This window comes from Psychrobacter sp. WY6 (assembly GCF_018448495.1).
Lineage (GTDB): Bacteria > Pseudomonadota > Gammaproteobacteria > Pseudomonadales > Moraxellaceae > Psychrobacter.
On the sequence record NZ_CP049902.1, the window covers coordinates 57,672 to 519,044 of the forward strand.

Below are 461,373 nucleotides of genomic sequence, written 5' to 3' on the forward strand. Positions count from 1 at the left end.
GTGATGCAATCGCACTTGGCGCCACTCTGATGGCATTTAAAATTGGAGAAAAAGCAGCCACTCATCAAAGACGTTTGGTTATAAACGCTTTGAGATTTTAGTCGCAACAGTCAATGGTGCGACGCTGGTCATTATTGCGCTAATGATTTTTTATGAGGCGATTAAGCGCTTCAATTCACCGCCTGAAATTGCTACCCAAGGCATGCTTATCGTTGCTACTATCGGTTGGTCAATATTTTGGTCGCTTGGCTGATGCATCGAGGCAGTCGTGGTGGAGATGCACATGGACACAGTCATGCTGGTAGTCATAAAGGCAGTCTTGAAGACACTCAAGGAAAAAATGCGAGTAAAGCACCGGTCAATCTTAATATGCAAAGTGCTACCTGCATGTATTGAGTGACTTAATGGGTTCGGTTGCCGCTATTGTTGCCGCGCTTTTGATGATGAGCTTCGGCTGGGTTTGGGCGGATGCAGCGGCCTCGGTGATTGTCGCGATACTGATATTATTTAGTGGTTATCGCGTTGTGCGTGATTCCGTACATATTTTGATGGAAGGCACGCCAGAAGGCATATCCTTAGTGGATGTCGAAAAAAAACTGCTTACCCATCCACAAGTACAAGAAGTCCATGATTTGCATGTTTGGAGTATTACCAGTGGTCTAAATGCCTTATCTTGTCACGTCGTTGTCGATGGTGAGATGAGTATTCATGAATCCAGCATATTGATTGCCAATTTAGAACAAAGCTTGCTTGAACTCGGCATCCATCATGCGACCATTCAGGTAGAAAGCGCATCACATCCGCAAACTGAGACACATAGCGATGCGCTGGTCTGCGATCTCAGAACAACAAACAGAGGGTAATAATCATATTGGTCACAATCATTAAGCATGAGGCATTGAAAATCAGACTTTGAAAGTCAGACATTAAACATTGAAAAGACCATTTTTCATTCAAGTATCAATTTAAACGTCGCCTATGATTGGTGACATTTTATCAAGTGACGGCAATCATAACGCCATATGCACCACATTAGCCAAAGCGCTGTTATTAACTAAATACCTAACCCCAACGATAAGAATATGATTCGAATCCAAAAATCTCATACGTCAGTCCTGATGTGCGTTACATAATCAGATGTCAAATAACCAGCTGCCATATATGACGTAAGCGGCGACCAAGATCCAAATAACCGCGCCAGTCCTGCCCGAAAATCCTTAAAATTATTTTGCTAAAAGTCTTCAATAATCCGCGCAACTTACTATCAGTGGACGAATCATCATGCATGAATATAACTTCTTACGCGCCAACATAAACAGGCTTTATTTTAAATAAGTATATCACGCCGATTTTTAGCATTGTAATGGCACGTTAAAAATGATGGGAAATTTAGCCTCACCGCCATATTTTTCATATAAATTCTGTATACTTAAAGCTGAAACACCCAATTTACCACTAATGGATGATTTTCTGCCATGTCGAGACGCTCAGCTCCTTTTGTTGCTCCAAGCCACATTGATGACCCTATCTCAGCAGAGGGTAAAAAGCATGCCAAAGCATTGTTATCGACGCTGCAAGAAGACATTGCTAGCTTTCGAGATGAGCAGTTTCCGCCTGATATTTTGCGTCAAGTTCGTGACATGCCAATTTATGAAGGCAATATCGCCGAAGTCCAAGCCTATCAGCAGCGTTGGCATAATCTGCTTGAGCGCGCCATAGCGTTTTATCCTGCTGCCAATCTACCGCCCGATCATCTGCCGCTACCAGCCAGCCTTGGGATACCGCAATTTATCTATCATGTGCAAAGGCTACATTTGACCAAGACCCGTGCAAAGAATCCAAAAGCTTCGGTTCGGTCGGTGCGCTTACTTAAGTGTGGTGATTATAGTGCTGATGAAATTGCGCGTATGAGTGCCGTATTTGATAATGATGATGAGGCGCGTTTGGTGGCGCATCGTGAATTTATTGATTTGCGCGCCTATGTATTTTGCCGTGATAGCAATGGCGAGATGCTGGAGCCTGAACGCGTGCGTTTTTATCGAACGGGGCTTATCGTCCATGCGCTGCCCGATTTCAAAATCGTAGACAGTCGCCAGACCCCGCGTAAGCGTCGTAACGATGCTTATAACAATCCACTTGCCGATAATGGTGTGTGGAAGATTTATCGTAAAAAATAACGTATGCTAAGATTTTTTATTTTTGCCATGCCCGTATTGTACCGCTTATTTTATCATGACTGCTAAGGATTCCAGATGTTCGCTGCCGCCACCGGCTCACCAAATTTAATGTTACAAGCTACAATCTTCTTAGGAGCAGCCCTGCTCTTTGTACCCCTTGGTAAACGTTTTGGCATTGCGACGGTCTTAGGTTATCTCATTACAGGATTGATATTGGGGCCCAGTGGTCTAGACGTCGCAGGCGATGCTGAGAGCTTGTTGCACTTCTCTGAGTTTGGCGTGGTCATGCTGCTATTCATTATCGGACTTGAGCTGCAACCCTCACGATTATGGGCACTGCGGCGTTCGATATTTGTCCTCGGTGGTTTACAAGTCGGTCTGACTGGCACATTATTAATGGGGCTGTTACATCAAATTTTTGGCTTACAGCTCGATACTGCTTTTATCGTCGGTTTTGGCCTTGCCTTGTCGTCCACAGCTTTTGTACTACAAATACTGACTGAAAAACAGCAGCTTTCTAGCACCCACGGTCGTGAAGCGTTCACGATTTTATTATTCCAAGATATTGCAGTTATCCCTTTGTTAGCCGTCATTCCTTTCCTATCAGGGGTGCGCGAACAAAGTTATGATTTGATTTATTTTGGCAAAGTTTTTGCGGTTTTTGCTGGACTGATTTTTGCTAGTCGTTATGTCGTTTCCCTTCTTTAAGTTTGTAGCCTCTAGTGGTGCATCAGAACTGCTGACCGCCGTTGCGCTATTTATCGTGATGGGTGTGTCTATTTTGATGGGTCAAATTGGTTTATCCATGGCATTGGGTGCTTTTTTGACAGGGGTACTGCTCGCAGATTCTGAGTATCGCCATGAGCTAGAAGCCAGTATTGAGCCATTTAAAGGATTGCTACTTGGCTTGTTTTTTATGTCGGTCGGTATGCTGACTGATGTCAAACTTATCTTGGCAAAACCTATCTTTATCATCGGCTGTGCAATGGCATTGATGGCTATCAAATTTGGTGTCATTACCGCCATTGCAAAGATATCAGGCAATCGCTGGCCAACCAGTATAAGACTGGGTGTGACGCTCGCTCAAGGTGGTGAATTTGCTTTTGTTTTATTCAGTGTTGCTACTGCTCAAAATGTGTTGCGACCTGAGCTTGCCAACACTCTGAACCTTATCGTCACTATCTCCATGGCACTCACACCGTTGGCATTTTTGTTACTTGAGAAAATCGGTGAGCCGTTATTTGCCAAAAGCAAACCCAGCCGCGAATACGATGCCATCCCCGATCATGAACATCAAGTCATTATTGCTGGCTTTGGGCGCGTTGGTCAGATTATCGGTCGTGTACTACGCATGCACAACATCGAATTTACCGCCATTGAACGCTCAGCGAATCGCGTCGATTTCGTTCGTAAATTTGGTAACCAAGTCTATTACGGCGACCCAAAAAACCCTGAGATATTGCGCGCGGCTGGTATTAAAAAAGCCCGTGTGTTATTTTAGCCATCGATGATTTAGAGCGCTCTATCACCACGGCTCAATACTTACGTAAAAACTATCCAGACTTGGTCTTGGCACGGGCACGTGACCGTCAGCATTATTATCGATTGCGTGAGGTCGGTGTGCGTCATATTTGGCGTGAGACTTACCTATCCTTGGATATGTCGCGTGAGTCGCTACAACTGCTTGGCATCTCACCAGAAAAAGCGCGCGAGACGGTGCAAACCTTCCGCGATTACGACGCGACTTGATTGAACGTCAGCAAGCGATCTACTGATGAAGCCAGCATGATTGAATCCGCACAATCAGCGATGGCAGAGCTAGAAAGCTTGTTTGATGAAGACATTGATAAAGCCCGAAAAATGGACTTAACAGATTTTTATGACGCGCTAAAAGTAAAGCAACACCCGTTGATAAAAAGGACGATGTTGCAACTGACTCTAACACCTAAATATTTATATATTTTAAAGCGTGTTTGATGATTCACAAATAGTCGTGTCATGGTTAAATCATCAACATGCCTAATCGGCATACAGCTTGCTGGTGCCAGTTTCTTATTTAGTGAACTTGTACAGTTCCAACTATCGCTGTCTGGCACATGGTAAAAAACCAGTGTCTGCTGATTTAGATAGCGGATAGGGAACTGAACTTTGTATGGTCGCAATGACTGCACAATCCGTTTCTACTACGCCAGCGGCCTCTTTATCGATATCAATTCGTATCTGCTGAGTGCCTGTATCGATAGGAAATCCATTGGACTTGCCCTGTCTGTTGATAAATCAGTGCCACACGATTTTGTGCCGTTTTGGCTATATCATACGCATCGAACAGCACTTCATTGGCTTTTGGCTTGGCAATAATTGGCAGAAACTGTATCTTAATGACCATTAAAGCAAAAGCAAAAATACCAAACCCCAATCCTAACCCAAATAAACTGACCCCACCTTCTCGGCGCAGATGCACCTTTTGCGCTGCTTCATCACGCGGATAATCATAGCATCTGCAATCTCACGTCGCGCCATGCGGTAATTAATACGCATCCGTCCAACGCGCCACCATGAACGACCAAAATAACCAAATGATCGCGGCTATACCTATGCGTGTCGCCATCTGGTAAGCATCAGGATGAAGGACATTGCCAAAAATTCAAACGCAACCAATACCAGTGCCACTGAGCTGAATAAACGACCAGCCAGCCACGCTATAGACATCGCATCCATATAGCGTTTGCGATAGAGGAGCCAAGGAAACGTCACAAAAATGCTGCCCATGCCATTTTGGCGAAAGATAACCTTGTGCATCGAACTGCTCCAAAGCGTTTTAGATAATACTGGGCTACGGTGACCGATGAACCATTTATCAAGTTGTGTACGCTTAGCAGGAGTCAGCTGTTCTTGGTAAAAAGGGGGCGGCGAATCCGTCTCGATAAATAGCATAGATGACCCCTATTAACGATGAAGAAAAATTTAAATCCATTACTCACTTTATATGATAACGCCAAAACCGATGTGCAGAACAGTAAAACGACAGATAAATACCGCTAATTCAATGTAAAAGAGCGTCAAGGCAGCCGAATGGCAATCTATATGTGATACGTCAAACAAGGTCAACGCTTTCACTCTTTTATGCTGGATCAGCGATAACAATATTAAAAAAGGATTGTGCGTTCACAGCTGTATAGATTTAACTTATAATAAGCATACATCACCCATTTTATTAAGCCTTGTCAATCCTATGAGTCAACATCCTGATATTAATGATAACATCGATAGTACGAATACTACTGATGAGCAAAAAGTCCTCAGCACTAACACCGAAAGCAATACTGATATTGACATTGAAGCCAGTATTAGTAATGAGAGTAAGACTGAAGAAAGCAAACATCTACGTATCGTCAATACTTTTATGAAACGACGTACGCACATGAATAAAAATGCCGAACTGGCACTAACCGCGCCAGAATTTTCTGAGTACCTGGTCAATAACAGTTTCGGTGATGGCAATCTTGATGGTATTGACAATCTACGAACGCTATTCGCTGATAGCCCTAACGGTAGTGAAGCACCGCTTACTTTAGAGATCGGTTTTGGACTGGGTGATTCGTTCATTGAGATGGCGGCAGCAGAACCTAGCCGCAATTTCGTTGGTGTCGAAGTGCACGAGCCAGGCATCGGTAAATGCGCCTATATAGCAGGTACGCAAAATTTAAATAACGTCAAAATCATTAACGGTGACGCTATTCAACTGCTCAAGCAACTACCAGAAAACCATATTGATCGTATCCAGCTTTACTTCCCTGACCCATGGCAAAAAAAGCGCCATCACAAGCGCCGCTTCGTCAGCCCTGAACGTATGGCGATTGTGACTCGTAGTCTAAAGCAAGGCGGCTGGTTCCATACCGCAACCGACTGGGAGCATTATGCCTTTTGGATGGTTGAAGTTTTAGACGGTTTTACTGGTTTAACCAATCAAGCAGGCGCAGGTAACTTCACCGACCGCCCTGACTTTCGTCCAATGACCAAATTTGAGCGCCGCGGTATAAATAGTGGACATGGCGTTTGGGATTTAATCTATATCAAAGATTAGATTCGGCTCACTTATCTTCGGTGACTTCTGTATAGCGGCTAAATTATTTAGCCGCTTTTTTGTGCTTGCAAATTATCTAATGACAATATTATTTGATTTTTTTCAGCTACAACCCTTAATGGACAAGCTATAAGTATTTTTATTAAAAATAAAAAATTTTTTTAATACGTGAAACATAGTCTATTTTCATAGAATTTTTAAATTGATAATGCTACATATAGGGGTAAAAAATATATTCCAGCGCCACACTCACAGGTTACCTATCTACTCAAACATTGATAGTATAAGGGATTCATGAGTTCTCCCCATAAGCTGTGGATAACCCTGTGCATAAGTACGCACTTGACAACAATTTCCCTAGATAGCTCAAAGGATGAGGTAAAATCGTTCATTTTTTATACAATTTAAAAAACCTTTTAAATCAGTAAGTTAAATGGCATTTCATAATACTGTAATTTTTTTTAATATATTTTTAAATTAAATTAATCCTCACTGATGTTTCACAAAAGCTAAATTTAGACGCTTTATTTCTTGTGGACAACTTTTAATGCTATTGACAAAGGGCGACATTATCCTATCCAAAAATAGGATGTATTCAGCAACTAGATTACACAAGTTATCACTTATATACAATGCGACAGTTAGTGTCGTTTAGCATCATTGAATCCTCTATATGCTCCTTGGTTTTTGTTATAATCATCTTATCTAATCAACCGCACTTTAGAAAACAGTTAAGGCTTAACGAGCATAATTTTACCTACAAATTACATCTGTTGGCACTGATTATGAACTTAATTTTACTTTTATCGTTATTTGATTTTACTGTATAGTAGAGTGATATATCCTATATTACTGTCTACACCATCGGCACCCTAACCCATTCATCCTAGATAGACATTGAACGAACGCTGCCTATTATTTAGATAGCCATCAGCACTATTGAGCCGTTAACCTTCGTAGTTACAAACATTTTATTTATCATACCAAATTTATAGTTTTAACCAATGATTGAAGACAAGGAATCCAGTATGGACGACAATAAAGCCAAAGCCCTTAAAGCAGCACTCGGTCAAATCGAAAAGCAGTTTGGTAAGAATACCATCATGCATTTAGGTGACGACTCAGCTATTATGGATGTCGATGTAGTATCAACAGGTTCGTTGGGTCTGGATATTGCACTTGGCATTGGTGGTCTACCAAAAGGCCGTATCGTAGAGATTTATGGCCCAGAAAGCTCAGGTAAAACGACCATGACGCTACAAGCGATTGCAGAGTGTCAAAAACAGGGCGGTGTCTGTGCCTTTATTGATGCTGAGCATGCACTAGATCCAGTTTATGCGCGTAAGCTTGGCGTGAATACTGACGAGCTATTGCTTTCTCAGCCTGATAATGGTGAGCAAGCGCTTGAAATTACCGACATGCTTGTGCGTTCTGGGGCGGTTGATATGATTGTTATTGACTCAGTTGCTGCCTTGACGCCGCGCGCAGAGATTGAAGGCGAGATGGGCGACTCACATATGGGTTTGCAAGCACGGCTTATGAGCCAAGCCCTACGTAAAATCACTGGTAACGCCAAACGCTCTAACTGTATGGTGGTATTTATCAACCAGATTCGTATGAAGATTGGTGTTATGTTTGGTAGCCCTGAGACTACGACTGGTGGTAACGCGCTTAAGTTTTACGCCTCAGTTCGTATGGACATTCGCCGCATCGGTGCGGTCAAAAATGGTGATGAAATCATCGGTAACCAAACCCGTGTCAAAGTCATCAAAAACAAATGGCACCGCCTTTCCGCCAAGCAGAGTTTGAAATTACTTATGGTGAAGGTACCAACCACTTAGCCGAAGTGATTGACTTGGGTGTTGAAATTGGTGCAGTTGGCAAAGCAGGCTCTTGGTATAGCTATGGCGACGAAAAAATCGGTCAAGGTAAAGCCAATTCTGTACTGTTCTTAAAAGAAAACCCTGCGATTGCGCAAGAAATCGAAGCTAAAATTCGCGAGGAAAAGCTTGGATCAAAGAAAGAAGCCAAAGCCGAAGATAAAGCCAATGAAGCGTTGGTTTCTGAACCTGTACAATAACGGCGCAATTATTCACCGCTATTAATAATCATGACTTGTTATGAAAATTAAATTGTTATGAACATTAAAACCTTAGCTGAAATACTCGCTGAATCCGATGCCGATTCAGCGAGTAGTCCGACTATCAAATCAAAAAAACCGTCCAAATCTTCCAAACACTCTGAATCCTCCAAATTTTCTCAGCATTCCTATCAAGGCAATCCTAAAAAAAACAACTAAGACGCGCAAGCATTCAACTTACTATCATGAAGACCATTCATTATCTGACGATGCTGACTTTTCAGTAGAATCCGTTGAGGCTCACTCTTCTACCAATAAAAATCCTGCTAAAACTAAGAAACGTAAAAAGCGTTTTCACCCAGCGGCTAACTTTAGCCCTGAGCCTAGTGACGTGCCTGCTTATCAGCAACCAGAAGCGCAAAGTATCAAAGAGATGCTGGCTGAAGTTAAACAAAATATTCATGATGAACCAGACGATAGCACGGCTACTGATGATGAATTTAACAAAGAATCACAGTATACAACCGATGCTGCCATTACCAACACTTCTGCGCACAGCACAGTCGACAGTCAGATGGATAACCTACCTGCTGCTCTTAAAGCCTATTTGCGCACGCCTGAACAACGACAAGCAGAAATAGATGAGATCAAAGCCGAAAGCCGCTTGCGTTGGTTAGCTTTTTATTATTTATCGCGCCGTGAGTACGGCAAGGCTGAGCTTAAGCAAAAGCTTATTGATAAAGAGCAAGCCTTAGATAAAATTGATGCGCTACTCGATGAGTTTGAAGAAAAAGGCTACCAAAGTGATTATCGCACGACGCTCATGCTCATTCGTGAAAATATCCGTAAAGGTCGGGGACGCGGACGTATCAAGCAGGAGTTTTATCGTAAAAAAATTACCATGCCCAGTAATATCGATGAGTTAATCGATATGGCAAATGCAGAGTCAGAAGAGTTTAGGGAGTTTGTAGATGATAGTGCAGATAATCTGGTAGATGGTGTCGATTGGCTCAAACTGGCGGTCACAGCCCGCACTAAGAAGTACGGCGATGACATACCCACTGAACAAAAAGACAAAGCAAAGCAGCTACGGTTTTTGCAATATCGAGGCTTTCAGAGCGATATCTGTTTTGCCGCGCTCAATTATACATTAGACACATTAGATGAGCGCTTTTAACCCACCCTCACCTTTTTTTAAATACATCCATCTGTACATAAAACAATATGACTTGAGCGATCTATTAATAATAGCCGAGCACTTTCCACCAAATCAAACCAGCACCGATCCAAATAACTAAATTGACCACACTCATTATTGCGCCAATACTCCACCTCTCTTAACGTCACATAGCCAGAGTTAAAAATGACTGGCGCAGTACCAGTTGCATAATGCGTAAGCGTCATCATGATATTGCCCGCTGCGGCTAAGATAAGCGCATATAACATCGGCGGTGCGCCCAAGCTTAAACCCACCGCATAAAATGCTGCAAATAGTGCAGTAATGTGAGCCGTGGTACTAGCAAAGAAGTAATGGATATATAAGTATACTAGGGTCAAAATAGTCACAGCCCCTATCCAGCCAAGCCCAGTCGTGCCAATCATCGATTCGATATTGCCAGAGAACCAGCTTATCAGTCCAAGCTTATTAAGATAAGCGGCCATCATAATAAGGGCGCCAAACCAAATAATGGTATCCCATGCTGACTTCTCTTTTAAAATATCGTCCCAAGTCAGTACCCCAGTCAATATTAAGGTCGTCAAACCAATAAATGCTGTGGTGGTAGCATCAACGCTATATTGCTCACCTAACATCAATGCGGGAATATTCGCCCACAATAACAGCATCAGAGCAAATACCCCGAGCATGATTTTTTCTTGGCTACTTATTTTCCCATTTCTGCCAAATTTTCCTTGGCAAAACCTTTTGCATCGGGCGTGATTTTAACATCAGGTGGATAAATTATATAAATGACTAATGGCATCATAAGCAGACATAGCATGCCAGGTACAAACATCGCCACTGCCCATGTGGTCCATGACAGCTGAATATCACCGCCTGTGGCTTTATTCACCAAATCTACAACCAAAGGATTGGGCGCAGTAGCCGTGATAAACATCCCAGAAGTAATCGGGTTGGCATGATAGTTCACCATCGCCAAATAACGACCAATCTTATTTTGAGTGCCTTCTTCTGGCGTCGAATGAAAGCTTTGCGCGATAGACTTCATAATAGGATGAATAATACCGCCGCCACGCGCCGTATTGGAGGGCGTAATGGGTGCTATCATCAATTCAGCCGCAGTCAAAGAATAAGCCACGCCGATGGTTTTTTACCAAAAATAGAAATAAAATAATAGGCAATACGTCGACCCAAACCCGTTTTTATCAAGCCACGCGATATCATAACTGCAATACCAATTAGCCAAATCAACGGACTTGAGTAGCTTGATAATGCATCACTAATGGCTTGTGCTGGGCTATCACTAGTCACGCCTGTAAGTGCGACTAGGGTGACGGCAACGATAGCAATGGCACCAATGGGTAATACTTTGCCGATGATGGCGACAATAGTGGCGATGAATAACGCCAGCATGTGCCATGCTTCAGGGGTGACGCCAGTAGGCACAGGTATCACAAACCAAATGATCAAGCCGACCAAAATGGCAACCGCTGCTTGAATAGGCTTAAATGGCATGATTAACTATCCTTATAAATGCTTATACCATCACGCAGTCATATTATATAAAGGATCATCAAAGTAGCCACTGCGACAAAAGACTCAATGAATCATATGACCATCTTATAAGATTTATAGAATTATTTTTCTATTATTCACCATTTTTAACATATCTATTTAGAATAAAGAGTAAATATTCAGTAATAGAGTACCAATAGTAGGGTTAAACTAACAGCCATAAAAAAGAGCACGTTGGATAACGTACTCTTTTTTATAGATTAACTTTATGGCATTAACCGTTGCGACTTTCTTTAAAAATAAATTTATTTTAACGCACTAATCGCCTAGATAGCTGATTGATGATTTGATCAATCTCTTCATTGGCTTCAGATTCATTATCTAAATTGCCACTTGGTGTCAGCTGATTCATTACTTCTGGCAGCAACTCAGCAAGACCTTGACGGACTTCTACGTCATTAGCACCAGTATGTACTGCAACCTGCTGAATTTCACTTTCATCGAATAACTGACTGATCATTTGGATCAAGGTTGTCATTGTCTTGTTGGTTACTCATCCAAGAACGCGCTTGGTTTTATAACCCAACCTGTGATTTTTGATAATGCACCACTCAAGCCGCCATTGCGTTTGATCCAGCTTAGTACCATTGGCATAAGTGCAGCGATTAGCATACCTTTACCACCGAATCCAGATTTTCTCGTTTGACCACCCATGGCTTGACCACCCAATACGCTGCCTAATATGTCTCCAAGACCGCCGGCATTAGAATTGACGCCGCCACGTTGATTGCCACCAGTGAGTCCACCGCCTGTTAACCCACCGAGAATATCATCTAAGCCAAAACCATTGTCTGGCTGACGATCATACTGGCGTGGATTGTAGCCTCCAGTTTGACTACCACCGCCGAGCACGCTACCCAATATATCCCCAAGACCACCTGTACGACGTGGATCAATGCGTTGATTTACAGGATTACGCTGCGCATCTTCAGGATCCATCGCACGACGGGCCACCTGACTAACCAAATTCCCTAATAAGCTCATTCTCGATTCCTTTTTGTCATATTATTTATTATCTATAAACCGCTAAAAACTTCGCTGCTAATTTATATTAAGCAACAGCTTGATTTACTTATGCGATTCATAATTCTCTTGCAATATAACAAATCTCTTTCGCTATCCAGATAGGTGTTTTGTTATGACATGTAGGCGTTCGTAAATTCGTGGAAAAAACCGCTCATTGGGCGCTATAAAAAATACTACCTCAACTCGTATTTTCGGCGTTTATGTTAGGCATATTGAACATTCAACCATGGTACTAATAAGTACTATTTATAAGTATTCAATACAATCTAGCCAAAATATTCAACTCTCGCCATTGTTCAGGGCTCACTTGATCTCGAAAGATGGTCACTGATAAAGAGCGCTGATAAGGCTCTATAACATTGAATTCAAAGCTTATCGCCCATCGATATCCAGAGACAGCGATTAATTGTGCCTGCCATAGCTCATCACCGCGACCCGTACGGAGCAGTAGCTGCCAATGCTGCTCAACACGATGACTAAGTGGTGGTTGGCTAAGGTGCAGCAGTATGGGTCGTGATAATGTCAAATAAATAATCACCGCGGCCGAGCGGGTTTCGGGTGGTAACGATTAAAATAAGCACATATTGCCATAACAATAAAGAAGCGAGCATGCCAGTACAACCATGACGACGGTCAACCCACTATAAAGCAGCAAACGCAAAATAGCTGGCAGGCCAAATAGCCGTATCAATACGCAACGAATTTGCAAGGTCATATTTTATCACCAAAAAAAAACGGCAGACCATTATGTTACTTAGGCCTAGCTATACCAGCTCTAGACAAACATTTTTTATATCTAAATCAGTTTTTAAGTCAAATCTTTGGTTATGACGCCATGTCTTAATTTTATTGACTAACGCCCATATTTCTTCATTTTCTGGACGATTTTGATTGGTGAAATAATCCAACAAATCAGGGTCTTCATGAGTCAGCATTTCTGCAAACGTCTCTTGTTCAGCAGGCTCTGCCGTTAAGTAAATCTCTTTGACATAAAGGTCAATATAAAAGTCTAACTCTTTTAATCCGCGGCGTGCTTGATAGATAATGCGGCGCTGTTCATTGGTTGGTTCTGGCTGAATCGGGGTGGTCATAAAAGTACTCTCATTATTTTAAATTGGGATTAAGGATAATTATGCGCAGATAATTGACGCCATAAGGCGACTGCTTGCTGCATCATCGCCACATTATGCGTATAATGCCAGCGCCTTGCTGTAGGGCAAAGATACCAGCTGCCGTACCTACCACATCACGATCTACCGCGTTGGTAGTAGCAACGACTTCGAAGCCACTCTTGCTCAATACTTCCGCTAAAAAACGTTTGCGCGAAATGCCAAACATCATCGGTAAACCAAGCGCTTGTAGCCTGCCAAGCTGGCTTAATAGTGCACAATGATGCTCATAATTTTTAGCAAAACCAAAGCCTGGATCGATAATAATTTTCTCACGCTTAACACCGATTCCTGTTACTTCGTCATACGCGATAATAGCTCAGCCCTTACGTCACTAATGATGTCGTCATATTGTGCCAAATTATTCATCGTTGTTGGCTCACCGCGCATATGCATGAGCATGATGGGTATATCAAGCTCAGCCGCTAGTACTGCTGCACCCTCGCGTTTGAGTGCGCGTACATCATTCCAAATATCAGCACCAGCGTCAAAAGCCGCTTTCATAACCTCTGGATTACTGGTATCGGATAGCCAAATATCCTCCCCGCAATGCCGGCGGATGGCTCGAACCACTGGCGCAACACGCTGCAGCTCTTCAGACGTGCCCACAGCATTCGCATTGGGGCGAGTAGACTCACCGCCAATGTCGATAATAGTCGCGCCCTCTTCTATCTGCTGACAATGCGCAACAGCCTTATCTACCGCATTGAACTGTCCACCGTCTGAAAACGAATCGGGTGTGACATTAAGAATACCCATAATATGAGGCTGCGATAGATCTAGTGTTTTATCACGACTTGATATGCTGGTAAGGGCTGAAATAAGGACATAACCAAATTATCTCTCATTAAAACATTCTAATTATTGCAGACTGCTTGTTATGCGTTGTGCTTATGATACCAGTAAACTCTATTCTGTACTAAACCCTTCACGAAATATGGACAAAAAAAAAGCCCTTTATGATAAAGGGCTTTTTTGAATATGAATCAATTAATAACTACATCGCTGGTAACGGTGGCGGTGTTGAGTTGGTTGTTTTAATATCATTCTTCGATAAGTTGACTTCGTTGTGCTGATAGACTCTAGGTGGACGTGGGTCTTCACCTGCTAAGATATCTTGCAACTGATCTCGGTCAATCGTTTCCCACTTCATTAGGGCATCTACCATCGCATGCATTTTTTCTTGATTACCTTCAATCAATTCACGCGCGATATCATTGCTCCTCTAACATACGGCGAACTTCTTCATCGACCTTTTGTGCTGGCTTCTGAAATCGTACGACTGCTAGAGCCAAAATAGCCTTGCGAGCTGTCCTCATCTTCATAAACCATAATACCAAGCGCATCAGACATACCGTACTTCGTTACCATGGCGCGGGCCATCTTGGTTGCACGTTCGAAGTCGTTAGAAGCACCCGTCGACATTTGATTGATAAAGACTTCTTCAGCGATACGACCGCCGAATAAGATAGCAATATCGCTCAGCATTTTTGATTTATACATGCTGGTTTGGTCATGCTCTGGCAACTGCCAAGTAACCCCAAGCGCAAAACCACGCGGCATGATCGTTACTTTATGCACAGGATCGGTACCTGGTAGTAGCTCAGCGACTAAGGCGTGACCTGCTTCATGATAAGCGGTCGCACGGCGCTCCTCTTCACGAATGACCATTGATTTACGCTCAGGACCCATATAACTTGTCTTTTGCATCTTCAAAGTCATTCATATCAACGCTGGTCTTGTTGCGACGTGCTGCAAACAATGCCGCTTCGTTGACAAGGTTGGCCAGCTGCGCACCACTAAATCCAGGCGTACCGCGAGCCAGTGCATTGGCATCCACACCGATAGTATTCGGCAGCTTTCTCAAATGCACTTTAAGAATTTGCTCACGGCCTTTAATATCTGGCAATCCTACTTGTACCTGACGGTCAAAACGACCTGGACGCAATAGCGCTTTATCAAGCACATCCGCACGGTTGGTCGCGGCAATGACGATCACGCCTTCATTGCCTTCAAAACCATCCATTTCGACCAATAATTGGTTCAGTGTCTGCTCACGCTCATCATTACCGCCGCCCATACCAGAGCCACGATGACGACCGACCGCATCAATTTCATCAATAAAAATGATACAAGGCGCGCTCTTTTTAGCCTGTTCGAACATGTCACGTACACGTGATGCACCGACACCAACGAACATCTCAACGAAATCGGAACCTGAGATAGAGAAGAACGGTACTTTAGCTTCACCAGCAATGGCTCTTGCTAACAAGGTTTTACCGGTACCTGGAGGGCCAACCATTAAGATACCACGTGGAATCGTCGCACCAAGCTTGGTAAATTTATCAGGGTCGCGTAAAAACTCGACCACTTCGACCACTTCTTCTTTGGCCTCTTCACAACCAGCCACATCTTCAAAGTTCACCTTGATTTGGTCTTCAGTCAACATTTTGGCTTTGGATTTACCAAAGCTCATAGGGCCACCGCCTTTACCGCCAGCGCCACCTTGCATGTTACGCATGAAGAATAAAAACAGACCAATAATCAATAGAATTGGGAAACTGGCTATCAGTAATTGCATCAAGACGCTTTGGCGTTTTGGGGCAGTCCCTTGGACTTCGACTTGGTTCTCACGCAGCAATGGCATGAGCTCATCATCTGACACAGCTGGTCTAATGGTCTCAAATGATGAACCATTTTTCTTTTCGCCGGTGATTTGCTCGCCATCGATTTCAACGCTGGCTACTTGGTTTTCTGACACGGCGGTCACAAACTCAGAGTAGTTAAGGCTATCCGGCTCGGATGATTGGTCAAAGCCGCTAAACACCAGCACCAAAACGCCGATTACCACCAGCCACAATAAGGTATTTTTTACCATGTCGCTCACTAGTTATTCCCATCCCTTACTTATTGGTGTGTTTATTAAACACGTGACGTCTATAAACGTACCGCTCATTTTTTAGTAAATATATTCATAGCCAAAATTTATAAGTCAGACTCATACAACTCAAATGCTGCATGGGGACTGTTTTCACAAGTTATAAATATCAATGACCTATATATCTATCGTAGATGAGCACATCAGGCGCTTATTGTCAGACGACTTTGCCTAAAACATATGCTTGAAACAAAGTTAATATACCATGATATGTGGTGCTAACCTGCATAATTCAAGCAGGTTTCGCTATTATTCAGTTAACGATTGTAGCGAGTTCAATACGCTCATGAGACTATGTTATGGTGACACATTATCTCGCTTACAATGGCTGTGAATAACGACGTTATGATTATTTAATCGCTATCCAAAACATCTCTTTTGACCGTGGTCGTGACGCACCTGGTTTAATACTACGGATTTTACTAAAATCCTGCTGCATCTGCTTGCGTAATTCTTGTGCCTTCACCTTGAAACACTTTCATAATAAGTGCGCCACCTTCTGGTAAGGTTGCAAGCGCGAAGTCCACTGCCAGCTCGCATAAATACATCATACGTGGCTGATCGATTGCGCTGTTTCCTGCCGTATTTGGTGCCATATCGGACAGCACTACATCGACCTGCCTATCACCAACCTCTGCCATGATCGCATCAAACACTTCTGCTTCGCGAAAGTCGCCTTGAATAAAGGTCACATCAGGCAATGTATCCATCGGCAGAATATCAGAGGCAATCAAAATGCCTTTTTCGCCTACTAGCTGACCTGCCACTTGAGACCAACTGCCTGGAGCACTGCCCAAATCTACAACCGTCATGCCTTTTTTAATAATATTGGTCTTTTCATTAATTTCTAATAGTTTATAGGCGGCACGGGCACGATAGCCATCTTTTTGCGCTTTTTGCACATAATGATCGTCAATATGCTCTTTCATCCAAGCGCTACTACTCTTTGACAGTTTTTTATTTTCGATACGCGTGGCCAAAATACCTGCTCCTATTGCTTTGCAAAACATTCATACATATTACTGAAGTAGCTAAAAGATTTATGAAGCACTTTCGATATGGTTTAAATTCATTCGAATATGCTATCAATCAAGATTTTTATACATTTGCAGTCTTAAACTGACTAAATTCTATTGGTTAAAACACTGATTTATCAGACAGTAGCGTTTATAATGTGCCCAAACATTCAGTTTAACATTTTCATCACGTAAAATCGTGCAAAATCCTGCTGATCTCATGCAAGATGACCACAGATTATCTATAATGGTCGTCAACTGCTCTTAATAGCACTGTCTTTTATTTTTACCAACACCTAGGAATTCTATGCAACTCGATAACGCTACCATCAAACGCCTAAGAGGCATTGGTCACGACCTCAAACCTATCGTCATGATTGGCAACAAAGGTATTACCCCAACCATTACTGAAGAGATTGATCGCGCGCTATCAGATCATGAGCTCATCAAAGTAAAGCTGCCTGCTGGCACAAAAGAAGAGCGCGATGTCATCGGTGCGGAACTTGCCAAAGCGGCTAACGCGTCTTTGGTTCATTCTATTGGTCGTATGGCATTGTTACTACGTAAAAATCCAAACGCCAACCCAAAATTGTCTAATTTAGCACGTCATGCATAATAATATGTGATGACCAGCTGGTTTGAGTGATGGTATGGTATGCCATATCAACTCAAATCATAGCCACATGGCGACGATAAATGTAAAAGCCGCGATGCATCTTGCTCGCGGCTTTTATGTTGTCTGCTCGTTTTAGATTTACTTAGCGTGTAATATTAGCTCGCTTAGTCGGTACAATTTTTCTTATAGTTACTTCTATATTTTCATTGTCGGGTCTTAACTTATGAATCAATCATTCAATCTCTATGTGGCCACCGAAACCATAGTAAACGATGCGCAGCAACTGGGTGTAACAGTGGATGAGTTGCAGCGCATCTGTATAAAGGTGCGTGCTCAGATTATTCGACAGCCATCACTATACTTACAGCTAACCTATCAACTCACCCTGCCCAACCAACTGCTAGCAAAGCAGCTAAACTGGTCAGTGTGGCAGCAAGCGCAAGTAAGATTCGATGATTACTTGTGGGAAGAGACTTGCCTTGAGTGTTTTATCGCTGGTCGTCTGATAAATGATGAAAATCTAACAGATGCTCAAAAGGCAACGCCCTATATCGAGATTAATGCCAATCCAGACGTCGTTCGCGCTATATCAATTTGAAAGCTATCGTAATCCTGCGACCTTACCACCAACACCCTTACATGCAGCTGATGGACAAGCGCGCGCGTCTATTAATTGGATAAATAATGTAAAGCCAACATTAAGGTACGTGGAGAATTCTTCATTTAATGATCCATCACTAGCAAATAAACCTAATCATTATGAGCGCAGCTTTAATGTACCAGTAATCCAACGATCCAATAAGCAATACACCATCGCAAATACTGTGATTGAGCAAATACATCCTTGTGTTATTTTATGGTTTGGTGAGATTGCTTTATATTTTGCCCCAAACCACGCCTCCCCGCCTGACTTTCACAATCGTAGCCACTGGTCGAAATTTGAGCTTTAACTCTACTTTTAACTTAAGCATCACAACTCAAAGCGCAAAAAAAACCAGCAACGCTATAAAGGCATTACTGGATTTGGAGAAAACTTTTAACATAGGTTACATCTAGCTGGCTATTATTTGTCAGCCATCGCGAGGTAAATACCACGGTCTGATGCATCATCGACATATTGCGAATCACGCCATGTCGTATAGCTGTAAGTGCCACTGTATGGGCTAATGCTGTTTTGGCGGAAATCAGATACCCAATCGTTACCATCAAAGATCTGGATATGACCATGTGGACGGTTTGACGTACGATTATAGACAACGACGTCACCCACTTGTGGCTGCATATCATTACTGATCTTGGTAAAACCTGCTTGAGCAAGTGTGCCGCGAGAAGCATACTGATAAGCTGAAGGGTTAGGCGTAAATTCGTAACCTGCTGATTGTAGCGCTTTACGTACATAGCGAGCACAGTAGCCAGAGCTTCTAGATAACGCTACTCGCGATGCACTTGCCGCTGCGATAGCAGGAGCAGAATTGCGATCAGGAGCGCGGCTTGATTGCTGCTGACGCTGCTCATAAGACAAACGGCTGGTAAGCGAAGCAAGCTGGTATTCTTTTTGCTTGGCATGCGCACTTAAATTATCAATGGCTTGACTGATCTCATCATTGCTATATACATGAGCACCACTGTTAGTGCTATAGATATTGCGGCTAGAACCGTAGTTCGCAGAAGCAGAGATGTTAGTGATGGTATGACTCAAGGTATTATTTGGTTGAAAGGTTGTTTCGACAGCACCACTTGTCTGTGCTATACCCATTCCCAATACTGACAAAATTAATAAAGCTTGTTTCATAAATTTACTACCTATTGTTAATACAAGACCGCTCGTCATCCGTGACAAAGCATCAATTAGTTTAGAGGAGATGATCATTACAAAACATGATAAAATCCTTGTTAAAACAGCCCGCTATTTCTTCTGTAGTGACTAATGCTGGTATTATCTGTTAATACCCTATTCCGCTTAGTTCACTGTCTCGCAAATCGTTCAGTATCAATTGCCTTTAGCATGTCAATTATGAATATCGATTTTGTCACCTATTAGATGAGTCATCACGATGTCAAAAAAAACAGCCAATGGCTTGCCCAACTTATCGACCATCAAGCTTTTGCTGGTAGCGCACTACCCCGAACGCTTGCTGACAATATGCGGCTATACATAGAAGCGACCAACGAGGTAAAAGAGCTATTGGTAGATTGTCTACCTGAAGAAATTCTTAATACCTGTTGGGTCGTAGGCCTCACCTCCGAGCAATTAATACTCAGTGTGGGCTCAATGACTGCTGCCAATCATATTCGCTATTTGCAGAGCGCTTATTTGCAAGTCTTAACAGAGCAGTCAATTACATTTAAACAACTCAAGCAAATTCGCGTCGTCGTCGCTAAAAATTCAGCTGATAATCATTCATCTAAACAACTATCAGCAGCAGCATCAACTTTGTCAAAGTCTAGTAAAGCCAATGAAAATCAGGCTCTTAGCCAAAACACAAAGCGGACTATATCACAGGCCGCAGAGCATGTCACCACTGATGAAAATCTCAAAAAAGCACTTTTGCGTCTGGCAAATCATTGAAATTATTAATATTGCTATGTAAAGTTGTGTAAACAAAACCGTAAAAATCAGCTGATAACGCTGCGATTTTGTAATGACGCAAACAAAAAAAATCACCTGCTAGCTCCGTTCACATTATGAACGTCACCAACAGATGATTGAAAAACTATCCACAGCTTTGATATTCTCTACTCTAGAGCAGAATTGTTAAAATAATCTAAACAATACATTCAAAAAAACGAATATTATTAGAATGTAATTACTGCTGGATTATGTAATATTGCGTAAATGTTTCGATACTTCGTGTATATTCCTGTATTCATCCTTCAACAGTCAAACCTTCGAGAGGTAAATACTGAATTGGGCACGTTACATTGTCATCAAAAGTTACAATTTCAAAATTATTATGGTCAGATAGTATCTCACGTACCAATAAATTGTTTAACGCGTGACCAGATTTATAAGCATTAAAGCGACCCAAAATCGGATAGCCAATCAAATACAAATCACCTAAAGCATCCAAAATTTTATGGCGAACGAACTCATCATTAAAACGCAGACCTTCTTCGTTAAGAATATTTACCTCATCAATAACAATAGCATTATCCATACTGCCTCCTAACGCCAAATTATTCTGACGTAAGGCTTCTATATCTCGTAAAAACCCAAAAGTACGGGCTGAGCTCAATTGCTCAATGAAGTTTTGCGTCGAAAACTGCAACTGTGCATGCTGAAAATCTTTGTCGATAGCAGGATGATCAAAATCAATCTCAAAATTTAGCTCAAACCCTTCATAAGGACGCAGTTCTGCCCATTTATCCACTTTTACTCTTACAGGTCTGACGATTTTTATAAACTTCTTTAAAGCGTCTTGCTCGCAGAATCCTGCGTCAAGCAGCAACGCTACAAAAGGAGCGGCACTACCATCCATAATCGGTATCTCTGAGGCCGATACACGAATTAAAAGGTTATCCACGCCAAGTCCTGCAATGGCACTAAGCAAATGCTCGACCGTCCCCACACGTGTGCCACCAAACACTAGGTTTGACGACATCATAGTATCTTGTACTAAAAAAGCACTGGCTGGAATCGGCTGACTGCCTTCGATATCAGAACGCTCGAAAACAATACCCGTATCAATAGGTTGCGGATGAAACTCTAAGTCAACAGGCTGACCACTATGGAGACCAATACCTGTAACAGCAATCGCAGTTTTTATGGTTCTTTGGTTCATGGCTGTCTTCTCACATATTTTGTTACAATTGCCATAGTGTATCATTACCCGCCCCTAGTTCGCCATAGTTAAAACTCGCTAATTTCCTTATCTCCTTGATTGATAACACTTATCGTCAATAAATTTTGATGGTTCTCATGTCTTATTGATCACATTGCCTCTGTTAACACAGGGAAATAACAGCCAAATGTTACAATCATAAATTGTTTTATACGCCTATTTATTAATGATTATTTTCGCATTGAGAGGCGATTTTTATAAATAGAGCGCGCTCATAGCTGAATCAGTTTGCTAATATATCGACATTTTCTATACGCACAAAAAAGCCAGCAACTTAGTACTGGCTTTTTTTATTCCAAACATCTGAAAATATTATTTATTTTGTTGACGTTTTAGATAGTCTTGAATGCTATTAGTTTTGGTTTTCGCTTGCTCTTGAGGCGCGCTTGAGCGAGTAGCACTAGCCGTTTCTTGATACATCTGAGCTTGCGATTGCTTCTGGCTGTTTAAAGCACTGGTATGCACGTTGGGGTCAACAGGCTGAGTGCTATTGACAGAAGGAACTGGTGTCTCGACTACTTCTGGCTCTTGCCCAGCGTTTTCATCTAAAGTCAGACCCGTTGCAATAACAGTGACATGTAAGTCATCACCCATTTTTTCATCAATCACTGAACCATAGAAAATATGTGCATCGTCAATATCTGTAATTTCTTCGACAATAACACTGATTTTGCTCATCTCATCCAATGAGAGTGATTCAGAAGAAATTACGTTAACCAATAGACCTTTTGCATTTTCTAAACGCAAGTCATCAAGTAATGGTGATCTGATGGCTTTCTCAGTTGCTTGACGCGCACGATCATCGCCGCTAGCACGGCCGATACCCATCATCGCATGACCTTTGGCAGTCATAGCAGTGCGGATATCGTTAAAGTCGATATTGATCATACCTTCACTAGCGATAGTTTCAGCAATACCTTGAACCGCATGCAATAACACATCGTCCGCTTTTTTAAAGGCATCTTGCATAGAGATATTGCCATAGACACTCATCAACTTATCATTCGGAATCGTAATGATAGAATCAACAAAGTTAGTCAATTGCTCAATACCAGCTTTAGCAGCCTTGATACGTTTGCCACCTTCAAACTTAAATGGCGTAGTCACGACGGCAACTGTCAACACTTCCATTTCTTTAGCAATACGAGCAACCACAGGCGCTGCACCTGTGCCCGTACCACCGCCCATACCAGCAGTGATGAACACCATGTCTGAATGTTCGAGTAATGCACGGATGGCTTCTTCTTCGCTTTCTGCTGCTTCACGCCCAACTTCTGGGTTCGCCCCTGCGCCCAAACCGCGATTCGTTTTTGCGCCAAGTTGCAATTTATGCGGTGCAGTTAAACGATCAAGCGCTTGTTTATCCGTATTAGCACAGACGAACGTTACACCTCTAATCCCTTGTTGTACCATATGTTCAACCGCATTACCGCCACCACCACCAACACCGAATACAGTGAAGCTGCTTGGCCGTTATTTTGAGGCTGGTTATCATCTGGCATGGTGTATTTTGACATAAAAAGGTTTCTCCAGTTGCAGATAGCGTGATGGTCGATACTTGGTAACACACTTATATGGCGCGCTATCGACTTACTATATATAATTGTATTTAAATAAAACAGGGCAATGGCTTAGATAATTGTGCTAGCCAAAATATGCCAGTATGGTATAGGGTGTTGCTTTTCGTATTCTTGCCTATTATATAGCTGCATACTCTTATACTGCTTAATATAAGTATGTTTTGCTAACAGATTATAATATCTTTTTGAGTACACTAGCAAAACGCTGCCCTGCACTTTGAAAAACACCAGTGACTCGATTTTTTTGAATCGCTTCAGGCTCGCTTTTTTCACTACGGCGAAACTGCTCGCTTTGACTATATAATAGTGTACCAAATGCCGTTTGATAAGCACGATCATTTACTTGACTGTTTAGCTGCTTAAATGACTCATCATTATCAAAATGATTATGAGCACTAATAGCAGGATGAGTGTTGGTTAATACTACGGGCATTTTGAGCAATTTTTTGGTAAAGGGTATCATACCTTTAATCGCCGTACCGCCACCTGTGAGTACGATACCTTTGTCGATATAGCCGATGAGATCAGCCTCATGTAATTGACGAGCAACTTCCGTAAATATCTGCACATAGCGCGCTTCAATAATACGGGCTAGATTATAGATACCAATATTAATCTCGTCACCTGTTCCTTGTGGTTTAAAGATAAAGAATGAGCTAGGATCGACACTATTGACATCGACAGTACCATGGGTCTTTTTCAGCTTTTCAGCTTCAATCATGGAGATACCAAAATCAGCTGAGATATCCATCGTTACTTCGTGGCTACCTGTCGCGATACAATGGGTAAATATCAGCTTGTTTTCTTTATAAACGCAAATACTGGTCGTACTAGCACCAATATCTACCAAACAAACCCCTTGCTGGCGCTCGTCACTCATCAAACTATATTCAGCACTCGTCACTGCATCAAATACAATGTGATCAATACCAACATCACAGCTTTGCAGTAATTTTTGGATATTCTGACGACTAGCAACGGGCATCATCATCATGTGATACATCACAGTAATATTATGCGCCATCATTTCGATCGCATCATCCACCATGAAATCTTGATCATCAACATAGATGCCCTGCTGACAGCAATGCATTAAATAATAGTCTGATGATAGATCGCGTGACTTGGCATTAGACAACGCCTGCACCATATCTTTGGCACGTACCGCCTCATCTTCTACACGTACCTCGCCTGCACTATTTTTGCTCGATAATTCCGGTGTTGCTAGGGTCAACCACACACTGTGCACGCGGCAATTGGCAGTATCTTCTGCTTCTTGAATGGCTTGCTTAATAGCACCTTGTAGACGTTCACGGTGTTTTATTTGACCTTGGTAAAAATCGCTATTTTTGACTTGTCCCACGCCCAGAATACGGATGTCTTTTGCAGAGACAACGTTACCAATGACGACATAGACTGCCGTGGCACTTAGATGGACAACAACCAGATTTTCAGTATTTTTCATGGTACCAGACAAATTATCGCTAAACAGGAGACCAAATGACGTCTCCATTAGATCATTAAAAAAAGCGTTATCAACACGCTATGATGTTGTATATCCTGTGCTACAAACTATCAAAATAGCTCAAACTAAAATGCTAACCAGTTTTTGTTTATGCTATCTATCTATCGTTATTCTGCTTCATCGATTTTTGGCTGTGCCATATCCCAAGCAATGGTAAAACCATTTTTATAGCGCAAATCTACAGACTGTATTTCGCCTCGACGCTCACTTAACTGATTGCCGAGCAGCTGACTTAAACTCAGCAGCTTTTGCGCAGTATTCTCGTTATCAACAATCACACGCAGTCCATTGTCAAAACGAATCAGCCAAGTCATTCTTGGTGACAGGATAATATCTTCGACTTGCATACCAAGTGGCGTATACCAGTCGTTAACTTGCTGCATCTGCTGCATGATAACTGGGGCTTGCGTTATCTCACCTTGTAAGGTGGCGAAGCGTTCTTGCGTCAGATCTTTACTATCAGCAGGGACAAAAACTGCACCTTTTGCATCCACTAAACGCTCTGTACCAAAATTAGCAACCGCCTGCTTAGGTAATGCGGTAACGACTATGCCCCGTTGCCAATCACGAGAAATACTGACCTGATCAACCCAAGCCAGACCCGTCGTAATATCTCTTAATGCTTGCAAATCAGAGGTAAAAAAGCTGCTTACCTTTTGTTGATTCATAACCTGTTGCAATGCGCGATACTGGGTAACTGTCAAACCCTGATTATTCACATGGATAGAAGCTGGCGGTGCATCACGCAACGCTTTTCCACCCATTATCAATATCAGTACGAGCAACCCTAGTACCAATACCATAAAAAAATATTTGAGCGAAGTCGGTACTTGGAACTTAGAGTTTGGGCGACGGGTTTTATCACTCATCAAGTCAGTTACCTCGTTGACAGTTTGAGCCATAACGACCTTTGTCCCTATATTTGCATAAAACTGATCATGCTATTTATAAATGTAACTCTGCATATTTTTGCAGAAGCCTATTAAGTTGACATATTATCAAAATATTTTACTAAAACGATTTATAGGATGACATTATGCTCATTTAAACGTAACATTTTTCTTAATTTATGAATAACTTATGGGCTAAATTCATAGAAAACAGAAATATCACTAAAACAGACCTATAATTACAATATTAACGTATTTTATGGTTAAACAATAGCTTAACCCCTACTAGTGACAACGAATTTACACAAGTTTACATGACGCTGTGGTATAGCAGCTCTAGTGATACATTAACCCGTTCTAGTCTAGTAGTATTCTCAGGCTATCTAGTCTAGTAGTATTCTCAGGCTATAAGAAAAATTTAACTCTAATGATTCATAAGTTTTATCACTGGTTTATTAAGACAGCTTATTAATGACAACTGCCTTAATAAATATCAATAGCATTATGAACAATACTAAAAATGAGCAATGTTAAAAAGTAGCATTGCTAAATCACTGTTTAAGCAATAACTGCTATACCAGTCACTCTAATGTCTGCGCTAAAATATGCCAGCACAATGCATCAAAGTCCATGCCTCGAGCCTTGGCTGCCATCGGAACCAAGCTATGGCTGGTCATGCCTGGCACTGTATTGATTTCAAGCAACCAGAAGTTGCCTGCTTCATCTTGCATAGCATCGATGCGTCCCCAGCCTTTAGCATCAACGGCACGGAACGCTGCAAGGCTCAGATCTTGTAAATGCTTTTCGTCAGCAGCGCTCAGACCACAGGGAATGTAGTAGCTGGTATCATTACGATTGTACTTGGCTTCAAAATCGTAGAAGTTGGTAATATCAGCAGGTTCAAGACGAATGACTGGATAAGCTTCATCGTCGATAATGACGATTGTAAACTCGCGACCAGTAATCCAGCGCTCAGCCATAACTGCATCACCGCACTGTACCGCCGTTGCATAAGCCGCTGGCAACTCGTCAAGATTGTTGACCTTAGTCATACCAATACTCGAGCCTTCATGAACGGGCTTAATAATAAGTGGTAGACCTAGCATGTTGACCACTTGCTGCCAGTCAGTCTCAGCTGTTAACAATGAAAATGGCGCGGTTGCTAACCCACAACCCTGCCACAATTGCTTGGTACGAACCTTATCCATACCCAGCGCTGATGCCAGAATGCCTGAACCCGTCTGCGGAATATCAAACCATTGCAGCACACCTTGCAACAAACCATCCTCGCCGCCGCGACCATGCAACACATTGAACACGCGGTCATACTGGCGTAGCTCTGTGATATCTTGATGCTTAGGGTCGAAATGAGTGGCATCAACGCCTTGGTTTTGTAGCGCCTGCAATACGGCAGCACCACTGTCTAATGACACGCTGCGTTCATTGCTACTGCCGCCGTAGACAACCGCCACTTTACCAAACTGTCTGGCATCTTTTGCATCACTGGTCGTCGTGTTTAGAGTGGCATCATTGCTCTCTAAATTATCTGCATTTTGAGTGCTGGTATTTTCTTTAGTATCAGTCGTCATGAAGATCGTTCCTAGAATTTTTTAGCTTACTTAATGTAAAGGTTATTGGCAGCCAAGTCGACAGCGATCTGCCCTACATTACCTGCACCTTGAGTAATGAGCATGTCATTGGCTTTTAATAAACGCTGCATGACAGGAGCTAAATTGTCCTTGTCAATAATCGTCGGTTCAACTTCACCGCGCAACCGAATACTACGTGCCAATGACTTGGTATCAGCGCCAGTAATTGGGCTTTCACCTGCTGAATATACGTCTAATAATAATAATTCATCAACGCTGGAGAGTACTTCAACAAAATCATCAAAGCAATCTCGGGTACGACTATAACGGTGCGGCTGAAACATCATTACCAAACGACGTTCAGGGAAACTTTGACGCGCCGCTTTAATGGTGGCATCGACTTCTTTTGGGTGATGGCCATAATCGTCAATCAATAAAACATTACCCTCATCAAGGCTGACAGAAGCATGCTCAAAACGGCGACCAACGCCTTCAAATTTTTGCAGAGCGCGTTTGATCGCTTCGTCATCGACCCCTTCATCAGTCGCCATGGTAATAGCAGCAAGTGCGTTATAAACGTTGTGAGTACCAGGAATGTTGAGGGTCAAACGTAAAGGTTCACGGTCACGGCGCAGTACCGTGAAGTGAGTTTTCGTGCCTTCCGTAACCAAATCAACACCTTGCACATCATTAAAAGGCTCAAGTCCAAAGGTCAGTACGGGACGACCAATATCATCAATCATGGCATACAATTCTGGATCATCACCGCAGACCACCGCCAAACCGTAGAATGGCATGTTTTGTAAAAACTGAATATAAGCGGCTTTTAATTTATCAAAACTATTCTCATACGTTTCCATATGGTCTTGATCGATATTGGTGACAATCGCGGCCATCGGATGTAACGATAAAAACGACGCATCAGACTCATCGGCTTCTGCCACCAAGAAACGACTGCTACCCAGCGCAGCATTTTTACCAGATGCATTCAGCTTACCGCCGATCACGTAGGTAGGATCGAGTTGCCCTTCTGCCATCATGGTCAACAAACTGGTCGTGGTGGTTTTGCCATGAGCGCCAGCAACAGCGATACCGTGACGATAACGCATCAACTCGCCCAGCATATCGGCACGGCGTACCACTGGCAAACGTGCTTCTAATGCCGCTTACTTCAGGGTTTCTGCGATCAATCGCTGACGATACAACGATGACATCAGCATTAGCGATGTTCTTAGAATCATGACCGATCGCAATATCAATACCAATCTGTGCCAAACGTTTGGTTACTAAGCTCTCAGCAATATCAGAACCACTTACTTGATATCCTTGATTGTTCATCACCTCCGCGATGCCGCACATCCCCGAGCCACCAATACCGACAAAATGCAAATGCTGAATACGACGCATTTCTGGTATTTCAATCAAACGCTTAGGTAGAGCTTTCGCAGGGTTAGACATAGGGCTTCTCTTTATTAAAGGCTAATACAATTTGTATCAAAATAATGGCAATAAAAACAGTCAGTTATAATAATATAGGCTTCAGCGTTTGCCAAATAATATCAGCAACTTGCTTGCTCGCACTTCGATTGGCAAGGGCATGGCCTTTTTTGGCCATCGCTAGGCACTTCTCTCGATTAAGGGCAGCAAGCTCATTGCTCAAACGCTGCGCTGTCAACTCAGACTGCGGTAACAAAATCGCCGCATCGTGTGAGGTTAAAGTGCGGGCATTAGCAGTCTGATGGTCATCTACCGCATGCGGCAGCGGTACAAAAATTGCGGCAATACCAACGTTCTGGATTTCCGTAACCGTCAATGCGCCTGCTCGGCAAACAATAACATCTGCCCAATTATAAGCGGCAGCCATATCGTCGATAAAAGGCTGTACCACAAATTTGTGCATACTCAAGTCCTGCTCATCGTAAGCCGCTTGTGTGGCAGCCTCATTGTTACGCCCGCATTGGTGACGCACTTCAAAAGGCTGATTGAGCAATGCCAGCGCTTTTGGCACAGTGTCGTTTAAGGCTTGTGCACCAAGTGAGCCACCCACCACCAACAATTTGAGCGGTGAGTTGTCATTAACATCATAACGCACCGTCGGTTCAGAGACACCAGTGATGGCATTGCGTACTGGGTTACCCACCGTTTCAAGCTTAGCATCCTGTGCACTATTGGCAAAGGTATCCTCAAATGCTTGCAGCACCTTGGTTGCAATCTTGGATAGGTAGCGATTACTCATGCCTGCAATGGCATTTTGTTCATGGATAATCAGAGGCGTATTGGTCAGACGTGCGGCGATGCCGCCAGGTGCAGTCACATAACCACCGAAACCGACAACTATGTCAATTTGATTACTACGAATCACCTTTATAACTGCCATCGTCGCTGACAATAAAGTCACTGGCAACTTCAATAAACGCCCGATTCCTTTACCGCGTAAACCCTGCATCTCAATCGCATGAAAAGGATAACCAGTCGGTGCAACCAAGCCGTTTTCCATACCATTTGGCGTTCCTAGCCAATGAATAACCGCACCACGCTGAGTCAATTCCTCAGCCACTGCCAGCGCTGGGAACACATGCCCACCAGTACCCGCGGCCATCATTAATATATGCGGTGCTTTCATGAACGCCTGCCTATCTTTTCTTTATTTATATGAAGGACTTATTATCCTATGATCATCTTAGTCATCAGCCAATAATGACCCTATAAAATCTCGCATAGTATAGTGTAAATCGTTGGCTGATATATAGCACTTTATGCACTGTCAATAACAAAAATCCAAGCCGCGAGCAATCACGACTTGGCTTTTATAAATACTATCGAAAAATCATAAAAGCATCGTTTATAAATGACGTTTTATCGTCTTTTTATGCGCTATGAAAAGATGCTGTTTATCAATCTATCTTAGCACAGTGTTTTTTAAGTATTGTGCGCATAGCTTAGTGATAAATCACTCTATCCTTACAGCGTTGCGCAAACTGCTACTTTATTCTCAATGGCGATGATAAAATCGGTCGCAATATCTGTACCGCATTGATCATCAATCTCACGTACACACGTTGGGCTGGTGACATTAATCTCGGTAATACGACCGCCGATTAAATCGAGCCCGACGAACATGAGACCTTTTTCTTTAACAATCGGGGCGACGACTTCTGCCACTTGACGTTCGACATCGGTGAGCGGCATCGCAACACCGCTACCACCCGCCGCAAGATTACCACGGGTTTCGCCTTTGGTGGGAATACGCGCCAAGCTATAATCGACCACTTCTCCATCGACGATCAACACGCGCTTATCACCTTCCTTAATCTCTGGCAAATAGCGCTGCGCCATAATCGGCAAGGTTTCAAGCTCGGTTAAAATCTCAAGCGTGACGCCGATATTTGGACTAGCTGCTGTCAAACGGAAAATCCCCGTACCGCCCATACCATCTAATGGCTTAACAATGACGTCTTGCTGCTCAGCGATAAACTTGCGAATATGCGCCTGTTTACTGGTCACAATCGTTGGGCTCATATAATCGCTAAACCACGTGGCAAAGAGCTTTTCATTACAATCACGTATCGCTTGTGGGTCATTGACCACTAGTACACCTGCCGCTTTGGCATGATCAAGCATATAAGTGGCATAAATAAAACGCATGTCAAACGGCGGATCTTTACGCATCAACACCACGTCATAGTCGCTGATTGGCACTGTCACTTTATCCTCTAGTGTATAAAAATTTTCAGGATCGCGCTTGACCGTCACTGGCTGCGTATCAACCATCAGCTGACCACGATCCAACCATAAATCATGAATCTGACAGTAACCAAGGCTGTGACCACGGTCTTGCGCTGACCACATCATCGCAAGGCTAGTGTCTTTTTTATAATTAACTTGCTCGATAGGATCCATAATAACGAGTATGTTTAACGATTTTTTTTGATTTTCTTGGCTCATGATAAGGCTCACTTACGTTATATTATTAATATAGAACAGCTTCGAACTCAGTGCCCAACTATACGCCGTACTGCGCACGATAATGTTGCATCTTGGCAAGTTGGGTCGCGTCTTTATGCTGACCGCTTTGTACGCCATGGTCATCTGCCAAATAACTGATTAAATCATCGATATCGACGAGCGCGCGCACTGGTACATCTAATGTCGACGCCAACTCTTGAATAGCAGAATGCTCAGCCTGACCTTTTTCTTTACGGTCAAGGGCAACGATAATACCAGCAACGCTAGCGCCCGCTTGCTCTAAAATCTCAACCACTTCGCGCATCGCCGTACCAGCGGTAATGACATCATCGAGTACCCAGACTGCTTTACCACTAACGTCAGCGCCTACTAAGTTGCCACCTTCGCCATGGGTTTTGGCTTCTTTACGGTTATAGCCCCACTTAGCATTAATACCATGATGAATCCATAAGGCTTGCGCGGTTGCTGCCACAAAAGGAATACCTTTATACGCTGCCCCAAATATCACCAGCTCCTGCTCATCTGTACCGTTATGACTAGCAGTCATTTGCTCAGCCAAGGCATCAGCATAACCACACGCGAGCAACGACAACATCTCACCCGATGCCAGCAAGCCTGCATTAAAAAAATACGGACTGATGCGACCAGACTTGAGGACAAACTCGCCAAATTTGAGAACTTGATTGTCTAAAGCCAGTTGGATAAATTGGTGTGAGGAGAAAGAAGGGTGTTGCGCATTAGGCATTGAGGCATTAAGCATGGAAGCGTTCCTATTGACAAAAAGAAGAGCAAAAAATTGGCGTTATTGTACGCATTATTGATCAGCTTGACCAACCATTGATGTCGTAATCCTGCATGTTAGGATAACGAATCAATAGGCCACTGCGCGATGAGAGATTAAAATAACACTGACCGTCATCGCTCACTTGTATCTCCCAACCTAAATGATACGCGGCAACAATAACATGTCCTGTGAAAATGCGTATTTGACGGTAGGCATGACGCTGCGATGGCTCACAAATGATTTGACTCAGCAGATAACTGCGTATGTGCTGACAGATTTGCGCGGCGCTATAGCGGTGATTGATACTTTTGCGTGTCTCGCACTGCCTCAATGCATGAACAGCAACGCTACACGCCATAATGTCAGTAGCCAAACTGCCCTCACCTGTCTCAAATTGTTGCGGCTGCAACACCACCTGCCAATCTTCGGCGTAAACACTGTTGAGCAACTCATCTGGGTTATAACGTTTGGTCAATGCACGGAAAGAAGCCTGTTTGTTTTTAGCATTACTACTAACGCTCGTATCGGTACTTACAGAAGAGCCATTCAGTGCAAAACCGTAACGATGCAGTTTTGGATAAGCACGAAGCGCCTGCTGAATATCAGCCATGTCGAGCAAAGTCATACCATTTAATGATGATAATAATGGTTGCGCGTGTGATTGTGATAAAAGCTGTCTGGAAACTCGACAAGCTCTGCTGCTCGCATTAATGACAGATGCTCGCCCAATACTTCTGAAGCAATCAGCGACCATTTTGACAAGCTGTGTTCTTTAGGCTGATAAAAACGCGCAGAGCGACCATAAAGTCGTTGCAATTGACCATTTAAGCGCCTAGCAGGCTCTGGAATATCGCTCAAGGGTCTGGCAGGATCAAGTGCCAAGCGACTCGGGTCAAAATTAGGATGTACAATCGCAGGTTGGGTACTATCTGGCAAAATAGACGACTGCTCAGCATTGCCTTCTGAAATTGTACCGCCTGCTGCTGTAAGATCAGCACTGGGTAAATGAGTGTCAGAAGTAGAAGGCTGGGTCATGAAATCTCCATAAGCTATAAAATATAAAAATAATTCTAATTAAATCAAACTGGCATATTACTCTTAATGTTGTTCTTGATGGCGCAAAATATCACGGTAACCGACTTGCCAATCAGGATATGCCAACCAAGCTAATGGAATATTACTGTGCAAGCGTTTTCCCGTAACCGCTACTTTTTTATCGTCAAGAGCAGGAGGCGTTTCATTTATCTGCTGACTTAACCAAACGCCCAACTCAAAAGTCGTGACTGGCGCATAATCAGTAGCAATATAAAGGGGCTTGGGCGCATCGATAGTCAGTACGTTAGCGATGATAGCGACCAAATCGCGATCCATAATCCGATTGCTCCAATGCGCGGCTGCCACTGCTTTTTTGTGGTTCGCGGGCTTTGCGCAGACGCATGAGACGCACGCGTCCATAAATACCGCTTGGACGAATAATAATGGCTTTATCATCAAAGCCTTGTTGCAGGACTTGTTCTGCTTGCAATATCACCTGCGATGCTTCACGCTCTGGCGTCACAGGTGCAGTATTGTCATCAATCCATTCGCCATTATCTTGCCCATAAACACCCGTTGATGAAATAAAAACAATGCGTGAAAGGTTGGTGAGTTTGTCCGCAAGCGTTGCCAAATGTTGGCTAATTGCTAAGTAGCTATTATGATAGCCACTGGTCGAATAATCATCGGGGGTAACGATAATTGCTATCGCCGTAAAATCTTGCAGCTGCTCAGCCGTCAGAGTCAATGCATCGGCTTGCATAAATTCAGCGTTATCATCCAAAGAGTAATGATGGCGCTCACCACGAGCCAAACCTGTGACATTTAAGCCGTCCTGTGCCAGCTGGTTGCTGACTGGCAAACCAATATCACCTTGACCAATAATCAATAAATTTTGCGTACTCATCATTTATCCTTTATTCGAACGACATTTCTAATGACTGCCCATACATCTTTTCAATAATCTATACATCTTTTCAATAATCTATACATCTTTTCAGTAATAAGTGTTAAAAATAGCGTCTGTACGACAGCTGTACGTCTTCATTGGCATCAACACGATCTTGCCATTCGTAGTTGGCATTAATGCGTAATGCTTGTTTTTTATCGATATCATACTGCAGCCCTAATGTCGATATCGGCTGCCAATAATGACCACGGGCATTAGACTCATCGCTGCTGCCATGATACCAATATGGCAGTTGCAATTCAGCCTGAGCACGTAACTGATTGTTAATCTGATAACGACAGCCTGCATTGACGCCAGCACCAACGCGAAAGCCTTTATTGATACCGCGCCCTGCTTGCGCTGTGCCGGACAAAAAGGTATAACATAGCTGCGGCGGCATCTCGCCTGCACCTGTGCGAGGCGTACCAAATGCCCATGACCAACCTGATTCATAGCCCAAGCTCCCAACTAAATGATCGCGACCGTCTTGCTGGGAGCCATCATTCACACGCGTCGCCTCGATGCTAGCGCCCCACGTTTTGCCTTTTTTGGCAGAATTGACCGGATTAAATGAGCGCCCACGAATCAATGTCACATTTTGCAAAACCACACTGTTTGTCTGATTGGCTGTGTCATTATCGGTGTCGTACAGGCGCAAAGTCGCAGATGCGCCTTCTAAGTCGAAAAACTGTGGGAATCCTGAGGGACGATCGAGAATATCATGATAGCCCGCTCGTAAGCCCAAATCGATATAGTTATTATCACCGCGCTGCCCTAGTCCCATATGAGCCAGTTGCAGCGGATGTCTGTCTATTGGATTGTTATCTGATACCGCTATAGTAGGCTGCAATAACGTCTGTCCATCAGCTGACATGCTCGACACCGCATTGAGTTGGGCAGATTTAATCTCATTGATCGTCTGCTTGGCGCTGTTGTGATAGCCGAATTGCTCGCGCTGCTCTTTGACCTTATTCAACTGCGCTTGGCGTAAAGTACTATCAGCAGGGGTATAGTTGGTGCTGGCAAGTAAGCCCTCATCATCAAGCAACTGCACGACATCTGAGGGAATAACCGCATAAGGCAGCTGACTCAATAAATGCTGCTGCGGGCGTACCACGTCAATTAAGCGTAAAATCTCAGACGCACAGTTATCTGTGGTGAAGTAATACGGCAATTTTAAATCTTTGGTTTCCCAAACGTGCAACATAATCTGCTGCACTTCCGCTGGAGTCAAATCCAATTGATACGTCCATGCATCACGCTCGTCTTCTTGCAGATATTTCGCCAGCTTCTCTGGATAAGGGTCAATTTCAATGAGATTGTCATAACCGCCAGTCATTGATTTGATGGCATACACCACAAAATTGTCTTTTGGATTACCACCAACCGTATAATTCAGCGCAACCGCGTGATGAATCTGGCTCGGATCAGCCACGCTCGCTTTTGAGTCGATACGTAATAAAGTATGAGCAAAGGCTGAAATAGGATTGTCCAAATACTCTTGGGCAAACATGATGGATAGCTGCTCAGGGGCAATCTTCTGCATCCATTCATTCAATTTGGGACAGTCAACTTGTAGCGCCGTTTTATCAATGTTTAATGTATCGGTCAACCATTGTGAACGCGCTGGAAAACGACATAATACCGAACTATTGGCAGTATTTTTTTTGACAATACGATTATTCGTTGTCGCTACCTCATTAGCGAGGGCGACGAGTAACACATCAAGCTCGGCAGCTGAATCATGCTGTCCATTCTCACTTAAAAAAAGTCAGCCTCATCAACCATGCTGGTGTCTTTTTTCTTACCAATCAAATCTTTTGATCATCAAAAAATATAATAAACGTCGCCATGTCGTATCTTGGGCTAAATTTTGTGTTGCTGCTTGCTCACGCCACTTGGCTAATAATTGCTCAGCGTTGCTTTTTCTAGCCCTTGGGTATTTTCTGGAGCGTCATTATCTGGCGTATTATTAGCAATTGCAGTAGCTTGCGGCGTAGACGCTAATACCCCTGTCGTACTAATGATGCTGGTGTTGGCAAAAAAGCTTGCGTTTGTGCAGAGAGTAGCAATCCTGCAATAGCAAGTGGTAAACGCGCTCGTTGACTCATAGTAGTTAGGGTACAATCTACAGATAAAAAATTAGGCTTTAGAGACATAGGGTAAACCTCGCACGTTATTATTCATACGCCGATAGCGTGATTGATGGCTGGTTGATAATGCCGATTGGACCGTCCACTAAAATAACCTCAAAAGCCATATACGAGCTAGATCATTGAAATATCTTAGTCAAAGTGGCTGTTATCAAAGTTGTTACTATCAAAACTACTGTTATCAAGGTAGCTACTGTCAGAATGGCTATTAATTGATAGAAATGGCTAGCAACCAGCGGTCAATGCCCACTTATTAATATCATGATAAAAGAGAATATTATGTCCATAACACCAATAACGATTAACGATGGCAGATTATCTGCAGCCACATACCTTGCATCACCAAACTGCAATCTGCGACCAACAGATATGGGTATTGATACTATTGTTATTCATAATATCAGCCTACCGCCGAACGAGTTCGGAGCATCTGATGCTGACGGCATCCATTACGTTAAAGCATTATTTACCAATCAGCTAGACTGGGCGGCGCATCCCTATTTTCAAACGATTAAAGGCGCGGAGGTTTCGGCTCACTTATTCATCGAGCGTGATGGCACGATTACTCAGTTTGTCAATTTTAATGAGCGCGCGTGGCATGCTGGACGCTCTAGCTATTTGGGTCGCCCTGAATGTAATGATTATAGCATCGGTATTGAGCTTGAAGGGTCTGATTTTGTGTCCTTCACCGCCGCACAATATGAGGTACTTGCAAAAGTGGTCTGTGCCATTTATGCCGCCTATCCCAAAACTCGTCGTCATCTAACAGGTCATAGCGATATTGCCCCTGGTCGCAAAACGGATCCCGGTGATTATTTTGAATGGGCAAGATTGCGTGAGATGGTCGCCGCTCTATTAAAATAAAAAGACTCACTCAACTTTAATAATTATTGACCATTGACTGGAGATATTATGACTTGGATTGAAGTGGTCGATTCAGCAGTGAAAATAGGTTTGGGCGCATTGATAGCAGGCGTTATTGCTTTTCTATTATCTTCAACACAACATCGTAATGAGCTTAAAAAAGCTAAAATAGAACGCGAGTTTGAGATGTTAAAAGAAGTTGCAGAAAAAGTAGAGAATTTTAATAATATTGCTTTAAGGTATTGGTCACTTTCTTCTGATTGGCGTAGAAGATTACTACTAGATAGTACGATCTTACCATCTAGCAACCTATTAGATTCTCAAATGATTTATACGATAGCTTTAGCGAACTGACCAAAGCAGAATCATTACTACTACTATTCGGTTATGACGAAGCTTCCGTCTCATTGAGATCATATGGTGAAACAGTTATATCCTTTAGAAAGAGAGTATCGTCTTTAGATATATTTTTGATGAAAGTGATGCAGCTAGCTACAGAGAATCTATGATTGATAAGCGGGCTGAGCTATTTAAGATATTAAACAAAATTTATAAAATGATTTAATGTAAGAAACCTCAGTTTTCCAAATGTCATATTCCACATCCAATCCATTTATCTCGATTATGAAAATGCTATAATTCGTCAGCTTTTTGATAGCAGCAACTTAGTAGACAACCATCAGTAAACAACCTTCATTAAACAAATTAGCACAATAGGTTCTCATGGCAAAAAGTCGGTTATTTCGTTCAACCATGGTGGTCAGTAGTATGACCATGCTATCTCGTATCTTAGGTCTGGTACGCGATGTCGTATTGTTAGGCGTCTTTGGCGCTGGTGGTCTGATGGATGCCTTTTTGGTCGCCTTCAAAATTCCAAACTTTTTGCGGCGTCTGTTTGCAGAAGTGCTTTAGTCAAGCCTTCGTCCCTGTGCTATCTGAATACAAAGAAAAATATAGTTTGCAGCAGGTACAAATCTTAGTCAGTCGTACTTCAGGCGCTCTGTTGTTAATTTTGTCTATGCTTACCGTTGTTGTTATTTTAATGGCACCTTGGGTCGTGACTTTATTCGCGCCTGGTTTTGCGGATCAACCAGGTAAGTTTGCTATTACCGCTGAATTGCTGCGTCTGACCTTTCCTTATTTGCTATTTATTTCTATGACCGCCTTTGCCAGTGGCATTTTACAAAGCTACGGACGCTTTGCTGCGCCTGCTTTTGCACCCGTGTTATTGAACTTATGTATGATTGGTGGCGCGCTAATTTTTGCCCCTATGTTCGATGTTCCTATCATGGCGCTAGGCTATGCGGTCGCTATCGCAGGATTGTTGCAATTCTTACTACAGCTGCCTCAGCTATGGCAACAAAAGCTGCTGGTCGCACCCAAGGTCGACTTTCAGCATGAAGGCGTTCGCCGTATTTTAAAACTCATGCTGCCTGCCATCTTTGGCGTCTCTGTCACTCAGATTAATCTGCTGCTCAATACCATTTTTGCGTCATTGATGATTGGCGGCTCGGTTTCTTGGCTGTATGCCGCAGAGCGTATGAGTGAGCTACCATTAGGCTTGATTGGCGTGGCAATCGGTACAGTCATTTTGCCAAGCTTATCAAAAAGTGAGGCGCAAAAAGACGATGTTAGCTTTAAAAAGACCATCGATTGGGCGGCACGCTTAATCATTTTAGTCGGTGTTCCGGCATCAGCAGCGTTGTTTATACTTGCCGATGTACTGATGCAAGCGCTGTTTTTGCGCGGTGAGTTTACCTTACGCGATGCGCAGATGAGTTCGCTCGCATTACGTAGTATGGCTGGTGGTATTTTAGGCTTTATGCTTATTAAAATCTTTGCCCCTGCTTTTTTTGCCCGTCAAGATACCAGAACACCTGTAAAAATCGGTATCATTTCTGTCTTTGCCAACATGGTTTTTAGTGTCATTTTCATCGGTATATTTTATTTCTTAGAGATTCCGCTACATGGCGGCTTGGCATTAGCAACCACGGGCGCGGCCTTTGTGAACGCCGGCTTATTATATTACTTCTTACATAAACGTGATATTTTCCGCTTTGGCAGCCATTGGAAGAAACTATTCACCCAGTTTGCGATTGCGACCAGCGCTATGATTGGCGTACTTTATGTCATGCTGTCTTACTTCCCTAGCGATGATGCTCAATGGCGACGTATCGCCGCTTTGCTCATTATGTGTGCCGTGGGAGCACTGGTTTATGGCGTGGTATTACTAGCCACTGGTTTCCGTCCGCGCCAGCTAAAGCATGGTTAAGCAGCTTCACTTACGAAACCAAAACAAGCTTAGTAAGAGAATGGATAGTGAATGATGCGGATAGTTGCCATAATTAACCATTAACGAATAAATGAAATCTGAGGGCTAATAATGATAACCGAACGAGTAACCTTGCTACGCTTACCAACTATCCTGACTGCTGGTGTCCTTAGCACTGGACTGCTTTTAAGTGCTTGTAGCGATAACGATAAGACAGCTAATAGTGCCGAAGATACGGCAGCCATCGCTGAAGGCAGTGCTGATGAAAGCATTGATGCTGAAAATAGCGCTGCTAATCAAACGTCAGCAGTGGATGCGAATAGCACAGTTGACAGCAAGCAGATGGCTGACAGCGGTAAAGCTGAAACGGCGATTGATAGTGATAATATCAACCCAGTCACCTCTGCAACCAAGCAAAAAAGCCTCGTAACCAATCCCACCCAAGCTGGTACGCCGGAAGATACTGTAAAGCAAGCACTAGATAGCTTGTATTATGGCGAGGTAAAAGAAGCCGCTAAATATTATAAAGTAGATATGGCAAACTTCGAAGAAGAGCTGGCTAAAACCCAGTATGCCTTTCAGCAAACGGTTGATGGCGTCACTATTACCGATACTAAATACAGTGATGATAAAACCCGTGCCACCATCATTGGGGAGCTGATGTTAAAAGGACAAAGTGCGCCTGCACCGTTGACTTATGAGCTGCAAAAAATTGAAGGTCAATGGAAGATCTTGGGTTAAGCTATTTTAGCTTACTTATCTGAAGCATCATCCGATGTCACCGCTTTACCCAGCATCACAACATCAGCGATAAAGCCTTGCATATCACACACTTTTGGCATATATCCCATTGCTCAAAACCAAGCTTACGGAACAATCCTAAGCTTGGCTGATTGTGCGCAAAAATAAGCGCGATTACATTATGAATGCCTAGGCTTGGCGCTTGTGTCAACATCCAGCATGTCAATAAACTGCCCAATCCTTGACCGTGAAAATCCTGATGCAAGTAGATACTAATCTCAGTGCTGATATGATAAGCCGGTCGTGCATATAAATCGCTAAAGCTACCCCATGCAACGATTGTTGCTGTCTCTGTTTTCGCTGAATTTTGCGTGGTCTTATGCATCGCTTTTACGACATAAATAGGACGCGTCGGACTAGTTATATGCTCATCAAACCAATCTGCACGCTCTTCACAAGTCACTGGGGTGAGATTGGCAGTGGCTTGTTTACCTGCAATAGTCTGATTGTAAATCGCCAAAATCTCTGACAAGTCGTCTCTACTTGCACGCTGCACGACAAACTCATCAGTGAGATAGTGTTCTAACAAAACAGCTGGTACAGCATTTAAGGCAGCAGCGGACATAAGTTCTCCGTAGTTATTAATTAATAGTCTATGAGTGATAATTGTTGCAAGATGATCCATCTATACAGAGGGTCATTACAAAAGCATGTGGACAAACATCACGGTATTTTAAGATGACAGAGCGGATAGCGCCATACTTTTATTGTCAGTAGACTATAGGATGTTAGTGTGCTCATTTTACTTTATAATGGCTGATTTTAAACACATTGATTTTGGTACGGGTGTGTTTTTTATCTGGTTTTATCTATCATAGCTGAAAATTTATGAACACCTATTTTCTTGAGCAACTGATTGCCTCGCCAAGTAATTTGACTGCAAATACTAGTCCAGTAGATTTAGCGCCCTGTGTGCTCACTATCGGTAACTTCGATGGTGTCCATCTTGGTCATCAAGCGATGCTTGAACAAGTCCGTGATATTGCCCATGCACAAAATCTTGGTTGCTGTCATGATATTTGAGCCACAGCCTCGTGAATTTTTTGCGCCAGCCACTGCGCCTGCTCGCCTCACCAATCTCGCTGAAAAACAAGCTTTGTTAGCAGAATATGGCGTTGAGACCTTGATTGTGGCAGGATTTGATGCAGAGTTTCGCTCGCTATCCGCCCAAGCATTTGCGGATCTCTTAGCCCTGCGCTTAAATGTCAAAGCGTTGGTGTTGGGTGATGATTTCAAATTTGGTCATGACCGTACTGGCGACAGTCAGTTTTTGCGGAATTATGGCTTAGATGTAACCAACCTACATACCGTCATCGATGATAGTGGTAAAGCGGCACGTATCAGCTCTACTCGCGTTCGAGACTTACTATTGGCTGGTGATATTGACGCTGCTAATGCGCTACTTGGTCGCGATTATGCGATTACAGGAATGGTCGTTGGTGGCGATAAAATAGGTCGCACCATGGACTTTCCTACTGCGAATATTGACCTACAGCGTTTAAAACCTGCCCTGCATGGTATCTTTGCTGTTGATGTCGTCAGCCTCGACGAGGATGGGCAAGTGATTGCTGATGGCTTATCGGCACTTGCTATAGATGGCAAATCAGGTATCTCAGGATTACGTTCCAATAGCCTCTTTGGGACAGCCAATATCGGCACTAGACCCTCTGTCGATAAACAACATGATTGGCGTTTGGAAGTTCATTTTCCAGAATTAAATGCCGATTTATATGGATTAACTTTACAGGTCCGATTTTTGCATTATTTACATGGTGAACGACATTATGATGGCTTAGAAGCATTAAAAACAGGCATCCATAATGATGTCAAAGCATTAATTGAGTGGCGAGAGCAGCAGCCCAGTTAGATAGCTAATATGCTTAAATGCGGGCATCGATATTTATAATTTATAAAAAAAACCCACAGCGTTTATAACGTTTGTGGGTTTCTATTTAATAATTCGTTTTTTAATAGTTCTTTTTTCTAAGCATCTGGATGCATACGTACGTTTAAGTCATCGATGACCTCTACCCATTCCGCATCTTTTTCCCACTCTTCTTGTAGAAAAGCACGCTGATTGTCTGTCCAAATGCTCGCTTCTATCAACTTCTCTTCTTTATCCAACTGATTATTTTCAATAAAACTATCAATCGCTGCATCAGAGCTATCAAGTCCCAACTGTGCAAATAATTCATTCATATTGTATTCTGGTTCACCCAACATACTTTTCTCCTTAAATGATACGAGTGTCATTGTGTATTATCTAAATTGACATATTTATTGTAGCAAGCTTTATTTTAATAGCTGTTAATCAACGTGTATCTAACGTTATCAATTGTATTAATAGGCATGCAAGACACACAAAAAAGCCCTCTACATTAGAGGGCTTTTTTAGAACAATTTCTATATAACAGCTTTATGACATTATCACATTGGCTGCTTATGGTAGTAAATGAGCTACCGCATCACGTTCTTCGCTAAGCTCTTGCTCAGTCGCTGCCATTTTCTCTTTAGAGAAATCTGATGACACATCAACGCCATCTACGATAGACCAGTCGCCGTTAGTGCATGTGCATGGGAATGAGTAGATTAAGCCTTTTGCGATACCGTATTCGCCGTTTGAATAAACGCCCATTGATACCCAATCATTCTCATCAGTACCCAATGCCCACGTACGTACGTGTGCAATGGCCGCGTTGGCAGCAGAAGCGGCAGATGATGCACCGCGTGCTTTAATGATTGCAGCGCCACGTTGTTGTACTTCTGGGATATAAGTCGCTTCGTACCATTCGCGATCAACCAAATCTAACGCAGGCTTACCGTTGACAGTAGCAGCAGTCAGATCAGGATACTGCGTTGATGAATGGTTGCCCCAGATGATCATTTTTTTCACGTCATTTACTGTGCTGTCAGTTTTGCCAGCCAACTGTGCCATGGCACGGTTATGATCTAGACGAGTCATCGCAGTGAAGTTACGTGGATCAAGATCTGGTGCATTACGCTGAGCGATAAGGGCGTTGGTGGGCAGGGTTACCGACAACCAATACTTTTACGTCACGGCTTGCAACGTCATTCAATGCTTTACCTTGTGCTGAGAAAATCGCAGCGTTGGCTTCTAGCAAATCTTTACGTTCCATACCTGGACCACGAGGACGTGAACCGACTAGCAGAGCATAGTCAACATCTTTGAATGCAACCGTCGCATCATCAGTCTGCACAATACCTGCTAATAAAGGGAATGCACAATCTTCTAATTCCATGACCACACCCTTTAGGGCGTCAAGTGCTGGAGCGATTTCAAGCAATTGCAAAATAACTGGCTGATCTTTACCTAGCATCTCGCCAGATGCAATACGAAATAACATAGCATAGCTGATATTACCAGCGGCACCAGTGACGGCAACACGTAAAGGCTGTTTCATTGACATTGAATACTCCCTAATTATAGATTAGATAATTCATGATTCTGATTGATGGTTCTAATGGATGACTATCGTTGTAAATAGCGACTTGCCTACTGAATATAGCAGTCATAAACCGAGAGCTAGTGTAGCACTTCGTTCAGCAAATCGTCTAGAGACAATAAGACGCCGACCACCGATTATATTGTTACATTTTATACGGGAGGATTTTTATACCTACTGTAAACCTATATGGATACAGCGCTAGAAAGTAATAAAAGGCAGCTGATAACAGCATTGAGAAGCGTTACATACAGTGATATAACACTTAAGATAAGCGAATATTATTAGGGCGTGTCCTCAATTCAAACAATAAGCATTTAAATAGGCTAAAAAAACTATTTTCCACCCGAAATGACGAACTTACTGCCACAATTATTCACAACATTATGACATGTGCCAAATTCGCTCCCTTCATAACAAATATGGATATCCGTCAATGTTGATTGACGACGACTGCCCGCTTGGCAAATCAAATCAATACTGTTTGAGGACATACCACTATTAAGCTGGGTCATTTGACTGATAAATCGAGATTTAGAAACTGTATAGCTATTACCCGTATTAAGCTCGTTAGGCAGCTTTAATGCGCCAGCATAATTGGTAATCTGGCGGAAATAACTACTGGCACTAAGCGGACTACACGCCCCATAACGCTGCCAAGCTTGGCTACGCACTGTCGTATCAGGCATGATACGGTTGACGACTTTTAACTGTAACGGTGTCAGACGTGGCTCACTACCACGTCCGCAGCGCTCACCATATCCCATATCTAAACCTGATACTGTCAACGAATAACCTTCCAAGCATTGACGCATACGGGCACGCGTCGGCTGTATGCTACACAGTGCTGGCGTCATCTCAATCATCAACACACGCTGTCCGCTCTTAACAGCGCTCGCGGCATGTACCGGCATCATCATAATGCCTTGCAACATCACTAATGCACCGATACTTAGCGTCGTATTTAGTTTATCCATAGATGTATTGGTTATCGAGCTTGATTGGTTTAAATCTGGCGTCAGAGTAGATAGCGAGAGCATCTGCTGAATAGATGACTGATGCCTAACTTTTAATAACAGGGGCAGATTAAAAATTTTTTGATCATAGGGGCTGAAGGCATCTAGCAATGATAAAAACATGGGCTATCGTTTAGCTCATAGCGTTCGACGTATGAACACTGATAAAACTAAGAATAGAGCTAACAAAAATGTGTGCGTCGATTGATAAGCACTTATTATAAGCATGTATAAAAGACACTAATTGATGCAATGGTAGCAAAACGTTTTTTTTAATCTATAGCAGAAACGTAAACATAAGCTAATGATAGCATCAATAGTACAAAAATATCGCAACGTTAGCATGTCATCATCAGCGAGGTTGGGCGTCGAATTAGGCATCGCGTCAAGACAAAACTAGTTTTGATTGCACGATCAAAAGTGACATAAAAAAACCATTAATGATTGCTCACGAATGGTTTTTTTGGTTTATACATTAGCATTTTAGAACGCGGCAGGTATCGTGCCCATGCGCTGGCTAATAGGCTGACTACGACCTAATAGACTGCTATAAATGGTGGCATTTTCCATCACGTGCTTGACGTAATTACGGGTTTCAGGAAAGGCAATCGACTCGACGTACTGGTCGGCTGCGAGCGAACCATATACTGGTTGCCAACGCTTGGCATTGTTCGGACCCGCATTATAACCAGCCGTTGCCAACACAGGTTGACGGTTTAGCTTACCGAAAATATCACCCATATACCACGTGCCATAACGAATATTGGTATCGCCACTATTGGCACGGCTGGCGCTATAGGTCTCACCTAAATTTCGAGCAATATATTTTGCTGTGTCAGGCATCACCTGCATCAAACCACTGGCACCAACGTTTGAGCGTGCTGATGCAACAAAGCGACTTTCTTGACGCATGATGCCATAAGCCCAAGCAGGATCGATACCAGCAGACTGACTATAACGTACGACTGCATCTTGATGCGGCATCGGATGTGATAACGCTAAGCTGTCTACTCTATCAGTATTATCGACGGCATAAATTGCTCGGTCGAGCCAGCCCATATCATAGGCTTGACGAGCAGCGGCAATAATCAAGTTATCATCACGCTTGTCGCGCGCCTGCTTTACCGCCCAGTTCCATTCACGATTGGCATAGGCACGGCTGGCGTCAGCATTATATAGAGCAAAAGCACGCGCAAAGTTGGCATCTTGCATAACCCGTGCGCGATCAGCAGTACTGACATTTGGTAAGTTATTACCACCCAAACGACTGGCATCAAAACGCTGACCCACTTTATCCTTTGCCATTAAGCCATAATAGTCATTATTTTTTGCCAAGTTTTGATACATTTTTTTAGCAGTATTACGCTTGTTAGCATCGCTTGATTGCTCGTAAGCGCGAGCCAGCCAATATTGCCACTGATCACTTTTTTGGGTTTCAGCCTCCATTTTTGAGATGGCTTCGACCACATCATCCCAGCGGCTAAAGCGAATCGCTGCCATGGCATAATCTTCGGCTTCTTCAAAATTAAAATCTTCGTCTAGGCTATTGCGGAACCAATCAACCGCCTCAGCATTAAAACCATCATCCGTATTATGATTCATACGTTGCACCCCAAGGATGCGATACGCATAGCGACGAGTCTCCGCATTCAACAATTTAACTGAACGCTGATTGTCTTGCTTAACATCAAAATCTAACTGTAATGCAGCTTCACGGTAAGACTTGTCAGCAACGCGTCCCATGGCATATAGATATAAGTATTGATTGTTTTGACTGGCAGGTTCTCGACTAAAACGGCTAAAAAAAGCAGACGGATTCAGTTGAATCTCACTCAATGCTGAATAAGCAATGGGCGTTCCTAAACGTGATGACAATGCCATAATGTCACCCGTTTTGCCTTTGCGTAACATACGCTTGAGACGCGCCGCGCGATCCTGATTGCTAATCAGCGCGTTATTATTCATCTCCATCGCGAGCTGGTCACACAAGGCGGGCTGCTTTTTGGTCGTCAACCAAACTTCAGATTTGGCTGCCATAGCCCGCATAGTATCGCCGCCATTATTGAACCCAAGCGCAACCGCACAGCGCTCACTGGCATCCGCATTGGTAATCAAATTCGCAACTTGGCGTACTGAGGCGTAATCATTGGAGCCTGCTTTAGTCTCAGCAAAATCCGCCACCAGCTTTTCTGCCATCACCGTATTTGGATATTGACGCACAAACTGTGACACTGCCGCCGAACTTTGCGAATTAAGATCCAAATTCATCCGCCAATAAGTGGGATACATAGCAAACAAACCGCCGCTCATTGCTTGCTCATTGTATAAAGCACTGACATCACCGCGTTCTGCCGCAATTGCCGCTGCTGTAAATGAGCTCGCACCATTGTCCGACTGATAGCCACTGTTTTGTTGATAGCTGCCTTCTTGCTGATAACTGTCCTCTTCGCCCCACGTCAGCTCAGCACAAGCCACCTGTGACAATCCTAGCGCACTCATTGCTGTCGCCAAACTTAACGCACTGACTCGTAGCGTCCTTGCTTTCATTCGTTTTGCATCTTCATTTTGCTTAATAGATTCTCTATCCTTGATGCTATGAGCAACCTGCGGCTTTGTCATACTGACTCTCTTTGTAATGTGTCCAAATGATTTGGCTAAATAATATATTTAGCATAACAATGCCAAAACGGCGTAAATCGCGATTTAATCAATCGCGCTAATATGGTCGCATTCATCATACTATACTCGTTGCACTTTCAACCATCACCTTTACCTTTTGTTAATAAATACGATAGCACGGTGTAACATAGAAGTGATAGCAAGCCATAATTTTTGCCAAACGCGTTACTAGTAGCAGTAAATAATTGATACTGTTATAAATAATTTATCATAACGACCAACAATTGACGCTGCTAATTTTTCACATTGTCATAGGGTTGTGATAAAATACGCCACCTGCTAATCACCTATCACGCTATATTTTTAGTCAATCATGGACTTATCCTTATGAGTGTTACTGTATTTAATCCCCGCATCGATGACACTGCTGTCGCTGAAACAACCGCTACTGCGCCTGCTGTCACTGCACTCAAAGAATCAAGTTCAGCCCAAGCACCTGTCAAATCAGCGACTAAGAAAGTCTTTGTCACCACACAGGGCTGTCAGATGAACGTCTATGATTCTGGCAAAATGCTGGATGTGCTCGGTGATTCCCACGGTATGGAAGTCACACACGATATCGATGAAGCTGATGTATTACTCATGAATACCTGCTCTATCCGCGAAAAAGCGCAAGAAAAGGTGTTTTCAGAATTGGGTCGCTGGCGCAAATTAAAAGAAAAGCGCCCTGATCTTGTGATCGGTGTTGGCGGCTGTGTTGCCTCACAAGAAGGCGATAACATTCAAAAGCGCGCGCCTTACGTCGATATGGTATTTGGCCCGCAAACATTGCATCGTCTGCCAGAGCTATATGATCAATCAAATGAACAACGTGAAATCGCGCCTAAAAACCGTATCGGTACGATTGATGTGTCATTCCCGAGTATCGAAAAGTTTGATTTTTTACCTGAGCCAAGAGTAGAAGGATTTAAAGCCTTTGTCTCTATCATGGAAGGTTGCTCAAAATATTGCTCATTTTGCGTGGTTCCTTATACCCGCGGTGAAGAATTGTCTCGCCCACTCGATGACGTATTGGCTGAGATTGATAGCTTAGCAGCGCAAGGTGTGCGTGAAATCAATCTATTGGGGCAAAACGTCAACGGCTATCGCGGTGAAAAAGACGACGGCAGCATTTGCCGTTTCGCTGAGCTGTTACATTATGTCTCGCATGTTGATGGTGTCGAGCGTATTCGCTATACGACCAGCCATCCGCTAGAGTTCACTGATGACATCATTGATGCCTATGCACAATTGCCAGAGCTGGTTTCTCACTTGCATCTGCCTGTTCAAAGTGGCTCAAACGCTATCTTGGCAGCGATGAAGCGCAATCACACAATTGATGTCTATATCAATCAGATTAATAAGCTTAAAGCCGTTCGTCCTGATATTCACTTATCTAGCGACTTTATCATTGGCTTCCCTGGCGAGACGGATCAAGATTTCCAAGATACTTTAAATCTAGCCAAAGAATTGAACTTCGATCACTCTTACAGCTTTATCTACTCTAAACGTCCAGGCACGCCAGCGGCTGAGTTACCAGATGATGTGAGTTTCAAAACTAAAAAAGAGCGCTTGGCAGAATTCCAAAAAGTCATCATTGATTCAACGCTAGCGAAAACGCATGAGATGGTCGGCACCACGACACGTGTGTTGGTGGAACAAGTTGCAAACCGTCATCCTGATTGCTTAATCGGTACGGCAGATAACACCCGTACGGTTATGTTCCCTCATGATGTCGAAAAAATGGATGAGATGTTGGGTAAACTCGTGAGCGTACGTATTACTGATTTCGTCAGTCCGCACATGGTAAAAGGCGAGCTAATCGAAGTGCTTGCTTAACACTTTATAAAATATACTCGTAGTGTGCTTTCTAAGCCCTCTTTACCCAATAGTTTAAAACAAGAAAAGCCGTTCACTATCATAGCGAACGGCTTTTTTTGTTTAAATTTAAAATTAAGATGAACGATTGCTATTCCGATAACCAGTCCGTTTGACGCAATTGCTGCTTGGTCTCACGGCGACGTTTTTTTCGGACGATATCGATATCCTCCTTTTCGTGAATACCACCTTTTCTTAATAGTGGGTCCAATGCCAAATAGTTGCGCGGCTTGATTGTGCCTAGTGAGTGCTGGGCACCTGTCAAATTTTGACGTTCTAACTGCGCTTGCTGTTCTAACTGCCGCTCAATCTGTTTGGCCTTTTTTAAGGTTTGTTTTAAGCTCATATTGTTGCCTATATTTTAATACTTTTGATATACCAATGCCGAAAATTATCTTAGCGAGGAAAATGAGCGAAAATTGTACATTCAGTACATTAAGCAAATTTGACGACGCTAAGATGATTTTCAGGCTTGGTATTAGCCTTTAATACACATGACTTGCTTAAGCGTATGCACCACTTCTACCAAATCAGCTTGATTCGCCATTACTTCATCAATGTCTTTATAAGCACCGGGTATTTCATCGATGACGCCTTTATCTTTGCGACATTCGACACCATCTGTCTGCGCTTTTAACTCATCAATAGTGAACGCTCGCATGGCTTTACCACGGCTCATCTGTCGTCCTGCCCCGTGCGAGCAAGAGCAAAACGATTCCTCTGCGCCTAGACCGCGCACAATAAAAGACTTTGCGCCCATAGAGCCTGGGATAATGCCGAGCTCACCTGCATAAGCACTGATCGCACCTTTACGAGTGACATAGACTTGCTCACCGAAATGCACCTCTTCATTGACATAATTATGATGGCAATTGATGGCTTCTTTGGTGAGCTGAAATCTTGGTAAGCCTGCTTGTGGTGACTGCAATGACTTAATCACCAAACGCATCATCTCACGACGATTTTCTAACGCGTAATCCTGTGCCCAGCCTACCGCTTCGACATAATCGGTAAAACTATCAGACCCTTGGGCAAAATAAGACAAATCTCGATCTGGTACATGACCAAAGCGTGACTGGCGCTCTTTTTTGGCAAGGTTAATAAAATACTGTCCGATACAATTACCAATACCTCGACTGCCCGAATGCAGCATTACCCAAACATCGTTGTTTTCATCCAAACACAGTTCAATGAAATGATTGCCACCGCCCAACGTACCAAGCTGTTTTGCCCACGTACGCTCAAACCCTTTGAGCATTTTTAGCAAACCCGGATGCTTGTCCGTGATTGGTTTTAGGCGTTTACCCAATGGGTCAAGGGTCGAGTTTTTGGCTTGAATTTGCTTATGCATATTGAAACCGACTGGCACTTGCTGCTCTACTATCAAGCGTAATGATTTTAGACTATCAGGCAAATCACTTGCAGTAATAGACAAACGCACCGCATTCATACCGCAACCAATATCGACACCGACCGTAGCAGGAATAATAGCGGACTTGGTCGGAATCACACTACCAACGGTCGCGCCTTTGCCGACATGGACATCAGGCATGACAGCAATATGTGAGTGTACAAACTCTAGCTGCGCCATATTTCGTAACTGTTGTATCGCACCTTGTTCAACATCGGTGGTGTATATTTTGACAGGGACACCATGTTTACTATTTTTATTTAATACTAATTGAACGCTCATTATTTATTTTTCCATTTTTTATTTTTAAGACTATAGTCAGTTCAAAACAAAAGTGTTATGTCTAGGACAAACATCATAAAATAATTTGGATAAGTCATTTTCCATCCACCCTTGGCGTAGAAACTTCACTTGAGCCCATTTTTCTCAATAGGGTTCAAGTCTGGGCTGTACGGCGGCAGCCATAGGATACGATGACCATGCCTGTTCAGTAATTTTTGGATACGTCTACTTTTATGAAACCGAGCGTTATCCATGACAATCACGCATTTGGTTTTAAGGCTTGGGATTAGGGTGTGTTTGCACCAATCGTAGAATATGCCGCTGTTAATGTTGTGTTCAAAGTAATCCAGTGCAAATAGCATCTTTTCATATAGAGCCCCAATGACGTTGGTTCGCTTTTTACCTTGCCAGTTGTAGCTGTCGATACAGGGTTTGCCTATCGGTGCATAACCATGAGGACGAATGGTCTGGCTTTCAAAACCGCTTTCGTCCATATACACAATGGGATAACCTTGCTGTTTAAAGTTATCAAGCTTACTCTGATACGCCGCTCTTTTTATTGGACATGCTTTTGGATGCTCTAAGGTCTTTTTTTGACTGATGCCTAGGCGTTTTAAAGCCTCACAAATGGCTGGGGCAGTACAGTTGAACCGTCTTGCTCTCTCATAGTGATAGTCATCAGGGTAACGCTCAACGTCTTTGCGTAGTGCATCATCCGGTATTTTTGATGGCGTAACATTGCGAGTGCTCTTACTATGCAGCCGTTTCTTCCACTTTTGAATAGTGGTTGGACTAATGTCATAAAAAGAGGCTGCCTCGGCAAAGGTCATGCCATCTGCTAAGCTTTTAAGAACTTGTTTGCGATAATCTAGTGAGTAAGTCATGATAATTGAGTATATCTGTTGAGATGTTTTATCTTATAACATTTTTATACTTAATGCACTATACATAGATATTTTTATCTTGTCAATTTTTAGGCATTACTCTCTTATCTCGATTAAACATAATTTTTAATAAGAAATTATTAATAACCAAAATTTACAGACAATAAAATACCGTATCTTTATTAATTAAAAATCAATAAAAATTCATAGCTATTTTATTATGGACGTTTTAAAAAATTGTATCGCAAAAAAATGACCGTATAAAGATTATGCATACAGACAGTAGCTAAGTATCAAGCTTGTCTTGCTGGTCATTCATAACGGTAAAAAGGAATGTTAGATAAAACAATAAGCAGCACAATGCTAGGTATAGTCAAGTAACCATACAGCATAGACAACTCAAAAGAAGGGAAGCAAGAGTAGATACAGTAGGCTGTTTATAAATACCAAATCTTCAGGTATTTATAAATAACTGTTCTATAGGCTTAGCCAAACCTTTTCGAGGTTATCATTGCACTCATGTTCGTGATACATTCAATCTTTAAAAACGTCTTGATAGTTTTATGGGACACGATGATTCCTCCGTAGGTTATGGCGATTGTCATGGTGACAACAGCAAATTAATGATGATGATTTATATTTTATAAAATACCTATAAATCAGTGCGTTTATAATAATGGTTTAAAAATAAATGTCAACAACTTATTCAAACTTATATAAATATTTTTATAATGAATAATTTTATAAAAACCATTCATTAAACTCATACTTTAAAATATCGACCATTTTTTACATCATAAGATCTTTAATAACATCAGCCAGTAAAGCAGCAGCAATTAGTATAAAGATAATACCACAACCACGATTGAGCCATGCTAAGCGATTGCCCACATCGAGCCAACTTGCCAGCTTTGTACCACCTAAGGTATAAACAATTTGCCAAATCGTCTCGCTCATAAACAGCCCTATCGTTAATAAGACATATTGTGGCCATAGGGGTGCGCTAAAATTGATAAATTTGGGGAAGAAAGCGGCAAAAAATAAAATGGCTTTAGGATTAGACAACGATACCCAAACACCTGTACGAAACAAGGTCGCGTTACTTGGCGAGACTCTAACTGCCGCACTAGAGAGCGAGCGCGGCTTGGGTGCCCCATCCAGCGCTGACGGCATCGTACTAGGATAGTCAGCTGCTACCTCCTCGCTCATCTCGCGGGCATCTTGCATTAAGCTACCTTTACCTGCTTCACGCCATGAGCTGATACCCAAATAGATTAAATACACCGCTCCAACTGCTTTGATAATCGTTAGCAACCAAGGAGACTGGCGGCTAATCACGTCGAGTCCAAGCAGTGTCGATAGCAAGAGAAACAAACCAAGGCTTAGTCCTGCCAGCGTCCACAACGTCCGCTTAACGCCATAATTCATGCCATACTGAAACGCAAGCAGCATGTTCGGCCCTGGAGTTGCTGAAACAAAAAATGTACTTGCAAAGAATACTGCAAACAGATGCCAAGACATCGACCAACCCCTACTTTATCGTTTATAAAAAATTTATCTTAACAGTGCTAAACTGCTAAAAAATAAACACCGCCATAAGGACGGTGAATTTTATACTGATTCGTCACTTGCCGCTAACGGGAAGAAACCGTTACTGATGTAATCCATTAATTAACCATACAGCTGTCTAATAGCTTCTGTAAAAAACCATCACAGCGCGTAATTTCACTCAGCTTAACGTATTCATCAGCTTTATGTGCCTGCTCAATACTGCCAGGACCGCAGATGATCGTTGGGATACCACTATTAGTAAACTGACCGCCCTCAGTTGCATAAGCCACTTTATGACGCTCGTTATCTCCAGTCAGTGCGGCTATTAACGATTGCAATTCAGCGCTGTCGCTATCAGTCATTGCCGGTACACTTTCTTCTTGCATCAACTCAATACCAGTTTTGGCGCACGTGCTTGCATTTGAGCATTCAATTCTGCCACTTTTGCTTGAATCGGCGCAACAATATCCTCTTGCGTCATATGCGGCAGATTGCGATAGTCAAAGGTAAACTCGCATAAATTAGGCACAATATTGGTCGCGGTACCACCTTGAATCGTGCCTACAGACAATGTGGAATAAGGCACATCGAACAGAGGGTCATTATCGTCGCGATGGCTGATTTCTTCCGCTAAAGTATCGACATAACCAATCAAACGACTGGCATAGCTGATGGCATTAACACCTTGGGCAGTCAATGATGAATGCGCAGACTTACCATGAACGCGGCAACGATAAACGGCAATGCCCTTATGTGCCACAACCATTGTCATATTGGTTGGCTCACCGACGATACAATAATCAGGAGTAATACCACGCGATTTTAGGTCTGCCAAAATTAATGGCGCACCCAAGCAGCCCACCTCTTCATCGAATGACAGTGCCAAGTGCAGCGGGCGACGCAATTGACCTGCATTGGACAACTGCACAGCGCGTGGTAATAACGTCAATGCACAAGCGATAAAACCTTTCATATCACACGCACCGCGTCCGTATAGCTTATCGCCACGTATCGTCGCAGTGAATGGATCTGACGCCCAGTCTTGCCCATCAACTGGCACCACATCGGTATGACCAGACAGTACCAGACCGTGATTTACGTCATCAGAGTTTTTGCCTGCTGGCACAGTGACAAATAGATTGGCTTTGTTTTTGGCTTCATTAAAAGTCAAATCCACTGTTAGACCTAAGTGCTCACAGTATGCTTTCACATCTTCAATCAATACTAAGTTTGAATGGCGACTAACCGTATCAAAGCCAATCAAGCGCGTTAGCCAATCGATGCTGTCTTTAGGATAATTGCTATCCAGTACAACTTGGTCAATGTCGTCAATATGAGTTGATACAGTCATAACACATCCTTATTACGATATAATACCGATTTTAGAAATACGGTTAGCGATGTTAAATTTTCCAAGCCTACTAGATGTAGTACTCGCACTCATTTTTCGCTACTGTAATTTCTGGAATGGTAAAAATAGAAAGCGTTAGCGCCTTTGAAATGCGCGCTGTTGCAGCGCCTTTACTTCTGCATCTAATCCAGCAATCGGACCTTGTACTGATACATTTGGTGCTACTTCTTGAATACTTAATGAATTAATTGGTGATGTTGATGTCACGCCCATCTCCTCCATCCATTCATCCAACTGTTTTGATGAGCTGACATAAACGATACGACCAAGCCCTGCCCACGCATGCGCGGCCGAACACATGGCACAATGCTCGCCTGAGGTATAAACCACCGCTTTTGTACGTGCGTCAGTAGTCATATTCTCTGCGGCCCATTTTGCAACGGCAATTTCAGGATGATAAGTAGCATCGACCGTATTGGCACGATTGCGATCTTCATGCAGCACATGACCGTCGCCGTCGACCAATACGCTACCAAATGGCTCATCGCCCGCCTCTAAAGCTTCAGTAGCCAGCTCAATAGAGCGGCGTAAATGAATCATATCATTGTCAGTTATCATCTCCATCTCCTTTTATCACTTCATACTAGGACGTGTTGAATATCAACTCATATCAAAGCATTTACGATAGCGTCTTTATTATGAAGGACGGTTTTGATTCATCGCATCAACGACTGGCGGCATTGGCTTTGGTAACTTGCCTTCTGCCTGCAGCTCTTTGGTGGTTTTGGCATCGATAGCCAGTCCAGCAATCAGGGCAATATCTTTAACAGGTTTACGCGTGCGGGTGGCAAAGCTCACTGGCACCATGCGCGCAAACTCATAAATATGCAGATAAGACTCTTCGCCACCTTCAAAGTTTTCATCATCTTCTAAGCGAATACCACCGATTTTAGCCAAATCAGACAGCATCTCATTTTCGTCACCACTGAGACCACAGTCGGTAATCCCAAAACCCGTCATAAAACCATTTGCCCACTGTTTCAATGCCATCACGCGCTCGTACAAATCATGTTCATCATCTGGTACTAATGGCGTGTAAGAATAAGCATCGTCTTTGTCTTTAAGCTGAAAAACAGTGTCTTCCGCTTCTTCTGTTAACAGTGTCAATGCCTCATCAGGTAACGGCGCAAAACTGAGCTCCTCAAATACCTTAGCCCATACTTGCTCATCAGGCGCATTACAGGCAGTCATAAGCCCTGTCATCAAGCCATGCACTTCGCTGATAGACACGTCAGTCCAGTCATCAAAAGCAGTCAGCCATGTATTCCAGCCAGATATATTGTCATTCATAATAGAGGTCCTAGTGATTGATTATTGCTTAAAAAATATTGCTTAAAAAATAAAACAGACGGATAAAATAGGTGTGAGACATCGCTTGATATTATCAATCAAACCATGGCTAATAAAAATAAACAAACAACGTCTAATATAGGTAATTACTTTGTTGATATAGATATTATGCGGTCACCTATGGCATTATTAAACGCAGAGAACAAAATTCATTCACGCTTACTTGTTAAGGATAAAAACTGACTATGTATGATCAACTTAGAATATTAGAAAAAATGATACTCGATATAAAAAAACAGTATCAGCTTGTCAGTGCTGAACTTAGCAGCCTCAAACAGCATCCTGTTAGCGACCCTCAAGAGCTTGCAGCATTAACGACCAAGCTCAACACTAGCCATAGCGAACGCGATAGTGCCAAAAAACAATTGAACGATCTCGACAAGCGCTACCAAAGCCTAGCTGAAGCGCATCATATGATAGGCGAAGAGCAAGATAAATTGCAAAAACAGGTTAGCCAATTGCAACAACAAAAGCCAGTTACAGCAACAAAATAATGAATTAAAGCAGCAATATAGCGATATTAAACAGCAAAACAGTGAGCTGCAGAAAAAGAATCAATTGGCAGCTGAGCGTACACAAGTTGTATTAAAACGCTTAACCCACATTGATCAAGTAGAAGGCTGATCAGTGATGGCAATGAGCGATCATTACTACTTGCTAATGAAACCGACAAAATCAAAACGGTAATATCTTATATTACTCATTTTACTGACCAAACATTGTAGGATTTATCATGACCGATGACCACAAAAACTCTGTAGAAAAACAGCCGCAAAATGGCCAACAGCAAAATATTTCTTCTAAACCACAACCAGTCGCTGCAACTGGTTCAAGTACGTCGAGTGCTACTGTGAAAACCACTATCCCTGAACCACAAATCAAAAAGGTTGATATTGCAATTGCGGGTGTCACTTATCCTATATATTGCCCAGTACACGAACAAGAAGAGCTGCTCTCAGCTGTCTCGTATATCAATAACCATGCGCTAGATCTCAAACGAGATGCGCCAAGCCTCAGTCAAGAAAGCATCTTGGTACTGTGCTGCTTGAATTTGTATGAAAAAATACACACCAATCAAAGAAGCGATGAAGATCGACTACAGCAAGACAAACAATCTGAAGCGCTATTAAATAAAATTATGAAAGACGCACAGTCTGTTTTATAAGCGCATATTACGCGACGAAACGATAAGCGCTTCGCTCTGATGAGCCAAGCGCTTTTTTATGCCCAAGCCATAATCTAATTATTTATACGTCAGGGTTATAAACCTTACCTGCATGAAAATCTGCTTGATGCTCATAATTGCAAAAAAACAATGCTTGGTTTTCGCCAATAGCACTCTCACTATTTGCAGCCAAGTTGGGCTTGGTTTCAAGGACGCCGCGGTATTCAGCCAAGCTGTTGCCACAAAAATTGCACTGACGCGGTGTAATCACATCCCCTTTTTTTGGCATCATGCTTTTGGGCGCACGCGGGTACATAAATTTATAAAACCCCCACATTACTATCCAAATAACGATGATGATAATGATAACAGCAAACACGGCAGTGCTCCTTTAAATATGAGTAAGCGCTATGAATGATAAAAGCCGTTTGGCGGATTATTCAATACGTCTAGACAGTATAACTTAACCAGCAATACTGACAATAGTGCTATGCTTTAGCGAGTTAATTGTCCATCCATTTATCATGATAATTTATCAATAAATGCCATGATATGGCGTAAAAAACTGGCCATAGCGGGCCAGTTTTTTATTAAATAGAAAATAAAGTGAGCGATCTATATTAGTGAAACTATAGCTGCAACTCACTGATATCAGCGACGGTTAAAAACAATGCACGTACTTGCTTAAGCAGCGCTAAGCGGTTGTTTTTAAGGGCGGCGTCTTCACTGTTGACCATCACATTATCAAAGAATTGCGTCAGCGGCTCATCTAAGCTAGCAAGTGTTTGCAATACTTGCGTGTAACCCGCTTGCTCTAGCAGCGGTTTAACCGCCGTCTGCGCTTGTATTACACTTGCGTATAAACCTTGCTCGGCAGGCTCAGATAATAACGCTTCATCGACAGTATCAGCGACACTCACTTCTGACTTGGCTAATATATTGGCGACACGCTTGTTTGAATCAGCAAGCATCGAGGCTTGTGACAATTCGCTAAAGGCTTGTACCGCGCGAATACGCTGATCAAAATCAAGCGGCATATGCGGGTTAATCGCTTGCACTGCCTGAATGGTATCGACGCTCACTCCCTGCTCGGTATACATCGCACGATAGCGCGAGTTTAAGAATGCCATGACCTGAGTAAACGTATCACCCATTTTTTCAATCTTGCTGCCTTCAGCGTCACTATAGCCTTTGATTGCTTGTTCAACGAGCGCAACCAGATTAATTGGCAATTGCTTTTCAATCAAAATACGCAAGATACCGATGGCTGAGCGACGTAAGCTGAACGGATCTTTTGACCCTGTCGGCGCTTGGTCAATGGCAAAAATACCAACAAGCGTATCTAAACGGTCAGCTAATGCTAAGCAAATGCCAATTGGCGTCTGTGGTAATACGTCACCGCTGAACTTTGGCAAATACTGCTCTTCTAAACTTGCCGCGACTGCTTCAGGCTCATTATTCAGACGCGCATAATAAGTGCCTGCAATACCTTGTAATTCAGGATATTCACCGACCAATGAGCTTGCCAAATCAGCTTTTGACAAAATACCCGCACGCACCGTTTCATCGATATCAATCTGCTGACCCTGCTGTTGCATCAAGGCGGCAATAAAGGCGGCAAGCTTGGCAATACGCTCAGATTTTTCCCAAATCGTACCCAGCTTATCTTGGAAGACGCGAGTTTTCAAGCTTTCTGTCAACGCAAATAATGGCTGTTTTTGATCTTGTAAGAAGAAAAACTCGGCATCGGCCAAACGCGGACGCACGACTTTCTCATTACCTTCGATAATTTGATTGGGGTCTTTTGACTCAATGTTGGTAATAAAAATAAAGTAAGGCTGCAACTTGCCTGCTTTATCAGTTAAGCAAAAATACTTTTGATCCGCTTGCATGGTCGAGATAAGCGCTTCTTGCGGCACTTGTAAAAAACGCGGCTCAAAGCTTGCTCGCAGTGCAATCGGGAAATCAACCAATGCGGTGACTTCATCCAACAAATCTTGCGGCACGATAGCATCAGCATTGACTTCATCAGCCAATGCTTTGACTTGGTTTTTGATCAGCATTTGACGCTTATCAAAATCAGCCACGACTTTTAAACCGCCTAGTAATTCTTCGTAGTCATTGGCGTGCGCAATCTCATGATAATTAGGACTATGGAAGCGATGACCACGAGTTTGTGTTCCCGTCTGATAGCCTTGGATAGTAGCGTCAATGACAGTACTATCTTGCATCAATACCACCCATTGTACTGGACGCACAAATTCATTGCGACTGGCCCCTGAACGCATACGCTTAGCAATCGGTAGATTGTCGAGTGCAGTCTGAAAAATGGCAGCTAACAGTTCAGTAGTTGCTTGACCATGAATGACTTGCTCATAACCGACATAATCACCTTTGTCGGTGTTAATCGTTATCAACTCGCTGGCCTCAATACCTAAGCCCTTGGCAAAACCCATTGCCGCGCGTGTTGGATTACCTTCCGCATCAAACGCGGCTTTAATCGCAGGGCCGCGTTTTTGCTCACTGCGATCCGGCTGCTTATCGCTAATACCCTGAATCTGAAGTGCCAAACGACGCGGGGCAGCAAAGGCTTTGATACTATCGAAGCTGATTTCTGCTTCATTTAATTGTTCGGTGACACTCGCTTGTAGCGCATCACGTAGAGGTTTTAGGCTTTTTGGAGGTAGCTCTTCACACCCCAGTTCAAATAGAATAGTACTCATGGGATGCTCCTATTTATTGTTATTAGTAGATTGGTTGTTATCAATAGCTTGATTACTTTCTGTATTCTCAGCGGCTTCTTCTTTTGGCAAATACTTATCGAGCGCCGCTTGACGATGCACCTCATCTGCCAATGGAAAACCCAATTTTGCGCGTGCTTCAACGTAACCAATGGCAACCTTACGGGCAAGCGTACGCACACGTAGGATAAAACGCTGACGTTCGGTCACTGAAATCGCACCACGAGCGTCGAGTAAATTAAAAGCATGTGAGGCTTTTAGTACCATCTCATAAGCAGGTAATGACAAACTTTCGGCAACCAATTTATCTGCTTGCTGCTCATAAAAATCAAACATCTGACCCATCATTGGCACATCAGCGTGCTCAAAGTTGTAAGTCGACTGCTCAACTTCGTTTTGATGGAAGACATCGCCATAAGTGACGCGGCCAAACTCACCATCTGCCCAAACCAAATCATAAACGCTATCGACGCCTTGCACATACATTGCCAAGCGCTCAAGTCCATAAGTGATTTCACCAGTCACCGGAAAGCACTCAAGACCGCCTACTTGCTGGAAATACGTAAACTGGGTCACTTCCATACCGTTGAGCCAAATCTCCCAGCCTAATCCCCACGCACCCAGCGTTGGCGACTCCCAGTTATCTTCAACAAAACGCACATCGTGCACCAATGGATCAATACCAATGGCTCTTAGCGAGTCCAAATACAGCTCTTGGATATTGGGTGGATTTGGCTTAAGCACCACTTGAAACTGATAATAATGCTGCAAGCGGTTGGGGTTGTCACCGTAGCGACCATCAGTTGGACGACGTGATGGCTGCACATAAGCAGCATTCCAACGCTCAGGACCTAACGAGCGTAAAAATGTCGCGGTGTGAAAAGTACCCGCGCCGACTTCCATATCATAAGGCTGCAAGATAACACAGCCCTTATCTGCCCAATAATTCTGTAGGGTTAGGATTAAATCCTGAAACGTCATCGGTTGAGGGTCTGTATTTTCTATCATCGGAGTTGTCGCTTGGGATGTCATAGTTTGGGTTTTCATAGTAAAGCCACTGTGGAATGGATATTTATAAATAAAGTTTTGATAGCACTCGTATAGCCTATTCGGCAACGACTCTATTTGCCTGCTCACCTTACTAAAAATTGACTATTTTATCTATATTTACATCAATTAAATTTATGCTGCAGACCTAAACCAGTCGTTATAAGGCTCATTTATAATCAAACTGCTGCAATATAGGAGGCTCAAAAGTAGCAGATAAAAAAATACCCAAATGCGCGAGCATCTGGGCAGGAGGAAAGGTATGTCTTTGGTATCCTGATGAGTCAGGCTTTTTGTTTTTTAGTCGAACTGCTATTCTCTTTTTTTGGTAAAAATCTATCTGAGACAATCTCGATAGTGATGCTATTAAAACGGTACTACTATTAAGCTATTAAAAAGATAAGAGCAAATATAAAAAAATCTTATTGGTAAGACGCACTAGTCGCTTTTGGCATGATTATCCATAAAATTATATAAATTAAGATGCCAGGTACTGCTGCACTTAAAGATGAGATAATCACGAATAATACTCTCACCCAATTTGGTGACCAACCAACGTATTCGGCAATGCCGCCCATCACACCTGCTATCATGCGATTGTTCTGTGAGCGATGTAGTTTTGCTAGTTTAGCCAAATCAAATACCTCTCTATCATTTCTATTGTTATTTAAAACTCTGCTTTTTACTTTTTTTCTTCTATTTTTATGCTTTTTTCCGAGTCTAGTTAGGAAGTTGCTTAGCCTTCTTAACTTATGAATAAGTATAGCAACTATTTAATATTCATCTGTTGAACGTATAGACGTACTTTGTGAGTTTATGCTAACCAAGCTTGCCCTAATCTGTCATAAAACCTCATAAACTGCTGATTTTAAATAGTTATTTCAAAATGTTTCACGATTAGCTTTATTACTGCCATATTACACATGTTGTTACAAATCCAATATTTAGCCATTTTCAGCACATAGATATTGTGTAGATGGAACTTCAGAAATGGTGAGATAGTCAAACAATCACAGTTAAATTAATAACTTGGTCATATTTTTATCAGAAAAAAGTCATATAAAAAAACACCCTTTTACAATAACCTACCTGTAAATCGCCTTAAACCTTTATAACATGCTGGTAAATAACAGATATTCCAGCAGTCTATCGATAAAATTAGTGCGATGAAGCATGACTAAAAATTAAGGAAAGCTATGTACGAGTCAGGATTGATGATTGGACATTTTGAGCCACTACATTTAGGTCAAATGCGCAGTATATTGGCTGCGGCAGGACAAGCGAAAACCTTGCATATTATCATTATGGCGCATCCAGCACCGCATCCAGATTTTGACATTACTTTGCAAGACAAAGCACGTTGGCTACAGATGGCGTGTGCTGATTTACCATTTATCCAAATTCATACCACTCATGAGATTGAGCTACCGCTACATGATAGCTTCGTTGATGTGACAATCGACATTCCTGCCAGCAATGCCAAACTACAACGTTTGACGACAGCGCTCGACTTACCAGCAGATACAGCCTTGTTTGTCGCAGAAAACCACCCATTGGCGCAGAGTGATGTCTATGAGCGATTATCGATACCAGTCGTCACGACCCCGTTACAGCCTGAGTTTGATTCTTATGCCATCGCTCGTAATCCAGTCGCGCATTGGTCAGCTATTCATCCCCAAGCGCGCGGCGACTATACCAAAACGGTGGCGATTGTTGGCGGCGAAAGTTCGGGTAAGACCACATTGGTGCATAAACTGGCCAATTATTATGGCGCCAGCTTTGCTTTAGAGATGGGACGCTTATATGTCGGTACAGATTTGGGTGGTAGTGAAGTCGGTCTACAATACAATGACTATGGTCCGATTGCCCTTCAGCATGCTCAAGCTATAAGAGATGCGGCGGCTAATGCGACCGCTTCTGTCACCATCGTTGATACCGATTTTGTGACCACTCAAGCATTTGTGAAGAATATGAAGGTCGCAGCCATACTTTTGTGGCGGCTTGTATCGATGAGTTTCGCTTAGATCATACCATTATGCTGGATAACAATACGCCGTGGATTGATGATGGCATGCGCTCATTGGGCACGCCTGAGGCGCGTGGACGCTTTGAGCAACGTCTCGTCGATATTTTTGCTCGTCATGATATCACCACACATGGTTGATCAGCCAGATTACGATGCGCGCTATCAGCAAGCGCTGCTACTTATCGATCAGTATGTTTATGGCAGATAGAGGAGATGGTAAAAATAGCGATGGCAAGAATAGCGATAATACAAAAATAATATGATACTAAAAATAAAATAAGAACTCATTGTAGTTTTAATACTTTAAGGAAAAAGGCTTTATGCGTATTCAGCTATTAGATAATATTACTGGAAAGTGGGCGATGCAATGGATTGTCACTTGGTTCATTTGCGGGGTGATAGCATTATCCGCAGGTTTTGGCTCACGACAGAACACACCACACTTGATATGTTTTATTTGGGCGTGTCTTTCGTTGGTTTGGTCTGTGTGGTTTCGCTATCATTTCGCAAAAACGTCATGGGCAACGGGTTGGGAATGGCAGCGACTGCGGGAGAAGTCGTCGTGCAGGCGACGTCTGGTGCAGTCGGTTTGATGCTCGCGCCGCTCTTTAATTTTTTCACCCATGTCTACGGTATTTTTTATTGGTCAAAACATACCGATCCTGATGGCGACATGATACCAAAGGCGGCGAGCAAAGCGGTTTGGTTGATTACCGCTGCCTTTATTATTATTGGTCTCGCACTTTTTCCCACGGTAAATGATTTACTCGCCAGCTATGGCTATGCAGTGGTTGAAGATGATATAGTAAATTCCTAGGATTTATCTCCTTCTTTTGGATCAACGTCATTGCTTTTGTCCTCTCCATTACTGCACAAGCCGCGATGATTTTGCGCTATTCATTTAACTGGTGGTTATGGATTATCGTTAACTTTGTCTGGCTCATCGTCAATCTAATGTCGGGCAATTACATTTTTGCCATTCAAACCATGATATATCAAATAAACGCCTTTATTGGTTTGTATGAATGGCAGCGCAGTGAACAAGGTTAACGGTTATCTTGTGTGACGCATAAGCGCTGATATCTCAAAAGAATAAAACCAAAGATCTCGCAGATATTGGCAAACATGTTGATAGCGCTATAGGTTTTGACTGTGGCGTCTATCAGATAATGTGGTGGACTGGCTCAATTAGTGCTACAACTGATAGGAGAGATTTTTCAATTCATCTAACACGGAGGTTAGTATGTCTCGTACTCAGCAAAAACGCCTATCTAAACGCACACTTGAGCAATGGCTTAGTGAATATTCTGTCAGTCATCAAAACCTAGTCAATAAAAAATCCATTGGCTATGCGTTCCTACTATATTTGTCAGCCTGTTAGGCATGGGCATGTCGCTATCAGTTTGGTTTACCTTGGTACTCAGCGCGTTGGTATTGTTATTTTATATGCGTCTGTCCACGCCGTTGTTCTTGGCGATGGGAATGTTTATTCTTATTTGTTTGTCAGTAATGGCATTATTACCATGGGGCTTTAAGGTTTGGGCAGCTATTTTTGTGGTTGCTTGGATTGGACAGTTCATCGGTCATAAAATTGAAGGCAAAAAACCCTCATTTTTTGAAGACTTACAATTTTTATTAATTGGTCCAGCATGGGTAGCTAATAGCTTGATGGGTCGTAAAAAAAGCCAAGCCTAACTATTTATCCTTGATAGTATCTTTAAGATTAGTATCTTTAAGCTCGGTATCGTTAGAATTAGTACCTAAAAAACCACTATCTAAAACTGATATCTTGACTCAAAAAAGCACCGCTCAACAATCCGTTAAGTGGTGCTTTGTATGTTAAGCTATCAAAGAACAAATTATGAAAAATAAGCTATCAAAAAAATTTATTGACTGTAATTAATTACTCTAACTTTCAGAACAATAACACTGTAAATATAGCGTCAAATAGCCACAGCAGAACCTTTTACTTCAAAATAGAGCCATTCATTTTAGAATAGAACCAACAGCACAAATTCAGCCTATTCGCCCGATAGTTAATACGCGACAAGCTTTTACGCAATATACTGTAGAAATTCTTCATTACGCGCCATCACCGACAGATACAGCACTGGCTGTCCCGTCCTAAACGTTGAGTTGGATTTTTCTGATCGACACATTGACTTGATCGAAGAAGGATATGAGTTGGTCGAGTATTAAGAGCTGCAAGATTCCAGCGACCAAGCAAAACGGCTGGCGCTGACTCGTTATTCGCTCTGTGCCAATCCCGATTATCTGAGCAGAATGGGATTACTTGAGACGCTAGCAGATTTGAGAAATCATGAGTTTTTACAATATGGTCTGGGCAAAAGAAGCAACCTATAGCTGACCGATAAATAAGGCAGAAGGCACAACCACACGACTCATGCCAAAATTAATGCCGCTAATGCTGAGTTTTTGGTAGATATGGCCGTCAAAGGTCAGGGCATTACCTTTATACAAGGTCAATATCTGAATACAGTGTCGATATTTGCTCACGCAAATAATATCACATGTCTATCACAGTCGAATTATCGCTTATAGCCTTACCGAATCCAGCAATCTTAGTTACTTATGCGCCTTACTCAGTGATAGCAGAAATGACACCAATCAGTTTTTTGGTCTTATATCTTGCTTCTGCTAGTACCATCTTATTCTGCGCTACCACGGTCAATACACACGGCTTACCGATATAGTCAGTTTTGACAAATAGCATATTCCCAGCAGTGGCTTCGACAATAGTGATGTCGCACTTGCCCTGCTTCATTTGACTCGCGGATGAATCGCTCAGCGCTGATAGCGTGCTACTCATCGCCGCAAACTTGTCCGTTTGATTGCTCAATTCACTGATCGAAAAGCAACTAATGGGAAAGCCATCTGTGGTGCATAAGCTAACCAATATGACTTCTCTATTGGCATCACACAATGCTTTCATGTGGCTTAACAACGCTATTTTTGCTGGTGATTTTTCGTCTAATTTTTCTTTTAACATAGTCATATCTGGCATTAGTCTTGATTATTAAGGGTATTAAATAATGACAACAGAGACACGGCGGACTCTCTGTTTCTAGGATCTGTATGGAGCACAGGTGCCACCACGTTATGCTGCATCAACATCACTCTTATTTCTTGTCCCAGTGCTGAAAGGCTATCTTTGTCAGCATCCTCGCAATGAGTGATACCAATGATACACGTGGTCTGATTTTTTTCTGGCGCAAAAAAGTGTAACAGCTTATCTAAATTGGCATAATCGGGTGTCTCGCCATATCTAATCAAAATGAGCAATCCCCATAGCGACTGATTGACGAACTCCCATAAAAAAGAAAAACGCTCTTGACCTGGCACACCGTAAATACCTAGCGCCATATCGTCAGACAGAGTGATGCGCCCATAATCGATGCCGACCGTCGTGTACTCTTTACCGATATCGATACTAGATTTTGCTTCTGTTTCGATGGGGCTTATCTCGCTTAGGGTTTTGACCAACCGAGTTTTTCCAGCACCTACTTCACCAATGATTGCTAGCTTCTGATAATTCAATTTTTTACCTCATTCCTAAGAATTTTTTGATCGCACCATAAAATTTGTTAGGCTTTTTCTCATTTACGGTTTGCTCATGTATCGGTGCTGCCTCTGTGACACTCAATAAACCTAAACGATCAAACTCTCTGATAATCTGTGTGACTTGATGATGGCTGCCAAAATCACCACTGTCCGCTAGTGCATTAAACGAATAAGGCTTTTTAGTCAATTTGATACACAGGTTCATAATCATTTGCGGCTGGCTTTCATTGTTGAGATCAGGCCATGCCAGCAATCTTAAATCCTTACCTTCATAATACTTTTCAAGCACCGTATCAGATTTTTTTATATCAATAAACGGTTGAATACGTCTTTGTTGAGACTCATTAAAGCTGTTTAACACAGCGCTATTATTCTCAATGAACGCATTAAAAAAGTTATCTTGATCCACAAAGTCAAACACGCTCACAGCCCAATTATTAAAGCTGCGTTTGATCACGCGCACATCCAAAAACACCCAAAGATCTTCATGTCTAGGATCAGAAGCTATCTTACTCATTAACTTGTCTACTTCCAGATAAGGGCCTTCTAGCACTTGCAGATACTGACCTTCACGGTAAGAGATGATACCCGTAATTTGCGATTTTGGATTGTGCTTACGAGAGACGCTAACGATGTCTGATAATCCAGTAGGCATTCGAATAGTGCGATCACTGATAGGCACTCTACTGACGTCTACATACCGTAGCGGTGGTCATTATATTCCATATATTAGACTCGATGACGCTTACCCCTAACCACTCATGAACAAAAAACGACCGTTGGGTAGGAAAAAATAAAAACATCGAATAGTCATGCGGATTTAAAGTTTAAAACCCCAACTCTTGACACTAAAATGCCATTGATCGTTGAATCACTCCAAGCAAAAAAACAAGGAAAAACGATGCCCGATTTACTTATAAAAAATGCCCAATTACCCAATCATAAAAACTTGGTCAATATCAGTATAAGCGGCGCTTATATTGAGAGCATTGACGATATTTCGGAAAAAACTGAACATGATGATGCGCCAAGAGCAATTTACGATGCTAAAGGTTACTTTGTCTGTGCAGGATTCTATGAGAGCCACATTCACCTTGATAAAGCCTGCATCCTTGATCGCTGTACTATAGAGCAAGGTGATTTAAACGAGGCTGTTGAAGAAACAGGTAAGGCTAAAAAGGATTTTACGGAAGTAGATGTGTTTAATCGTGCTTCACGAGTGATTGAGATGGCGATTAAAAAAGGCACCGTTGGTCTGCGCACCTTTGTTGAAACAGATTCAAAAACAGAGATGCGTGCCTTTAATGCCATCAAAAAAGCCCGCGATACCTATGCATTTGCCATCGATATAGAGATTTGCGCCTTTGCGCAATCAGGATTGACCAATGACCTGCATACTTATGAGCTACTAAAACTGGCATTGTCGCAAGGCGCTGATTTGGTTGGCGGATGTCCATACAAAGATGAGAATCCTCACAAGCATATTGAAATGGTATTTGACTTGGCTGAGCAGTTTGACGTCGATGTTGATTTTCATCTGGATTTTGATCTGGATCCACAAGGCTCGAGCATTCCAAAATTGGTTGAAGAAACCATCAAGCGCCATTATCAAGGTCGCGTGTCTATTGGTCATGTGACTAAATTATCGGCGATGGACAAAGACAAACGTATGGAAATGGCTGCGTTACTGAAATTCGCTGACATTACCTTGACGGTGTTACCAGCCACCGACATATTTTTGAATGGGCGTGATTATGATGCGCTCATTCCTAGAGGTATGGTCAACGCCAATGAGCTATTAGCAATGGGCATCAATACGACTATTTCTAGTAATAATATTTTAAATGCTTTCACGCCTTACGGTGATGCCTCACTGATTAGAATGGCAAATATGTATGCCAATATCACTCAATTAGCAAAAGATGAGCAGATAGCGGAGGTATTCGATATGATTAGCAAAAATGCAGCGAAACTTTTGTCACAGCAAACGGAGATTAAAGTAGGAGCACTGGCTACCCTAGTCATATTAGAAGCGAAAGACGCGGTAGAAGCGATTAGAATCAATTCGCAAGCCATCGCAGGCTTTAAGCATGGCAAGCAAAATTTTTGCAATGAGGTCGCTCATATTTGCTTTGAATAACTTGAGTTACTTGAATACTCTTTAATTGAGCACATTCAGTCAATTGAAAGATATATCCTATCAATGCGCCAGCATCTTTATCATAAAACATAGGCTTAAAATGATAAAAGCGTCACCCAACTATACGTTGAATGACGCTTTTCATAACGGTTTTTTTACTATTTACTATAGCTTTAACATCATGGTTTAAATACTTTCATATGCAGATAAGCTTAGTCTAAGGTTTGCACACCGCCGCCATTCACAAATATGGTTTGACCACTGACCCACTCAGATAGCGGTGCGGCAAAATACAGCATAGCACCAGCGATATCATCAGCTTCACCCAAACGTTGAATCGGCGTATGCTCTAGCATTTTCTTTTCGATTTCTGGTGTTAGTACGGTTTTTAACGCATCAGTACGCGTGGCACCAGGGCCAACCGCATTGACGCGTACCTCAGGGCCAAAATCATGTGCCAAGTTCGCCACCATATGATTGACAGCCGCTTTTGATCCCGCATAACCACTCATGTTCGGGCTTTTATTGATACTCGACATCGAAGTGGTAAATACAATCGAGCCATAACCCGACGCTTTCATATGTGACACACATAATTGCGACAAGCGCCAGCCACTAAAAACATTCAACTCAAAATCACGGCGAATATCATCGACCGATGCTGTGGCTGGGTTTTCACGACCGCCGCCACCGCCACCCGCATTATTGATTAAAATATTGACAGTGCCAAATTCAGCGACTACCTTGTCTACCATAGCGACCAAATCTTCATCTTTCAAGATATTACATTCGACTGCCAAGCCTTTGACACCATACACTTCGATATCCTTGACCGCAGCCTTTGCATCTTCTAGTTTTAAATCAGCGATAGCGATATTTGCCCCAGCTTGTGCTAGACGTAACGCCGTTGCTTTACCAATACCATTTGCACCACCCGTCACAATTGCGGTTTTTCCTGACAGATCAAACAATTCATTAAATGCTCTATGTTTGAATTCTTGCATAATTATTCCTTATTATCATCATGTTTATAGATGGATTATTTGTTGTTATATTCGTTTAAACGATCTATATAATTATGCATGATTGAACTGAGCCTAATGTGTCAAATTGACCACCTTTTGTAACTTAGTTTTGACGCTACAACTTTTAGTAATCTATGTCGTGAATTCCGTCGATAGTAACTTAGAATGTCATCGAAATATTCTCAAGAAACAATGACAACCCTTAAAATTAGGACAAAAAAAAGCCTCACGATAAAGTGAGGCTTTGATGCTTTTTCAAGCCATATTTGGAGCGGGAAAAGAGATTCGAACTCTCGACCCCAACCTTGGCAAGGTTATGCTCTACCACTGAGCTATTCCCGCTGATTATCGAATTGTAGTGTTGTTAACAACAACTCCGTCTCGATAGGCTGGCTATTCTATCAGATATTCTAACCCTGTCAACCTCATTTTTAACGTTTATTTCCAATATTATGTCTTTAACTCGCTATTTATTGATGTAATTATCATAAATAATTGATTTAGCGATAATTATTTATTTAAAATAATATCAGTTATTTTTCAGAATAATGTTAGAAATCTAAAGCTCTGTCCTTGTAGGTAGTATCTCATTGCCTATGAGACTATTTTTTGACTGAGATTTATGCCGCCTATCAAGTTAATAGCGAAAAATAGATTTGTTGGTGTCAACGTCCCTCTCACTTACAATCCTACGTTGTATTGTTACTTTTCCTGCATTGGTTTTGCCTTAGTAACATTATTATACTTATGCCTAATGACAGTTCGGGTAAAATTTTACTGTTGAGGTCACGTAGCAAGCATAGGTAGAACATCAATAAAAAATTGCCTTATTTGCTGCTTTAACTCTTTATTCCACAAAAAATTTAATACGAGTCATTTGAACGATAATCACTTTAACGACAACCGCTTTATTATTAATAGCCGCTTTGTTTTATTTTATTTTTTATCATTTACAGCGAGGATGTTTATTATGAAAAAATTACTGACCAGCACCGTAATGGCCGCTTCATTGTCGGCACTAGCCCTGACAGGCTGTACCAGCACCACCAGTACTGGGGCCGTTGGCGTTGACCGTCAGCAGCTATTACTGGTTTCTAGTGAGCAGGTTTTGCAGCTGTCTGCACAGAGTTATGCCAAAACGTTGCAAGAAGCAAAAGCGCGCGGCGTGTTAGATACCAATAAGGCTCAGCTTAATCGCTTAAAGAACATTGCTAATCGTTTGGTCGGTCAGGTCGGCGTCTACCGTCCAGATGCGGCGAAATGGCAATGGGAAGTGCATACGATTAAATCTAATGAGCTGAATGCCTTTGTGGTGCCGGGTGGCAAAATCATGTTTTACTCGGGTATCATTGACCGCCTGAATCTCACCGATGACGAGATTGCGGCTATTATGGGTCATGAGATGTCACATGCGCTGCGTGAGCACTCACGTGAACGCCTCTCACGCCAATATGCTACACAGACTGGTATCGGCGTGGCTGCTAGCATCTTTGGACTGTCACAAGGTCAAGCTGAGCTTGCCAACGTCGCTGGTGATTTGGGACTGAGCCGTCCGCATAGTCGCACACAAGAAGCTGAAGCCGATCAAATTGGTTTAGAGTTAATGGCACGTGCTGGCTATAATCCGCAAGCAGCGGTTACCTTATGGCAAAAAATGCAAAGCGCTAGCCAAGGTGAGCCACCGCAGTTCTTAAGCACTCATCCGACCAGCAGCAATCGTATTGCTCAATTGCAATCATTGATGCCTAAAGTGATGCCGCTTTATCAAAAAGCGCGTCGCTAACGAGATTGTTAGATTTCATGCTTTGAGTAAATGGCTGTTACTTATAAAAGCAGAGTACACATTATAGATTGTGCTCTGCTTTTTTATGCTGGTAGCTAACAGGTACCGCTACTTGCCATGACTGGCTATTATTTATCGTCATTAAGACAGTATGTTAAAAACAATATCTTTCATTGCTATATTTTTTAGAAACAGAATAGCTCAAAAGTGTAATCACTTACAGGCACACGCCACTTAATAGCAGGCTTTACCGCTAATAGCGTCTGCTATAATGGGTATTATTTGCAATTCACAAATTGCTAAGTATGATACCGCCAAGTACTATTAGGCAAAATATATGGAAAGATCATTATGAGTAAAACACCGACCGCTGATGCCCTCAATGCTGAGCTACAAGCGTTGCAGCTGCAACATATAGAATTGTTGAATGAGTCAATGAATCATTCTGGTTATTTTGATGGTAAAGAAAGCCATTTTAAGCTTACGATTGTTAGTGATGCTTTTGAAGGCAAAAGATTGGTCGCACGGCATCAGCTTGTATATGGACTGGCAAACTCCTTATTAACCTCGCAAGGCGGTCAAATCCATGCTTTAGCGATTCATGCTTACACCCCAATAGAATGGCAAGGTCAAAGCCCTGATAGTCCGTTATGTGCTGGACAAAACAAGGGCTAATAAGGAACTATTGCGAAGGTAGTATTTTCCATACCATAATTACATGTAACCAGTAAGCGCTGAAACTGCACCTTTAAAGGAAATAATATCTCATGAAACATCTACATATGCTCATGGCTGTATTGCTCATTGCCCTGTTTTTATATCAGAGCTATTTGGTATTAAGCTCAAACAAGCAAGCGCCACGCGTGGTCAAAATCTCTTCGCACATTCTCTATGCCCTCATTATTGTGTCAGGGGCAGTCATGCTAATGCAGCTGATGAGTGCCAATGCACCCATACAATGGGTATTTGCAAAAGTAATCTTACTCGTTGCAGCTATCAGTGCCAGTATCAAAGCGTTTAATAATAACGCCACATCTAGCCAAGGAAAGACCGGTATTCTTATTGCTGGAGCGGCATATGTGGGCATTGTGGTACTTGCCTTTGCTAAACCCGGCAACTTATTTTAATAAACATATAACATTTTGATTGCACAAATACTTATATTACTAGCATTGAAAATATTTAATAATTGCTATATTTTCAATATCTTAATCCCATTATTTTTGCTATCTTACATAAATACAATCGCCTTAACCTAGCCTAATGGAGCCACTATGAAAACTCTTACTGCAGCGACACTACTGGCGACAGCTGGCATTTTTGGTCTCTCAGGCTGTGCCTCGACGGGTAATGTCACGCCACAATATGTGCCGCCAAGCACGTATCAAAGTTACGATTGCCAAGCCCTTAGTCAAGAATATACCCGCGTCAATCGCTATGTCGACGCGGCGCGCAACGAGCAATCAACTTTATCCGCCTCAGGTGTCGGGGTTGGGGTTTCTGCAGGGCGTTGGGGCATCTCCCCTAATATTAGCTTTGGCGTGGGCAAAAGCAACAATACCAAGGCGCGCGATGCAAAATTATCACGGCTCTATGGCGAGCGTGATGCCATCATTCAATCCGCCCGCATTCAGCGTTGTAGCTTTGCCAATGGTGTTAAGATTTATGGCGAGTAATGTGTGATAGGTTATGTTTGATAGATTATATTTAATAAGTTAAGTTTGATAAGTGAGGTTTAACCGCTCAACTCTTTGATGACTTTAGATAGTGTTTGTTATAAAAAAGCCAGCATGCAATAAGCACACTGGCTTTTTTATAATCATAATTCGTTAAAACTCAAGAATGTAAGCTTTGTACCCACTGAACAATTTGATCGCTAGGTAACGCACCTGACTGCCGTGCTATCTCTCTACCATTTTTAAAAGCCACCATGGTTGGCAAACTGCGAATATTATAAGGTGCCGCCGCTTGCTCATATTTATCGGTTTGTATTTTGGCAAACACTACTTGTGGCAGTTGAGCCGCTGCGGCTTTGAACTGCGGTGCCATCATTAGACACGGCTGACACCAACTCACCCAAAAATCAACGATGGTCAAAACCTCATTTTTTGAATGACTTTACGAACCGTTTGGGCGTTTAGTTCATGAGGGCTACCCGTTAATAACGGCTGACCACATTTGCCACAATTTGGCGCAGCACTAAGTTTGGCCGCTGGTATGCGGTTGGTTGCCTGACAATGTGGGCAGACCAGATGAGAGTTTTGCTCACTCATTATAAGACTCCTATACAAGTAGCATGGGTGTTGGTCGATCAAAGTATCCAATACCCATGCTTGATTATGTATTTATGACAATAAATCTAGCGATTTTTTAACGCTTGCAGGTATTCATCCCAAGCATTTTATACAAAGGACAAAATCGGAAGAGTCCTGTGAGTAAAGGCACTAAGCCAATCACGCCCCACCAGCTTTGAAAATACAAACCCAAGCCGATAATCACAACACCCGCGATGATACGTAGTAAACGCTCTGTACTGCCGATATTAATTTCCATGGTTCAATCCTTAAGTGTGAAGGCTTAATGGTAAAGGAGTAATATAGCCATGTGTTTACGGTAAAGACTAGCATTATGATGGCTTATACTCGTATTGTGCTTACGTAACGTTAGGCATGTTTATAATATTTGCTTATTCTGATGTCTGCTTATCCTGATATCTGTCTTATTGTCCAAGTACATTAATCGGTACTTTGAGATAACGGGTACCATTGTCTTCTGGCTCTGGGAAATGACCTGCATCGATGTTTACTTGTACCGATGGAATAATTAGACGCGGCATGTCAAGAGTGGCATCGCGGCGCTCACGCATTTGCACAAACTCTGCTTCATTGATGCCATCTTTGACATGGATATTGCCCAGTTTTTGTGCAGCGACAGTCGTGGTTGGACAGTGCTGGCGACCCTTGCTTGGATAATCATGGCACAGATATATTATCGTATCTTCAGGGAGCGCAAGGAGCTTCTTGACTGAGTGGTACAGCGTCTTGGCATCCCCACCTGGAAAGTCACAGCGAGCCGTCCCGACATCAGGAGCAAATAAAGTATCACCAACAAAGACTACGGTCTTTTCATCATCAGTAGCAATATAGGCCATATCTGCGGGCGTATGACCTGGTACATACATGACCGTAATAGTAATATTGCCAAGCGCCAAAGTATCGCCCTCATCCGTTAGAATATCGAACTGGCTGGCATCGGTGCGAAAACTGGTATCAAAGTTGAATATTTGCTTAAATATTTTTTGCACTTCGGTGATATGTTGACCGATTACCAACTGCCCACCGAGTGTATCTTTGACATGTATCGCGGCGGATATATGGTCAGCATGCGCATGAGTCTCTATGATGTAAACCAGCTCCCAACCATGCTCGCGGACGAACCCAATCACCTCATCGACGCTAGTAGTACTCGTGCGCCCTGACTTAGCATCAAAATCCAACACAGGATCGATGATGGCACAGACTTGTTGTTGAACGTCCGCGAGTACGTGAGTATAAGTTTCTGTGTCGCTATGTAAGAATGAATGAACTTGCATGGCTACCTCTTTGCTTTTAGATGAATATTTTATTTTTTGATAAATTGTTCAGTATAATATGCACCAGCTTCTACTTATCGTATTGACCGCCACATATTTATCAACGATGCATACCAATATAGCAACGATTTAACATTTTATCAATTTATATAATGTAAATAATGATAACTTGCTATCCGTGGCAATATCATTGATAATTAATCTTATCTTAGCTATTAATCCTAAATTTTTTATTATGTCTTATATAAGGAGCTTGCTCTGACTACTTCTACTTCAGCATTGAGCACCTCGACTACCAGCATTGATGATGCGTCATCTAGCGTAGCAGACTTTGCCCCTAAAGACCTTGCTGAGCAAATGCAGCAAGCGTCCATGCAAGCCAGCCAACTATTAAAGTCGCTTTCACATCCGGATCGCTTATTACTCTTATGTCAGTTGACTCAAGGAGAATATTGCGTCAGCGAGCTCGAAAGCTTAGTCGGTGTTGGTCAGCCAAGCTTGTCACAGCAGCTTGGTATTCTACGCAAAGATGCGCTGGTGACGACCCGCCGCGAGGGTAAGCAAATCTATTATAGTATTGCCAGTGACGATGCCTTGGCGGTGTTACATTTATTGTATGAACGCTTTTGTGCCAAAACTGACAGCTAGCTTATTGGCTTGAGTTTTGAGCATCACTTGTCAACCTAATTTTTCAGCATTACCTTGTGAATTTAGCGCTTAGCTGTAATTAAATTTTCTTCTATTAAATTTTTTCTACTATAGTCGGTTCACTATAGTTTAGATACAAGGAAGGCAAGCGAAAGTACTACAAATAGTAGACTAAGCGAGCCTGACACCGTATCTGATTTATATAGCATTGACTATATATTGTGATGACATATTGCTATGCCTTCTATCGCCGCTCGTCTGATTCCTGCTTGGTTGCGTCAATACCAGCTGTCTGCCTTGCCAACTGACGTTGTTGCTGGGTTGGTGGTTGGGGTGCTCGTCATTCCACAAAGCTTAGGTTATGCGGTATTGGCAGGATTGCCACCCGTCTATGGACTCTACGCGGCCATCGTTCCCGTGTTGGTCTATGCATGGATAGGCTCGAGTAATGTGCAAGCAGTAGGGCCTGTCGCTATTACTGCGATTATGACAGCCAGCAGCCTGCATCCTTATGCTACAGAGGGCTCTCAGCAGTATATATTGATGGCAAGTTTGCTGTCATTGATGGTTGGTACGATGTTATGGCTAGCAGGGCGGCTCAAGCTTGGCTGGATTATGCAGTTTATCAGTCGCGGCGTTTCAGCAGGCTTTATCAGTGGTGCAGCCGTATTGATTTTTGTCAGTCAGCTTAAATATCTGACTGCGATTCCTATTGCGGGAAATAACTTAATCGGTTATCTATCAAGCATGCAAATGTATGCACGCCAGCTACATCCACTAACCTTAGTTATTGGCGTCATTGCCTTTGCACTGTTGGTGGCCAATCGCTACGGTAGCAAATGGCTATGGAAATCCTGGTTATCAGTGTCTTATGCCAAATGGGCTGAGCGACTATTTCCGCTTATTTTGCTCGGTATTGCGATTGTTTTGAGCATCAGCTTACACTGGACCACGAACGGCGTGGCCACGATTGGTAGTATTCCACAAGGCTTACCAACCTTTACCCTGCCCTATGTACCAGACTTCGGTGAAGCGCTTAATTTATTGCCTAGCGCAGGTTTGATGGCATTGATTATCTTTGTCTCTAGCAGCTCCGTCGCCAGCAACTATGCACGCCTGCGCGGTGAGACTTTTAACGCCAATAGTGAGCTGACTGGACTGGGGCTTGCTAATATGGCGGGCGGTTTCTTTCAAAGCTTTACCGTCGCTGGCGGCTTTTCGCGCACCGCTATCAATGCCGACTCAGGGGCCAAAACACCAGTTGCAAGTTTAGTAACTGTGCTGGTCATGATTGCTGCTTTAATCGCTTTTGGCAATGTACTCGCACCACTGCCCTACGCTTTATTGGGTGCAACCATCATGGCATCGATCATCGGTCTCATTGATATAGCAACCTTGAAATCGGCATGGCAACGCGACCGCCTAGATGCGGCCAGCTTTTTGGCGGCATTCATCGGCGTATTGATATTTGGATTAAATACTGGCTTGGTGATTGGTTTGATGGTGTCGTTTGCTAGCCTCATTTGGCAATCGAGTAAACCGCACGTCGCCGTTGTTGGTCAGCTAGCTGGCACAGGGCATTTTCGCAATAAAACCGTCACGATGTGGTGACCTTTAGCAATTTATTGATGCTGCGTATCGATGAGAGCTTATTTTTTGGCAATAGTGAATCTGTCCATCGCAGGGTCATACAAGCCACTCAGCAATATCCAGAAGCGCATGAGATTATTCTTATTATGTCAGCGGTCAATCACATTGACTTGACCGGACAAGAGATGCTTATCAGTCTTAATCAAGAGCTGTTGAACCAAAATAAACATTTAAACTTTAGCTTTATTAAAGGGCCAGTAATGGACATCATCGAGCATACTCCGGTCATTACCACCCTCTCAGGTCAAGTTTATTTAAGCACGATGGATGCGGTAAATGCGCTAAAAGATATCTAATCGGTCTGTGAGACATATGTTGCTCAATCAAGCATAATTATTATTATGCTGTGACAAAATATATAGATAAAAGCTGTGTTATGCTAAATTGGTATAAGCCCTTAAAAAATACAGCCTTTAGAAGAGATACCTAAAGTACAGCCTTTATAAAATGGCGCTTAGCTACAATACGATACCTCCAAACGTCTTTTAATATACGCGACCGAAGCTACTTATGACCGATAATTTAACTATTTATAAGCAAATTTATCCAAGCCAATGCACCAAGATTGCTGAGCTTGGCTACCGCTCCGTGCTCAATATTCGTCCTGATGCCGAGACAGAAACGCAGCCCAATAGCGGCGACTTTACCAGTGCCACGGCAAAAGCCAACCTTACTTATCATCATTTACCGTTTGATGATGAGCGCTTGAGCATGGCGACTGTCGAGCAGTTTGCGGCGTTTTATCGCTCGATGCCTAAACCAATATTGATGTTTTGCGGGACAGGTGCACGTGCTAAATTGTTGTATCAAAGCGCATTGATGCAAGGTTTGTTATAACCGTTACTATAAAAAATCGATAACGCTTACATACGGTCTCTTTAGAAAGTTGCCTATTAAGATTAGTCTAAGATTCTGTATTTTACGCCACACACTTTATTTAATATGAAAAATAAAAAGGAGCTCTTATGAGCCATCAAATTAGTATTACCGGACAAATCACCCCTGATCAAGTACCTATGATTGCTGAAAATGGTTTTAAAACCATTATTAACAACCGTCCAGACGGTGAAGAGCCGAACCAACCGACCAGCGCTGAGATTGAAGCTGCTGCTAAAAAAGCAGGTCTTGCTTATAAAGAAGTGTCTTTCGCTGGTAGTGAGCTTAATCAAAACCATGTCGAAGAATTTGCTGATTTCTTTAATCAAGCTGAACAGCCAATGCTGATCTTTTGCCGTACTGGCAACCGCTCAACAGGTATCTACGAAGCAGCCAAGCGTATGGATTTATTAGACGATTGATAGTGATTTAAATATAATCGCTACTGCTGAAAAAACGCCCGTCCAAATTTTGAATGGGCGTTTTTTATTGGAATTACTAAACTATAGACTGGTTAATTTTTAATATTGAGCACATAATAAAATACTACTTATACAGCTCAATAGGACTTTTTATGCAAAAACCGCTACTCATCATCGGCAATAAAAACTATTCGTCATGGTCATTGCGAGCTTGGCTACTACTCAAAGCTTTTAATATTGACTTCGACGAGCAACTGATTGAGCTGTTTCATCCATCCGCGACAGCCATTCTCAATGAGCATGCGCCAACAGGCAAAGTGCCAGTTCTGGTTTATGGTCAAGGTGATGAAAAAGTCACGGTATGGGATACTTTAGCGATTGCCATTCATGCCAATGACTATCTGACAGAATTAGATCTTTGGACAGGATTGAGTAAGTCTGATACTGATGTTAAGAGTGATACTAGCACCAGAATAAATAGCGCTTATTGCCAAAGCATCATCGCTGAGATGCACTCAGGCTTAACAGGCATTCGTAGTGAGATGCCAATGAATATTCGAGCGACGGCGAAGATACAACCAAGTAATGCATGCTTAAATGATATCTCTCGGATAGAAGAGATTTTTGCGGATTGTTTAAAAAATCGCTCAACAGACAGTTATCTATTTGGTCATTTCACTGCCGCTGATGCTTTTTTCGCACCAGTTATTCTACGTTTGCAAACGTATGCCGATGCCTCTGATATAGTGTTGAAATCAACGACCCAACAGTATTGTGAGACGATGTTAAACAATCCTCATCTACAGGCTTGGCGAGAGGCAGCACTTGAAGAAACTCGCGTAATTAAAGAAGATGAAGCAGGTGAGATACTTTCGGTGGTTGGGGTGTTGGCTGACCAAAAGTGAATCATTGAAAACGAGCTTAATAATTATCTTTTAAAGGATATTCATTAGGCTCTATATAGCCTTTGTTTTTTTGATAATTAATACGATAAGTAGCGTTATGATATTTCTTGCCTTTCACAAATCCATTGAGTGTTATTTCTAAAGGATAAAACCCATTAACGGTTTTATGACTATCGATAGTAAAGGTAGTTTTGGTATTATCGCACTCTGACATATCGTCTTCGCATTTCCCAGCATTTTCGTTATTAAAATTAATACCTATCCAACTCTGTGTAATACCGCTGCCACTAGGTGTCAATATGACAAGACTATCACTGTAATAACCTTGATGCGTATCACCATGCTCATTTATAAAGCCCCACGTATTTGTCGCAAACTGTTCTAAATCCCAACCACTTAAACCAAGACCATTACTGCCTGCATTCATATAAGGATTGGCCGACTCAACTTGCCAGCCTTCACCTTTAGGCTTTAAAACAAACATACCGACTAAACCACTGTCAAAGCGAGTGTCGGTATACTCCAACGCTTCACCATCCTCGTTAAAACTAGCGTTACCTTTCATCACTATATATAAACGTTTACCTTTATCCGTCTCTATGACCTTTTGCCTATCAATATCGATGCAATAGCCCGTCATATAAGCCTCTCTAGTTAAACCATTGACGGAACCAGAAGGAGCAATCGCGCCATGACACCCTAATGCTTCATTATAAAGCGGATAGTACGGCTTGAGGATATCCATCACACTATCAGCAGCAGAGGTATTGGTGGCAAATCCTAATAGTCCAAAACTAAGATATAACCTTAACATGAGTATTGATCCATATAATTTGGCGTGCATCATACCTACCTCAATTGGCTCATTAAATGACTCTGATGATATCACTATAGGGGATAATCTTTGGGCTTTTGATACCCTTTTTTCGGCTCGTATTTTATTTTATAGACCTGATTGTTATAGGTCTTTTTTTCTGAACCGTTATAGTTATACTTATGACCACTGATTGTAATCTCTAGCGGGTAAAAACCATTTATCAGCGTCGTTTTATCGATATTGAGCTTGGCTTTCAATAATGTGCAATATTCTACCTTTCTATCTTTACTACAGCCAGATGGTGCTATAGGATTGTTTTCTGTAGTTGCTTTCGCAGCTATATGACTATATATCACTTTTTTTGACTTAGGGTCTGGTGTCATTAATACGTATTCAGAAAAAGATTGAATGTAGTGCGAATCACTATGAATATTAATAAATCCCCAAATATCAGGGGCAACTTGTATCAGCTTCCAGTCTTTTAGTCCTGCACCAGAAGCGCCTGCATTCATCACTGGATTAACGTATTCCACCTCCCAACCGGAACCTTGTGGCTTTAAAACGAACATACCCACTAGACCAGTATCAGCGTGAGAACTATATGCCGCAGCACCATTTTCATGAAAAGCGACGTCACCAATGACTGATATGTATAACCGTTTACCTTGCTTGGTTCGTACCTCCAGTTGTCTATCAATCTCAATGCAATATCCGCTTTGATGCGGTGTTTCTTCGCCAGATGATGAACCATTATTAGCAATGATACCTCGACACTGCTTAGCCTCATTATAGATAGGAGTATTCATTGAGAATCTCATTGACGCTTTTTGCTGATGCAACATTTGATAAGCTCATAAGCGTAATCGCACCAACAGCGCTTAAAGTTATTTTTGCTACTTTAGATTTTGCCATGCTTTATCTTTCCCTAAACGCTTAACAGTTATTTTTTGCGACAGCTACAGCGTGATGTACATTACGATATAAACAATAAAGTCGACACTTAAAAACTGACATCTTTCATTGGATAATCATTAGGTACTTGATACCCTAATCGGGGCTGATACTTAATAAGATAGACTTGATTTTATATACCTTATCATCTTCAAAACCGTTTAGCGTAATCTCTAATGGATAAAAACCATTAATTATCGTCTTCTTATCAACGCCTAGCTTAGCCTTTAAAAGTGTACAAGTACTGGCATCAGGGTTGCTACAGCCTCCTGCTGACCCAGATCCTCCATTAGAATGTTCATACTTGGCTTCTACCCAGCTTCTTCTAATATTACTCTTGTCTGGCGTAAGTAACACAAAAGCCGAGCCTGAATGAACCCAATGCGAGTCACTATGAATATTAATAAATCCCCACTTATCAGGGGCAACTTGTATCAGCTTCCAGTCTTTTAGAGCTTTACCAGAGCTGCCTGCATTCATCGCTGGATTGGCAGATTCTACTTCCCAGCCTGAACCTTGTGGCTTTAGAACAAACATGCCTACTAGACCAGAAAAGACGTGTGCTCCATACGCTTCGCTACCATCTTCATTAAAACCGATGTCGCCAGTTACCGATACATACAATCTTGTACCCTGCTTGGCTTGTACCTTTAATTGTCTATCAACTTTAATACAGTAACCGTTTTGATAAAGTGTGCCTTCGCCATCTGATGAACCGTTATTAGCTATAATACCTCGACACTGCTTTGTCTCATTATAGATAGGATATTCATTCAGAATCTCATTGACCGTTTGACCTGAATAAGCATTGGTTACACTAAATATAAACGATATAAAAACCAGACATTTAACCCAATGATTATTTTGCGAACTGCATATTTATTTTTCACTATTAAGGTTCTCATAAAATATTAACGAACATAAGTTAATTTATAAATTTTTACAAGTAGTATATCAGCACCCATAAAAAAACCACCTCAAAAGAGGTAGCTTGTTAGACTAAATTTAGCGTGAAATAACTTACTGCATAACCAAGTACTCGAACGCTGACAGTGCAGCTTTACTACCCTCACCCATCGCAATATTAATCTGCTTAAATGGCACAGTCGTGACGTCACCACAAGCAAAGATACCTTTGCGATCAGTACGGCAGCGCTCATCAATCTCAATCTCGCCAAAACGGTTCAAATCGACAAAGCCTTTAACAAACGCAGAGTTCGGTACTAGACCAATCTGTACAAACACCCCTGCCAAGTCACGCTCATGAGTATCACCTGTGCTGCGATCTTGATAAACGATCGAAGTCACTTTGCCATCAGTCGCTTTAATTTCTTGCGTCGCTGCGCCAGTGATAAATTCGATATTGGCTTTCTCTTTGGCTTTGTTAATCAATACCTGATCCGCTTTTAAATCATCCGCGAACTCAAGCACGGTTACATGCTTCACGATACCAGCAAGATCTAATGCCGCTTCGATACCAGAGTTACCACCACCGACGACAGCAATGTCTTTACCCTTAAAGAATGGGCCGTCACAGTGAGCACAGAAAGCCACGCCTTTACCGATGTTTTCTTCTTCACCTGGAACACCAAGCTTACGCCACTGAGCACCCGTCGCTAAGATAATACTGCGTGTCTCAAACGTCTCACCCGTGTTTAGATGAATGCGATAGTTTTCATCTTCTGTCTCACTGATTTCTTTGACGCTGACGTGCTCTTTTAAAGTAATATCGTATTCGCACAAATGCTTTTCAAAGTTCGCTGATAGCTCAGTACCCGTGGTTAAAGGCACAGAAATCAAGTTTTCGATATCCTGCGTGTCTTTCACCTGTCCGCCGATACGATCAGCAACCATCGTCACTTTTAAGCCTTTACGAGCGGTATAAATCGCAGCGGCAACACCAGCTGGACCTGCACCAATAATCGTCACATCTTGCTGCTCTAACTGCTCAGCATCGTCATCAGCTTCTGCTAACAAGTCAGGAAACTGCTCTTGCAACTTTCCAATCAATTTGGCCGTGTCGATGAGACCATTGGCAAACGGTTTACCATTTAAGAATACTGCTGGTACACCTTGGATGTTATTGGCATCAACCTGCTCTTGGAATAGAGCACCATCAATCATCTCGTTGCTAATGCCATCGTTCAATAGTGCAAACTGGTTGAGCGCTTGTACCACTTCTGGGCAACTGTGGCAAGATAGCGACACGTAAGTTTGAAACTGTAGTGGCTTATTAAAACGCTTAATCAGCTTTTGAATACTTTCATCCAATTTTAGCGTATGACCACCCGCTTGCAAAATAGCCAAAATCAGCGAGGTAAACTCATGACCACCGGGGATGCCACTAAAAACAATACCCGTATCAGTCAATTCACCATCGACATGACTGACCACTTTAAAGCTAATTGGACTTGGTAAGCTATCATCAGCTGCTGTTGCATCAAAATTGATTTTATCTGTGGTGCCAGCGATTTTAGTCAAAAAATCAATTAACTCAGCACGCTTACTATGTTCGCCACTACCCAATACGAAGGTAATTGGACGAGTCATTTTTTCACTGTAACTTTTGATGGCATCTAATAAACTTTTATCTATCATGTTTGTTCCTCATCATTACTGGATATGTAACGGCAACTGTCATGTTGCTCGTTCAAATATAGACTATTTGGTATTAATAATTTTATCTAAAATATTATAGGCCATAAGTTTATGCCCTTTGATGTCTCTATTATCATAGGTTCTGAGGGTCTCGGCAAGCTGAGAAACTCAAACCTTATGTTTTATAAAACCAATCATTAATTATAATTAATAATTAAATATTAATCTATATGTGGATTATTCTCATGGTAACAGTGCTGTTTTTTCGCTACAATCAAATGAGGCTAATAGGAAAAACTCTTATTTCCCTCGTTGCAGATTGTCTTTTATGCAAGTTTATCAAAGAAGCTTTCTGCTACTATTAGGTCTTATCCATATTGAGCTAAATAGTGTTTTGGCTTAATAAAATCAAGTCTCAGAATCATAGCAATTCATCAAAACAATCTTACGACCATGCGCGGATGCTTACTGCAAACTTGCGCTTCATAACAAGGATGACAACATGAGAAAGACTGATACATGGCAAGATAACAAAGACATTATTGCTGAGCTTAAGCTAAAAGACAGTCATTTTGCGACGATCTTTGATGAGCATACCCAGCTAGATCAGCAGATTAATCAGTTGGATAAAAACTTGGTGACACACACCAGTCGCGATGAAGAAATTGAACTGATGAAACGACGAAAACTGCATTTAAAAGATGAGATTTATAAGATAATTGATAAAAATAAACTACAATCTCATGCTTAGCGCTTCACTTATTATCACGATGCATGAATAAAAACACTTATTGATAAATAACATAAAAGACCCCATCAACTTATGCTGATGGGGTCTTTATTTATAATGCTGATTTAACTCAAAGTAGGATATACAGCACTACAAATATCTAAAGTATTGAGCCAGTTCGTTAAATCAAGAGTTAGATTTTACCAACAAGATCAAGACTTGGTTTTAATGTTTCTTGACCAGCTTCCCAAGCGGCAGGGCAAACTTCGCCATCGTTTTCACGAACATATTGAGCTGCTTTCACTTTACGTAGCATGTCTTTTGCACTACGGCCAATACCACCAGCATGAATCTCAGCAACTTGAATCAAGCCGTCTGGATCAACTAGGAATGTACCGCGTTCAGCCAAACCTGCTTCTTCGATCATGACGTTAAAGCCACGAGTGATACGGCCAGTAGGATCGCCGATCATTGGGTATTGTACTTTACCGATAGCTTCTGAAGAATCATGCCATGCTTTATGCGTGAAATGAGTATCAGTAGATACTGAGTATACTTCTACGCCCAAACCTTTAAGCTCGTCGTAATGAGCCGCCATGTCTTCAAGTTCAGTTGGGCAAACGAAGGTAAAGTCAGCTGGGTAGAATAAAAAGATTGCCCAGTTGCCTTTTACATCTTCTGAAGTGATGGTTTTGAATTCACCATTAACGTACGCATCAGCTGAAAATTCTGGGATTTCTTGATTGATAATAGACGCCATGATTGGCTCCTTTATAGTTGATTGATAGTTAAGTTAATTGAAATTTCTTGGTATGATTGTTTCTATTAAGCCTTTACTGCTTTGGGCTACCTGACAAACTATACGCGAATTCTATCGTTAATCCAGTTAAAAGTTTTTAATGTGATGTTTTTTTTATTAAACTTGTTAAACTATTCTCTCTAATTTTTCATCAGTGCATTATGCGTAAGCCACTATAAAGCATGCGTCAGTCACTATACAGCCGTTAGGTTACGTTAAGATGACATCGAGTTTGGATATCGAATTGGTACACCAAATGAATCAGCCTAATATATCACGTTAAAAACCCATTAATAGAGAGGTTTTATGATTACTTTACGTCAACTTGAGTTTGCTTTAGCAGTGGCCAAGCACCGTCACTTCAAACGTGCAGCAGAAGACTGTAATATCTCACAATCGGCACTGAGTTTGGGGATTGCCGAGTTAGAAAAGCAACTGGATACGCAGATTTTTGAGCGTAACAATAAGCAAGTATTGATTACCCCTATTGGTGAAGACATTTTAACGCGGGCGCAACGAGTTTTTTCTGAAGTCAATGATTTGACCACACGCGCCCATAGCCATCAATCGCCGCTGGCGTATCCGATGACTGTCGGTATCATTCCAACGATTGCGCCTTATCTGCTGCCAAAAGTCTTACCTGCCCTGCGAGCCAATTATCCAGAATTTCGTATGACCATCGTTGAGCAACAAACGGAGCGTTTACTAGAGCAAGTGCGTTACGGTCATATTGATACGGCTATTATTGCGCTGCCTTATGCAGTCGATGGTTTGCACAGCTTTGAGTTTTGGAGCGAGGATTTCTTTGCCGTATTCCCAAAAGATGATGTGCATGCCAAGCTTGAAACCATCAACGCTGATGAGCTGGCTACCGCCAATCTTATGCTGCTCGGCGAAGGGCATTGCTTGACCGATCAAACCCTGTCTGTCTGTCATTTTGATCGTGCACAGATGAAATCAAGCTTTTCAGATGCCAGTCTAAACACCCTTATACAGATGGCACTTGCCAATATGGGGACGACATTGGTGCCAGAAATGGCGCTCGACCAGCTGCATCTGCAGAACCAAAATGCCGTCGCGATACCACTCGCTGAGAAAGGACCGCATCGTCATATTGCCTTTGTCACCCGTTTGAACTACGCCCGCGTTGATGATGTCAATTTATTGGGTAAAGTGTTTAAGCAAGCCTTTGAAGATGCTGCTAATAAAGAATAATCCGTTGATTGTAAATTGCCAACAGTCATCAAGCGAAGGTTAACGATGGACGGTTTGTCAAAAATAGATACGGCGCTTGAAGAGATTTTCACGCGCCATTTATCCGCTATAAGTAGCTATATTACGCCAGAAAACGCAAGCATACTTTGGCAAGATATCGCCATGCGTTATAACGAGCCACAGCGTGCTTATCATAGCTTGCAGCATATTCAGCAGTTGTTTGGACAGTTCGATCAGGTTAAGAATAACTTGCATGAGCCGCATATCATTGCGTTAGCACTGTTGTATGATGATATATGAACCGACGCGTTCAGATAACGAGCTAAAGTGCAGAATATGCAGTAGAGTCATTAACTGGTTATTTAAGTGGGAGCAATGCCAACATATCTATACGCTGATTATGATGACGGCTAGTCATCAAATTGACAAATGGTCAAACAAAGTTAAAGAGAGAGAAGAATACAGCGATGCCGCTTATTTACTAGATATGGACTTAAGTATTTTAGGGTCATCTTGGTCGGTGTATGAACACTATTCTCACGCTGTACGCCAAGAGTATGCGCATGTCTCAGATGACGATTATCGCGTCGGACGCATGGCAGTGTTAAAAGAATTACTGGCACATCCAACGCTTTATCTGACAGATTATTACTATGAACGTTTAGAGAAGCAGGCTAGAAAAAATATTGAGCACGAAATTACGCTTTTACACGCATCTTAATAAACAGCTCACTGCCCTGCCGTGCAGGATGTGAATTATAGCTTGGCTCCATGATTTCAATATCAAAACGCTGCTCAAAACGCCGCTGATATTCAGCTATTGTACCGCCGAACGGTGGCTCTTCTCGTCCAAAGTCTTTATCAAAGAGCAAACCAATCAGCTTACCATTCGGTTTCAGTAACGCTGCCATCTGCTGCACATACTCATCACGGCGTGATGGATTTATCGCACAAAAAAAACGTCTGCTCAAGCACCCAATCAAACTGATACTGCTCAGGCGATAACTCAAAAAAGTCGGCACAGATTAAATGCTCAACTGGAAAGTTAGGATAACGCTCAGCAAATGCTGCAATCGGCGCGGAGGCAAAATCTACCAAGGTGACATTGGTAAACCCTTGCTCATGTAGATAACCTACCTCGTAAGCATTGCCCGCACCCGGCACCAGAATCGCTTGCTCTTTGGCAGATTCGGGCAGTTGGTCAATATAGGCTTTGAGCGGTGGCGATACCTGTCCCATATCCCAACCGATACTGTCTTGCTCATAACGCTGCTGCCAAAATTCCGCTTGATTGACGTTTTCCATATGACATCCCTGTAGACAAACTTATTATTTAAACGACACGATTTATATCGTTATGTCTTATCATATCAGGCTTATTAGAGCGTGTCTCATTTTAAAGATGGTTATGAAAATGAGGACATGCCTTACGATTATGGATATTATTTAAATGAATCGTTTAATCTAATTTTCCCGTCTTCCCTGCCAGCATATCGTGCCAATGCTGATAATCAGGCATTGCAGTTGCCACCATTTGCCAAAAGGCACGGCTATGATTGGCATGGTGCAAATGACACAGCTCATGGACGATGACGTATTCGGTGCACGCAATAGGATAAGCAGGCAGATACACAGACAACCAAATTCGGCGCGCACGCGTGTTACAACTGCCCCAGCGCGTATGCATTTTTTTTAGGCGTATCTCATTGGCTGTCGCACCGACAATCGGTTGCCACTTTGCAAATAATGCAGGTATCGCTTCAGAAAGATGTTGCCGATAATAGGCAAGTTTTTCATCATGGTTTAAAGTGAACGGTTGCTCTTTACCCCACAATAGCAAAGTACTATCAGCAGTTAAAGCTTGCGCTAAAGGAAGTTGTTCGTTTATACTGCTCTAATACTTGTGGGTGGTTTGCTATCGCCCATGACACGCGCTTCATCACAGCCTGCGCAGCTTGGGCTGGGCTAATAAATAGTGGTACAGATACTAGTAACTGATGTGGCTTTAAGCGGAAATTGATATTTTTAACCCGCTTTTTGCTGATATGTAGCTCAATACCTGCTTGCGCCAAACAATGTTTAGCGCTGTCTAATAAAAACGAATGATTTGCTGGCGGTACATTCATGCTCAGAGCGCTTGCAAGTGATTATCAAACGACATCATATGATATTTACTGTTGATAAAAATACGCTCACCTTGATCTATAGTAGCAAGTTCAGCAGCTGCCAAGCTATTAACAGTTAAAGCCGCTAACTGACCTTGACCATCACTAACGATAAAACCTGATTGCTCATTATTATCTTCTGCTTTTTCAGTATTATTATTAGACAATACTGCTGCACCTGCACAATCTGGCAGGCTAACATCATCAATCAATGTACGAGTATTTAAATCGTAAATCGCTGCACAACCGCCAATTGGTGTTGTCACGCAGAGTAGGTTACGCGCACTATCGACCGCTACACTGGCGATATACTGATGAAAGCGCTGCCATTGATCATTGGGCATAATAAGCGCTTTAAAATCAGTATCACCGCGCTTATGGGTCAATAATAACGGTACATTAATATGCTTTTCGCCTTGGAATTGAATGCCTATCATCACCGTCCCATCGTCATGCATGGCTAGGTGACGCACGCTCATTTGATTGTGCTCAGGCATAATCTGCTCAAGTAAAGCGCCAGTATGACGATTAACGTAAACCAATGAAGGACGCATGCTGTCTAAATTGAGCTCTTCACGCGACGCTTGCTCGGTTTTGATACCGCCGTTAGCGATGACTAATGTCTCGCTATCAGGATGCATAATCAGCTCATGCGGACCGATACCATGCGAGTCATACTCTGCTATTTTTTTATAATTATCGTAAGCATCGTAGATACCGATTTTACCATCCAAACTTATGGTGTCATTCTCGGTCACATACAGCAATTCACCGTCTAGGCTATAACAAGCGTGTCCGTAAAAATGACGGTTGTTTGCAGCGTTAATGGCGAATTTTACTTGTCCTGTCGCATTATCAAGCACCCAGAATTTTTCGCTCGGACGGCGCCCCATCACCACGACGTCACGACTGCTATGATTCTTCATCGTACTATCTTGATCACTAAGCACAGGCTGAACGACAATATCATGGACACGTTCAGGCATGGTCGTTTGCCAAACGATTTGTCGATCAGCATCAATACCGACCACACCAAAATCATTGTCAGCACGCTGATCATCATTTGCTAAGGCGCTATTTTTTGGCATAGACGCCACGCCGCTAACCCAACAAATGGGTCGCGTCAATACGGTGGTGGTATGTGCCGCGCTAAAGTCAGCGACACTATGATGGTTGGTATTATTCTTATCATCTAGCGATAAATGATAAGCGTGTTGCCATGCAGTAGCGGCTTGCTGACAAGCGTAACTAAACCGTGCTAGCTGGGGTGTTGGTGTAGAGGTTAACGACTGCAACTGCGAACGTATGCCTACGACATAATCCTGCAAGCGGGCATCAGCCTGACGCTGCTTGCGATAACGATGATGAATACCGACAAGCGCTACGGTACCCATTATAGTAGAAAGCATCGTCAATGCTGATGTTGCCAACAGCTCATTATTAGACTTCTTATCTTCTGGCTGCGGCTGTGATTTTTTTGCTGTCTTAGTATCGATAGAGTGCATTTTTTAATCGCCATCAGTACTGTTAAAGCCCACACGGATACCCAGCGTCGGAATCAATTGGCGCTTAATAATACGTGTAATAGTCGTGAGGTGATCAAACAGCTCTTGTTGAGTGGCTTTATCGGCGGTCCCTAAGTCTTCTGGCATTTGCGCTAATAATGTAGTGGCATCAGCAAGCGCGGTCGATAAGTTATCCGCGACTTCATTTTCATTATTGCTGCCCAAAATAGCGGTCAAAACGGGATCCGTCAGTACTTCATTCAATGTCGCCAATTTAGCATTGATAATGGCACGGCTTTGCTCTGCGGTAGCGGCTGGCAAATGACCTTTTACCTTTCCTGTTAAGCCTAACGGTTGATCGATGGCATTAGACTTCATGGTCTCAACCAACGAGAGTAAAGAATTAAACCATTGATTCAATCCTTGATCGCTGTCAGCCGTTTTATCAATAGCTAATAGATTAGTGGCATTTTGCTGCCAGTTTTTCTCAATATCTTTTAGGCGCGTGCTCAAAGCACTGCTTGCACTAATCACATAAGCACATTGAGCAGCATCCAGACTGTCATTGGCATATAACGCTTCTTCTAGTCCTGGCACCCCTTGCACGATGGCGCTCTCGTTAGCCAATTGCTCGGCGGTGAGCTTAGGATTGGCAGCGATTAGCGATCGGCAACGCCACTGTGTACCAGACCGCGCTCATCAGGATAGTAATTGATATATAAATTACTCATGCTGGCGGTCGCTGGGCCAAAGTTAATCATCTCAGCGCCTGCCCATGCTTGTGCGAGCACTAGCCATTGATCGCGCAGTGCTTGCAGCTCATCACCGCTGACTGGTGCTTGCTGACAATGCTTTTGTGCCAAATCATGCAATAAATCACTCTGTTTTGCGGCATCCGCATAGGCTGGAATGACAATGTCATTTGCCACATGGGTCAAATAGGTCTTTTCAGTCTCAGCACTAATATCAACAGCGGTAATTTTATCTCCACTACTATCTTTTTCTGCTGCGCTGGTAGATGCCGCACTGTCTTGCGCAACTTTTTGGCTATCTACTTCTGGCGATTTATTGTCATCAGCCGGTTTAACACAGCTGATCAGCAAGCCTGCGCTTAAGGCCGATAAGGCCATCGCTAAAGCATGGTTTATTTTCATAAATTTCTCAATATTATTATCAATAATGGTTTAAATTCTACTCTTTACAAGCTCTAGTCTCTAGTCTCTAGTGTTTGATTGGGCGGATAACCTTATCAACACTTACTTATTTTCTCAGTTATTACTCAGTCATTTAGCATAGGTAAATGACATTATCTCTATAATGACTGTAAGAACGCATTCAATTCAGAACGACCTTGTTTGTCGAGTTTGAGTACTTTTTGCTGTTGCTTTTGGGCTTCACCGCCGTGCCATAGCACCGCTTCCATCAACGTACGGGCGCGACCATCATGCAAAAATGTCGCTTGTGGATCGACCGTTTGTGCCAGACCAATGCCCCATAAAGCAGGCGTACGCCATTCATAAGAATTGGCTAAAAACTCGACTTGGATATTTTTTGCGGGCAATTTCCCAGCAATCGTGCGATCGGCAAGATCATTACCCATATCATGTAATAGCAAATCCGTATAAGGATAAATCACTTGTCCATGCTGCTCAAGATGGTCATCGTCGGTTTTTGGCAACTGATATCTTGGCGTATGGCAACTTTGACAACCCATATCATAAAAGCGTTTTTTACCTGCTAATACTAGCGTATCGTCAGCATCACGCCGATGCGGTACTGCCAAATTGCGCGTATAAAACTCCACAAACTTAGCCACTTCATCGTTGACTTCGACGGGCGGCTTACCATTGCCTTGCTCATCAGCCCCAGTCGTCGCATTCATACAAGCCGTCTGTGTCGGCATACAGGATTCATGAGGACGTATATTTGAGGTCAAGCCCATGTCTTCATTAAAAGCACTTTGGTTTTGAGTAATCAGCTTGGTTTGCCCTGCTTTCCAGCCAAAGCGTCCAAGAGCATGCTTGCCAGTCTGTGGATCCATGACCCAATTGAACTTGCCACTGATATCGCCATTCGTACTGTTTTTATTATCAACCGCTTGTTTTTTAATCGCTTCATCCGGTATTTGCTCAAGTAATCCAAGCCCAATCATCGGTAAAGCCACTCGCGGCGACACCATCAAATCATCATCAAATGCCCCATAACCCGGTTTGGTTAAATTAAAGGTGGGCGCACGCAATGTTTCGATATGACCATCTGCAAAAGTAACGGGCTTGTCTGTCCATTGCACCGCGATTCTGGCTTCAGCAGGCACACCTTGGATACCTCGATCTTGTAACTGACCACCATACATAGGGTGAACGACTTTTTCGATAAGTGAGTTTTGCAGTTGCTGACGCTGCTCATCGGTGGTCGCTGGCATCGCAAGGCGAATAAGCAAACTATCGGCATCGTCATCACTGGTCATAGGTGCATGACCGCGACCGTCCTTGACATGGCACGACTGACAGGCAGCAACATTGAACAATGCGCCCAAACCATCGCGGCTGTCGGTACTGGCAGGGGCAATCACCCACGGTTGCCGAAAGAATGCATTACCAATAAAAAAATGCCCTTTTCGTGATGCCGTCAAGTTTGATGAAGGTTTAGAGTAACTCTCAGCGCTGCTAATACTGATTCCTGTATCACCACCTTGCTTGACCTCTTGCGGATCAAAGCTTGCCAATTGCTGCATTGATAAGCCAGCGAGCGTTTCGATGGTTTGGAGGCGTTCAGGTGTTAGCGTTGGGTTGTCACCATTATTAATGGCAGATTTTTCGTTTTCAGAAATATCATCAGACACACTGTCCGTCGGCTGACAAGCACTAAGGGATAGCACACACAGAATACCAAGCGTTGGCTTTAACAGGGTGGTTTTGCTGACAAAAGACGCATAAAAAGAGGTAGGGGTTTTGGCTTTAAAGATATTTGTGGCGTTCATCGTGGTGTTCATAAAGAGTACCTTAGTTCTAATCTAGAACCATTAAAATCGCATGCTATAAAGTGTTTCACTTCTAGTCGTCGATAAGGTACAGCAATGTAATGACGTACTGACCTATCAGGCTATTTTAATATGGTAAAAAAAACACGCCGCCAACGGTAGTCGACAACGTGTGTATTATACCTAAATTATTTTTCCATGAAAATAATTCTCATTAGCTTATAACGACTTGTCAGGCATTATCGATCAATGCTATGTCGGTCAATACTATGTCAATCACTGCTATGTCAATCACTGCTATGCTTGCTGTTAAGCCAGTAAATTCGTGATCGGTTAAAACTGCGAACCTGCGTCAGCATCTAAATTGTCAATACCGACCGCTTTTGCCGCATTTTCGATACCAGCTGTCAGCTCTTGTAAGCTAGTGATACTATTTTCAATCCAGCTACGACGGGTATTTTGCTCTTCAGCTGAAATACCTTGTTTGCTTACTTGACCAGCGGTGGCAATCATTTGATCAACTTTGATGCCTTCTTTTTCACCTTTTTCAACAATCACATTAAAGGCGGCTTCTACCTTGGCAAAGTCAGTCGCCAATTTATCAGCCGCTTCTTTGTTGTTCGTATCGACTAGATAGTTTTTAACACCATAACCACCAACGCTCTTACCAGCGACTGTCTTATAGTTGCCGTTAAAGACATTTTGAATACCACGGGCATTATTGGCATAGCTTAGATGGGTCAAATCACTGAAGCATTCGTGCTCATCTTCGGTAGAGCCCGTTACAAACGCAACCTGTATACGCTCAGAAGCAAGCTCACCCAATGCTAGGCTGCCCATCTGATACATGATCTGGCGTAGACCATTATCGTATTTGCGAGCCATCAGGTCGCTACGTAAGGTATTCTCACTCTCAGGCTGCCACTCGGCTTCCATTGCAGTCAAATCATCAACCAGTAATTGAGTCGCTGCTTTTAAGAACGCGCCACGACGCTCACATATACCAGCATCTGCATTGACCGTCTCACCGCTGGTACATTGACCTGCTTCAGTTACATAATCAGTCACTGGACGATTGCCTGCACCCTCGCCAACGCCGTTGGTATCTTGTCCCCACAGCATAAACTCAATCGCATGGTAGCCGGTCGTCACATTGGCTTCACTGCCACCTATCTCATTCATTTCTGCTAATAGCTCAGGAGTGATAGTACTGGTATCTTGTTTGATACTACCGACCGTAATGCTATCGCTATTGATGATTGTCTTGGCTATTGTATTCACCTTCATAGCCATCACTAACGTAATCAATCAGCGCCTCATCAAGTGGCCAAGCATTTACCTGCCCTTCCCAACCATCGATACTACCGAGTGCTCGTTTGTCATTGGCTGTCACAAAGCCTTCATCAAAACGGAAAATCTCAGTTTGCGAATACGGCTGGCGCGCGGCTTTATACGCCGCTTTTGCCGCATCAAGGTTTGCTTGGGTTGGTGTTGTCACATATGTCTCTACTGCCGTTTGCAGGGCTTTAGCAGTATCTAGCGAATCTTTATACGCCGCATGCGCCATGTTGGCATAGCTGATCATAAGTCTATCGGTATAAGCTTGATCAACCGCTGATAGTTTCGTCGTATCTGCAGCGGTTGTGTCTTGCACTGCTGTTTGCGTATTGGCGGTAGAGTCCGTGTCTTCCTTGGCTTGCTTGGTACAACCCGACACCATTAACAACCCTGCAAGCGCAGCAGCTAAAGTAGTTGGTAAAATCTTACGGCTCGTTACTGTGGTAATCGTCATACATATCCTCAAAAAGTATCGCAAAAGAAAAATGGGCTTTGAATAAAGAGCATTAGGGCATATCCTCATTTTAAATAATGCTGATAAAAATGACAGTCAAATGAGAAAACAGCGCCCATAATATCAAGATATTGACCAGAAATTTGACAATATTAGACAAAATTTAGCTATTTTTAGTCCATCTATAAGGCCATCAAATGAACTGACAACCTACCCTAGTATCGCCACAATAACAAAGCTTTATAAATTATAGTGTTATTGATAATCATTATCAATATTTAATTAATATTAATATAACCATTTAGCTAACGATTGTTTTACAAATAAAAGCATCAAAAATATTTTAATATTGATTTAAAACTAACGGAATCCTGATACCTAAAATCATTTTGAATTTAAAATCTAAATATCAGGCATAAAAAAGGCCAGTTTATCACTGACCTTTTTCAACACTATAGTGACAGCTAGACCATCGTATGAATTAACGTACGTTGTTTGGCGCATTGATGGTTAATTCAACACGGCGGTTTTGCTGACGACCATACTCGGTGCTGTTATCAGCAACTGGACGAGACTCACCATAAGCGACGACATTGATACGGCTAGAAGCCACACCGCGTGCGCTTAAATAGTTCGCTACTGCGTAAGCACGATCGCGTGATAGTTTCATGTTATAAGCATCAGAACCTTTGCTATCAGTATGACCAGCAACCGTTATCGTGTTTTGGTTATACTCATTTAGCGTTGATGCAAGCTTATCAAGCGTTGGTCTAAATGATGGGTTTAAAGACGCATCATCAAATGAGAACGTGATGTTGCCTGGCATTACTAGGTCAATATTACCGTTCGCATTTGGCGTAACGGTTACACCTGTACCAGCCATTTGCTGCTCAAGCTGCTTGGCTTGACGCTCCATGTAGTAACCAACACCAGCACCCAAAGCTGCGCCAATCGCGGCATCACGACCTGTGTTATCACCACCTGTTGCTTTTGAAATTGCGCCGCCGCCTAAAGCACCTGCCAATGTACCAATGGCAGTTTTGTTCAAGCGTTGTTGTCCAGTGTTTGGATCAGTAGCACAACCGCTAAGAGCTAGACCTGACGCTACTGCTGCAATCATTAATGTATTACGCATATTTCCTCTTAAGTTTAAAAAATTATAGACAAACAAAGTGTGCTTTTTATAAATATTTTCTGTTAATTCCATCTACATGCTTAATATACACTCGTCATTATTATGGCAATTACAATCTAATCATGTGTAATATTTTGTCACACCTGTGTATGAGAAGTGCAGAATGATTTAATGAGACTTTCACAGTGATTGGATACGTTTGTGTTCTCACTGTTAACTACCCATTAGCGCAAGGTGTTATCACAAGTCACGTTTACACTCGTACACTCTGAACCGTTTCTGCTAAAATTGTGCAATAAGCTGGCAATGAATCTTCAATAACTAATAAGACTGATGACCGAAAAGGATTTAGCATGCGATTGACATCTACTATTCGAAAAATACACGAACGCACCCTAAATTAGGCAAAGCGTTTCACTTGCGACAGCGACTGGGGTTATTGCAGCCAACAGCTTCGGTGGTAGTATTCCCTTATGGTTAATGGGTGTCGGCAAAGTCATCACTGGTGCTCCTATCGCAGACAAAGCGGTCATCAAAATCGCGACTTATTGGATCAGTAGCAACAGTGCCTTGATCGATGACATGTTGCCACGTAAAGATTGGCGCATCAGCTTACCCGATGACGTTCACATTAATGGCAAATATTTGCTGGTCAGCAACCATCAGTCTTGGGTCGATACCAGTATCGTGCAGTACATTAGTGAAAAACGCTTGCCATTGACACGGTTTTTCACCAAATTTGAACTGATTTACATTCCGATTGTGGGTCAAGCCTTTTACTTTTTAGACTTCCCAATGATGCGTCGGCATTCTAAAGAAGCCGTCGCTAAAAATCCTGCTCTACAAGGCAAAGACATCGAAGAAGCCAAACGCGCCTGTGCCCTGTTAAAAGACAAACCTTTTACTTTGTTAAATTACTTAGAAGGCACGCGTTTCACCAAAGCCAAACATGCAAAGCAACAGTCTCCTATATGCATTTATTGAAGCCACGGGCAGGCGGCCTATCTTTAGCCATTAACGCGCTAGGCGAAGACATCGATGGCATGCTAGATATGACCATCGTTTATCCTGATGGTGTGCCAAGTTATAGTGATTTGTGGAAAGGCAACATCAAGCGTTTGGGCGTCGATGTGCGTTATATTGAGATGCCTGATGCATTTAACGATATTAAAAATGGTGGTTACGAAAATGATGACGCGGTAAAATCTCAAATGTTTGATTGGGTAGAGCAAATTTGGCAGCAAAAAGATCAGCGTATTACCGATATGTTGGCTGAGTTTGAAACAAACCCTAAAGCTCCGAGCGCTTAGAGACATCGTTAACAGAGCAACGGCATACAACAGTAAATTACTTTAAGTCGTTTTAAAACTACGATTGAGCGCTGTTGTTTAAAATGCCGATTCGTAAATGCTGACTGTAAACCCCAACTCATAAATGATAATGCGTAATTATAATGAAAGATGGGTTGTTTTTTGGCTCTATTCATTGATAATGTGAATAGTCATGAGCCCATGACTTTTTGACCGTTAGTGACTTGATAGCCCTGTACTATTTGAGCCGCTTATTTTTCGTGCTATTTATCATTTATAAGGTTTGACTGTGCCCGCTTCCTCTTCTACTAGCCTGCCTCTAGACTCAGCGCCTGTATCCAATCAGCCGCCTAATAATACGCTGCCACCGCCAAACCGACCAACGCCAAATCGCTTAAAACTCACTTACGATATCGTGATGATTATTGCCATCAGTATCGATCTATTATTGATTAGTATTGATGCTATCTTGATGAGTAGCTTTAGTAGCAATGCCGCAGGATGGCTCAGTATTAGCGATGCTCTCAACTGGTATCAAAATACCTTACATGAGCCTTTACGTACCGCTGGTGGATTTTTTACCCTATTTTTGATCTTTGAGCTACTGCTACGTTGGGCGATTGCGATTAAACAAAACGTCTACTATCGCTGGTTTTTTTTCCTTTTGTACATTGGTATGAAGTATTGGGGTGCTTTCCGCAGCTGCGTGCCTTACGTTTATTCCGAGCGGTCATCATTGGGCGACGCTTATACCAACTTGGTTACCAAGTGCTGCCGCAGCCATGGATTAATCGGATTAGGTTTTATATCGACTTACTGTTAGAAGAGCTGTCCGACCGCGTCATATTGACGACTATCCAAAACTTTCGGCAGCAACTGACCGATCCTAAAACGCATAAATCCTTTATTGAATCAACGATAGCTCGTAATCGTAACGAGATTGAGGCAGCAGTGCTGTCGATACTGCGCACAGAGCTAGCACCAAAACTACAGGAGTTGACGGCAGCATCAGGTGGCGGCAGTATATTAGCCAGCGAGATGGGCAATGCTATTGAAGAGGGTTTAGCTAATACGCCTGAGCTGCGTCGCTACCTACGCATGATACCGATTGCCGGTAGCTTGATTGAATCACAGTTGCAACACGTCGGGCACAATATAGGCGAAAACGTCGTTTACGCACTCAATAAACGCCTTCTAGACCCTGAACGCCTCGATTCATTGATGGTAGCGATTGCCAACGGCATTGCCAGTATCGATACGGATAATACTGCGTTAGATACCTTGATTTCGAGTATCATCGATGACAGTTTGACAGAATTTGAAGCGCAGGTAAAAGTGCAGCAGTGGAAGCATCAAGAGATGCTTCATCTATAATTCATACTGCTAATAGCACGCCCTGCCTACAAAACATTAGGCTTGGCAAGCAAATGAATGGTATGACTCGATAATAAAAACAACACCGTGGATACAGCGACAGAATTATCTCTTGAGGATTTATATATGACAGTTTCAGATAATGACAGCCAAGGCTCGAGCGCCGCACCAGCATTGGCATTTTATGGCAAGATGCTGACTTTTTCACGTTTGCAATTTAGCACAGATGATTTAAGTGCGATAGACGCCCAGCTTGCCGCAACGCTTAGTAATAAATCTAGCAATATCCCTATCCTTATCGATAGCGAGGTTGAACAAGATCTCTCAGCATTGGTAGAGCTTTTATGGTTGGGGCTTACAACCTATTGGCGTCGTGACTGGCACACTAGATGCGCAAGCCCGTGAACAGCGATTGGCCATCTTCCCTGCTGATGGCAAACGTATTGAGCGTATACCTAGCAAGAAAGCTGCAGCTCAAGTAAGCAAAGCTCCCGATGATAAGCATACAGAATCAGCCAGCATCAATTCAACCAGTAACAATTCAGACAGCACCAATGATACTGCAGCCATCAGCGAGTCAAACACAAAACAACGATAGCAACCACCACAGCAGAGACATTGGTGAGCGCTGAGCATATTACCAGCCTAATTTACGATCAAATGCTACGTTCAGGACAAAGCCTGAATCACGTGGGCGGTGATTTGATTTTGACCAATAGTGTCAATAGCGGGGCGGAAGCGATTACCGATAACAGCTTGCACGTTTACGGTCGTGCCCAAGGACGCTTGGTTGCTGGTGCTACCGGTGACAAAGATGCTCGTATTTTTTGTCAAGTTTTTAATCCTTCTTTGGTGTCAGTGGCGGGAACTTATTGCTTACGAGACAACTTACCTGAGCACGTGATTGACAAATCTGTACAAGTAAGATTTGTAGAAGGTGAAGGCTTAGTATTTACGGTAATGGATGACGCTTAAATTCTTTTACCGTTAAGAACGATAAATTCATTCATGATTTTTATAAATGTAGACAGGCTAAGCCGATTTTCATCATACATGACGCTTATTAAAAAACGTTTATTAGAAAATCTCAACAGTAGACGTTTAGACAGCGCACTTAATATTATAGTAAGTTATTTAACAAAAGTGTTCTATGATGAATCGCTAGCTCTGCCACTATCTACACTACTCGTCAGCGTCTATTTATTATTCACAATAGGCAATATTGACCAGAAAATTCTAGGTAGCACCGCTTTGTGATCCATATATAAGCTGTTTTTCTGCTTTACTATGGACGTGCTATAAATTTTTGTTTATTTATGCTAGGCTACCTTCGCAGGTAGTGTATATATAGCATGTGAATAATGTGCAATTGCGCTATTTTTTTATATAAAAGATATCCCATTGATTCATAGGAGTGTGCCATTGTGGCGAAGATAGTTGTAATCACTTCAGGTAAAGGCGGTGTGGGCAAAACCACGACAAGTGCCTCTTTTGCCGCAGGTTTAGCATTGCGTGGCTATAAGACAGTCGTTATCGATTTTGATGTGGGTCTACGTAATCTAGACTTAATCATGGGTTGTGAAAACCGAATTGTTTATGATTTTGTTGATGTCATCACTGGTAGCGCACGCTTGTCGCAAGCACTGGTCAAAGACAAACAGCTTGAAAACTTGTATATCCTACCCGCCAGTCAAACGCGTGATAAAGACGCCCTGACAGACGAAGGGGTGGCAGAGGTTATGTCTGAGCTGTCTAAACAGTTCGACTATATTATCTGTGATTCACCAGCTGGTATTGAGCGCGGTGCACAACTCGCCATGTATCATGCTGATGAAGCGATCATCGTCACCAACCCTGAGATTTCTTCAGTGCGTGACTCAGACCGTATTATCGGTATCTTGCAAAGCCAGACCAAAAAGGTTGAAGAAAACCAAGGCTCTGTACGTGAGCATTTGATTATTACTCGTTATAATGCTGAGCGTGCAGCAGCCAACGAGATGATGGACATTGATACCATTTCAAATGATATCCTAAAAGTTCCGTTACTTGGGGTTGTTCCTGAAAGTCACTCAGTGCTTGAAGCATCTAACCATGGTGAGCCAGTTATTCATTATACCGATTCAGTTGCTGGTCAATGTTATGATGACATCGTCGCCCGCTTCTTAGGTGAAGAACGCCCACTACGTCATATTGACGTGAAGAAAAAGAGTCTATTACAGCGCTGGTTTGGAGGTCAATGATGACGAAGAAAAAAGGATTTTGGAGTAGCCTATTTGGTACTGACGACAGTGGTAGCGCAGGTAGCGCTAATATGGCTACTGAGCGTCTTAAGGTTATCGTTGCGAGCGAAAATCGCTTAAAAACCGCTTAACAGCTGATCGTATCGAAAAAATGAAACGTGAGATTTTAGAAGTGGTCAACAAATATGTCAATGGCGTACAGATTGATGATGTGAATATCAATCATCGTTCTGAGGACAGCCTAGACGTATTAGAGATGAATATCAGTCTACCTGAACACAAAAAATAAGCGCTGTCTTAGAAAAACAAAAAAGCCCTAAGTATCATCACTTAGGGCTTTTTTATATTGCATGAAATAGTAGGTTTACCTATAGCAGCCTACGATTATTTTGATACCATTATTTTATACGCGCTATCAAATTGTCTTTTTTGACAAACTGATGATATAGAGCAGCACCGATATGAATAAGTGTAAAGGCAATAATGGTCGGCCAAATAATATCAGTATGCAGGTCATTATAAAAGCGTGCCAACCCTCTATCTGGTGTGACAAATACAGGGATTTGAAACAAGCCAAAAAATCGACGGGGCGTCCACCATAAACGGACATCAGCAAACCAGCTATTGGCATTGCAATTAATAAAGCATATAAGCCAAAATGCGACAGTTTAGAGGCTAATAACTGCCACTTTGGCATCGGTACAGGTGGCGGCGCCTTAATAAATACACGATTAAGCACCCGTGCTATCATCCAACATAACAAACTAATACCAAACGCTTTATGCAACCCAATATAAAGATTGTTATCCAAATTATCGTACAACAGAATCATTATCCACGTAACCAACAGTAAAACTGCACTGATCCAGTGAAATATCCGGCTGCTGACTGGCCACTTTGACACATTTGAATTGGTACTATTCATGAGCTGTCCTATTACCCTCATCACTAATTATCTATCATCAATGTTATAGACAAAACAACCACTCATTCAACGATTAGCAATCATCAAAGTAATTGGATAACCCTATTTCTCTGATAGTAGAAATAAACCCCGATATAAGCGAGATGCTATCTGTCTAAATCGACCAATTGATGCGCAATTTTGTCTAAGTCGGGCACCAAATAAGCCTTATCATCAATCATAACCGTTTGGAAAAGATAGGATAGCATAACGTTTTCATCAAAAGGTAGGGCTGTTTTGTCGCTGTCTATATTATCGGCATGCTTAGGGCTGTTAAATTGCTCAGGAACGTCAATATCTTTGACCTCAGAAATACGCACTTGTCGCTGGTGCAGCTCGCCTGCCGTTTGTAAAGCTAAACGATGATCGGTAGTATTGCCCTCTAATACAATCATGGTATCTGGCATTTGATCCTGTGGTAGCAGATGACATACCACTACCTTTTGCTGCTGCCATTCATAGGTTGCCGTGCGCTCATTATAATCATCCACACTCAAAATCAGGCTGCTTGGAATAAGCCAGTCAGGTTGGTCAAATGCTGGCACAATAGTGACATCAAGCATACCGTTATTCGTGGTCAGTAAACTCACTGCCTCAAACGAATGTTTCAAAATTTGTTTCATACATCGCTCACAATCAGTTAATGCAAAGAGGCTACTACTAATCTTTCATCAATATAATCTGTTAGTTTTTGTGCTAAATCCGCTGGACTGCCAATAAAACCACAATACCCTGAATCAATAATCGCCTGAGGTTGACTTGGGCAAGCGCTTAAGCTGGGATCTTGTACCCACAATTGACTGTTATTCTCTTGAATAAGATCCAGATACTGCGAACCATCATTACCCATGCCAGAAAATATAATATTGATAAGCTCGCTACCATAAACGTCGCTGGTGTTTTTGAGAATCTGACCAATCGCGGGCTTATACTCACCCTCCCAAGCTTGCTCTAGCAATATGACTCGACCGGTAGAGTCACAAACAATTTGTTTATCAATAGGAGCTATAAGACACTGTCCTGCTCTTAAACGCTGCGAAGAAGTAATCACCTGACAATGCCAGTCATTATGGCGATTCAGGATGCGTGGCAGTGTGCCAATCATCGTTTTATTAAAATGGTGCGCCAGCAAAATACACACCGGTAGCGTCGCCGACAAGTTATCCAAAAATTCTTTTATAGCACTAGGCCCACCCATAGAAGCACCCAAAAATACTACGTAGCGCCAGTCTGCATCAGCATTATCAGGTTTGTGCACGGGTGCATCCATTAAAACGGGTAATGCCAACATATGTGCCAGCTTACGCTTTAATTTGCGCTGCCATTTGGCATATTGCGGCGCTTCATTTAAGTAAGGTGCTTGACTAAAACCCACCAACACCGCAGCAGGCTTAGATGCCGTGGTCGCGGCTACCACACTGTCGTCGTAATCACTATCTATTAGCCAGATGTCAATCGAGGTATCAGAGCGCCCCTGTTTTTCTTGCAGTTGCGCCCGTGACATACAGCCAACAAGGCTAAAACCACAACTGCGTATAGTCAGTTCAAAACAAAAGTGTTATGTCTAGGACAAACATCATAAAATAATTTGGATAAGTCATTTTCCATCCACCCTTGGCGTAGAAACTTCACTTGAGCCCATTTTTTCTCAATAGGGTTCAAGTCTGGGCTGTACGGCGGCAGCCATAGGATACGATGACCATGCCTGTTCAGTAATTTTTGGATACGTCTACTTTTATGAAACCGAGCGTTATCCATGACAATCACGCATTTGGTTTTAAGGCTTGGGATTAGGGTGTGTTTGCACCAATCGTAGAATATGCCGCTGTTAATGTTGTGTTCAAAGTAATCCAGTGCAAATAGCATCTTTTCATATAGAGCCCCAATGACGTTGGTTCGCTTTTTACCTTGCCAGTTGTAGCTGTCGATACAGGGTTTGCCTATCGGTGCATAACCATGAGGACGAATGGTCTGGCTTTCAAAACCGCTTTCGTCCATATACACAATGGGATAACCTTGCTGTTTAAAGTTATCAAGCTTACTCTGATACGCCGCTCTTTTTATTGGACATGCTTTTGGATGCTCTAAGGTCTTTTTTTTGACTGATGCCTAGGCGTTTTAAAGCCTCACAAATGGCTGGGGCAGTACAGTTGAACCGTCTTGCTCTCTCATAGTGATAGTCATCAGGGTAACGCTCAACGTCTTTGCGTAGTGCATCATCCGGTATTTTTGATGGCGTAACATTGCGAGTGCTCTTACTATGCAGCCGTTTCTTCCACTTTTGAATAGTGGTTGGACTAATGTCATAAAAAGAGGCTGCCTCGGCAAAGGTCATGCCATCTGCTAAGCTTTTAAGAACTTGTTTGCGATAATCTAGTGAGTAAGTCATGATAATTGAGTATATCTGTTGAGATGTTTTATCTTATAACATTTTTATACTTAATGCACTATACAGTATCTGAAAAGGCCATACGCTGATGATGGTCTTCTGCCACTACCATCACCTTAATATCGTCCTTGTTTTTTCCTCTTAGCGCCAAGACACGTGCATTATCCTTCATAAGTTACGCTGACCTTTTGACCCAGTATGTGCTGGATTTTATTAAGTAGCTCTTGTTCTTGGAATGGCTTACCCATGTAATCGTTCACGCCAATCTCTAGTGCACGCTCACGATGCTTTTCACCTGTACGTGATGTGATCATGATGATTGGGATATGTTGTAAGCGCTTGCTGTGTCTCACTTGAGTAGCCACCTCGAAACCATCCATGCGTGGCATCTCAATGTCGAGCAATATCATGTCTGGTATCATGTCTTGTAATATCTCAATTGCATCGATACCATCTTTTGCCACGGCCACAGTAAACCCTTGGCGCTCTAAGAAACGTGACGTCACTTTACGTACGGTAACAGAGTCATCAACCACTAAAATAGTAGACTTAAACTCTAAACGACTCCGTTTAGCATCAGCAGATTGCGAGATATTTTTGACCAACTGCGCATTACGCATCAAAGCAATCAGGTCTAAGATAAGCATTACTGAACCATCGCCCATGATAGTCGCTGCTGAAATACCTGGTAGATTCGATAACTGTTGTCCTAGAGGTTTGACCACGACTTCAATACGTGACCCTGCAATCTGATCAACCTGTAATGCAATATTTTGTCCGCTACGATTCTTAATGATAATAAGTGGCAAACTGGTATTGGTATTAACGACCAGCTCATTCAGCTCATTGCCTGACAAAATCTCATTTAAATAACGCACTCGATAATCAACATCTTCAAAGTTCAACGTTGCATCGCCTGACTGATAATAGTCATAAAGCTTTTCTGGATTAATTCGTACCACACGCTCAATCTGTACTAAAGGTATCGCATAATAGCGATCCGCGGCACGCACAACCAATGCATCAGATACCGCAACCGTCAGTGGTAAGCGCATCGTAAAGCGTGAGCCTTTACCCAGCTCTGAGACAACCGATACAGCACCACCTAATTGACGAATCTCGCTGATGACCACATCCATGCCCACGCCACGTCCAGAAATCTGCGTCACTTGCTTACTGGTACTCAATCCAGCATGGAAAATATACTGCATGATATCAAGATCTGTTAGGCTGTTATCATTGGCATCAATCAAGCCTTGAGAAATGGCTTTGTTACGAACGGCTTCTACATCGATGCCGCGACCGTCATCTATTAACTGAATGACAATCTCACTACCTTCTCGATTTACCTCAAGAGTAATGCGACCACTACGCTCTTTACCTGCTTTTAAACGCGTTGAGGTATTTTCGATACCATGATCGACGGCGTTACGGAGCATATGTTCAAGCGGTGAAGTGATGCGCTCTAGAATGGTTCTATCCATCTCATCATCGGCATTGATGATCGTTAATTCGACAGATTTATTCAGCTCATTGGCAGTTTGTCGTACGATACGCTCAAGACGTGGCGTTAAGCGCGTAAACGGCACCATACGTGAATTCATAAGCCCATCTTGCAACTCGGTCTGTGTACGAGACAGCTGTAATAAAAGGCTTTCACTGTCTCGTGTTTTTTCTAATAAAGTATGATTAATATCAATCAAATCTGAGGCTGACTCTGTCAAAGATTTGGATAACTGATTTAAAGAAGAATATTGATCCATCTCTAGAGGGTCAAACCCTTCATGATTAATCAGCTCATCGTCTATCTGCGACAAGATCTGCGCCTCAAGCTCGATTTCCATTCGACGTAACTGATCAGCCAAGCGCTGTACCGTAATACCCATATCTTCGATACTATTGGTCAAGCTACTCATGCCCATATCGATACGAGCACGGTTGATGGCTGACTCACCAGACAGGTTAATCATATGCTCGATCAAACCACCTGAGATACGAATCATCTCATTATTATTGGCACTCTGATCTTCCTCACCCGTACTGCTGAGCATAGAGGGCATCTCGCTAATATCTTTTGCCAGATACTGTGAGTCTTGCTGTTCTCTAGCAATAAAGAGCGCTTCATGCTGCGATTGTAGGGATTCTTTAGGAATTTGCTTTAAGCTGTCAGGATTTTTACTAAATTGCTGCAATGCCTCAATCAATAGCGCAGGCGTCGGTGGATTGACATGTTGTATAAGGATAGATATTGCATCAGCAAGCCAGTCATGACTGGCAACCAGCAACTCCAATACTTTTTTGGTAGCAGGACGACGATTATCTACAAAATCTGTATAAACCGATTCCATTTCATGTGCCAGATCAGCGATACCAGCTGCGGTGACCATTCGTGCGCCACCTTTGATGGTATGCAAATCACGCTGCAATGCCTGTAATGCTGTCGTATTATTGGTATCTGTTAAGAACAGTTGCAGATACTTATTACGATTGGTAAGCTCTTCAGCTTCTTCTAAAAACACCGACAATATATCAGGATCTGGCAAACCATTCGCCCATGACTGTTTAATCATCATGTCTAGGCTCAAGGTATCAGATACGTCAGCGCTGAGGTGAGCGTTGTTAGCCACCCTATTTTGTGCTTCAGGTTCGAAGTGGGTTTTCGGTATAGGTATGATTAGCTCTACCGTTTCTGGCAAGGCTTGGGCTTTTACAAACTGTTGTATGACTGCTCTATCAGCGCTGAAGCAAAAAATGATTTTTTATGATTTACGATATGCAGTACTTGCAACGACATTGTGTCTTGCACTATTTGCATTATTTCAAGCCATTGTGGTGTCGGTATTCTTCTATTCTCTACAAATGCTTCATAGACACTTTCAGCTTCATGGGTCAGATCACCAATACTACGAATACCTGCCATTCGCGCACCACCTTTGATAGTGTGCAGATGGCGCTGTAAAACTTTTAGCGCATTTATATTGCTGATATCAGCACGCCACTTATTAAAACTCTCATCCAGCGCGGCATCGAGCTCTTGAGCTTCTTCTAAAAATATCTCTAATAGCTCAGCATCAGTATCAATAGATTCAAGCTGTAGCTCAGGTGCTGCAACGGCTCTCACGACAAAGACACTCTCATCACCATTGCTATCATCGTCTTGGTAAATACGTTGTAGATCTTCAATAACTTGTTGGTCAATCTTCAATGACGTGCTACCAGCCAATGCGTCGAACAAACCAACCAATTGAGCATGACCAGCGTGTAAAACCGACTGGGTATCGATATTTCTTACCGTATCAATATTATCACTCAAATAGGCATAAGCGTGACCCAACTCATTGAGAATAGAGGTGAATTTTGGAAACGCTTCTGCTTTATTGGCTAAGTAAGCTATTTGCGATATTTGCTGCGATATATAGCCCTGAACATGTGCTGTCTCAGAGTGATTAAGTGCGTCATCTAATTCCCACTCAGCATCCAATAGTTCATCAATATTTATCTAACAACTGCTCTATCGTTGGTTTGTTATCAGCCGTGACCTTATCATCGCTAATGACGTATTGATCACCAAGCATGGCTTGCAATGAGGCTATGTCTTGCTGACTTTGTGCATCTTCGATCGATATATTTTGCGGCTGAACGTTTTGCTTGTAGTTGTTCAAATAACCGTCCATTAGCGTAGCAGACTTCGCCAATGCTTCTAGATGTTGAGCATTCATCGCAGTATCTTGCTGCTGTAGTAGCTCTAAGCTATGCTCTATCGTTGCGCTAACCTCGCTGATCGCTGCTAAAGCGCTAGAACCTGAAGCCCCTCGCAAGGTATGGAATGCGCGTACAATCTCATCCGTCACTTCAATATAAGACTGATCTTGATGCTCATCAACGAATTGGTCAATATCTTGCAACAGTCCTTCTGCTTCGTCGATAAAAATCTCACAAAACATTTTTTCTTCTTCGCTTTGCGGTGCTAAATAAATAGGCGCTTCTGCTATCATTTCATTGACAGAATTAATCGTCTGCAGCGTGGTATCTATCTCTGTATTAAGATTATCTTGGGTCGGGCTATGCTCATCAATAGCAGGCGACAGTACTGACGCTTGGATGGTCTCATCCTCAGAACTATTTGATGCTTGCTCATACAAGGCAGAATAGCTAAATTCGTCCCCTTGCTGTTTGCTATAAGCATTGGCGCATGCGATCCATAAAGGCACCATCGCTGGATAATTTTGGCTGTCATTTTCAAATACTGTTAGCATCGTAGGATAGGCAGCTAGCACATCAGCAATAAGCTGACGCATATCTGCTGAGACAGTCACACTATGATCCAAAATGCGATTAAGCATATTTTCTATAGCCCAAGCCAGCTCAGCCGTATAATTTGCACCGACCATACGACCGGAACCTTTTAAGGTATGGAACCCACGACGAATATCCACCAATCCGCTTAAGTCAGCTGGCAATAATCGCCAATCTTCATATAAAGGTACAATCTCAGCCAATACTTCATCAGCTTCTTCTAAGAATATCTCTTTAATATCAGGATCGGCATCATGAGCATCTGCCGCTAGCTGCTCAGTTTCTTGCATAAAGGGTTTGAGTATCGCTGGAATATCAATAGCAGATAAGGAAGCAACAGCAGTGCTCTTTGTACTATCAGCAGTTGTCTCGTTTGACTCATTGCTCATGTCGAGAGCACTTAGCAATTCAGCATCATCATCAAATGGTTGAGATAGTGCTGAGTCTGAATCAGCAGTGACAGCATCTAATATGGTCAGCCCAGCATTGATAGGTTGCTGTGTCATGAGGTTATGGCTTTGTAGAATAGTGACAGCAGGATCAAAGCTTGGAGATTGTTGTGCTTCAAAATCTACCACTAATGCTGGTAGCCGTTTTGCCGTATCCATCACCAGATTTACGACGTCATCTGTGACAGGCAGCGTCTTATCTAACAGACGATTGAGCAGATTTTCGATTGACCATGCCATTTCGCTGATGCTAAAAGCCCCAACCATACGTCCTGAGCCTTTTAAGGTATGGAACCCTCTACGCACCTCAGTGAGTGGGGTTAAATCCTTTGAATCTTGCTGCCAAATAGGTAAAAAGTCTTCTAAATCAGCAATGACTTCCGTCACCTCTTCGATAAAGATGTCACGAATCTCTGCGTCCATCTCAAAATTATCAGGCTTAACTTGCTCACGAGCACGCGTTAATGCGTCACTCTCCGTACTATCACCATCAGCCGTATCTTGCCCTACCACACGCTCATGATCTACATCAGTCAAAGCTTGGTTAGCAACATCATTTTGACTATTAGCAGGAGCAATCTCGCCACTATCATCGTAACGCAATACGTTGGTCGCTACGGATTTTTGGGTAAGGAAAGTGTCGCTAATCGTCTCTGGCGATGCAATATAATGAGTAAGAAGTTGGGCGGCCGTCGCAGTATACTCATTTGCCCGCATTAATAGCTGCTGGTCAAAAACCTGCTGTGCAAGGTAGTCAAGCAACAATTCAATAGACGTTAGCCCTTCAGCCAATGCCTGAGTCACATCCCAACTGAGTACGTCAATCTCATGAATGGTCAATTGTGTAAATATGCTTGCCATATCATTCATGGTTTGACGAATTGATGGCAATCCCATGTCGGCAAAAGCATCACCAATATCGGTAAAATCAGCAGCAATGGGCAGTAAGTCAATGTCTTGACGCTGTACATATTCATGGAAGCTTTGTTTGACATCTTCTACCGCGATGCGCAGCTCACGTAAACTTCCACCAACAGAAGCTGTCGCAGGACTTGTTTCCGACTGCGTTTCAATACCTTCAAACGTTGCAGACAATGTCGTAAAAGAAGCAGCATCCCCTATCTTGAGAGATATCGTCTGTTCAGTATGATAGATAGCGTTATATAGCTCTTGAAGCTGACGCTCAATCTGCCATTGTTCTTGCGCAAATCCTGTTTCTGATGATAGAGCCTGCTCTATGTCTGTAGCAATTGCATGTATTTGCGACACGTAATAAGTCCAACCTCGACCTTCGAGTTGACTTTGTATTTTCTGTAAAGGAATGAGAAGCGTGTCTGGCTTATCCAAAGTAAAGATAAGTGTCTCAAGCTCACTGAGTATACGTGGTAAAAAACGTGATCCCGTTGACGACGTTTGCGACAAATCATTTAGGAGTGACTGAGTGCGCTTGCTACTTTGAGCAAGGCATTTAGTTCGACATACCCTTATGATTAAGCTTCGAATAACGCTTGATGACAACTGAGCTTGCTGAGTGCGAGACTCTATTACTTGATCCAGCTGACTTAGCAATGACGCATAATGCTCAGGTAATGGGGTATCATTATGAGCAAGGTCATTTAGCCACAGTTCCGTTAAGTACCAAAGGCGTTGTAAGTCATCATGTTGAGTGGTCTGCCATAAGTATTGGCTAACTCTTTCTAGTGTAGTCAATAAGGACGGCTGATTGGTATTGGCACTCAATAACGCTTGTACTTGCTGTCGCCAAACCAGTAATAATTGTTGATAGTGATAATCAGCTAAATGCGTCGCCGTTCTATTCGCCGGCATCATCACTTCGATGCTATTAATACCATCGATAATATGATCATCGATAGCATGATTATTTAGATTCTTATGCTGAGTATTCGCCAAGCTGACCGAGATATCTGGCGCTACCCCCAGTTTCGATAGTGCTTGAGTAAGCTCGTCAGCAGCATTATCAATTAAAATGGTGTTTTGATTACCCATACCTGCGTATTGATTCAACTCACGCTGTAGTAAGCGATGAGAAAACTGACCAATGCGGCGGTCGTTAGCAGAAATACTATCGCGACTGCTAACGTCTGCCAGCAAGCTCAGTTTATTGGCAAGACCTGCTAATAAATTAAGGCGAATCATCGTTAGCGCGCCGCCAACCTGATGATAATGTTGCACCATCTGATCGTAATCAGTGCTATCAGCGTCTAACTGCCAGCCATCAGATATCTGTGATAATTGCTGATTAAACAGTGGTAATAACCACTCAAGCGTCACTATGTCATTGGGCTGGTTTTTCATAGGGTTATCCTAACTTGTCTAGGCACTAATTTAGACATTAATTTTTTGCCACACATTAACCTGTGGGTGCGCAATACGGCGCATATTTGAAGGACGCCAAAACAACGCCTCACCTGGAGCCAATATAATATATCCACCTAACGCACACTGCTCTGATAGCCTTGCCAAAATATCACGCTGATCAAACTTGCGAAAATATAGCAGCATATTTTGACAGATAATGACATGCTGAAGGTGCGAAGTGGGTGGTTTTTGCTCAATAATATTGTGTAAAGCGAAGCTAACATAGCGTCGTAACGTTGGCGCAATCTGCCAGTCGGTCTGAGTGCCAGTCATCGCCTTTTTTGCGGTAGACACCTTATAAAAATGCGATTGGCTGATATCACACTTAGCTCGCAATGGCTGAACGAACTGCTGGCACAGGTCTGGAATTAACGACTGCTGCCGCTTATCATACTGCCCTAGTCGTGCTTTCGTAATGGCTTGTTGGCTAACATCTGTACCCAATATCGTATAATTAATCAATTGTTCAGAAGCCAAGCTCATTGCCAATGACCATGTTTCTTGTCCACTGGCACAACCAACACTCCAAATGCGAAATAAATCATTAGCATCATTGTTGTGACCACGATCAGTACTATTGGCAGTAAGCTGCTGGCGCTGATGCTGTAATGCACACTTTGTGACAAAATCGATAGAAGGCATATGACGAAAAAAACGACTTTCGTGAATCAGTACTTTATCCAATAACTGTTGGCGTACTTCATCGTTTTTTGGTAGTTGACACCACAGCTTTTCAACTGTCAATCCATGTGATAATGCCGTATGTTCAATCGCATTTATCAACCATTGCAGCTGGACATTGGGTAGAACGAAACCAATCTCTTGTTCTATATATCGCTGCCACTGCTGCACATCAAAACTGTCTGCCTGCAGCAAACCCTTAATCAACGAGGGCTTGACTGCTTTGATAGAGTTGCTATCTGGTTGAGTAAAATTATTCACGTCACCTGCTATAGTCACTGCTGCAAATCATCGTATCTGCACAGTATATTATTAACACATTAATTTAAAAACGGTCAGTGGTCTAACACCTACTTGACGTTAACACTTGTCATTACACACTTGCTGATAACGCTTCTTCGGTATCCAACATCTCGTTTTCTAGTAGCTCATCATCGTTCGATACTTTAAAACCAGTGACTGACTCTTGCAATGCTGCAGCCATTTCGCTCAGCTCACCAATAGAGCGCGCGGTTGCCATTGTGCCAGAAGAGGTCTGTGAGGTAATATCTTGAATAATATTCATCGTATGAGAGATGTGACCAGCAGATTCTGCCTGCTGCAAAGCGGCGTTTGAGATGTTTTGAATCAAGTCAGCCAAGGTATTAGAAACGCTCTGCACTTCTTCTAGCGCTTCACCAGCATCTTTTGCCAAACGTGCACCGCGCACAACTTCAGAGGTCGTCGATTCCATTGACATAACTGCTTCGTTGGTATCTGCCTGAATGGTTTTTACCAAGGTTTCAATCTGCTTGGTAGCGTTAGCTGAACGCTCAGCAAGACGTTGGACTTCATCAGCAACGACCGCAAAGCCTCGACCAGCCTCACCTGCCATCGATGCCTGAATAGCAGCATTCAATGCCAAAACGTTGGTCTGGTCAGCAATATCATTAATCAAACCAACGATATCACCAATTTCTTGCGAAGACTCACCCAGACGTTTAATACGTTTTGAGGTCTCTTGAATCTGATCACGAATCACGTTCATACCTTCAATAGAGCGCTGTACAACTTCCGCTCCATTATGAGAGATGGCTACTGAGCGCTGAGCAACAGTCGCTGATTCTGAAGCGTTGTTCGAAACTTGGTCAATCGATACTGTCATCTCATTAATAGCCGCTGATACACCAGCAATTTCTTGTGCTTGGTGCTCAGATGCTTCAGCAAGTTCGACTGCATTCATCTGTGTTTGGTCTGAAGACTGCGAAACGCGGTCAGCCGTGTTGTTAATAACCAAAACCAATTGACGTAATTGGTCAATCGCAAAGTTCACTGAGTCAGCAATTGCCCCAGTAAAATCTTCTGATACGGTGGCATTAACCGTCAAATCACCTTCTGCTAAATCACCCAATTCATCAAGTAGACGTAGAATAGCAATCTGGTTACGTTCGTTTTCTTCTTGAATTTGACGCGCTCGCTCAGATTCCGCTTCTGCTTCCTGACGACGACGCAAGGTTTCTTTTTCAATGAGTAGACGCTCTGATCCCCCACGCTGCTTCAGTAACTGATACAGAGCAAAGAGGATGCCTAATACCCCTACGACAAATATAATCGCTGGTAAAGTAACGGATTGATTAAAATCAGCCAAGTACTGACTTACTGACGATAACGAATTGACCAGCCAAATCAGGCAGGCCACACTTATTAGCACAAAAAACCCTAACAATAACTTCCACTTGCTATTAGCGTCCTTGCCATCTGTTGTATTGGTCGTACCAGCTACAGGTTTCTTTATAACATCACTCATCGTACGTATTCCTTTCAAACAATCATCAAAGTCTCATCGTGACTGACTTTGACAATCTTATTGCTATAAAACAACAGTGATTAGCAAAGCCTGTATGAATACTGACACCCAACTGTATCATGTCATTCGCTATTATTTCGTCATCGTTATAGCAGCCAGATAGCTGTTATCGACTGCTATATTGCAGCATCGGTATACTGCAGGTCTTGTGCGAGCAGGCTTGGCATAAAAACATACCAATCTTGCTCATTTTTAAAGAACTTACCGTGATTATAAGGAGCAAAGGGCGAATTAGGCTCTATAGCTTCTGCACGGTATTGATCATGCGTAAATTGTTCAATCCCAATAACTTGATCCACTAACAGTCCTGAAAAGAGATTGTCATGTTCAATGACAATGACTTTGCGTTGGCTCATTTGCGTTAAACGACTAGGAACCTGTAGAAACTGAGACAAATCAGTGATTGGCAATAGGCGTCCGCGAATATTGGCGATGCCTAGCATCCAAGGCTTCACTAGAGGCAAGCTGGTATACTCTGGCATGGCCAATACTTCTGATACTTGACCCATCGGTGCAACTAACCGCTGTCCGCCAATCTCGAATACCACACCTTGCCAGTCATACTCTTGTCCACCGCGGCGTCCACTTTTGCGCGCGCGTGCCAAGTCTGCTAAACGCAGAAGCTCAATAAACCCTCTGGAAGCCACAATCTACTCCATTACTTTACGAATGATATTAACCAATCCATTTTCGTCAACGGGCTTAGCCATATACTCTTTAGCGCCTTGGCGTTTTCCCCAAACTCGATCGGTTTCCTGATTTTTGGTACTGATCATAATCACTGGAATATGCGCGGTGGTTTTACCTCGAGTAATTTTACGAGTGGCCTGAAAACCGTTCATCTCAGGCATAACCACGTCCATTAAAATGACATCTGGTAAGTGATCAATCGCCATCTGGCAACCTTGCTCACCATTTATGGCCTCTAATACTTTAAAATTATGTCTGGCAAGCATGTCGCGAAATTTCGCCATCTCAGATGGTGAGTCGTCAATGACTAAAACTGTAGTCATAGGAATTTCCTTTATTTTCGAAAGTATCCATAAGGATATGTTGTTATATTATTGAGACAATCCGACTGAAAGTAGCACGCCAACCATGAATGGCAGGGCCACTCTCTTAACAGTTTCGATTAAATATTAAGCAATTATTAGTAATATTTTATCAATACTAAATCTCTTAACCGTAATGCCTAGCCTAATTTATCTGATTCTATAAAGCATAGCAATGCATAAATGATACCAACTTGTAAGACGATATTTAACGATATATCTACAAGCGGACTTATTTATATTAGCGGTACTGATTAATTGCCTCGAACAGCTCATCTTTACTAAATGGCTTGGTCAGATACTCATCTGAACCCACGATACGACCACGCGCTTTGTCAAATAAGCCATCTTTAGACGACAACATAATCACAGGTTTGCTGGCATAATCAGGGTTATTTTTTATTAGCGCACAAGTCTGATAGCCATCCAAACGCGGCATCATGATGTCGACAAAAATAATATCTGGATTGTTATCGACAATTTTTGCTAAAGCATCAAAACCATCAATGGCGGTCACAACTTCGCAACCCGCTTTTTGTAATAAAGTCTCTGCGGTACGGCGAATGGTTTTTGAATCATCAATTACCATTACTTTTAAACCATCAAAATTATTTTCCATTATCAGTGTCCTATAAACGACTATTTATTCTTAATACCATCCATCAATGCAAAAATTTAACGGTTATTTCAACTTGTCATATCATCCATTATTGGACTGATATGAGACGCTAAATTTGCATTACCATATGTTATGACAGTCGACATATCATCTGCCAGTATCTGCCTGTCAAACAGAGCGTCAACATGGGCTACTATACGCACTTTCTAATTAATAAGCTTACTAAATTGCGCCAAATCTATGGCTTTTTAGACAACTTATTTTGCTTTTATTATCGTCCACTGCAACCGTATTTGGCTTCAAACAAGGTAAAGTACCTTTTATTACTGATGACCATGACCATGACGATGACGATAAAAGAGGTAAGCCCGAAGCAGAAGAACCATCAACCTTATGATATTTCTGCATTATATAGAAACGCTTGGCACATTGCTGAATAATTTTCTTTTGTGATAAAAATGTATCATTGTATTTTGTTATGTTGTTTTAGCACAGTTATCGACTAATTTCCAGTTATGAGTGAGCCAATATCCGAACTGGTCAGTAATATAAAAATATGTTCAGACTTACCATCCCTCCTACCTTAGCTAATGACTGGATTTAGTAGCCTTAATGTCAGTGGTTTATTAAGTTTTCCGCACTTATTTCACCCAGTGGCAATTCACTATATAATAAAACGATGACTACTATGGTGACTGCTATGACGGCTTCTAAATTTTTAAAAAATAGCACCTATCTACTGAGTGCTTTTCTTCTTGCTGCCTGTCAGCCATCACCGCCTACCAATGAGCCTGTGACTGCAGAAAATAGTGAGACTGTAGATACCCCTATTGTCATTACCGACGATAGTGTGACCATGACGCCAGATCATATATTGAGCATAAAACCTTCACGTTATCAGCCCAGTCTTGGTTTACAAGGTAAGATCGAACCTATCAAACAGACTAAGCTTGTCGCTGCATACCCCATTAACGTCGAAGAAATACTGGTTACTGAGGGTCAATGGGTAGAAAAAGATATGCCGCTGCTTATTGTTCGACGCGTGCAATCAGAAAGCAAAACAGCAGATGCATCTAACCCGGTCAAGAAACAATCTTCGGCATCGAACAGCGTTGCCCCAAATTCTGAAATGACGAACGATGCGGTTGATGTAAAGCAAACACACTCAAAAAAACGGACGCTAGCTCAAAACCCAATCAACCTACAGCAGAAAATGGTGCAACAACCACTAAAAACGACCCAATTGCTAATAAAGAAGAGGCAGCAGCAAACGCCACAGTGGGCGCTCCTAAAAACGCAGTCGGCAATCCTAAAAACAATGAAAACCAGCGCTAATAGCACGGCGAGCTCAAAACCGCAGCAGAATCAGTATAACTTGATCACTGTGCGTGCCAGTTTTTCTGGTCGTGTAAAAAACTTATATGCCAAAGCAGGTCAAAAACTAGAGGCGCGCACGCCTTTATTACAGATTAGCGATGAAACTAAATTACACTTTATCGCGACCCTACCTATTCAAGCAGAACCGCAACTTTCAGTTGGTCAGACTGTCAATTTTACAGCTGAAGGTATGTCGGAACAGTTCACAGGACAAGTCAGTAAACTGACCGCGACCAGCCAGCCGAAAAAGCTGTTGGTCTATGTTAACGTCATTGACAATGAAGCAAGTCGAGACAAGTTGTTGCCAGATATGAAAGTCACGGGGCGGGTTAATTATGGTCAAATAGATGTGGGCACCATCGTACCTAAGCGCGCGTTGCACGATGTTGACTTGACAGAATTGCAAACGTCACCATATAAGCCTCTGTCACCGTTAACTGCTAACGTGTGGATTATTGGACAAGATCAGCGCCTGACACGCCAGCCTATTGAAGTAGTCGAATATGACCCTATCACAAAGCAGTATTTAATTGCTGGTATTAGCAACGATAGTTTGATTTGTTTGGCTGATTTACCGGCTGATGCTAAAGGTAAAAAGTCAATGTCTCATAGCTATGCATGCCGACAGTTACATTGTGTAGAAACATTAACAAAGCCTCTCTTGTTTTGTAACTGCTTAATTAGGCAATATGGCCGTACGATATATAGCATTAAGCGAGTATTCTGAATCATTGGTATTAAATGACTCAATATCTTGAAAGTTTGAGAAATCTTAGAAAGTTTGAGAACCTAGAGGCTTAATCGTTTAAATGTTTAAGATCCTAAAATCAGCGATGTATTTATCGTGATACAAAATATCAAAACAGATGAAACGTTTGGCCAACCATAACAACAACTAGAGGATAACCCATGAGCAAGCAGATTTTATTAATCGAAGATGATCCTGATCTAGCTGAGTTAATCAGCGATTACCTGACCATGAATTATTATGACGTCCATCATGCAGGACTTGGTCAAGAAGGGCTTGATTTATTGGATGCCAAAGAGCGTGACATTGATTTGGTCGTGCTTGACTTAATGCTACCTGATATGGATGGTATGCAAGTTTGTCAAAAAATTCGCGGCAATAAAAACAACATGACCAATAAAGTGCCCATTATCATGTTGACAGCGAAAGGCGATACCACCGATCGCGTGCTAGGTCTTGAGATGGGTGCTGACGATTATATATCTAAGCCTTTTGAGCCACGTGAGCTTCTCGCTCGAATCCGAGCTGTTATTCGCCGTCATGAGCAGCCCAATCAAGCAGATAGCCAGTCTGATAGCTTGACCTTTGGTCGTTTGAGTGTCTTTCCTGACAGCCATGAAGTGACCATCGATGACGAGCCTGTCCGTTTAACGACGCATCAGTTTCAATTATTGCATTACTTTGCCACCCATTCTGGTAAAGTATTGAATCGCGAGCAACTGTGGCAAGCCATGCCCAATGATGACAGCTCAGATAATATCGATCGCGCCATTGATGTTCATATCTCGCGCCTGCGTGCTTTAATTGAAGACAACCCACGCCAGCCAAAACGTATTATTACGGTACGCGGTGTTGGTTATCAATTTGCCACTGATCAGGTTTGATCGCAAAAGTGGCAAATTAATCGATAAAAACCATACTTTTGATTTGTTTATGCAAATTAGAAGTATGAGTCGATATAAACGGCTGATAGTAGAGATGGTTTAATGCAGCAGTTGGGATTTCGTTCGGTATTTGCCAAATTATTTGCCAGTGTCATGCTGGCACTTATTTTATTTGCAGTGGCGATGGTGCTGTTGACGCAACTTGTACACGATAAAGATGCAAGTATTCGATCAGAAGTATTAGCCACCCAGATTTTAGGACAAATAGACCCCTTCTTGCATGAGCTGAATATCTCTGTTAGCGAGGACAATCGCTTGCAAGCGCGCTTTATGCTAGCAGTGGTCAAAAAGAGCTTTGATATCTTTGATGAGTCATTGCAGGCAAAGATGGGCTTGTATGACAGCGAAGGTCGATTGCTAATGCAAACGGATAACAGCGATTTGCCGTTGGAGTTGCCCGCACCGCCCTCTTTATTTTCACGCGTTTTTCCCTCTCTCGCAGACACCTCCCCTACCAAGCAAGCTCAGGTTTATAGCAGCACCGGCTATACGTTTTGTATGAATCACGCTTACCGCCTAAAAAACCAGTACTCTCCTCTGCGCTGAATTTATTTACTGGCACACTACTACTGTTACTGATTATGGCAGGTGTCCTATGGTGGATTGCTCGTACCATCACTTGGCGCATCAATCAGATGAGCCAGCAGATGGCGCAACTGGTGATGGTGATTTTTACCGTACGAGTGAATGCTCGTGGTAACGATGAGATCGCCTCACTAGCGCGTGGATTTAACCAAGCAGCACAAAAAATCGAACACCTTATCGATGCCAATAACCTGCTCTTAGCACATGCTTCTCATGAGCTACGTACCCCCATTACTCGTATCCGCTTACAGATTGAGATGATGGATATGCTCGCAGGGGCGCTACCATCTGATACCAAAGCAAAGTTTGATAAACGTGCGCAAGCGATTAACCGCGATTTGTCAGGACTCAATGATTTGGTAGAGAGTATCTTATTGGTGAGTCGTTTAGACGCCGGTCATGCCTTGCAGCAAGTTGAAAGTTTAGATTTATACGATCTGGTGAATCAAGAACGGCAACATTATCCTGAAGCGACGCTCATTGGTGAACATATTGTGATCGATGGTCAATCATCGATGTTGACCCATTTGATTCGCAACTTGTTAACCAATGCCATGTTACACGGCAAGCCGCCCGTGACGGTACTATTGTATGGCGTGCAAACTATTGATGAAGCAGATACCATACCTGATTATCTGCTACAAACGATACTCTACAGTAGCTTTGCCGATTATAATAGCTCTGATTTTGACTCTTATCACCAACCAATCGAGGTTAATGAAGACGATACGCACAATCATATTGCGCATAGTCATACACATTCAAACGATTCTTCTCATATTACTGGTAAAGTTAAACCCGAAGCAACAGATGCTATTATCCTGTTGCCAGCACCACCGATATATAGAAACGGAGAAAATATTGCGGTTGAGCATGACCTCAATTCCGATGCCGATGCTGATGCCGATGTAAATATAGAGACCAAAATCGATAAGGCTGATATTAATAATATCAACGGAGACATTGACTCTATTGAAACCTGTGCAACCTTAACAGAGTCTACTGATGCGAATAGTGTTCAAACTGACTCAAGCACTTCAACAAACTCAGTCAACAGTAACGATACCGTTGGAAGCACCAGTGCATCCTCATTGATTGCTAATTATCATAACTTTACCAATGATTTGACTGACAAAATTAAAAAGATGGTTTGGAAAGCAGTTCCTGACACTGAAGAGTCGTCTGCAGTTATCAATGACGCTAAGAGTACTGCCTTGAATGATACAGTTCCTAAATCCAAAGGTGCCGTAATAAATAAAGGTGGCACTACGCGCGACAAGGGTGATGCTCAAAATAACACTCAAAATCCTACAGAAGTACTCAGTACACCGCGCAAAGAAGGCTTATTTGCCAAACATCTAAAAAAAGCCAAGACCGATCCTGTACGCCCATTACCGAAATATGCAGTATTGGCAGTGATTGATGAAGGCACGGGTATTCCAGAAGACAAACGTGAAGAAGTATTTAGCCCATTTGTGCGGTTGCAACAAAAAAATAAAGGCTCTGGACTAGGCTTATCACTAGTATCACAAATCGTTACCGCACATCAAGGGCGCATCATTACTGATACGTTGAATGGACATACCAGGTTTTTAGTTGTCATACCAGTCAAGCGACCCACATTATCACCAGCATGACTAAGACGTGCCTTCAGTCCAATCTATTAACCTTTAAATGGCTAAAAATGCTAAATTTTGCCAGACATCGTCAAATAGCGTATCAATATCTCGATATTATTTGCGCTACTTTCCCTGTTTGACGGCAATTTATCTCATTTTATCACCATTTTTAAAATAAGGACACGACCTAGTCAGCGATACTATAGTCGATTCAATTTAAAAGTAGTACAAGGCAACCGAGTATAGATGTATATTTAATACTTCAAGCGAGGTTAACGCAGTAATATTTTTATGGTGGAATGACTATATAATGTGCTATGAACAGACACTTCATTTTACTCGATCGTCGCGACTCACATTCTACAACCCCCCTCTTACTAATAGCTATTAATCATAAGCCTGTCACGGATGTTCATATCCAAAGTGCTCGATAATATGCTATATTAGCGCCCCTTATTATAGGGTTATTAACGGTTGTTTCTTAATTGGCTTCTTACATTGTTAAAGAGGCCCGACAGCGCGTTTGTGACTATTAAAAAAATTATTGAATTTTGAGCCCTCCATGAATGACATGATTGTCTTAAACAATGTGACCAAGAGTTTTTTAAGCGACCGATCAATCAAAGACAAAGATGGCAAACCACATTGGTTTACTGCCGTTGAACCGACCTCGTTATCTGTCCAGCAAGGCGAAATCTTTGGCCTAATGGGATACTCGGGTGCAGGTAAGTCTACTCTGCTACGCCTAATCAAATGCTTGAGCGTCCAGATGCTGGTCAAGTCATCGTCGATGGCACTGACTTGACCACTTTGTCTGCCAGTGAATTGCGTATCGCTCGGCATAATATTGGTATGATTTTTCAGCAATTTAATCTGATGTCGAATCGTACTGTTTTTGACAACGTGGCCTTTAATTTAACTGTTTCAGGATATCCGAGCCGCGACATTCATAAACGAGTGATGGATTGCCTAGAGATTGTTGATCTCACAGACCGCGCTGGTCACTACCCTGCGCAGCTGTCAGGCGGACAAAAACAGCGTGTCGGTATTGCCCGAGCGATTGCCCCCAGTCCTAAAGTATTATTGGCTGATGAACCAACCAGTGCGCTTGATCCTGCGACGACCCGCAGCTTGTTGACTTGTCTACGTGATATCAACGAACAACTTGGCGTCACCATTGTGATTGTGACTCATGAGATGAGTGTCATCCGTAGGCTGTGTGATCGCGCCGCATTACTGCATCAAGGTCAACTCTTGGAAGTTGCAGATGTGAGAGACGGTCTGATTCAGGCGACCACCCCGATTGGCAAAGGCTTAGTGCACGAAGACTAATGAGGCAGGAGAAATAAATATGTTAACTGGTAGTGAATTGTCCGCCTCGATAGACAAGCTGTTTGCCCTGCGCAAAGAGATTGTGAACGCGTTTATTGATACATTTATTATGCTTGGCATCTCAACGACGGTGGCCATTGTCATAGGTGGGTTGTTTGGCGTATTTTTGTTTTTATCCAGTGATCGACAGTTTTTGCAAAACAAAACATTGTATGGTCTGCTTGGTGGTATCACCAACTTTATGCGCGCTTTCCCATTTGTCATTTTGATGATTGCCATGAGCCCATTTACTAAGGCTATCGTTGGCACGGGTATTGGACCGATTGCGGCCTCATTGGTACTCGCCATTGCAGGTTCGTTTTATTTTGCCCGTTTGGTCGAGCAAAACTTACGTGAAGTGCCACGCGGTATCATTGAGGCGACCGAGTCTATGGGCGCACGTCCTTTGACCATTATTAAAGTCTTACTCAATGAAGCACGCTCAGGACTGGTATTGTCCGTGACGATTCTCTGTATCAGCCTGCTCTCTTATTCAGCAGCGGCAGGTATGATTGGCGGCGGTGGTCTGGGGGATTTAGCCATTCGTTATGGCTACTATCGTTATCAAACGGAGGTGATGATTTTTATCGTTATTGTCCTATCAATAATGGTCGTCTCCATTCAAGCATCGGGTAATTGGTTGGCTAACCGGTTGGATAAACGATAGAAAAAAGACTTAGACAAAGTCAGTTAACGCTAATATGAAATAATACTGGGTTTAATGCCGATTCATCCTAAGCAAAATGCTTGACTTTGTTACTGAGACCCTTTAATTTTGATACTAACTTAACAGTCGTTAACTTAGCAGCATTACTATCCCTAATGTTGCTTTTTTAATGGCCAGCGTTTGCCCTCCATCCCATCCCTCTTATTAAGGAAGTTCCATGAAATTAACAGATATCAGCCGTCAGTTAGCGACTGCATTTGCTGCCGTTGGCGTATCAAGCCTAGTCTTGGTTGGTTGCAACAACTCATCAGCACCGGAAGCGACTAAAGAGCCTGTTACGGAAGGCTCAACAGCAGAAACTGCCGCTAGCGATATCGATCCTGAGCATACCAAAATCGTCATCGGTACCACCGAAGGTGACTTCGCCGATATGGTGCGCAACCAAGTGAAAAGCTCACTGGAAGCGCAAGGTTACGAAGTTGAGCTGATTGCTTTTACTGACTATGTACGCCCAAACCTTGCCTTGGCTGAAGGTGATTTGGACATCAACATCTTCCAGCATAAGCCTTATCTTGATACCTTCAAAAAAGAAAACAATCTTGATCTGGTAGAAGTTTTCCAAGTACCTACTGCCCCACTTGGCATTTACTCAGGTAAAAAGACCACGCTTGATGATGTCTATAAAGGCATGAGAGTCTCTGCACCAAATGATCCAAGTAACTTTGCTCGTGCGCTGGTAATGATGGATGATCTTGGCTGGATCACGCTAAAAGACAATATTGATCCGCTAACGGCATCAAAAACTGACATCGCTGATAACAGCAAATACGACATTGAAATCATTGAGTTAGAAGCCGCTCAATTGCCACGTGCTCGTGATGAAGTCGACTTTGCCGTCATCAATGGCAACTATGCCACGGATGCTGGTATCAAGCTGACTGAAGCGCTATTTCAAGAGCCTAGCTTTGCTTATGTCAACTGGTCAGCCATTAAATCAGCAGATGCTGGCAAAAAATGGGTCGAAGATGTGACCAATGCATATAACTCAGAAGCCTTTAAAAAGTATGCTCATGAAACTTTCCCTGGTTATAAGTACCCAAAAATCTGGGGCTCTGATCACAGTGCGCACACGGATACCGCAACAAAACCTGCACCTGTAGAAGCTGCTACTCAATAAGCTCTTAAACCAAAAGCACTTAAATCCAAAACACTTAAATATCGTCTTCGTCCCGCTTGTAAACGCCCATTGCTAGATAGTGATGGGCGTTTTTTATGGGCTCGATTTTACGATTTTTATTTTTTAACCGCGCGCTGCTGTCTATCAGTTACTAAAAATGACGTTACAGCCTGTTTGTCCTTTGTAGGAAAGCGTCACGTGCCCTTTTACTTGCTGACAATTTTTTCTATAGTGGGTAAGTTAAATAGAGAGGGTGATCAGAATATTGATGATTTGATGCTCTATCAATAAATACATAAATAACAAGGATAATAAGATGCGTGCTAAAACTTATAATATTCGTACCGCTGGACAAGCAAATATTCCTGTACTAGGGCTTGGAACATGGCAATCGACTGGTCAAGATTGTGTTGATGTCATCAGTCAAGCGTTGAAAATGGGTTACGAGCACATCGATACCGCTCAAGCTTATGGCAATGAAAAAGAAGTGGGTCAAGGTATCAAACAATCAGGGGTATCTCGGGATAAGTTCTTTTTGACCACAAAGATTTTTCCTGATGACATGAAGTTTGAGCCTGAGAAATTGATTGCAGCCGCCAAACGCTCTTTAGCAGACTTAGATACTGATTATGTTGATTTGCTACTATTGCACTGGCCGGATGACCGTGTTCCTTTATCTGAAACCATTCCTGCCTTGTGTGAGCTACAGAAACAAGGTTTGACGCGCCATATCGGCGTCTCTAACTTTAATATTGCTAGTATCATTGAAGCTGAGAAATATGCTGATGTACCGATTGTGGTCAATCAGGTTGAGTTTCATCCTTTCATCAAGCAAAAAACCTTGCAGACTTTTTTGAACAATCACCACATTCTACTCGAAGCTTATTCACCACTTGCACGCGGTGATGTATTCGATAATGAGATTATTAAAGAAATCGCTGACAAACATAATGTCACGCCAGCACAGATATCATTGGCTTGGATTCTGTCAGACAAGCATCGTATCGCTATTCCGAAAACGTCTAACCCTGATCATTTGCAAGGCAACTTAGACGCTATAAAAGTACAATTAAGTGCGGGTGATATTGAGAAAATCAGCAGCTTAGCGCGTGCTGATGGGCGCAAAATTAAGCATCCAGATTACTCGCCTGAATGGGACGACTAAGTTCTTATAAGAAACTATCGAAACTTATTAGTACCAAATTCATGTAAAAAAAGAGCCGCTAATATATTATTAGCGGCTCTTTTACTATGATATGGACTATATAATTACTGCTGTAAGGTATCCGTCTCATGCACCTTTTCAGCAGGATTATATTGCTCAGAAGGAGGCACTACACCGCTACGGTTGTTTTCTTTCATCGATTTGGCCACTTCTGGCGGCATGTAATTTTCATCATGCTTAGCCAAGACTTCTCCAGCGACAAAGTATCACCCTGCATCTTACCTGTCGCGACGACACCTGAGTTTTCAGCAAATAAATCTGGCAAAATACCTTGATAAGTCACAGGTACGGTCGATTGAAAGTCCGTAATGGCAAACTCAACGTTTAGTGGATTGTCTTCTGCGCGCTGGACACTACCCGCAACGACCATACCGCCTGCTCGAATACGCTTATCTTGTGGTGCTTCACCTTGTGCAATCGCGGTAGCATCAAAGTATAATCGGTCTGTTGCCCAATGGCATAAAGAACCAATACCACGGCTATCGCCGCCCCTGCAAGCGTAAACATAACCCACATCAGTTTTTTGCGACGAACTGCGTTCATACCACTACCTCATTGATGAGTCACTGTTTTATAAACTATAGTCAATGCCATAAATATATAAAACAGAAAAATTTGAAGAAACTACCATTAGAAAAACGTTCTAAAAATGTCTTTCTAATCGTACTCTTCTAATGGCTATATGGTAGCATTTTTCGGACAAATCAATAAGCCCTATAACTTCTGTGGCAGTCACCTCTTTATCAAGTGCTAAGTTACAGATTGAGTGGCTAAAAATTAACGGCTAACGCTAGATAGGACGAGCCTACTAGCTAATGGGACTGCTTAGTGACAGGCATGGTTGTTTTAGCCGTACGCTGTGCTTGCCGCGCTTGCTGAATGGTCAACTGTTTGATTAAAGCCTGTCGTTGTCTACGACTATAAATAACAAACGCCAGCATCATGCCAACGGTAATTGCCCAGCACGACCAAACGAACACGCCATGCTTACCCATGGCAAGAAACTCAGATACGCTATAAAAGTAAGGCTGCATAATATTTTCCTAGCCGTGATTTTTTTGGCGACAGTCATTACCGTCATTTAGCTTGCCCGCGAATGTATTCTTTGACCCATGCTTTGCCTTGATCACGATACAAGATAAGCGTATTGGTACGATAAATCGCTAATGTTGCCACTAATAAATAACTACCAATAATCATCAGTAATAATGGCATCCACATATCTGCTGACATCTTAGGCGCGGCGGTCAAAGTAAAGGTCGAGCCTTGATGCAAGGTGTTCCACCACTGTACCGAGTACTTGATAATGGGTAGATTTACTGCGCCAACAATAGACAAAATGGCGGCGGCTTTACCACGATTGGCAGTATGCTCAAACGCGGCAAATAACGCCATCACGCCCGCATACAGAAACGCCAAGATGAGCATAGAGGTCAAACGTGCATCCCAAACCCAGTAAGTACCCCAAGTGGGTTTCGCCCAAATAGAGCCCGTGATTAAGCTAATCACACAGAGCAAGAATCCTAGCGGAGCAAGCGCCTGTGCCACTAAGCTAGCCGTTTTTATTTTCCAAACCAAAAAAATGACCCCGAGCACTGCTAAGGCAAAATAAATGGAAATAGCGATACTGGCAGCGGGTACGTGGATAAAGATAATGCGGTAGCTATTACCTTGTAGGTAATCAGGCGGCGCAAAAGCGAGACCCCAGACACTACCGATCAATAGGCAAATACTGGCTAATATCGCCAGCCACTTGACCCAAGGCGAAAAAATGCGAAAAAACTGCTTGGTACCCACAGTGGTCAAAAAGCCCTGCCAGATGCGCTGCCACAGGCTAGGAGATGAGACGTTATTCAGGTTGGGCATGGGAATAAACCTATTGGCACAGCGTATTGGTTGTAACCGATATAGCGCATCATAGGCGCGACTACCTGCTAACCTGCTGGCGTTAAACACTGGATAGAATCTACAAGTGATTGTTTGCTTAGTTAACTGACTATTATAGCAAAATTGCCAGTTTTCAACATGCTGTTAATACAAAGGTTTTTTATAGCGTTTTTTATTACAAACTCTCAATACAGAGAGTTGTACACAACTTATGTCGTTTTTAATTCAGCCACGCTATTTTTAACGTCATGGCAATCACCCATGGCATCACCAAAACCGAGATAATACTACCTGCTAATAATAAAGCCAGTATCGGTAAGCCATTGAGACCAGTGGCAAATAAATCAACCGCTCCTGTGGCAAAAATCAACACTGGTAACTGCATCGGTAAGGCAATTAAAGGCACTAGCCCGCACCATTCTTTAATGACAGCGTCAAACTACTCGCGACCGCTGACAGCATCAAGAGCATCGGACTGCCCGTCACAATAGAAGCCATCAATATCCACGCCTCAAACCAACTAAGCTGAAACAAAGGCACGGCAAGTAAACTAAGCGCTGCCACAATACCACTACTAAAAATCCAATGGATAACCAAACGAATCAACACCCATAAAGGCAATGACGCTTTGGCAACGACCAATTGCGCCAGCGTGCCATTATCAAGGGCAGGCTTAAACAAACCATCGACACCATCACCAGTGACAACAGAGCGGCAATCCACACCGCCGACACGCCAAGGCGTTGCAATAGCGCAGGCTCGCTACCCACTGCTAGCGGAAATAAGGTGATAATAACCAAGAACAGCACTAGCGGATAAAGCCACTGCACGGCGCCTTGCTGTTTGACTTGCCACTCGCGCCGCCATAACTGCATAAAGCTAATACCGCGCACCGCAGCTAAGTCAGTATTTGAGCTTTATTCACTGTGTACTGAACCGTCTATTTCTATCATTTATTTGCTCTTCTACGGATGCTTGGAACACTTATACTGAGAGTATGCAAACTAGTATTCAAACCATATAATCGGACAAATCGAGTACTTGATTGGCAACACCAACGGCCTGATGACTGGTCATTAATATAGCGCCGCCAGTATTGGCAAAATCGCGCAATCTGTCTTCCATTCGCGCTACCATATCGACATCAAGGGCAGTAAAAGGCTCATCAAGTAGCCATAATGGTGTCACCTCAGGGGTCAATAAATATAACCGTGCAAGGGTAATGCGGCGGGTTTGCCCAGCAGATAAATGGCTTGAGCTAATCGTCTCAAAGCCTTGTAATCCTACCCAAGTGAGGGCATCATCAATATCAGTAACGCTTGGGCTAATCCCATATAAATTTAGCAGAAAGGTCAGGTTTTGCGCGACCGTTAGATTTGGATGTATACCCAACTGGTGCGACACATACAAAGGCTGAATAGGTAAATTCGCTACTCCTTGATAATAAACCTCACCGCTTAACACTGGCAATAACCCAGCCAGCTGCATCAGTAAAGTGGTCTTACCAGTACCGTTAGCACCAATTAAATGGCAAATGCTACCAGCTGCCAGATTGAGTACAACCCCTTCGCATAGAGGGATTTCGCCGCGCTGAACGGTCAGTTCATCAAGCGCAAGTAAGGCGGTATTCAGAGCTGTCATCAAAACCTCTCATTATTTATTAAGCGGCAATCAATATTCATCACAAACACAGATGACGTTCATGGCATAATACTTTATGCTTACCCCAACCACACAGTATAACAAATTGTCGATTATTATGACCTCAAAACCTATGCAGACTTCAAAAGATAACCAAAATTTAGATATGCCAGCGCTAACCATAGATGGCTTAATCGAGGCACAAGTTGCCTTTATGCAGCAATGGTTACGCATGCAAGCTGAACCGCTGTCTATGCAGGCATGGCAATGGTTTGCTGCACAGCCATTGAATAAATATGTCAGCGCCGATGATTTGCAACAGCTGATTAATGACTGGCTACTCAATCAACCGATGACGGATGTGATACGTAAAGATATTCGCGATATCCTGCATACGATTATTTATCATCCAGTCAATGATAACGTGCCGTTGTCTGAGCTGGTGGATGATACTCAAGTTGAAACCCTTGCCAACTATCTCGGTAGCCACGATCAGCAACGCAATATCTTGATTCATACATTGGTCGGCAACGAGACTTTTGCCGATTTGCTAACCCAAACGCTATATCATGCCATTAATGACTTTATGGAAACCACGCTGGATAAAGCAGGTGCTGCTGGTAAACTGATGAAATTTGGGCGCAGCTCTTTTGAAAAGGCAACCAATAGAAACCTTGACGAAAAACTGCAGGCGTATTTGCATCGTAATATTAAAGATTTAGCACGCCGCGCAGAAGCCAATGCGCAAGAGCATTTATCAAATGACGAAGTCGCGCGATTATTAATTACTGGTTGGGCGCGAATCAAAGACCAGCCTGTCAGTCATCTACAGACTTATCTGCGTGATGAACCTGACAACAGCAGCATCGATCATATCGAAGCCAGCATTCAGCAAAGCTATAACCGCCTGCGCCAGTCGCCTTACTTACACAGCCTTGTGGCAGCGAGCATCGATACTTGGTATGGCAATCATCAGTCAGATACTATTGCGACGGTAGTTTCGAGTCTTCATATTGATGAGCAGGCCATGACTCAATTAAGTACAGCGCTATTACCTGTGGTGCACGATGCCATTGAAAGCGAGTGGTTAACGGCACATACTCGTGAAATGTTACAAGCGTTTTATGAGCAACCGAATATCAAAAAGGCTTAGCATTTAATGCCTAGTCGTTTACTGTCTTGATGTATTTGTCTCAATTTTCCATCTCATTCATTTATTTGACAGCACCATACTTATGAGTCAACGTAACACACTCAGCTTGTGGCAAAAACTCAAACAGTTACTGACTGGTTCAGCAGCGCAGGCTAATGAAGTTGAAATTGATGTGACGCAAACAGAGCCTCATGACGCTCATGATAATACCGAAATCAATTCCGAATCTGATGTCAAAAACACAAGCGAATATTCAGAAACTGACGCCTTTAACTCGAGTGCCAGTCAACACGAAGCTAGCGACACGCCCATTATCGATTTTCTGAAACAGTACTTTAATGATAAGCAGTGGCACTATACTCACTATCGACCCAAAAGCAGTGGCAACAAAAACAATGACCGTCAGCAATCACATCACTTATCGCTTAGAATGCGCAATAAAAGTCTCGATTGCGGCTATTTGTTTCGCGTGCAAGAAAACAACAAGCTGCTGGCAGTCTATGGAATTTTGCCATTTTTAATACCAGAGAGTCATCAAAGTGCGGCGATGCTACTGATTACTCAAATAAATTATGACTTGTTAATCGGCAATCTAGAAATGGATGTCAATGATGGCGAGATACGCTACAAACACGCTATCGATGTCGAAGCGGTAGGCATCGGTAATGATGTTATTGAGCATTTATTACAAAGTGTCATCGCGATGACCACGGTCGCGAATGAGATATTTAGTGATTTGATCGATAATCAAAACCCTGCGGAAGACTTACCGACATTGCTGACCGAGCTACGTCAACAATCAGATTCTAGAACCTTCTTTTTGCCAACGCAATTTGTGCAGTAATGAACTGACTATCATAGCTATCCGTAGCTTTTACAATGTCTCATCAGCACACTGTTAAAGCGCTTAAACCTATTTATTCTTAACATACTTTTCAAAAAAGACATCCTCTAACACTATGCTAAAAATTGCTTACTCTGATATTTTTCGATATTCTGTGCCGGAAAAACACCGCTTTCCCATGCAAAAATACACCATGATTCCTGAGCGGCTATTGGCTGAAGGCACTATCAGTACCGACAACTTTTTTGCTCCTGCACGTTTGAGCGAAGATGAGATTTTGACCACGCATACTGCGGACTACTGGTATCAGCTGAAAACCCAAACGCTACCACGAAAGGAAGCGCGAGCCATTGGTTTTGAAATGACACCTGAGCTGGTAAAGCGTGGGCGTTATATTGCTCATGCCACTTATGAATGTGCATTATATGCGCAGCAATATGGCGCGGCGATGAATGTCGCAGGTGGCACGCATCATGCGTTTGCTGATCATGGCGAAGGGTTTTGCGTGTTTAATGATGTTTGTATCGCGAGTAATTTACTATTAAATCGTGGACAGGCGCAAAAGATTTTGGTGGTCGATTTAGACGTCCATCAGGGCAATGGCAATGCCAGTATTATGGCAGGTGAGCCGCGCGTTTTTGTGTTTAGCATGCATGGCGCAAAGAACTATCCATTTCGAAAGCAAGTATCAGATTTGGATATTGAGCTAGACAATGATACTGGCGATGTGGAATATTTGCAGTTACTAGAGGCGACATTACCACGTTTGATTAGCGACGTTGCGCCCGATATGATATTTTATCAATCCGCTGTCGATGTGCTGGCAACTGATAAATTAGGAAAGTTAGGGCTGACGATAGAGGGTTGTAAAGCGCGTGATGAATATGTGTTACGCCAATCAAAAGCCGCTAAAATTCCTATCGCTATCGTGATGGGTGGTGGCTATTCAGAAGATATCGACGATGTGGTTGAGGCGCACTGTAATACCTTTCGTTTGGCGCAACAGATATTTTTTAATGAAATAACAAAATAACGCGCGCATAAAATAGCATCTAAACAGCCAAATGCCTCGCGAGCTATCTTATAAAAATGCCATAACTCCCTGCCAGCCGACACGAATACCAAGCACGGTAAGTATCAATAAAATAAGCTGACGAAAGCGTGCTTGTGGTAAATAACGACGTAAGCGGATACCAACTAAAAGCGCAGCAATCGATAGTACACTAAGCAGAATAATCAGCTGCCACTCAACACTGCTGAGCGCCATAATAGGCTCGCGTAATACAATTATTTGAGCAATTTTACCCAGAAAATAGCACATATTTCCGACTTTAGCGATGGTATTTTTATCATCGCTGGCAGACAGTAGATACATCATCAATATGGTCGACATGGCATTGGTCGAGCCACCAATCACCCCCGCACTAAAACCAACGATGATTAACACAGGCTTGGTAGCAGGTAGACGGAGTTGCTTACCAAGCAAGCTGCTTATGACGTAAAAACCAATAACCGCTGCCAATAGTAATAAAATATATGCGCTATCGACCCATAGTAAGAGCTTCGCGCCTAGAATACTACCGAGTAAGCTGGTCAATGCCAGTAACCAATAGCGCCTGCCGTAATAGATGAAATTTTGCCAGATTGTGCGCCCGCCACCCGCGAGCCAAGTCATGGCATTAAGCAATAATGACGGAAAAATAACCAACACAATAGCATGTGGTAACGGGTAGATACTAGCAAGCGCAGTGGTCGTCACCAACGTCACACCCAGCCCACTGATACCGTGTAGCAACGATGCCAGTGCAAAGATTACCATCAATAACAACGTCTGGGTGCTATCACCATCCATCATATTAGCCATAAACATTAAGACCTAATGTCTGGATTAATGGTGACATAACTAGGCATTGTGACCATTGTGGCGTTGCCATATTGTCTCACCAATGATGCCAGCCAACTGCTCGGCAATTTTATTTTTGCTCGCCTTCTCAAGTGTGACGCTATCGTGCTCATAACGCTCTGAGAAAAATACCTGCATGGCATTGTCATCGCTGGCAAAACCAATGTCTGCTCGTGAAACATCATTACACGCGATCAAATCTAAATCTTTAGACACCAGTTTGCCACGAGCATAGCGCTCGATATCTTGCGTTTCTGCTGCAAAACCAACGACAAACAGCACTGGATGCGCAAGCGAAATCGTCGCTAGAATATCAGGGTTTTTGACTAAACTCAGCGTCATCGCATCTTGGGTTTTTTTAATTTTTTGCGGGGCAGCTTCTTCAGTACGATAATCAGCGACAGCAGCCGTGGCGATAAAGATATCCGCCATTACATTTTGATTCTCGCTATGAGCATGCTCCTTATCATCAATCTCATGGCTGTGGTTATGACTGTGGCTATGATCATCGCCGCAATCACACTCGCCATGATGTTCATGTTGATGGCTATGGTCGTGTTCGTGATCGTGAGAATGGTCGTGCTCATCTTCAGGCACATACTGTAGCGCACTGTGCGTACCATCCACGCACTGCTGCGCCGCCATCAGCATCTCTTTAGCCGACAACACATCAATGCGCGTGACATTCAGCGGTGTCGGCAGTGCCACTTTGCCACCCGCAATCAAAATAACGTCTGCACCAGCAGCCACGCAAGCACGTGCTAATGCAAATCCCATCTTGCCAGTAGAGTGATTGGACAAGTAGCGCACCGGATCGATAGCTTCTACCGTCGGTCCTGCAGTAATCACCACTCGTTTACCTGCCAATAATTGCGGCGTGGTTTGCATGGCGTTAAATAATAACACTTCTGCCAATAGCTGCTCAGGTTCAGGCAAACGCCCTGCTCCTACATCACCGCAGGCTTGCTCACCGCTAGCAGGTTGAATAATCTGATAATTCATATCGCGCAGGGTTTGGACATTGAGATTGACCGCAGGATGCGCCCACATCTGCTGATTCATGGCTGGTGCAATGATGACTGGTGCCGCCGTTGCAAGGCATACAGTTGTCAATAAATCATCAGCCATGCCCATCGCGAGACGCGCAAGCGTATTGGCAGAGGCTGGCGCAATGATGATTAAATCTGCCCATTTCGCCAATTCGATATGCCCCATCCCCGCTTCTGCTTTTTCATCGAGTAATGAGATATGTACCTCATTACCAGTCAAAGCTTGCAGGGTCAGTGGCGTAATAAAAGCTTGTGCCCCTGTGGTCATAATGACACGCACATCAAAGCCTGCCTTGATTAATAGGCGGGCAAAGATAGCAGATTTATAAGCGGCGATACCGCCAGTGATAGCAAGCACAATATTGGACATAAGCATGGCATCAATAAAAAGTTGAAAGATAAAATTGCGCTTATAGTAACAATTATGAGATAAGTTGGGTAAGAATTTCCGTATTTACTCAATATATCTGGCAGCAATCCATTCTCAAGGAGTGACAATGGCGATTAAAGACTGGCATGAAGATGATAGACCACGTGAAAAACTACTAAAATTTGGGGCAGCGCATTTATCTGATGCCGAGATATTAGCGATATTTCTGCGCACAGGTACGCAGTCACAGTCAGCTATCGAGCTGGCGCGTCATTTGATCGAACAATTTGGTAGCTTGGCAGAATTATTGGCAGCGCCGCAAGAGACTGTACTGGCTTGTCATGGTATTGGTCCTGCCAAATACGCGCAGATATTGGCCTCACTTGAGATGGGCACGCGTTATTTGGACAGTCAGCTTAAAACTGGTCACGCACTTGGGCGCTCGCAAATGGTCAAAGACTATATCAGCACTCAGCTGCGCGGGGAGCATCGCGAAGTCTTTGCGGTACTTTGCTTAGACAATGCGTTAAATCTCATTAATTTTGAGATACTGTTTACTGGCGGCATCTCCTCTTGCTCCGTCTGTATCAAACACGTTCTGCGTCATGCCTTGAGTCACGCCGCCAGCCAACTCATCGTCGCGCACAATCATCCACATACCGATGCGACCCCTTCAACGTCAGACAACTTATTAACTTACGAGCTAAAGAAAGCCTGCGATTTAATCGATTTATCCTTGGTAGACCACATCATTGTTGGACGCAATGAGACACTATCTTATGCCGAAAGCGGCTTAGCGCCTTTTGGATAATTAATTACGACTGTTATTTTTACCTATATGAGAAAATCTTGATACATATAATCGACACAGCGTAGCATTTTAGCTATTGATAGTTATCGGCAACTGTTTCATATTGATGGCTAAATTTGTCTTTTATTTGTCTGTCACTGGTTAGACAGTTATCAAAGCCACTTTTGTAAAATGCTCGACAAATTAAAATTTATCATAAAACATGCTACAAAATCCATAACGGCTCATTGGTTTAATTTGATCACCAGACCCTTAAACATCAGAAAAAATAACAACAAGATTTATTCAAATACTTTAATACACACACATTTTTTGCGCTTTTGGTTTAGCGTTATAAAAGGAGACAGTCATGGCAATTGGCTTATTTATTTTGGCAATCATTATTCAATTAGCCATGGTTTTGGCCATCTTTTTATTGTCCCTATCACGAGTCACAGGCAGTATCGTTGCCCTAGTTGCCGTCCTTGTCACCGCCTTTATCAGTCCTTGGTCGCTCATTTTGGGCATACCAATCGCTTTACTTTGCATCGTTTTGCTCGTCGCCCCTATTCGTCAGTCACTGATTACCAGACCTGTTTACAAGACTTTGGGCGGGGCAATGCCGAGCATGAGCGATACCGAGCGAGAAGCGCTTGATGCGGGTACCAGCTGGTGGGAAAAAGAGCTGTTTATGGGCAATCCCGACTGGGACACTTTTGCTCAATATCCCTATCCAGAGCTGTCGGCAGAAGAGCAAAGCTTTATTGATAATGAAGTAGAAGTACTATGCGCCATGCTTGATGAATGGAAAATTCAGCATGAAGACAAAGAGCTGTCGCCTGAAGCGTGGCAATTTATCAAAGCCAATGGATTTTTAGGCTTAATCATTCCAAAAGAGTTTGGCGGTTTAGATTTTAGCTCTTATGCACAAAGCCGTATCATGAGTAAAATCGCTTCACGCTCGCCGACCGCTGCGGTTACCTGTATGGTGCCAAACTCGCTCGGCCCTGGTGAGCTGTTGATGCATTATGGTACGGACGAACAAAAACAGCGTTGGCTACCCGGTCTTGCCAAAGGTGACGAGGTGCCTTGCTTTGGTTTGACGGGCCCAGAAGCGGGTTCCGATGCTGGTGCGATTCCAGATACAGGGGTGGTTTGTTATGGTACGCATGAGGGCGAGCAAGTGCTCGGTTTGCGTATGAACTTTTCTAAGCGCTGGATTACCCTTGCACCTATCGCCACGGTCGTGGGTTTAGCATTCAAGATGCACGATCCTGAAGGTTTGCTTGGCAATCCTGATAAGACCGATTACGGTATCACTTGTGCGCTCGTTCCTGCCAGCCATGAAGGCGTTATCATAGGACCACGCCATAATCCAATTGGCTCGCCATTTATGAATGGTACAGTCGATGGTAAAGACGTCTTTATTCCACTAGATTACATCATTGGCGGCGTCGAAAATGCGGGTCGCGGTTGGCGTATGCTGATGGAGTGCTTGGGCGTTGGTCGCGGCATCTCTTTACCAGCTTTATCAACCTCAGCCAGTGAAATGACGTATCTGTCTGTCGGTGCTTTTGCCAAAGTACGCGAACAGTTTAAAATCTCTGTGGGTAAATTTGAAGGGGTGCAGGACGCGACCAGCCGTATGGCCAGCAACACTTATATGTTAGAGGCGTTCCGTCATCTGGTTACTTGTGGCCTAAATCAAGGCGGCACACCCTCGGTTATGACGGCAATGGCAAAATACTATGCGACTGAAACCATGCGCAGTGTGGTCAATGACGGTATGGATGTGGTTGGTGGTCGCGCGGTACAGATGGGTCCACGTAACTTTTTGGCCACACCTTATCAGGCAATTCCAGTATCTATCACGGTTGAAGGCGCAAATATCTTGACGCGCTCACTCATGATATTTGGTCAAGGCGCGATGCGTTGCCATCCTTATCTATTTGATGAGCTGCAATTGCTGCAAAGCGAAAATAAAGAAAGCGCACTCAAACAGTTCGACACACTGTTTTTTAAACATTTGGGTTATACCTTTAATCGCGGCGCAAAGGCATTTGTCGCAGGTTATGTCGGTGGCAGTAATCATGCCCAAGCTTTGCGGACAGCTTTACTCGTCCCTACTACAAACACATCAACCGCCTGAGCGCAAGCTTTGCCTTAACGGCTGACATGGCATTAGGGTTGCTCGCTGGTGACTTAAAACGTAAAGAGATGCTGTCTGGACGCTTAGCTGATATTCATAGCCATTTATTCATTAGCACTGCTATTTTGCAGTTTTATGAGCATGGTACTAAATCAGCTTCCGAACGCTTGCATGCTGAGGTTGCCTTACAAAATAGCTTATATACCATTCAAGAAGCTTTTGAAGCCTTTTTTGCAAACTTCCCTAATCGTATGGCGGCCAGTTTGGTCAGTTTTGTGACTTTTCCCAGCGGCTCTATCTTTACACCGCCAAGCGATGAGCTCAAACGCAAGCTGGGCGATGCTTTTATGGATGACTTTGAAGCCAATCCGTTCCGTGATTATCTTAAAACCATGGTCTATTATAATACTGAAGCCGATGATGTCACTGGACGTATGGAACACGCTTATCAAACGTTACTTAGCATCGAGCCATTATGGCAGAGGTTTAAAAAGGCTGAACACAAGGACAGTTTTGAAGGGCTTACTTTTGAGGATCATGTGGTATATGCCAGCCAAAACGGCGATATTACCGAAGAAGAAGCTGAAGTTCTTATTCAGTATAACGCCATACGCTTTGACTCATTATTGACCGATGTGTTCGATAAACATTTATTGCATGCCCAAGAGCGCACCAATCCACACAGCCTTGATAATGCCGTACAGCAATTAACGGACTATGCACAATTGAAAAATGACGCGCAAGCCAGAAATGGCATTGCGACAAACATGACAGCTGAAAATGATGTCGACTCTAATGATTTGGGTACGCCCGTCAGTACAGACAAACCAACTGGCGATGCCAACCCCAATCATGGTTATGAGAATAACGGTGATGTAGAAATGGTCAAAGAGCAAGATACCATTGAGGAGGTACGTGCACAGACCGACTTTGATGAGTCTGAGCCTGAGGTAGAAGCACTAGATCATCGCCACCGTGATGCAGAGTCACACTTAAGTGAACGCATGAGTAACAACCATCGTCTAAATCAACATAATGCTGACGACCTAGAGCGTTCTGAAATATCTGAAGATGCAGAAAATGTGAAGGATAATATAGACAAACCTGCCGCTACTGATCCTAAATGGCAGGATGGTCTACGCCGTGATGAAAGTGACAAAGTCTAAAATCAAAAGCTTTGATAATTCTTGAAATGACAAGCTTTGAAACAATAGGCTTTGAAATAGCAAGCTTTGAAATAGCAAGGCACAAAAGAATCAGGCTTAAAATATTTAAAAAACAATAGGTGTTAAGGCTGCTAGAAGCCTTGCACGATACATTCTGATCATTCACTTAGAAAAGACTGCCCCATTTGAGCAGTCTTTTTTTAGTTATAAATCGCCATTTTTAACCATTAAGGCGTATTTGATGATTCAACCATGGCAATGACAGAGACTGCTTTTTAGGCAGCTCAACATTAAAAATAGTCAGTTTAGTCATTCTAAGCGTCTACTGTTAACAATGAAATGGTAAAAAAAAGCCCTGTCTCCCTCTATTAATATTGGAAATAATACTAAATTCTCCCAGCTCCATATAAAAATATGTTATAAAACTAATTAAGGCATGAGCATTACCGTCATTTTATGCTTTGTCTGAAACAGTTTTGGCGATCAGCAGTATCTATTTTTGAATGTTCAACACGCGCTAATATTGGTCAATATGCCTTGTCATTTACCTACTTTACTCGCGAAAAATTCGGCGCAGACAACTTAACTATTGATTTATATTACCTTAGTCATAAAAAAACGTTGCAGTATCCTTAACAATTATTTTATATTGTGCCCCGAAAACGTGACACTAAGTGGAAGTTGAAAGAATTTAATAGACGTAGCAAGAGCGGTGATAATAATGGCAACAATCACATTGATGTGAGCAGCCTATCTATTCGCTCTGGGGCACGTACACAAGGTATAAGTTATGTGGAAAAATATGGGATGACCGGCAAGATTATTGTCGCTTGGTACTCGGTATCATACTGGGATTGTTTATAAACTATTCAGGACTGAACGCTGAAGGCGGTTTCATTCATACGTACATTACCAATGGCTTCCTCGCCATTGTCGGCAAGCTATTTGTCAACTCGTTAAAAATGCTAGTCGTGCCTTTGGTGTTGATCTCACTGATTTGCGGTGTTTGCGGTATTGGGGATATTCGTTTGCTTGGTCGCATCGGCACCAAGACATTTCTTATTTATATGATGACAACAGCTCTGGCTATCGCAACAGCGATTGGGCTTGGCGTGCTATTTGGTATCGGTAAAGGCATGAATATCGAAACCGAAGCGGCATTTGAAGCAGCTTCAGCACCACCACTGCTAGATGTGTTCTCTAATATTATCCCATCAAACCCATCAGCGCGATGGCAAATGGTGATATGTTATCGATTATTTTTGCTATTTTGATCGGTGTTAGTATCTTGATGGTGGGTAAACCTGCCAAAGGCTTAGTGCAGAGCTTAGAATTAATCAATGAAGTCATCTTAAAAATGGTGACCATCATTATGAATCTTGCACCTTATGGTGTATTTGCGCTATTGACCAAAGCAATGGCAGCTGGGTTTAGACTTGATTTGGTCACTGCTCGGTTATGTGGCGGTATGGTCGGCTCATTGGCATTCCATTTCTTTGTCACTATGATGATTGTACTCAAAGTCTCTTCAGGCTTATCCAAAAACCTTTTTGGCAAAAATGCGCGAAGTTCAGATTTTTGCTTTTAGTACGTCAAGCTCGAACGCGACGATTCCTATTACCTTGCGTACGGTAACCAAGCGCATGGGTGTCAATAACTCAGTTGCTTCATTTACTGTTCCATTTGGTGCGACCATCAACATGGATGGTACCGCCATCATGCAGGGCACGGCGACCATTTTCATTGCCAATATTTATGGTATTGACTTGGGCGTGACTGAGTATCTAACTGTCATTCTAATGTCCGTTTTGGCTTCCGTCGGTACCGCTGGTGTACCGGGTGTTGGTCTGATTATGCTATCAATGGTATTTGCCCAAGTCGGTCTACCTATCGAAGGCATCGGTCTTATCTTAGGTGTGGATCGTATCCTTGATATGTTACGTACCGCAGTGAACGTCGGTGGCGATGCTGCTGTGACGGCTATTGTGGCAAAATCAGAAGGCAAAATGGATTTGGCTATTTATAACGATCCTAACGCTGGCGCAAAAGACGTGTTTGATGGTCACATTGATGAAGACAATGAGCGTGAATTCTCTGAAGTCTTTAGTGATGGGATCATGGGCAGTGAGTACGATGATATCGATCGTCGCCGCTAGGCACTCGCATTGAATAGATTTTGATAATTTATTCACGATACAAAAAACCTCAGTCATATTGGCTGAGGTTTTTTTCTTTGCTAAATACATTTACTTGATGAACAACAATCAACCAAAAACGTATTTGGTTACCATCGCCAAGCATACCACTACAATCATCGGACGAATCAGCTTACTACCGCCCTTGACCACCATATGAGAGCCAAAATACGCGCCTATCGTTTGTCCCACCATCATGGCAAGCCCTACTTTCCACAAGACATTACCGCCCAAAATAAAGAATATTAACGAGCCAATATTGGTCGATAGATTCAATACCTTTGCTGCACCTGTTGCTTCGATAATTTGCCGACCGCGCAACGCCACGTTGCCGAGCGCAAAAAACATCCCTGTGCCTGGTCCAATATAACCATCATAAAAACCAATTAATGGTGCAACCACTTTTTGCCATTTGCCTTCTGAGATACGCGGCGCAGCTTCTACTTCGCCAAGTCGAGGCGCAAACAAGGTATAAATCCCGATAGCCGCAATCAAAAACGGAATCAGTGTCTCAAGCAGATCTGGCGGCGACATCTGTACAGCGATAGTGCCAAGAACAGAACCGATAAAAGCGCCAACAATAGCTACTTTGATACGTTGCGGTTTGACCACCCCTTTTCTAATCATCGTAATAGAGGCTGCTAGCGCACCTGAAGCGGCTTGTAGCTTATTGGTACCGAGCGTTAGCACTGGTGGGATATTGGCGAGTAACATGGCGGGGATGGTCAATAAACCGCCACCACCAGCGATAGCATCAATAAAGCCTGCCAACGCTGCCACAGCGGTAAGCATTAATATAACCTCTAACGAAAGCGATAAGTCCATGACGCTGACCTGTAAATTTTATGATGGAAAATGAGGAAGTCCTAAAAACTGGCTTTAAGAACAGGAAATAAAATATTAGTAGCAATGTTGCTATCAACTTTGCTATTCATTAGCTGATAGTACTGCTGATATGTATTAAAGCTGTGACAGAACATCACAAAATGCCAATCATTATAAAGATAAAACGCTAAAAAAAGCCAAAAACGTAAAAAAGTCTGCTAGATTTGTCTAACGGCTTAATAAGTATCTAAAATAAGCAGCGATTGATTAAAAGTATGTAACGACTTATAAGGCTTTTGTCTGCTCTATCGACTTTATAATATCGCTATTATTAATGTGACAGGCGGCACTTATAACTTTTGGTTGACGTATTTTGTTGTCTATATCAATAAGAGTATGAGAAACTGTTGCTGTCTATCATGTCTTTATGAGTCGTGTCATAGATATTTGAGGTTATTGGATTAATTTGTAATTCGTGTTTAGCAAATGAGGATGATATGGCAATACGCAGGATTAAAGCATTTTTTGAATTTGAGGCAGCGGGCGGTATCGTCCTAGCATTGGCTGCCATTGCTGCAATGATTATTGCCAACTCCCCTCTTAATGTGTGGTATGAGGGCTTTATTCACGCACCCGTTGCCATTCAAATCGGTGAGTTCGCTATCGCTAAAGACGCTCATCACTGGATCAATGACGGTTTAATGGCGATTTCTTTTTTTTAGTGGGACTTGAGCTAAAGCGTGAAGTGTTGATCGGTGAGCTGTCTAATGTTAAGCAAATCATCTTGCCAGCTGGTGCGGCGCTCGGTGGCATGATTATGCCAGCGATTGTCTATCTACTTTTTAACTATAACGAGCCTGAGTTTTGGAAAGGATGGGCGATTCCAGCCGCGACTGATATTGCTTTTGCCCTAGGTATTTTGAGCTTATTAGGCAACCGCGTCCCCAACTCTTTAAAAGTATTTTTAGTATCAATTGCTATTTTTGATGATATTGGCGCCATTTTAATCATCGCTTTATTTTATACCAGTGATTTGTCATTAGAGTCATTGGCAGTGGCAGGTCTATGTCTACCTTTCTTATACCTTCTTAATCGTCGCAACGTCACCAGCATCACGCCTTATCTGCTGATCGGTGTGATCATGTGGATTGCGGTACTCAAGTCCGGCATCCATGCCACCTTGGCTGGCGTGGTCTTAGCACTATTTATTCCTATGTTTGACCGTACTGATCCTGAGCACTCACCACTAGAAGAGCTAGAGCACGATTTACATAACACCGTTGCCTTCGGTATCTTGCCATTATTCGCATTTGCTAACTCAGGCATATCTCTCAAAGGTGCAGGCTTCGCTGAGCTGTTCCATTCAGTACCGCTTGGTATTGCGGCCGGTCTATTCATCGGTAAGCAACTGGGTGTGATGATCATGTGCTGGTTAATCTTTAAGCTTGGTATCTCAACCATGCCAAGAGGCATGAACTATAAGCAGATTTACGGTGCAGCCTTACTCTGTGGTGTTGGTTTTACCATGAGTCTGTTCATTGGCGGTCTGGCATTTGCTGGTGAAACAGCCTTATTTGATGAGCGCTTAGGTATTATTATGGGCTCAATCGTCTCTGGTATCGCAGGTTACCTCATGCTCAAAGTCAGCTTGAAAGACAATGTAAGCGGCACCTCAGTCGATCTGACTCGCCCTCATTAATAAGAAGATAAGCCACCTAAAGGCGATTTAGCTTATCGGTGGCTTATGATTTTATAGTTCACGTACTTTGGCAGCCGAGCATGGTTCATTAAAAGTATTTTTCATTAGCCATATCAGCACTTGCATCAATAGCCATAGAAGAGAGAATCATGCGACAGTTTGTACTGCGGCCTTCGTTAAGCTTGGCGCTCCTTGGTAGCATTGTTTTACTATCAAGCTGTGCCACGCTCTCTAAGCAGGAGTGCCTCGTTGGTGACTGGCAGGCTATTGGCTACAATGATGGCGTGGCAGGTTACCCATCAGACCGCCTTGCATCACATGCCAAAGCCTGTGCCAAGGCCAGTGTTGCCCCCAACTATCTGGCATGGGAGCGCGGTCGCCAGCTGGGTCTTAAGCAATACTGCACGACCAGTAATGCTTACAATGTCGGTCGGCGCGGACGTCAGCTCAATAATGTTTGCCCCTTAACCTTGGCGAACACACTGCAAACTGCTAATCAAAAAGGCTTAGACTATTATGCATTAGACAGTCAGTTAGACAAAGACAAGCGCCTCATAGAAACCTACCAAGAAGAGTTTGATAAGCTAGAAAGTGGGGCGATGTTAAACTTTGCTAATGAAAAAGAAGCACGCGCGCGTCTACTATCATTAGCCGACGAGCTGCGTAAAGCCAAGCACCGTATGAACACCACGCAAAGACAATTAGAAGCTCTAAACCAGTCAAATAGCTATTAATACTATTGGCCTTGTGAAATAATCTAATAGGAAAATATTTGGTAAGAAGGCATTTGGTAAGAAGGCATTTGATAAATATGGATTCAATCAACATAACTGATAAACAGACGGCTGCTACTTTGAATCACCAACAACCCTTAATAAAACCTTATCAGCGTCACGGACGGACGACCGCGATTGATGACCATAGCGACTTGCAAGTATTAAAGCGCATCAAGCGTTATTTATTGCCAAAAGACTTCGTTATCTCGCAAGATTTATTAAATGAAATAGTCGCGGGCTACGATATTGGCGATTCACTGGCAGATACGTTGGCCGCTGACGGCATTCGTTTTGCAAAGCCCCTACAGCAATTTATTATCAGCGACAGCAGCAATAGCAATAAATTCGATGCTAATCTCACAAACAACTCTGCATTTAACGCCTTGGCTGAACAATTTAGCCACCATCCCGATTGGTTCGATCCCAAGCTTGCCCAAATCGGTGCGGTTGCCTATCGACGCTATCCGCTGATGCTGATTTGGCTACTACGTAATGTCGCCCTGATGGCAGGCTACAGCATTCCCGCCCTCTCCCTGCCGCTCATTCAGACAGGCGCATTGATGCACGATGCCCTGCCGCGCCTGATGCGTACGTATGCCTATATCCTAGCCGTCTCTGAACATCCCCCATTACATAAGTCGAATACAAACGCCCATAATCAACGTCAGTCTATCGAGCAAGTATTGGCGATTGGCTCAGAAGGTTGGCGGCAATCAATCAAGGTGCGGCAAATTCATACCCTAGTACGGCAAAACTTGCTCAAAGGTAAAGGCAATGCTGCTAAAGGCGTCATACCAAATGCCGACCAACATCACAAGCCAGATGGCAGCTGGAATACTGATTATTGGGGTCTTCCTATCAATCAAACCGATATGATTGCTACTCATTTGCAGTTTTCATTGTTGATTATGCGCGGGTTACGGCTACTTGGCGCACGCATCAGCACTGAAGAAGCGGCAGGTATTCTGCATCTATGGAATCTTGCCAGTTATTGGATGGGGGTTGACTTAGAGCGCCTGCCAAAAGATGAAACCGCCTGTTGGGAATGGCTTTATACCTATTTATCAATTCAGCAACTTGATTTTAAAATGGGGCAACCATTAGCCAAAGCCTTGCATGATTTGCCGCGTCAGCTGATGGGCGAAGACAATCGACGGGGGCGTTTCGTTGAGATGGTCAATGCTAGCGTGACTCGTACTTTGGTCGGCGATGATATCGGCGATGGGCTGGATTTGCCAAAATCAAAAATCCGCTTTGGTGTCTTATCATCGGTGCCGATTCTCTTTGCGCTCGATACGGCACGCCAACACAATCAAAGTGTGGCTGAAAAATTAGAAGCCTTCCGCGCCAAACGCCAAGATAATATGAACTGGTGGCTTAAAAAAAACGACGATTATTATAAGTAAGCAATTATAAATAAAGCATAGTAGCTAAAATAAAACGAATAACGTTTAGACGTCAGCCGTTAGCCGTTAGCCGCCTTACGGATTAATTACGCGTATTTTGGATACGATAATACCACTCAAGCTGCCGATCAAAGCCTGTTTCTAGCAGACTGGCAATGACTCGTCCTGTCAGACCCCAAACCGTTTCACCATCCACTTGCCAGCTAGGCGTGAGAATAGTCGCGATCTTATCTTGCATTGCATATTCTACCGCATACTCGACAGTAGGCTGAGTCAGCAAGGTTTCAAAATCTGCCCAAAAAATGCGCGAGATTTCGCCAAGCTCAGGTACCAATAGTAAATCTGGCGCAATCAGCGCCACAATAGGACGCACACTCATACCACTTTTAGAGGTTTGAATGGGCAATTGACCAATTAGCTGGACTTTATTAGGTGGTAGTGCCGTCTCTTCACAGGCTTCACGCAAAGCGGTGACGACATTATTACCGTCGCCTGCGTCATGTTTACCACCAACGCAAGAGACCTCGCCAGCATGGCTGTTCATGTGCGCAGCGCGGCGTGTCAGTAGCAGCTTTGGATGGCGTTCATGGGTAATGGCAACCAATACCGAGGCATCGGCAATGGGTGTTTGATACAAGCTATCTAGAATGCGAGTGCTACGAGAAGTGCTAGCATCATACAGCGCAGGACTGGTAACGGCATTTAAGGTCTCATGCTGCACCCGTTCCGCCAGCGTTCTAATAGTGGGATAACGAATAAAGTCCGGCACAGCGACTGAAAACTCATCAAAACGTAGCGACTGCGGGGGAAGTAACATGATTATTGCCCTATATTTTTATTAGAATTAAGCATCGGATGGTGGAGCTTATCTCTCGCAATGTGTACAACGCTTGCGCCAGAGTTATTGCTACGCGTATCGCATCTACTACATGTTGGTTTCCATTCATTCATCGTTATGCTTGGCGACGTAAAGTGGCATTTTTTAATATCCCCTACTCTGATAGATGCGCGCGCTTTGCTGGTTACCCTTACTTAGAGCAACACCAGTCGCGGAAGCCATTACTCTTGTTGTTGGTAAAGCTATCATTCAATAGTTAGCGTGAGTCTAGCCTAGCGCAATCTTATCGTGACTGCATATACTTTATGTGACTGTCCTGCTTTGCCTGCTGATGCATTCATTAATAGCAACCGTAGCCGTAAGCAGTTGCGCAAACCTGTGTGCTTGTTATTATCACTGCCAGTGTGATGAGAATTTGTGTTATCTTAGGATTAACAGCTATGATCACATAACATCTGATAAGCTAAAGTCATACTATTTTAAAATAAGAATCATAATTTTTCAAAGAACGACAATCCTTTTTCTCATTTCTATTTATCATGTAGATTTATCATTAAATAAGGCAGTTGATATGCGCTATTGTTTACAATGCGGTCATGAAGCGGAACGCAAAATACCAGCCACGGATAATATCCCACGCTTGGTATGCCCCAATTGCCACTATATTCACTATGAAAATCCAAAAGTGATTTGTGGCTCACTCGTTGTGCATAAGCATCGGGTACTGCTATGTCGCCGCGCGATCGAGCCACAGTATGGCTTATGGACACTGCCAGCTGGCTTTATGGAAAATGGCGAAACCATGGCAGAAGGGGCCGCTCGTGAAAGTTTTGAAGAAGCAGAAGCGGTCGTCATCAATCCGCATTTATATTGCTTATATGATATTCCTGATATCGGGCAAATCTATAGCATCTATATCACTGAGCTAAAAGACGGTGCTTATGGCATCGGCTCTGAAAGTCTTGATTGTGCGTTATTTACTGAAGAAGATATTCCATGGGACAAACTTGCCTTTGAAGCGGTACGTCGTACCCTAAAAAGTTACTTTGCTGACCGCAAGCAATACGATAACCATGAAAATTTCCCTATTCATCAGGATATCATCGGTAAAGACCAAGCGATCAAGCGCTACTAACCCTAAGCATATAAAGAATAGAGTTATAAACATAACGTTAAAAAATAACCTTATAAAAAAATCAATTGCTTTACAAAAGTGGTTGGTAAAAACCATTGATAAGTCTTATGCTAAGTTTTGAATATAGCCACTTATCAATGGTTTTTTATTGTCTGAAGTTAATCGTTTAAGCCGACTTGCGAGAATATTATGCTGACTTTATTGCAACGCTCTTTACCTCTATTACCGCTGACCATCGCCATGACTCTAACCAGTATAAGTATCACCAGCCATGCGGAAGATGCACGGTTAACCGCCAAACAATCCGACCCACAAACGCTTGGCTGGATGCAAGGTTTTCCGCCGCCTGCCGATAAACTGATTACTCAACCTTCCTCTAATTTTTTTAGTTTTCCCAAGCTGCGTTGGACGGTCTGTCATATCCGTGAGTTGATGCCTACCACTGACGTCAGTCGCGGTATCGGCGCGCCTTCCAAGCTCAGCTATGAGTTAGATAAAAATATCGATGCCATCACCTTTATGCCTACTAACAGTAAGCGCCTAATGACGTGGAAGCAATCACTGGATGCCAATTATACTGACGGCATTATGGTCATGCATCATGGCAAGGTGGTATACGAGCGCCAAAACGGCTGCCTCAATGAGCTGGGCAATCATGCGGCGATGTCGATGACCAAATCAATGACTGGGCTGTTAGCAGAGATCCTCGTGACCGAAGGTAAGCTTGACGATAAAGCTTTGGTGGCGTCTATCATTCCAGAGCTCAAAAACAGTGGTTTTGGTGATGCAACCGTACGCCAAGTCATGGACATGACCACAGCGCTCGATTATAGCGAAGACTATGCCGATCCTAATGCCGATATCTGGAAGTATTCAGAAGCGGCAAGCCCATTACCAAAACCGAAAGATTATAACGGACCCAATGGTTACTTTGAGTACCTGCAAACAGTTAAGAAGAACGGCGAACATGGGGAAGCTTTCAACTATCGAACCATTAATAGCGATGCCCTAGGCTGGATTATTTCGCGTACGACTGGTAAAGCGGTGAATGAATTACTCTCGGAACGCATATGGCAAAAAATCGGTGCTGAACAAAGCGCCTATATGACGGTCGATGCTAAAGGTACGCCGTTTGCTGGCGGCGGTCTTAGTGCAGGCTTGCATGATATGGCACGCATTGGTAGCTTGATGCTCAATAAAGGCGAAATTAATGGTGAGCGCTTATTCCCAGCTGCGGTCGTTGATAATATCGAAGCGGGTGGCGATAAAGAGGCTTTTGCGAAAGCCGATTATAAGCAGCTGACTAACGGCAGCTACACAAGCATGTGGTGGTTATTTAATAACCCCACGCCCATCTATGCAGCACGCGGCGTCCACGGTCAAACTGTCTATGTGGATCCAGCAGCTGATATGGTCATCGTTCGTTTTGCGTCATATCCGGATGCCAGTAACGGCAAAATAGACCCGACTTCTTTACCTGCCTATAAAGCAGTCGCCAATTACTTAATCAAAAAGTAAGCCTGTAAAAAACACTATCAAGCAATAAAACCGCCGCTTCCATTTTTAGTGAAAGCGGCGGTTTTTTATATAACGATTAAATCAGCAGACTTGAAGAAGATTAGCTTTTAATTTTATAAATGCTAAAGCCTAACTCTTGCACTGCCGCTTCTTTATCATAAGGCGCGAGTACTGCACGTACGTGCTTTTGTCCTTGTAGGTATTGCTTAGCAACGCGCTGTAAGTCAGCCACGGTCACAGCCAATATTGACGCGCGCATTTTACGCTGCCACTCTACACCGCGATGATGTAAGTCAGCAAAGCAGGCTTTAACCGCCTCCCCTGCTGGAGAGCCTGGCTTATCCATTCCTGAGATAATACCTAAGATGGCCTCTTCTAACTGCTCGTCTGTTTGCGGCTCATTCAATAGCCATTCGATACTGGCATCAAAATGGGCAAAAGTTTCAGCACACTGCGGGTCACGGTAGCTAAAGAACTTAAAGGCACAGGCATTGGCATCGTAGCCCGCACCGCCGCCATAAGCACCGCCGCGCTCACGAATAGCGCTATGCAGATAACCATTGCGTAGATAAGGCGCGAGTACCATGAGAGCTGCTGTATCAGGATGATCAGCCGCTGGTACGGTATAAGCGCTGGCATTATGATAGACGTTGGTTGGGACTAGCCACGCTAAGTCTTCAACATCGAGCGCCACATCACTTTCTAGCGCTTCGACCGCGTCTTTATCACCATTTAACGCCGTATCAAGTTGCAATTCAGCAAACTCGCTTGGGATATTGTCTTCAATACTCGCATCAGTATTTTTTAACTGCGCTGCAATCTTTGGCGCTTGACTGTCTTTCCAGCTATCAACAATTAAATTGCTTAAGCGTTCAGTTTGCTCGGCTTCGCAAATAATAACCGCGTGCTTAGGCAAACTAATTAGACGTTGATGTAAGTCCATCAAGCTGTTTGCTAATTTATCCCACTGTGCGTCGTCGGTACTGGCATGAGTTAAGAAGTCTTTTAGCGCGTTCAATGCTGGCAGACCACTGCGCACGTACTCTAACTGCGCTTGACGACTCATACCACGGCTGGCGGTTTGCATGGCATAGGAATGCCCTGAACCAGCAAGGTTTGATTGCCAGCCTGCTTGACGCTGCTGCAAGATTTCTTTGATACGATCATGCTCACTAAAGATACTGTGTTCCATCACTTCTTTGAGCAAATCAATCGCTTCAGGTTTACGATTCAGCGCGCGCGTTGCCACCACAAAGTAGCTGCTAATCGCTTGGCTGTCATCGACATTGGTACGCTGACTAATACGCGCCGTCACCCCTGATGAATGCGCCGCTTGCTTGGCCTGCATTTCGTGAGCGCTGAGCGAATCTGTACCTAGCTCTGATAATAAGCTTAAATAGATAGGCAACAGCGGATGATTAATGACTTCATTAACGGGTAGCTCGCTTGTATCCTCATTACCAATCGCATCAGTCAACGGTACAATTATTTGATAATAATATAAGCCGTTAGTGCCCGCTTCATATTCAAATAAGGTGCTGTCTTTGCCACTTAAATTAATCTGCTTTTGCGTGTTGTTTAAAGCTGATATCGGTCGGTACGTCTTCTAAACCCACTTTTGGCAATAAGCTTAAATCATCAGGCGCGGCTTGGCGCGCTGCCAAATCTAACGCTTGTTGTTTTAAGATAGCTTTATCATCAGCGGTCAAATCCATTTCGATGGTATCAAGACGAGTCTGCTCAGCTGCCGCCAAACGGGCGGATTTTTCACTATCAGGCGTCATGGTCACACGCACACGATGCTGATTATCAAGCAAATGCTGCTTGATTAAATTCGGTAACCATTGCGCATCTTTTACTTGCTCACGTAGCCACTGCAAATGCTCATCAACTTCCCAGACATCAATAGGATTACCATCATGAATGGCAGTGCTAAAACCTTCTAGCATGAGATTTAGACCATAAGGCATGCTATCGCCGCCGATATGGCGCTGATCAATCTCGATTTGGTGCAGAATCGTCTCAATGGTTTCATCATCAATTGGTTGGCTCGCGACCTCTTTAAGCAAATCAATAATGCCCTGCTCTACCGCTTCGGCGTGTTCAGGGTTAGAACCACGTAGTCCCGTATAAAAGACCATTTCATAATGACTGTCATCCAAACCTAGTAGCGGACTTGGCGCTTTACCAAGTGGATGGCTGTCCAAAAAGCACGTAGCGGCGAACCAGCATGCTCAACCAGCACGCCTTCTAATAAACGCAATGCCAAACGCTGCTTTGGATCAGTAATCGATGGTAATAACCATGCAATCACGTGATGAGTTTGGTCAGGACCTGCTTCGTCAGCGGTATAAGTATCAACGGCGCTAATCGGTGCAGACAGGCGTTTTTCAGGACGCGAGACATGTTTTTTGCCCGCTTCAAACTGAATCAAGGCATCTTCATGGATTTTAGCTTGGGTTTCAGCGACTGGAATATTACCAAAGCTCATAATCACACTGTTTGACGGATGATAATGGCTCTGATGAAATTCAACTAGCTCAGTATGCGTCAAGTCTGGGATATCGGCTGGATCGCCACCCGAATTATAGTGATACGTCGTCGTTGGGAATAAATGATGGGCGACCGTATGATACAACTGGTCAATCTCGCCACCATTGCGCCTTTCATTTCATTAAAGACGATGCCTTTAAATTGCGGCTTATCATTTTCGTCTAATTCTACACGAATACCTTCTTGAGCAAAATCCAGCGGATGAATATTGGGGAAAATGAGGCATCCAGATAAACGGCTAGCAAATTAAAGTAGTCGTTTTTATTTTGCGTCGCATACGGATACGCCGTCCAATCGGCAGCGGTCATCGCATTCATAAAGGTATTAAGCGAACGCTTAATCATTGAGAAAAAATGGGTCACGAACGGGGAACTTTCAGAGCCACATAAAGCCACGCTCTATGCGCCTCACCTTTTGATCCATTGGCTGAGTTCGAAAGCCAACCAAAAAGGCATTTTCGTCACTCGGAGTGCCAAGTGGTAATGCATCGCGCCTGTTTTAACGTGTTGGCTTATCAATACGTCCATCGACAATGCATCGATATGGCGGTGCTCAATCAGCTCAAAGGCAGGATGCAAAGTTAGATCAGTAGTAGATAATGTGTCGGTCATAATTTTCCTTATGGATTGCTCTAATTTTATTTAGAATAATATGCGATTAATGACTAAATATAGCCAGTGGCGATAAAATAAAATCGGAGTAAACAATAGATAAATAGTGTATTTAGTACTTATCGTAGGGTGTTTTTTATATGATATTTATATAAAATATTGTGCGTATTATTGTGATTAACCTATGAGTAATATTCAAATTTAATGGCATGTACCCGTGCATCATTTTAAATGACAGCAATGCGCCGGTATAAATTAAAGAATTTGCCTAACGGAATTAGATGGGGTTCGCACCTCCATAAGTCAAGATACCGTAGTAATAAAGATGACCAATATGGCAGAATGTCGGATTTTCACAAAGCGAACTCAAAGCGTACTTAACAGCAGCCATCAGTAGTGCTATAGTTAAAATCATCTGTCACAAGGAGCCGCTCATGAGTTACGAACATATTTTATTGGTCACCGACTTAATGTCCGATGCTGATGTGGTCGCCCAAAAGGCCAAACGTATCGTCGAGAATCGTCCTAATGCTAAGTTATCGGTATTACATATCGTCAAAGATACTATGGTTGGCTTTGGCTATGAGCTGGTGCCAGCCTCCAGCTTATACGATGAAATTGACGATGAACGCTGTCAAGAAGCGCGCGCTAAATTGGCACAGTTTTTAGACCGTAATGACCTACATGCGGTGAATTCTGAAGTGACCACTGCCATCTCTAACAGTGAAGGTATCGTCAACTATTGTCACAAGCATGATGTTGATTTGTTGGTCATCGGTCGTCATGAACGCCATGGTATCGCCGCTTGGCTCAGTGGCGCGACGGCAGATAATATCTTGCCTAACGTCCCATGCGATAGCTTGGTCGTAAGACTGGATAAACCCGTTAATAAGTAGTTTAAGAAAAGACTTAACGTCGTTTCCAAGTTAGTTAAAACTATTAAAAAAGCTCATTAAAAAAAGCGCATTGTATAACTTTGCGCTTTTTTATTATTTATTAAAATATTAGATATTCTCGCTAATACCTCTATATTTATCACTAAAATTAATCTGCTGTCAAAATATCAATAAAACTTTGCCAAATCGGGCTTTGATGGCGGGCTTTATGCCACACTAGCCACCAAGTCCGCGACAAATCGATGCCTGCGACTTTCACCTGTACCAGCGCTCCTGCTGTCAGCTCTGCCTGAATGACATGCTGTGATAAACAGCCAAGACCAATATCTGCACTCACCATATGCTTAATAGCTTCCGACTGCTGAATCGCCATCACAATTTCCGCATCAGGCAAATGCTTGAGTAGCTGCTCATCGATAATTTGCCGTGTACCTGACCCTGCCTCTCGTACCAATAGCGGCAGTTTTGCCAGTTGTGCAATGCTAAGCTCGTAGCAATTATCCGCATCGTTATACGCGGCCATGCCTGTCAACCATTTGCTATCGCGCTTGGTAAAGATCATCAAGGTATCTGTCCGCCACGCACGCTGCTCGATCGCCTTCATATCTGTGGGGCGCGGCATACCCTCTACGAGCGCAATATCAATATTTAACTGCTCAACTTCGCTGACCACTTCTTGAGTATTGGCGATATACATATCGATATGGGCATCGGGTAGCGTCGCATATAGCTTGGCAAGCAGCGGCGGCAGCACATAATTGCCGATCGTGGTACTGGCACCGATATGAATCTGCCCTGCTTGATGCTTATGATAATGCTCTAGAGTTAAGGCCTGCCCCAAAATGGCTTGTGCCTGTATATAAATAGGATGGGCGTTGGGGTGCTGATTGAGCCTACGTCCGACGCGCTCAAACAGTGGCATTTGCAGCCTTGCTTCTAATTCTGTCAGCGCACTACTGACCGCCGACTGCGATAAATGCAGCGCTTCACTGGCACGGCTAGTACTACCCGTTTGATAAATACTGACAAACACCGATAATTGCTTGAGGGTAATCTTTGGTAATACCTGCATGGCTTTTTTCATAATTTCTCTGATACCCCATCTTATTGATACAATCTAAAAAGCACCTGTTACTTTAAAAGCCCTTTATTATCTAAAAAACCATCTTTTTAGCCCAAAGACTTTTATTAACCTAAAAAATCGATAGTTTTTATCTAATTAATCTGTTTTTATAGATTGGTCTGCCTTATAATGTCTATTCATAAGCTTATGCTTATTTCGATTAGATAATACATAATAGGACAGTCAGTCATGTACGCCTTGACCCAATCAGTAAATAACTATTTCCCGCGCCGCCATTTAGCAGGGCTTATCGTCGTGCTGATTGGCAGCTTATTTTGTTTATGGCTCAATACTAGTGTCAACACATGGACCAATGGACGTATCGTTGGCTTGTCTTCTCTCACTTTAGCCATTCTCATTGGTATGGTATTGGGCAATACGGTCTATCCTAACCTTGCTGAGCGCTTAAGTGTCGGCGTGGCATTTGCCAAAGGTCAAATATTGCGCCTCGCCATCATGTTTTATGGCTTTAAGCTGACCTTAACGCAAGTATCAAGTGTCGGACTGTCTGCGGTGATGAGCGATGCGTTGGTATTGACATCGACCTTTTTACTCACCTATTGGATAGGTACCCGATGGTTAAAAGTCGATAAACAAACGACGCTATTAATTGGGTCAGGCGCAAGTATTTGCGGTGCCGCCGCAGTGATTGCCGCAGAGCCAGTGGTCAAAGCGGAAGCACACAAAGTCACTATCGCCGTGGCGACAGTGGTGGTCTTTGGTACGGTTGCGATGTTGCTCTATCCGTTTTTATACCATCTTGGTTGGTTGCAACCTTGGCTAAATGCTCAGCAGTACGGGATTTATACGGGTTCCACCATTCATGAAGTGGCGCAAGTCGTCGTCGCTGGTAACGCCGTCAGTCCCGAAGTGGGTGACACAGCGGTTGTCACCAAGATGATACGCGTCATGATGCTTGCTCCTTTTTTACTTATTTTATCGTTTGCCTTAACCAAAGGTAGCAGCGACAATGGCAAAAAACCATCGTTTATGAATCGCGTTCAACAAGTCAAAGTGCCTTGGTTTGCCTTCATATTCATTGCCATCGTCTTACTGCACACTTGGGTGCTGATGAGCGCAAGCTTTGAGCGTAGTATGGTGATGCTAGACGACGTGCTGCTTACCATGGCGATGTTTGCGCTTGGTCTAACCACGCATTTGGGCGCTATTAAACAAGCTGGCGTTAAACCTCTTATCTTGGGGGCGATTATGTTTGCTTGGCTGATCGTTGGCGGTGGATTGATTAATATTGGCATAAGCTTACTTGGCTAAAGTAAACTACCAAACATCCTTGCCGTTCGTTATCATTCTTGCCATGAGTTATATAGATCAAAAAAGCCGATGACTATGCTAGTCATCGGCTTTTTTGGTTTATCGTCTGATTTAAAAGCCACTCAACATAAAGCGCACGTTACGTTATAGATATTAAGCTTTTAATTGCAAATAGCTTATCTTAAATCGTAGACGAAAAAAACGAACCCGAAGGTTCGCTTTTTTTTCATCTTGCTCTAAGTGTCTATAAAGACAAATTAGATAGCAACGATGTTATGGGCTTGTGGGCCTTTTTGACCTTGAGTTACAGTGAACTCAACTTCTTGGCCTTCAGCTAAAGTTTTGAAGCCTGAACCAGTGATTTCGCTGTAATGAGCAAAAACGTCTGCGCCAGTTTCTGGAGCGATAAAACCAAAGCCTTTAGCTTCGTTGAACCACTTAACTGTACCTTTTTGAACGTCTGACATAATATAATCCTACTTTTAAATTTATTAATGGCCTAGTGACCGATAACGCTTGCAAATAGCTACTGAACGATAAATATTAAAACGAAGGATTATAACTAATACTACGAGGTAATGATTTGGTGCAGAACTGCTCTTAAGCTTGGACGTATTATAGGGGGAACATCCTGATTTCGCAAGTCTTATCTTAGCTTTCATGTAACCAAAGCCCATTTATTACGATTTTTGACCTGAAAATCAATGTATTTTAGGCATTTGGCAAACGGAACAAATAGACCGCTACCCCAGTACAGACCGGCTACCAGCCATGCCATCCATATCATATCGGCGGGAATATTAAAAAATAACATCGTTGTTGAAATAGTCATCATTATTGTCGCTAACCACTTGGCATAGAGTGGCACGGCATGATTATTTTCCCAATCGCGGACAAATTTCCCAAAGTATTTATGATTAATCAACCAAAAATGAAAGCGTCGCGAACTACGTGCCCAGCAACCTGCTGCCAGTAATATAAAAGGCGCAGTCGGCATGACTGGCAGCAATACACCGATAATCCCTAATACAAAAAATAGCCAGCCCAGTATGACAAACGTCCAACGCACCGTTGGGCTGTTATGCTGATTGGTTTTGGGTCGATAGTAAAAGGCTTTTTGTGTTGGCTCATAAAAATACTGTCATTGAATGATATGGAGTGGCTAATATTCGATAAAGGTTAGACAGCTAGATTTTTAAACCAGATAATCATTTATAGAACTGCCTACCTATATAGGTAGCTAAGCATGCAATATCACTCAAAACGGTACAAGGCTATTTTTACGAGGTTTTTGCTATCAATAGGTATGTTTGGTTAGTGGTTGGGTAAGTGAGCTCACCACCTTTGACTGAATTTTTAGCAATAAAAAACCGCTCATAGCTGGATTATGAACGGTTTTATCGTTAAAGATACTATCCTGATTTAGTTATTTCGCTATCAATCCTATCTGGCGTGCCTCTTTTAGCCAGCTTGGAAACTCTTCTAGCATGTTTTCATACAAGGCTTCTTCGCTAATGTCATCCAAATCATCGAGTTCAAAAAAGTCGCAATTATCAATCACGCGCCCTTCCATGTCGTCTAGTTTTTTTAGGATGCCATAACCACGACCACCTAAGCCCAAGAACTGCCAAAATATCGGTAGTTTCGCGGCTTCCGTCATGACTCTGGTGATACCGCGATTGTCATTCACCCCGCCATCACTGATAAATAAAACATAGACAGGTACATCCAACCCATCATTTTGATAAAACTCCGTCACGGCTTTCATGACTTCTGCTTCGTTATTGATGCGCGGGCCAAGTGCCCATTTGCGCCAGCCGCCATGAGCGTTGTCAATGAAGCCGTCATAGTTGCTCAGTCCAATCTCACCCAAATACTGCGGATCTCGGGCAAACGCCCAGCAGTCTAGCGCTTGGTCGTCATCGAAGCTGACTGCCAATGGTAATAGACGATTGACCACCTCTTGCACGCGGCCTTGTTTATATTGTCTGTTCATTGAGCCTGAGGCATCTAACACCAACGCTACTTTTGCGGTTAATTGCTGCAATTGACGTTTCTCAAGCGATATCGTGGCTTTTTTGGCCAGATTGACGAGCTTTGGGGCTTTGTCTAGCATGACCTTTTCTAGCGATGGTTTTGCTTGCACTGGCGTGGCGGTCGGCTCGAGTACTTGCGGACTACTCTCTTCTACATCGCCACCGAAATGCTGCACGATGGCGGCAAGTCCACCATTAAAGCCTTGCGCGACGTTAGATACTCGCCAAACGCCACTCTTACGGTAAAGCTGCATCAGCATACTGGCTTGCTGCTGGGCAAAGTCTACTGCTTGATACGCTGCCTGCGCTTTTTGTAATTGCTGCCAAATGCCAATCTCTAACGATTGAATTTGATTGAGCGGCGTGTCGGCTGATAATACAAAAAACAAGCTGTCTATATTAGTCGCCAGTTTGGATAAATTAACTTCAAACTCGGCTTGGATGCCTTTATTCGCCGTTGGCTGCGACTCATAATGGGTGAGCTTGATTTGCCCACAAGGTGAGGTTGGCTGATTGTAAAACACCATGTAATCATCATTGATCAGCTTGCCCGCTGCGTCTAAGGCAAAGCAGCTGATGTCCATCTCTATCGGACTTTGACGAGTGAACTTAGCGTGATTGGTGCGGTGTCATTAATAGCAAGATTGCTTAAAGGCGCGCGTTGTCCGACGGTGAGATGGTTCATGGTGTTCCTTCGATCTATTTGAAAATTTAGCTCAAGTTGGATGCATAATCATTCAATCTATTGAAGTATCTTTTTAGAATAATTATGAATTCAGATACATCTATATAGAAATTCGGAAAAGCCTTTCTCAAGTTAGTTAAATTTGTAATTTCAACGAATAAGACTTGGATTTGATCTGTATAATTCAGCTCTTCTTCTAACCTGATATAAAGATTATTAACAGTTTTAGATGCTGCTTTGGGATAAGTTCTCACACACTTTCTTTCTTAATGTAGTCAATAAATATAATTGCATAATCATTCTTAGAAGTTTCATTTAGCTTATAGCTAATGTCTGAAGTCATATTATTAAGAAGCACTAGTAGTTCTGTTATTTTTAACTCCAACATTATTTCTTTGAGCCGTATAGAACCTCTGATTACCTCTTCTGCATCACCTATAGTAAGGTGTTTACGGCCACTTTCAAATTTCTCAAACCATGAAAATATATAAGAAGACTCTTTAAAAAAACTCTTCCAGTCTTTTTCGCCATCGCCGCCTTTGAAGTTTACTCCCATATAAGTTCCTATAGTCTCTACCACAGTAGACCATGCATGCTGTGACTTCGTCCTAACTTGTAACTCAAATAACCTTTTGTACTCTATGCCCCTATGTTTATTTTTTATCTCGAAAGTTATATGGTAGCTTCTATACCCATCTTCTTTTGGTTTTTTTATATAATTAAACTCTCTAACGATAGAAATATTTCTACCTAATATTTTACCGTCTTGTAATAACTTAACTACCTTTGCTAATTCTTTCAGATCATTGACTACAAGCCTTACACCTACAATATCCTGCATTTTGGTGAGTCTCATACCTTCACTTTTGACTAATTTTTGTTTTATTGACACTAGCCTTTTTAGTCGTTGCCCTGTGTAGCAATTCTTAAGATCAAGGTTTTTGACGATTCTTTCTAGTAGTTTTGAAGCTATATCTAATGCATAAATGTTGTGCGAGCGCCATTCTCTTATTACTTCGTGAGCCTGTCCGCTATTAAAATCTTCAGATATAAGCTGATATACGTTTTGTAGTATGTGTTTGACTTCATTCGAAGGTACTCACTATCTAATATAAATCTTGTTATATGAAAAAAATATAGAAGAATATATTTGTCATTAATTTTGGAAAACATTTTATATCAACTTTGTTTTAAATGACAAAGTAGTAGAGACATACAGTGTGACAAATCATAGCACACAGATATTTATTAATGGTATAGATATGAACTCTTAAGTAACTAACTAACCAGTAGATAATAAAAAACGCCATCACAATTGTGATGGCGTTTTTTATTCATACAGATATGACTATGCCAATTACAACGCTTTCAACTGCTCCATCTGCGCCGTCATCGCGGTCAACTGCCCTTCTAGCTCAGCCAGTTTCGCCTTCTCTCTTCTAACACTTCCGCAGGTGCTTTGCTAACAAAACCTTCATTACCTAGCTTACGCAAGATACTTTCAGCTTGCTTAAAAAAACCACTTAAACCCAACTAAAACTATCACAGTTACAACCAGTCCCAACCAACCAAATCCCTTTGTTCCTTGTACTGGTATCGTCGCATTTATTTCAGGAAATAGAATAGCGCCATACGATACTAGAGGTAATATCATCAGCAAGGTATCAATATGACGATTCGGTGAAAAGTATGGAGGATTTAAAAATAGATAAACAAGCACATATACCACCATAAATATAGTGGCGAAAATGGCATGCTTATCTAATGACTCATGACGATTCCAATAGAAAAATAGAATCGCCATGATCAAGAATGCAAGTATTAAAGTTATGGCCATTATAATGATTGCTTAGACTACAACGCTTTCAACTGCTCCATCTGCGCCGTCATTGCGGTCAACTGCCCTTCTAGCTCAGCCAGTTTTGCTTTCTCAGCATCGACCACTTCCGCAGGTGCTTTACTGACGAAGCCTTCATTGCCTAGCTTGCGTGCGATGCCTTCGGCTTGACCTTTCAACTTATCATATGACTTACCTAAACGTGCTAGCTCAGCCGTTGGATCAATCAGCCCTTTCATCGGTACAAGTACCCGTAGCTGCCCGACCATACTTGATGATGATAGTGGCACCTCATCGCCTTCTTTGACGATCTCTAGGCTCTCAACTTTAGCAAGCGCTTTGAACTGGTTTTTGATACGTGACAGACGCGCGTCTTCATCGCTAGAGATATTTTGTAGTAGCACTGGCAGACGTACGGCATTACCCAATTTCATCTCACCACGGATGTTACGGACGCTAGCGATGAGCTCTTGTAGCCACGCCATATCCGCCTCGACCTGCTCACTGATTTGTGCATCATCCGTTTTTGGATAGTCAGCGACTACGATGCTGTCAGTGTTTTTGCGATTCAGTAGCGGTGCAACCGTCTGCCAAATTTGCTCGGTCAGATACGGCATGATTGGATGGCTAAAGCGTAACGCCGTCTCTAGCACATGCAGCAATATAACGGATTTGCGCTTTGCGTTCGTCAGACACCGAGTCATCATTTAGACTGGCTTTGGCAAGCTCAACATACCAATCACAGTACTCATTCCAGATAAACTCATAGATATCTTGGCTGACCATATCGAGACGATACTGAGCGAAATGCTGATGGATATCGGCAACGGTAGAGTTCAGACGACTCATGATCCATTTTTCTGGTAATTCCCAAACGTCAGGGTTTGCCGCTTGGTCGATAGGCTTGGCAGAACCTTCGCTATCGACACAGTTCATGAGTACAAAACGGCTGGCGTTCCAGATTTTATTACAGAAGTTACGATAGCCTTCGACACGCTTTAGATCAAAGTTGATATCGCGACCGGTACTGGCAAGCGAGGTAAAGGTAAAACGTAGCGCATCCGTACCAAAGGCTGGGATGCCTTCTGGGAATTCTTTACGCGTTTGCTTTTCGATTTTAGCCGCGTCTTTCGGATTCATCATATTGCTGGTGCGTTTTTCTACCAGCGCTTCCAGATCAATACCGTCGATGAGGTCAATCGGATCTAAGACGTTACCTTTCGATTTTGACATTTTTTGACCATTGCCATCACGTACCAGACCATGCACATAGACGGTCTTAAACGGTACTTGCGGCGTGCCGTCTTCGTTTTTCACGAAGTGCATGGTCATCATGATCATGCGCGCCACCCAAAAGAAAATAATGTCAAAACCTGTCACCAACACGCTGGTCGGGTGGAAGGTGTCCATCACGCGTGGGTCGGCGTTGACGTCTGCCCAGTCAAGCGTACTGAACGTCCATAGACCAGAGCTGAACCACGTATCGAGTACGTCATCATCTTGGCGCAAGATCACGTCATCGCTGAGACTGTATTTACTACGCACTTCCGCTTCGTCACGGGCAACATAAACTTCACCAGTCTCATCGTCATACCATGCAGGGATACGATGTCCCCACCAGAGCTGACGGCTGATGCACCAGTCTTGTAGATCGGTCATCCACGACATATACATGTTTTTGTACTGTGCAGGGACAAACTCGATGCTGCCGTCTTCTACCGCATCAATCGCAGGCTTAGCCAATTCTTTAACCGCGACATACCACTGATCGGTCAACCACGGCTCAACGATCGTACCACCACGCTCAGCACGCGGCGCTTTGAGTGCGTAGTCCTCGATGTCTTCTAGCCAGCCTTGATCACCTGCTTGCTCAACAAGGAACTTACGTGCGGCAAAACGCTCAAGTCCTGCATACTCACTTGGCGTGGTTTCCAACTCTGGCTCACGTGTTTGCAGATCAGGATACACTTCCATCGCTGCTAAGATATTGGCGCGCTCATCAAGGATATTAATCAATGGTAAGCTATGACGACGACCCAATTCATAATCGTTGAAATCGTGCGCTGGGGTGATTTTTACACAGCCCGTACCGAAGTCTTTTTCGACATAATCATCAGCGACGATAGGCACGACACGACCCGTAATTGGCAAGGTAATGGTTTTGCCAACCAAATGCGCATAACGCTCATCGCTAGGATTGACTGCAACAGCGGTATCACCCAGCAAAGTCTCAGGACGCGTAGTCGCTACCACCAGATAGTTTTTACCATCTTGAGTGGTCAGATCTTTATCCGTGAAATAATAGCGGAAATGCCACAAGCTGCCTTTTTCGTCATGGTTTTCTACTTCTAAATCAGACAATGCAGTTTGGAACTTTGGATCCCAGTTGACCAAACGCTTACCACGATATATCAAACCATCATCGAATAGGCGTACGAACACTTCTTTTACCGCGTTAGACAGACCATCATCCATGGTAAAACGCTCACGCGACCAATCGACCGAGCTGCCCAAACGGCGAATTTGGCTGGTGATATTGCCGCCCGACTCTTCTTTCCATTCCCATACTTTATCGATGAAGTCTTCGCGCGTCATGTCACGACGTTTGATGCCTTGTGCTTCCAAACGACGTTCAACAACCATTTGGGTCGCGATACCTGCATGGTCCGTACCTGGTTGCCAAAGCGTATTATCACCATCCATACGGTGATAACGCGTGAGCGCATCCATAATGGCATTGTTAAAGCCATGACCCATGTGCAGCGAGCCAGTGACATTCGGTGGTGGCAAGGCGATAGAGAACGACTCTTCTTTATCAAAGGTCGGCTTAAAATAGCCGCTTTCTTCCCAGCCTTGATACATGCCTGCTTCGACTTCCGCAGGATTATAGGCATTCTCTAACTGGCTTAAGGCCGCTTGAATAGATGTGGTAAGGTTGTGGTTACTCATAATGGCATTATCTTTTATTGATTGAATGTGATTAAAGCGAATATAAAATCATGAAAATAATGAATAGAGTGATTTTAACGCAGATGGCCAGATTTTGTTAGATGCTAAGGCAATTTATCAGACTTGCAGAGTGGCATTGCCCCATTAATAAGCGCAAAAGCCCATAAACGTCACCAATCGAATGAGATTCCAACAAAATAAGTGCTAGTGATGTTATAAAATATGGGTCATGCTATGAGGTATATTCTATAACATCACTAGCATATAAATGGCGTCTTTATCCTAAAATCATGATCTTATAAACAGCGAGCCGACCGTGTCCAAAGATACCGAGCACACCTATAACAATAGCAGCCACTCTCAAGCTGATGAAATAGACGCTAATGAAAGAGACGATAAGCGCTTGATTGATGATAAGCGCTTGATTGATGATAGCGTTTATCAACCATCTCTTACTGAAGATAAAGACATTAGCAAGACTGCGATTCCAGATGATACCGAGGCGACAGAAAGTTTAGAAGACGAAGATTTCTCTGAAGATATGAGCGAAGCAGATAAGGAAACCATCAAAAAAGTCGCCAATGATGACAACTTGAGTCAAGCAAAGAGCTATGCCAGTATCTTGGTTGAGCAAGTGATGGATGCCAAAGAAACCTTTGAGCGCTCACTTGGCTCGCTATTTACCAGTGCCTTTACCGCTGGGCTTGAGATTGGCATTAGCTTCTTTATGATTTTATCGGCTTTTGCGCTGTTGAGTGGTGTGCTACCAAGCCAATACGCAATCGTGCTCGCCTCCCTACTTTACCCAATTGGCTTTATCATCGTCGTCATTGGTCAGTCGCTATTATTCACCGAACAAACCTCATTATTAAGCCTACCTGTGCTTAACAAGATTGAACCGCTACACAAATTGCTACGCCTTTGGGGTATTGTCATCGCTGGCAACATCGTTGGCGGCTGTCTGTTTGCCGCATTGATGATAGGTTTGGGTTTAAATATGCAGCTGTTTAGCGTGAGCGACATCGACACTTATGCCGAACACATTTTAGGATTTAGGTGGTGGGTCATATTTGGTAGCGCCATCTTAGCAGGTTGGATGATGGGCGTCACTGCGTGGCTTGTGACCTCAGCACGCGACACCCTTAGCCGCATCGTTTTGGTAGCGCTTATTACTGGCAGTATTGGTTTTTTAGGACTGCACCACAGTATCGTGGGCAACATTGAGATTTTTTCTGCCTTGCTATACGGCAATACCGTCAGCTTGGGGCGTTATTTACTGTTTTTAGTAGTGATATTGGTGGGCAATACCGTCGGCGGCGTGGTGTTTGTGGCAGTACTCAAAAACCGTACGTTCTTATTTCAAATTGAAAAAGTGAAAGAACAAACGGCTAGTGAACAAGCGGAAGCTAGAAGCAGTATAAATACCCACCGACCTTGATTGGTATTGGTTAATGCTAAATGCTATAAATAGATAATTCGCCTATTACCCATAACAAGGTTCAATATTTAAACCTGTTATGGGTTTTCAGCATCTACAGCATACGCGCTGCCAACACGCTATTTTCTATTTCAGATTTTCTCAGCTTATCGTGTTGAGCGCTAAATATACGCACCAAAATCCCCGCGCTTAAGAACATCACCAAGGTATAAATGGCTGGCATCATCGACATGTCGTAGTTAGATAATAACGTCAATGCCATAAATATCGACAAGGTACTGTTTTGTAGACCGACTTCTAGCGTCACCGAGGTTCTTTGCGCCCAGTTGAGACCGAACCATTTACTACTATAATAACCGAGCGCCATGGTTGAGAGATTTAATAATACCGATACGGGACCCGTAGCGATAAAGGCGTCGACAATGATATCGCGTTGCACATAGCCCAAAAATAGCACTAAAAACGTTAAAAATATCACCCCAAATCGAGACACATAAACTTGTGAGCGATCGGCAACGGTTGGTGCATAGCGTTTAATCAGCATACCGACACTAATAGGCACTATCGTCAGCACCACCAAAGTCAGCATCGTTTTTACTACTGGTAACTCAAACTCACTACCGCTGCCCATAAAATAAATCAATGAAAAGCTCAGCACAATGGGAATGGTAAAGACGGTAATCACGCTCGCAATCGCGGTCATCGTCACCGACAGCGCCACATCGCCTTTGGCTAAATAGGTAAATAAGTTTGAGGTAGTGCCACCCGGACACAGTACGAGGAGCATAACCCCGACGGCATACTCTGGGCGTAATGGCATGATATTGGCTAACGCAAAGCCAATGATAGGTAACAGTATCAACTGATTGGTCAAGCCAATGCCGACTGCTTTTGGATATTTTAAAACCCGTTTAAAATCGTTGGTGACGAGGGTCAGCCCCATGCCCATCATGATTAAAAACAGACAAATAGGAATGATAACTGAATTGACTAACGTGACTATGGCAAGACCTTCCATAACTACATCCTTGTAGATAAGAGCTGTTTATAGGTTCATTTTATAGATGAATTTTATAGACCGAGTATGCTGATTAAATGACGCTTGATTAGCAATCCTTGCTAAGGCGTATCCTCATAATCAATAGCCGTTAAACACCGACAATCAATTAAAAAAACAGCAAAAAATAAGACAGGGTAAAAGCAAGTATATAGGGGTAAAGCCAGCCTTATTTGCTTTATTCAACGACTCATCAGTCAAATATGGTGTTTGGGTTTACAGAACGATGAAATATCATTGAACAACAACCTTCAATCACCACCACCTGAATCACCGCTACTTGAGTCGCTGCTGCTTGAATCACTACCATCGCTATCGTCAAGATTATCCTGATCCCAAGAAGAATCCAAAGAAACTGGCGAATTGTCGCGGCTTCCAAACCAACTAGCGACTTTTATGACAATATAAAGGATTATAAATCCAGCGATAATCTGTAGAAGAAGCATGGTTTATTCTTTATAAATAACAGGTGAGGTAAGTAAGAGACGGTATAGATGAGGGACAATCAAAACGCATGACTGACATTCAATCGTAGATATTGATTACATTAATTCTGAGTGATTCATTGCGCTTTAGAGTTACTCACGGCTGTTCACTGCAGTGCCATAAGCGATGGCTTCAACCATGCTGCCCAATTGATTGATATTGCTAACTTCTAGACGTAAGCCATAGATATGGTTATAGCCTTTGGCTTGTGCTTCGGTACGCATACGTACAAGAGCCTCGCGGCGGGCACGGTCGAGTAAGGTCTCGTAAGTGGTCAAGTTTTTACCAAAAATGCTCAATACCCGAGCGATAATCATTTTGAAATAATCTTGGGCAATAACCACACTACCAAGTACCAGCTCGCCCTCAGTATGGGCAACAAGTTTTGGCACATAAAAGCGCTCGCTTGAGACCATAATATGGCTTAATTCCTGCTCTGCAATGCTTAACTGCGCGAGATGTTGGCGCTCATGACGCGACCCAAAAAACCAACCAGCAGCGAATAGTAAAATAAACGGTGCGTAATTGATAAGCATTTGGGTAAGGGAATTATTCATGGCACGCTCTTGTCATAAACTTATCATAAAAAAACATCGATGCTTTAAGATTTGGTTAGCTAACCAAAAGGTTTGAAACGTGGCAAGTCATCGGTCGCTGTCGGTGCAGAATTTTGTAGATTTGGCTGTTGACCAGACTGATGATGAGAGTCACTTGGTGGGGTTTGATAGACTTGCTGCGGCATCGGTATGGCTTTGACAGCGGTGCCATAGACAAACAATTCAGAAGCTCCCTGCGCGATGCTAGAGGTCGAAAAACGCAACCCCACAACCGCATCTGCACCCAAAGCTTCTGCTTTGACAATCATCCGATCGATCGCCTCTTGGCGTGACTCTTCTAACAGCTCGGTATAAGCCGTTAACTCACCACCAACGATATTTTTTAGTCCAGCAAACAAGTCTTTGCCGACATGTTTTGAGCGCACGGTACTGCCGTACACCACATCTAAACGCTCGGTGATTTGGTAGTTGGGCAAATGCTCAAGATTGGAGAGTTGCACAGTCATAATACGACCTTATCGGTGACGTTATATAGACAGCGTCAACTTGGATATAGACCAAACCACGCTGTCCCTATATTGATAAAAAAAAGCTAATCGTTGGTATGGAACAACAAAAATAACTCGGTCAAATTGCCTTCGATGCTATTGGCCATTTGTGCCAGCTTGTCTTCATCTTTACGCATCTCTGCAAGCTCCGGATCTTCATCATCGATACCGCTTAGCAAAATCATTGGTAAAGTCAAGACAGCCACATCTTCAGCCGTCTCTTCATCTTCAAACCAATCGCTGGCTTCATCGCCATACATCGCATCGACAAAGCCAATTGACCAAGCAACGATATCTGATTCATCTGAAAAATCAACAGCCACTTCTTCATCACCCGCATCTTCGCCAAACGGTAGCTCAATAGGCGTCTCGTTTTTTAGCTCAGCGATAATAGAATCGCGCCAGCGCTGGATACCGTCGATGACGTTTTCTGGGATTTCACTAACATGGCCTTCAAACAGTGCATCCAGCCAATTCGGTAATGGACGCCCAATAACTGTCGCTGTCAAAAAACCATGCGCGGCGACACTATCAAGCACAAATGGGCTCTCTTGATTGTCCAAATAGTCTAATAATTCATCGAAGCTTAGTTGGTTACTCATGATGTAATTGTCCTTGAAAGATAGAGTGCGGCTGTCGCCATAAACGATCGGTTAAGTGCAGAATAGTGGATAATGTGAAGGTAAAAATGGTTTCGGTAAAGCACCCAAACCATCTTTATAAAATAAGAATAACTGCATAGAGCGGGTGGCTAGCAACCGTCAAAAAATAACGATCGCGATATCATTAGCATTACACTGTCAGCTAATATGCCGTTATTAAAGGCTTTAGTCGGCTTAAATGACTGAGCACTTTCACATTAGGCTATGACTTAAGTTTAAAAACTAAAGATCGTCATCATCCCAATCATCGCCATCTTCATCGAAATTGTCTATATCGTCTAGATCATCCTTTAGCTCTTTGGCCAAACGCTTTTCTTCTAGCAGATTATCGATCAGTCGACGCTTCTCAAGACTACTTAAGCGCGTACGCACGCTCGTCTCGGCCTCTTCCACCATCTTTGCATCATCATCGTCGACAAAATCATCATCAAAATCGTCGTCAATATCAGCATCACTCATGACAAGCTCCTATCATTTTAGCAAGGGTATTAAGAATACATTAATATATATATGCCTTATAAAGTCTCTACTTCACGTTGTCAATGCTTTTTATTATTACTGCCTTATTTTTAGGCTGTTTAAAGATAACGACAGAGACAATATCTCAGACAATTGTATAGTAATAAGCGAATATAAGCAGCATTAAATAGCCGACTCATCTGCGCTTTCAATCATCAATACCGCATTGCGCACATCTGCTAAGCGTTGAATCATCGAATCGTTGCCACCATCGAACACCGCACATTCACGCTCATAAACCGTGGTTGGCCGCATGATACTCTGCACCTGCACATGGTGGCTGATTTGCTTGAGACCTGCATTGGGTAACAAAATCAGCATTTGCTCTTTTTTGCCGACGCTGTGTAATAATTGCGTCATTGCTTGCGCCTGTGCATCATCGCTGACCCCTGCTTTAGCAGGTAGTGCAAAGCGACTTAGCTCAATGTGCTTGTCATGGATGATTTTGTTGAGCATTAAATATAGCTTGCCAAGCATCACACCTGCTAACGCCACTTTGGCATGGCTATTGTCCGCCTTTAACAACACGCTAGCACCCGTGTCATCGAAACGTGGCTCGTTCATCGCGCTGACACCCAACAACAATGGCTGCTTGAGTAACTCGGTCACCGCTTGATTCAATAGCTGCGTACATAATGCCAAATAAGGTAAACGCTGAGCCGGTGCCAGACGCTCAAGCATATTGAACTCGTCATGGAATACAATCTGCACTCTCACACTGTCAAATGAGCGGGTGGCAGACAACCGAGAGGCGCTACCAGATTTAGGAGCACGGCTTATCTCATCTTGGGCAGCACCATTTGCTGCATCATGCTCCGCTCGCTCTTCAGTCGTACTATCGATAGGCTGACTATCAGAGCCAGTGGTATCAGTCGCCGCTTGATTCTGTTGCGCTCTTAAATACTGGTTTACTTCACTATGTACATCCAATTTATGTGCATTGGCTGGCTGACCGTCCGTCGCAATCTCTACAGAATGCTCCGATGTTTCTTTATCCATATCCGTGGCACGGCGTTCAAACTCCCGATCATAACTGCGCTGATCGATTTGCATATACTGCTCACGATGCAAATCTTGAATATCGCGGCTAAGCGCGTTAATTTGCTCTTTGGTTGGACGGGCAAGGTAACCATAAACCAGCCAAAGCAACAAATGCAGCAGCATCGTACCGATGACGAACGGCCATTGCATAGCGATAATCTCGCCTTTGCTAATATCTTTTAACGTCAACGACACACTGCCAATCACCGAATCGCCATTGGTGGCAATCTGCCGAATGGTATCACCTTGCTGCATGGGCGCATTGCCAACAGGCACCAAGATGTCGTCGTTATTGTCTTTAATCAATATGCGCGTCACGTCTTGCTCGCTGGTATAGCGATTGGCAATGACACTCAAGCTGACACGGTCTTTATTTTCTAAAGACAACCTTGCTTCATCAATCAGCTGGGCGACCATCTGCTCGCCTTTTAACGCACGACTTTTGCTCAGCTGTTGATCGGTACTGATGACCAATAACAACGTCTGCAAACAAAAACTAACCAGAAGAATAATGGCAAACAACCCTTGCCGCGGCGCTAAATACGTCATGATATGGTAAACTTTTTTGGATAAGAGAAATTAAAAAACAAGGCTATCCCTCATTTTTTGGCGAATTTAAAAAAACTATAATAGTGCGCATCTTAATAAGTATGTATTGAACTTAAGTACCATAACCCGACACGTCTGTTGTTGCCTAAAATAACATTTACAACAAGATTTGGTTACTTAAAAACTGCTGTCTCAAATACGAATACTCAGGATAATCTACGGCACATTTGGTAAGCGGCGACTGAGAGTCATTGTTGTGGATATCATCATGAATACAGTCCGCTTATCTTATCTACTATATCACCATAATAAGTCTTATAGCGTTAGTTGATTTATAAATTTATCATAATAATCACATTCAATTTCAAATGATTTTTCAACGATTGCTGCCATCTTTAATCGACGGTGATACTTTGCGCGTCATCTATAGGCGCTGCCGAGTAAAGCTGCTATTATTCCCAATCTTATATGAGCATACAAGGGACCATTGAGCCATGCCACACAATACATCTTACTCGTTACCAAAAGACAGCAAAGCATGGCAACAAGCCGTTGACTCTATTGCGTCACTGTTACCCGATAACACGAACTTACAAGATTTTGATGCGCTACAGTCCCTGCCAGTTTTTGCTCTTATTGTTGTGCTACCGACCAAAATATCGACGCTTGATATCCACCAGTATGTGCAATCGTGGGTCGACGAACAGCCAAGCTGGCATTTGGTCACCGTCGCTGAAGATACTGATGCCAGTTTTGTCAATATTACCGTTTCTGATACAGAGCCAACAGCAGCAAATGCACAGCGCTTGCCTTTTACCCAAGCACAAGTATTCCGCTATTTGTTGGTTCCAGTCACTGATACGCTCATGCATCCTGGCAAAAAGACCGCAGCAGCTCACATCATTGATGATCAGCTGACCACGCGCTTGCGTCATGACTTGACCGAAGGTTATAACGATAGCCATCAAGCGAGCAGTACTGAACGCTTGGATATTGTCGATTGCCATATTTTATCAGTCGGTCATATGCTACGTACCCACAAGCTTGCCTGCTTTGATATGGATTCCACCTTAATCGAGCAAGAAGTCATCGTTGAGTTGGCAAAAACAGCGGGCATCGGTGAAGAAGTCGAAGCCATTACGGAAGCGGCAATGCGCGGTGAGATGGATTTTGATGAGTCTTTTGCTCAGCGTGTGGCGTTACTAAAAGGCATCTCGACCGATGTATTAGATGATATCTGCAGCCGCCTAACGCTATCAATGGGCGCTCGCACTACCATCAGTGCACTAAAGGCTTTGGGCTACCATACCGTACTGGTATCAGGCGGCTTTACCTACTTTGCCCGCTACATCGCTGAGCAATTGGGCGTTGACGAAGTTCACGCCAACGCCCTAGATATCGACGAAGGGGAAGTCACTGGTCACGTACAGCTGCCCATCGTCAATGGTGCCAAAAAAGCGGCTATCGTTGAGCATACTGCTGAACGTTTAGGCATCGAGATGTCACAAGTGGTCTGTATCGGTGACGGTGCCAATGATTTACCGATGATGGCCATTGCAGACCTAGGCGTCGCCTATCACGCCAAGCCCATTGTGCAAGCACGTGCTGATGCCGCCATCAATGTCACAGGGCTTGAAGGCATATTTTATGCCCTTGGTTATCCAGCACTTGCGCCCACGGAGTAACAACTACACTCGCAACACCATACCATGGAGCTAGGTTAGTGTTTTTAACATTAATCTGGCTTTTATGTCTTATTACATTGCGACATTGCAACAGTCAATTTTCGTATCACTGTCCTAGCATACTTAGCGGCATCGCATTAACTTTCACTGTGTTTTCAAAAAAAAAGGATTGTCCATGACGGCATCACCATCACCGCGGCAAAATGAGCCGTCAGCGCCACAACCACTGGATAAGAGCAGCACTGCTGCATCCTCCGATAGTCCAAAGCAACTATTTGGGGTTTATATCCGAGGAATGGCCATGGGGGCAGCGGATATCGTACCGGGTGTCTCTGGCGGCACCATTGCGCTGATTGCTGGTATTTATGAGCGCTTGATTAACGCCCTGAGTAGCATCGGCCCCAATCTCTGGCAGATATTCCGACAGGAAGGCGGAATCAAAGGTTTGGTTGCGGTGTGGCGACAAGTTGATGCCACTTTTTTGTTATTTTTGTTATTGGGAATCGCCACCAGTTTTGCTACTTTAGCCGGTATTATTAAACACCTATTAGATAATCAACCGTTATTTATTTGGTCGTTCTTTTTTGGACTGGTTGTCGCAACAGTATTTATATTATTGAGTGAGATTCAGCGTTGGAATATAGGGCGGGCAGCACTATTCGTGACTGGTCTTGTTGCCGCTGTGGTCATTAGCAGCTTACCATTGCTCACGACCACACCAAGCTTGCCTTATTTGTTTTTTGCAGGGGCAGTCGCTATTTGTGCCATGATACTGCCAGGTATATCTGGGTCTTTTATCTTATTACTATTAGGTGCTTATGACGCAGTATTAGAAGCCGTACATAGCCTTAACTTTACGATAATCTTCACGGTCATTGCGGGTATGGCAACGGGATTGTTATTATTTACTCGCGCACTTAAATGGTTATTGTCTCGCTACTATCAGGCAACTTTGGCCTTGCTCACAGGTTTTATCGCAGGCTCGCTTGTGAAAGTATGGCCATGGAAAGTAGATGCGTTAGGCGCGCTTGATAGTGACGCGATCAACAACGTGATGCCATGGCAATATCCTACTGGTCCACATTGGCTAACCACTGTAGGACTGATGCTGCTAGGCGCGATTTTAGTCTCACTATTGTCTTGGTGGGGCACTCGTAGCAATCGCGCTTAACCTTACCTTAAACCTGCATCAGTCTCTTTTTAAAACCCAAAAACCCTCCTATCACTCTTAATAATAAGCGCCCATCCTTGCGGCGCTTATGCTTAAACCTTGCCATACAAAACCATCAAAATGTGCTAAAAAACCAAACGTCAACGGTTGTCGCAAAGTCGCTTGTCCCCTCTTTAGCTTTGTTCCCCAAACTTTCATAATGACCCTATTGGAATTCACCTTATGAATAGCGAGATGAATGATGTTACTGACTATATTTTCGGTTATTGGTATAGAAACGTGGAGCACGGCGGCACTGCTTGGTTATAGCTTGCTGGCAGGCTTGATTTTGGCGCTTGCCTTATCCTCACAGCGCTGGCTGCTCTGGTATCTATTTGGTGGTATGGCATATTGGCTAGCGGTTGAGGCGATTCAAAGCATTGTGGCGGGTCGTCCTATGCTATCAGAGCTGTCAGAATGGCACAGCTATATCATCGCCATGGGTATCAGTTGGTTGCCTTTAGCGGGCTGGGTGCTGTATCGGGCACTACGTTACGAGGATGTCAGTCAATCCGTTCAGCAGCAGCGTCAATTGCAAGCGGCACGCTATATCGAGCACACGCCTGTTTATGATGACGACTACCAACCGCGCTTCCACTGATAGAGTCGCGCTTATATCAACGAGCGACGCTATTAGATTGGCTCATTATCTACTTACGGTACTTTTATTTGCCTTTTATATAGCCTGTATTACATTATCTTTATTCGACTGTATCTCGTCCAGAAATTACGATTAACCTGCCGTCAAATTCGCTCAATCTAGCATAGGTAGTGCGAGCATTCATTTTCGTTGCTATTCTGTTTTCTACTGTCATTTTTATAAATATTAACAACTTGTTTTAATCAAGATGACGTCATTGGATGTTACAAGATACTTAACGCTCTCTACGTAACTCCTAAAGAATAGCAACCTCTCTATCGTTTATAATCTAGTTATATATTTGTCACAAAAATTGTTATAAAGTACGCATTATTTTGCGTCTCATTCTTTAGGAGTTCGATTATGTTTACTGTTCCTGTATTAGATATTAAATCTGATCCGTTAGATGTGCTATTGGCTGTGATTGGCTATCGTTTGTCCATGCTTGCTGATAGTGATAACGAAGATGTGAAAGCAATATTTGCTGATCGCAATGTTACGATTGAGCTTGCCAGCACTGAAGCGGATATCGCCCGTTATTTTGTCTTTGATAATGGTAGCTTCAGCCAATACAGTGGTCATGCTAAAAAAGCAGACCTCACCATCAATTTCAAAGATTCGATGACAGGTGTTAAGCTTTTGACCAAAGGCAATCTTCCTGCCTTTATGACTGCTGTACAAGAAGGTAACCTCAGCATCGAAGGCGATTACAGCCTAATGATGTGGTTCAATAAACTTGCTAAGCATATCGTGCCAGCTATTCCAGAAGAATGTAAACCTTATATCCAAAAAGCCAAGCCTTATGCTTATAAAGCACAAAAACTTGCCAACCATTGGATTGGGGTTGCTAAGCACAAACTTGGTAAATCATAACGTAAATAGATCGACGTAAATAAAGAAAACAGATCACGATTATTTAGCGCTCAGTTACTTTACTCTTTCGCAGTGTTCTGATTTTCTAAAAAGGTTGCGGTATACTATATCGCAGCCTTTTTTATTATCTAAAATTTCATGGCTTTACAAACAACTCTTTTAACCACTATTCTCTTCAAAATGATTGTTTCAAAAACTATTATAAAAGGAATTATATGATGGCAGGATTACTTAACATCTCAGAGCCTAATGCCAGTAGCCCCACTGACATATTCAATAATAAAAATAACAGCCACAGCGGCTTGGACAATGACTTTTTAAACAACTTAACAACGGATGCCACCGCCAGCCAAAAAATGACCCGTAAGCATAGCCGCGAAGAAATCGCCGAACTGTTTGATTTGCCATTGATGGATTTGTTGTTGCAAGCGCAAACGATACATCGGGCGCACTTCACTGCCAATGAAGTACAAATTAGTACTTTGTTGTCGATCAAAACAGGTAACTGCCCCGAAGATTGTGGCTATTGCTCACAATCCGGTCACCACCGCGACACGACTAAATTACAAGCAGAGAAACGCATAGAAGTCGATAAAGTCATTGCTGCGGCCAAACGTGCCAAAGCCAGTGGCTCGTCACGCTTTTGTATGGGTGCGGCATGGAAACATCCAAGCGCCAAAGACATGCCCTATGTGGTTGAGCTGATCAAAGAAGTGAAGGCCTTAGGGCTTGAGACCTGTATGACCCTTGGTATGCTAGATACCAATCAAGCGACGCAACTGGCGGATGCTGGACTCGATTATTACAATCATAACCTAGATACCTCACGTCGTTATTATGAGCAAGTCGTCAGCACGCGAAGCTATGACGAGCGCTTAGATACCATAGACAACGTGCGTAACTCAGGCATCAATGTCTGTAGTGGCAATATCGTCGGTATGGGTGAAAGCCGTGACGACCGTATCGATTGGGTACATGAGCTGCTAAAAATGCCCAAAGCGCCAGAGTCAATTCCCGTCAACTTGCTTGTGCCCATTAAAGGCACACCAATTGGCGACAAAGTATTGGCAGAAGGTCAACTGTCAGTGATTGAATGGATTCGTACTATTGCCGTGGCACGTATCTGCTGCCCGACCAGCTATGTGCGTCTGTCTGCTGGCCGCGAAAGCCTATCCGACTCTGAACAAGCCTTGGCCTTTATGGCAGGTGCCAACTCATTCTTTTATGGCGATAAACTGCTGACTACTGGCAATGCAAGCCAATCAGGCGATGACAGACTCATGCGTGAGCTTGGTCTAACAAAGCAATTTGCCGCGCCAAGAGCGCCCAAAGTATTGCCTGTGATGGATGCGATGAGTGGTCATCAATCGCAAGTGATGATGGCAGAGTAGCGTTTTTTATCGCTACCATTATTGGATAATCTGCGCTAAGCTTGCCGACATTATTGATGATAAAATATTAAATCGTAAGAGAGAATGTGATGGCAGATTATTTCAATTGGATTAAAGCGGCGCATATTATATCGATGGTCTGCTGGTTTGCGGCGATATTTTATTTGCCACGCTTGTTTGTCTATCATGCGATGAGTGACGACAGCATCAGCCATGAACGCTTTGCTATTATGGAGCGCAAGCTCTATCGCGGTATTATGACGCCATCGATGATAGCCACATGGGTCTTCGGTCTATGGATGTTGGGGCTAGGCTGGGAGGTGTATAAAACCCAAGGCTGGTTACACGTCAAGCTCTTATTAGTGGTGCTACTCTCTGGCTATCACGGTGCTTGTGACTTTTATCGTAAAAAGCTAATGGATAATCCGCATTATAAGACGCATAAATTTTGGCGCTGGTTTAACGAAGTACCAGTGTTTGCATTGGTCATTATCGTCATCTTAGTAGTAGTAAAGCCCTTCTAAAATCCAGTAAATATGCTCATAACTGATTTTTAAATCTGAATACCTCTAAACTCAAAGCGTCCGTTACTTATTAAAGTAACGGGCGCTTTTTTTAGGACATCATAAATATGACACCTTAAACACTAGGGCGCATGATTTGATAGACATTACTCAAATCATAAACACGGTAACGCGCAGGTTCGCGGCGGTTTTCGCCCGCATAGCTGAGGATCAGTGCTTGCTTTGCACGCTCATCAACCCAGCCGACAAACAGTCCACTATGCTCGACGCCATTATAGCCATGATTGATATAATAGAGCCAATCCCCAACTTCAATCTCGCCACTATTGGCATACGGACCTTGACCATAAGTACCTTTATGAATGGTATCGCGTGTCACCCCGGCGCGTTTAAACACGGCATTGAGATAGTCCCAGCAGCCACCTTGAATGATCGCGCGCTCATTCAGCGCCATCTTGCGTGCTGTACTAACTACTTCACGTGCGGCCAAACTACTCTGCATCTCCGCACTGCTCAGTAACGGTAAATACTCGCTATCGACATTATCATAATTACCCGATAAAAAAGCGGGCATCACTGCTGGTGCTTGACGCGCTACTTCAGGATAACGATAGGATGTCTGAATCACTGGTGGAGCACTGGCAGAATTTGAGCGATAAGTTCCTGCACGTTGAATGGTAGAACGCGTGCTGACTTTCGCAGAGGGCACGGCTGAGTATGAAGGTGTATAGCGAGCACTAAAATCAGATTGCACAGATTTTTGGGCGATCAGCGCACTCATACTATCGGCATGGGCCTGACCTACTAAGCCAACGGTAAACAATAAAAGACTGCACGACGCGGTAACCGACGGCGATATAGATAATGACACAGGCAAACGCGACATGACCAACTCCTTGTCAATAAAATATAAATGACAACATAAACCATAATAATAGGATGTTCTAATCTTACTTATAAACCATTTAGACATGAAGCTGCAAGCATTATTCGGCTTAAATAGCCGATAAAAGGTATAAAAATGCCGACTAATGGTTAGATAAGAAGAGCACGTAGAAAAACGATGGAGAGCTGGCGCTAAATAAAAAGGAAATAGAATAAGCAGTGTTTAGATTAAATACTGCGTAGATAGAGTACTGAGCAGATAAAATATTATCTGAGATAGAAGATTGCTGAAATAAAATACTGCTCAGAGAAAGCCACTTAGGTTTTTTATAGCCCAATCCAGTAGATAATCGGCTAAGAAATAAGCTCGTTACTCATTTTGATATTCACATGGCGCTTGCCCAATGCTTGACCTTGCAAAATAGCTTTGGCAGCGGTTGCCTCTTGGATACTATCAAAGCCGCTAATATGGTATTTGCGTATATCATCACAATCAACAATCTGTAATTGCTCACCAATAAGCATGATTTTATCACCGTCGGTTAACTGAATATGCTGACGCTTACCTTGATTGTCATGCACCAGCTCACCCGCACGCAGCCACAAGATGCCGCTACTGATAACGCCAGCCATGGCTTTTTTATGTTGTTGGCGTTTTCGATTAAAGATAAAGCTACCAATAATCAGTAGCGCCAATGCCCCTATAGCCAAGCGCTCAGGCAGCAGACTCATTGCCAAAGCAACCGCCACTGCTCCTATTAATAATGCTGAGCCAAACCAAAACATGCCATCATCAGTCGTTTTTGGCTGATCTTGTAGCGTGATTTTGGCACCATCGTCGGTCAGCTTGAGCATGCATGACTACCTGTTACAGAGTAATAAGAAAGTAAAAGTTTACTGAAAATACGATGAGCAAGTAGTCATCAATAGGACTACCAACCCAAGGCTGTTTTTTGCATGGCAATCAGCTCAGCGATGCCTTTTTCGGCAAGGATCAGCATATCATCGGCTTGAGCGCGGGTAAATGGCTTTTCTTCCGCCGTTCCTTGTAGCTCAATAAATTCGCCTTTTTGGGTCATAACCACATTCAAATCAGTATCACAGCTGGCATCTTCTTCGTAGTTTAAATCTAGATACGCTTTGCCGTCTTTCATACCAACAGAGACCGCAGCGACCAAACCAATCAGTGGATCTGCCTTGAGTTTTTTGCTTTTTTGGATACTCTCTAATGCATCGATAAGCGCAATAGCAGCCCCTGTCACACTAGCAGTACGAGTACCGCCATCGGCTTGCAAAACATCACAATCAAGATAAATGGTATTTTCACCCAGCTTACTCAAGTCAATCATCGCTCGTAAGCTACGACCAATCAAACGCTGGATTTCTTGGGTACGACCTGATTGTTTACCACGTGCCGCTTCACGTTGGTTACGAGTATTCGTCGCGCGTGGCAACATACCATATTCAGCAGTGATCCAGCCTTTGCCTTTACCTTTAAGCCAACGCGGTACGCCAGATTCAACACTAGCGGTACACAATACTTTGGTATCACCAAAGCTGACTAACACTGACCCTTCGGCATGCTTAGTATAATGGCGCTCAAAGCTGATCGAGCGAAGTTGGTCAAGCTCACGATTGTCAATACGCATAAAAATCCCTAGTACAATGTTTTAAAGGCGGTGTCATAAAATGAGGTGTCTGTCATTACGTGGCCAACCTTCATTTATCTAGCAAACTATTAACAAGCTAAAATAAATAATAATTGGATGCCATAGCAGACGTAAATATTGAGATATCCTAACGTGGCAGCGGCGCAATAGCAAGATTCGTTCGAGCTATTGCGCCGCTACTTGAGCCAGTCATTGGCTTAACAAAGAAATAGCACCAACTTTATTCTAACCCTTCCATCTTACGCAATTCTTTACGCAGGATTTTACCCACGTTTGATTTTGGTAATTCATCGACGAACTGTATGTGACGCGGACGCTTGTAGCCAGTCAGTTGCTTTTTGCCAAAATCAAGCAACTCTTGCTCGGTCACATCGCCTTTTTTGACCACAAACAACTTGGGCTCTTCACCGCGGTCATCGTTTGGAATACCGATAGCGCCGCATTCTACCACAGCTGGATGCTCGCTCATGGCTTCTTCAATTTCGTTCGGATAAACGTTAAAACCAGAGACTAAAATCATGTCTTTTTTGCGATCAACGATTTTGATAAAGCCTTTTTCGTCCATGATGCCGATATCGCCAGTTTTCAGAAAGCCATTGGCAGTAAACGTTTCAGCCGTTTCTTCTGGACGATTTTGATAACCTATCATTACCTGCGGGCCTTTGACACAAATCTCGCCGCGATCACCCAATGCGACTTCATTTTCATCATCATCGATTAGTATTATATCGGTGCTAGAGGCAGGAATACCAATTTTACCCGTGAATTCAGCAATGGTCATCGGGTTAAAAGCAGCCACTGGTGAGGTTTCTGACAAACCATAACCTTCCACGATAGGCAGACCAGTGATTTTATGCCACTCTTTTGCCACGCTTGGCAAGACAGACATACCGCCACCGATAGACGCTTTTAGGTTAGAGAAATCTAAGTCTGCAAAGCCGTCTTTGTGTACTAGACCGTTGAACAAAGTATTCACCGCAGGGATAAAGGCGGGTTTGTATTTGGCCATCTCTTTAATCAGACCATCAAGATCACGAGGGTTTGGGATAAGCAAGCCTGCATAACCTCGGTACATGCCATACATGCCGCAGACCATAAATGAGAATACATGATATAGCGGCAGTGCCGTCAGGATGACATCACTAGCATCAACATCATCATCAAAGGCACTGTCCATCAATGCACTAATCTGTAGCATGTTGGCAACTAAGTTACCGTGCGACAGCATTGCACCTTTGGCAACCCCTGTCGTACCGCCAGTATATTGCAATAATGCCACGTCGCTTAAATTCAAATCAGGGCGTTTATATTTGCTGGCTGATACTGCATTTAAAGCGTGCTTAAAACTCACGCTGTTTGGCAGACTATAAGCCGGAATCATTTTTTTGACATGGCGCGCAACGAGGTTAACGACGGCTCCTTTCACTGTTCCTAGCATATCGCCAATCTTACAAACGATGACATGCTCAACCTGACCTTTGTCTTCTGCCTCTTGATAGGTGTTCGCAAAGTTCTCTACAATGAATAGGGCTTTGGTGCCACTATCATGCAGCTGATGCGATAACTCTCGGCTGGTATATAAAGGGTTGACGTTGACCAACACCATACCGGCACGGATGATCCCCAAAGCAACCACTGGATATTGCAGGAGGTTGGGCATCATCACCCCAACTTTATCACCTGTTACCAATCCTAATGATTGTAAGTAACTGGCAATTTGGCGACTGTATAAATCCAATTCCTTAAAGCTAATCGATGCACCCATACAAATATAAGCCGTTTTTTTCCCATAACGGCTAAAGTTACGCTCAAACACATCAAGTAAAGAGGTATTGTCATCAGGCATATCGATAGTCGCATCAATGCCATAACGCTCATAAGTTTTCAACCATGGGCTGTCACTATCTATCGTCGGCATAGTAGGAAATACGCTGTCTTTATTGTTCATTGCAGCGTTATCGTTTGTGGTCTCTTTATTGATACTGTCGGTCATAATTTTCCCTAAATGTTACCGTTAAAAACGTAGAATAATCTAATGAAAACACCATTATTTTTTGTGATTGATCAATGACAGCAGAAGCTTGTGAATAAAAAACGTGGTAACAAAAAAGGTTTGTCATTCACAAGCTTTGTCAATCAAAGCGCAACGTTAAGTCCTTGATAAATAGCATAATAACTCAGCACTACCGAATTAAAAACCCCTTTATCCCTGATAGTTTTATCAGAGATATAGCGCAAAACTAACGTCATCTCGTCGATAAATAGACAAATATGTCGGTAAGCACTATAGCAGTTTTGCTAAAAATTCTCTATCTCTACCTGACTGGGTCATAGCGACAAAAAAAGCAATAAATACAAAAAATGATAAGGCAGCATACCAGCAACCTTACCATTTTTGGATCACGACACCCAGTATCACAACCACCACTATCACGACAACTTAGCATCCTGATAGTTTCTTTCAGATTTAGTTCGTAGCGTTAGTTGGTAGCTTTAGTTTTTATCATTAGTATCGTGGTGACTTATCATGATGACTTTACGAGTGCCTAACAAACAGTAGCAGACACTCATAAAAATACTCTGGCACTGAAGGCTAGCTTATTAACCGTGGTTCTGTTCTTCCAGCACGCGCAAATCTTTGTGCAAAATCTTACCGACATTTGACTTTGGTAGCTCATCGATGAACTCAACATAACGAGGACGCTTATAACCAGTTAAATTCTCTTTGCTATAAGCAAGCACTTCTTCTTTAGTCAAACTGTCATCACTACGCACGACATAAATCTTTGGCACTTCGCCGCTCTTTTCATCTTCGATACCGATGACACCGCACTCTAAAATCTTTGGATGACCTGACATCACATCTTCGACTTCGTTTGGATAGACGTTAAAGCCTGATACCAAAATCATATTCTTTTTACGATCAACGATTTTAAAGTAGCCTTCTTCATCCATCACGCCGATATCACCCGTACGGAAATAACCGTCAGACGTCATGACTTCAGCAGTAGCATCATCACGTTTCCAGTAGCCTTTCATAACCTGTGGACCACGAACACAAATCTCGCCACGCTCACCCAGTGCGACCTCATTGCCTTCTTCATCCAAGATAGCCATGTCTGTCGCTGGCATCGGCAGACCAATATTGCCTGAGAATTCGCCCGTACCTTCTGGGTTTGCTGACGCCACAGGAGACGTCTCTGACAGACCATAGCCTTGTACGATCACATTACCAGTAATTTTTTGCCATTTGTCAGCGGTGTCTTTTAATACTGCCATGCCACCGCCCATCGACATCTCAAGTTTGCTATGATCTAAGGCTTTAAATGGATCGCTATTTGCTAAAGCATTAAACAGCGTATTGACCGCTGGGAAAAACGCTGGTGGATAATCTTTGTAAGCTTTGATTAAGCTTGCGCCGTCACGTGGGTTTGGTACCAGTAGCCCGATACAGCCGCGATATAAGCCAAACATACCGCAAACGGTAAACGAGAAGATATGATATAGCGGCAAGGCGGTCATGATAACTGGCTGCTCATCCATACCTTCAAACTTATCAAAAGCATCGCCAAGATAGGTATCACATTGAATCAGGTTGGCGACTAAATTACCATGCGTGAGCATTGCACCTTTAGCAACACCGGTCGTACCACCGGTATATTGCAAAACGGCAATGTCATCAAGGCAGATATTATCTGGACGTTTGTAATTTTTGGCTGAGAAGCGATTCAGTGCTGTTTTAAAGTTGGTGCTGGTTTTAAGGTTATAGTCAGGTACAAGCTTCTTCACGTGACGCACGACCATATTAACGATAAAGCCTTTCAATGGACTCATCAAATCACCCATTGACGTCACGATGACATGGTCAACCAAGTCCTTACCAATGTCTTCATACGTTTTGGCGAAGTTTTCTAAAATAAATAATGCTTTGGTATCAGAGTCTGTTAGTTGATGCTCAAGCTCTTTTGAGGTGTAAAGCGGGTTAACGTTAACCAAGGTCATGCCAGCACGCAGCACACCCAATACGGCAACCGGTAGCTGCAAAATATTGGCATCATGACGCCGACTTTATCGCCTTTTTTTAACCCAAGTGATTGCAAGTAGGCAGCAATTTGTTTGCTATAACGATCTAAATCTTCGTAGGAGAGTTTTGCATCCATACAGACAAACGCTGTCTTGCCAGCGTGCTTCGTAAAATTCTGCTCAAATATATCGATTAAAGAAGTATTAGCGGCTGGCATATCAATGTCGTATTGAATACCAAGCTTTTCGTAAGTTTTGACCCATACTTTATCGTTACGACGAATTAGGTTACTGTGATTTTCCATAATCTTTTCTCTCCTAGTAATAGTACGCTACCGTCAACCCATACGAATCACAGTGTGATAAAAATATAAAAACTCAGAGCGCAGGCTTGTCATCGTAATAGCAAGCTTGGCTGTGAGGCAATCATATGGTGATGAGCAAACAATATAGCGGTAAATAGCCCTCTGTTCATTAACATACACACTTTATACAGACTACTCAATATAAAAGATTGCTACTTGAGTTCGCAAACTGTCTTGACGGTCAATAATGTCATAGTTATCAAAACCTTAATAACAATAAGCGATAATTTTTCAGCGATTTATTAGCGAACATTTATTCATTAATACTCTTTATAGTGTTTTATCGTTAACTATTTTTTACCTTTACTATCAAGGGCAGTAGCAAGCTCTGCTAAGGTCACAAAGTTACGCTGTGTAATCTCTTTATCGTTATTTAGCACGTCACGACCTGTCGTCTATTCTGACTTATGCCTTTTTAATTTTGCCAATATCCTTTACGATAGCGCTATCCTATTTGTACGCTTGCACCGATTATTTATACCTATTAAAACTGATAAGTGAACCCTATTTTATGTCCGATGTTATTGATCATACGATTGACCCTATTATTCCCAATGAACCGATGGATACTCGCTCAGTCGCAGAGTTCACTGAGCAGGCCTATCTCAACTATGCGATGTACGTCATCATGGATCGGGCGCTGCCAAATATCGCCGATGGCCTAAAGCCTGTCCAGCGCCGCATTGTTTACGCCATGAGTGAGCTGGGGCTAAAATCTACTGCCAAAGCTAAAAAGTCTGCGCGTACCGTCGGTGACGTCTTAGGTAAATACCATCCGCATGGCGATAGTGCTTGTTATGAGGCCATGGTGCTCATGGCGCAGCCGTTCAGCTATCGCTATCCGCTCATTACGGGTCAAGGTAACTGGGGTAGTCCTGATGATCCCAAATCCTTTGCCGCCATGCGTTATACCGAAGCCAAAATGTCGGCTTATGCCAATACGTTGCTGGCAGAACTCGGACAAGGTACAGTCGATTGGCAGGATAACTTTGATGGCACGATGCAAGAGCCAACTACCCTACCTGCCCCCGCCTACCTAACATACTATTAAACGGCACAACAGGTATCGCGGTCGGTATGGCAACCGATATTCCACCGCATAATCTTAATGAGGTGGTGCGTGCAGCGATTCGCTTGCTTAAAAATCCAGAGTTGTCCGTTAAGCAGCTCACGCAATCAATACCAGCGCCTGATTTGCCAACTCCAGCTGAAATCATCACCAGCAAAAAAGATTTGCAAGCGATGTATGAGACTGGACGCGGTAGCTATAAAATGCGTGCAACCTTCCATGTTGACCCTAAAGAGAAAAATCTCGTCATCATTGACGCGCTGCCTTACCAAGTCTCAGGCAACAAGATTCAAGAGCAAATCGCCAAGTTAATGACGGACAAAAAGCTGCCTTGGATTACCGATATCCATGATGAGTCAGATCACGAAAATGCCTGCCGTATCGTGCTTGAGCTCAAATCAACCCGGGTCGATGTCGCTCGCGTCATGAGCCATCTGTTTGCCAGTACGGATCTAGAAAGCAATTATCGCGTCAATATGAATATGATTGGCCTAAATGGTAAACCACAGGTCAAAAATCTAAAAGAAATCCTTGATGAATGGCTAATCTGTCGCCGTTCAGTGGTCACCCGTCGCTTACAATATCGCCTCGATAAAATCGATAAACGCTTACATATCTTGGCGGGCTTGTTGATTGCTTATCTCAATATTGATGAAGTCATTCGCATCATTCGTGAAGAGGACGATCCAAAATTATCGTTAATGCAAGATTACGACCTCACTGAGATTCAAGCCAATGCTATTTTGGATATTCGTCTGCGTCAGCTAGCAAAGTTAGAGGAAATTGAGCTGCGCCGCGAGCAAGATGAGCTGGCTGCCGAACGCGCGATCATTCAAGAGTATTTGGACAATCCAGACAGTCTGACCAATCTGATGATTGAAGAACTCACAGCTGATATGAAAGAACATGGCAATGAGCGCGTATCACCACTAGCAGAGCGCGAAGAAGCGCAAGCATTAAAAGAATCTGACCTTGTACCGAGCGAACCAATCACTGCCATCCTATCAAAGGCAGGTTGGATTCGTGCTGCCAAAGGTCATGACGTCGATGCCGCTGGCATGAGTTATCGTTCAGGTGACAGCTATCAAGCGCACGTCCGTGGCAAATCCAATGAGAAAATCTACGTGCTCGATAGCACTGGACGCAGCTATAGTATTGACGCGCACAATCTCGCATCGGCTCGTGGTCAAGGCGATCCTCTGACCAGTGTGTTAAAACCACCAGCAGGTGCTAGCTTTGAGCAGCTATTAACCGGTGCTGACAACCAGCCACATCCTCGCTAGCTCCGCAGGTTATGGCTTTATCAACACCATCGGTAATCTCGATAGTAATCAAAAAGCAGGTAAGAACATCATTAACTTAGCGGCTGATAGTCGCTTGCTCCCTGTTGCGCGTATCGATGCGCCAGTAGAAACGACCGCTAATGCTGACGGTGAGAATAGCAATACACGTGTAGCACCTGACCATATCGCCGTCGTGACCAATGCTGGATATTTACTGATATTTGCCCTCGATGATTTGCCTGAACAGGCACGCGGTAAAGGCAATAAACTTATCAAGTTAAAAGAAGGCGAAGAAGTGCTTACAATCACGCCACTCAGTCAGCAAGACAGCCTAATCATTACTGCTGGCAAACGTCATGTGACGCTAAAACCAAATGATTTGGCTAACTATACGGGTGTGCGCGGCAATCGTGGTGGTCAGTTGCCAAGGGGCTTTCAGAACGTGACTAGTGTTGAGGTTGGTAAGTAATGAAAAAATCAACTTCACTATTGCTTATATTGCTGCTCTCACAACCAAGCTTCGCTGAATGGCAATTGATAAATGAAAATGATCCAACTGACCCTGTTGAAATCTATATCAATCCGCATCAGACTGAGCATTTAGGCGATTCGCAACATGAAATACCTATGAAGACAAGTACTTGGCCTCAAAGTCATTTCTCTGATTACCCCATTGCGCTTTATGAGCCTTACATAACTGCTTCATATATTATTGACTGTAGAGAACAAACTATCACTACGCACTCTCAAAGGCTGTTTGCAAAGACAGAGCCTTTAGGGTCTTTTGTAGATATATTTGACATGTTTGAGCTGGGGGCAGATGATCGTTCTACTCGCCCTCTTGAGTTTACTGATGCAGTAGATAAGCGTTTATATGAGCGACTTTGTCAAAGTAATTAAGAAACAACAGTGATTGACGTAGGGTGCGTTCCACGCATTAATGAGATTAGTAACGCTAAAAATCGCACACTAGGCGCGACCTACGACTTTAATTATTAGTGATTTTATGAAAATTTTAGCGATAGCAACATCATTTTTATTTTTATTCTGCGCAATAGTAGTAATTTTGGTGACTCCAACTTTTGGAGAATTGTATAAAAGTTTTGGTGTTGATATACCAGTCTTCACTAAGGTCGTGTTAAGTACTCATAAATACTGGTTAGGGTTAGCCTTGATCCCAATACCCTTGGTTTATTTGTTGGAACCGTCAAAAAGATGGCAAGCTACCACTCAATATTTTCTCTTAGCTTTGGCTATTCTTCTTATTCCTTTGACCATTATTGCTCTTTATCTACCTATTTTTGAAATGGGTAGCGTCGTTGGTTAAATTGCATTAGTAAATATAAATGATGCCTTTATCATATAGAGTTGACGGCCTGGCGTAGGCTGAACTTCAGGTTTCCATTACATAAATAAAACCCGAAAGGTGCATGGAAGGCACGCTTTAACTTTCGAAAGCCGACACGCTATATACAGCTACGACTACCACCGCATTGACCATATGCTGCTGCGAAAGCTGCATATGTAAGACCAACACCTAAAGCTTGAATAGGTAGAGTGACGATATCTACTGCCATGGCAACTGGTAGTAGAACCGCGCTAAACTTATTAGCGTTACTGCCTGTCTCCCACTTATAATTCAACTGGATATTTAAGGGCTGCTTGAGCTTATAATTGACGTCATTAATGTTTTGTACTGCAGAAGCTACCGTCAGCTCAACGTTTACTGCACGCTGACAAATTAAATTTTGTTGCTCAGTAACAATGGCTGTCTTACATTCAAATCCAAAACTTTCTAACTTTGATTGCTCGCTAATCTTTAGGGCACTAATCGGCTTAGCATATAGCAAGCCAACAGTTGTAGGTACGTTTTTAATTTGATTTGATTCATCATTTTCTACATCTAGAATAAGCTCATTGGAACCAGCTTGAGTTTTTTGTTGAATATTACGATTGGTATATGAAGATTGAGTGTCGATGTATAACGAGCCTAAATCCACTTGAGCGAAAATTCTTTTAAACAGATCAGATTGTGTATTAGCAGAGACTACAGGCTCTACCAAAAAACTATAATTTTTACCAGCTAGAATCATAGCATCTTCGTATCCTTGTATAGGTTTATTAGGATATCCCACTGCAATGACGCTCTCAGATAAAACGTTTTTTGTGTGCTCCGTTGTATTATCGTTTTTGGCATAATCTGTAAGACCGATAGTCGCACAACTATTTAATACGATTGATGAACCTAAAAGCGTTACTAGCAATAAAGACAATTTTTTCATATGTATAATCCGTTTAAGTTATTCAAATAGCGAACGCCTCAGATGATAATACACAACATATGTAGAATTACAACGCTCAACCTTTACGATCTATAAATATAAGATATGAAAACAACTAAAAAGCCGCCTACACACTGTATAGACGGCTTTTTTACGCTAGTTATAGAGAACTTATCTAAAAATTGCTGGATTTGGTATCTTTAAAAACTGCTGTCAAAAAGCTTTTAATCTGAGCACTTGTCATTAGATAGGGATTATAGTCAAAACCTGCTGAGAAGCTTTTTAGGGCATATTCTTCGTCTTCAGCGCTTGATGTTAGATGTTTCACTAAAAACCCATTCCATTGACGCGACTCTATTTCCTCTATATTAACAATATTGGGAAAAATGGTTGAATGCTCGTCAAGTATTTTTTCTAAGGCAATATTGATAGCGGGCCTTGTTCCTTGAAAACTTTGAACGAAATAACCTTCACTAATGACTAAAGCTGAAGCTATATTGTTTTCTTCAAAATACCTTCGCCAATACTCAAGTGCGCGAGTTAGCTCGATTCCTGAATCTAGGTCGACATTTTTGGCGATATATATCATGTTGATAAGAATATGCTCGCCATTTATTTTTTTGCTTTCTGGAGTATGGCTTGTCGCTATAGTCATGAGAAACCTTATTTATAAAAACCTGATCTAATTTAAGATAAAGTATAATCAATAAAATTTTTTTCTTAGTGGTTTTTTGTCATCTAGCATCATTGTATTTCTAGAAATAACCATTGGAATTTTAATGAAATAGGATGCTGACATTTCTCGGAGTACAATTGTACTATAAAACTTGGCACAATGACTGCGATATCATTAGTCTAATAATTAACAAGCCTAATCTATATTTTCCTATAGCACGGTCTCAACCCTAACATACGACTGACCCACGCTTACTCATGTCTCAGTCGTTGCAAACATCACTTACTCTTACTAAAAATCCGTCTATACACACGGTATAGACGGATTTTTTATGCTCATTAAAACGACTAAGGCATCAATACCGACCCATCTCAACCGTTGTCTCAGCAAGCACACTATCGCCTTGCCATGCCTGCACATCTACCGTATACAGATGGTTTTTGCCACCTGAACAAGGTGGTTTATATGCCCCTCCCGCTTCCCCTGCACGGCTACGATATTCCGCGACCATCTCAATCCCAACTGGCACTTCATAAGTATGCCCAAACACACGTGGAATCTCAGCACTCGTAGCACCTTCTGGTCGGTTAAACTCTACAATGCCATGTCCACCATGTTGCATACGTTTATTGCTCACATCGTTATAAACGAAGACCAAGCTCTCCGCGCCCATCGGTATGTTTGAGACCGTCATGCTCGGCGTGGCTGGATTTTTGCCATCATAGTTTAGACACTGCTGCCCTTCAGGTATTTTTTTGCCATTCCAAGCAGCATCGTTAAACTTAACATCCATTGCAAAGGCATTGGCAGATAGTGCCAATGTTGCTAAAGCCGTCAAAGTGGTGACTGATTTTAAGGTAAAAATTTTCATACTAGCTCCTTTAGGTAGCGGATACACTGATAAAAATCGTTCATCATTTTGTTAACTGATATTGATCGTTAATCTTAACCTTATAATAAATAGCCACTCTTAAGTTAATTATATCGTTTAGAGTTTTTGTTAACCTTTCCAATAAGCGCAAATCAATCACAATGCCAGCAAAGCTAATACCGCAGCAGTAGCCAAATTTGCATCATCGCAGGTTACTTTATAGGTATTTATCTCTTTGGGTGTGTTGTAGTAGTATCTAAATCATTGGTATTGAAACGACTAAAAAACAATAGGATCATCATGTTTATCGAAGACAAAATCGCCACAGAAAGTATGACTATCAAGACTCCGACACCCAAGATCATCTTTTTGACATCGATGATATAGTCAGTTCAAAACAAAAGTGTTATGTCTAGGACAAACATCATAAAATAATTTGGATAAGTCATTTTCCATCCACCCTTGGCGTAGAAACTTCACTTGAGCCCATTTTTTCTCAATAGGGTTCAAGTCTGGGCTGTACGGCGGCAGCCATAGGATACGATGACCATGCCTGTTCAGTAATTTTTGGATACGTCTACTTTTATGAAACCGAGCGTTATCCATGACAATCACGCATTTGGTTTTAAGGCTTGGGATTAGGGTGTGTTTGCACCAATCGTAGAATATGCCGCTGTTAATGTTGTGTTCAAAGTAATCCAGTGCAAATAGCATCTTTTCATATAGAGCCCCAATGACGTTGGTTCGCTTTTTACCTTGCCAGTTGTAGCTGTCGATACAGGGTTTGCCTATCGGTGCATAACCATGAGGACGAATGGTCTGGCTTTCAAAACCGCTTTCGTCCATATACACAATGGGATAACCTTGCTGTTTAAAGTTATCAAGCTTACTCTGATACGCCGCTCTTTTTATTGGACATGCTTTTGGATGCTCTAAGGTCTTTTTTTTGACTGATGCCTAGGCGTTTTAAAGCCTCACAAATGGCTGGGGCAGTACAGTTGAACCGTCTTGCTCTCTCATAGTGATAGTCATCAGGGTAACGCTCAACGTCTTTGCGTAGTGCATCATCCGGTATTTTTGATGGCGTAACATTGCGAGTGCTCTTACTATGCAGCCGTTTCTTCCACTTTTGAATAGTGGTTGGACTAATGTCATAAAAAGAGGCTGCCTCGGCAAAGGTCATGCCATCTGCTAAGCTTTTAAGAACTTGTTTGCGATAATCTAGTGAGTAAGTCATGATAATTGAGTATATCTGTTGAGATGTTTTATCTTATAACATTTTTATACTTAATGCACTATACCTTGAGCCGCAATGGCATCATTGCCGAACACAACAAAACAACACTTGAGGAGCTTGCAGGTACTGATATTAAGCTGGTGATTTCAACGGGACGCTCCAAAGCCATATTGCCAGCAGATATTTTAGCCTTGCTCGAAGCTGATGTCTTAGATGCGATTATTTGTATGAATGGACAGTATAGTTTTGATAAAAAGGGTCGGATTAGCCACTATCCGTTGTCCGCTGAGCAAACGGATACCATCGTGCGTCTGTGCCAACAGAGCGAGTTGATTCATAAGTTTGACTCTGCCACCCATATCGCTTGGTCAGGTGAAAATGAGCGCTTGCGCGAGTTTAATGCCATCACGCCAAACTCTATCGTTGACCCTGAATACCATAAAGGGAATACCGTCTATCAATGCTCAGTATTTTTTAACAATCAACAAGAGAAAATGCAGGACGTCGATTTTGCCCAGTACGATTTAAAGCTCGTCCATTGGCATCATATCGGCGCAGATATCTTACCGATAGAGGCATCCAAGGCGCGAGGCATTAAAGACGTCTGTCAATATTATGGGGTAGATGCCAGTGAGTGTATGGCGTTTGGTGATGGAATGAATGATTTAGAGATGTTTGACTTGGTCGGCTATGCAGTAGCAATGGGCGATGCAAAGCAAGAATTGATTGCACGTGCAGACTTTGTTACGGGTACGATTGAGGAGCGCGGTATTCAGTCGGTGCTTGAGCAGTTTCATATTGCGTCTTAGTAATCAGACTTTGCAAATTGCTATTTATCTAGGACGTGTTCTCACTTTTAAAATAAGGACACGTCCTAGCAAAATCTAACCACGCTTCGTCATTAAACTATAAATCCAACTACCGATTTTATAAAATCCAACAACAATCAAAATAAGCACCACCGCTGCCAGCACATAGGCCAACCAAACAGGCACATTACTCAACCAGCCAATCGTAAATGCCAAACCCATGTACGTCTCAACCGGCCAATTAACGATAGGTGTCGGCGAGCCAGCGTTAAACATGGTCATAAAGGCAATGATGCCAAGCACAGCAGTAATCAGTCCAGCGCGTTTACGATTATTCATCTTTTGCCTCTTTTAATTCGAACCATTTAATTAACATTCGATTGTTTTTATTTTATCGGTAACCTTTGTATCTTATAAAAACCACGTTGTAAACTCATGGCTTAAGGGTAAAGCAGCTCTCATCATAGCATGATTATTTACGCTTATTATCTTACTCAAAGACAGCAGTAAACCTCATATTTGTGATTTTATAGATTCTTCAGCCATTCATCAGCGCCACTTTTAACAATATTATGAATAACGAACTTCTTTCTTGCCCTTTAAATTCTTAACAATCATAGCCATAATAGTTTCACAACTGGCTCGATACCTTATATTCAGCACTTAGTATTTAGCCCTTAGCTTCCATTATCTATCATTTAACTTTTTACTCATTTGCATCATTCTTATTTAGGAGAGATATTTTGACTCATTTATCATCGCCCCACAACATTACTCGTAGCGCTCGTATACTACCAAAAGTACTATTAGCCGTGGCTGTTGGGCTAGCACTTGCTAGCTGTAGTAAGTCAGACAATACGGCGGCTGATGGTACAGCGGCGAGTGCTGAAACGCTCAATCTGTATAACTGGTCAGAGTATATGCCGCAAGAGATTCTCGATGGCTTTACTGAGGAGACAGGCATTCGGGTCAATTACACTACCTTTGATTCTAACGAAGCTATGTATGCCAAGCTCAAACTACTCGACGATTCTAGCCAATATGACTTAGCGATTCCGTCGACCTATTATGTCGAAAAAATGGCCAAAGAAGGGCTGCTGCAAGAGCTCGATAAATCCAAATTAAGCAATTTTAAGAATCTTGATACGTCTTTTACCAATACCAAGGTTGATCCAGAAAACAAATATTCGATTCCTTATATGTGGGGCAGCACCGGTCTTGCCATTAATGGTGACAAGGTCGATCCTGCAACCGTAAATAGCTGGAACGATTTATGGCGTCCTGAGTATAAAGGGCAAGTGATGCTGATGAACGATATGCGCGAAGTGTTTGGCATGGCGCTATTGACCCTTGGGCATTCAGGTAATAGTAAAAATCCTGACGAAATCAAAGCCGCTTATGAGAAGCTCACGACCTTGATGCCAAATGTGAAGACCTTTAACTCGGATGCCTCGCGCATGCCTTATATGGAAGGCGAAACCACGGTTGGTATGAGCTGGAATGGCGAGGCAATTATCGCCAACAACGAAGGCTTGACCAGCTTGGTTTATAAATATCCAACTGAAGGCGCTATCTTGTGGATGGATAATTTTGTCATTCCGAAAAATGCCAAACAAGTCGATGCAGCCCACAAGTTTATTGATTACTTACTGCGTCCTGAGAACTCTAAAATCGTCAGCGAAGAGATTGGTTATGCGTCGCCTAATATGGCTGCGCGTGAGATGATGCCAGAAGAAGTGAGAAACAATCCAACCATCTATCCGAGCAAAGACGTACTGGCAAAAGCGGAATTCCAAGAAGATGTGGGCGATGAAGCATTGCAAGTCTATCAGCAGTATTGGGATAAGCTAAAAACTGGTCGTTAATATAGAAGGCTAGAAGAACACACCCTAAAATATTGTTTAAATAAAAACGCTGACTTGGGAGAGTCAGCGTTTTTTATTTATTCTTTATTGGCTGTTATTTAGCTTTTATAGTCGGTTCAATATAATTTGGATACAAGGAAGGCGAGCGAAAGTACTACCAATAGTAGACTAAGCGAGCCTGACACCGTATCTGATTTATATAGGATTGACTATATTTATAAGTGCAAATCAGTTTCACTGCCTTTGTGCTCGATACGGCGCTGCTCGCGGCGCTGATAGCGCAGACCAGAGGCGGCAAACCATTTTGGCTTAGTCGTTTGCAATAAATCACTGAGCCGCTGCAATTGCACTTGCAGCGTTTGGGTCAGCCAAAAATAGCCCTGCCACTTAAAGCCTAAATTTTCTACACTTGGATATTCTGATACGGCGATGCGTGTAATGGGTTGGAATACTTCGTCATTTGGGCTACGTAATACCGCCGCCATATGCTGCATCGCTTGCGTCAATTCATGCTGATAATGAATAAGCAAAATATGGTTTTCATCATCAATCTCAATATTAGCCAAACGCGGTGCGGCACTTAACAGTAAATCAATCGTACCAATAATATTACGATGGGTACGCTGAATAGTCTCTAGTGTTTCCTTTTCAATACCCGATTCGCTAGCTGTCGCTGCGATATGCGGACGCACGGCAAGCAAACGCTTATTAATCTTTTGTAATGCTTTCACCAAGGACTTATTGACCGGTGTATCTGGTATAGAACTGTTCGATGGATAAATAATACTGGCCGAACTAGTCGCCTTACTATATTTAAACGGCTTGGGCACTAAGACATCCGCATCAATATGATTGCCAACCCCTGCATACAAATTGCTGCACGTCTCAAGATTACTGGCCAATAAAAATCGCCACATCAACGTCGATTTAAGCGGTAAAATTAACGTCGCGGCCACCGCTACTCCTGCACCAAGCAAAATATTGAACGCGCGATATAAGCCATCTTGGGCAATATTGCTGTGGTCAGGACTCGACACAATCATCAGCATGGTAATACCTGTCAGCAGACCGATATAGCCCAATTGCTTGACCGCCACATAACCGATGATGCCACTGATAATGCCAATCAGCCCATAATATAACCACAGCCAGCCACCGATATCTTTAATCAGCCATAAGAAGCTAAGCCCGACCACCACCCCAAGCAAAGTACCCAATATCCGCTCTTTAGCCTTGGTATAAATCGCCCCTTGATATTGCAACAAACCCAGAATCACAAACACGGTAATGGTCGTCCACTCACCATGCGGCAAGTGCGTAAACTCATTTAACAAGAGCGCAATAAGTACAGCCAGACCCAAACGTATGGCATGCAAAACATCTGCATGCTGATAACGGGCATAAGGCTCTACAAACGGGGCGGTAAATCGTTGCCAAAAAGTCGGTTTCACGCAGGATATCTCTTATAAGTGAAGGAAGAAAAAATCGGTTAAATTCTAGCTACTGGCTTAACCACTGATAAAGCGCTGATAAAGTCATGACCAAAAAATAACGCCTTTTACCTATTAAAAGATAAAAGACGCTGAAGGTCAAAACATGCTAGCACATAACGACAAAAAAACACCCTAACAACATCGCATTTGGCTATTGGTAATGCTGAAAGGTGCTGACAAATACTTGCCAGCATCTCCTATATTTACAAGTGTAAATCGGACTCGCCCCCCTGCTCTTTCATTCTACGCTGCTCACGCCTTTGATAGCGCAGACCAGAAGCAGCATACCACTGCGGTTTGGTCGTTTGTAGCAGATCACTTAACTGTTGCAGTTGTGCTTGCAACGTTTGCGTCAACCAAAAATATCCTTGCCACTCAAACGTTGCATACTGTACGCTAGGATATTCTGATAGCGCAATACGCGTAATAGGTCGAAAAGTCTGATCGCTTGGACTGCGTAGTACTGCCGCGATATGCTGCATGGCTTGGGTGAGCTCGTGTTGATAGTGAATCAGTAGCGTATGATTATCATCGTCGATATCGATATTCGCTAAACGCGGTGCTGCACTGAGCAATAAATCGATGGTACCGATGATATTGCGATGGGTACGCTGAATGGTTTCTATCGTCTCTTTATGAATGCCGGACTCGCTTGCTGTTGCAGCGATATGTGGACGTACTGCGAGTAGTCGCTTGTTTATTTGCTGCAGCGATTTTATCAACGCTTTATTAACAGGCATATCTGCAGTAGCGCTACTTTGAGGATAAGACAGGCTAGCTGAGCTTGTCGCTCTAGTATAGACAAGCGACTTGGGAGCCTCTAATTCAGCCTCGATATGATGTCCGACACCAGCATAAAGAGTACTACAGGCTTCTAAATTATTTGCCAATAAAAATCGCCACATCAACGTCGACTTTAGAGGTAAGACCACTGTCACCATGACCGCAATACCCGTACCGATTAAGATATTGAGTGCACGATAGACACCATCTTGCGCCATATTAACTTGATTCAAATTAGAGACGATCATCAGCATAGTAATGCCAGTGAGTAATCCAGTATACCCTAGCCGCCTGACCGAAAAATAACCAATAATCCCACTGACGATACCAATAAGCAGGTATTCTATCCCTAACCAAGCACCCGTCCCTTTATTGAACCATAAGATTGCAAATGCCACCACAATACCCAAAACCGTCCCTAGTACTCGCTCTTTGGCTTTGGTATAAATAGCGCCTTGATACTGTAGCAATCCCAAAATGATAAAGACGGTGATCGTCGTCCATTCCCCATGTGGAAAACGGCTTATTTGATTGGCTAACAGCGCAAGCACGATGGCTGCACCGATACGTATGGCGTGCAAGATATCAGCGTGCTGATAGCGCGCATAAGGTTCAATGAATGGTGCAGTAAATCGTTGCCAAATTTTTGGTTTCACGCACAGGTACTCTTATTAATTGAAGAATATATAGTCAATGAAAAGTAATATCGAACCATCATGTACTGATATCAAAAAAACGTCTCTTACCTGTTAAAAGGCAAAAGACGTTTGAGATCTAAATAGAGCTATCAATAATTGGATGTAAACCAAACCCATTATACCTCTAAGAAGTCCAAAATACCTTCAGCAGCTTCACGACCTTCCCAAATCGCGGTCACGACCAAATCAGAACCGCGTACCATATCACCACCAGCAAATATCTTGGGGTTTTTGGTTTGGAATTTAAAGGTTTGCTTTTCCGCTGCCAGCACGCGACCAGAGCTGTCCATTGCCACTTGCTGAGACTCAAACCAGTCAGCAGGGCTAGGACGGAAGCCAAAGGCCATAATCACAGCATCACATGGGATAATTTCTTCTGAATTAGGAATCGGCTCAGGACGCTGACGACCACGGTTGTCTGGCGCACCCAAGTGAGTCGTGACGACTTTCACGCCACTTTACCATTCAAACCAATGATTTCTGTCGGTTGACGATTGAATAGAAACTCAACGCCTTCCTCGCGAGCATTGACCACTTCGCGGCGCGAACCTGGCATGTTCTCTTCGTCACGGCGATAGGCACAAACTACTTGCTCAGCCCCTTGGCGAATACTGGTACGGTTACAATCCATCGCAGTATCGCCACCACCTAGCACCACCACTCTTTTGCCTTTAAAGTCGATATATTCTTCAGGATTTTTTTCCCAATCGTTGCAGCGATTGACGTTGGCAATCAGGTAATCTAGCGCATCATGAACACCGACAAGCTCTTCACCAGCAAAGCCGCCACGCATATAAGTGTAGGTACCCATGCCCATAAATACCGCATCGTACTCGCTTAACAGTTCATCAATACTAATATCAGTACCGATTTCTGTCTCAAGACGAAATTCCATGCCCATGCCTTCAAAGATGACACGGCGGTTACGCATGACGTCCTTTTCCATTTTAAATTCTGGAATACCAAAGGTCAGTAAACCACCAATTTCAGGACGCTTATCAAACACAACTGGTTTCACGCCGTTTCTAACCAGTATATCCGCACAGCCCAAACCTGCTGGCCCCGCACCGATGATCGCGACTTTTTTATCTGTCCAAACCACATCAGACATATCCGGACGCCAGCCAAGTGCAAAGGCGGTATCGTTGATGTACTTTTCGACATTACCAATGGTTACAGCGCCAAAGCCATCATTTAAGGTACAAGCGCCTTCACATAAGCGATCTTGTGGACAGACGCGGCCGCAGACCTCAGGCAACGTATTGGTGCGGTGACACAATTCAGCCGCTTGAAATATCTGCCCTTCGGTGGCCAATTTGAGCCAGTTAGGAATGTAGTTATGTACAGGGCACTTCCATTCACAATAAGGGTTACCACACTCCAGACATCGGTGCGACTGCTGCGCAACGGCTTCACTCTCAAACGGTTTATAAATTTCAACAAATTCCGTTGAGCGCGTGGCGATGTCTTTTTTGGTCGGCTCAAGCCTTGGTACATCTAAAAACTGAAAACTATTTTCTAAGCGTTTTGCCATGGTATTGTCTCTTTAATATGAGGCTTTTTATATCAAGCTTTTTTAAAGTGGGCGGTGACAGTCAACGATGTCTCATTTATCGCAAAATTAAGAGATTTATATCGTGACCGTCACTTACCTGCTGAAAACCTCTGAGTTAAAAGGTTTTTAAAAGCGGAACATTGGATAATCCAAGCAAAGCTACTGTGGGTCAGCCATGGTGGTCTTGAGAAGGCTCGCAATGTTTGCCGCTTTAGGCTTCACCAAATAAAACTTACGAACATAGTGCTCAAAGTCAGCCAATATCGTCTGACCCCACGCGCTGCCTGTTTTATTAACATGCGCTTCAATCACTTGCTGCAAATGGATACGATGCTCTTCGGTTTGCTCACTTGAGATACGGTTAAGATCGATCAGCTCATGGTTACAACGGTCAAAGAAGTCCCCTTCCATATCAAGCACATAAGCGAAGCCACCTGTCATACCTGCCCCAAAGTTGAGACCCGTACGCCCAAGAATAGTGACAATACCGCCTGTCATATATTCACAGCAATGATCGCCTGTGCCTTCGATGACTGCGTGCGCGCCAGAGTTACGCACCCCAAAGCGTTCGCCAGCAGTACCAGCTGCATATAGTTTGCCGCCCGTTGCGCCATATAAGCAGGTATTACCAATGATGGCGGTCTCTTGCGCCGTAAAGCTTGAGTCTTTTGGTGGATAAATAACAATCTCACCGCCAGCCATGCCTTTGCCGACATAATCATTGGCATCGCCTTCTAGCTCAATATTTAGACCACCTGCATTCCAGACGCCTAAACTCTGCCCAGCAGTGCCAGTCAGATGCAGTTTAATTGGCATATCACTCATGCCAAGGTTGCCCCATACTTGCGCAATCTCACCAGAGATACGCGCGCCAATAGAGCGATCACAGTTACCGACATAATAGCTATAATCGCCGCCATTACCTTGACGAATATTGAGCAGCATATCACTAATCATCTGTTCAGCGAGTAAGCCTTTATCAAACGGCTCATTACGCTCAACCTGACAGGTTTGGGCTTTACCACTACTGGCCGGATGGCTAAATAATAATGGCGTTAAATCCAAATGACGCTGTTTATCCGTGTTGCCTTCTAATACTTCAAGCAAGTACGTACGACCAACTCTTCCATACTACGCACACCAAGGCGGCAAGCCATTCACGCGTTTCAGTTGCTACAAATTTAAAGAAGTTAATCAACATCTCCGCTTCGCCAATGAAATGCTCATCACGTAGCTTAGCTTTTTGCGTCGCAACCCCAGTCGGGCAATTATTCAGATGGCAAATGCGTAGGTATTTACAACCAACAGCAATCATCGGCGTGGTACCAAGCCAAAGCTTTCTGCCCCAAGGATAGCGGCTTTTACCACATCAAGTCCTGTCTTTAGACCACCATCAGTTTGAATACGAACTTTATGACGCAAGCCATTTACTCGTAGTGATTGGTGGGTCTCAGCCAGTCCTAGCTCCCATGGTGAGCCTGCATGATGGATAGACGATAGCGGAGAGGCTGCGGTGCCGCCATCATAGCCTGAAATCGTAATCAAATCGGCATAAGCTTTTGCCACGCCAGTCGCGATAGTACCAACGCCTGGACGTGAGACTAACTTGACCGATACTAGCGCATCTGGATTGACTTGCTTTAAATCAAAAATCAGCTGCGCCAAATCTTCGATAGAATAGATATCATGATGCGGTGGCGGTGAAATCAACGTCACACGGTACAGAATAACGTAAGCGTGCAATCAAAGCATTGACCTTGCCACCCGGCAACTGACCTCCCTCACCCGGCTTGGCACCCTGTGCAACCTTGATTTGCATCACTTCTGCTGAACGCAAATACGCTGGGGTGACGCCAAAACGACCCGAGGCAATTTGCTTAATTTTCGAGTTACGCAGCGTGCCATAACGTACTGGATCTTCGCCGCCCTCACCAGAGTTTGAACGTCCACCGATGGTATTCATCGCCATGGCAATCGCTTCATGGGCTTCGGGTGACAATGCCCCCAACGACATGCCCGCCGAGTCAAAGCGCGTCAGAATGGATGAGATATCCTCTACGTCATTCACATCTATAGAGTTATCTGTTTTTAATTGCAATAAATCACGCAAGGTCGCCACAGGACGGCTATTAACCAAATCAGCATAATTACGATAATTGTCGTAATCACCCGTGCGTACAGCTGTATGCAGGCTATTAATCACGTCTGGGTTAAAGGCATGATATTCTTTGTTGAAGACAAACTTCAGTAAGCCACCTTGATCGAGTGGCGCGCGGCGCTTGAAAGCATTCGCCGCTAGCTGTGCTTGATCGGCAGCTAAGTCAGCAAAGGTCGCACCTTTAATACGACTCTGTACGCCTTTGAAACACAGGCTTACCACCTCTTCAGAGAGACCCACTGCTTCAAATAACTGCGCGCCGCGATAAGAGACAATGGTCGAGATGCCCATTTTTGATAAGATTTTTAGCAAGCCTTTATCCAAGCCTTTACGGAAATTAACCCGCGCTTGAATCGGATCACCAAGCAGCTCACCAGTCGCTACTAAGTCATCAATAACATCATAAGCCAAGTAAGGATAAACGCAGGTCGCACCAAAACCAATCAATACTGCCACTTGATGCGAATCACGTGCCAGACCAGTCTCAATGATTAAATTAGCATCAGTACGAATACCTTGACCAATCAAATAATGATGCACCGCACCCGTTACCATGATGGCGTTGGCTGGTACTTTATCAGCATCGATGTCTTTATCAGACAACACAATCAAAGTGTGACCAGCTCGGATGCTGTTAGCCACTTGCTCGCAGATAGCCGTGATGGCTTCTGATAGCTCAAGGATGCGATCATAGTTTAAATCAATACGCGCCATTTTAAAGGCTGGATCGCCCAAGGTCTCGAGCTGCTGCATCTTGCTGGCTGACAGTACAGGCGACGATAAGATAATACGGTGTGCATCTCGCGCTGATGGCGCAAACACGTTAGTTTCAGCACCGAGGCAGGTCTGCAATGACATCACGATAGATTCACGCAATGGATCAATCGGTGGATTGGTCACCTGTGCGAACTGCTGGCGGAAAAAGTCACCGACATGGCGGATTTGCTGCGACAGCACTGCCATAGGCGTATCATCACCCATTGAACCGACAGGTTCTTGACCATTTTCGGCGTTGGGGCGGATAATTTCAGTACGCTCTTCATTGGTGATGTGATACATTTTTTGCAGTGTTTTTAGCTCATTACCACGGCATGTTTGCGCTGCTAACTCTTCTTCTAAACGCTCATCATCACGGATACGGGTTGCTTCTTCACGCAGCCATTTACGGTACGGATGGGCTTTTTTCAGTAACGTCGCAATCGCTTTAGTATCTAAAATTTGACCCGTTAAAGTATCAATAACGAGCATTTGACCAGGGCCAACGCGTCCTTTTGCCAATACATCTTTTGGCGAGTAATCCCACACACCAACTTCAGAGGCAACGGTGATATAGCCGTTCTTGGTCGTCACCCAGCGCGATGGGCGTAGACCATTACGATCAAGCATACAGACCGCATAGCGTCCATCTTGAATCACCAAACCTGCTGGACCATCCCACGCTTCCATGTGCTGCGAATAGAACTCATAAAAGGCGCGCAAATCCATATCCATGCTATCGACATTCTGCCAAGCAGGTGGCACGAGAATCGACATTGCATGGAATAGATTCATACCACCTGACATGAGGACTTCAAGCATATTATCTAAGCTTGATGAGTCAGAGCCCGTACTGTTCACTAGTGGCGTCAACTCATTCAAATTGGGCAGTTTGTCTGATTTTAGTTTTGGTGTCCGTGCCTCAGACCAGTTGCGATTGCCTGTGATGGTGTTCAACTCGCCATTGTGGGCAAGATAACGAAACGGCTGCGCCAAGGGCCAACGCGGTAAGGTATTGGTGGAGAACGTTGATGAAATACCACGATATGCGATGCCAAACGCGCATCTTGTAAATCCAAGAAAAATGCTGGCAAGTCTGATGGCATCACCAAACCTTTATAGATAATCGTCTGACAGCTCAATGAGCACACATAAAACAGCTCATCATCAGCCAAGCGCTGCTCTGCTTTTTTGCGTGCGACAAACAGTTTACGGTTAAAGTCATCCGCTGCCAAATCATCGGGTGCGTTGACAAACACTTGCTAAAATCAGGTAAAGTCTCACGGCCAATGTCACCGACGATGCTCAAGTCAAGCGGCACATCACGCCAGCCAGCAACCTCTAATCCTTGGGCGACAATCTCATCGCTAAGCACTTGCTGGCTATCACGAGCTTTTGTCTCATCTAAATTGACAAAGATCATACCAACGGCAAAGTTGTCAGTAATCGCGAACCCTTGCTCAGCAGCAATACCTCTAAAAAACTCAACAGGCGTCGCCAGTAGTAGACCACAACCATCACCCGTTCTACCATCAGCAGCAACACCGCCGCGATGGGTCATACAGCTTAGACTATGAATAGCAGTTTTTACCAAATCATGGCTGGCTTGTCCCTCAATATGAGCGATCAAACCAAAACCACAGTTATCAGAAAAGTCATCTGGCGTGGCCAGGTGGGTTTGCGAGGAAATCATTGACATGGCTAGTCCTTTTAGGTGAACGGGCAATTTATGCATCCAATGCAGATCATAAACTGAAGACCGTAAGCAGAACGGGCTAATAATTAATATTCGTATATCCGAATTAATAAATGGTGTGACGCTCATAGACATCATACTTTGCGACTAAGGTAAAAGCTCTGGCACTCCCAGTCCTTGAATGATGTTTCAATAGATCATTAACATATTAAAGATAGTAAACGGTCGCCCTTGGCAATGACATACAGCCCTGTATACCCGTTACCTAATCATCAATAACGCAATGTCGCTATCTTGTGTGTCACTTGTTATCACACCATGCCTAGCAATCCAGACTGATTGACTACGCATGTAATAACCGTGCATTTGATTAATTTTGAATATCTGACGCTCTGTAATCAAGCGCTTCATTCACTCTAAAGAGAGCGATAATAAGAGAGGTTGCGCCACTTGCGATAGCTTAATTATAGATAGCAAGTGACAACGCTTGAGACAAAAAAATTTAGTAACGTATCTTTTAAATGATAGAAGTTTACCAATTCATTGTTAAAAAACAATTTTTACGATAACTATACAGAACGTCGCCCACAGTTATATTAGTTAATGACGGACAAAAAATCTAGTCTTTTCTATCGATTCACCCACCATATTTTGTAAGAGAACTTATTACTATTGGTTATAGGATGATTAAATGTTCTATGCAAATTTTGATACATAGTATCTGTGACAAGGCTTAGTTGAGAGACTTAATTAAGATCAACTTCTTTTGGAAATGTATTTTTAGCACTAATTATATGCTTTGTGATGCCCCACAAAAAAACCCACTAACCAGCTTGTCAGTGGGTTTTTGTCAATCATAGTAGTAACGAGGTTATCATAACTATCAACGATATGGTCACAGGACAAACATACTCTAATTGCTTTTGTCTTCTATCAATGTTTTTATGCTGTCGTTATTGGTCTTAGGAGGATTGGTATTCTTGCTAGTAGCGTTTGCGCCAGAATTTGTACTACTGGTACTACTTGGCGGCTTCGGTGTTGCGACTACTGGGGGTTTTTTAGTGGTATTTTCAGTGCCTGATGTCGCTGGTTTTTATTTTTCTCTGGTTCAGACTTAGTTCCACTACCTTCGTTTTTGGGCGTAGTGACAGAGGAGACTTCCTCTTCATTGCCAACAATACGCTCTTCAGTGACCGATAAAGTATCGGAGGTATCCGCTGACTGACGGATACTTTCATTGTCGCTGTTACTGGCAGTTTCTTGACTGCTACGACCAGCATTGTCCCCATTATCCGTTTCTGGCAGTGGCTGGCGCACTGGCACTTCGCGCTTAGTCGGCTTTAGATCAACAGAACGTGTGCGTCTGGTGCTCAAATCTTTAACTGGATCAGGGCGTTCATAATTATCGATGATACCGACATAACGATTGATCTCTTCTGGCAACACACGCACATTGGCTGGCAACTTAAAGTCTATCAGTTTTGCCGCGCCAACCGCTTCTTGTGGACTACTCATGAGCCCATAAGTTAACATATAGCGAACTTGATTTTCATCATCAAGATAACGGAAATAAGCAAATTTATTACGGTCTGCGCGGCCTTCTAAATAACTGACAATCACATCGTTTTCGGCGACATTCATCACCTGCACTGTCCATTTGCCTTTATTCGCCAACAAATAACGTTTGTCTTTAAACTCAGCAGGATAATTGCGCAAATCACGTACCGTCGTATCAAAACTAATGGGCTGCACGTCGGTATCAAGCTCGTGTAACGACTCGATTTTTAAGGGCTGCTCAAGCTCAGCACTCAATGGTTGCGGTGCTGATATGGGGGCATTTTCAATTTTGGCACCCATCGCTGGCGTTTGACTAAACATCCAAATCAGAGCCGTAACCACACCCAGCAGCAAGGTCATTATCAGCCAAATCAACGCTTGACGGCGATATGACTGGCTAGCGGTACGCGGCGTCGATCTTGAAGCTGCCATGGGAGTATCCTTGGTGAAAATAAAGTTGACCGCATTCAAGAGATGCGCAGTAAGTAGAATGGCGGCGAGCCAGTCTGCTTTAAACCGTTGCGTTCAGTGAGTATTCACGAGCACTAAAGCTTTAAGACATTATACGCGGTGTTGTGATAATACCTCGTACAAAAGCTCTTCATCGAAATCACTGGTCAATACGGCCTGACCTAGTGATTTTAACAAAATCAGGCGGATTTGTCCGTGTTTCACTTTTTATCATGTCCCATCAAACTTAGCGCCGTTTGTGTATCAATGCGTGGCGGGGTGATAGGCAAATTTGCTAAGTTTAAAATACGCTTAATACGAGCAATGTCTTCGACCGTTAACCAACCCATTCTCTGTGATAACTCTGCGGCTTGTACCATGCCAGCAGCGACTGCCTCACCGTGTAGCCAATTACCATAGCCTTCATGTGTTTCAATGACATGACCAAAAGTATGACCGAAATTTAACAATGCTCGCACGCCTGACTCTCTTTCATCTTGCGCGACGATATCGGCTTTATACTGACAGCAGCGTTTTACGGCATCACCAAGTACCGCTAAATTCAAATCCATCATCGCTGGCAGATTGACTTCCAGCCAATCTAAGAACGTGACATCCATAATGAGTGCATATTTAATGACTCTCAGCCAACCCGGCTGACAACTCGCGCGCTGGCAAAGTCTTGAGCGTACTCATATCAGCAAGTACCATTGTGGCTGCCAAAAAGCGCCCAATATTTTTGCCTTGAGGATGATGATGCCGTCTTACCACCAACGCTCGAATCCACTTGTGACAGTAGCGTGGTTGGAATTGGATAAATTTACACCACGCATAAAGCTTGCTGCAGCAAAGCCCGTCATATCACCAATAACGCCACCACCTAGAGCAATAAGCGTAACGTCACGATTAAAATGCTCGGCCATCAATACATCGTAAATTTGATTGATACTGCTCTGATGCTTATATTGCTCACCATCTGGCAATACGCAAACACGCACAGTGAACTGCTCTGTTAACTCTTTTTCTAAAGCGTTTAGGTATAAAGGCGCAACAGTATCATTAGTGACAATCAATACTTGGCGACCACGAATATAAGGTGTGATCAGCTTTGCCATACTGTTGTGATTTATCGCTGTTTTCTCAGTAATGACGATTGGATAGTCATGGCTTTGCGTATGAACCGTTAAACCGTCATGAAACAGTGGCGTTGCCATTAAGCACTCCCTAAACATTTTGAATGAGATAAAAGTAGCTGAGCTTAACTAGGGCGCGTCCTGATTTTTATCACCATTTTTAAATGAGGACACGCCTTGATAAAGTTTATCATTATGGTTAATTTTCTTTATCTTCTGGTGCTATAGCAGTCGAGTCAGTAAATGACTCTAGTTGCTGTAAGAGCTGATTGACCATATGACGGGGATAAGTATGACCAGTTGGCATAATAATATGAGCGACTTGGCGATATAAGGGATCACGAGTGCTATATAAATCTTGCAAGATTTTTCTAGGATTTGGCTGCTGTAACAGTGGTCGTGATTTGTCTTTAGCCGTGCGAGCCATTTGCACATCAACTGGCGCATTCAAATAAACCACGATGCCGCGCTGATGCAAAAACGCTCTGTTTTCAGCACACATCACAGCGCCACCACCAGTCGCTAAGACGATTTGGTCTTTTTGAGTCAACTCATCGATGGCGCGCGTTTCACGCTCACGGAAGCCCGCCTCGCCTTCTTTAGCGAATATCCAAGCTATGTCAGCCCCTGTCTGCGATTCAATGTACCAATCGCTGTCTACAAAGGTGCGCCCCAACTGCTTAGCCAGCAATTTACCGATGGTTGTCTTCCCTGCTCCCATCGGCCCTACTAAAAATACCGACGGCAATTCCTCCACCATAATACTTACTCAGCTAAATTAGCTATGATACAACGTCATTGATATTCTGGCTAGTAATGAGCGTTGATTATTGTTAGTAAAATTCAATCAATATGAAAATTTTCCCATAAAAAAAGCAAGCGTTGATGCTTGCTTCTTTTGAGCGAAAACCAATCAATAAATGATTAATCTATGCGGCTAATACCATCATTGATCAATTTTGGCGTGATAAATATCAATAACTCTTCTTTCGAATTACTACGCACGTCTTTACGGAAAGCGCGACCAATATAAGGCAGATCTCCTAAGAAAGGTACTTTATCGACACCATTGCTGGTACGATTCTTAAAGACACCACCCAACACAACCGTTTGACCATCTTCAACAATAACATTGGTCGAAATAGAGTCTTCAGCAATAGCAACCTGATTGTTAATAATGGTCGGCGTACCGTTAGTGATTAACAATTGCAAGCCGATTTTACCATCTGGGGTGATATTTGGTGTGGCCTCTAAACTCAATGCTGCTTCTTTAAAGCTAGTGTAGTTGCTCCACTGGCAGACGCTTCTTGATAAGGAATCTGCGTCCCTGAAGAGACTTTCGCCGTTTGCTTGTCTGCTGTCAGAATCTTCGGCGTAGAAATCACTTCACCGCGATTATCCGCTTGCAGTGCTGACAATTCAAGATCAAGCATCACATCTGACATGCTCAGCAAGCCAAAGGCAATACTACCAGCAGGGTTGGCAACCCCTAAATCGACGTTTAAGTTATCAGGACGAGTAATATCGTATGAAGGATAAGAAACTGTTTGACCATTTACCGTCGTCGTTTCTACATCAAAGTCTTTTAAATCCCATAGCGTTTGATTACTACCACCGACCAATAAATTACGGTTGTTAGCAGCACCATTTGACAAGATACCCCAACGAACCCCAATCTCTTTACTAAAGCTATCAGTGGCACTCACAATACGCGCTTCAATCATGACCTGACGGACTGGAATATCAATTTTACCAATCAATTTATGGATATTTTCGATACTGTCAGCCACATCTTTAATAATTAAAGTATTGGTACGTTCATCTACCGTTACCGTTCCACGATTAGACAATAAGGTATTGTTATCAGCAGCATTTGCATTGCTGCCACCTGATGAGCCACTGCCTTGAGAAATAAGTGTCAAAACATCTGGCGCTTTTGCATAGCTAAGACGAATATATTCTGTGCGTAATGGCGCAAAAGACTCAACTGCTTGCTGTGCTTCAAGCTCACGTGCTTCTTGCTCAGCAAGCTCGGTGGAAGGCGCAACCAAAATGACATTGCCATTCTCACGCTTACCAAGATTCTTACTCTTTAGAATAATATCTAGCGCTTGATCCCATGGGACATTAATCAGGCGTAAGGTGATTGCCCGCGACTGAATCACTAGCCACAATATTCATTTCTGTGAACTGCGCTAGGATATCTAAGACACTACGAATCTCAACGTCTTGAAACTCCATAGATAGCGCTTCACCGCTATAGACTTTTTCTTCAAGTGTTGGCTCACGTAGTAGCTCAGGTTTTCTGATATTAATATTCAGCTGATTGCCTGATTGATAAGCCTGATACTCATAATCTTCTTTGACATTAATAGTAATTACACCATTTTGACCTTGGTTTTTAGTATCAATACTATCAACCAGACCACTATTAATATTCAAACGGCGCAATAAATTTCTTGGCACGGTGCTACCCGTTAAGCGTACCACTAACTTGTTGCCTTGACGTTGCACATCAACGGGAATGGCTTCATTGGTAAGTGCGATGCTAACGTTGCCACCACCATCATTTCCTGCGGCAAAATTGACGGCACTCAACCATCATAGCTATATTGCTTACTCACTTGCGATGCAGCAAGTTGTGGGCTTAATAACGGGTTAACTCTGACCACCATGGTATCAGCAGGTACTTGGTTTTTAACCACAGTTTTACTGGCTATATTGACTGCCGGTGCACTACTGGTTTCTACAATCGGTGTAACGACTGCTGTCGTCGTGATCGCATTATTGTCATTGAGTACGTCTTGGATAGGATCATTGGTCATTACTGGACGGTTAGGATCGGTAATGGTTAATAGTAAATCGTTACCCTCAATCGATGTCGTATAGTTACCTGCCTGTTTTAGCTCAACAATCAGGCGCGTGGTACTGTCACTATTTAAAGTCGTGACCTTATCAATCATACCAATATTGTATTCATTAAAGCGACTAGCAAGTCCATTCTGCACTTTTTCAAAATCTAGTACCAAACGGCTAGGGTTATCAAGCTGATAGGCGGCAGGTAACACTGGTAAACCGTCAAATCCCAAACGCATTTGTGTCACCGCTGGCGCAGTTTGTACCACAGAAACTTCGTTAATGCGCTGTGCGGCATGGGCACTATTACTCACTGCTACCATGCTGATTGCCAATGCTGAAATGGCAAAAGCAGAAGATACGCGGTTACTCATCATCGTTACCTTGTTATTGCGTACTGTCATTATTTATTCCTCAAAAAATCTGCCGACTTAGCTTATGGGTGAAACCAACGACTGGGGTTTTTCAACAAACCCAGCGCGGCTGTCTGGCACAATTTCAATCAAGTTAATCTGGGTCGGCGTGATTTCAACAATACGGCCGTCATTTAGTCCAAGATAATCACCTACTTTCACACTCGCGACTGAACCATCAGGGCGTTGTACCAACGCATATCGCTGACCTTCAGGTGAAATTACGACACCACGAAAAATCAGTTGCGATAGCTCATATTGCTCAAGAGGTTCTTTCACTCTGGTAATGTCAGGACGCACACCATCGATGGAAGTGATAGGACCTTGGACATTGACTAAACTCGGTGGTAAGAATGGACTGCGCTGTGCGCTGGCACTATAAACAAAGTCTTCTACTAGCTCAGCTTTGGGCGGTGGTTCAATAGGTTGAGCTGGCTGATTACGGATATCGGTCATTGATTGCTCTGCCATACCAATGCGATCCGCACACCCTGTCATGGACAATACAGCCATGCTTAAAACCAATAGCGTAGGCAGTTTTTGAATATTCATTAGTTGCCTCCTGCATTATCAGTGGTCGCAGCGTCAGTGACAGCAACCGTTTCATCACCCTCAGGGTCAGCTTCTTTTGAACGATAGGTTTTGGTTTGTAATACCAAATTAAGCTCCGGTAAAACATCCAATGTCGGCTGCGGATTGCTGACCTCAAAATCATGCATAGTAATGATTCGTGGTAAGGCGGCAAGACCACTAATAAAGCTACCAAACTGATGATATTCGCCCAAAGCAGCAATGCGGATAGGTTGCTCAATAAAAAATTCGTTTTCAATCTCAGGCTCTACTGAAATGTCTTGAAAACGTATATTGCTGCCGACACCCGTCATGTTAATGCCCTCAACCAGCTCTGATACACGCGTATCTTTTGGTAACTGATCGAGTAAGGTATTGAACTCAGCTTCCATTTGGACAACTTGCTCTTGGTAAGCTTTTAAATGACGCGCGCGTGATTCTTTTTCACGATAGCTATCAAGTAACGTTTGTTGCTGGCTCTCAGCAGCATTGATCTCATCGATTTTACTACTAATCGGTAAAGCCCACGCCAACGCTGCGATGAGCGTGATGATAAGCCCTATTACCGTTACCTTTACAGGTAATGGCCAGCTGCCGTAGTTTTCAGAGTCTAACGACTCAAAACTGCGGCGAAACTCCTGTAAATCAAACTGTTGCTTTGGTTTCAGGGCTGTTTTTTTGGTTTTAATCAGGCTTTTTTTACGGTTAAGCTTCATAACTCACCTCCAGGTACAGTGGTACCGTCAGCACCTTCTACAGGAACGGCTGTTTCCGACTGTACTTTGGTCGTGATCACAAACTGTACATAACTGTCTTCAGGATAAATAGGACGCGGCTGTTCGCCAGCGGTGACCGTATTATTAAGCACTGGTGCAGATTCATAAGCACTGATATTTTGTTGGATATTACTAACGGCTGAATCACCCATCCATTTACTATCATCAAGATTACGAATCAAACTTGATACAATATTTGGATTATCAGCTCGACCTGTCAGCGTCAAAACATCGCCTTCACGTTTGAGGTTATTCAAATAGAGTGCCGGCGGGATAGCTTTAGCAAGATCATCCCATAAACGAACGGGCACAGGACGTCGACCCTGCAAGTCTTGAATGACTTGCATACGTGAAATAATATCCTCACGGCGCTGCTCCAGACTATCAATTTCAGTCAAAGCCGTATCTAAAAGAGCATTTTCTTTTTCAATCAATGCGTTTGCATCAAGTTGTTCATCAAGCTCGTTGTTAAAGTAGCTCCATGAAGCAAATGCAGCCAATAAAGTGAGCAAAGTCACTGCCACTACTAACGTGAGAAATTCTTTATTGCGACGCTCGCGCTCTTCTTGGCGCCAAGGTAATAGGTTAATACGAGCCATTAGTCGAAGCTCCTTAACGCAAGACCGCATGCAGCCATTAAACTTGGTGCATCAATGGCCAGTTGCTCATTATCGATATTTGGTGCAATAGTCATATTGGTAAAAGGGTTGGCAATGAGCTATGCTGAAGAAACCGTATAAGTAAACTTGGTAAACTAAGCACAATAACAGGAGTTTACCATGACCAAGAAATTAAGAACTTACAGTAACGAATTTAAAGCTGAAGCCGTCAAGAAGATAGCGGATAACAACGGCAATATTTCAGCGACCGCAAAGCAACTTGGCATCGCCATGCAAACGCTATCCAACTGGCAGAACAAAGCTAATCAAGGCAAGCTTGTAGGAACAAAGCAGTATGACCCTGAACTTATGAGTGCGCTTGAAGAGGTAAAACGCCTAAAGCGACAGCTTAAAGTTGCCGAAGAGGAGCGCGAGATCTTAAAAAAGGCGACGGCGTACTTCGCGAAAAACAGTCAGTAAAGTACGCCTTTATCAAAGACAACCAGCAAATCTTTAGCATCAGTAGGATGTGCCGCGTACTTAGCGTTAAACCATCGAGCTACTACGACTGGCTGAGTCGTGATATCAGCTGTCAGCAGGTACACCGTAATCAGTGCGAGCTACTAGTTAAAGCCGCTCATAGTGAAACTCATGAGCGCTATGGTGTTGAGCGTCTGCATGCAACGCTCACCGAGCAAGGGTATGATATTAGTCTATACATGGTCAGAAGCATCAAAGAAGAACATGGCATCAAATGCCGTCGTCACAGGCGCTTCAAGGTCACCACTGACTCAAATCACAAAAAACTGGTCTATGACAACGTATTAAATCAGCATTTTGATATGCAAAGACCGAATCAAGCGTGGGTCAGCGACATTACCTATATCTGGACAAATGAGGGCTGGTTGTATTTAGCGGGAGTCAAAGACTTATACACCAAAGAGCTGGTCGGCTATGCTATCAATAAGCGAATGACCGCAGATCTAGTATGCAAAGCATTGAACATGGCCATCAGGAATAAACGTCCAAGCAAAGGGCTAATCGTTCACTCTGACAGAGGCAGTCAGTACTGTAGCCACGCGTACCATAAGATCATCAAGCAGCATCAATTTACAGGCTCAATGAGCGCTAAAGGTAATTGCTTCGACAATGCTCCAATAGAAAGCTTCTGGGGCACTTTAAAGAACGAGCTGGTATATCATCAGGATTATAAGACTAGGTTTGCAGCGATCAACGATATTATTAGATACATCGAGCTGTACTACAACCAAACGAGAATTCAAAAGGGTTTGGGCTATAAATCACCAAGACAGATGTGGTTTGATTATTATCGTCAGGCTGCGTAACTAAAATCTCCCAAGTTTATGTATACGGATTTGACGGCAGGGGTCAGCAATACTGACAGTCACCCCAAGTTTTTGCTGTGCCATGCCAGCAAGACCAGAAATAGAGCTACTACCACCAGCAAGGACCACATGATCGATACTACTGTATTGGCTTGAAGAAAAATAAAATTGCAATGAGCGAGTAATTTGTTGAATAGCATTTTCGATAAAAGGCGTCAGCACATCAAGATAGTAGTCATCTGGTAAGGTACGCTCACGCTTACTAACAGCCGCTTCTTCAGCAGATAGTCCATAACGGTTTTGTATCGCTTCTGTTAACTGAACACCACCAAATAATTGTTCACGGCTATAGATAAACTCACCGTTCTTAGCAACATATAAAGTCGTTTGATTGTGACCAATATCTATCAAAGCAACTAACTCAGGGGCATTTGGTAAGTTATTTACCATGAGTCCAAAAGCACGCTCTATCGCATGGGATTCAATATCCATGACCTTCGTTTGAAGACCACCAAAGGTTAAGGCATCAACTCTTTGGTCAACATTCTCCGAGCGTGATGCGGCAAGTAAGACTTGCACCATGTCATCACTTGCTAAAGAAGGCCCTAAAACTTCAAAGTCTAGGTTGACGTCTTCTAATGGATAAGGTATGTATTGATCAGCATCTAAACGTATCTGCGCTTCACGCTCAACGTCGCTTAGCGCAGCATCCATATCAATAATTTTAGTGATTACTGCTGACCCTGACACGGCAGTTGCAGCACTACTACCAGCGACATGACAACGTTTAGCTAAGTTAGCAATAATATGACCAACCGCTTCAGTATCTACAAGAAGTTTATCGACGACTATACCTTCTGGCAGTCTTTCAATACCATAAGATTTTAGATGAAACATGCCCTGTTGGCGCTGTATGTCAACCAACTTTACTGAAGTGGCACAGATATCCACACCAATTAAATTCTGACTTTTGGAAGTAAATAGCCTCACAAACTCTATACCTTATATTAAGTGTACAATCTGATAGTTATTTGTAATAATTCAGTACAATACTTTACTTAACAGATAGATTCAAGCATTTAAACAGGTTATTAAGGTCAACTTACACATTTATTATGACCTGCTGATTTTGTTCAAGGTATAATGTTTTATCTGTTGCAAATTTTAATTGATAAGTCTTCTTATGACCAAAAAAAATGCTACCGCCCGTCTCATTCACTTTTTGGTGGGGCTTGTTATTGCCTGCTTGGCATTGGCAGTTATCTTAGCACTTGCTGTGCCCATTGGTTTTTATGGGATGGCAATGTATTTATCGCCTACCCTACCTAGCATTCAAGAGATTAAAACAGCAAATTTAGAGATGCCATTACAGATATATAGTAGTGATGACAAACTCATTGGCCAATATGGTAACCGTTTATCTTTACCCGTTACTTTTGAAGATATTCCTGAAAATTTGACTCATGCTTTTTTAGCAGCAGAAGATGCGTCCTTTTTTCAGCACAGCGGTATTAGTATTAAAGGTCTTGGTCGCGCAGTGACAAGAGTGACTGACGACGACAGCCAAACGGGCGGCTCTACCATTACTATGCAGGTTGCCAAAAACTACTTCTTAAGTCCAGAGCGCACCTTAAATCGCAAATTGGTCGAGCTATTTTTAGCACGTAAAATAGAAGATGAGCTCAGTAAAAATGATATCTTGACGCTTTATGTCAACAAAATCTATCTAGGTGAAGGCGCTTATGGTATCCGCGCCGCGGCCAAAAAATACTATAGTAAATCCTTAGAAAACCTCACTATTGCTGAAACAGCAATGTTGGCAGGTCTGCCCAAAGCCCCTTCTAAATACAATCCTGTTGCCAATCCCAGTCGCGCGCTGACTCGCCGCAACTGGATCATTGGACGCATGCACGAGTTAGGCTATATCAGCAAAGCACAACGCGACGAAGCGATCAGCTCACCAGTAGGCATTAACCTCTATAAAGAGAAGCTCGACGTCAATATGCCGTATTTGGCAGAAATGACACGCTCTACATTGGTCAATCGCTATGGTGAGCAAGTGATGCATAGTGGATGGCGGGTACGCCTTACGGTTGATAGCAAAGCACAGACAGATGCGGAAGCGGCGGTACTGACCGGTTTGGTGGCTTACGAACATCGTCATGGTTGGCGCGGGGCTGAAGCAAATGATGAACCGCTAGAAAATTTCCGCCGCTATAGTAATATGACTCCCGCCAAAGTCACCAAGGTTAATGCTCGCAGTTTTGAGGCGACAATGCCCTCTGGTGAAAATGTGACCGTTGGTTGGTCTGGGATGAGCTGGGCACGCAAGTATATTTCTGCCAATCGTATCGGTTACTTTCCTGACAACGCCCGCCAAATTGTCAATAAAAACGATATCATTCGTTTGATACCGACCGCGAATGGTAATTGGCAGCTGGGACAAATTCCCAAACTACAAGGAAGTCTGGTCTCCTTGAATCCAGAAACTGGCGCTGTTAAGGCATTGGTCGGTGGCTTTGACTTTAATCACAGTAAATTCAATCGTGCTCTACAAGGCTGGCGTCAACCAGGCTCAACCATTAAACCGCTTGTCTATACCGCTGCTCTAGAAAAAGGCTATCGCCCAGATAGCATTGTTTCGGATCGACCGATTCAAGTGGGTGACTGGAAACCGAAAAATTCTGATCAACGTTTTTTAGGCGAAATCACTTTACGCCGTGGACTGTATTTATCTCGTAACTTAGTCTCTATTCGTCTCTTACAAGCCATTGGTATCTCTGATACGCGCGACCTATTAGATGAATTCGGACTTGATAAAGAAAAGCTACCGACGACTTTGTCGTTAGCGTTAGGTGCAGGACAAGCAACACCGTTACAAATGGCAACAGCCTATGCTACGTTCGCGAATGGTGGTCACCGTGTACAGCCGTATTTTATCGAACAAATTTATAATTATAATAATAACCTCCTCTTTCAGGCAAACCCACGCCAAGCGTGTGCCACCTGCTTCAATGAAAAACTTGAAGACCTCAATAGAAATCTCCTCGAAGATTATAAGAAGTCAATTGAAAATGAAGACAGTGCTATCGATGATGAAGTGACGGTTAAAGAACAAAATTTAGAGAACAATGATGATATTGATAACATTGAACAAAGCGGTAAAGCGCTAAATCTAAAGGTTTATGATGCTAGTCCACAGGCCGATCGCTTAAAAGCACCAGCGGTTCAATATGCAGTGGCTAAGCAAGCACCTAGAATCTTACAACCCAGAGTCGCTTTTGAGATGGCAGATATCTTACGTGACGTCGTACAGCGTGGTACGGCAGTACGAGCCAAGGCTTTAGGTCGTGATGATATTGGTGGCAAGACCGGTACCACCAATGAAGCAAAAGACGCTTGGTTTGCAGGTTTTCATCCTACCAATGCAACTGTCGTGTGGATGGGTTTTGATCAACCATCAACCATGGGTCGTCGCGAATATGGTGGTGTGGCAGCTCTACCCGTTTGGATGGATTTTATGAAAGCCCAACTTAAAGACACGCCTCATCAATGGGTGTCTATCAATAACCGCGCCAAATCGAAAAAACAAAAGCAAAAAATTATAGAAATGACTGATGATGGTATTCTGGCCGATGATGAAGATACGGATAGCAGCGAATCAGAAAAACCAGTTAAGACGCAGACTCAACAGCGTAAATCACCACCAGCTGAACCTGTTGAAGCACAAACTAGCTCTCAAGCAGCCAAACCTAGTAACAGCCGTAGTAATGATAGTGTGCCGCAAAACCCTTTATCGGTAACACCCGTTGAGCGTATGCCACCGATACCAGAGTAGACAACCATTAATAATATAAACTTATGACTTAAAAAAGGCTTATTTAGCACTCGCTAAATAAGCCTTTTTTATACTTAATATTTTGATCAATACCACTCTATTAAAGGACAGTCATCAGTCAACTAGGACATGTCTTCATTTTAAAAATGGTGATAAAAATGAGATAAAATTTTAATAACTATTTTTAGAACTCAACCATACCAGCACGTAGTTGCTCAATCAGCTCTAAAAACTGCTGACGCCACTCTCGTATCGTCGCCTCATCTGGCAGCCATTGATTCGACAAGGTCACAACGTTAACAATAAGATCAGGTGAGGCAGTATTGCTTGGTGTTTGATCTACGATAGCATCTGGCGGTACGGCGTACAGACAACGCTGATACGCACGCTCTATATTGGCCAAAAAACCCTGCTGCTGTAACTGCTGTAATCGCTGAATCTCAGGCGATACTTGGGTACGCTCGCTCAATGCTTGCTCAATATCTGACAATGTTGGTGCGCTCATGTTTAAACTATAAAAATAACCTAGCTCTTGGGTAAATGCGAGAAAGGCACCGTACAGATGAAAAATAGCAGTTTCACAATGGGCTTGATAGTGCTGTTTATCATCGGTACTTCCCGCCGCTTGGCAGGATAAACGACAGAAATACAGTTTTTGATTGGTTCGATCTGCTTGATATTTGGCAACGCGGGTTTTACCTGCCATTTGCGACTTATCCTTATATGAAATGTAAATTAGGGCATATTTTCCAGTGTACTATTTTTTTAGATAACAGTACCATGCATTTCTCACTTTATTGCACACACAAAAAAGCCAGCAACTTAGGCTGGCTTTTTATCAAATTAACAATAAATCAAAGACGCTTAATACTATTAATTATCCTGATTAAGCTCTTGTGCAAAGGCTTCATCAAAGCTTGCAAAGTCTTTACTATCCGTGCTCGCTGACATATCAAATGCTGCATTGTCAAACCCTGCTTTAAGATCTTTATCTAGCAGTTTTTGCTCCGCTTTCTCTTTGCGTGCTTTATGATAAGCAAGACCAGTACCAGCAGGAATCAAGCGACCAACAACGACGTTTTCTTTCAGACCACGTAGCTCATCCACTTTACCAGTCACGGCAGCCGCAGTTAGTACACGGTCGTCTCCTGGAACGATGCTGCTGAGATAAAGCTTTCTGTTGCCAGACTTGCTTTGGTGATACCTAGTAATTGACGCTCGAACTGTACTGGGAATTTATCTTCCGCTTCCAGCTTCGCATTCAATGCTTTGATATCAGAGTACTCTGCTTGATCGCCTTTGAAGTGGTTTGAATCGCCGCCATCGGTAATCTCAACTTTACGCAGCATCTGACGAATAATCACTTCGATGTGCTTATCGTTGATTTTTACACCCTGCAAGCGATAAACGTCCTGTACTTCGTTAACGATGTAATCAGCAAGTGCAGTCTGACCTTTCAAACGTAAGATATCATGTGGATTCTGTGGACCATCAGCGATCACTTCACCACGTGCTACCGTTTCGTTTTCAAAGACGTTAATTTGACGCCATTTCGGGATCAGCTCTTCATGAATCTCACCATCTTCATTGGTGATAATGAAGCGATTTTTACCTTTGGTCTCTTTACCAAAGCTAACCACACCTGTCATTTCTGCCATGATGGCGTGATCTTTTGGACGACGTGCTTCGAACAAGTCAGCAACACGTGGTAGACCACCGGTAATATCTTTAGTACCTGAAGAGGCTTGTGGTACACGACCCAAAATCGAACCGGCTGCTACTTTTTCACCATCGCTGACGCGAATGATGGTTTCAGCTGGTAAGAAGTAAACCACTTCTTTACCTTCGTCAGTGTTCAAGATAATCGCAGGACGTAAGTCTTTTGCTGAACTTGAACGGTCACGAGTAGCAAGAATCTCAAATGAGCTCATACCCGTCGCATCATCAACTTTTACGGTAGCAGTTAAGCCATCAGTAATCTCACTGAAGCGTGCAGTACCAGCAAATTCTGTGATAATAGGATGCGTGTGCGGATCCCATTTAGCGATGGTTTGACCAGCATCAACCTGATCTTCGTGTTTCACAAGCACGCTAGAACCATAAGGCACTTTATAGCGCTCACGCTCACGACCAAGCTCATCGGTCAAGGCGATTTCAGCTGAACGCGATACGATGACTAAGTGACCATCGGTATGTTGAACCGTTTTCATGTTTTCGAAATGCGCTTGACCAGCACTACGAACTGAGATGCTGTTATCCACTGATGCTGAGCTTGCTGCCCCGCCCACGTGGAATGTACGCATCGTTAACTGAGTACCTGGTTCACCGATAGACTGTGCCGCCATAACACCGACTGACTCGCCAATGTTCACTTTATGACCACGAGCCAAATCACGACCATAACACTGTGAACAAACACCATGCTCAACATTACAAGTAATAACTGAGCGTACCCAGATATCATCAATCGCATTGTTATCAAGCACGTTTACCCAATGCTCATCGATCAAAGTACCTGCTGGAATCAATACCTTATCAGCATCATCGTTATAAGTCACATCACGAGCCGTCACACGACCTAGCACTAGCTCACCTAACTTCTCAATGATTTCACCACCTTGAATATGTGGTTTCATGAGCAAGCCTTGCTCAGTACCACAGTCATCACTGGTAATAACCAAATCTTGTGCCACATCAACCAAACGACGCGTCAAGTAACCTGAGTTAGCGGTTTTCAGTGCCGTATCCGCAAGACCTTTACGTGCACCATGCGTTGAAATAAAGTACTGAAGTACTGTCAAGCCTTCACGGAAGTTTGCTTTAATTGGCGTTTCGATGATTGAACCATCTGGCTTAGCCATCAAACCACGCATACCAGCCAACTGACGAATCTGAGCCGCACTACCACGAGCACCAGAATCTGACATGATAAAGATAGAGTTAAATGACTTCTGCTCTTCTTCCTCACCTTTGGCGTTCATGATTTTATCAGTGGCTAAGTTGTCCATCATCGCTTTAGCGACTTTGTCATTGGTACGTGACCAGATATCAACCACTTTGTTATAGCGCTCACCAGCGGTCACAAAACCTTGCTCGAATTGATCTTCGATTTCGCGAACTTCGCCTTCTGCTACTTCGATAATTTGCTTTTTCAGTGGTGGAATGACCATGTCATCAATACCGATAGACACACCAGACAATGTCGCTTGGGCAAAACCAAGATACATCAATTGGTCAGCAAACATGACACTTTCTTTAACGCCAACTTTACGGTAGCAAGAGTTAATCAAACGAGAAATATTTTTCTTCGTCATCTCTTGGTTACATTCATCAAAAGACATACCTTTAGGCATGATGTTCCAGATCAATAAACGACCTGCAACCGTTTCTTTTAAGCTGATTTCTTTAGTCTCATTGCCATCTTCATCAATATGCGTCTCGGTGACACGCACTTTGATCTTAGCGTTTACATGCAAATCGTTTGAACCAATCGCACGCAATGCTTCATTAACGGTGGCAAAAATCATGCCCTCGCCTTTGGCATTGATAGACGAGCGACTGATGTAGTACAAGCCCAATACAACATCTTGCGACGGTACGATGATTGGATCACCGTTGGCAGGCGACAAGATGTTATTGGTAGACATCATTAGCGCACGTGATTCAAGCTGTGCTTCTAGCGTCAATGGCACGTGAACGGCCATTTGGTCACCATCAAAATCGGCGTTAAACGCGGTACAAACGAGCGGATGCAATTGGATTGCTTTACCTTCGATTAGTACTGGCTCAAATGCTTGCAAGCCCAAACGGTGAAGCGTTGGTGCACGGTTAAGAAGCACTGGATGCTCACGGATAACCATGGCCAGCATATCCCACACTTGCGGCTCTTCACGCTCTACCATCTTTTTGGCAGCTTTAATCGTGGTCGCTAAACCATGAGACAATAATTTGTTATACGTAAATGGTTTGAATAATTCAAGTGCCATTTTCTTTGGTAAACCGCACTGATGTAGACGTAGCGTTGGACCAACAACGATCACCGAACGACCAGAGTAATCGACACGTTTACCAAGTAAGTTTTGACGGAAACGACCTTGCTTACCTTTGATCATATCTGCCAAAGACTTCAATGGACGCTTGTTACTACCAGTGATCGCACGACCGCGACGACCGTTATCAAGCAAGGCATCAACTGATTCTTGCAACATACGCTTTTCGTTACGTACGATGATATCAGGGGCACTCAGCTCAAGCAGACGCTTTAGACGGTTATTACGGTTGATCACGCGGCGATACAAATCGTTTAGATCTGAAGTCGCAAAACGACCGCCTTCTAGTGGTACTAGCGGACGCAAATCTGGTGGTAGTACTGGCAAGATGTTCATCACCATCCACTCAGGCTTGTTATTAGAGTCACGGAAGGCTTCTAATAATTTAAGACGCTTAGACATCTTTTTAAGCTTGGTTTCAGAACCCGTTTGCGGAATCGCTTCGCGCAAATCATCGATTTCAAGATCTAAATCGATATCTTTCAATAGGTCTTGAACCGCTTCAGCACCCATTTTAGCAGTGAACTCATCGCCAAATTCTTCAAGGGCTTTATAATAGTCTTCATCATCAAGCAGCTGATACTTCTCTAGAGAAGTCAAACCTGGCTCAGTAACAATATAGCTTTCAAAATATAGAACGCGCTCGATATCACGTAGCGTCATGTCTAGTAATAGACCGATACGGCTTGGTAATGATTTTAAGAACCAAATGTGTGCCACTGGGCTGGCTAAGTCAATATGACCCATACGATCACGACGTACTTTCGCAGTCGTTACTTCTACGCCACATTTTTCACAGATAACGCCTTGGAACTTACGGCGCTTATATTTACCACATAAACATTCAAAGTCTTTTACTGGACCAAAGATTTTGGCACAAAATAGACCATCACGTTCAGGCTTAAACGTACGATAGTTAATAGTTTCAGGCTTTTTTACTTCACCATGCGACCATGACTTAATGACGTCAGGTGAGGCTAAAGTAATTTGAATGCTATCAAACTCTTGATTACCGTTGCCGGTAGGGCTTTGCATGATATCGAGTAAATCTTTCAAGTTGCTTCTCCGTTATCTTTATAATCATCTGATAGCGTATTATTGACGCAAATAAGATGAATGAAGGCAATGAGGGTTGAGACAAATCACTAAAAGCAGCAGCGATGCGCATACTGCTTTTAGGTTGACCACTAAGGATAATAATTGACTGAGACCATGTTAAATATAATCTCAATCAGCCGTGCTTAATGGGTTTGTTTTAACTCAATATTAATACCCAATGATTTGATTCTTTGGTCAGTACGTTAAACGATTCAGGCATACCTGGATCCATATACTGCTCACCATCAACGATGTTTTTGTACATACGCGTACGGCCTTCAACGTCATCCGACTTCACAGTCAGCATCTCTTGTAGCGTATAAGTCGCGCCGTAAGCTTCTAGTGCCCAGACTTCCATCTCACCGAAGCGCTGACCACCAAACTGAGCTTTACCGCCGAGTGGCTGCTGCGTCACTAGTGAGTAAGAACCGGTTGAACGCGCATGCATTTTGTCGTCAACCAAATGGTTAAGTTTGAGCATATACATATAACCAACGGTTACTTTGCGGTCAAACTTCTGACCAGTACGACCATCATACAACGTCTGTTGACCATCGCGATCCATACCAGCAAGCTCTAACAGATCCTTAACTTGGCTTTCTCTTGCGCCGTCAAATACTGCTGTGCCCATTGGTACACCAGCGCGCAAGTTATCTGCTAGCGCCATGATGTCATCATCACTCAAGCTATCAAGATCAACTTGCTCACCGCCGACTTGGTTATAGATTTTGTCTAAGAAGTCACGTAAATCTTTGATCGCTGCTTGCGATTTGAGCATACCATCGATCTTCTCGCCCAAGCCTTTCGCTGCCATACCCAAATGCGTTTCTAGAACCTGACCGATGTTCATACGAGATGGTACACCAAGCGGGTTCAAGACGATGTCAACGGTATTACCATTCTCATCATAAGGCATGTCTTCAACTGGCATAATGCGCGATACCACACCTTTGTTACCATGACGACCCGCCATTTTATCACCAGGCTGAATACGACGCTTAACCGCTAGATATACCTTAACGATTTTTTGTACGCCATGTTGTAAGTCATCACCAGCGGTTAATTTGCGTTTTTTCTCAGCAAACTTCACATCGATGTCTTTTTGCTTATCAACCAAATACTCAGCGATTTGCGTGAGACGCTCAGAGATTTCTTCTTCAACAGGCTGAATATCAAGCAAAGTCTCAAGGCTCATATCTTTCATATCGGCCAATGCCATCACTGTACCGGCTTTTAGACCAGAACCACCGCTGACTTTTTGACCATCTAACAGATTACCGATACGACCACGAGCCGCTTCTTCAAAGATACGTAGCTCTTCTTTTAAATCTTTACGATAGCTATCAAGCTGTGATTTTTCAATGGCACGTGCGCGCGCATCTTTTTCAACGCCGTCACGAGTAAAGACTTGAACGTCAATAACCGTGCCTTTACTTGATGTTGGTACACGTAGTGACGTGTCTTTAACATCGGCCGCTTTTTCACCAAAGATAGCCCGGAGCAATTTCTCTTCTGGCGTTAGTTGCGTTTCACCTTTTGGCGTCACTTTACCAACTAGAATATCACCAGCATCCACTTCAGCACCGATATAAACGATACCTGCCTCATCAAGGCTTGATAGAGCGGCTTCACCAACGTTTGGAATATCCGCAGTGATCTCTTCAGTACCTAGCTTGGTATCACGTGCCACACAAGTCAATTCTTGGATATGAATAGTAGTAAAACGATCTTCTTTAACTACTTTTTCAGATAGCAAGATTGAATCTTCGAAGTTGTAACCATTCCACGGCATAAATGCGATGCGAATGTTCTGACCCAATGCAAGCTCACCAAGATCCGTTGACGGACCATCAGCCAAGATATCGCCTACAGCAATAGCATCGCCTTGGTTAACGATAATACGTTGGTTGATACAAGTATTTTGGTTAGAACGCGTGTATTTAACGAGGTTATAGATATCAATACCAGCTTCACCAGCAATCATCTCATCTTCATTCACACGAACCACAACACGTGAGGCATCAACGTCTTCGATCACACCGCCACGCTTAGCAATAACACAAACGCCAGAGTCACGAGCAACGTGACGCTCCATGCCCGTACCTACTAACGGCTTGTCAGCACGTAGCGTAGGAACTGCCTGACGCTGCATGTTCGAACCCATCAAGGCACGGTTAGCATCATCATGCTCTAGGAATGGAATTAGACCTGCTGCTACCGATACAACCTGACTTGGCGACACATCCATATGCGTCACTTTTTCTGGCGGCATACGCACGAATTCACCATAGCTACGCACACTGACCATTTCATCAGATAACGCGCCTTCTGCGGTTACTGGTGAGTCAGCCTGTGCAATGACCGTACCTACTTCTTCAATCGCTGATAGATACTCAATGACATCCGTTACTTTACCATCAACCACACGGCGATAAGGCGTTTCTAAGAAGCCAAAGCTGTTGGTTTTAGCAAAAGTTGCCAATGAGTTGATAAGACCAATGTTTGGACCTTCAGGAGTCTCAATCGGGCATACGCGGCCATAATGGGTATCATGTACGTCACGTACTTCAAAGCCTGCACGTTCACGGGTCAGACCACCGGGTCCTAGAGCTGAGACACGGCGTTTATGGGTAACTTCAGACAATGGATTGTTCTGATCCATAAACTGCGATAACTGGCTTGAACCAAAGAATTCTTTCACCGCAGCCGCAACAGGCTTCGAGTTAATCAAATCTTGTGGTGACAAGTTATCAGATTCCGCTGAGCTCAGACGCTCTTTGACCGCACGCTCTACACGTACTAGACCAACACGGAATTGGTTTTCTGCCATTTCGCCTACAGAACGAATACGACGGTTACCTAAATGGTCGATATCATCGACTTCGCCGCGACCATTACGAATCTCAATCAATTCTTTTAGGACATTAACGATATCGGCATTGGTCAATACACTACGAGCGCGTTGGATGTCTGGATCATCAGTATTATCAAACTCTAACCCTAAACGACGGTTAAATTTCATACGACCGACATTTGATAAGTCATAACGATCCGCGTTGAAGAACATGCTGTCAAATAGTTTTTCAGCGGTCTCAACCGTTGGTGGCTCACCTGGACGCATGACTTTATAAATTTCAATCAAGGCTTCTTCGCGGCTTGAGGTGCTATCTGCACGTAGCGTATCGGCAATATAACTGCCTTGATCGATATCGTTGGTGAACAAAATGCTGAACTCTTTGATAGACTCGCTGGCTTCAAATGCACTTAATTTAACCAATAACTCATGGTCAATTAGAGTATTCGCTTTAGCGATAACTTCGTCATTCACCACGATATCTTCAGCTAAAATACGCTCATAGAGATACTCATCAGGTATCGCAATCTTCGTCATACCTGCTTCTTCAAGCTGACGAATACGGCGTGCATTAATACGCTTGCCCTGCTCTACGATGACATCACCTTCTGGTGATACGATATCGAACTGAGCCATCTCACCGCGCAAGCGATCAGCAACCAGATCAATCTCGAACTGCTCTTCACCTTTATAAACGGCTACTTTATCAAAGAACAAATCTAAGATTTCAGACGTTGTCAAACCAAGCGCACGTAGAATAATTGAAGCCAATAGCTTACGACGACGGTCAATACGAGCAAAAACTAAGTCTTTGGCGTCAAATTCAAAATCTAACCATGAACCACGGTAAGGGATAATACGGGCGTTATAAAGCACTTTACCACTTGAATGCGACTTACCTTTATCATGATCAAAGAACACACCAGGTGAACGATGTAGCTGAGATACGATAACACGCTCAGTACCATTGATAATAAAAGTACCGTTAGCCGTCATCAACGGCATTTCGCCCATATAGACGCTTTGCTCACGGATATCTTTAATAGCCGCTTTGCTGTCTTTGTCTTTGCTATCTTTGTCTTTGATGATCAGACGGATTTTGACGCGCATCGGCGCAGCAAATGTTGAGCCACGCAAGATACACTCACGCTCATCAAATTCAGGCGTGCCTAAATAATATTCAACGAATTGTAGCTCTGCATTACCAGAGTGACTCTCAATTGGGAAAATAGAGGAATACGCAGCTTGCAAACCAGTATTCTCACGAGCTTTTGGCTTTTTGTGCTCTTGCAAAAATTGCTCGTAAGAATCTACTTGAATAGACAGTAAATAGGGAATGTCCATCACAGTGGGCAATTCAGCAAAACTTTTGCGAATACGCTTTTTTTCAGTATAAGAATATGCCATCGAGAGTCCTTACAGTAAACGTGGAAACAAATTAAAAGCGTGGCCAGCGTGCATAAATACGATACAAACTTGGCGACGTAAACGATAATATAAAACAGGTAATCGTGTTCAGTTGATATCTTTTGTCAATTACTACTTCTGCTATCAGTGCTTACTTAGCACCCTTACTTTCATTTTATGATCGGTATCTAAGTCAGTCTATATGACCACTCAGACGACCAAATTCAATATCACATCATCTAAAACATATTACTTTTTAGGCAAAACTTACTCATAGAGGTAAGAAAAAATGACTCGTTCAAGGGTATTTCTAAGTTATCTGCTATCAAAACTGATTGTATTTAGTCATTTTTCTTTCAAAAAACCGGCTCTTTCAAAACCAACAATTCTATCAAAACTAATATCGTCGCTGATATGTACCGTCTATAAGCCTAACTACTGACAGTAATACTCTGCGAAACGGACAACCTAAACTTAATAGCTTTTCAGAATTAATAATCTAAGGGGTAACTATAACTTTTAGAATCAGTATAAACTATAGTGTTAATGGGAAAGCATGCAGACACAAAAAAATGCCAAACTCTGGACGTTAGCTTAAATTAACTGATTTCAAAAACTGGCATGTGTGCTTGCATGTATATCGTCTGTCCTTTTGATGGGTATCCACCGTGATGTTGCATACGACTGTTGGCAGACACAAAAGGTCAAGCTACGAATTATAGTAAAAAAAAGCTGGCAATGCAAGGCATTACCAGCTTTTTTTGTACAACACTAAGATAAGCGAAGCTTATTTTAGTTCAACAGTTGCACCAGCTTCTTCAAGTTTCTTTTTCAACTCTTCAGCTTCAGCTTTGTTAACGCCTTCTTTGATTGGAGCTGGAGCGCTTTCAACCAAATCTTTCGCTTCTTTCAAGCCAAGACCAGTAGCTTCACGTACGGCTTTAATTACGCCAACTTTCTTCTCGCCAAAGCTGGCAAGAACTACGTCAAACTCGTCTTTTTCTTCAGCAGCAGCAGCAGCAGGGCCAGCAGCAGCAGGTGCAGCAGCAACAGCAGCTGTTACGCCGAATTTTTCTTCCATAGCGCTGATTAATTCAACGATATCCATTACTGACATTTCAGCGATTGCGTTTAACACGTCATCTTTAGATAGTGCCATGAGAACTCTCCGTTATCTGATAAAAATTAATTGATTTTAAAATCGCTTGGATTGCTTGCCAAATTTTCAAATAGTGTTGGCAGTAAAGTGCAATCGGCGATGTCAAAGTTACGTTAAAACAAGCAATTATGCCGCTTCTTTTGCGTCTTTGATTGCTGCTACCGTGCGAACAAGCTTACTAGGAACAGCGTTCATAGTTTGAACAAGCTTGGTAACTGGTGCATTCATAGTAGCCATCAAGATAGAGATTGCTTCGTCGCGAGTTGGTAGCTTCGATACGCGCTCTAGCTCTTCTGGACCATAAACAACACCACCAACTGATACCAATTTGGTCTCTAAAGCTTTGTGATCTTTACTGAACTCGAAAACAACTCGAGCAGCAGATCCCAAATCTTCCATAGAGAAAGCCAAAAGTAATGGACCAGTCATACGGTCTGACATGCTCTCAAACTTAGTGCCTTCAAACGCACGTTTTGCTAGGGTATTTTTTACCACTTTCAAAACGACGCCTTTTTCACGGGCTTGTTCGCGCAGCTTAGTAAGCTTTGCAACACCAATACCATGATATTCGGCAGCTACTGCTGAGTAAGCATTAGCAGCAACTTCAGACACTTCAGCCACAACTTGTTGTTTTTGCTCTAGCGTTAATGCCATAAGTTGACTCCTTTAATCTTATCAATCAGCTGAATATTTAATCATTTAAACCTAAGCTTTTAAGCATTGGCATTCAATAATTAAACGAATCGCTTAGACTGACTTGATACGACACGTTATCAGCATATTTATTAATAATAAATTTACTCATAACGACTGATTACGGCACCGTTATCAGAATGACATCAAGTGATAGATTGAACTATCGGCTCTTATCAACAACTGGGTGGGTCACCGTCTGCGTAGGACAATTGAGATTTTCATCTTTCGTCGATTAACAAAAGCAGCTCGTTGTTATTACTAATGATCCGAAAACAATTAATAAAAACGTAAAACTGCTTTCTACCTACGGTCTTAGACAGCATAGCGTTTGCTACGCTGACCTAATTCTTTAAAATATTTTTGCAGCCTTTATTTAAAATCGTCAAATAAAGGCACATATCTAATTATTTTGCTGTGCGATATGGAACTGGATCAATACTTAGACCAGGACCCATCGTGCTAGACAAGGTAATTTTCTTAATGAAAGTACCTTTAGAAGTAGCAGGCTTAGCACGTCTTAAATCTGCAATCAGTGCTTCAGCATTCTGGATTACTTGCTCAGCAGTAAAACCAACTTGACCGATAGTCGTGTGGATGATACCTGCTTTGTCTACACGATACTGTGCTTGACCGGCTTTAGCGTTAGTAACCGCTTCAGCAACGTTAGGCGTAACCGTACCGACTTTAGGGTTAGGCATTAGACCACGTGGACCTAGGATAGTACCTAGTTGACCAACAACACGCATTGCATCAGGAGCAGCAATAACGATATCAAAGTCCATGTTACCAGCTTTGATTGATTCTGCTAGGTCTTCAAAACCAACGATATCTGCACCAGCTTCTTTGGCGGCTTCAGCAGCACCTTGAGCAAATACAGCAACGCGTTTGGTTTTACCAGTACCAGCAGGTAAGTTAGTAGCGCCACGAACCACTTGATCAGATTTACGCGGGTCAACACCCAAGTTAATCGCAATATCAATTGACTCTTTGAATTTAAGAGGTGGTAAATCGTTTAGGATTTGAACCGCTTCTTCAACTGTATACTGCTTTTCATGTACGATACGGCTTTGAATTTCTTTTTGACGTTTGGTTAGCTTGCTCATTTACACACCCTCCACGGTAATACCCATTGAACGTGCAGTACCAGCGATGGTACGAACAGCAGCATCAAGATCAGCAGCAGTTAAATCTGCATCTTTGGTCTTAACGATGTCTTCTAGTTGTGCACGGTCAACTTTACCGACTTTAGCGGTATTTGGTGTACCAGAACCTTTAGCGATACCAGCAGCCTTACGTAGTAAGTATGCAGCTGGTGGTGACTTCATGATGAAAGTAAAAGACTTATCGCTATATACAGTGATCTCAGTAGGAATCGGTAGACCCGGCTCTTGATTTGAGGTCGCAGCGTTAAATTCTTTACAGAACGCCATGATGTTCACGCCTTTTTGACCCAATGCTGGACCAATCGGTGGTGAAGGATTTGCTTTGCCTGCAGGGACTTGTAGTTTGATGTAACCATCAATCTTCTTAGCCATGATTTTCTCCTAAATGGGTAATAGCGCCAAATCAATGTGGTATAAACCTTATTGACTAACAGCTCCCCGGTTAATGAACTTTTTTGCTGATTTAGTCTAGCTTTTCAACTTTACTAAATTCAAGCTCGACCTGAGTCGGTCGATTAAATACGTTTACGGTTAAATGTAGTTTAGACTTCTCGTAATCCACTTTTTCTACCAACCCTTTAAAGTCAGTAAATGGACCATCGATAACCAACAGCTCTTCGCCCGGCTCAAATAAAGTCTTAGGACGTGGGTCGGTTTCAGTCTGATTCAAACGGTTTAAAATACGATCCGCTTCTACTTGCGTAATTGGCGCTGGTGTTTCAGGTGTGCCACCGATGAAACCCATAATACGTGGGCACTCTTTAACAATGTGCCAAGTATTGTCGTTCATTTCCATCTGGATCAATACATAACCTGGAAAGAACTTACGCTCACTCTTACGCTTTTTGCCGTCTTTCATTTCAACGACTTCTTCAGTAGGAACCAATACGTCACCGAATGATTCAGCGAAGTCACTACGATTAATACGATCAGTTAATGAACGCTGTACTTGCTTTTCATATCCTGAAAACGCTTGGACAATATACCAACGCATATCACGCTCCTGATCATTATAAGTAAATTTTGGGGTAAGACTCACTAATACGTGCGACTAACCAATAAAGATGCCAACGAACCAATTGAAAAAGTTATCTAATAACCAAACCAGAAAACCAACAATGGCAATCATGACAATGACCTGCCAGGTATATTGAAACGTTTCATCCTTACCTGGCCATGTCACTCGGCGCAATTCAACAGCAGCGTCTTTTAATAATATTTTAAAAGCGCGGCCTTGATGCGTTAATGCCAAGCATACTAAGGCGAATACAATAAGGGCAATGATAATACCAATACGTACCCAGATATCATTGGCAGGTTGCCAATAGCCAGGTAAATACTGATTAACTAACGTCGCCCCGATTAATACTGCTGCGGCAAGTAGCCACAGTACCACATCTTTTATTGAGCCTGTCTTAGCCACTTCAACAGCAGTTGTTTGATTGCCCGCTGAGATGTGCTTACCTTTAGACAGCATTCCACCAGCACCCGCCTTGGCATCAGATAACTTAGTCTCGAGGTTATCTTGATCATTGCTCATAAAGAACTCGCTTCGGAGATGGTGAGGTATAACAAAGATGTGATAAGAAGATGGCAGGCGATGTAGGACTCGAACCTACAACCCTCGGTTTTGGAGACCGATGCTCTACCAATTGAGCCAATCGCCTATGGGTGTAAAGGACAGCATTATACAATATTTGATATAAAATGCAAGCCTTTAGCGGTAAAATTATCACTTTACCTAGTTTTACTCTTATTTGAATGTGCTATTGAATCATCATTACTTTAACAAAATGAAGATACAAGCGACTAATAAGAAGCAGCGTTAATATAGCAAGCTCCGCTAAGAATTACAATAGATGGGAAAGTAAATTATAAACGTTATAGATATAACTGGCTAATCATGTTGGCTAAGATAACAAAAGGTTTGATCATACTACCGAAGAATAACCATATTTCCCGATCATTTTATCTAAAAAAAGCCACCCTTAAACAAGGATGGCTTTTTATGACTAACTTACAAGCTCATTACTGAGACTGATAGATTAGTTTAGTACGTTAGCAACAACACCAGCGCCTACCGTACGGCCGCCTTCACGAATAGCGAAGCGAAGACCTTTGTCCATAGCGATTGGGTGGATAAGCTCTACGCCCATCTCAACGTTATCACCAGGCATAACCATTTCAGTACCGTCTTGTAATTGGATTGCACCAGTTACGTCAGTAGTACGGAAGTAGAACTGTGGGCGATAGCCGTTTAGGAATGGTGTATGACGACCACCCTCTTCTTTTGACAGTACATATACTTCAGCGTCAAACTTGGTGTGAGGAGTGATTGAACCTGGCTTAGCTAGTACTTGGCCACGTTGTACGTCTTCACGCTTAGTACCACGTAGTAGTACGCCACAGTTTTCGCCTGCACGACCTTCGTCAAGCAGTTTACGGAACATCTCTACACCAGTACAGGTGGTTTTTTGAGTGTCACGGATACCGACGATTTCGATTTCGTCGCCTACGCGTACGATACCAGATTCAACACGACCTGTTACTACAGTACCACGGCCTGAGATTGAGAATACGTCTTCGATTGGCATTAGGAATGCTTTATCAACGTCACGCTCTGGCTCTGGGATGTAGGTGTCAAGAACGTTAAGAAGTTCTACAACCGCTGGTTGGCCGTATTTTTCTTGTGAGCCTTTTAGGGCTTCAGTGGCTGAACCATGGATGATTGGGGTATCATCACCTGGGAAGTCGTAGTCATTAAGAAGTTCACGAACTTCCATTTCTACGAGTTCTAGCAGTTCTTCGTCATCAACAACATCACATTTGTTCATGAATACGATGATGTACGGTACGCCAACCTGACGTGAAAGCAGGATGTGCTCACGGGTTTGTGGCATTGGGCCGTCAGTTGCTGATACGACTAGGATTGCGCCGTCCATTTGAGCGGCACCAGTGATCATGTTTTTAACATAATCGGCGTGACCTGGGCAATCGACGTGAGCGTAGTGACGTGCTGGGGTGTCATATTCTACGTGTGAGGTGTTGATGGTGATGCCACGTGCTTTTTCTTCTGGTGCTGAGTCAATAGACGCGTAGTCTTTGGCTTCGCCACCAGAGGTGATTGCTGCTACAGTTGCGATGGCAGCTGTTAGGGTTGTTTTACCGTGGTCAACGTGTCCGATTGTACCGACGTTGACGTGTGGCTTTACGCGTTCAAACTTGGCCTTTGCCATGGGTATTTCCTCTTTTTTTGGGGTCAAATGCTAAGCTCGTATAAATACGATAACAAAGACGATCTTGACCACATTAAGATAATTGTTAAAAGGGTACACATACTAATGTGCAGATATTATAAGAAAATCACCGCCAATAACAAGTCTTTTAACCAATTATTGGCGTATTCTTCTATGACAACATAGAGATAATAGCTACATTGTCATATTTAATAGACGATTACTTACTCGTCATCATCTTTATTGTTGAATTTAGAGATGATGTCAGCAGCAACTGATTTTGGAATCTCAGCGTACTTTTGGAATTCCATTGAATAAGTAGCACGGCCTTGTGACATTGAGCGCATTTGTGTGGCATAACCAAACATTTCTGCTAATGGCACTTCGGCACGGATCTGCTTAGTACCGCCAGGTAGGTCTTCCATACCCTGTACCAAACCACGACGACGGTTAAGATCGCCCATGATATCGCCCATATAATCTTCAGGCGTTTCAACTTCAACTTTCATGATTGGCTCAAGTAGCGCTGGATCTGCTGCCATGAAGCCTTTTCTGAATGCCATAGAACCAGCCATCTTAAATGATAGCTCATCCGAATCGACGTCATGATAAGAACCGTCATACAAGGTCGCTTTTACGCCAACCACTGGATAACCAGCAAGTACGCCATTTTTCATGCGTTCTCGGATACCTTTATCAACAGCACCATGGAATTCTTTCGGTACAGTACCACCAACAACTTCTTCAGCGAATTCATATTCAGTATCGCCTGCTGGATCAAGTGGCTCAAGACGTAACCAAACGTGACCGAATTTACCACGACCACCAGTCTGACGTACGAATTTGCCTTCTTGCTCAACCGTGTTACGAATCGTTTCACGATAAGCAACCTGCGGCGCACCGATGTTCGCTTCAACGTTAAACTCACGCTTCATACGATCAACAAGAATCTCTAGATGCAGCTCACCCATACCACTGATGATCGTCTGACCAGACTCTTCGTCAGTATGTACACGGAACGATGGATCTTCTTTCGCCAAACGACCTAAAGCGATTGACATTCTTTCTTGGTCAGCTTTGGTCTTAGGTTCAACCGCTAAGCTGATAACTGGATCTGGGAATTCCATGCGCTCAAGCGTGATAACATTTTGCTCATCACATAGCGTATCACCAGTCGTTACGTCTTTCATGCCGACCAATGCAGCGATATCACCAGTACGGATTTCTTGCAACTCTTCTTGAGAGTTAGCCATCATCTGTACAATACGACCAACGCGCTCACGCTTCATTTTGACTGGGTTATAAACACTGCTGCCTTGCGTTAAAACACCTGAATAAACACGAACGAAGGTTAAGTTACCAACGAATTTGTCATTCATGATTTTAAATGCTAAAGCTGAGAATGGCGCTTCATCTGAAGCTTCACGAGTGCCTTCAGTTTCATCTTTGTCATCAAGGATACCTTTAATAGCAGGTACATCCATTGGTGCTGGAAGATACTGAATAACCGCATCCAACATCTTTTGTACACCTTTGTTCTTAAAGGCAGTACCACAAAGTAATGGAATGATTTGGTTATCAATAGTCAATTGACGAATAGCAACGTTGATCTGCTCTACAGACAACTCGCCATTTTCTAGATACTCATTCATCAATTCTTCTGTTGCTTCAGCCGCATTTTCTACAAGAATCTCACGATACTCTTCTGCTTTTTCTTGTAATTCAGCTGGGATTTCGCGCTCTTCAAACTCCATACCTTGAGATGCTTCATCCCAATAAAGAGCTTTCATCGTAACTAGATCGATAACGCCTTCGAAATCATCTTCTTTACCAATTGGAATAACCAATGGCACAGGATTACCGCCTAGACGAGTTTTGATCTGCTCAATAACACGATAGAAATCAGCGCCAACGCGATCCATTTTGTTTACAAATGCAAGACGTGGAACTTTATATTTATTTGCCTGACGCCATACGGTCTCAGACTGTGGCTGAACGCCGCCTACTGCACAGTAAACCATGCAAGCGCCATCAAGTACACGCATAGAACGTTCAACTTCGATCGTGAAGTCAACGTGACCTGGGGTGTCAATGATGTTGATACGATGTTCGTCAAACTGTTTTGCCATACCTGACCAAAAACAAGTCGTCGCTGCTGAGGTAATAGTAATACCGCGCTCTTGTTCTTGCTCCATCCAGTCCATAGTGGCTGCGCCATCATGTACTTCACCAAGTTTGTGACTAACACCGGTATAAAATAAAACACGCTCAGTAGTGGTTGTCTTACCAGCATCGATGTGCGCTGAGATACCAATGTTGCGATAGCGTTTTAGGGGAGTTTTACGAGCCATAGTGTTTTCCTAGGAAAAGTCGTGTATATAATAATGTATTGTGTCTCTACCTCATACTCTATGACAAAGCGGTCAGCTTCATATTACTTACTGATTATTAAGCCTAATACGGACAAAAAAAGCAAATACTAAGAATAGTGCGGCATCAGATTTGGGATGCTCTCTTGTGACAAGCATACTTAATTAAGAGAGACATCTTGATAGATGTCCGCCATCTCGTTGTTGATAGTCAAAAACTACTTACAACAAGATAAACGATGGCGGCAATCAATAGAATAAATAACAATGTAAGATTAGCTGACTTCAGCCAGCTAATCTAAAGCTACTACTAATAAACAGTAGCTTAGAAGCGGTAATGAGAGAACGCTTTGTTAGCATCTGCCATGCGGTGAACTTCGTCACGCTTTTTCATAGCAGCGCCTTTGCCATCAGCAGCATCATTCAATTCGCCAGCCAAACGCAAAGCCATTGATTTTTCAGAACGCTTAGCAGCAGCTTCAGCTAACCAACGCATAGCCAAGGCAGTACGACGGGAGGGGCGTACTTCCATTGGTACTTGGTAGGTTGCACCACCAACGCGGCGAGCTTTCACTTCTACCATTGGGCGTACATTTTCTAAAACTTCTTCGAAGAAAGATACTGGATCTTCGATTTTACGTTTTTCGCTTACTGTTTCAAGTGCACCGTAAACGATACGCTCAGCAGTAGATTTTTTACCATGACTCATTACATGGTTGATGAATTTTGCAACAGTTTGGCTACCAAACTTAGGATCCGGTAGGATCTCACGGGTAGCAACGACGCGACGTCTTGGCATAATAAATATCCTTTTCTTCAGGAGTGTCTGACATTCACAATCTCGCACCAATTAATATTGGATGGCGTTATATCGAGTTGTCAGTCAGCCTTACTGCACGGCGGTATGTTTTAACAGTGAATTACTAATTTAATAATACTGTCAACACCAGACCCATGCACAGTTAATGTTTGGTATAAAAAAGCTTAGCTAATAACGATTAGTTATTAAACTTTAGGCTTCTTAGCACCATATTTAGAGCGACCTTGCTTACGGTCTTTAACGCCTGCGCAATCTAATGCACCACGAACGGTGTGATAACGTACACCTGGTAGATCTTTTACACGACCACCACGGATAAGAACAACACTGTGCTCTTGTAGGTTATGACCTTCGCCGCCGATATAGCTTGATACTTCATAACCTGAAGTCAAACGTACACGACATACTTTACGCATGGCCGAGTTAGGTTTTTTAGGGGTAGTAGTATATACGCGAGTACATACACCACGACGTTGTGGGCACGCTTCCAACGCAGGAACTTTTGACTTTTCCTTGATGGTTTTGCGACCTTTACGAATCAATTGGTTAGTTGTTGCCATGAGGCATCCTTCTCCCGTTTGGTATAAAACAAAAAATGGGGAAACGCACCATCCATCTGACTTTAACGACAGATTTTGGTACACCCATTTTTAGGACAGTGTATTATAAAGAGTTGTTGCTGCTATTTCAACCACTTATGCGTGATTGCACTTTACAACATTTGATAGATATGCATTCACCCTACTACTATAACACTTTATCTATTTTTAGTTAAAAATCAGCTAAAAAGTAGATTGTCATACAGTATATCGAAAGTAGCGTCACGAACGATTTAAATAAGATGTTTGACTATAAATAAATAGCAATTTATAAGTACTAAATGGCGATATTATCTTGTTTTTCAAGAGAAAGACACTATCGCCAAAATTAGTAGTAGATATCCAGCTCATAATCCTTCTATGATATAAGCTAGCTTAAGACAGAAGGTACTTAAGTCTGATTATTTAGACGCCCTTATTTGCTTTTCTTGTTAGCCGTCTTGTTTGATTTGCTGTCAGAGGATTTGTTCTGACTGCCTTGCTTGTCATTGTTGTCATTGTCGTTTTTCTGCGTTTCTTTCACGATCTTTTCATCAGCTTCTTGATGGTTGTTTTTTTCTTCAGCAGTGTCTTTCTTGCTATCGGTATCCTTGCTTGACTCTTTCTCAACATCTTGCTGCTTGTCATTGTCAGCTGTTTTGTTTACCTTAGCTTCATTACCGCTATCATCAGTGATTGCACGATTGGCAAGTTTGGCTTCTGGGGCAAAAGTCGCTTGAGCCACGCCAATCACTTCATCAATGAGCTGGCTGTTGTAGCGCATACCAACGATAACAGCGGTAACTGGTAAGAATTTGCGTATCCATGTTAAATTGATTTTATCCAAGTCTATACCGACCTGACTGGCAATACTGTCAACTTGTTCTGCATAAAAGTTGACGTTTTTATCCTTTAGACCTAGGTTTTTTAGCTCATTATGTAGACCACTGCTTTGGGCATTATCCAATAAACCTTTGCCGATACCAATACCTGCTAGCAGCTTGTTTTTCTTGCATCTTACTAAGGTCAGCATTTGCTAGCAACTCATAAGCCATCTTGACGCCTTGCTTACCTGTAAGGGGTTTATTGTAGACAGCACCCAACTGATAGACGGTACGTAACGATACCAATAAAAGCCAAAGTGTATCAGCCAGTAAACCAGGAAGCCCAGCCAAACCTGTTAAGCCCCCTATCGTTGCCAATGCACGGTTTTGATTGGCGATATCAGTGGCTAATGCATAACGCTCTTCATCATCTAAGCTTGCGATATTGGCGAAACGATGCTCATTAGGTAAATCAATCTGACTCCAGTTAGAAGCAAGGTTTGCCACTTGTGCAAAAGCGCCATCGACCGTCGACTGAAAAAAACTGTTTGGCACTACTTTTTTGGCATATTTACCATAAGTGGCAAAACGTGGCCCTAACAATTGCTGAGTGGCTTTCAACGTTTGCTCACGGAATAAATCCTGCTGATAGTCTTCATCGCCTAAGTTAACTGCTTTGTATTGACGCGGTTTTCCCGTCTTAGCATTCATGCTATCAATCATAGCGCCCATGCGCTCTAGATTATTGCGAGTAAAAGAGCCAACGGTAGTGATACCTTTAGAGAGAGTGCTACGCTTCGCCATCGTGATGTCCTTAATGTGATGAGTTTTTGTTTTATTGTAAGCGATTTATAATAATAGATGTGCCATTCTAGTCAATCACTATAATCGATGTCAGTGCGAACAATGTTATCGCAATCACAAATTTTGTATCCAAAAGTATCACTTGATGTATGATTGATAACATCTTATAAGTGTCTTCAAGCAAATAGTCTTTTTAGATTGCTTTAGACAGCAAGCGCGATTTTGTCGTTATTTTGCACTTGTACAAAGATTTTGAACGCTCGATAAGTTATCATGTGCCATAACTCACAGTACACTTGTACTTCTATTTATAAGTAGTTATTACTTATAAATAATCAGTTACCAAGCATATAGTCTTACTATAATCATCACAATGATTGTAAAATGAGACTTTAACGCTCAACATACCCTAATATTAAATAATAGAAATACATACTTAAAAACGATTATTAAAAATAATTGTGAAAAATCGTTACTCATAAGGAATAGAATATGCGCCGCGTTGTTATCACTGGAGCAGGGATCGTCTCTTGTATCGGACATGATTTAGCCACGGTCACTGCCGCTTTAAAGCAAGGGCAGTCTGGCATTACATTTAATGAGGCTTATGCTGAGCATGGGTTTAAATCACACGTTAGCGGCAGTATCGACCAGTCGACGCTTGATACCAGTGGTATCGATCGTAAGTTGAAGCGGTTTTTTAGTGATGCCAGTCTATACGCTTATGTCAGTGCTTTAAACGCCATTAAGCAGTCTGGTTTGTCGCTTGAAACCATCAATAATAATCCACGCGTGGGCGTGGTCGCAAGCTCTGGCGGCGCATCGACAGAGAATATTGTCAATGCTATAGATGCCATGCGGGATAAAGGTCTGCGCGGCGTCGGCGCGATGGCTGTGCCAAAAACGATGGGCAGTTCAGTATCAGCGGCATTGGCAACAGGTTTAAAAATCCAAGGTGTCTCCTATTCTTTAACCTCTGCTTGTGCCACCTCAACCCATTGCATCGGTCATGCGGCTGAACTTATTCAGTTAGGCAAAGCAGATGTGATACTCGCGGGTGGTAGTGAAGCGGAACATTGGACACAGTCTTGTATGTTTGATGCCATGGGTGCAGTCAGTACTCAGTATAATGAGACACCGCAGCGCGCCTCAAGAGCTTATGATAAAGATCGTGATGGCTTTGTGATTGCTGCTGGTGGTGCGATGGTCGTGGTTGAAAGTCTAGAGCATGCCCAAGCACATGGTGCCAATATACTGGCTGAAATCGTCGGTTATGGTGCCAGCTCTGATGGCGCTGAAATGGTTGCGCCAAGTGGTGAAGGTGCCGTGCGCTGTATGCAGCAAGCACTGGCCGAAGCTGGTTTGCAAACTGTCGACTATATAAACAGCCACGGTACTAGTACGCCACTTGGTGACATCACTGAGCTTAAAGCCATTGCTAAAGCATTTGGCGATGATATCAGTCAAGTACCTGCGATCAGCTCTACTAAATCTATGACAGGTCATAGCCTTGGTGCCGTTGGTGCGCAAGAGCTAATTTATTGCTTATTGATGCTACAAGAAGGCTTCATTGCGCCCAGTATCAATGTTGATAATTTAGACCCTGCGGCTGAAGGCTTTGATATTGTCACCGAAATGCGTGAAGCCAAGCTTGAGACACTAATGAGCAACAGCTTTGCTTTGGCTTTGGCGGTACTAATGCCACATTAATCATTAAAAAGTTTGACGCCTAACTATGCTCGCAGCACATCCTCTCAAAACTGAGCAGACAATTTCTGACCCATCGCCAGCTACTAAACCTAGCTGGCGTTTTGGTGACCTATCGGCTGCAGAACTTATGCCGCTGCTACAGCAGTATTTGATCGCACAAGACACTAAGGCAAACTGGCAATTAATTTGGCTCAACAATGATGGTCAACCAGTGATTGGCTTATTGCCAAAAGTAAGCTGGTCTGTTTATGATTATGCTGAAAAAACGTCAAATTCTAACGAACAAGCAGCCCTTTATCAAGTCACAAAAACCTGCCGTGACGTCGTTCACAATGATATCACTAGCACTCATATGAGTTATAGCGACTGGCAAGATGAATTAATCAGTTATAGTCAAACTTATGATACTGATAATGAAAACTCAGAATCAGTAAGCGATTTAAATGAAAAACCAAGTTATCATCATGGTCTGATAGGTTTTATTGGTTATGATATTGCGGCTCATGAGCTAAGCCCGGCCGCCAAAATTGAGCGAGCAGCACAGCCTTGTGCCGTATTAGGGCATTATGATATTTACCTAGCACCTGATGGAAATCATGGCAACACAGGTTGGGAATTAACGATAAATGCAATTGCTAACGACTCTGAAAACGACTTTAATAATCAGCAAAAAAATAAAATAATCACGGCACTTGTCTCTTATTTAGATATAGTAGATAAAAAGCTGGCTGATAACTGTCTCAATAAAACGCAACTGACAGCATCACCACTGCCTGCTCCTTTAGTATTAAAATCACGATGGCGCAAACAAGACTATCAACAAGCATTCAATCAAACCCAAAAATATCTACAGCAAGGCGACTGTTATCAAATCAACCTAACCCAAGAATGGCAAGGTTTTTTTGATCATAATCCTAGTGATAATACCACCTTGCCGATGCTGATTGATTTGCCTGCTTTACATCGTAATACCCAAGCACCTTTTGCTGGATACTTAGCGGTTAATCCCTTTAACCGTGAAATCAAAAAATACGTCCCAGCATCCGTTTGAATTATTGAGCTGCTCGCCTGAGTTGTTCTTTACATTTACCAAAGATATCGATACTGGCAAGCACCATATCATCACTAAGCCCATCAAAGGGACCATGCCGCGCAGCACCAATATTCAACAAGACCATGCTTATAAACAGCAACTGACTGATAGTGAAAAGGATCGCGCCGAAAATGTGATGATTGTCGATTTATTGCGTAATGACTTGGGTAAATATGCCAAGATAGGCAGCGTAAAAGTGCCGCAGTTATTCGCGATTGAGAGTTTTAGCAATGTGCACCATATGGTCAGCACCATTACCGCAGAATTACAGACGGACACTCACCCACTCGCCGTTTTGTTTGGTAGTTTGCCTGCTGGCTCGATTACTGGCACCCCAAAAAAGCGGGCGGTTGAAATTATATCTGAGCTAGAAACTGCACCGCGCGGTGCTTATTGTGGCACATTGGGCTATATGAACTTTGATGGCAGTGGTCAATGGAATGTGCTCATTCGTACGCTGCAAGCTAACACTTCATCACATAATGAATTGGATAAAAAAAGACATATTAGCTTATGGGCAGGCGGTGGTATCACTGTCGCCTCTGATTGCGATGCTGAATACCAAGAATGTTTGGATAAAGTCGGTAATCTATTAAGCGTTTTAACTCAAGAAAATATCCACAAATACCCTTAAGATTGTTCTAAAAACGTGACTAGAGAAATTCGTCAAAAAGCCTGCGCAACATGATGTTGGCAGGCTTTTTATCAATACAAGCATCGTGATTCAATTATCAAGATTTAAATCGCGAACCAGATATTAATCAGCAATTATTTCAGCCTCTTTCTGCAACGTCTGTAAAGCATCTATCAAGCGGCTGTTTTGCTCTGCTGTACCGGTAGTGATACGCAAATACTCATTGATGCGTGGCTTGTCAAAATGACGGACGATGATACCTTGCTCACGTAACGCATTCGCTACCGCATTGGCATTACCGTCTTTAGGGCGGGCAAAAACAAAGTTGGCATGCGATGGCAACACATCAAAACCTAACGCTGTCAGCTCTGCTGTGAGAGATTGGCGTAAGTCGATGACTTGCTGGCAGGTCTGAGTAAAATACTCGACATCCAATACACTGGCAGTCGCCCCTACTTGCGCCAGCTTATCCAGTGGATAGCTATTAAAGCTGTTTTTCATACGGGTTAAGGCTTCAATCAATGAGGCATTACCAAAAGCCATACCAACGCGTAATCCAGCAAGCGAACGTGACTTTGAAAAGGTTTGGGTCACAAGAATGTTGTCAAACTCATTGATTAAGCTTACTGCTGAAATTTCTGCATCTGAGCTACCGTCAGCTGCCCGCGCAAAATCAATATAAGCTTCATCAATTACAATCACTGAGTTTGAGTGCTCACTAGCCAGCTTGCGAATATCAGCAAGCGATAATAGCAGTCCAGTTGGGGCATTTGGATTGGCAATGATGATGCCGCTACAAGGCTGGCGATAGGCGTCAGGATCAATACTAAAATCTTCTTCCAAGGCAATTTGTACCAGCTCGATACCAAAGGTCTGCGCATAGACTGGATAGAAACTATAGCTGATATCAGGTGCTAAAACAGGTCGCTCTTTTAGGAAAAAGCTGGCAAATACTAGCGCCAATACTTCATCAGAACCATTGCCAACAAACACTTGGTTGATATCAATATTATAGAGTTGTGCCAATGCGGCACGCAAATCATCAGACTCAGGCGCTGGATATAAACGCAGATCATCCGCTTGCTGCTCTAGGACTTTTGCGATTGCCTCGCCTACTTTTGGTGACGGCGGAAATGGGTTTTCATTGGTATTTAATTTGCATAAATTTTCATGCTGAGGCTGCTCACCAGGAACGTAAGGTGACAAATTACGCGCTTTAGATGACCAAAGTCTGGTGTCTATCTTTAACTCACTCATAAGTTATCCTACTATTAGCCACATAAATTATTAAATATAAATCTCAAAAGTACAATTCAAAAGTAATCATTAAGCCACGTTACTGATAACGATAACGGGCTGAGCGCGCATGGGCTTCTAAGTCCTCACGTTGCGCTAAAATATCTGCGGTCTCAGCCAATGGCTTACTACCGGATTCAGTACAATAAATAATAGAGGATTTCTTTTGGAAATCATAAACACCAAGCGGTGAAGAGAAACGCGCGGTGCCAGAGGTTGGCAACACGTGATTGGGTCCTGCACAGTAGTCACCAATCGCCTCAGGCGTGTGACGTCCCATGAAAATAGCACCTGCATGACGAATATCGTTGAGTAGCGCATCAGGATGATTAACTGACAATTCTAAATGTTCAGGGGCAACCCGATTAATCACCGCCATACCTTCAACGCGGTCTTTGACTAAAATAAGTGCGCCACGATTTTTTAGAGAATCGCGGGCGATATCGGCTTTTGGCAACTCTGCCAGCGCTTTTTCAATTTCAGCCGCTACGTCTGCAAGCTGCTTACTACTTGTCGTGACAAAGATGGCTTGAGCAATGCGGTCATGCTCAGCTTGTGACAATAAATCCATCGCCAGCCAATCAGCACGGTCTTGCGCCTCGCCCTCTGCATAGACCAATACTTCAGAGGGACCAGCGATCATATCAATCCCAACTTGACCAAATACCGCCCGCTTGGCGGCAGCAACATATTTATTACCAGGGCCAGTGATTTTATCCACCGCTGGAATCGTTTCGGTACCATATGCCAAGGCCGCAACCGCTTGCGCACCGCCGATGGTAAAGACACGGTCGACTTGTGCCAAATGCGCAGCTGCCAATACCAATGGATTGAGCACGCCTTTTGGCGCTGGCACCACCATGATGACCTCTTTAACACCAGCCACTTTGGCAGGAATGGCATTCATCAATACAGAAGATGGATAAGAGGCCAAGCCGCCGGGCACATAAATACCAACGCGATCAAGCGGCGTCACTTTTTGACCCAAGCGATTACCAAGCTCATCTTCATACTGCCAAGTCTCTTGTACTTGGCGCTCATGAAAAGTCTGCACACGCGTTGCTGCGGTGGTCAATGCGGATTTCACTGTATCATCAAGATTCGCAAACGCTTCAGCAAGCGCCTCTTTAGACAGCTCTAGCTCTTGCATCGTCGTCGCCGGATGCTGATCGAATTGCTGGGTTAACGCCAGTACGACGCGATCGCCATCATGCCGAACTTGCGCGATGATATCATCAACGGTCTTAAGTAAATCGGCATCATTGACAGTTTCAAAGGCAAGTAACTCTGTCAACTGACTGTCAAAATCGGCATCTTGGGTACTTAGTTGGCGCATGACTTAATCCTATATCTGAGCATAAAAGACTGCTGAAAATTAGCGATGTAAAAATGAGGGGTATTGAGTATTAATAATAATTGTGATGGCTGATATACCAGTTTCTATATATTTAGTTTGTTCAGATTATACTAATCTCATACTTTCTGGCAAGCAAATACAACAAAACCAGTTTAGCACGCTATATCTATCTTATAGCGCTAAACTGGTTTAAAAATTTGTATGACAATGCTTGAGATTACCAATGATTAGTACCATTTGATAAGACATTGATTCATTGGGAATTAATTTATGAAGCGCTGGCAATACTGTTTTTAAAGCTATCTAAAATCGGCTCAAGTAACGCAAATTTACGCTTGTAGCTCACTTGATTGACGATAAGGCGTGAGGACACATCGCAAATATGGTCGCGTGCTTCAAGACCGTTGGCGCGCAACGTATTACCTGTATCAACCACATCGACGATCAAATCACCCAATCCGACCAACGGCGCAAGCTCCATAGAGCCATACAGTTTAATCACATCCACTTGCTGACCTTGGCTGGCAAAGTAAGCGCGGGCAACATTGACGTATTTGGTCGCAATACGTAGGCGACGATTGGGTAGCGGCGCATCTTTCACGCCAGCTGTCATCAACTTACACTGAGCAATTTGCAAATCAAGTAACTCATAGACATGGTTGGCACCATGCTCAAGCAACACATCTTTACCCGCCACCCCAAAGTCAGCCGCGCCATGCTCAACGTAGGTTGGCACATCACTGGCACGCAAAATTAATACACGCACATTGGGGTTTGAGGTTGGAAAAATAAGTTTGCGTGAGGCTTCAGGATCTTCTAATAACTCAACACCAGCTGCGCGTAGCAGTGGCATGGTCTCTTCTAGAATACGACCTTTTGATAAGGCCAGTGTTAAGCCTGAAAACTCATCATTTACTTCATTTAATAAACCATCATTTGGTAGGCTATTGCTTGCTTCAGTCATAATGACATCATGTCCATGTGCAGTTAACACCCCGCTGAAGGGGGCTTTTAGTGGTAGGTTACTAATAGTGCTAGATTACTAAGCTATTCATATCAACGCCAATCGTATCAATCATTGAGGTCATGGATTTGATAAGTAAATCGATACTAGTCATTAGTATTGATACGTTCGATATTGACCCCAAGCGCACGCAGCTTTTCTTCGACATGCTCATAACCACGATCGATATGATAAATGCGGTCGATTAAACTTTCACCTTCAGCAGTTGCCGCTGCCATCACCAATGACATAGACGCACGTAAATCAGTCGCCATCACAGGGGCCGCGGTGAAGTTTTCGACGCCTTTTACTACGGCCGTATGACCATCTACTTGGATAGAAGCGCCTAGACGATTAAGCTCAGGGACATGCATGTAGCGGTTTTCAAAAATGTTTTCGATAAAGGTACTCGTACCATCCGCCAGACACGCAATAGCCATGACCTGCGCTTGCATATCGGTTGGGAAACCTGGATGCGGCTGAGTACGGATATCAACCGCTTTAGGGCGACCTTTCATCTGCGCACGAATCCAACCATCACCAGTGGTAATAATGGCACCCATGTCTTCGAATTTTTCTAACACAGGTGTTAATAATAGCGCAGAGGTGTTTTTAGTCAACACATCGCCACGCGTCATGAGTGCACCAGCAAGGTAAGAGCCTGTTTCGATACGGTCTGGTACGACTGAATACTCACAGCCATGTAAGCGCTCGACACCTTCGATAGTCATGATCGAAGTACCGATACCGCTGATTTTAGCACCCATCGCGACCAACATATTGGCCAAATCAACGACTTCTGGCTCAAGGGCACAGTTACCTAAGACAGTCGTACCTTTGGCAAGTGCGGCTGCCATAATGACGTTTTCAGTACCGCCCACGGTAATCATATCAAAAGAGTAGTTACAGCCAATCAGCTTACCGCCCTTTGGCGCTTGTGCTTTTACGTAGCCATTTTCGACACTAATTTCAGCACCCATCGCTTCAAAGGCTTTTAGGTGTTGGTCAACAGGACGTGAACCAATGGCACAGCCGCCAGGCAATGACACTTCTGCCTCACCAAAACGTGCTAGCAATGGTCCAAGCACTAAAATCGATGCGCGCATGGTTTTTACTAAATCATACGGTGCATAGAAATTATCGATATTCTTGGTATCGCAGGTGACAGTATCGTCCTGCTTTTGGATTTTGATACCCATACCACCGATCAATTCAATCAACGTCCGCACATCTTGTAACGATGGCACATTGTGCAATGTCGTTGGCGTCTCAGCCAATATCATAGCGGCAAGTAACGGCAAAGCAGCATTTTTGGCGCCTGAGATAGTAACTTCCCCTGCGATACGACTACTACCAGTGATTAAAAATTGATCCATAGAAGTGACAACCTAACGATGAGTATTAAAATAGTGAAAATCAGACCAATCACACCCAGCCAATATAATAGCCAGTCTAACAAGCCCAATCATATATATAACGGTCTAGCCTTTGGATTGAACGTCCCATTCAGCAGGCGTCAGCGCTTGAATATTGAGCGCATGAATATCGCCACTGGCGATCTTATCATTGACTAATGCATAAATCGCCTGCTGACGTTGCACGGCACGCTTACCTTCAAAACTGGCATCAACCACGCGTACATCAAACTTATTACCTTGATTGGCAGCTTGAATAAAAGCGTCTGGGAAGTGAGTCTGTAAAAATGCAATCAAATCGTCAGCGTTCATGCTCATAGAATATTCTGCCTTAAAGTGTCAGATAGGGTATAGATTTAAAGTGACGACATTATAACAAGAGTTTAAGCATCTTACAGTACTGTCTTACGCAACTGCACCTAACTTCTGATTGCCATCCATTATTTGAGCATTTTATCCAAGTACGTCAGTACTTGCGCGCGTACATCATTGACCCAACGTAGCGGCGGTGCCATCGCACCAATACTGGTCGCATGACTGGCACCTTTTATTTCACCATTTTCTACGGTGACGCCCGCCTCTTGCAACGCTTTGGTCATTTTAATCGTATTGGTCGCGTACACCACTTTGTCTTTTTCGGCAGTCAACAATAAATACGGGGGCTGCTCGCCTTTGATTTGACGGTCTGGCATAACGTCGTCTGGCGTAGCATCAGCAGCAAAGGCGGTGGCGCTATCAAATTTACGGAAGTCATAACTATAAGGACCAGCAATACCCACGACCGCGGTAATATCCTTTGGCTTAATACCATAAGGCGCTAAAAAATCTTCATTGGCGACCGCTGCAACCGCGTTAAATGCACCAGCAGAATGTCCAATTACCGCCAAGCGTTTAGGATCAGCATGTAAGCTCGGAGCATTATTGATACTCCAAGCAATCGCTTGCGCCGTATCTTTGACATAATCAGGGTACACATGCTCAGGCGCTTTACGATAATTAATCACGGCGGTGACATAACCTGCTTGCGCCAAACTCTGACCGACAAAGGCATACTGTTCTTTATTACCACTCTCCCACGAGCCACCGTGGACAAAAACCACCATCGGATAGCTATCATTAATCGCACCATCATTGATAGCGCTTTGGGCTTTCATCGCTTGTGCTAATGGCTTGGGATAATAAATATCCAAATCTTGATCGGGCTCATCACCATAGAGAATGTTTTTGCTGACGCCAACGCCGCCACTAGCAGTAATGCCATTGACGATAGCGAGTGGCGATAGGGCTTGCGCATTCTGGGTGGCTAGCGCAACGCTACCCAGTGCTAAGGCGGCGACACCTGTGAATTTTAGAATGCCTACTTTGCTAGCAGTATTATTAGTCATGCTTTCATTATTTTTTTTGACGGCTTTTATTATATTCTAAGTGCTTGTTTGCATCCTTCATTGCCAGTATCCCTATTATATTTATACATGAGTCAAAAGTAACAGCACTGCGATAGTCCTTTTATAAAATAAGCACTAGGGCGTGTCTTCAATTCACTCAATAGTCATCTAAATGGGCTAAAAATGGATAAATATTGCCAAACATCGTCAAATAGCTGGTTAATATCCCGATATTATCTACGCTATTTTTCTTGTTTGACGGCAATTTATCTCATTTTTATCGCCATTTTTGAAATGAAGACACGCCCTAGTACTGTCTTGTCTATTCTTCGCTTTTTATATCTTACTGGCTGGCTCAGAAGTTCTCGTGTTTTTCCTGTTAACAGTGTTTAGGTTTCTTGTCATTAAACACGGTTTAAACTGACGGGGCAAATAGCTTACGCTACAAGCTATTTAGCCACTGTTTTTTTGTTTTATTAATAAATAACAGCTGTGTTTTAGAACACTTTTTACGGATCTTGATACAGGTCTATATATGGGCTTGATGATGGTTGCTCAACGGTTGTGCCATCTTCGGTCACGACGATAGGAGTCGATGTAGCAACGGACGCTGGCGCTTCAGAATTATTAACGCTAGCAGCAGCTACCCCGTCCACAACGACTGGTACTGAAGCAGGATTTACCAAGTTATTTTCAGACATAATGTCGTCTTTACTTATCTTTACGCCCCTGTCATCAACGACGGTCGTCAGCAGCACCAGCTCAGTCACACCAACGGTGCTATTGGCGATATCGATTAGGTGACTCTGCTGAGTCGGTGTCATACGTCCCATGATATAAACCACACCATCATTGGTCACTGCTTTGATCTGTGAGGCTTTGACGCCATCACTCGCGGCGACTTTTGCCAGCAGTTTTGAGGTGATATAGCCATCATGAACCGTCGAGCTATAGCCTTTAGACGCGCTGACGTTTAGCTCATTATAGACATGACGCACATCTGGCATAGAGCTGACGACTTTTTCGACTTCTAGTTTGATGGCTTCAGTGGGTACTTCACCTGTCAATAACACTTCACTATTAAAGCTATCAATACCCATACGGCTGGTTTGTTGCAGGTCTTCTTTTAACCCATAAACATTGATTTTAACGGTATGTTCGATACTGCGATCCAGTAGTCGCTGCGGAATGGTACGCTCTGTCATCGGCACACCATACGTACCTTCTGTACTATTGGTCAAATAATTGGTGGTACAGCCCGTAGTAACGATGCTGGTCATTAGCATAACGCCTATCGCGGTGCGGCGTGATGAGCCAAAAATAGCAGTGCGCAAATGCATCCGTGTCATGATTTACCTCTTAGAACATGAGTGTGACGATCGTATAAAGTCAATTGATTGAGCCAGTTTTAATCTAATAACATTTGTTTTGACAACTGTTAATTCAGTTAATAACAACTTAGCTACTTTACTTAATTTTTACTATCAGCGGTTAGGTTTTTGGTAACGCTCACTCGATGATAAGTACTTACTACCTTCTAGTTGGGTAGCTTTTGCATCCTAATATCACGTATCTGCTATAAAAGCACCTTTGAGCCATTGTGGTTGATTTGCTATGTTTTGACCACTAGTCTTAATATGAGTACCTACCGTATCATAAGCGATGACATCGAACCGGCAGTCATAATCCTCATACTCAGGATGCTGTTGCAAAAAATATTGCGCCGTTCTAATCACTTTACGTTGTTTGCTTGCCGTCACGCTCAGTGCAGCACCACCAAAACCTGAACGCTGCCGTTGACGCACTTCGATAAATACCAATGTTGACCATGCTGAACCTGTCTCCAGCATAATCAAATCCAGCTCACCCACTTTGGGCTGCTGCCAATTTTGGGCAATCAAAATCAATCCTTGCGATTGTAAAAACTCACACGCCTGCTGCTCAAACAGACTGCCTTGACGCTGCCTTGGTGAAGTGAGGTTCAAAGGTTTATGACTGCACATAAGGTCGATGGGTCTCGTTAACATTTCAGAATTATCATAGCACATCATGCTAAACTAGCCACTTTCGCGTGCAGATGCTGGTATGGTGTTTTATGCTTTGCTTAAGTTCTATTTTTAACCAGTTTTGTCAGTCAGCGCGCCACATTATATTTTAATTCCCGCTTTTAATACTCCGAGGTTTTCATGTCTAGCCCTACCGCGATGCCAGCTTGTCTATATATCGTTGCCACGCCGATTGGCAATATGAGCGATATGACGCCGCATGCCATCGATGTTTTAAAACAAGTCGCCATCATTGCCTGTGAAGACACCCGTACCTCAGGTAAGCTATTGTCGCATTTTGGCATTGATACCAAAGGCAGTAAAGCCGACGACGAAAAAGAGTCAGAAGCTCCTAACACTAAAAATAATACCGATAATAACGTGACAGACGCTGATACCGCGACCAAGCAAAAAGGTCATAACAAGCTTTGGGCATACCATGAGCACAATAGTGCCATTCAAACACCCAAAATTATCGAGATGATCGAGCAAGGACATTCGGTTGCTTTGATAAGTGATGCTGGTACGCCACTCATCAGTGATCCAGGTTATCAACTGGTACAGGCCGCTCATGCCGCAGGCGTTAGAGTCTCTCCTATCATTGGTGCCTCTGCTGCCATTGCTGCACTGTCAGTCGCAGGACTGCCCTCAGACCGCTTTAGCTTTATTGGGTTTTTACCCGCCAAAACCCACGGTCGCCAAAAGCAATTAGCAGCATTAAACTCACGTACCGAAACGCTGATATTTTATGAAGCACCGCACCGTATTATCGCCAGTTTAGAAGACATGGCGACTATATTTGGCGCAGATCGTGAAGTCACTTTTTGCCGTGAATTGACTAAGACCTTTGAGACTGTCCATAAAAGCACTCTTGGGGATTTGGTGGAATTTGTCAAAGCTGATGACAATCAACAGCGCGGTGAGATAGTCGTGGTCGTCGCTGGCGTGAATGTGGTGCAGGATGCGGATGACATCAGTATTCATGATAAATTATTGCAGCGCTTGCTTGAGGACTTATCGGTTAAAAAAGCCGCTGCATTGGGCGCTGATATCACTGGCGTCAAAAAGAATGCGCTATATCAGCGCTTACTTGAGCTACAAGCTGAATAATTTTTGGATATTAATATTAAAGACAGTTATAAAACCATTGAGGAGAAGTGAGCGATGTACAATGTAATGGCGATAGGCAACGCATTGGTTGACCATGAATATGTGCTGTCAGATGCGGCGCTAGAAGAGACTGACTTGACCAAAGGCAATATGACGCTGGCAGGTATCGACGAGCAACAGCAATTGTTGGCGTATTTTAAACTGGCAGAAATTGCACCATCAAAGCAGGCTGGTGGTGGCTCAGCGGCTAATACGATGTATACCTTTGCCAGTTTAGGCGGCAAGCCATTTTATGCCTGCCGCGTTGGTGACGATCAACAAGGCGAGTTTTACCTCAAAGACTTACATGAAGCAGGCGTTGCAACTTCAGAGAAATCTATCCATGCAGGCGGAGTAACGGGTTCATGTGTGGTCGCAGTGACTGAAGATGGCGAGCGCACCATGCAAACTTATCTCGGCACTTCAAGCGAAATCACCGCAGAAAATGTCGATTTTGATGCGCTGACAAGCTGACTGGTTATATATAGAAGGCTACTTGGCCATGACTGAGAGTATTCAGCCTGCCATGACTCAGTTGCGTCATCAAGCAGGGATTCATTCTGCAAAAATTGCCGTAAGTTTGCTGATCCTGCCGTGGTGAAGTTTGCCAAAGACGGTTTACTCAATATGCTGGGCAATAAAGTGGCAGTGATATTCTGTAATAGTGAGGAAGCCAAACTCTTTACGGACAAAAAAACAAGTCAAGGCAGCCGCACGCGCACTGCTTGAGTATTGCCAGACAGCAGTGGTCACTGATGGTGCCAATGGTGCAACAATCGCTCATAAAGCTGATGATAAATCAGAGATTGAGATTTATGAAGTTGCTACACCAATCGTTACTAATGTCATTGATACCAACGGTGCCGGTGATAATTACGCAGGAGCATTTTTATACGCGTTGTCGCAGCACTATAGCTTGCCTGAATGTGGTCGTCTTGCCAGCGAAGTGGCGGCGCAGGTGATTCAACAGTTTGGACCACGATTAGCCTCACAAGATTATAGAGATATTGCGAAGCGTGTACTATCTGCTTAGCTTATAAAAACCTGTCATTGCCGATAATAAAAAAGCCCATATCAATTGATATGGGCTTTTTTATTATTAATCATGAGACAAGTTATTCAGTTCACATTGCTCAGCTCACATGGCTCAGTTCAATAAAAAGCGTTTAACACTAAGCCGAGGCTAATGCTTGCGCAAGATCCGCTTTGATATCTTCGATGTGCTCGATACCAATTGATAGACGTACCATATCAGTGCTTACACCTGCATTTTCGAGCTCTTGCTCATTGAGCTGGCGATGGGTGGTCGTCGCTGGATGACAGGCTAGTGATTTGGCATCACCGATATTGACCAAACGAGTAATCAGCTGCAGCGCATCGATAAAGCGAGCACCAGCTTCCAAGCCACCTTTTACTCCAAAGGTCAAAATAGCAGAAGGCGTGCCTTTCATGTATTTTTTGGCAAGCTCATGCTCAGGATGATCTGGCAAACCCGCATACTTTACCCAAGCAACCTTGTCATGGTCACGCAGATATTCCGCAACGGCTTGCGCGTTCTGTACATGGCGCTCCATACGTAGACTCAATGTCTCCATACCCTGCAAAATACCAAAAGCATGAGGGGCTAAGTGCCGCGCCAGTATTACGCAGCGGTGCACACGAGCACGAGCGATAAAGGCTGCTGCACCGACATCTTTGACAAAGTTCACACCGTGATAACTATGATCTGGCGTGTTCAATAAGGGAAAACGCTCAGGATAGTCGCCCATGCGAATTTACCACTATCGACAATCGCCCCACAATTGAGGTACCTGGTACCTGTACCACTCATATATTTGGTCAATGATGAATCACGATATCCGCACCAAACTCAAAAGGACGACATAACGCAGGCGTGGCAACCGTACTATCAATCACCACTGGCACACCATATTCATGTGCGATATCACTCAGCGCTTGAATATCAACGATGTTACCTAATGGATTACCGATACTTTCTGCAAAGACCATCTTAGTCTTATCATCGATCAAATCACGAATCGCCTCAGGATTTTTGTGATCAAAGAAGCGGACTTCGATACCTTGACGCGGCAATGCATGGGCAAACAAATTATAAGTACCGCCGTACAAGGTCGACACAGCAACGATATTATCGCCCGCTTCACAGATGGTTTGAATCGCATAAGTAATGGCTGCCATGCCAGATGCTACTGCAAGGGCACCGATACCGCCTTCGAGTGCCGCGACGCGTTCCTCCAACACGGCATTGGTCGGGTTCATAATACGGGTATAAATATTGCCTGCAACTTTTAGATCAAACAAATCAGCACCATGCTGAGTGTTATCAAAGGCGTACGAGCTGGTGTGATAAATCGGCACTGCGACCGCTTTGGTCGTTGGCTCAACGCTATAACCGGCGTGAATCGCCAAGGTCTCAAGACGTTGAGGCGTCTCTGATTTTTGGGCTGTTTGCTGGGCTGCTTGTTCGTCACTCATCATATATTCCTTTATTTCGATAAAAGTTATTAATCAATAAATGACTAATCAACAAATTATTAATCAACAATATGTCACTGAAAATTCAGCTAAAAAACAATCTCCCAAATCATAGCAATAAAAAAAGCCAAGTTCATCAAAACTTGGCTTTTTAATTAAAATAACTCTTCAGATATTACTTAACGCTTTGGCTTTTACTGAGATTTCTATTTATAGTAAGCGTTTTCGGTACGGGTATGATCGGTCTCATCAATCACTTGCGTCAACTCTGGTATTTGCTGCTTAAGTTGCACTTCAACGCCTTGACGTAAGGTCATGTCAACGGCTGAACAGCCTTGGCAACCACCACCAAACTTCAATACCGCAGTCAGACCAACGCCTTCTTCATCAATCAATTCAAGCAGCTGTACATCACCGCCGTGAGCGGCCAAACTTGGGTTAATCTCAGACTGCAAGACATAATTAATACGCTCTTCAACACTGGCATCGGCACCAACTTTTGGCACTTTTGAGTTTGGCGCGCGGAAGGTCAGCTGACCACCAAAACGGTCTTTATTATAATCAATCACCGCATCTTCTAAATAAGGAACAGACGCCGCTTCGATAAAGGCAGAAAAACTGTCATACGTAAAACGCAGGTCCGCACTATCCTCTTCGCCCGGTTGGTTATAAGCCATACAGCACTCTGCACGCGGCGTACCTGGATGCTCAACGAAAATACGCACGCCGATACCATCGGTATCCTGCTTGGATAACAAATCTGCTAAGTAGCTTTGGGCTGACTCAGTAATAGTATTGCTTTTTGCTACAGTTTGCTCAGTATCTAGCGCTGATTCATAGTCTGCTGACTGGTCTAGTTGGCTCTCAGCTTGGTTGTGCTCACTCATAATATGTCCTATGCGTTATGACACAAACGCTATATCTGTTATGGCTACTGTGTCGTGAATTTAAAATTAGGTAGCGGGTATAAGTTATGCGGGTTATCAATCATTACGGTCTGTTGTCTTAAAATATTGACTGCCGTTGTTATAACATTTTGCTCAATTTATAGCAGCTATTATAACGTACTCAGCCGACAATTCCGACTGCGCTACTGTGAATTAAACCAAAATGCTCACAAATGACTGCTATCGGTTTTATCAATGCTTTATTAACAATGACGAAATAGACACGACAAATAGCACTTATCTAATGATTGATATATCCCCTACTATATAAAGACAGCAACCGTGATTATCAAGCACCTAGAACACTAACTAACCACCTACTTTCTTCCGAATGCTACGGCATGTCTAACACTGTGTGAGACCATACAACCAAAGCACTTATCATGCTTGCTATTTTCTAGCGCTAGTTTTAGATCTATTTACAAGGTAAAGTGTGTTGTCCTAAATACCTTTTTATAGGTTTACTTATTGATTATTATATTAGGCATTCTTGTTGCCCTTATTATAGTCGTCGCGCTTTTAGTACCGGAGGGTGTTGACTATACCAAAGCTGTAAAAGAAATTATGTCTCGCCATATCAAAATTCATGTAGCGTTGGTATTTTTTCGTAATCCATTACTCCAGTTGATATTCTTTTATATTGACTATAGAGATCGCTTAGATATCGAAGAAAAGAGGATGTTCAAGCGTTATTTTATAACGCAATTTTTTAGCATCTTTATATTTATTACTATAATTTTCATTGTTAAACATTACATTTAAGCTAGCAGAAATTTCATATTTTAGTTGAATCAATCTTATGATGACACAAACACTGAATCTAGTAACGACCAAAGACGACGAACAAGTAGCCGTTTGGAAGATTGTGGATAATACAAAAGGCGAAACAAAGAGCGATACCCCTACCACCAATACACTTGCCATAAAAGCACAAAACATATTTTTGACGCACGGCACGTTTTCCGACAAACAAACCTGTTTGAAAATCGCTGAGTATCTAGCCCGCCTCGGTCATCATTGCTACATCATGGAATGGCGCGGTCATGGCGCAAGCTCAATACCCAAAGAAAAATTCAATTTCGAAACGGTTGCAACCTATGACTATGAAGCGACTTTTCGCTACCTTTTTGAGGATTTAAAACTCGACAATCTACATTGCGTCACCCATAGCGGCGGCGGGGTTGGCTTAACGATGTTTTTGATCCAGCATCCCTGCTATATCGATAAGATTAATAGCGCTAGCATGTTTGCCTGCCAAGCTTATGGCGCTGCAATAAATCCGATAAATCATACTAAAATTCTTATAGCAAAATTATTCACGCGGCTGGTTGGCTATATCCCTGCTAAAAAAATCAAGCTAGGGCCTTTTAATGAAAGCTATCATATGATGAGCCAGTGGTACGACTGGAATCTACAAAAAAACTTTAACAGCAGTTTTCTTAAGCAACGTACATTTAAGACAGCCAGCATGGATACATTCGCCGCTGATGATGCACCTTTAGACTACCGGCAACAGATGCCAAAAATCACGATACCTATCTATGCTATCAGCGCAAAAGGCGACAATTTCATCTCCCCTACTCGTGGTTGTCAGCTATTTTTTGAACCCTTTAAAAACCCTGCCAATATTTTTCGAGAATACTCGCTCAGCCATGGAGATTTGGACGATTATACACACAGCCGCATTATGATCAGTCGTAACGCGCCGCTCACGAAATTTGGCCAACAGTTACCGCGTGGGTTGAGCAGCATGCCCGTTAAAATAGCGGTGCGGTTGTAGCCTAACTACAACATGGTACGGACTATAACCAAAAACCGCACACCTCTAAACATCTTTATACTTGTCAGCGAGTGATAGGCTGTGTCAGTATTGGCGTCATTACTTTTTACTCAATAAATTTTAACCAATGAAATATCCGTAGTAGGAAAGTGGCGTATATGAGCGAATCATCAGAGCAAAGTTCAGCTAAAGACAATAAACACTATCGTTATTTGATTTTTATCGGGCGTTTCCAGCCCTTCCATCGTGGACATAAAGCGGTCATCGACGAAGCATTGAAGCGTGCTGATAATGTCATTATGTTGATCGGCTCTGCTAACTTACCGCGTAGTTTACGCAATCCCTTTAGTGTCGCTGAGCGTGCTGCCATGATTAAAGGCGCATATTCAGCAGCAGAAGCAGCACGTATTCACTGCGTTGCTCTAGATGATGCACTCTACAACGACACACGCTGGCTACAGTACGTGCAAGCAGGCGTGAAGTCTGTTACTGGTGATTTGCAAACTGATATCGGCTTGATTGGTCATTCCAAAGACAGCTCCTCGTATTATTTATCGCTATTCCCCAACTGGGCGTCCGTCTCAGTACCGAGCTATCACAACCTATCCGCTACCCCGATTCGCGATAGCTATCTAATGGGTGCGACCCCGACTCCTGAACGCACGCCTGAGTCGACGCGCAAGGTTCTAAATGATTTCAAAAAGACAGACGAATATCAAAATCTGCACGAAGAAGCCGACTTTATTGATAAATATAAAAGACAGTGGGAATCAGCGCCTTATCCACCAACCTTTATGACAGCAGATGCTCTGATTGTCCAGTCAGGACATATTCTATTGGTTGAGCGCCGCAGCATGCCAGGGCGCGGACTGTGGGCATTACCAGGCGGATTTTTAAATCCAAAAGAGACCTTATTCGATGCCTGTATCCGTGAGCTACGTGAGGAGACTCGCCTAAAAGTCCCTGAGCCAGTATTGCGCGGCTCTTGTCATAGTCAGCATACCTTTGACGATCCCTATCGCTCAGCACGTGGTCGGACGATTACCCAAGCCTTTTATTTTCAACTTAAAAATGACCCAAAAGGCTTGCCAAAAGTAAAAGGCGGCGACGATGCAGCCACGGCTTTTTGGTTACCACTCGCTGAGCTTGACGCTACCATGATGTTTGAAGACCATTATGCAATTATTACTAAAATGGTCGGTTTGTAGGATTTTATCAGGCGATTATCCGATTTTTCATTAACACTTTTCCACGCCCAAGCTGATAGACAGCAAGGGCTAACCGCCGTAACTGTTCTTTCATTAACGCAGCTACGGCATCTCAAAGCAGAGGAGTTCTGTGATGTATACCAGCAATTTAAACAATTTAATTCTAAATAGCGACAGCTACAAAACCTCACATTGGGTGCAATACCCAAAAGGTAGTGAGTATCTGTCCAGCTACATTGAGGCGCGTAAAGGTGACTACGATGTGGTGTTCTTTGGCTTGCAAGCCTTTATTAAAGAATATCTAAGCACGCCAATCACTCATCAAGACATTGATGAAGCCGAAATGGTCATTCAAGCACATGGTTTGACCTTTAACCGTGCTGGCTGGGAGCGTTTGGTTGATAAACATGGTGGTTATTTACCACTGCGTATCGAAGCCATACCTGAGGGTAGCATCGTACCCGTTTCCAACGTCGTCTGCCAAGTTATCAACACCGATCCTGAATTTTATTGGCTGCCAAGCTATATCGAAACGGCGCTACTCCGTGCCATTTGGTATCCATCAACCGTCGCTAGTGTCTCGCATTATTGCAAAGGCATTATTCGTCAGGCGTTAGAAAAATCAGCAGACAATACCGAATCACTCACTCACTTTTCGTTTGCATGATTTCGGCTCGCGCGGAGCATCTAGTCAAGAGTCTGTCGCGCTCGGCAGCTTAGCGCATTTGGTGAACTTTGCTGGTACCGATTCGATGACAGCGTTGGTGGCTGCCAGCCGCTGGTATCACATGCATAAAGACATGCCCGCGTTTTCTATTCCTGCCGCTGAGCATAGCACCATGACCGCGTGGGGTCGTGATGGCGAAACCGCTGCTTTTGCCAATATGATTGAGCAGTTTGGCGGCGTAGGTAAAAGCTTCTCAGTGGTCTCTGACAGCTACGACTTATGGAACGCCATCGATAATATCTGGGGCGGCAGCTTAAAAATGATGTGAAAAATATGGGCGGGACTTTGGTTATCCGACCCGATAGTGGTGAGCCTGCCAAAGTGGTTCGCGAAGCCTTAGAGCGCTTGGCAGTAAAATTTGGAACAACGATTAATAGTAAAGGCTATAAAGTGCTGCCTGATTATGTACGTGTCATCCAAGGGGATGGCATCAGCCCACAAAGCTTAACTAAGATCATTGAGGTGATCATGAAAGCAGGCTTTAGCGCAGAGAATGTGACCTTTGGTATGGGCGGTGGTCTATTACAGCAAGTCAACCGCGACACCATGAGCTGGGCGATGAAAGCCAGCGCTATCTCTATCGATGGCACATGGACAGATATCTATAAAGACCCAATTACCAGCCGCTCAAAACGCTCAAAGAAGGGACGTTTGGCGCTGGTCAAAAACAGCAATGGACAGTTAAAAACCATCAAGGCTGAAGACCTATCTGCAGACGCAGATAACCTACTGCGTGATATTTATGTCGATGGTAAATTATTAATTGAAGACAATCTCACCACTATTCGGGAGCGTGCAGGATGGTAGCAATATGATAAATAGCAATAAAATCGCCTCGGTGGCAAGAGATGTACTGCTTGCTCCTATTTATCTTTATCAAGGGCGCAAAATTAAGCATGATACGGTACGTCTACCTGAGCCAAGTGGTGAAAGGCACGGGCAAGTTCAATTAAATGACGCGATTGAGTCGCCAAAAGATGCGCACAAGCGAACATTAAACCTAATGGTTGTTGGCGATTCGGCGGCGGCTGGCGTCGGTAGTGAGACGCAGCAAGAAGCGCTTGTCGGTAACTTAATTCCTGTTTTGACGCAGCAGTCTGCTATCCAAAATCAGTTTGATATACTGAACTGGTCATTGCAAGCGACGACGGGGCATACCAGCTTTGATATCTTGCGTAGGCTTTATGTTCTACCCGCGCCTAGCCAGCCTGTTGATGTGATGGTGCTGAGTGTCGGCGTTAACGACACCACCTCTAAAGTCTCGGTGGATAAATGGCAACAGCAAATTGAAAATATCATTGCTATCGCTCAGCGTAAATTTGGCGTGCGAGAGTTGATTTTTTTAAGCCTGCCGCCGATGGCACAAATGCCTGCGATACCTGCCCCGCTAAGTAACTTTGTGGGTGCTAAAGCCTCTATCCTTGATAAGATATTGCAGCAAGTTTGCGCCGCTCATGATAGTGTCACCTACATGGCCACTGACTTTCCACGAATGATAGCAGAGCATTCGAACGGTACTCCAATCGATATCAAAGTGATGTTTGCCAGTGACGGTTTTCATCCTAGCAGCCTCATGTATGGCTATTGGGCGCAGCAATTGTCAGAGTTGATTATAGAGTTACTGAACCCTTCCGATGCTGAGTTGACTGATTAAAAACCATTGAGGCGTTACTTCTAAAAATTTAAAAAAAAACCGCTGAATAGTCAGCGGTTCTTTATGTTCTTAATACTATAGCTGTGCATGTTTGAGAAAACACATGCTCAAAATAATATCACGCAATACGTGTGAATTATTCTGCAGCGTCAGTATCAGCAGCTTTCTTACGGCCACCAAATGCACCAAAGCGTTTGTTGAAGCTAGCAACACGGCCTTCAGTAGAAGTTTTGCGTTGTTCGCCAGTATAGAATGGATGCGACGCACTTGAGATATCAAGTGGGTAGTATGGATATTCTGACCCTTCGTATTCACGAGTGGTTTTGGTTTTAACGGTTGAACGAGTCAAGAAAAACACGTCAGCGTTAGTGTCATGGAATAAAACTTCTTGGTAATTAGGATGGATATCTTTACGCATAATAAACTCTCTATGTCCGATGTATGTATAGCACTCTTGAACACCATCTTAGACGATGTGTCAAACAAGTCATGACATACGTAACTGAGGCACTAAGGGACATTGATAAGTATGGCAGCTGCGTCACTGGCTTATTCCAGCACCCAACACCATTCCTCTGCTCACTTAGCCTTTCCCCAGCGGGAAAATCAAACCGCGATTTTAACGGTTTTTACCGCTAGACGCAAGCAGCAGTTGTGAGTGATATATGTGATAAGTTGTCACCAAAATCTCTATTTTGTTGAGAGGTATACGGTATGTTAGTATAATATTAAATTAGTTTAAATAATCAATAAATATCTTAAGTTTAGATTTAGTTAATAATTATTTTCGATATTAATCATTTGTTAATGATGATGGATACTGTCTGATGTCGCCTCGTTAATCAAGCACCCACTATTTATAAACACTCAATAAGGACAATATAATGATAAATACTGTTATGAAGAATAGCGCAAAAGCCTTGCTTATCAGCTCAGCACTGGCACTCACCACTGTTGCAGGTGCGGCATTACCTAATCAATGGCAATTAGACAACTCGCACACCCGTGTGGGATTTTCTGTCAATCACTTAGGATTTTCGACCACCATGGGTCATTTTAACGACGTCAAAGGGGTCGTTAATTACGATGTTAAAGCACCCAGTAAAACCAATATGAGCTTCACCATTGCAACCGATAGCATTGACACCAATTGGGATGCACGTGATGAGCATTTAAAAAAGGCTGAATTTTTTAACGTCGCCAAATATCCAACCATGACCTTTAAATCAACCAGCGTAAAATTTATAAATCCGCAACAAGCCAAGGTCACAGGTGACTTTACTATGCTAGGTCAAACCAAACCATTAACTTTGGATGTGACTTTGAATAAAATCGCCAACAGCCCTCTTACCAAAGAGCCCGTTATTGGCTTCCGTGCAACGGGTAATATTGATCGCGCAGCCTATGGTATGACAGCTTTCGCAGATGGTATTACCACCGATGTCCCGATCCAAATCGATGGTGAGTTGATAGAGAAAAAAGCGCAAACCAACAAAAAATCTAAATAAGTCTAATTTTTAGCCAAGCACAAATCGCTACCTCCTCTACATACTCAAAAAAGCAGCCATTATGATGGCTGCTTTTTTGACAATAATGAATCAACTCACTCGACATTTATATATATTCAATAAATCGCATAAATACTTTCCATTTGCTTGTTAACCTCAGTTTTTATTGTTATATTCATATATACGGATTTACGAATATAAAACATAACGCTGAGGGAGCAGAAAGATGGATACAGTACAGGTAGACTTTGCCGAGATAAATAAAGACTGGGATAACAACATCGCTGATTATCACTTTGATATTTATCACTTATCTGGTTGGATTGCTGCGTCAGCTATTGTAGATAAAGGCACTCCTCAAGGAGTGATTGCCACTTATAACAATAAAAAGATCTTTTTGCCTCTCATTATAAGAGAAATCGACTCAGAGCATTGGGATGCCACTTCTACTTATGGTTACGGCGGTCCTGTCATGGATAAGTCTCTCACTGATGCCGAATTAGACATAATATTGGCAGAAGTAAGGCGTTTTCTCTTAGCAAAAGGCTGTGTGTCTTTATTCATGCGACTGCATCCAATCATCAATAAAGAGTGGCTACCAACGGTCGGCAAAGCACTCACTCATGGATTGACATTGATGTCTGACTTGAGTAAATCCGAAGAAGAACACTGGAGCGAGACTCAAAATCGTCATCGTAGAGGCATTAAAAAAGCCTTAAAAATGGATGTCGTGACAAAAATTGAGCGTTTAACCAGAGAGAATGCAGTGATGTTTTCCAATATATACAAAGAAACGATGGCGCAGGTGAAGGCAGATCAGTACTACTTCTTTGATGATGATTACTTTTTTAATCTGCTCGAAAATCTACAAGACAGAATACTACTGATAACTGCCTATCAGGACAATAAAGCCATTGGCTCCTCTATCTACACAATCTGCAAAGAATCGGGCATTATGCAATTTCATCTCGGAGGCACGCTCAACGCCTATACCCATCTACAACCTTCCAAACTTATTACCCATGTGGCTCGTGATTGGGGCCGAACCAATCATTATAAATTACTACATCTTGGCGGCGGCGTAGGCTCTAATCTAGATTCTTTATACGAGTATAAAAAAGGGTTTAGCTCACAAGAGTTATTATTCAAAACTTATAGACTCGTCGTTAATCCAGCAAAATACGCAGCATTAGTCGCTGATAGCTGGTTCACCGAAAATGATTTACGCTCCGACTTTTTCCCTTTATATAGAAAAGAGCCTACTAAAGAAACTATCTTGGAGACTGAACAAGCTGAATCTTTGGCAGATATTTGATCGCGTTATTTTACGATTCTAATCATTCAAGCCAATAAAAAAGCAGCCGTTACGATGGCTGCTTTTTTGATGCTAATTGTCTTTCATTTCGGTAGACAATGGGCTTACTTTACTTGGTTTTGACGATATGCCAAACGCCCAGTTTATTGTCGCCATCTTTATCGCCCGCCTTTGTATCATTAGCATAGAAATATAACGGTTTACCATTTACCGCCCATTGATACTTGCCATCTTCGCGTTGAAATGCTGCAAACTGCCCTGAAGCTTTGGCATTACTCGGTGCCATAAATGCTGGCCAAGCAATTAGACAGGCACTCCCACACTCTGATTTATTCATCCCATCTTTGTCAAAGGTATATAAGGTCATGTGATTGCTTGCATCGACTAACATGCCGTTTTTACTCGCGACTGGCGCGGTATTTTTATTGGTGGCTTGTACATCATGCATGCCAGAATCATCATTGCCGAATACATTGTTTAACGTAGTACAACCAGTAAGCGTTAAAACACCAGTGAGAGCCGATAATATAAGCATACGTTTCATAATAACTTCCTTGTCATTTTGATTGTGATTATGATTGTCATCATAAATTTCTATTTGGGTTTTTCTCATCGTCAGACCATTTAAACGGCAAAAAACCTATCGCTGACTTCAAGCAGTTTTAATATAGCATATGCAACAGCGCAGTCGTTTCTATCCCTATATAAATTTACAAAAGCTTATGTATTTACAAACTGGATAAACTGGCATAGCCATTGCTATCAAGCGCCATAGCCATTCATTGACAAAACTCACCTATCTACTTACGTATTTGCCGTCATATTGGCTGTCATTTTTCGTAGAATACCCTATATACATTAAGAATTACTACACAATGACAAATATGACCCTTGCGGCTTCATATGCATATTGAACTTGACGTCCTTTGCACGCATATCAATAGTTATAAACGGCTTAGAACAACATCCATTAGGACAAATTTTTTAAAATAAGATTTTAGAATAAACTATTTAACAAATACACCGAGCATGACCTGCTGTAACTGCTATTAAGGATATAACAACGACAATGACTCACTCTTTCATTAAAAACCCAGTGAAAAACCAAGCGCACTCTGCCAAACGCGTCGGTATTCTTGGTGGTGGTACGGCAGGAGCAACCATTGCTATCCGCCTTGCGGCATTGGGGCTTGAAACTTATGTATTTGAAAAAAACAAATCGCTGATTGATGGTCCACCGATGTGTCACTTGCATGCTGGCGGCAATCTATACCGCGAAATTCCTGATGAAGATTGTGTGGCTCTCCTCAAACAATGTATCGATATATTGCGCCTTTATCCTTATACCATCGATGTTCGCCCAACAGTATTTGCCGTACCAACTCGCGATGAAGGCTTGCCAGAAGATTTGCTACCACGTCTTGATATCTTGACTGATGCGTATCGTAAGCTTATCGCCAAAGATGCTAATAACAAAGTGTTGGGCGAACCTGAAAACTATTATCAGCTTTATAGTCATGAACAACTCATTGCGCTGTCTGAACGTGAACAAGTCACCGTGCCGCGGTCAGTTGATGAATGGATGATACCAGTCGCTAAGTATTTGGACTTAAATAAAGTCAAGTTTCCACTGATTGTCGTGCAAGAGTACGGCTGGAATATTTTTCGCTTGGCGGCCTCTGCGCAATTGGCATTAGCAGATTATGAGCATGCACACGTCTTTACCGATACACAGGTTAAGCAAGTCATGCCTGTTGATTGTGAAAATTGCTCAAATGCTGACCACCACGTCACTAAATGGCGTATTGATTATCAGCAAGCTGCCAGCTCTAAAACTCAGCTTGCAACCGAATCTGAGACCAAAAATACAACCGAATCTATCGAAGTGGATTATTTAATCAACGCGTGCGGTTTTCGTACTGGCGTCATCGATGATATGGTCGGGGTCAAAGTCACGCGTATGGTCGAGTTTAAATCGTCTTATATTACCCACTGGGATGATACTGGCGGACAGATACCGGAGATTATCGTTTATGGCAGTCGCGGCACACCAGAAGGCATGGCTCAACTCACGCCTTATCCCGGTGGTTATTTTCAAATACATGGCATGAGCAAATTTATCACGCTATTCAATGATGGCTTGGTCGCCTCTAGCAAAGACAGCGCCCAACCTAAGCTGCCGCCGCAGTATGTGCACTATATCGAAGATGGCTGGGATAAGGCACCGTTACAAGCGCGTAGTCAGCAAGCGATTGATTATGTGGCGGAATTTGTACCGACCTTCCATAGCGCACGTACGGTCGGTAACGCGCTATATGGTGGGCAGCAAATTCCCGGTGAGGACGATACGCTGCGAGTGGCTGATGTAAGCTTGTACTCTAATATTCGCTATGCTCGAGCGGAAAACGTCAAAGCATCCTCGACTTTGATTGCTGCCGATCAAATCGTTGATGAATTGACTGAACTTGGCTTAATCGATCATGACACGCCAGCCAACCGCAATCGTTATGCTCATAATTGGGCGTATTTGACAAAACACGATAGCACAGCGATTGATGAAGTCGCGCGTACACTGGCTGAGCAACGAGGCTTTCCATTAGCTATGGCTGATGTGAATCACGGTATTGATGAGACAACTTTAAAGGGTTTCAACACGGCTAATGATGCAGGTGCTACTGAGATAAAAAAGCGTTCTATTAAAAATTGAACAAAAAAAGGAGAGAATGGCTAACGATCAGCCCTTCTCTCCTTTTTTATAGATAAAAACATTTATATATAAAAGCAATTACAGATAAAAGCATTTATATATAAGAATATGCACTCTTAATTACCAGCCATTTTTTCGGTATCGACTGCATCGTCTATTTTTACGACTGTTTTTAATAGGTCAATGGCTTCATTAATCGTGTTACATACCACCAAACGCTCCAGATCTTCTTGCTTCATAAAACCTTGGTCAGCCGTATATTTTAAGTGCTCGATCATACGATCATAGAAACCATTGATATTCAAAATAATCATCGGTTTTTCATGTTGATAGAGCTGACGCCACGTGGCGATTTCCATAATTTCCTCTAAAGTACCAAGCCCACCCGGCAAGGTAATAAAAGCATCTGCATACTCCGCCATCACGGTTTTGCGGGTGTGCATGGTATCTGTCAAATGCAGGCGAGTCAGCTGCTCATGAGCAATCTCATGTTTGAGCATAAACGTTGGAATCACACCGACCGCTTGCGCGCCGCCTTGAATCACCTCATCTGCAACGGCACCCATCAGCCCGATGCTCGCGCCGCCGTAGACCAAACCCATGCCATTGTCAGCAAGCGCACTACCCAACTCGCGGGCTGCCTGCTCGTAGACTTCATTATTGCCCAAACGCGAACCACAATAAACCGCTACCAACGGCATCGTTAACGTTGATTTATCCACTGCTTTTTCAATATTGGTAATGTCTTGACTGGTAATGACTTCATAAGTGTCATTGTTAATTTTCATTTGCATATAGCTTCCTTAATTTTTATATCGATTGTTTTTGTTAAATACTCGTTAAAACCCTAATGGATAATCCCACCCAAGATAAATAGCATAGAACTTGAAAGTCACAATTGAACGCCTTGCTTGCCAGCATTTATCTTAACATAAGCGATGCTATCAGGTGGCTATCAGCTAATTTAAGCGGTTTATCACTACGTAATGACTACATTTTAAGAGCAGATTATTGATAAATAATTGCAAATAAATAGCCACTCCACACCGCATAGAACCCTAACAATATGAAGGTTAAAGCATGGAAAATAAACAGTGTCAGACGGATATTTATTCACTGAGTATCATGACTGAGCGTAATCAGGCATTGGCAGCGACTGTCTATCGTCCTAAAAATAAGGTAAAAAAAGCGGTTATGCTCGCGCCAGCAACGGGTATCAAGCGCCAGTTTTATCACAATTTTGCCACTCACTTAGCAGAAAATGGCTTTGGTGTACTAACCTTTGACAATGAAGGCATCGGTGAATCGCTGTCGTCTGCATTGGCTAAATGCGATGCATCGCTGATTAGCTGGGGTCGCCATGATATGCCAGCCGCCCTTGATGCGTTGCAAGATGAGTTTTCCGACGCCACTTATCATTTAATTGGTCATAGTGCAGGCGGTCAGCTGATTGGTTTGATGCCAAATTATAGTGCGCTCGCTTCAGTGTTCAATGTCGCCTGCTCATCAGGTCGTATTAAAAATATGAGCATGCCCTATAAACTCAAGGCGATGGGTTTTATGGATGCCTTTATTCCACTCGCCAACTTGACGTTAGGGTACACGCCGTCAGATAAATTGGTATGGGCGAACCGCTACCACGGGGCGTGTCTCGGCAGTGGCGCGAATGGTGTAATGGCGCAGGCTATATCAAAACAGCCTTTGGCAAAAGTATACAAACGCACTTTTATGATGACATTACTATGCCATCATTATGGCTGGGGTTTAGTGATGATGACATTGCCAATAGCAAAAATATGGATGATATGATTCGTGTTTTTACTAAAATGCCAGTCGAAAAACAGTTTTTAGATCCTAAAGACTTTGGTCTAAACAGCATCGGTCATATGCGCTATTTTAGTAGCAGAACCAACGCTAAAGCCCCACAGCTGTGGCAAATAGCGGTTGATTGGCTAGCTAAGAAGTAATAAGTTCGGTTTAGTTAACCTATTCAAATGCAATTCTATTTAGTCTTGCGTATTTTTTGCTGCCTGTTCTGCTTTGACACGCTTGGTTAAGGCAGAATAAAGCGACGGCTGCATATTATGGATATTACCTAGCATCCATTTTACGTAGCTGATGGGCACGTCTTTAATCAGCGTACCTTTATGTTTGCCAAAGGGCATTTGCTCACTGGATTGGCTTTATTGGCGATAGCATGGACAGCAGCAAAATCCATCGGTGCAATGGCTAGGCGCTCACAACACGCCTGATAAAGCAAATAACACATACGCGCATCGCCCAGCGCATCATGAGCGGCAATCGTCATCCTACTTGCTTGCTTTTGCCTAATAATTGCTCGATACATTTGGACTGACCATAAGCACTCCACTCTGGAAAAGCCACACGCGCCAGCCGAACCGTACATATCAACTTAGTAGACGGACTGCCAATAACCCGCCAATCAAAGCGGACGTTATGACCAATCAAATACTGCGGCAACTCAAACGCCTCTAAATCAAAGCGCTCAAGACCAGCGACATCCTCATCAGTAATACCATGAATTCTAATGACAACTGGTGATATCGAACGACCACTATTAAAGTACTTCATCCACTCAAAGCCCGTCATCGCATTAATAGTCGCCACTTGAATCGGACGCGGATCACGACCTTGGTCGGTTTCGGTATCGATAATCAGCGCAGTATCAGTCATAAAAGTTCAGCCATGGATAACAATAATAGATAACAACATTGGTATTTTATGTAACGTTTTAAAAATACGTAAACTTTAAAAGAAACGTTATGTTTATGGGGATAAAAACTAGAGATAACAATGGCATACAAAGAATAGATAACTTCATATAATATCAATTGAAGTCCATTTAAAAAACTGAAGAGAGATAGATGCCAGCAGATGACAGTAATCCACAATTAAAGCCAAAGAAAAAGCCAACCTTTTTAAATCGTGTACTCAGTGTGCTTATTAAAGCGGCTGTATTGTTGATGCTATTATTTGTATTTGATAGGCTCTTACCCAGTATCAGCCAACAAACTCAGTCATTTGTGATGGCAAAATGGCAACAGCTCAGTTTATTACAGCAGGAACTACCGACGGAAAACAGCTTACCCAGTCCACTTCCAGAGCAACATCTAACAGATACATGGGGCGCTGCACGCAGTCAAGGTCGCAGTCATGAAGGTATCGATATCTTTGCCGCACGAGGCACACCAATACGAGCCACGACACAAGGCATCGTCAAAGTTGGTGAAAATACGTTAGGCGGTCGTGTGTGGTGGTGGTTGGACCAGGCAGCGCAGGGCATTATTATGCGCATTTAGAAGATTATGCAGATATTAGTCCAAACGACTGGGTTAATGCCGGCGATATCGGCTACGTCGGCGACAGTGGCAATGCAAAAGGTACGCCGCCCATGTACATTAGGTATTTATATCAGCGGCAGTGCAGTGAACCCTACCCACTTTTACAAAAGATTAGGGTATCGCAGCTGATCTAATATGGGCAGCTGGAAATACCATACTGAACGTCGAGCCCAGCCCTTCTACTGATTCAATTTGTAAATTAGCCTCATGCTGATATAAAACGTGTTTAACGATTGCCAAACCTAGCCCTGTGCCGCCAGTCGCCCGACTACGACCTTTATCATACGATAAAAACGCTCTGTCAACCGTGCGATATGCTCAGGTGCAATACCAATACCGTTGTCTTCGACGGCAAATCGGCAACCTTCGGACGTTTTTGTCCAACTAATGGCGATATTACCGCCCTTGGGCGTGTATTTGATGGCATTAATCACCAGATTAGAAAGCGCGCTATTTAGATACATCTCTGAGCCATACAGTCCGTCATAAGTGTCTATTTGCAAGTGAATGGTATGCCCATATTCTTGATTGTACGCTTGCGCATCATCATAAACATGGGTCAGCAGCTTGGTCATATCATATAGCTGAGCTCATGGGTTTCTTCGATTTCGATGCGAGATAACAGCAATAAGTCATTTACAATTCTATTCATACGCGCAGTCTGTTGGCTCATCAGCTCAAACCCGCGCTTCCAATGCGGCGGCATATCTGGCTGATCCGAAAAATTTTCTAGATAACCCATCATGACGGTCAACGGTGTGCGTAACTCATGCGAGACATTCGCCACAAAATCGCGGCGCATCTCTTCTAAATGATGCAAGCGCGTCACATCATAAATGATGAGCAGCTTCTCATCGCCAAAAGGCGTGAGCTCACACTTTAGATAACGCTTGGGCGCGCGCCACGAGACAATGTGCACACCATCCTGAGCACCATCGATAGGGTTGGTCGTCGCCTGATAATACTGACGAAATTCAGGCGCACTAATAAAGTCAAAAATGCACTTACCTTTATCTGACAACTGTAACAACATTAAATCTTCGGCGGCCTGATTCCACCATTCGAGCCCATCATCGTCATTGAGCAAAACCACCGCATCACGCAATGCGCGTAGTGCGCTTCTAATTTTTTTGAGTTGATCTGTTGTATTCTGCTGAGTTGCTAGCAGTGACTTATTTTGTTGGTCGCCTTGAGCCGATATTAGGGTGTTCATCCATCATCCTTATCACTATTCGCCGTTTTTCACTGTGCTACGATTAACATACTGCTTTTATAGCGAATAAAAACCGTCCGTTAAATTGGTTCAATAAAGCTAGAAAATCGATAGCCTGTCCCGCGTACTGTCTGTATCAACGTATCACATTGATGTGGTCGTAGTAATGTCCGCAAACGTTTGATATGCACATCAATGGTTCTATCTTCGATATATACATTACCACCCCATACTTGGTCTAGCAGCTGCGTCCGCGTATAGGCACGCTCTGGATGACTCATAAAAAATGCCAGTAATCGATATTCCGTAGGTCCGACATCAACCACTTTACCAGCCGCTGTCACCCGCTGACTTTTGGGATCAAGGCTCAGATTGCCGATTTCGATAGGTTTATCACTACTGAGCGCGTTACTACGCCGCAATACTGCTTTGATTCTGGATATTAACTCACGTGTCGAAAAAGGCTTGGTCATATAATCATCAGCACCAGCATCGAGGCCATGCACCTTGCTGTCCTCTTCACTTTTAGCCGTTAGCATAATGACTGGTATCTCAGCGAGTAGCTCATCGTTTTTGAGCAATCGACAAAAATCAATGCCACTTTTATCGCCGGGCAGCATCCAATCTAGCAAAATCAGCGCAGGGCGGTGATCGACCACTTGTTGGTGCGCCTCAGATACATCCGCTGCCTGCAGACTATCAAATCCCGCCATCTCTAGCGTCATGACGATCATTTCACGAATCGCAGGTTCATCTTCAACAATCAAAATTTGCTCATTATACATACGGCATTCTCAGTGTTAGAGGACAACATTTAGCTGACAAAAAAGGCGATAAATGCTCGCCTGCTACTCCCTATTAAACGGGGTAATTATGACAGTTTAATGACATTCAACTTTTAAGCACTTCATAGGTCTCGTGACGGCTAATGCTTAGTTTACTCAATTTATTTCTAACAAGAAATTCAATGGCCCGTCATTGATGCTCGACACTTGCATATTAGCGCCAAACTGACCAGTTGCCACGTTTGGATGTTGCGTGTTGGCGTAGGCGACCAATTGCGCAAACAACGCTTGCGCCGCATCAGGTGCCATCGCACCACCAAAGTCAGGGCGACGACCCTTGTCTGTTTTGCCATTAGCGTAAACTGTGATACCAATAATAGTCCGCCACCAACTTGCTGGACATTTTTATCCAGTTTGCCGTACTTGGCAGGATCATCATCATTGTCAAAAATACGATAGGTGAGGATTTTATCCACCATTCGCTGTGCGCTTGTTAGGTCGTCATCAGGCCCCAAACCAATATAAGCCAATATGCCTTGCTCAATCGTACCAACACATTGCGCATCGACGGTAACACTAGCACGGCGTACGCGCTGTATAAGTGCTTTCATTTACGGATTCCTTACCAATTATGCCCATACAATAATACGCCGTCCATGATAAAATACGGCCATTCTCTTGCTTATTAATTATTACATCACACCCTATTTTGGTAGCCTCATTATGAATGTATTCACTACTTTACAACAGCTTCTCCCGCAGCAGCAACTGAGTAAAGTTGCTGGGCGCCTAGCCGCTAGCCGCCATCCTTATGTTAAACGCACGTTTATCCGTAGCTTTGCTAAAGCCTATAACGTCAGCTTGGACGAGTATGAGCGCCAAAGTCTCAACGCCTATGAGAGCTTTAATGATTTTTTTACTCGTGAGCTAAAAGAAGACGCGCGCCCTATCGACATGACGCCTCATGGTATCGTCAGTCCTGCCGATGGCATTATCTCGCAGTTGGGTCAAATTGACGACCATAAATTGCTCCAAGCAAAAGGGCGCTATTATGACGTTGGTCAACTGCTTGCTGACAGTGAAGATGGACGCTATTTTGCGGATGGGAGTTTTGCGACGGTTTATCTTGCGCCCAGTAACTATCACCGTGTACATATGCCCTTCGCCGGTACTCTGACCAAAACCCGTTATGTACCGGGCACGCTGTTTTCGGTCAACAATACTACGGCGGCGAACGTGCCGGACTTATTTGCGCGTAATGAACGCTTGGTTTGTCTGTTTGATACAGTATATGGTAAAGCAGCGGTGGTGATGGTTGGGGCGATGATTGTCGCTGGTATCGAAACGGTGGCGACTGGTAAAATTGCCCGCACTGATGATATTCAAGAAGCTGAGCACAATATGAGCTTTGAAAAAGGCGATGAGCTGGGTCGCTTTTATTTAGGCTCAACCGCAATTGTCATTCTACCAAAAGGCGCAAAAGCAGATTGGCAAGACAGTATGAAAGCCGATAGTGTGGTAAAAATGGGACAGCTATTGGGTGTCGCTAACACTCCATAGGCAAGCGATTTAATGACTCAAAAAAGCTCAGTTCAGCATCCTAATTTATGCTGAACTGAGCTTTTTATTGTGGGTAATTATCTTATCGCAACGTACTAGCTTAATAATAAAAGTAGTTAATAAAAAAAGTAGTTAATAACGAAAGTGCTTGAGAATAGGATAAGCAAATAAGATGTTTTCTTCTTGCGTACCGCGTCCGATATTGTGAACAATCAGCGGTGTACCATCCGCAGCGACTTTATCGGAGACGATACCCGTGTGCGGCAAATTGCCATTCGGTAGCCGCCACGTCACCACATCCCCTGCTTGAAAACTGGCTTTATCAGTCGTCGATAATGTCTTTGCGTGACGCGCAAAAAACACTTCAAGATTGGGCACTCGGCGATGGTCGATATTCTTATCGGTTGATTTGAGCCCCCAAGTCTTTGGATAAGCCGACCAATTTGACTTCATATCATGGTTGACTAATTGCTGTAGATCTATATTTTGCAAGCGATAAGCACGGACGATAACATCGGTACAGACGCCAGTTTCTATCGGTACATCACCACGCGGAAAATCCAACTTGCGGTAAGCAGGATCATAGCTGGTGGTAATACCGATCTGTTTTTTAGCATCGTGCGCCAGTTTATCACCATTACTAATAGGTGCGGCGGCCTGAGTTAGTTGCGCCAAAGTTAATAGGCTAACAAAGACGAGCGATTTAGCGAAAACCTTATAAGTACCAGTAATTCTCATTTAACAATCTCTCTATATAAGTACTTAACCGCTCATTTAGTTAATTCTAAATGCTTTAATATTTAAAGAATACAAATATTTGCAAACATGTAAACGGCAAAATGATGGCTTTGCTTAAGCATCAACCAACCATCCTTGCTGGGTCGCATAGTCGATATTTTTTGATAGCCAATCATGAATGGGAGGAAAGCTGCCTTTGATAAAAGCAAGTGCTGCAGTCACTTGCGAGCACGTGACGTTAGCATCAATCCACGTTTTTCCATTGGTATTTAAATTCAATAAAAAAGGCAATAAGCGATCAACCACTTTAAGCAGCTGGGTTTCTTTACTACTACCCGTCTCCTGTTCTTCCCAAATCTCATTTAAATCCATGATGCCATTGCCACGCTCAGCTTGCAATCGAGCAATGCCCGCACGTTCTTCAATGTGCGCCTCGCTACGACTGTTTGCGAATAAAAATGTATCGCCAGCGTCAATCTCACCCAAGTCATGTACCAATGCCATCTTGAGTAGTTTTTCATGATTGACATCTAGCTCGAACTGTTCAGCGATAGACCAGCACGCCATGGCTAAATGCCATGAATGTTCGGCAGAGTTTTCTTTGCGTGTGGTATGCGTCACATAACTACGACGATTGATACGTTTAAGCGCATCAAGCTCTAATAAGAAATGAGTAACATGATCTATATCAATGTTTGAGGCAAGCGTTGAGTTGGTTAATAAAAGGGGTTTGGTTGATGGCATAAATTTTCTCTTAATTTTTCTACGATATATAGCGCTTCATTTTACCTTTACGCATAAGTATATTATACATTTTATGAGCGCTATAAAAGAGCATACCAACCTATAGCTAATTAACACCACTATAAAAAAGAAAATAGCGCTTATGTGAGTAAGCGCTATAGTCAAAGTATTTTTAAATCGCTACAGTGCTGCTGGGATAAAATTTTCGCAGCCTCTGTGAATACAGCAAGCAAGTAAAATTTGTACCAGTAGCACCATAATACAATCGTATCGGTTTTATGTTTCTTTGACTATATCGGTTCTATTTTGAGTAAAATAACTATTTAATCAAGTTACTAATGGTTTTAAAAGCAGGGTCTTGACTACTTCGGCATAACTCAAACAGAATGGTTTCAACCGTGGTAATCACGCCACCAGCACGGCGAATACGGCGAATTGCTTGCTTTTTATCATATGGAAAACGCGAACCGACCGCATCACCAATGATGACGGGCTGCATACCATTATCTAGCAAATCAAGCGCTGTTTGTAGTACGCAGACATGTGTCTCTACGCCAAGCCAAAACAAAACAATACTTCGATTTTGCTGCGCTAAATAATGCCACGAATCATCATTATCACAAGCGCTAAAAGTGACCTTTTCAAAGCTTTTGGCGTTATCGCCTTCTAACACCTCGCGTATTTCAGGTAGCGTATCGCCGAGCCCTTTTTTATACTGTTCATTGAGCATGATAGGAATATTCAGTGCTTGCAGACCCTTAATAAGCGTCACTGTTTTTTTGACGATGTTTTCATGGTCATAAATATGCGGTGTTAAGCGTTCTTGAACATCGATTATCATCGCTTGGGTATTTTCGCGAGCGATTCGATAGGTACGATCGGTAATCATAGTAGACATGGCACACTCCTTGTACGGCTGACTTTATTGTTAAAGGCTATGTTAATTTTATCATTGATATTGTCTTTATTAGCCTTACTCTTATTTAGTCATAGTTTGCTGAGGGCGTCAATGGAGATAGTCTCTAATAATGATTAATAACAATTCATCACGTTTGATTCATACTGCTTGATATAGTTTCTTAATGAAGAGTAGCCAATAACTATATATGGCGTCTAGCATTCCTTAATAACGACTGTTTTTGAGTCATGACTATGACCACACCGAAAACAATACCAAAACACAAGGTTAAAAGATAATACACCATATAACTGAGCGTGTTTATAAATGCAAAGAACATGCTGGTTAAAGTAATGATTAATATCGCAGCGATAGTACCGCCGAATAGCTCTCGATATTTTTTATTAAAAATCTTAAAGGCCACCAACGGTATCGCGATACCAAACAAGCCAAATGTAGCACCCCAGACACCTGCCATGTCCATATCAAAATATAGTACCCCTAAAACATTAGCGAAAATACCACATATAAAAAAGGCCATCGAAAAACGTAAAGAACCCAATACTTTTTCCAAAATATAACCTGTCGCAAAAAGCATCCCCAGACTCATTACTAAATGCATAATTCCTACATGTACGAAAAGCGATGTCACTACCCGCCAATACTTACCAGCTTGCAGCGCGTTCATCGTCAACCCACCTACACTATTTACCTGTCTAGATAAAGGGTCAATGATATCCATACCCATGAATACGGTCAGTATAAATGTACCTATACAGGTCAGTATTAACACCAAGGTCACAGGTCGCTCTTTATTACTTCTAAACCAAACTACTAGGCTTTTTGATACATCACTTACTGGTGCACGTTTTTTTACAGGCTTTTGTTTTTGATATGTTTTTGTGTACCTTTCTTTTCTTGATTATCAAACTCTGCTGCGAGAACGAGCAACAAGCACAGCACCATACCAATAAAAAATGAACCAAACCCCCAAACAAAATCACGATCTAAGCTATCAGCAAGTAATCCCGTTTCTGGCTTCAATATTAAGGGTGGCAAATTAGATTGCCTATTAGCCGTAGAAACCGTGTGTAAGTAACCACTTCTCTGATTTGATGATTTAAGTTTCTCAAAGTAGCTGATAGTAGAGAGGTCTTTGGCTTCGTACTGATGGCGCGAGTCGTTAATAAACGCTGAGTATTGATGGTCTTTAATACTTTGGTCTGCACGATTATCGTATTTCGTGTGGTAGTACCTAGCCAAATATTATCAGCGGCGGTAAATGGCGTGGCAATGTAATAATCAATATGCAGTTTTGAGTCAAAATATCGTCCACTGACTACTTGTGTTTCTATATAAGAAACGCTCTTTAATTTGAGTGGCTCAAAATTATCCACTCTGAAGTACTTTTGTTTTGGATAGTAACGAATATCACTCAGGCTATCTACTTCAATGACCTCGTAAGCTGCTTTGGACAAATAGTTTTGGCTGAGAACGAGCGGTATCACTAATGCTAAAACCATCGTTATAAAAAAGTAGCCTGAACTACTACGCTTAACCCACTTTAAGGTCAAAAGCTCGTACCTCGGCCACATACAAATACTAACGACTGAAACAGATAAAAGGAGCGGAATACCAAAATCCCAGTAGCCTTCCTTTAAAGGTAGAACATCTAGATAAATATCAAGCAACCAGCGTAAAGCCCCAAAAAGCAGAATGGACAAGATACTAAGACCTAAATATGGCAAGAATACTTGCTTTAGTCTTAGCTTGATCGATTCTTTAGCGCTTAGGCTTTGTATTTGCTTCTGTTTATCCCTTTTGCTTACTCTTTTTTGTTTCTGCTTCTATTTTTCCTTATACCTATACTGGCTTTGCTTATTATTATCCATGCCCTATCACCACAAATCTAGCGTACCTTAAACTGTTGAAATGCTTTTTTATCAATCGTTGCTTTTAAGACTAATAGTAAGCAAATAAACATGCCAATGATAAAAAACCTAAAGAATTTTGCTAACTCTTTATATGCTTTTTCGTTAAGTGTGCCCAACTGAGATACAAGTATTATTGGGTCATTAATATGTTGCTGACCTGACAATCTAATCGCTTCTAAATAACCATGCTTAGTATCTGAGTTTTGCAATTTTTCAAAATAATCAGCAGTAGATATCTCTTCATTTGCATATTGTTGTCTAGAAATCTTTTTAAAATTTTCTATTTGTTGAACTTTCTCTTTTTCTTCAAGATCATTATCAATAACCTTAGTAAAAGCCTGTCCCCACCAGATATCTTTATCTCCATAAAAAGGAGTAGCAAAATATAAGTATATTTTTAACTCTTGTCTAGATTTCCCCATCTCCCTAGTATTGAAGTAAGAAACAACCCCTTGTTTCTCAACACTTTTATTATCAAATTGGAAGTATTTTTGTTTTGGATATAATTTAATATCACTTATATTACTTATATCAATAATGTCATATGCTGCTTCATATAAGTAAGCTTGACTGATTGATATAGGCGGAAATAAAGCAAGTATCATCACCAAGTAAAATACATTAGCGCTATTATCATCAAATAATTCAAATCGTAGCAGTCTAATCCTTGATCGCATTATGACAAGCACTAAAATAACACTGATAATTATTGGGATAATTAAGTTCCAGACCGTATCTTTTAGAGGCCATATCCCTAGACAGATGTCCAACATCCATCTTATGATGTTGTAGAATAAAATGGCGCCAATAATAAAACCTAAAAAAGGAAGAAAGATATAGCGCATTTTTAACTTAAACACCTCTAAATCTAAGCGCTTCTTATCTGACGATTTATGATGTGCCATTTATACTCTACCTTTCATTACTATGACTTAAACCAAAAAAAAGCGCCTCCAACATTAAGTTAGAGGCGCTCATCTTACAAGATATTAAAACATATTAATCAACAATATTAGCTTAGCTAAAACTTAAACACGCTCAATAATAGTCGCGATACCTTGACCAAGACCGATACACATGGTCGCTAGACCGATTTCAGTATCCGACTGCCATAGCGTTAAGCAAAGTAACCGTGATACGAGCACCTGAACAGCCCAGTGGATGACCTAATGCAATCGCGCCACCATTAATGTTGACGATGTCTTGCTTATCCGTCAAATTCAATGCTTTAGTACTGATAGACTTGCGCTGCGAATGCTCGTTTAGCTCGATGGTTTGCATATCATCGAGGCTCATGCCAGCACGCTTAAGTGCTTTGCGTCGCAGGTACTGGACCATAACCCATGATAGCAGCATCACAACCAGCGACTGCCATGCTACGAATACGAGCACGTGGCTTTAGACCTAGCTCTTTAGCTTTTTGCGCGCTCATCACTAACATTGCTGATGCACCATCAGATAGTGCAGATGAGGTAGCAGCAGTTACTGTACCGCCTACTGGATCAAAGGCTGGACGTAGCTTTTGCATTTGCTCCATCGTCGCATCAGGGCGAATCACTTCATCGACAGTACATAGTTGCAAGCGACCCGCTTCGTCATGACCTTCGATACCGATGATTTCATTGTCAAAACGACCTTCGGTGGTCGCAGCCCATGCACGGCGATGCGACTCAAGACCAAAGGCATCTTGCTCTTCACGAGTGATATTGTTCATGCGACCAAGCATTTCAGCGGTCAAGCCCATCATGTTTGAGGCTTTAGCATAATGCTTTGACGCTTCAGGGTTAAGATCAACGCCATGCATCATGCCGACGTGACCCATATGCTCAACACCACCGATGATGAAAACATCACCTTGACCGGTCATGATTTGGGCAGCAGCAGTATGTAGCGCCTGCATAGATGAGCCGCACAGACGGTTAACGGTTTGACCGCCAGCAGTCTTTGGAATACCAGCAAGCAAGCCGATGTTACGACCGATGTTTAAGCCTTGCTCTAGTGTCTGATTGACACAACCCCAGATAATGTCTTCGACGTCACGTGTGTCAAAGTCGTTACGCTCAACCAATGCACGTACCAATTCGGCAGACATGCTATCAGCGCGGACATGGCGGAACATACCGTTTTTGGTTTTACCCATCGCTGAGCGTACGCCATCTACGATGACCACGTCTTTTGGACTTAAGATTGTCATACTATCTTCCTTTTCAATTTTTATTGTCAGTGTAGTCAGCCCATTTCAATGCTATTACTTCGTCAATCTCACTTGAAGTACAATACGTACCTCTGCGCTCGATTTCCTTGTACTAGCATTAAATGAAGCCAACTATAATCGTACGTGTGCTATTAAAGATTTGTTATTAAAAAATAGTGCCATTAAATATAAATAGATTAATAGCTCTCACCCTCAAACAGCACACGTACGGCACTTCATCCTAGTAATGACTACCCATTACGCGGTGGCGTAAAAGGTCTCGCCTGCTGCTGCCATGTCGCGAATCTTTTGCGGCGCTTCATAGGCTTTGCCAAGGTATGCGTATTTTTCACACAGTGCCAAGTAGTTATCTAGACCCATTTGGTCGATATAACGGCAAGGTCCACCGCGGAATGGCGGGAAGCCAACGCCCATAATCATCGCCATATCGGCTTCTGATGGCGTGCTAACGATGTTGTCTTCTAGGCAACGGACGGTCTCATTACAGAAAGCCAGCATAGTGCGGTCAATAATCGCTTGATCTTCAAATTCTTGCTTTTCGCTATCTGTGGTGGTTTTTAGTAGCTCATAAGTGGCTTCATCGGCAACTTTCTTTGGCTTGCCGCGTTTGTCCATTTCATACTTATAGAAACCAACGCCGTTTTTCTGACCTAAGCGTTTGTTTTCGTATAAAAGCTCAATCGCGCCTTTATAATCAGGCTTCATGCGGTCAGGGAAACCTTCTGCCATGACTTCTGCGCCATGTACGCCCGTATCTAAACCAACCACGTCGATTAGATAAGCAGGACCCATCGGCCAGCCGAATTTTTCCATGACTTTATCGACATGAGCAAAATCAGCACCTTGCTTAAGAAGTAAGTCAAAGGCGCCAAAGTATGGGAATAGCACACGGTTGACTAAGAAACCTGGGCAATCGTTAACGACAACAGGCACTTTGCCCATTTTAGACGCTAGCGCAACGGTAGTCGCAATCGCTTCTTCAGAGGATTTCTTACCGCGGATAACTTCAACCAATGGCATACGGTGTACAGGGTTAAAGAAATGCATACCAACGAAGTTTTCTGGACGCTCAAGTGCTTCAGCCAAGAAAGTAATAGAGATGGTCGAAGTGTTTGACGCTAAGATACAATCGTCTTTTACTAAGCCTTCAACTTCTTTTAATACCGCACGCTTCACATTTGGATTTTCTACCACTGCTTCGATAACGATATCAGTTTCAGCAAAATCACTATAGTTCAAAGTAGGACGGATACGGCTTAAGGTTTCACCCATTTTTGCTGGGGTCATTTTGCCGCGATCTACCATTTTACCGAGTAACTTGCTGGCTTCGCCCATACCAAGGTCTAATTGCTCAGACTTGATGTCTTTCATAATGATTGGCAAGCCTTTACTGGCTGCCTGATAAGCGATACCGCCGCCCATGATACCAGCGCCTAGTACAGCTGCTTCATTGATCTCATGTGCTTTTTTGCTGTGCTGTTTGGCTAATTTTTTAACCAACTGATCGCTTAAGAATAAACCGACCAAGCTTTCTGCTTGTGGGGTTTTCGCCGCTTTTGCAAAACCAGCCGCTTCTACTTCGATTGCTTTATCACGTGGTAAGTTAACGTGTTTTTCCATCGCAGCGATAGCAAGTGCTGGCGCAGGATATTGCTTAGGATTGGCTTTGGCAAAGATCATACCTTTAGCGCTGTTAAACGCCATCGCTTGCTCAAGCTGATTCAATTTAACTGGATTCAGCTTCTCTTCGCGCTTCGCTTTCCAATCAAGCTCACCTGAGATACATTTTTTGACTAGGTCAATGGCAGCATCTTGCAAATCATCAGCAGCAACAGTCGCATCAACCAAGCCCAGTTTTAGCGCATCAAGTGGTTTCTTTGGTGTACCAGTCGCAATCAGCTCAAGCGCATTGTCGATACCAATCACACGCGTCGTACGAACCGTACCACCAAAACCTGGGAAGATACCCAGTTGGGTTTCTGGTAGACCTATGATGGCTTTGTCGCTCATGACGCGATATTCACAAACCAAGGTCATCTCACAACCACCGCCAAGTGCCGCGCCATTGATGGCCGCTACTTTCGGGAAAGGCAGGTCTTCAAAGCGGTTAAAGGCGTCATTGATACCTACGACCCAATCTTTAATCTCGCTTTCTGGCTTTTTAAAAGAGCCAACGAATTCTGTGATATCAGCACCAGCGATAAAGACGCCTTTACCTGAGGTCACGATTAAACCTTTGACGTCGTCGGCTTTTTCTAAAGCAGTAACCGCTTCACCAAATTGCTTATTGGTTTCAGCATCAAACTTGTTCACGCTCTCATTTTCGGCGTTGTACTGCATGTTGGCGATGCCATCCTCTAGCATTGTCACCGTGATGCGATTTCCTTGGTATACCATTTGAAACTCCTTGCTATATAACGAAAGCTACGTTTTAAAATTAAAAGTTTTAAAATTAAAGGTCATAGCCAGTTATTGTTAGTAAAACGAGTAATAACACTGCCAATATACTGTGTTATAAAGTCAGTAGAGTAAGCAGTGAAGATGTCTTTATTATCCAGCGCTCATGGTTATATTCATTTTTTATGCTTAACATTACCGCGTTAGCACAAGTGAATACGGCGCTTCATTTATATATTGTGACCAGTACTGATATTGAACATACTAACATTAAAAATATGGACTGAGAGTTGAGCAAATTTTTCGCTGAAATAAGCACGCAAACCTCTAGCCCTAAATTATCAGATCATTTTTACGCCAATTAGTGTAGGGGATTATGCCCCTAACTGTCACAAGCTAATACCATACTCACAAGTCACTCTTAAATCAGCAGCAGCCCTTTACCTGACTAGTAATGTGCTTTAAGTGACGGTTTGTATACTGAAATTGTATACTAAAAATTCGTCTTTTAAAGATTATAATGACAGATGCTTATCCTCACACGCCGTCACACGCTTAACGTGATTCTTTATCAAAACATATCCACTAACTAAGTTAAATCACCAATACGTAACGAGGGCTTGTTGCATTATTTCGGAGTGCTTAATACAATTTTTAACAGTAAGCTGCAAAAATATGGCATTGATGATGCTCACCCCATAAGCTATATAATCTATCATGCTACACTAGCGATATTTTTATTATTCACCTGATAAATGGTTGGGTTATGACTGTTTCTTCTACGCCAAGCTTTATACCTGAAAGCCTTATGCCTTCAAGACTTGTATCTTTTACTAGCTTTAATAACAACACCGAGCAATTTCATAGCGCCGTGCGCGCGCAACTTGCACAAGATATCGACGTGCTGTTTGCGTATGCCAAACTGCCAAGCCCGCTGCTTGATGCCTGTCGTTATGTGATGACTGGTCAAGGTAAATTGGTGCGTCCACTATTGGTTGCCAGTGCCTTTGACAGTGTTAATCACACTAATATTAATGATAATACAAACGATGCTGATAAAAACCCTGATAAAGAAGCTAAGCAAATTCAGCAAAATAGCGATTTGGAGTCGCTATTAGAAAACGACTCCGATTATGATATGGCGCGCCGTGCGGCATTGGCGGTGGAGCTGCTGCATACCTATTCATTGGTACATGATGACTTGCCATGTATGGACGATGATGACTTGCGCCGTGGTCAGCCAACGGCTCATATCGTCTTTGAAGAATCGACCGCCCTACTCGCTGGCGACGTATTGCAAACATTAGCCTTTGAAGTATTGACCGCGGAGTTGCCCACTTTTGTACCCTTTGATTCAGCTATCGCCAGCCAGCTCATCGCAATATTTGCGCCACGTGCACGGCGTATGGTTTCTGGTCAAATGCTTGACTTGAACGCTGAGGCTAGTGCTAATATTTCACAAAGCGATCTAGAAGCTATCCACCGTGATAAAACAGGTGCATTGATTGAAGCCGCTATGCTTATGGGCGGTATCTGTGCTGGTTCGACCGCTCCACAGCGTATGGCATTACAGGAATGCGCCCAGCATATTGGTCTCGCCTTTCAGGTTCAAGACGATATTTTAGACGTCACCACCAGCACCGATACCCTTGGCAAACCTGCTGGCAGCGATGAAAAATTAGACAAATCTACCTATGTGAAATTGATGGGTGTCGAAGACGCGACCAGCTATGCGCAATCGCTATTTAATGATGGACGCGCGGCAATCATTCGTGAACTGAGTCATCATAAACCAAGCAGTAGCGAGCTTGGTAATGACGCAAACAATGATGCTTTACTGGCATTAATAGAATGGCTATGGGCACGTAAAAAATAGCCAAAAATTTAATCACTAAAGAACGGTAATGAGTGGTCAACATGGACAGTAACCCTATCCCGCGTATTTATCTCGGTACTGGTGGCTATAGCGATACCGACTTGTGCGGTACGCTGTATCCAACGGGCACAAAGAAAACGGACTTCTTACGCGAGTACGCCAAGCAATACGGCGCGGTCGAGATTAATAGCACTTTTTACGCGCCCATCGGACAAAAAGCCTTTGCCGGTATGGTCAATAAGGCCTACGTGCAAGCAGACAGTGAATTGAAGTTCGCGGTCAAGCTCCATCAAGACTTTACTCATGCGCGCAAGGGCACAGCCGAACACGCGCAAGCATTTATTACTGCTCTAACTCCACTTATCGAAGCCAACGCTCTCGCGCCATTACTACTGCAATTCCCACACGGCTTTGATCGTACCCGCGAGCATCGTCTATATCTGGCAAACCTTGTCAGTTGGTTTCAAGATTATCCACTAGCCGTTGAGTTTCGTCATAATGGTTGGCATACCCCGCAAGTGGTCGATAGTTTTGTCAAACAAGGTCTGATTTGGTGTAGCGTTGATTATCCCAAAGTCAGTGGTTTACCGCCGTCACGGCTGATATTTACCGAGCGCACGGGCTATCTGCGCATGCATGGTAATAACCTAAACTGGTGGGATGCGATGAGCGCTGCTGACCGCCATGATTATCGCTATAGCGAGGCGGAAATGCAGGACTGGGCGCAAGCGATTGCCAATCAGCGTCAGCATTTTGATACGCTATATATCTTCTTTCAAAATACCGTCAACGCCCATGCCTATTACAATATTGCGATGCTTAGAGAGGCGTTGGGTAAGTTTGGGTTTGAAGTGCTGTAATTTTTGAGCAGCGTAATACACTGATATATAAAATAGGTGTAGCATGGGTGAAATTAAATTAAATATACAGTTTTAATTTAATACACTATTTACTATGAAAGTTAGCGTCTAAAACCACTATTACAAATTTGAAATCGGAGGGGAAATGTCAATTTCTACAATTAGTAGCAATCTTATAAGAACCCAAAAAGAGCTAGCTGATGCTACCCATAAAATTAGTTTAGAAACCAAGAAAGAAACAGCTTGTTCAAATAGAATCAACTCTATACAGAAATCTATAACCAAGAATACCGCTGAGAGTGCGCTTAAAACAAAACATGGAGAAATTCAGCGGAAATTAAATGAAATATCGAAAATTCAAACTAAAAAAGCTGCCTTAGTTAAGGTAGAAGCAGCAAAAAATGCCAAGATATAGTCAGTTCACAATAAATAAATACAGCCCAATCCTGAAATAGCTTAGGCAGATTATTCTCCATCCACCCTTGGCGTAGAAACTTAGCTTGAGCCCATTTCTTTTCAATGGGGTTTAGATCAGGACTGTAGGGTGGCAGCCATAGAACACGATGACCGTGCCTGTTCAGTAGTTTTTGAATACGCTTGCTCTTATGAAAGCGGGCATTATCCATAACGATCACGCATTTAGTCTTGAGACTTGGAATTAGCGTGAACTTGCACCAGTCAAAATATATGGCTGTTGATATTTTGTTCAAAGTAATCAAGCGCAAACAGCATCTTTTTATACAAAGCACCGATGACATTAGTGCGCTTTTTTGCTTGCCAGTTGAAGCTGTCGATACAGGGTTTGCCTATCGGTGAGTATCCGTAAGGTCTTATAGTTTCAGCCTCAAAGCCGCTTTCATCCATATACACAATGGGATAGCCTTGCTGTGTAAAGCTATCAAGCTTACTCTGATACGACGCTCTTTTTATCAGGCAGGCTTTTGGATGCTCTAAGGTCTTTTTTTGACTGATACCTAGGCGTTTTAAAGCATTGTGCATGCCGGTCTTACTACAGTTGAATCGCCTAGCTCGCTCATATAAATAGTCATCTGGATGTTGTTCAACGTCTTTTAAGAGTGCTTCATTCGGTATTTTAGTCGGTGGTTTATTCCGGGTTTGTTTGATACTTGAATCTTTGAGCCAGCGCTGTAATGCGGTTTTGCTAATATTATAAAAAGTACAAGCCTGACGGATACTCATGTCTTTGTTTTTGACACTTTTAATCACTTGTGCTCGAAAATCTGCTGAATAGGTCATTTGTTATTCTGCCATTTCGCTTGTTTTAAAACGATTGTATCTTATTTAAAAAGAACTGACTATACTAAAACTCAAACAAGACTTAGCAAAAGAAGAAGAAAAAGAGCGTAAGAAATTATTAGCATTAGAAAAGCAACAGCGAAAAGAACAAATAGCTTTTCAAACTAAGTTGCAAGATGAAATTCAAAGAACTTCTCGAACGCAACATATAGTAGTAGGCGAATACATAATGGATAAATCATTACAAGTAGTCGAATACGATTTATTTATTTCACATGCTTCTGAGGATAAGGAAGAATTTGTACGACCGTTAGCCGAAACATTAGAAAATTTAGGTGTGAAGGTTTGGTATGATGAGTTTACTTTAAGAGTTGGTGATAGCTTAAGAAAAAATATAGACCATGGTCTCATAAACTCTAGATTTGGTACAGTCATCTTATCTTCATCTTTTTGTTCGAAAAATTGGACTCAATATGAGTTAGATTCAATGGTAGCTAGAGAAATGGATGGCCACAAAATGATTCTTCCTATCTGGCATAAAGTAACAAAGAATGAAGTGATGAGTTTTAGCCCAGCTTTAGCAGATAAGGTTGCACTGAATACCTCAATGAGTAGTATTGAAGAAATTGCAGATAAGTTGGCAGAAGTAATATTATCAGAATGAATCAAACAAAAAAAAGGACGCCTCTCAGCGTCCTTTTTTATTAATCAAATGCTTAGTGGTTAAAGATTACTCTTCAACACCAGCATCTTGACCTTTATATTCGCATTTGCGTAGTCCCAGTTCACTAGCTTGTCTAGGAACGTGTCAACATAATCAGGACGACGGTTACGATAATCGATATAGTACGCATGTTCCCATACATCACAAGTCATACCGCGATTTGATCATGTGCAAGGGGGTATCAGCGTTAGCCGTTTGGCGATAGACAGTTTGCCACCGACTTTATCAGCGACTAGCCATGCCCAACCTGAACCGAACTGAGTCAATGCTGCATTTTTGAACTCTTCACGGAACTTGTCGTAGCTACCGAAATCTTCTTCGATTTTGCCTTTTAGATCACCAGTAGGTTCGCCGCCGCCATTGGTTGGCGTCATGCAATTCCAATAGAACGTGTGGTTCCATACTTGGGCTGCTTGGTTGAACATACCTTGCTTGCTGTCATCTTTAGCAGTTGCTACGATGATTTCTGGCAATGTTTTGTCTAGACTAGAACCTGGTAGCAATTCGTTGAGCTTAGTCACGTAGGCATTATGATGCTTGTCGTGATGATACTCTAGCGTCTCGGCACTGATATGTGGCTCTAGTGCGTCTTTTGCGTATGGTAGCTCTGGTAAAGTAATGTTTGACATAGTTATTTTATCCTTGCTGTTTTTAGCCGTCATTTGATAAAAACTCATTATAGAAACTGAATTTTACGCTATTTTTACATCATAAAGAACACGATAAAATGGCGGACTAAATTGGCTGAGTTTATTGTTTGAAATGAATGTTATTGCTTAATACCGTTTATTGTTTAACACAGTATCACGTATTATTATGAATCCAAAATTAACTTACTTTTGTTACTGTTTGCTCAAAAGCCAAGTGCTTGACTTCATAAGCATTTATTCTTAATATTCACAAGCCATAAGATATCATTCACGGTAGCTTGGCGGCTATTATAGCAACAGTGGCGACAAATATCAGTTACCAAATGTTATGGATAACACTGTTAGTATAGCCTTTGGTTGTCTATAGACTAAGCGCAGAATGCCTTAGCATGCCAATCGTGCTAGGCACTTAGCTGACTGATAAACTGATGAAATTGGCATTAAGATACCGATATAATTTAAAAACCGATCATACTTTCAACAATGATACTTTCACTAACCATATTCTTAATAATGACATAACGGAATAACCCTATGAGCACCACGAATACCTCACGCTCCTCTACCCAATCGACCCCTGATAATCAATGGGTGCTCGCCAGTAATAATAAAGGCAAACTGGCTGAGTTTAAAAGGCTGTTTGCCGAGGCAGATTTGGATGTGACGATCATCCCGCAAGGTCAGCTCAATATTGACGATGCGATAGAAGATGGGTTGAGCTTTGTAGAAAACGCCATTATCAAAGCACGTCATGCCAGTCGAATTAGTGGTCTACCTGCGATTGCAGATGATTCAGGACTATGTGTGCCAGTATTAGGTAATGCACCCGGCATCTATTCTGCTCGCTATGCTGGTGAGCATGGCAATGATGGCAAAAACAACGCCAAACTCATCGCTGATTTGCAACCTATTCGTACTGAGCACGCTAACGAGCCTATTAAAGGATTATTTGTTTGCGTACTGGCGATGGTGCGCCATGCTGATGATCCGCTACCGATTATCGCGCAAGGTCTGTGGCAGGGTGAGATATTAGAGACAGCGCATGGTGACGGCGGTTTTGGTTATGATCCGCTGTTTTGGTTGCCAGAGTTGCAAGCTAGCGCCGCGAGCTTAAGTGCTGCTGATAAAAATAGCATTAGTCATCGGGGGCAAGCGATTCAGCAATTATTGACGCAGTTGCCGTTGTAGATAACCCTTAAATCTTATAGTGGATTCAATTTATTCCTTTAGCTATTAATGCTAATACAAGAAAGTCTAGCGCAGAGGTAAAAATCGTAGTTTAAGCGAGATTGACGATGTAGCAGATTCAAAGTGAATGGACGATAAAGAGATAATTTTTACTTTAATAAACAGATAGATTATACTGTTCTACTTTTAAAATTTTGTTGAAAGCCGTTATTTGTCTGTATAATTCACCAAAAAGCGTTATTATGCGGTGCATTAACGGTTTATGATTGATATCTGATAGCGCCTATTACTAAGATAACCGTTTCACATTTTAGTATCAGTCAGCGCCAGTGGTGACCAAAGGCGATTGCTCAAGGTACTGACTTTGACATTGCGCGCTATCGCTATCCCCTATTTATTCCAACGGCAACCCATGATACACGCCCGTAATTTGAGGCACGGTTTGTCTATTACCATTTAACCCTAAGTACTATTTAATCAAACGTACTATTTAATCCTAAAGGTGTAATTAACATGGCTACAGATTTACAAGTCACAACCAACAAGCTATCTAATAAAGAAACCCAATTGACAGTTAAAGTACCTGTCGAAAAAATTCAAAACAAAGTCGAAGGTCGTATTCGCCAAGTTGCGAAAACTGCCAAGATTGACGGTTTCCGTAAAGGTAACGTCCCTATGTCACATTCCGTTCACAGTACGGTGCTGGCATTCAACAAGAAGTTATCAACGATGTGATCCGTGATACCGTTTTTGAAGCGATCAAATCTGAAGACATCCGCGCAGTTGGCATGCCTAACATCGACGACGTAAAACTTGAAGATGATTTCTTGGTTTATCAAGCCACTGTTGAAATCTTCCCAGAAGTAGACGTACAAGGTATCGATGAGATCGAAGTTGAGCGTCACACTGCACAAGTTAGTGAAGAAGACGTTGACACTATGATCGAAAACCTACAAAAGCAACGTGAAGAATTCGTTGAGAAAAAAGGTAAAGCGGACAAAGGCAATCAAGTAACTTTTGACTTTGAAGGCTCTATCGATGGCGAAAAATTCGAAGGCGGTTCTGCTGAAGACTTCAAACTGGTTATCGGTAGCAACCAGATGATTCCTGGTTTTGAAGCGGGTATCAAAGGCATGAAAGCTGGCGAAGAGAAAGTTATCGACGTCACTTTCCCAGAAGATTACCAAGCTGAAAACTTAGCTGGTAAAAAAGCTCAGTTCAAAATCAATGTAAAATTGGTTGAAAAATCTAAGCTACCAGAAATCAACGAAGAGTTCCTTGAGCTATTCGGTGTGAAAGAAGGCGGCGTTGAGAAGTTGAAAGAAGACGTTCGCAAAAACATGGAACGCGAAATCAAAAACGCGGCTCGTAGCCAAGTTAAGCAAGCGACTTTTGACGCATTGCTAGAAAAGAACGAGTTTGACGTACCAAACGCTATGCTAGAGCAAGAAATCGAGCGTCAACGCAACATGATGATGCAACGTTTTTCTCAGCAGTTCGGTGCCAATGCTGATAGCTTCGATAAAGACATGCTACCAAATGAGCTATTTGAAGAGCAAGCGCTACGTGCTGCCCGTCTTGGCATCATCGTTGCTCGTGTTATCGATACCAAAGGCTTAGAAGTCGATCAAGAACGCGTTGAAAGTTTCATCAAAGAAGCCGCTGAAAACTACGAAGATCCAAGCGAAGTCATCGAATACTACACCAATGACAAGCAGCAGCGCGCGAACATTGAGTCTGTAGTACTAGAAGACCAAGTAGTTGATTATTTAATCGAGCAAGGTAAAGTAACTGACAAAGAAGTTAGCTACCAAGACTTGCTAGCTGCACAGCAACAACAGCAGCAAGGCATGTAATTTAGTGAGATAACTTAGCAATTTGCCATTCAATGGCAAATTGCTAATCTCAATCTAAACATGCTCTAACATAATGCTCTAACGCAATGCTCTAACATATGTGTTAGGGCATTTTTATTGGGGATTTATATGCTATCTTTATGGACAGTTTATAACCAAGCCCCTTGATAAATGGTTACAGACGCCTTATTAATAGTGAGTCAATCATTTTATTAATAGCACTCATGTTATAAATAGAAAATTATTTTTCACATGAAAAAGTTACTATTGCCTCAATAAAAAAGTTACCATTAGCTCAATTATTTAGCGATATCTGGCGCTTATTATTTCAGCCAGCGAATATTATTAAAAAGCGGCAACATCTAGCATGATGAGCAGCCCTACAAGCGTAGCCGCTCGCTAGCTTCAATCCCTTTATTTTATGTACTTATAAACAGGACATCTTTATGACAGATTATGATCGCATCACTGCCAACCCACATTTTGATATGCTGATGAGTGCGCACAATGACGCACAAGGCATGCAATATACCCAAAGCGCCCCTCAAGCTGCGCATGCAGCATTAGTGCCAATGGTCGTTGAACAATCCTCTCGCGGTGAACGCTCGTTTGATATTTTCTCGCGTCTATTGCGTGAGCGCGTTATCTTTTGACTGGTCAAGTCGAAGACCATATGGCCAATCTGATTGTTGCACAGTTGCTATTTTAGAAGCAGAAAACCCAGATAAAGATATTCACTTGTATATCAATTCACCAGGCGGCTCAGTGAGTGCAGGCTTGGCAATCTTTGATACCATGAACTTCATCAAACCTGAAGTGTCAACCATCTGTATGGGCGGTGCTTATAGCATGGGCTCGTTCTTGCTCGCGGCTGGTCAAAAAGGCAAACGTTACTCTCTTGCCAATGCTCGTGTCATGATTCATCAGCCTTCAGGCGGCGCGCAAGGTCAAGCAACCGATATCGAAATTAATGCGCGTGAAATTCTAAAAACGCGTGCCCGTTTAAATGAGATTTTGGCAGAACGTACTGGTCAACCATTAGAGAAAATTGAAAAAGACGTTGAGCGTGACTTTTGGTTAGATGCGAAAGAAGCCAAAGAATACGGTCTGGTTGATGAAGTATTAGAGCGCCGCCCTACTTCTTTATAATTACCGCATAAGAGCAAAAGCTTTGATGGGCATCAAAAGCCTGAGCGTTATACGTTTTGGCTTTGATGTAAAAATCAAAATATTTGTAAGTTTTAAATTTTAGGAGCGCCTTTTATGGCAGAAGATAACACCCCGCATTGCTCGTTTTGCGGCAAAGCCAAAAGCGATGTACAGCAGCTGATTGCCGCTGACGATGCCAATATCTGTAATGAATGTATTGAGCTATGTACCGATTTAATCGCTGACAGCGCCGAAGATGGCGATGATGACAGCGACATTGATACGTCTTGGGTCAATAAAAAGCTACCAACGCCAAAAGAGCTGCGTGCTAAGCTTGACGAATACGTCATTGGACAAGACGCTGCTAAAAAAGCACTAGCCGTTGCCGTCTATAACCATTATAAGCGCCTAAAAGTTAGCCAAACCTTAGCCAATGACAGCAAGAAAGCGAAGATTGGCGCTGACGATGCCATGGTTGAATTGGCGAAAAGTAACATTTTGCTGATTGGCCCAACGGGTTCTGGTAAGACCTTACTGGCGCAAACCTTGGCGCGTTTACTGGATGTGCCTTTTGCGATGGCCGATGCGACGACCTTGACCGAGGCCGGTTATGTCGGCGAAGATGTCGAAAATATCGTGCAAAAACTTTTGCAAGCATCAGATTATGACGTGAGCAAAGCGGAACAAGGCATCATCTATATCGATGAGATTGATAAAATCAGTAAGAAAGGCGACAACCCGTCTATCACCCGTGATGTGTCAGGCGAAGGCGTACAGCAAGCGTTGCTAAAGCTTATCGAAGGTACGGTTGCTGCCATTCCGCCGCACGGTGGGCGCAAACATCCACAGCAAGAGCTGATCCAAGTTGATACGAGTAACATCTTAATCATCGTCGGCGGGGCGTTTGCCGGTCTTGATGCGGTTATTCAGCAGCGTACAGAAAAAGGCGGTATCGGCTTTAATGCGGATGTCAGCTCAAAAGATGATAGCAAACGCAGTTCAGAATTACTGCAACAAGTAGAGCCTGAAGATTTGATCAAATTTGGTCTCATTCCTGAGCTCATCGGTCGTCTTCCTGTTCTCGCTGCGCTCACAGAGCTGGACGAGGACGCATTGGTTCAGATATTGACAGAACCAAAAAATGCCTTGGTTAAGCAATATAAGTATCTATTCGATATGGAAGGCGCTGACATTAGCTTTACCAAAGAAGCGCTCGATGCGATTGCCAAAAAAGCCATGGCGCGTAAGACTGGTGCTCGCGGACTGCGCTCTATCGTTGAAAATGCGCTCCTTGAGACTATGTACGAGTTGCCTTCTATGAAGAATGCCAAGACTGTCATCGTCGACGAGCAAGTGATTAATGAAGGTAAAACACCTGAAATAATCTTTTCTACCGACGACTCAGAGCAAATAGCGATAGATGCTTAGCCGTTGTTATCAGCTTTATTAAAACTGTCATTGAAGTAAAGGCGTCTAGCATATCTTATGCTAGACGTTTTTTTATGGCTGCTCACTTATGATTTTTTTATGACAGCCAATGTATGGATAAAGTGACAGCGGCGTCTATCAATCGTTCATAGCTAAAGTCACAAAGCATGCTAAGGTAAATGTGCTACCAACACCTATCACTGATGAAACAAAGGACTGTTTATCATGCTTAATAATGTTACTTCTATCGCAACCTCATTACGCCAACACTTGCCTTTTCATACCACGACAGACCAAGATATTGCCCCTTATTATCGTAATCATGTCGCGGCTATTACGGGTGCTGGCTCTGGTATGGGGCGCGAGTTGGCTATTCATTTGGCAAAGATGGGCTGCCACGTGGCGCTCTATGATATCAACGCGGCGCAACTGGCACAGACCAAAGAATTGCTCGTCGGTTATGATATCAAAGCGACATGACAGTACTTGATGTCTCAGACAATAAAGCGTGGAAGCGTGGGCAGATCGGTATGGCAGACCATGGCAAAGTGAACTTCATCTTTAATAATGCAGGCGTGGCGCTATATTCGACCGTAGAAGGCAGTAGCAGTAGTTAGCGAGCTTGAATGGGTGATGGACATCAATTTTTGGGGTGTGGTCTATGGCACCAAGGCATTTTTGCCATTGATTAAGAACAGTGTCAAACAAAGCGAATCGACGAATGGCAGCAAAAAAAACAGATCGCGCCAATTTAACGAGCATGGTCACATCATTAATATCTCAAGCCTGTTTGGCTTGACTGCGCAGCCGTCACAATCTGCGTATAACGCCAGTAAATTTGCTGTACGCGGCTTTACTGAAAGCTTACGTCAAGAGCTAGATATTCAGCGCTGCGGTGTGTCAGCGACCTGCATTCATCCCGGCGGGATTAAAACCAATATTGCCAATAGTGCCCGTGGTAATGACAGTATCAATGATATTGGCATACGTACTGGCCCCAAAGCCATTCAGAGCTTTAATAAATTCCTGAAATTTGATGCAAGCAATGCCGCTTGGATTATTTTGCAGGCTGCCGCGACCAATCAACCGCGCTGTCTTATTGGCAATGATGCCAAAATAATCGACGCGGTACAGCGTGTCTTTCCAGCGACATACAGTCAAATATTGAACGATGTCCATAAGCTCTCTCGTAAGCTCAAACCACGCCGCCATAAAAAACCAAGCACGCCAAAATAATATATTCTAAGAGTATTTGCCCACAAAAAGCGCTTAAATATTGATAATATTTAAGCGCTTTTTTGATCGATAGAATCTCAATACTGTCTTTCAATATCGTTCTTCATACGGTATGAAATTAATTCATATCTCTCTAAAGCCAAAACACTTTATCTATTTATATACTTTAATTATTTAATATTTGATACAATTATGTTTCTAGCAACTTACAGATTGATGACTCATTCAGATTTTTTGCACAAAAATTAAGATTACTTCTGTCATTTTGACAGCTAAATTATCATAAAAATATATTATTACATATTATTTTTGATAATAAGGATATTCCAATGAAAATACTTTTAAGGGTCAAACCCTCTTCCTCCGTTTTACTGGCTGCTATCTTTGCTATTGGTGCGGTTAGCCTGTCAGGCTGTAGTGAATCAGATACCAAGGCTGTCGACCGTGTCGAAGAAGCTGAAGCATTGGCCCGAGTTAAGTCACTTGAGGCACGTGCCGCAGAAATTAAAGACGAGATGGCTGCAAATCCAAGCGCCAAACTGACCGTTAGCATGCCAGATGAGTCCACTATTCCAGATGATGAGTTCGGCGCAGCAGTACGTCGCGGCTTACAAATCGCCAATCATACTTATAAAGAAATGCCTGACAATGTCGGCAACCAGTTGAATTGTACCAGCTGTCACTTGGGTAACGGCTCAGAGGCTTACGCGGCGCCTTGGAATGGTATGCCGGGCATTTATCCTATTTATCGGTCACGTGCTGGTCGCGTTAATTCAATACAAGAGCGCATCAATGGCTGTTTTGAACGCTCAATGAATGGCAAAGCACTTGATCTAGGTTCAGATGATAAGAATGCGATGGTGTCTTATATGAGCTGGCTATCACAGGGTTTGCCTTATGGTGTCTCGCCTGAAGGTCGCGGTTTTGTTAAGGTAGACAAAACTTTAGAGCCAAATACGGACAATGGTAAAAAGCTGTTTGCTGAAAAATGTAGGGTTTGCCATGGTGAAAACGGCGAAGGTCAATATAACGACGATGGCACTTATATCTATCCAGCAGTAGCTGGAGACAAGTCCTTCAACGATGGCGCAGGTATGGCGCGAACTTATACAGCAGCGGCCTTTATCAAGGGCAAAATGCCGTTTGGTCAAGGTAACTCGCTTAGTGACCAAGAAGCGGTCGATATTGCCGCTTACTTTACCCATCTGCCGCGACCTATCAAAGCCAACAAAGACAAAGACTGGCCAAATGGTGATGCCCCTAAAGATGTACGCCGCTAATTAAAACAAGCTCATAATTTATATAGTAAAAAAGCCCAGCTATTTAAGTAGCTGGGCTTTTTTACTATTGATAGTTAGGACAATTTGCGTCCTTTATCTTTAATTTAAGGCAATTTCATATCACCATCAACCAGCCAGCCCACGCGGCGCATCACATGAGCGACCACCCCTGCAATTAGGGCAGGTAATACAAACATCAACAGGATAATCGCTGTCCATAATTGACCCGTACTCATGATGTCTTGTGACGCTTCAATCACTCCAAATACGCCGACCAATCCAGCGGTACCCATACCCGCACCCGTTGCCGTACATGCCAGTCCAAAACCTACTGTCGCAATAGGACCAACGATGGCGCTGGCAATCACAGCAGGCAACAACCCAGCGGTTTTTTTAACACATTAGGAATCTGTAGCATACTGGTGCCCAGACCTTGAGATATTACGCCACTGACGCCGTTGTCTTTAAAGCTTGCAACGGCAAAGCCAATCATGTGTGCCGCACAGCCTACTACTGCTGCCCCGCCTGATACGCCGCCAAGCCCAATTGCGATACAAATAGCAGCGCTGGACGTTGGCAATGTCAATAAAATACCCACTACCACTGCAATCACAATACCCATTAACAGAGGCTGTAACTCAGTGGCCGCTTGAATACCTTGACCAATGGCAGCGACCGCAGCGACGATAGGTGGATTCAATAGGGCGCAAACTGCTAATGCTACCGCGCATACCAATAAAGGAACCAATAGAATATCGAGCTTGGTTTTGCCAGCGACCCAAGTACCAGCACGATAAGCAAATACCGAGGTCAAATACGCCCCTATCGGATTCCCCGGTAAGGCGGCAAAGGTCGCAGGTCCACCTACTTGGGGCGTAAATAACGTCCCTGCCATTAATGCTTCAGAGTGTGCGCCAAGCATACCCGCCACCAAGCAGCTGAGCATGACGAGCGTCGGTGCTTTAAGGTAATAGGCGATACCTACTCCGATACCCGCACCCATTAGTACTGAGGCAAGCTTGCCCACCGCAACCAATGCGGGCAAATCTAACCAGCCACCGATTTGCGAGATGATTAGACCAGCAATCAACGTGACAAATAGCCCTAAAGCCATGCCAGTAAACGCATCAATAAAATACTTTTGGAAAAATGCTTTAATGAAGCTGGTAGGCGGTGTTGCTAAATGAGAGACAGTCATAGCCACGCTCTTTATAAAATTTTTGATGAAAGGTAATAAACCAACAGAAAAATAACTTTGCTAAAAATCAGAGATAAAAAAAACGTCATTGCGACGCTTTTTTTATTATTCATAAAGAACTATAACTGTTATTAAACAGCGCAACTTAACGACGCTGTTCAACGATGATGGAATCAATACCGTTATTCTGTAGGCGCTGCTGAGCAGTGGTTACTGCTTGGCGGTTATTCATCGGGCGAGAAATAACTTGATAGATTGGCAAACCATTACCCGTCGTATTCTTGACCACGCGAGCGTCTACACCTGCCATCAACACTTGAGCACGGCGGCGATCTGCTTCATCCGCATCACCGAAGCTGTTGATCTGCAAAATATAAGTTGCCGCAGGTTTTGCAGCCTGAACGCTAGCAGTACCTGCGCCTGCATTATTGGTGGACGTATTATTGCTACTAGCAGGCGTCGATCCATCATAGGTCGCGTCTTCTTCAACGATCACAATGTCATCGCCGCTATTACTGGTAGCAGCGTTATTGCCACGACTGGGCGCAATAACCGTGTTTTCAGAGATACCAAAGTTACCAGTATCATCATTGCGACTGGCTGAGCCATCCTCAGGTTGAGTCACCACCACATCAGGCTCAAAGGCACTGATATCCCCTATGCGATCATTGCCTGTCTCAGCAATATCTTCATCAGGAATAGTCGCCATCTCTTGATTGGGCAAAATATCATAGAACTCATAATCACCATTATCAGTATCAGTGTCGACACGTGGCTGCACCTGACGATCAGGATCATTACCAGCGGTGCTGTCAGCGGGACTGAAATCAAATAATGGTGACAAGTATATAAATACCCCTATCATAAGGGTCAATACCGCCCCGACAAACATCCACAATAAGCCTGATACGCTACTTGTTTTGCGTTTTTCAGTCGCACCTTTAGGTTTTTTGGCTAGCATGGATCTGTTTCTCCCTACTGAATCTAACTATCATCAAATTATGGCTGGCAGTCATCTATACTCATACTACATGTTAGAAAGTTACTATATACTAGAAAAAAACTACATGCTAGATGGTGCCGACAACCCTAACAAACTAAGACCATTGGCCAATACTTGACGTACGGCTTTAGACAAACGCAAACGGGCTTGCATCAATTCCATCTCATCCGAGCTTGGTGTCTCACCTGAGGTCAAACTCACTGGCAAAATGCGATTACTGTCATACCAACCATGAAATAGCGCTGCCAACTCTTTAAGATAGTTGGTCAAGACATGTGGCTCATAACCCGTCGCGGCGCGTAATAATGTCGCTGGATATCCTGCTAATAATTTAATCAGCTCGTCTTCGTTTGGTGCACTAAGTAAGTTTTGGTGTTCTAAACCAATCGCATCATCTACCACAAGACCACTGTTTTGTAGTTTTTCTAATACTCGGCAAACACGAGCATGCGCGTATTGAATGTAATACACTTGATTGTCTTTGCTTTGTGATTTAGCCAGCTCCAAATCAAAATCAATATGCACTTCAGGCTTACGGGCGACATAATAAAAACGCGCGGCGTCGTTACCAACTTCGGTACGTAAATCACGCAGGGTGACAAATTGACCTGAACGCGAGGACATTTGCACTTTTTCACTACCACGCCATAGTGCAACAAATTGCACAAGCACCACATCTAAACGATCAGCATCAATACCAAGCGCCAATAAAGCAGCTTTTACGCGTGGCACATAACCATGGTGATCGGCACCCCAAACATTGACCACTTTATCAAAACCGCGATCAAATTTGTTTTTGTGATAGGCAATATCAGAAGCAAAATAAGTAGATTGACCATTGGCACGGCGCACAACACGGTCTTTTTCATCACCAAAATCGGTTGATTTAAACCAAATATTACCGTCTTTTTCGTATAGATAGCCTTTTTCATCTAAGGTTTGCAAGACTGGCTCAATATCGCTATCAATAGACCGTTCGCTAAACCAGCACTCGTAGCGCACACCAAAGTCATTTAAGTCATCTTTGATATCGGCTAAAATACTGCTCAATGCCGCATTTAAAAACAGCTCATAACCTTCACCAAGCAAGGCTTTACTGTTGGCAATCAAGCCATCAATATGCGCTTCTTTGTCACCTGATAGCAGTGTTTTTTCGCCGTCCGCATTGATCTCAAACTCAGCATCTGCTGGCACATCTTTAGCGATTGCTGCAAAGCTATGAACGTAATGATCACCGTGTTGCGCTTTTAACGTTTGGGCGATGTCACTGACATAATCACCTTGATAACCATTGACTGGGAAGATTATTTGCTCGCCATTGGTTTCCAGATAACGCAAATAGGTACTGGTCGCCAAGATGTCCATCTGCCGACCCGCATCGTTGACATAATACTCACGCGTGACGTCATAACCAATCGCTTCAAGCAGGTTTGCCACGCTCATACCGAACGCTGCACCGCGACCATGCCCAACGTGCAAACTTGACGTTGGATTGGCAGAGACAAACTCAACCTGAATTTTTTGCCCGTCAAACTGATCGCTTAAACCAAAGCGATCTTGCAAGGCAAAGATATCATCTAATACCGCAAATTTGGCTTCCGCATTTAAGAACACGTTAATAAAGCCTGGACCTGCAATTTCTACTTGGCGAATGTCTTGGTTTTCAGGCAGCGCATTGACGATTTTTTCGGCAAGCTGTCGTGGATTGACCTTGGCAGCTTTGGCCGCTGTCAGCGCGATATTACTGGCGAAATCACCATGGCTTAAGTCTTTAGTACGGGTGATTTGGCTATTATTTTGCCAATCGCTTGGTAACGTGCCATCTGCTTGTAGGGTTTGAATCGCATCGTTAAATAGTGATGCAAGTGTATCAATTTGGGCTTGTGACATAAGGATTTGAACTCAGTTAAATACAACAAAAACGGTATAAAAATGTGGCGAATGCGAGCAGCCAATAACTGCCTATTATAATAGCGACCGACATTGCAGGGGATAAAATAATACAAAAAAGATAAGTAACCTGTAAATATAACAATCTTTGCCCTGCATTGCACTATGTGCACCAAAATTAGCACTAAAATCTTACGGTTATGACAGTTAACACTGATAATTTAGGTGACTAGGGCGTGTCCTCATTGTAAAAATGGTGATAAAAAGGAGATAAATTGCCGTTAAATAAGGAAAGTAGCGCAAATAATATCGAGATATTGATAAGCTATTTGACGATGTTTGGCAAAATTTAGCCATTTTTAGCCATTTTTATCCCATTTAGAGGATAATCGATTGAATTGGAGACACGCCCTAACAGGCGTTGTCTGTGCTTTCATTCACGATAAGTCAGATTGAAATGCTTTAAATAGATCAGGATTTAGCGCTGTTACCGATCAGTCAGCCCTGCAAATTGTAGCGTTACTGTTGTCTCATACTTAGCAGCAGTTTATACCTGCTCGCTTCCGCGTTATAATAACGGTTTGTATTGCTGCCTGCTTTTTTCTGACTTATTTTATGGATTACTGCTTATATCATGAATGGTGATACTTCATTTTGAAGGCAATTATTATCAAAAGATCCATAAAATAATATAAATAAAGGCGGCGTTACTACTTTATAGGATTATGCCATGTTTGCTATTGCTGCCAGTACGGTTACCAGTTGGGGATTGTATGTTTTACTACCCATATTCATCGCCTTCTTATTTTTTATTATGTGGGATATCTCTAAAGAATCTCAAGCTGGGCGCGCGGGTACATTTTGGATTTTCTTAGCACTAGGCGCAGGGTTTGTGGGATTCTTACTCAAGCTATTGTTGGAAGTCGCTTTTAAAAGGTGGTTGATATAATTTTTATAAACTGGGCCGTGTCCTCACTGTCAATGATAGGTAATAAATAACTCACCTATCACTGATAAATAGACAGTTAAATGATCAATTAAAAAATGCATGGCTCATAACGGCTTCACTTTATAGTGTGTCAATCATTCCTATCAAAATATCACTCACTGAGCCTTGCTATCATTTTTTACGACTTCACTCACGTAAGTTGGTAAATCCCACGCACCACCAGCAAAACCGCGACACATTCCTGAGCTGGAATCTTCTGATTTGGCAAATGTTTGACCATTCCAAACCCATATCGCATGATTCCAGCAATCACCAATCCCTCGATCTTTATGTGTTGCCCAAATCTCGCCATCAGAATAGTCATTGCCTGCCGTAGTGATCAGTTTTGGCTTGCTTGGTTTGTCATGATTAATAAGCCAATAACCCGAACTCTCATTATAGGCGCCTTGCCAGCACAGATGGCTAGCAAGCGTATGGAGGGCATCTACGGGTGTAAACGTCCAATTCAGTCTATCAGAACCATACTCTTGCATTCGTTGGTACGCGTCGGTCTTTGGATTAATCAGCTCACAGTCTCCCATATCATCTTCAGAGCCTATAAGCTCCTTGGCATCAATATCGATCCACTTATTTATATTCGCTTGAAAATAGGCCCACTTTGACGAATCCAGTTGCTTATTGTCAGCATAGGCATATGCTTTTTTAATCACAGGTTTCGCTTTAGCAGATTTGGGTATTTGCTTACTAGCGTGATTTTTACTTACCAATGCTATTGGCGTGCCCACTCTGCCTTGTACCTCATCAAGTTTTAGCAGCACGGCACTCATGCCTTTGTCACTAACAGACCAATTTTTACCACCTGCTTTTATCTACTATCTTAGTATTTTGACGCGCATGGTTAATAAAGTGTTGCGTTTGCTTGGCGGTTAAATCGTACGCTGAACCATCAGCATCTGGTTGTAGCATGCCTTGGTTTTTGCCATTTAACCACAGTTCAGCACTATGGTAGGTTTTGTCTGAGGTTTCTGATAAAAACTGGATTTGGGCAATCGGCAAGGCTTTTTTGGGTATGACGGTTAATAAAATAGAAGCTGGCGTATCGAACATACTCTCATCTGCATAACCTGCTGCGCGACAAGTCAATGTATTATCACAAACCACTTGCCAATCGTCCTGCACAAAGCCCCACCCTTCAAATGGCGTACCATAGGCAGCATGAGCTGATATGGACGTCAATGGCAGCAAGCCCTTCATAGCGCTGAGCAAAATCGTTAATTTTTTCACTGTCCATATTCCTTATGAGTGATACAGTACGCACGCGCTACTTTTTGGCAATCAAAGTCGCACGCATCGGCGCAGGATAGCCTTCAAGCGTTTGCTAGCATCATTAGGATCTAAGAAGTCGGCCAGCGAATGATAAGTCATCCATTCCGTTTTACGCTGCTCATCGATAGAAGTCGTTGCCACACATCGACACAACGTACCTCTGAGAATCCTGCTTTTTCTAGCCAGCCTGTCAATGCCGCGACTGATGGTAAAAAATACACGTTATTCATCTGGGCATAGCGGTCGTGTGGCACCAGTACGGTATTGGCATCACCTTCGATAACCAAGGTTTCAAGCACCAACTCACCGCCTTTGACCAACTGCCCTTTAAGATGTTGTAAATGCTCAAACGGCGATTGGCGATGATAGAGCACCCCCATGCTAAATACGGTATCAAACAGCTGACTGTGCTCGGGCAAGGCTTCAAGTGGTACGGGGATATAATGCGTTTTATAGCTATCAGCAGCCCCGACAAAATGACGAATCGCCATAAACTGATGATAAAATAAGCAAGACGGATCAATGATAATGACTGTATCCGCGCCAGCGCCAGCCATACGCCAGCCGTGATAGCCAGAGCCACCGCCCACATCTAATACGCGACGACCTTTTAAATTACCCAAATGCGGTGCGACTCGCTGCCACTTCCAATCACTGTGCCATTCGGTATCAATCAATATTGGCGCGGCTTGTTGGTCTTCATTCTGACCACTATCAATTTGATTTTCGAGCTGACCACCAATTTGAAAAGGCCCTTTGCGCCACGGCATCAGCTGTTTTAATAATGCCATTGTTTGTTTGCGCTGAGACTCACTAAGATTTGCCTCAATCGTCAGGACATCACTGTTCAGATCGACATGATTGACCGTCAAATTCGGCAAGCGTGCTACCGATGCTTGATAAGCAGGTGCATGCGCGTAGTTGGCTTTGTCTTTGATATCATTTAACCATGTTGGCAAGCGCGTAAGCCATTCATAAGCACTCGGCTGCTGCTGTGCTAACTCCAACAAAGTTAAATATAATTCGCGTTCAGCGTGAGTAATAGTGTCGTTAAGCATAAGATTTCAGTTCGAGTTGATTTATATTTAAATGAATAAAATTAAGAAAAGGTTAAAATAAAAGAAAATGCACCTCAATATATGAATTCTTCAGAGGTGGTGAAATATGCGTGGCATAGGTTATCTATCTTTAATAACTCAGTTTACGTTTTGTTGTTACCTAATCTTAAGGTTTAAACTTATATATTATTCAAATGCCATTATATTTGCCGTTTCTAAAATTTGAGCTACAGCTCTATCTCTATATGGAACTTCTTCCATATAGCTGACATATCTCATGTATGAATTCCATTTTTTTGCTGATCTTCTGATATAGCATAGTTAACCTTATTTTCATTGAAGTCGGTAGTCAGAGAAGCCATGATAAATTCGCATACTTCAGGTATTTCACGACCGCCCTCTTCAAGGTAAGGTAATTTTTTTACACCCAAGAAATCACCGAGCAAATCAGCATCAACAACGCCTTTTCTAATCTCTCTTAAAATATCAGGTCTAAAGCAAACTAGCATAACACCAACTAATCTCAACAACGAATAACCAATATATTCGTCAGGAATAAAACGATTCGAATTGGATAGTACTTGTACAACTTCTATATGTAGAACTAATGTCTCTATCTCTCTGAGAGAAAGACCTTGATGACCAATGAATTTTGCAATAAATTTTTTCAAAAGGGTATTTGATAGCAGGCTACTAGATAAGAAACCTTTTTCTCCTATCAGCTGGTAAAAGTAAGCATTAGCAGCTAAAACGGGATTTGTCATGTGTCGTTGAGAATGCGGTGACAACTCAAACCTAAATTTTATAAATTTATCCAAGTAGCGTTGTGCATCAACTGCCTGACCATAGCAATGGTTTATAGAAGCTCTCAACTGCTGAGTATTAGTAACAAGTACGAAGCTAACACCTTCAACATCAAAAGTATGCTTGATTATCTCAAGCATATCGACTGCGAAGTTTGGTCTACAGCGATCAAGTTCATCTATAAATATAATAATAGGGTCTTGAGATGCAATGGCAGTAAGAGCGGTTTGTAATGTTTTTAAACTCTTTTCTGCCTCCACATGATCTTTGAGTATCAACTCTGCTGTTTTATCTATTGAATCATCAGCTGCTTTTTGAATTACTTCATTAAAATCATTTGCAACGTCAGCAAAATCTTGTCTCAGAAGATGAGAAACACCAGCTTTAGCAACTGTTTTTTAGGGTGTACCGTACAGCTGGCAATACTCTGTTTATAAAAGCTTTTCTACGTGGCCCTTCAGGTAAGATTTTAATAATTTCTGCTAATACAGTCATCAAAGGCTCATCAACATGATCAGCTTTGAAAGCGTCAATATAAATTATATTGTGTGTATCATCTTCCTTCATCAGATTGATAAGTTTATGACAAAACTCAGTTTTACCTGTACCCCAACTGCCGTCGATGACCATTGGCGAAATATCTATATTAGATTTTAGGAGCTTAATAGCTTTTTCAGCGATACTTTTACGTTGAAATTCGTCACGCCCACCTTGTCCATCGAATGTTTTTGCCGTAATGTCCATATCCATTTTATCGTTCCTTCTTAATTTCAATCTAGCTCAGAAAAAATATACGATGCTGTAAAGCGCATCTAGCACACTGAGAAAATGAATGCCTATTTCAACTAATGTGTGAAACGCAGGTAATAGCAGATGGAAGGATCAATTCTCACTATGTATTCAAACAACCCTACTTAAACGCCACAATAGAGACGAAGTTTAAAAACTGAAACCACGTCAGATGACGCTGAAAACCAACTTGTGCCAAGCGCGCATGATGCTCGTCTAACGTATCAGTAATTAATACGTTTTCTAACGCATTACGCTTGCCGCTGATTTCCATCTCGCTATAACCATTGGCGCGTTTAAAATCATAATAACGCTCAACCAACCACGCATCATATTGCTCATCAAAAGCATGGGTTTTTTCAGTCAATACCAATATGCCGCCTTCGCTTAATGCTGCATAAATTTTCTCTAATACTGCGAATCTATCGGCAGCGGGCAAAAACTGTAGCGTTAAATTTAAAATCACCATATCGCAGGGTTCAAGTTCCACATCGCGAATATCAGCGGTAATCACTTCGATGTCATGCTCAGGATAATTTTCACTCAGTAGCGTGGTCGCTTCGGTCGTCATCGCTGGTGAGATATCAATCGCCTTAATCTGCAAATCTTGCGGCTCAAACTCGCCTGCCAACGTCATGCTTGCTGCACCAGTGAACAGCCCAAATCATAAATGCGACTGACGCGCTGACCACTATCGCTCTGTTGACGATACTTACAATGACGTCGGGCAAATATGGGCAGCATCGCCAGCACCTGACCATAACCGGGCACACTGCGACGAATCATATCAGGGAAACAAGCCACCACTTGCTCATCAAATGAAAAGCGCGCCGCTTTATCGAGTGGTGTAGTAAACGGTTTGTCAAATAGGGTGTCGTGTTTAACAATAGCAGGCTTAGATTGACTCATGGTGTGACTCATTTTGTGATAATAGAACTTAAATTAGGAAATAATTAATGGTCTTGCTTGTCATTACTAGCTGAAAGCGGCACGACGTAGCAAAAGCCCATTATAACATTACTGTTTGTTACTTATCGCGGTCAGATGCCCTGCTAAGCTAAATACGTATTGCTAAGTAAGTAACACTTGGCTCATATTTTATATTTATAAAAACAGGAAAAATTATGCAAACCATTATTTTGGGTGGCGGCTGTTTTTGGTGCACCGAATCGGTATTTTTATCCGTAAAAGGTGTGCAATCTGTCGTTTCAGGCTACATGGGCGGTGACGCTGTTTCTGCCAACTACGAAGCGGTTTGTGGTGGCAATACAGGGCACGTTGAAGTCATTAAAGTCGAGTTCGATGACTCTATCGTCCCGTTAGAAGTGATACTTGATGTTTTCTTTGCCACCCATGATCCCACCACAATGGATCGTCAAGGCAATGACGTCGGCAGCCAGTACCGCAGCGTGGTTTTTTATACCGAAGAAAATCAGAAACCAACGATTGACCGCACTATCAACAAACTGCGCGATATGGGCGTCAATGTGGTCACCGAAGTACATCCAGCTGTTGAGTTTTATCAAGCAGAAGAGACTCATCAGGATTTCTTTAATAAGAATCCAGGACAAGGGTATTGCAACTTTGCCATACCGCCGAAGCTTGCCAAATTGCGTAAAGAGTTTAGTCAATATATGGTGAGCTAAACCACAAAATAAAGATATTTTTTATTTAGAATAAAAAATATCTTAGCATTTCATTATAGCCAAACGCTTATTGTATGAGCGTTTGGCTTTTTAACATCTTTAGCATTCTCACTCAAACCGTTATGATAGAAACAACTTAAATATAACCCTCAACGAATAAAGGCGAAGGTATGAACGCTGAATTTTGGCACAGCCGCTGGCAAAGAAACGTATTGGCTTTAATCAGTCTGCAGTGAACCCATTATTAATAAATTACTTTAAGCAGTTAAACTTGCCAGCTGGTAGCCGTGTCTTTGTCCCTCTTTGCGGTAAATCGATTGATATGGCTTGGCTGGCAGCGCAAGGCTACGACGTCGTAGGCGTTGAATTGGTGGAAATAGCTGTACAAGAATTCTTTACTGAGCAGAATATCTCCCCTACTGTGCACCAGCATGCAGACAATCCAGCCATTAAATACTATCAAGGTCAGTTGTCAGGACAAACCATTACCCTATGGGTTGCTGATATTTTTGCACTAACGACTGAGGATATCGGATCTGTAAATGCCGGATATGACAAAGCCGCATTGATTGCGCTACCGGCTGATATGCGTGTGCAATATAGTGCGCAAATGTACCAGCTCAGTGCTAATGCACCACAATTTATCATCACTCTCGCTTATGACCAAAGCAAAAAAGCGGGACCGCCGTTCTCTATCAGTAGCGAGCAAATACAGCAATATTATGGCGATAACTATCATATCAACGAACTGACGAGTGAACCTACTTCTATAGGATCGGTACCTGAGCTAACAGCCTCGGAGCATGTTTGGTTGTTGAAATGAGTGGTTAATAAAGCCGTTTGCGTAGCGATTAATCAGTACTAAATTATGATGGAGAAATTGAATGAAAATATTAGTTGGGCTGATAAGTTTAATCTCTATTTTGCTAGTCACACTCGCAGGTCCGCTTTACAAATTTGGCTTAGTCGATTTAGCGACTGCGTTTGCAGGGTTTAAGTTTGGTGTATTTGCTGGTATCGCAGCATTGGTACTATTAGGCATACAGCTTTTATTTAAACGAGACACGGCTAGCATTGGTAGCGCATTAACATCGGCAATGCTTGCTATCACTGCCATTGCTATTCCACTAAGCATGATGAATAGCGCCAAAAACGTACCGCCCATTCACGATATTTCAACTGACCTAGTGAATCCACCTGAATTTGTGGCCATTGCCCCACTGCGCGCTGATGCACCAAACCCAGTTGAGTATGCAGGTGTAGAGACTGCAACGCAGCAGCGCGCCGCCTACCCTGAATTACAAACATTACGCTATAGCCAGTCAAAATCTCAGTTGATTGAGGCAACCAAACAAGCCATCGATAATTTAGGTTGGGAGCTTGTCAATATCGATGCTGACAAAGGCGTCATTGAAGCGACAGATACGACTGCTTGGTTCGGTTTTAAAGATGATGTTGTCGTGCGTATCACGGATAACAGTAGTGAACGTCTAGTAGATATTCGTAGCAAGTCACGGGTTGGTGGGAGCGATTTGGGCAAAAATGCGGTGCGTATTCATAAGTTGATTGAAGAGTTGGATGGGGTTTTGGGGGAGTAGTTGGGTTTTGAATGAAGTAGAAATGATTAATTGAATTTTTTTAGCACTTTATCCATTTTAGCCTATCTACCTTAAACCCTCTCCTAACCTCACGCCACCGTCAATTTATAGTAACAGCTTACTTCTACCTTTTCTTTACCAATGAGATTGGTTACTCTAAGTCCATACTGCACCAATCCGCTTTGCTTTCTCTTTTAATAACTATTTCAACGTTTATAGGATATTTTCATGCGTTTGACTCCAGTTTCTACTTTAACGTTACTTAGCCTTGCTGTTGGGCTGAGTTTTGCTAGCACTGCTCAAGCAGCCAAACCACCAGCGCCAGACTTATCTAATGCCGAGTTTCAACAATGCTTAGACGGTTTGAAAAACTCTAGCAAATTTCGAGGCGTCGATAGTTCTACTTTTAATAACTATCGCCCTAGCCAGCCTGATCCTAGCGTGATTCAGTCATTGAATTATCAGCCAGAGTTTCAAAAAGACGTTTGGGATTATTTATCTTCATTGGTCGATAAAGAGCGTGTAGAAGATGGCATCCGCGCCAAGCGTCAATGGGCGGATACGCTACGTCAAATTGAATCACGCTATGGCGTCAAAGCCGAGCACGTACTAGGTGTATGGGGCGTTGAGTCAAACTTTGGGCAGACATTGGGCAAAAAACCTTTGTTTGAGTCTTTAGCGACGCTGTCTTGTTTTGATCGCCGTCAGAGCTACTTCCAAGGTGAATACGCTAATGCGCTAAAAATCGTCCAAAACGGTGATATCGCGCCAAGTGATATGACCGGCTCATGGGCAGGCGCTTTTGGGCAAACGCAATTTATGCCAAGTACCTTTTTAGAGCTGGCAGTCGATTTTGATGGCGATGGTCGCCGTGATTTGGTCAATAGTGTGCCTGACGCGCTCGCCTCTACCGCCAACTTCTTGGACAATCGTGGCTATCGCACGGGCGAGCCTTGGGGCTACGAAGTCAAGCTGCCCAGTGGATTTTGGGCTGCGTCTGACCGTAAAAACAAGAAGTCTATCAGCCACTGGCGCAATCAAGGTATCACGCTCGCCAATGGCAGTCCATTGCCAAACGACTTGAGTAGCGCCGGGTTATTATTACCCGCTGGCAAAGATGGTCCTGCATTCTTGGTCGGTAAAAACTTCGATACGTTTTATTCTTATAATGCGTCAGAAAATTATGCATTAGCAATCGCCCATTTATCAGACTTAATCACCAAAGAGGACAGCAGCAAAACTGACTTTGTCACGGCATGGCCTACCGATGACCCTGGTATCAGTCGCCAGCAAGCTAAAGATATCCAGCAGGCGTTATTGAACGCGGGTTACGATATTGGTGGTGTTGATGGCATTATTGGCGACAATACCCGTATCGCGATTCAGCAATACCAATCTAGTCGTGGTATCTTGCCAGCGGATGGACGCGCAGGACAGAAATTCTACCGCGCAATCATTAGAGATGCTGGAAACACAGCCCCGAAAAGCACGCAATACGGCAATCAATACGGGCAGCCGTCGAATAGCCAGCCTTTAAACCCTGCCTCTGCTGATCGCATGGGACAGCTGATTCAGCAGCAAACGAGTACTCCTAATGCTTACTCGACGCAGCCTTCTGCACAATCACCGACCTCTGGTAACACACGCTATCGCCGTGTCATCGGTAGCGACGGTGTGGTGAAGCTCGTTCGTGTTGACGAAGGTTCTTAGTATTCCACGGATGTAGCTTAGGTTAAGCACATACTAGACTAAGCACGCCCTAGATTAAGCACATAAAAAAAGCCACGTTAATAATAACGTGGCTTTTTTCATAGGGTTTACTTTTTAGTCAATTTTTAACTTAAACGATCGGTGGTGGGTTCGGTTTACCATTGTCACCATCCCAGTTCTCACGTGCTTTTTCATCTAGATCCGCAGGCGTTTTTGGTTCCCACTTGCCGTTTTCTTTCCAAGTAGCATCGCCCCAATCAGCATCTTCTTCTTTTCTGTCCAAGTCTTTGTAAGCTTGGCTAGGGTCGATACCGCGACGTTTCATGTCCGCTACTTGCTCGTCTAAGGTATGAAACTGCTCGGCAGCATGCATAGATTCTTCTAAGCCATCAAGCTCTTTTTTTAATGCATCGTTTTTAGCGTTACTCATCAGTTGCTCTCCTTAGTCAGTATTATTATGCGATTTATATACATTCGACTTATATGTATACAATATATACGTCAGTAATTTTAATATAAATAATGTATTTATTATCAATCTCTGATTAGTCTCAATATTACCAGTCTTAAATGGATTCACAACCGTTGACGCGTATGCTTTGTATTACAAAACGTAGTCACAGCCACACGTGTACTCTTTACAGCAGATAGGCTATGACTATTTTGAAATAAGGAAGGCAGGAATATTATTAGTGCAGAGTGCGAATCATTGGGAGTTATGATGGACTTCGTTCAAGAGATTTTTTGCATGAAAGGTCAACTTCCAAAGTTCTTGCGAGACGCGAGTGCCATAGGTTGTGAGCTGTATCCAGTTTGCACCCACTAGCTGACGTTGTAGCTGGTTCAAATCATCTTGAGAAATTTGGCAGCGCGAGACCGCATGGACATTCGGCATCTCTTTTTTGATGTCTTGCTCAGCTTTTGACGCTATCAAGCGGTTCATAGCATTTTGCAAGCCATAGCTCGAAAAGGTCGCTGGTATTTTCATCAAGGCGATCAATATCTCTTGCCATGTTAAGGTCATGGGTCTGGTAACATCGGTCAGGTTGCCACCTGCATAAGCTTGAGCACTATATTGAATATCAAAAGCTTCTAACAATACAATTGGCTTACTCACATCATCAGAGACGAATTCATCAGCAGGTGGGCTATTTTCCTTTAGCGTTTTGTCAGTAGACAATAGATCTGCAAACCGTTCCGCTACTGTTTGTTTGCTAAATTTGATCATCTCTTCATTAGCTCTCAGCCATCCACCAACGACCTGATGATTGGTCACTGCGTTATAGTAAGCTTGTACAAGTAATGGCTCAATATCCGTTTCTGTATCATAATAATATATCGTATTGTCCTGCCGAGTTACCGACTTAATAAATTCTTGCAGTTGACGACTGATACTCGCATCTGGATGATGATTTTTGACTAAAATGAGTAACGGTTTGAGTTTGGCTTTGGCATTCAAATAGCTCAAATGCATTTGGCTAACGCCATTCCTTTGCACGGTGCCGTAACTGTCTCCAATGAGCATCAGTGCATAATCGCAGGAGTCAATACATTGTCGACCATATAGCGATGCTTTTGGCAATTGGCTCGACACATCATAGGTCAAGAAAGCCCGCGACTGAAAAAATATCGCCAAGCTGTCCAAGACCAACAATTGATCATTGTCAGCGCATATGATGTGAATATGATAGCGACGGTCTGGCACAATCACCTCTAAGCTTAGGTCATGACATAGAATAATATGATATAAAATAGAGCACAAATATCTTGTTTTGCACAGCCTAGCATAATCTTATAAAAATAAGCTCAATTTATTTTTATTATATCAACATTATGGTTACGGGTTTGATATAAACACCTTTAGCTGCGCCTATTCAGAATAGTATTGCAAGATGGCATCTTTGCCAAGCAAACGCGCTATTAAAGTACCCAGTTTATCGTCAAACTTAGTCGCATAAAAAATCAATGGCGGTCGAATGACAACTTTTGTTTTGTCAGTTATTTCTAAACAATGATCATCTGAGGTATTGTCAACCAATGCAGACAGCTGATTTGCAGCCAATAGCTGCTTAACTCGCTCAGCAATCGCTTGTCCAGAATCAACGACCTGCATCGCCAATCGCTGCTGAGCAATCTCATCTAACAAAAACGTTTTGAAAAATGGATAGTGCGTACAGCCTAGTACCAATTGATCAACGCCATCATGAGCAAATAATGTGAGCTGCTGGCGTAATCTTAAAGCAGTATCGTCCTGCTCTGGCATTCCCGCCTCGACCCAAGGTACCAATTGCGGATCAAAATATTTGGTCACTACCGTATTGTTGGGTTTAGCAAAGTGATCGATGACCTCATTAAGCAATGTGCCATTCAAGGTAGCCTTAGTCGCTAAAACGACCACGCGACCAGTTTTGCTCGCCGATATGGCTGGCTTTAGCGCCGGGACTAATCCGACGATAGGCAGCTGCGGATAACGCCGTCTGGCTGTTTCCAAAGCATAAGCTGAGGCGCTATTACAAGCAATAACAATGAGCTTGCAGCCCTGCTCATACAACCAATCAACGGCTGTTAAAGTCAACGCTTCAATATCGGCGCTATCACGATTACCATAAGGCACATTTAAGGTGTCTGCATAATAGACATAATGCTCGGCAGGCAACTGCTGTGCCAAATGTAGATAAACTGACAGTCCACCGACACCAGAGTCAAACAATCCGATTGGCGCATTGCGCTTTTTATTATTTATAACTGTGCCAATATTCGTTTTATGGATGTCAGCTTTAGTATTAGTTGCACTTTCAACATGCTCAACATGTTTACCATCAAAGCTATCTGAGCGCATTTTCACCCTATTTAAGCTATCACTTGCAGCAATATCCATCACTACTCTACTGCCATTTTTATACATATTGTCATCTTTATGCTGTTTGCTGTTTGCTGTTTGCTGTTTGCTGTTTGCTGTTTAGCATACTACAGTAATTATCTGGTAATTTATCGCTATCTAAGCCGTAAATCATTTGACGGATACATAGCTTTGAGCCCTTGCGTTAACTGGCTGGCATCGACAGCTCATAGGATTTTCCGCCACTTTGTAACGTCAGTATCGTCTCACCATTTTGCTCTGTCAACTCACCAATTTCGGTCAAGTGATAAAAAGTATTACGCCCAATAAGTGCGTCCAAACCATTTCTAACGGGCATATAAGGACGTACCTGCATATCCATTGCTGTCTGCTGATCAATCGTATCATTGTCTGTAGGATTATACGCCTTTAATGTGATGGTGTGCTCATCATCTAAACGCACCACATCGCCAGTCGTCGTGGTAAATTCTAGCCAACGGTTATTGCCTTCGTTGACGATACCGACGTCATTGATTAACAAAGGGGCATCTTCAACTTGGATACGGATTTTCTGTACTGGCGTCTTCAAAAAATATTCAATGATGCCATTATTGTCTTCTTTCCATAAAATAGTCGCAAATAAACTCACCAATGACTCTCTGGTCATTTGTCCGCCTTCATGCCACCACTCGCCATTTGCCTTTATGACCAGATCCATATCGGCCACATCTTTTGGGTGCCATTTATCCAATGGTGGGATGGCACGTCCTTCACGTTTGCCTACGGTAGACTTTAGATACTGACTGAGCGAATCCATATTACTTAGCTCAGATGGCACGTCTTTTGGCGGTTTAGCTGCCGATTCATCAATTTGAATTATGTCTTCATTATTGTTATTCATCGTATAATCCTTTACTTAGCATTCAAAGTTTGGCAAATCTATTATTACTATAAATTTTAGTTTCGGGTATGATGAAAACATATCATCTTAGCACCCTCATTAGTTCAATCTTACCTTAACATCGATACTCATAAATGCGTATCGTGTTTGTAGGACTTTTCTTTTATAATGAGTAACGATTTTTTATTGAAATGGTCAAGTGGGTGTTGTGTTAATGACACATTTTACGTGATGTGTTGATATCCTTATATACATGGATCTCAACAGTAACATGGTCAATTGATGTCGCAAAGACAGTTTTTATCGGGCAGCCATATGTCTGAGTAATGTTAGCGCCGCAAGTCTATTATTCAATGGTTAAGCTAATGATGCCCTGAGATAAGCCACTAAAAGTTTAGGAGTAGGTATGCAAGAGCAAGACAATCAAAAGCCAGTCATTGATAGTGACACTGTGAATACTGACCCATCAGTAGCGACAGAGACGGCAAATCTAGATAAAGCAGAGTCAGCCGTTGTGACCCAAGAAGCGCCAGCTGAAAAAGTCGCTATCGACAAAGCGCCAGAGCCAGTAGTAGAAGCTGTCGCGGCAGAGCCTGAGATTGAACGTGAATCCATGGAATTTGACGTTATCATCGTCGGTGGTGGACCTGCTGGGCTATCTGCTGCTATCCGCCTGCGTCAACTCGCTATCGCTGCTGGTAATGATGAGTTTATGGTTTGTGTGGTCGAAAAAGGTTCTGAGTTTGGTGCGCATACCTTATCAGGTGCTGTCATCGAACCACGCGCTTTGAACGAGCTGATACCAGACTGGAAAGAAAAAGGCGCGCCGCTTAATGTGCCAGCGACCGAAGATCGCTTTTATTATCTAAACTCAGCCACGCGCTCTACTAAAGTACCTGACTCGTTGATTCCAGGACCGATGCACAACAATGGCAACTATATTGTTTCATTGGGCAATGTGGTGCGCTGGTTGGCGGTACAAGCTGAAGAGCTTGAAGTCATGATGTTCCCAGGCTTCCCTGCAGATGATATTTTATATAACGACGACGGTTCTGTACGTGGTGTCTTAACGGGCGATATGGGTGTGGCTGCCAATGGCGAAGCCAAGCCTAGCTTTGAGCCAGGTTATGAGTTACTTGCTAAATACACTATTTTTGCCGAAGGCAGCCGTGGTCATTTAGGCAAACGCTTAATCAGCCGTTTTGATCTTGATAAAGACTCAGATCCTCAGCATTATGGTATCGGTCTAAAAGAGCTGTGGGACGTAGCCCCTGAGAAACACGAGCAAGGCGTGGTCATGCACGGTCTTGGCTGGCCCTTGACCGAAACAGGCTCTACTGGTGGCTGGTGGTTGTACTTCGATGAAAACAACCAAGTAAGCTTTGGTCTTGTCGCTGACTTGTCTTACCACAACCCATATATGTCGCCATTCGATGAGATGCAGCGCCTAAAGACCCATCCCGTCATCAAAAACGTATTGGAAGGCGGCAAGCGTATCTCTTATGGCGCACGTGCTTTGACCAAAGGTGGCTTAAACTCTTTACCGAAATTCACTTTCCCAGGTGGTGTATTGGTCGGTGATGATGCTGGATTCTTGAACCCTGCTAAAATCAAAGGCACACACACATCGATGAAGTCAGGCATGCTAGCCGCCGAAGCCATCTTTGAGGCACTACAGGCCGATCGTCAGCATGATGAAGTGATTGCTTATACCACCATGTATAAAGAGTCATGGTTGTATCAAGACAACTATGAGTCACGCAACTTCTCGCCTGCAATACATCGCATGGGTCTGTTTATGGGCGGTGCTTTTACCTTTATCGAGCACAACTTATTAAAAGGTAAAATGCCGATTACCTTACATGACAGCCTGCCAGATTATGATCAGTTAGAGCGTGCCAATCATGCTTTTCAGCCAACCTACCTCAAGCCTGATGGCAAACTGGTATTTGACAAGCTGTCATCGGTATTTATCTCTAATACTAACCATGCAGAAGACCAGCCGGTACATTTGAAATTGACTGATCCAACGGTACCTGTTTCAATTAACTTACCGCTATATGCTGAGCCTGCTCGTTTATATTGCCCAGCTGGTGTGTATGAAATAGTGAAAGATGCAGAAGGAGCTAAGTTTGTGATCAATGCGCAAAACTGTGTGCATTGTAAAACTTGTGACATCAAAGATCCTTCACAGAATATCACTTGGGTAACGCCAGAAGGTGGCGGTGGCCCTAACTATCCTAATATGTAAATATAAACAATGTTAGAATTAATCACTAATACTAAAAACCGCCCTTATGAATTCATAAGGGCGGTTTTTTTAACTTCGACACATGAGACAAGTTTATCTTTAATCAGGTGAGATTAATCCGTCCATGCATCACGATTGGCTTCGTTTTTAAGCTTCACAAAGTCATCAGGATTAAACTTGATTTGATCGCCAGTTTTACCTTCTTTAATCTGACGCTCGTAATCACGCAATATGCGCAGTGCTACGGGTGACAAGATTAAAATAGCCACTAAGTTAACGAGTGCCATTAGACCCATTGATAAGTCAGCGAAGTTCCATATGGCAGGAAGACTCGCAATAGCACCCACAAATACCATGCCAAGTACCATAAAGCGGAATATCATGATCATGACTTTGGCATTTTTGGCACCAGAGATGAATTCAAGATTTGACTCACCATAGCTATAATTGGCAATGATAGAGGTGAAAGAGAAGAAGAAAATAGCAATCGCAACGAAGATAACACCCATATCACCCACATATTGCGACAGTGCCAACTGCGTCAGCTGAATACCTTCTTGCTCAACACTAGGATCGACCACACCGGACAAAATAATAATTGACGCCGTTGCCGTACAAATGACAAGGGTATCCATAAACACACCCAGCATTTGCATAAATCCTTGCACCGCTGGATGATCGGGGTGACTCTTCGCCGTTGCCGCCGCATTAGGCGCTGAACCCATACCCGCTTCATTTGAAAACAGACCGCGCTTGATACCGTTAATCATTGCCTGAGCAATACCATAACCAATCACCCCGCCTGCTGCTTGCTCAAAACCAAATGCTGATTTAACAATTAACACAATCGCCGCTGGGAATTGACTAAAATTCGTCACGATAATGAACAAGGCCAATAAGATATAGAGAATCGCCATAACGGGTACGATTTTACCCGCAATACGAGCAACCGAGCGCAAACCACCGAATACCACTGGCGCAACTAATACGACCAATACCAAACCTGTCATCCACGTTGGAACCCCAAATGCTTCGTTGGTCGCTTGTGCGATGGTATTTGACTGCACGCCATTAAAGGCTAAGCCGAACGCTACTAATAAGCATAATGAGAAAAATATCGCTAGCCAGCGCTGACCGAGACCTTTTTCGATATAATAAGCCGGTCCACCGCGGTAAACATTGTCATTGTGCGGCACTTTATAGGCTTGTGCTAATGTTGATTCGATAAAACTGGTCGACATACCGACGATCGCAGTCATCACATCCAAAACACGGCACCCGGACCGCCAAGGTAAATCGCGATTGCAACCCCTGCTAAATTACCTGTACCGACCCGCGCTGCCAATGAGGTCATCAGCGCCTCAAATGAGCTGATACCGCCATCTTTACGCCCTTGATTGGACACGCGCAATAGCTGCCACATATGCCCAAAGTGGCGAAACTGAATAAAACGTGTGGCAATGGTAAAATACAAACCTGCACCAATCAGTACGAACATCAGTAATCCATACCAAGGGTTACTTGCAATCAACCAATCATTGTTGCCCCAAATAATACTGACACCATAATTGACGATGCTATTAACCAACCTGCTATCCCTTCACCATACCTGCTATCCTCTCACTTACATTTTATACTGCTAGTATTTTATGGATTGATGTGATTAATGATATTTAAAAATGCTTACTAATCCCTCTGCCTACTCATGAAACAGTAAATATCTGATCAATATACTGGCAAAGTAAATCACTAACATCCTGTCGCTACATTTTAACTGACTAGAGATTATTTAACTATTTCAAACCTCTATTATAAAATTAAATAACTACGAACTTTTGTAAGGTATTTAGATAAAAGTCAAAAAAATATTTTTTATATGAAATACTAAAGAAAACTTTGAGACTAGGTCAACAAATAGATTTTAAAACGTATTCATATAAACACCATTCCAAAAAATAGTCACTGCCATAATATTTATTGAGTAAAGTATTGGCTATATTATAGAATGAATGACTTTTATTGCTAATAATGCTCTAATACCTCTATAAAACTAAATCCTTATATAAATAGGGTTTTAGCACAACACCTGAGCAACGGCCTTTTTTTTAGCTGCTCTCTCTAACATAAGTTGACCATGGTTTCCATAAAGCAAACATTTAGTTACATAAAGTAAATAAAATTTATTTATTGTTAATTAAGTCAATATTGTATATATTCCCAATAAGTTCATAAATATTTCTTGCAATACTTATTGGCATGAATAATAAGTTGAAATTTAAGACAATATCATCAGGGATGATGAGCATAATAAGACAGAGGACTGTCAATCAATACGACCCTCCTCCATAAATCCTCATCTCTATATACTATAAATCCAGTCATTCTATAGCCCATAATTCTTGTTAGATGTTTAGGTTATAGTCGACCCACAGCCATATTTTACAATGTAAATTTTTAGCAAAATCGAACCACAGAAAAGTATTTTTCGTAGTGCTTTGATTAATAGAAATCTGCTTTTTTTTCGATAATATTGGGTTACTTACTACTGGTTGGTCATTCTGCTTTATCAGCCTATAAACTGATTTTAGGATTCGTTTATAGACAACGTATCGAACTGTCTTCCATCATGTGATACATGCTAAAGCAAAATAACTTGTCAGGCTCAAATCAGTAATCTTGTTTTTATGTTAGGCAAAAGGAGTTGTCCTATGGAAAACCACAACGATCCATCCGGTTATTGGCGTGCCAATGTCCGTCTCATTTTAGGTAGCCTATTTATTTGGGCGCTATGCTCATACGGGTTTGGGATTTTGTTACGTCCTCTCTTAGCAGGTATTAAAATCGGTGGTACCGACTTGGGCTTTTGGTTTGCTCAGCAAGGATCCATTGGGGTATTTATCGTTTTAATTTTCTTCTACGCTTGGCGTATGAATAAGTTAGATAAACAATACGGCGTAGACGAGGAATAGCCCCATGAGTCAATTTACGATTAATATTATTTTTGTAGGTCTATCTTTCGCTCTATACTTCGGTATTGCAATTTGGGCACGTGCTGGCACAACGAGTGAATTCTACGTAGCAGGCGGCGGTGTTCACCCTGTCGTCAACGGTATGGCAACGGCTGCTGACTGGATGAGTGCTGCGTCATTTATTTCGATGGCAGGTATTCTTGCCGCTGGCGGTTATGGCGCATCAACTTATTTGATGGGTTGGACAGGTGGTTATGTACTACTGGCAATGCTCCTAGCACCTTATTTACGTAAATTTGGTAAGTTTACGGTACCTGACTTCATCGGTGACCGTTTTTATTCAAAAACGGCAGCAATGATTGCCGTAATTTGTTTGATTATCGCGTCAACGACTTATGTTATTGGTCAGATGACGGGTGCTGGTGTCGCTTTCTCACGCTTCTTGGAAGTTGAAAACACTACTGGTCTACTGATTGCTGCGGTTGTTGTCTTCTTCTACGCTGTACTTGGTGGTATGAAAGGGATTACTTATACGCAGGTAGCGCAGTATGTGGTTCTAATGATTGCATATACCATTCCTGCTGTTTTCATCTCACTTGAGTTAACAGGCAATCCAATTCCAGGTTTGGGCTTGTTTTCAAACCATGTGGAAGCAGGCGTTCCTATCTTAACCAAGCTAGATCAGGTGGTTACTGATTTGGGTTTCACGGCTTATACCGCTGACGTTCCTAACAAGCTAAACATGGTGCTATTTACCTTATCGCTCATGATTGGTACAGCAGGTCTACCACACGTTATCATCCGATTCTTCACCGTCCCTAAAGTCGCTGATGCGCGTTGGACTGCTGGTTGGACGTTGGTATTTATCTCGCTACTATACTTCACTGCTCCTGCCGTAGGTGCAATGGCACGTTTAAACCTGATTGATACGATTTATCCACAAGGGGTGGCAGAAGCACCTATAAACTATGATCAACGTCCAGACTGGATGAAGACATGGGAAGATACCGGCCTTATTAAATATAATGATCTTAATAATGATGGTCGTATCCAAATGTACAACGACAGTGGACTTGGTGCCGCTGAGCTTGCCTTGAGTGCTGCACAAGCGGATGGTGGCGATGTAGCCGCTGCCACTGCAGCTGTAGAGACTGCACGTGTCGCACAGGATCTAGAACTTGATGGACGCTTTACCGCAGCAGGCTGGAAGGGTAATGAGCTGGATGTCAATGCCGATATCTTAGTATTAGCTAACCCAGAAATTGCGAATCTTCCACCATGGGTTATTGGTCTTATCGCCGCAGGTGGTTTGGCAGCAGCGCTTTCAACAGCAGGCCTACTACTCGCTATTTCGTCAGCGATCAGTCATGACTTGATTAAACGAAACCTTAATCCAAACATTACTGATAAAGGCGAATTAAGAGTTGCGCGTATTACGATGGGTGTTGCGATTGTAGTTGCTACTTGGTTAGGAATAAATCCACCAGGGTTTGCCGCACAGGTAGTCGCATTAGCATTCGGTATCGCTGGTGCATCGCTCTTCCCTGCACTGATGATGGGTATTTTCTCTAAACGGATCAATAATGTTGGTGCCATCGCTGGTATGCTAACAGGTCTGATTAGTATCCTTGTTTATATCTTTGTCTTTAAAGGTTGGTTCTTCATTAGCGGTACAGCGAACTTCCCTGATACGGCAGAGTATTGGTTGTTTGGTATCTCACCACTATCATTTGGTGCGATTGGGGCGTTGCTTAACTTTATCGTAGCGTTTGCTGTCTCTTATGCTACTGCTCCCCCACCATTACACATTCAAGAGTTGGTTGAAAGTGTCCGCTCTCCACGTGGCGCAGGCGGTGCAGTCGACCACTAAGTGTATAAATGAGAATATATCTTCAGTTACTATATATCACTCACAGGCAGTAGCTGCTTGTGAGTGATTTTTTTATCTCTTATTGATTATAAAAAATGTTAGATTTTGCTTTATTGAATATACTTTATTAACTATGCTTAGGGCGTGTCCTCAATTAAATCGATTACCCTCTAAATGGGCTAAAAATGGCTAAATTTTACCAAACATCGTCAAATAGCTTATCAATATCTCGATATTATTTGCGCTACTTTCCTTGTTTGACGGCAATTTATCTCATTTTTATTACCATTTTTAAAATGAGGACACGCCCTAGTTAAAAGCGCTCAACTAAAAGTGCTTAACGCATTAAGGAAGATTTTATGCTTTTTGAGTTTATCGCTACCATTGCTGCCGCATTTGGCATGGCTGGTCTGGCACTCATTATAACTCACCTCAGTAAACTGGCTGGCAAACGCGCACCAAAGTGGCTTATTCCTTTGTTTGCTGCGATTGGTATGTTTGCCTTTCAAATACACCAAGTATAACTGGTATGGTCAGCAAGTGAGCAAGTTACCAGCAGGCGTGCAAGTCGTCAAAGTAGCAAAAAGCACCGAGTGGTTTCGCCCATGGTCTTATATCAAACCGCAAATATTACGTTTTATCGCTGCCGATACCGCCAACGCTAGCGTGCAGGTAGACAATCCAGATGTATATTTGGTTAATTTATATCTGTTTGAAAGACGCAGAAGTGTGCAGAAAGTACCACAAGTTATAGACTGTCGTATTCCTGCGCGTGCCGATTATGTCATACCCGAAAAAGACAGTAAGCTAACGATTGATGAACATGTCAAGCAAACAACAGCATGGCGAGAGTTGGCAACCGATGACCCGTTGTTCATTAGTATCTGTACTGATAAAAGCTAACCTCCTCATAAATATGCAAATAAAACCCTGCTAAAACATCTGATTACTAAGGGATTTAAGACAGCTTATATTATAGTCATGTATTCAGTTGCGCTGAGAAGTTGCGGTATAAGTATGCTTAGAATTAGCGCCTAACAGCAATCCAGCGCATAGACCACCGAAGTGCGCCGCAAACGAAATACCTTGTTGCGGCATCAATCCTTGCTTGATGGTCAACCAATAGCCAGTACCCATGACAATACAGGCAATCAAATAACCCCAACGCCGCGCAAATACAGCACCACCTATCATATAGCCGAGCATCGCGAAGCATAGCCCTGATGCGCCAACATGAATTGACAATGGCGAGCCAATGATCCAAGTGACCAATCCAGACGCGATAATGAGCTTAATCACTGTTCGATAAGCATTCTTCTCAAACAATCCAAACAAAAATAAAATCTGTAACAACGTCAAAGTGTTACCAAGCAAATGTGAAAAATTGCCATGCATCGTCCATGACGCAAATACTCCAATCATGCTGCCCACATCCAAGGCACGAGGCACAATCCCAAAGATATTCCACATGCCAAATAATGCCACTTCATTTAAAAAAAACATGCCCCACATCGGTATTAATACAAAAGCATATAAGCCTATAACCTGCTTTATTCGTATCATAATCAAGCTAAGCAGTTGCTGCCAATTCATATAATGCCCTATTCTTTTAATCCATGTTTTTAGCGATATTTTAATGACTCAGCGTAGCAGTGGAGCGTGTTACAGGTGTAAAATCTAACAATGCAGCCTCTTTGCCAGTCATCAAATAACTGTCACTATGTAATAACGACGTCGAGTGATAAGGCACTAAAGCGGTGGGCACAAAACGACGAGCGGCATCGATATGTTTGATAGAATCATCAAAAAAGATATGAGGTGCAAACGTTCTAAGTACCGCTGTTTTTTCTAAACCTCCTAAGAAAAACGCCATATCAACATTGACGCCCCACTCTCGCAATGTCTTAATCGCACGCAGATCAGCAGGTGCGTTGCGAGCTGTCACCAATGCAATCTTTATTGGAGAATACTTGAGACCAGCAGGTAGACGTTCCTGTAAATTTGATAGTTTAATCAACAATTCAGCATAAGGGCCTTTTTCAATGGGTAAATCACGCATCTGTATTTCGCGATCGTGAAAAGCACGCAGTCCTTTTTGCTTGTACAGTAGCTCACCTGAATCATCAAACAGCACCGCATCACCATCAAAAGCAATACGTAGCTGATCGGTATCTAACTCATAAGTATTGACAGGGGTTGCGTCGAGTATCGCACAAGCGCAGATATTGGCATCAGCCACTTGCTGGGCATCTTCGCGATTGGTCGTCAAAAATAGATCGACATTGAAGTCTTTAATATAAGGAGCCACAGGACTGCCTGAAATAAATGCCGAGCGTGAGATAGTCAGCTCATGTTCAAGAATTGCATTGAGGACTTGAATGCCCGTATCTGGACTACTCTTTGAAACAATGACCACTTCCACCAAAGGTGTCTCAACCTGTAAATCTTGCATGCCATCATTGCAATAATTATTCAGATTTAATAGAGCTTTAATTAATGGATAACCAGCACCAATACTGAGAGCATCGTTCTCACGCTTGGTCATATAGTCTCGAAATTCTTTTATGGCGCTTGCAGGTCTCTGCTCTAGCAGCTCTAGCAAATAATTTTCTGATTCTGTTAAATTAAAAAGTGCCGTTGCAGAAATCGCGACGATGAGCGTATTACTAAAATCGACTGCCATGATTTTCTCTACTTATAAAGTTATCTATCGGAAATGCCAACCAGTTTACTACATTCACAAGCCCTTAGAATGATAAGAAAAGTTATCCACGTATAATGTCATTTAGTATAAAAACTACTTTTTAAGTAATCAAAATGACCGCTCAGAAAGTGTCTCATAATGTGACTTTATGTGGAATAATTTAACCATAGAATTATTACGCCGATTTTTTCTTTTATCATAAAAAAGCCATATTGTTATGAAAACAATATGGCCCTATTAATAAACAATACAAATGAACGACGCAGCTATGATTTTCTAAGCTTCCTTTTATCAATAGCGCTTACGTTAGCAGCACTAAAGATATTGCTGGAAAGGCGACCAAAATAACCAGTCGAATCAGATCAGAGACAATGAACGGTGCGACCCCGCGAAACATATCAGACAGCTTAATATGCGGTGCCATTGCCTTAATCACAAAGATATTCATCCCCATCGGCGGCGTAATCAGTCCAAGCTCTACTGTCAATACAGCGATGATACCAAACCATACGGGATCAAACCCTAACGCCACAATGATTGGATATACCACTGGAATAGTAATGACCAGCATCGCCAAAGCATCCATGAACAACCCTAAGAGGAAGTACATGATTAAGATACAGATCAGTACAATCATTGGGCTAACTGCTAATGTACCAATCCAAGTCGCTAGCGTATAAGACAAGCGTGAGACGGAGATAAAGTAACCCAAGGCTTCTGCACCCAGCAGCATAAAGAATACCACCGCTGATAATGCAAGCGTTTCAATCAAAGATTGCTTTAGACCTTTTATACGCATACCTTTGGCAAAAGCATAGGCCCAAGAAACAAACGCACCGACTGCTGCTCCTTCTGTCGGAGTAAATAACCCAAAGAAAATACCAGCGATAATCACAATGAAAATAAAGCTAAATGGTATGAGTCCCGTCAATGACAGCAGCTTGGCTTTCCAAGAAGTAGGCTCACCGCGACGCGCTAAATGCGGCTTCCAGCGTACCATAATCATAACAGTGATTGAATACATCACCATGCCCAAAATCCCAGGCAAGAAACCAGCGATGAACATGTCACCGACTGACTGCTGGGTTAAGATGGCATAAACCAGTAGCGCAATGCTAGGCGGAATCATAATACCTAACGTGCCACCCGCTGCTAAAATACCACAGGCAAAACCTGGTTGATAACCATACTTCTCCATTTGTGGCAGCGCAACCTTGGTCATAGTGGATGCTGTGGCTAAGGATGAGCCTGAGATAGAAGCAAAAATACCAGACGATCCTATGCCAGCGATACCCAAACTGCCCCTCACTCCCCCAAAAATAGTTCGGGTAGCTTCAAACAATTTCCCTGCCATCCCTGAATGGGTAGCAAAGACTCCCATTAAAATAAATAAGGGAATCGCACTAAAGTCATATTTGGCTAACACATCTACCGGAATATCTTTAAGCATTTGTAATGCACCACTGGGTGCCGTCACTGCGCCAAAACCAACCAATCCAACACCTAACATGGCAAGCGCCACTGGAACTCGCAGGACAACAAGCAGGATCATGACGATTAAGCCAATGGCTCCAATAATTTCTGGACTCATGCGCCTGTCTCCTCGGCGTCAAAGAACTCGCCCGTTTTAAAGATATGATGGATTCGATTAATGAGCGAATGGCGAGTAAGAGACTTAAAAATGCACTAAATGCATAGATGGGCATCATTGATAATCGAAGGTCTTGAGTGACTTTGCCGTATGCTATGGCATCAACAGCACTCTCATAAAGCCCCCAAGCAAAAACGATACCGATGATAAAAAAGCCCATCATAAAGACGCCCATCATATAGCCTTTAACGGCTTGCGGCATTTTTTGGGTAAAGACATCAACGATGATTTGTGAGCGTTCGACGAAAGCGCCAAAGGCAGCAAGTAAAGCAAAGAGCATGAAGTAAGAAACGATCTCTACACTGCCTTTAACAGTAAAGCCAAACTCACCACCAGTCAGCTTGAAATATAACGAGCAGTCACATCGAGCATCGTTATGAGGACAATAATAATAAGACTGACACCACCAATAAACTGGCATAATCTAGAGATTAAAATGCTGATTTTTACTAAAAATGCCATGTGACACCTCCAATGGGTTATACCACTTTACAAGCGGCACTGGCAGCTTTTGCTTTCTCATAGACACTATCAGCATCTAAACCCAAAGCATTGACATCACTTAGATATTTTTTAGTACCCTTTTCAAGTGGTCCTTTCCAATCAGGATCATTCAATGGATCAGGAATTTCAACGATCTCATCGCCTTTAGCTTTAGCAGCTTGAATGGCCATTTGATCATGCTTATCAAACACTTCACCAACTTTATTCGCCAATGCCATTCCTGAGTTTTTATCCAACACTTGCTTTAAATCATCAGGTAAGTTGTTATATTTATCCTTATTCATAGTAACCATCAGCGCCGAACTATAAAAAGGAATGTTGGTATGATATTTGGTGATTTCGTCAATTTGAACGCTGTTACGGCCTCCCATGGAAAGCTCAACCCTCGACGACGCCGCGCTGTAGCGAGGTATACATATCATTAGCAGGCAATCCTACTGGTGACGCCCCAGCACTCTCGATAATGTCACCCGCGACCGCAGAAGGGCGGCGGATGCGCATGCCTTTCATGTCTTCAGGAGTCCGAATCAACTTATCCGTAGTATGCAGTGAGCCAGGCCCAGCACCATACATAAATAGCAAATGAGAATCTTCGTATTCACTAGCAAGCGTGCCATCCTCATAAAGAGTCTGAAGCATACAACCCATTTGAGTCGCTGAGTTTGATAAACCAGGAAGTTCAGTGATTTGAGTTAAAGGAAAACGACCACTGGTATAACCATGTGCTTGTGAGCCGATATCTATCGTACCTTAGCAGCAGATTCGTACGTAACATCTGCTTTGGCAAGACCCGCGGAAGGATACAACTCTACTTTTAAGCGACCATTAGAATCTGTTTCAATTTGCTTTGCCCAAGGTTCAAAAACCTCTGTGCTGATAGAAGAGGTTGCTGGCCAAAAGTGAGAGAAGCGTAAAACGGTCGTTTCTTGAGAGGTTGCTGATGAGCCATCAGTCGTGTTAGAAGATTGGTTAGAGCAGCCTAAAAGACTAACAGCCGCTAAGGCACCAATTGAAAAAAGAGGAGCTAGCTTCATTATCAATTCCTTTTGATAATCGTGAGGAGTAATACATCACTGGTAAATAATCCAATCTATACCAGATGTAATAACTTACAAGTTTCAAATATATCTTTTACATACCTGTAATAAAAATCTAGTTTAAAATTAGCAGCTATAATATAAGTCAAATCATTTTGATGGCAGGACTAGAAAATATATTCATAAAATTGCATAGCATTTAAACAAAAAAATCGTCAATTCAAATAGAAAATACACTTATAGAGTGTGAATTATAAAAGTAAGTTAGATTAAGTGTAAAATTATACTTAATGTCCCAACCCCTAGACAAAGAAAACCCCCCAACGAATTAACGTTGGGGGGTTTTACTTTGAATAGAGAGCTGACGATGACCTACTCTCACATGGGCGAACCCACACTACCATTGGCGCAATGATGTTTCACTTCTGAGTTCGGGAAGGGATCAGGTGGTGCCATCATGCTATTGTCGTCAGCAAAGGGGGTTAGATATGAGTCTGTTATTTTTATTGTTTGACTATAAGTGTTTAGTTTATGGTCGATCAACTTGTAACCTAACTGAATCAAGGTTAAAGGTGATATCGAAATATTCTCTCGTTTCTATAAGCTTTCGCTTATACAAGATAGATTAATTAGAGCTTTCATACAAACCACTTGGGTGTTGTATGGTCAAGCCAAACGAGCAATTAGTACAGGTTAGCTACATGCATCGCTGCACTTCCACACCCTGCCTATCAACGTCGTAGTCTTCAACGGCTCTTTAGGGAAATCTAATCTTGAGGTGGGCTTCCCGCTTAGATGCTTTCAGCGGTTATCCCATCCGAACGTAGCTACCGGGCAATGCCACTGGCGTGACAACCCGAACACCAGAGGTTCGTCCACTCTGGTCCTCTCGTACTAGGAGCAGATCCTCTCAAATTTCCAACGCCCACGGTAGATAGGGACCGAACTGTCTCACGACGTTCTAAACCCAGCTCGCGTACCTCTTTAAATGGCGAACAGCCATACCCTTAGGACCTGCTTCAGCCCTAGGATGAGATGAGCCGACATCGAGGTGCCAAACACCGCCGTCGATATGAACTCTTGGGCGGTATCAGCCTGTTATCCCCAGAGTACCTTTTATCCGTTGAGCGATGGCCCTTCCATACAGAACCACCGGATCACTAAGACCTACTTTCGTACCTGCTCGACTTGTGGGTCTCGCAGTTAAGCGCGCTTTTGCCTTTATACTCTACGACCGATTTCCGACCGGTCTGAGCGCACCTTCGTACTCCTCCGTTACTCTTTAGGAGGAGACCGCCCCAGTCAAACTACCCACCATACATTGTCCTCGGTATTGTTATACCTGAGTTAGAACCCCAACATGACCAGGGTGGTATTTCAAGATTGGCTCCACCGAGACTAGCGTCTCGGCTTCAAAGCCTCCCACCTATCCTGCACAAGTCAGGTCAAAGTTCAATGTAAAGCTGTAGTAAAGGTTCACGGGGTCTTTCCGTCTAGCCGCGGGTACACAGCATCTTCACTGCGATTTCGATTTCACTGAGTCTCTGCTGGAGACAGCGCTGCCATCATTATGTCATTCGTGCAGGTCGGAACTTACCCGACAAGGAATTTCGCTACCTTAGGACCGTTATAGTTACGGCCGCCGTTTACTGGGGCTTCGATCAAGAGCTTCGCTTACGCTAACCCCATCAATTAACCTTCCAGCACCGGGCAGACATCACACCCTATACGTCCACTTTCGTGTTTGCAGAGTGCTGTGTTTTTAATAAACAGTTGCAGCAGCCTGGTATCTGCGACTGCCAACAGCTCAAGGAGCGTGTCCTATCACCATCAGCAGCGTACCTTCTCCCGAAGTTACGGTACCATTTTGCCTAGTTCCTTCAGCAGAGTTCTCTCAAGCGCCTTGGTATTCTCTACCTGATCACCTGTGTCGGTTTAGGGTACGATTCGTTTATAACTATTGCTTAGAAGCTTTTCCTGGAAGCATGGTATTTGCCACTTCACTGTACAAGTACAGCTTGCTATCAGATCTCAGCCATATAACAACCCGGATTTACCTAAGTTGTAAGCCTACATCCTTTCACCTGGACAACCAACGCCAGGCTGACATAACCTTCTCCGTCCCTCCATCGCATTATAAACAAGTATCGGAATATTAACCGATTTCCCATCGACTACGCCTTTCGGCCTCGCCTTAGGGGTCGACTCACCCAGCCCCGATTAACGTTGGACTGGAACCCTTGATCTTCCGGCGTGCGAGCTTTTCACTCGCATTATCGTTACTCACGTCAGCATTCGCTCTTGTGATACCTCCAGCATGCCTTACGACACACCTTCACAGGCTTACACAACGCTCCCCTACCACTTGAAAACAAATTCAAATCCGCAGCTTCGGCTCCTAGTTTGAGCCCCGTTACATCTTCCGCGCGGGCCGACTCGACTAGTGAGCTATTACGCTTTCTTTAAAGGATGGCTGCTTCTAAGCCAACCTCCTAGCTGTCTATGCCTTCCCACCTCGTTTCCCACTTAACTAGGAATTTGGGGCCTTAGCTGGCGGTCTGGGTTGTTTCCCTCTCCACAATGGACGTTAGCACCCACTGTGTGTCTCCCGGATATCACTCATCGGTATTCGGAGTTTGCATCGGTTTGGTAAGTCGGTATGACCCCCTAGCCGAAACAGTGCTCTACCCCCAATGGTGTTCGTCCGAGGCGCTACCTAAATAGCTTTCGGGGAGAACCAGCTATCACCGAGTTTGATTAGCCTTTCACCCCTATCCACAAGTCATCCCCTGGCTTTTCAACGACAGTGGGTTCGGTCCTCCGGTGCCTGTTACGGCACTTTCAACCTGCTCATGGATAGATCACTCGGTTTCGGGTCTATACCCTGCAACTAAACGCCCTATTAAGACTCGGTTTCCCTACGGCTCCCCTAAACGGTTAACCTTGCTACAGAATATAAGTCGCTGACCCATTATACAAAAGGTACGCGGTCACCCTAATAAATTAAGGCTCCCACTGCTTGTACGCACACGGTTTCAGGTTCTATTTCACTCCCCTCACAGGGGTTCTTTTCGCCTTTCCCTCACGGTACTGGTTCACTATCGGTCAGTCAGGAGTATTTAGCCTTGGAGGATGGTCCCCCCATCTTCAAACAGGATTTCTCGTGCCCCGCTCTACTTAATATGTTAACGCTAATGTTTCGAATACAGGACTATCACCTACTACGGTCAGCTTTCCCACGCTGTTCTTCTACATTAGCATTAATCGGCTTCTCCCCGTTCGCTCGCCGCTACTAGGGGAATCTCATTTGATGTCTATTCCTAAGGGTACTGAGATGTTTCACTTCCCCTCGTTCGCTTCTTGTACAAGTACAAGATACCTACCTTATGGTAGGTGGGTTTCCCCATTCAGAAATCTCCGGATCACAGGATATTGCCGCCTCCCCGAAGCTTATCGCAGGCTGTCACGTCTTTCATCGCCTCTGACTGCCAAGGCATCCACCATGTGCGCTTCATTACTTGACCATACAACCCCAAGTAGTCTTTCGACTGCTAAGTGTTATAAAGTCTAATTATGATAACGATATCACCTATGTTTATACGCTTGATTCAGTTCTCTTTACTTTTTTTAATCACTCACCCCTGGGATAACAACTGATGTCGTTAAGAGGTGAGTGATTAAGGTTAGGAAGTGCGCGTGAACACGCTCTTCCTAACCCAGACTCATATCTATGTTTTTAAATAGTCTCTATGCTCTCGTCGAGTCACAGATTCTGTATAAAACAGAAAGAAGTAATCGTGTCTTTATTCAAAGATAAATCACTTGTTTCTATTTATACTATTAGCACTTAAAGCTTATTCGTCTATAGTGGTGGAGCCAAACGGAGTCGAACCGTTGACCTCCTGCGTGCAAGGCAGGCGCTCTACCAACTGAGCTATGGCCCCATTATAAAATGGTGGGTCTAAGTGGACTTGAACCACTGACCCCCGCGTTATCAACACGGTGCTCTAACCAGCTGAGCTACAGACCCAATTACGCTTGTTAAAACGTAAGCTTAAACTAAAGAACAACTTGTTGTGAATTCTTGCTGACCGAATGCCATCTATAAGGAGGTGATCCAGCCGCAGGTTCCCCTACGGCTACCTTGTTACGACTTCACCCCAGTCATCAACCACACCGTGGTGAACGCTCCCCCGAAGGTTAAGCTATCCACTTCTGGTGCAATCAACTCCCATGGTGTGACGGGCGGTGTGTACAAGGCCCGGGAACGTATTCACCGCGGCATTCTGATCCGCGATTACTAGCGATTCCTACTTCATGGAGTCGAGTTGCAGACTCCAATCTGGACTACGATAGGCTTTTTGAGATTCGCATCACATCGCTGTGTAGCTGCCCTCTGTACCTACCATTGTAGCACGTGTGTAGCCCTGGTCGTAAGGGCCATGATGACTTGACGTCGTCCCCGCCTTCCTCCAGTTTGTCACTGGCAGTATCCTTAGAGTTCCCGGCTTAACCCGCTGGTAACTAAGGACAAGGGTTGCGCTCGTTGCGGGACTTAACCCAACATCTCACGACACGAGCTGACGACAGCCATGCAGCACCTGTATTCTAATTCCCGAAGGCACTCCCGCATCTCTGCAGGATTCTAGATATGTCAAGACCAGGTAAGGTTCTTCGCGTTGCATCGAATTAAACCACATGCTCCACCGCTTGTGCGGGCCCCCGTCAATTCATTTGAGTTTTAACCTTGCGGCCGTACTCCCCAGGCGGTCTACTTATTGCGTTAGCTGCGTCACTAAGTCCTCAAGGGACCCAACGACTAGTAGACATCGTTTACGGCGTGGACTACCAGGGTATCTAATCCTGTTTGCTACCCACGCTTTCGAGCCTCAGTGTCAGTATTATGCCAGAAGGCTGCCTTCGCCATCGGTATTCCTCCAGATCTCTACGCATTTCACCGCTACACCTGGAATTCTACCTTCCTCTCACATACTCTAGCTCTACAGTTTCAGATGCAGTTCCCAGGTTAAGCCCGGGGATTTCACATCTGACTTATAGAGCCACCTACGCTCCCTTTACGCCCAGTAATTCCGATTAACGCTTGCACCCTCTGTATTACCGCGGCTGCTGGCACAGAGTTAGCCGGTGCTTATTCTGCAGCTAATGTCATCGTCCGTGGGTATTAACCACGGAGTCTTCTTCACTGCTTAAAGTGCTTTACAACCAAAAGGCCTTCTTCACACACGCGGCATGGCTGGATCAGGGTTTCCCCCATTGTCCAATATTCCCCACTGCTGCCTCCCGTAGGAGTCCGGGCCGTGTCTCAGTCCCGGTGTGGCTGATCATCCTCTCAGACCAGCTACAGATCGTCGCCATGGTAGGCCTTTACCCCACCATCTAGCTAATCCGACTTAGGCTCATCTAATAGCGAGAGCAGTAAACTGCCCCCTTTCTCCCGTAGGTCGTATGCGGTATTAATACGAGTTTCCCCGTGCTATCCCCCACTACTAGGTAGATTCCTAAGTATTACTCACCCGTCCGCCGCTCGACGCCTGATAGCAAGCTATCATCGTTTCCGCTCGACTTGCATGTGTTAAGCCTGCCGCCAGCGTTCAATCTGAGCCATGATCAAACTCTTCAGTTTAATCTTGCTATGAAGCTCTTTAAAGAAGCTTCTAAACTTGGCTCATCTAATCTGGCAAAATCGCTAAAAATTATGTTCGTAATGAATTAACTTTGAGTTTTTCTGCTGTCTTAAATGATAATTTTTATAGTTAGAATGAACTCCGAAAAGGAGTTAAAACCAACTTTATTTTTTAGCATTCTGAATCAGCAAAAATCCACACAAGTTGTTCTTTAGTTATGCTTTTAAATAGTGCTCAATCACTGTCGTCCAGTAACTGATATATAGGGTATCTCTCTTGCTGTTTAGTCTCAATCCCTTACGGGTTAAGCTATCTAGCGAGCCGACTATCTTATCATAATGATTTGATTTGTCAAGCTTTTTTATGTTTTGTTTCTTCAAGTGAATTGGGTTATTTATATGTATCTTACATATAAGCTTCCAGCTCGTCTTGATGAGGGCGTATTATAGAGGGTTTGAATGTTTAGTCAAGGGCTATTTTAGCTTAATTTAAATAAACTTGGTGATTAAACTAAATTAGCAGGATGGCGACACTACTTTTGCTTTAACTGGATGGCAGTGTATGGGTTCTTGAGGCTGGGTCAAGGTGGTTTATTTACTATTTTGAAGATTATCTAAATTTGTCGTCAATACCTTCTATTTATCAGGCGGTTAGGGTTAAAGATAGTTTTACCCTTACCAACAACAGCCCTTGATCTTAGTTAGCGCTTCTTATATAGAAGCGCTTTTACAGCTTGCCTATCTTTTTGAAGAAGTCTTTATAAGCAGCAATTTTCTTATCTATCGCTAAAGGATATGCACGTGAAGTCGAAGGTAACCTATATAAGGTTAAATCATTAACATCCGCTTTTTGACTTTGGTTACTTTGCCATTGGTAAGGATAGTCCATACTTTGATTGGTCTTAGGATACTTAGACTTGGCAGGTGGCTCGGCTAATAAACCAAGCAGCACTTCTGTTGCCTTACCGCCCGTGGTAAACAAGGTTTCAACCTTTGGCACTTTTGGCAATATACTATCTAGGTCAACGGGTGTGACAACCGTTAAGTTTTTATCTGAAGCATTACCAGTCTTGCGAATCGCTTGCTTGACGGTCGGACAGGAGGCGATACCGCGCTCAAACATAAAGGCGCGAATACGCTCAGGATCGAAGCGTTTTTCTTTACCTACCCGAAAGTAATCCACATCGTCAAAAAATACACTGCCATAAATACGCCACATGTCATTGTAAAAGTTTGGATAGTGAAATGGCATTGCCCATTTATCAGCGGTCGGTGGAAAAGTGCCCATCATCATTACCGTAGCATTAGATGGTAAAACGGGAGCGAACGGATGCGTTTCTACCTCTGTTGCTTGGGCTTCAGATAATATTAAGCTGTTATCGGTTTTATGCGTATTATTATGGGTGTGATATGGTTGTGTAGTCATAAGATTCTTCATCAGAAAAGCGGTTTTTTTGCTATCATAGCAAGCCTAAACACTGCTTCATTTTTAGGGCGCGATTATAGTCAAACATAGTCGGCTTAAATAAGATCAATCCTGCTATAAATATATTTAGCTTACTTTATTATCAAAGTAGCAAGCTTACTATTTGTGAGACAGATATAAGGTTGAAGTGCAGTAAGTGTTTGTATCTTTTATACTAATGGCAACCGCAGTAACTGCGCAAGCATCAGACCAAAAACCAAGAGAAACCTTATGAGCGACTTAAAAATCACCGTCATTGATCACCCGCTAGTCCGTCATAAACTCAGCCTTATGCGCGAAAAAGACTGTAGCACTTATAAGTTTCGCACGTTAACCAAAGAGCTTGCACGCTTGATGGCGTATGAAGCAAGCCGTGATTTTGAAATTGAAACCTTCCCAATGCAAGGCTGGTGTGGTGAAATCACAGGTGAGCAAATCATCGGTAAGACGGCGACGATTGTACCGATTTTACGTGCGGGTATTGGTATGCTTGAAGGGGTGCTCGATTTGATTCCTACAGCAAAAATCTCTGTCGTCGCTTGCGTGCAACGTGATGAAGAAACCTTACAACCTGTGCCGTTCTTTGAAAAATTTGTCAGCCATATGGACAAACGCCCAGCCCTTATCATTGACCCAATGTTAGCCACTGGTGGCTCAATGGTTGCGACCATCGAAATGCTAAAGAAAAATGGCTGTACCAATATTAAAGCATTGGTATTGGTTGCGGCCCCTGAAGGCGTACGTGTGGTCAATGAAGCGCATCCTGATGTGACCATTTATACCGCCGCATTAGATAGCCATTTAGATGAACATGGCTATATCATCCAGGTTTAGGCGATGCGGGCGATAAAATCTTTGGTAAGCAATTATTCAACAAGAGAAAAAAACAAATGAATCAAAACTAGCCGTCGTCGTAACACCCATGACACATGTGCAAAATCATGATAATGATAAGGATGAACGTATTGATTACAGGAGCAAGCGCAGGTTTTGGTAAAGCGCTGGCCGAGCGTTTGGTTGCAAATGGTCATCGCGTGATTGGTTGTGCCAGACGTTTAGAAAAACTCATACTCTAGCAGACTTGGGGCGAAACATTTTTACTGTGGTCATGGATGTGAGTGACACGGCTACTATCCCGCAAATCATTGCTGATTTGCCTGATAAATTTAAGCAAATCGATGTCTTAGTAAATAACGCTGGATTGGCACTCGGTACAGAGCCTGCGCAAAATGCCAGTCTTGATGATTGGATGCGTATGACCGATACCAATATTAAAGGTCTAATGGCGCTGACCCATGCAGTGTTGCCAGCGATGGTGGCGCGCGATAGCGGTTATATTATCAACGTTGGTTCAATTGCGGGCAGTTGGCCTTACTTCGGCGGGGTAACGTCTATGGCGCGACCAAAGCCTTTGTCAAACAGTTTAGCTTAAATCTGCGCGCGGATCTCATCGGTACGCAAGTGCGAGTGACCAACCTTGAACCGGGTAATGTCGCGGGTACTGAGTTTTCAAACGTGCGTTACCACGGCGATGACGATAAAGCTGCCAAGGTTTACGACGGCTTTAAAACCATGACCGGCGATGATATTGGCAATATTTTATTATGGCTGATTGAATCGCCTGCTCATATTAACGTCAATCGTTTAGAAGTGATGCCAGTTGCGCAAACTTATAACGGGCTGACGATTGCTAAGCAAGATTCTTAAAATTTTAGCTGACCGTTTGGCTCACTAACGTAATTCATAAGAGCGAAGCAATATAGATTCCTTTATATTGCTTCTTTTTTTGCTACTAACATTCTCTTCATTGACCAAGCGCAATTCTTGAAAGTCTAAAATCAATACCTCATTGCGCAAGCGCTCGCTAGTACGTTTATTATGGCGTATCGGAAAACCCAATACGTGTTTACCTTTCACCACTATCTGATTGATAATGGTAATTGGATTATTCATCCTAACTTTCCTACTCAGCTTTTGCGCATTAATCACGGCAGTGGCGGGATTAACAGTTGTGGTTAAAGTCTTTGTCTGGCGCACGCTTTTTGGCAAATCTCCTGCAAAAAATAAGATTTGCTCTAGTGGTAAATACTGCGCGTGACGCATCAATTCCTGACGAAACAGCGAAGGCATATCAATGTTGAAACTGTCTTCTGTTTGCTGAGAAAACGCCGTAAAATTACGCTGTAAATAACGCCCAAATACGCTGCTATTAATCCAGTCTTGATAAGTATCATTAGCTAGTAATTGCCTAGTGAAAGTATTGGCATCTGGCGTGATATCTGCTGTCAGCATTGCCATCAATAGCGCCTGCGGATTGAGCAAGGTTTGCTGCTGCCAGATTTGCGGATATAGGCTGCTATCAAGCAATGGTAACGTCAGCTTGCCCATAGACTGATATCCTTATATTTTACTTGCTGACGTTTGATTCGATTGGTCAAAGTCTATGATAAGTCACTACTTTTACCGCTTAACTGCTTTTATGCTATGGTTAATTATCTACTTTAATATAGCAGTCTTTTAGAAATGAGATAAAGACTTTTGCTACGATACATTTTGGCTAAATCGACTTTGTAAAACCGCTTAATGAAAACAAGGTACATTGCCTTATGAAGAAAAAATTGATTAACTTGCCTACTAACTACCAGCTGAAAACGATTAATATCACTTTAACTGACGGTACGCTGCTACCAGTGTCAGTCATAGGCAGCGGCAAGCCTGTAATATTACTGCATGCTTATGGTATGGACGCGCGTGAGTTTTTGCCATTTATTTTTCCTTTGCTTGGCAAATATGCATTTTACCTGCCGCATCTACGAGGATTTGGTGCCGCAAAAGATATTAAGCTGACACAGTTTGATTTTGTGCGTCAGTATGCCGATGATATCAGCATTGTGATTGAGCAAGTTTGCTTGACACGCAATATAGAATCGTTGCCAGTTGCCGCTATTTCGATGGGTGCACAAGTAATGTGGGCGTATTTTGAGCGTTATGGCAGCGCGAAAGTTAGCCGTTATTTGAATATTGACCAAAGTCCTGCTATCCATAATCAGCCTGATTGGCAAGGTGGCTTGTTTGGTGCGCGGCAGCAAGAAGTATTCGATATCTTTCACGAAGTAATTGAGAAAACTTTACCTTATGCTGAAATGAAAAGCTTTACCCACCTACCGTTTGCTCTAAAACGCCGTGCAACGGATGTCGAACGACTGTTCTCTCTATTATCTGTTAATCGAACGCGCTCGAAAGCGTTTATACAAGTGATGACTTATAAAAATGACCCCAAACTTGCGCTTTATGATCATAGTATTTGGCATCATAAAATGCGCTGCTTACAAGCCTATTTGACATTACCCTATGACTTTCGCGGTGCGATAGAGCGGGTCACTATTCCAGTGGTCAACCTCATCGGTGGTCGCTCCAAACTTTACGATGCTAAGTGGCAGCAACAAGTTACCCAAATGCTACCCAATGCTCGCGAAGTTGTTTTGCCGCGCTCAGGTCATGCGATACCAATGGATGAGCCAATTGGGTTTTATAAAGTATTAAAAGGATTTTTGCAGGATTAGTTGTTCATTTATATAAAAAAAGCGACTCCAAAAGTCGCTTTTTATTTGAGTAATAAATTTTAAGCATTAATCCGCTAATGCTTTGATCAGCTCAAATCGCGGCACGTGCTTACCCTCAACTTCAACCGTTTCAGAAAACATAGATAACGGTCGCACCCATACGCCATACTCACCGTATAGGCAACGATAAACGACTAATTCTTCTTGGGTTCCGAATGCTGAGCAGTGTGCAACACTTGATACAGGCTGCCTTTATAATGGCGGTAAATACCTTGAGGGACACTTTGAAGTTGTTGAGTCATAATTTTATTACTTGTATCAATTATTATAAAAGCTTAGTGAGCCTCATTAAGTTTTTTCGTCAGCGCTAATTTTACTCGTAGCCACTCAGATTTTATTAAGCTATACATCACTGTATCTGAAATAACGCCATCGCGGCAGACTCGGTTGCCTCGAATCACCCCATCTTTTTTAGCACCTAAACGCTCAATGGCTCGTTGTGAGCGATGATTGCCATATCCGTGCGCCAGCCTACGGTTTGATAGTCTAAAGTCTCAAATATATGGGTTAGCAGCATGAGCTTACAAGTCGTATTAACATGCGTGCGCCAATACGATTTGGCATACCATGTATAGCCAATCTCTAAGCGTTTGCAAAGGGTAAAATATCGTGGAAACTCGTTGTACCAATCGCTTTACCATTTGATTCATCAATAACGACAAATGCTTGTCTATCGGGCATTGAATCTGCGGTATTAATATAGTCAATAACCTTGTCTGGCTCAGGTACTGACGTCTCATTTATTTTCCATAGTTCACCATCTTGGCAAGCTTCGACTAAGTCAGTTGCATGACTTAGCGTCAACGGCTTAAGGGTAATGCCATTACTTGATAACGTAGGAAGGGCTAACATCTACTTCTCCTTAAGCCATAATGAACTTAGAAACTTTGGCTACCTAACTCAATTCTTTAACTACCCTACCGTCACTTTCGCATAAGCCTTTTTACCCGCTTGGATAACGACAGTTTGCCCAGCAGTTAGGCTAAAGCCTGCATCGACCACTTCGCCATCTACTTTTACCGCCACGCTTAATCATATCTTTAGCTGATGAGCTATTTTAGCCAATCCAGCTTGGTTGAGTACTTGAGTAATAAATAGCGCCTCAGCACCTTCCAAATCTAACGTCACTTCTGGCAAATCAACAGGCAGTTCACCATCAGCAAGCACGTTACCTGCTGACTTGTGCGCAATGGCAGCAGCATCGGCATCGTGAAAACGCTCGATTAATTCTTCAGCAAGGATACGTTTGATTTCCTGTGGATTGCGACCATTTTCCATCTCTTTCATTAACGCTTCGACTTCTTCCATCGGCTTAAAGCTTAAAAACTCGAAGTAGCGACGGATTAAAGTATCTGGCATGGACAGTAGTTTTTGGTACATGGTGCCCGGTGCATCATAAATACCGACATAGTTTTCAGGGATTTAGACATTTTATTAACACCGTCTAGCCCTTCTAAGATTGGCACGGTGATACACACTTGTGGCTCTTGACCGTAGCGACCTTGCAGGGTGCGTCCCATTAGGATGTTAAAAGTTTGGTCAGTACCACCAAGCTCGACGTCCGCTTTTAGCGCGATAGAGTCATAACCTTGCACCAATGGGTAGAGAAACTCATGGATAGCAATTGGCGTTTGCGCGGCATAGCGTTTAGAGAAATCATCACGCTCAAGCATACGTGAGACGGTCAATTGGCTAGAAAGCTGAATCATGTCACCCGCCGACATATCCTTGAACCATTCGGAGTTAAAGACAATCTTGGTTTTTTCTTTATCCAAAATTTTAAAAACTTGTTCCGCATAAGTCTGTGCGTTGACTTTGATTTGCTCATCGGTCAATGGCGGACGGGTGCTGTTCTTACCAGACGGGTCACCAATCTTGGCAGTATAATCACCGATTAAGAAATAAATCTCATGACCCAAGTCTTGAAAATGTTTTTAAGCACGGTATGACCTAAATGCAGGTCAGGTGCAGTAGGATCAAAGCCTGCTTGATACGTAGCGGACGATTGAGTTTCAGCTTTTTAACCAAATCTTCTTCAGATAAGATTTCTTGGGTGCCGCGTTGGATCAAGGCAAGCTGTTCTTCTAGGGTGTAGGTTTGCGTGGTCATGATGCTCTCTTTATTGTCTTTATTAAAAGGGTAACGCGTTTGGGCTATTTAGAATCTCATAGCCAGTAAAAGATGTTAGAATTTGAGAGATATACTAGCGTTTTTTAAGGTAAATTGCCATGACCAAGCCCGTATCGATTGACGATATTCAGAATACTCCTGACACAGATTTAAGTTTAGAGATGAGCTTAGATAGCCGTCTAGATAATATTGACGATTTAAACTATGCCACCTTGACCGATGCACTCGAGCAAACCGTGTTTGAAAACTTCGATGATGGCTTATATATCGGCATGATGTCTGGCACCAGCTTAGACGGGATGGATGCGGTTCTTTGTCAGTTTAGTAGTGATAGTAGTGCTGAAAAAGATACACAGCAACCGATGCGACTGTTAGCAACTCATAGCCAAGAGTTTCCGCCGCGTTTGCGTGAAGTATTATTGGCTTTATGTCAGCCTAATGGTGTTCAAGAATTAATACCTGCAGAGGGTGAACCAAACAGCGAATTAGACTGGTTCGGTTGGGCAAGTAAAGAATACGCTGAATTTGCCAGCGAGGTGGTCAATAATTTATTGCAGCAATCGAATACTGATGTAGAGTCAGTGTTGGCAATCGGCTGTCACGGTCAAACGGTACGCCATCGTCCGCAACTGGGCTTTAGCTTGCAATTGGTCGATGCCAACATCATTGCTGAGCGTACTGGCATTAGCGTCGTCAGCGATTTTCGCCGCCGTGATATGGCAGTTGGCGGTCAAGGAGCGCCTTTGGTTCCAGCTTTTCATCAAGCGTTATTTGCCACGCCTGATAGCACGCGCGTGTTATTAAATTTAGGCGGTATTGCCAATATCACAGTCTTGCCAGCAAACGATAGCCCTGTGATTGGTTATGATACGGGTCCTGCCAATTTATTGTTGGATGCGTGGACGGCATTGCATACTGATAAAGATTATGATGCTGGCGGCACTTGGGCGCAGTCTGGACAAGTGGTTGAGCCGCTACTTAATCAGCTAATAGAACATCCATTTTTTGCGCGAACGTATCCAAAAAGCACTGGGCGTGAAGATTTTAACTTAGCATGGCTACAGGATGAGCTGCAAAAGTTCGATCAGGCATCTGCCCATATTCGCTATTCGTCAGCGGATGTGCAGGCGACGCTTACTGAACTGACAGCGATGAGTGCCAGTATGCAAATTAACATGTTTATTAATGCTCATGAAAATAGCTCGGTTTACGTCTGTGGTGGCGGTGCATTAAACGATTATTTGATGACTCGCTTGCAAGCGCATCTGCCCCATTGCACGGTAGAGACCACCGCAAGCTTAGGACTGAATCCAGCGTGGGTCGAAGCCGTCGCCTTTGCATGCTCGCACGGCAAACACTAATAGGTGAAACGGGTAATTTGCCAGCCGTGACTGGTGCGAGTAAAGGCGTGGTTTTGGGTCAGGTTTGTTTCGCCTGACTGGTCAAATTTTAGTTTACACACGTGCACTTATGTGTTTATAATGAATTCTGAAATACCCTCCTCTTAGGACTTGTAAGTATAGGATATATCGCATGAGCCAACACAGCAGTTCACTTACTGATCAAGCTACCAATGATGCTAGCGCAACAGCGGAGCATCAACCGCGTCAGAAACTACCGCACTATGAGCGTAGCGATGACTTGCGCGTCGTAATTACGGGTATGGGTGCGTTGACACCTTTGGGACTCGACGTCGATAGCTCATGGACTAAACTGCTCAATGGTGATAGCGGCATCGCGCCAATTACACATTTTGATGCTACTGGCTATCGCGCTCAAATTGCTGGCGTGGTCAAGGATTTCGATGCCAAGCAATATATGAATGCCAAAGACGCGCGACGCTATGATGAATTTATTCATTATGGTATTGCCGCCTCTAGTATGGCATTACAGAACGCTGGTTTTATCGATGAAGTAAGTGCTGCTGACGCACCTGTGCAAAATGTCGATCAAGAGCGATTCGGCATTATTTTAGGCTCAGGTATTGGTGGTATCCAAACCATTGAAAACAGTCGCGATACGCTACGAGAAAAAGGTGCTATGAAAGTTTCGCCCTTTATCATTCCTGGCTCTATTGTGAATATGGCAGCAGGCTTAGTCGCGATTAAACATACCTTAAAAGGTCCCAACCTTGCGACATCGACGGCTTGTACCACCGCTACCCATGCAATGGGTCTCGCTGCACGTTTGATTGCTTATGGTGACGCCGATGTCATGCTAGCAGGCGGTAGTGAAAAAGGCTCAAGCCCACTTGGCATATCAGGTTTTGGTGCCATGCATGCCCTCTCAACTCGCAATGACGAACCAACCAAAGCCTCGCGTCCCTTTGACAAAGACCGTGATGGTTTTGTGCTCGGTGATGGCGCGGGTATGGTGGTACTAGAAAGCCTCGCTCATGCCAAAGCACGCGGTGCAACCATACTCGCTGAACTGGTCGGCTTTGGGATGAGTGATGATGCCAGTCACATCACAGCACCGCCTGAAGATGGCAGCGGTGCGGCGCGAGCGATGCGTAATGCCCTAAATGATGCAGGCATTGAGCCATCGAGTGTTGGTTATGTCAACGCTCATGGCACCAGCACCCCTGCGGGTGATGTCGCTGAATCGATTGCTATTGAAACCGTTTTTGCCCCAGTCAAAGACCGCATTTTGGTTAGCTCAACCAAATCGATGACGGGTCATTTGCTTGGTGCCGCGGGTGCTGTTGAAGCCATATTTACCGTCCTTGCCCTACAGCATCAGCATGTGCCACCCACCATTAATTTGGACAATGTGGAAGACAACTGTAACCTCGACTATGTCGCCAACCAATCGCGCAAAGTTGAAAACCTACAGTATGCCGTATCCAATAGCTTTGGCTTTGGTGGTACCAATGGCTCGTTAGTATTTGCGCGCTGGCCCGTGAATCATTAAGGTATAAAACTCACCATTTCGGTCGTTGTAACCTTGGTGTCAGATTTGCTACGTTTGTCCACTTGCAGCCCCTTATCGTATTTGCGTATGATAAGGGGTAATTTTTGGAACATTTATGGACGATACCATGTCAAGCTACTCATTTTCCCATCAGTTTTACCAGCGCTGGACGTGTGCGCCTGAGCCTATTCGCGCAGCAATTACCCAAGAGCTAAAAGACATCACCACCTTACTGCAAAACGATACCCCATTTGAAAGCTTTGTCTTTAATACTCATGATTTGGATACCCACATCGATGAGCTATACGAAAACCATGAAGCGGAGCAAGCCATCGCTAAAGCCATTACTGACAAAAAAGCCGAAGAGCAAGCGACTGCTGAAAAACAGCAGCGAGAAGAACAACAAAAAGTAAAAGCGGCAGAGGATGCCAGATTAAAGAAAGTGCTAGATTAAAAGAGGCAGCCAAACTTCGTGAAGCAGCAGATACCGCGCAAAAAGAACAACAGAAAATTGAGCAAATAGCCGCTGATAAAACGACCGCTATAAACACCAATGATGCCAGCGATTCAGAATCGCTCAGCATTGATAACACGGTTGAGAAAAACCAAAATGTTGAAAAATCGGCTGCGACGCAATCTAGTTCTGAGAACAAAACCATCAGTGAACATGCTAATGTCGCTCATGACAAGCATATTAATGACGACCACAGCATAAAAGCGGTCAATGACAAAGCCAGCGCCGCCATTAAACTGGCATTGAAAGATGCGAAACTGAGTACTACACATCAAGAAATGATCCGTGAGTTGGAAATGCAAATTGATGATTATCTCAGTGAGCAAATGATGCTGATGTCTGAGAATTTAAAATCTTGGTTACGTGCTGAAGTGACTCAAAATGTAAGCGAAGATGAAGCAGGAACTGACAAAGAGTCTAAAAAAAGCTAAATGCTGCGTCCTACGCATCACCCTTTAGCAATAAATCCTTAGTAACAAATTCCTAGTACTAAAAAACCCCCGTAAACTTTACGGGGGTTTTTTCATTTTAGCTTCGTCGATATGAGCGTTTACTTTAGATAGCCTTAGTCCGCTCAGTCAGCCATTCAAGTGCCGCACCTTCAACGCGGTCTTTTAGCTCTGCATAGACTTGGCTATGATAATTATTCAACCAATCAATTTCGATTTGAGTTAATAATGACGACTCAATTAAACGGGTATCAATTGGGCAATAAGTGACGGTCTCAAAATTAAGAAAATCGCCGAATTCCGTTTCTATAGGCTGGGCAACACGTTTATTAACCATCAGGTTCTCAATACGAATACCGTATTTGCCTTCACGGTATAGACCTGGCTCATTACTTGAGATCATGCCCTCTTTCATCGCACGCTCTTTCGGCATGCTGGCACTATAAGCAATCACTTGTGGGCCTTCATGGACGTTCAAGAAATAACCAACGCCATGACCAGTACCGTGACCATAATCCATCTGTGCCTGCCATAATGGTGCACGGCATATCGCATCGATGAGTGGTGGTGAAGCGATACCATCAGGGAAATGTGCTTTTGCTAAGGCAATATGGGCTTTGAGTACGGTGGTAAAGTCACGTTTGTGTTCGCTACTTACCTGTCCAATACCGACCACACGGGTGATATCAGTGGTGCCGTTTTGATACTGAGCGCCTGAATCAATGAGCAATAAACCACCCTCACCTTCATTGACATCTAGGTAGCTAAATTTTTCTGGCGTTGCGCGATAATGTGGCAGCGCACCATTTTCATTAAAGCCTGCGATAGTCGGGAAACTTGGCGATACATAATGTGGCTGCTGACTGCGCACTTCGATGAGCATACTATCAACGTCCAGCTCGCTTAAACGCTCACCGTCTGCTAAACGCTGCTCAAATGCGGCAAAAAACTCACTTAATGCCGCGCCATCTTGACGCATGGCTTCACGCACATGGTCGATATCAGCGTCAGATTTAACCGATTTTAGCAACGTACTTGGCGCCATTTGCTCAATAAAACCTATGCCATCGCCCATTTTAGATAACGTACCTACTGCCACTTTACTTGGGTCTAATAGCAATAAGTCATCAGCAGTCAATGTGCCCAACGCATCTTGCACAGCATCATAATCAGCAAGGGTGATACCGCTGTCTTTTAAGCTTTGTGCTATCTCGCTACTGACTTTATTATTATCGATAAACAATGTCGCGTCATGTTCGCTAATGAGCATATGTGCCAAAAACACAGGGTTATAGTCAACATCAGCGCCGCGTAAATTGGTCAACCAAGCAATATCGTCTAAGCTTGAAAGCAAGTGATGGGTTGCGCCTGCCTCAGCCATACCTGCGCGTACAGCGGCAAGTTTTTGAGGTAGCAGTCTGCGCGACAAACTGCGCATCGTGTTGATATAGACTGGCAGTAGGTAGCGCTGGACGATCGCTCCATATTTCTGTCAATACGTCACGCTCAGTGATTAAGGTAATGTCATTGGCATCAAAGGCATTTAACAATCTATCTTGCTCAGAGATAGACAATACATTGCCGTCGACTGCCACGCTATCCCCCTCAGCCAAATGCTCGGCGAGCCAATCAATATGATTTGGCTGACCCGGTGCAAGCTTCTCTAAGCTAATACCAGTACCTTCTTGGTCAGCGGCGTGTACCCAATAGCGGCTGTCCGTCCATAATCCAGCAAAATCAGCGGTAACAACGAGCGTCCCGACTGAGCCTGTGAATCCTGATAACCATAAGCGCGCTTGCCAATATTCTGGCAGATACTCAGATAAATGCGGATCAGCAGACGGTACGATAATCGCGGTCAGATCTTGTGCTATCAACGCCTGACGTAGGCTGTCGATACGATCGTGGATGCTTTGTTTATTCATAAAAGGTGTCCTTATTGATTTTAAAAAATAAGATTTGGAAAAATCATATTGTGAGGCGACTATGGATAGTCGTCTTATTTGAGCGAGTAAACTGTTTTAGGCGTTTGCTATTTATCATTCATTGAATGCTCAGCATCTAAACCTACATAAGCAGCTCAATGTCTTAAAAATTAAAATATTGTCAATGACCAGATAAATGAGGCTAGCTATTTTTAGGAGCATTACAGCAGAGCATTATTAGATGTTTGGGCGGAAAGCGTACTTTCAATAGCGTGGGGGCAATAACTTACTAAGTGTCACCATAAAACGTGCTACCGATCATGGTAACACGTCTCGCCATCTAACATTTTTGCTGGTATTGCTATTGATCCTAAATCCGTTAACCGTGTGTCTGAATTAGCTCAGCTTATCTGCACGCTCGCTTTTTTGCAGCATATTATTGATCGGTTTGGCTAATGCCAATAAGACAACGGCTGTGACCACCAAAAAGATCGTCATCATCGTAAATAAGCCCGGCAACCCTTCGATCTTATCCGCTGATACTTGACCACCAAAGAACGCAGCAACCAAATTACCTAAAGCAAGAGAAGCAAAGAAAAGCCCCATCATCTGACCTTGCATGCCTTTTGGCGCAAGCTTAGTCATTGCAGACAGACCAACAGGACTGAGCGCCAACTCACCAAGGGTCAGCAATAATAAACTACCCACTAACCATAAAGGTGAAGCCAATCCACCATCGCTAGTCAAAATGCTTTTTGAGGCAAATATCATCAAGGCAAAGCCTGCAGCGGCAAACAACATACCAAGCGCAAACTTTACCATACTATTTGGCTCAAGGCCTCGATTGGCAAGCTTGACCCAGACAATGCTAATGATCGGCGCTAATATTAAAATAAACAAAGGATTAAGCGATTGAAACCAAATACTAGGCACTTCAAAGCCTAAAACATTCAGGTCTGTATAGCGGTCGGCGAACAGGTTAAAAGACGTTGGCTGCTGCTCAAAGCTTGACCAAAATAGCGTCGAGCCGATGATTAAGATAAAACAAATTAACAAACGCAGCTTGTCAGTTTTATCCAATCGCGGTGAAATAAACATGACAGCAAAGTATAATATGACGACTGCGGCAATGAGGTAAGTCATATACTGAGCAACCATTTCAGGGTTAAATGGCATAATACCAGTCGACACTAAGACAGTAATGGCAGCAAGTAGCGCGAGAAACCCGCCAACCCAGCGACCTACATTTTTGAAACGTCCAGTCGTTTGTTCCCATTCAGGCGTAATGTTTTTGGCACGAGCATAACGATTTAAGGTTTTTTTAGCTGAAAAACGATAAATCAATAGTGAAGCTAACATGCCAAGACCACCGACACCAAAGCCTACATGCCACATACCTTTTTCTTTAAATACGCCAACGATAAGGGCAGCCAGTAGCGCACCAATATTGATACCCATATAAAATAGAGTAAAGCCGCTATCACGGCGTGCATCGCCTTTGGGATACAACGTTCCGACCATCACGGAGATACAGGTTTTAAATAAGCCTGAACCGAGAACGATACACATCAAACCCACAAAAAACAGCGTCATCCCAAACATAGCCGATAGTGCGATACACAAATGACCAAGGGCGATAAAATACTACCCCACCAGAGTGCACGCTCTTGACCGAGCCAATTATCAGCCAACCAGCCACCCGGTACTGCCGCTAAATATAACGAACCAGCAAAAATACCATAGATAGCAGAAGCTGTAACTTCATCGAAACCAAAACCGCCACTACCGACGGTCGCTACCATAAATAATACTAATAGTGGACGGATACTATAATAAGAGAATCGCTCCCACATTTCTGTGAAAAACAATGGACGTAGCGGCTTAGGGTGCCCCATAAATCCATTATCTAGTGCTGCCAATTCAGCAGCACTAACCTCTGACTTTGATTCTGTACTCATAACTTTATTCCTTTAAAGACCACTGTATTAACGACCAAATATATAATTATCCCGACAAGCGGTCATATAGGCGCATCATTGTTTCACTTGGATATAATCAAGTAAAGAAATAATTGGTCAATAATTACACAAATACCCACAAAAAAGCCCGCTATCATTGGCTGAAAGCGGACTTTTATTTTTAGCATCAATGTCAGTGATGACGACGCTGTTGTGCTTATGGTATTACAATAATACTTAGGTTTTAAGCAAAAACACTTAGGCTTTAAGCAAAAATACTTGGACTTTAAGCGAAGCGGTTTGTCGATCCGTACTTTAAAAAAGTAGCATCGACTTACGTATATTACTGTGCGGCTACCGCTTCATCAGTGGTATCACCCGCTTCCAAATCACCGTCTGCTTGCTCAGCCGTTAGATCAGCATCTGCAACCGCAGTTTGACTGACTGTACCAGAAGCAGTTGCAGTACCAGCTTCTGCAGTAACCACAGCGCTATCAGTATCGGTCGCTGGGGTAACGCTTGCGTCTGCAGCAGTATCAGTCGCTGTAGCATCCGCGGCTACAGGTGCTGTTTCAGCTGGCGCAGTGTCTTCAGCAGCAATCGCTTCTGCTTCATCAGCCGCCGCTGAGGTTTCGGTTGTCTCAGCAGTAATGTGCTCGCCTGCTGGACGCAAAAATCCAGAAATACCAATAAGTAAGACGATACCTAAAAATAAGGCAACACCGCCTAAAGCAAATAAGAACTCTTTCTTAGGGTTGTTTTCGACAATATGTTCTGACATACCTTATCCACCTTGCACAAAATATTTAAAATATTGGTCTATTATATCGCAATTCGTACCGATTTGTTAAAACCCTTAAGTATTTAAAGGATTTATTATCAACAAACTTTGCCACTCGCTTTTGTGGTTAATTCTCATAACTCATTCGAGCGATTCATTATCACTGGTAATAATAGCCAATTATTTTAGCGACTTACCCAAACGCGGTTGCGGCATCCCACGCTTACCAAAGTAGCTCAAGACAAGTAACAGCGTAATGATAAAGAGAATCGGATAATTACCGAAGCTCATAAAAGGTGTATACCAACCCGCGCCTGAATATCACCGCGCAATACTGTGCGCTCAAACTGCGGTGCACGCTCGACGATACGACCTTTATGATCGATGATAGCGGTCACGCCCGTATTGGTTGCGCGCATAAACCAACGCCCATTCTCTAGCGCGCGCATCTGCACCATTTGCAGATGTTGCAATGGACCTGCCGACGTACCAAACCAAGCATCGTTTGAGATGGTCAATAAGAAGTCCGTGCCAATCGCGTTTTTACGGGTGGTATCAGGGTAAGCCACTTCATAACATACTGCTGAGCCCAAATTATGACCACGTACACGCAGCGGTGATTGGTTGTCACTACCACGACTATAGCTCATGATTTCTTGACTACCAGCAAGATTTGGCAAGATATCTAACATGCCTTCGAAGGGAATATATTCACCAAATGGTACCAGACGCTGCTTTTTATACATCCCCTCAGCGTCACTACCTAGCGCAACCACGCTATTATAAAATGGCGGATATTTATCCGTTTTTGGGTCAAAGTTTTCTAAATCTCGATAAGGAATACCTGTTACCCATGTGGTATCTGTTTCTTGGCCATTTTAACCATTTCACTGATAAAGCCAATCGCTTCATCTTGAAACATAGGAATCGAGGATTCTGGCCATAAGACGATATCGCGATCCCACTCAGTACTTGTCAGAGTTGCATAAATTTTCAGGGTTTCTATTTGATATTCGGTGAGCCATTTTAAATCTTGTGGAATATTACCTTGGATTAAGGACACGGACAAATCAGGTGTGCCTTTTGGTTTCGTCCATTGCGGATTAATCAACCATAACGCGCTGCTAATGACCAACAATGCTATCGACGGAATCATATAGCCGCCACGGCGACGCAATAGCTCAACCAAACTGGCTGCCAATAATACCGCCACAAAAGACACTGCAAAGACGCCAGCAACTGGTGCTAATGACGATAACCAATACTGCTCCGTAAAGGCATAACCGACAAACAACCACGGGAATCCAGTGAACAGCCACGTTTTCAGCCACTCTTGGAGTATCCATAGCGCCGCAAACGACAATGGCTGACGACCGACCATACGGTTGAAAACCAACGCCAAAAAGCCATGGAATAACCCCATGCCTAACCCCATCAGCGCAATCATAATCAGCGCAAGCCACGCTGGCGTATCGCCATAAACATGAATAGAGGTGTATAACCAAAATGCACCAACGCACCAAAGTCCCGTACCATAAGCCTGACCGATAAGAAAAGCACGTTTACCGCTCATATCAGGCATCAATAATGCATATAAAATAGCAGGCGAAACCAATGCTAGTGGCCAAATGCCATAAGGCGCCAGTGCAAATATAAACACCGCACCTGCCAACAACGCAATCAATACCGTCAGCGCTATAGGCAAACCCTTTGGCTTATCAGGGTTCAGGCGTTTTTGTAAATCAACAGTAGACAGGCGCATAGCAGTTATCCAAAACCATATTTTTCAAAATTTTAAGCGTCAACATTCAGATGAAAACCAAGCTGAAGCAGACCGTATTGTGTTTTGTACAGTATCTAAAAGTTAAACCCGCCCATGATACCAGTCTCAACCCATTAATAGGTAACATTGCGTAGCAAATACCCAATAGCAAACACAAAAAAACACGACCGCAATCGTGTTTTTTTGAGTATATCAAACAATGTTTAGGTCGCTATCGACACATCAATGACTGCCTATCAATATTTGCTGATCAGGATTGATTTTGGTGAGCTCAAGATTTTGGATAAAACGCCCTTCAACATCAGTAATAGTGATTTTCCAATCATCTATCACCACGCTTTCACCTTCCAAATCACCCACATAACCAAGCGCCTGCATGACTAGACCACCCATGGTATCGACATCCGTATCATCAAAATGACTGCCAAGCTCATCATTACAGTCTTCAATCACGGTAGACGCTTGCACACGCCACGTATTTGGTTTTTCAGGATCAGCGACGATGTTATTGATATCACTGTCTTCATCGAAGTCATCATGCTCATCGACGATGTCACCCACAATCTCTTCAAGCAAGTCTTCCATGGTAACGACACCGCCAAAGTTGCCGAATTCATCGACGACAATCGCCATATGTACTTGGGTACGCTGCAATGAGCGTAACAAGGTATCAGAACGTGCCGTCTCACTAATATATAGCGGCTGACGTACCAAATCTCTCAAACGTTTGCTATCGATTTTATCTTCTTGATCGCGCACCATATGCACAAGAATAGGAATCAAATCTTTTGCCAATAAAATGCCAATGACGGCATCATCATCTTGACTGTCAAAGACAGGATAGCGCGAATGGGTGGTCTCAAGGATGATATCCATCACCTCAGCGAGACTGGTGCTTCGTGTAGCCCAACCACTTGCGGACGCGGAGTCATGATTTCGCGCACTTGTGTCGCAGGCAGATCCAGCACGCCTTCTAACATATCGACGGTATCAGGCTCTAAGAACTGGCGCGAGTCTTGTACCAGACGAATCAATTCGTCACGGGTTTCGGGGGCGGTCGATAGCCAGCGTTTTAAGCCGCGCATCGACCAACTACTCGGGCTGGGAGTGTCGTCAGACATGGTGATGTGATTTAACCTCTTTAGTTAATAACAATTAAAATAATACGTAAAAACAATAATACGTAATAACAGACGTAGATGGGGATGAATACAGCAAATAAAACAGATCTTTGATTATTAAATTATAAATGGAGCAGATCAAAGTAGCTTCACTTTAGCGCAAGGCTCACCGACATTCAACGATAAATTCACTCAAATTGTATTGTCAGTACGTTATAAACTTTGCTATGGTCAAAGCCTTCACACACCAAAGCACACCCTATGTCGCTACGTTCCTTTTTCTCTCGCCTGCTCACGCCGCACTCACATAGCCATCGTTCAGATAACGGCTTGGACACGCTTGAGTCAAATAATCATGGTTCGGATAGACACGGCTTAAAAAATAACACTGCGAATGGTCGCCAACCGACACCTACATGGCGATATTATTTTGTACAGTTTTTCATCATTATTACCTTGCTACTGTCAGCCGTCTGGTTATTGCTGGCGATTTGGTATCAGTTTGGGGCAGGCTCTGCCATCACTTGGTTAGCCGCAATTTTCATTGTTGGTGTACTGACAGCCTTACTGAGCGTTCGCTATTGGCCGAAAATAGCTCAGCGCTTTGATCATAAACAACACAGCAGTAAACCATGGAGCAACGAAGCAACCATAAATAGTAAGTCAGCAAATAAATGGTTAACCGCTTTATATGGCGCTATTTGGTTGGTAGGCGTTGGCTGGTTTTTTTCTATTGAACCCCAACAAGAGCGCGACTGGATGGCTGAGGTAAGTGAAAGAGTCACTTACGAGCGCGATGCAATCAACCCTAATTTAGTGACCCTAACCAATGTACGCAACTTTGATTGGCATACCGACACGGAGGCGACCGAACGCTGGGACACACGTACCATTGATATGTCCAAACTATCTGGCGTCGATGTCACCAATTCTTACTGGATGGGTCCACTGATTGCCCATACTTTGGTCAGTTTTCGTTTTGAAGATGATAGACCGCTTGCTTTCTCATTTGAGATTCGTAAAGAAGAAGGCGAGTCGTTTTCGGCATTAGCAGGGTTTTTTAGACGCTATGAGCTGAGCCTGATTGCCGCAGAAGAGCGCGATATTATTTATACCCGAACGAATGCGCGTGGCGAGCAAGTTTATCTATTTCCCGTTAGTAACTTGCAGCAGCACGAGGTCAAGTCACTATTTGAATCTTACTTAACCGCTGCCGATGAATTGAATACCAAGCCTGCTTGGTATAACACATTACTCAGTAATTGCACCAATATCATTTTTTATATGGCGCGTATCGTCAGTGGTGATCGCCTGCCGTGGGATTATCGTATTTGGGTCTCTGGCTGGCTGCCAAATTATCTATATGATGTCGGTATGCTTGACGCTAATCCAGAAAATACTGGACAGCCTTGGTCAATGGATACATGGTACGAGCGTACCCATATCAACTCAAAGGTTAAAGGATTTGATAATCAAATCAATCTAGAGTCTGGCGTTAATAGCAACGAAAACAGCCGCGAGTTCTCTGAGCAAATTCGTCAGGATATTCCTATCCCGCCATTGGCTGACACGCAAGAAGATGCTGAGGCAAAAGCCAAATCTGCAGCTCAGGCTTCTTATTAAAATCAAGTCGCATTGTACGTTTACCCTGCAATAATACCAACGTCACTGATGTCACTGATTTCAGTAACTCTCAATATTATCAAGGCTTAACCCAGCTGACCACCCTCCTCCATCGCTTCATCAGACAGACCAGTTTCAGAAACACAGCGCCCTGCCACGCCAACATTGGCAGCACGCATTTGTTGCTGCGTTACCACTGCATCTTGGGACAATAACAAATGCCAATTTGGCAAATTTTGTCCTTTATACAAACGCTTATAGGCGCAGTGCGAAGGCAACCACATCATCTGCGGCAGATTGTCCATGGTCAGCTGAATACAGTCTGGCACATGCTCTTGACGCGTGTCATAGTGCTGACAATAACCCGTCGTACAGTCCATTAGCTGGCAAGTCACATCGGTATACTCGACCAACTCTTCATCCACATCGCCATTCTCATCTTCGTCAATATACTTAATCAAACAGCAGCTGCCACAGCCATCACACAACGCTTCCCATTCGCTATGATTGAGTTCTGACAGTGCAAAGCGCGACCAAAAATTCGGACGCAAGGTATCATTGAGCTTACTGTCATGGTCGCTGTTGCTTTCATTACCACTGTCAGGAAATAAGCTCACAGCTGATTTTTCCGTGACTTTTTGCGGCAAAGTTGCGTCAGAGTCGAGATGGGCTGCACAGTTGTCTAACAAGTTTAGTGTCATAAAGGTGCCGTAGCATTTTGATAAAGAGCGTTACAGTATTATAGCTGTTTTTGCCTAGGTTGAGCGTTAAGGTAGTAAAAGTAAGAAAAACGATGTCGCAAAAACACAGACAAATAACCTTTATAACGTACAACTCCTCACATAAAAAAGGATAATAATATGTCAATTAAGACTTTTGAATTAATCAGTACCACCGAAAACGGTGTCCAGCTTATCAGCTATGTGGCATTGCCAGAAAATGCATCTGACGACCATCCTGTTGCGGGAATTTTAGTAGCGCCAGAATGGTGGGGTATCGTTGATCACCCAAAATCAGTGGTCGAGCGCTTGGCAGAAGCAGGTTATGCTGCCGTCGCAATGGACGTCTACGGTGAAGGCAAGCTGACCACCGATGCTGCACAAGCGAATATGTGGATGGAGCAAGTATTAGAAGATCAAGATATGCTGATGGCGCGCTGCCGTTTAATCCTTAATGACTTTAGCGACCAGTTAGCCGTTGATGGTGACAATCTAGCAGCGATTGGCTTTTGCTTCGGCGGTAAGGTCGTGCTTGATATGGCTCGCGAAGGCATGCCATTAAAAGCGGTTGCCACTTTCCATGGCAACCCAACACCAAAACAGCCAGCGGATAAAAACTTCACCGCTAACGTATTGGTTGCTCACGGTCGCGATGATTCAATGGTATCCATGGAAGCAATAGAAGGTCTAAAATCAGAACTAGATGCTGCTGGTGTTGACTATATTATCGATGTTTATGACAACGCTAAGCATGGCTTTACCAACCCACATGCCGATGAGCGCGCTGCTAAAAATGTTGATCTTGGCTACAACGAATCTGCTGCCAAGCAAAGCTGGGAAAACATGCTTGAATTTATGGAAAATAACTTAGGTAAATAACTTAGGTAAATAACTTAGGTAAATAATCTTTGGATCAGGCATATCAATAGCTGTTTTCAGGTTATTAACACATTATTTATTAACCCCTATCTATTAACCCACTATATAGCAGAGTGCGCCCGGCATAGCAGAGTGCGCCCGGCGCACTCTGCTTTTTTATCGTAAACAAATCCATATTGGTCATTACACACTTACAAAGGCTTACTATTAGTAAGGATTTAAGACGCTAACATGGTTATTGTACAGTCGTGATTTATAAAATCGGTCACACCACTTGCTGATAGCTCTTTAATCACTCACTAATAATAAGGTAAACCATGAAAACCATCCAACAACTATTCGACTTTCATCATAAAACCATCATTATCAGTGGTGCAGCAGGCGCTATTGGTAGCGAGGCGGCACGGTTTTTAAGCTCATTAGGAGGCAACATTGTCCTCGCTGATTTAAATGAAGATAAAGTGAAGAAAATTGCCGCTGATATCGAAAAAGAAACAGGCAATGCAACCTTAGGTATGAAAACTGACTTTACTGATGAGACGCAAATTGCAGCCTTGGTCGATGCAACTATTGCAAAATTCGGCAAGATTTCTGCAGTAGTCAACAACGTCGGTTGGGGTGCAAATACGCCCTTATGGGAATCTACCACCGAAAAAATGGTCAATGCGTATAAGCTCAACACCTTGGGATCTTATCATTTGACTCGTTTATGTATGCCGTATTTAAAACAAGAAGAAAACGCCTCTGTGGTATTTTCTGGATCCATGGTTGGTAATACACCATCGCCAGAATTTATCGAATACAGCACAGCTAAAGCGGGCTTGCTAAATATGGTAAAAAGTATGGCGGTCGCATCAGGTCCTGAAGTGCGCTTTAACTCACTAATCATCGGTACAGTAGATAATGGTGCTTCCTCTGAAGAAGCCGGTTATACCCAAGAAATGATCGATAATGTGGTCAAAGGTATCGTCCTAAAACGACGTGGCGTGCCAGCAGATATCGCTCAAGCGATGGCGTTTTTGTTAAGTGATGCAGCGTCTTGGATTACTGGTGCCGAACTGACAGTCAATGGCGGCGGTGTTTATAAAAGCAAAATGCCCACCTCATAAACTCAGCCATCACTTTAATCATAAATTTATAAACGATACATACTAGGGCGTGTTGAGCATTCGACCATACTGGGTAGGATTTTATCTACTCAGTATTTTTTATGCATAAACCTATTCGCTTAGACTTGGAACATAAACCATGACAACAACATTAAACGCAAAATTGCTAAAAGGCGCTATGCTTACTGGCGTAATCAATGCCTTCATTAACGGCGGCATACAATACTTCTTCTTAAAAACATACTCATCAATCGCAATATCTGTTGACTCTATTACCAATAATGAAGACACGGTGCTCGGTACCTCCGTTACCTTATCGATTACGTTAGCCATGATTTTGACTATGGTGGCTTATTTTGGTATCAAAGAAAAAAAAGTAGCCTTCTTCCCAACCGCTTTTTGGTTGACGATAAAGCATGGATTTTTCACCTTTGGGGTATTGACCTCTCTTGCTGTACTATGGCAAAAATACGCAGGTACGGTCGAAGTATCTTTGATTTCAGCTTTAATTATTATCGGTGTTTGCAGGTATCGTCTCAGGTATGGTGAATTATCTAACCCTGCGTGAATGTACATTATCAGAAAGACAAATAATTATATGCCGCTTAAACATCTTAGTTTATAAAGCATCAAGGTCAGCTCCATGATCGTGAACGAATAATCTTGGGCTAGCCCGTTTTTTTGATGAGCGCTTTGCTTGTGTTTGCTTTGAAATCGAGTCATCATCAAGCCATCAAATATTGAGTAACGGTGTGGTAGCGCTATGTCTGATATCAGCGGGTTTGTATGGCTTGTTTGTCTAGTAGTGATTATCGTTTTTTACCATAAACTAAAGCGACGCGTTGATCAGCTTCAACAAGACATCACGCAACTGCAAGATGAGTTACAAGCGCAGCAACACCGTGTCAGCTCTATGAATAATAACGCCAATAATGACGTTGATGTTCATACTGAACCAATGGCTCAAACGATAGCTGAGACTCACTCGCCCCAACCTATTATCGAGGAGCTATTTGACTCAGCACCTCCTTTACCTACTGCTACGATTAACCCGAAACCAATCCCTTCTCCAAAAAAACCATCGCCCATAGAGCCGGATGAGCGCTCACTACCTATCGTCACTTCACTCATTCACTCCATCAAAAACTGGTTTTTTGGCGGTAATCTAGTCGTACGCGTTGGCGTGATCGTCTTACTTATCGGTGTGGTGCTACTACTTCGCTTGTTAAGCGACTATATCGAAGTGTCGATAGCATCCAAGCTTTTAGCGATAGGCATCCTCGGTTTAGGTCTGGCAGCATTAGGTCTAAAATTGGCAAAAAATCGCTTTGCTTATGGCATCACCCTACAAGGCGCAGGCTTAGCGATTGCGTATTTAACGACCTTTTTTGCCTATAGCGTTTACCAAGTCTTGCCTAGTTTACCGAGTTTTATTGGGCTTGGGCTATTATCTGCGATTACCATTGCACTCGCCGTGCGTCAAAACGCTTTTCCGCTGGCGTTGTTGGCATTATCGGGTGGTTTTTTTGCGCCTATTTTGACCAGTGAAGACACGGGCAGTTTGGTGATATTGTTTAGTTACTATCTGCTATTGAACGTGACGATTGCGATTATCGCGCATTACCGCCCATGGAAAATACTGAATTTATTCGGTGTCACTGTGACCTTTGGGTTAGCTTACTACTGGGGCATCAGTGAAAATTTGAGCACAGTCATTGAGGCGCAGCGCTGGTCTTTAGTCCTACTGGTCACCTTACATTTACTGCTATATCTGTTTGTCGTCATTCGCTACGCCCAACAAATCATTGTCTACAATACCCTTAATGAAACAGACATCATCCAGACAGATAGCGCAGACAACGTAAAACATCTAGATAGCGTTCACGTAAGAAATAACAGCTATGTATTTCCTATTGATACTGGCTTACTATTTTCAGTGCCGATATTAGCCTTTGGTTTATTTGCGGCATTATTAGATGACATTTCTAACGCCTTAACCATCGCGAGTGCTATTTTAGCCACTGTTTATTTAGGACTTGGCTGGTTGTTTATACAACGTAGCCAGCGTTATGCCTTAATCACCGAAGGTATGCTGGCTTTAGGATTTGGTTTTTTGGCGCTGGTAATACCTTTAGCATTAGATGCTGAATGGATTGCTTTTGGCTGGTCAGTACAAGGACTGGCACTGGTATGGTTTGGACGGCGCTCATTGCGAGCGTGGTCAGTGCTATTCGGTCTTTTATTGCAGCTAATCAGTATCGGCATGCTGATGGTAAAAGTCGTCTTCGCCATTCAAGATTATCCGACATTGGCATTAACCATTTCGGCTATGACTTATCTAGCCACTGTATTTATTTTACGCACGAACAACTCGCCAGCTATGCTAAATGAGTTTGAACGAAGACTTAAATGATAGCTTAGATAATCATTCAACATATTCTCAAGAGCAAAACGCCACGCCAGATGCGATAGCAACCTATACCAACGCGTTAGGTATTAGCACTCATGCCGCCCAGCAATGGCTAACCTCAATCAATAGCCAAAGCACCGTGTTTAATCTTGTTTGGCACAGCCCTGTATTCATGCGGTTTTTGACCTTTACTGCTATGGCTTGGATGATACAAGTATTGTTGCTTGATGTTAATCAATGGTTTGCCAGTTGGACACTGGCAACGACGACCATGATTGCACTCGCAGCACTGGTCAGCCTTGCCATTTATTGGACAATCAATCGTTATCACTCGTGGATAGAAATCAGACAGCTTAGCCACGGCTTATCGATCGTCTTTTATCTCATGCTCGTCATACAATTGCCGCAAAAATTCGAGTTTCATTTAATATGGCAGACAGCAGATTGGCTACTATTTACTAGTTTAATCGTTGGTTGGTTGATTATCGGACAATCGTGGTTAAAGACGTGGTACGACCATTCCGAGCTGTCACGCTATGATGGCACGAGCTGGCTGGTAGCTAGCATTTTAATCATTGCTGCCGCCGCCCACTATGGACTCGCAGATTCCGCTGGCGTGATGGCTGTCTTGATGCCAGCCATTTTAATATTGGCTGGGCTATGCTTCAGCTATCGTAATTCCGATTATCGTCAGCAAAATAAGCGCACGAATCAGGTATTAAAACAAAGCCCACTATACTGGTTTGATTGGCAACAAGCGCTATTAAGCTGCGCGGCTATCTTTGCGCCCATTGCTTTAAGTTGGGTCATCATTACCAACTGGTTATATGATGGTGTAATTTGGGGTATGTCCTACTTCCCACTACTGAATTTATACGACATTACCTCATGGCTGACGCTATCGGTTGGCTTTAGTCTGTATTACATCAGCCAACGTCGCCACAATGAAACCGTTATCGATTCGAGTGTAGCTGCCAAATCTAAGCGCGTATTCACCACTGAGAATTTGCTAATCATATTGGGACTAATCAGTTTTTGGTTAATCTCCAGCATGTTGGTCAGAACGCTACACGCCTTTATTGGTACGCCACTTTGGGATGACCATCAAGGCGGCGCATGGCAGAGCGAGCAAGTACAAACAGGACTGACGATTTTATGGACGCTCTTGGCATTGGTTGCCACCATCATAGCGAGTCGCTACTGGCAACGCGCGCTTTGGTTTATGGGTATTGGGCTATTGGGTGTCGTCGTCCTTAAACTAGTCTTAGTCGATTTGTCACAAACCGAAGCGATTTGGCGAGTGATATCTTTCCTTGGCGCAGGCAGTTTAATACTATTAATTGGTTATCTTGCACCGTTACCCCCTGCCCGCGATGAAATAGAAAATCCAGCTCAAGAGTAACAGCGCATCTGGTTGGGCGAAATTGTAGCGTGAGCAAGGTGGTTCTGTAGTAAACTGGACACCATGAAAAGTAAATGACGATCGTCTTACTTTGCGCATTTTTTATAAAAGGTTATGAAAGCAGATGGATAGAGAGCAAGTATTCAGTGGTTCCCTGGGCACATGAACAAAGCCCGTAACGAAATCAAAGAAATCATGCCGCAGATGGATTTGGTCATCGAGGTCATCGATGCGCGTATCCCATATAGTAGTGAAAACCCAATGGTCGCGGCATTGCGCGGCGAAAAGCCCGTCATCAAAATCCTGAACAAAGCCGACCTTGCTGATCCTGAATTGACCCAAGCGTGGATGGACTATCTTGAGCAGCAAAGCGGTGTGAAAGCCATTGCTTGCGATACTGATAAAGCCAATGATGTCAAACGTATCATCGCCATCTGTAAACAACTTGTGCCCAATAAAGTGGGCACGGGTCGCCAAATCAAAGCCATGATTATGGGAATTCCAAACGTTGGTAAATCAACATTGATTAATACCTTGGCTGGACGTGCTGTCGCAAGAACTGGCGATGAGCCAGCGGTCACCAAGTCGCAGCAATTGATTAAACTTGACGATGACATCATGCTCTATGACACGCCCGGTATGCTATGGCCAAAAGTCGAAAACGAAAACTCTGGCTATCGTCTGGCAGCGACGGGCGGTATTCGTGATACGGCTTTTGACTTCGCTGATGTTGCGAGCTATACCGCTGAATACTTGATGCAAGCCTATCCTGAGCTACTAAAAACCCGCTATAAAATAGAAGCACTACCAAAGACTGATTGGGAGTTTTTTGAAGTCGCTGGACGCAATCGCGGCTGTGTACGTTCGGGCAATCAAGTCGATACCTACCGCATGTCTGAGATTTTGATCAACGAGTTACGTAGCGCTAAGCTTGGGCGCATTACGCTTGAGACGCCAGCCATGTCTGAAGCTGAAGAACTCGTCGTCGCCGAGCAACGCTTAGCAGCAGAAGAGAAAAGAATCGCTAAAGAAGAAGAAAAACGCTTACGTCGTTTGAAAACGCGGAAGAATCGAAAGTAGGTTACCGGAACATAATCCTACTATAGTTTGATATTGATAATATGCGTACTTATTTACTCTAAAACTTCTAAGGTACATCTTGGACTATGAGAAATAAAAAGACTAAATGGCTAATTTATACAGTACTTGTAGGTTTAATTCCCATTCTGGCAAGATTTATGGTTTGGTTTGTAACTAAAGAAGGTAGTCTCGATCTATTATCAGCCTCTGATTTTGTTGCTTTCGGATTAGTTTTGCACATCTCTAATATCAACGAAATAGAACACTACGAAGGACAACGAGAACAGTGGAAAACTGTCCAAAATGGTATTTCGATTACATTTATAGCTTTTTATAGCATTTTATTAGCTTTGAATCTAGTTGGAGCAGATGTTATTGATATTAAAGCTATAACATTTTGTGCTATTGGTTTATCAGTAGTTTCATTTGTTATCAGCTACTCAGTATATGATGCAGTTTCAAGAATACCTATTACTTCTGTTGAGAATAAAATATGACTACTATAATTATAGTTGCGACTATTATCTTAGCTTTGATAGGTATACTTATAGCTGTTTGGTCAATAGTAGATACTAGAAGAAACACTATGATGACTATATAAAAGGAAAAGAAGTGATTAAAAATATTATATATCTTGATGAAGACAAAATGTATTCGCTATCTTCACAGCTTTTTGAGGGAGTAACTGAATACGTTTTGAATGAGAAGAACTTAGAAAAATCAGAATCAGAACAACAAAAAGGTTCTATGAATAGCGGTAGAATAGTTGGCGATATCTTAAAAAACAGTGAAAGAACACAGAAAAGAAGTTTTTAAATGACTACTCATATACTCTTTTTGAAAAAAAGCTTATTGAAGAAAATAAAGTACTGACAGTTTCATACGAAAGCTCTAGTTTAGAGAAACTGATAAAAGAAAAATCATTTATAAAAGTCACAGCAAAGGCAACATTCAACGATATAGATTCAATAATAAGTACTCTTAATAACTTTAACCGAATGGGTAAAGCACTAACATATGTTACTAATTACGAAAATATTAAGTTAGTTAAAGCGGAACTCTCGAGAGTTCAAAAAGGAAAAGATGAAAGAGATAAAATTAGCGTGCTGAACGCTGAAATTAAGAGAATTAGTGATATAGATAAACTATCAATCGAGCAAGGCTTAAATTTTGATAAACAGTTACTTGATGATTTAGGTTTTCTTTTAGAATATGGTTTAGGAGGTCAACTTGAAGTACAAATGAATCTTTCCAATCATATAGCTTCAGCTAATCTTAATCGAAAGTTTCTTAGAGAACCAGAAGACTTAGTAATTCGTAAATATTCAAGACAGACTGAAGTTCAATTTACTTTATTCGGTATAATTACACAATATGAAAAAGAACAAACTAGCCCTCCTGAAGCAGCGCATGACTATGAAACTTTGAAAGAAGCTATAATGAACATGGTTTCTCATATAACTAATTTAGAATCCGCATTCACTGGCAGGCTTAGCAATGAAATAATTATCGATCCCATCGCAATGTATACTGAACTATAAAGATTAATCTTTGAATTAGGATCCTAAAAACTATTTTTTAGAGCTCATACAAAAAAGCCCCTAAGGGCTTTTTTATGTCTACTGCTAGCGATATCGAAGTTTTTCGATGATATCTAAATCATTTAGCGATATCTAAGCCATCAACTACTTCTGTTTAGGCATGACTTTTTCGATAGCTTTCAACGCACAAGCTTCGTCTTGTACTGCACCGCCTGCGCCGCCCGCTGCAATAGCGCCAATCACATCATTGCCAAACTTTAACGGCACACCACCGCCGATCAGCAGTAAATCATTTACCGTATTCAGGTTATTTGAGTCTGGATTAGCGCGAGCATTATCCGCCAAAGTGCGTGAAGGCGTCTTGGTAGATAATGCCGTAAATGCCTTGCGAACAGCAGCATCAGTATTGTGCGGACCAACGTTATCATCACGCTGTAGCGCGATTAAATTACCAGCACGATCAACAACTGCGACAACGGCAGATTTGCCCTCTGCGTGACAGGCTGCCATGGTGGCATCGATTAATTCATTGGCCAACTCTAAAGAAACATTGGGCTGTTGTAATACTAGATTTGGTTTGGCGGCCAAAACGTTGGCTGAACAGCCAATGACTGCTAGCGCCAATATTGCTTTAGATAAGTAGTTCGAGATTAACTTCATAAAGAGTCCTAAATATTACTCATACATGTGAGCGTTTGTTTGAAATGATGCTTAGTGAGCTTTAATAAGCGTATTTGATGAAACCAGACAACGAGTTATCGTTAACTCAAAGGTGCTCTTGCGACTCTAGCGAGAATGAGAGTCATAATCTTGCAAAAAGCACAACAATGATAAGTTAATTTTTCTACAAAATTCAATTAATTTTGTAAGATTTACTTTATAAATTTGCAACTCTACATTAAGTTTTCTGTTACATACTCTATTTTTTAACACTCACACTCAAAAGACGCTTACATCGTGGTAATCTCGAGCAGCGCACAACAGCGATATCAACTCATTTCTCTCAAAAATCGGTTATAATTCATACACTAATATGCCAAAAATTGATGATATGACTCAGCTTACCCCCACTGCAAACCTTACAACGATAGAAAATAATTTTACTCAACTCGGTACTTCTCTCGATTCGTTCGCCCCGCGCCTACTCGATTGGTTCGCCGAAAACGGTCGCCATGACCTACCTTGGCAGCAGCACCAAACCGACGCGCCCAATCCTTATGTCGTCTGGCTATCCGAAGTCATGCTACAGCAGACGCAAGTAACGACAGTGCTGCCCTACTTTGCCCGTTTTATGGCATCGTTTCCGACCGTGCAAGATTTAGCCGCCGCAGAATGGGATACGGTTGCGGAGCATTGGGCAGGACTTGGCTATTATGCGCGCGCGCGTAATTTGCATAAAGGCGCGAAACAACTGGTCGAAGTCATTGATGAGACGGGCGACTTTCCGCAGACGCTAGCAGGGTGGGAAGCCATCTCTGGCGTTGGGCCATCGACCGCTGGCGCGATTATGGCGATGGGCTTACATCGTTATGGCGTCATCTGTGATGGTAATGTCAAACGTGTCTTGACGCGTTGGGCAGCGATTGACGGTGATATTACCAAGTCTGCCACCACCAAAGAGCTATGGGCATTGGCAGAGCGTTTAACGCCTGTCGATGACTCAGGATTGTTCGCGCAAGCGATGATGGATATGGGCGCGACATTATGCACGCGTAGCAAACCTGCCTGCCTATTATGTCCCCTTCAAGAGGACTGCTTGGCACATGCAGAGGGGCGCGAAACAGATTATCCAGTCAAAGCAAAAAAGCAACCCAAGCCCAGCAAGTTTAGCAATGCGTTATTGATTGAAGACATTGATGGCAAAATACTGTGGCTACAACGCCCTGATAATGGCATTTGGGGCGGACTGTGGAGTTTACCTTTACAGTTTGTTGAAAAAACCGCAGGCAAAGTGAATACTAAAACTGCCGCAGAAAAAAACTGAAATTGACGATACATTATTAAAAGTGACCAGTAATGAAAAAGTATATGAAGCAGAATTTACCACTGCCGAGCAAATTATCAACGAGTGGTTAGATAAGCATAAATTGGCAGCAAAAGCAGTCAGCAATACATTGCTCGATGACGCCCCTATTAAACATTCACTGACCCATTTTCATTGGTATTTGACCCCGCGTAAATTAACGATTGACGCTAAGCAAATAAACGAGCTGAATGAGAAATTGTCAGCGGCTGAAATAGCATTTAAATGGTTGACACAACAAAAAGCGCAAGACAGTTTAGGACTGCCTCGCGCTATGGAAAAAATCATCGAGCGTTAAAATCAGTTTTATTAACTAATATTCTATATTTAACTATTTATTGAAGGTAATTTATGAACAAACCTAAAAAAATTCAAGATAATCCTTCAATTGCCAAAATAACAAATCAAATGGAAAGTATAGAGACTCTATATAAGATATCTCCAATTCTAAAATATTTTTTCCGAAGATAAGTAAGGCTTTTGATAGTTTCCCTGAAATTAAAAATCAAGCCAAAATCTTTGAAGTACCTGATAAATTTAACAAGCGATTTTCAGAATTGGGTTGGGTTGCTTATGAATCAATGAGCTTAGAAATTATGAAGGAAGCTATTGCTAAATATGATACTGAAGGTGTAAAAGTCGCTGAGCAGTTTCTTACTGATTCATATGATGCCGATTGTCTAAAATGGGGAGTACTTAGGTTACAAGGTAATCAAGAATTTCGACGTCGTATCCGACTTATTGAACTTGCAAAAGAAGATTACTTAGCAAAACGCTATCATGCCTGTATTCCTCTACTACTTAGCTTGCTTGATGGTATTGTGAATGACATTTCAAAGCATGTTGGTTTTTTCGCCGACTCAGCAAACATGACGGTATGGGATTCTATGGCTGCACATGAGACAGGGTTGCAAGTAGTAGCATCTCTATTCACTAAAAGTAGAAATAAAACTAGTGAAGAAGCTCTTACTATTCCTTATAGACATGGGATCCTCCACGGTAGAGAGTTAGCTTTTGATAATAAATTAGTAGCAGCAAAAGTTTGGGCAGCACTTTTTGCGACTAGAGATTGGGCAGATGCATTAATAAGTGCTAAAAGTTCTGATTCAATAGAAGAAAAAGGTTGGCAAGAAGTTTTAAGTGATTTTTCAGACACCCAGCGACAAAAGAAGCTAATAGAAAGCTGGAAACCACGTTCAAAGAAAATGTTACTTATCTGCCTTATATAGGCAAAGCAGAGGAATTGCCTTTAAATACTCCAGAGCGAGCAGCAGTAGCAGAATTTATAGAGAACTGGATAACTAGAAGGTATGGGCTATTAGCAGAATCACTTGTATATTTTGTCGATAAATCTAAAGGGAGAAAAGCAGGATTAGCTAAAGAAGACTTTGGAAGACATATACCTTTAGCATATAAAATAGTATCAATTGAAGACAAGGCTGCAGCTATCACTTTAGTAACGGTGGAACTAGAATTCGAAAGCGGTGACCAAAAGATTATCAAAGAAATTAGCGTGTCTACTAATTATCAAGACAACGAAAATAATATACTAGTAAGAACAGAAGATAATGGTCATTGGAAAATCATGCAAAACTCTTTCACTAATATTCTGTATGCTTCTCTTTTTAAAGAAATTTAAAACTAATGTCTATCCCAAAATTGAAAAAAGCGACTTAACATCATGCTAAGTCGCTTTTTTTATTTAACGCTCTTTATAACTATCATTAGCGCTAAGACTTTGGCACACGTAAACGCATCAGACCTTCTTGCTGTACCGTAGCAACCAGCTTACCATCTTGCCAAAACTGCCCATGGTTTAAGCCCTTGGCATTAGACGTGGTATCACTCCACATGTCGTATAGCATCCAACCGTTTAAATAAAAATTACGAAAATGCATCGAGTGATCGATACTGGCCGCTTGCAAGCCGCTGGTCATAAAGCTAACACCATGTGACATCAGCCCTGTACCAACCAGATAAAAATCGGACGAAAATGCCAATAGCGCTTGTTGAATCGCAACAGGTTGATTGCCCAATTCGCGGATACGCAACCAGTTCGCCTGCTTCGGTTTCATTGGCTCTGGATGAATCGGATCACGCGGTTTAAGGGTTTAATTTCGACATGGCGACGCCGCATAAAACGGGCTTTGAGTGCGTCTGGGACTTTTCCCATACTCTTCTTTTAAATCTTGCTCAGCCAGTAAATCCTCTGGTGGCGGATAGACGGGCATGTCTTCTTGATACTCTAAACCCTCTTCCATCGGCGAAAACGAGGCTATCATTGAAAATATACTTGCTCAATGGGCGCTTACCACGCACTTCTTTATACTGAATCGCCGTCACTTCACGCGCAGACAGACTACGACCGTCACGCAAGCGGCGCACCTGATAAATCACTGGCTGCGTGATATCACCACCGCGCAAAAAATAGCCGTGCAGTGAATGACAGGGTTTGTCTTTGTCCAGTGTATGCGCCGCTGCCATGATGGCTTGGGCGAGCACTTGTCCACCAAAAATACGACTGCCAACATAGTCATGGCTCTTACCCTCAAAGACATCGGGGGTCACTTCAATAAGCGCTACAGTAGCTAGCAGCTCATCAATCAATTGCGAATAATCGGACATGACGGTATGTTTCCTTATTTTTATCAAAAACGCTAAGCATCTGAAAATACGCACCCAACGATATCAATATCATATCGCGAAAGACAAAAGATACTTTGCATTTGAATGTAAAATAATATGAAATCACTTGCTAAAAATGCACAAGAGATTTAACACGAAAATTTTAGCGCAAAAAACACGGTCATAGCAGCGCTATCACCAGCATTTATTATATAGTTGTTTCAGCTTAAAAGAAGTACAAAGCCATCGAGTACAAAGGTATATGTGATACTTCACACGAGATGCGCTCACCCTTTTATAGCGAATGGGCTATAAATCGAAAAGATAAACATCTTACCCAATATCGATGGCTTTGACTAGAGAGCGACGCTCACTTGGCAATATCATGTTGATATTTTTGCTTAACATGCCTTAAGGCGCGCTCTAGGGCGTGTCCTCATTTTAAAAATGGTCATAAAAATGAGATAAATTGTCGTCAAACAAGGAAAGTAGCGCAAATAATATCGAGATATTGATAAGCTATTTGACGATGTTTGGCAAAATTTAGCCATTTTTAGCCTTTTTTAGCCCATTTAGAAGATAATCGATTGAATTGAGGACACGCCCTAATATAAACGATATTAATCATAAAAAACGAGATGCTATTAAACATCTCGTTCTTTTGATCATTTACATTTATGGCTTCACTGCCACTAACACACGGATGGAGTCTGGGACTAATAACAGACTACCTAGTGCTTGCTCACCTTGGGCTTTTAGCTGCTCCAAGCGCTCAATTTCGGCAGGGCGTACGTTAGGATTAATCGTTTGTAGATGCTTAAGACGCTTGATTTCACGTGACCACTGCTGGCTAAAACGGGCACTGGCTTGTTCACCAATCTCAGCAAGCTGCTGACGGGCAATCTCTTCCGCTTCATAATAACGCTGCTCCACATCACCGCGTACTTTAATGACTTGGCGAGCACGGTTTTTATCCAGACGCTCAATATGCGGCATAATCATCTCCGCACTGATACGCGAGGACAAATCACTGCCTTGCTCACTGATAAATACACGGATATTTTGCGTGGTCAGCGTCGCGGGTAAATTGAGTAACCTTGGCGCAATGGCTTCAACGCGGAAATTCACTTCGAGCAGCACCATACCTTGTGGTACAGCAGAACTTTTTAGCATCGCCACCGTGGTATTACCAAAGGTGCTGGTACTCGCCAACTCATAAATCGCGCGCATCAATGGATGTTCGTGAGTGATAAATTCGATATCTTCACGCTGTAGTGCTTGCTCACGCTCGAATGTCAACGTCATACCGTCTTCGTCACCGAGTGGCAGACCATCGATATAATCACTAATTTCAGTGCTGTCAATCGGAGCAATCACCCACGAGCCATCGCGCTGGATATTGTGATCGATATTGGCTGAGGCAAAAAAGCGCTCAATAAACTGCGGCAATAGATTATGACTATCAAAATCGCGCATGGCGTCAGCGATACGTTTGGCAACACGTGGGCGACACGAGTTGTATTCTAATAGGCGATCACGACCCGCTTGTAGCTGTGCCTCTAACCCCAATCGCGTCTGTTTCGCTTCTTCGATGATATCTTGTAGTATCGCACGGTTCTCGTCAGTATCCGCGCCTTCAAGCATGGGCTTTAGCTCTTGGATATACTGCTCTTGCACGCTCTGCGCCGTTGGAGAGATTTGATTAAACATATTCAACGCGTCGTGATACCATTTATACAGACGCTCTTGTGCTGTGCCTTGTACATAAGGCACATGGAGCATAATTTGCTGCGTTTGTCCGATACGATCTAGGCGACCAATACGCTGCTCTAAGGTATCTGGATTGGCTGGCAAATCCCACAATATCAGCTGGCTGGCAAACTGGAAGTTACGACCTTCCGAACCAATCTCCGAGCACAACAATATCTGAGCGCCTTCGCTATCGGCAAAAAACGCCGCTGCTTGGTCACGCTCAAGTAAGGTCATCTGCTCAGTAAAGATAGCGGTTTTAATACCAGCATGTAAGCGTAATACCGCCTCCAAGCTCTCAACCGTCGCGCCACTACGGGCAATCAACAGCACTTTTTGTGCTTAAGCTCGCCGCGCAAAATATCAATCAACCAAGGCACGCGTGGGTCATCTTCTAGCCAGCCGCCATCAGGTTGGTTTTCTTCGCCCCATAGCTGCTCACGCAATTTACCATTGGTTTGATAGCTGTCTTTCCATGCGGCAGGTAATGCCAATGGGTACGGCTGGCTGCTACGACCATAGAACCCTTTCACACTTTCACGGGTATTACGGAATAGAACGACCTGTACCATGACGATCTAATAGCTCGTTGAGCGCATAAGTACGCAATTTTTCGTCATCATTAATCGTTGCCAACTCATCAAGACTGATGTCTAACAAGCTGCTTAAAGCGGCAATTTGACTGTCGCTTAATGGCTTATCTTCTATCAATACACCAGCGACAGCAGCCGTTTCAGCAAAGGCTTCTTGACTATCAATAAACTCATCCAAATCATCAAAGCGATCCGGATCGAGCAAACGCAAACGAGCAAAGTGACTTTGTGCCCCAAGCTGCTCTGGCGTCGCTGTCAATAGCATGACCCCTGGCGTTTCTTCAGCAAAATCAGCAATCAAGTCATATTTATCATTGCCGCCTTGCGCCTCATCCCAATGCAGGTGATGCGCCTCATCAACCACCAATAAATCAAACCCTGCATCCATCGCTTGGTCGTACAAATCAGGGTGATCGAGTAATAAATCCATACCCGCAATGATACATTGCTCAGTGGCAAAGACGTTTTGCTCAGGATCGTGTTCTTTAATGGCTGCTGCACGTACCAAATCAAATAAGGCAAAATTTAGATTAAAACGACGACGCAGCTCAATCATCCACTGATATTGCAAACTATCTGGTACAAGAATGAGTACACGCTCAGCTTTGAATGTCAACAACTGTTGATTAATAATCAAACCCGCTTCGATGGTTTTGCCCAAACCAACTTCGTCAGCAAGCAACACACACGCGGTGCGATACGTTTGCCAACTTCATGAGCGATATAGAGCTGATGCTCAATGATATCGACACGCGCACCCATCAAGCCTTTAAGCGGATGACCCGCTAGCGCCGACTGCATACGCAAGATATCTTGACGCAGCTCATACCAATCACCACGCTCAATCCGACCAGCCCAGACGCTCAAGCGGCTTAGCAAGCGTAATATTGGCAGCAAGACGGGTTTCCATAATGCCTCGTTCATGCTCATCGACACTGTATTTGAGTACACCCATCACTTCTTCGACCGCGGTTACGGTATAGCTTTTACCCGCTTGATCAGAAATACTATCGCCGACTTTAAACACCACGCGTGATAATGGCGCGGAGTTTTTGGCGTAGACGCGCGTCTCTTCACTTTGTGGAAATAGAATGTGCACACATCGGTCATCTACATCGATGACCACACCCAAGCCCAGCTCGGACTCCGTATCAGATAAATAACGTTGACCAACGGCAAATTCAGTATTGTGCAATGAAGCGATAGAGATAGTCATAGGGCGATGTCTTTTGTACTCAGATAATAGGAAAAAATAGATAGCTCATAATGAGAGTTGCTAGCGTGAATCACTAGCGCGATGTCATTACTTAATAGTCTGAGAGGTCGCCGGCCATACCGGCAGCGTCAGCTCATTAGCTAGGTCGCAAGATAAAGCCGACCATTATATAACGTTAGCAGCTAGATGAGTGCGCTAAGTTGACTTTTCAAGAGCAGATTATTGCAAGATTATATCAACGCCAACCATAAGTTGGTCATATAAAACAATAAGATAACGACTCGCAAGTAAAGAAAAAATATTGTCATTATAAAATTGATTCTGTATTGTTAAGAAATGCAATAAAACATTTCTTCTTTCTTACCTGACTTATTCAAACTCACGTCTACCCATACTCTTTTGCCGCCTAGTATTCATGATTAATTATCCTTCAGGGTTTACGGGCACAGTATGGCCTTTTATAGTCCTTTAAGTTATAAAACTATCAATAGTTAAGTCGGTTAAGTTATGAGAGTAAAGTTATAGTTTTAATTTTTTGCCATATGTACAGACCATTTTAATTAAGATTACGCATTACCACCTAATTGATTGCCACCAATACCTAGCATTGGCACTCTTCTTCGTGGTCACTATTATCCAAGGACTATCACCATCATGAGTGCCTCCAAAAAAGTTGGCTTTTTTAATCAAGTCAGTACCCAAGTAACCACTATTTTATTTATTGCTTTTGCGGTCGTACTGGCGGTCGTCGTTTATGTTGTTGATAAAGAGGGCTATGAGAAAATTCGCCTTGAATCTGCAAAATTGGTGGCTGAACGTGGCAATACCGCGGTAAATAGTATTTCAGCCGATATCAATCGGGTAATGCGTAGTGCCTTGCTACTACAGCAAAGCGCGCAAACCTTGCCCACAGAAGAGGCGATTTTACAAACCAGTACTGCCAATGCCTTTGATAAGCGTGATTATAACTTACTGGGTAGTGGTGGCATTTGGCCTGAAAAAGGTGCACTTGGGGCAAATACCGCGACCCATCCATTTTTGATGGTGCGTCAAAACGGTGATTATCAAGCGGTGTTGAGCGATCCAAATCCTACCAATCCTTATTATCAAGAAGATTGGTTTAGCGTCTTAAAGTTGCTCAAACCTGAGAGCTGTATTTGGAACCATGTACGCGCCAGCCAAACCAAAGGCGAGCTTGCGATGAGCTGCGGTGTGGCAATCGAGCGTGACAATCAGTTTTGGGGTGCCAGTACGGTTAACTTTACGCTGAATCAGCTACAAGAGAACATCGTCAAGTTAAGCGAAAGCTCAGGCTCAGGCTACATTCTACTCTTGGATAATAGTGACAAGGTGATCGCCTCCTCTAACCCTGAACGCTTAAGCTATATTGATGAGAAAACGGGTACGCCGCTTGATATCAAACAAGTCATCAACTCAGACCCTGCTTGGCAACCCGTGCTTGATTTCTTAGATGTCCAACGTAATGAGATCATCGAACAAGTCGCCGCCAGCGTCTCACCACAAGTTCAGCAGGTACTGACCACGCTTGATAAAGCTGAAACTGGTACGGCAAAAGGTTATTATCTTGTTAACTACGCTGCTTACCTAAATAATGGTAAAAACAAGCAAAACGCCATGGACAGCCGCTTATTACAGAGCTTTGAGCTGGCAAAAACAGTTACTATAACGGCAGTCAAGCCTATGTGTTTGAGATTCCTGAGACTTATTGGAAGCTGATCGTTGTCCAACCTGATGCTGAAATTAACGCCATTGCAGATAATCTCAGTGAAAACTTGGTTAACTGGATTGCATTAGCGCTACTTATCACAGCGGGCGTCATTTACTTCATGCTGACTTTCTTAGCATTCAAACCCTTGAAAGAAACCACTGATAAAATCTCTGAAGCGGAAAACTTAATTAATAATAAGCAATACAATAAGCTGAGCGAGGTTAAATTCGCAGAAGGTCGCAACGAGATTGGACTGGTGAACGGCTCTATTAATGACCTACTAGGCCGAATCCAGTCTAACGAAGGTAAGCTTGCCAACATTAACCAACAGCTAGAGATTAAAGTCGAAGAACGTACTGCTGAGCTACAAGAAACGCTAAAAGAGCTGAAAAATTCGCAGTTGCAATTGATTCGTTCAGAAAAAATGGCAACGTTGGGACAAATGGTGGCAGGCGTTGCTCATGAAGTGAACACACCTTTATCATACGTGCAAAATAACCTTGAAATTATTGGCCAGTTAACTGAGCAATACGAAGAGCTGATTGAATTGGTACAAGGATTAAAAAGCGTTAAAACTGACGCGGCGGCTGATGGAAAAATTGACAAGCTATTGGCGGATATTATCCGTGCTTCTGATGAAATCCAAGAAGATGACCTATCAGCTGAATTAAAAGAGCTGATTAAAGATTCGTTATTTGGCGTCGAGCAAATCACTGAAATGGTACTAAATCTACGTAACTTTGCCCGTCTTGATGAGTCAAAAGTGAAAACCATCGATGTGCGCGAATGTATCGAAGCCTCGCTTAAAATCGCTGGCAACTCCATTAGACATCAAGAGATTGTGACTGATTTTGCGCCCACGCCTGAAGTGAAATGCTCACCGTCGCAAATTAACCAAGTCTTGGTCAATCTACTGAACAATGCCGCGCAAGCTATGGGAGAAAAACCTGATGGCAAAATCGAAGTGCGCACCCGTGCCGATGATCACAATGTTTATATTGATGTGATCGACAACGGTAAAGGTATGAGTCCAGAAGTTCTCAATCAAATCTTTGAGCCGTTCTTTACGACCAAAGGCGCAGGCGAAGGCACAGGTCTTGGTATGGCAATCAGCCAGCAAATTATGGAGCAACATAATGGCGATATCAAAGTCGTATCGACCGAAGGCGTTGGCACCACATTTACGTTAATACTGCCGATTAATAATAACTTAACAGAGCAAAACCTAGTCGCGTAAGCGCTGGGTCAGCTGTCCTGTTATGTAGAACATATTTAGATATTTAACGACTATTATTCATCATCATAAGGATATCATCATGAATGAATTAGAAAATGACTTAACCACAGTTGAAAGCAGCGCTGAGTCAAAGCCGAAGTTGGCATTTATCGACGATGAACAACGCATTTTACGGTCTATGAAACTGCTGTTTCGTAAGACCCATGACGTGTTTATCACCACCGACCCGACTGAGTATATTGACTATATCAAGACAACCATGTACACGTGGCGGTCAGTGACCAGCGGATGCCTGAGCGAGTTGGTGTGGATATCTTACGTGAAGTAAAAGATGTCTCACCGTCTACCATGCGTATTTTATTGACGGGCTATGCCGATTTAAACGCCATTATTGGCTCTATTAACGATGGTGAGATTTATCGTTATTTGACTAAGCCTTGTAAATCTGAAGAGCTGATCACCGTGGTCGGACGCGCTACCGAAGTCGCCTTGACCTATAATCCAGACGAAGATGCCGATCAATTCGACAGTTCAGGTAATAAGCAAACGCTGCTAGTGATCGATGAAACCAATGAGTTGATTGAGCAAATACGTAAGCAATTTTCTCACAGTTATAAAGTACTGCACGCTGAGAGTTTAGAGGAAGCGTACGATTATTTGGCGAATGAAGATATCGGTGTTTGTATCACCGATATCAATGTCAGCGGCGAGAATATCGCGCCGATTATCTTTACTTTAAAACAAGATGCACCGCATTTGGTGGTTTTGGTACAGACTGAGTTTCAAGATGCTGGCTTGCTGATTGATTTGATTAATAAAGGTCAGGTCTATCGCTGCTTGCCGAAACCGATGCGCGCCAGCCTGCTTGAGATTAGCGTCAACCGTGCGTTTCAGCATCATACGAAACTCAAAGCCAGCCCTGATTTGGTCAAACGCTATGAAGTCGAGCATGACCCTGAAAACGACGTGCGTATTGATTTAAGCAGTCGCGTACGTAGCCTTATTGGTAAACTGCGTAAGCGTTTCTCTTTATAAGTACATAAGACTAAATAAGCACAAAAGACTACTGTCTCAATCAACAAAACCTCTATTTCAATATTGAAGTAGAGGTTTTTTGCTTTGGACTTTTTAACGACCTTTTTGACTAAAATCACCAACGTGCTACATTAAGTCGATCATTATTAAAATCATTTAAAAATAACTATTTAATAAGGAATAACCATGCGCGCGGTTTTTTTAGATAAAGGCACTTTTTCTGATGGCATCGACTTGCCAGCCCCAGCAGGCATCAGCGACTACCTCACTTATGATGATACCCCAAAAGATGCTGCTGTTATTGTAGAGCGCTGCAAAGACGCCGACATCATTATTACCAATAAAGTGCAAATCAGCGCTGAAGTGATAAGTAAATTGCCCAAGCTCAAGCTCATTCAACTGACCGCTACTGGTATGAACAACGTCGATCAAGACGCTTGTGTTGAGCACCATGTGGCGCTTTATAATGTCGCAGGTTATGCAGTCAAAAGTGTGCCCGAACATACCTTTATGCTCATGCTCAACGCCATGCGCGCAGGTATTTATTATCATCAAAAAGTCGCTGATGGCACATGGCAAGCAAACGGTAATTTTTGCCTACTGGATATTCCGCTAATAGATTTGGAAGATAAAACGCTAGGTATCATTGGCGTTGGCACTATTGGCAAACGTGTGACCGATATTGCGCGCGCTTTTGGAATGACAGTATTGTGGGCGGAGCAGCAAGGACGCGCACCGCGCAATGACGACTATACCGCGTTTGACGACGTACTGGCACAGTCTGATGTACTGAGCTTGCATTGCCCATTAAACAAGAAAACTCAGCACCTAATTAATGCAGATACTTTAGCAAAAATGGTCAAACAGCCGCTCATCGTCAATGTCGCTCGTGGTGGCATCGTGGATAGCCAAGCGCTGACTGATGCCATTAACAATGAGCAAATCATCGGCTACGCCAGCGATGTGTTTGAACAAGAGCCCATCACTGCTGACGACCCTTTATTAACCATTGCCAAGCATCCCCGCGTTATATTTAGCCCGCATAATGCGTGGGGCAGCAAAGTGCACAAGAAACCTTGTGGCAGATCTTAAGCAATCAAGTTACTGATTTTATTAATGGCCATTAAAAAACATTGAGCAAATGACTGTAACCAAGCGACCTTAACGACTAAAACGTAACCAATCATCTTTTATTTTGCGATGTTTGAGCATAATGCGGTCGCTTAGATAGTTGTTTGTCACCCGCCAAGGATATATATCGCCTTGCTTGGGTAGCTCATGTTGAGCGCGCTTGACATATCCTGAGGATAGCGCGCCCATCACCGTATCTTTCTGTGTAAGCGCTTTGGCATCTTTAGTCTGTGCTTGTGGCAATACCACTTGATAGCGATGCTGATGCATATAGCCCAGCAGTCGCATCACATACTGACAGGCCAAATCAATCTTTAGCGTCCATGAGGCATTGGTATAGCCAAACAGTGCCATCATATTTGGTATATCTTCAATCATGACCGCTTTATAAGTCATGCGCGAACCAATATCTATCGCCTGCCCGTCAATATATACTTTGGCACCGCCGAGCATTTGTAGCTTTAGTCCTGTCGCTGTGACGATGATATCAGCATCGAGAGAGTTACCCGATTCGAGCATGATGCCCGTCTTGGTAAAATGACTGATTTGATCGGTGACGACGCTGGCGCGTTTGCCATGCAATGCTTTGAATAAATCACTGTCTGGCACCGCACATATCCGCTGATCCCAAGGATTATAGTCCGGTACAAAATGCGCCACATCGATACCGCTACCTTTTAGCTCTGTTTTGACACCGCGTTTTAATAACGCTTTCATAAGCTTGGGTGCCAATATAGCCGCTCGATAAGTACCTTGCTGAATCAATACATTACGAGTACGCAGCAGCGTATAAGCTTGCTCTTTTGACAATGGTGAAAATTTACCTGCTAGCCAATCAAGCGTATAATCATCGCCCGGTACACTTGCCACATACGTGGGAGAACGCTGTAGCATAGTGACGTGACGCGCGCATTGCCCACCAGTTTCATCCACCAAAGCTGGCAGCAATGTCATCGCTGTAGCACCACTACCGATAATGACTACCTTCTTATCGTCATAATCCACATTTTGCCAATGCTGCGGATGAATGATTTCACCTTGAAAATCTGCTTCTTTATTAAAAGAAGGACGATAACCTTGTTCATAATCATAGTAACCCGTGGCGCCAACGACGAACTTTGCCGTTACCGTAAACACCTCACCGCTGGCATGATTTTTTACCGTCGCCGTCCATTGTTGATGGCTACTTGACCACGATAGCTGCTTTACCTCGTGTTGATAGCGAATATGTTCGCTGATACCACACTCACGCGCCGTATCAGCAATATAGCTTTTAATATCACCGCCTTTTGCCAAAATCCTATGATTTAGCCATGGTCTGAAACTGTAGCCAAACGTCAAGGCATCAGAGTCAGAGCGGATGCCTGGATAGGTGAATAAATCCCATGTACCACCCAAATCTGCTCGTTTTTAACACCAAAAACCGCTGTGCACTTTTCTGCTGTTGCTTTGATGATTTGCGTTTCTGCTTACCTGGATTTTTATGACCAAACAGTCCTTTGTGTTTTTGCTGCTGCAATCGGCACGCCATACCAATACCGGCAATTCCTGCACCAATAATCAGTACTTCATAATTCACTGGTGTGTCTGAGAGTGCCGATTGAGCTTTGAAGCGTTTCTTAACTGCCTGTTTGGCTGCCGTCATATCAAGCATAATACGTTCCTTGTTTTTGCATGATGGGTTTAAAAAATTTGGCATAAATTCATTTAAAAAGGGCTTGGGCTTTCCCAATCCATCCACGCACCAAGCGTAGGATGCTTGAGACGCAATTGCTGGGCATGGAGATTAAGCCTTGGCGCAATCGCTAAAGCCGTGCCTTCTGCATAAATAGGATCGCCAATCATCACATGACCAACATGCACCATATGGACGCGCAGCTGATGACTACGACCCGTGACCGGCTTTAGCATTACGCGCGTGACTGTCTGACCGTTGCATTGCTCATGGCTGATGACTTCATATAAAGTTAAGGCATGCTTTGACCAGCTAGGATCGACGATATGGCGCGGTTTCGTCTCCGGCTCATAGCGCACTGGTATAGATATCTCACCCGTTGCGCCGACACGCTCCCACTCTCCAAAGACGCGTGCCTGATATTTTTTTTGTGGCAAACGTTCAATGAATTGCTTACTAATATGGGTTTGTGCGGCAGCATTTTTGGCAAAAATGAGCAACCCTGAGGTATCCATATCCAGACGATGAATCAGCTTGACTGCGGGATTGGCACGCTCAAGTCTCGCCAGCAAACTGACCTTGAGCGTTTTGCCATCGACACTCAACAGACCTACAGGCTTATCAACCACCCAAATATCATCATCTTCGTAGACAGTAATCTGTTGCGCAAAGGCTTGAAAAAACTCAAGCGGATAGGCGTTTTCTTGAGCATTGAGGGCGTTGACTTCTTCAGCAGTAAAAGGCATAAAAATGGGCACTTATATAAATGGGCTTGAATGATTAATGAGCTTGCATATGAAAGCTGTCTTAAGTGGTAGATATTAGAGTATAGATATAGTGTTATAAACCGCTTATTTTTGAGTAAAAAACACAGACAGTATTATCAAGTGACAGATAAAACCATGCCTGTGTCGTTATGTGTCGATTTATTGTGCTAATCGTAATTGTTAAACAATTTAACCAGCCTGCATCTGTTAACCCCGAACAAACATGTTAATATAATGGCACATTTTAACCACTTCTAAACGCTTCTTTGGTCACTCATCATTCTATTATGCAAAAAATATATTGGTTGATGGATGGCGATAGAAATAATAAAACAAGAGAGATAAATTATGTCAGACCTTATTTTACATACTACCGATGCCGACTTTGACAAAGACGTATTGCAATCAGATGTGCCAGTATTGGTAGACTTCTGGGCAGCATGGTGTGGTCCTTGTAAAGCAATCGCCCCTATTTTAGAAGATCTAGCCACTGAGTACCAAGGCAAAGTTAAAATCGTCAAAGTTGATGTGGATAGCAACCCACAAGCAGCCAGCCGTTTTGGTATCCGTAATATCCCAACACTATTTGTCTTTAAAGATGGCGAAAAAATTGACTCAGTGATGGGTCTACAGCCAAAAGCTGAATTGGCAAAAGTGTTAGACAAGCATCTCTAAGTCGAGACTTGCTCGTTTTGCATAAGCATTCTAAAGAGACAGCAACACCGGTCGAAAAAGTCATTATCTAACGTAGATAGTGGCTTTTTTGCTTGTTTTTTATGCAAAAAACTCAATTAGACGACTTTTTTGGCAAAATTTATTGACAATGCTATTGTGAAGACCGTATAGTCTGCTGACAACAGAAAACTAACGGTTTTCCTAACTGTCTTATCGCTATTCTCCTCGTGTTTATCAACAAAAACACAATCGTCGTTATAAACACCATTGCTGAACGAAATGACTAAACACAATTACTGATATTGAGTTTTTGACGCAGACTCTTATGTAGACTTCTTTATCCTTATTTCTTATTACCTTGCATAAACGATTGCAATTCGTATATAAGCTGACACGTAATATCCAAACTACATAAATCCAGCTCTGTGCACGCACCCTCTATCACCATACTATCGTTGTTTTAATCACTGTCGTGACTTGTGCTGCTAATGGCATCTCTCATCTGATCAATTGCTAATGACCTATCTATGAATCTTACTGAATTAAAGAAAAAATCAATCGCTGAGCTATTGGCTATCGCCAAAGAAATGGGTCTTGATAATATGGCGCGTAGCCGTAAACAAGACATCATCTTTGCTATCCTAAAAACCCATGCGCGGAACGGTGAAGCCATTTATGGTGACGGCGTACTTGAGGTTCTTCCGGATGGTTTTGGCTTTTTGCGCTCATCAGAAGGCTCATACTTAGCCGGTCCTGATGACATTTATGTCAGCCCTAGCCAAATTCGCCGCTTTAGTCTGAAGACGGGTGATAGTATCGCTGGTACGATTCGTCCACCGAAAGATTCTGAACGTTATTTTGCGTTATTGAAAGTTGGTGAAATAAACTTTGATACCCCAGATCGCTCACGCCATAAGCTTATCTTTGAAAACCTGACACCTCTATTCCCAACTGAGCATTTAAAACTCGAGCTTGGTAACGGCACTACTGAGGATCTGACGGGTCGTATCATCGACCTAATCGCGCCGATTGGTAAAGGTCAGCGTTCTATCATCGTCGCACCGCCAAAAGCGGGTAAAACGATGCTGCTACAAACCATTGCTCAGTCGATTACTCGTAATAACCCTGAATGCTACTTAATCGTCCTATTGATTGATGAGCGTCCAGAAGAAGTCACCGAAATGGTACGTACGGTACGCGGTGAAGTGGTTGCCTCTACCTTTGATGAGCCGCCACAGCGTCATGTACAAGTCGCTGAAATGGTTATTGAAAAAGCCAAACGTTTGGTCGAGCACAAACAAGACGTGGTTATTTTACTGGATTCGATTACTCGTTTGGCGCGTGCTTACAACACAGTTATTCCGTCGTCAGGTAAAGTGTTAACCGGTGGTCTAGACGCCAATGCGTTAGAGCGCCCAAAACGCTTCTTCGGTGCTGCTCGTAATGTTGAAGAAGGCGGCAGTTTGACCATTATTGCCAGTGCGCTTATCGATACGGGTAGTAAAATGGACAGCGTTATCTTTGAAGAGTTCAAAGGTACTGGTAACCAAGAGTTACGCTTGAGCGCGATCTGGCTGAAAAACGTGTCTTCCCTGCGATTAATATCAAAAAATCTGGTACACGCCGTGAAGAGCGTCTGCTTGATGAAGATAAACTGCGCAAGGTTTGGATTTTACGCAAGCTATTACAGCCGATGGATGGTGTACAAGCCACTGAGTTCTTACTAGACCGCTTAAAAGAAGCGAAAACTAATGACGAATTCTTTGAGCAGATGAAACGTAAATCACAGAACTAATGATAGATCCGTGCTGCCTTCCCATACTCAATAAATAAGCAACTTAAGTAGAAAAGACCGCACTCGTGCGGTCTTTTCGTTTTGTATTCATTTTTTATATTTCAGGCATGTCCTGAATATAAAAAATGGCAATAGAAATGAGAACATACCTTAACACCTAACGATTAAACGCCAAAAGTGCTATTTTCAAAAACAGTTAGCTTACTATCAATATAAATACAATAACCCTAAGCAAAACCCCTACCAACGATACAGTGGAGAAACATCCTTTACAGGCTATTTGCAAAGCTTAGCGCTTTTACTACGCCTAGAAATTATTATATGGGTTAGTATAGGAGCCAGTATAGATATACTCTGCTATCACGTGTTAATAGCGGTATAATTTTCGAGATATTTAACATCCTTGATGTAATCCTTACTAATGCAGACCTTTGTATGTCTTGCGGTAGCACAATAGATTATTCTAAGATACTTGCCCAAATATTTTAATACAGCTTACTATCGGTATTAAAATTAGTGGTAATAAAAAATCGTATTTTGATTTTGATAAACTAACTTGATAACCTAACAGGTGATACTATGAAATTTGCTAAAACTATCGCAATGACTGCCCTTACTAGCTCTGCCCTTATCATGGGTGGCTGTGCAACTAATGGATACAATAGTGGCTTGAGCAATACCGCTAAAGGTGCTGCTGCCGGCGCTGCTGCTGGTGCACTTATTAGAAGTGGCGGCGATAGCAAAGACATCGCTCGTGGCGCACTTGGTGGTGCTGCAGTAGGTGGCGCTGGTGCTTATATTCTTAACAACAGCAGATAATCGCTAAATGATTATTTGGTGCTATCAAGACCGTTTTTAAGCATTTCAACTGTGTGTATTTTAAATCTATTGAATATGTCTAAATTGAATATGTCTAAAACGCTCTAAAATACAAAAAGCCTGCAATCGATGTTGCAGGCTTTTTGTTGGATCGCCTTTTTAGGCGATAGTTAATACGCTAAAATATCATAGCGATACTGACTATAATGCCCCGCTAAAAGTATCACAAGACTGCACGTTGCCACTTTCCAAACCACGAGTGAACCACTGAACACGCTGCTGACTGGTACCATGAGTGAAATTATCAGGTACGACTGCTCCACCGCTAGCACGCGCTAAACGATCATCACCGATTTGACCAGCGGCATTGATGGCCTCATCGATATCACCTGCCTCCAAAAACTGTACACGCTCTTGGTTACGTTGTGCCCAAACTCCAGCAAAACAATCAGCTTGCAGTTCTTGTAGTACGGATAGCTTATTGGCTTGTGCACGAGTGACTTGACGGCTGGCTTCATTAACTTGCTGGCTGATGCCTAACAAAGTCTGTACGTGGTGACCAACTTCATGCGCAATAACATAAGCTTGCGCAAAATCACCCGCTTTACCTTGATTATCTTGGTCGCCAGAGCCTTGCTTATCACCCGTTATACCGAGATTTTGGCGCATTTCTACAAAGAAAGATTTGTCTAGATAGACAGTCTGATCGCCTGGGCAATAAAATGGGCCCGTCGCGGAGCTAGCACTGCCGCAGGCTGAGCTAACTTGACCATTGAAGAGAATCAATGATGGCTCCTGATAGGTGCTGCCTGCTTCTTTGAATATCTGATGCCAAACTTCTTCAGTATCAGCCAATACTACTTTGACAAACTGCGTATCTCGATCGTTACTTGTCGCAGGCTCGGTAGAGGCACTGCTATTGCCACCGCCTGCTACTACTTGACCCGTCTGTAAAGCGGTCATTGGATTTACCCCAAATACCAGCCATAAAATGCCAGCAATAATAATACCACCGATACCACCGCCTATCATTTTGCCACCACCACTGCTGGTGCGCACATTGGAACTGCCGCGTCTACCTTGCCATTTCATTGTTTCATTCCTCAAATATACGATATATATTGCTACTCGTATTGATGATTTTTTATAGTGTAATTTTGACTCAATTCTTTATTTTCTGATCAAATCCGATTTCTGATACGTAAGTAGTGACAAAGTATTTTTGATAAACGCTACTTTACTAGGCTCTTGATATTGCACTAATCAAGACATTTAATGACTATTAAACCCTAATAGATACAATAGATGCTTAAAAAGCATAGTGGAAATCAAGACATCGAAAAAGTCATCAAAATAGGCTGATGTCATTGATTATACGTCTATTAATTTGGCTCGTTGTATTAAAAATTATAATGAATAAGTGATGTAAAACACTATTTACAATTTTATTGTTACTTAATTGTACAGCCTATTTCTATTTATATAGAAATCCTATAGAATGCGTGAAAGCTGAGTAGCTGTAACTAAGACTAGTTGAATTCTGAGAAATCTCAGCTTTCAACCTTTTTTGCTGCTACTGATCATTTCATTTTCCCGGAGAAAACCTTATGAACTTAAAATTACTTGCTCTAGCTGGTATCATGACTGCAACTATGGGCCTTACTGCCTGTGACAGCAACAAAGAAAACGCCGCTGAAGATTTATCTGACGCACAAGAAGAAGTGCAAGATGCATCAGAAGAGCTAAACGAAGCTGCTGCTGAAGGCGAAGTAACTGCTGATGCTGACGCTGCTGTTGCTGAAGCTGAAGCTGACATCGCTGATGCTCAAGTTGCTACTGCTACTGACGAAATCGATGCTGAAGTACCTGTAGACGGTACTACTACTAGCGTTGACGTAGCTAGCGAAACTCCAGCTGTAGACGCAGCTGACGAAGTTGTAGTTATTGAAGAACCAGCTCAGTAATTTTACGTTTATATGATAGAAATACTGTAGTAAAAAAAAGAGAGCCTAAGCTCTCTTTTTTTGTGCGTGTCATTTACCATCGTTCATGGTTATAATAGCTAAATATGATAGTTAATGATCTCTGATCAAATGTAGATCAACCATCTCACATTAATAATAAGCGTAACTTTAACAACCATCATGAAGTCATGATATATTTATATGTTCAGTTTTATACGATTGACAGTTACTGCTACTCGTCAAAGAGACGCTCATCAACTTGTTGACGGAATTTTTGCCCTGTTTTGAAAGTCACCACGCGGCGTGCTGATACGGCGACTGGCTCTCCTGTCTTAGGGTTGCGACCTGGACGGCTATTTTATCTTTAAGCTCGAAGTTGCCAAAGCCTGAAAGCTTGACCTCTTTGCCATCAATTAAACTCTCTGACAATTCATCAAAGAAATTCTCTACCAAACAGCGGCCTTCTTGGCGTGTTAGGTCAAGATGACTCATCAAATGCTCAATCATGTCAGATTTGGTTAAGGTGCTCACAGTACGACTCCTATGCTATGTCGTGATGTCGAATATCATGGTTTAGCGGTATGAGGGTTAATGCTAGTTATTATAAAGGTTTTCTAACCTCTTTTTAACAAAGACTGCTTTAAAATCCTTTATTAATAACCACTTAACTATTTTTATGGATAAAAATTTTATAAAATCATAATTCTTATAAATAGCAATGCCCTATAGCCTCTTTAAGAGTGAGGCTACAGAGCATGTCTATGATAAGAGTTATATGTTAGCTGTCACGCAACTTTGCAGCATGTTGCTCAGTTAGTGCTTGTACCACTTTGTCAGTCGCGGTTTTAATGGCGTCATCAGATAGCGTTTGTGCATTGTCTTGCCATATTAGCGCAAAAGCTAATGAGCGCTGACCAGCTGGCACGTTGTCGCCTTGATACACATCAAACAGCCACAGATCAGCCAATAGCTCACCAGCTGCCGTGCGTATCGTCGACTCTAATGTCTGTAAGCTGATCTCACTATCTACTAAAATGGCAATATCACGGCGTACTTGTGGAAATTTGCTCGGGGTGCTGATGGTATGCTGCTCACGGGCAAGGGTCAGTAATGGCGCAAGTGATAATTGAGCAACCCACGTAGCTGGCAAATCTAACTGCTTAGCCGTGTTAGGATGCAACTGACCCAACCAACCGACATATTCATCATCAATATAGAGCTTAGCACTTTGACCCGGATGCAAGAAAGCAAGCTCACTGCGCTCATAGCGAATACGGGCGCTATCCATTTGTGCAGGTAATAACTGCTCAATATCATGCTTAAGATCATAAAAGTCTAACGCACGGTTTTGATACGCTTGCTCGTCCCAGACATCGCCAACTGCTACTAACGCAATACTTGGCGTTTGTACCAATTCACTAATACTTTGACCAACAAAGCTAAGCCCTGTTTCAAAGAAACGCACGCGCGGCTGCTGACGATTGAGATTGTACTGCACGCAAGGTAATAAGCTTGATAACAAAGTACGGCGCATCACGGCTAAGTCACTAGAGATAGGATTGGCCAGTGCCAACACTTCTCCTAAAGCTTTATCATCGAGCAAGGCTTCTATTTTTGCGTCACTAAAGCTAAAGCTAATGGCTTCCATATAGCCATTATCGACCAGCGCGAGCTTCATCTCGTGTGTCAAGTCTGCGGTATCGTCATAATCCATGCTGACTTGCAAATGCGGCAACACGCTTGGAATATTGTCATAGCCATAGATACGCGCAATTTCTTCGATGAGGTCTTCTTTAATACTCATGTCAAAGCGATACGATGGCGGCGTGCAAATCAGGCTATCGGCTTGCTGCACTATCTCAAAGCCCAATTGGGTTAAGATACGAACCATGACTGCTGGCTCAATCTCAATACCGATGACATCACGAACTTTAGCAATTGGTAAAGTGATCGGTGCGCGAGCTGGTAAATGCTCACTGCTTTCTGCTTTTACTATTTGTCCGGCTTGCCCACCAGTAACGCTAGTAATCAAATCAACAGCGCGTGCCAGTGCTAGCTCTGGTAACGCAAAGTCTACCCCACGCTCAAAACGTTGTGAGGCATCGGTATGTAACCCAAAACGGCGTGCGCGCGCGGCAATAGCTAGCTGACCAAAGAAAGCGCTTTCTACAACAATATTGGTTGTGCTATCAGTCACACTACTACGCTGACCGCCCATGATTCCGGCAAGTGCCAATGCGCCTTTATCATCAGCGATGAGCAATTCATCACCGGTTAAGGTAATGGTTTGCTCATTCAATAAAGTAATCGTTTCTTCAGGCTGTGCCAAACGCACAACGATATCGCCCTCGATAGTATCAGCATCAAACGCATGTAGCGGCTGACCCAATTCCATCAATACATAGTTGGTCACATCAACCAAAAAGTTGTGCGAGCGTAGTCCTGACTGCACTAGTGCATCTTGCATCCACTTTGGTGTATCGATGCTACGATCAATATTGCTGATTAATTGTAGTAAATAGCGTGGGCACGCTTCAATTGCACTAACCGTTACCACTGGCGTAGCAGTACCAGCAGCGTTTTCAGTAACTACCACATTGGTAGGAATCTCAGGCAGCTGCATTGGCAAATCATTGATAACTGATATTTCGCGTGCAATACCGCGTACACTAAAGCAGTCACCGCGATTTGGCGTGATAGAGATATCTAATATCTGATTGTCTAAACCTAAATACTCACGAATATCCATACCAATCGGTGCATCAGCTGGCAATTCAAGCAGACCATCGATGCTATCGATTAAATCAATTTCAGACGCGCCGCATAGCATACCGTTAGAGTCGACACCACGTAGGTTACCGTTTTTAATTTCAAAACCTGCACCATTATCAGAAGGCAAAATGGCACCAACGGTCGCAACCGGTGCTTTCATACCAACGGTAACATTAGGTGCACCGCAGACAATTTGTAATGGCTCAGCGGCACCAATATTCACCTGCGTAACGCGCAGTTTATCGGCATCTAGATGTTGCTCGACGCTGATGACTTCACCGACAACCACACCACTGAAGGTACGGGCAACCGCATAGCGATCATCAATCTCAAGTCCTGCCATCGTGAGTTGTTCGGCCAATTGCTCACTGCTATTGTTGGGGTTTACCCATTGACGTAGCCACTGTTCGCTAATTTTCATAAATATCTCAGATCAGAATTTTATAATAAAGGTTTTGGAGTAAAGGTAGAGGTATTATTAAATAATAAAATCTAGCCAAACTGCTTTAAAAAGCGTACGTCATTTTGGAAAATAAACGCAAATCATCGATGCCGTAATATAACATCGCGAAGCGCTCAATCCCCATTCCAAAAGCAAAGCCAGTATATTTTTCGGCATCAATACCGCAGTTGGTCAGTACTTGTGGGTGTACCATACCGCAGCCCATAACCTCAAGCCATTTACCATTGTCATCGAGAATATCCACTTCAGCTGACGGCTCGGTAAAGGGGAAAAATGACGGACGGAAACGTACAGTCAGCTCTTTGGCAAAAAATGCTTCCAAGAACTCACTAATCAGACCCTTTAGCTCAGCAAAAGTGCTCGACTCAGTGACCATTAAACCTTCTAGCTGATGGAACATCGGCGAATGCGTTTGATCCGAGTCATTGCGATAAACGCGACCTGGGCAAATAATACGAATAGGCGGTTCATTCTTTTCCATGGTGCGAATCTGCACGGGGCTGGTATGCGTACGCAGTAGATAATGCGCATCAAAATAGAAGGTATCGTGCATCGCGCGTGCTGGATGATGCGACGGAATATTGAGCGCTTCAAAGTTATAGTAATCGCTTTCGACTTCAGGACCAGTAGCAACGTTAAAACCCGCTTGTATAAAATACTGCTGCATACGCTGGGTAATCATGGTCACTGGATGCAAATGACCTTTTTGACCACCGCGAGCAGGCAAGGTGATATCAATACTTTCGCTTGCAAGCTTGGCATTTAGTGCAGCCACTTCTAACTGCTGCTGCTGCGCTGTCAACGCATCTTGAATACGGCTACGAACTTGATGTAACCAGCCGCCGTAGGTTTTTTTATCGTCGCTGCTGAGTTTACCCATCTGCTTTGACCAGCCAGTTAATGGGCTCTTTTTGCCGGTCAATTGCACACGCAAATCTTGCAACGCACGCACATCGGTTACTTGTAGAACCAAGGCTTCAGCGGTACTGGCCAACTCATTTAGCTGAGCTTCATTAAGCTCGCTTAGCTCTGTGGACAAGGTCGGTAGCGCCGACAAATCGGTGGTAGCAGCAGGGGTAGTCATAAGATGCATTCTTCCTGATTTAAACGGACTATTAATAATAGTGATTGGTAATTGTAGGGATTTGACCAAATATTGCAAACCATTTACCCAGTCATTCAAAAATAATACCAGTGATATGAATGGCTTGAATATTTAGACGATGATAAAAGCTATCTCAAAAAAGCATATTTAGCGTTGGTGCTAAAACAAGGCTGTGACATGAAGTATTAAGATAATGTGATATAAAAAAAGCCACCGACCAGCGGTAGCTTTTATTAATATCATACTATTAATCAATATTATCCCTATCCATATAGATAACTACTTGTAAATTCTGACTAAACAAGCAGCAACCCTAAAGGAAGGTTAATATTTATGCTAATGCCGCTTTTGCTTTTTCGACCAACGCTGTGAAAGTCGCTGCATCATGCATAGCGATGTCAGCAAGTACGCGACGATCGACAGTGATGTTAGCCAATTTCATGCCATTGATAAAGCGGCTGTAGCTTAAGCCGTTTAAGCGTGCACCAGCATTGATACGTGCAATCCAAAGACGACGGAAGGTACGTTTTTTGTTGCGACGGTCACGATAAGCATATTGACCAGCTTTGGTCACTGCTTGTACCGCTACGCGGTAAACACGTGAACGGGCACCGTAGTAGCCTTTTGCGCGTTTTAGGATTTTTTTGTGACGACGATTCGCCTGTACACCACGTTTTACACGGGCCATAAATTACTCCAAGATTTCTTTAATCATTATTAAACGAATCACGATGTCATCGAATAGTAGACATCGCTATCAGATTGCAAAGTCAGATATTTTTAATCCAGTCGCCATAAATTAAACAGCGCTTAATTAAAGATAAATGACGATAGCCTACTAGATGTATGGGCACATGCGACGAACTGCTGCTTCGTCAGACTTGTCCACCATCTTTAGACCGCGCAACTGGCGAATACGCTTAGCTGATTTCTTGGTCAAGATATGGCTTTTGTTTGCTTGCTTACGCTTGAAGCCGTTCGCTGTTTTTTTGAAGCGTTTAGCTGCACCGCTTCTGGTTTTCATCTTAACTTTCATGATGATTTGCCTCTTTGTCTTTGATAGAACCTGGTCGTCAAATAGTTAATAACGAATAGTGGCTGTAAAAACACCCACTAAACCTCTGTTTGCCTCGAGGTGGGAGGCGGTATTTTAGCAGATAATGCACTGTTTTGCCAAGGAAACTTTTACGCCTCGCCTAGGGCGTGTCCTCAATCTGAACGAAAGCAAATAAATGGACTAAAAACGGTTAAATTCTGCCAAGCTACGTTAAACAGCTGGTTCATTTCTCGATATTATTTGCGCTACTTTCTTTGTTTGACGGCAATTTATATCATTCTTATCATTATTTTTAAAATGAGAACACGCCTTAGTAGGTATGACAGTGGATAATGAGTATGAGCCCATTTATAAAGATTTTAGTCAAAACACTCATAAAACTGCGGATTTACCGCCAAATAGATTGAATGTCAGCTTAAGCTGTGCTTAAGTAGAGACTGAACCTTAGTATAAGCTGAGCGTTAATAATACAAAGTTATTTATCACACTTATCGAGCGCCTATCGTACGATGATGACGCTACCAACCTACACCATGATTAGCAGCACTCATAGCCTGCAATCAATCTAGGAGATAACGTGTCAAAACAAGAATTAGACTTTGATAACGACATATTTGTCTTTGAAACAGTGATGCGTGTGCGTCATATTGAGCTTGATATGGCTCAGTACCTGACGCTCGAATCATTGACGGCATTGCTATGTGAGGCGCGGCAGAGATTTTTTTACTCTAAAGGTATTAAAGAGATCGATGCAGATTATCACGGTTTAATTATCGATGAGTTACAGCTAAGTATTGTCAGTCGCATACGGGCGCGTGAAGAGCTATTATTTGAAGTAGGCGTTGAGCCGTTATACGATAAGGGTGGCACTATAGTGATAAAAATCACCCGTATGCATAATGGAGAAACAGTAGCCAAGGCGCGGCAGCATTTTGTCAATTATGACTTTCGCCTCAATAAGTCGATTGCGCTTGATAAAATTATGAAAGCGCTGTACCCACATCTCTACAGGATTTGATATTGAGGACATGCCCTAACACCAACCGCTTTTTTATTCAGACCATAAATAGAATCCGTTACGATTCACTTATTCCCCTTTGATTTCTATATAAATAAGAAGACAGATATATTATGACTTTACCTGCTTGGCTGGCTGCCATAAAATTTAATGATGGTTTGATTCCTGCAATTGCTCAAGATCATAAGTCTGGGCGTATTTTGATGATGGCTTGGATGAATGCCGAAGCACTACAGTTAACCGCGCAAACGCAGACAGCGGTTTATTTTTCACGCTCACGTGCAAAATTGTGGCATAAGGGCGAGTCATCGGGTCATACTCAGACCGTACATGATATTCGCTTGGACTGTGATGCAGACGTGATTGTCCTTAGTGTCACTCAGGCTGGCGGTATCGCTTGCCATACTGGTCGCGAGTCTTGCTTCTATCAGCGTTTAGATTTGTCGGGTCAAACGCCTGAATGGCAAACCGTCGATAAGGTATTAAAAGACCCTGCTGATATTTATCATTCAAGCGATGCAGGAAAAGCCACTCCTAAAACTAACGAGACGCAGGCTCACGATGTAATCCCTTCAGATGCCAATCACAGTCACCATGACAACGACACTACCAATCGCTCTATTTTGCAGCAGCTTGACGGTGTATTGGCAGAGCGTAAACAAGCAGATGCTGATAGCTCGTACGTGGCAAGCTTATACGCAAAGGGTTTAAATAAAATTCTAGAAAAAGTTGGCGAAGAGAGTACTGAAAGTATCATTGCCGCCAAAGATTTTGCCAATTGCGACGAAAATAGCAATAAAGCGCAATATGATGACGCTCGTCACGAGCTCATCTATGAGGTGGCCGATGTCTGGTTTCATACCTTGGTTGGACTGGCGTGGTTCGATATTGAGTCGGATGCAGTATTAAATGAGCTAGGTCGACGTTTTGGTCTATCAGGTATCGATGAAAAGGCGGCGCGATAGTTTCTATAAGCTTGACCATTGCCCTGTTTGATTATTGTTGATTTCACCTTTTTGTCACAAGTGCAGGTTATAATATAGCTCTGTTTTACTTCGCATTGTATGTCGAGGCTGTTTATTGAGTATAACGATATTCGATACACCCAAAGTAGGCATACAAAGACTGAAAATCAAGACACAAGGATACATTTATGGGTAGTTTTTCTATTACGCATTGGCTGATTTTATTGGTGGTAGTGGTGGTCGTATTTGGCACCTCGAAGCTTAGAAATGCTGGCAAAGATTTGGGCGGCGCAGTCAAAGGCTTCAAAGAAGCGGTCAAAGACGAAAATACTGAGCATGCTAAAAAGCATGTGGTGCTCGATCATGATGGCAATGCACACACTGAAGAGCGCCCAACAACCACCAAGGTTGATGACACGCATAATGTATAGCCTCTAGACAGTGACCTTTTAGACAGTGACATCGGAACATTATGTTTGATATCGGCTTTTCTGAACTACTCCTCTTTGGTGTTATCGCCCTAATCGTCTTGGGCCCAGAAAAACTGCCACAGGCAGCGCGTACCGCTGGGCAGTGGTATGCCAAAATTCGCCGCACGGTATCCACCCTGCAATCTGAAATCGAAGCTGAGCTTGATTTGGCAGAGACCCGCCAGCTTATGCAAAAAGAGTTGGCCAAAATTCGCCAGACTGAAGCAGATATGAGGCGTGAGATGGCGGAGATGCGCGGCAGTATGCAAGAGTTTGAATCCTCGCAAAACCAGCATTTAAAAGCATCGCGTGATTCAGGCGATGACAATACGCCTAGACAAAGTAGTCAAGCCAGTAGTGAGAATGATGATAATCGACCAGTGCAGCCAAAAGCGTTTGACTACGCCTATGACAGTAATAACAGGCTGAGAAACCGGAAAGCTCTGAGCAGTCATCGGCACAAGGCGATAACGACAGTCTAAAAACTGACTGTAGTGATAACGCCAATCCAGTGTCTCAAACCATTACAACTAGACCGTGGGAAAATATGTGGTTTCGTCTTGGTGCTTATGATAAAGCGCGTCGTTTGCCGCAACCGCCCTACTTACCAAATTATAAAGCCGATATCTTACTAAACAGCCATATAGACAGTCCTTTACCTAAACAGGCTTCTGTTAATGAGCAGGAGAGTCATTAGTGGGCTTATTTAAACGTAAAAAAAGCCGTCAAGAAAAAGTCGCGGATTCAGATATCGAGACCTCAACAGCTACCATTGATGGTAATGTCGATAGCAATACTGAAGACTCTGGCGATATCTTAAGCTCACTTGGCGATATGCCGATTACCGAGCATTTGATTGAGCTGCGTAGACATCTCATAAAGATATGCGTCGCGGTACTGGTAATATTTTTAGCATTGGTCGGATTTTCACGCGAGCTTTATGATTTTTTGTCCAACCCATTGGTTGCCCAGTTGCCTGTCAACGCAACGATGATCGCGACGGATATCACTTCCAACTTTATGGCACCGATACGCCTGACTGTTTTTGTCGCTGCATTCTTTGCAATGCCCTACATTTTATCAAATCTGGTCGTTTGTCGCACCCGGTTTATATAAAAAAGAGAAAAAAATCGCCATTCCCGTTTTGATGTCCTCTATATTTTTATTTTATGCGGGGTGGCTTTCTCTTATTTTATTGTACTCAAAGGAGTTCTCAAATTCTTTATTATGTTCGCGCCGCAGAACGTGTTGCCGATGACCGACATCGACAGTTATTTAAGTTTTGCACTCAAACTCTTTATGGTCTTTGGTTTAACCTTTGAGATTCCAGTCGTCACCTTGCTATTGATATTGACGGGCGTCGTCTCCATTCAGAGCCTAGAAGATAAACGCCGTTATATTATTGTCGGCTGTTTCGCCGTTGCTGCGGTTGTTACACCGCCTGATGGGGTGTCGATGTTGATGCTCGCCATTCCGATGTGGTTGTTGTTTGAGCTAGGATTATTTTTAGCAAAAGTATTAATTAAAGAAGAACACAGTCCTGCCTTAGCAAGCGATACAGGGTTAAGTAAAGAATAACATCACTTGTCAGGTACTTATTCCAAAAACAGCCAACGCGTTAATCTGTTACTATAACCTGCTTATTTCTACCTTTATTTTCTATGAGTTTTTGTATTATTGTCATATGCGCTTGCAAGCATTTTGCAAGTGCACATGATGAGTCAGCCATTGTCTATGCAGTGGCTTTTTTTACCCCCGTCATTTTTGATCCGTTTTACTCTTTTAGGTAATTTTTTATGTCTGCATCTATGCCAGCTTATATGAGCGATCCCACTGATGAGCAGCTGAGCGCGCTCAACATGGCGATGGATCACAAGTCATTTAAAGTGGTGGCTTATGCGGGTGCTGGTAAGACGACGACCTTAAAACTGATTGGTGAGCGTTTGCGTGGACGTGGCTTATATTTAGCTTTTAACAAGACGATTGCCAATGATGCTCGCTCAAAGTTTCCACCGCATGTGGAATGTCGCACCTTTCATTCGCTTGCTTATCGGCATGTCGCCCGCGATATCACTGCTAAGCTGTCGTTGCCGCGTTTTTCACCCAAGCGTTTGGGTGATGATTGGGTTTGCAGCCCGTCCAAGTACGTCGGCAAATGGATGGTATAAACAAATATATTACTCTCACCCCAGCCCGACTATCGCGATTCGTCAGTGATGCTGTCAGCAATTTTTGTAGTACCCATGCCAGTTATCCTGCCCCTAGACATATATTGTTTCCCAGCTGGCTCGATGATTCTGATGCCGAGCAGCTGCGTGAAATGCTCTACCCTGCTGTTGAGCAGCGCTGGTTACAGTCAATTGATGCACGCCATCCTGCTGGTATCGGGCATGATATTTATCTTAAATTGTGGGCATTATCGAAGCCTAGTATTCCCGCTGATTTTATTTTGTTTGATGAAGCCCAAATGCCGATCCCTTGATGATGGGAATTTTGACCCAGCAGCCACGGCAAGTGATTTATGTGGGTGACGCTCATCAGCAGATTTATGAATGGCGCGGCGCAGTCAATGCGATGAAAAAACTACCCTTACCACAAACCTTATTGACCCAGTCATTTCGTTTTGGCGAACCAATTGCTGAGATTGCCAATACTTTGCTCAAAGCATTGCAAGAAGACGTCCCATTAAAAGGCAATCCTAATAAGCAATCTTCTACTGATAAGGGTATGGTACATAGTAAAAAAGATGCCATCCTTTGCCGCACTAATGCCGCCGCAATGTCGCAATTATTAACTGGATTAAAATTGGGACACCGCGTGGCGCTACAAGCCGATACCGATCGTATGCTTAAATTTTGTCAGGCAGCCGAAAATTTAAAGAATGGTAAATCGGCGTACGGTGTACCTGAACTGGCATATTTTTATAATTGGGGCGATGTACAAGAGTATTCTGAAACCAATGAAGGCAGTGATCTAAAAACACTGGTGAAATTGGTCGATGATCATGGCACCAATGTCCTGAGCCAAGCGGTCAATAGTCTCACCAGTATCGAAAATGCTGACTATGTTATCTCCACTGCCCATAAGGCGAAAGGGCTCGAATGGGGAAAGGTACAGCTGGACGATGATTTCTATTATGATGTGACGACCAATGCGGTAAAGATAAGCCCTGAAGAGTTGCGTTTACTCTACGTCGCTTGCACACGTGCCCAGAGCAATTTGGACATCCATAATATTAAAGACTTGATATCAGGTTTGCAGACAGGTAAGAAGGTCATTTTTGGGTCTTGAATTCGATCAATACTATCCGTTATCGTTCAACTAGATGTTTATTCTAAAGATCATCTAGTTGGACGTTATCATATAACAACTATTTCCCAACTTGGTTAAATGCCTGTACGTAATCGCCTAAAATACCCGCACGCTTTAGCATACTGAGAGCATTTACAGATGCATAACGCTCATGCTCCTCTGTAATTAAACACCATGAGCATACTTCATTATCATCGTCTATCATCGGTTCTTTGCATGAGCTGCAACAGAACGGCGCTTTTACAATTTCATTTCCATCATAATATATGTTTCAGAACTATCGTTTGTCAAATAAGGCGTTGATGTTGTTTTCCCTACATTTACTTGCATAAAAGGAATATTATACTTTTTTGATAATTCGATACCCTGCTGTAAAAAATTAGGCTTTATTCTCGGACCTGCAATTATTTTACTGATACAGTCTAATGGTATATACAAAATCATGTTTCCATATATATTTTCAATATCACTGTCAAACTATCAATCTTCTTTCTAGTTCATAATTCCAACATGAGCTCTTCGTGAAATAAGCAGCATAATACGCAGCTTGTCTTAGAAACATAAGATGCCTCGGCTTTCCTATCTGATAAGCCATTTGAAGACTACTTTCTATTTCTGACCTTGCTTCATCTTGATACGCGACATCATCTAAGCCTTTATGATCTATATGATTAGATAGCTTATCTTCATCAATCTCTATTACAAAACCTGTTCCATTGTTAGCATAATGTGCCCACATTGGTGTCACAATAGGAGATTTTGAAAAGCAAGTTGTAGGATACTGACCTATCTCATTGACTACTTCTTTGTAAAAAGCAAGTACATCAGGGGTTTGATGAAAACTGATTGTTAAAAAAAGTTCATAAGGATCATTATAATCTCTGGGGTAAGAGCATTTTAAGCTACAGAAACCATTTTTTGCAAAAGCCATATTGAGAATTTCTGCTCCCATATATTTATAAAGTTTTTTCCCCATCCTCATAAGATCCTTTAATAAGTGGTAGTGTCCCGAAAAATATTTTGGCGTTAAAATCTAAGAATAAATTATACTCATTTTATTACGGTTATAAGGCTTTAATCATGTTGGAAACTGTTCGGAGGTTTTCTCAGTATAATTTTTAATACAGCCTCTCATAGCTTATTGACAACAATACAATCCAACATAGATAAGTTATCATACTCTCCTATTATTTATCATGATTCTTTAGCAGTGAACCACAAGCAATGAATACTAATCAGCAACTTCAAATACGTCAAAATACCATCCGTCAGTTATTCGCCAATCCCGTCCGCCTGCTCGCTCCAATGGAAGGTTTGACCGACCCATTAATGCGGCAAATCCTCACGCAAATTGCATCGGACTTGGGTCGCCCTTATGATTGGTCGGTTAGCGAATTTATCCGTGTGACTCAGCACGTATTGCCAGCGCATGTATTTTATAAGTACGTTCCAGAACTGCGTCATGATGCTAAAACTGCCTCTGGCACGCCTATTCATGTCCAGTTGCTCGGTAGTGAAGCGCAACTTATGGCAGAAAATGCTGCTTATGCTGCTGAGCTTGGTGCGCCGGTGATTGATATCAACTTTGGTTGCCCTGCCAAGACGGTCAATAGCCACCGTGGTGGCTCGGTATTATTGGATGAACCCGAAACCCTGTATCAGATTATCAGCGCGGTGCGGCAAGCTGTTCCCGTTCATATTCCAGTCTCAGCTAAAATTCGTTTAGGTTATACCGATACCAGCCGCATGGATGATATCAAAGCTGCGATTAGCGACAGTGGTGCTGATTGGCTAACCATTCACGCACGAACCAAAACCCAAGGCTATAAACCACCAGCCTATTGGGACAAAATCCAGAGCTTTAACACGCTAGATATTCCAGTCATTGCCAACGGTGAAATATGGAATGCAGAGCACGCGCAAAACTGTATGACGCAAGCTGGTACAAAACATTTGATGTTAGGTCGCGGCGCGGTTACCCGTCCAGATTTGGTTGCTCGTGTTGATTGCGGTTCAGATGATGCCCTGCTAAGTGCGGCAACGTTGTCGTGGGAAGCGATGGTCACCCATCAGATAAGATTTTTGGAAGGTCAGGCTAAAACTGAAGTTATCTTGGTTGGTCGTTACAAGCAGTGGTTAGCAATGCTCATCAAAGGCTATAGCGAAGCAAAAGTTTTATGGGACAGTATTAAAAGAGAAAAAAATAAAGCAGCTATCATTAGTGCACTGCAAGCCAGTGTGCGCCAATAATAGCTGCTTTTATCTTAAAGCCAATCTGTTTTAAAACTAAGCTGTCTAACGACTAATATTAAATACTCACTCTAATCGCTAAATAGAATAGCATCAAACAACAGGCAATCGATAACACCCAAAGTATGGAGCGAAACGTCGCCAAATTAGTAATATAAGCCACGCAAAAACCGATACGAATCAGCACGTACAACCAAGCCAGTATATTGATAATCGATTGTGGTACAAAGAATAACATCGCCGTTAAAACAGCCGCCAAAAATATTGGCAAAGTTTCATAGCTGTTTTGCTGGGCAGCGTTAGCACGTGCGGCCGCGCCCGTCGTACCTTGTAAAAAATCACGTGGATGGGCATTGTCAGCCAAATTAAAGCCGCCAATAGCTTTCGCTGTCAATGCCATGGCAAGCGGTAGTAAACTTGCTATGACCATCGCCCAAATGGCGGACGCTGCGGTATCAGAGACTAATTCCAGAAGTGCATTCATTAGTACTTGCCCCTACCCTGCAATCACTTCGAAATCATGGGTGACGTTCACCCCACCTTGTACCAACATTCTACTGGCTGAGCAGTATTTTTCTGCGGACAGTTTTATGGCCTTCTCTACTTGGCTTTCTTTGACATCTTGACCTGTCACCACAAAATGCATGTGAATGTCAGTATAGACAGCTGGTACAGTTTCAGCACGCTGAGCGGTAAGCTCACAACGTACGTCTGTCACCTCTTGGCGCGATTTTTGTAAAATCGCTACCACATCATAGCTAGCACAACCACCAAGCCCCAATAGAATCAGCTCCATCGGACTTGCGCCTTTTTCTTTATCGGCATCGATCTGTACATTATGCCCTGATGGTGACACGCCCATAAATGCTTTGTTTTCTTGCCACGTTACACTTGCTTTTGACTCTGACATCTTGACCATTCCTTATTTTAATTAGCTCGTTGCCCGATTTTTATTTTCTGGCAATATGTTTTACTTGGCTAGTGTAGCATAAGCCAATGGCACATTTTATCGAGCCCTTATCATCCAAAATCATTATCATTATGAATGGCTCACCTATTTGTCTTTTGCAGCCTTATTTTTAATTAAACCTTTTTACTAAAATTTTCTTAGCAGTGAATTCACATTCATACACCGCCTACTGTTTATTATTCAAACCTACCCTCTTATAGTTCGAACCTATCTTTGCAGTAAGATTCCCCAAAAAACATTACAAAAGTTTAATTATAACTGGTTGATTTTAAACAGTTAAGCTCGTGAAACATTTTATAGCAAAATACTGTTACACATTTTGCTTGTTTCTTGGTTTAATAACGGTAATGAATCTTATTTTGACCTAATATCGACAACCATCACCTTATAATAATTATGATTGCTGTCACGGTTCTAGCTCAAAATAAGCTATTTTAAATAAATTAAAAAGGTTTAATCATGATAGATGCAGACGGCTTTCGCGCCAATGTCGGCATCATCTTGGCAAATACACAAGGGCAGGTTCTGTGGGCAAAACGTATTGGTCACAACGCTTGGCAGTTCCCACAAGGCGGTATCGACCGTGGGGAGACGCCGATGGATGCGATGTATCGCGAGCTCTGGGAAGAGGTCGGCCTGCATCCGCGTCATGTAGACTTATTGGCAGTGACGCAAGATTGGTTGCGTTATCGTCTGCCAAAACGCTATGTGCGGCATGGACAGCACCCTTTATGTATTGGGCAAAAACAGAAATGGTTTTTGCTACGCTTAGATGAGACGAACACTCAACATATCCGCTTTGATGAGGGCAAACCAGAATTTGATCATTGGCAATGGGTCAGTTACTGGTATCCACTTGGACAAGTGATTCATTTTAAACGAGGCGTTTATCGCCGTGCCTTGCAAGAGCTAGTGCCTGAGCTACCTCTAAGGCAAGAGCTGATTATTCCTGAACAAGACAATCACTTGTTGATAGGATGAACTGACATTTTGATTAAAAGTAACACGTAATAGAAGAGCCTGTATCCTTTAGATGCAGGCTCTTCTATTATATAGCGATTATATCTTGCGGAATAATTATGGCTTGATAGCAATTTTTAGTACGCCGTCACGCTGATGCATGAACAAGTCATAGGCCTCTACAATATCATCCAAGGCGTAGGTATGCGTCACCATCTCTGATAAATCTACTCGACCCGACTCGATGACATTCATCAATCGGCGCATACGCTCTTTACCTCCTGGGCAGAGAGCCGTTCTTATCGTATGATCACCAAGACCAGAGGCGAAATGAGCCATTGGAATGACTAAATCTTCAGAATACACACCCAAACTTGAGAGTGTACCGCCTGGTTTTAATATTTTGAGACATTGCTCAAACGTAGACTGTAAACCTAACGCCTCGATACTGCTATCCACCCCACGACCACCAGTGATTTTCATGATCTCATCCACCACGTCAACTTCTGTGAAGTTTAGAGTAATATCTGCTCCCAGTTTCTTTGCCATGGCCAAACGTTCATTATTGCCATCGACAGCGATAATCAGTGACGCGCCTTTAATCCTTGCTCCAGCAGTAGCGCATAAACCGATAGGGCCTTGTGCAAATATAGCAACCACATCACCAATCTGAATATTGGCGTTTTCTGCGCCTTTGAAGCCTGTCGACATAATGTCAGGGCACATCAGCACTTGCTCATCCGTCAGTCCATCTGGCACTGGACATAGATTGGCCTGCGCATCTGGCACTAGCACATACTCTGCTTGCGTACCGTCAATGTGATTACCAAAACGCCAGCCGCCTGTGGCTTTATAACCGTGACAAGAACATCGACCATCTGCATCAAGATAGCCACCGTCTTGTGACGGGAAACCATCTTGACTGGCATAGGAGGTAAACGTTGGGCAAATGGCGCCAGCAACGACTCGCTGCCCTTCTTCATAGCCCATGACTGCGCTACCAAGCTTTTCAATGATACCTACTGGCTCGTGACCAATGGTTAAGCCTTTTGCAACGGCATACTCACCTTTAAAGATATGGATATCAGTACCACAAATGGTCGTGGTGGTAATTTTTATCAAGGCATCATTAGGGCCTACATCAGGGATTTTTTTATCTACAATTTCAATTTTACCTGGTTCAATAAATATCAGTGACTTCATCATGCTCATTTCACACTCCTTGTTTTATAAACATTTACTCAACTGGTATAAACTTTAGTTACATCTATATTTATCTTACGCCATATACTTAGTAATTTAAAGTGAAATCCATTCTTTAATAAAGGGATTGGTGATTTTCTCTTGTTCGATATTAAAACTGTAGTATCAAACTTCTCATGAAAATTGTACGTGAGCCTCATTAAGAGTAGATGAAAAAGCTAATAGATGAAAAATCTATAGGCTACTTATGACTATCATGTCGACATTCTTTATAACTGTCATGCTGACACTCTCGGCTTACTAATCTAGCAATATCATCCACTGCGGAAGCTGCCAACTGAGAATGACATTTCAGGGTTAAAATGCTTTGGGTACGTGTCGCATAAGTTGGCAAATTATTTTGCGTATGATTAAAAGTGACAGGCTCTATATAAATAGAAGACAGAATCTGCTCAATCTCAACAGCCACTCCAGTCTCCGGCAGCTTATCCACTGGCGCTTGCGTATTGTCAGACAATACCGCAAAGGCAGCTTCTTGCCAGTACTCAGGTTCGCTATTCTCAGCGATTAGTGGCAATACTTCTTGGCGCAGCCTGCCTCGCAGCTTTTCAGTTTTAAACCAGCTGTCCTCAGGCTGACCATTGGAGATGACATGCAGTCCTGCATATAGTGGCATAGGAGCATGACCACGATTATTGACAATAACGGCTTGTGTCATATCACCAATAATGAGATTGAACCCAGCATAGTTTTGCAAACTAATCTGCCGTGCAAACTCCATCGGGCTTATATCACTGGTTAAGAAATCCGTGACTAGCGCCCCGCGTGAGCACTCATCAGAGCTTGCCTGCACGCCATCGCGAAAATTTAATACCGCAGCCCAACGTCCGTTTTGCTGATAATATTCTTGAGGCGCTTGATGACTGTATTGATGATTGGCTTGATGGGTCTGTTGATGAATACCCAGCCAAGTACCGCCACTTTGTACATCACGTCCTGCAAAAATAGGCTTATTTCCCATTGATGAGCAGCTCTGTCGGACGCTGCAAAAACTCATCGCGATTGGACAATAGCACCAAGGCAAGCTCATCAAACAGTTGCCAAGCAATGGCGACAATACACATAAGACTCCTAATTTTACTAAAAATATGCTTAGCAAACAGCCAAGCTTGATTTAAGTTTGGACTTAGTTCACTGACAAATTAGTTCACTGATAAGTTTTTGCTAGCAGGATAACTAATCTGAGAGGTCGACTGTATGACTTTTGATTGTTTACTTTGTAAATCGAACTCCCACGCAAACCATGCCTTTATTGTTCCAGTCACGCTCAGTCACTGGCGGTGTATGAGTGATGGTTACTTTAAGACTGTCGTCGCGGCTAATTGGCTCACTGCCTAATACTTGTAAATGCATAGGTCGGTTGTGCTGATTGGTAAATTGATACGCTTGTGTTTTAGTTAAGGTTTGCGTGCGATTGAAAGCGCCTTTATCACCCTGCTTATCTTCATCAGCTATCTGCTTTACGATAGTATTAGGGTCAATACCAAAACCGATACCTTGCTCTTTGAGCGCTTGATAACTATAGCGCGCCTGCCCGACATAATTATCATCACGGTATAGCTGTAGCGAACCATCTACCCAAGCTGGTGTCAAGAACGGTGCAGATGCATACCAATAGCCAGCTGCCTCCACACTCGGCGTACTACGAATCCATAGCTTGCTGCTGCCCGACTGCTCATCAATGACCGTCCGTACGCGCCTGCCATCGCTTGGAATACTAATACGCTGCGGCAAGCGGTATTCGGTAATGCCGTTTTTATTCTGACTGCTAACGGTAAAGCTTGGCAGCGGCGCCATGTTAGGTGTCGAGGCACCGCCATAGCTGTCTCTTGCAGATACCACAACAGGCATGTTTTCCGCCATAGGTGGTACAGATATAGTCCGGTTTTCTCTATCTTCTTCATATAAAGAAAAACGCTCAACTCGTGGCAATTGGCTGGTCGTGTTTTGATTGGGATTGACAGAGCTTAGCGTCAAAGGGACATTGAGCCAGTTTTCTCCTGTCTGCTGGGCAATAACCGCAGAGGCAATGATATTTAATTGCTTGGTTTCAGTATTCAGCCTTGCTTGATACGTTGGCTCCCAACCCGCGCCGCGTACTTGATAGTGCAGTTTCACACTGCTTGGTACTCGACTGGCAGTACGTACACTCACTTGAGTCACACTATTTTGAGTGGAAGTCGCGCTGCCTGCCATTAGTTGGTTGAGCGCATCTTGCGCACGGGCTTGGCGCTGCTGAATTTCTAGTATCCGTTTATTGATACTGACCGCTTGGGTTTCCAGATCGCGCGCATTATTGGCAAGCGTGCCATCTGTACTGATTTGCGTGACCTTGGTTAAATTCTGCAAGTAAGCTTTAGCTAAGCGTGCCGCTTCTAACTCAGCATTAATAACTGCCAAATTATCTTGCTGTGTTTGCACTCTCGCCTCACCTTGATACTGACACTGTGCTGCTTGCTCATCGCTTAAAGTCTCGATACTGACTTCACCAATATTGATGCCATTTGCTGCTTGTACGCTCACACTGTTTATCGATATAAGGGGACAGACAAGAAAAAACCAGTGTCTGCTCACCGCTACCATTGATTGGTAACGCACGAGTCACACTAGCTAAGCCCTGATAAATGGTCACTTGCTCAATACTACTGTTCGCTGCCTGAGCAGGAGTCAAAGCTAAAGCCGCTAAGCCAAATAAACCCAGTGGCGTCAACTGTTTTTAGAGGGTAAAAATTTAGGTAATATTGCTACTTTTGATAACTTAGCTTGCATAATCATTCCTTAAAAATACGGTTAATCCATTAATACGGTGCATTAGCGCAAGCGCGCAGTATCTAACGCTTCATTAAATATAATGATGCAATATTTATGATGGCATTTATTTTCAGCAGCTTTTTTATATCTTAGCGGTTTTCTGGCTTTCTTTCTAGATGTTACCCGTAGCAGATAAGTTGTTACCATGAGATGAGCCTCACCGTAATTTGGTATGCCTCACTGGCTATTTTTGCTATTATGAGCAGCATTCTATTACCAAATTATGATGCCCTTATGATGATACATCCTCAGTACGATCCTGTAGCGCTGTCTTTGGGTCCAGTAGAAGTGCACTGGTATGGCCTAATGTATTTATTAGCATTTGCCGCCGCCTTTGGTCTGGCTTGGTATCGCAGCACCAAACGTGACAATTGGAACACTGACATGGTGTCCGACTTGGTGTTTTTTGGCGCACTTGGCGTCATTTTGGGCGGTCGTGTCGGCTATGTATTGTTTTATCAATTCGGTGAATTTTTACAAAACCCCGCTTACCTTTTCAAAGTCTGGGAAGGCGGTATGTCTTTCCATGGCGGCATGATTGGTGTCTTACTGGGCATGTTATATTTTGCCCGTAAGTATAAAAAGACCCCGTTTCAGGTGCTAGATTTTATCGTTCCTTGTGTGCCAACAGGCTTATTATTTGGTCGTATTGGCAATTATATCAATGGTGAGCTATGGGGCCGTGTCTCTAACGGTGGCTACAACTGGCTGACCTACTTCCCGCAAGCGGCTGCTACTGATATGCAGCAATTGCAAACCAACCCTGAGCTACAAGAGTTAATGCTTGAAGTAAATGGGCAGTATTTGCTACCTCGCCACCCCTCACAGCTGTATGAGGCACTTGCTGAAGGGTTATTATTATTCCTATTCCTATGGTGGTATTCATCAAAACCGCGCCCACGTATGGCAGCATCGGCAGTATTTTTATTGGGCTATGGCATCAGCCGCTTCATCATTGAGTTTTTCCGCCAACCCGATGCGGACCAAGGATTTGTATTACTAGGTTGGATGACCAAAGGGCAAATACTCAGCGCTCCCATGATTATTATTGGTTTCATTATGCTGGTATACGCTTACAAACGCGGTATCTATGACTGGGGTAAGCAGTCGGCTTATTAAGCACTAATTCACATCCAGTAGCCTGTTAAAAAACAATACAACTATGCGTTTTAATAGCGTAGAAGAGCAATCTTATGACCATGAGCAACTCCATTATTAGTAACAACAAGCAGCGTAAAAATGAGCAAGCCTATCTAGATTTGCTGCATCTTGTCCTCACTGAAGGCACTGAAAAAGGCGATCGTACTGGCACTGGTACGCTGAGCCACTTTGGCGCGCAGCTACGTTTTAATTTAGCCGACGGTTTTCCATTATTAACCACCAAAAAAGTCCACTTTAAATCTATCGTCTATGAGCTATTTTGGTTTTTAAGTGGCAGTACGCATGTTGATTATCTACAAGCCAATGGCGTACGTATTTGGAATGAGTGGTCTACGGCTGAACAGACAGCGCGCTTTAACCGCCCTGCTGGTGATTTAGGCCCTGTCTATGGTCATCAGTGGCGCAATTATGGCGCAAGCCAGCGTGAAGATGGGAGCTACAATAACGATGGTGTCGATCAAATCGCCCAAGTCATTGAGCAAATAAAAACCAATCCCAATTCAAGACGTTTGATTGTGTCTGGTTGGAATCCCTGTGAAGCAGATCAAGTTGCGCTGCCGCCTTGTCATACGCTATTTCAGTTCTTTGTGGCGGATAATAAACTGTCATGCCAGCTCTATCAGCGTTCAGCAGATTTATTCCTAGGTGTGCCATTTAATATTGCCAGTTATGCCTTGCTGACCCATATGGTCGCGCAAGTATGCGGATTAGAAGTGGGCGAATTTATCTGGACGGGTGGCGATTGTCATATTTATCAAAACCACCGCGAGCAAGTTGAATTACAGTTGACGCGTGAGCTTTATAAGCTACCAACGCTGACGCTTAATCCTGATGTGAAAGATATTTTTGCTTTCAAATACGAAGACATTAGCGTTGATGGTTACGAGTCGCATCCTGCGATTAAGGCAAAGGTTGCAGTCTAGCCTTTGTCTGATTGAAAGTTTTAAATAAATGCAGCAAATGCAAGTAGCATGTTAAAGACAATAAAAAGGATACGTTATGAGTTATGCCCACACCGAAGTTGCCCAAATCGCAGCTATCAGTAGCAACCGCTGTATCGGCAAAGATAATGAGCTACCGTGGCATATCTCAGCAGATTTACAGCATTTTAAAAGCATGACGACCAAACAAAATGACGGTGCGATTCAAGGTATCGTCATTATGGGTCGTAAGACGTTTGAATCAATGGGCAGCAAGCCTTTGCCAAAACGCGTGAGCTTCATCATCAGCACCCAGCTAGATTATGCCGAACAAAAAGGTTTGGTCGATAAAAGCAATGCTTACGTGGTGCATAATTTAGATGATGCATTAACGCAAGCAGCAAGTCTGGCACATGGTGCGCATCTGGATACCATTTGGGTGATTGGCGGCGAGCGGTGTTTAGCGATGCGTTGATGTATACCGATCGCATTGAGCTGACCCACGTCGATACTGAGATTACGGATGGCGACGCTTTTTATCCTGAGTTGCCAAGTGAATTTGAAGTGGCAGAAGAGTCTGAGCAAATGCATGATGAAAAAAGTGCACTAGATTTTAAATTTGTGACTTATAAAATAAAAGCAGACTAGGTCAGCTGGTTATGAAACTACTACCCTTTATCTTTACTGGCATATTACTATCGGGCTGTCAGAGTCTAGCGATAAGAGAGCCTGTTATTAAGCCTGCTGAAATATTGCGTCAACCTCAGTTCACAGTTCCACACAGAGCAGCTAGACGTTTGAAAGCTGGTGAGGAATATGAAGTTGTCCTGAGCATGTTGATTGATAAATCTGGTCAAATTAGTTCCATTTCTGTTACTGAGTCATCAGGCGTCGTGTCATTAGACCGAAGTGCTCTACGTGATGCTAGAAAAATGATATTCAAAGCCGGTACTAAGGATAATGAGTTTATTACAACAAAAGTTACTGTACCCATTACCTATGTAATACCTTAGAAACTGTTTACCCTACTACTAAAAATTTAGATAGATAGATAGATAGATAGATAGATAGGTAGGTAGAATGTAAACGCCTACTCGTGCAATACTTTATAAACTGTTTTTGCAAGTACTGGCCCAATCCCTTGCACGCCTGCCAATTCCTGCTGCGATGCACCGAGCAATTGCTGCAGTCCGCCAAAGTGATTAAGCAGGTCACGGCGGCGCTTTTCACCCAGCCCCGGTATGACTTCTAACACTGACGATGAACGGCGCTTATCACGCTTCTTACGATGCGCCGTAATCGCAAAACGATGCGCCTCATCGCGAATATGCATCAATAAATGCAGCGCCTTGCTATCCATCGGCAAATCAAGTGGCTCATGATCGATAAAATGTAGCACTTCAAGCCCAGCCTTACGTCCTTCGCCTTTTGCCACGCTAATCAGCAAAGTATCACCAAGAATACCCAGCTCGGTTAGCACTTCTTTAGCGATGCCAAGCTGACCTTTACCCCCATCAATCAGCAACAAATCAGGCAATGGTTGCTTTTTATAGCGCCGTGTCAGCACTTGTTTCATTGCGGCATAATCATCACCACCGACAATGTCATGAATGGCATATTGACGATAATCACGGCGACGCGAGCCACCTTGGTCAAAGACTACGCAGCTACCAATGGTCGCCTCGCCCATGGTATGGGAGATATCAAAACACTCTATGCGATCAATGGTTCTATCAGTGACGTCCGCTAAGACATCTTTTAAGGCACCAAAGCGCGCATGCAACTCCAAATAGTCGCCCAGCTTGGTTTTTAGGGCGTTATTGGTATTGAGTTTGGCTAAATCTAACCATTCGGCACGGTGTTCACGTACATTAGTTTTGATCACGACTTTACTGCCAAAATGGCTCGCCAGTGCTTCACTGACCGCCACCTGATCCGGTAATTCATGACTCAACATGATTTCGGATGGTAAGTCATCCGTTACTTGAAAATAAAATGAAGTAATAAAGGCAGATAAATTATCAGCAAGTGGCTCGCTGCTATCGACATCAGGGAAGTAGTTTTTACCACCCAGTACACGACCACCACGTACGGTCAGTACGTTGACGCATGTCATGCCTGCCTGACTAGCGATAGCAATTACATCCGCCTCACCTTGTACAGTATAAACAGCTTGCTTAGCTTGTACTTCACGCAGCATAGACAGCTGATCGCGATAAAACACTGCCTTTTCAAAATCTAATTCTTCAGCAGAAGCTTCCATTTTTTCAATCAAAGCGCTATGAATATCGCTAGAGTCGCCTTTTAGGAAACGAATAGTATTATTGACATCTTCCATATATTCTTCAGGCGATACCAAGCCCACGCAGGGTGCACGGCAGCGTTTAATCTGATATTCAAGGCACGGACGCTTACGTTGCTTAAAAAAGGTATTGGTACATTGGCGCATTTGAAACATTTTCTGCATCAGCACCAGTGTCTCTTTGGCGGCATGAGCAGAGGGAAAGGACCGAAAAAGCGCCCTTTCTGGTGATTGCCTTTACCGCGACCATAAGCCAATCGCGGGTAAGGCTTATCCGCTGAAATAAATACATAAAGATAAGATTTGTCATCACGCAATAGCACGTTATAAGGCGGACGATACTCTTTAATCAAGTTTTGCTCGAGCAATAACGCTTCAGTCTCACTACGGGTAATAATGGTTTCAATATTATGTATCCGTGCCACTAGCGCCCGTGTTTTTGGATGGTCAATGGTTTTAGCAAAGTAGCTGTTCACACGGCTCTTGAGTGACTTGGCTTTACCGACATATAAGATATCACCGTTTTTTCCCAGCATCTTATACACGCCTGGCAAATTTGGTAGGCGCTGGATTAAATGCTTAAGACGGGCTTTCTTGTCATCGACAGGACTCGATTCTGAGACATTGACCATAGAATTTTTTGCTCTTAAAAGTCTTGTAATACTGCTAGTTATGGGGCGGGAGTCATTGTTTTACAAGCCAATTATTATCATAGCATCACCCATAAAAAAGCCAGCACCGATGCTGACTTTTATAGGTAAGCAAGATGCCATTAATGGCGGAAGTTAGCCATCAATGCCGGAATACCCGGTAGCATACCAACGATAGCCATCACGCCAGTCAATACCACAAACATAATACCCGGTATGATCCAGCGGCTCATTTTAGTTAAATTAGCACTGCGTTCTTTCGAGCCAATCAAGCCTAAGTTATCAAGCAACAACGTGAGTGACCAACCAAAGGCAGGATTTACAAGCGCTGAAGCAAACACCACAATCGCAGCAGACTGCGTGGTTTTACCTTCACGAGTCATTTCCATACCAGCTTCAAGCAGTGGAATAAACACACCAACGATTAAGGCCACACACATCACTGGCTGCCAAATAGCCAAATCCATTGGATAGCCCCAAACCCCTGCGATAATACAAAACAATGCCGTCAATAAGGCACCAGCAGGAATCGGACGTTTGGCAATCGCTGCTGGGACAATATAGGTGCCCCACGATGACGCAAAGTTAGCACCGCCCAATACAGAGCCGACGACCTGACGAAACGAAGCGCTGGTCATTGTGTCATCGATATCCATGAGTACCTTTTCAGTACGTTTAGGATAGCTGATTTTTTGAAAGACCTGATGGCCTAAAAAATCTGGTGACCACATAGCAACGGCCAAAATAGCAAACGGCAGTACGACAATGAAGCTTTCAACCGTCGGTAATCCTAGCATCCAACCAGTATTTTCACCCCACCAATACATCGGGTTCATGTTTGGTAAGCCTGGTGCAGTTTTGAACTCAAAGGGTGCACCCAATGCAAATGCAAGTCCGCCACCTAGTACACAGCTTAGCGGAACCGCAAGCCAGCGTTTTTGCCAATGCTCAAGTAATGCATATAGCAGGATAGTGGCCAAAATTGAAAAAGGCAATATGCGACATGCCAATACCTTCTGCCCATGCAAAGAGGTTTTTGACCTGTGAGGTGGTACCGATAAACCCTAAGTAAATCAAGAGGCCACCGCACCCCTTTACTGGTCAAGTTTGCCAGCAGACTGCCCCCTTTACTGATTGCCAATAGCAAGCCGAAGGCACCGATGAGCAGACCAAAGGCCATCGGGTGACCACCAGCAGCAACAACGATAGGAATAAGCGGAATAAGGGGGCCGTGAGTACCTGCAAGGTTGGCTGTCGGGAGTAGAAATCCTGAAAATAAGATGATAAAGAATGAAACGATTAATAGCTCATAACGAACGTTTTCTAAAACAAACGCATCGCCCAAACCAAGTGGACCTGCAAATGTTGCAGCAATCGCACCCACCATAACCACTTTACCAATCGTTGCCGCCATTGCAGGAATAGTATCTTCATACTCAAAGCGATAATCACGAAACGGCAAATTGGGACGCCAGCGTTTTGGCTGCATGATTTGTAATTCATGATTTAGATAAGCGTCACGACTGTCAAAGCTTGCGCTTGGTTTGTGTAAATCAAGGTAGCTACCTGATGGCTCGCTGTCGTAATTAGATGGATTTGATGACTGCTGATTAGACCCTGAAGAAGGGATCTGAGTGTTACTCATCACATTTCCTTATGTCGACTGAGGCTTTATTTAACTGATAATTTGATAGTGAAATTTAATGTGACTAAAGCGTCCATTAAAAATTGCAAGCCATTGTATGACATGAGAACTCGAAATGCGAACTTAGAATCACTAAAAAAGTCCATACACTATTATAATATATAAATTAAAGTTTCCATTTAATACAAAATTGAACTTAATAGAAAACCATGAGGAAAAAACACACTTAATATAGGCTTTAAATTAGAATAAATGACCTTTTTCTTAATAATTATCTGTATCTAGATATTTGTTATCACATAACTAAATATTAAAGATAGCTATAATAAATAGTTTATTATAACTTTTAAGTAACTATAGAAAATCCATGTCAGTTACGCTTTAAGCCTAGCGGTTTTGATATTTTTTACTTATGATAAATGCCCTTTCGTGACTGCTCTTTGATAGAAGTACACTAAAAAATTTGATTCAAACGGTATCACTAAAAAATATAAAAGAAGCAATAGGACGAATTTATGAGTTTGCTACCCACCAATTTTGAGACGCTAAAACGCAGAGCCAAACAAAGTATCATGCCGTTATTGACACCCCACCTACTGAAGCTGCGTATCAACACTTATGCACCATACGTAGGCGCTGGTATCAGAATCGATCACCTCAATCTAGATCAAGGTTTGTGTGTGGTAAGTATGGGGCTAAATACGCTGAACAAAAACATCGTAGGCACTCAGTTTGGCGGCAGCCTGTATTCGATGGTGGACCCATTCTATATGATAATGCTGATGCACCAATTGGGCAGCAGCTATGTCGTTTGGGACAAAAGCTCATATATTGAGTTTATTGCGCCTGGTAATAGCAAAGTCACTGCACGCCTAAAAATTCCTAGCAATGAAATCACCACGATTCAGGAATTAGCAAAAGAAGGCGAGCCGGTATTTCGGGAATACCAAGCAGATATCGTCGATGATCAACAAAAAGTTATCGCTACCGTCACTAAAACGCTCTATATACGCTTGCGTAAGTACAGCAAATCTAAAGACCAAAATAGCCGTATCGAAATCTCGATGGTTAGAGGCTTAAGGGCAATTTTTAAAACAGTTCTCTAGATTTGTGATTTAAAGCGCATTAATTAAAACGACAGAAACAAAAACCCCAATCTGGCATACGCACAGATTGGGGTTTTGTCTTTTTTGGTACTACCCGCTTATTTATATGAAACCTATGAATAAGGGCTTGTATCTGGCTTTTCACTATTGCCGAATCGCATAATAGACGGTTCAGCAATAAAGCGATATTAAGCACAATGCTTAAAAGCAGATACTGGATATAATCTAAGCGTTAGCTTTTGGCTTAACAGCTTTAGGTGCACGCGGAGCAAGCTTCTCGCGGATACGTGCTGATTTACCAGAGCGCTCACGTAAGTAGTATAGTTTCGCACGGCGAACAGCACCACGGCGTTTCACTTCGATGCTATCGATGATTGGTGAATGCAATTGGAATGCACGCTCAACGCCAACACCGCTTGAGATTTTACGTACGGTAAACGCTGAGTTTAAACCGCGGTTACGTTTAGCAATTACAACGCCTTCAAAAGCCTGTAAACGCTCACGCTCACCTTCACGTACTTTTACTTGAACCACAACGGTATCGCCGGGTGCAAAGCTTGGGCGCTCAATCAATTGAGCATTTTCGATGACCTGAACCAATGGATGCTTGTTGCTCATGAGAGTTATCTCCTCACATTAGATAATAGAGGCTTGACGCATATCACCTGTTTGTAATAATGGATCGTATCTTTTTAATGAGACACAACGTAAGTGGGTTATGACAAACGGCCATTATGCTATGACTCGTTTTGTTGTTGCTCAAAATTCTGTTGCTTAACTGTTTATCTTTTTAGCCGCTATCAACGCTGTTTTTTATCTGCTTTCGCCAATGCTTTTAGCCACTTTGCTTGCTCTACCGTTGGCGTAAACGCTTGCCATAAGTCTGGACGACGCGCTTGCGTACGTTCGACTTGCTGACTAAAGCGCCACTTCGCAATATTGGCATGGTGACCTGAAAGTAACACTTCAGGCACTGCCATACCCGCAAACTCATGCGGCTTAGTATAATGTGGACAATCAAGCCATCGACGAACGAGTCTTGCTCAGCTGACTTATCATCACCCATAATATCAGGCAGACGACGTATCACACTATCCATTAGCACCATTGCTGGCAGCTCACCACCGGTAAGTACGTAATCACCAAGCGATATTTCCATGTCAACATATTGCGATAGTAGGCGCTCATCAATACCTTCGTAACGACCACATAATATAATCATGCCGTCATACTCAGTCATATCGACCACACTACTCTCACTCAGCGTCTGTCCTTGTGGCGACATATAAATCACCGGACAGTGCGCTTTGTCGACACGGCAGCCATGCTGACTTGCTCGCAGGCGCGCATCCTCAATCGCTTGAGATAATGGCTCAGCCATCATCACCATGCCAGGACCGCCACCATACGGACGTTCATCAATACGGCGATAATTATCACTGGTAAAATCACGCGGATTAATGCATTCAATCGTCACTTGTTTCTGAGTGACTGCTCGACCCGTGATTCCAAACTCACGAATCGTGGCAAACATCTCAAAAATACTAATAACGGCAAAATACATTAGGTGTCTACTTGCGCAGTGGCTAATATTGGCTAAATAAATCGGTGTTATTACTGATAAAGCTTAACCGCAAAGTTAAAACTATTATCAATAATCACTCGGCCATGCCACTAGCACTGTTTTTTCAGTCAGACTGACCTGTACTACAGTTTGCTTGTGCCATGGAATCAGGCGCTCATCGGCATCTAAGCTGTCTGAGTTTGCCGCAACCCGCATAATAGCGTGAGCGCCAGTCTCAAACATCTCAGTAATGTCGCCTAGATACTCATCCTGCTCATTTACAACGCGCAGGCTGACCAAATCCGACCAGTAATATTCATCTTCAGCGGGTTCTGGCAAGATGTCTTGCTCGACCCAAAGAGTTACCCCGTTCATAGTCTCAGCAACATTGCGATCAGGAATCTGCTCAAACTGAGCCACAATTCCTGTGCCTTGCTCACGCCAAGCCTTAACGGTTAAAGGCTTCATGCCGGTAGCGGTTTTCATCCACCAAGGTTTAATGTCAAATATCGCCGTACGATCATCTGTCTCACTAAATACCCAAAGCCAACCTTTGATGCCATAAGGCTTTTTGAGCTGACCAATTTTCATAAGGGCACTAGCGTTTGGAGCAGAAGACATAACGGCTAACCTAACAATGATGAACACAGCGAAGATAAATAAAAAGCAATTAAAAACGATAAACGCAGTTAAAAGCGATAAACAATTAATGGCGTACCTAGTTAGACCAGTTACGCTATGTTTTTTACTAAAGTCTATCGAGACTGCTTATAGACGAGCTATCAGCGTCTCAGTGACCACAAAACTTAAGCAGTTGCTTCAGTTTGCGCGACAGACTTGTTGAAAGCTTTTGCTAATGAAGCAACGCGATCTGAAGGTTGTGCACCTTTTGCGATCCACGCATTGTACGCTTCCATATTTAGGCGTACTGCTTCTTCAGACTCTTTAGCGAGTGGGTTAAAAAAGCCGATGTTTTCAATATAGCGACCGTCACGCGCGCGGCGTTGATCAGCAACAACTACTTGATAAAATGGGCGTTTCTTGGCACCGCCCCGTGCTAAACGAATAACAACCATGTGAATTCTCTCTTTCGCAGGTATACCAAAAAGGGCATAATTATATCACAGTCTTGATTTATTGAAACATAAACTGCGCTTATTTAATTATTTATTAACAATAGCTTAAATGCCCGTCGATGTAAAATACAATTGATCATCACTAATTTTTAACTGAAGATACTGCCTCTACATCATGTCCAAGTGGCTCGTTGCTGTATTATTCAGCGCTATATTACTCAGTACTATATTAGTACAAATTTGAGTATTCAATTGTTGCCTACTGTTTTAAAGCCATCCGTGTCATTCATTGATTATGCTACTCTATAACATAGTCAGCGAGTGAATGATGCTATCGCCTACTGAATTGTGTCATCGTTCAAGAGTATTAGCTATTACGCTACTCATAAGTATGGCACGTTGTTTTGAACGACAAAAAAGCACCATTTTTACACTAAACTCAATAAAGCATCTTTTAATATGTTGGATCCATATGACCACACCAAAATCGCAACCACGTCGCAAAGGGCGGTTCACGCGCTCTTACTCCAACACTTGGCTGACAACCTTGATGGTCTCTTTCATTGTTCTTATCAGTGTCAGCTTGTCGATTCTGTTTTTTTGGCGCAGTCTATATTTACCCGAGCTTAAAAACCATGCGCGTTACTTGACGAGCGAGCTGCAGTTGATGAATAGTGTCAACAAAGACTGGAAAAATCGTCCTGAAGTACGCCAATGGATTTATCAACACTCGCATGTCGTGGTAGTGAATAACCCTAATGACTTTCCAGCAGTGTCTGATAAAGCCTTTGTCGGCGTCTTCACTGATGTATTACAACGCGAAATCGGTGCGCAATTGGGTCGACCTGTCGAGGTTTATTTTAAATTCAAACCGACACCGCAGCTTTGGGTGCAAGACAGCCGTGATGACAGCTTTTGGATTCGTGAACCCGTGGTTTATTATTCACAATATAGTCCAGCATTGTTGGTGCTGTTTCTCATTGGATTGCCTATTTTATCGCTGCTGACCATTATTCTACTGGCGCGGCAATTAAATCGTCCGCTACGATATTTGCAGCGTGCCGCGACCAACTATATTCGCCTCGGTCATGCCACTACGTTGCCAACACAAAAAGGACCTACGGAGATACGTCAGGTCAACATGGCATTCAATCGTCTATTCACGACGTTAAATCAAGCACAAAAAGAGCGTACAATTATGCTTGCTGGTATCTCGCATGATCTGCGAACACCTTTAACTCGTATGCGTTTGACTGCTGAGATGCTACCTGATGACTTTTTCCGAGAGGGATTAATTTATGATATTGAAGACATGGATGCCATTTTAGAGCAGTTTATCTCGTTTATGAAAGATGGCTCCGATGAGCCAGTCAGCCTAACCAATTTGGATACCATCTTTAATGAGATCATGGTGCAATTTGCACCAATGGAGTTCATCTATCAATCAGAGTGTCACAAAGTGGTTCCTGTGCGCCCCATGTCTATCAAACGCCTTGTGATCAATCTGGTCAATAATGCCAAGCGTTATGGCAAACCGCCCATTTACCTATCAGCGACTGTTGTGCCAACTTTTATAGAAACCATTGAAGAAGAAGATAGCGATGTCGTCAGTGAAAATGTCGTCAATAGAGAAGCGCAAGAACAATTGCTGATATGTGTGCGTGACTGTGGTGATGGCGTTGCAGAAGATCAATTAGAACGTATTATGCAGCCTTTTGAACGCGGAGAGACAGCACGTACCACACAAGGCAGTGGTTTAGGTTTAGCGATTGTCGATCGTATTGCCAGATTGCATCATGGGACGGTAGAAGCCATTAACCATCCCGACGGGGGTTTACAAGTGTGTGTGCGTATTCCCCTACTTTCCAAGGTTGCTGGAGATACAACCATGGCAGCCGATACACAAAAAACGCCTATCTTTAATGACAAGACATGGAACAAAGAGGACTGATAGCTGCTGAACTGTTCATCACTAAAGCTAATAAATGGTCAAAACAATTCGCTGCGACTATTTAGTTTTATAACACCTAGTCCTTGTTTCCAATGATAGGTGGAATATATTTGGCGCTATTCGTAAACGCTAATGGCTGAGTAATATTTTCTTGCGCTGCTGTCAACGTTTGCGTCGTCGATGGCTGCTGCAAGAATAAGTAGTAGCCCAACGTTATTGCATTTAGTACCACCAAACCACCAAATAAATATGGCATCCTTTGCCCTCCTCTGATTTAAAGCTATCTTCAAACCGTTAATAATAAAAATTAACCGAAAATTCTATCTAAGGTGTATTCATTCTAAACATGAGATTGAGAACACTCCTTAGAAATTGAGCAAGTTTATTTGTCACACACTGCTTAATTGATGCCGCTATTTTTATACTAAAAAATAATGACAATCTGGTGCAATGGCATTATTTATCTTCAAAACCACGCTCGCTTTTTTCTTGCGTCAGTTCATCAGCAGCCAAAATTTGTGTCAGTGGCTTGATAGGCCACGTCATGACAAATCGTGCACCGCCAAGCTCTCGGCTCTCATCGACTTTCATACTACCATTAAAAAGGCAATGCGCGATACAATAGACAAGCCTAAACCATAGCCGCCTGAGGCGCGTGTGCGACTGTCATCTAAGCGTGAAAATGGAATAAAAACCTTTTCGCGATCTGCTTCTGGAATACCATGACCATCGTCCTCAACACTAACAAAAGCATTGCCCTTTCTGACGCCAGCACTAATGATAATCGTGGTCTCTGCATAACGTAAGGCATTGCCCGCCAAATTTTGAAACACGGTGTAAATAACGCCTATCTGCGACAGCGGTTACTTTAGCATTCGGCAGCTTGGTTACTATTTTGATAGGCTTACCCAAGGCATTGGTTTCACGCTCAATCTGCTCCAATAACTCCCTAAGATTAACTGGTTCTAAATCCAGCTTTGGCGAGCCTTCTTCTAACTTGGCGTAAGTCAAAATCTCATCAAGCCATTAAGCGCTTCGATATCTTCATCAATAAAATCACGCTGCATAAAACGCGAGTCTTCGTCATCCGTATCAGCCAGCATATCAACGGCAAAACGGATACGAGCCACCGGTGTGCGAAGCTCATGTGATACCGCTCGCGTTAATTCTCGCTGCGACTCAATAAGGCGCTTGATATGCGAGGTCATGGCATTAAAAGTCGCGGCTAAACGGGCAATTTCATCCTGCCCAATGACTTGAACTTGGCTTTCAAGATTACCTTTACTCACCTCATTGACGCCAACCTGAATCAACTGCAATTTACGCTCAAGTGGAAAAATCAACGCATACACGCCTAAGCTGATTAAAAACATGCTGATAAGAATCATACTAATAATCAGATTAAGTGGGAACCAATTGAATAATGGCACCGGACCAATCAATATCGCCATGTCATTGATTTCAGAAGGCACCACTACTCTAATAGCCGAATTACTTTTACTGCTATTGGTATCTTGTAAGGAAATAACCACTTCATCTCGGCGTAATCGTGCAAGCTGATCGGTATCTAAATCCAGTGTATTGACGGCTTTAAACTCTAAAGGAAAGAAAAACTTTTTTTCCAGTTCAGCCAAACGGGCACGCTTGTCAGATAACGTCACATAGTAAGACAAATCATCCAATAAAAACACAGCGATTGCCCGTACTTGCTGCTCAGTCACTTGCGATATTCTGGCGGTCAAAACACTTTGATTGTCTGGTAGACGATAATACACATCGGCATAGACAGGTTGCTCGGTATAACGAACGACCGTATTGCCATTTTCAAAACGCCGCAGTTCACTGGCATTAAAGTCTACTTCATCAATAGGCAAAACTTTGAATTCTGAGCCAAATAAACTACTGGCATCAGACAACCAATATTCACGCTGTTCTTCACTTTCCTGATGAGCGATACCTTCACTCACCAGATGAAAAGCCCCTGTTGCCATGTTTTCACGGTAGGATTGGACGCGCTCTTTGTTGATGGTATCCATCAACAGTTGAGCAAATAATGCCACACACAAATGAGTAGCCCAGCATAAATACGAACAAAGATACTGTGTTTTAAAGAAGAGACTAATGACATACGTGCCGTAACCAACTTAATGAATAAAAACTGCCGACATCATTCAGCAAACAAGCGCTGCGTGATAAATGATATCAAACACTGTTGAATAAAAAACCATTCTGGCTGCTGTATTTTAATTTATAACTGAGCATCACCTAAAATCCATTTACCTCATGTACATTTAGGCAGCACCCACAATAATTGCTTAATTAAACCACATAACGCTGTATTTAAGTTCAAAAATTAAAATTTAGCCACAAAAAAACCAGCCTAGTTGCTGGTTTCTTTGGCCACGCTATTGAGCAATAAGCCGTTGCCGGAGCAAAATTGACTTAGTTGCCTTCTTTAACGAACAAATACCCTTTACTACGAACGGTTTTGATACGTTTTGGATTTTCTGGATCATCACCGATTTTTGGACGAATGCGTGAGATACGAACGTCAATTGAACGATCTTGACCGTCATATTCAATACCACGTAGACGCTCAAAGATATCTTCACGCGAAAGAATTCGACCCGCATTAGAAGCAAGCAACCATAATAAGTCATATTCAGCGCTGGTGAAATCAACCAACTCATCACCTAAATTCACTGAACGACCGCCATTGTCGATGACCAGTTCACCAAATTCTAGGCGCTGTGGTACATCTTCTGATGGGGCATTTTCTGAGCGACGTAATAACGCACGAATACGTGCTAGCAAGACACGTGGCTGAGCAGGTTTAGCGACATAATCATCAGCACCCATCTCAAGACCCAGTACCTGATCCATATCTTCAGTACGCGCAGTCAGCATCAAAATAGGATTCTGATAATGCGGGCGTACTTCACGACATACCGTCAGTCCATCGCTACCAGGAAGCATGACATCAAGTACGACCAAATCTGGTTGTTCACTGACGATGCGACGAATAGCACGATTACCATCGGTTTCGATAGCGACTTCTAAACCATTTTTGACCAAGTAATCTTGAGTCAACATGGCCAGACGCTCATCATCCTCAACAATCAAAATTCGGGGGGTGTTGTCTTCTTCATTCGTTGTCATTGTTATATCCTCTAATACATCTCATTTAAAAGCAGTAAAAGTAAGAGCGGTAAAATTAATAGCACCATTAAGTGGCACAATTGATGTTGGTATAGCTGTTACAAACTTGGTAGCACAGTATACTATTAAACATACAGCTTCCTATACTATAGCTTATAGTCGTTAACAAAACCTATAAACTATACCCATTAAAACTTTAGTTTACGTCCAAAAATTATGAGCTTTATACAAATAATAGCAAGTGAAATGTTTTTTTACGACCCTTTCCTCACCTGAATTTCTATAAGTAGCCAATCTTAATGTAGCGCACAGCGATAAAATACTTGATTGATAACGATACTTGTATTCCTGTTACGTCTAATATAGCGAGATATCACCTTTGCTGCCAGTGACTTTTCATCTATTATCCCAGTATTATTTATTATCATTCGATACATGATTAGTAGATACATGTTTAGTAAATGCATAGTTCATGTATGCATAGTTAGTTAACACTCATATATAACAAAACTGGCTGTTGAGCTCGAAATTGCATCATAAATCGTGTATTTATCCTCGATCAAAAAGCATAGAATATTAAATAATAGACATAAAAAACAGCCCATAATGGACTGTTTTTTATGTCTGTGGTAAGAGTCAAAAGGAAACTCTAAAATTTTCCACAAAAAATTAAGCGCGGTTTTGTACTTACGGATAGTCTGTAGCTGTGCCACAGACTCTGCTAATGATGCTAAAGCTGCATTAGTTTGTACAGTATCCGATTGATTAACCAGCATCTGCTCAGCCTTTTTACGTGCTTCGACAATTTTGCTTTCATCAAGGTTATGTGCACGCATCGCTGTATCAGCCAATACGGTAACCATCTTCGGCTGTACTTCTAAAACACCGCCTGATACATAAATCACTTCTTCTTCACCGTTTGGTGTTTGCACTCGCATCGCACCCGGTTTTAACAAAGTAATAAGCGGTGTGTGACCTGGCAATACACCAATCTCGCCTTCGGTACCAGTAGCTATTAACATGCTAATTTCGCCTGAATACAACTCTTCACGAGCACTTACGACGCGACATTGTAACGTTGCCATACTTAACTCCTTACGATCAAAACATCAAAACTGCGAGGCGTTACTAACTGGCAAATAGACTTCTTATGGTCTATCTGCCCTTTAGCAAATGCTAACACAACTTACGCTGCAAGACATTTTTTTGCTTTAGCAACAACTTCGTCGATGCCACCAGCCATATAGAACGCTTGCTCTGGTAGGTCATCGTATTCACCCGCGATGATTGCTTTAAAGCTAGCAATGGTATCGCGTAGTGGTACATATTTACCAGGTGCGCCAGTAAAGACTTCAGCAACGTGGAATGGCTGTGACAAGAAGCGCTGAATCTTACGCGAACGATAAACGACTAGTTTATCTTCTTCTGATAACTCATCCATACCCAAGATAGCGATGATGTCTTTTAGCTCACGATAGCGCTGTAAAATTTCTTGCACGCCACGAGCAACGTTGTAATGCTCTTCGCCAATGACTAATGGATCTAGCTGACGCGAGGTTGAATCTAGCGGATCAACCGCAGGATAGATACCTTGTGAAGCAATATCACGACTCAATACAACCGTGGCATCCAAATGCGCAAACGTCGTTGCTGGTGATGGATCCGTCAAATCATCCGCAGGGACATATACTGCTTGAACTGAGGTGATAGAGCCAGACTGAGTTGAGGTAATACGCTCTTGTAGCATACCCATCTCTTCAGCAAGTGTTGGCTGATAACCAACCGCAGATGGCATACGACCAAGTAGTGCTGATACTTCAGTACCGGCTAGTGTATAACGGTAGATGTTATCAACAAACAGCAATACGTCACGACCTTTGCCAGTGGCAGGATCTTTCGTATCACGGAAGTATTCAGCCATGGTCAAACCAGACAACGCAACACGCAAGCGGTTACCCGGTGGCTCATTCATCTGGCCGTATACCATGGCAACTTTAGATTTACTAAAGTCTTCAGTGTTTACAACGCCAGCTTCTTGCATTTCGTGATAGAAATCGTTACCTTCACGAGTACGCTCACCAACACCAGCAAATACTGACAAACCTTCATGTTTTAGAGCGATGTTGTTGATCAGCTCCATCATGTTAACGGTTTTACCAACACCAGCACCACCAAACAGACCAACTTTACCACCTTTAGCAAACGGGCAAAGTAGATCGATAACTTTAATACCAGTTTAACAGCTCAGTGCTGTTTGACTGATCCGCGTAGCTTGGCGCTTCACGGTGGATAGACCATTTTTCGTCAGCTTCTACAGGACCTTCTTCATCGATAGGACGACCAAGAACATCCATGATACGGCCAAGCGTACCAATACCAACAGGCACAGCAATAGGCGCACCAGTGTTAGTGACTGTTAAGTTACGCTTTAGGCCTTCAGTTGAACCCATTGCGATAGTACGGACGATGCCATCACCTAGTTGTTGCTGTACTTCTAGGGTGGTTTCAGTACCATCTACTTGCAAGGCATCATAAATCTGAGGAACTTCACTACGGTTGAACTCAACGTCAAGAACCGCGCCAATAATCTGTACAATACGACCGCTACTCATTGCGTTCTCCTTGAACTTCTGTATATAGTGGGTTTCATAAGGGGTTTCAATTATGAAACAGCAGCAGCACCGCCAACGATTTCCGAGATTTCTCGGGTAATCGCCGCTTGACGCAGCTTGTTATAAACCAACTGTAAATCGTTAATTAGGTCACCAGCATTATCTGTCGCCGCTTTCATTGCAACCATACGTGAGGACTGCTCAGAGGCAATGTTTTCCATTACCGCTTGATACACAATCGACTCAATATAGCGGCCAAGCAACTCATCAATCAATGTTTTGATATCAGGCTCGTAGATATAATCCCAGCTCAGTTCTGTTTGAATGCCGCTCTCTTCACCAAACGCACTGTCTGGTAAAGGTACCAACTGATTGACAGTCGGCTTTTGGGTCATCGCATTAACAAACTTATTATAAACCACATAGATGCGGTCTATTTTACCGTTAGTATAATCGTCAAGCATCGCTTGAACCGGTGCGTTTATCTGCTCAAACGTTGGCTTATCACCATAATCGGTTACTGCCGAGGTCACTTTACCACCAAAGTTTTTGAAAAAACTCACACCTTTAGCGCCAATGACTGCAAACTCAGTTTGTACAGATTGATCTTGATACTGCTGGATACTCTTAGATAAAGCTTTGAATAAGTTAATATTCAAACCACCCGCCAGACCGCGATCAGAGGTAATGACAATATAGCCAACCTTATTGACTGGACGCGAGACCATATACGGATGTTTATAGTCTGATGAGGCATGCACCAAATGTGAAATAACCCGGCGCATACTATCAGCATACGGGCGACCCACTTCCATGCGCTCTTGGGCACGGCGCATTTTACTTGCCGCAACCATTTGCATAGCACGAGTAATTTTTGGGTGCTTTTAATACTGGTGACTTTGGCACGTATCTCTTTTAAGCTTGCCATAATGATTCCAATATAAGAGGGTTAAAAAGCATTGGCGCATGCGACAATTATTTAGTATATAACATCGATTTAACAAATTAATGTTATATATTTTGTGCATGACGCGATCTAATACCGTCAATGGTTAGAACAGTGGCGCTACTGTCTTAATAAAAAATACAAGACAATGCGCCACTTTATTAGCCATCAAAGACAGCCTTAACCAATTCGGCTTAACCCGTTAAATTAATAACTGTGATTTTGCTTAAAGGTCTCTAAAGATGACTTCAAACGACCTGCGATATCATCATTATAATTCGCAGTATCATCAATCTCACGCATCAATTCACTTTGCTCATCATGCATATAGCGTAAGTAAGCTTCTTCAAAAGAACCGATTTTTTCGACAGGAACGTCCGCTAAAAAGCCTTCATTCGATGCATAGATAACTGCGGCTTGCTCAGAGATAGACATCGGCTGATACTGCTTCTGCTTCATCAATTCAGTTACACGCTCACCATGATCAAGCTGTTCGCGAGTCGCATCATCAAGATCTGATGCAAACTGAGCAAAGGCAGCCAGTTCACGATACTGAGCCAGTGCAGTACGGATACCACCAGATAGCTTCTTGATGATCTTAGTCTGAGCTGCACCACCAACACGAGATACCGAGATACCAGCGTTAACTGCTGGACGGATACCTGAGTTGAATAGGCTTGATTCTAAGAAAATCTGACCATCGGTGATTGAAATCACGTTAGTCGGTACGAATGCAGACGTCACCAGCTTGGGTTTCAATAATTGGCAGTGCGGTTAAAGAACCAGTTTTACCAACCACTTCACCGTTAGTGAACTTTTCTACGTACGCCGCGTTTACGCGTGATGCACGCTCAAGTAAACGTGAATGTAAATAGAATACATCACCAGGATACGCTTCACGACCTGGCGGACGACGTAGCAATAGTGAAATTTGACGATAAGCAACGGCTTGTTTTGATAAGTCATCAAATACAATCAGTGCGTCTTCACCGCGGTCACGGAAGTATTCGCCCATCGTACAACCTGAATACGGTGCGATATACTGTAGTGCTGCTGGTTCTGACGCTGAAGCGACGACGACAGTCGTATATTCAAGGGCACCAGTTTGCTCAAGCTTGCGTACGACGTTTGCAATGGTAGAACGTTTCTGACCGATTGCGACGTATACACACTTGATACCAGATGATTTCTGCGCGATGATCGCATCGATAGCCATCGCGGTTTTACCCGTCTGACGGTCACCAATGATAAGCTCACGCTGACCACGACCAATTGGAATCATAGTATCAACGGCTTTATAACCCGTCATTACTGGTTGATCTACTGACTGACGATCAATAACGCCTGGGGCGATTTTTTCGACTTTATCAGTCATTTTGGCATCGATAGGACCTTTGCCATCAATAGGATTCCCAAGGCGTCAACAACACGGCCTAGCAGCTCAGGACCTCTGGTACTTCAAGAATACGACCAGTACATAGGCTTTTTGACCTTCTTGCAGCTTTAGGTAATCACCAAGTACTACCGCGCCGACAGAATCACGCTCTAAGTTAAGCGCCATTCCATAGATTTCGCCTTCAAAACTCAATCATTTCGCCGTACATGGCATCTTCAAGACCATGAATCTGCACGATACCGTCAGATACTTTGACAATCGTGCCTTCATTCTTTGCAGTTGCACCGCATCAAGGTCTTGAATACGCTGCTTAATCATGTTACTGATTTCCGCTGGATTCAATTGTTGCATTGCCTTGTTTCCTTTAATTTATGATAACCCGCCCACTGACTTAAATGCTCTTACTTTCACGCAGATTATAGATGACTGCGCTGGTAAATGGCATTAGGCAGTTAGCTGTGTTTTTAACTGTTGTAACTTGCCGCGCATCGAATCATCAATGATTTTGTCACCGACTTTGATGGTAGCGCCTGCCAATAGACTTGGATCGACCGACTCATGAATCACCACACTAGCATTTAACGATGCAGCAAGGCGCGTTTGAAGCATTTCACGCTGAGCGTCAGTCAATGGATAGGCAGAGGTCACGTAAGCATCAAGCTGCTTTAAGCTTATTGCCTTGTGGCGGCGATAATGCTCATAAACTTCAGGAAGCAGCGCCAGACGCTCTTGCTGCGCCAACTGCTTAATAAAATTATTGAGCGCTGGTGACACTTTAGGATAGCTAATACTATTACCATAACGAGAGCCTTTGCTCTCGCCTAGTAGCTGTTTAAAAGCAGAGTCGCTATCACCAGCCACTTGTGAGTCATAAAGATCAACCAAAGCAGCTGACTTATGCTCAGCCGTAACGGCTGGATTTTCTAGCCATGTACGGAACGCTTTGTCATTGACAATTGCACTGGCGACAAACAAGAAATTTTCCCACTCGTTTACGGCCCCGTTTTCGTTGGCATAGTCAAACGCGGCTTTAGCGTAGGGTCGTGCTAAGGTTGATAAGTCAGCCATTATATCCTCACAGTTACAGCTTTGCCGCCAGTTGGTCTAACATACTGGCATGTTTTTGCACATCGACTTTGTCTTGCAAAATCTTTTCTGCACCAAGTACAGCCAGTTCAGCAACTTGGGCACGTAATGATTCACGCGCTTGATTGATTTCTTGGTCGATAGACGCTTGCGCTTGTTGACGAATGCGCTCGCCTTCCACTTGGGCCTGCATTTTTGCATCTTCGACAAGCTGGTTGGCACTCTTGTTCGCTTGCTCGATTAAAGCAGCAGCTTTGGTCTTTGCAAGATCAAGCTCCTGCTGGACGTCTTGCTCAGCGGTCGCCAGATCTGCTTTTGCTTTTTCTGCGGCATTCAGGCCTTCAGCAATTTTACGCTGACGCTCATTGATGGCACCAATAAGTGGTGGCCACACGAATTTCATGCAGAACATCACAAAGATTGCAAAAGCAATGGCTTGACCGATGAGGGTAGAATTGATATTCACGTGATCACCTCTTTGTTAATGAAAAATCAGTTTCATTGATCATATTTGATAGCCAAACTTTGGCTATGGTTAAGATACAAACTTTGACTACCAAACATTTACAACTGAGCTTTCTGATTAACCTGCTAGAGGGTTAGCGAACAACAATAGCATAGCAATACCAACACCGATCATCGGAATAGCATCAAGAAGACCTGCTACGATGAACATACGAGTTTGCAGCTGTGAACCAAGTTCTGGCTGACGCGCAACGCCTTCTAGAAATTTACCACCAATAGCAAAACCAATACCTGTACCTAGTGCACCTAAACCGATAAGTAGTGCTACTGCGATAACTGTGTAACCACCTAATACTGGATCCATGGATGTATCCTCATTTACCTATTGAATGTCTAATTAATGTTCAGTTGATGATGCAAGTGACATATAAACTATCGTCAGCATCATAAATACGAACGCTTGAAGTGTAATAATTAAGATGTGGAAAATAGCCCACGGTACTGATAACGCCCATTGAATCCAAAACGGCATTAGAGCAATCAGTATGAAAATCAACTCACCAGCATACATGTTACCGAATAGACGCAGACCTAAAGAGATAGGTTTCGCTATCAAAGTAACAAACTCTAAGATAAAGTTGATGGGTATTAAAATAATTTGTACGATAGGGTTTTTGGCACTAAATGGATGCAGTGTTAGCTCGCCAACAAAGCCGCCCAAACCTTTTTCTTTGATACTATAGAACAGAATAAGTATAAAGACAGAAAAAGACATGCCAAGCGTAATATTAGGATCCGTCGTTGGAACGATCTTAAAGAACACATGATGTGGATCATGTCCCATCATTGCGCCGATTTGGCCAGCAATCATAGGAATAAAATCGACGGGTAGTAAATCCATCAAGTTCATTAAGAATATCCATACAAAGATAGTCAGCGCCAAAGGCGCAATCAGCTTTGAGGTACCACTATACGAATCACGAACGTTGTTATCAACGAACTCAACGATCATCTCAACCGCAGCCTGAGTTTTACCCGGCACGCCTGAAGTGACTTTTCTAGCGACCATCCAGAAGATGGCGCAGAAAACAATGCCTAGACCAATTGACCAAAGCATAGAATCAAGGTGGATGGCTTTAAAGCCCATTGCACTAGCTTCTTCAGCAGTATAGGCAACTTTCCAGCCTTCGCCCGGCAGATAGCCGTACGTCCAGTTCGTTAAGTGGTGAGAGATATAGTCTGTTGTTGTTTGCTCGCCTGCCATAATGTCAGCTTCTTATTAATCAACGATTTAATCAACTACCAAAAATATGGTTGTCATCTGATGAGGTATTAACGATCCTATTTGACCTGCTAGCAAGCCGATGGAACCATGCTAAAGCGCTCATGTAATCAATAACATCCAACCCATAGTTCTATTACTAGTGCGCAATTTGATAACTTAAGATAAATTTTAGCTATCAAAAAAGGGCTTATGATGATTCAGTAATAGCCCTTGTATATGTACGCGAAATAAATTATTATATTCTTACTTACTCCGCGTTTCCACGATCGACGCTTAATACAGCGTTCATAAGCAAAATATTTAGCTGCCTATATTAATGCAGCGTTGTATTCGTGTAAAGTCAATTATGACTTTTTTATGCACTGTATGAATAAGTTAGCTACTATTAACGTTTACTAACATAGCTTTGCGTGATTAATTAAATTGTAAGAATTTAATTAGAGGCAATACTGATAGCTAATAATTGGCTATCGACTCCATTATCACACGCTATACTCATTTAAACGCTCATATCACAGTCTTTATAATCATTGGCGCTGTCTTTAGACAGTTTTGTATGTTTTGACTTTCTTATGAAATCAGTCATAGAGAAGCTGGACGGCAGGGTGACTTGCCTAGCACTATTAAGCACTCAACTATTGATATAGTCATCGTCTATTAATGCTAGCGTATATGCCACAACATCCAACTGTGACTAATTTGCATTACCATAAAACCAATAAACAGCGCAGGCGCAGATAGGGGTTGTACGGTAATAAAAATTAGTGCAAAACCAAACACAGTCAATAGCCATTTGGCCATTTGACCTCGATATAGCTGGCTAACGATATGTTGGCGCGCGCGATATCCAGTGTACCAAAAGATAAAAAAAGCAAATACAGCTTGGGTAGCGAAACTGAGTAGCGCACCAATAGCGGCGCTTTTTGCGACAGTAAGCTCACTATGTAGCCAACTGATATCTAAAGCCCAAGCAATAATAATAAGGATAAATAATATCCACGCTTGGCGTTTGATATAGATGCCAATTTTATCTTTTTGTGTGCGTTTGGCAGGCTTGGTCATCGGTAATGCAATCCTATAGCCTTACAGCATTGGGATAAGGTGGCATATAACATCGTCGCGACACTTTTATCCGTGAACGGCTCACTCTACAGGTGTTACCTTTTAACCAAAATAAAACGCCACTTATTATAAGGGGCATACCACCGTTAAGCAAGAAAATATACCTTTTATCAGTGACCTAGCTGAATCACTCATAGACATCATAGTTACTGACCAATGGAAACACCCAAGTATGACTACATAATGGCTGCCAAAGCGTTGCAAGCCACTATGGTTAATCAGTTATTCTACGATATACATTGATAGATTTGCTGTGCCATCGTGCCAACCACTCACAAAGTCTTTACTATTGCTCATATCTTCAGGTTGCACAGTGGTTTTTACAGGCTGTAACTTAGCGAGTAGACCTTTGGCTGGTGACTTGGGCTAACCAGACACATTTGCTGGCTGGACGCTTCTCATTTAGCCAGCGTATTTGGCTGGCTCGTGGTGCCAAATGGTGGTCAGTGCTTAAACTGCCAACAAGCTTTAGGTTTGTGCTGGATTCGATGTATTGATAAGCATCATGATAGGCCCAATAAGGCTGGGTTTGCTGCTTGCCTTTAGCTTGTTTTACGAAAGATGCCACTCCCCTATCCATTCGCTGAGCAAATTTTTGCGCATTGGCCTGATAAAGTGCTTTATATTGCGGATTGGCATGGCTATGAATCACGGCAAGGGCACGAGTCATGGCTTTGGCATTATCGGGATCAAGCCATATATGTGGATCCAAGGTGCCAGCAACAGGCTTGCCTTGAACGTCACGTAGCGGATGACGATTAAAGGCATCAAATTCAAATAAGGCAATCGCATTGGGGGCGGTATTAAGGCTTGCCGCCAAGTTATTTTCTAATGGCTCACCAAACCACACGACAAATTTACTGTCCTGAATGGCTTTAATATCGCCTGGGCTGATACTGCCATGATGACCTACCTCCCCGGCCTGCAATAACTGCTTGGCGGGCGGTGAACCTTCAGTCACTGCTTGACTCAATAAAACAGTGGGTAGTTACTCACGCTGACTGTTGCCGCTTGTGCACTCACAGTAAAGATGCCTAATGCAACTATGCCCGTAATGAGCCATCGCTGTAGTATAATGGTTGAGCTTAAAAATATTTGAGAACTGAGTTCATAATAGATTCTTTAATGTATGAAAGATAAAATATAAGTGGAAACCATTTAGACGTTATTGCCGTTGTATCTGAGTGATCATCAAGGTATCAATAAATAAGCCAAGATCATTTATCTGCTCTTATTTTTAGTATGTTATACTATAACATTGTAAATTACTATAATAACAGTGCCATTTTTTTTCGTAGGAGCTTGCACCATGTCCACCAGTTTATCAGTCTGCGAACATTTACATGATGTGCAGGACTTTACGCCGCATGACGTGACCGAGCGCCTAATGGCAGCAAAAGAACAATGTCGCCTGAATGGTGCACGCTTTACCCCATTGCGCCAGCAAATATATCAATTGGTATTGGCAGCCAATAAGCCTATCGGTGCATATGATTTGATCACGCAATTGCAGCAAATGCGCTTATCAGAGCCTAATAACAATGACAGCAGCGAAGCGCTTAACTCGCAACAGCACCCAATGAAAGCTTCATCTAAAGCGCTTAGCTCTAAAAAACAATCGCCAAAAAATGTCGCGCCACCCACTGTCTATCGCAGCCTGGAGTTTCTATTGAGTGAAGGCTTGATACATCAATTGACCTCTATCAATGCTTATGTGCCCTGCTGTCACCCACGCGCCCAGCATACCGCAGCATTTTTAATCTGCGGTCAGTGTCAGCGTGTACAAGAATGTAGCAGTGTGCCCGTACAGGAAATGATGAGTTTTGCTGAGCAAGATGTTGGCTTTATTGTGGAACGCAGTGTGATTGAGCTGAGTGGTCGTTGCCAAGCGTGCCAGTAACACACCTCAACCACTGAAGCATAAGTCTTTGTCATCCACTTTTTATTTGTATTACTCATTCACTTATTGGTTGTCATACTATGAGCCTGTCTACCTCACCGTCTAATCAACCGAACTTTTCCGCTGTTGATGGCAACACCATTAATAATGCGAGTAAACTGCTGAGCCTAAGCAATATCAGCTACGATATAGGGCATCAACGCTTACTCTCACATATTGATATTGACATTGCGGTTAATGAAACAGTCAGTCTTATTGGACCCAATGGCGCTGGTAAGTCAACGTTGGTCAAACTTATTTTGGGATTGATTGAGCCAACTAAAGGGCACATTAACTCTCATCAAAAGTTACAGCTTGGCTATGTGCCGCAGCGCTTTGCTGTACCGCCGATATTGCCATTACGAGTCTGCGATTTATTGGCACAAGCGGATAAAAGGCGCTTAACGTCTGAGCAGCGTCAATTTATCTTCGATAACTTGTCATTGACGCACTTACTATCGCGACAAATGCTGCACCTGTCGGGTGGTGAGACACAAAGGGTCTTGCTCGCGCGCGCATTGTTAGACAAACCCAACTTATTGATTTTAGATGAGCCGATGCAAGGACTGGACCCTGATACTGAGGTTTGGCTCTATCAGTTTATTGATGAGCTGCCAGAGTTTTTGCGTTGTGCCATGCTGGTGGTATCGCATGATCTGCATTGGGTCATGAAAGGCAGTCGACGCGTGATTTGTCTTAACAAGCATATTTGCTGTGAGGGACAACCAAGCGAGCTTGCCATTAGTAGTGAGTTTCAAAAGCTATTTGGGCATCATTATGAGCAGCCTTATGTGCATCAACCACATGCCTGTGAGCATCACGCCCCAAGCGAACTATAATCATTAAGGCGCGTTGAACATTCACAAATATAAAATATGTCGAAGCTTGATGCATCAAACACATATCGAGCTTTATAAAAACTTTTACGGATATTTATTATGACTGCTTGGTTAGCCATCATTGCCCCCGCTTGGATCGCTGGCAGTATTTTAGCGTTACTATCAGCGCCTTTAGGTTGCTTAGTCTTGTGGCGACGCATGGCCTTTTTTGCTGATGCTTTAGCACATGGTACCTTGCTTGGCGTGGCTTTAGCAGTATGGTGGCAATTACCTATGGGCATTGGCATTGCCTTGGTCAGCGTCATGGTAGTGCTAGGGCTGGTATTAATCGATGATGAGCGCCTGCCTGTCGATGCGGTTTTGGCGGTCGTGGCGGTGTCTTTGTTATGCTTAGGTTTATTGGCTTTGACCCAGTTGACTGACCAACAAGCAAACGTACTGGGGTTTTTGTTTGGTAATTTGCTAGAGCTTGATTGGGCAGACTTGCCCTTACTTGCTGGTAGCGTGCTGGTAGGGCTCGGTCTACTCATGTATATATGGCCTGCACAAATTAAGCTTGCCACTCATGAAGCACTGGCGCGTATTCAAAGTGTTCATCCGACACGCCAGCGGCTGTTCTTCATGGGCGTATTGGCGGGATTTTGTGCGATTGCCCTGCAAGCGGTTGGTAGTTTACTAATCAGCGGTTTATTGGTATTACCAGCATTGACGGCACGTTTATGGTCATCATCGCCAAAACAAATGGTCGTTATATCGCTACTGATCGCACAGCTTGGCGTGACACTAGGCGTTTGGGGCAGCATCTGGCTAGATATTCAGACAGGACTTGCTATCGTATTAATATTAGCCATTTTATTTTTTATCGCGCTGATTTTCTCAAAGCTCAGCACTGCAAAAATTTGGTCAGCGCGCCGTTAGACACATTATCATACACATAAAGTCGCTGGTTTTTTTATCCTCTTATCCAACTTTATTTCATCAATATGATAGAGCTTTCATTGACTTTATGTTATAAACTTGCCCTAATACCATCGACATACTAGCGGCGTCAAGCCAAAAAACATATTGGTCAGACCAAAACTCATTAGTCTACTCGATGCAGGACATTTATTTATCATTCGTTTTAACAGCATCACTTGTTTCGATTCGATGAGGGACTGACCCAATGCTAAGCTATCCTGTTAATAACATTAGCACACCAGATGAACAGGTAAACATACTACAAATCACAGATTTGCATTTATCAACGCCCGTTTCTTCTAGTGTTGATGGCGATACTAACAATAGCGAAGCCACTGTCTGTCAGCAGTGCTTTGAAACAGTACTACAGCAAGCATTGAGTAGCGACATTCGCTGCGATTTGATTATCGTGACTGGCGACTTAGTCAATGAAGTCAAACCCGCTATTTACGATCATATTTTTGAGGTATTGCAAGCCACCCATATTCCTTTTGCTTGCATCGCAGGCAATCATGATGTGACGGATGAGATAGGCAGTGACTTGCCCTTCTTTGAGCGCGAACTGATTGCTCAACCTGCCGACCCGCGCTTGCTAAGCCGGCATGTCATTGAGACTGATCGTTGGCAGCTGTTGTTATTAGACTCATCCATCACGGGCAAAGTCGCGGGCGAGATAACGCCTACCGATATTGACTGGTTATACGAAAGACTCGGAGCCTGTGATAAGCCTGCGCTGATTGCTCTACATCATCATGTCATTCCCGTAGACTCTGACTGGATTGACACGCATATGGCAGAGAATAGTGAGGCCTTTTGGCAGCGCCTGTTAGGATTTGACCATCTCAAGGTCATTATCAGTGGTCATACGCACCAAGAGCAGGTTCGCCATCGTCAAGGAGTCACGGTCTATAGCACGCCATCTACTTGCTACCAGTTCAAGCCTTATGAGAATGATTTCTCCTATGATAAAAGCGTCCCGCCCGGTTACCGTTGGTTGCAATTAGCCAACAATGGAAAGGTTGCAAGCTGGGTAGAAAGACTGGATACTTGACGCCCAGATTTATTGGCAGCCATACTGATGTGAGCCCTTATATCGCAAGCTATTGACTGATATTTCTGAGTTCAGAATACAATGACTGGCACGGTAAAAACGACATGATGATGAAAAATTACTTCATTATTGTCAGAAACAATGATACAACGTATAAAACGAAATGAGGACTGCCTAGTATCTGGTATTAGGTAGAATTATAATAGCTAGGATGGCTAAATCGATCACAGCTAAGTCTTCACAGTCAGTGATTTGTCGCATTATTAAGACAACGCTATTTAAATAAAAATATGCATAACCATATACCTGACCATTGATAGATTGCTTTGAGCATATCAGATAACTGTACTATTAGATCCGCTGTGTTACTTGTGTTACCAAGTGGTAAAACGTTTTATAAAGGGACAAATTATAGCGTTTATGACATTGATAGCGTCTTGTCTTTTGATACGTCGTTTTATTGAATTAATTTGAAAAAAGTAGGATACCCATATGAGCACCCTGACCACGAATCCAAGTGAAGCTAAGTTTACTCCTTATGTGCCTGCCAAAGACGAAGAGTACATGTCTGATGCGCAGTTAGAGCACTTTAAGGCTATATTATTGGATTGGAAGAGCCAACTGATTGGCGAAGCGGATCGCACCAAGACTTATATCCAAGACGAGTCCAGTGCTATGCCAGATATTAATGATCGCGCCACCCAAGAAGAAGAGTTTGCCCTCGCATTGCGTACGCGTGACCGTGAACGTAAGCTCATTCGCAAAATTGATAAATCTATGTCAGAAATTGAAAATGATGATTATGGATTTTGTGAAACTTGTGGCGTAGAGATTGGTTTGCGTCGTCTCGAAGCACGCCCAACAGCTACCCAATGTATCGATTGTAAAACCTGTCTGAGATTAAAGAACGCCAAAATCAAGGCGCTTAAACGAGTTACAACTCATCTCAATAGTAGAATGCAAGCATAAGCGACCAAAATAGGTCGCTTATTGCGTTTTAGCTGGCTGGTTTTTAGTCAATGAATCATGGCTGATACAGAGCTTTAAGCTTGCTTATATTGATTTGCTAACAAAACAGACTCATTTCACAAATATCTTTTTACGGATATATTTATTATTCTATCTTCTACCTTTTTTACCGATAATTTCCTACTTTGAAAACTAACCTTATTCCTATGCCCACTCCAATCATACCAGTACAGCCAATTGGTCGTTTTGCTCCCTCACCGACTGGTGAACTGCATCTTGGCTCATTGACGACCGCGCTTGCCAGCTTTTGCCATATAAAATCCATTGGTGGTAAATGGCTACTGCGTATTGAAGACACTGATACCGAACGCTGTGATCAGCAATTTACTGAGCAAATCTTGATTGATTTGGAAGCGCTTGGATTGTACTGGGACGGTGATATCATTTATCAATCTGAGCGTATTGATATTTATAATGATTATCTACACTCAGCCCTGCATCCGCTCACTTATGGTTGTCAGTGCTCGCGTAAAGATTTAGAGCAATACTGGGCGCAAGAAGAGCTGAGCCCAGCTTATGATGCTAAGCCATTGCAACCAAACAGGAAGCGCTATCCACGCTGCTGCGTCAGCGCTGACCTTGATAGAGAGCAACATAAGCTACGCATACAGCTACCGAATTATAAGATTGGTTTTAACGACGGTATTCAAGGATTGCAGTGGGATAATCCTCAGCAGACATTGGGTGATATGGTGGTGCGTCGCCAAGATGGTATGATCAATTATATTTTGGCTGCCAGCCTTGATGATGGACTGCAACAGGTGACACATATTATGCGCGGTCTAGATATCCTAACCATGACGACAGCGCAAATCAGCATCATGGATGCCGCACGCTTGCCTGCCATCAATCACTGGTATCACTTGCCACTGATATGTCATGCTGATGGACAAAAACTCTCCAAGCAAAACCTAGCACAACCAATTGATACACGAGATCCAAGTAAACTTATCGCCGATGCTTTACAACTATTACAGCAACCAGCCGTTGATAGAGACACACCTACTCGTATGTTAAAGCAAGCCATTGCTCAATGGGACAGTACGCCGCTACAAGGCAAGCAACAGTTAAATATGCACAGTGGATAAAAGCCAGCTAGCAAAAAGCGCCACTATTTAGCGACGCTTCTTTGGATAATGCCAGTCATGATGCATCGAGCCTATCACTAATGCTCAACCTATCAATAATAACGGCATTGGCTTTTTTCGATTTCAGGGCTTTCTTTATAAATTTTTAGCAATAACGCAACCATCACCAAACTAATCAACATCGAAGAGCCGCCATAACTGAAGAATGGCATGGTCAATCCTTTGGTTGGAATCGCGCCCATATTCATCGCCGCATTGATAATTGTCTGCGCTATGAACACCACACCGATACCAAAGGCGGTATAACTCATACGCATCTGCCGACGCTTGAGCGCGTTATAACTGATACGCATCGCGCTACCGATAATCAGCGCTTCGAGCACCAGTACCATAGTAACCCCAACAAAGCCTAACTCTTCCCCTGTAATGGCTAGTAGAAAATCAGTATGTGCCTCAGGCAAATGCACAGTTTTTGTACGCTCTCACCATAACCAACGCCTGTAAATTGTCCACGACCAAAGGCAATCAAACTGCGTGCCAGCTGATAATCCGTGTCTTGCACATCATCAAACGGATCCATAAATGACATCACACGTACCAATCGGTACTGCGCTGTCGTCACCATCAATACCGCACCACCGATGGCAGCCGCGCCAGTGCTAAAAAGTGCTTGTAAGGCGCACCAGCGATATAAAAAATCGCAAAGATGGTACCTAAAATAACGACAAAAGAACCAAAATCAGGCTGTGACAATAGCAGCATGGTGATGAGTGCCACCACCACATAATCCGTAAAAAACCGTCTAAGCCGTTACGAACTTCAAAAGAGCGACGCACCACAAAATCAGAGACAAAGACAATCATCACCAACTTGGCCAACTCTGCCACCTGAAAATTAAATACCCCTAGGTTCAGCCAACGCTTGGAGCCGTTAATAGGCGTACTGAATAGGGTTGCCACTAGCAGCATGCCAGTGATACCCAATAGGATAAATTGGGTTTCAGTCTTATATAGTGTTCGCAAAGACACGCTGTAATAAGAAACCGTAGCGACCGTCAAACCGATCATCATATACAGCAGCTGGTTTTTGAAAAAGTGCAGCTCTGTCATGCCGCGACTGAGGGCAAAAGGAATAGAAGCGGAAGCCACCATCAATAAACTGAGCACCAACATACAGCCAACACTCGATAGGAGAATGGCGCGTGCTGACGGCATAGAAAGAATACCATCTGAGCCAGATGCTTGCTTCGGTTGGGACGAGGAACGAAAAAGAGAAGAGAGCGCCATAATTTTATATACACTAACGAACGAAAAAACACGGCGTCTATTAAACGCCACCGTTTAAAAAATAGAAAATAGACAGTACCAGACAGATTACTAAGCAAATAAGCTGACCATTCATGTTGCTGACTGGCTATGATTGACAGTAGCAGCAATCTATAAGCAAAACAATCATTTATACAGAAAATGCGCGCGCATCATAAAAGTCAATTCAGGGCAACCCTATTGCATTGCCCTTATTCTTTATTAAATACATGAGCTCTTTATTAAATGCTGATATTCGCTAAGCACTTATCATGCAAATGCTTAAATCACCAAACCTTTTATTCCGCAGTCATCATATCTGACGACTCAGTTGCTAATTGACCAACCAACTGACTGAAATGCTCACCGCGAGCTGCGTAGCCACTATATTGATCAAAGCTGGCACAAGCAGGTGACAATAGCACCGCTTGCACTTGCGATAGGCTGCTTGTCGTGACTTGTTGAATGGTTGTAAAGGCATTTTCTAAAGTTTGGCATTGATGTAACGCCACATCGGCGCTTATCTTAGCCGCGCGCAGATGCTGTTCAATCAGCGGCGCATCTTCACCAATAAACAGTACTTGGCTAACATACTGATTGATAAACGGCGTCAATTCACCAAACTGTTGACCCTTACCTTGTCCACCCAAAATCAATAGTAGTTTACCATCCTTTGGTGCATAGACTGCGCCCAGCCCTTCGATAGCTGCCATCGTTGAGCCGATATTGGTGCCTTTTGAATCATTAAAATAATCAATGTCTGCAGCATTTGCCACATACTGGCAACGATGCTCAAGTCCAGTAAACTGCTGTAAGGTATTTAACATACTGCCCAATGGCAAACCAGCAAGTTCGCCTAATGCCAAGGCTGCCTGTGCATTGAGCAGATTATGACGACCTTTAATCAACAGTTTATCTGCCGACAGTAGTTTTTCTGTACCGTGGGCAAGATAAATCTGGCCTTCAGGAGTAGTAATAAGACCATATTGACCTTTATCAGGAGCATGTATACCGGTACTCACTCTGGGCAAATTATCAGCCACGAGCGGGCGCGTCAATGCGTCTTCGCGATTGATAACCACGGACTTAGCACCCTGAAAGATACGATGTTTGGCTTGATGGTAGCCCAGCATATCGCCATGGCGATCTAGATGGTCAGGTGACATATTTAGAACCGTCGCCACTTGCGCACCCAAATTGGTCACCGTCTCTAACTGAAAGCTCGACAGCTCAAGCACTGCCAGCTCCATATCAGGATTATCAAGCAAGGTCAGCGCTGGCACGCCAATATTACCGCCGACACCAACATTGACACTAGCATCCGCGGCCATTTGCCCGACCAAGGTGGTCACGGTGCTCTTGGCATTAGAGCCAGTAATCGCCACTATCGGTACGGTACAAGCCTCACAAAATAGCTGAATGTCACTAACCACTGGAATATTCGCTTGGCGAGCAGCGGCGACGGCTTCGGTAGCAAGAGAGATACCGGGGCTTATAACAATACGTGCCGCTTGCTGCAAGAGCTCGGCGTCAATCGCACCAAATTGGCGAATACTAATCTCAGCGGGTAGTTGATCTGCTAAGCTAGGTGTTACCTGAGTATCAGTAACAGCAACCTGATAGCCTTGATTGGCCAAATAGCGCGCAACTGATAACCCAGATTGTCCCAAACCGACCACGACTTGTAGACCACTGCCTTTGTGAAGTAAGGCGTCTGTTGCAGCGTTGGTGGTCATATTTATTCCTTCTGTTGGACGAGCAAAATGGCATCAAACAAACCTAGTATATAAAGAAGCAAAATGATGCCGTCAAGATGAGACGCATCATAACGGTATCGTTCAGATTTCGGTACTGGTTTTTTATGACGATGTGCTATTATGCGCCTGTTTTTATATTAAGTGGCTAATGCTATAATAGTTGCCTTAATCTGTAAGTGACTGGGTATTTACCCAAGCATTTTAGTTTAGCATGTTGTCACAGTTAGCACGCTATTGTCACTTCTGTTTGGCAAAGTTACTACTATAGACGGGTCATGTCGAGCGGCTATTTTTATTTGATAAATTATTTATTACCCTCTACCGCAGCATATCATTGCTGACGCTATTCGTTACTGTAGGTGCTCTTATAAACGCCCTGCTTTAAGCACCTTATTTTAACTATTTTTTTAGGTAATCTCACTGAATTTATCATCATATCAATTATTGGTGAGCGTATTAGCGATACCAGTAAGTAAATCAGTAGACCTACTTATTACTGACCTTTAATAACTCAATACCGCAATATGACACAGCACATGTTGCCGTAAAAGAAAGATGAATAGCTACTTTTATAGCGATGCGATCATTTTATGAATGAGTAATGATTACTTTTTTTGCCTCTAACCCTATGCAGTTTACTTATGACATCTTTATTGATAACTTACGTGACGAGTGGTTTTCCAATGTTCGCGGCGACGTTTTATCCGGTTTGGTTGTTGCCTTAGCGCTGATTCCTGAAGCCATTGCCTTTTCTATTATCGCGGGTGTTGATCCAAAAGTCGGCTTGTATGCCTCATTTTGTATCGCGGTCGTGATCAGTTTCGTCGGTGGTCGTCCAGGCATGATTTCGGCAGCAACTGGGGCGATGGCACTGGTGATGGTTGACTTAGTCGCCGAGCATGGTTTGCAGTATTTGCTAGCTGCCACCTTATTGTGCGGTGGGATTCAGATTGTAATGGGTATCCTAAAGCTTGGCAATTTGATGCGCTTTGTGTCGCGCTCGGTAGTCATTGGCTTCGTCAATGCGCTCGCGATATTGATCTTTGCCGCCCAGCTGCCTGAGCTTAACCCAATGACTGAACGCGTTGGCATGACGGTTTATATCATGACAGCGGCGGGCTTAGCGATTATCTACTTGTTTCCGCTGATTCCTAAAATCGGTCGCGTGATTCCGTCACCGCTGATCTGTATCGTTGGTTTGACTGCTGTTGCCATGTATATGAATCTTGATATTCGTAATGTCGGCAGTATGGGCGATTTGCCTGACTCATTACCGATGTTCTTATTACCTGACATTCCCTTGAACCTAAATACTTTACTGATCATCGCGCCTTACTCTATCGCACTTGCCATCGTTGGTTTATTAGAATCGATGATGACAGCGACTATCGTCGATGATTTGACAGATACGCCAAGCGATAAAAACCGCGAGTGTCGTGGTCAAGGGATTGCCAACGTCGTATCAGGTTTCTTCGGTGGTATGGCAGGCTGTGCCATGATTGGTCAATCTATGATCAACGTCAAATCTGGCGGACGTACGCGTCTGTCCACTTTGATGGCAGGTATCGTACTGCTCATTATGGTAGTGTTCTTAAGTGAATGGGTCAGTCAAATTCCAATGGCGGCACTGGTCGCTGTGATGATTATGGTCTCTATTGGTACTTTTAACTGGCAGTCTATTCGCGAATTTAAAACGCATCCGATGTCATTTAACATTGTCATGCTAGCGACTGTTTTGACCACAGTATTTACGCACAACCTAGCTTATGGCGTGGGCGTGGGCGTGCTGCTATCGGCGCTGGCGTTTGCCAATAAAATTGGTCAATTCTTAACGGTATTTAGTGAGTATGATGAGAGTACTAATACCCGTTATTATTATGTGCAAGGACAAGTATTCTTTGCTTCTACGACTCAGTTCTTAAACAGCTTCGATACCAAAGAAGCTTTGGACAGTATTCAAATTGATGTCAGCCAAGCGCATTTTTGGGATGTCAGTGCCGTAGACACCTTGGACAAACTGGTCATGCGCTTGCAACGTGAGGGCATTGATGTCAAAGTGGTGGGACTCAATAATGCGAGCCGAACACTGATTGATCGCTTCTCTATCCACGATCGCCGAGATATTGGCTTATTGGATTAAACAAAGCCACGTCTATTTATTGAGCTAATATTGATTAACCGCTCATAAATAGACAGTTGAATAAACAGCTGCATTGGTGCAAAGGGTTGGGCATAAGCATTATCGCCCCACCCTTGAGCCAAGCAGCTGTCTTTTTATTCTGTTTTTTTAATATTGGAATAATGTGGTGGTCTTATGAGTAATTTGAAACCAGATAGTGTGATTGCCTGCTTGGACTGCCCAGACCACGTGCAAGCAGTGTTAGAAGCTAGCATGTGGGCAGCGACTCGTCTACAAGCACCTGTTGGACTGTTGCATTCTGTACCGAGCCTACAACAAAAAGCGGCTGTGAATTATTCAGGCTGCCTAAATATCGATGATGAAAACATGCTGCTTGAGCAGTTCACCACCAAGGAGCACTTGAGTAATTGTGAGCTAAAAGCCCAAGGCAAGCTTTTGCTCCATCAAGCCACCACCTATTGCGAGCAGCAGCGACAAAAACTAAAAACCTATACCCTGCATCGCCATGAACACCTCAATGAAAGTATCGATTACGTCGATGACAAAGCACAATTGATCGTTATAGGTCACAATGTCACCTGCAAATCGACATTGAGCCAGTTAATTAGAGTCAGCCACTGCCCCATTTTGGTGACTCATGCACCATTTTTGCCCCCTACGACCGCGTTATTTGCTTTTGACAACAGTCCTACTTCACATAAATTGCTCAATTGGCTCTGCAAAACCTCACTGGTTCGCGCATTAACCGTTCATATCGTGATGGTCGGTAAAGAAAACTCTGAAAATTGCGATGCGCTACGTGAAGCTTATGCGCGGCTTAAACAAGCAGGCATCAAGTCTAAAAAAGCCTTGCTGGACTGCCGCGATGTCACTTCGGCTTTGAATTATTATCAAAATGAAAATGATATCGGTATGCTGATGACCGGTGCCTTTGGCCAATCTCGTCTGCGTGAACTTCTAAAAGGTAGCGACACAAAAAAGCTGCTCGGCAGCACCAAAACCCCCTACCTACTCTTCCCAAAGGTATAGGCTTTAGCCGATCTACACAGCCACCCCTCTCTCTTTGAGCGCAGAGCCTATACATCGATGTTAAGCTCTGCTGCTTACCGTATCACACAATTTTCCCTACTTTCTCCTCAAGTGATTCGTTTCATATACCAAACTAGGTTAGCAAATCATCACAGGAAATAGTTGGATGGTCTCCCCAAGCACCTAAAAAGTTGGTTATAATAAAGTTTTCGTCAGTTCAACGCTAAAGGTTAATTCGCATTCTCTATGCTCATAACGGTGGTTTATACCATTGCAGCATAACCAGTATTTTTTGCCATAACTATGACTGTTTTTGAACAAACAAATCCAATCTTACCTATCCCCCTTGAGTAAATTGGCACAGTTCTTGAATGACTAATAGTAAGCATGGCAGCGATACGATGCACCACAATGCTTCGATCAACCTGCGGCATCACACAAATAAGGAATATTTTATGAAGCTAATCACTGCGATCTTAAAACCGTTTAAGCTCGATGATGTACGTGAAGCGCTTTCTGACATCGGTGTTAAAGGTGTCACTGTTACTGAAGTCAAAGGTTTCGGTCGCCAAAAAGGTCACACAGAACTCTATCGCGGCGCAGAATACGTGGTGGACTTCTTACCTAAAGTAAAAGTCGAAGTGGCTGTTATTGATGAAATGGTCGAACCTGCTATCGAAGCGATCACTCGCATCGCTAGCACGGGCAAGATTGGTGACGGCAAAATCTTTGTCACTGCACTCGAGCAAGTTATTCGTATTCGTACGGGCGAGACAGGCCCTGACGCTATCTAACGCGCAAGGCCATATAGACACAGATTTATAGATCATACCGATAGCTGTATTGCATCAATTCAAGGGGGAATTAACATGCAAAATCAAATCTTCGAGCTCCAGTACGCACTTGATACGTTTTACTTTTTAATGTGCGGGGCGCTCGTCATGTGGATGGCAGCAGGCTTCACCATGTTAGAAGCTGGACTCGTCCGCTCAAAAAACACCGTTGAGATTTTAACCAAAAATATCGCACTTTTTGCCACCGCTTGTACCATGTACATGATATGCGGCTATGCAATTATGTATGGGGGCAACCTATTCTTGAGCGGTATCGCGGGTAATGAAACGCTGGTAGCAGATGCCTTAGCAGCCTCCGCTGAAAACGGCTTTGACGGTGATTCTGTTTATTCCGCTGCGTCTGATTTTTTCTTCCAAGTGGTGTTTGTTGCAACCTGTATGTCGATCGTTTCAGGAGCGGTGGCTGAGCGCATGAAGCTGTGGTCGTTCTTATTATTTGCTGTGGTGATGACTGGTGTCATTTATCCATTAGAGGGTAGCTGGACGTGGGGTGGCAATGATGTATTTGGTATGTTCAATTTAGGCGACATGGGTTTTTCTGATTTTGCAGGTTCTGGTATCGTCCATATGGCGGGTGCTGCGGCTGCATTGGCAGGGGTATTACTATTAGGTGCACGTAAAGGCAAGTATGGCCCTAATGGTGAAATACGCGCCATTCCAGGTGCTAACTTACCACTGGCAGCGCTTGGAACACTTATTCTCTGGATGGGTTGGTTCGGTTTCAATGGCGGCTCGGTGCTAAAACTGGGTGATATTGCCAGTGCTAACTCGGTTGCTATGGTGTTTTTGAATACCAATGCAGCAGCGGCAGGCGGTGCAATTGGTGCTTTAATAATAGCACGCATCATCTTTGGCAAAGCTGACTTAACCATGCTCTTAAATGGTGCACTCGCAGGATTAGTCGCTATCACAGCAGAACCCTCAACCCCATCTGCATTACAAGCAACACTGTTTGGTTTGATCGCTGGCGTTATCGTTGTGCTATCTATCTTAGCATTGGATAAAATAAAAATAGATGATCCAGTGGGTGCTATCTCAGTTCATGGTGTAGTCGGTCTGTTCGGTCTACTTATCGTACCAATTACCAACCCAGCAGCATCGTTCGTAGGTCAGATTGCTGGTGCAGCCACTATCTTTACTTGGGTATTCATCGCCAGCTTAATCACTTGGGCAGTTATCAAATTAGTGATTGGTCTGCGTATCTCTGAAGAAGATGAGTATGAAGGTGCGGATATAGCAGAGTGTGGTATGGAAGCATATCCAGAATTTGTGAGATAAGCTCTGAAGCCAATATTAAAATATATGTACTAAAAATCCCGCATGACCAAAAGGTATTGCGGGATTTTTATTTATCAACATTAGGTCTAATACTAAAAATAAACGATAGGTTTATTTCTTTTTCCACGTTTGACTGCGTGAGAATGGACCGATATAACCTTTTAGATTTAAGGTATTGCCACTCAAGTTTGCGGTCATACGATAGTCTTTACCTTTTTCAGGATCAGTGATCGTACCACCACTATATTTGCCACCACCATCAGACTTTAAACCTTTAATAATGGTCGTACCAACGTGCTTTTTGCCTTTGGCTGAGTTGGTAGCGATAAGCGTACCTGTTAGTACACCGTTTGACTCAGTAATCTTTACGGTACCTTTTGGCTTACCTTCATCAAATGTCTGCCACGTGGTATTGGCCAAAGGATCTGCGGCGAATGCCATGCTTGCTAAACTGATACCTGCACAGCTAGAGTGGTTTAGGTAAATAATTTCATAGACTGATTCCCTTCATACAATGATTACTCGAAACGTTATGTTTCTGATCTCCTAGGCTTATCCTTCGCTAAAATCCCTATTAACAGCCATGCGACTTTCTACTCTTTGGGAGTGTTTAGCGCATCTAAAAAAACTGCTCATCAAAATTTTATACGACATAAGCGATGTCTTGACTCATTATAAGCAATTTTAAGCTTTTGCCTAGTAATTTTTTTATAGTTTATTATTTCTATAAAAATTGAACTATATCAAATAGTTATAAAAAGGATTGTCAATATTTTTATCCAACCGGTCATCTTTTTCTTTTGACTTATGCTGACTATTATTGTAAATAGAATTATTTTCAAATGCCTGAATAATCTTGCTTGTTAGTTCATGCAACTGTTGTGCTTGCTCATATCCAGTAGTATCAAGAGTCAAATCAATATCGCCATATATATAATTTTATCTGTTTGGTTTTCGATGATAAGCTCACCAATTTGCATGCTTTGGTGGTCATTGGCAAATGGATCAATCATGTGATTCTCCTTTTTATTAATACCTTGCGTAATTTTTGGATTTTTTGTGCCTTTTATTATATAGACTCGTGTCACAGAGGCATTATGCTTGCAATTGGACGATTACCCACTCAAGAATCGCCCAAACAAACAGCATCCAAGCCGGCTCTTCTGTTGGCTCATCGGGCAACTCGGAGCTTTCACCCGCCTTTAATGGCAGATCAAATGCCTGTGTTTTGGTTTTGGCATCCAAGACGGGCAGCACATCGATACCAATCCTGGTCGAGAGTTCATCAACACTAATAACCTCTATGCGCTCTGACTCATCATTGGGTGCATAATAGACCCCTGCTTGATTAATCGCTGGTATGTAGACGGCTTTGAAAAAATGGCTAGGCACCAGTACACGATCTGCCAGTTGCTTGGTTGTTTTGCCAGTAAATGCTACCCCTGTAATGCTATAAACCTCTCCATATTGCTGGGTCAAATAGCGAGTGGCTGATTCAATATTACGCCAGATATAGCGATTGTTACGCGGTGACTGCGGGGCGATATTGGCAAGGCTAAAGCTCATATTGTTGACTGCGATTCGCCATATCGGCATTGGGTGCTAAATGCCCGCGATCATAGCCAGAGCCTGAATAGTCGGACAATGAGGCGCGTGCGGATTTTGGTAACCTACTTTCTTCATGAAAGCTGTCTTCACGATCAATTCTTTTGCTTGTTGTAAACGCTTGCGATCCAAATATTCTGCCGACCAAAGCGGTGTACGCGACACACCAGAATACATAACGGCAAAACCATCCATGCATAAAGCTTGGGTTTTGTTGCTTAGCTTGGTATTAATAAACTCAGGATAGACACCGCCATAAAAGGACTCGCTACACTGAGTAAAGTCATCAGCATGCGCTGAAGTTATACTTACAACCACCGCCATCACGGTCATTGTAATACTTTTTTCAAACGAGCATTGAGCCTACCGAAACTTATCATTCAACTTTCAACCATCTATGCTTGTCATTACGTATACGCTATCGTAGCAGGCGTTTGTAAATAAAGAAAGATAAGGTGCAAGTCGTGACATTCTAGACAGTATCCGCTATACTGAGCCGTCTAAAAACGGTGAAGTGGGTGAGTGGCTGAAACCGCACGCCTGGAAAGTGTGTATGCGTTAATAGCGTATCGAGGGTTCGAATCCCTCCTTCACCGCCAATCTTATATAATCCTAGTTTTCCTATCTTATCCCAAACACTCCTATATACCTTTGCATCCCTTTATAAATAACGCGTCTAGCGTTTTTTTTATGCTGCTGGTTTCCCAACTCTACCCAATACTACCCACCTATCCCATGGCTTGTGTTGGTCTATCCGTTGGTCTATGATTTCACTAGACCTCAAAAAGACCAACATTTAAGCTTTACGATTCAGCTTTAGACCAACGTAATTGGTTGTATCGACTGAATTATAGCTTGTAGCCATAGGGAATAGACCAACATGTTAAGTGATGCCAAAATACGTAAGCTCAAACCAACTGATAATTGTACCCCTGCCCGTCCAGATAAATATAGTGATCAGCATGGGCTACAGCTATTAGTACGTAGCTCTGGAACGAAGACTTGGATAAGTGCATATCGCTTTGATGGTAAGCAGCAGAAAACTACTTTAGGTGCATACCCACAGATAAGCTTAGCAGAAGCAAGAATAGCGAACTCTGATATTAAGGCTTTAGTAGCCAATGGAATCAATCCAAAGAATAAAAACGCCAAGACAAGCTTGCGAATGAGCAAGCTAAAATGTTCAATGATTATGCGCTTGAATGGCTAGAGGAGCGTGAGCGTAACGTAAAGCCCCGCACCTATCAGCAGGACTATAATCGCATGCACAAAGACGTGCTACCGAGCTTTAAAGGCATTGCTTTAAAAGATGTGACATTCGAAGATTGTAAACTAATGGCAGATGACATTGAAAGTAGGACTAATAATGAAGGGGCATCACCACGAGAAGTAACCAGACGCACTATCGATCTCGTTGGCAATATTCTTAGAAGAGCTATTAGAAAGCGCCTAATCGAGGTAAATCATACAGATGGGCTTAAAGAGCTATATCCAAAAGCAAAGACTAAGCACATGAAACACGTTGAGCTTAGTGAGCTACCTAAGCTCTTACAAGATATTGAAGGCTATCATGGTCACGATCAAACCCGATTAGGTATGAAGTTTTTAGCATATTCTTTTTGTCGTACTATCGAGCTTAGAATGATGAAGTGGGAGCATATCGACTTCCCTAACCGTCTATGGCGTGTCGATATTGATAACCTTAAGATTGCGCGTAAGCACGTCGTACCGCTGTCAGATCAAATGCTAGCAGTATTAGAAGAGATGAAACCCATCACAGGGCAATATGAATACGTGTTCTATCATACGGGCATGCATCAGCCATATAGTGAAGAGTTTATCAATAACGCGCTTGATATCTTAGGCTACGCAGGCAAACAGACAGGGCACGGCTTTCGGCACATCGCCTCTACCAACCTAAATGAGCTTGGCTATATGGGAGATGCCATCGAAAAGCAGATGGCACATGATAAAAAAAGCAGCATTCGCGCAGTTTATAACGCGCAACACTTAGAAGAGCGCCGTAAAATCATGCAAGTTTGGGCAGACTTCTTAGACTTACTTAGAGACAAGGGCGAAGTCGTAGACTTCCAGACAGCTCGTCAGCAGATCGAGCAGTCATTGGCAAGTAAGCAACCTGACTCATTACAAAATGCTGATAAGCAAACCTTGATTAAAGCATTGTTAAATCAAGGACTCACAGTAGATGATTTACAAGGTTATATTTATAAGTAGTAGTATAAATCCTTACCATCTATATCTACATATTCCATTTCGTAAGATCTATTGATCAATATGTCGAGCATGGCTGTCTCTGACAGCCCTTTTACTTGCGCCATCTTCTCTAGCCTATCCTTTGTATTCTTTGTCAATGGCAGGTGGTAAGGCTTTTCGTTTTTCCAGCATCTCGGTATTTTTGCTGACTCCAAGCTCTTTTCATTTTATCAACAAATAGTGTTCTTTCAGGGGAGGGTACATATTTTTCGATACTCATTAAACTTGAACTATATTTGATTAGGTCTAACGAAGTTAAGACTATATCCCTAACTAACAAAAAATTCTCTTGATCAATACCAATACCTAAATATAGGTTTGACTCTTGCAAGTAATTCTTTGTCCATTGTATTTGATGTTCGTCTCCAACTTTTAACCATTTTGAGTAGTTATCTGAATTCATTATTTGATCATATATTGATTTAACTTTTTCTAGTACTTTCACTTTTTCATCTAAAGTTGGAAACTGTTTACCGTTAAATTGCTGAGTTCGAGTTTGTGGTTGTATTGATTGAGGTTGAATATGCTGCGAAGAATAGGCCATTGAATCAAAATATGATTGAATGTGATTAAGTATAGTATTTCCATACAAATCTATTTGACCTTCATAGCCAGGAATTTCTTTAAGTATAGAAAGACAGGTAAACTGTGTTCTAGCATTGGTGTCAAGCCATTCTAAATTTTCATCCGGTAGCAGTACTAATCTTACATATGACAGATTTTCTTCTATCATTTCCAATACATTCTCTTCCGTATATAAAGAATATATCAGCCCTTCTTTGATATTTACTATCTGGATATGGCTAAGTCTATTTTCTAGATGTGGGTTCAATAGATTACGAAGTAGCACGGCTTCTCTATCAGAAATTTTACCTATTGTCTTCTCTAAGAACTTTCTTTTTTCGAAAGCTTCTCTATCTTTAGGATTAGAAAAAATTATTGCCATAATAAAACTACCTTTGAATCAGCAAATATCACTCGTGATATTTATAATATTTACGTTTAATATAACAGTTATTTTTAAGATGTTCGCAAACTATTCCTGAGTTATTTGTATATATATTTTAGGAGCATGAACACCGTAAAATAGCATATAGACTACCAATGATATCTTTTAAAACAAAAATATCGAAAATTAATTTTCTTATTCCACTTCATCCCAAGAAAATAGAATTTTATTTTCAAATACGTAACTCCCCAACTGACAAAACACCGTCCAAGCAGGTATCTCATGAATCCTCCATCACGCAGTAGCGGCTTCCTTCACAAACCACAAATCCGGTAATATTATTAATAACACTACCCTTATTCTTGAGTTGTTTGGCCTCACCAAACAACGTCAGTAAGAAAATATTTGGTTGCCTTAGTTTATGAACTTATAACCTTAAGGCAATGCAAAATGAATAACATACTTTTAGGGCACGACTACGTTGTTACCAAAGTTGATAAACTCGTAAATGATATATTCGATCCTGAATTCTCAATTAGTATTCAGCAAATAGTTGAGCAGCTCAATACTTACTACTAATGACATCTCACTTTGATGACGAATTGGTTTATGCCAATTCGATCAAATGGTTTATAGGCAGCTGCTATCTTGTTTGTGGTCATTGCTATCCCAATGAGATTATTTGGAATGAGGCGATGGCAGAGAGTTTCTTGAATGCGCTAAGTTTTTATCAGTACGAGTATGCCACTGATAAGGCAGATTTTGCTTTTCAAGAAGAGCGCAATAGCCAATCACTTATGGAGTATATGAATTATTACTTAGAGAAATACGCACGTGTACTCATCGTAAGAGTAGATCTTAAATTGAAAGTAGAGTTTGCACACCTTGTTAACGCTGAAACTTTTCAGGGTTTTATGAAGCAGTTTATGAGGGTTATTCAAAGAGATAAGGAAGTAGAGAAAAAGAGAAAAGCTAATAGCAGTATGAATAGTGACAAAGGCTGCTTTGAAGATCTAAGGGGTTATGCTTGGGCTATAGAGCAAGGTGTTGAGACTGGTGGCTTACACTGTCACTTGGTTTTGATTTATAACGGTGACAAGCGTCAGAAAGACTGGTTCTTAGGAGAAGCTGTCAGTAAGAGATGGTTTGAGATTACAGAGGGTATAAGCCATCATTTTAACTGTAATACCACTGAATATAAACAAGAACAAAAACGTAGAGGTAAGCTCGGTATCGGGATGATTTATAGAGACAAGCCTTTAGAGGTGAATAACGCCATTAATGCAGCGCTATATCTAACTCGTCCCAACAAGTATGAGCAACGCCTTAAATCTTGGCCACTTAACATGCGTAGCTTTGGTCGCGGGGCTCTACCTAATAGCTAGGTAGTGCGTAATATAGATGATATCAAAATAATTTCAAATACATACTATTTTAATAGAGAGCGCTTACAGCTATTAAAGCGCCTAATCCAATCAACATTTAATCAATAAAGGTCTGCCTCGTGCAGGCCTTTTTTATGCCCAAAATAAAAGGAGTGCTTATGAAAACCATCTGTCCATGTTGTCAGTCAACTGCGGTCTATGAGATGACTGATGGCATCAATATCAATTTGATCGACCAGCTGTTGTCCCCTGCGGTTCTCGTCAGCCTTGGCGTTAGTCTGTGTAAGACGCTTAAGGTTCATCCTGCTATAGGCGTGGTTGCAGGTACAACAATCGCAGCACTTATTGAGATGACTCAGTCTCATCAAACGCTGCCGATGCTAGTCAATCAACAATATCGCTGTAATGACTGCTCGCATGTGTTCACCTCACTTCATTAACTCTCAACTCAACCCTCTAACTTATTCAGTTATAAATTATCAATAAAAAGGAAAATTATCATGGCACATTTAATCGAAAGTATGGCTTACGTAGGCGAAACTCCTTGGCATGGTCTTGGCAATGAGCTATCGCCTAAGCAGCCGTTAGAGGTTTGGGCAAAAGAAGCAGGTCTTGATTGGCGTATTGAATCCTCAGATGTCAGCTACATGTCAAGCAATGACAAAGGTCATAACCTCATCATGCCCTTTGCTGAGAACAAGGTGCTCTATCGCAGTGATAACCTAGAGCCGTTATCAGTCGTCAGCCAACGCTATCAAGAAGTACAACCGCATGAGATTCTAGAGTTCTATCGCGATCTCACTGAGCAGTCGGATTTCGAGCTGGAGACGGCTGGTGTACTCAAAGGTGGGCGTAAGCTGTGGGCATTGGCTCGTACAGGCCAGTCAGCAACACTTAAGGGCAAAGATGTTAGTAACGGCTATTTATTACTGGCAACGGCTTGTGATGGGACGCTTGCGACCACAGCACAGTTCACTAATATCCGTGTGGTCTGTAATAACACACTTGCTGTTAGCTTAGCTAACGGAAGTGGTGGTGTGGTCAAGGTTCCGCATAGTACATCTTTCAATGCCGAAATGGTCAAGCAGCAATTAGGCGTATCGGTGAAGCAGTGGGAGGAGCATAGCTATGAGATGAAGCAATTGTCGGAGCGCCGTGTCACTCAAGCTGATGCTGCTAATTATCTCAGCCGTGTGTTCAATGACCAAGACAATGACCTTATCTTGTTTAACAGCGCTAAAAAGCAAAAGGATGCGGTTCCTAATGCCAAAGCGATGAATAAGGTGATGCAGATGTTTAACGGTCAAGGGCGCGGTGCTGATTTAGATGCCGCCCGTGACACCGCTTATGGACTGCTATGTAGTATCACGGAATACGTTGACCATGAACGCCGAGCGATGAGTACTGATAATCGTCTCAATTCAGCATGGTTCGGTGCTGGGGCTAAGCTGAAGCAAAAGGGTTTAGAGGAATCGCTACTGATGCTTGCTTAATCAGGAATGTTTAAAATCTAGAAACACAACCAACCACGCCTTAGCGCGTGGTTTTTTTATGCCCGTTATTTAACGAGCCACATTAATTCATGAAGCCACTTATAAGGAATGTATTATGGAAACCATCGTATTAAACACGACCACTCAGCCAAGACGCGTAAAGCGTTCAACTGTCAAAGCCAAAACAACGCGCCTACCTTCAAACACGAAAGCCAACATTGAGCACTCAACGCCTTTGGCTTCATCGACTCAATCAACCAACGCTAAACGTCTTGTCAGTACCAAAGACTTGAGCCGTGAAGACTGGTTAGCTGTTCGCAAGCAAGGTATTGGCAGCTCTGATGCAGCCGCTGCCTGCGGTATTCACCCGTACTTGTCCATGCTTGAGCTATGGATGATAAAAACGGGACGCATGACATCAGACATTGATGAGAGCATTGAAGGTTACTCTCCACTCTACTGGGGCAATAGCTTGGAGCCGATGGTGGCTAAGTATTATCAAGAACACACGGGTAATAAGGTACGGCGTGTCAATGCTGTCCTGCAGCACCCTGATCCTGACAAGCACTTTATGCTGGCGAATTTAGACTATGCCATCACTGCTAATGATGAGGTGCAGATTTTAGAGTGTAAGACCGCTGGTGAACATGGAGCCAAGCTGTGGAAGCATGGTGTACCGCTCTATGTAACTTGCCAAGTGCAGCATCAGCTAGCAGTCACAGGTAAAAGCGCGGCGCATATCTGTGTACTGCTATGCGGACATGAAGCCAAAATATACAAGGTTGAGCGTGATGAGCACTTGATTGAATCCATTACCCGTCATGAGCGTCTGTTTTGGCAGTATGTAAAGACGGACACACCGCCAACCCCTGACCATAGTGAGTCAGCAGCGCGAGCATTAAAACAGCTTTATCCAAAGCCTAAGCCGTCAAGTAAAGTTGATTTGCGAGACGATGACCGCGCCAATAGCTTGTTCGCTAAGTTACTTAATCATCGCATGTCTATTGAAGAACTAGAGCAACGTCATGACCAGATTAAGCATCAGCTACAAACGCTTATCAAAGATAATGAGGTGGCGATCTTCGATAAAGGCGCTATTTCATGGAAGCGCTCTAAAGATAGTGTCGGTCTTGATAGTAAAGCGGTTATCAAGGCGCATCCTGACTTACTCACTCAATTTAGTAAAACAAAGCAAGGCAGTCGTCGCTTTGTGATACTCAACGATTAAGCACTCAGCACTTAACTAACCCATCTAATCAATAAAATCAGCGCACAACGAGCCCACCTATCACAGGTGGGCTTTTTTGACGCTTTAATAAACTAAACAAGGAATATCAACATGATTAAAGGTCTAACGATAACCCCACCTGTACTCGGTCGCATTAGCATCGGTAAAGTCGTGCAAAAAGATGGTAAGCGTCTGCCTGCTAAAAACGATCAATTTACCATCACCAGCCAAGTACAGAATAAAGACGGCTGGATTAATCATCCATTCGATGAAAAGCTCCGCGCACGTAGTGAGGGTAAGCTCAGACAAATACCAGTGCGACTGCTGTTCAATGACCCTGAGCTGAATTTACGAGCTGAATACACGCTATTTGACAGGCATACTGGACGCCCACTTTGTGTAGGCGATGGCGAACATTGTCAACGTCGAACGAGTAACGGTGTTGAGCAGCTGCCATGCCCATCGCCAGATCGCTGTCCACTAGCCCAAGGCGGTGCTTGTAAACCATACGGCCGTCTCTACGTGAATCTTAGTGAAGACGATGAGCTTGGCACGTTTATCTTTCGTACGACGGGTTTCAATAGCATCCGTACCCTATCAGCAAGGCTCAGCTACTTCGCCGCAGTATCAGGCAATAAACTGTCCTGTCTACCATTACAACTCACGCTCCGAGGTAAGAGCACCACACAAAGCTATCGTACACCAATCTACTTTGTGGATTTGACGCTACGTGATGGGGTGACACTCAAAGACGCGGTACAACAAGCTAAGGCGATTGATACGGAGCTTAGCGAGAACGGTTTTGATCAAGCAGCGCTAGAAATAGCTGCCACGCTTGGTTATGCCAATTCGTGCTTTGAGGTTGATGGTGATGAGATGTCTGATGTGGTAGAAGAGTTTTATCCAGTAGAGACAGATGAAGCTAAAAGTAGTCATCAAGGAGGGCCCCAAAATGGTATTGCTCCCTACAATGTCGGTAATATCGAAAGAAGTCTAAGGGAGAGTGTGACAGCTATAAGTTAAAGCAGTGGTAAGGATAGACGGCATGAAAAAGGATCTGATTATTCAGCTCCTTTTTTATTGTTTTGTCTAAGGACAGTCGTTGGACGGCATAGGACGCCATAAAAAAATATGGGACTCGGTAAGTATATGAGAGGTGATGCTCTCATTCACTTACAAGGAGATAATCATGGAAAACTTAAACGTAAACACTCAGCAAAACACCTCAACGCCAAGCATGCCACAAATACCTCGCATGCTTCCGCTAAAGCAAGTCATACATTATACAGGGCTTAGTAGCACGACGATCTATGACATGCTTGATAAAAGATCGAATCGTTATGACCCCACTTTCCCTATTCAGGTCAAGCTATCAAAGGGACGTGTAGCATGGGTTGAAAGCGAGGTGGCTGAGTGGATTGAGAGCAAGATAGCTGCCCGATTTCATTAGAGATCAAAATACAGATAAGCCGCACTACGCGGCTTATTTTTTCGTCTAAGTTCGTCTAAGTTCGTCTAAGTTCGTCTAAGTTCGTCTAAGTTCGTCTAAGTTCGTCTAAGTTCGTCTAAGTTCGTCTAAGTTCGTCTAAGTTTAGACTAACTTCCAAACCTTACCCTCAAAATAGATGAGTTTTTTTCTCTTCATTTTTGAAGCAAGTTTTTTATTTTATGAAATTTCTGCTCATCAGTTAGAATATCAGGAAGCTTGTTAGATAAAAATTTATCAAAATCCGAACGCTGGGCTTGTTCAAATTGTTTCAGAAATTCTAAAACAGCAGTTTCATAATAAGCATCATCTAAACCACGCATCTGCATATACTCCGCCTGCTGTTCTGTATGTCTCGCAACATCAGCGGCTATCATGTAATTATTTTTACGACCTTCTATCAATGATTTTTTACGTAACGTTTCTGCTTCATCTTCAGTGATCGCTTGTCTTTTTTGTACTTTATCTAGTGCAATAATATCGTGCAATGATAAATTACCTACTTGCGCCAACTGTTTAGCATACTCTTGATCCAGCACTTTACCAGTGAACTTCACTCGCACTCTGTTGTCTGATAAGTCATAATCTGGCAAAGGAAAAAAGCGCTTGTACTGAATCTGATACATTGTTTTGATGCCACTACCAATAGTGTCCATCATATTTAGACTGACCATAGCATTAACCAAAAATGGATTACGATAGCTCACTTCAGGCGCATCTTGTAGCAAGACGTTTTCGATGGTCTTTGGAATAAACTCACCACTATTTTGGAAAATCAGTGTTGAGTCTTCTTTTTCAACCACCGTAATACGTCCACCTAGCTGATAATCTTGATGACCAATGGCATTACTTAATGCCTCACGAATGATATAAGGATCGTACTGCTGCACCTCTTCAGGAAATAGTGTACCAGCAGGCATGTAGCGGTAGTTTAGATTGCGAATTTTGTTATAAACCTCGTCCAAGGCTAACAAAAACGGCGGTTCAAAATGTTGATAGTCTTTTTCAATGCCATCAGTGCCTTTTAGAATCCACGTGATATGCGCTTGCGCTGGGCTTAAAAAATATGTTGACTCGTAATACCCTAATAAAATGATAGCGGAATTGGTGATCTGACCGCGAATGGTAATTTTGGCTTTATTCAAAAAGGTGATGTCATCCCATCCTTTTATGTCCTCAGCCAAACGCTTATTCTTTTCAGCAAAGACTTGTCTAGCAACAGCAATGGCTTTAGGATCAAGATCTTCAAGCGTTGCCTTATGACAAATCTCGGCACTCCAGTCATCTGCTCGGTTTTGCCAGAGCTTACGGCTTTGATCTGGGTATTGCTTAAGCAGTTTTGTAAAGCTACCAATACGAATATAAGGCTCATGTAAAAAGCTAACAGGCGTATTCTTGGCTGCAGGAATCTCGAACAGTACTACCGCTTTACCATCAATTTGTAACTCATGAATGGTGAAGTGAATTTTAGGACTTAAGCGGCTAACTAGCCAATGCTCTAAATCTTCGTTGCCTTTGGCTTTTTTATTTTCGGGCTAAAGCTTGTACCAACAATGTTATGAGTACCGTCCTCTACTCCAAACACTAAGTAGCCAAATTTTTTACCAGACAAACAAGCGCCATTAGCAAGCGCAGATATACGTTTACCCACCTCTTCAGGGCTATGAAAGTTATGCTTAAACTCAAGCCACTCTTGCTCAGAGGGCTGTTGAGTTAGGCTTAAAACGAGGTTTTGGTAGTGATTGGGCATAGTAAGTTGTCATAGCTGGTTAGTAGAAAAATAAGTAATGTATCTCATCAGTACGCACGATCTTAATTATTCAAACTGACCGAATTTACCTTATTCATTATACGCAGTCTATATCTTAAAAGCAGTGCATCGTCTGGTTTCATTTATGCTAAGCTTGCACTAAACAATCTTCCATAGAAGATACCATCAACTTAAAGCAAGTGGAACAGTTTAGGGTTAAATATGAAAATTGATGCGAATGTCTTAAGTATTGAAGATCTTGAAAAGTATTATTTTGTAGTGCCAGACTATCAAAGAGAATATGTCTGGGAAGCTGACAAACATATCTACCAGTTTTTAGTTGATATAGACGAAGAGTTTGAAGCCCATTCTCACGAGCAACAAAGCTACTTCATTGGCTCAATCATTGTTGTAAAAAAAGATAGCAAATATGACGTCATTGATGGTCAACAACGTTTGACGACTATTGTCATTAGCTTATGTGCAATGCGTAATATTCTAGAAGACTTACAAAAGCATGATCAGCTTACTGATATGAGCAGCAGTATTCTAGATATTATCAAAAAATGGCTCTTTAAATTCGATTTGAGGACTAAGTCCACACTCTCTCGTCTTGAGTTACAGTATGACGAAAGTAATGGGTACTTAGACACCGTAATTCAAAAAAAGGCTTATGAAGGTGAAGTTACAAATTCAATTGAGAAAATGCAAAAGGCATATGACCGTATCTTTAAACATTTGCAAAATTATCTGAACCAAGAGGCAGAGTTATTTGAGGAGTATGTCCAATATTTTTTGACTAATGTTAACGTTGTTGTGATTGAATCAGACAACTTAGGTAGCGCACTTAAAATATTTGAGACAATCAATCAGCGCGGTGCTGGTCTAAATGCAATGGATTTAGTCAAGAACTTGATGTTTAGTAAAGCTGATACTTACGACTTTGAGAGTATCAAAATTAAGTGGAAGCAAATTACTACCGATCTTCAAGCTTGTGGTGAAGGAGATAATCCATTACGCTTTTTAAGATATTTTATGATTGCACGTTATCATAATGGCATCATACGTGAAGATGATCTGTACTCGTGGATTATATCTAGAGAAGGTAAGCTGAAACTACAGTATGAAACCAAACCGCTAAATTTAGTCAATGAAATGACTGCAGCGGCTAAACGCTACAGTCATTTGGTTCAAGCAACGAATAGCGATAGTAGCAGTCTCGGTATTAATAAGTATCCTAATGTAGCCAAAATTGGCTATATTAATAAGCAACGTTCACGTCAGCATCTCATGTTACTAATGGCATTAGATTTGAACTGTAATGACGATGTAATTAACTACTTAGCTCAGCAAATAGAAAGTTTTCTGTTTTTCGCTAATACTCTTAAAATGCAGACTAAGAATTATGAAAGACGGTTTACAGACTGGGCTATTAAACTACGTGGGAAGCGTGATATAGAAGAAATCGTAGAACTTATTGATGAAACTATGATTCCATTTTTAAGAAGCTATTTGTCTGAATTCAAAAATAGCTTCTTGCAAATCAGACATTATGACTATAACCCGCAATATCGAGAGCGCTATATTTTAGGTTGTCTTGATACAGAAATATGCAAGCAAGCAGGACTCAATCCATTAAGTCAGGACAATATACAAAAGCTTCAAATTGAACACATTCTCCCACAAACCTTAGTCAATTTAGAGGCAAGTGATGAATTTGATGAAGAAGAACGTGACAAGTACACCTTTATGTTGGGTAATACTACTCTACTTGAGAGTCAAATAAATCAAGCTATAAATAATTACAACGACTTATCTACTGATTGGTTCAGCATGAAGCAATCAGAATACCTGCACTCAAACTTTGTGCTAACTAAGCTATTGAATGATCAATATAATTGGCAAAAACGGGGCTAAATCGCCTAAAGAACAAGCTAAACTGTCAATTTGTTGAGTGGACAAAGACATCTATTATACAAAGACAGCAAATGCTAATGGAGCTAGCTTTTGATTACTGGCAGCTAAATGGTAAGCGTCTTGATGAATACTATAGGGTAAGCGCTGTAGAGAGTGTAGAAGGATGAACTTAGCTTTTAGATGGTTAGTAAAAAAGCCCCTAGCAAATAGCTAAGGGGCCTTTCTATGACAAAATATTTGCTAGTTAGATTTTACTTAAATCAGTCTTAATAAGGAAGCATTTATAGATTAGGTAATTACCGAAGCTCTGTTTATTACAGCGGCTGCATTATTTTTCAATAAATATAGAACGTTCACCAATTGAAACGACACGTATTGTCGTATCTAGGTTCAAGCCTCTTGATTGGATTAAGTAACGATCAACAATAAATATTAACTATTGTTTTATTCATATACTAATTCTCGAGGTTACGAAAATGCTAAGTCGTGGAAAACTAATGTACATTGGTTGTTCTCTTGCAATATTACTTATTATTCCATCTATTTTTTACAATATTGCTTTGAAAGTCACCATCCTTCTAACATTTATACCAGCAGCTTTGATATTTTGGATTGTTAGAAAAGATCAAAATTCTATACAAGTATTCCTGGTTACATTGCTAATAACCATTGTGTCCTTTATTGCAATTATTTTGGCTGAGGTTTCAAGATTGCTGTATTGGTTACTAGTTTTTTCATTTGTGATTCTTCAAGACTTATCGTTTAAATTCGTACACTATTGTCTTAACAAACCTGAGTGGTTCATACCATTTCAAAGTGGTACGTCTATAAAGAATAATTATTATATTGTATTCCGATACTAATTTTGATTTTTGGAGCTTATCATTCATTTCCAAGCAATGCTTATCAGAATATTAGAGAAATGCCTTTTAGTTTCAACCTAATGGATGCATTTTCAGGAGGCAAACCAATTGAATATCTTATAAACTTCGCTAATGAAACCTACAGTGTTGGTGTTAACAACATAAAATCCTTATTAGAAAATTTGGCAAAACCATTGCAATGGTTAATACTTTCATCAGCACTCACCACTTTATACAAGGCATTTGATCCGATAAAATGGATAAGACAATATCTCCAGTTAAGCATATGATAATAAGCCACCTTAAAAGGTGGCCTATTTTTTTGGTTTGAAGTATTAAGAAATCCTATTTAAGTAAGCCTTATCTAATTTACAAAAGTAGCAATCTTGTCATAAATCTCTTCCTCAGCATCTAAAACCTCTATTTCTATATCGTAGCCTTCTTCTTTTTTAAACGCTTTAAGTTGTATAACGAATTGTCTATATGACTATCTATAATATCCATTGCTTCCTTTGTGATACGTTCATTAAAAGATGGACGATATATAAATAGTCCGGCCTTTGCTTCTCTACTTGTCAATAGGCATGCGTTCTGGACGCTAGTACAGCCTAGGTAATCCAGATTGAAGCTTAGTGCATCTTTGTCTATATAATCGGCTGATACAACACTCGCAAACAAATAATCATGTCCAAACATAGTTTCATTTGATTGAGGACGCCAAATCGGCAAATCTAAAACAATTTTTTTATCATTTATACGCTTTCCAAGAACACTTTGTTTTCTTGGTAATAGCTAGATCTGTTAATAGATTGCAAGTTGCTCTTTAAGCCTTTACGTAATTCTGCCGTATTAAGGATAGAAGGCTTAGGTTTCTTTTCCTGTTGATAATGATCCATATGTATATAGTCACGATATAATGAATCAATGATAGACTTTACAGAAAGACCAGCGATTGGCATTAAAGCTGTGTATTTGACTTGTGCAGAAGGTGGTGAAGTATAACCTACTGTATCTAACGCTAATGCTAAGGAATCCAATAGTAATCTTAAGCCTTCGGTAGGTTCTTTACCATAAATACAATTGAAACCTCTTAAGCTAGAGTCGAGTAATCTAAAGCGGATCTTACTCTCACCTTCTTGAATAAAACCAATACCCAGATTGTGCACTTCTTGAGCTACGATGTCAGGGGTAAATTTTATGACAAAAAAATGCCCTTTTATAAAGGCATCTGCAGCATATTTAGATTCTAGTAAGCTTGTCCAGTTCATAACGACAGCATCCCATAGCGGTTACTTAGAATTCGAGTAATATTATGATCCCTACTCTGTAAGAATTTCAAGAATTCTTTCCAATCTTTTTTATCATCATCACTAGCTAACATGTCTATCCAAAACTCACATTCTAATATATATCTTTAAACATTTTGTTCTACTCGATGCTACTCCGATGATAGCACTACCTTTACGATGATCAGCTTGTACATCTTTTATTACCAAATCTGCTAAGTAGTTACTATAATGATAATGATCGATAAGCCCAGCTCTTCGCCAATTTGTACCGTCTTCAATAGCAAGTTTGCCATTATCGATTAACCAAAAATCCTTTGAATTAATAGTCAGAATATTACGAGGCAAACGATCAGTATTTGCCATAGCCTCGTCACACACTAAAGCTTTTTTGAAATGCTTCCACTTTCTGAGTTCATTTTCTACAGCATACATACTGTGGCTATATCTGATAGCCATAGATTTTGAGTATATTCGCTGTGTCGCAAACATAGGAATAATATCAGAAGACTCATAACTTTTTTTTATTCGTTCGTTAAGATTGCTCCATAGGTGTGTGAGCTTCTCTTTGGGCATTAACACAAAGAATGCTTGTTCAGGTTGTGGAACCTTATGCAAGTGACAAATCAAATAACCAATAATCTCATTAAGTAAGCCTCTATCTCCTTTAGCAATATGGGGATAATTAAAAGCATATGCCTTAAAGTAAACAGGTATATCTTCGCCCTTATACAGCACGTTGCCAGTAATAACATCACTTACAATATCATTTTTTTCGCAGGTGTCCACCCTGAGTATCTCTAAGGGCTGAATAGTTTTAATAACAATGTCTTTGATATTCATATTTAGATTATACCTATTAAGTCATTATCCTGAAAATTAGCCTTATTTATTTGCAACCTGCTGATCTTTAATACCACCTTCCTGTTCATTAGCATAGACAATAGCCAATCTCTAATCTCAGCTAATCTGCTTTTATATGTGGTGTCAGCTCACCACTAGGTGATTCTAACAAGTAGGTTGTCACAAAATATGGTTCTGCTGGGAACTTTAGAGCTTCGGGAATTAGTGGGCCATTTACGCCTATACCGAAATTCTTAATATCAGCAAAGGACTTTTCAGCAGCTATCAATGTGTCCTCTAAAATGCTGTGCATATATTGATTAAACAAAGATGCTTCCACAGCCCCAGACATTATCCCATGCTCAGAGATAAGATTATAGTTATCGGGTATTTTTACTAACTGTGCCGTTCGATAGTCGGAACGAGCGAGTATGTTAAGAACAGTGCTTTTTCTTGATCGGTGGCATCTAATGCATAAGCTCTAAACAAAAAACGCTGAACGACACCCGTCATTTGATCTACAATTGGCCACACATTTGCTACTAGCTCCATAATGCTTTTCCTAATTATAATTTTATAGTGATTACTTTACTGTCACCTGACCATTCATTAGCATAGGTAGTAACCAGTCTCTTAGGTTCTCTAGCTTTTTATTCTCCAAAGTCTTAACTTTTATTTGTCTAAATAGAGGATCAACTACTTCGTAATACTTAGTGAGTAGCTCTTTATTTGGGTATAACATATTTATTGAGCTAAAATCGCCCTTGTTCATATTAGCGAATGTATTACCTGTTTTAGCTTTTGCTCCTTCAAAGTATGCTTTTATTGCGAAGTACAAATAATACATATTCAGCCGATTACTACAGACTACAGAGTTTTCTGCTGATTAGTTTGTGATTTCTCGGTTACGAAACCAACTAACCCAGGACTGGCTATACATGTAACACAAATTGTATCCTCAGGAAGATACTTATTTTTTGAGTATCCGCACCTTCAGATGTTAGCGTCTCTTCAGTCTGGACAATAAAAGTATTAGCACGAATATCGCCAATAGTTATAAAAGGAGTATCGCCATCGAAATACTCAGGCTTCTTTTTTGAAGGTGTTTTACCAGTTACAATATTTGGCTCAATATCCTCTATCGTTGAACTACTCCACCCCTCAGGTATCTCTCGCTTTAGCACTTCGTTATAAACCATCTTGCCGCCACACGATTTATAAGACTTGCCGTCTGCATTAGGGAAATCAAACTGTACAAACCAGTAGTCATATAGCGTCTTTGCCATAGCTTCTAGTTCGGCGTTGATTTGGTTGTTGAGCTCGATTTTTTTGTCAATAGAAATCAATATCTCAACAAGTCCATCTTGCGAACTTCTTTCAGATGGTATGTAAATCTCTATATTTGAAAATGTAGATTTGTTTAGAATTGGCGTTCGAGTTACGGTAGCCTGTGAAAAAAGAAAATCTTTTTTGTTTTCAGCCAATAGTAAATATAAAAAGGGTTATATCTATCTCTAATATTAGTAATTGAGTTAATTTGTTGATTAGTTACACAAGCGCCTTCAACGATGCCTATATTTCCCATATCCCAACCGATACATCCAACAAGTACACTAACTCCATTTAAAGTGCTGCTTTTTATACTGTCAAAACCTTGTTGGGTAACCATCCTTTCGGACTCAGTAATTAAAAAATGTTTATGTAAGTCTGTAGGACCTATAAACATATAATCATTGCCGTAGTTATTAGGATTACTAGTTTTAGGTGTTCTACCAGTAGTAACCGTACCTATATCACTAATTTTCACGTAGCTAAAGTTATTCATACTTTAACTCCGCCAACTGCTTTTTAATCTCATCCTCTAACTCATGAGATTGCTTAAACAAGCTATCTAAATTATCAGTAAAGACTTGCATTTTTTCAGCGAACTGCTTAGGTGTATCAGTATATTCAATTTTTACCTCAAAATATTGACCTGCACTCAGACTATAATTTTTTAAGCTTATATCTTCATAGCTGACTGTTACGGACAAATCGTCGACTTGCTGTTTGTTATTAAACACATTAACGATCTGCTGCTCTTCATCAGCACTTAAGACAGTCTTTTGGGTTTACCTTCCTTAACTTTCTTACCTAGATTTGACGCATCAACCAATACGACATCGCCATCATTACTATCATCAATAAATAAAATTGATACGTTTGTCCCTGTAGTGGCAAAGATATTGGATGGCATAGACACCACACCAGCAAGCATTTTATCATCGATTAATTTTTGGCGAATTTTTTTACCAATACCAGTAGAGGTAATAAAACCAGTCGGTACGACCACCGCTGCCTTACCACCTTTTTTGAGCGAGGTAATAATATGCTGTAAAAAGAGCTGATAAATTGCCATACTCTCTTTTTCCTTTTTGGGTATAGTGGGAATACCTGCAAAGAAACGTTCTTTGTTCTCGTTGCTATCTAGGGCATCTCGATAATCGCTAAAGTCTAGCTTAAATGGTGGATTGGAGACTATATAGTCAAACTTCTTAAGCTTATCATCGTCCTTATGATAAGGGTGATAAATGGTATTACCTTGAATCACGTTAGGTATAGAATGCACTAAATTATTTAAGATTAGGTTTAAGCGTAATAGGTTCGATGACTTTTGCGAGATGTCTTGGGTGTAGATGGTACAACGGTCTTCACCGATGGCATGGGCAACGTTCATCAATAGCGTACCTGAACCTGCTGAAGGGTCGTAACAGGTGACATCCCTTACCGTACCACGCTCCGCTTGTGGCACCAGTATCTCAGCCATAATGCGAGCAACTGCATGTGGTGTGAAATACTCAGCATATTTACCGCCCGAGTTACTGTTATAGTCTTTAATTAAGTACTCAAAAATACCTGCATAAAAATCGAATTTTTGGTCAAAGATACGCTCAAAACTAAACTCGATCAGCTTATTAATAACAGCACGGCAAAAATCATCACGCTTAGACTCATCAGCGATGTATTGGCTGAGACGATCAAACAGAACAACTTTCGCTCCACCGTCTGTTTTTACCGCAAAGATGTCGTTGTTCTTAATCGCGATATCAATCAGCGTGTCATCAAATAGCTTAGCAAAGTCAGGCGCGTTACTTTGGCTGAACAGATAGCTGATAAAGTGCTGAGGCTCCAAACGAGCAGTATCTGAGCTCATCTGTAGCTGTAGCATCTCATAGTCTTCTTCACTCATATCACTAAGCGACTTTTCCCAGTTATCCACCTTGGCGATATCTTCATCTATTTTTTTAGCTTCATAAGCAAATTTATCATTTAGAAACTTGTACAAGAATATCTGTGTGATAATTTTGAACTCGTTACCATCATTACCTAGACCATAATTGGCACAAATACTTTTTAAACTATCGATTAATTCTTGGGTTTTCGCTTTAAACTCAAGCTCTACCATGGTCTTGCTCCAACGTTGTATTCATTTATATATTCTGAGACAACCAGCTTATTGATGTAGCGTGAACTGTCAGGTTTTAATTTGATTTTGTGGTCTTTCATAAAACGTTTAATAACGATGGGCATCATCTGCCCCTCAAAGTAGCTTTCGTTATCGACGATCTGACTACTATTGAGTACCTTTTCATCCGCATCATTTTTTACAGCCATTAGTGCTTCATGTATGGTACGTTCGGAACTGTTTATATCCGTCTGCTGAGGCTCAGTTAGGCGCTTATGTATGCGAGCATATTTAGCATCACCTTTATATTTCTGCCGCATTTGCTCATTCATACGGTTGAGCTCTTTTATGCGTTTATGAATTTTAGTGAGCTCATCAATATTTGCATTCATCTGCTCTTGTGAGACTTCGCTAAGCTTTCTCTTCTTAAAGAGTCGTTCTAATTCTTCTCTTAGGCTGATAAACTCAGGATCTCGTTGATCAAAATTGCTAGCCATTGCTTCACGAGTTTTACGTAGCGTACTTTTAAGCTCATCAGCTAAGACCAGTTCTTCTTCGCCTATTTTAGTAAACTTAAATATCACATCCTCTAATGCTTGGTTAAGTAAATTACTTGTACCTATACCCTGCTCTAGATTTTGCTTGGTATTTAATAAATCAAGATGATGACTGGTCTCTCGGTAAAGAACGTTTAACTTGTTAAAATCAAGCTCTTCTAAGAATTTATAGTCACCTTGGAGCCGAACCAGATTATATAGACTTCTAGCATCAGCCAGTACCTTTTTAAGGCTCAGTACCGTTTCTCTATCTTGAATCTGGCTAATTTGATCGCTGAATAACTCCATGTTGTCCGTCTCGTAAAGAAACAGTACGTCCTTAACATGCTCAATTTCCTGCTGTATCTCTTCATGCGATTTAAACAGATGTGAGTAACTCTCCATCTCATCGCCAAACTCTGATTGTAGCTCTTCAAAATAGGCTTTATTAGTTGCATCAAACTCTTTACTGATATCTGCAAAATCAACCACGTAGCCATATCTAAAATCTTTATAGGTACGGTTCACACGAGTGAGCGCTTGCAAGAGATTGTGTGCACGAATCATACGTCCAAGGTATAGCTTCTTCAAACGCTTGGCATCAAAGCCAGTCAATAGCATGTTGTACACAAATAAAATATCTATCTTTCCAGCCTTAAAATCCTCCACCCAGTCCTTACGTTCTTCTTTAGTACCAACATCGTGCAAAATCAGCTGGGCAGATTTGACTTTT

At 42.9% G+C, this 461,373-nt stretch carries 352 protein-coding genes, 5 tRNA genes, 3 rRNA genes and 90 pseudogenes (2 of these 450 running past the window's edge); 180 read left to right on the forward strand and 270 right to left on the reverse strand.

The annotated features are described in order from the left end of the window. From G7Y90_RS00295 to G7Y90_RS00320, 5 genes and pseudogenes are all read left to right on the forward strand, one after another. A pseudogene (locus tag G7Y90_RS00295) lies at positions 1 to 888 on the forward strand (cation diffusion facilitator family transporter); it begins 230 nt to the left of the window's first position. Positions 889 to 1,475: 587 nt separating this feature from the next. Next, positions 1,476 to 2,177 (forward strand): annotated as a pseudogene (locus G7Y90_RS00300) (hypothetical protein). A 198-nt stretch (positions 2,178 to 2,375) separates the two neighbouring features. Continuing rightward, a pseudogene (locus tag G7Y90_RS18295) lies at positions 2,376 to 3,749 on the forward strand (cation:proton antiporter domain-containing protein); the annotation flags it as partial. Positions 3,750 to 3,836: 87 nt separating this feature from the next. Further along, positions 3,837 to 3,926 carry a hypothetical protein gene (locus G7Y90_RS18725; RefSeq protein WP_502937447.1) on the forward strand — a complete coding sequence of 30 codons (90 nt, stop codon included), beginning with the start codon at positions 3,837 to 3,839 and terminating at the stop codon, positions 3,924 to 3,926. Beyond that, a complete protein-coding gene (locus G7Y90_RS00320; protein ID WP_250163088.1) occupies positions 3,927 to 4,154 on the forward strand; it encodes a hypothetical protein in 228 nt (75 codons plus the stop codon). It abuts the gene before it with no gap. Positions 4,155 to 4,386: 232 nt separating this feature from the next. Here G7Y90_RS00320 and G7Y90_RS00325 read toward each other — a convergent pair whose 3' ends face one another. Continuing rightward, positions 4,387 to 4,638, reverse strand: a complete 252-nt coding sequence (locus G7Y90_RS00325) for a hypothetical protein (RefSeq protein WP_250163089.1) — start codon at positions 4,636 to 4,638, stop codon at positions 4,387 to 4,389. Between the two features lie 131 nt (positions 4,639 to 4,769). Beyond that, positions 4,770 to 5,111, reverse strand: coding sequence for a hypothetical protein (locus tag G7Y90_RS00330; protein WP_250163090.1), 342 nt, complete (start codon positions 5,109 to 5,111; stop codon positions 4,770 to 4,772). A 298-nt stretch (positions 5,112 to 5,409) separates the two neighbouring features. On the opposite strand from G7Y90_RS00330, the gene trmB reads away from it, so the two are divergent. From trmB to G7Y90_RS00345, 3 genes and pseudogenes are all read left to right on the forward strand, one after another. After that, positions 5,410 to 6,261, forward strand: a complete 852-nt coding sequence (gene trmB / locus G7Y90_RS00335) for a tRNA (guanosine(46)-N7)-methyltransferase TrmB (protein WP_250163091.1) — start codon at positions 5,410 to 5,412, stop codon at positions 6,259 to 6,261. Between the two features lie 1,028 nt (positions 6,262 to 7,289). Beyond that, positions 7,290 to 8,341 (forward strand): annotated as a pseudogene (recA, locus tag G7Y90_RS00340) (recombinase RecA). Positions 8,342 to 8,438: 97 nt separating this feature from the next. Next, positions 8,439 to 9,518: a regulatory protein RecX gene (locus G7Y90_RS00345; RefSeq protein WP_250163092.1), complete on the forward strand. Its 1,080-nt coding sequence runs from the start codon at positions 8,439 to 8,441 to the stop codon at positions 9,516 to 9,518. Between the two features lie 64 nt (positions 9,519 to 9,582). On the opposite strand, the pseudogene G7Y90_RS00350 reads toward G7Y90_RS00345, so the two are convergent. The 9 genes and pseudogenes from G7Y90_RS00350 to G7Y90_RS00385 form a co-directional block, all read right to left on the reverse strand. Continuing rightward, positions 9,583 to 11,036 (reverse strand): annotated as a pseudogene (locus G7Y90_RS00350) (anion permease). 310 nt (positions 11,037 to 11,346) lie between these two features. Beyond that, entirely contained in the window at positions 11,347 to 11,574 is a 228-nt protein-coding gene (locus tag G7Y90_RS00355) for a YidB family protein (RefSeq protein ID WP_250163093.1), read from the reverse strand. Between the two features lie 11 nt (positions 11,575 to 11,585). Beyond that, a complete protein-coding gene (locus G7Y90_RS00360) occupies positions 11,586 to 12,080 on the reverse strand; it encodes a hypothetical protein (RefSeq protein ID WP_250163094.1) in 495 nt (164 codons plus the stop codon). Positions 12,081 to 12,378: 298 nt separating this feature from the next. Next, positions 12,379 to 12,648, reverse strand: coding sequence for a hypothetical protein (locus G7Y90_RS00365; RefSeq protein WP_250163095.1), 270 nt, complete (start codon positions 12,646 to 12,648; stop codon positions 12,379 to 12,381). 238 nt (positions 12,649 to 12,886) lie between these two features. After that, entirely contained in the window at positions 12,887 to 13,213 is a 327-nt protein-coding gene (locus G7Y90_RS00370) for an FAD assembly factor SdhE (protein WP_250163096.1), read from the reverse strand. Positions 13,214 to 13,295: 82 nt separating this feature from the next. Next, positions 13,296 to 13,607 carry a dihydropteroate synthase gene (locus tag G7Y90_RS18730; RefSeq protein WP_502937448.1) on the reverse strand — a complete coding sequence of 104 codons (312 nt, stop codon included), beginning with the start codon at positions 13,605 to 13,607 and terminating at the stop codon, positions 13,296 to 13,298. Further along, the gene (gene folP / locus G7Y90_RS18735) at positions 13,586 to 14,050 is read right to left on the reverse strand and encodes a dihydropteroate synthase (RefSeq protein WP_502937386.1); all 465 of its coding nucleotides are present in this window, start codon (positions 14,048 to 14,050) and stop codon (positions 13,586 to 13,588) included. The genes G7Y90_RS18730 and folP overlap by 22 nt, the downstream gene beginning before the upstream one ends. A 238-nt stretch (positions 14,051 to 14,288) precedes the next feature. Then, a pseudogene (gene ftsH, locus G7Y90_RS00380) lies at positions 14,289 to 16,178 on the reverse strand (ATP-dependent zinc metalloprotease FtsH). A gap of 400 nt (positions 16,179 to 16,578) precedes the next feature. Then, positions 16,579 to 17,209: pseudogene (locus G7Y90_RS00385) on the reverse strand (RlmE family RNA methyltransferase). A 343-nt stretch (positions 17,210 to 17,552) separates the two neighbouring features. Here G7Y90_RS00385 and G7Y90_RS00390 point away from each other — a divergent pair. Together G7Y90_RS00390 and G7Y90_RS00395 are read left to right on the forward strand one after the other, a co-directional pair. Next, positions 17,553 to 17,861, forward strand: coding sequence for a YhbY family RNA-binding protein (locus tag G7Y90_RS00390; RefSeq protein WP_045444184.1), 309 nt, complete (start codon positions 17,553 to 17,555; stop codon positions 17,859 to 17,861). A gap of 223 nt (positions 17,862 to 18,084) precedes the next feature. Next, positions 18,085 to 18,459 (forward strand): DOMON domain-containing protein, encoded by a 375-nt coding sequence (locus G7Y90_RS00395; protein ID WP_250163097.1) that lies wholly within the window; start codon positions 18,085 to 18,087, stop codon positions 18,457 to 18,459. A gap of 465 nt (positions 18,460 to 18,924) precedes the next feature. On the opposite strand, the gene G7Y90_RS00400 is transcribed toward G7Y90_RS00395, so the two are convergent. Next, entirely contained in the window at positions 18,925 to 19,653 is a 729-nt protein-coding gene (locus tag G7Y90_RS00400; protein WP_045444182.1) for a CHAP domain-containing protein, read from the reverse strand. Between the two features lie 249 nt (positions 19,654 to 19,902). Between G7Y90_RS00400 and G7Y90_RS00405 the strand changes: the two genes are divergently transcribed. Further along, positions 19,903 to 20,430, forward strand: a complete 528-nt coding sequence (locus tag G7Y90_RS00405) for a hypothetical protein (protein ID WP_250163098.1) — start codon at positions 19,903 to 19,905, stop codon at positions 20,428 to 20,430. A 298-nt stretch (positions 20,431 to 20,728) separates the two neighbouring features. Here G7Y90_RS00405 and lpxC read toward each other — a convergent pair whose 3' ends face one another. From lpxC to G7Y90_RS00470, 14 genes and pseudogenes are all read right to left on the reverse strand, one after another. Further along, the gene (gene lpxC / locus G7Y90_RS00410; protein ID WP_250163099.1) at positions 20,729 to 21,643 is read right to left on the reverse strand and encodes a UDP-3-O-acyl-N-acetylglucosamine deacetylase; all 915 of its coding nucleotides are present in this window, start codon (positions 21,641 to 21,643) and stop codon (positions 20,729 to 20,731) included. 372 nt (positions 21,644 to 22,015) lie between these two features. Next, positions 22,016 to 23,220, reverse strand: a pseudogene (gene ftsZ / locus G7Y90_RS00415) (cell division protein FtsZ). A 235-nt stretch (positions 23,221 to 23,455) separates the two neighbouring features. Next, complete coding sequence (gene ftsA / locus G7Y90_RS00420; protein ID WP_198329470.1) at positions 23,456 to 24,748, reverse strand: cell division protein FtsA; 1,293 nt, start codon at positions 24,746 to 24,748, stop codon at positions 23,456 to 23,458. Between the two features lie 167 nt (positions 24,749 to 24,915). Beyond that, positions 24,916 to 25,710 (reverse strand): cell division protein FtsQ/DivIB, encoded by a 795-nt coding sequence (locus tag G7Y90_RS00425; protein WP_250163100.1) that lies wholly within the window; start codon positions 25,708 to 25,710, stop codon positions 24,916 to 24,918. A gap of 569 nt (positions 25,711 to 26,279) precedes the next feature. Next, positions 26,280 to 27,287: a D-alanine--D-alanine ligase gene (locus G7Y90_RS00430; protein ID WP_250163101.1), complete on the reverse strand. Its 1,008-nt coding sequence runs from the start codon at positions 27,285 to 27,287 to the stop codon at positions 26,280 to 26,282. Between the two features lie 26 nt (positions 27,288 to 27,313). Continuing rightward, positions 27,314 to 28,745, reverse strand: a pseudogene (gene murC, locus G7Y90_RS00435) (UDP-N-acetylmuramate--L-alanine ligase). Positions 28,746 to 28,809: 64 nt separating this feature from the next. Further along, entirely contained in the window at positions 28,810 to 29,910 is a 1,101-nt protein-coding gene (gene murG / locus G7Y90_RS00440; RefSeq protein WP_250163102.1) for an undecaprenyldiphospho-muramoylpentapeptide beta-N-acetylglucosaminyltransferase, read from the reverse strand. Positions 29,911 to 30,248: 338 nt separating this feature from the next. After that, positions 30,249 to 31,232 carry a glutathione synthase gene (gshB, locus tag G7Y90_RS00445; protein ID WP_250163103.1) on the reverse strand — a complete coding sequence of 328 codons (984 nt, stop codon included), beginning with the start codon at positions 31,230 to 31,232 and terminating at the stop codon, positions 30,249 to 30,251. A gap of 58 nt (positions 31,233 to 31,290) precedes the next feature. Beyond that, positions 31,291 to 32,013: an orotate phosphoribosyltransferase gene (gene pyrE / locus G7Y90_RS00450; RefSeq protein WP_372815133.1), complete on the reverse strand. Its 723-nt coding sequence runs from the start codon at positions 32,011 to 32,013 to the stop codon at positions 31,291 to 31,293. A gap of 61 nt (positions 32,014 to 32,074) precedes the next feature. Next, positions 32,075 to 32,656 (reverse strand): hypothetical protein, encoded by a 582-nt coding sequence (locus G7Y90_RS00455; RefSeq protein ID WP_250163104.1) that lies wholly within the window; start codon positions 32,654 to 32,656, stop codon positions 32,075 to 32,077. A gap of 11 nt (positions 32,657 to 32,667) precedes the next feature. Continuing rightward, positions 32,668 to 33,072, reverse strand: a complete 405-nt coding sequence (locus tag G7Y90_RS00460; protein ID WP_250163105.1) for a hypothetical protein — start codon at positions 33,070 to 33,072, stop codon at positions 32,668 to 32,670. Positions 33,073 to 33,135: 63 nt separating this feature from the next. After that, the gene (locus G7Y90_RS18300) at positions 33,136 to 33,408 is read right to left on the reverse strand and encodes a Rossmann-fold NAD(P)-binding domain-containing protein (RefSeq protein WP_349773381.1); all 273 of its coding nucleotides are present in this window, start codon (positions 33,406 to 33,408) and stop codon (positions 33,136 to 33,138) included. Further along, positions 33,377 to 33,979, reverse strand: coding sequence for an NAD-dependent epimerase/dehydratase family protein (locus tag G7Y90_RS00465; RefSeq protein ID WP_349773382.1), 603 nt, complete (start codon positions 33,977 to 33,979; stop codon positions 33,377 to 33,379). The genes G7Y90_RS18300 and G7Y90_RS00465 overlap by 32 nt, the downstream gene beginning before the upstream one ends. Positions 33,980 to 34,082: 103 nt before the next feature. Further along, a pseudogene (locus tag G7Y90_RS00470) lies at positions 34,083 to 36,132 on the reverse strand (Lnb N-terminal periplasmic domain-containing protein). A gap of 321 nt (positions 36,133 to 36,453) precedes the next feature. On the opposite strand from G7Y90_RS00470, the gene ampD reads away from it, so the two are divergent. From ampD to G7Y90_RS00495, 4 genes and pseudogenes are all read left to right on the forward strand, one after another. Continuing rightward, positions 36,454 to 37,038, forward strand: coding sequence for a 1,6-anhydro-N-acetylmuramyl-L-alanine amidase AmpD (gene ampD / locus G7Y90_RS00480; protein WP_201560643.1), 585 nt, complete (start codon positions 36,454 to 36,456; stop codon positions 37,036 to 37,038). A gap of 48 nt (positions 37,039 to 37,086) precedes the next feature. After that, a complete protein-coding gene (locus G7Y90_RS00485; RefSeq protein WP_250163108.1) occupies positions 37,087 to 37,392 on the forward strand; it encodes a hypothetical protein in 306 nt (101 codons plus the stop codon). Positions 37,393 to 37,761: 369 nt separating this feature from the next. Continuing rightward, positions 37,762 to 39,310 (forward strand): annotated as a pseudogene (gene murJ, locus G7Y90_RS00490) (murein biosynthesis integral membrane protein MurJ). Positions 39,311 to 39,442: 132 nt separating this feature from the next. Next, positions 39,443 to 40,051: a hypothetical protein gene (locus tag G7Y90_RS00495; protein ID WP_250163109.1), complete on the forward strand. Its 609-nt coding sequence runs from the start codon at positions 39,443 to 39,445 to the stop codon at positions 40,049 to 40,051. A gap of 55 nt (positions 40,052 to 40,106) precedes the next feature. On the opposite strand, the gene G7Y90_RS00500 is transcribed toward G7Y90_RS00495, so the two are convergent. Further along, positions 40,107 to 40,676 carry a GNAT family N-acetyltransferase gene (locus G7Y90_RS00500; protein ID WP_250163110.1) on the reverse strand — a complete coding sequence of 190 codons (570 nt, stop codon included), beginning with the start codon at positions 40,674 to 40,676 and terminating at the stop codon, positions 40,107 to 40,109. A 263-nt stretch (positions 40,677 to 40,939) separates the two neighbouring features. On the opposite strand from G7Y90_RS00500, the pseudogene ribF reads away from it, so the two are divergent. Beyond that, positions 40,940 to 41,978 (forward strand): annotated as a pseudogene (gene ribF, locus G7Y90_RS00505) (riboflavin biosynthesis protein RibF). Between the two features lie 116 nt (positions 41,979 to 42,094). Here ribF and G7Y90_RS00510 read toward each other — a convergent pair. From G7Y90_RS00510 to G7Y90_RS00525, 4 genes and pseudogenes are all read right to left on the reverse strand, one after another. Then, a complete protein-coding gene (locus G7Y90_RS00510; RefSeq protein ID WP_045444148.1) occupies positions 42,095 to 42,334 on the reverse strand; it encodes a DUF2789 domain-containing protein in 240 nt (79 codons plus the stop codon). A 217-nt stretch (positions 42,335 to 42,551) separates the two neighbouring features. Continuing rightward, positions 42,552 to 43,533, reverse strand: a pseudogene (locus tag G7Y90_RS00515) (malate dehydrogenase). Between the two features lie 377 nt (positions 43,534 to 43,910). Next, a complete protein-coding gene (locus G7Y90_RS00520) occupies positions 43,911 to 44,552 on the reverse strand; it encodes a T2 family ribonuclease (protein ID WP_055124727.1) in 642 nt (213 codons plus the stop codon). 522 nt (positions 44,553 to 45,074) lie between these two features. Beyond that, a complete protein-coding gene (locus G7Y90_RS00525) occupies positions 45,075 to 47,210 on the reverse strand; it encodes a lytic transglycosylase domain-containing protein (RefSeq protein ID WP_250163111.1) in 2,136 nt (711 codons plus the stop codon). A 387-nt stretch (positions 47,211 to 47,597) separates the two neighbouring features. Between G7Y90_RS00525 and miaB the strand changes: the two genes are divergently transcribed. Then, positions 47,598 to 49,088 carry a tRNA (N6-isopentenyl adenosine(37)-C2)-methylthiotransferase MiaB gene (gene miaB, locus G7Y90_RS00530; RefSeq protein ID WP_201560635.1) on the forward strand — a complete coding sequence of 497 codons (1,491 nt, stop codon included), beginning with the start codon at positions 47,598 to 47,600 and terminating at the stop codon, positions 49,086 to 49,088. Between the two features lie 130 nt (positions 49,089 to 49,218). Here miaB and G7Y90_RS00535 read toward each other — a convergent pair whose 3' ends face one another. The 7 genes and pseudogenes from G7Y90_RS00535 to G7Y90_RS00565 all read right to left on the reverse strand — a co-directional run bounded on the left by G7Y90_RS00535 (position 49,219) and on the right by G7Y90_RS00565 (position 55,956). Continuing rightward, positions 49,219 to 49,473, reverse strand: coding sequence for a hypothetical protein (locus G7Y90_RS00535; RefSeq protein ID WP_250164039.1), 255 nt, complete (start codon positions 49,471 to 49,473; stop codon positions 49,219 to 49,221). A 132-nt stretch (positions 49,474 to 49,605) separates the two neighbouring features. Further along, positions 49,606 to 50,820, reverse strand: a complete 1,215-nt coding sequence (locus tag G7Y90_RS00540) for an RtcB family protein (RefSeq protein WP_250163112.1) — start codon at positions 50,818 to 50,820, stop codon at positions 49,606 to 49,608. A gap of 125 nt (positions 50,821 to 50,945) precedes the next feature. After that, entirely contained in the window at positions 50,946 to 51,704 is a 759-nt protein-coding gene (locus G7Y90_RS00545) for an IS630 family transposase (RefSeq protein ID WP_250163113.1), read from the reverse strand. A gap of 789 nt (positions 51,705 to 52,493) precedes the next feature. Beyond that, positions 52,494 to 53,225 (reverse strand): LysE family translocator, encoded by a 732-nt coding sequence (locus G7Y90_RS00550; RefSeq protein WP_250163114.1) that lies wholly within the window; start codon positions 53,223 to 53,225, stop codon positions 52,494 to 52,496. A gap of 146 nt (positions 53,226 to 53,371) precedes the next feature. Continuing rightward, a pseudogene (argE, locus tag G7Y90_RS00555) lies at positions 53,372 to 54,606 on the reverse strand (acetylornithine deacetylase). A 135-nt stretch (positions 54,607 to 54,741) separates the two neighbouring features. Continuing rightward, positions 54,742 to 55,224 (reverse strand): nucleoside deaminase, encoded by a 483-nt coding sequence (locus G7Y90_RS00560; RefSeq protein WP_250163115.1) that lies wholly within the window; start codon positions 55,222 to 55,224, stop codon positions 54,742 to 54,744. A 78-nt stretch (positions 55,225 to 55,302) separates the two neighbouring features. Then, positions 55,303 to 55,956 carry a UPF0149 family protein gene (locus tag G7Y90_RS00565; protein ID WP_055124733.1) on the reverse strand — a complete coding sequence of 218 codons (654 nt, stop codon included), beginning with the start codon at positions 55,954 to 55,956 and terminating at the stop codon, positions 55,303 to 55,305. A 245-nt stretch (positions 55,957 to 56,201) separates the two neighbouring features. On the opposite strand from G7Y90_RS00565, the gene G7Y90_RS00570 reads away from it, so the two are divergent. Further along, positions 56,202 to 56,510: a hypothetical protein gene (locus G7Y90_RS00570; RefSeq protein WP_250163116.1), complete on the forward strand. Its 309-nt coding sequence runs from the start codon at positions 56,202 to 56,204 to the stop codon at positions 56,508 to 56,510. 239 nt (positions 56,511 to 56,749) lie between these two features. Then, the gene (locus G7Y90_RS00575; protein WP_201560631.1) at positions 56,750 to 57,181 is read left to right on the forward strand and encodes a cell division protein ZapA; all 432 of its coding nucleotides are present in this window, start codon (positions 56,750 to 56,752) and stop codon (positions 57,179 to 57,181) included. Positions 57,182 to 57,263: 82 nt separating this feature from the next. Here G7Y90_RS00575 and G7Y90_RS00580 read toward each other — a convergent pair whose 3' ends face one another. The 4 genes from G7Y90_RS00580 to G7Y90_RS00595 form a co-directional block, all read right to left on the reverse strand. Further along, positions 57,264 to 57,560: a hypothetical protein gene (locus G7Y90_RS00580; RefSeq protein WP_227676468.1), complete on the reverse strand. Its 297-nt coding sequence runs from the start codon at positions 57,558 to 57,560 to the stop codon at positions 57,264 to 57,266. A 250-nt stretch (positions 57,561 to 57,810) separates the two neighbouring features. Next, positions 57,811 to 59,904: a glycine--tRNA ligase subunit beta gene (gene glyS, locus G7Y90_RS00585; protein ID WP_250163117.1), complete on the reverse strand. Its 2,094-nt coding sequence runs from the start codon at positions 59,902 to 59,904 to the stop codon at positions 57,811 to 57,813. A gap of 9 nt (positions 59,905 to 59,913) precedes the next feature. Further along, on the reverse strand, positions 59,914 to 60,903 hold the full coding sequence (glyQ, locus tag G7Y90_RS00590; protein WP_250164033.1) for a glycine--tRNA ligase subunit alpha: 990 nt from the start codon (positions 60,901 to 60,903) through the stop codon (positions 59,914 to 59,916). Between the two features lie 488 nt (positions 60,904 to 61,391). Continuing rightward, on the reverse strand, positions 61,392 to 61,604 hold the full coding sequence (locus tag G7Y90_RS00595; protein ID WP_250163118.1) for a PspC domain-containing protein: 213 nt from the start codon (positions 61,602 to 61,604) through the stop codon (positions 61,392 to 61,394). 561 nt (positions 61,605 to 62,165) lie between these two features. On the opposite strand from G7Y90_RS00595, the gene nadR reads away from it, so the two are divergent. The 4 genes and pseudogenes from nadR to G7Y90_RS00615 all read left to right on the forward strand — a co-directional run bounded on the left by nadR (position 62,166) and on the right by G7Y90_RS00615 (position 64,690). Next, positions 62,166 to 62,993 (forward strand): multifunctional transcriptional regulator/nicotinamide-nucleotide adenylyltransferase/ribosylnicotinamide kinase NadR, encoded by an 828-nt coding sequence (nadR, locus tag G7Y90_RS00600; protein WP_250163119.1) that lies wholly within the window; start codon positions 62,166 to 62,168, stop codon positions 62,991 to 62,993. Beyond that, on the forward strand, positions 62,963 to 63,133 hold the full coding sequence (locus G7Y90_RS00605) for a hypothetical protein (RefSeq protein WP_250163120.1): 171 nt from the start codon (positions 62,963 to 62,965) through the stop codon (positions 63,131 to 63,133). The genes nadR and G7Y90_RS00605 overlap by 31 nt, the downstream gene beginning before the upstream one ends. 182 nt (positions 63,134 to 63,315) lie before the next feature. Further along, positions 63,316 to 64,045: pseudogene (gene pnuC / locus G7Y90_RS18305) on the forward strand (nicotinamide riboside transporter PnuC). A 193-nt stretch (positions 64,046 to 64,238) separates the two neighbouring features. Then, positions 64,239 to 64,690, forward strand: a pseudogene (locus G7Y90_RS00615) (Mpo1 family 2-hydroxy fatty acid dioxygenase). Positions 64,691 to 65,594: 904 nt separating this feature from the next. Here G7Y90_RS00615 and G7Y90_RS00620 read toward each other — a convergent pair. Genes G7Y90_RS00620 through G7Y90_RS00630 form a run of 3 tightly spaced genes read right to left on the reverse strand, consistent with a single transcriptional unit; the run spans position 65,595 to position 67,259 of the window. Next, entirely contained in the window at positions 65,595 to 66,020 is a 426-nt protein-coding gene (locus G7Y90_RS00620; protein ID WP_250163121.1) for a roadblock/LC7 domain-containing protein, read from the reverse strand. Continuing rightward, positions 66,020 to 66,553, reverse strand: coding sequence for a GTP-binding protein (locus G7Y90_RS00625; protein ID WP_060491787.1), 534 nt, complete (start codon positions 66,551 to 66,553; stop codon positions 66,020 to 66,022). Before G7Y90_RS00625 ends, G7Y90_RS00620 begins: the two co-directional genes overlap by 1 nt. A gap of 4 nt (positions 66,554 to 66,557) precedes the next feature. Further along, on the reverse strand, positions 66,558 to 67,259 hold the full coding sequence (locus G7Y90_RS00630; RefSeq protein WP_250163122.1) for a BLUF domain-containing protein: 702 nt from the start codon (positions 67,257 to 67,259) through the stop codon (positions 66,558 to 66,560). Positions 67,260 to 67,478: 219 nt separating this feature from the next. On the opposite strand from G7Y90_RS00630, the gene G7Y90_RS00635 reads away from it, so the two are divergent. Beyond that, positions 67,479 to 68,717, forward strand: a complete 1,239-nt coding sequence (locus tag G7Y90_RS00635; RefSeq protein WP_250163123.1) for an amidohydrolase family protein — start codon at positions 67,479 to 67,481, stop codon at positions 68,715 to 68,717. A gap of 212 nt (positions 68,718 to 68,929) precedes the next feature. Here G7Y90_RS00635 and G7Y90_RS00640 read toward each other — a convergent pair whose 3' ends face one another. Both G7Y90_RS00640 and G7Y90_RS00645 read right to left on the reverse strand, forming a co-directional pair. Then, on the reverse strand, positions 68,930 to 69,721 hold the full coding sequence (locus G7Y90_RS00640) for a glucose 1-dehydrogenase (RefSeq protein ID WP_250163124.1): 792 nt from the start codon (positions 69,719 to 69,721) through the stop codon (positions 68,930 to 68,932). A gap of 288 nt (positions 69,722 to 70,009) precedes the next feature. Beyond that, a tRNA-Gly gene (locus G7Y90_RS00645) sits at positions 70,010 to 70,084 on the reverse strand. A gap of 628 nt (positions 70,085 to 70,712) precedes the next feature. On the opposite strand from G7Y90_RS00645, the gene G7Y90_RS00650 reads away from it, so the two are divergent. The 4 genes from G7Y90_RS00650 to G7Y90_RS00665 all read left to right on the forward strand — a co-directional run bounded on the left by G7Y90_RS00650 (position 70,713) and on the right by G7Y90_RS00665 (position 73,201). Continuing rightward, positions 70,713 to 71,525 carry a M48 family metallopeptidase gene (locus G7Y90_RS00650; RefSeq protein WP_045453551.1) on the forward strand — a complete coding sequence of 271 codons (813 nt, stop codon included), beginning with the start codon at positions 70,713 to 70,715 and terminating at the stop codon, positions 71,523 to 71,525. A 351-nt stretch (positions 71,526 to 71,876) separates the two neighbouring features. Then, entirely contained in the window at positions 71,877 to 72,200 is a 324-nt protein-coding gene (locus G7Y90_RS00655) for a BolA family protein (protein WP_250163125.1), read from the forward strand. 92 nt (positions 72,201 to 72,292) lie between these two features. Continuing rightward, positions 72,293 to 72,652, forward strand: a complete 360-nt coding sequence (locus G7Y90_RS00660) for a SirB2 family protein (protein ID WP_250163126.1) — start codon at positions 72,293 to 72,295, stop codon at positions 72,650 to 72,652. Positions 72,653 to 72,799: 147 nt separating this feature from the next. Further along, on the forward strand, positions 72,800 to 73,201 hold the full coding sequence (locus G7Y90_RS00665; protein ID WP_045444098.1) for a hypothetical protein: 402 nt from the start codon (positions 72,800 to 72,802) through the stop codon (positions 73,199 to 73,201). Positions 73,202 to 73,361: 160 nt separating this feature from the next. Here the strand turns inward: G7Y90_RS00665 and G7Y90_RS00670 are convergent. The 3 genes and pseudogenes from G7Y90_RS00670 to G7Y90_RS00680 all read right to left on the reverse strand — a co-directional run bounded on the left by G7Y90_RS00670 (position 73,362) and on the right by G7Y90_RS00680 (position 75,117). Then, positions 73,362 to 73,798: pseudogene (locus tag G7Y90_RS00670) on the reverse strand (thioredoxin domain-containing protein). Positions 73,799 to 73,895: 97 nt separating this feature from the next. Next, positions 73,896 to 74,078: a YgaP family membrane protein gene (locus G7Y90_RS00675; RefSeq protein WP_045444095.1), complete on the reverse strand. Its 183-nt coding sequence runs from the start codon at positions 74,076 to 74,078 to the stop codon at positions 73,896 to 73,898. Positions 74,079 to 74,244: 166 nt separating this feature from the next. Beyond that, on the reverse strand, positions 74,245 to 75,117 hold the full coding sequence (locus tag G7Y90_RS00680; protein WP_250163127.1) for an MBL fold metallo-hydrolase: 873 nt from the start codon (positions 75,115 to 75,117) through the stop codon (positions 74,245 to 74,247). Between the two features lie 279 nt (positions 75,118 to 75,396). Between G7Y90_RS00680 and G7Y90_RS00685 the strand changes: the two genes are divergently transcribed. From G7Y90_RS00685 to G7Y90_RS00710, 5 genes and pseudogenes are all read left to right on the forward strand, one after another. After that, entirely contained in the window at positions 75,397 to 75,765 is a 369-nt protein-coding gene (locus G7Y90_RS00685; RefSeq protein WP_319020723.1) for an ArsR/SmtB family transcription factor, read from the forward strand. A gap of 237 nt (positions 75,766 to 76,002) precedes the next feature. Beyond that, positions 76,003 to 77,711, forward strand: a pseudogene (locus G7Y90_RS00690) (SulP family inorganic anion transporter). Positions 77,712 to 77,925: 214 nt separating this feature from the next. Next, on the forward strand, positions 77,926 to 78,252 hold the full coding sequence (locus G7Y90_RS00700) for a protein tyrosine phosphatase family protein (protein WP_060491797.1): 327 nt from the start codon (positions 77,926 to 77,928) through the stop codon (positions 78,250 to 78,252). 128 nt (positions 78,253 to 78,380) lie between these two features. Further along, complete coding sequence (locus G7Y90_RS00705) at positions 78,381 to 78,713, forward strand: protein tyrosine phosphatase family protein (protein WP_021813753.1); 333 nt, start codon at positions 78,381 to 78,383, stop codon at positions 78,711 to 78,713. A 152-nt stretch (positions 78,714 to 78,865) separates the two neighbouring features. After that, positions 78,866 to 79,618 carry a glutathione S-transferase family protein gene (locus tag G7Y90_RS00710; RefSeq protein ID WP_250163130.1) on the forward strand — a complete coding sequence of 251 codons (753 nt, stop codon included), beginning with the start codon at positions 78,866 to 78,868 and terminating at the stop codon, positions 79,616 to 79,618. A 16-nt stretch (positions 79,619 to 79,634) separates the two neighbouring features. Here G7Y90_RS00710 and G7Y90_RS00715 read toward each other — a convergent pair whose 3' ends face one another. The 5 genes from G7Y90_RS00715 to ahpF form a co-directional block, all read right to left on the reverse strand. Further along, positions 79,635 to 80,432: a hypothetical protein gene (locus G7Y90_RS00715; RefSeq protein ID WP_201502487.1), complete on the reverse strand. Its 798-nt coding sequence runs from the start codon at positions 80,430 to 80,432 to the stop codon at positions 79,635 to 79,637. Positions 80,433 to 80,506: 74 nt separating this feature from the next. After that, positions 80,507 to 81,241, reverse strand: a complete 735-nt coding sequence (locus G7Y90_RS00720) for a hypothetical protein (RefSeq protein ID WP_250163131.1) — start codon at positions 81,239 to 81,241, stop codon at positions 80,507 to 80,509. Further along, positions 81,222 to 81,347 (reverse strand): hypothetical protein, encoded by a 126-nt coding sequence (locus G7Y90_RS17575; protein ID WP_284143793.1) that lies wholly within the window; start codon positions 81,345 to 81,347, stop codon positions 81,222 to 81,224. The genes G7Y90_RS00720 and G7Y90_RS17575 overlap by 20 nt, the downstream gene beginning before the upstream one ends. Positions 81,348 to 81,482: 135 nt before the next feature. Further along, positions 81,483 to 82,010 (reverse strand): hypothetical protein, encoded by a 528-nt coding sequence (locus G7Y90_RS00725; RefSeq protein ID WP_250163132.1) that lies wholly within the window; start codon positions 82,008 to 82,010, stop codon positions 81,483 to 81,485. Between the two features lie 396 nt (positions 82,011 to 82,406). After that, on the reverse strand, positions 82,407 to 83,984 hold the full coding sequence (ahpF, locus tag G7Y90_RS00730) for an alkyl hydroperoxide reductase subunit F (RefSeq protein WP_250163133.1): 1,578 nt from the start codon (positions 83,982 to 83,984) through the stop codon (positions 82,407 to 82,409). A gap of 502 nt (positions 83,985 to 84,486) precedes the next feature. Here ahpF and G7Y90_RS00735 point away from each other — a divergent pair. Next, a complete protein-coding gene (locus G7Y90_RS00735; protein ID WP_045444089.1) occupies positions 84,487 to 84,735 on the forward strand; it encodes an HP1242/YdcH family protein in 249 nt (82 codons plus the stop codon). Positions 84,736 to 84,907: 172 nt separating this feature from the next. On the opposite strand, the gene ahpC is transcribed toward G7Y90_RS00735, so the two are convergent. After that, entirely contained in the window at positions 84,908 to 85,474 is a 567-nt protein-coding gene (gene ahpC, locus G7Y90_RS00740) for an alkyl hydroperoxide reductase subunit C (RefSeq protein WP_045453533.1), read from the reverse strand. A 345-nt stretch (positions 85,475 to 85,819) separates the two neighbouring features. Here ahpC and G7Y90_RS00745 point away from each other — a divergent pair, with 345 nt between their 5' ends. From G7Y90_RS00745 to G7Y90_RS00755, 3 genes are read left to right on the forward strand one after another with little or no spacing between them, the layout of a single operon-like run. Beyond that, entirely contained in the window at positions 85,820 to 86,728 is a 909-nt protein-coding gene (locus G7Y90_RS00745; protein ID WP_201582013.1) for a hydrogen peroxide-inducible genes activator, read from the forward strand. 45 nt (positions 86,729 to 86,773) lie between these two features. Next, the gene (locus G7Y90_RS00750) at positions 86,774 to 87,028 is read left to right on the forward strand and encodes a hypothetical protein (protein WP_250163134.1); all 255 of its coding nucleotides are present in this window, start codon (positions 86,774 to 86,776) and stop codon (positions 87,026 to 87,028) included. Then, entirely contained in the window at positions 87,015 to 87,449 is a 435-nt protein-coding gene (locus tag G7Y90_RS00755) for an HD domain-containing protein (RefSeq protein WP_250163135.1), read from the forward strand. Before G7Y90_RS00750 ends, G7Y90_RS00755 begins: the two co-directional genes overlap by 14 nt. Here G7Y90_RS00755 and G7Y90_RS00760 read toward each other — a convergent pair. From G7Y90_RS00760 to G7Y90_RS00800, 10 genes and pseudogenes are all read right to left on the reverse strand, one after another. Next, positions 87,427 to 87,699, reverse strand: coding sequence for a class I SAM-dependent methyltransferase (locus G7Y90_RS00760; RefSeq protein WP_250163136.1), 273 nt, complete (start codon positions 87,697 to 87,699; stop codon positions 87,427 to 87,429). The two genes, G7Y90_RS00755 and G7Y90_RS00760, sit on opposite strands and share 23 nt — an antisense overlap. Then, a complete protein-coding gene (locus G7Y90_RS00765) occupies positions 87,656 to 88,033 on the reverse strand; it encodes a class I SAM-dependent methyltransferase (RefSeq protein WP_250163137.1) in 378 nt (125 codons plus the stop codon). Before G7Y90_RS00765 ends, G7Y90_RS00760 begins: the two co-directional genes overlap by 44 nt. A gap of 154 nt (positions 88,034 to 88,187) precedes the next feature. Beyond that, a complete protein-coding gene (locus G7Y90_RS00770; protein ID WP_250163138.1) occupies positions 88,188 to 88,568 on the reverse strand; it encodes a M48 family metallopeptidase in 381 nt (126 codons plus the stop codon). A gap of 7 nt (positions 88,569 to 88,575) precedes the next feature. Continuing rightward, entirely contained in the window at positions 88,576 to 88,854 is a 279-nt protein-coding gene (locus tag G7Y90_RS00775) for a hypothetical protein (protein WP_250163139.1), read from the reverse strand. Between the two features lie 2 nt (positions 88,855 to 88,856). Next, entirely contained in the window at positions 88,857 to 90,398 is a 1,542-nt protein-coding gene (locus G7Y90_RS00780) for a DUF1513 domain-containing protein (protein WP_250163140.1), read from the reverse strand. Between the two features lie 3 nt (positions 90,399 to 90,401). Continuing rightward, the gene (locus tag G7Y90_RS17580) at positions 90,402 to 91,025 is read right to left on the reverse strand and encodes an imelysin family protein (RefSeq protein ID WP_284143794.1); all 624 of its coding nucleotides are present in this window, start codon (positions 91,023 to 91,025) and stop codon (positions 90,402 to 90,404) included. Between the two features lie 32 nt (positions 91,026 to 91,057). Continuing rightward, the gene (locus tag G7Y90_RS17585; RefSeq protein ID WP_284143795.1) at positions 91,058 to 91,552 is read right to left on the reverse strand and encodes an imelysin family protein; all 495 of its coding nucleotides are present in this window, start codon (positions 91,550 to 91,552) and stop codon (positions 91,058 to 91,060) included. Between the two features lie 158 nt (positions 91,553 to 91,710). Further along, positions 91,711 to 93,390, reverse strand: coding sequence for a di-heme oxidoreductase family protein (locus G7Y90_RS00790; RefSeq protein WP_413786831.1), 1,680 nt, complete (start codon positions 93,388 to 93,390; stop codon positions 91,711 to 91,713). Between the two features lie 321 nt (positions 93,391 to 93,711). Next, a pseudogene (locus G7Y90_RS18740) lies at positions 93,712 to 95,170 on the reverse strand (imelysin family protein). A gap of 481 nt (positions 95,171 to 95,651) precedes the next feature. Then, on the reverse strand, positions 95,652 to 96,305 hold the full coding sequence (locus tag G7Y90_RS00800; protein WP_055124860.1) for a YiaD family glycine zipper/OmpA-like lipoprotein: 654 nt from the start codon (positions 96,303 to 96,305) through the stop codon (positions 95,652 to 95,654). Between the two features lie 465 nt (positions 96,306 to 96,770). Here G7Y90_RS00800 and G7Y90_RS18745 point away from each other — a divergent pair, with 465 nt between their 5' ends. From G7Y90_RS18745 to minE, 7 genes and pseudogenes are all read left to right on the forward strand, one after another. Continuing rightward, complete coding sequence (locus G7Y90_RS18745) at positions 96,771 to 97,289, forward strand: acetyltransferase (RefSeq protein ID WP_502937449.1); 519 nt, start codon at positions 96,771 to 96,773, stop codon at positions 97,287 to 97,289. Beyond that, on the forward strand, positions 97,277 to 97,615 hold the full coding sequence (locus G7Y90_RS18750) for a hypothetical protein (RefSeq protein ID WP_502937387.1): 339 nt from the start codon (positions 97,277 to 97,279) through the stop codon (positions 97,613 to 97,615). Before G7Y90_RS18745 ends, G7Y90_RS18750 begins: the two co-directional genes overlap by 13 nt. Before the next feature lie 289 nt (positions 97,616 to 97,904). After that, positions 97,905 to 98,438 (forward strand): hypothetical protein, encoded by a 534-nt coding sequence (locus G7Y90_RS00810; RefSeq protein ID WP_250163141.1) that lies wholly within the window; start codon positions 97,905 to 97,907, stop codon positions 98,436 to 98,438. Next, positions 98,384 to 98,989, forward strand: a complete 606-nt coding sequence (locus G7Y90_RS00815) for a hypothetical protein (protein WP_250163142.1) — start codon at positions 98,384 to 98,386, stop codon at positions 98,987 to 98,989. The genes G7Y90_RS00810 and G7Y90_RS00815 overlap by 55 nt, the downstream gene beginning before the upstream one ends. Positions 98,990 to 99,115: 126 nt before the next feature. Next, positions 99,116 to 99,964: pseudogene (minC, locus tag G7Y90_RS18755) on the forward strand (septum site-determining protein MinC). A 449-nt stretch (positions 99,965 to 100,413) separates the two neighbouring features. Further along, entirely contained in the window at positions 100,414 to 101,229 is an 816-nt protein-coding gene (gene minD / locus G7Y90_RS00835) for a septum site-determining protein MinD (RefSeq protein WP_045444058.1), read from the forward strand. Then, positions 101,229 to 101,518, forward strand: a pseudogene (gene minE / locus G7Y90_RS00840) (cell division topological specificity factor MinE). The gene minD and the pseudogene minE overlap by 1 nt, the downstream one beginning before the upstream one ends. A 109-nt stretch (positions 101,519 to 101,627) precedes the next feature. Here the strand turns inward: minE and G7Y90_RS00845 are convergent. The 14 genes and pseudogenes from G7Y90_RS00845 to pilG form a co-directional block, all read right to left on the reverse strand. Then, positions 101,628 to 101,801: a cytochrome b/b6 domain-containing protein gene (locus tag G7Y90_RS00845; RefSeq protein WP_250163146.1), complete on the reverse strand. Its 174-nt coding sequence runs from the start codon at positions 101,799 to 101,801 to the stop codon at positions 101,628 to 101,630. Next, positions 101,783 to 102,175, reverse strand: a pseudogene (locus G7Y90_RS18760) (cytochrome b); the annotation flags it as partial. The pseudogene G7Y90_RS18760 and the gene G7Y90_RS00845, both read right to left, overlap by 19 nt. A 125-nt stretch (positions 102,176 to 102,300) precedes the next feature. Beyond that, complete coding sequence (locus G7Y90_RS00850; protein ID WP_201560524.1) at positions 102,301 to 102,816, reverse strand: hypothetical protein; 516 nt, start codon at positions 102,814 to 102,816, stop codon at positions 102,301 to 102,303. 17 nt (positions 102,817 to 102,833) lie between these two features. Continuing rightward, positions 102,834 to 103,697: a chemotaxis protein CheB gene (locus G7Y90_RS00855; protein ID WP_250163147.1), complete on the reverse strand. Its 864-nt coding sequence runs from the start codon at positions 103,695 to 103,697 to the stop codon at positions 102,834 to 102,836. Positions 103,698 to 103,732: 35 nt separating this feature from the next. After that, a complete protein-coding gene (locus tag G7Y90_RS00860) occupies positions 103,733 to 104,257 on the reverse strand; it encodes an IS630 family transposase (protein WP_201541007.1) in 525 nt (174 codons plus the stop codon). Then, on the reverse strand, positions 104,232 to 104,582 hold the full coding sequence (locus G7Y90_RS00865; RefSeq protein ID WP_201541006.1) for an IS630 transposase-related protein: 351 nt from the start codon (positions 104,580 to 104,582) through the stop codon (positions 104,232 to 104,234). The genes G7Y90_RS00860 and G7Y90_RS00865 overlap by 26 nt, the downstream gene beginning before the upstream one ends. A 161-nt stretch (positions 104,583 to 104,743) precedes the next feature. Then, complete coding sequence (locus G7Y90_RS00870; protein WP_250163148.1) at positions 104,744 to 107,278, reverse strand: response regulator; 2,535 nt, start codon at positions 107,276 to 107,278, stop codon at positions 104,744 to 104,746. Between the two features lie 11 nt (positions 107,279 to 107,289). After that, the gene (locus tag G7Y90_RS00875; protein ID WP_250163149.1) at positions 107,290 to 108,063 is read right to left on the reverse strand and encodes an Hpt domain-containing protein; all 774 of its coding nucleotides are present in this window, start codon (positions 108,061 to 108,063) and stop codon (positions 107,290 to 107,292) included. Positions 108,064 to 108,070: 7 nt separating this feature from the next. Then, positions 108,071 to 111,643, reverse strand: a complete 3,573-nt coding sequence (locus tag G7Y90_RS00880; protein ID WP_250163150.1) for an Hpt domain-containing protein — start codon at positions 111,641 to 111,643, stop codon at positions 108,071 to 108,073. 30 nt (positions 111,644 to 111,673) lie between these two features. Next, positions 111,674 to 112,648, reverse strand: coding sequence for a CheR family methyltransferase (locus tag G7Y90_RS00885; protein ID WP_250163151.1), 975 nt, complete (start codon positions 112,646 to 112,648; stop codon positions 111,674 to 111,676). Positions 112,649 to 112,760: 112 nt separating this feature from the next. Continuing rightward, positions 112,761 to 113,834: pseudogene (locus G7Y90_RS00890) on the reverse strand (methyl-accepting chemotaxis protein); the annotation flags it as partial. 515 nt (positions 113,835 to 114,349) lie between these two features. Beyond that, positions 114,350 to 114,880, reverse strand: coding sequence for a chemotaxis protein CheW (locus tag G7Y90_RS00895; RefSeq protein WP_055124771.1), 531 nt, complete (start codon positions 114,878 to 114,880; stop codon positions 114,350 to 114,352). Between the two features lie 3 nt (positions 114,881 to 114,883). Further along, a complete protein-coding gene (locus G7Y90_RS00900) occupies positions 114,884 to 115,246 on the reverse strand; it encodes a response regulator (protein ID WP_045444033.1) in 363 nt (120 codons plus the stop codon). A gap of 280 nt (positions 115,247 to 115,526) precedes the next feature. Then, positions 115,527 to 115,904, reverse strand: a complete 378-nt coding sequence (gene pilG / locus G7Y90_RS00905) for a twitching motility response regulator PilG (RefSeq protein ID WP_045453505.1) — start codon at positions 115,902 to 115,904, stop codon at positions 115,527 to 115,529. 262 nt (positions 115,905 to 116,166) lie between these two features. Here pilG and G7Y90_RS17595 point away from each other — a divergent pair, with 262 nt between their 5' ends. The 9 genes and pseudogenes from G7Y90_RS17595 to G7Y90_RS00945 all read left to right on the forward strand — a co-directional run bounded on the left by G7Y90_RS17595 (position 116,167) and on the right by G7Y90_RS00945 (position 125,557). Then, complete coding sequence (locus G7Y90_RS17595; protein ID WP_284143798.1) at positions 116,167 to 116,301, forward strand: hypothetical protein; 135 nt, start codon at positions 116,167 to 116,169, stop codon at positions 116,299 to 116,301. Between the two features lie 303 nt (positions 116,302 to 116,604). After that, positions 116,605 to 118,008 carry an efflux RND transporter periplasmic adaptor subunit gene (locus G7Y90_RS00910; RefSeq protein ID WP_250163152.1) on the forward strand — a complete coding sequence of 468 codons (1,404 nt, stop codon included), beginning with the start codon at positions 116,605 to 116,607 and terminating at the stop codon, positions 118,006 to 118,008. A 182-nt stretch (positions 118,009 to 118,190) separates the two neighbouring features. Next, positions 118,191 to 118,913 carry a response regulator transcription factor gene (locus G7Y90_RS00915; protein WP_045444030.1) on the forward strand — a complete coding sequence of 241 codons (723 nt, stop codon included), beginning with the start codon at positions 118,191 to 118,193 and terminating at the stop codon, positions 118,911 to 118,913. A 102-nt stretch (positions 118,914 to 119,015) separates the two neighbouring features. Further along, complete coding sequence (locus tag G7Y90_RS00920; RefSeq protein WP_250163153.1) at positions 119,016 to 119,519, forward strand: hypothetical protein; 504 nt, start codon at positions 119,016 to 119,018, stop codon at positions 119,517 to 119,519. Next, on the forward strand, positions 119,468 to 121,195 hold the full coding sequence (locus G7Y90_RS00925) for a HAMP domain-containing sensor histidine kinase (protein WP_250163154.1): 1,728 nt from the start codon (positions 119,468 to 119,470) through the stop codon (positions 121,193 to 121,195). Before G7Y90_RS00920 ends, G7Y90_RS00925 begins: the two co-directional genes overlap by 52 nt. A gap of 544 nt (positions 121,196 to 121,739) precedes the next feature. Continuing rightward, positions 121,740 to 122,509 (forward strand): annotated as a pseudogene (locus G7Y90_RS00930) (methionine ABC transporter ATP-binding protein). A gap of 19 nt (positions 122,510 to 122,528) precedes the next feature. After that, positions 122,529 to 123,215, forward strand: a complete 687-nt coding sequence (locus G7Y90_RS00935; RefSeq protein WP_060491817.1) for a methionine ABC transporter permease — start codon at positions 122,529 to 122,531, stop codon at positions 123,213 to 123,215. Between the two features lie 217 nt (positions 123,216 to 123,432). Beyond that, positions 123,433 to 124,392, forward strand: a complete 960-nt coding sequence (locus G7Y90_RS00940; RefSeq protein WP_201560531.1) for a MetQ/NlpA family ABC transporter substrate-binding protein — start codon at positions 123,433 to 123,435, stop codon at positions 124,390 to 124,392. Positions 124,393 to 124,708: 316 nt separating this feature from the next. Continuing rightward, positions 124,709 to 125,557: an aldo/keto reductase gene (locus tag G7Y90_RS00945; protein ID WP_250163155.1), complete on the forward strand. Its 849-nt coding sequence runs from the start codon at positions 124,709 to 124,711 to the stop codon at positions 125,555 to 125,557. Between the two features lie 104 nt (positions 125,558 to 125,661). Here the strand turns inward: G7Y90_RS00945 and ccmE are convergent. From ccmE to ccmA, 5 genes and pseudogenes are all read right to left on the reverse strand, one after another. Beyond that, positions 125,662 to 126,160 (reverse strand): annotated as a pseudogene (gene ccmE, locus G7Y90_RS00950) (cytochrome c maturation protein CcmE). 269 nt (positions 126,161 to 126,429) lie between these two features. Next, a complete protein-coding gene (gene ccmD / locus G7Y90_RS00955; RefSeq protein ID WP_250163156.1) occupies positions 126,430 to 126,651 on the reverse strand; it encodes a heme exporter protein CcmD in 222 nt (73 codons plus the stop codon). Positions 126,652 to 126,694: 43 nt separating this feature from the next. Continuing rightward, a complete protein-coding gene (gene ccmC, locus G7Y90_RS00960; protein WP_060491821.1) occupies positions 126,695 to 127,483 on the reverse strand; it encodes a heme ABC transporter permease CcmC in 789 nt (262 codons plus the stop codon). Positions 127,484 to 127,724: 241 nt separating this feature from the next. Then, positions 127,725 to 128,379 (reverse strand): annotated as a pseudogene (locus G7Y90_RS00965) (heme exporter protein CcmB). Positions 128,380 to 128,515: 136 nt separating this feature from the next. After that, positions 128,516 to 129,145: a heme ABC exporter ATP-binding protein CcmA gene (gene ccmA / locus G7Y90_RS00970; RefSeq protein WP_250163157.1), complete on the reverse strand. Its 630-nt coding sequence runs from the start codon at positions 129,143 to 129,145 to the stop codon at positions 128,516 to 128,518. Positions 129,146 to 129,221: 76 nt separating this feature from the next. Between ccmA and G7Y90_RS00975 the strand changes: the two genes are divergently transcribed. From G7Y90_RS00975 to G7Y90_RS00985, 3 genes are all read left to right on the forward strand, one after another. Beyond that, complete coding sequence (locus G7Y90_RS00975) at positions 129,222 to 130,298, forward strand: hypothetical protein (protein WP_250163158.1); 1,077 nt, start codon at positions 129,222 to 129,224, stop codon at positions 130,296 to 130,298. Positions 130,299 to 130,380: 82 nt separating this feature from the next. After that, positions 130,381 to 131,142 carry a YbjN domain-containing protein gene (locus tag G7Y90_RS00980; RefSeq protein WP_250163159.1) on the forward strand — a complete coding sequence of 254 codons (762 nt, stop codon included), beginning with the start codon at positions 130,381 to 130,383 and terminating at the stop codon, positions 131,140 to 131,142. A gap of 115 nt (positions 131,143 to 131,257) precedes the next feature. Beyond that, a complete protein-coding gene (locus G7Y90_RS00985; RefSeq protein ID WP_201605183.1) occupies positions 131,258 to 132,175 on the forward strand; it encodes a histone deacetylase family protein in 918 nt (305 codons plus the stop codon). Positions 132,176 to 132,223: 48 nt separating this feature from the next. On the opposite strand, the gene G7Y90_RS00990 is transcribed toward G7Y90_RS00985, so the two are convergent. After that, a complete protein-coding gene (locus G7Y90_RS00990; protein ID WP_250163160.1) occupies positions 132,224 to 133,006 on the reverse strand; it encodes a sulfite exporter TauE/SafE family protein in 783 nt (260 codons plus the stop codon). 39 nt (positions 133,007 to 133,045) lie between these two features. After that, positions 133,046 to 134,464 carry a bifunctional phosphopantothenoylcysteine decarboxylase/phosphopantothenate--cysteine ligase CoaBC gene (coaBC, locus tag G7Y90_RS00995; protein ID WP_250163161.1) on the reverse strand — a complete coding sequence of 473 codons (1,419 nt, stop codon included), beginning with the start codon at positions 134,462 to 134,464 and terminating at the stop codon, positions 133,046 to 133,048. Positions 134,465 to 134,591: 127 nt separating this feature from the next. Between coaBC and radC the strand changes: the two genes are divergently transcribed. From radC to G7Y90_RS01010, 3 genes and pseudogenes are all read left to right on the forward strand, one after another. Then, positions 134,592 to 135,275: a RadC family protein gene (radC, locus tag G7Y90_RS01000; protein ID WP_250163162.1), complete on the forward strand. Its 684-nt coding sequence runs from the start codon at positions 134,592 to 134,594 to the stop codon at positions 135,273 to 135,275. Positions 135,276 to 135,624: 349 nt separating this feature from the next. Beyond that, positions 135,625 to 138,569, forward strand: a pseudogene (locus G7Y90_RS01005) (acyl-CoA dehydrogenase). Between the two features lie 854 nt (positions 138,570 to 139,423). Continuing rightward, a pseudogene (locus G7Y90_RS01010) lies at positions 139,424 to 140,725 on the forward strand (dicarboxylate/amino acid:cation symporter). 108 nt (positions 140,726 to 140,833) lie between these two features. Here G7Y90_RS01010 and G7Y90_RS01015 read toward each other — a convergent pair. Then, positions 140,834 to 141,589, reverse strand: a complete 756-nt coding sequence (locus tag G7Y90_RS01015) for a TSUP family transporter (protein WP_045453480.1) — start codon at positions 141,587 to 141,589, stop codon at positions 140,834 to 140,836. Positions 141,590 to 142,086: 497 nt separating this feature from the next. Here G7Y90_RS01015 and nhaA point away from each other — a divergent pair. The 3 genes and pseudogenes from nhaA (at position 142,087) to G7Y90_RS01030 (ending at position 145,470) form a co-directional block, all read left to right on the forward strand. Then, a pseudogene (nhaA, locus tag G7Y90_RS01020) lies at positions 142,087 to 143,288 on the forward strand (Na+/H+ antiporter NhaA). 149 nt (positions 143,289 to 143,437) lie between these two features. Further along, positions 143,438 to 144,022, forward strand: a complete 585-nt coding sequence (locus G7Y90_RS01025) for a DUF2799 domain-containing protein (RefSeq protein ID WP_238034024.1) — start codon at positions 143,438 to 143,440, stop codon at positions 144,020 to 144,022. 77 nt (positions 144,023 to 144,099) lie between these two features. Then, complete coding sequence (locus G7Y90_RS01030; protein ID WP_238034023.1) at positions 144,100 to 145,470, forward strand: oxygenase MpaB family protein; 1,371 nt, start codon at positions 144,100 to 144,102, stop codon at positions 145,468 to 145,470. An 82-nt stretch (positions 145,471 to 145,552) separates the two neighbouring features. Here the strand turns inward: G7Y90_RS01030 and G7Y90_RS01035 are convergent, their stop codons facing one another. Then, a complete protein-coding gene (locus G7Y90_RS01035) occupies positions 145,553 to 146,287 on the reverse strand; it encodes an NUDIX hydrolase (protein ID WP_055124790.1) in 735 nt (244 codons plus the stop codon). A 592-nt stretch (positions 146,288 to 146,879) separates the two neighbouring features. On the opposite strand from G7Y90_RS01035, the gene G7Y90_RS01040 reads away from it, so the two are divergent. Both G7Y90_RS01040 and G7Y90_RS01045 read left to right on the forward strand, forming a co-directional pair. Beyond that, the gene (locus G7Y90_RS01040; RefSeq protein WP_045453478.1) at positions 146,880 to 147,443 is read left to right on the forward strand and encodes an NUDIX hydrolase; all 564 of its coding nucleotides are present in this window, start codon (positions 146,880 to 146,882) and stop codon (positions 147,441 to 147,443) included. 189 nt (positions 147,444 to 147,632) lie between these two features. Continuing rightward, on the forward strand, positions 147,633 to 148,961 hold the full coding sequence (locus tag G7Y90_RS01045) for a serine hydrolase domain-containing protein (protein WP_250163163.1): 1,329 nt from the start codon (positions 147,633 to 147,635) through the stop codon (positions 148,959 to 148,961). 100 nt (positions 148,962 to 149,061) lie between these two features. Here G7Y90_RS01045 and G7Y90_RS01050 read toward each other — a convergent pair. Further along, positions 149,062 to 152,128: pseudogene (locus G7Y90_RS01050) on the reverse strand (insulinase family protein). 431 nt (positions 152,129 to 152,559) lie between these two features. Here G7Y90_RS01050 and G7Y90_RS01055 point away from each other — a divergent pair. Continuing rightward, complete coding sequence (locus G7Y90_RS01055; protein WP_087813544.1) at positions 152,560 to 153,021, forward strand: universal stress protein; 462 nt, start codon at positions 152,560 to 152,562, stop codon at positions 153,019 to 153,021. Between the two features lie 148 nt (positions 153,022 to 153,169). Here the strand turns inward: G7Y90_RS01055 and G7Y90_RS01060 are convergent, their stop codons facing one another. Next, complete coding sequence (locus tag G7Y90_RS01060) at positions 153,170 to 154,105, reverse strand: LysR substrate-binding domain-containing protein (protein ID WP_250163164.1); 936 nt, start codon at positions 154,103 to 154,105, stop codon at positions 153,170 to 153,172. Positions 154,106 to 154,333: 228 nt separating this feature from the next. Here G7Y90_RS01060 and G7Y90_RS01065 point away from each other — a divergent pair, with 228 nt between their 5' ends. Continuing rightward, positions 154,334 to 155,416 (forward strand): YeiH family protein, encoded by a 1,083-nt coding sequence (locus G7Y90_RS01065; RefSeq protein WP_250163165.1) that lies wholly within the window; start codon positions 154,334 to 154,336, stop codon positions 155,414 to 155,416. Between the two features lie 257 nt (positions 155,417 to 155,673). Here the strand turns inward: G7Y90_RS01065 and G7Y90_RS01070 are convergent, their stop codons facing one another. From G7Y90_RS01070 to G7Y90_RS01095, 7 genes and pseudogenes are all read right to left on the reverse strand, one after another. Continuing rightward, positions 155,674 to 155,883 carry a cold-shock protein gene (locus G7Y90_RS01070; protein WP_045453470.1) on the reverse strand — a complete coding sequence of 70 codons (210 nt, stop codon included), beginning with the start codon at positions 155,881 to 155,883 and terminating at the stop codon, positions 155,674 to 155,676. 191 nt (positions 155,884 to 156,074) lie between these two features. Then, a complete protein-coding gene (locus G7Y90_RS01075; protein ID WP_250163166.1) occupies positions 156,075 to 156,485 on the reverse strand; it encodes a YbaN family protein in 411 nt (136 codons plus the stop codon). Between the two features lie 357 nt (positions 156,486 to 156,842). Beyond that, positions 156,843 to 158,036, reverse strand: coding sequence for a VWA domain-containing protein (locus G7Y90_RS01080; protein WP_250163167.1), 1,194 nt, complete (start codon positions 158,034 to 158,036; stop codon positions 156,843 to 156,845). Positions 158,037 to 158,387: 351 nt separating this feature from the next. Then, on the reverse strand, positions 158,388 to 158,993 hold the full coding sequence (locus G7Y90_RS01085; RefSeq protein WP_250163168.1) for a RelA/SpoT domain-containing protein: 606 nt from the start codon (positions 158,991 to 158,993) through the stop codon (positions 158,388 to 158,390). Positions 158,994 to 159,547: 554 nt separating this feature from the next. Continuing rightward, positions 159,548 to 159,670 carry a hypothetical protein gene (locus tag G7Y90_RS18765; protein ID WP_502937388.1) on the reverse strand — a complete coding sequence of 41 codons (123 nt, stop codon included), beginning with the start codon at positions 159,668 to 159,670 and terminating at the stop codon, positions 159,548 to 159,550. Next, entirely contained in the window at positions 159,648 to 159,974 is a 327-nt protein-coding gene (locus tag G7Y90_RS01090; RefSeq protein ID WP_201540138.1) for a hypothetical protein, read from the reverse strand. The genes G7Y90_RS18765 and G7Y90_RS01090 overlap by 23 nt, the downstream gene beginning before the upstream one ends. Before the next feature lie 17 nt (positions 159,975 to 159,991). Then, a pseudogene (locus G7Y90_RS01095) lies at positions 159,992 to 162,923 on the reverse strand (valine--tRNA ligase). 316 nt (positions 162,924 to 163,239) lie between these two features. On the opposite strand from G7Y90_RS01095, the gene G7Y90_RS01100 reads away from it, so the two are divergent. Beyond that, complete coding sequence (locus tag G7Y90_RS01100) at positions 163,240 to 164,361, forward strand: formate/nitrite transporter family protein (RefSeq protein WP_193009055.1); 1,122 nt, start codon at positions 163,240 to 163,242, stop codon at positions 164,359 to 164,361. A gap of 94 nt (positions 164,362 to 164,455) precedes the next feature. On the opposite strand, the gene G7Y90_RS01105 is transcribed toward G7Y90_RS01100, so the two are convergent. The 7 genes from G7Y90_RS01105 to G7Y90_RS01135 form a co-directional block, all read right to left on the reverse strand. After that, positions 164,456 to 165,379, reverse strand: coding sequence for a bile acid:sodium symporter family protein (locus G7Y90_RS01105; protein WP_055124799.1), 924 nt, complete (start codon positions 165,377 to 165,379; stop codon positions 164,456 to 164,458). A 290-nt stretch (positions 165,380 to 165,669) separates the two neighbouring features. Next, positions 165,670 to 165,864 carry a hypothetical protein gene (locus G7Y90_RS01110; RefSeq protein ID WP_250163169.1) on the reverse strand — a complete coding sequence of 65 codons (195 nt, stop codon included), beginning with the start codon at positions 165,862 to 165,864 and terminating at the stop codon, positions 165,670 to 165,672. Between the two features lie 132 nt (positions 165,865 to 165,996). Next, positions 165,997 to 166,461, reverse strand: a complete 465-nt coding sequence (locus G7Y90_RS01115; protein WP_201560567.1) for a YbjQ family protein — start codon at positions 166,459 to 166,461, stop codon at positions 165,997 to 165,999. A gap of 59 nt (positions 166,462 to 166,520) precedes the next feature. Further along, a complete protein-coding gene (locus G7Y90_RS01120) occupies positions 166,521 to 166,967 on the reverse strand; it encodes a YbjQ family protein (RefSeq protein WP_201560568.1) in 447 nt (148 codons plus the stop codon). Positions 166,968 to 167,053: 86 nt separating this feature from the next. Then, a complete protein-coding gene (locus G7Y90_RS01125; protein ID WP_055124803.1) occupies positions 167,054 to 167,611 on the reverse strand; it encodes a YecA/YgfB family protein in 558 nt (185 codons plus the stop codon). A 282-nt stretch (positions 167,612 to 167,893) separates the two neighbouring features. Continuing rightward, a complete protein-coding gene (locus G7Y90_RS01130; protein WP_045443968.1) occupies positions 167,894 to 168,130 on the reverse strand; it encodes a PA3496 family putative envelope integrity protein in 237 nt (78 codons plus the stop codon). Positions 168,131 to 168,313: 183 nt separating this feature from the next. Further along, positions 168,314 to 169,780, reverse strand: coding sequence for a hypothetical protein (locus G7Y90_RS01135; protein ID WP_250163170.1), 1,467 nt, complete (start codon positions 169,778 to 169,780; stop codon positions 168,314 to 168,316). Between the two features lie 494 nt (positions 169,781 to 170,274). On the opposite strand from G7Y90_RS01135, the gene serB reads away from it, so the two are divergent. The 6 genes from serB (at position 170,275) to hemJ (ending at position 176,103) form a co-directional block, all read left to right on the forward strand. Further along, on the forward strand, positions 170,275 to 171,465 hold the full coding sequence (serB, locus tag G7Y90_RS01140; protein WP_250163171.1) for a phosphoserine phosphatase SerB: 1,191 nt from the start codon (positions 170,275 to 170,277) through the stop codon (positions 171,463 to 171,465). Between the two features lie 175 nt (positions 171,466 to 171,640). Next, on the forward strand, positions 171,641 to 172,636 hold the full coding sequence (locus G7Y90_RS01145; RefSeq protein WP_201560573.1) for a DUF368 domain-containing protein: 996 nt from the start codon (positions 171,641 to 171,643) through the stop codon (positions 172,634 to 172,636). Positions 172,637 to 172,874: 238 nt separating this feature from the next. Further along, a complete protein-coding gene (gene aciT, locus G7Y90_RS01150) occupies positions 172,875 to 173,276 on the forward strand; it encodes an AciT family ciprofloxacin tolerance protein (protein WP_227676010.1) in 402 nt (133 codons plus the stop codon). Positions 173,277 to 173,678: 402 nt separating this feature from the next. Further along, entirely contained in the window at positions 173,679 to 174,188 is a 510-nt protein-coding gene (locus G7Y90_RS01155) for an SCP2 sterol-binding domain-containing protein (protein ID WP_250163172.1), read from the forward strand. Between the two features lie 356 nt (positions 174,189 to 174,544). Then, positions 174,545 to 175,579 (forward strand): biotin synthase BioB, encoded by a 1,035-nt coding sequence (bioB, locus tag G7Y90_RS01160; RefSeq protein ID WP_201560583.1) that lies wholly within the window; start codon positions 174,545 to 174,547, stop codon positions 175,577 to 175,579. 89 nt (positions 175,580 to 175,668) lie between these two features. Further along, positions 175,669 to 176,103, forward strand: a complete 435-nt coding sequence (gene hemJ / locus G7Y90_RS01165; protein WP_250163173.1) for a protoporphyrinogen oxidase HemJ — start codon at positions 175,669 to 175,671, stop codon at positions 176,101 to 176,103. A 115-nt stretch (positions 176,104 to 176,218) separates the two neighbouring features. Here hemJ and G7Y90_RS01170 read toward each other — a convergent pair whose 3' ends face one another. The 5 genes and pseudogenes from G7Y90_RS01170 to G7Y90_RS01190 all read right to left on the reverse strand — a co-directional run bounded on the left by G7Y90_RS01170 (position 176,219) and on the right by G7Y90_RS01190 (position 182,986). Beyond that, complete coding sequence (locus G7Y90_RS01170) at positions 176,219 to 176,989, reverse strand: hypothetical protein (RefSeq protein ID WP_201560967.1); 771 nt, start codon at positions 176,987 to 176,989, stop codon at positions 176,219 to 176,221. Between the two features lie 353 nt (positions 176,990 to 177,342). Then, a complete protein-coding gene (locus G7Y90_RS01175; protein ID WP_250163174.1) occupies positions 177,343 to 177,843 on the reverse strand; it encodes a hypothetical protein in 501 nt (166 codons plus the stop codon). 77 nt (positions 177,844 to 177,920) lie between these two features. Then, a complete protein-coding gene (rph, locus tag G7Y90_RS01180) occupies positions 177,921 to 178,637 on the reverse strand; it encodes a ribonuclease PH (protein ID WP_045443953.1) in 717 nt (238 codons plus the stop codon). A 241-nt stretch (positions 178,638 to 178,878) separates the two neighbouring features. After that, complete coding sequence (locus G7Y90_RS01185) at positions 178,879 to 180,651, reverse strand: AMP-binding protein (protein ID WP_201560968.1); 1,773 nt, start codon at positions 180,649 to 180,651, stop codon at positions 178,879 to 178,881. A 608-nt stretch (positions 180,652 to 181,259) separates the two neighbouring features. Further along, positions 181,260 to 182,986 (reverse strand): annotated as a pseudogene (locus G7Y90_RS01190) (AMP-binding protein). Positions 182,987 to 183,557: 571 nt separating this feature from the next. Here G7Y90_RS01190 and parC point away from each other — a divergent pair. The 3 genes and pseudogenes from parC to G7Y90_RS01205 all read left to right on the forward strand — a co-directional run bounded on the left by parC (position 183,558) and on the right by G7Y90_RS01205 (position 186,725). Then, positions 183,558 to 185,867: pseudogene (parC, locus tag G7Y90_RS01195) on the forward strand (DNA topoisomerase IV subunit A). Then, entirely contained in the window at positions 185,867 to 186,298 is a 432-nt protein-coding gene (locus tag G7Y90_RS01200; RefSeq protein ID WP_201560971.1) for a hypothetical protein, read from the forward strand. The pseudogene parC and the gene G7Y90_RS01200 overlap by 1 nt, the downstream one beginning before the upstream one ends. 106 nt (positions 186,299 to 186,404) lie before the next feature. Next, a complete protein-coding gene (locus G7Y90_RS01205) occupies positions 186,405 to 186,725 on the forward strand; it encodes a hypothetical protein (protein WP_201560972.1) in 321 nt (106 codons plus the stop codon). A gap of 139 nt (positions 186,726 to 186,864) precedes the next feature. Here the strand turns inward: G7Y90_RS01205 and G7Y90_RS01210 are convergent, their stop codons facing one another. From G7Y90_RS01210 to G7Y90_RS01230, 5 genes are all read right to left on the reverse strand, one after another. Then, complete coding sequence (locus G7Y90_RS01210; protein WP_201560973.1) at positions 186,865 to 187,680, reverse strand: YidX family protein; 816 nt, start codon at positions 187,678 to 187,680, stop codon at positions 186,865 to 186,867. A gap of 175 nt (positions 187,681 to 187,855) precedes the next feature. Beyond that, on the reverse strand, positions 187,856 to 188,335 hold the full coding sequence (locus tag G7Y90_RS01215; RefSeq protein WP_250163175.1) for a BLUF domain-containing protein: 480 nt from the start codon (positions 188,333 to 188,335) through the stop codon (positions 187,856 to 187,858). Positions 188,336 to 188,711: 376 nt separating this feature from the next. Beyond that, positions 188,712 to 189,227 (reverse strand): hypothetical protein, encoded by a 516-nt coding sequence (locus G7Y90_RS01220; RefSeq protein WP_201560975.1) that lies wholly within the window; start codon positions 189,225 to 189,227, stop codon positions 188,712 to 188,714. Positions 189,228 to 189,614: 387 nt separating this feature from the next. Further along, a complete protein-coding gene (locus tag G7Y90_RS01225; RefSeq protein WP_201541007.1) occupies positions 189,615 to 190,139 on the reverse strand; it encodes an IS630 family transposase in 525 nt (174 codons plus the stop codon). Then, positions 190,114 to 190,464, reverse strand: a complete 351-nt coding sequence (locus G7Y90_RS01230) for an IS630 transposase-related protein (protein WP_201541006.1) — start codon at positions 190,462 to 190,464, stop codon at positions 190,114 to 190,116. The genes G7Y90_RS01225 and G7Y90_RS01230 overlap by 26 nt, the downstream gene beginning before the upstream one ends. A 65-nt stretch (positions 190,465 to 190,529) precedes the next feature. On the opposite strand from G7Y90_RS01230, the gene G7Y90_RS01235 reads away from it, so the two are divergent. Then, positions 190,530 to 191,273, forward strand: a complete 744-nt coding sequence (locus tag G7Y90_RS01235; protein WP_349773383.1) for a Cof-type HAD-IIB family hydrolase — start codon at positions 190,530 to 190,532, stop codon at positions 191,271 to 191,273. 75 nt (positions 191,274 to 191,348) lie between these two features. On the opposite strand, the gene G7Y90_RS01240 is transcribed toward G7Y90_RS01235, so the two are convergent. Beyond that, entirely contained in the window at positions 191,349 to 191,612 is a 264-nt protein-coding gene (locus G7Y90_RS01240; RefSeq protein ID WP_193009072.1) for a hypothetical protein, read from the reverse strand. A 404-nt stretch (positions 191,613 to 192,016) separates the two neighbouring features. Between G7Y90_RS01240 and G7Y90_RS01245 the strand changes: the two genes are divergently transcribed. Further along, positions 192,017 to 193,138: an ABC transporter substrate-binding protein gene (locus G7Y90_RS01245; RefSeq protein WP_201560976.1), complete on the forward strand. Its 1,122-nt coding sequence runs from the start codon at positions 192,017 to 192,019 to the stop codon at positions 193,136 to 193,138. 215 nt (positions 193,139 to 193,353) lie between these two features. On the opposite strand, the gene G7Y90_RS01250 is transcribed toward G7Y90_RS01245, so the two are convergent. From G7Y90_RS01250 to pilM (G7Y90_RS01315), 14 genes and pseudogenes are all read right to left on the reverse strand, one after another. After that, a complete protein-coding gene (locus tag G7Y90_RS01250) occupies positions 193,354 to 194,589 on the reverse strand; it encodes an FUSC family protein (RefSeq protein ID WP_250163176.1) in 1,236 nt (411 codons plus the stop codon). A 245-nt stretch (positions 194,590 to 194,834) separates the two neighbouring features. Continuing rightward, positions 194,835 to 196,070 carry an FUSC family protein gene (locus G7Y90_RS01255; protein WP_250163177.1) on the reverse strand — a complete coding sequence of 412 codons (1,236 nt, stop codon included), beginning with the start codon at positions 196,068 to 196,070 and terminating at the stop codon, positions 194,835 to 194,837. Between the two features lie 158 nt (positions 196,071 to 196,228). Then, positions 196,229 to 197,646, reverse strand: a pseudogene (locus G7Y90_RS01260) (glutamate synthase subunit beta). A gap of 180 nt (positions 197,647 to 197,826) precedes the next feature. Then, the gene (locus tag G7Y90_RS18770) at positions 197,827 to 198,774 is read right to left on the reverse strand and encodes a GltB/FmdC/FwdC-like GXGXG domain-containing protein (protein ID WP_502937389.1); all 948 of its coding nucleotides are present in this window, start codon (positions 198,772 to 198,774) and stop codon (positions 197,827 to 197,829) included. Continuing rightward, a pseudogene (locus G7Y90_RS18775) lies at positions 198,767 to 199,383 on the reverse strand (glutamate synthase-related protein). Before G7Y90_RS18775 ends, G7Y90_RS18770 begins: the two are co-directional and overlap by 8 nt. Then, a pseudogene (gltB, locus tag G7Y90_RS01265) lies at positions 199,352 to 202,415 on the reverse strand (glutamate synthase large subunit). The pseudogenes G7Y90_RS18775 and gltB overlap by 32 nt, the downstream one beginning before the upstream one ends. A gap of 906 nt (positions 202,416 to 203,321) precedes the next feature. Further along, positions 203,322 to 204,266, reverse strand: coding sequence for a hypothetical protein (locus G7Y90_RS01270; RefSeq protein WP_250163178.1), 945 nt, complete (start codon positions 204,264 to 204,266; stop codon positions 203,322 to 203,324). A 129-nt stretch (positions 204,267 to 204,395) separates the two neighbouring features. Beyond that, positions 204,396 to 205,498: pseudogene (gene aroB, locus G7Y90_RS01275) on the reverse strand (3-dehydroquinate synthase). Between the two features lie 118 nt (positions 205,499 to 205,616). Beyond that, positions 205,617 to 206,177 carry a shikimate kinase AroK gene (gene aroK / locus G7Y90_RS01280; RefSeq protein ID WP_045453412.1) on the reverse strand — a complete coding sequence of 187 codons (561 nt, stop codon included), beginning with the start codon at positions 206,175 to 206,177 and terminating at the stop codon, positions 205,617 to 205,619. 164 nt (positions 206,178 to 206,341) lie between these two features. Continuing rightward, positions 206,342 to 208,677: pseudogene (locus tag G7Y90_RS18780) on the reverse strand (type IV pilus secretin PilQ). Between the two features lie 27 nt (positions 208,678 to 208,704). Next, a complete protein-coding gene (locus tag G7Y90_RS01300; RefSeq protein WP_201560980.1) occupies positions 208,705 to 209,238 on the reverse strand; it encodes a pilus assembly protein PilP in 534 nt (177 codons plus the stop codon). Then, complete coding sequence (locus tag G7Y90_RS01305) at positions 209,238 to 209,972, reverse strand: type IV pilus inner membrane component PilO (RefSeq protein WP_045453405.1); 735 nt, start codon at positions 209,970 to 209,972, stop codon at positions 209,238 to 209,240. The genes G7Y90_RS01300 and G7Y90_RS01305 overlap by 1 nt, the downstream gene beginning before the upstream one ends. Beyond that, on the reverse strand, positions 209,969 to 210,631 hold the full coding sequence (locus tag G7Y90_RS01310; protein ID WP_045443917.1) for a PilN domain-containing protein: 663 nt from the start codon (positions 210,629 to 210,631) through the stop codon (positions 209,969 to 209,971). The genes G7Y90_RS01305 and G7Y90_RS01310 overlap by 4 nt, the downstream gene beginning before the upstream one ends. Then, positions 210,631 to 210,747, reverse strand: a pseudogene (gene pilM / locus G7Y90_RS01315) (pilus assembly protein PilM); the annotation flags it as partial. The pseudogene pilM (G7Y90_RS01315) and the gene G7Y90_RS01310, both read right to left, overlap by 1 nt. 64 nt (positions 210,748 to 210,811) lie before the next feature. Between pilM (G7Y90_RS01315) and G7Y90_RS01320 the strand changes: the two are divergent. Further along, a protein-coding gene (locus G7Y90_RS01320; protein WP_250163181.1) for an IS3 family transposase occupies positions 210,812 to 211,977 on the forward strand; the annotation gives its coding sequence in 2 pieces (ribosomal slippage) (positions 210,812 to 211,067 and positions 211,067 to 211,977; 1,167 coding nt in all). On the opposite strand, the gene pilM (G7Y90_RS01325) is transcribed toward G7Y90_RS01320, so the two are convergent. Next, positions 211,978 to 212,967, reverse strand: a complete 990-nt coding sequence (pilM, locus tag G7Y90_RS01325) for a type IV pilus assembly protein PilM (protein WP_250163182.1) — start codon at positions 212,965 to 212,967, stop codon at positions 211,978 to 211,980. Between the two features lie 193 nt (positions 212,968 to 213,160). Here pilM (G7Y90_RS01325) and G7Y90_RS01330 point away from each other — a divergent pair, with 193 nt between their 5' ends. Next, positions 213,161 to 215,815 carry a penicillin-binding protein 1A gene (locus G7Y90_RS01330; RefSeq protein ID WP_250163183.1) on the forward strand — a complete coding sequence of 885 codons (2,655 nt, stop codon included), beginning with the start codon at positions 213,161 to 213,163 and terminating at the stop codon, positions 215,813 to 215,815. A gap of 184 nt (positions 215,816 to 215,999) precedes the next feature. Here G7Y90_RS01330 and G7Y90_RS01335 read toward each other — a convergent pair whose 3' ends face one another. The 16 genes and pseudogenes from G7Y90_RS01335 to G7Y90_RS01410 form a co-directional block, all read right to left on the reverse strand. Continuing rightward, positions 216,000 to 216,521 carry a DUF6586 family protein gene (locus G7Y90_RS01335; protein WP_201560982.1) on the reverse strand — a complete coding sequence of 174 codons (522 nt, stop codon included), beginning with the start codon at positions 216,519 to 216,521 and terminating at the stop codon, positions 216,000 to 216,002. Positions 216,522 to 216,688: 167 nt separating this feature from the next. Then, a pseudogene (gene rpoC, locus G7Y90_RS01340) lies at positions 216,689 to 220,920 on the reverse strand (DNA-directed RNA polymerase subunit beta'). Positions 220,921 to 221,105: 185 nt separating this feature from the next. After that, positions 221,106 to 225,223: pseudogene (rpoB, locus tag G7Y90_RS01345) on the reverse strand (DNA-directed RNA polymerase subunit beta). Between the two features lie 787 nt (positions 225,224 to 226,010). Then, entirely contained in the window at positions 226,011 to 226,382 is a 372-nt protein-coding gene (gene rplL, locus G7Y90_RS01350; RefSeq protein ID WP_011514491.1) for a 50S ribosomal protein L7/L12, read from the reverse strand. A gap of 126 nt (positions 226,383 to 226,508) precedes the next feature. Continuing rightward, positions 226,509 to 227,036 carry a 50S ribosomal protein L10 gene (gene rplJ, locus G7Y90_RS01355; protein WP_045443904.1) on the reverse strand — a complete coding sequence of 176 codons (528 nt, stop codon included), beginning with the start codon at positions 227,034 to 227,036 and terminating at the stop codon, positions 226,509 to 226,511. Positions 227,037 to 227,482: 446 nt separating this feature from the next. Then, positions 227,483 to 228,181, reverse strand: a complete 699-nt coding sequence (gene rplA / locus G7Y90_RS01360) for a 50S ribosomal protein L1 (protein WP_250163184.1) — start codon at positions 228,179 to 228,181, stop codon at positions 227,483 to 227,485. Further along, entirely contained in the window at positions 228,182 to 228,613 is a 432-nt protein-coding gene (gene rplK / locus G7Y90_RS01365) for a 50S ribosomal protein L11 (protein WP_010201717.1), read from the reverse strand. Positions 228,614 to 228,704: 91 nt separating this feature from the next. Beyond that, positions 228,705 to 229,235 (reverse strand): transcription termination/antitermination protein NusG, encoded by a 531-nt coding sequence (nusG, locus tag G7Y90_RS01370; RefSeq protein WP_045443893.1) that lies wholly within the window; start codon positions 229,233 to 229,235, stop codon positions 228,705 to 228,707. 57 nt (positions 229,236 to 229,292) lie between these two features. Next, positions 229,293 to 229,781, reverse strand: a complete 489-nt coding sequence (secE, locus tag G7Y90_RS01375; RefSeq protein ID WP_250163185.1) for a preprotein translocase subunit SecE — start codon at positions 229,779 to 229,781, stop codon at positions 229,293 to 229,295. 51 nt (positions 229,782 to 229,832) lie between these two features. Then, positions 229,833 to 229,908, reverse strand: a tRNA-Trp gene (locus tag G7Y90_RS01380). A gap of 378 nt (positions 229,909 to 230,286) precedes the next feature. Beyond that, positions 230,287 to 231,477, reverse strand: coding sequence for an elongation factor Tu (gene tuf, locus G7Y90_RS01385; protein ID WP_055124836.1), 1,191 nt, complete (start codon positions 231,475 to 231,477; stop codon positions 230,287 to 230,289). 224 nt (positions 231,478 to 231,701) lie between these two features. Then, positions 231,702 to 233,828 (reverse strand): elongation factor G, encoded by a 2,127-nt coding sequence (fusA, locus tag G7Y90_RS01390; RefSeq protein ID WP_055125899.1) that lies wholly within the window; start codon positions 233,826 to 233,828, stop codon positions 231,702 to 231,704. A 343-nt stretch (positions 233,829 to 234,171) separates the two neighbouring features. Next, positions 234,172 to 234,645, reverse strand: a complete 474-nt coding sequence (gene rpsG / locus G7Y90_RS01395) for a 30S ribosomal protein S7 (RefSeq protein WP_021814163.1) — start codon at positions 234,643 to 234,645, stop codon at positions 234,172 to 234,174. 206 nt (positions 234,646 to 234,851) lie between these two features. Continuing rightward, positions 234,852 to 235,226, reverse strand: coding sequence for a 30S ribosomal protein S12 (rpsL, locus tag G7Y90_RS01400; RefSeq protein WP_011281154.1), 375 nt, complete (start codon positions 235,224 to 235,226; stop codon positions 234,852 to 234,854). A 454-nt stretch (positions 235,227 to 235,680) separates the two neighbouring features. Next, positions 235,681 to 236,211, reverse strand: a complete 531-nt coding sequence (locus G7Y90_RS01405; RefSeq protein ID WP_250163186.1) for a hypothetical protein — start codon at positions 236,209 to 236,211, stop codon at positions 235,681 to 235,683. Continuing rightward, positions 236,204 to 236,872 (reverse strand): hypothetical protein, encoded by a 669-nt coding sequence (locus tag G7Y90_RS01410; protein WP_250163187.1) that lies wholly within the window; start codon positions 236,870 to 236,872, stop codon positions 236,204 to 236,206. Before G7Y90_RS01410 ends, G7Y90_RS01405 begins: the two co-directional genes overlap by 8 nt. Positions 236,873 to 237,364: 492 nt before the next feature. Here G7Y90_RS01410 and G7Y90_RS01415 point away from each other — a divergent pair. Together G7Y90_RS01415 and G7Y90_RS18785 are read left to right on the forward strand one after the other, a co-directional pair. Next, a pseudogene (locus G7Y90_RS01415) lies at positions 237,365 to 238,605 on the forward strand (beta-ketoacyl synthase N-terminal-like domain-containing protein). Between the two features lie 104 nt (positions 238,606 to 238,709). Next, positions 238,710 to 240,309 (forward strand): annotated as a pseudogene (locus G7Y90_RS18785) (anthranilate synthase component I family protein). Between the two features lie 123 nt (positions 240,310 to 240,432). Here G7Y90_RS18785 and hisC read toward each other — a convergent pair. From hisC to G7Y90_RS01465, 8 genes are all read right to left on the reverse strand, one after another. Next, positions 240,433 to 241,566 carry a histidinol-phosphate transaminase gene (hisC, locus tag G7Y90_RS01430; protein WP_250163190.1) on the reverse strand — a complete coding sequence of 378 codons (1,134 nt, stop codon included), beginning with the start codon at positions 241,564 to 241,566 and terminating at the stop codon, positions 240,433 to 240,435. A gap of 79 nt (positions 241,567 to 241,645) precedes the next feature. After that, positions 241,646 to 242,941 (reverse strand): histidinol dehydrogenase, encoded by a 1,296-nt coding sequence (gene hisD, locus G7Y90_RS01435; protein ID WP_250163191.1) that lies wholly within the window; start codon positions 242,939 to 242,941, stop codon positions 241,646 to 241,648. Between the two features lie 289 nt (positions 242,942 to 243,230). Beyond that, entirely contained in the window at positions 243,231 to 243,926 is a 696-nt protein-coding gene (gene hisG, locus G7Y90_RS01440) for an ATP phosphoribosyltransferase (protein WP_045447985.1), read from the reverse strand. A 146-nt stretch (positions 243,927 to 244,072) separates the two neighbouring features. Continuing rightward, positions 244,073 to 245,341, reverse strand: a complete 1,269-nt coding sequence (gene murA, locus G7Y90_RS01445) for a UDP-N-acetylglucosamine 1-carboxyvinyltransferase (protein WP_201540651.1) — start codon at positions 245,339 to 245,341, stop codon at positions 244,073 to 244,075. A gap of 105 nt (positions 245,342 to 245,446) precedes the next feature. Beyond that, positions 245,447 to 245,698 carry a BolA family protein gene (locus G7Y90_RS01450; RefSeq protein WP_010200621.1) on the reverse strand — a complete coding sequence of 84 codons (252 nt, stop codon included), beginning with the start codon at positions 245,696 to 245,698 and terminating at the stop codon, positions 245,447 to 245,449. Between the two features lie 122 nt (positions 245,699 to 245,820). Next, positions 245,821 to 246,765 (reverse strand): alpha/beta hydrolase, encoded by a 945-nt coding sequence (locus G7Y90_RS01455; protein ID WP_055125903.1) that lies wholly within the window; start codon positions 246,763 to 246,765, stop codon positions 245,821 to 245,823. Positions 246,766 to 247,274: 509 nt separating this feature from the next. Next, positions 247,275 to 248,114, reverse strand: a complete 840-nt coding sequence (locus G7Y90_RS01460) for a BON domain-containing protein (protein WP_238049497.1) — start codon at positions 248,112 to 248,114, stop codon at positions 247,275 to 247,277. A gap of 216 nt (positions 248,115 to 248,330) precedes the next feature. Next, on the reverse strand, positions 248,331 to 248,816 hold the full coding sequence (locus tag G7Y90_RS01465; RefSeq protein WP_201560802.1) for a YraN family protein: 486 nt from the start codon (positions 248,814 to 248,816) through the stop codon (positions 248,331 to 248,333). A 135-nt stretch (positions 248,817 to 248,951) separates the two neighbouring features. Here G7Y90_RS01465 and rsmI point away from each other — a divergent pair, with 135 nt between their 5' ends. The 3 genes from rsmI to G7Y90_RS01480 all read left to right on the forward strand — a co-directional run bounded on the left by rsmI (position 248,952) and on the right by G7Y90_RS01480 (position 250,992). Then, positions 248,952 to 249,920, forward strand: a complete 969-nt coding sequence (gene rsmI, locus G7Y90_RS01470; RefSeq protein WP_201560803.1) for a 16S rRNA (cytidine(1402)-2'-O)-methyltransferase — start codon at positions 248,952 to 248,954, stop codon at positions 249,918 to 249,920. A 54-nt stretch (positions 249,921 to 249,974) separates the two neighbouring features. After that, positions 249,975 to 250,433, forward strand: coding sequence for an adenosine kinase (locus G7Y90_RS01475; protein WP_250163192.1), 459 nt, complete (start codon positions 249,975 to 249,977; stop codon positions 250,431 to 250,433). A 190-nt stretch (positions 250,434 to 250,623) separates the two neighbouring features. Next, positions 250,624 to 250,992: a PfkB family carbohydrate kinase gene (locus tag G7Y90_RS01480; protein ID WP_250163193.1), complete on the forward strand. Its 369-nt coding sequence runs from the start codon at positions 250,624 to 250,626 to the stop codon at positions 250,990 to 250,992. 139 nt (positions 250,993 to 251,131) lie between these two features. On the opposite strand, the pseudogene G7Y90_RS01485 reads toward G7Y90_RS01480, so the two are convergent. After that, positions 251,132 to 252,455: pseudogene (locus G7Y90_RS01485) on the reverse strand (O-acetylhomoserine aminocarboxypropyltransferase/cysteine synthase family protein). Positions 252,456 to 252,661: 206 nt separating this feature from the next. Then, positions 252,662 to 253,342: a Fe-S biogenesis protein NfuA gene (gene nfuA / locus G7Y90_RS01490; RefSeq protein WP_250163194.1), complete on the reverse strand. Its 681-nt coding sequence runs from the start codon at positions 253,340 to 253,342 to the stop codon at positions 252,662 to 252,664. 859 nt (positions 253,343 to 254,201) lie between these two features. Between nfuA and G7Y90_RS01495 the strand changes: the two genes are divergently transcribed. The 4 genes and pseudogenes from G7Y90_RS01495 to G7Y90_RS01515 all read left to right on the forward strand — a co-directional run bounded on the left by G7Y90_RS01495 (position 254,202) and on the right by G7Y90_RS01515 (position 258,771). Further along, positions 254,202 to 255,182, forward strand: coding sequence for an alpha/beta fold hydrolase (locus G7Y90_RS01495; protein ID WP_250163195.1), 981 nt, complete (start codon positions 254,202 to 254,204; stop codon positions 255,180 to 255,182). A gap of 158 nt (positions 255,183 to 255,340) precedes the next feature. Next, a complete protein-coding gene (locus G7Y90_RS01500) occupies positions 255,341 to 256,390 on the forward strand; it encodes a bifunctional nicotinamide-nucleotide adenylyltransferase/Nudix hydroxylase (RefSeq protein WP_201560805.1) in 1,050 nt (349 codons plus the stop codon). 133 nt (positions 256,391 to 256,523) lie between these two features. Then, positions 256,524 to 257,924: pseudogene (locus tag G7Y90_RS18315) on the forward strand (nicotinate phosphoribosyltransferase). Between the two features lie 4 nt (positions 257,925 to 257,928). Further along, positions 257,929 to 258,771 (forward strand): SGNH/GDSL hydrolase family protein, encoded by an 843-nt coding sequence (locus tag G7Y90_RS01515; protein WP_250163197.1) that lies wholly within the window; start codon positions 257,929 to 257,931, stop codon positions 258,769 to 258,771. A gap of 136 nt (positions 258,772 to 258,907) precedes the next feature. On the opposite strand, the gene G7Y90_RS01520 is transcribed toward G7Y90_RS01515, so the two are convergent. Continuing rightward, a complete protein-coding gene (locus G7Y90_RS01520) occupies positions 258,908 to 259,189 on the reverse strand; it encodes a type B 50S ribosomal protein L31 (protein ID WP_011281173.1) in 282 nt (93 codons plus the stop codon). Between the two features lie 466 nt (positions 259,190 to 259,655). Here G7Y90_RS01520 and G7Y90_RS01525 point away from each other — a divergent pair, with 466 nt between their 5' ends. Together G7Y90_RS01525 and G7Y90_RS01530 are read left to right on the forward strand one after the other, a co-directional pair. Continuing rightward, the gene (locus tag G7Y90_RS01525; RefSeq protein WP_250163198.1) at positions 259,656 to 260,279 is read left to right on the forward strand and encodes a YceI family protein; all 624 of its coding nucleotides are present in this window, start codon (positions 259,656 to 259,658) and stop codon (positions 260,277 to 260,279) included. A gap of 226 nt (positions 260,280 to 260,505) precedes the next feature. Then, positions 260,506 to 261,594 carry a GNAT family N-acetyltransferase gene (locus G7Y90_RS01530; protein WP_250163199.1) on the forward strand — a complete coding sequence of 363 codons (1,089 nt, stop codon included), beginning with the start codon at positions 260,506 to 260,508 and terminating at the stop codon, positions 261,592 to 261,594. A gap of 109 nt (positions 261,595 to 261,703) precedes the next feature. Here G7Y90_RS01530 and G7Y90_RS01535 read toward each other — a convergent pair whose 3' ends face one another. Further along, a complete protein-coding gene (locus tag G7Y90_RS01535) occupies positions 261,704 to 262,138 on the reverse strand; it encodes a COG4315 family predicted lipoprotein (protein WP_250163200.1) in 435 nt (144 codons plus the stop codon). Between the two features lie 525 nt (positions 262,139 to 262,663). On the opposite strand from G7Y90_RS01535, the gene G7Y90_RS01540 reads away from it, so the two are divergent. After that, on the forward strand, positions 262,664 to 264,301 hold the full coding sequence (locus G7Y90_RS01540; RefSeq protein ID WP_250163201.1) for an FAD-dependent oxidoreductase: 1,638 nt from the start codon (positions 262,664 to 262,666) through the stop codon (positions 264,299 to 264,301). 116 nt (positions 264,302 to 264,417) lie between these two features. On the opposite strand, the gene G7Y90_RS01545 is transcribed toward G7Y90_RS01540, so the two are convergent. Next, complete coding sequence (locus G7Y90_RS01545) at positions 264,418 to 265,095, reverse strand: LOG family protein (protein WP_250163202.1); 678 nt, start codon at positions 265,093 to 265,095, stop codon at positions 264,418 to 264,420. A gap of 286 nt (positions 265,096 to 265,381) precedes the next feature. Between G7Y90_RS01545 and G7Y90_RS01550 the strand changes: the two genes are divergently transcribed. Continuing rightward, positions 265,382 to 266,110, forward strand: coding sequence for an alpha/beta hydrolase family protein (locus G7Y90_RS01550; protein ID WP_250163203.1), 729 nt, complete (start codon positions 265,382 to 265,384; stop codon positions 266,108 to 266,110). After that, on the forward strand, positions 266,098 to 266,268 hold the full coding sequence (locus G7Y90_RS01555) for a hypothetical protein (RefSeq protein WP_250163204.1): 171 nt from the start codon (positions 266,098 to 266,100) through the stop codon (positions 266,266 to 266,268). The genes G7Y90_RS01550 and G7Y90_RS01555 overlap by 13 nt, the downstream gene beginning before the upstream one ends. A gap of 39 nt (positions 266,269 to 266,307) precedes the next feature. On the opposite strand, the gene G7Y90_RS01560 is transcribed toward G7Y90_RS01555, so the two are convergent. From G7Y90_RS01560 to G7Y90_RS01570, 3 genes are read right to left on the reverse strand one after another with little or no spacing between them, the layout of a single operon-like run. Continuing rightward, positions 266,308 to 266,466 carry a putative quorum-sensing-regulated virulence factor gene (locus tag G7Y90_RS01560; protein ID WP_250163205.1) on the reverse strand — a complete coding sequence of 53 codons (159 nt, stop codon included), beginning with the start codon at positions 266,464 to 266,466 and terminating at the stop codon, positions 266,308 to 266,310. Further along, positions 266,436 to 266,609, reverse strand: a complete 174-nt coding sequence (locus G7Y90_RS01565; protein WP_250163206.1) for a hypothetical protein — start codon at positions 266,607 to 266,609, stop codon at positions 266,436 to 266,438. The genes G7Y90_RS01560 and G7Y90_RS01565 overlap by 31 nt, the downstream gene beginning before the upstream one ends. After that, complete coding sequence (locus tag G7Y90_RS01570; RefSeq protein WP_250163207.1) at positions 266,606 to 266,995, reverse strand: 3'-5' exonuclease; 390 nt, start codon at positions 266,993 to 266,995, stop codon at positions 266,606 to 266,608. Before G7Y90_RS01570 ends, G7Y90_RS01565 begins: the two co-directional genes overlap by 4 nt. Before the next feature lie 191 nt (positions 266,996 to 267,186). Between G7Y90_RS01570 and G7Y90_RS01575 the strand changes: the two genes are divergently transcribed. Further along, on the forward strand, positions 267,187 to 267,621 hold the full coding sequence (locus G7Y90_RS01575; RefSeq protein WP_502937390.1) for a M23 family metallopeptidase: 435 nt from the start codon (positions 267,187 to 267,189) through the stop codon (positions 267,619 to 267,621). Between the two features lie 153 nt (positions 267,622 to 267,774). Here G7Y90_RS01575 and G7Y90_RS01585 read toward each other — a convergent pair. The 4 genes and pseudogenes from G7Y90_RS01585 to dtd form a co-directional block, all read right to left on the reverse strand. Further along, positions 267,775 to 268,238: pseudogene (locus G7Y90_RS01585) on the reverse strand (ATP-binding protein). Then, complete coding sequence (locus G7Y90_RS01590; RefSeq protein ID WP_250163210.1) at positions 268,235 to 268,876, reverse strand: histidine kinase dimerization/phospho-acceptor domain-containing protein; 642 nt, start codon at positions 268,874 to 268,876, stop codon at positions 268,235 to 268,237. Before G7Y90_RS01590 ends, G7Y90_RS01585 begins: the two are co-directional and overlap by 4 nt. 80 nt (positions 268,877 to 268,956) lie before the next feature. Further along, on the reverse strand, positions 268,957 to 269,661 hold the full coding sequence (phoB, locus tag G7Y90_RS01595; RefSeq protein ID WP_055125876.1) for a phosphate regulon transcriptional regulator PhoB: 705 nt from the start codon (positions 269,659 to 269,661) through the stop codon (positions 268,957 to 268,959). 156 nt (positions 269,662 to 269,817) lie between these two features. Beyond that, positions 269,818 to 270,272 (reverse strand): annotated as a pseudogene (dtd, locus tag G7Y90_RS01600) (D-aminoacyl-tRNA deacylase). 112 nt (positions 270,273 to 270,384) lie between these two features. Between dtd and asd the strand changes: the two are divergent. After that, positions 270,385 to 271,221: an archaetidylserine decarboxylase gene (asd, locus tag G7Y90_RS01605; RefSeq protein ID WP_250163211.1), complete on the forward strand. Its 837-nt coding sequence runs from the start codon at positions 270,385 to 270,387 to the stop codon at positions 271,219 to 271,221. A gap of 132 nt (positions 271,222 to 271,353) precedes the next feature. On the opposite strand, the gene G7Y90_RS01610 is transcribed toward asd, so the two are convergent. From G7Y90_RS01610 to fadB, 9 genes and pseudogenes are all read right to left on the reverse strand, one after another. After that, positions 271,354 to 271,959 carry a DUF1287 domain-containing protein gene (locus G7Y90_RS01610; protein WP_502937391.1) on the reverse strand — a complete coding sequence of 202 codons (606 nt, stop codon included), beginning with the start codon at positions 271,957 to 271,959 and terminating at the stop codon, positions 271,354 to 271,356. A gap of 114 nt (positions 271,960 to 272,073) precedes the next feature. Next, positions 272,074 to 272,703: an HD domain-containing protein gene (locus G7Y90_RS01615; RefSeq protein WP_250163213.1), complete on the reverse strand. Its 630-nt coding sequence runs from the start codon at positions 272,701 to 272,703 to the stop codon at positions 272,074 to 272,076. Between the two features lie 319 nt (positions 272,704 to 273,022). Continuing rightward, positions 273,023 to 273,601 (reverse strand): isochorismatase family protein, encoded by a 579-nt coding sequence (locus G7Y90_RS01620; RefSeq protein WP_250163214.1) that lies wholly within the window; start codon positions 273,599 to 273,601, stop codon positions 273,023 to 273,025. A gap of 202 nt (positions 273,602 to 273,803) precedes the next feature. Then, entirely contained in the window at positions 273,804 to 274,403 is a 600-nt protein-coding gene (locus G7Y90_RS01625; RefSeq protein WP_250163215.1) for a rhomboid family intramembrane serine protease, read from the reverse strand. Between the two features lie 71 nt (positions 274,404 to 274,474). Then, entirely contained in the window at positions 274,475 to 274,660 is a 186-nt protein-coding gene (locus G7Y90_RS01630) for a hypothetical protein (protein ID WP_250163216.1), read from the reverse strand. Next, on the reverse strand, positions 274,648 to 275,325 hold the full coding sequence (locus tag G7Y90_RS01635; RefSeq protein WP_250163217.1) for a hypothetical protein: 678 nt from the start codon (positions 275,323 to 275,325) through the stop codon (positions 274,648 to 274,650). The genes G7Y90_RS01630 and G7Y90_RS01635 overlap by 13 nt, the downstream gene beginning before the upstream one ends. A 185-nt stretch (positions 275,326 to 275,510) precedes the next feature. Next, complete coding sequence (locus G7Y90_RS01640) at positions 275,511 to 276,440, reverse strand: hypothetical protein (RefSeq protein ID WP_250163218.1); 930 nt, start codon at positions 276,438 to 276,440, stop codon at positions 275,511 to 275,513. 123 nt (positions 276,441 to 276,563) lie between these two features. Beyond that, positions 276,564 to 277,729, reverse strand: a pseudogene (fadA, locus tag G7Y90_RS01645) (acetyl-CoA C-acyltransferase FadA). 258 nt (positions 277,730 to 277,987) lie between these two features. Then, on the reverse strand, positions 277,988 to 280,147 hold the full coding sequence (gene fadB / locus G7Y90_RS01650; protein ID WP_250163219.1) for a fatty acid oxidation complex subunit alpha FadB: 2,160 nt from the start codon (positions 280,145 to 280,147) through the stop codon (positions 277,988 to 277,990). 766 nt (positions 280,148 to 280,913) lie between these two features. Between fadB and G7Y90_RS01655 the strand changes: the two genes are divergently transcribed. The 3 genes from G7Y90_RS01655 (at position 280,914) to G7Y90_RS01665 (ending at position 283,298) form a co-directional block, all read left to right on the forward strand. Continuing rightward, positions 280,914 to 282,023 (forward strand): polyprenyl synthetase family protein, encoded by a 1,110-nt coding sequence (locus G7Y90_RS01655; RefSeq protein ID WP_250163220.1) that lies wholly within the window; start codon positions 280,914 to 280,916, stop codon positions 282,021 to 282,023. A gap of 41 nt (positions 282,024 to 282,064) precedes the next feature. Further along, positions 282,065 to 282,883: a DUF72 domain-containing protein gene (locus G7Y90_RS01660; protein ID WP_250163221.1), complete on the forward strand. Its 819-nt coding sequence runs from the start codon at positions 282,065 to 282,067 to the stop codon at positions 282,881 to 282,883. A gap of 145 nt (positions 282,884 to 283,028) precedes the next feature. Beyond that, complete coding sequence (locus G7Y90_RS01665; RefSeq protein ID WP_250163222.1) at positions 283,029 to 283,298, forward strand: hypothetical protein; 270 nt, start codon at positions 283,029 to 283,031, stop codon at positions 283,296 to 283,298. Here G7Y90_RS01665 and G7Y90_RS01670 read toward each other — a convergent pair. After that, a pseudogene (locus G7Y90_RS01670) lies at positions 283,264 to 284,140 on the reverse strand (IS630 family transposase). The gene G7Y90_RS01665 and the pseudogene G7Y90_RS01670 overlap by 35 nt on opposite strands. 229 nt (positions 284,141 to 284,369) lie before the next feature. Here G7Y90_RS01670 and G7Y90_RS01675 point away from each other — a divergent pair. Then, on the forward strand, positions 284,370 to 284,804 hold the full coding sequence (locus G7Y90_RS01675; protein WP_250163224.1) for a TIR domain-containing protein: 435 nt from the start codon (positions 284,370 to 284,372) through the stop codon (positions 284,802 to 284,804). 59 nt (positions 284,805 to 284,863) lie between these two features. On the opposite strand, the pseudogene G7Y90_RS01680 reads toward G7Y90_RS01675, so the two are convergent. Beyond that, a pseudogene (locus G7Y90_RS01680) lies at positions 284,864 to 285,541 on the reverse strand (superoxide dismutase). A gap of 507 nt (positions 285,542 to 286,048) precedes the next feature. Here G7Y90_RS01680 and rdgB point away from each other — a divergent pair. The 6 genes and pseudogenes from rdgB (at position 286,049) to G7Y90_RS01710 (ending at position 293,651) form a co-directional block, all read left to right on the forward strand. After that, positions 286,049 to 286,702, forward strand: coding sequence for an RdgB/HAM1 family non-canonical purine NTP pyrophosphatase (gene rdgB / locus G7Y90_RS01685; protein ID WP_250163225.1), 654 nt, complete (start codon positions 286,049 to 286,051; stop codon positions 286,700 to 286,702). Between the two features lie 513 nt (positions 286,703 to 287,215). After that, positions 287,216 to 288,558: pseudogene (tig, locus tag G7Y90_RS01690) on the forward strand (trigger factor). 521 nt (positions 288,559 to 289,079) lie between these two features. Then, positions 289,080 to 289,707: pseudogene (clpP, locus tag G7Y90_RS01695) on the forward strand (ATP-dependent Clp endopeptidase proteolytic subunit ClpP). 114 nt (positions 289,708 to 289,821) lie between these two features. Then, the gene (gene clpX, locus G7Y90_RS01700) at positions 289,822 to 291,135 is read left to right on the forward strand and encodes an ATP-dependent protease ATP-binding subunit ClpX (protein WP_087814795.1); all 1,314 of its coding nucleotides are present in this window, start codon (positions 289,822 to 289,824) and stop codon (positions 291,133 to 291,135) included. A gap of 354 nt (positions 291,136 to 291,489) precedes the next feature. Continuing rightward, positions 291,490 to 292,371: pseudogene (locus tag G7Y90_RS01705) on the forward strand (SDR family NAD(P)-dependent oxidoreductase). A gap of 329 nt (positions 292,372 to 292,700) precedes the next feature. Further along, positions 292,701 to 293,651 (forward strand): c-type cytochrome, encoded by a 951-nt coding sequence (locus G7Y90_RS01710; RefSeq protein WP_250163226.1) that lies wholly within the window; start codon positions 292,701 to 292,703, stop codon positions 293,649 to 293,651. 104 nt (positions 293,652 to 293,755) lie between these two features. On the opposite strand, the gene G7Y90_RS17600 is transcribed toward G7Y90_RS01710, so the two are convergent. The 4 genes from G7Y90_RS17600 to argS all read right to left on the reverse strand — a co-directional run bounded on the left by G7Y90_RS17600 (position 293,756) and on the right by argS (position 297,742). Then, positions 293,756 to 294,019 carry a PTS sugar transporter subunit IIC gene (locus tag G7Y90_RS17600; protein ID WP_284143799.1) on the reverse strand — a complete coding sequence of 88 codons (264 nt, stop codon included), beginning with the start codon at positions 294,017 to 294,019 and terminating at the stop codon, positions 293,756 to 293,758. Further along, entirely contained in the window at positions 294,016 to 294,849 is an 834-nt protein-coding gene (locus G7Y90_RS01715) for a PTS sugar transporter subunit IIC (RefSeq protein ID WP_284143800.1), read from the reverse strand. Before G7Y90_RS01715 ends, G7Y90_RS17600 begins: the two co-directional genes overlap by 4 nt. Positions 294,850 to 294,994: 145 nt before the next feature. Next, complete coding sequence (locus G7Y90_RS01720) at positions 294,995 to 295,810, reverse strand: SPOR domain-containing protein (RefSeq protein WP_109592480.1); 816 nt, start codon at positions 295,808 to 295,810, stop codon at positions 294,995 to 294,997. Positions 295,811 to 295,912: 102 nt separating this feature from the next. Beyond that, a complete protein-coding gene (argS, locus tag G7Y90_RS01725) occupies positions 295,913 to 297,742 on the reverse strand; it encodes an arginine--tRNA ligase (protein WP_201560831.1) in 1,830 nt (609 codons plus the stop codon). A 730-nt stretch (positions 297,743 to 298,472) separates the two neighbouring features. Here argS and G7Y90_RS01730 point away from each other — a divergent pair. Further along, positions 298,473 to 298,691 (forward strand): DUF2788 domain-containing protein, encoded by a 219-nt coding sequence (locus G7Y90_RS01730; protein ID WP_045448016.1) that lies wholly within the window; start codon positions 298,473 to 298,475, stop codon positions 298,689 to 298,691. Between the two features lie 155 nt (positions 298,692 to 298,846). Here G7Y90_RS01730 and G7Y90_RS17605 read toward each other — a convergent pair whose 3' ends face one another. From G7Y90_RS17605 to cmoA, 6 genes and pseudogenes are all read right to left on the reverse strand, one after another. After that, positions 298,847 to 299,518 (reverse strand): DUF1176 domain-containing protein, encoded by a 672-nt coding sequence (locus tag G7Y90_RS17605; protein ID WP_284143801.1) that lies wholly within the window; start codon positions 299,516 to 299,518, stop codon positions 298,847 to 298,849. 25 nt (positions 299,519 to 299,543) lie between these two features. Then, positions 299,544 to 299,975, reverse strand: a complete 432-nt coding sequence (locus tag G7Y90_RS17610; protein WP_284143802.1) for a DUF1176 domain-containing protein — start codon at positions 299,973 to 299,975, stop codon at positions 299,544 to 299,546. Between the two features lie 37 nt (positions 299,976 to 300,012). Continuing rightward, a pseudogene (gene cmoB / locus G7Y90_RS01740) lies at positions 300,013 to 301,075 on the reverse strand (tRNA 5-methoxyuridine(34)/uridine 5-oxyacetic acid(34) synthase CmoB). A gap of 275 nt (positions 301,076 to 301,350) precedes the next feature. Beyond that, the gene (locus G7Y90_RS01745) at positions 301,351 to 302,157 is read right to left on the reverse strand and encodes a KAP family P-loop NTPase fold protein (protein WP_284143803.1); all 807 of its coding nucleotides are present in this window, start codon (positions 302,155 to 302,157) and stop codon (positions 301,351 to 301,353) included. A 106-nt stretch (positions 302,158 to 302,263) separates the two neighbouring features. Then, positions 302,264 to 302,629, reverse strand: a complete 366-nt coding sequence (locus tag G7Y90_RS17615) for a P-loop NTPase fold protein (protein ID WP_284143804.1) — start codon at positions 302,627 to 302,629, stop codon at positions 302,264 to 302,266. Between the two features lie 160 nt (positions 302,630 to 302,789). Next, positions 302,790 to 303,589, reverse strand: a pseudogene (gene cmoA, locus G7Y90_RS01750) (carboxy-S-adenosyl-L-methionine synthase CmoA). A 203-nt stretch (positions 303,590 to 303,792) separates the two neighbouring features. On the opposite strand from cmoA, the gene msrA reads away from it, so the two are divergent. The 4 genes from msrA to G7Y90_RS01770 all read left to right on the forward strand — a co-directional run bounded on the left by msrA (position 303,793) and on the right by G7Y90_RS01770 (position 307,622). Further along, positions 303,793 to 304,314, forward strand: a complete 522-nt coding sequence (gene msrA / locus G7Y90_RS01755) for a peptide-methionine (S)-S-oxide reductase MsrA (protein ID WP_109592489.1) — start codon at positions 303,793 to 303,795, stop codon at positions 304,312 to 304,314. 184 nt (positions 304,315 to 304,498) lie between these two features. Beyond that, positions 304,499 to 305,137 carry a thiopurine S-methyltransferase gene (tmpT, locus tag G7Y90_RS01760; RefSeq protein ID WP_250163227.1) on the forward strand — a complete coding sequence of 213 codons (639 nt, stop codon included), beginning with the start codon at positions 304,499 to 304,501 and terminating at the stop codon, positions 305,135 to 305,137. A 61-nt stretch (positions 305,138 to 305,198) separates the two neighbouring features. Then, positions 305,199 to 305,912, forward strand: a complete 714-nt coding sequence (locus tag G7Y90_RS01765) for a DUF1499 domain-containing protein (protein ID WP_250163228.1) — start codon at positions 305,199 to 305,201, stop codon at positions 305,910 to 305,912. 228 nt (positions 305,913 to 306,140) lie between these two features. Next, positions 306,141 to 307,622: a lytic murein transglycosylase gene (locus G7Y90_RS01770; RefSeq protein WP_201560837.1), complete on the forward strand. Its 1,482-nt coding sequence runs from the start codon at positions 306,141 to 306,143 to the stop codon at positions 307,620 to 307,622. 130 nt (positions 307,623 to 307,752) lie between these two features. On the opposite strand, the gene G7Y90_RS01775 is transcribed toward G7Y90_RS01770, so the two are convergent. The 4 genes from G7Y90_RS01775 to G7Y90_RS01790 all read right to left on the reverse strand — a co-directional run bounded on the left by G7Y90_RS01775 (position 307,753) and on the right by G7Y90_RS01790 (position 311,362). After that, the gene (locus G7Y90_RS01775) at positions 307,753 to 308,052 is read right to left on the reverse strand and encodes a hypothetical protein (RefSeq protein ID WP_201560838.1); all 300 of its coding nucleotides are present in this window, start codon (positions 308,050 to 308,052) and stop codon (positions 307,753 to 307,755) included. A 276-nt stretch (positions 308,053 to 308,328) separates the two neighbouring features. Then, positions 308,329 to 309,327, reverse strand: a complete 999-nt coding sequence (locus G7Y90_RS01780) for a DUF4062 domain-containing protein (RefSeq protein ID WP_201560839.1) — start codon at positions 309,325 to 309,327, stop codon at positions 308,329 to 308,331. A gap of 165 nt (positions 309,328 to 309,492) precedes the next feature. Beyond that, positions 309,493 to 310,527, reverse strand: coding sequence for a glutamate racemase (murI, locus tag G7Y90_RS01785; protein ID WP_250163229.1), 1,035 nt, complete (start codon positions 310,525 to 310,527; stop codon positions 309,493 to 309,495). 139 nt (positions 310,528 to 310,666) lie between these two features. Next, positions 310,667 to 311,362, reverse strand: coding sequence for a DUF1285 domain-containing protein (locus G7Y90_RS01790; protein ID WP_201560841.1), 696 nt, complete (start codon positions 311,360 to 311,362; stop codon positions 310,667 to 310,669). A gap of 613 nt (positions 311,363 to 311,975) precedes the next feature. Here G7Y90_RS01790 and G7Y90_RS01795 point away from each other — a divergent pair. Next, complete coding sequence (locus tag G7Y90_RS01795) at positions 311,976 to 313,613, forward strand: electron transfer flavoprotein-ubiquinone oxidoreductase (protein WP_060492314.1); 1,638 nt, start codon at positions 311,976 to 311,978, stop codon at positions 313,611 to 313,613. Positions 313,614 to 313,726: 113 nt separating this feature from the next. Here the strand turns inward: G7Y90_RS01795 and G7Y90_RS01800 are convergent. Continuing rightward, a pseudogene (locus G7Y90_RS01800) lies at positions 313,727 to 315,209 on the reverse strand (alanine/glycine:cation symporter family protein). A 1,112-nt stretch (positions 315,210 to 316,321) separates the two neighbouring features. Between G7Y90_RS01800 and G7Y90_RS01805 the strand changes: the two are divergent. From G7Y90_RS01805 to G7Y90_RS01820, 4 genes are all read left to right on the forward strand, one after another. Further along, a complete protein-coding gene (locus tag G7Y90_RS01805) occupies positions 316,322 to 316,582 on the forward strand; it encodes a DUF4212 domain-containing protein (RefSeq protein ID WP_045448034.1) in 261 nt (86 codons plus the stop codon). Positions 316,583 to 316,586: 4 nt separating this feature from the next. Beyond that, positions 316,587 to 318,452 (forward strand): sodium:solute symporter family protein, encoded by a 1,866-nt coding sequence (locus tag G7Y90_RS01810; RefSeq protein WP_250163230.1) that lies wholly within the window; start codon positions 316,587 to 316,589, stop codon positions 318,450 to 318,452. 359 nt (positions 318,453 to 318,811) lie between these two features. Beyond that, positions 318,812 to 318,976, forward strand: coding sequence for a hypothetical protein (locus tag G7Y90_RS01815; RefSeq protein WP_250163231.1), 165 nt, complete (start codon positions 318,812 to 318,814; stop codon positions 318,974 to 318,976). A 16-nt stretch (positions 318,977 to 318,992) separates the two neighbouring features. Continuing rightward, entirely contained in the window at positions 318,993 to 319,355 is a 363-nt protein-coding gene (locus G7Y90_RS01820; protein WP_250163232.1) for a hypothetical protein, read from the forward strand. Positions 319,356 to 319,439: 84 nt separating this feature from the next. Here the strand turns inward: G7Y90_RS01820 and G7Y90_RS01825 are convergent, their stop codons facing one another. The 11 genes and pseudogenes from G7Y90_RS01825 to G7Y90_RS01875 form a co-directional block, all read right to left on the reverse strand. After that, positions 319,440 to 320,045 carry a rhomboid family intramembrane serine protease gene (locus tag G7Y90_RS01825; RefSeq protein ID WP_045448040.1) on the reverse strand — a complete coding sequence of 202 codons (606 nt, stop codon included), beginning with the start codon at positions 320,043 to 320,045 and terminating at the stop codon, positions 319,440 to 319,442. 40 nt (positions 320,046 to 320,085) lie between these two features. Beyond that, positions 320,086 to 321,135 carry a 5'-nucleotidase gene (locus G7Y90_RS01830; protein WP_201560842.1) on the reverse strand — a complete coding sequence of 350 codons (1,050 nt, stop codon included), beginning with the start codon at positions 321,133 to 321,135 and terminating at the stop codon, positions 320,086 to 320,088. A gap of 322 nt (positions 321,136 to 321,457) precedes the next feature. After that, positions 321,458 to 322,708: a TRAP transporter large permease gene (locus G7Y90_RS01835; protein ID WP_250164035.1), complete on the reverse strand. Its 1,251-nt coding sequence runs from the start codon at positions 322,706 to 322,708 to the stop codon at positions 321,458 to 321,460. Beyond that, a complete protein-coding gene (locus G7Y90_RS01840) occupies positions 322,599 to 323,228 on the reverse strand; it encodes a TRAP transporter small permease (protein WP_250163233.1) in 630 nt (209 codons plus the stop codon). Before G7Y90_RS01840 ends, G7Y90_RS01835 begins: the two co-directional genes overlap by 110 nt. Before the next feature lie 58 nt (positions 323,229 to 323,286). Continuing rightward, positions 323,287 to 324,345 (reverse strand): annotated as a pseudogene (locus tag G7Y90_RS01845) (TRAP transporter substrate-binding protein). 362 nt (positions 324,346 to 324,707) lie between these two features. Further along, positions 324,708 to 324,822: ribosomal RNA gene (gene rrf / locus G7Y90_RS01850) — 5S ribosomal RNA — on the reverse strand. 188 nt (positions 324,823 to 325,010) lie between these two features. Continuing rightward, positions 325,011 to 327,872 (reverse strand): 23S ribosomal RNA (locus G7Y90_RS01855). Positions 327,873 to 328,216: 344 nt separating this feature from the next. Next, positions 328,217 to 328,292 (reverse strand) — tRNA-Ala (locus tag G7Y90_RS01860). A gap of 9 nt (positions 328,293 to 328,301) precedes the next feature. Continuing rightward, a tRNA-Ile gene (locus G7Y90_RS01865) sits at positions 328,302 to 328,378 on the reverse strand. A gap of 75 nt (positions 328,379 to 328,453) precedes the next feature. After that, positions 328,454 to 329,992, reverse strand: a 16S ribosomal RNA gene (locus G7Y90_RS01870). Together the 16S, 23S and 5S rRNA genes with 2 tRNA genes alongside form the textbook arrangement of a ribosomal RNA operon. Positions 329,993 to 330,719: 727 nt before the next feature. Next, entirely contained in the window at positions 330,720 to 331,286 is a 567-nt protein-coding gene (locus G7Y90_RS01875; RefSeq protein WP_346014820.1) for a DNA glycosylase, read from the reverse strand. Between the two features lie 402 nt (positions 331,287 to 331,688). On the opposite strand from G7Y90_RS01875, the pseudogene upp reads away from it, so the two are divergent. Continuing rightward, positions 331,689 to 332,362 (forward strand): annotated as a pseudogene (gene upp, locus G7Y90_RS01880) (uracil phosphoribosyltransferase). Positions 332,363 to 332,413: 51 nt separating this feature from the next. Continuing rightward, positions 332,414 to 333,164: pseudogene (locus tag G7Y90_RS01885) on the forward strand (SDR family NAD(P)-dependent oxidoreductase). Positions 333,165 to 333,188: 24 nt separating this feature from the next. Here G7Y90_RS01885 and G7Y90_RS01890 read toward each other — a convergent pair. Continuing rightward, the gene (locus G7Y90_RS01890) at positions 333,189 to 333,845 is read right to left on the reverse strand and encodes a hypothetical protein (RefSeq protein WP_238049960.1); all 657 of its coding nucleotides are present in this window, start codon (positions 333,843 to 333,845) and stop codon (positions 333,189 to 333,191) included. A 218-nt stretch (positions 333,846 to 334,063) separates the two neighbouring features. Between G7Y90_RS01890 and G7Y90_RS01895 the strand changes: the two genes are divergently transcribed. Beyond that, the gene (locus G7Y90_RS01895; protein WP_238049961.1) at positions 334,064 to 335,020 is read left to right on the forward strand and encodes an alpha/beta fold hydrolase; all 957 of its coding nucleotides are present in this window, start codon (positions 334,064 to 334,066) and stop codon (positions 335,018 to 335,020) included. Positions 335,021 to 335,086: 66 nt separating this feature from the next. Here the strand turns inward: G7Y90_RS01895 and G7Y90_RS01900 are convergent. The 4 genes and pseudogenes from G7Y90_RS01900 to G7Y90_RS18330 form a co-directional block, all read right to left on the reverse strand. Continuing rightward, positions 335,087 to 335,322: pseudogene (locus G7Y90_RS01900) on the reverse strand (DUF1653 domain-containing protein). 340 nt (positions 335,323 to 335,662) lie between these two features. Then, positions 335,663 to 335,932, reverse strand: coding sequence for a GNAT family N-acetyltransferase (locus G7Y90_RS18325; RefSeq protein WP_349773385.1), 270 nt, complete (start codon positions 335,930 to 335,932; stop codon positions 335,663 to 335,665). Positions 335,933 to 336,112: 180 nt separating this feature from the next. Further along, a pseudogene (gene tyrS / locus G7Y90_RS01910) lies at positions 336,113 to 336,999 on the reverse strand (tyrosine--tRNA ligase). Positions 337,000 to 337,030: 31 nt separating this feature from the next. Next, positions 337,031 to 337,189: a hypothetical protein gene (locus G7Y90_RS18330; protein WP_250163234.1), complete on the reverse strand. Its 159-nt coding sequence runs from the start codon at positions 337,187 to 337,189 to the stop codon at positions 337,031 to 337,033. A gap of 119 nt (positions 337,190 to 337,308) precedes the next feature. Between G7Y90_RS18330 and G7Y90_RS01920 the strand changes: the two are divergent. From G7Y90_RS01920 to G7Y90_RS01935, 4 genes and pseudogenes are all read left to right on the forward strand, one after another. Then, a pseudogene (locus G7Y90_RS01920) lies at positions 337,309 to 338,648 on the forward strand (anhydro-N-acetylmuramic acid kinase). A 95-nt stretch (positions 338,649 to 338,743) separates the two neighbouring features. Further along, a complete protein-coding gene (gene fabF, locus G7Y90_RS01925; protein WP_201560913.1) occupies positions 338,744 to 340,123 on the forward strand; it encodes a beta-ketoacyl-ACP synthase II in 1,380 nt (459 codons plus the stop codon). A gap of 115 nt (positions 340,124 to 340,238) precedes the next feature. Beyond that, positions 340,239 to 340,577 carry a hypothetical protein gene (locus G7Y90_RS01930; protein ID WP_250163235.1) on the forward strand — a complete coding sequence of 113 codons (339 nt, stop codon included), beginning with the start codon at positions 340,239 to 340,241 and terminating at the stop codon, positions 340,575 to 340,577. Positions 340,578 to 340,879: 302 nt separating this feature from the next. Beyond that, positions 340,880 to 341,068, forward strand: a complete 189-nt coding sequence (locus tag G7Y90_RS01935) for a hypothetical protein (RefSeq protein ID WP_250163236.1) — start codon at positions 340,880 to 340,882, stop codon at positions 341,066 to 341,068. A 124-nt stretch (positions 341,069 to 341,192) separates the two neighbouring features. On the opposite strand, the pseudogene G7Y90_RS01940 reads toward G7Y90_RS01935, so the two are convergent. The 5 genes and pseudogenes from G7Y90_RS01940 to G7Y90_RS01965 all read right to left on the reverse strand — a co-directional run bounded on the left by G7Y90_RS01940 (position 341,193) and on the right by G7Y90_RS01965 (position 348,654). After that, a pseudogene (locus G7Y90_RS01940) lies at positions 341,193 to 343,011 on the reverse strand (aminopeptidase P family protein). A gap of 396 nt (positions 343,012 to 343,407) precedes the next feature. After that, positions 343,408 to 344,969 (reverse strand): annotated as a pseudogene (locus tag G7Y90_RS01950) (peptide MFS transporter). Positions 344,970 to 345,312: 343 nt separating this feature from the next. Continuing rightward, positions 345,313 to 345,750 (reverse strand): hypothetical protein, encoded by a 438-nt coding sequence (locus G7Y90_RS01955; RefSeq protein ID WP_060491940.1) that lies wholly within the window; start codon positions 345,748 to 345,750, stop codon positions 345,313 to 345,315. A 180-nt stretch (positions 345,751 to 345,930) separates the two neighbouring features. Further along, positions 345,931 to 347,512, reverse strand: a pseudogene (lnt, locus tag G7Y90_RS01960) (apolipoprotein N-acyltransferase). Positions 347,513 to 347,755: 243 nt separating this feature from the next. Then, a pseudogene (locus G7Y90_RS01965) lies at positions 347,756 to 348,654 on the reverse strand (transporter associated domain-containing protein). 261 nt (positions 348,655 to 348,915) lie between these two features. Between G7Y90_RS01965 and G7Y90_RS01970 the strand changes: the two are divergent. Beyond that, positions 348,916 to 350,277 (forward strand): Lnb N-terminal periplasmic domain-containing protein, encoded by a 1,362-nt coding sequence (locus G7Y90_RS01970; RefSeq protein WP_201560909.1) that lies wholly within the window; start codon positions 348,916 to 348,918, stop codon positions 350,275 to 350,277. A gap of 79 nt (positions 350,278 to 350,356) precedes the next feature. On the opposite strand, the pseudogene G7Y90_RS01975 reads toward G7Y90_RS01970, so the two are convergent. Further along, positions 350,357 to 350,828: pseudogene (locus G7Y90_RS01975) on the reverse strand (YcgN family cysteine cluster protein). Positions 350,829 to 351,137: 309 nt separating this feature from the next. On the opposite strand from G7Y90_RS01975, the gene G7Y90_RS01980 reads away from it, so the two are divergent. From G7Y90_RS01980 to G7Y90_RS02020, 9 genes are all read left to right on the forward strand, one after another. Then, a complete protein-coding gene (locus G7Y90_RS01980; protein ID WP_250163239.1) occupies positions 351,138 to 351,875 on the forward strand; it encodes a dienelactone hydrolase family protein in 738 nt (245 codons plus the stop codon). Positions 351,876 to 352,192: 317 nt separating this feature from the next. Then, positions 352,193 to 352,984, forward strand: coding sequence for an SDR family NAD(P)-dependent oxidoreductase (locus G7Y90_RS01985; protein WP_250163240.1), 792 nt, complete (start codon positions 352,193 to 352,195; stop codon positions 352,982 to 352,984). A 139-nt stretch (positions 352,985 to 353,123) separates the two neighbouring features. Then, positions 353,124 to 353,552 carry a hypothetical protein gene (locus G7Y90_RS01990; protein ID WP_250163241.1) on the forward strand — a complete coding sequence of 143 codons (429 nt, stop codon included), beginning with the start codon at positions 353,124 to 353,126 and terminating at the stop codon, positions 353,550 to 353,552. Between the two features lie 195 nt (positions 353,553 to 353,747). Further along, complete coding sequence (locus G7Y90_RS01995) at positions 353,748 to 355,397, forward strand: DUF2339 domain-containing protein (RefSeq protein ID WP_250163242.1); 1,650 nt, start codon at positions 353,748 to 353,750, stop codon at positions 355,395 to 355,397. Beyond that, complete coding sequence (locus tag G7Y90_RS02000; RefSeq protein WP_250163243.1) at positions 355,378 to 356,796, forward strand: DUF2339 domain-containing protein; 1,419 nt, start codon at positions 355,378 to 355,380, stop codon at positions 356,794 to 356,796. Before G7Y90_RS01995 ends, G7Y90_RS02000 begins: the two co-directional genes overlap by 20 nt. Before the next feature lie 162 nt (positions 356,797 to 356,958). Then, positions 356,959 to 357,876: a ribosome biogenesis GTPase YlqF gene (gene ylqF, locus G7Y90_RS02005; RefSeq protein ID WP_250163244.1), complete on the forward strand. Its 918-nt coding sequence runs from the start codon at positions 356,959 to 356,961 to the stop codon at positions 357,874 to 357,876. Positions 357,877 to 357,962: 86 nt separating this feature from the next. Beyond that, positions 357,963 to 358,373, forward strand: coding sequence for a hypothetical protein (locus G7Y90_RS02010; protein ID WP_201560905.1), 411 nt, complete (start codon positions 357,963 to 357,965; stop codon positions 358,371 to 358,373). Between the two features lie 115 nt (positions 358,374 to 358,488). Then, a complete protein-coding gene (locus G7Y90_RS02015; protein ID WP_250163245.1) occupies positions 358,489 to 358,692 on the forward strand; it encodes a DUF6414 family protein in 204 nt (67 codons plus the stop codon). A gap of 35 nt (positions 358,693 to 358,727) precedes the next feature. After that, positions 358,728 to 359,417, forward strand: a complete 690-nt coding sequence (locus G7Y90_RS02020) for a DUF6414 family protein (RefSeq protein ID WP_502937411.1) — start codon at positions 358,728 to 358,730, stop codon at positions 359,415 to 359,417. Positions 359,418 to 359,561: 144 nt separating this feature from the next. Here G7Y90_RS02020 and G7Y90_RS02025 read toward each other — a convergent pair whose 3' ends face one another. Next, positions 359,562 to 360,077 carry a GlcG/HbpS family heme-binding protein gene (locus G7Y90_RS02025; RefSeq protein WP_238034592.1) on the reverse strand — a complete coding sequence of 172 codons (516 nt, stop codon included), beginning with the start codon at positions 360,075 to 360,077 and terminating at the stop codon, positions 359,562 to 359,564. Between the two features lie 373 nt (positions 360,078 to 360,450). Here G7Y90_RS02025 and mutY point away from each other — a divergent pair, with 373 nt between their 5' ends. The 4 genes from mutY to G7Y90_RS02045 all read left to right on the forward strand — a co-directional run bounded on the left by mutY (position 360,451) and on the right by G7Y90_RS02045 (position 363,079). Then, entirely contained in the window at positions 360,451 to 361,401 is a 951-nt protein-coding gene (mutY, locus tag G7Y90_RS02030) for an A/G-specific adenine glycosylase (protein ID WP_250163247.1), read from the forward strand. 22 nt (positions 361,402 to 361,423) lie between these two features. Beyond that, positions 361,424 to 361,738: an NUDIX hydrolase gene (locus tag G7Y90_RS02035; protein WP_250163248.1), complete on the forward strand. Its 315-nt coding sequence runs from the start codon at positions 361,424 to 361,426 to the stop codon at positions 361,736 to 361,738. A gap of 259 nt (positions 361,739 to 361,997) precedes the next feature. Next, positions 361,998 to 362,669, forward strand: a complete 672-nt coding sequence (locus G7Y90_RS02040) for a hypothetical protein (protein ID WP_250163249.1) — start codon at positions 361,998 to 362,000, stop codon at positions 362,667 to 362,669. Positions 362,670 to 362,683: 14 nt separating this feature from the next. Further along, positions 362,684 to 363,079 carry a hypothetical protein gene (locus tag G7Y90_RS02045; protein ID WP_250163250.1) on the forward strand — a complete coding sequence of 132 codons (396 nt, stop codon included), beginning with the start codon at positions 362,684 to 362,686 and terminating at the stop codon, positions 363,077 to 363,079. Between the two features lie 91 nt (positions 363,080 to 363,170). Here G7Y90_RS02045 and G7Y90_RS18335 read toward each other — a convergent pair. Both G7Y90_RS18335 and rapA read right to left on the reverse strand, forming a co-directional pair. Beyond that, positions 363,171 to 364,065 (reverse strand): annotated as a pseudogene (locus G7Y90_RS18335) (acyl-CoA thioesterase). Between the two features lie 675 nt (positions 364,066 to 364,740). Continuing rightward, positions 364,741 to 367,646: pseudogene (gene rapA / locus G7Y90_RS02060) on the reverse strand (RNA polymerase-associated protein RapA). A gap of 631 nt (positions 367,647 to 368,277) precedes the next feature. Here rapA and G7Y90_RS02065 point away from each other — a divergent pair. The 5 genes and pseudogenes from G7Y90_RS02065 to G7Y90_RS02085 all read left to right on the forward strand — a co-directional run bounded on the left by G7Y90_RS02065 (position 368,278) and on the right by G7Y90_RS02085 (position 372,751). Further along, on the forward strand, positions 368,278 to 369,360 hold the full coding sequence (locus G7Y90_RS02065; RefSeq protein WP_250163253.1) for a cache domain-containing protein: 1,083 nt from the start codon (positions 368,278 to 368,280) through the stop codon (positions 369,358 to 369,360). Next, positions 369,327 to 370,589, forward strand: coding sequence for a sensor histidine kinase (locus tag G7Y90_RS02070; RefSeq protein ID WP_250163254.1), 1,263 nt, complete (start codon positions 369,327 to 369,329; stop codon positions 370,587 to 370,589). The genes G7Y90_RS02065 and G7Y90_RS02070 overlap by 34 nt, the downstream gene beginning before the upstream one ends. A 79-nt stretch (positions 370,590 to 370,668) precedes the next feature. After that, entirely contained in the window at positions 370,669 to 370,917 is a 249-nt protein-coding gene (locus G7Y90_RS02075) for a response regulator (protein WP_250163255.1), read from the forward strand. Continuing rightward, positions 370,878 to 371,624, forward strand: a complete 747-nt coding sequence (locus G7Y90_RS02080) for a response regulator (protein WP_250163256.1) — start codon at positions 370,878 to 370,880, stop codon at positions 371,622 to 371,624. Before G7Y90_RS02075 ends, G7Y90_RS02080 begins: the two co-directional genes overlap by 40 nt. A gap of 186 nt (positions 371,625 to 371,810) precedes the next feature. Then, positions 371,811 to 372,751, forward strand: a pseudogene (locus G7Y90_RS02085) (D-2-hydroxyacid dehydrogenase). A gap of 34 nt (positions 372,752 to 372,785) precedes the next feature. On the opposite strand, the pseudogene G7Y90_RS02090 reads toward G7Y90_RS02085, so the two are convergent. After that, a pseudogene (locus tag G7Y90_RS02090) lies at positions 372,786 to 374,286 on the reverse strand (flavin-containing monooxygenase). Between the two features lie 176 nt (positions 374,287 to 374,462). Beyond that, positions 374,463 to 375,176 carry an RluA family pseudouridine synthase gene (locus tag G7Y90_RS02100; protein ID WP_055125332.1) on the reverse strand — a complete coding sequence of 238 codons (714 nt, stop codon included), beginning with the start codon at positions 375,174 to 375,176 and terminating at the stop codon, positions 374,463 to 374,465. Between the two features lie 369 nt (positions 375,177 to 375,545). On the opposite strand from G7Y90_RS02100, the gene trxA reads away from it, so the two are divergent. The 3 genes and pseudogenes from trxA (at position 375,546) to G7Y90_RS02115 (ending at position 378,486) form a co-directional block, all read left to right on the forward strand. Beyond that, positions 375,546 to 375,872, forward strand: coding sequence for a thioredoxin (gene trxA, locus G7Y90_RS02105; protein WP_250163259.1), 327 nt, complete (start codon positions 375,546 to 375,548; stop codon positions 375,870 to 375,872). Positions 375,873 to 376,399: 527 nt separating this feature from the next. Then, positions 376,400 to 377,667, forward strand: a pseudogene (gene rho, locus G7Y90_RS02110) (transcription termination factor Rho). Between the two features lie 579 nt (positions 377,668 to 378,246). Continuing rightward, positions 378,247 to 378,486: a YMGG-like glycine zipper-containing protein gene (locus tag G7Y90_RS02115; RefSeq protein WP_055125335.1), complete on the forward strand. Its 240-nt coding sequence runs from the start codon at positions 378,247 to 378,249 to the stop codon at positions 378,484 to 378,486. 201 nt (positions 378,487 to 378,687) lie between these two features. On the opposite strand, the gene ypfJ is transcribed toward G7Y90_RS02115, so the two are convergent. Then, on the reverse strand, positions 378,688 to 379,578 hold the full coding sequence (gene ypfJ / locus G7Y90_RS02120) for a KPN_02809 family neutral zinc metallopeptidase (protein ID WP_045445932.1): 891 nt from the start codon (positions 379,576 to 379,578) through the stop codon (positions 378,688 to 378,690). A 515-nt stretch (positions 379,579 to 380,093) separates the two neighbouring features. Between ypfJ and G7Y90_RS02125 the strand changes: the two genes are divergently transcribed. Then, positions 380,094 to 380,450 carry a hypothetical protein gene (locus G7Y90_RS02125; protein WP_045452446.1) on the forward strand — a complete coding sequence of 119 codons (357 nt, stop codon included), beginning with the start codon at positions 380,094 to 380,096 and terminating at the stop codon, positions 380,448 to 380,450. 232 nt (positions 380,451 to 380,682) lie between these two features. Here the strand turns inward: G7Y90_RS02125 and G7Y90_RS02130 are convergent. From G7Y90_RS02130 to rpmI, 5 genes and pseudogenes are all read right to left on the reverse strand, one after another. Beyond that, positions 380,683 to 380,981 (reverse strand): annotated as a pseudogene (locus G7Y90_RS02130) (integration host factor subunit alpha). Between the two features lie 247 nt (positions 380,982 to 381,228). Then, complete coding sequence (gene pheT, locus G7Y90_RS02135) at positions 381,229 to 383,643, reverse strand: phenylalanine--tRNA ligase subunit beta (protein WP_201560896.1); 2,415 nt, start codon at positions 383,641 to 383,643, stop codon at positions 381,229 to 381,231. A gap of 71 nt (positions 383,644 to 383,714) precedes the next feature. Next, positions 383,715 to 384,769, reverse strand: a pseudogene (gene pheS / locus G7Y90_RS02140) (phenylalanine--tRNA ligase subunit alpha). 352 nt (positions 384,770 to 385,121) lie between these two features. Continuing rightward, entirely contained in the window at positions 385,122 to 385,478 is a 357-nt protein-coding gene (gene rplT / locus G7Y90_RS02145; protein ID WP_025651520.1) for a 50S ribosomal protein L20, read from the reverse strand. A 150-nt stretch (positions 385,479 to 385,628) separates the two neighbouring features. Next, on the reverse strand, positions 385,629 to 385,826 hold the full coding sequence (gene rpmI, locus G7Y90_RS02150; RefSeq protein WP_010197866.1) for a 50S ribosomal protein L35: 198 nt from the start codon (positions 385,824 to 385,826) through the stop codon (positions 385,629 to 385,631). 598 nt (positions 385,827 to 386,424) lie between these two features. On the opposite strand from rpmI, the gene G7Y90_RS02155 reads away from it, so the two are divergent. From G7Y90_RS02155 to G7Y90_RS02185, 6 genes and pseudogenes are all read left to right on the forward strand, one after another. Beyond that, on the forward strand, positions 386,425 to 386,865 hold the full coding sequence (locus G7Y90_RS02155) for an acyl-CoA thioesterase family protein (RefSeq protein WP_250163261.1): 441 nt from the start codon (positions 386,425 to 386,427) through the stop codon (positions 386,863 to 386,865). Positions 386,866 to 386,978: 113 nt separating this feature from the next. Next, on the forward strand, positions 386,979 to 387,830 hold the full coding sequence (hisIE, locus tag G7Y90_RS02160) for a bifunctional phosphoribosyl-AMP cyclohydrolase/phosphoribosyl-ATP diphosphatase HisIE (protein WP_250163262.1): 852 nt from the start codon (positions 386,979 to 386,981) through the stop codon (positions 387,828 to 387,830). 188 nt (positions 387,831 to 388,018) lie between these two features. After that, positions 388,019 to 388,261 carry a Sec-independent protein translocase subunit TatA gene (gene tatA, locus G7Y90_RS02165; RefSeq protein ID WP_045445916.1) on the forward strand — a complete coding sequence of 81 codons (243 nt, stop codon included), beginning with the start codon at positions 388,019 to 388,021 and terminating at the stop codon, positions 388,259 to 388,261. Between the two features lie 41 nt (positions 388,262 to 388,302). Then, positions 388,303 to 388,997, forward strand: a pseudogene (tatB, locus tag G7Y90_RS02170) (Sec-independent protein translocase protein TatB). A gap of 137 nt (positions 388,998 to 389,134) precedes the next feature. Further along, positions 389,135 to 389,878: pseudogene (tatC, locus tag G7Y90_RS02180) on the forward strand (twin-arginine translocase subunit TatC). A gap of 218 nt (positions 389,879 to 390,096) precedes the next feature. Then, positions 390,097 to 391,591 (forward strand): annotated as a pseudogene (locus G7Y90_RS02185) (UvrD-helicase domain-containing protein). A gap of 493 nt (positions 391,592 to 392,084) precedes the next feature. Here the strand turns inward: G7Y90_RS02185 and G7Y90_RS02190 are convergent. After that, positions 392,085 to 392,588, reverse strand: coding sequence for a DUF2971 domain-containing protein (locus G7Y90_RS02190; RefSeq protein WP_250163265.1), 504 nt, complete (start codon positions 392,586 to 392,588; stop codon positions 392,085 to 392,087). A 248-nt stretch (positions 392,589 to 392,836) separates the two neighbouring features. Between G7Y90_RS02190 and G7Y90_RS02195 the strand changes: the two genes are divergently transcribed. Continuing rightward, complete coding sequence (locus tag G7Y90_RS02195) at positions 392,837 to 393,862, forward strand: tRNA dihydrouridine synthase (RefSeq protein ID WP_250163266.1); 1,026 nt, start codon at positions 392,837 to 392,839, stop codon at positions 393,860 to 393,862. 58 nt (positions 393,863 to 393,920) lie between these two features. Here G7Y90_RS02195 and G7Y90_RS02200 read toward each other — a convergent pair whose 3' ends face one another. Both G7Y90_RS02200 and G7Y90_RS02205 read right to left on the reverse strand, forming a co-directional pair. Next, a complete protein-coding gene (locus tag G7Y90_RS02200) occupies positions 393,921 to 394,346 on the reverse strand; it encodes an MAPEG family protein (protein WP_055125344.1) in 426 nt (141 codons plus the stop codon). A gap of 12 nt (positions 394,347 to 394,358) precedes the next feature. Next, entirely contained in the window at positions 394,359 to 394,772 is a 414-nt protein-coding gene (locus G7Y90_RS02205) for an OsmC family protein (RefSeq protein ID WP_055125345.1), read from the reverse strand. A 519-nt stretch (positions 394,773 to 395,291) separates the two neighbouring features. On the opposite strand from G7Y90_RS02205, the gene G7Y90_RS02210 reads away from it, so the two are divergent. After that, entirely contained in the window at positions 395,292 to 395,813 is a 522-nt protein-coding gene (locus G7Y90_RS02210; protein WP_045452438.1) for an RNA pyrophosphohydrolase, read from the forward strand. A 96-nt stretch (positions 395,814 to 395,909) separates the two neighbouring features. Here G7Y90_RS02210 and G7Y90_RS02215 read toward each other — a convergent pair whose 3' ends face one another. The 4 genes and pseudogenes from G7Y90_RS02215 to G7Y90_RS02230 form a co-directional block, all read right to left on the reverse strand. Further along, positions 395,910 to 397,004, reverse strand: a complete 1,095-nt coding sequence (locus tag G7Y90_RS02215; protein ID WP_250163267.1) for an NAD(P)-dependent alcohol dehydrogenase — start codon at positions 397,002 to 397,004, stop codon at positions 395,910 to 395,912. A gap of 232 nt (positions 397,005 to 397,236) precedes the next feature. Next, positions 397,237 to 398,119, reverse strand: a pseudogene (locus G7Y90_RS02220) (NRDE family protein). Positions 398,120 to 398,267: 148 nt separating this feature from the next. Further along, complete coding sequence (locus G7Y90_RS02225; protein WP_250163268.1) at positions 398,268 to 399,578, reverse strand: DUF4139 domain-containing protein; 1,311 nt, start codon at positions 399,576 to 399,578, stop codon at positions 398,268 to 398,270. Then, positions 399,541 to 399,726 (reverse strand): hypothetical protein, encoded by a 186-nt coding sequence (locus G7Y90_RS02230; protein WP_250163269.1) that lies wholly within the window; start codon positions 399,724 to 399,726, stop codon positions 399,541 to 399,543. The genes G7Y90_RS02225 and G7Y90_RS02230 overlap by 38 nt, the downstream gene beginning before the upstream one ends. 374 nt (positions 399,727 to 400,100) lie before the next feature. Here G7Y90_RS02230 and lgt point away from each other — a divergent pair, with 374 nt between their 5' ends. From lgt to G7Y90_RS02250, 4 genes and pseudogenes are all read left to right on the forward strand, one after another. Beyond that, positions 400,101 to 400,985, forward strand: coding sequence for a prolipoprotein diacylglyceryl transferase (gene lgt, locus G7Y90_RS02235; RefSeq protein WP_087813630.1), 885 nt, complete (start codon positions 400,101 to 400,103; stop codon positions 400,983 to 400,985). Between the two features lie 74 nt (positions 400,986 to 401,059). Beyond that, positions 401,060 to 401,950 (forward strand): thymidylate synthase, encoded by an 891-nt coding sequence (locus G7Y90_RS02240; protein ID WP_250163270.1) that lies wholly within the window; start codon positions 401,060 to 401,062, stop codon positions 401,948 to 401,950. 76 nt (positions 401,951 to 402,026) lie between these two features. Continuing rightward, positions 402,027 to 402,595, forward strand: a pseudogene (locus tag G7Y90_RS02245) (dihydrofolate reductase). 11 nt (positions 402,596 to 402,606) lie between these two features. Next, positions 402,607 to 402,960, forward strand: a complete 354-nt coding sequence (locus G7Y90_RS02250; protein WP_250163271.1) for an energy transducer TonB — start codon at positions 402,607 to 402,609, stop codon at positions 402,958 to 402,960. A gap of 77 nt (positions 402,961 to 403,037) precedes the next feature. On the opposite strand, the pseudogene uvrC reads toward G7Y90_RS02250, so the two are convergent. Next, a pseudogene (gene uvrC / locus G7Y90_RS02255) lies at positions 403,038 to 404,881 on the reverse strand (excinuclease ABC subunit UvrC). A 140-nt stretch (positions 404,882 to 405,021) separates the two neighbouring features. Beyond that, positions 405,022 to 406,544 (reverse strand): annotated as a pseudogene (locus tag G7Y90_RS18340) (DUF3360 family protein). A gap of 515 nt (positions 406,545 to 407,059) precedes the next feature. Between G7Y90_RS18340 and G7Y90_RS02265 the strand changes: the two are divergent. Further along, the gene (locus G7Y90_RS02265; RefSeq protein WP_250163272.1) at positions 407,060 to 407,650 is read left to right on the forward strand and encodes a DUF4442 domain-containing protein; all 591 of its coding nucleotides are present in this window, start codon (positions 407,060 to 407,062) and stop codon (positions 407,648 to 407,650) included. A 225-nt stretch (positions 407,651 to 407,875) separates the two neighbouring features. On the opposite strand, the gene rplS is transcribed toward G7Y90_RS02265, so the two are convergent. The 4 genes and pseudogenes from rplS to rpsP all read right to left on the reverse strand — a co-directional run bounded on the left by rplS (position 407,876) and on the right by rpsP (position 410,290). Next, positions 407,876 to 408,268: a 50S ribosomal protein L19 gene (gene rplS / locus G7Y90_RS02270; protein ID WP_045445905.1), complete on the reverse strand. Its 393-nt coding sequence runs from the start codon at positions 408,266 to 408,268 to the stop codon at positions 407,876 to 407,878. Between the two features lie 182 nt (positions 408,269 to 408,450). Continuing rightward, a pseudogene (gene trmD / locus G7Y90_RS02275) lies at positions 408,451 to 409,214 on the reverse strand (tRNA (guanosine(37)-N1)-methyltransferase TrmD). 87 nt (positions 409,215 to 409,301) lie between these two features. Continuing rightward, positions 409,302 to 409,835, reverse strand: a complete 534-nt coding sequence (gene rimM / locus G7Y90_RS02280) for a ribosome maturation factor RimM (protein ID WP_045445903.1) — start codon at positions 409,833 to 409,835, stop codon at positions 409,302 to 409,304. Positions 409,836 to 410,020: 185 nt separating this feature from the next. Beyond that, positions 410,021 to 410,290: a 30S ribosomal protein S16 gene (rpsP, locus tag G7Y90_RS02285; protein ID WP_045445900.1), complete on the reverse strand. Its 270-nt coding sequence runs from the start codon at positions 410,288 to 410,290 to the stop codon at positions 410,021 to 410,023. Positions 410,291 to 410,762: 472 nt separating this feature from the next. On the opposite strand from rpsP, the gene G7Y90_RS02290 reads away from it, so the two are divergent. Further along, the gene (locus tag G7Y90_RS02290) at positions 410,763 to 412,241 is read left to right on the forward strand and encodes an ATP-binding protein (protein WP_250163273.1); all 1,479 of its coding nucleotides are present in this window, start codon (positions 410,763 to 410,765) and stop codon (positions 412,239 to 412,241) included. Between the two features lie 76 nt (positions 412,242 to 412,317). Here G7Y90_RS02290 and G7Y90_RS02295 read toward each other — a convergent pair whose 3' ends face one another. From G7Y90_RS02295 to G7Y90_RS02355, 13 genes and pseudogenes are all read right to left on the reverse strand, one after another. Further along, complete coding sequence (locus tag G7Y90_RS02295; RefSeq protein WP_045445897.1) at positions 412,318 to 412,497, reverse strand: hypothetical protein; 180 nt, start codon at positions 412,495 to 412,497, stop codon at positions 412,318 to 412,320. Between the two features lie 200 nt (positions 412,498 to 412,697). Beyond that, positions 412,698 to 414,369: pseudogene (locus G7Y90_RS02300) on the reverse strand (ATP-binding protein). A gap of 314 nt (positions 414,370 to 414,683) precedes the next feature. Beyond that, on the reverse strand, positions 414,684 to 415,400 hold the full coding sequence (locus G7Y90_RS02305; protein ID WP_045445894.1) for a response regulator: 717 nt from the start codon (positions 415,398 to 415,400) through the stop codon (positions 414,684 to 414,686). Between the two features lie 680 nt (positions 415,401 to 416,080). Beyond that, positions 416,081 to 416,485, reverse strand: a pseudogene (locus G7Y90_RS02310) (F0F1 ATP synthase subunit epsilon); the annotation flags it as partial. Between the two features lie 101 nt (positions 416,486 to 416,586). Further along, positions 416,587 to 418,012: pseudogene (atpD, locus tag G7Y90_RS02315) on the reverse strand (F0F1 ATP synthase subunit beta). 50 nt (positions 418,013 to 418,062) lie between these two features. Further along, a pseudogene (gene atpG, locus G7Y90_RS02320) lies at positions 418,063 to 418,940 on the reverse strand (F0F1 ATP synthase subunit gamma). A 225-nt stretch (positions 418,941 to 419,165) separates the two neighbouring features. After that, positions 419,166 to 420,705: pseudogene (gene atpA, locus G7Y90_RS18790) on the reverse strand (F0F1 ATP synthase subunit alpha). Positions 420,706 to 420,798: 93 nt separating this feature from the next. Next, positions 420,799 to 421,422: a F0F1 ATP synthase subunit delta gene (locus G7Y90_RS02330; RefSeq protein WP_045445877.1), complete on the reverse strand. Its 624-nt coding sequence runs from the start codon at positions 421,420 to 421,422 to the stop codon at positions 420,799 to 420,801. Between the two features lie 13 nt (positions 421,423 to 421,435). Next, positions 421,436 to 421,906, reverse strand: coding sequence for a F0F1 ATP synthase subunit B (locus G7Y90_RS02335; RefSeq protein ID WP_045452424.1), 471 nt, complete (start codon positions 421,904 to 421,906; stop codon positions 421,436 to 421,438). Positions 421,907 to 422,023: 117 nt separating this feature from the next. Next, positions 422,024 to 422,269 carry a F0F1 ATP synthase subunit C gene (gene atpE / locus G7Y90_RS02340; RefSeq protein ID WP_250163274.1) on the reverse strand — a complete coding sequence of 82 codons (246 nt, stop codon included), beginning with the start codon at positions 422,267 to 422,269 and terminating at the stop codon, positions 422,024 to 422,026. A 33-nt stretch (positions 422,270 to 422,302) separates the two neighbouring features. Beyond that, positions 422,303 to 423,169 (reverse strand): F0F1 ATP synthase subunit A, encoded by an 867-nt coding sequence (gene atpB / locus G7Y90_RS02345; RefSeq protein ID WP_055125357.1) that lies wholly within the window; start codon positions 423,167 to 423,169, stop codon positions 422,303 to 422,305. A gap of 684 nt (positions 423,170 to 423,853) precedes the next feature. After that, complete coding sequence (locus G7Y90_RS02350) at positions 423,854 to 424,252, reverse strand: ATP synthase subunit I (protein ID WP_201560619.1); 399 nt, start codon at positions 424,250 to 424,252, stop codon at positions 423,854 to 423,856. Positions 424,253 to 424,646: 394 nt separating this feature from the next. After that, complete coding sequence (locus G7Y90_RS02355; RefSeq protein ID WP_250163275.1) at positions 424,647 to 425,273, reverse strand: metal ABC transporter solute-binding protein, Zn/Mn family; 627 nt, start codon at positions 425,271 to 425,273, stop codon at positions 424,647 to 424,649. Positions 425,274 to 425,621: 348 nt separating this feature from the next. On the opposite strand from G7Y90_RS02355, the gene G7Y90_RS02360 reads away from it, so the two are divergent. The 6 genes and pseudogenes from G7Y90_RS02360 (at position 425,622) to gluQRS (ending at position 431,218) form a co-directional block, all read left to right on the forward strand. Continuing rightward, a complete protein-coding gene (locus tag G7Y90_RS02360; RefSeq protein WP_250163276.1) occupies positions 425,622 to 426,212 on the forward strand; it encodes a Fur family transcriptional regulator in 591 nt (196 codons plus the stop codon). A gap of 80 nt (positions 426,213 to 426,292) precedes the next feature. After that, a complete protein-coding gene (locus tag G7Y90_RS02365) occupies positions 426,293 to 427,090 on the forward strand; it encodes a metal ABC transporter ATP-binding protein (protein WP_201560616.1) in 798 nt (265 codons plus the stop codon). A 99-nt stretch (positions 427,091 to 427,189) separates the two neighbouring features. Continuing rightward, positions 427,190 to 428,008 carry a metal ABC transporter permease gene (locus G7Y90_RS02370; protein WP_201560615.1) on the forward strand — a complete coding sequence of 273 codons (819 nt, stop codon included), beginning with the start codon at positions 427,190 to 427,192 and terminating at the stop codon, positions 428,006 to 428,008. 247 nt (positions 428,009 to 428,255) lie between these two features. Then, the gene (locus G7Y90_RS02375) at positions 428,256 to 429,101 is read left to right on the forward strand and encodes a metallophosphoesterase (protein WP_201560614.1); all 846 of its coding nucleotides are present in this window, start codon (positions 428,256 to 428,258) and stop codon (positions 429,099 to 429,101) included. A gap of 492 nt (positions 429,102 to 429,593) precedes the next feature. After that, a pseudogene (dksA, locus tag G7Y90_RS02380) lies at positions 429,594 to 430,030 on the forward strand (RNA polymerase-binding protein DksA). Positions 430,031 to 430,276: 246 nt separating this feature from the next. Continuing rightward, positions 430,277 to 431,218: a tRNA glutamyl-Q(34) synthetase GluQRS gene (gluQRS, locus tag G7Y90_RS02385; protein ID WP_109591960.1), complete on the forward strand. Its 942-nt coding sequence runs from the start codon at positions 430,277 to 430,279 to the stop codon at positions 431,216 to 431,218. A gap of 92 nt (positions 431,219 to 431,310) precedes the next feature. Here gluQRS and G7Y90_RS18795 read toward each other — a convergent pair. Continuing rightward, positions 431,311 to 432,504, reverse strand: a pseudogene (locus tag G7Y90_RS18795) (FtsW/RodA/SpoVE family cell cycle protein). A 317-nt stretch (positions 432,505 to 432,821) separates the two neighbouring features. After that, entirely contained in the window at positions 432,822 to 434,258 is a 1,437-nt protein-coding gene (murD, locus tag G7Y90_RS02410; protein WP_109591962.1) for a UDP-N-acetylmuramoyl-L-alanine--D-glutamate ligase, read from the reverse strand. 649 nt (positions 434,259 to 434,907) lie between these two features. On the opposite strand from murD, the gene G7Y90_RS02415 reads away from it, so the two are divergent. The 4 genes from G7Y90_RS02415 to G7Y90_RS02430 all read left to right on the forward strand — a co-directional run bounded on the left by G7Y90_RS02415 (position 434,908) and on the right by G7Y90_RS02430 (position 439,580). Next, positions 434,908 to 436,419 (forward strand): SulP family inorganic anion transporter, encoded by a 1,512-nt coding sequence (locus G7Y90_RS02415; protein WP_250163912.1) that lies wholly within the window; start codon positions 434,908 to 434,910, stop codon positions 436,417 to 436,419. Between the two features lie 174 nt (positions 436,420 to 436,593). Continuing rightward, positions 436,594 to 437,448 (forward strand): universal stress protein, encoded by an 855-nt coding sequence (locus G7Y90_RS02420; RefSeq protein ID WP_045445851.1) that lies wholly within the window; start codon positions 436,594 to 436,596, stop codon positions 437,446 to 437,448. Between the two features lie 455 nt (positions 437,449 to 437,903). Continuing rightward, positions 437,904 to 438,242 carry a P-II family nitrogen regulator gene (locus tag G7Y90_RS02425; protein ID WP_010197981.1) on the forward strand — a complete coding sequence of 113 codons (339 nt, stop codon included), beginning with the start codon at positions 437,904 to 437,906 and terminating at the stop codon, positions 438,240 to 438,242. Between the two features lie 75 nt (positions 438,243 to 438,317). Then, positions 438,318 to 439,580: an ammonium transporter AmtB gene (locus G7Y90_RS02430; protein ID WP_045452414.1), complete on the forward strand. Its 1,263-nt coding sequence runs from the start codon at positions 438,318 to 438,320 to the stop codon at positions 439,578 to 439,580. A 111-nt stretch (positions 439,581 to 439,691) separates the two neighbouring features. On the opposite strand, the gene G7Y90_RS02435 is transcribed toward G7Y90_RS02430, so the two are convergent. The 4 genes and pseudogenes from G7Y90_RS02435 to G7Y90_RS18800 form a co-directional block, all read right to left on the reverse strand. Then, positions 439,692 to 440,021 carry a DUF2147 domain-containing protein gene (locus G7Y90_RS02435; RefSeq protein WP_250163281.1) on the reverse strand — a complete coding sequence of 110 codons (330 nt, stop codon included), beginning with the start codon at positions 440,019 to 440,021 and terminating at the stop codon, positions 439,692 to 439,694. Positions 440,022 to 440,318: 297 nt separating this feature from the next. Next, on the reverse strand, positions 440,319 to 440,495 hold the full coding sequence (locus G7Y90_RS02440; protein ID WP_250163282.1) for a hypothetical protein: 177 nt from the start codon (positions 440,493 to 440,495) through the stop codon (positions 440,319 to 440,321). Positions 440,496 to 440,675: 180 nt separating this feature from the next. Further along, positions 440,676 to 441,285: pseudogene (locus G7Y90_RS02445) on the reverse strand (DNA/RNA non-specific endonuclease). Next, complete coding sequence (locus tag G7Y90_RS18800) at positions 441,183 to 441,518, reverse strand: hypothetical protein (RefSeq protein WP_502937451.1); 336 nt, start codon at positions 441,516 to 441,518, stop codon at positions 441,183 to 441,185. The pseudogene G7Y90_RS02445 and the gene G7Y90_RS18800 overlap by 103 nt, the downstream one beginning before the upstream one ends. A 175-nt stretch (positions 441,519 to 441,693) precedes the next feature. Here G7Y90_RS18800 and G7Y90_RS02455 point away from each other — a divergent pair. The 3 genes from G7Y90_RS02455 (at position 441,694) to G7Y90_RS02465 (ending at position 443,420) form a co-directional block, all read left to right on the forward strand. Continuing rightward, positions 441,694 to 441,784: transfer RNA gene (locus tag G7Y90_RS02455), tRNA-Ser, on the forward strand. A 281-nt stretch (positions 441,785 to 442,065) separates the two neighbouring features. Next, positions 442,066 to 442,395: an Arm DNA-binding domain-containing protein gene (locus tag G7Y90_RS02460; RefSeq protein WP_250163285.1), complete on the forward strand. Its 330-nt coding sequence runs from the start codon at positions 442,066 to 442,068 to the stop codon at positions 442,393 to 442,395. Beyond that, positions 442,365 to 443,420: a tyrosine-type recombinase/integrase gene (locus G7Y90_RS02465; RefSeq protein ID WP_250163286.1), complete on the forward strand. Its 1,056-nt coding sequence runs from the start codon at positions 442,365 to 442,367 to the stop codon at positions 443,418 to 443,420. The genes G7Y90_RS02460 and G7Y90_RS02465 overlap by 31 nt, the downstream gene beginning before the upstream one ends. Positions 443,421 to 443,553: 133 nt before the next feature. Here the strand turns inward: G7Y90_RS02465 and G7Y90_RS02470 are convergent, their stop codons facing one another. Continuing rightward, complete coding sequence (locus tag G7Y90_RS02470; protein ID WP_250163287.1) at positions 443,554 to 444,405, reverse strand: hypothetical protein; 852 nt, start codon at positions 444,403 to 444,405, stop codon at positions 443,554 to 443,556. Positions 444,406 to 444,986: 581 nt separating this feature from the next. Between G7Y90_RS02470 and G7Y90_RS02475 the strand changes: the two genes are divergently transcribed. The 6 genes from G7Y90_RS02475 (at position 444,987) to G7Y90_RS02500 (ending at position 449,964) form a co-directional block, all read left to right on the forward strand. After that, positions 444,987 to 445,793, forward strand: a complete 807-nt coding sequence (locus G7Y90_RS02475; protein ID WP_250163288.1) for a YagK/YfjJ domain-containing protein — start codon at positions 444,987 to 444,989, stop codon at positions 445,791 to 445,793. Between the two features lie 158 nt (positions 445,794 to 445,951). Further along, positions 445,952 to 446,233, forward strand: coding sequence for a hypothetical protein (locus G7Y90_RS02480; protein ID WP_250163289.1), 282 nt, complete (start codon positions 445,952 to 445,954; stop codon positions 446,231 to 446,233). 60 nt (positions 446,234 to 446,293) lie between these two features. Further along, entirely contained in the window at positions 446,294 to 447,286 is a 993-nt protein-coding gene (locus G7Y90_RS02485) for a DUF932 domain-containing protein (RefSeq protein ID WP_250163290.1), read from the forward strand. A gap of 115 nt (positions 447,287 to 447,401) precedes the next feature. After that, the gene (locus G7Y90_RS02490; protein ID WP_250163291.1) at positions 447,402 to 448,514 is read left to right on the forward strand and encodes a YqaJ viral recombinase family nuclease; all 1,113 of its coding nucleotides are present in this window, start codon (positions 447,402 to 447,404) and stop codon (positions 448,512 to 448,514) included. 111 nt (positions 448,515 to 448,625) lie between these two features. Continuing rightward, on the forward strand, positions 448,626 to 449,537 hold the full coding sequence (locus G7Y90_RS02495) for a recombination directionality factor (RefSeq protein WP_250163292.1): 912 nt from the start codon (positions 448,626 to 448,628) through the stop codon (positions 449,535 to 449,537). Positions 449,538 to 449,703: 166 nt separating this feature from the next. Next, a complete protein-coding gene (locus G7Y90_RS02500) occupies positions 449,704 to 449,964 on the forward strand; it encodes a helix-turn-helix transcriptional regulator (RefSeq protein ID WP_250163293.1) in 261 nt (86 codons plus the stop codon). A gap of 191 nt (positions 449,965 to 450,155) precedes the next feature. On the opposite strand, the gene G7Y90_RS02505 is transcribed toward G7Y90_RS02500, so the two are convergent. Next, positions 450,156 to 451,466: an RNA/DNA-binding domain-containing protein gene (locus G7Y90_RS02505; RefSeq protein ID WP_502937412.1), complete on the reverse strand. Its 1,311-nt coding sequence runs from the start codon at positions 451,464 to 451,466 to the stop codon at positions 450,156 to 450,158. Positions 451,467 to 451,498: 32 nt separating this feature from the next. Continuing rightward, the gene (locus G7Y90_RS02510) at positions 451,499 to 451,750 is read right to left on the reverse strand and encodes an AlbA family DNA-binding domain-containing protein (protein WP_250163295.1); all 252 of its coding nucleotides are present in this window, start codon (positions 451,748 to 451,750) and stop codon (positions 451,499 to 451,501) included. A 222-nt stretch (positions 451,751 to 451,972) separates the two neighbouring features. On the opposite strand from G7Y90_RS02510, the gene G7Y90_RS02515 reads away from it, so the two are divergent. After that, complete coding sequence (locus G7Y90_RS02515; RefSeq protein WP_250163296.1) at positions 451,973 to 453,667, forward strand: DUF262 domain-containing protein; 1,695 nt, start codon at positions 451,973 to 451,975, stop codon at positions 453,665 to 453,667. Between the two features lie 1,615 nt (positions 453,668 to 455,282). On the opposite strand, the gene G7Y90_RS02520 is transcribed toward G7Y90_RS02515, so the two are convergent. The 9 genes from G7Y90_RS02520 to G7Y90_RS02560 all read right to left on the reverse strand — a co-directional run. Continuing rightward, positions 455,283 to 455,798, reverse strand: coding sequence for a hypothetical protein (locus tag G7Y90_RS02520; RefSeq protein ID WP_250163297.1), 516 nt, complete (start codon positions 455,796 to 455,798; stop codon positions 455,283 to 455,285). 126 nt (positions 455,799 to 455,924) lie between these two features. After that, entirely contained in the window at positions 455,925 to 456,659 is a 735-nt protein-coding gene (locus G7Y90_RS02525) for a hypothetical protein (RefSeq protein ID WP_250163298.1), read from the reverse strand. A 121-nt stretch (positions 456,660 to 456,780) separates the two neighbouring features. Then, positions 456,781 to 457,011 (reverse strand): hypothetical protein, encoded by a 231-nt coding sequence (locus G7Y90_RS02530; protein ID WP_250163299.1) that lies wholly within the window; start codon positions 457,009 to 457,011, stop codon positions 456,781 to 456,783. 44 nt (positions 457,012 to 457,055) lie between these two features. Then, positions 457,056 to 457,211, reverse strand: coding sequence for a hypothetical protein (locus tag G7Y90_RS02535; RefSeq protein ID WP_250163300.1), 156 nt, complete (start codon positions 457,209 to 457,211; stop codon positions 457,056 to 457,058). Between the two features lie 380 nt (positions 457,212 to 457,591). Next, positions 457,592 to 458,143 (reverse strand): restriction endonuclease subunit S, encoded by a 552-nt coding sequence (locus G7Y90_RS02540; RefSeq protein ID WP_250163301.1) that lies wholly within the window; start codon positions 458,141 to 458,143, stop codon positions 457,592 to 457,594. Next, positions 458,098 to 458,484 carry a restriction endonuclease subunit S gene (locus G7Y90_RS02545; protein ID WP_250163302.1) on the reverse strand — a complete coding sequence of 129 codons (387 nt, stop codon included), beginning with the start codon at positions 458,482 to 458,484 and terminating at the stop codon, positions 458,098 to 458,100. Before G7Y90_RS02545 ends, G7Y90_RS02540 begins: the two co-directional genes overlap by 46 nt. Continuing rightward, the gene (locus tag G7Y90_RS02550; protein ID WP_250163303.1) at positions 458,477 to 458,722 is read right to left on the reverse strand and encodes a hypothetical protein; all 246 of its coding nucleotides are present in this window, start codon (positions 458,720 to 458,722) and stop codon (positions 458,477 to 458,479) included. The genes G7Y90_RS02545 and G7Y90_RS02550 overlap by 8 nt, the downstream gene beginning before the upstream one ends. Before the next feature lie 29 nt (positions 458,723 to 458,751). Next, positions 458,752 to 460,104 (reverse strand): HsdM family class I SAM-dependent methyltransferase, encoded by a 1,353-nt coding sequence (locus G7Y90_RS02555; protein ID WP_250163304.1) that lies wholly within the window; start codon positions 460,102 to 460,104, stop codon positions 458,752 to 458,754. After that, on the reverse strand, positions 460,098 to 461,373 hold the 3' portion of the coding sequence (locus tag G7Y90_RS02560; protein ID WP_250163305.1) for a DEAD/DEAH box helicase family protein. 983 nt of this gene lie beyond the right edge of the window; only the last 1,276 of its 2,259 coding nucleotides appear in the window; its start codon lies off the right edge, out of view; its stop codon occupies positions 460,098 to 460,100. Before G7Y90_RS02560 ends, G7Y90_RS02555 begins: the two co-directional genes overlap by 7 nt.

Bases quoted from the DNA above. Each gene is read 5' to 3' on its own strand.
- G7Y90_RS18725 (WP_502937447.1), top strand. From the start codon at position 3,837: ATGTCGCGTGAGTCGCTACAACTGCTTGGCATCTCACCAGAAAAAGCG.
- G7Y90_RS00330 (WP_250163090.1), bottom strand. From the start codon at position 5,111: ATGCTATTTATCGAGACGGATTCGCCGCCCCCTTTTTACCAAGAACAG.
- trmB (WP_250163091.1), top strand. From the start codon at position 5,410: ATGAGTCAACATCCTGATATTAATGATAACATCGATAGTACGAATACT.
- G7Y90_RS00345 (WP_250163092.1), top strand. From the start codon at position 8,439: ATGCCGATTCAGCGAGTAGTCCGACTATCAAATCAAAAAAACCGTCCA.
- G7Y90_RS00355 (WP_250163093.1), bottom strand. From the start codon at position 11,574: ATGACAACCTTGATCCAAATGATCAGTCAGTTATTCGATGAAAGTGAA.
- G7Y90_RS00360 (WP_250163094.1), bottom strand. From the start codon at position 12,080: ATGAGCTTATTAGGGAATTTGGTTAGTCAGGTGGCCCGTCGTGCGATG.
- G7Y90_RS00370 (WP_250163096.1), bottom strand. From the start codon at position 13,213: ATGACCACCCCGATTCAGCCAGAACCAACCAATGAACAGCGCCGCATT.
- folP (WP_502937386.1), bottom strand. From the start codon at position 14,050: ATGGGTATTCTTAATGTCACACCCGATTCGTTTTCAGACGGTGGACAG.
- G7Y90_RS00390 (WP_045444184.1), top strand. From the start codon at position 17,553: ATGCAACTCGATAACGCTACCATCAAACGCCTAAGAGGCATTGGTCAC.
- G7Y90_RS00395 (WP_250163097.1), top strand. From the start codon at position 18,085: ATGAATCAATCATTCAATCTCTATGTGGCCACCGAAACCATAGTAAAC.
- G7Y90_RS00400 (WP_045444182.1), bottom strand. From the start codon at position 19,653: ATGAAACAAGCTTTATTAATTTTGTCAGTATTGGGAATGGGTATAGCA.
- G7Y90_RS00405 (WP_250163098.1), top strand. From the start codon at position 19,903: ATGAGTCATCACGATGTCAAAAAAAACAGCCAATGGCTTGCCCAACTT.
- lpxC (WP_250163099.1), bottom strand. From the start codon at position 21,643: ATGAACCAAAGAACCATAAAAACTGCGATTGCTGTTACAGGTATTGGT.
- ftsA (WP_198329470.1), bottom strand. From the start codon at position 24,748: ATGAAAAATACTGAAAATCTGGTTGTTGTCCATCTAAGTGCCACGGCA.
- G7Y90_RS00425 (WP_250163100.1), bottom strand. From the start codon at position 25,710: ATGGCTCAAACTGTCAACGAGGTAACTGACTTGATGAGTGATAAAACC.
- G7Y90_RS00430 (WP_250163101.1), bottom strand. From the start codon at position 27,287: ATGACGACTGATACTAAAGAAAATACCAGCACTCAAAATGCAGATAAT.
- murG (WP_250163102.1), bottom strand. From the start codon at position 29,910: ATGAAAGCACCGCATATATTAATGATGGCCGCGGGTACTGGTGGGCAT.
- gshB (WP_250163103.1), bottom strand. From the start codon at position 31,232: ATGAGCCAAGAAAATCAAAAAAAATCGTTAAACATACTCGTTATTATG.
- pyrE (WP_372815133.1), bottom strand. From the start codon at position 32,013: ATGCTTAATGCCTCAATGCCTAATGCGCAACACCCTTCTTTCTCCTCA.
- G7Y90_RS00460 (WP_250163105.1), bottom strand. From the start codon at position 33,072: ATGACCCAGCCTTCTACTTCTGACACTCATTTACCCAGTGCTGATCTT.
- G7Y90_RS18300 (WP_349773381.1), bottom strand. From the start codon at position 33,408: ATGGATCGCGATTTGGTCGCTATCATCGCTAACGTACTGACTATCGAT.
- G7Y90_RS00465 (WP_349773382.1), bottom strand. From the start codon at position 33,979: ATGAGTACGCAAAATTTATTGATTATTGGTCAAGGTGATATTGGTTTG.
- ampD (WP_201560643.1), top strand. From the start codon at position 36,454: ATGTCCATAACACCAATAACGATTAACGATGGCAGATTATCTGCAGCC.
- G7Y90_RS00485 (WP_250163108.1), top strand. From the start codon at position 37,087: ATGACTTGGATTGAAGTGGTCGATTCAGCAGTGAAAATAGGTTTGGGC.
- G7Y90_RS00500 (WP_250163110.1), bottom strand. From the start codon at position 40,676: ATGTCCGCTGCTGCCTTAAATGCTGTACCAGCTGTTTTGTTAGAACAC.
- G7Y90_RS00510 (WP_045444148.1), bottom strand. From the start codon at position 42,334: ATGTTGGGTGAACCAGAATACAATATGAATGAATTATTTGCACAGTTG.
- G7Y90_RS00520 (WP_055124727.1), bottom strand. From the start codon at position 44,552: ATGGATAAACTAAATACGACGCTAAGTATCGGTGCATTAGTGATGTTG.
- G7Y90_RS00525 (WP_250163111.1), bottom strand. From the start codon at position 47,210: ATGACAAAGCCGCAGGTTGCTCATAGCATCAAGGATAGAGAATCTATT.
- miaB (WP_201560635.1), top strand. From the start codon at position 47,598: ATGAGTGTTACTGTATTTAATCCCCGCATCGATGACACTGCTGTCGCT.
- G7Y90_RS00535 (WP_250164039.1), bottom strand. From the start codon at position 49,473: ATGAGCTTAAAACAAACCTTAAAAAAGGCCAAACAGATTGAGCGGCAG.
- G7Y90_RS00540 (WP_250163112.1), bottom strand. From the start codon at position 50,820: ATGAGCGTTCAATTAGTATTAAATAAAAATAGTAAACATGGTGTCCCT.
- G7Y90_RS00545 (WP_250163113.1), bottom strand. From the start codon at position 51,704: ATGACTTACTCACTAGATTATCGCAAACAAGTTCTTAAAAGCTTAGCA.
- G7Y90_RS00550 (WP_250163114.1), bottom strand. From the start codon at position 53,225: ATGTCTTGGCATCTGTTTGCAGTATTCTTTGCAAGTACATTTTTTGTT.
- G7Y90_RS00560 (WP_250163115.1), bottom strand. From the start codon at position 55,224: ATGATAACTGACAATGATATGATTCATTTACGCCGCTCTATTGAGCTG.
- G7Y90_RS00565 (WP_055124733.1), bottom strand. From the start codon at position 55,956: ATGAATGACAATATATCTGGCTGGAATACATGGCTGACTGCTTTTGAT.
- G7Y90_RS00570 (WP_250163116.1), top strand. From the start codon at position 56,202: ATGTATGATCAACTTAGAATATTAGAAAAAATGATACTCGATATAAAA.
- G7Y90_RS00575 (WP_201560631.1), top strand. From the start codon at position 56,750: ATGACCGATGACCACAAAAACTCTGTAGAAAAACAGCCGCAAAATGGC.
- glyS (WP_250163117.1), bottom strand. From the start codon at position 59,904: ATGAGTACTATTCTATTTGAACTGGGGTGTGAAGAGCTACCTCCAAAA.
- glyQ (WP_250164033.1), bottom strand. From the start codon at position 60,903: ATGACGTTTCAGGATTTAATCCTAACCCTACAGAATTATTGGGCAGAT.
- nadR (WP_250163119.1), top strand. From the start codon at position 62,166: ATGTACGAGTCAGGATTGATGATTGGACATTTTGAGCCACTACATTTA.
- G7Y90_RS00620 (WP_250163121.1), bottom strand. From the start codon at position 66,020: ATGCCAGATATGACTATGTTAAAAGAAAAATTAGACGAAAAATCACCA.
- G7Y90_RS00635 (WP_250163123.1), top strand. From the start codon at position 67,479: ATGCCCGATTTACTTATAAAAAATGCCCAATTACCCAATCATAAAAAC.
- G7Y90_RS00640 (WP_250163124.1), bottom strand. From the start codon at position 69,721: ATGCAAGAATTCAAACATAGAGCATTTAATGAATTGTTTGATCTGTCA.
- G7Y90_RS00650 (WP_045453551.1), top strand. From the start codon at position 70,713: ATGAAAAAATTACTGACCAGCACCGTAATGGCCGCTTCATTGTCGGCA.
- G7Y90_RS00655 (WP_250163125.1), top strand. From the start codon at position 71,877: ATGAGTAAAACACCGACCGCTGATGCCCTCAATGCTGAGCTACAAGCG.
- G7Y90_RS00660 (WP_250163126.1), top strand. From the start codon at position 72,293: ATGAAACATCTACATATGCTCATGGCTGTATTGCTCATTGCCCTGTTT.
- G7Y90_RS00665 (WP_045444098.1), top strand. From the start codon at position 72,800: ATGAAAACTCTTACTGCAGCGACACTACTGGCGACAGCTGGCATTTTT.
- G7Y90_RS00675 (WP_045444095.1), bottom strand. From the start codon at position 74,078: ATGGAAATTAATATCGGCAGTACAGAGCGTTTACTACGTATCATCGCG.
- G7Y90_RS00680 (WP_250163127.1), bottom strand. From the start codon at position 75,117: ATGCAAGTTCATTCATTCTTACATAGCGACACAGAAACTTATACTCAC.
- G7Y90_RS00700 (WP_060491797.1), top strand. From the start codon at position 77,926: ATGACCGATAATTTAACTATTTATAAGCAAATTTATCCAAGCCAATGC.
- G7Y90_RS00705 (WP_021813753.1), top strand. From the start codon at position 78,381: ATGAGCCATCAAATTAGTATTACCGGACAAATCACCCCTGATCAAGTA.
- G7Y90_RS00710 (WP_250163130.1), top strand. From the start codon at position 78,866: ATGCAAAAACCGCTACTCATCATCGGCAATAAAAACTATTCGTCATGG.
- G7Y90_RS00715 (WP_201502487.1), bottom strand. From the start codon at position 80,432: ATGTTAAGGTTATATCTTAGTTTTGGACTATTAGGATTTGCCACCAAT.
- G7Y90_RS00720 (WP_250163131.1), bottom strand. From the start codon at position 81,241: ATGAATACTCCTATCTATAATGAGGCTAAGCAGTGTCGAGGTATCATT.
- G7Y90_RS17575 (WP_284143793.1), bottom strand. From the start codon at position 81,347: ATGGCAAAATCTAAAGTAGCAAAAATAACTTTAAGCGCTGTTGGTGCG.
- ahpF (WP_250163133.1), bottom strand. From the start codon at position 83,984: ATGATAGATAAAAGTTTATTAGATGCCATCAAAAGTTACAGTGAAAAA.
- G7Y90_RS00735 (WP_045444089.1), top strand. From the start codon at position 84,487: ATGAGAAAGACTGATACATGGCAAGATAACAAAGACATTATTGCTGAG.
- ahpC (WP_045453533.1), bottom strand. From the start codon at position 85,474: ATGGCGTCTATTATCAATCAAGAAATCCCAGAATTTTCAGCTGATGCG.
- G7Y90_RS00745 (WP_201582013.1), top strand. From the start codon at position 85,820: ATGATTACTTTACGTCAACTTGAGTTTGCTTTAGCAGTGGCCAAGCAC.
- G7Y90_RS00750 (WP_250163134.1), top strand. From the start codon at position 86,774: ATGGACGGTTTGTCAAAAATAGATACGGCGCTTGAAGAGATTTTCACG.
- G7Y90_RS00755 (WP_250163135.1), top strand. From the start codon at position 87,015: ATGATGATATATGAACCGACGCGTTCAGATAACGAGCTAAAGTGCAGA.
- G7Y90_RS00765 (WP_250163137.1), bottom strand. From the start codon at position 88,033: ATGGAAAACGTCAATCAAGCGGAATTTTGGCAGCAGCGTTATGAGCAA.
- G7Y90_RS00775 (WP_250163139.1), bottom strand. From the start codon at position 88,854: ATGAATGTACCGCCAGCAAATCATTCGTTTTTATTAGACAGCGCTAAA.
- G7Y90_RS00780 (WP_250163140.1), bottom strand. From the start codon at position 90,398: ATGCACTCTATCGATACTAAGACAGCAAAAAAATCACAGCCGCAGCCA.
- G7Y90_RS17585 (WP_284143795.1), bottom strand. From the start codon at position 91,552: ATGAAAATAAACCATGCTTTAGCGATGGCCTTATCGGCCTTAAGCGCA.
- G7Y90_RS00790 (WP_413786831.1), bottom strand. From the start codon at position 93,390: ATGAACACCACGATGAACGCCACAAATATCTTTAAAGCCAAAACCCCT.
- G7Y90_RS00800 (WP_055124860.1), bottom strand. From the start codon at position 96,305: ATGCGTAATACATTAATGATTGCAGCAGTAGCGTCAGGTCTAGCTCTT.
- G7Y90_RS18750 (WP_502937387.1), top strand. From the start codon at position 97,277: ATGCATTTATTGAAGCCACGGGCAGGCGGCCTATCTTTAGCCATTAAC.
- G7Y90_RS00850 (WP_201560524.1), bottom strand. From the start codon at position 102,816: ATGAAACAAATTTTGAAACATTCGTTTGAGGCAGTGAGTTTACTGACC.
- G7Y90_RS00855 (WP_250163147.1), bottom strand. From the start codon at position 103,697: ATGTCACGGGCGCAACTGCAAGAAAAACAGGGGCGCTCTGATACCTCG.
- G7Y90_RS00865 (WP_201541006.1), bottom strand. From the start codon at position 104,582: ATGACTTACTCACTAGATTATCGCAAACAAGTTCTTAAAAGCTTAGCA.
- G7Y90_RS00880 (WP_250163150.1), bottom strand. From the start codon at position 111,643: ATGAAAAACCAGCCCAATGACATAGTGACGCTTGAGTGGTTATTACCA.
- G7Y90_RS00900 (WP_045444033.1), bottom strand. From the start codon at position 115,246: ATGACTACAGTTTTAGTCATTGACGACTCACCATCTGAGATGGCGAAA.
- pilG (WP_045453505.1), bottom strand. From the start codon at position 115,904: ATGGAAAATAATTTTGATGGTTTAAAAGTAATGGTAATTGATGATTCA.
- G7Y90_RS00910 (WP_250163152.1), top strand. From the start codon at position 116,605: ATGACGGCTTCTAAATTTTTAAAAAATAGCACCTATCTACTGAGTGCT.
- G7Y90_RS00915 (WP_045444030.1), top strand. From the start codon at position 118,191: ATGAGCAAGCAGATTTTATTAATCGAAGATGATCCTGATCTAGCTGAG.
- G7Y90_RS00920 (WP_250163153.1), top strand. From the start codon at position 119,016: ATGCAGCAGTTGGGATTTCGTTCGGTATTTGCCAAATTATTTGCCAGT.
- G7Y90_RS00935 (WP_060491817.1), top strand. From the start codon at position 122,529: ATGTTAACTGGTAGTGAATTGTCCGCCTCGATAGACAAGCTGTTTGCC.
- G7Y90_RS00940 (WP_201560531.1), top strand. From the start codon at position 123,433: ATGAAATTAACAGATATCAGCCGTCAGTTAGCGACTGCATTTGCTGCC.
- G7Y90_RS00945 (WP_250163155.1), top strand. From the start codon at position 124,709: ATGCGTGCTAAAACTTATAATATTCGTACCGCTGGACAAGCAAATATT.
- ccmD (WP_250163156.1), bottom strand. From the start codon at position 126,651: ATGCAGCCTTACTTTTATAGCGTATCTGAGTTTCTTGCCATGGGTAAG.
- ccmC (WP_060491821.1), bottom strand. From the start codon at position 127,483: ATGCCCAACCTGAATAACGTCTCATCTCCTAGCCTGTGGCAGCGCATC.
- ccmA (WP_250163157.1), bottom strand. From the start codon at position 129,145: ATGACAGCTCTGAATACCGCCTTACTTGCGCTTGATGAACTGACCGTT.
- G7Y90_RS00975 (WP_250163158.1), top strand. From the start codon at position 129,222: ATGCTTACCCCAACCACACAGTATAACAAATTGTCGATTATTATGACC.
- G7Y90_RS00980 (WP_250163159.1), top strand. From the start codon at position 130,381: ATGAGTCAACGTAACACACTCAGCTTGTGGCAAAAACTCAAACAGTTA.
- G7Y90_RS00985 (WP_201605183.1), top strand. From the start codon at position 131,258: ATGCTAAAAATTGCTTACTCTGATATTTTTCGATATTCTGTGCCGGAA.
- G7Y90_RS00990 (WP_250163160.1), bottom strand. From the start codon at position 133,006: ATGGCTAATATGATGGATGGTGATAGCACCCAGACGTTGTTATTGATG.
- coaBC (WP_250163161.1), bottom strand. From the start codon at position 134,464: ATGTCCAATATTGTGCTTGCTATCACTGGCGGTATCGCCGCTTATAAA.
- radC (WP_250163162.1), top strand. From the start codon at position 134,592: ATGGCGATTAAAGACTGGCATGAAGATGATAGACCACGTGAAAAACTA.
- G7Y90_RS01015 (WP_045453480.1), bottom strand. From the start codon at position 141,589: ATGGACTTATCGCTTTCGTTAGAGGTTATATTAATGCTTACCGCTGTG.
- G7Y90_RS01025 (WP_238034024.1), top strand. From the start codon at position 143,438: ATGCGACAGTTTGTACTGCGGCCTTCGTTAAGCTTGGCGCTCCTTGGT.
- G7Y90_RS01030 (WP_238034023.1), top strand. From the start codon at position 144,100: ATGGATTCAATCAACATAACTGATAAACAGACGGCTGCTACTTTGAAT.
- G7Y90_RS01035 (WP_055124790.1), bottom strand. From the start codon at position 146,287: ATGTTACTTCCCCCGCAGTCGCTACGTTTTGATGAGTTTTCAGTCGCT.
- G7Y90_RS01040 (WP_045453478.1), top strand. From the start codon at position 146,880: ATGCGCTATTGTTTACAATGCGGTCATGAAGCGGAACGCAAAATACCA.
- G7Y90_RS01045 (WP_250163163.1), top strand. From the start codon at position 147,633: ATGCTGACTTTATTGCAACGCTCTTTACCTCTATTACCGCTGACCATC.
- G7Y90_RS01055 (WP_087813544.1), top strand. From the start codon at position 152,560: ATGAGTTACGAACATATTTTATTGGTCACCGACTTAATGTCCGATGCT.
- G7Y90_RS01060 (WP_250163164.1), bottom strand. From the start codon at position 154,105: ATGAAAAAAGCCATGCAGGTATTACCAAAGATTACCCTCAAGCAATTA.
- G7Y90_RS01065 (WP_250163165.1), top strand. From the start codon at position 154,334: ATGTACGCCTTGACCCAATCAGTAAATAACTATTTCCCGCGCCGCCAT.
- G7Y90_RS01070 (WP_045453470.1), bottom strand. From the start codon at position 155,883: ATGTCAGACGTTCAAAAAGGTACAGTTAAGTGGTTCAACGAAGCTAAA.
- G7Y90_RS01080 (WP_250163167.1), bottom strand. From the start codon at position 158,036: ATGGACATCAGCTGCTTTGCCTTAGACGCAGCGGGCAAGCTGATCAAT.
- G7Y90_RS01085 (WP_250163168.1), bottom strand. From the start codon at position 158,993: ATGAGACTCACCAAAATGCAGGATATTGTAGGTGTAAGGCTTGTAGTC.
- G7Y90_RS01090 (WP_201540138.1), bottom strand. From the start codon at position 159,974: ATGGCCATAACTTTAATACTTGCATTCTTGATCATGGCGATTCTATTT.
- G7Y90_RS01105 (WP_055124799.1), bottom strand. From the start codon at position 165,379: ATGGAAGGTCTTGCCATAGTCACGTTAGTCAATTCAGTTATCATTCCT.
- G7Y90_RS01110 (WP_250163169.1), bottom strand. From the start codon at position 165,864: ATGCTTCTTCTACAGATTATCGCTGGATTTATAATCCTTTATATTGTC.
- G7Y90_RS01115 (WP_201560567.1), bottom strand. From the start codon at position 166,461: ATGAATAATTCCCTTACCCAAATGCTTATCAATTACGCACCGTTTATT.
- G7Y90_RS01120 (WP_201560568.1), bottom strand. From the start codon at position 166,967: ATGACTGTGCAACTCTCCAATCTTGAGCATTTGCCCAACTACCAAATC.
- G7Y90_RS01125 (WP_055124803.1), bottom strand. From the start codon at position 167,611: ATGAGTAACCAACTAAGCTTCGATGAATTATTAGACTATTTGGACAAT.
- G7Y90_RS01130 (WP_045443968.1), bottom strand. From the start codon at position 168,130: ATGAGTGATGCTGATATTGACGACGATTTTGATGATGATTTTGTCGAC.
- G7Y90_RS01135 (WP_250163170.1), bottom strand. From the start codon at position 169,780: ATGACGTATTTAGCGCCGCGGCAAGGGTTGTTTGCCATTATTCTTCTG.
- serB (WP_250163171.1), top strand. From the start codon at position 170,275: ATGCCACACAATACATCTTACTCGTTACCAAAAGACAGCAAAGCATGG.
- G7Y90_RS01145 (WP_201560573.1), top strand. From the start codon at position 171,641: ATGACGGCATCACCATCACCGCGGCAAAATGAGCCGTCAGCGCCACAA.
- aciT (WP_227676010.1), top strand. From the start codon at position 172,875: ATGATGTTACTGACTATATTTTCGGTTATTGGTATAGAAACGTGGAGC.
- G7Y90_RS01155 (WP_250163172.1), top strand. From the start codon at position 173,679: ATGTTTACTGTTCCTGTATTAGATATTAAATCTGATCCGTTAGATGTG.
- bioB (WP_201560583.1), top strand. From the start codon at position 174,545: ATGACCCGTAAGCATAGCCGCGAAGAAATCGCCGAACTGTTTGATTTG.
- hemJ (WP_250163173.1), top strand. From the start codon at position 175,669: ATGGCAGATTATTTCAATTGGATTAAAGCGGCGCATATTATATCGATG.
- G7Y90_RS01170 (WP_201560967.1), bottom strand. From the start codon at position 176,989: ATGTCGCGTTTGCCTGTGTCATTATCTATATCGCCGTCGGTTACCGCG.
- G7Y90_RS01175 (WP_250163174.1), bottom strand. From the start codon at position 177,843: ATGCTCAAGCTGACCGACGATGGTGCCAAAATCACGCTACAAGATCAG.
- rph (WP_045443953.1), bottom strand. From the start codon at position 178,637: ATGCGTATTGACAATCGTGAGCTTGACCAACTTCGCTCGATCAGCTTT.
- G7Y90_RS01185 (WP_201560968.1), bottom strand. From the start codon at position 180,651: ATGACCGACAGTATCAATAAAGAGACCACAAACGATAACGCTGCAATG.
- G7Y90_RS01200 (WP_201560971.1), top strand. From the start codon at position 185,867: ATGAAAAAATCAACTTCACTATTGCTTATATTGCTGCTCTCACAACCA.
- G7Y90_RS01205 (WP_201560972.1), top strand. From the start codon at position 186,405: ATGAAAATTTTAGCGATAGCAACATCATTTTTATTTTTATTCTGCGCA.
- G7Y90_RS01210 (WP_201560973.1), bottom strand. From the start codon at position 187,680: ATGAAAAAATTGTCTTTATTGCTAGTAACGCTTTTAGGTTCATCAATC.
- G7Y90_RS01215 (WP_250163175.1), bottom strand. From the start codon at position 188,335: ATGACTATAGCGACAAGCCATACTCCAGAAAGCAAAAAAATAAATGGC.
- G7Y90_RS01220 (WP_201560975.1), bottom strand. From the start codon at position 189,227: ATGAAAATTTTTACCTTAAAATCAGTCACCACTTTGACGGCTTTAGCA.
- G7Y90_RS01230 (WP_201541006.1), bottom strand. From the start codon at position 190,464: ATGACTTACTCACTAGATTATCGCAAACAAGTTCTTAAAAGCTTAGCA.
- G7Y90_RS01240 (WP_193009072.1), bottom strand. From the start codon at position 191,612: ATGAATAATCGTAAACGCGCTGGACTGATTACTGCTGTGCTTGGCATC.
- G7Y90_RS01270 (WP_250163178.1), bottom strand. From the start codon at position 204,266: ATGGCAGCTTCAAGATCGACGCCGCGTACCGCTAGCCAGTCATATCGC.
- aroK (WP_045453412.1), bottom strand. From the start codon at position 206,177: ATGGTGGAGGAATTGCCGTCGGTATTTTTAGTAGGGCCGATGGGAGCA.
- G7Y90_RS01300 (WP_201560980.1), bottom strand. From the start codon at position 209,238: ATGAATATTCAAAAACTGCCTACGCTATTGGTTTTAAGCATGGCTGTA.
- G7Y90_RS01305 (WP_045453405.1), bottom strand. From the start codon at position 209,972: ATGAAGCTTAACCGTAAAAAAAGCCTGATTAAAACCAAAAAAACAGCC.
- G7Y90_RS01310 (WP_045443917.1), bottom strand. From the start codon at position 210,631: ATGGCTCGTATTAACCTATTACCTTGGCGCCAAGAAGAGCGCGAGCGT.
- G7Y90_RS01330 (WP_250163183.1), top strand. From the start codon at position 213,161: ATGACCAAAAAAAATGCTACCGCCCGTCTCATTCACTTTTTGGTGGGG.
- G7Y90_RS01335 (WP_201560982.1), bottom strand. From the start codon at position 216,521: ATGGCAGGTAAAACCCGCGTTGCCAAATATCAAGCAGATCGAACCAAT.
- rplL (WP_011514491.1), bottom strand. From the start codon at position 226,382: ATGGCACTATCTAAAGATGACGTGTTAAACGCAATCGCTGAAATGTCA.
- rplJ (WP_045443904.1), bottom strand. From the start codon at position 227,036: ATGGCATTAACGCTAGAGCAAAAACAACAAGTTGTGGCTGAAGTGTCT.
- rplA (WP_250163184.1), bottom strand. From the start codon at position 228,181: ATGAGCAAGCTAACCAAACGTCAAAAAGAAATTCAAAGCCGTATCGTA.
- rplK (WP_010201717.1), bottom strand. From the start codon at position 228,613: ATGGCTAAGAAGATTGATGGTTACATCAAACTACAAGTCCCTGCAGGC.
- nusG (WP_045443893.1), bottom strand. From the start codon at position 229,235: ATGCGTTGGTATATTGTCCAAGCGTTTTCAGGATATGAAAAGCAAGTA.
- secE (WP_250163185.1), bottom strand. From the start codon at position 229,781: ATGAGCAATGATCAAGATAACCTCGAGACTAAGTTATCTGATGCCAAG.
- tuf (WP_055124836.1), bottom strand. From the start codon at position 231,477: ATGGCAAAGGCCAAGTTTGAACGCGTAAAGCCACACGTCAACGTCGGT.
- fusA (WP_055125899.1), bottom strand. From the start codon at position 233,828: ATGGCTCGTAAAACTCCCCTAAAACGCTATCGCAACATTGGTATCTCA.
- rpsG (WP_021814163.1), bottom strand. From the start codon at position 234,645: ATGCCAAGACGTCGCGTCGTTGCTACCCGTGAGATCCTACCGGATCCT.
- rpsL (WP_011281154.1), bottom strand. From the start codon at position 235,226: ATGGCAACAACTAACCAATTGATTCGTAAAGGTCGCAAAACCATCAAG.
- G7Y90_RS01410 (WP_250163187.1), bottom strand. From the start codon at position 236,872: ATGGCGAAGCGTAGCACTCTCTCTAAAGGTATCACTACCGTTGGCTCT.
- hisC (WP_250163190.1), bottom strand. From the start codon at position 241,566: ATGAGTGAGTTAAAGATAGACACCAGACTTTGGTCATCTAAAGCGCGT.
- hisD (WP_250163191.1), bottom strand. From the start codon at position 242,941: ATGCGCCAACTAAGTACCCAAGATGCCGATTTTGACAGTCAGTTGACA.
- hisG (WP_045447985.1), bottom strand. From the start codon at position 243,926: ATGACTGAAGCAAGCAATAGCCTACCAAATGATGGTTTATTAAATGAA.
- murA (WP_201540651.1), bottom strand. From the start codon at position 245,341: ATGGATCAATTTTTAATCACTGGTAGTAGTCGTATCGCAGGGGAAGTT.
- G7Y90_RS01450 (WP_010200621.1), bottom strand. From the start codon at position 245,698: ATGAGCATGAACGCTGACGATTTGATTGCATTTTTACAGACTCACTTC.
- G7Y90_RS01455 (WP_055125903.1), bottom strand. From the start codon at position 246,765: ATGACTAATAATACTGCTAGCAAAGTAGGCATTCTAAAATTCACAGGT.
- G7Y90_RS01460 (WP_238049497.1), bottom strand. From the start codon at position 248,114: ATGACACGGATGCATTTGCGCACTGCTATTTTTGGCTCATCACGCCGC.
- G7Y90_RS01465 (WP_201560802.1), bottom strand. From the start codon at position 248,816: ATGATGTGCTATGATAATTCTGAAATGTTAACGAGACCCATCGACCTT.
- rsmI (WP_201560803.1), top strand. From the start codon at position 248,952: ATGTCTAGCCCTACCGCGATGCCAGCTTGTCTATATATCGTTGCCACG.
- G7Y90_RS01475 (WP_250163192.1), top strand. From the start codon at position 249,975: ATGTACAATGTAATGGCGATAGGCAACGCATTGGTTGACCATGAATAT.
- nfuA (WP_250163194.1), bottom strand. From the start codon at position 253,342: ATGAGTGAGCACAACCAAGCTGAGAGCCAACTAGACCAGTCAGCAGAC.
- G7Y90_RS01495 (WP_250163195.1), top strand. From the start codon at position 254,202: ATGATGACACAAACACTGAATCTAGTAACGACCAAAGACGACGAACAA.
- G7Y90_RS01500 (WP_201560805.1), top strand. From the start codon at position 255,341: ATGAGCGAATCATCAGAGCAAAGTTCAGCTAAAGACAATAAACACTAT.
- G7Y90_RS01515 (WP_250163197.1), top strand. From the start codon at position 257,929: ATGATAAATAGCAATAAAATCGCCTCGGTGGCAAGAGATGTACTGCTT.
- G7Y90_RS01520 (WP_011281173.1), bottom strand. From the start codon at position 259,189: ATGCGTAAAGATATCCATCCTAATTACCAAGAAGTTTTATTCCATGAC.
- G7Y90_RS01525 (WP_250163198.1), top strand. From the start codon at position 259,656: ATGATAAATACTGTTATGAAGAATAGCGCAAAAGCCTTGCTTATCAGC.
- G7Y90_RS01530 (WP_250163199.1), top strand. From the start codon at position 260,506: ATGGATACAGTACAGGTAGACTTTGCCGAGATAAATAAAGACTGGGAT.
- G7Y90_RS01535 (WP_250163200.1), bottom strand. From the start codon at position 262,138: ATGAAACGTATGCTTATATTATCGGCTCTCACTGGTGTTTTAACGCTT.
- G7Y90_RS01540 (WP_250163201.1), top strand. From the start codon at position 262,664: ATGACTCACTCTTTCATTAAAAACCCAGTGAAAAACCAAGCGCACTCT.
- G7Y90_RS01545 (WP_250163202.1), bottom strand. From the start codon at position 265,095: ATGCAAATGAAAATTAACAATGACACTTATGAAGTCATTACCAGTCAA.
- G7Y90_RS01550 (WP_250163203.1), top strand. From the start codon at position 265,382: ATGGAAAATAAACAGTGTCAGACGGATATTTATTCACTGAGTATCATG.
- G7Y90_RS01555 (WP_250163204.1), top strand. From the start codon at position 266,098: ATGGATGATATGATTCGTGTTTTTACTAAAATGCCAGTCGAAAAACAG.
- G7Y90_RS01560 (WP_250163205.1), bottom strand. From the start codon at position 266,466: ATGCCCTTTGGCAAACATAAAGGTACGCTGATTAAAGACGTGCCCATC.
- G7Y90_RS01565 (WP_250163206.1), bottom strand. From the start codon at position 266,609: ATGACGATTGCCGCTCATGATGCGCTGGGCGATGCGCGTATGTGTTAT.
- G7Y90_RS01570 (WP_250163207.1), bottom strand. From the start codon at position 266,995: ATGACTGATACTGCGCTGATTATCGATACCGAAACCGACCAAGGTCGT.
- G7Y90_RS01575 (WP_502937390.1), top strand. From the start codon at position 267,187: ATGCCAGCAGATGACAGTAATCCACAATTAAAGCCAAAGAAAAAGCCA.
- G7Y90_RS01590 (WP_250163210.1), bottom strand. From the start codon at position 268,876: ATGAACACCCTAATATCGGCTCAAGGCGACCAACAAAATAAGTCACTG.
- phoB (WP_055125876.1), bottom strand. From the start codon at position 269,661: ATGTATAATGAGCAAATTTTGATTGTTGAAGATGAACCTGCGATTCGT.
- asd (WP_250163211.1), top strand. From the start codon at position 270,385: ATGAATGTATTCACTACTTTACAACAGCTTCTCCCGCAGCAGCAACTG.
- G7Y90_RS01610 (WP_502937391.1), bottom strand. From the start codon at position 271,959: ATGAGAATTACTGGTACTTATAAGGTTTTCGCTAAATCGCTCGTCTTT.
- G7Y90_RS01615 (WP_250163213.1), bottom strand. From the start codon at position 272,703: ATGCCATCAACCAAACCCCTTTTATTAACCAACTCAACGCTTGCCTCA.
- G7Y90_RS01620 (WP_250163214.1), bottom strand. From the start codon at position 273,601: ATGTCTACTATGATTACCGATCGTACCTATCGAATCGCTCGCGAAAAT.
- G7Y90_RS01640 (WP_250163218.1), bottom strand. From the start codon at position 276,440: ATGGCACATCATAAATCGTCAGATAAGAAGCGCTTAGATTTAGAGGTG.
- fadB (WP_250163219.1), bottom strand. From the start codon at position 280,147: ATGGTATACCAAGGAAATCGCATCACGGTGACAATGCTAGAGGATGGC.
- G7Y90_RS01655 (WP_250163220.1), top strand. From the start codon at position 280,914: ATGACTGTTTCTTCTACGCCAAGCTTTATACCTGAAAGCCTTATGCCT.
- G7Y90_RS01660 (WP_250163221.1), top strand. From the start codon at position 282,065: ATGGACAGTAACCCTATCCCGCGTATTTATCTCGGTACTGGTGGCTAT.
- G7Y90_RS01665 (WP_250163222.1), top strand. From the start codon at position 283,029: ATGTCAATTTCTACAATTAGTAGCAATCTTATAAGAACCCAAAAAGAG.
- G7Y90_RS01675 (WP_250163224.1), top strand. From the start codon at position 284,370: ATGGATAAATCATTACAAGTAGTCGAATACGATTTATTTATTTCACAT.
- rdgB (WP_250163225.1), top strand. From the start codon at position 286,049: ATGAGCACCACGAATACCTCACGCTCCTCTACCCAATCGACCCCTGAT.
- clpX (WP_087814795.1), top strand. From the start codon at position 289,822: ATGGCAGAAGATAACACCCCGCATTGCTCGTTTTGCGGCAAAGCCAAA.
- G7Y90_RS01710 (WP_250163226.1), top strand. From the start codon at position 292,701: ATGAAAATACTTTTAAGGGTCAAACCCTCTTCCTCCGTTTTACTGGCT.
- G7Y90_RS01715 (WP_284143800.1), bottom strand. From the start codon at position 294,849: ATGACTGTCTCTCATTTAGCAACACCGCCTACCAGCTTCATTAAAGCA.
- G7Y90_RS01720 (WP_109592480.1), bottom strand. From the start codon at position 295,810: ATGCTAGCCAAAAAACCTAAAGGTGCGACTGAAAAACGCAAAACAAGT.
- argS (WP_201560831.1), bottom strand. From the start codon at position 297,742: ATGTCACAAGCCCAAATTGATACACTTGCATCACTATTTAACGATGCG.
- G7Y90_RS01730 (WP_045448016.1), top strand. From the start codon at position 298,473: ATGTTTGCTATTGCTGCCAGTACGGTTACCAGTTGGGGATTGTATGTT.
- G7Y90_RS17605 (WP_284143801.1), bottom strand. From the start codon at position 299,518: ATGAGTGCCGTGCTGCTAAAACTTGATGAGGTACAAGGCAGAGTGGGC.
- G7Y90_RS17615 (WP_284143804.1), bottom strand. From the start codon at position 302,629: ATGGATATGGACATTACGGCAAAAACATTCGATGGACAAGGTGGGCGT.
- msrA (WP_109592489.1), top strand. From the start codon at position 303,793: ATGCAAACCATTATTTTGGGTGGCGGCTGTTTTTGGTGCACCGAATCG.
- G7Y90_RS01765 (WP_250163228.1), top strand. From the start codon at position 305,199: ATGAAAATATTAGTTGGGCTGATAAGTTTAATCTCTATTTTGCTAGTC.
- G7Y90_RS01770 (WP_201560837.1), top strand. From the start codon at position 306,141: ATGCGTTTGACTCCAGTTTCTACTTTAACGTTACTTAGCCTTGCTGTT.
- G7Y90_RS01775 (WP_201560838.1), bottom strand. From the start codon at position 308,052: ATGAGTAACGCTAAAAACGATGCATTAAAAAAAGAGCTTGATGGCTTA.
- murI (WP_250163229.1), bottom strand. From the start codon at position 310,527: ATGTATAAAAATGGCAGTAGAGTAGTGATGGATATTGCTGCAAGTGAT.
- G7Y90_RS01790 (WP_201560841.1), bottom strand. From the start codon at position 311,362: ATGAATAACAATAATGAAGACATAATTCAAATTGATGAATCGGCAGCT.
- G7Y90_RS01795 (WP_060492314.1), top strand. From the start codon at position 311,976: ATGGAATTTGACGTTATCATCGTCGGTGGTGGACCTGCTGGGCTATCT.
- G7Y90_RS01805 (WP_045448034.1), top strand. From the start codon at position 316,322: ATGGAAAACCACAACGATCCATCCGGTTATTGGCGTGCCAATGTCCGT.
- G7Y90_RS01810 (WP_250163230.1), top strand. From the start codon at position 316,587: ATGAGTCAATTTACGATTAATATTATTTTTGTAGGTCTATCTTTCGCT.
- G7Y90_RS01815 (WP_250163231.1), top strand. From the start codon at position 318,812: ATGCTTTTTGAGTTTATCGCTACCATTGCTGCCGCATTTGGCATGGCT.
- G7Y90_RS01825 (WP_045448040.1), bottom strand. From the start codon at position 320,045: ATGAATTGGCAGCAACTGCTTAGCTTGATTATGATACGAATAAAGCAG.
- G7Y90_RS01830 (WP_201560842.1), bottom strand. From the start codon at position 321,135: ATGGCAGTCGATTTTAGTAATACGCTCATCGTCGCGATTTCTGCAACG.
- G7Y90_RS01835 (WP_250164035.1), bottom strand. From the start codon at position 322,708: ATGATCCTGCTTGTTGTCCTGCGAGTTCCAGTGGCGCTTGCCATGTTA.
- G7Y90_RS01840 (WP_250163233.1), bottom strand. From the start codon at position 323,228: ATGCCAGTTTATTGGTGGTGTCAGTCTTATTATTATTGTCCTCATAAC.
- G7Y90_RS01875 (WP_346014820.1), bottom strand. From the start codon at position 331,286: ATGATGATGGGCACTTTTCCACCGACCGCTGATAAATGGGCAATGCCA.
- G7Y90_RS01890 (WP_238049960.1), bottom strand. From the start codon at position 333,845: ATGGGCAAGCTGACGTTACCATTGCTTGATAGCAGCCTATATCCGCAA.
- G7Y90_RS01895 (WP_238049961.1), top strand. From the start codon at position 334,064: ATGAAGAAAAAATTGATTAACTTGCCTACTAACTACCAGCTGAAAACG.
- G7Y90_RS18325 (WP_349773385.1), bottom strand. From the start codon at position 335,932: ATGTTAGCCCTTCCTACGTTATCAAGTAATGGCATTACCCTTAAGCCG.
- G7Y90_RS18330 (WP_250163234.1), bottom strand. From the start codon at position 337,189: ATGACCACGCAAACCTACACCCTAGAAGAACAGCTTGCCTTGATCCAA.
- fabF (WP_201560913.1), top strand. From the start codon at position 338,744: ATGAGCCAACACAGCAGTTCACTTACTGATCAAGCTACCAATGATGCT.
- G7Y90_RS01930 (WP_250163235.1), top strand. From the start codon at position 340,239: ATGGACGATACCATGTCAAGCTACTCATTTTCCCATCAGTTTTACCAG.
- G7Y90_RS01955 (WP_060491940.1), bottom strand. From the start codon at position 345,750: ATGTCAGAACATATTGTCGAAAACAACCCTAAGAAAGAGTTCTTATTT.
- G7Y90_RS01970 (WP_201560909.1), top strand. From the start codon at position 348,916: ATGTCGCTACGTTCCTTTTTCTCTCGCCTGCTCACGCCGCACTCACAT.
- G7Y90_RS01980 (WP_250163239.1), top strand. From the start codon at position 351,138: ATGTCAATTAAGACTTTTGAATTAATCAGTACCACCGAAAACGGTGTC.
- G7Y90_RS01985 (WP_250163240.1), top strand. From the start codon at position 352,193: ATGAAAACCATCCAACAACTATTCGACTTTCATCATAAAACCATCATT.
- G7Y90_RS01990 (WP_250163241.1), top strand. From the start codon at position 353,124: ATGACAACAACATTAAACGCAAAATTGCTAAAAGGCGCTATGCTTACT.
- G7Y90_RS01995 (WP_250163242.1), top strand. From the start codon at position 353,748: ATGTCTGATATCAGCGGGTTTGTATGGCTTGTTTGTCTAGTAGTGATT.
- ylqF (WP_250163244.1), top strand. From the start codon at position 356,959: ATGAACAAAGCCCGTAACGAAATCAAAGAAATCATGCCGCAGATGGAT.
- G7Y90_RS02010 (WP_201560905.1), top strand. From the start codon at position 357,963: ATGAGAAATAAAAAGACTAAATGGCTAATTTATACAGTACTTGTAGGT.
- G7Y90_RS02025 (WP_238034592.1), bottom strand. From the start codon at position 360,077: ATGAAGTTAATCTCGAACTACTTATCTAAAGCAATATTGGCGCTAGCA.
- mutY (WP_250163247.1), top strand. From the start codon at position 360,451: ATGCCAAAAATTGATGATATGACTCAGCTTACCCCCACTGCAAACCTT.
- G7Y90_RS02065 (WP_250163253.1), top strand. From the start codon at position 368,278: ATGAGTGCCTCCAAAAAAGTTGGCTTTTTTAATCAAGTCAGTACCCAA.
- G7Y90_RS02075 (WP_250163255.1), top strand. From the start codon at position 370,669: ATGAATGAATTAGAAAATGACTTAACCACAGTTGAAAGCAGCGCTGAG.
- G7Y90_RS02080 (WP_250163256.1), top strand. From the start codon at position 370,878: ATGCCTGAGCGAGTTGGTGTGGATATCTTACGTGAAGTAAAAGATGTC.
- G7Y90_RS02100 (WP_055125332.1), bottom strand. From the start codon at position 375,176: ATGCCTTTTACTGCTGAAGAAGTCAACGCCCTCAATGCTCAAGAAAAC.
- trxA (WP_250163259.1), top strand. From the start codon at position 375,546: ATGTCAGACCTTATTTTACATACTACCGATGCCGACTTTGACAAAGAC.
- G7Y90_RS02115 (WP_055125335.1), top strand. From the start codon at position 378,247: ATGAAATTTGCTAAAACTATCGCAATGACTGCCCTTACTAGCTCTGCC.
- ypfJ (WP_045445932.1), bottom strand. From the start codon at position 379,578: ATGAAATGGCAAGGTAGACGCGGCAGTTCCAATGTGCGCACCAGCAGT.
- G7Y90_RS02125 (WP_045452446.1), top strand. From the start codon at position 380,094: ATGAACTTAAAATTACTTGCTCTAGCTGGTATCATGACTGCAACTATG.
- pheT (WP_201560896.1), bottom strand. From the start codon at position 383,643: ATGAAAATTAGCGAACAGTGGCTACGTCAATGGGTAAACCCCAACAAT.
- rplT (WP_025651520.1), bottom strand. From the start codon at position 385,478: ATGGCCCGTGTAAAACGTGGTGTACAGGCGAATCGTCGTCACAAAAAA.
- rpmI (WP_010197866.1), bottom strand. From the start codon at position 385,826: ATGAAAGTTAAGATGAAAACCAGAAGCGGTGCAGCTAAACGCTTCAAA.
- hisIE (WP_250163262.1), top strand. From the start codon at position 386,979: ATGACTTTACCTGCTTGGCTGGCTGCCATAAAATTTAATGATGGTTTG.
- tatA (WP_045445916.1), top strand. From the start codon at position 388,019: ATGGGTAGTTTTTCTATTACGCATTGGCTGATTTTATTGGTGGTAGTG.
- G7Y90_RS02190 (WP_250163265.1), bottom strand. From the start codon at position 392,588: ATGGGGAAAAAACTTTATAAATATATGGGAGCAGAAATTCTCAATATG.
- G7Y90_RS02195 (WP_250163266.1), top strand. From the start codon at position 392,837: ATGAATACTAATCAGCAACTTCAAATACGTCAAAATACCATCCGTCAG.
- G7Y90_RS02200 (WP_055125344.1), bottom strand. From the start codon at position 394,346: ATGAATGCACTTCTGGAATTAGTCTCTGATACCGCAGCGTCCGCCATT.
- G7Y90_RS02205 (WP_055125345.1), bottom strand. From the start codon at position 394,772: ATGTCAGAGTCAAAAGCAAGTGTAACGTGGCAAGAAAACAAAGCATTT.
- G7Y90_RS02210 (WP_045452438.1), top strand. From the start codon at position 395,292: ATGATAGATGCAGACGGCTTTCGCGCCAATGTCGGCATCATCTTGGCA.
- G7Y90_RS02215 (WP_250163267.1), bottom strand. From the start codon at position 397,004: ATGAGCATGATGAAGTCACTGATATTTATTGAACCAGGTAAAATTGAA.
- lgt (WP_087813630.1), top strand. From the start codon at position 400,101: ATGATGATACATCCTCAGTACGATCCTGTAGCGCTGTCTTTGGGTCCA.
- G7Y90_RS02240 (WP_250163270.1), top strand. From the start codon at position 401,060: ATGACCATGAGCAACTCCATTATTAGTAACAACAAGCAGCGTAAAAAT.
- G7Y90_RS02250 (WP_250163271.1), top strand. From the start codon at position 402,607: ATGAAACTACTACCCTTTATCTTTACTGGCATATTACTATCGGGCTGT.
- G7Y90_RS02265 (WP_250163272.1), top strand. From the start codon at position 407,060: ATGAGTTTGCTACCCACCAATTTTGAGACGCTAAAACGCAGAGCCAAA.
- rplS (WP_045445905.1), bottom strand. From the start codon at position 408,268: ATGAGCAACAAGCATCCATTGGTTCAGGTCATCGAAAATGCTCAATTG.
- rimM (WP_045445903.1), bottom strand. From the start codon at position 409,835: ATGTCTTCTGCTCCAAACGCTAGTGCCCTTATGAAAATTGGTCAGCTC.
- rpsP (WP_045445900.1), bottom strand. From the start codon at position 410,290: ATGGTTGTTATTCGTTTAGCACGGGGCGGTGCCAAGAAACGCCCATTT.
- G7Y90_RS02290 (WP_250163273.1), top strand. From the start codon at position 410,763: ATGACCACACCAAAATCGCAACCACGTCGCAAAGGGCGGTTCACGCGC.
- G7Y90_RS02295 (WP_045445897.1), bottom strand. From the start codon at position 412,497: ATGCCATATTTATTTGGTGGTTTGGTGGTACTAAATGCAATAACGTTG.
- G7Y90_RS02305 (WP_045445894.1), bottom strand. From the start codon at position 415,400: ATGACAACGAATGAAGAAGACAACACCCCCCGAATTTTGATTGTTGAG.
- G7Y90_RS02330 (WP_045445877.1), bottom strand. From the start codon at position 421,422: ATGGCTGACTTATCAACCTTAGCACGACCCTACGCTAAAGCCGCGTTT.
- atpE (WP_250163274.1), bottom strand. From the start codon at position 422,269: ATGGATCCAGTATTAGGTGGTTACACAGTTATCGCAGTAGCACTACTT.
- atpB (WP_055125357.1), bottom strand. From the start codon at position 423,169: ATGGCAGGCGAGCAAACAACAACAGACTATATCTCTCACCACTTAACG.
- G7Y90_RS02350 (WP_201560619.1), bottom strand. From the start codon at position 424,252: ATGACCAAGCCTGCCAAACGCACACAAAAAGATAAAATTGGCATCTAT.
- G7Y90_RS02360 (WP_250163276.1), top strand. From the start codon at position 425,622: ATGTCCACCAGTTTATCAGTCTGCGAACATTTACATGATGTGCAGGAC.
- G7Y90_RS02365 (WP_201560616.1), top strand. From the start codon at position 426,293: ATGAGCCTGTCTACCTCACCGTCTAATCAACCGAACTTTTCCGCTGTT.
- G7Y90_RS02370 (WP_201560615.1), top strand. From the start codon at position 427,190: ATGACTGCTTGGTTAGCCATCATTGCCCCCGCTTGGATCGCTGGCAGT.
- G7Y90_RS02375 (WP_201560614.1), top strand. From the start codon at position 428,256: ATGCTAAGCTATCCTGTTAATAACATTAGCACACCAGATGAACAGGTA.
- gluQRS (WP_109591960.1), top strand. From the start codon at position 430,277: ATGCCCACTCCAATCATACCAGTACAGCCAATTGGTCGTTTTGCTCCC.
- murD (WP_109591962.1), bottom strand. From the start codon at position 434,258: ATGACCACCAACGCTGCAACAGACGCCTTACTTCACAAAGGCAGTGGT.
- G7Y90_RS02415 (WP_250163912.1), top strand. From the start codon at position 434,908: ATGCAGTTTACTTATGACATCTTTATTGATAACTTACGTGACGAGTGG.
- G7Y90_RS02420 (WP_045445851.1), top strand. From the start codon at position 436,594: ATGAGTAATTTGAAACCAGATAGTGTGATTGCCTGCTTGGACTGCCCA.
- G7Y90_RS02425 (WP_010197981.1), top strand. From the start codon at position 437,904: ATGAAGCTAATCACTGCGATCTTAAAACCGTTTAAGCTCGATGATGTA.
- G7Y90_RS02430 (WP_045452414.1), top strand. From the start codon at position 438,318: ATGCAAAATCAAATCTTCGAGCTCCAGTACGCACTTGATACGTTTTAC.
- G7Y90_RS02435 (WP_250163281.1), bottom strand. From the start codon at position 440,021: ATGGCATTCGCCGCAGATCCTTTGGCCAATACCACGTGGCAGACATTT.
- G7Y90_RS18800 (WP_502937451.1), bottom strand. From the start codon at position 441,518: ATGACCGTGATGGCGGTGGTTGTAAGTATAACTTCAGCGCATGCTGAT.
- G7Y90_RS02460 (WP_250163285.1), top strand. From the start codon at position 442,066: ATGTTAAGTGATGCCAAAATACGTAAGCTCAAACCAACTGATAATTGT.
- G7Y90_RS02465 (WP_250163286.1), top strand. From the start codon at position 442,365: ATGTTCAATGATTATGCGCTTGAATGGCTAGAGGAGCGTGAGCGTAAC.
- G7Y90_RS02470 (WP_250163287.1), bottom strand. From the start codon at position 444,405: ATGGCAATAATTTTTTCTAATCCTAAAGATAGAGAAGCTTTCGAAAAA.
- G7Y90_RS02475 (WP_250163288.1), top strand. From the start codon at position 444,987: ATGACATCTCACTTTGATGACGAATTGGTTTATGCCAATTCGATCAAA.
- G7Y90_RS02480 (WP_250163289.1), top strand. From the start codon at position 445,952: ATGAAAACCATCTGTCCATGTTGTCAGTCAACTGCGGTCTATGAGATG.
- G7Y90_RS02485 (WP_250163290.1), top strand. From the start codon at position 446,294: ATGGCACATTTAATCGAAAGTATGGCTTACGTAGGCGAAACTCCTTGG.
- G7Y90_RS02490 (WP_250163291.1), top strand. From the start codon at position 447,402: ATGGAAACCATCGTATTAAACACGACCACTCAGCCAAGACGCGTAAAG.
- G7Y90_RS02495 (WP_250163292.1), top strand. From the start codon at position 448,626: ATGATTAAAGGTCTAACGATAACCCCACCTGTACTCGGTCGCATTAGC.
- G7Y90_RS02500 (WP_250163293.1), top strand. From the start codon at position 449,704: ATGGAAAACTTAAACGTAAACACTCAGCAAAACACCTCAACGCCAAGC.
- G7Y90_RS02510 (WP_250163295.1), bottom strand. From the start codon at position 451,750: ATGCCCAATCACTACCAAAACCTCGTTTTAAGCCTAACTCAACAGCCC.
- G7Y90_RS02515 (WP_250163296.1), top strand. From the start codon at position 451,973: ATGAAAATTGATGCGAATGTCTTAAGTATTGAAGATCTTGAAAAGTAT.
- G7Y90_RS02520 (WP_250163297.1), bottom strand. From the start codon at position 455,798: ATGAACTGGACAAGCTTACTAGAATCTAAATATGCTGCAGATGCCTTT.
- G7Y90_RS02525 (WP_250163298.1), bottom strand. From the start codon at position 456,659: ATGAATATCAAAGACATTGTTATTAAAACTATTCAGCCCTTAGAGATA.
- G7Y90_RS02530 (WP_250163299.1), bottom strand. From the start codon at position 457,011: ATGTCTGGGGCTGTGGAAGCATCTTTGTTTAATCAATATATGCACAGC.
- G7Y90_RS02535 (WP_250163300.1), bottom strand. From the start codon at position 457,211: ATGGAGCTAGTAGCAAATGTGTGGCCAATTGTAGATCAAATGACGGGT.
- G7Y90_RS02545 (WP_250163302.1), bottom strand. From the start codon at position 458,484: ATGAATAACTTTAGCTACGTGAAAATTAGTGATATAGGTACGGTTACT.
- G7Y90_RS02555 (WP_250163304.1), bottom strand. From the start codon at position 460,104: ATGGTAGAGCTTGAGTTTAAAGCGAAAACCCAAGAATTAATCGATAGT.